We start from the raw sequence: 461373 nt of genomic DNA on the forward strand, positions 1-461373 counted from the left end.
GACCAATCGCCCGACTTGAGTCGAACCAGTAAAAAGCAAATGATCAAAAGGCAACGCACTAAATCGGCTTGCTATCTCTGCTCCGCCTTGCACTACAAACACTTCTTCATCGATAACCGACAGAATGTTCTCAATCACTTCGTTAGTCTTAGGCGTGAACTCGCTAAGCTTAAGCATCACCTTATTACCCGCTGCAATGGCGGTCGCTACCGGCGCTAAGCTCAGAATAATTGGGAAGTTCCACGGAGATATGATCCCCACTACGCCAACCGGTTGATACTCAACTCGTACCTTTGATGGCGTTAGTAGCAAGCCAGCATGACGCTTTGAAGGACGCGCCCATTTATGTAGGTTTTTAACCGTGTACTTGATATGACTGACCGTCGGAATAATATCCGTTAGTATCGAATCAAAATCAGAACGAAAACCAAAATCTTTCGATAGTGCTGCTATCAACTGTTTTTCATTCTCGATGATCGATTGGTTCAGTAGCAAAAGACGTTGCTTTCTCAGTTCAATACTTGGGGAAGGTTCTTGCGAGTAGCTTGATTTAAGCTGTTCCAATTTCAGAGTGAGATCGTCACTTTTTTTAAGGATATCATCCGAAACTAAATTGAGTTTCCCCATATAAGGTGTTCCTATCTCTTGCTATCTGTAAGTAACTATTACGGGGATTGTATGGTATTAATGTCAAAGTCACTAATCTTTGTGATCACAAAATTTTGTCTAGTTTTAAGAACCAAGACTGTGAGATCGGATTATGTGATTAGTATCGTCTTCCTAACATAAAAAAGGTCAGAGGGTTTTCCTCTGACCAAAACTAAAAGAAATAGTGTTGATGTCAAATAGTAGACCTACTTAGAGAACTTCCACACATCTGCATCAACCTTTCCAAAGTTTTCGCTATTATCATATTTTTGATCATCACCAATGTCCCCAAGGGGCAAAAATAACTCTCTATCACCGCCGAAAGTATATATGGCCTGATCGTGGAATAGATATGGATTGCCAGTCTCAGCAATAGCAAAATCATACTTGATTAACGTTGGATTAAATCCAACGTTCCAAGGAGGCATTATCAGTTGTTGCCATACCTTACCATCACTGCTTACCTGGACGTCAGTAGGGTTGATTGGAATACCAAATCCTCCAAAGCAGACAATTCGACCGTACAACACACCACACTGGTGGCCAGGCCTAGCTAACCAACCTGCATCTTCAGTAACTAGATGCCAATGTTTACCATTTTTTGACCGCCATACGTCATTAAAATAGGGCAATTCACACAGCTGAAAATCTGCTGGCGGTCCTTGCTCATCCCCTGTCGGTGGCGCACCACTATCACAGGTAAAACCAGCCTCTCCGCCGATCAAATAGATATACCCATCTTTAACCGTTGTTGCGGCTCCAGCTCGTTTACTCCAAGGTGCATCTGCTGTCTCTAATTTCCAATGAATACCATCCACCGAACTCCAGACATCATTAAAGTACTCACGAACTGGTGGACCGCCCACTATTGCAGAATCATCGTTCTGCGAGCCACCAAACACATAAATACGACTCCCTTTAACTACTGCACTTAAGCCCGCTCTTCCTTGCCAAGGCGCATTGCCAAGAAAGGTCCAATTAATGCCATCCTCACTTCGCCATACATCATTGAAAAAAGTCGAATTCGCCACACATGGCCCATCAGGAATGCAAAGAGGAGTGAAATTTTGTCCCCCAAGCACGTACATATACTTTCCTTTTTTTACCGCTTTAAAGTAGGCCCGTGCAGGCCAATGAGAGTTGTCATCAGTATCAAGTAGTTGGGTCCAGTTGGCTGCATCATCACTGACCCAAACGTCCCCATGCAGAGTACTTTCGCCGGCAAACTGAATACGCTCTAACGGGCTACGTCCGCCCATTAGATAGAACTTATCATCGAGGTGAACAACTTGTAGCCCTGCTCGCTTTTCCCAAGCGGCTTCACTTGTAATCTGATTCCAGCTAAGCGTGTTGAGATCCACGTTGCTTTCAATTTTCTCTACGATTTTGGGTGGAGGTGTTTTCTTCAGCCTCTTAGTGGAGCTAAATGCTTGCGCGTCGGACACAAGCCCTATAGAGAGGATTACCGCTCCCACCACTCCCAGATTACTTATTCTTTTCCAACACATCGTCTATTCCTTCATTAACAAAGCTATAAATGAAAAAACAACTGCCGCTTCTAATTTGAGAACAAATAAGATTTCTCAAGAAGTGTGTTTAGTGGGGTCAGTATAGTCAGTGGTTACTATATTAGCGATTAGTAATAGAAAACGACTATTTTTAGCTCACCTTCTACATGGATCAAAAAAAGGCCAGAGCGTAAACCTCTGACCTTGTTGCGACCTAGAATTTTAGGGGGCTTCTAGTACCGCTAAGCGAATTGATTCATCGTATTATTTTCACCCGATGCTTTAAGCGCTTGGTCTCCAGAGAAGTACTCTTTGTGGTCATCACCGATATTTGAACCAGACATATCTTGGTGTCTAACCGAAGCGAGTCCCTGACGGATCTCCTTACGCTGAACACCCTTAACATAAGCCAGCATACCCAGTTCACCGAAGTAATCTTTAGCAAGGTTATCAGTAGATAGCGCCGCTGTATGGTATGTCGGTAGCGTAATTAAGTGGTGGAAAATACCTGCGTCACGAGCGGCATCTTGCTGGAAGTCTTGGATCTTGATATCCGCTTCTCGTGCCAACTCAGACTCATCGTAAACACTGTTCATTAGCTTCTCACGCTCATAAGCCGATACGTCTTGACCTTGCTCCTTCCACATATCAAATACTTGCTGGCGGAAGTTCAGAGTCCAGTTGAACGATGGACTGTTGTTGTAAACAAGCTTCGCATTTGGCACCACTTCTCGAATACGGTTTACCATGCCTGCAATTTGCTGAACGTGGGGTTTTTCTGTTTCAATCCAAAGAAGGTCAGCACCATTTTGTAGCGAAGTAATACAATCTAACACCACGCGGTCTTCACCGGTATTAGGTTTAAAGCGAACCAGTCCATTAGGTAGTCGCGTTGGCTTGATGTACTTGTCGCCTTGCTTTATCGCCATCTCGCCACTGCCTAAATCTTCTAGCTTAGTGATTTCTTCACCGTCAATGAACGAGTTGTACATATCTGCCAAGTCGCCTTCTGACTGACTGACCGGTATCTTCTGAGTTAAACCAGCACCCAAGGAGTCAGTACGTGCAACGATTACCCCATCATCGACACCCAGCTCTAAGAACGCATAACGAACTGCATTGATTTTCGCCAAGAAGTCTTCGTGTGGAACCGTTACCTTACCGTCTTGGTGACCACACTGTTTTGCATCAGATACTTGATTTTCAATTTGAATACAGCATGCTCCTGCTTCAATCATTTTCTTCGCTAAAAGATAAGTAGCCTCTTCATTACCAAAGCCTGCATCAATATCCGCAATGATAGGAACAACATGGGTTTCAAAGTTATCGATCTGATTTTGTACCGATTGCGTTGTGACAGCGTCACCAGTGTTGCGTGCTTGGTCTAGGGCTTTGTAAAGGTGGTTAAGCTCACGGGCATCCGCTTGCTTCAAAAAGGTATAAAGCTCTTCGATTAGCATAGGTACCGAGGTTTTCTCATGCATCGACTGATCTGGCAGTGGGCCTAGCTCAGAACGCATTGCAGCAACCATCCAACCTGAAAGGTATAAGTATCGACCGCGAGTGGTTTCAAAATGCTTCTTAACCGAAATCATTTTTTGTTGGCCGATAAACCCATGCCAGCAACCCAAAGACTGAGTGTAATTAGCACTGCTTTCATCGTACGACTGCATATCTTCACGCATGATTTTTGCTGTGTAGCGAGCGATATCTAATCCGCAGTTAAATCGGTTCTGTAGCTTCATTCGTGCTACGTATTCCGGATTAATTGCAGCCCACGTTTGACCGTTTTGATCAATAGTGCCCTTTGCTGTTTCGATTACTGATTTGTAGTTATCCATAATGTCCCTCTCTCAGTGATTTTAATAAGCAGTACTTTGGTAGCTAGTAAATGGGGTTATCGTTTTGCCTGTAGTCGATACTCATGAAGTAGTGGTTCTGTATAGCCATTTGGCTGCTCAGTACCTTGGAAAATTAGCGCCTTCGCACATAGGAATGCATGGCTAGTTTCAGTATTTGGAGTCATTGGGTAATAACCTGATGTTCCATCATTTTGCTGGTCTACGGTTTCCGCCATCTGTTCAAGCACGCTATTAACTTGGTCTTCTGTACAGATGCCATGCTTAAGCCAGTTCGCAATATGTTGGCTAGAGATACGCAGGGTTGCGCGGTCTTCCATCAATGCGGTGTTATTGATGTCCGGCACCTTTGAACACCCTACTCCCATCTCAATCCAGCGAACTACATAGCCTAAGATCCCTTGGATGTTGTTCTCTAATTCGCGAATGATCTCATCTTGAGTCAATTCGTTTTCTTGAGCCATCAAAGGAATGGTCAACATACCCTTTTTGTAGTCTTCGTTATTTGCAGACAAACGCTGTTGCTGCTGCTTTACATCGATTTCAAGGTAATGAAGCGCGTGCAAGGTTGCTGCTGTTGGCGAAGGAACCCAGGCCGTGGTTGCGCCAGCTTCTAAATGAGCTGTTTTTTGATCCATCATCTGCGACATCTCATCAGGCATCGCCCACATGCCTTTACCAATCTGAGCTTTACCCGACATTCCCGTATTTAAACCCGTTGAAACGTTGTTCTTCTCGTACGCGTCAATCCATGTTTGGCTTTTTAGCTCCTGCTTAGGTAGGAAAGGACCCGCTTGCATGCTGGTATGAATCTCATCACCAGTGCGGTCTAAGAATCCAGTATTGATAAAGAACACTCTTGATTTAGCAGCACGAATACACTCTTTAAGGTTCAGTGACGTTCGACGCTCTTCATCCATGATGCCAATCTTGATGGTATTCGGCTCAAGGTCGAGCATACGTTCCACTCGGCTAAACAACTCGCAAGAGAACGCCACTTCTTCAGGACCGTGCATCTTTGGTTTCACGATATAGATGCTACCGGTACGGCTATTTTTCATTCGGCATAGGTCTGGGTTTTTAATCTCTACCGCCGCTATTAACGCTGTTACTACCGCATCGATGATGCCTTCTGGTGCTTGCTCTCCATTTGATAATGTCATCAAGTCGCTGGTCATTAGGTGGCCAACGTTACGAATAAGCAGTAGCGAACGCCCATGCAGGTTGTAATCCTCTCCGTTTCGACCTGTGTAGCTTTTGTCACCTTCAAGGCGGCGGATCTGCGTTGCACCATTTTTCTCAAAAGAAGCGTGCAGAGACCCTGTCATTAATCCTAACCAGTTGCGGTACGCATCAATCTTGTCTTCGCTGTCTACCGCAGCGATCGAGTCTTCCAGATCCATAATGGTCGAAACCGCTGACTCAACAATGATGTCGTCAATATGCGATAGGTCAGTCTTACCAATCTTGCCTTGACGATTGATGATGATCTCAACGTGTAGGCCATTGTTTTTCAATAGTATTGAAGTAGGTTCACGCTCAGGGTCGCTGGCACCTACGAACTGCTTTGGTTGTTTTAACCCTGTATGAGTGCCATCAGGGAAATGCGCCATCAAACCATTGAAATAGATGGTGTAGCTCTCTACGTCATGGTGTGAGCCTTGATCCAGAGGGAATACTCTGTCTAGAAAATCCTTAGCGTAAGCAATAACGTGCTTGCCGCGCGCTGGATTGTATTTCTTGCCCGCTTTCATCCCTGGTTCGGTTTGTGGAATGACGTCTGTACCATAAAGAGCGCCATACAAGCTTCCCCAACGCGCATTCGCCGCATTCAAAGCAAAGCGTGCATTCTTAATAGGAACCACTAGCTGTGGGCCAGCAATCATCGCAATCTCTTGGTCAACATTTTCAGTCTCTATTGAAAAGTCTTCCCCTTCGGTTTGCAGATAACCAATCTCTTTCAAAAAGGTTCTGTACTGCTCTGCATTGAATGAACGATGTGTTTCGTGGAACTGATCAATTTGCTTTTGCATCTGAGAGCGCGTCTCAAGCAATGCTTGGTTGATCGGCGTTAGCTCGGTAACCAATTGCGTAAAGTTGTTCCAAAACTCATCGACATCCAAACCGACAAGTGGCAGCACTTCAGTGTTGATAAACTGGCAAAAGCTCTGTTGTATCTGGCATTCCTTAGTCATTGGTAGATTCATGGCATCATTCCTCGTGATTGTCATTGAAGTGCTTTGTCACCTAGCTGCTGTTGCATAAAGAAGAAGTTAATCTGTTACTGCGGTCTAATTTCTTCTGTCTACATTTTTACTTTAACTAAATATTCACTAGAATTTCACAAATAAAATTACACAGTGTAAATTTTACAAATATGAAGACAAAAACTAGCTTATTCAGACAATCGCATTTTCTTGGTACTAAGATCCGAAACCTGCGTAAGAGAAATCACCTCACCCTTGATGATCTCTCGTCTCGCTGTATAAAACTCAACCCAGAATCGGCTCCATCCGTGTCGTATCTCTCCATGATTGAACGCGGTAAAAGAGTGCCAAGTGAAGACATGCTTGAGGTAATTGCGGATGTGTTTCAAAAGCCGGTAAATTGGTTTTTGGACGATGCCAAGGAGCAAAGTGAAATTGTTCCTGAAAAAGGCTCAAGAGGCGGCGTCGTTGGCATGGCCCTAGAGCCTAGCTTTTTGTTTTCAAAGGAAATACTTCAGATAGCTATACCGGAAATGCTGGCACAAACTGGAACCACAGGACGGCAATTTGCCCACTTATTGATTCGTGCCCATCAAGAGCACAATCAAAACCACTTCCCCGACCTTGAGCGTGCTGCTGAAGAAATAGGCCAAAAGAAAATGCCACTCGCCGTCGATGATCTCTTCGAGATCTGCGCAGATATTGGCCTTAAGATAAAGTGGTTCAAGGAGCTTCCAGAAACCGTTACTGAAGCAAGTGGAGATAAGAAGCAACGCGTTGTTCGCTCCTACTTTGAAGCACCTAATATTTTGCATATCAACAACATTCTTAAAGACGACCCTATCCGGCTGAAATATGACATTGCGGTCAATATTGGTCATATGGTCCTGCACCAAGGAGACGGTGAAAAAAGTAAACTCATGTCGGATAGCAAGCCAAGCTACGGCGTTAGGGATGAAAAACAGCAAGGCGGCTCTGTAGAGCTCGACTCCACAAAGATACTGCACGCATGGCGAGATTTTGAATGTTCATTCTTTGCTGGGGCTTTGCTTTGTCCAAAAGTCCCTTTCAGGCAACTTCTCGACCGAAACGGTTACGACATTAGTGTGTGTAAATTGGCAGGGGTATCAGAGTCAATCGCAATGCGCCGCATGACGGCAGTATCTCCCTATCCTCACTGGCACTATTTTGATGCCTACTACCCAGGTACATTAAAAGCAGTGTACAGAGGCAATGGTATTCCTCTGCCGTGGGGAAACATGAAGATGGTTGAAGACCCATGCCAGCACTGGGCGGTTTTTCGCATGACCACCAAGGACACGGACTTTAACGTTAGCATCGCGCAAATATCCATCTTGATGCAAAACGATGTGCCACATATCTATTGCTGTGAATCGGTCAAAGTAAAGGATTTTGCGGGTAATTCACATGTATTGTGTAGCGGTGTCGATCTCAACCATGCTATTCAAGCACAAGGGTTTGATGCGATAGACGTTGCAGAAAGACTGAAGCAGTCTTGTATTGAAAACGGCGGTACCGGCCCGATACCAAGGGATATTAAAGAGCTTCTATTGACCGTAGGAAGGATCTTAAATATAAACTGGATAGAGCGAGGAATGGACAACAGAGCAAGGCTCATCTGCTCTCGCGGTTCGGTCTGTCCGAGACAGCCTCAGTGTAAACGTCGCACCAAGGCTGAATCAATCGAGATCACGCAAGAGTGATGGTTGATGTTCCGTATCATTGCTTAGATAAACTCCGTTTATAGGTTGTTCTTATGTGCATCGCGATTCTTTTGCTTTAAGTGAAATTTCGGCAATGAATCAACGTCGGCTGAGAAGCCAATAGACCCCGCTGGATCGTGATCAGATGCATCGATGTTGTCTTTTTTAGCAGGCTCGCCTTCTACTCTTTCGTCAGCGTTTGCTTTGGTTTTGTGAAAGCTAAAGTTTGGCAGTGAATCTGGCGTAGCAGACAGTCCGATTGAACCTGGTAGTTCATCTTTCGATAAATCGATTACTTGCTGGTCTTGGGTGTTAGCCGCGAAAACAGTTGATGAAACAAAAAGTGAAGCCAATAGTAGAAGGCCAGTGCGTTTGTTGAGGGTCATGTCTTTTCTCCAAGTGGTGTATTACCAATCGGACTAAATAACTGATCATCCTAGCTGGTTAAAATGCTCGATAACGGCGTTAGAATTTTTGATTGTAGAGTAACTACTTATCCAAAATTTCTGCCTTGTTCTCGAACATTTTTCCTGCGCTATTTCTGAGCACTTACTTAGTGTGATTGGTATTAATTAATCAACACGCACATATTAATCGGCTATTGAGAAACAACTAACTCTCACTTGGCGGACCAAGTCCGTCAAAAATTGATAGTGGGTAGAAAAGAAAAATCCGCTGGTCTTCCTAAGAAGATCAGCGGATTTATTTTTAAATGCGGTGTATCTAGCTTGCTTCTAGCTACGCATCTTAATAAGAAGATCTTTACTCGCCTGCGTAGGATCGCTCGCCGCAGAGATTGCCGATACTAAAGCGATACCGTCTACCCCAGTATCAACCACACTCTTAATGTTTGAGTCGTTGATACCGCCAATAGCCACCAATGGAAGTTTTGAAAGCTCTACCGCTTTGGTTAAACCCTCAATTCCCCAATGCTTCACGGTATTGGTTTTGGTAGGAGTAGCAAAAATAGCGCTGACACCTAAATAATCCACAGCAAAAGATTGCGCTTCAAGTAACTGCTCTTCACTCTCCACAGACAAACCTAGCAGTTTGTTGTCACCGAGCAGTCGTCTTGCATCGGCTACTGGCATATCCGATTGACCTAAATGAACCCCGCACGCATCTACAGCTAGGGCAACATCAACACGGTCGTTGATGATCAATGGCACTCCACTTCCCCGCATGACGGATTTTACCGCTCGTGCTCTTTCAATAAACGCACGTACATCACCGTGCTTTTCTCGAATTTGCACCATAGTGACGCCACCAGCAATGGCTTGTTTAACCACCGAGCATAGAGTCTCTATATCTTGTTGGTCATCGGTAACAAAGTAGAGTTCATAAGGGTTCATCGATTTATCCTTATACCTGCTGCAGCTTTAAGCGAGCTAATACGGTTTCAACATCAAGCTGATACAATGTATCTAAAAGGTTCATTTGCAGTGAACCTGGGCCTGCTGATTTTTCAGCAGCAATTTCCCCTGCAACGCCCAAAATAGCCGTAGCGGCAAGACCAGTAACCTCACCAACCGCGGCGAACGCACCAGTAATAGCAGTGTGCGAACATCCCATGCCTGTTACGTAAGGCATCATTTCATGACCATTATCGAGCTTGTAAGTTGCCTCAGCGGTTACAACATAATCACTTGCGCCAGAGATAACCACATTCGCGCCGTATTGCTCTACGCAGAATTTCGCAGCATTCACTGCTGAATCACTGCTATCTAATGCATCCACGCCCTTAGATTGAGCTTGCTCACCCGCCAAAGCGATGATTTCAGAGGCATTACCACGAATGATCAGCTTGTCGGCTTGCTCAGCAATCTGGCGAGAAACCTCTGTACGTAGCGTACTTGCGCCACAGCCAACCGGATCGAGAATCACAGTTTTGCCATTGATGTTAGCCTGCTCAACGGCAAACAACATACGCGGGATCCATACGCTATCCAACGTGCCGATGTTGATGACTAAGCTACCAGCAAAGCTCATCATCTCTGCCATTTCTTGAGCTGAGTGCGCCATGATAGGAGAAGCGCCAATAGCCAACAGTGCGTTAGCCGTGTTGTTCATCACTACGTAGTTAGTTACGTTCACAACCAAAGGTTTGCTATCACGAAGTGTTTGCAGACTTTGGGCAATTTGTTGTTTATCCATTTATATAATCCTATTTAACGGCCTACTATCATCGAATCGAATTGTAGCCTTGTTCCCAAAATGCGATTTCCATGCGTGTCGCAGTTCTAAATACCTCGATTAATTCTTTGCCTCGAGCGCTTTCTAGCGGGATATCAGCAATTAATTGATCAAGATTCTCTATGCACTTCACTACGCCTTGCTGGAACTCTTCGCCCGAATACATTTCAAGCCAACTGCGGTACGGATTCCCTTCCAGTTTGGTTGTATCACGCTTAGCAAGATTATCGCCAATAACACCATAACCGATGGCACAAGGAGCGAGTGCCGCATAGAGATCAACCAGATCACCCGCATTACCCGTATCGAGCACATAGCGCGTGTAGGCCACTGTACCAAAGTCTTCAGTTTCAGCTTCCATCTCTTGTTCACTAATGCCCCACTTCTCACAAAACTCGATGTGATGACCAATCTCAGAATCAAGCAAGTTGTGTAAGCTGGGTAGCGCATTTCGCATCTGAGAAAGACTTTTTGCTTTATAAATCGCTAAGGCATAGGCGCGCGTGTATTGCTTCAAAAACAAGAAGTCTTGTTTTAGATAATGAAGAAATACCTCATGTTGCAAAGTACCATCCGCCAATTGATGGACAAAGTCGTGTTCAATGTAGCTATTCCACTCTTGCTGGCAGGCTTCGATTAGTTGTTGGGTATTCATGGGGTTACCTTAAAACGTTGGCAAATATTTAGCGCTGTTTGGAACGCTATTGATGATCTTATTCTCAAACATAAACTGTGCGTAATTATCATAACGCTGACGGTCAACTGCCGCTGGGCGCAACGCAAAGCGGGTTAATGTGTCTTCCCACGCGCGGCGGTTTAGCTCGTTGTCCAGCGTATCTGGGTTATAAGCCACAAACTCCTTCCACGCTTGCTCTGGGTGATTCACAATATACTGTGTGGCTAACTCAATCGCTGAGTTAAAGCGCTTCAATGCTTCAGCGTCATAGCTGTTCGCATTGGCAACAAAGACCAATTCATCGTAAGCAGGTACGCCGTGCTCTTCTGGGAAGAATGCTTTGGCTTTAAAGCCCTCTAGTGCAAGCTGGTTGGTTTCAAAGTTGCGCAGTCCGCCCCAAATCGCATCTACTTTTCCAGAAGCCACCGACGACGACAGTGCCCAACCAACATTAATGATCTCTACATCAGAGAATTGAAGGCCCGCAGAGCGCAGCATAGTGCCAATGGTCGCTTCTTCATTGCCTGCAATGGCAACGCCGACTTTCTTGCCTTTCAGATCTGCAACAGAGTTGATCTTGCCGTTATCGATAACCATCAGAGTATTGAGTGGTGTAGAAATCAATGTGCCACTGCGAATGAGCGGCAAACCTGCTGCCACATCAATAGTCAATGTCGGTTGGTACGACACAGCTAGGTCGATCTTATTTGCCGCCACCAATTTTGCAGGAACACTTGGGTCTGCAGGCTCTTGGATATTCACCTTTAAACCTTGAGCTTCAAACAAGCCTCGCTCTTGAGCAATAACAATTGGGCCATGGTTTGGGTTAACAAACCAATCCAGCATCAGGGTAAGCTCTGTTTGTTTAGCTTGCGATAATGGGCTGAGCAAAAGAGTAGAACTGGCAAGCAATGCAAACAGTTTTGAGGTAAATCGTTTCATGGGTCTTCCTTGTGACACTGGCTTAAAAATTAATGAGGTAGTTATTGCTATCAGGGATAGTCTTGATGATCTTTAGGTCGTACATAAACTGACTGTAATCATCGTAGCGCTGCTTATTCACCGCCGACGGGCGCAAAGCAAAGCGGGTCAAGGTATCAATCCAAGCTCTATGGTTGAGCTCGTTATCCAAAGTGTCTGGGTTATAGGCGATAAACTCTTTCCACGCCGTTTCTGGATGATTCACTATGTATTGAGTGGCTAACTCCAGAGCCTTATTAAAGCGCTGAATTGCCTCTTTATCGTAGTTTTTTGCATTGGCCACAAACATCAACTCATCATAAGGCGGGATGCCGTGCTCTTCAGGAAAGAAGCTCTTAGATTTGTAGCCTTCAAGATCTAACTGATGAGATTCAAAGTTGCGCATTCCGCCCCAAATCGCATCGACTCTTCCCGATGCTAGTGAGGAAGACAGCGCCCAGCCAACATTCACAATCTTGATATCTGAATAATCGACATTTTCATTACCCAGCATCTTGCCGATAATGGCTTCATCTGTACCCGATACAGATACGCCAACGGTTTTACCCTTTAGATCAGACAAAGAATTGATCTTGCCGTTATCTAATACGGTTAGCGTATTTAACGGCGTTGCCAGCAGAGTACCACTCCACACCAAGGGCAAACCTGCGGCTACATCAATGAGAAATGAAGGTTGATAAGAGATGGCGAGGTCTACCTGATTGGCAGCCACAAGCTTTGAAGGAACACTTGGGTCAGCAGGCTCTTGAATGGTTACCTTTAGGCCTTGCTCGGCAAACATGCCTTTCTCTTGAGCAATCACGATAGGGCCATGATTTGGGTTAACGAACCAATCCAGCATCAAGGTCAGCTCTTTGTCCTTCGCAGAAGCACTCGCGCTCACTAAAAGCGCAATACCGGCCAGTACTGCACTGAATGTATTTTTAAACAAGGTCATGTCTCTTCCTTAACGACATTAAAAGATTGGCAGTTAATCAAACTGCCAAGGGATAAATTTGTTGAGTAGTCTGTCTGTGATGAAATAAAGGGTGACCGAGATAAGTGCCAGAATAAACAGCGCCGCAAACATCTCATCAATCATCATTCGCGCGTTGGCCTGAAGCATCAAATAACCAAGACCAGCGCTAGAGCCAACCCACTCGCCCACTACTGCACCAATTGGCGCAACCACCACAGCCACACGAATACCAGAGGCCAATGCTGGCATGGCTGCAGGTAATCGAACTTGTGTGAGTTGTTGCCAACGCGAGGCTCCCATGGTTTTGCTCAAATCAAGGTAGCCCTTTGGCGTATTACGCAGTCCGTCATAACAACATGTGGTCACGGGGAAAAAGATAATTAGAGCAGCCATCACAACCTTTGAGGCTATGCCATAGCCAAACCAAAGCATGAGTATTGGCGCAATGGCAAAAACGGGAATCGCTTGCGAGGCAATCAATATAGGCAGTAACCAACGGCGCAGAGGTTCGAACAGCAACATCTGTAGGGCAAACATCAGGCCCATGCTAAGGCCTAACAACAGCCCTAGAACAATCTCTTGCGAGGTAACAATCGTATGTTGAAGAAGTACATCACTGCGACTGCCAAGACGATCAAATACCGCAATGGGCTCAGGCAAGATAAAGCTTGGTAAATCAAAGAATGATACCGTTGCCTGCCATAAGCCAAGCACCACCAAGCATGAGATGATCAAGCGCATCACGTGAGAAGTATTTGCTTTTACTCGGCTGGTAAGGCCTTGCTGAATAACGACTTGTTTAGTCATCACGACCTCCCAATTGCTCGATAATGCTTTGTTGAAGCTCGGCCATTTCAGCATTGATCAGGCGCGGTGTATCTCCACTTGGCACAGGCACAGTTTCAATCTCTACTGGCTGAGATTGCATCAGATAGATATGGTCGCTAAGGCGTAAGGCTTCTTGTGGATCGTGGGTAATCAAAACCACCGTTTTACCTTCAAGCATCTCACAAGCAAGATCTTGCAGACGATAGCGCGTGACGGCATCTAACGCAGAAAAGGGTTCATCCATTAACACTACAGGCTTGTCTTGCATCAAGGTTCTTGCAAGAGCGACGCGCTGTTTCATTCCGCCGGAAAGCTGTCTTGGATAAACATCTTCCTGCCCTTCTAAACCTAATTTAGACAGCAATCTACTCGCCTGTTGTTTTCGCTCAGCCTGCTGCTGTTTATTCAGCTTTTTTTGACTAAAGCGGTCACTAAAGCACACATTCTCAAGCACATTCAGCCACGGCATTAACAAATCTTGCTGCGCCATATAGGCGATTGAGTCTGATAGATTATGCTTAAAGCCACTTTGAATAGAGCCACTCCAATGCACATCTTCAGGTAATAACCCAGCCAACAAGCGAAGTAGGCTTGTTTTACCACAGCCACTTTTACCCAGCACACTGCTAAAGCTTCCCTCAGGAAAGCGTAGATTTAGGTCGCTAAACAGGGGGGAACTTGCATCAGAGAACTGCAAGCTTCCGTTTTCAATCACTATGCCCATAGGCGAATGAATCGACATAACCTGTACTATTTGTTTAAGGCGTAGAAATGGTGCACGGGGCCGTGACCACTGCCCACTTCCAATTCATCCGCATGGGCGATGGCATTGGAAATGTAGTTCTTTCCTAAAGCGACGGATTCACTCAGTGAGCCCGTTTGAGCTAAGAAAGAAGCGATCGCTGAAGATAAGGTGCAACCCGTACCATGGGTATTTTGCGTATTCACACGCTCAACGGTAAAGGTTTCAACCTCATTAGGCGTAATAAGAAGATCAGTACTGGTAGATTCACTTTCTAAGTGACCCCCCTTAAGCAGTATCGCTTTACAGTCCAAGCCTCGAAGATCTTCAATCATCGCATTCATTTGTGCCTCGGTCGTTGGCAGAGACTGACCTAACAACGTTGCTGCTTCCGGCAAGTTTGGCGTGATGACATCCGCAAGTGGAAGAAGCTCTATTTTCAGAGTTTCGATAGCCGATTGCTGAAGAAGAAGATCACCGCTTGTTGCCACCATGACAGGGTCTACAACTAGGTATCTTGGTTGGTATTGCTTAAGTTTTCTGACTACCGCTTGAATAAGACCCGCTTCAGCAAGCATGCCGACTTTTACCGCTACAACATCAAGGTCGGTAAATACGGCGTCAAGTTGCTGTTCGATAAACTCAGCCGAAATCGGCAAAATGCCAGTCACACCCTGAGTATTTTGCGCAGTCAATGCTGTGATTACAGAGCAGGCGTAGCTACCGGTTGCTGAGATGGCTTTAATGTCGGCTTGAATACCAGCACCGCCACCACTGTCAGAGCCAGCGATAGTGAGAACAATTGGAGTCTTTTTTGATTGGGACACAGGCATTTCCTTTTCGTCAGACGAACGGAAACCAGGCCTGCTGTGCTATGGACAGTAAGATCTATAGCTAGAATGGCGACTAGTTCCCTACGTCAGCACTAACTGAATCAGGTTCCACGGGTTCGCTACTGCGATCTCAGCCTATTGGCTCCCCGACTAATACGATGGGGCGATACTAACAGAGTCAGTATGGGTAGGAAACTAGAAATAGACAAAACTCAGAGTCTAGACAATAAATGCCCTGTCTTGACATAGATAATGGTGTCTTCTTCGACAAATGGGAAATGTTGACTCTGGTGAGGGCTACGAATCCAAGTGTATTGAGGATATTGACCAAACTCATCTTGGAACTCGCCAGAAAGAACCAAAATCTCCTCTCCACCAAAATGAGAATGAGGTTGAAAGCGTTCGCCTTTCGGCCATTTTACTAAAGCCACGTTCTCAGCCTCAAAAGAATGCAAAGGCATAACCTCCAAGTTACCAATTCCCGCCAGCCAAAGCTGGGTTTGGGTATTGATTCTCACCGTGGTTTTATCTGCCTTATCAAATTGATTGAGCTTCACAAACAAGGTACACCCCTGCTCGCTAAATGGAGAGTGTTTGCTACCAGGAGGATTGCGAATATAAGTGCCCGCAGGATAATCCCCCTCCTCATCTGAGAAGACACCTTCTAGTACGAAGATCTCTTCTCCAAACGGATGACTGTGCTCAGAAAACCGAGAGCCAGCCTCGTATTTAACTATTGAGGTCACAAGTCCTGTTTCGGCCGCTTCACGCTCTAATGGTTTTCGCCATACGCCTTTGGCTGGGCTGGCCAGCCAATCCATATTCAATGCTTGTATCACAACGCCTTGTTTTACATCCATATTCAATGACATTCATTTCCCCTACTTTGTTGAAACATATCAAATTAGCTGTTACAAACACGAATCCTTAATCATTTTAGTCTTTGTTATGTCAGAACATCTTCCCTTTTCAGAATTAATTCACTCTCGCCGATCCGTTCGCAAGTACGATCAAACTGCAGATTTCGACCACGACAAGGTACAACAAGCGCTGGAGTTGACCGTGTTGAGTCCAAACAGCAGTAACATGCAGTTGTGGGAATTCCATCGAGTCATCAGTGAAGAGAAGCGTGCCGAGCTTGCGAAATACTGTATGGGGCAGAATGCAGCTAAGACGGCCAATGAAATGGTGGTTTTTGTTACTACCCCAGACAAATGGCAGCAAAGAGCTAAAATGAATGCAGCGCAGGTACGCGAGAATTTTGCGGGCAGGCCAATGGATGACATCGCAAAGCGTGCGACTAGGTACTACGAAAAACTGATTCCGTTTGTTTATAGTAATGACAGCTTGGGCATCAAAGGTTTTCTTAGAAAGCTCATGATGACCTTTATGGGCATTAAGAAACCTATGTTGAGAGAAGTCACCAAGCAAGACCTACGAGTCTGCCTGCATAAAAGCACATCTTTAGCCGCAATGACTTTTATGACTGCGATACGCGACCAAGGTTATGACACCTGCCCAATGGAAGGCTTTGATTCAGTTCGCGCTAAAAAGCTACTTGGCTTGGGTAAAAATGATGAAATCACTATGATTGTTAGCGTAGGCAAGCGAACGGAAGAAGGCATCTACGGAGAGAGACATCGAGTGCCAAACGAAGAAGTTATTTTCAAGCATTAAGCATCAACAGAGAACAAAGGAAGTCATCATTGCCAACATTTGCTCATTGGAAACTAATACTGGTTTTATTTGTTGGCATCCTTTCAGGGTGTGCTACTCAACAGCAGACTCCTCTTCCAAAGTCAGTCACACATCAACTTGGCTATCAGGCTGACAGTAAGTTAGCTCAATACTTTGACCAATCAGAGTATGACACCTCAATCTATACTGGATTCTACCCCTTAGATAAGGGTCACGATGCGCTACTTGCACGCATTGTGTTGATTGAGTCTGCAGAGCACACCTTAGATCTTCAATATTACATCTACCGTGACGATGCCACTGGCAACTTAATGACTTGGCGGTTATTCGAGGCAGCAGAACGCGGTGTTAGGGTTCGAATATTGCTAGATGACATGCAAAAGCGCAATGACGATAATCTTGCCTACCTTCACTCCCACCCTAATATTGATGTTCGACTATTTAATCCGAACAACTATCGCTCGGCGAGAGGTCTGGGATTTCTAGCCGACTTCGAACGACTAAACAGCCGCATGCACAATAAGTCCCTTACCGCAGATAGTGTCGCTAGTGTTGTAGGTGGTAGAAACATAGGAAATGAATATTTTTCCTATCACTCACCAGTAGAGTTTGGGGATTTTGACTTATTAATTTATGGCAACACGGTAGAACAAACCGGAGAGCAATTCGACAAGTACTGGAACAGTGATTTTGCCGTTCCTATTGATTGGATTACCTCTAGTGCAACAGAATTAAAGAGAGAAGAAGTAGAACAGTTTGTAGTGGATGAGGAACTTGAAGAACAATTTACCTCTGGAGCATATGACATGACCCGCCTGCAATTCTACTCCAAGATGAGAGAGCATAAACTGCAGTTATATTGGGGCGAAGGTAAACTTCTCTATGATAGGCCCAATAAAATCGTTGGCGAAGGAAGCCAATTAATCGATGACCTACAGTTAATTTTGGAAGGTGTTGATTCGGAACTTATCATTATTTCGCCTTATTTCGTACCCACTGCGGATGGTACTGCACTGCTTGTCGATGGCGTCAAATCAGGTAAGAAAGTAGCCATTATTACCAATTCTCTTGCCTCTAACGATGTGTATGCCGTGCATGGTTGGTACTCTAAATATAGAAAAGACCTTCTTAAGGGTGGCGTAGAGCTCTGGGAGGTAAAGGCTTCTGCCAATATAAAAAGTAAGTGGTCAATGACGGGTAGCGGTCACTCTAGTCTGCATGCCAAGATCATGCTTATTGACGACCACATTTTGTTCGTTGGTTCGATGAACTGGGACCCTAGGTCTGCCCATATCAACACTGAAATGGCCGTAATTCTCGATCATAAAGCCTTTGTAACAGAGTCAAAATCAGAAATACAAGCGCAGCTAATAGAGTCAGCCTATAAATTGGAAATAGAAGATGGTGACTTGGTTTGGCGAGATCTCGAAAATGGAGAAACCTTGACTAGCGAGCCCGATGCAAGTGTGTGGAGGCGAATGGGATCATGGATGGCGGGCATTCTGCCTATTGAAGACCAGTTATAAAAATAGCCGACTTTAAGTCGGCTATTTCGTATGTTTTGCTTTTGTTTATCTAGATTAGATAGTTAAGTTCACACCTACGAAGTGGATGCGTCCGTCGAAGGTGCCGTTAACACCTACACTATTGTCCAAAGGTCCACCAAGCGATCGCTGAGCCGATTTAACATCACCAAGATCAGCATACTCATAGAAGAAATCAATACCGACATTATCCCAATTTGTCGAAGCACCTACCGAATAACGATATTGCTCGCCCACTGGTAGATCAGCCCATTGCTTTGAAGGATCGTCTTGCGGTGATGTTTCGTAAGAAAAGCCGGCTTTTAAGCGCCAATCCGAACTAAGTTTGTAATCAGCACCGACAGCGAACTTCCAAACATCATCCCAGTCACGCTTAATAGTCAGACCATCGCCTACAGGAAGTCCAAGATCCAGAACAGAGTCATCCCAACGGCTCCAACGATGATATTGAATGCTTGTTAGTAAATTGAGTTGCTCACTAAAGCCATAGCGAACGCTTAGATCGATAATTTCAGGTACATCAATCTCAGTGCTCAAAGAATTAATAGGTCCCAGAGTTGGCTTAAGGTCCATTTTAAATTCGTGCTCTGATTTGGAGCGATAACTCAACCCAAAGTCTAGATCTTGTGTTGGGCGGTACATAACGCCCACGTTATACCCATAAGCCCAGTCAGAATCTTGCTCTGCTGTCACTAATGCAGTCGATTGTTCAAGTGCTGCCCAACTAAATTGCACACCTCCGCCAAGAGACCACTGGTCATTGATCTTGTAGGACATAGATGGATTAATAACTATTATATTTAGAGTAATTGAATCTAATGCACCGGCACCTGCCCAGTCATCACCATAAGATAAGCTTGAGCCACCAGCTGCACCTAACGCCAATCCTAAGTGCACTTTTTCCGAAACCTGATGAGCATGGAAAATAGAAATAGACGGTAGGTAAGATTGTCCTTCACCATTTCCGGCAGGATCATCATCATCGATATATTTCATTTTCAGATCAAACGCCATTACATTAATAGTCGTTAATGATTCTCCCATGAAAGACATAGTTGCAGGGTTTGTCCACAGAGCAGCCGCGGATTCGGTATACACACCATCACCCGCTCCAGCAACACCTGCATTCGCAGTCACCGCTTCTTGAAGAAATAATCCACTTGCGCTTGCCATTGTTGGCAAAGAAGAAGCAAGAGCTACAGAAGTCATCATGGCTAAGCGAGAAAGTGATAAATTAGAAGATTGCTTAGTTGACACTGCCGATGTGATGGATGGAAGTCTATTGTTTGACATAATTTTCCAAATCTATAATTGAGTAGGCCTAGGGATTTAGCTCATCAATAGCCAAATCCGTATCTCTATGCATTATATTGATAGGCTTATAGCTTGTAGGAATATCGATTATCACTAGACAATTAAAGTGAACTTATTCTCTATAATCTTATTGATTTCATTAGTTTTTTGCTAATCTATACGTAATGTATAATAGTATTGGCGTTAAAATGAGAATTACAGACCTCAACTCATTGAATGTGTTTTTGAATTTGATGCAAACACACTCGACTCAACGAACAGCGAAAAAACTCGGGCGCTCACAGTCATATATTTCTAAGGTATTGGCCCAATTACGAGAAGAACTCGATGATCCTCTATTTACGAGAAGTGCAGAGGGGTTATCGCCAACTTCTTATGCGTTGGGAATACAACCCAAGATCCAAAACGCTATAGAGCAGATTTCTCAGTCTCTAGAACCAGAAGAGTTTTCACCAGAAAATGTGGATCGAGTTACTATTCATATTCTAGATCCTCTTGTAATACAATTCGGTCGCCATATTATTGACAAAATTAGACAAGAAACTGACGCCATCATTGAGATTAGAAATTGGACTAAACTGTCTGAAAATATGATTCTTGACGAAGATGTCGATTTAGGTATTCATATTCTTAGTGATCATCCACAAACAATTTATCAAAAGAAGCTATTTGAGGGCTCAGGTTTTTTTAAAGGTAATCCTAATGGAGAGTATGTAAAGTATATTGCTTCTGGTGTAAACGACTACATAAACCCCTTTCAACGTGCACTACCCGATATAGAAGCTACTATATTTGTTGATAACTATACGTTGGTTACACAATTATTGGATCATGCTCAAACTATGACTTATGACTCATATAGAAAAGATGCAGACATTCCAGACCTAGGAATAGACACAGCTCTACTTCTTAAAGCCTCAAAAAGAAAGTCACCCAAGAATGTTTGGCTAACTTCGCTAGTAGAAAAATGCATAAACGAAGTACTAAATTCTAAAGATACTTTTTAGATTCGACCTATTAGACAAAAGGCAGTATCACTGTAGTGATACTGCCTTTTGTTGTAAGGGCCTAATGTAAATTATAAGGCTGACAAATAGGCTTTATAAGACTTAAGACGAACGGTAGCACCACCAATGATGTCCATAAAGCCAAATATTGAGTGTGGCTTGTCCGCTGAAACCCAGCCGGCACCTGTTGAACCAATTGGGATGTTATAGCCTTCGGGCTCATTAAACTCAATCACGATAGTACGACCATGTGAGTTCATGTTGTTTCCAACGTGCTGTCTCACATGCTGGCTACCTTGACGTACCTGAACCTGCGCTTCACCAGTACCTGCCGTGACACTGTGTACGCGACCACGGAAAATCTCTCCAGGATAAGCGGCTACATAAAACTCAGCAAACTGCCCTTTTTTAATTCCACGATACGTTTGATCAGGAATACGCATCTCAACAAACTTCTTCTCCGTTGAGTACAAGTGCATGTTACCCACTCTTGTACCGCTTGTGATGTTTGTAATAGAAAGCTGTCCGTCAAACGGCGCGCGAACTTCACGGCGCTCATGCTGCCATTTAGCCGTAGCAATTTGTGCGTCAACGTTCATGATTTGTGCATGTGCCGCTGCAATTTTTGCTTCCGCTGTTTCAATCGCTGTGCGCGTTGCGTCACGTTCTGATTCATGGGCAAAGTCTTTTAGCTTCTTAAGACGAGCAAGAGTCCTTTTGTCATTGTTCTGTTGAGTGCGCAATGACAGAATTTCAGCTTCACTCGCTTTCTTTTGTGCGTCTAGGCTTTCTAGCTGTGATTCTGTATCTTCTGAGCGCAAGGTGTAAATAAGATCACCTTCTTTCACCATCTGGTTGTGAGTAACGAACACTTGATCAACCTCTTGACCAATCAACGGACTTAATACCGCGTGCGGCGCTTTAACCGTTGTACTGTCGGTCAAATCAGCAGGAGACCAAAAACGGTGCGCGATAAACAGCATAATCGTTAGGAACATGCCAATGCCGACCATTACGGTACCGCTTCGCAGATTCCATTTAACCACACCTGTCTTAACCAAGATCCAGCAAATCAGGATGTAAGGTAGCATAATCTCTTTCATTGATTATTCCTCAGATGCTTTAGTTTGAGTTTTGCCAGAAATACCGTTTCGAATAATTCTAGAGATCGACTCTCCAATAACATCCCAACGAGCAAATGCGATGATGATGGCTAGTACCCACCAGACCTTATTGATAAACAGACCACACAAAGATAGGGCAAAAACGATTTGGGTGTGGGCGCTCGACATTTCTGAGGCCTTGTGTACCGCGATTTCATGCAGTTGCCAAAACAAATACACCAAATAAACCAGTATTGCGATGGTGACAAAGAATACGAAGCCCATGAAGACTTCAGAGTCGAGTAGTTTGAGGATTGTAGGGTATCCGTCGACGAAATATTCAGCGGGTAGATCCTTTCCATGGATAGAGCCTAATTTGGATAAAGCAATAGATGCTCCGGCGATAACGCCAAAAACAATCACAGCCTTAAGCACATATAAGACAACTGAAATGATGCTCCTTGCTATTTTTCTTCCCAGGCCTTCGTTAGAAGAAGGTAAAGAGGTAGCAGACATTTTGTTTTCGCTTCTTGTTATGAGTTTCGCGCAGATTCTAAGCTATCTGCAGTACGCTGTAGGAATATGCGTTATTCCTTTTCTTACGCGCACACTTAAGCACTGCTTACGTATAAACAGTACCCTCTAAAAACAAAAACTACTTACTTAAAATTGATGCCTATAAAGCGCCAAAGAAGATACACACAAGCAACATACCGATGCCGATGGCAATGTGTCCTATGTCAATAGGCCCTAATCCAAACTCAAGCTTTTTCATGTCTGCTTCTCTTTATTTTTTTACTTGGTTCATTGTAACCAAGCACTTGAAAGAGATAACGGTACTGGGGTTTAGATGGTTCATAAAACTGATTTATGAATAAGAACTGTAACCACTGCTATATCGAACGCTGACTAACTAAGTTATCCTAAAATAAACTTACTAGCACTCACTCAGACAATAGATTTTTCATGAAGACTGAAGACTTGAAACTGTTCCTTCGCGTGGTTGAATTGGGTAGCTTTACCGCTGCCGCAAACGCACTTGACCTGCCTCGTGCTAATGTCAGCAGACGTATCAACGACCTTGAGAAAGAACTGAATACACAGCTATTCCACCGCACTACTCGCTCTTTGTCGCTCACTCACAACGGTGATAGCTACTTCAGCAAGGTACAAAAGGTTGTCGAGTTGTTAGACGATGCCAATCAAGCTGTGACCTACTCTAGCCGAGAAGTATCAGGAAAGGTCAAACTTGGCTTGCTTGCAGAAACCTATGATTTTGTTCAGCCCGCCCTCTTTGATTTTCATGATATGTATCCAAATGTCGAGCTTGATCTTCGAACGGTGAGCAACGGCTTTCAAGAAGTGTATCAATACGGCTTAGACATCTCTTTTCATGGGGGCGATTTAGAAGATTCGGATTTGATCGCTAAGCCTCTTATGCCGCTCAATAACAGCTTGCTCGCCTCACCTGACTACATTAAAAACAATGAACCGATAGAAGAGTTGGCCGATCTGCATAAACACAAAGTAATGTGTTATCGCTGGCCTAGTGGCAACGTAGACAAATTGTGGCATTTTGAGACAGGAAAAATCTCAGTATCCCCATGGCTAGTGTGCAATAGCGTGGGATTTATTCTTAGGGGACTGGTTATGGGAAGAGGGATCGGTTTCTTGCCTGAACTTGCAGCTAAAGAAGAGTTACAACAAGGCACACTGGTTAAGGTATTGCCAAAAACTGCCTCAGTGACATACCAGTCCTATTTACTACACCCAAAGGCACAGACGCTGAACTATGCCAGTCGTTTATTGATAGATTATTTATTACAAAGAATCCCACAGGACACTCAATTGTCACAAAAAATGAGACAGTGATTCTTAACTGAGACAGATTATCTAGTACAAAGAAACACTTACAATCGGGCTATTAGAATATAGGAGCCCGAATATGCAGTATTCAAAAACCATACTAGCAAGCACTGTAGTCCTGCTACTTAGCGCATGCCAACAGATAGAATCCACACCTAAGCTTGCTTCAAAGCCTCAACGCAGCATTCAGGTTGTAGAGCTTGAAGACCCGTCTTTTAAATCCACAAAACAATTTACTGGCGTAGTTCAATCTCAAGAAAAAGCCGGTGTCGCCTTTCGTGTTCCTGGAACCATTAATGAACTTCTCGTCAGCAAAGGCGATTTTGTAAAGAAAGGCCAAACCATTGCTCGCCTAGACCCACATGACTATCAAGTAGCTTTAGAAGAACTAGAAGCTCGAATGCTTGAAGCTCAATCAGCACACAAGCTGGCTAAGGCCGAACTGGCTCGTGTAGAGCAAGCGATCGAAGACGATGCAATAGCGAGTGTCAATCTTGACCGCGCGATTAGTGGTTATGAACGAAGCTTATCTGCGGTAAAAGTAGTACAAAAAAACATTCAACGCGCAGAAGACACCCTAAGATACACCGAATTAAAAGCACCATTTAGTGGGGCCATCGGTAGCGTCAATTACGAACAGCACGAACAAATTCTTCCTGGTATCGCCGTTGTATCATTGCAGAACAACAACAAACTTGAGGTGGATATCGATGTACCTGAAAACCTTATTCATGAATTCAAAGCTGAACAGCAAGTAGAAGTGACTTGGTATCAAGCCAAAGAATCACTTCCAGCAACCGTTAGTGAAATTGCTACAAAGCCTCACCTAATCAAGCAAACCTATACGGTGACTATGACGTTAGACAAACCATCTGATGTTGTCTTTCCAGGAAAATCAGTGACGGTTTTAGCAAATTTGTCACTGGCTGACTCCTCTTATTGTATTCCTTACTCTGCTCTATTGGGTAACAAGCACGATATGCGCGTGCATGTTGTCGAGGAGGGCATCATTGCTCCACGTTCCGTAGACTTAGATTCAATCGATGCCAAAACTGCCTGCATCAAAGGTGAGTTTTCGACAGGAGATCAAGTGGTCATCAGCGGTACACACTACCTTGAAGAAGGCGACAAAGCAGACAAAATCACTGTGCGAGAGTTATAGGAACAAACATGATTAATCTAGCTGAATTTGCTATTAGACAACGTACCTTCGTACTCTTTTTCACCGTGTTGAGTATCATCGCGGGGCTGTACTCATATTTTGATCTTGGAAAATTAGAAGACCCTACCTTTACCGTTAAGACGGCGGTTGTTGTTACTCTTTATCCTGGCGCAAGCGCAGAAGAAGTAGAGCAACAAGTCACAGATACCGTAGAAACCAAGCTACAAGAGATGGCAGAGCTCAATCGCTTACGCTCGTTATCTCGTCCTGGGGTATCTATGGTATTTGTCGACCTCAACGAGAGCTTGAACTCCGATGAGTTACCCCAACAATGGGAACTACTTCGTCGCAAGGTTTCAGATGTAAAATTGCAATTGCCAACCAGTGCTCAAATCTCGATCGTTCAAGATGAGTTCTCTGAGGTATACGGCATGCTGTTCGCCATTCACGGCACTGACGCCGCGCCTGAAGAGCTGCGACAATATGCCGAAGAGTTGCAACGCCGTATCAAAGCCGTAGAAGGCATTAAGAAAATAGAGCTGCACGGCGTTCAGCCACGTGTGGTTTACATTGATATGCCGGATGAGCGCTTGGCGCAATACGGGCTTTCTGTCGCTCAAGTTTGGAGCCAATTAAATACTCAGAACATGACCTTTGAAGCGGGTCAGTTTGCAGCCGGTCAAGAACGAATCAGAGTGGCACAAACCAGTGAGTTTGAATCCTTAGCCGATATTCAGAATTTGATCATTAAGGGCGGTATCAGTGAACTTGGAAGTGGCATGATTCGCTTAGGTGATATTGCAGATGTCACTATGGGCTATCAAACGCCTGCAATGACTGAAAATCGCTTCAACGGCGACCCCTCAGTCACCCTTGCCGTTAGCCCAGTGGATGGCATCAACGTTGTCTCTCTTGGCGATACGATTAATCAGGTTATCAATGACTTTGAAGCAGAACTGCCATTGGGAGTCGATGTTTCAATAGTTGCCTATCAGCCTGAGCAAGTGCAAATTGCTATCGATGACTTTGTTGTAAACCTCATGGAAAGTATCGCGATCGTATTTGTTGTATTGCTTATTTTTATGGGCTTCAAAAGCGCATCTATAGTGAGTGCAAGTTTGCTTATCACTATCCTGCTGACCCTAATATACATGAATGTTGCAGAAATAGACTTGCATCGTGTCTCTCTAGGTACCTTCATCCTTGCCTTAGGGATGTTGGTCGATAACGCTATTGTAATTACCGACATGATGCAATCTAAGATGAACAAGGGCATAGAGAGAACCAAAGCTGCCATTGATTCAGTGAAGGAAACTGCAGTGCCACTGTTAGGCGCAACAGTTATCGCAATCATGGGTTCTAGCCCAGTGCTATTCTCAAAAACCGATGCTGCAGAGTTTGCTGGTTCAGTGTTTAGTATCATGGCCTCTTCGCTTTTATTATCTTGGCTTGTCGCTATGACCCTGACTGCACTGCTGTGTTGGTTATTCTTAAAGCCAAGCAAAAAGGGTGCGAACCAAAAGAATCCTCTACTCTCCAGAATGATCAACGCAATAGTCGACCATCCTATAAAAACACTAAGTACACTTATACCGCTAGTTGTAGCGACAGCAGTATGTGTTCCGTATATAGCCATCAACTTTATTCCGCAATCAGACAGGCCTATTGTATTTCTAGACTATTGGCTTCCAAATGGCGCGAAGATAGAGCAAACCTCTGCCGATATGAAGCAGATTGAACAATGGCTTCTTGCTCAGCCAGAAGTAGAAAGTATTTCTACATCAGTCGGTGCCAGTGCCCCAAGATTTTCAGTAACCGTAGAACCAGAACCACTTGATCCCGCTTATGGTCAAATCTTGATTAATGCCACTGATTACTTCGCTATTGATGATCTTGTATCCCGCGGTGATAAGTGGCTTGCAGAAACGTTCCCAAATGCCGAGCCAAGATTTAGAGCCCTTAAACTGGCTACCGCAGATAAGTACGCCGTAGAGGCACGTTTTTCAGGCCCTGACGAAGAAGTGTTGCACCAACTTGCAGATGAGGCAAAAGCCATATTTGAAAGCCACCCCGACGCAAAATACGTTCGTGACGACTGGCGCCAACAAAGCAAAATGCTGACACCTATCATCAACCAAGACAAAGCCCTTCGCGCTGGTATAAACCGAGCAGACATTGCCTTTGCGATGAAACGAGGAACTAACGGCATGCCGTTAGGTCGCATGAACCTTAACGATGAGCTGATCCCTATTCAGCTGCGTGGTTCAAATCAAGATATGGCATCCCTTGAAACCTTGCCTGTGAAGTCTCTGCTAGGACTGCACTCAGTACCTCTAGGTCAAGTAGTGGATGGTTTTGAGCTGGCAACAGAGGAAAGCATGATTTGGCGTCGCGATCGCGTCAAGACCATTACCGCACAAGCCGCTGTTCAACGCTACACAACTCCGGCCAATGTTCGAAATGCAGTAAAAGACCGAATCGAAGGTATCTACCTTCCACCTGGTTACAGCATGGAATGGGGCGGCGAGTACTATGACGAGCACAAAGCCGTTGCCGATATCGTAAAGCAGTTGCCAAAAGCCCTACTGATCATGACCATCATCATGATTGCTATGTTCAATGGCTTTAAACAGACCGCCATTATCTACACTACCCTGCCACTGGCAGCAACGGGCGCGACGTTCTCACTACTGTTACTGGATAAGCCATTTGGATTTATGGCTCTAATAGGCGCAATTACTTTGACCGGTATGATCATTAAAAACGGCATTGTATTGATGGACCAAATCGAGCTTGAAAGGCGCAACGGCCTTGAACTCTCTGATGCGATAAAAGAAGCTACCATGAACCGTACCATGGCGATTTCTATGGGGGCATTGACCACAGCATTGGGCATGATTCCGCTTCTGGGCGATCTCTTGTTTGACCAGATGGCGGCTACCATCATCGGCGGATTAGCTGCAGCAACGGTTCTTTCATTAATGGTAATGCCCGCGATGTACAAGCTTGTATACAAAGAAAAAGCACCGAAACAAACCATCAGCACAGAAATAGCATAAGGGAATTATCATGAACTTAATAAAAAAACTGACTCCCATTTCACTGGCTTTGTTGATTGCAGGCTGTGCTGTAGGACCGGACTATGAGGAGCCTGAAACAACACTCGCTCAAACCTACCTATATGCGGGTAATGAGGAGAGCGTCAATTCGGAATACTGGTGGAAACAATTCAATGATCCAACCTTGAATCAAATGATCGTCGATGTACAGCAACAAAACATTCCATTGCAGCTGGCAGCTGAGCGCATCAAAATGGCAAATTCATACAAAAAAGCCGTCGAGTCATTCAAAGTGCCAACTGTCAGTATTGGGGGTGGCTATTATAATTACCAACTCAGCTCAAATAGCTCCTTATTGGGGCCTGCATTAAATCCAATTGATACATCAGACGGCGGTACAGTAACCCTACTGGACAACCAACATGATGGTGTTTTTATTGGGGGATCAATAAACTGGGAACTGGACCTTTTCGGAAGAATTGATAGGCAAGCGAACGCTGCCTCTATCAGAGCAGAACAAGCAGAAATTTTTCAAGTAGGACTAACAACGTTAATAACGGCAGATTTAGTACACAACTATGTGCAATACCTAGGTGCAAAAGAGCGTAAAAAACTTGCAATGGAAAATATTGAAGACCAACGCCAAACACTTATCTTAGTAGAGAAAATTGTTAAGTCCGGTTATGGTTCAGATATGGATTACGCCCAAGCAAAGGCTATGCTTGCAGCTACTGAATCCGTTATTCCACAGTTAGAGATCGCTGAACAAGTACATAAACACCGCCTCGCCATTTTACTGGGAGAGCCTCTCACACAAGTTGATGTTCGGCTGACAAACGACAGTGGACTACCAGAGCTATCAGCGCTAATTCCTGTAGGGTTACCCTCTGATTTGGTTAAACGCAGACCCGATATTCGAATGGCGGAGCGGGAAATGGCGGCTGTGAACGAAGAACTTGCAGCAAGCGTTGCTAACCGTTATCCAAAGTTCTTTCTGACAGGTACACCTGGAGTTTCGGCAAGCAGCTTCGATGAACTTTTTAGTAGCGATTCATTTGGCTGGATGGGCGCTGTAGGCGTTAACTGGAACGTCTTTGACGGTGGCCGAGGTAAGGCTATGGTTGAGTTAAACGAGGCTCGCTTTAAGTCAGCTGCGTTGAGCTATCAATATACTGTCGATTCAGCCTTTGCTGAGGTTGACTCTGCTCTCTTCGCTTATGGCCGAAGCCAGCAAAATCAAACCCAGCTTAGCGAAGCGGTAGAAGCGACCGATAAAGCGGTATCAAAGGCGAAATCTCTGTACAAAGCAGGCTTGATTGACCACTTATCGGTGTTAGATGCTCAGCGTCAGCAACGGGTTATTCAAGACCGCCAAGTTGCAGCCAAACTGCAATCGGCTAACAGCACAATAGCTGTGTATAAAGCATTAGGCGGCGACTGGAGCACTACCCCTCAAGCTTAGAAACGAGAGTGCCGTTATAAAGAAAAAAGCCACTTCATTATCTGAAGTGGCTTTCGTTTAAAATGGTTGGATTAGTGAGTAACTTTCAAGTCGTAGAAAGTCGCTTGCACGTAATCATCAGGCTTACCCGATTTGTTTTGGTTGTATACACCAGCTTTGAAGTACATGTACTGACCGCCTTCGTCGTAGCCACTCTTAGACATGTCTACTGTTTTAACGATGTCGTCTTTACCTTCACGCATGATAGTCGCCGTTAGCTCGTTACCTGTTACGTTAATGCGGTAGCTAAACACTTCACCAAGCTTGATACCGTCTTTAGGCTCTGCTGGAGTCGCGTCTTGATTCCAATAGTTTGGTAGTGAGTTACCAATCATGTCGTGCCAAGTTTCATCACCAAAGTCTTCGCGTGGTTCATGTGCAAAGTAGATGGAACCTGTTTCATGCTGAGGAAGCTTTCTGTAGTAAAGACGAATTGGTTCATCGTTGTTTGCATGGATCTGGCCTACGATCACACGACCTACCTGCCAGTTTTCACCGGTAGTGGTGACATGGTCAACTTTCAAAGTTGCTTCTAGAGTGCCGTCAACACCAGCGGCCGCTTTTAGGTCTGCTTCAGGTGCACTAGAAAAGACCCAGTTGTTACCATTAACGCCCTTGGTTTTATGATAAGTGTTACCACGACGCATCATTTCACGCAGTTCCGAGCGAGTATAGGTAGTGTTCTTTGACGTTTTAGCGCCTTTAATAGGAGCCTTAAATACCATACCGCCATCTTCATCTAGGTAAAAGAAGTCAGCGTCTGAATAGCCACCAGCCAGCTCATTCTCTTTGATTTGGTCTGACTTGCCGTCACCGTTTGAGTCAACTGGGACACTAATCGTCCAGCCAAGAAGGTCAAATTTGTCAGAAGGTGCTTTTGTCTCAGCTTGTGCGCCTGCGCTAATGGTTAGAGCAGCAGCGAAAGTAGCAACTGTGCTAAGTGCAAACTTCTTGCTGGTAGCAAGACTAAGGGTCTTAGTATTCATCATGTAGGATTCAACTCTATGTCGTATTGTATGATTTATGAGAATATTAGCACCGAAATATTGGATTATGCACCCCATCAAACATGAAGTTGATCACACATTTTCGGTTCATTTTTCAATTACCTCATCAACCTATTCACATGATGAATCAGTATAAAAGCGATCATTCATACCACAATTGTCACTCTAGAAAATACGCACTATTCATCCAAAACCTTAGAGAGCATTTAAGTCACTAAGAGGTAACTTCCACTCCTTAGCTTAAAGTCCTAAAAGTGTCTTAACGGGTACATGATCTGACCCTTGTACTTCACTAAGAGCTTCTCGAGCACAAATAGAGAAATCAGAATTCACACCACTCGTTAGCCAAAGGTGGTCGATTGAAGCCATAGCAATTGCGGGGATCTGAATATCGGATCGTATGCCCTTCCAGCTTGCTACGGGCAGGGATTGATAACCCACAAATGCATTTTTATAGGTTGGACTTGAAGACGACAGATTAAAATCGCCGATCACCATATTTCGCTCAACTGCAGAGCTATTGGCTAAGTATTCTGCTGTACGAATTAACGCATCTCGTCGATACCACAATGCTTTAGTGCGTGGTGATGGGGGATGCGCTGCGAGCAACCCTATATCGACACCAACTCTTGGTTGCCATATACCTCGAATGATGTTCTGCCCATCTGGTGTGCGAAATACCGACATGCCGTACAGTAGGTGGCGACTCAATATTAATTGGTTTGATGGATAGCCCACCTTAGGTTGTCCGCCATAGCGATGAGGGTAGAGATTCGATAAATGTGCAAAGGCTTGACCGTGTTCAGGTGACACTTCTTGCATCACCACCAAGTCAGGTTGCGTTCTTTCTAAAAAATCCGTGAATTGTTTTAGGTTGGTATTTTCAAAGGCTAAATTGTATTGAACAATTGTGACGGTGTCACCACAAGCATCCTGAGTTACCGCCTTACTGTTTGGTGTGATCGAGTAAAACAGCAGTGCAAAACCAATATTTATCGCTGACAGCACCTTCTCTTTTAAAAACACTGAAAGCAGCGACAGAGTTAGGTAAGCGACAAGCATAACAAAGGGAACAGCGGTGAGGTTTTCAGCCCACCATGCGCCGGACACAAAATAGCACCACCCCCAGACTGCGATAGGAATAGTGCTAAGTAGCGAAAGAATCAATTTCTTAATATCAGCAAGCCTATGAAAAATAGCAATTATTTTACAGTCTAGGCATTATATCTAATTTTAGCCTCACACTTTAAAAATTAATCCCAGTCAGGAGCAAAGGTTGGGCTCGCAAGACGATGATCTCTATCAAGAGTAGCGATCTTCTCCATATCAGACTCAGTCAACGTCACCTTTTCGGACTGCAAGTTGCTCTCAATGTTGGCTTTCTTGGTTGATGAAGGGATCGTCACGAACTCGTTTTGACGCATCCACGCAAGCACAACCTGAGCAGGACTCACATCATGGTCCTTGGCAATGGCTTGAATGGTTTTATCTTGTAGTACGTCACCGTAAGCAAAAGGCATGTATCCCGTTACAATCACGCCGTTCGCTTCACAGAAATCAACCACCTTATGATTTTGCAAATACGGGTGTACTTCGACTTGGTTAGTATAAATCTCGCCGTCACCTAGGATATCAATGGCTTTTTCAAGCTGCGCATTGGTGAAATTAGACACGCCAATATGACGAACCAAACCCGAATCTTTTAGCGCTTTTAGTTCCGGAAGGTACTCTTCCATTGGCACTTCATCATCTTTAAGAGGCCAATGAATCAACAACAGATCGATGTAATCTGTCTTCAGCTTTCCAAGGCTTTCTTGAACGCTAGGTGCAAACTTTTCCTTAGCAAAATTATCTATCCAAACCTTAGTGGTCAGAAAGACATCTTCACGCGGAATGGAAGAATCGGCAATTGCTTGGCCTACTTCTTCTTCATTCCCATAAATCTGAGCCGTATCGATATGACGAAAGCCTGCTTCTAGTGATGTTTTCACCGATTCATAGCCAGCACCGTCTTTGAGTCTGTAGGTGCCCGCGCCCAGAAGGGGTATAGAGTTCATGGTTTTCTCCAGTTAGTAGATACTGGAATGATTCTGGCAGAAAAATAGAAAGGAAAGTGAAAAGGTCGCACATTTTTAGCGCGACCTCTCAGAGTTTTAGTTGTACGCACCACTTCGTTAGGAATCTCAGTTCACCCTCTCAGTGATGCGTTGATATTCATTGATGGCTGAAAAAGTGACTTGCTTCTCGCTCTCGCTATTACACAGGGTTATACTGTGTGGGACACACTTATATATCAAAGGCATGCAATGACTTCTGCTACTACTCCAAATGTCCCAAAGGATCCATCAGAGCGCTTTAATTTATTCTTTAAGGCTGCAGTAAACGATAAGAAAATCTGGCTATTAATTGATGAGCACGGAAGTGTAATGCTAAACACTGAAGACGAAGAATGCGTTCCAGTGTGGCCTTCAGAAGAACATGCATTGCTTTGGGCTACTGGTGAATGGGAAGGCTTTACTGCTGAACCTATTTCAATAGCCAAATGGAAGTCTCGCTGGACTCATGGTCTTGAAGAAGACGAATTATCTCTGGTTGTCTTCCCAGACCACGAAGGTGAAGGCATCGTTCTTTACCCTGACGAGTTCGAGATGGAACTTGTTAAGCGCGAATCAAAATCGCAAAGATAAACCTACGAGTTTATAAGCATCAGGCCTATCGAAAGATGGGCCTTTTTTATGCCAAAACAAAATCTCGTTCACATATCCTTACCACCTCTGTGCATATGCTCACAGTTTCCATGATATCGAATTGACATAAAATAGTACAAATAACATTCTTAATTATTACTTTTTGTTACAGATATTCTCATGGAAATGAATAAATCAATTTTGGCATTGATGCTAGCAACCGCACTGACTGGTTGTGGAGGCAGTGATAGCTCAGGCAATAACAATAATCCCAATGACTCAGACCCCGGCACGAGTGAACCTGTTGAGCCGGGCGATCCAATTGCTCCTTATAGTATTACTAAATATCAAGATATCCTTTCAAATTCAGACTTACAGCAGTCTGACCCTTACGGTAGCGCATCCAATAAAGAGAGCGTTGTGACCAATGGGAACTTTTATGGGTACTATGATGAATACTTTTATGCCCAAGAGAACACGCAGTATCTTGTGTTTAAGATGTCGAACTACTCTATGCGCAATGAAGTTCGCGAAAGAGACAATTTCGATATTAATGTTGAAGATGAAAAACGTACCCTACTCGCTGAGGTGAAACTGCCAGGTATCGAAGATGCCATGAGCGACTCTTCTTCAAGTCGAGACCAGGTTACGTTTTTGCAGATTCACAATAAGGGAACGTCAAGTGATGGTACGGGATACATCCCTCACCCGCTTTTGCGTGTTGTCTACGAACTTGAGCGTGACGGTAAATACGGTCACTACTGGGCGGTTGTAAAAAATAACGCCGTAGATTGTAAGGGTGACGGTTCTGACCCAGATTCTGCAGAGTGTCAGAATGCCTACGACCGATACGATCTTGGCGAAGCCGATACAGATGCATTCACTAAGTTTGAATTAATCGTTCAAGAAAATAACCTATCCATTGAAGTGAATGACATTGTCAAAGCTGATCTGAATATCGCTTACTGGGAACACTTACTGAGCTACTTTAAAGCGGGCGTGTACAACCAATTTGAAAATGGTGAATCAGAAGCTCACTTCCGAGCACTCAAAGTTCTAACGGGCGATTCAAACACTGCTTACGATTGGGATATTGATAGCTGGAAGCTCACTATTCCTGCGAGCAAAGATGATTACTATTTCTCTGGCGGTGATAGTGCAGCTGAGCTTACTCCAGAACGCTGTGGTTATTCAGACAAGGATACACTGGCAAACGATGAAGACGTCATAGATAAAGACCCAGACAACAATACCACCTACTTCAGTGTAGAAGATGGGCGAATGCACTTTAGAGCTGACATGGGTTACGGTTCATCTACCGCCAACTCCAACTACATCCGCTCAGAGCTTAGAGAACTGTTTATTAGTAACAATAACCCTGATTGTAGCACCAGTGATGAAGACACTAGCTGGTATCTAGACGATTCAAGAACGGGTGATTCTACTCATACATTAAACGCAACTCTTAAAGTCGAACAGCACCCAAACATCAGTCAACCAAAAGTGGTTTTAGGTCAGATACATGGTTGGAAGATCAATCAAGCGCTAGTTAAGCTGCTTTGGGAAGGCGATAGCAGACCCGTTCGAGTCATCCTAAATGATGATTACGAAATCAATAACCAAGACTGTGGTCACTGTGAGCCATTTAGCGTTGAATTAGGCATCTATGCTGCTGGTGAGGAATGGAGTTATACCATTCGTGCCGATGAAGATGGTATCTACCTTGCTACCTATGACACTGATGGCAGTAACCGAGTCGCGCACTCAATACCTTGGGGTCAAAACTACACCGATAAAGATGGCGACACTGTGGTTTTATCCTCAGATTGGGCCTCTCCAGATATCGCTTTTTACTTCAAAGCAGGAATCTATCCTCAGTTTAAACCTGAATATCCTGGGCAAATTTTCGACGTTAGCTTCAGTTCTTTGAACATAGATCACTATTAGAGAATCTGAATTAGACCTTGATCGCATTTACAAATATTTATTTACATTTGTATTATTAAAATATGTATTCTTAATTTGTAAATGCATTGAGCAATCAAGTTCTAAAAGGCATCAGGCGATGTAGAAGCAAGGATAGCTAAGCCTTCTTCATCAAAAAAACGATTCAAATTTCTTTTTATATTACAAATTACATTGTTGGTTTTCACAACATTAGGTGAATGGATAAATGAAACATATATATCTAAAAAGCTTATTAGCTACTTCTGTATTACTAGCTGTTGGCTGTACTTCTACTTCAGTTCCACAGTTCGACAACAACAAAGAGACGGGCGAAGCTCTTCTTACACCCGTTGCTATTACAGCAAGCAGCCACGATGGTAATGGCCCTGATCGCCTTTTCGACCAAGATCTAACTACGCGTTGGTCTTCAGCTGGTGACGGCGAGTGGGCAGTGTTGGACTACGGTTCAGTACAAGAATTCGACGCTGTTCAAGCGGCATTTAGCAAAGGTAATGAGCGTCAATCTAAATTTGATATTCAAGTAAGTGAAGATGGTGAAACGTGGACGACTGTACTTGCAGACCAAATGAGCTCAGGTGAAGCCCTCGGCCTTGAGCGTTTCCAGTTTGAGCCTGCAGTTAAAGCTCGTTACGTAAAATACGTTGGTCACGGTAACACGAAAAGCGGTTGGAACAGTGTCACTGAACTAGCAGCTGTTAACTGTAACGTTAACGCTTGTCCTGCTAGCCACATCATCACTTCAGACGTTGTAGCTGCAGAAGCCGTAATGATCGCTGAAATGAAAGCGGCAGAAAAAGCACTTAAAGAGGCGCGCAAAGACCTACGTTCTGGTGACTTCGGTGTAGCCGCAGTTTACCCTTGTGATACTACAGTAAAATGTGACACTCGTAGCCCACTACCAGCAGTAACGGGTCTACCAGCAACTCCACTTGCAGGTAACGCACCAAGCGAAAACTTTGACATGACGCATTGGTACCTATCTCAACCATTCGATCATGACAAAAATGGCAAGCCAGATGACGTTTCTGAGTGGAACCTTGCAAACGGTTACCAACACCCAGAAATCTTCTACACTGCTGACGACGGCGGCCTAGTATTTAAGTCTTATGTGAAAGGTGTTCGTACCTCTAAAAACACTAAGTACGCACGTACAGAGCTTCGTGAAATGATGCGCCGTGGCGACCAGTCTATTAGCACTAAAGGTGTTAACAAGAACAACTGGGTATTCTCAAGCGCTCCTGAATCAGACCTAAAAGCAGCTGCTGGTATTGACGGCGTTCTAGAAGCAACGTTGAAAATCGACCACGCAACAACTACGGGTAACGCGAACGAAGTAGGTCGCTTTATCATCGGTCAGATTCACGACCAAAACGATGAGCCAATTCGTCTGTACTACCGTAAACTGCCTAACCAAGCGACAGGTGCTGTTTACTTTGCACACGAAAGCCAAGACGCAACTAAAGAAGATTTCTATCCTCTAGTGGGCGACTTGACTGCTGAAGTTGGCGAAGATGGTATCGCACTTGGCGAGAAATTTAGCTACCGCATTGAAGTTAAAGGCAACACTATGACTGTGTCTCTAATGCGTGAAGGTCACGACGACGTAGTTCAAGTTGTAGACATGAGCGACAGTGGCTACGACGTTGGCGGCAAGTACATGTACTTCAAAGCGGGTGTTTACAACCAAAACATCTCTGGCGACCTAGACGACTACTCACAAGCAACTTTCTACCAGCTAGACGTATCTCACGATACTTACACAGCTAAGTAACTTGTAAGCAATCTATTGAAAGCCTCACTCTTTGAGTGAGGCTTTTTTCGTTCTAGCAGACTTGAATAATTAAAATGAAAAAGGTCGCTTTCGCGACCTTATCTTTGCCAATAATCAAGCTATTGCTATCTAAAACTCAACCCTTGTTGTGCGGCCAGGCTCAACAATAATGTTATTAATGGACTTGTAAATTTCAAAACCAGATCCATTTGTCGCTTCTGTATCATGTTGCGCAGTACAAGTGTACCCAACTGCATATTCGTCTGCATACACACTCTCAAACGCAAACTGCCCTTTTAGACCAGATGGATCAGCAATCAAAGGAACAGCAATTGGAGCGCCCTCTTTTGGACGACGCTCACCTTCTATTCCTTCGCGAAGGGTATGAAAGCCAAGCATTTGCTGTTGCTCAGTGGCACCGCGATACAAATACACAGAATCTACCGCATCGTAGCTGTTTTCATGACATACGCTTTGAATCGAATCTATGTCAATTGTGCCATTGATATGACCTAAGCGAGGCGGGATGTCATCAATATGAACTATTTCAAAGTTCTTATTGCTTAAGAATCTCCAATCATGATTCTTGTTGTAGCGAAGGGTATCTTCAAGATTGAACCAAACCGCTAGGTTGTTATACCCCTTCTGCACAGTGAATGTCTTACTCACTAGTCGACCTGTTGGACGAGCGTTTTGTGGCGGTTTTGCACCAGCACAAGAACCTTGACTAGGAGTAGAAAGATATAAGTAACTGCCATCGATATCGCGAACGTGCGAATCATAGTCGATATCAACCTGACCACCACCTTGGTGTTGACCGTTGATATACAGGCACATTTGGTAGTCACCCGGAGATAATCTTAGGTCTTGGAACAAAGGTGCCGCATCACTGCCGTTTGCATTCATAACATCAATCATTCGAAGCTCATTTGCCTCATGCTCAAAGGTCACATGATAAGTTTCACACTCACCCGTTTGATCGCAAGTCACATCACCACTGCTGCCATCTACTCGTTTCAGGAACACATAGTTAAACGCGATCACCGCTTCATCAACATCGGTCAAGCATTTGCCGTGGTTACAGGTCGAGTCAGCATTCAAAAGAGATGCATCTTCACTTTCAACTACAGTGGAATCCAGTTGATTGATCACCGCTAAGTTAAGCGTTGTTTGCGTCGGCGTTGGAGAATTGCTTTCGTCACTATCGGAGTTACAACCGACAAGAGCGAATCCCATAAATAGAGGTAAAACTAGCTTTGTTATCTTCATTACGTATCCTGCGTTTTATTTTGAGCAGAAGATATCGCCAGGGCATGCAATCAATGTCATGCACCTGTCAGCCAGAGGCAAGAGTGCTGCTAGTGGGGGTAATGAGGAATTACATACATAAAGTCATTTACAAACAGAAACTTAACCGAGCAAAGAATACTCAATTTGTGTTATTGAAATGGTTTCTAGCTATCGTATTTAAAACTTCAACATAAACGATCGGCAACGTTAAGGCTGAGAATTCAACTCCAGCCAAAGCTCTTTTTTGAATGTTGGAACCGATTTAGGAAGCCTTGTATTCGGTACACTATAAATCGTAGAACTCTCCCATTTAGACAATGGAAAAGCAGATTGAGTAACAGGATGGGTTTTTAACAAAGCCTCCAATTCACCGTTTTCCACCATTTTTTCTAGGCCATATTGCATTTTCGCAGCGAGTTCATAGTTACTGTGGCTAGTATAAAACAGTAATGGAACCTGATAGTGAATCAGTATCGAATCAAATTTAGCCAATGGTTTATCTGGATTATTTTCGTTGTAATACTCTAACTCTCCATAGCCTTCAGTGATCCCTCTTGGGAAGTAATCACATCCGCCATCATGCAGCTTTTCAAACATCTGCTCGAACTTATCCACTCGCAGCACCTTGTAGCCACTATCTTCGAGAATATCAGCATCAGGCCAAGCCGTTCCCTGACAAGCGATTAAGTTTTTTAACTGCTCTTCGGTAGTAATCCCCTCAAACGTTGCCACTTTCTCAGGAGAAATGATCATCATCCGATATCCTAATAAACCCATAAATATCGGTACTTTTACTGAAAGAAATGATGCTTCTCTCTTTGCCGTTGGCGCAGAAGATACTATGTCTAGTACACCACCAATACCCAACAGCTGTAGAACACGATCTTGGCTTAGCATGATAGGCATAAACTCTATTTTGCTAGGTCCAAAGTGCTCTTCGGCCAATTGCGTTGATCTAGCAACAAGCTGAACTAAATAGTCATGAGAAACATCTTCTTCTGACTGCTTTGGTGTCATTTTTATAGTTTGAATGTCATCTGTTGCGGTGCTTACAGGCGCTAGTGACAGACTAGACAGGGCAAAAATGATAGGTAACAGACGAAGTCTTGGCATTTTTCTATTCGATATAGTTTAAAGGTGCTATAACATATTGGTAACCTTTTGTATTTAAGTCAATATCTTATCCGCAATCACTGACGATCGCCTAGTACAAAACATGAAGGATTCAAAACACTGATGAAAGGACTAATCGGTCGGTTTCTTAGTAAAGTATTCACCCATTCTGTACCGCTATTCGGGGGCTTACTCTTGAGTGCATCTGTACACGCGAACTCATTAACTGGGAGTACTATTTCTAACCCCACCATCAATCCTGTCGTTGAAATTGGCTTGGGCATACTGCTCATCACAATGGTGCTACTAGTGCTCTCTATCTTTATTCGCATTTTTCGTAAAAAGTATGAGAGTTTTTTTGGTCAGAGAAAAAGTAAGCGATTTTTTGCTGTATTCGTACTCAGTGTATGTACCACTATGGTTCTTGGCATAGTCGTTGTGTTACAGACCGAAAAAGCGAATACCTTAAATTCATACAACGGACGATTAGACCTTGCACAAAACGGTATCGAGATAATCCTTCAAGAATGGTTAGGAGAAAAGTCGACCAACATAAAGCTCCTTATCGATGAAGACTTTATTGTGTTAGCCCAACTATTGGATGACATTTCCAGCCTCGACTTTCCTGCTGATGAAAAAGCCGAGATCATTCTCAACTCTCCTATCCAAAAGCGCATAAGACGACACGTTAAGAGCCGCATTAGCCTAACCTCCACCGCTGGATTCACCATTATTGGGCAAAACAACCTTAACCTTGCGTCTACAAATGATGAATATGTCGGTCGAAAAAGCGAGTTAGAAACGACGTCGGTTGAGTACTTAAACAGAGCGTGGCAAGGCGAGATTGTTCTGCTGCCACCAATACGAAGTGACGAAGCCTCACAGGATGTGTCTGACAACGACAAAGCCTCGTCTATGTTCTTGCTCTATCCTATCAAAGACGAGAATCAGGGCATTTTCGCTATTTTTTCTCTCAAAATAGACCCTAGTAAAGGGTTTACCCGAAATTTTCGCGCTGCCAAGATAGGTCAAACAGGGCGCGTATTTGGAGTCGATAGTAAGGGCTACATTATATCTAATAGTCGCTCACAATCTTCGACAACAAAGTACGACGAGATATTATCGAAGAAAGTCTCTGCGACACTTCTAAGCACCATCAGCAAGCTAAAATCCAACCCAGAAGTGAATGACGCAAATTTTGAAAACCTGGTCACTCTTCAAAATCAAGAAATGTTAACTTCCGTTCGATGGCTACCACAGTATGGTTTCGCCATAGTGGCTGAAATAACACTAAACGAAGTCTTTAGCGTCTACCGAACCACTCGTTTTGTTTTAATCGCCTTCTTACTCATTTCAATTGGCTTGATCATTTCCGTTTCTGTTTTTCTACTTAAAGTTGGCACCCGTTCTTATGAAATAATGAACAAATCCAATGCTGAACTGGAAGAACAAATCAACCTACGAACGCAAGAGCTCAATAACAAGCAACAAGAGTTAATGCAGATATTGGAGTCTTCCCCCATTGCAGTCGCAATAATTCAAGAGAGCCGTCCTGCTTATACAAACCCAAGAGCACTAGAGCTATTTAAGATTTCAAAACAAGAAATTAATAGCTATGACGTTTCAAAGATATACAGTTCACCCGATGATCGCACCAAAGTATATGAAGAGCTTGTCGCGAAAGGTGCTGTTATTGATAAGGAAATGGAGCTATGTAAGCAAAATGGTGAGCGCTTTACTGGGAGAGTCAGTTACTACCGAACTCATTTTAATGATAAAGAAGCGATTTTATTCTGGGCGTATGATGTCAGTGATATGATCGAGCTGACTACTATGCTAGAACAATCGCGTGAGCAGGAAAAACAAGCTAACCAATCAAAGAGTCAATTCCTTGCCAATATGAGCCATGAGATTCGCACGCCTATGAATGCCATCATAGGCATGACTCATCTGGCGCTGACACGAAATCAAGAGCCAACAGTTGCCAGATACTTGAACAAAGTAGAACAGTCTTCTTCTACCCTTCTCAATCTCATCAACGACATTTTAGACTTATCAAAGATAGAAGCTGGCAAGCTTGAACTCGACCAGCAGTCATTCTCTCTTGAACAATGCATGAGAAGACTCGCTGACATTTGCACCATTAAAGCCACAGAGAAGTCCATTCGATTATACTTCGAGATAGATTTTAACGTAGAACGCCATTTAATCTCAGATGACACCCGTTTGTTTCAAATACTGCTGAACCTCACCGGTAATGCTATTAAGTTTACGCAAGCAGGTTCAGTAGTAGTCAAAGTTCAACTATTAGAGAGTTTCGATAATCAGCAACAGCTCAGGTTCAGCGTCGTCGACTCTGGTATTGGCATCAGTGAAGAACAAAAATCTAGGTTGTTCCAATCATTCCACCAAGCGGATGCATCCACTACCCGTAATTTTGGTGGAACCGGTCTTGGTCTGTCGATATCAAAGCAGCTTGTGGAAAAAATGGGGGGATCACTACAGCTAGAGAGCGAACTCGATGTCGGCAGCACCTTTTACTTTGACGTTGCCCTAGGCATCGACCTAACCCACAAAGGCCAATGGCAAGAGACCATCAAACAACACTCTGACTATCGCCTTTGGATTCAAAGTGAAAACGCCCTATCTAACGAGCTAATACAGTCGGCATTTTCCGCTTTGAGTACCAAGGTATCTTTCTTCGACACTATTCAAGAAATAGAACATGGCATCGATGAAAAAGAACGTAATACGCTACTTACCGTTGATAAAGCCTGTGCGGAAAACGTTCATGATCTTAAGCAGTTCGCTAATCGACTAAACCTCAACGTTGTTGTCTCAACCGATCAAGATACTCGAGTGGAAGAATTCCTCAATGCAGGATGGCGATGTGTCTCTAACCCTTCTTTGCCTCACGAGATCTATGATGCAGTGTTCGAAATATCCGCGTTTCATGAACCAAGACTAGAAAAAGAACGCTCTAAACTTATCTTCCCCAACGCCCGCATACTATTGGTTGAAGATAATGACATTAACCAAGAGCTTGCGGTAGGGATATTAGAGCCATTTGAAGTTTCCATCGATATTGCGGTCAATGGTCAACAGGCCATAGATAAAGCGAAGGATAACGAATACGACCTGGTGTTGATGGATATCCAAATGCCGGTCATGGACGGCTACCAAGCGACCTCTATTCTTAAAAAATCCGGTTATCCAACACCTATTGTCGCCATGACAGCAAACGTCATGGATGAAGATATTCAGCGTGCCAAAGATTCTGGATTTGATGACCATATCGGCAAGCCCATTGATTTAGATAAATTGCAGTCAATGCTAAGCAGATACCTAGATTCACAAACCGTTAAGCATGATGATTCTGCTTTGTCGCTCTCAGTAGCAAATGCCTCAGAGCAGTTCGATGCAAACTTGGGGTTGGGCACAGTCAATGGAAACCAAAAACTGTATACAAAGCTTTTAAGCAAATTTCTCGACTCAGCTCCAGAGCAGTTGTCAACAATGAGCCACAGCATAGACTCAGCTACTTACTCCGCCGTTGAAATCACCGCCCATACATTAAAAGGCCTAGCGGCAAGCCTAGGTATGCCAAGCGTTTCGACAATAGCAGGAGCAATAGAGGCTCATCTGCAGTCACAATCAATAGATACAGATTACCTTAGACAGCAGGCAACATTACTTGAAGCAGAACTAGCCGAAACCACAGAGCTAGCGAGGAGTTATCTCGATAGCACGAAAACAACGACAGAAAACGCCGTTGATATTCCGTCCGGCGATGTCGTTCTTAAAAAGGATATAGAAAATCAGCTGCTTGATTTGCTCAACGCAATTGAAGCCTATGAATTTGAAGCGCAAGGGATACTAGAATCATTACTTGCCATGTCACTAGACAGCACTACGCGTCAGCAACTAGAAGCGGTTAAGCAAGCGATGTCCAACTTCGATTACGAAGATGCGGCGAAGCTATTGAAAGATTTGATAAAGGAATAAAAGCACTATGGCAGACAATAGACAAACGATTTTGATTGTTGACGATACTCCTGCAAATATCGACGTTCTTGCGGGTACCTTTCAAGACAAGTATCGAATCAAAGTAGCGAACAGCGGCAAACTCGCGATCAAAATAGCGCAAATGACTCCCGCTCCAGACATCATTTTACTCGATATTATGATGCCAGAAATGGATGGCTATGAGGTATGCAGTATCTTAAAAAGTCAGCCCAACACTGAGCATATTCCGATCATTTTTGTGACGGCCAAAATCACGGCAGAGGATGAAATCAAAGGCTTTCAACTTGGCGCTGTTGATTACATTACCAAGCCCATTACTCCTTTGATTGCCATACAAAGAGTTAAAACTCACCTAGCGCTTGCCAATCAAAACCGCGAACTTTATCTAAAGGTTAAAGAGCAAACTGATGAGATAAATCAAACCAAACTCGAAGTCATTCAGCGTCTTGGACGCGCTGCAGAATACAAAGACAACGAAACCGGTTTACACGTACAGCGCATGGCACACTATTGCCACCTGTTGGCTATTGCTACAGGAATGAACGAAGCTGACGCCGATCTTCTGCGTGACGCGGCGCCTATGCACGACATAGGTAAGATAGGCATTCCTGATGGCATATTGCTGAAAGACGATAAGCTAACCTCAGAAGAATGGGAGGTCATGAAGACACACGTCAACATCGGCGGTGAAATTCTTTTTGGCTCGAATAATTCTTCGGTATTGCAACTTGCTCACACAGTCGCCATGACCCATCACGAAAAGTTCAACGGCAAAGGATACCCAGCCGGAATTGCTGGTGAAGATATTCCACTGGTAGGCCGAATTTCCGCCATAGCCGATGTGTTCGACGCACTCACCTCCCCTCGCCCTTATAAAAAAGCATGGGATACAGAAGATGCCTTTCAACTACTCATCGATGAAAAAGGCGAGCATTTTGACCCAAAATTGGTCGATATATTCCTAGAACACAAGCAGGAAATACTCGAGATTAAAGAACGTCTTTCGGACCTGTAACTTTATTTTCTCGCTAACATTTTGGTACTGAAAAACAAAACGGCAAACCTCTTTCGAGATCTGCCGTTTTCAGTTTCGTCTAAGCCGTAAAACCAAAATTAGTTTTACTCAGGCATTAGGTATTAGGTATTAGGTATTAGGTACTAGATACCTAGAGCTTGACCACCACCGATTTGTAGCGTTTCAGCAGTGATGAACGAAGCATCTTTGCTTACTAGGAAAGAAATTGCAGATGCAACTTCTTCTGGTTGGCCAAGACGACCAAGCATGATGCTGTTAGCCCAAGAAGCGAATACTTCTGGCTTAGATTCTTTGATTTGTGCGTGGAACGGAGTATCGATAGTACCAGGAGATACAGCGTTAACACGGATGTTGGCTGGAGCTAGTTCTTTAGCTAAAGCACGAGTTAGCGTGTGAACTGCTGCTTTAGAAGTACCGTAGATACCAGCACCTGGGCCGCCTGCGTTCCAAGCTGCATTCGAAGTGAAGTTGATGATTGACGCGTTGTCAGACTTCTTAAGGAATGGGATAGCAGCGCGAGATACGAAGAATGCGCTATCTAGGTTAAGAGCCATTACTTTACGGAAGAAATCAGTTTCCATGCCTTCGATTGGGCTACGACCACCTAGGCCACCAGCGTTGTTCACTACAACGTCGATTTTGCCGTATTTTTCGCCGATAGCAGTGATGTTAGCTGTTACAGCGTGCTCATCAGTTACGTCAAAACCGTAGTATTCTGCTTCGATACCTGCTTCTTTAAGCTCAGCTAGACGCTCAGCGCCTTTAGAATCTTCGATACCGTTAAGAACTACAGTGTAACCATCTTGACCAAGACGTTTAGCAACTTGGAAGCCGATGCCACCAGTTGCGCCAGAGATAAATGCTACTTTGTTAGACATAATGATGTTCTCTTTGAATTAATTGAGTCTTCACTAGAAATGTTGAAATCGGCTTTATTGGCATGTTTCAATACCAAAAAGACGGATATTTCTAGCAACTTTTTTAATTGTAATACAATAAGGCTTTTAATGGAACTGTAAGTTTTAGATACGTCCGTGCGCCAGATCACAATACCTCAGGCATAAGCTCAGTATTGGCATTTATTCGATACGTTTGAGGGAAATAGAAACTGAAACGGATAGGAGGTTAAACGAATAGAAGAGTGAGAAAAAGAGTGGCCAAACTCAGAGCAGAGTTCAGCCACTTTATTAAAGGTGTTAAGCAATCTTCCCCGCAGCTTTGATCTTCACATGCACCATGTTGCCTTGAAGATAACTAAGCGGAATTTCACTTCGCTCAATCACAGCCACACTTTCAGCGCATGCGCCAGCATCGACAGCCGCTTGCTTGGCTTGCTCTTCGAGCTTCTTCATGGTTTCCACGCGTTTTTCTGGAACGATAGGCACTATCTTGTCGAACTGACCTGAGATTTCTCCAAGAGCAACGCCAATTGCATTGGCCACTTCATAATGCTCTGGACGCACAACCTCACTCACACCCTCAAAATGATCAGGCATCAGTGCACTACCGCCACCCACCAAGATGACAGGAACAGAAGCCGATGAGGTTTTCATTTTATCAATGCCCTCTTCTACATCTCGCACCATTTGTGTATAGATAGTGGTTGCGTCAGTCTCACTAAGATCCACAGGCTGAATTTGCTCAGCATTGTGCCAATCCATATGATTCAGCGTTAAAGCAACATCGGTTAGGGTAAGAGTGTCACCCGAGAAGCTTTTCCCTTCAGAAAGCAGCTTATGCCCAACACTATCCGGTCCTAGCTTAAAGCCATTATTCTGTTCTCTTACTATGGTGCCGCCACCAATGGCAAGAGCCAAAATATCCGGCATGCGGAAGTTCGTGCGAACCTCACCCAGTTCCACAGCAATGCTCGACTCACGAGGATATCCGTGAACCAAAGCGCCAATGTCGGACGTGGTACCGCCCACATCAACCACTATGGCGTCTGATAGTTTAGATAAATGACTCGCACCACGAATAGAGTTCGTTGGACCACATGCCACAGTAAGAATCGGATACTTGAGTGCAAACTCTTGCGACATCAAGGTGCCGTCGTTTTGTCCAAAATAAGGCGTGGCTAAGATTCGGTGACTCTCTAGTGCATGGCAAAAGCCTTGCACAAATCGTTGCGCAGTTCCTTGCAGGGCTGCATTCAAAATGGTCGCATTTTCGCGCTCAAGTATGCCTAGGCTACCCACCTGGTGAGATAGAGAGATTTTCACGCCCTCTAACTCTTCAGCAACCCACTGCGCGACTTGTTTCTCTTGATCACCATTGACGGGAGAAAACACGCCACAGATAGCGATAGAGTCCACGTTGCCTTTCATTTTCTGGCAAAGGGAGCGGATCTCTTGCTCTTGAATATCGGCAATCAATTTGCCGTCGTATTCATAACCGCCGTGTGCTTCATAGAAGTGTTCACCTAGCAATTCCTGCCAAGATTGGCTCCAACCACACAAAGGTGGAACACTGCTTCCGCTTGGCAGAGCAAGGCGAATCATACCAACGCGATCAAGCGCCTTTTTCTCTACAATAGCGTTAGTACATTGGGTTGTACCCAACATAGCGTGTTGTACTTGGCTACCTTTGATACCACTTTGATTGAGCAGCGCCGTAATTGCGCCATCGATACCCGTAAAGATATCCTCAGAGGTGGCTACCTTTACCTTTGCAACACAGTTCAAGGCATTGTCGAGTAAGACACCATCGGTGTTGGTTCCGCCAACATCAATACCTAAACGAAAAACTTGATCCTGCATACTAGTTACCACCTGATTCCAGCAAGGTTTCTATTGTTTGATAATCTACCGCGTAGCCAAAGTAATTTGGCCCAGCTACTTCAATGCCTTTGTCTGTGCGCCATTTTGGATCGCAAGGATAAGCAATTAAGTCGACACGTTGCCCGTAGTGCAACTGCTCGGTAGTAATAGGGTGTCCTGTTTCATGATCTAAGATGGAGATCAAATCTGGCGTTGTCGCCAGCAAGTTCTCCTGGCTTAGTTCATCGGCAGAGCTTCCCTTGTGCGCAAGTAGCAATTCATTCTGGAAATGCACAAACACTGACTTCGGCTGATGGTCATTGTCACTGTATTGCAGTTTTTCAATGACCACTCCACCGGTAACAAAACCGCCCGCAGTAGTGCGATGAATATCGAGGATCTTACCGGTGACAATGCGCTGACCACCGACAATATCCAGCACTGCATCTACGGCACTTTCTCCTTCAGCATTAGCTTTGCGGATCGCTTTGCCAATTTGCATCGCCTTTGTCAGTGTTCCTGGCAAAGCGCTTTTCTTTAGGTTAAAGCCGCGCATTGGATAGTCACACATTGCCGCAGAGCCGCCCATTTCTTCAGTAATTGGGCGAGCAAAACGCTCTGACCAAACACCATCTAATGGGTGTATTGTTACTACGTTACCCTTCTCATCGGCTAACGTGTTAGGCGCAGATGGCAAGCCATCAAGATAAAAGGTCACCATCTGTGATTCTGGAAACGCGCGCCCCATGGCATCGCAATCTACCACTGGAATGCCTTTTTGCGCTGCGACCAAAATTGGGATCAGAGAGTTAAAGCCGCCCACTTCAATGGGAAAGGTTACGGCAATCTCTTCATCCAAAGCCTTTTCCATGGCTTCAAACGCCACCAGCATTTGGTCTTTAGAGTTGATCTTCTCTATAGCAACGGTTGGTGCCCCAATCATGGAAGAAGGGACCGTCATGCAGTTGTCGTCCACTTCTTCTAAAGAAATAATCTCGACGGGTTTATCGGACTGCGCAATCGCAGCCTTTGCCATTAATGCACCACTGTAAGGGTCACCGCCCCCACCAGTGCCAAGCACTGTCGCGCCTAGAGCAATATCGTCAATCATTTGCTCATTAATAATCACGAACCGTCTCCTTGTTCTTTCCCATAGACGTTACTTTTACCAACACCATGTAAGCCACAAATGAAGCCAAAATGCCATCAATCGCCGAGATAGTAGTAATAGAGAACAAGTTGAAGAACTCACCAGCGGTACACGCACTAATCGCACTACCAAATGCCCAAGCTAGCAAGCCGTTGATCTTCCATGAAGGCACGTTTTGAATCGCTTCAAAGGTAAAGTCTTGTTTGTTGATGAAGTAATACTGCGCTAGATACACACCAGCAGATGGAGCGATTGTCACGCCTAGTAAGGTCAAGAATGCCGTGAATTTATCTACCATGCCAAATTGAGCAATCGCGAGACCGATAATGGTCATCAAGACAACCCATACTGGGCGCGGTACACGAGGAAGTGCAACCGACATACCCAATGCACCGGAGACTAAGTTACTGCTGTTGGTTGTCCATTGCGCAAATACCAGAATGGTAATCGCGACCATGCCAAGTCCAATGGTAAAGAAGACTTCAACAAGGTTATCGGTACCTGTCATTTGAGTAAGCAGAAGCGCAACCACGATCGTCGCACTGTTACCTAGCAAGAAACCAAAGCCTGCGCCAAGAATGGCATCTTTACGAGTCTTTGCGTAGCGAGCAATATCTGGAGACGCAATAGCCGCCAAGATCCAGATAGACATAACAAAGGAAATTGCCTCGCCCATAGACATAGGTGCGATAAGTTCTCTCTCACCACCAGATTGTGAGCCTGAAGCCATAATAAGACCAAGGGTAATCAAACCAACCATTAGCGGTACAGAGTAAGTTGAAAGCTTACCAAGAGCGCGCACACCATAGATAGCGGTGGCCATCATCAAGGCTCCACCTCCCACTAAGGCGGCGAAATGCGATACGTCTATATTATATTTGGCAAGAGCCTCAACCAGAATTAACGCAAAGAAATCGGCCTGAAAAGCGAACCAGCCAACTAAAGAAACACCTGTTATAAGACCTAATAATTTACCGCCATTGCGGCCGAACACGGCGCTACTCACTAGCGGAGTAGATACACCTGATTGAAAGCCAATGTTTGCACAGAGCATGGCCAACACAGCAAGAATGGTCGAACCAATAAAGGTTGCTAGCAAGGCATCGTTGATGGCCATGCCTTCACTCAAGATCGCGCCTAGGAACAAGCCTGAAATATCAATACCAATAGCCAGCCAAATTAGGCTAATTACCCACCAAGAACGCTTGGCTTTCTCAGGCACTGGCTCTAATTCGAAATCGTCAATCTTTGACTTAGGTTTTGCAGACATCCGTCTCTCCTACATATTTATCCATATTGGTCACATAAAAAAAGTTAGCACCTTGTTACATGTAAATAAATACATATTATTGAATCTAAACATTCGAAAATTATTATGTATTGCTTTTATGTCGATTAATATAGAAAAATTAGACAAGCGAGACCTGCGTCGGTTAGAACTTTTTTCCGAGATCGTTGAGCAGGGTGGGATCAGCAATGCCACCTTAACCACAGGCCTCAGTCAGCCAGTGCTCAGCAAGGAACTCATCACCCTAGAAAAAAGCCTCGGAGTGGTGCTTTGCAACCGCGGAAGAAGTGGATTTGTGTTAACAGACGAGGGATGCAAAGTATATAATTATGCAAATGAGATCAATAGCTTGCTGTCAGACTACGCTGCTAAACTCAAGGGCGTTCAGTCTAAGTTAATCGGCCATGTACGTGTAGGCTGTTTAGACAATACCGTATCTCTTTCTTCCAACCCTTTATCAAAAGCCATCGAAGCCTATTACAAACTCAGTGACGATGTTGAGCTTACCCTCGAGATTGCCGATTTCACCGTTCTCAACGAGAAACTAGCAAAAAATCAGCTGGATATGATGATTGTAGTTCTCGACGATCATCAAACCTATTCTTACCCTCATGTAGAACCGATTTTCACTGAAGAAAGCTGTTTATATGCTCGCAAGGATCTTGCCGAAACCATACGCAACAACAACTATTCTCTAGAATCACAGAGAATCAATGTCGGAGGCTATGCCGCAGATACCATGTATTCCTTACTCGATGTTAGCCAATATCAAAACCTAAAGCTTATTGACGGCTGGCATGTGGAATCAGGCTTAATGCTCACCCTTGCCGGAACGCACATTAGTTTTCTTCCTACTCACCTTATAGAAAACCATGATTATCGAGACCAATTCACAGCATTGAAGCCAGAACAGTGGCACTTTAGTAGTCAGTTCTCCATCGTACTTAGAAATCATCTTAGAGGCCTCTCTCCTGCCGCATCCGCCTTCTATGATTGTTTAATTGAAGCGGCAAAGGAATCAACATGAGTCAATGGCTAGAATGGGCTAAACAATTACAAGCAATAAGCCAAGCAGGAAAGACCTATTCCATCGATAAGTTTGACCTAGAACGCTTCGATCAAGTGGCTGATATCTCACATAAAATGTTTGCTGAACTTAGTGACCAACCAGTAGAGAAAGTGGCGAATCTCTTTATTGCAGAAAGCGGATACCCGACACCGAAGATTGACGTTCGAGCTGGTGTTATTAAGGACGGGAAAATCCTTCTGGTTCGTGAGCGTGAAGACAATTGCTGGACTCTGCCCGGTGGTTGGGGCGATGTGTGTGAAACCCCAACACAAGGGGTTATCCGGGAAGTTTTCGAAGAGTCTGGGTATGTGGTTTCTAACCCTAAGCTCGTCGCAATAAAAGACAGAGCGGTGCATCCCTACACTCCTCCTTATCCGTTCCATATTTACAAAATGTTTTTCTTGTGTGAGTTAGAGTCAGGTGAACCCACCATTAACATCGAAATATCTGAGATTGGTTTCTTTGCTATTGATGAACTGCCAGAGCTTTCTAAGGGACGGACGATGAAGGAAGATATTGAGATTATCTTTGAGTTTGCACGCAATCCGAATATGAAGGTTTATGTTGATTAAGGCCGTTTTCTGCTGGGTTTTAGATGCCCGATAACACACTTCGGGCATGACGCAGTTCGGTAAGGGTATCACTGAGCTCAACACTGTCATCGTCGAGTGCTCCTATCGAAGATCTATTAAGTATTTTGGCAAGTATTCAGCACACTAGATGCCCGATAACACACTTCGGGCATGACGTTGTTCGTTGTGGGTATCGCTGAATTCAACACGGTCATCTTCGAGTGCTCCTATCGAAGATCTATTGAATGCTATGGTAAGTATCAGCACACTAGATGCCCAATAACACACTTCGGGCATGACTGAAGTACACAAGCTCAACATTGGCCTCTAAACCGTCATCTCCGAGTGCTCTTATCGGAGATCTAGGATTACCTATGCTGGCTAAGCAACCAAAACATCGTTATGGAAGTGGTCTAGCGTTAACATCGCTTCAGTATTGAAGGGGAATTTTCAGACTCCGAACTACCCAAGATCCTCGATAAAAGACTTCGAGGATGACGGCGTGGGTGCGACTTGGGAGTAAACGTTGTCAGGAATGTACAGGCTAGTAAACAACCTACAACATCATTATGGAAGTGGCCTAGCGTTAACATCGATTTAGCTTTCTTCGTGAGACTTTTAGCTCTGAACCATCCAAGATCCTCGATAAAAGACCTCGAAGATGACGGTGATGGAAACCTCGACATAACAAAGGTAGCCAACTTGCGGCTTGCGGCTTGCGGCTTGCGGCTTGCGGCTTGCGGCTTGCGGCTAAAAACTAACAGCTGATAACAAAAAAGGCCAGGTTCTCACCCAGCCTTTCTATTCAATTCAATGAGTTAACATTAAACAACAGTAATAACGTCTTCTGTTGCTAGGCGCGCTTTTGGCTTGCCGTAGTTGTAGTCTTCACCTTCTAGGTGGTAACCGATAGCGAGTGCGAAATCACACTGGAAACCGTTTAGCTCTTCTGCAAATGCTTCACCGATAAGGTCAGGGTCAACACCTTCCATCGGAGTCGATGCGATGCCCATGCGAGCTAGAACGTGCAGCGTGTTACCAACAGCAATGTAGGTTTGAGCCTTAGTCCAGTTGCCGTTGAAGCCGCTCTCGTCAGTGTTTAGCTCAGCAAAACCGTAAGCACCGTTTAGCATGTTGTCGTACATGTCGGCTGGTAGGTGGCCAGAGCTAACTTCTACATCGACAACTTTGCGGTAGTCATCTTTTGTGTAGTTCGGGTTGTGAGCGAACAAGATAACGTGCGACGCTTCTTTAGCGTGTGGCTGGTTAAATTGGTGCATGTTGGCAAAAGTGTCATGAAAACGCTGCTTAGCCGCATCACTCTCAATCACAATAAACTTCCAAGGCTGTGAGTTGATAGAAGAAGCTGATAAACGGATTGCTTCTTTGATCACTTCCATATCTTCAGCTGAAATGCGTTTGTTTGTATCGTATTTCTTTGCTGTGTAACGGCTGTTTAGATCTTTGATGATTGGGTGCGACATAATGAAATTCCTCATAAGCGTTGTCGATGGCGAGCATAATAGGAGGTTCATCACACTTTAAAAAGAGCCAATACTTCCAATCATTATGGATAAATATCTCCATAATGATTCCCGTTTGGGATGTAGTGTTTGAGAGGCATAAATAAGATAGGCAATTCAAAGCCTCATGTTAAACGAGGCTTTGAATTGATACGGTTAAAGCTAGGCTCTATCTCCTCGCCTATCTTCACCTACCCATTGCTTTTTAATTAATGAAACCACCGTTTCACCAGATTGTGGGGCAAACTCGCTTTCATCGCCAACCATATGCACTCGTTGCTGAGCTGTGACCACAAACAAAGGTTGGATAAGGCTCTCACTATATTGTTTTAGGTAGTCTTGATAAGTAAAGCTATCACTCAGCTTAGTATGCTTCACTTCCGCTCCTTGGTTGATCAAGCTCGCGAGCTTTTTGAAGCTATGCTGCCCAGCAAATAGCGTTTGTCCAAAGGACTTTTTACCCACAATGTGTTTATCACCATTAGTATTTTTTGTATCCCTTAGACAGAACACTCGATTCACACCAAAGTCTGACAGATACTGCATACACGCCATGATATTAAAATGTTTATCAGGGCTCATAGCCACCACATGCCCAACCCCGATCAGGTCAAGGTATTCATCAGCATGACTCGATGTGGGATTGCCATAGTAATACTCTAAACCTGCCATTTTCGCCTGACTAATGTAATCCCAGTTAGAGTCTGTCACTACAACCCTTAAGTCGTACTTAGACAGGGCCAGTGCGACAGCGCGTGCGACATCATTAGCACCTACGATCAAGAAACCACGTGGAGCCGTCTCTGCTACACCTAATAGTTTCGCCATGGGTTTAGCTGAAAAGCTTTGCAAAACTACGGTGCCAATGATCACCATAAATACCAAAGGAACCAATAATTTAGCTTCTTCCATACCAATATTGTATAGCTTGATCGCAAAAAGAGCGGAAATGGAAGCGGCAACAATACCCCTAGGTGCTACCCAAGCCAGAAAGACCTTCTCTTTGAAGCCTAGACTACTGCGTAATGTAGAAGAAAAGATAGATAAAGGACGAGAAACAAGTTGGATGACGACGAACAAAGCGACAGCGCTCCAACCAAGGGCTTGGAAGTCTTCAAGGTCAATGCGAGCCGCGAGTATGATAAACAAGCCCGTAATAAACATGATCGTTAGGTTTTCTTTAAAGTGCAGAATGCTTTGAATATTCACGTCTCTAGCATTGGCCAGCCACATACCCATGACCGTCACGGTCAAAAGCCCAGATTCAGACTCTAGATGGTTTGAACCGGCAAACACCGCAAGAACAATGGTTAACACGCCAAAAGGTTGTAGATACTCTGGTAACCAACCTCGCCTGAGCACTTCGGCCACACCGGCGCCCGCAGCAACCCCAATACCAAAGCCAATCACTAAGATAAACCCAAACACTTCAAAGCTTTGCGCTGAACTGCTTGAGATGATGAACTCATACACCATGACCACAAACAGCGCGCCAAGGGGATCAATTAAGATGCCCTCCCAGCGAAGAATATTGGATAAGCGCGCGGTAGGTCTGACCGTTCTAAGCAAGGGTACTATCACTGTAGGACCAGTTACCACCGTCAAGCTACCAAACAGCAGTGCCAGTGACCATTCAAAGCCCAATAAATAGTGTGTAGCGATACTCGTGACCGCCCAAGACACCAGAGCTCCAATAGAGACAATGCTCCAAACGGTATTGCTGACGCCCTTTATATCGGAGAACTTTAGGGTCAAACTCCCCTCAAAAAGAATCACCGCAACTGCCAGTGATACCAGGGCAAAGAAATGTTCGCCTAAAACCACTTGAGGCTGTAGCCACCCCATGATGGGACCGGCAATAATACCCGCTACAAGTAAAAACAAAATAGCAGGCAACTTTAGACGCCATGCTAACCATTGGCACCCAAGCCCAACAATACCTACAGTAGCAATACCCAGCGCAGCCCAATCTTCGTGCATAGTGACTCTTCAACTTTGTGATTACCTGTAAACACCTTAGTAGATTCAAGCACTTGTGCCACTTTATTCGCTAAAACAACAAGGCGAATTTTTACTTGTATAAGCCTGTATGCTAGTGCACCTAATTGGTGCTAACTGCACAAGATAAAAGCACAAACATTCAGCACACAAACAAGATATTCCATTAAAATCAATTACTTAGACATTGGCATCATAGTTGCTTGATTAAATACGATTAATGTCTTCATAAATAAGGATGTGATTATGGACATATCAAGCAACATGCTACTGATCAATCGAGCAGGACTCACTAACGCGCTCTCTTCGCCCTTTGAATCCCCTATCACCCAAGGGCAACAAGCCGTTAAGTTTGTGTTTGATGCAATAGATGCGGTGCGACTTCATCGTTCGTTTGTCTACGAGGAAATGACAGGTGAAGAGATAGATCAAGAGGCGTTTGCCGAAGTTAAATCGACGCTGTTTTCCCTGAGTAACAAAGTCAGTAACTACAGCTACCTAGGCAGTCGACCTGAGCGGCACATCTTAAGTATGCGTCTAGAAGCCTTAAGCCAAACCAGTGATGAACAATCACTATCAAAGCGACTCGTCGTTCACGGACAAACGATACGTTTATTGTTCTTTTGTTGTGATTGCGCTGTGCTCAGAAGTCTCAAGGGGCAAGAATTATCAATGACGCGCTACAACGAACAATGGCAAACACTGATGGATACTGTGGATGCGTTAACACAATATCGAATCTGTATCAGTTCGGTGGTTCAAAACGGATTACGAAATCCAAAGTTGTTGGTAGGACGCGCTAGCAATTTATTGAATAAAGCGAAGCGTTTTCAAGATCAGGGTTTTAGTAATCAATATACTCTGGATGAAGCCATCGCTCGTCTAGCAGACTCAATGCACGATCTTACCAAGGGTGAAGCTATCTCTGCACCGTTGCTCTATCTCGACACTAGCTTCATGTCGTTCGAGCTTATCAAGGTATACAAACAAATCGTTAGAGATCAGCTAAATCGATGCAAGAACCAACAAGATAGCGGCAAGATGCCGGCATAAGCAGTCACTAAGTTAACTCCAAAGAAAAAGGCGAGCAATGCTCGCCTTTGTTTTACCTAGCCATCTACGTTGTTATTTTTTATTGGATTACGTAGTCTGGTCCTGCAACCTCAGCGGTGATGATCTTCAGTTTAGAAGCATCAGCACCGACGTTTTCTGCAGATTCAAAGCCATTCACGTTTGTGATTACTGGCAATTCAGTAGAGTAGTTAGAAACTTGCTCCGCTTCTGTCACTTGACCAACGTACACTTCATCGGCATAAGTTGCAGCATCAAGTGGGAAGTCAGCAGTAGCGCGAACAGCAACAAACTCAGGATTAGCAGAGTTGTCTACAAGGTTCTTGCTAAAGTGTACATCTACACCACCAAAGATATTTTCCACTTCTTTGTTGTCGAACAGGCTTACACGGTGAGTCTGGTTGCCATAGACAATGCCCCACTCTGTATCAACTAAAGTGTTGTTTTCAATCGCGATGTTCTTTGGAGTCCACTGCTTATTTAGCTCTTTGCCTTTCACAGATTGGTCAAGCTCTTCGCCATTCGCTACATCAATAATGCCAGTATTGATAACAATACCACCACGAAGATCCGCATTGCCTTCAATCAGGCCATCACGGCCACGAGTGTTAGCAATGTAGTTATTACGGATTACATGGTCTTCATCATAGATACGCATGCCGCCAGTGAGACGCTTGCCATTGCCTAGAATTACGTTGTCTTCAACGACGTTGGCTTTACCGTGGCGAAGAGAAATCAATGCTGTGCTTTCAAAAATAGTGTTGCCGCCAATAATGTTGCCACCTGATTTAATGGAGATAAGCTCACGCTCACCGTCCATGTTAATCATTAGGTTCTCAACAAACTGGCTGTTTGATGGCCATTGTGATGCTTTAGAGTCACCAATTCGAATCGCTTCCCAGCTGTTGCCGTTGTAGCGGATCGCTTCTTTAATGTCGAACTCATTGAATTGGTTTGGTTTTTGGTCCAAGAAAATGTTGTGCTTGATAATGTGGTTATCAGGCGTTTCATTTTTTTGAACACCGATCAAAGTACCGCGTTTTTGCTTGCCTTCAAAACGGTTATTGATCACTTGACCATCTTTACCCCATAGAGAAACCCAAAGGTACTTTGGATACTCTGAGCGGCGCTCGTCTGGTTCATATGGGTAATCATCATTGAAGTAGTAGAATGTTGAATTCTTCAGCGTGATTCGGTCACCCATCATACGTACGCCACCAAAGCGCTCGTTTGGACCGCCTTCAGTAAATACCAATCCATCTAAAGTAATGCCATCACCGTTCAGTTCAAACTGAACAAGGCCAGTGATCCAAGCAGTACCTGCCTTTCTCGCTTTAATCGTTACGTTGTTCGCTTCAATAGTCAGTTGACCAAGGTTGCGATACTTGCCTGGTTCGATTTCAATCACGTCACCGTTTTTGGCGTTGAGGATCTTCTCACGAAGTGCATCAACTTCACCTTTATAGGCATCTTCCATAGACGCTTTTTCAATAACCGTTAAACGATCACTTTCTAAAAGCATGCTGCGGTTTACATCCGCAACGGTCATAGGCTCTTCTGGTTGAGAGTTGTTGAAAAGGCTACATCCAGACAAAGCTAACGTAGCAGCTAAGGCAATGGCAGTTTTTTTCATGTTTTGTCTCTTCTTTTTAGGGATTGCAAAGCAAAAAATGCGGGCTAAAAAGGCCCGCATTAAATAATTATGAAACTCTATTATTCAGCGGTTTGTTCACGCAGTTCTTCGACTGTGTCATCTACGGCTTTAACAAGTAGTAGACCTACACTTAGAACAATCACACCACACAATACGAAGATCATGCGTCCCCATAGTGGGTTAGGCAGCAAGAACATTAGCATTACACCAACACCTGCAACTGCGATAAGTGAACCAAGCATACGACGCTGTTTGTTATCCAGTACTTTCTGTTCGTTAGACTCAGCAACTAGTGGAGTGTCTAGGTTCTCGAAGAACTTATCTACGTCCGCTTGACGCTCAGCTGTAAGTGGCTTGTAGAACAGTGTAGTTAGGCAGAAGAAACCTGCTGTAAACACTAGGTGACCGATAAGACCGATAGCAACCTTAAGATCTGACCACTCACGACCAGTAAGAGGCTCAAGGTTAAACCAGTTAGCAACCATATCAGCTGTAATTACAAAGCCTACGTAGTAAGAAACAATAGCACCTACTACTAGCGTACCCCAACCTGCCCAGTCTGGAGTCTTCTTAATGAAGAAGCCACAGAATGCTGGAATGGTCATTGGGAAACCGATTAGAGCACCTACATACATCATCGTATCGAATAAGCTTAGACCTTTTAGCGAGTTAATGAATAGTGCTACAAGGATAATTGCGATACCGAAGAAGGTAGACGTCAATTTAGATACTACTACTAGCTCTTTTTCAGTTGCGTTTGGACGACAAATCGGCTCGTAGAAGTTCTTAACAAAGATACCTGAGTTACGGTTTAGGCCTGAGTCCATTGAAGACATTGTTGCTGCGAACATTGCTGCAATTAGAAGACCAACCATACCTGCTGGCATGAATTCTTCTACAAAGTATAGGTAAGCGAAGTCACCTGCTTTAGAACCAGCTTCTGGGTAGATAGCTGCTAGATCAACACCTTGACCTGCAATGAACCAAGAAGGCATGAACCAAATCATTGGACCCATAGTCATTAGAACACAAGCAAGAAGTGCTGCTTTCTTAGCATTCTTAGAATCTTTAGCCGCAAGGTAACGGTAAGAGTTAAGCATGTTGTTCGTGATAGAGAACTGCTTCACGAAGATGAAGAATGCCCAGATACCGAAGATGCTTAGGTAGTTAAGGTCGTTACCCGAAACGAAAGAAGCGCCTTCGTCAGTCGGGAAGTTAGCGATTATTTCACCAACACCGCCACCTTGAATGACAGCAACAACCGCACACGTTACTGTTACAGCCATGATGATAACCATCTGCATAAAGTCAGATGCGATTACCGCCCAAGAACCACCCGTTACAGACATTACTAGTACAACAAGACCCGTAAGAACGATAGTCGTTGTCATGTCGAAACCGAAGATGCCTGAAGCAATGATTGCTAGACCGTTTAGCCAGATACCTGCAGAGATAACGCTGTTTGGCATACCAGACCAAGTAAATACTTGCTCGTTGAAAGAACCAAAACGCATACGAATCGCCTGGATTACCGTAACAACACGTAGTTGACGGAACTTAGGAGCGAAGTATAGGTAGTTCATTAGGTAACCAAATGCGTTTGCAAGGAAGATTACCGCTACCGCGAAACCATCTGCGTACGCTTTACCAGCTGCACCGGTAAATGTCCAAGCACTGAACTGAGTCATGAAGGCAGTTGCACCTACCATCCACCACAGCATACTACCGCCCCCGCGGAAGTAATCACTTGTTGTACTTGTAAACGTTCTGAACATCCATCCTATTGCAATCAAGAATAGGAAATAGACACCAACAATAACTGTATTGAGTTCCATTTGTAGACCTTTGTGAGATTGATTTCTTTGTGTAAGTGCGAAAAGTCTAACCAGAACAACCGCTCACTTGTACTACAATAAGGCTTAAATGTGACGAATACCTCGTCAAATACTGATGAATAAATCATACAAGTGATCTGGATCTAACATTAAGTAACGTTTGAAAACTTGCAGAAATGCGCATAGAAACATACTGTTACATACCGTAATGAGCAGTTACAGTCAGCATTAATTCGGTTTGATCACATTAATCATGCAATCGGGTGATTGGTATTCATTATTGAGGTTATGGGGAAATTTAAGAGAAGATTCACCAGAAAGCTCAATGGTATTACTATTGGTAGTTGAGTAGTTCACCTCTAAGCGTTAAGACGTGACTACTTGATTGAGGATAAACACGAGAACGAACTAAAAAGATGCAGGTGTTATCTCCAACCACACCGTCGACTCTGATCCAACGTCGTCTAAAACCCACCGTCGTCTTCGAAGTGTTTTATCGAAGACCTTTTCAACTTCGGAACTATTTAGGTCCTCGATAGAAGCACTCGAGGAGGACGAGCTGATAGCGTAAAATCTCAACTTAACCCACCGTCGTCTCTAACCAACCGTCGTCTTCGAAGTGTTTTATCGAAGACCTCTTCAACTTCGGAACTATTTAGGTCCTCGATAGAAGCACTCGAGGACGACGAGCTGAAAGCATAAAATCTCAACTTAACCTTTCGTCGTACCTAGCACACCATCGTTTCTAACCCACCGTCGTCTTCGAAGTGTTTTATCGAAGACCTTTTCAACTTCGGAACTATTTAGGTCCTCGATAGAAGCACTCGAGGACGACGAGAAGAAAGCATAAAAGCTCAACTTCACCCCACCGTCGTCTCCGAAGTGTTTTATCGGAGACCTCTCCAACTGCTGAGCTATTTAGGTCCTCGATAGAAGCACTCGAGGACGACGGAAATCGACCACAAAACCTCAGAACCATAGCGCCATAGAACCGTAAATCCGCACAGCAAACTCACCACACCCCTCCGTCATCTCCGAATGCTTTTATAGGAGATCTCTTCACCAGCTGAACTCCCCAAAATCCCCAATAAACACACGAGTCAAAATTGAAACTCGCTCTTCTAACTTGCAGCTTGCAGCTAAAATCTGTCAGCTTCCCCTCCCCCAAAAACACAAAAAGCGGGCCCAAAGGCCCGCTTTAATATTCAAGTTGCTTTAATCTAAATGATTATTTAGTAGCAACACTCTCTTGAAGATCTTCAACAGAATCATCAACAGCTTTCACAAGGAGAATACCAACACCACCTACGATAGCACCACAAAGGATGAACACACCGCGGCCCCACATTGGGTTAGGTAGGAATGCCATTAGCATTACACCAAGACCAGCTACTGCGATTAGTTTACCTAGCATTTCACGCTGTTTGTTGTCTAGTTTCTGTTGTGCAACAGACTCTGCAACTAGAGGCGTTGATAGGTTACCGAAGAACTTGTCTACGTCTGCTTGACGCTCTGCAGTTAGAGGCTTGTAGAACAGAGTAGAAGCGATGAAGAAACCACCTGTTAGTGTGATGTGACCGATAAGACCGATAGCAACCTTAACATCAGACCATTCACGTTTAGTTAGCTCTTCTAGACCAAATGCGTGAGATACCATGTCAGCGTTGATAACGAAACCTACGATGTAAGAAACGATAGCACCAACGACTAGTGTACCCCAACCTGCCCAATCTGGAGTCTTCTTGATGAAGAAGCCAAGGAATGCTGGGATAGTCATTGGGAAGCCTATTAGGGCACCAACGTACATCATTGTATCGAACAAGCTCAGACCCTTAAGTGAGTTGATGAACTGTGCGATAAGAATGATCAGGATACCGAATACAGTAGAAGTGATCTTCGATACTGTTACTAGCTCTTTCTCTGAAGCTTTACCTTTACGAACAACTGTTTCGTAGAAGTTCTTAACAAAGATACCTGAGTTACGGTTTAGACCAGAGTCCATTGAAGACATTGTTGCTGCGAACATTGCCGCTACAAGTAGACCAACCATACCTGCTGGCATGTATTCTTGTACGAAGTATAGGTAAGCGAAGTCACCTGCTTTAGAACCTGCATCTGGGTAAGCAGCTGATAGGTCTACACCTTGACCAGCGATGTACCAAGAAGGCATGAACCAGATGAATACACCACCAAGCATAAGTACACATGCAAGAAGTGCAGCTTTCTTAGCGTTCTTAGAATCTTTTGCCGCTAGGTAACGGTAAGAGTTAAGCATGTTGTTTGTAATAGAGAACTGCTTAACAAAGATGAAGAATGCCCAGATGCTGAAGATGCTTAGGTAGTTAAGGTTGTTACCCGCTACGAAAGAACCTGTGTCGCCTACAGGGAAGTTATTGATGATTTCACCAACACCGCCACCTTGAACAACAGCAACTACCGCACAAGTAACCGTTACCGCCATGATGATAACCATCTGCATGAAGTCAGATGCGATTACCGCCCATGAGCCGCCTGTTACAGACATAGCAAGTACAACCAAACCTGTAATCCAGATGGTCATTGTCATGTCGAAACCGAAGATACCAGAAGCGATGATTGCTAGTGCGTTAAGCCAAACACCTGCAGATACAACACTGTTAGGCATTGAAGACCAAGTAAATACTTGCTCGTTCGCTGCACCGAAGCGCATACGAATAGCTTCAATTACAGTTACAACGCGTAGTTGGCGGAACTTAGGCGCAAAGTACGCAAAGTTCATGAAGTAGCCGAAAGCGTTTGCCAGGAAGATGATTGCTACTGCAAAACCATCGTTGTATGCCTTACCAGCAGCACCGGTAAATGTCCAAGCTGAGAACTGAGTCATAAACGCAGTCGCACCAACCATCCACCAAAGCATGTTACCGCCGCCACGGAAGTAGTCACTAGTGGTGCTTGTAAATGTTCTAAACATCCAACCTATCGCAATCAAGAATAGGAAGTAGATGCCAACAATTATAGTATTGAGATCCATTGCATTACCTTAAACTGTAAATAATTATTTCAAATCCAGTTCAGTCTAAACAGATATCCCTATCTTTTGTATTACAATACTTCATAAATGTGACCCATGACTCAAGACTAGCTCTAGATTAAATCATACAAGTGATCAAGAGCAAAAAGGCCCATAAATCGCTACAAAATACCCACAAATGTAACCAAATACTTCTGAGGCACCATTATATAAGGCGTGGCGTATAAGAACATAAGGCTTATGTTCCCAAGCAAAGTAAACGCAGCTAATAAAACTCAAGTCAAACATGTTGCAGATGACACATTTCAAAACAAATAATACTACTTAATTGAACCGCCATTTCATTGAAAATTCGAAGTTATGACATGGCACAGTGACCTTTCTCAGAAGAAAAAGTGAACAATTGAGGGCCAGCAGCTTGGAAGTAGCCTCTTATAGAGAGTCTTAAAAACGCGTTAAAGCAGTGTACTTACCTACTTTCTTTGTCTAAGCGTTATAAATTTAGGTAAGGTTTAGATAGGACTTCGGGATACGATTTGGCCCGCAAACGTAAAGAAGCACCCATAGTGAAAAGCAAAATCTTTGATAAAAGCCCTTTACGAACCGAAGCACTGTATTCAAGGCAAAAAAAAACCCATAGGCAAGTGCAAAGCCTATGGGTAAATCGGTGGTGTACCGAGCCTAAACACTAGAAGGGTATGTTTAGGCTGTTATTAGTAGTTATGGAGCTTCACTATCAAAAGTCGATTCCATCCTCGAACCCACTTTCTTTAGTAATTGTTTACTAAGGCAACACTCGTTGAGTCTTGTCTTCTAGTATTCTATTTCAATAGCGCTTAAAGCCTCTATTGAATTGGTGCAGCAAACAGACTTGATAACCTAGCAAACCCCTAGAGGGTATGCCGTTTTTGCTCTCTGCGACCCCAATAAGTATATTGTATTACAAATAACAAAAGCAAGTTTAAATACACTATTTGAGCAATAAAAATTGCCTAATTTGCTTCCTGTCAATCATCGACCCGACAGAAAAACCAAATATAACAATACGATACCATCAGTTACAATTAGCGGCGAATATCACCAGATGAAAGTTAGACTTTACGGAAATGAGATCAATTTCACAGATGAGGCACAATCTAACCGCAATTATTAGTAAGACATATCACAGAAAATGAAAAATGATTTGTAGGGATTCTAGTAGTGCCCTACTCGCCCACCCAATCCGCACAGCTTTGGGTTACAAAGGAAATAAAAGCCAACTACAAGCAACCCGTCGCAATTGCGCTCAGATAGGGAGGCTTTTTCAAACAACGGCTATTAAAGCAGTGCTCCACTCTAACCTTCCCCCTATAGTTCTTGCTTTAACTCACAGCTGACAACCTGACTTCCATACACAAGTATTGATAGTCGACCTAAATGTGATTTAACAGAGTGTATGCCTTATTCGATCACTACTTTTATATCCATCTGATTAATAAACGTCGTCCCCGGGGGTTTTTATCGGGGACCGTTTATAGAAACAGATGCCCGACCAGAGTGCTGGCCGAGAAAAGCACTCAGGCATAACGGATACCCTAAAGTCCGAGTTGTGATCAAGATACATGCTGACAGCTTGAAGCTGATCGCTACAAAATCCCTATAACCTCACAGAGCTACAGAATTTTTCATAAACTCCCTCAATTTAGATAGTATATTGAGACCTCTAGATGACAACGAATTACTTACCAATGAAGCTAATCTTCAATGCCGACGACTTTGGCTTAACCGAGCAAGTCAATATCGCCATCCAAAAAGCAATGGCATTTGGGATTGTGCGGTCCACGACTATAATGATGAATCAGCCTGGTACTGATCATGCGATACACCTATATAAAGAGGGAACGATCCCAGAGGTAGGATTGCATCTCACTTTGACAAGCGGCAAACCACTCTCAGATCCAAAGCTCATTCCCGATCTCGTAAACGATAGCGGCTATTTCCTAACAAGGAAGGAACTAACAGAAAAGCCGAACATCTCTTCTGAGCAAATAACTCGAGAGTTTGCAGCTCAATATCGGCTAGCTATAGAGTCTGGTCTGCAGATCAATCATATAGATAGTCATCACTTTGCTGCTGTCTACCCAGCCCTTAAAGATGCTTTTATCCATTTCGCTAATAACATTGGGCTACCAGTAAGACGTGCAGATGCGGTATTCGAAGGCCAACACGGTTTAAAAGTTCCTTGCCCCGATGTATTTGATATTGGCTTTTATGATGAAAGTGTAAGCTTGGAATGGCTTAAAAACCGATTATTAGCACACAAAGCGAACTCACAAGTAAGCTGCGTCGAATTCATGTGCCATCCGGGTTATAAACAAGATAGTACTTTGCAAACACTATCTAGCTATGTATCTCTCAGAGAGAAGGAATTAGAGATATTGACGTCTGTTGAGCTAAAAAAATGGTTGGGTGGCAATGATATAGAGTCTGTTGGTTTCAATTTCCTATCTAGATAGCAACGCCTATTGTCTTGAGAAACTCGGATTAATCTTCAATAAACTGCCCCTTTACTACTTCTTGTATTACTACTATGAATCAATTTACCTCATCAATATTCACCAATTGTATTCTTTTATAACTCTTGGCCTAACAAACACCCCCTCCAAAATTCTCAATCAACAATGCCAAATTTCATCTTTTTCAAATGACATTTCGCTCACAAATAGCAACAGACCGTTACAAATAAGAGTTGAAAACCCAGTTTAGATTCGAGTTTTCATCTCAAAAACCCCTCGAAAAGTTCAAAAAAGACAAAAGTTAAGCTGTAAAATTCTAAAACAGCAAATGATTTGCTTGTTTTTTAATCGATCTCGTTCGAATTTTGAGAGATCGCCCTCACTTTTTTTATGCGCTTGAACACTGAGCATCAAATTGTACTTACGTCACAGTTTGTAACCAAGTGTTACCATAAACTAATTGTCATACATTAAGTCAATTACTCAAACGGACAAAAAGGGTAAATCTCCCCATGAAAAACAATAAAATTGCACTGGCAGTGGTAGCCACACTTTTCGCAGGCGCAGCAAGCGCAGGTACTTTAGATTACCGCACAGAATACAAACACGATGATGAGAAATGGGCTCACCGTGCAAAGATTGGTTCAAGTGTAAAAATCTCTGATCCAGCAAAACTTTACTTCAGCATTGAGCAAAAATGGCAAAGTGAATCAAATGATGATGGTTCAGTAGATTTCTGGAACAACACATCACGTGGTGACTCTGAGTTTGATTGGGGTGTTCGTTACGCTCTTGATGGTGGCTGGTGGTTACAACCAGGTATGCCAATTACTTTCGCATCAACTAAAACTACCTACAAACCTCAATTCCGTGTGGGTTACAAGGCAGGCTTTGGTTTAACTACAGCACTTCGTTACCGTCACGAGTTCCAAGATTACACTAGCGATGGCGGCACATTTACTGATACGGACGGCAATAAAGTCGACCGTGCTGATAAAACCTTACAACAAGGTAAGTGGACTCTTACTGGTTCGTACAAATTTTCAAACCCAACTTTTAAGAACCTGAAGCTGAGCTACGAAGCTAACTACGTTAAGAGCTACGAAAACGAACGTAAAGCAAACAATGAAGATTGGGAATGGGATCTAGGCGTAATCGTTGGTTACCAGATCGATAACTTCCGCCCATACATGGAATTCTGGACAGTTGACCAAGGTTCTTCTGCAGAAGACAACCGCCAGCTAAGAACTCGTATCGGTCTAAAATACGCGTTCTAAGAAAAATTTTAACAATGACCACCGCCTGTGAGGCGGTGGCATATAAGTAAAACAAACGTGAGAGAATAATATGGAAGTTTCTAAAACAGCTCTAGCAGTAGCGTTATCTACTGGTTTACTTTTTGGTTGTGATTTTGATGTCGGCCCTGATTCGGGTAGCGATGGTGGTAGCGACGGCGGTTCTACTCCGACTTCAGCACTAGTTGGTCCACTATGGAATTTTGAAGACGCATCAGGCGCTTCAACTCAGGCTATTGGCCTTCCAAATATTTATGTTTTTGATGGTACAAATCTGAAATATTACAATGATGATGCCACTCCGAACACATACGAGATAACATTAACTCCTTATACAGATGACGCTGAAGCTGGTGAAATCATGTTTACCTTCTACGATGATGCTGGTGTTGGTAGCGAAGTATCAGGTACATATACCGTAGATAATGGTGTACTAACAGTGGATACTGCTTCTGAAGGTGTTCTTATAGGTGCCGATGATACAAGTAACGCTGATATCAAAGCAGCTGTAGATGCGGCAAATGCTGATGCGGGCTTTAATAACTATGTACAAATTATCGACACATTGGATACTGATACCGGTGAACTAAGACTCAAACTTTCAGACAATGACTTAGATCCAATTACCTCAGGTAAATTGACTGTAGACCTTACTCACCAAGTAGACGAAGACTCAGTTGGAGACGTAAACAGCAAGAATGCATATATTTCATTTTATGCTTCTGGTACTTCTACGATCAATATGCACGGTGAAATAGCCCTAGAAGCAGGTAAGATCAAGTATCGCGATAACAACAAAGATCTTGTCGAGATAGTAGGGTCTTATACTGAAGGTGAAGAGCTAAAAATCGAAGCTAATTGGGATGATGGTGTATTTAACTTCAAAGTGAATGATGTTGAACATTCATACACATCCAATGAGATTCCTGAAAATGGTCCAGTAGAAATTATTGCTATTAGACTTGGCGACAATGGCAGTACCAACAATTATGAAGTACTAGCAGATAACCTGAAAGTGTACTCAAATGATGGCGGTTCTGAAGCACTAGTGTTTGAAGATAACTTTGACAGCTATGCAGTAGATACTGTTCTTAACAGTAAGCCGTACAACAACAATAGTTCAGAAGCAACAGTGAGAGGTACTACTCCACCACCTGCAGAAGAAGAGCCAGAAGTACCAGTTGATCCTGTTGACCCAGATTTCCCTGTAGCTGATTTCGCATGGGATTTCTCAGCAGTAGATGGTGGTTCAGTTGTTGGTAGCAAAGCGCTTACAATCAGTAAAGATGGCGACAACCCTAAAGTATTGACTGATGGTGCAGTTGATGTAGATGGTGCAGTTCATACTACACAATCAGTTTCTTCTGGTACTTACGGTTACTACTATACCGTGATGGAAGGGACTACTGATCCACTTGCATTTACAGATGGTACTTTTTCAATGGAAATCGTATTCAGTGTTGATGATATAACGTTCAACCCTACTGCAGGCCAAGACTTACAATTGCTAGAAAATACTGATAGCAATACTGGTTATAAGCTAATTATCGATAAGAGCTCACTAAAACCTAAGCTACGTATTTACGATGGTTCCGGTAGTTCATCGGTTGAAGCTGAAACGACAATTGCTAATGGCGAATACATGCATGTTGTCGCAACGTTTGATAACGGTACAGGTAAAGTCTACGTCAATGGCGTCGAAGAAGGCACTGCTAGTGAGTTAACTTTCGTTCCTAACACTAAAGACGGTGACAAGGTATACGTTGGTGGTGGTTCAAACTCATCTCAGAAAAACCTTGAAGGCGCACTTGATAACGCGGCATTCTTCAATGATGTGTTAACTGCAGAAGAAGTTAAACTTCGCGCTGCTGAGTTTGGTTTCACTACTAACTGAGTTTTCAGCCTAAAACGCAAATCAAAGCCATAGCACCCGCTATGGCTTTTCTTTTTATAACGAATAACCCTACTCCACATCATGCTATATTGGATGAAAGTAAGCTCTCCTCTTCTAACGTCTCTACCATAGCTAACTACTAGTCTTGTGCATCTGGTCAGAAACTCCCTTCTGCATTTCCAATTGATTCAATAGCGTTTGACTTACATCAGAAGTGCGAAATAGCGCTAGAGACTTAAGCCTTACAAATCTAGAACATAGTGATTTCTAATTATTATTATGTACCTTCCTCTTATCAAACTCACCAGCTACCATGTTTTTTATAGTAGGCAGCTAACAAAGGTTCTACCTATTAGTTCCCTACATAACTCGTAACGAAGGCTTTAGAGCCAAGTAGCTATAAATAGCTAAATTTACCTATTTTGACAGCTTTAACTTAAAGCTCTCCTAGCTCTATAACCTTTAGAACTTAGCGCGACTCTCTTTCTATAAACTTCAGCTCACCAACCAGAACAGAAACACTTATTAACACTTATCACTTGCAGAATAGATAATTTACCGCACACAGAACGAGAAGCAGACTGAACGTCAAAGTGAGCAATAAAGTTCGTGTAGCACTTCTTCTATTAAGAATCACTTGGTTACTGCCATGATTCTTAAAAGTTAAACAAGTACAAAGCCCTGTAATTACAATCGTTCTTGTAGACAAACAATCGTTATACACTAGCCATCATTCAATGAGTTACCCTCACCAATAAGAAGTGTCTAATCTTCGGAACGGCAAAAATCAGGAACGAAAATCTAATCGAGCATCTTCCAAATTATCATTTGTATGATTTAATGAGATCATAATTGTAAGAAAACATTACAAATTATCATACTTATCTCTAAGTATAGACGACCGTTCTGTCTTCTAGCTTCACTGGTATATCAAAGAAAAGAGCATCTGAAATTTATGTATCAAAGCGCCCAAACAATCGCCCCCAAGAGCAATCAATTGCACATAAAGTGCGCTCATAATAACAGGAACCCTAAGTGCTGGTGTTTACCCCTAAATATGTGAAATATGTCGCATAAAAACCTAAATAAAAACCAAAAACAGAAAATAAACCCACTAAAAAAACATGAAGCTCGGCATCTTTTTCGGCCAAAACAAGGGTATTTTCAGAGATCTCCCTCTCATTTCTTTTTATAAAACGGCCATCTGAATAGTAATCTGTACTTTCGTCACAGTTTCTAGGAATCCATTCCAATAAACTATTTGTCATACATTAAGGCAAGACATCAGACTTACTCAAAGGAAAATGAAATTCCATGAAAAACACTAAAATCGCATTAGTAGTGGCCGCATCTCTTTTCGCAGGCTCAGTTAGCGCCGGTTCTCTTAACTACCGCGCAGAATACAAACACGATGAAAAGACTTACGCGCAGCGTATTAAGATTGGTGAGTCTGTAAACATTGCAGACAAGACAAAACTTTACTTTAGCGTTGAACAGAAGTTCCAAAGTAGTGACAACACAGACTTTTGGAACCAAATGACTCGTGGTGATTCTGAGTTTGATTGGGGTATTCGCTACGACATCAACAAGCAGTGGTACATACAGCCTGGTATGCCAATCACGTTTGGTAATGAAAGAACGACTTATAAACCACAACTACGTGTGGGGTACAAATCAAGCTTTGGCCTAACTACTGCTCTTCGTTACCGCCATGAGTTCAGAGAATATTCAGATAGCGATAGCAACGGCAACCGTACTCTTACAGATGGTACAAGTGTTGCCTCTGCTGGTAAAACTTTCCAAGAAGGGAAATGGACTCTTACTGGTTCATACAAATTCTCAAACCCAGATCTGAAAAACCTTCGCCTAAGCTACGAAGCAAACTACATCCACAACTACGATGATGTTCGCCTCTATAACAACACCAATGAAAACTGGGATATCGGTGGCATCATCGGTTACCAAATTGGCGACATCCGCCCATACATGGAATTCTGGAATGTTAAAGGTGCGGGCTCAACAAGCGATGACCGCCAACTAAGAACACGTATTGGTGTCGCTTACTCATTCTAAGTTACCAAATTCTAATAGATAAAAATGGTCAGACTTTAGGCCCTACAGTTCCAACGTCTGACCTTAGAAACAAATTATAAGAGAGAATAATATGAAAATTACTAAAACAGCTATCGCAGTAGCGATTTCATCAGCTTTTTTGTTCGGCTGTGACTTTGATGTAGGCAGTGAAAATAATGTGACTACCCCTCCTGGTGGCGGTGATGGTGGTGGCGGTTTACCACCGGTAGAAAATGCTCAGAACTATGTTCAGATTCAAGATTCTTCAATAGCTGATACCGGTATACTTCGCATAAAGACGTCTGAAAGTAAATCTGACACTGTAGTAGATAGCATTCCTGTTGGTTACTTGACTGTCGATCTGACTTATCAAGACAATACTGCTATTAACGGTGAAAATGCTGCCGCAAACGCTTACATCCAAATCCACACTACAGCGGGCTCTAGTAACGCGCATCTTCGAGGAGAGATAGCTCTTGGCGAAGGAAAAGTTAAATATCGTGATAACACATCTAGCTTAGTTGAGACTGGTGGCACATACACTGCTGGTGAAGAACTAAAAGTTAAAGTTAGCTGGACTGAAGACGAATTTAGCTTTTCTATCGGTGATGACAACTACGGACCTTACGCCGCTACGAGTACTGCGCCTGTTGAACTAATCTCGCTAAAAGTTGGCGATTCTAAAACAAAAGCAGATCTAGAACTAATTGCTGACAACCTAAAAATCTATAGCTCTGACGCTTCAGGTGACGAACTAATCTTTGAAGATGATTTTGACAACTATGGTGTTGGCGACTCATTATCTGACTCCCGTTATAACCGAGCAATTGACGTTATGGTTTTGGGTACTGGTGAAGACAACGGTGGTGGCGACAACGGCGGTGACGGTGCAGTAGACACACCTTCTGGTAAATATGTAGCTCTGCATGACCATGATGCCCAGGTGAATGATGCTGCTGAAATTCGTTACTCTTTAGGGACAAGTCAGCGTATTCACGAACAAGGTAAAGCATCGGTTTATATTAGAAATGATTCCGACCAAAGTGCGGTATTCACTGTCTTCGGTGTCGATAGCCAATTAAGCGATGTAGGGCAAATTATTTCTGTTCGTTTAAGAGAAGATGGCAGAGTTTATCATCGACCAGAAACAACAGACACATGGACGGAAACCGGGACAACAATCGATACTGACCAATGGAATAAGCTTACTGTAGATTGGAATACTAATTCGGGCGACAATTACAATCTCTACCTAAATGGTAATTTGGTAGGAGAATATGAGCGAAGAATCACGCAGACAAACGTTTCTACACGATATGTTGCGGTTCAAGTTGGTACGGGTAATTCAGATACAGTTAGCAATGGTGGTACTGTTGATGTTGATAATCTAGCTCTATATTCAGATACAGTTGGCACAGCAGAATTGCACAAAGACGATTTTGAAGGCTTTGCAATAGGTACCGACTTAGGTGCAGATCCAAGCACCACTGATTACGATAAAAGCGGTTACAACGCAATTGTTCAAGAATAAGACCCAAGTCATTTTCTAAGCAACGCTTAACACTGCTTTCGGTTAGTTTATTAAATAATTACCGATGAGTTAATCCGAATCAAAGCCATAACACTGTGTTATGGCTTTTTCTACTCTAGCTTTCGCCCCATTTATATTCGAACCGTTAAACTCAATTTAGAATACACATTCAATACAACTCTTATTCAAATCTGGTATCAGCCTCTAGATTCAGACTAGAGCAAAATTTGCACGACAAATATTCACCGTTATCTAGAGTGAATAAAATATGAGAATAATTAATCATGAAGAAAAGTATTATTACTACAGTTTTGCTATCAATCATGCTGACTGGATGCAATTCAGATGGAGATAGTGCAACGACCGCTCCTGATACTACACCTGAAATTACAGAACCGGGCGATGGCTGGAACATCGATCAATGGAAAATCACACTCCCAGTAAGTGAGTCCTATTACAAAGAACACTTTGGCGTCAGTTCCGGTTTAAATGATCGCGACAGCGCTGTCGAATTGCTTCCAAGTAAATGCAGTGGCAAGGATGTATTCTCATTAGAAACATCCCTCCCCTATTTTTATGTTGCTGATAACGAAGATGTTCACTTCATTGTTGATTTAGGTGACGCAGGAATATCCACCACGACCAACACTAAGTATGCACGTTCGGAGTTAAGAGAGCTGTATAACTATAATTCTTCTAGCATCTGCTCATCATCCACGCAAAACTGGACGGTAGACGACGCAAACCACCAACTACAAGCACAGTTGCAGATTGAGGATTACCCGAACATCTCAGGGAAAGACCCAAAGGTCATTGTGGGACAGGTGCACGGCTATAAAATCAAGCAAGCCCTGATTAAGTTACAATGGGAAGGTGGGAATAAACCTATTAGAGCAATCTTAAACAATACTTTCTTACCTGACGATCAATCTTGTAGCTATTGTAAATCGTTCAGTGTGGACTTAGGCACAGCTCAAGCGAACTCAGACTGGAGATACAATATCGAAGTGAATGAAAATGGTGTTGTATTAGAGGCTGCAGGAGTAAGTAAATCGTTCGCTTGGGGCGAAAAGATAGAAAATACCGGTTACGCACTAGACCCAAACTGGGCGCATAGCGATAACAGTTTCTACTTCAAAGCAGGTATCTACCCGCAAATAGAGCCTAGCTCATCGCTTTCTGGTCAAATCTTCGACGTAAGCTTCAGTGAAATAAAAATCACCCACCAATAATTGTTACTGTTACATTTACCTGTAAGCGGCCATGTGCCGCTTTTCTTTTAACTAGATCACACCTACCCGCTAATTGTATTATAAAAATATATAATACCAACTCTAGTCTTGTACATTAAAACAGCGTACGGGTTATTTTAGAAAAATAATTGGAACTTCTCCACCCCTTTCTATACCTGCCTTGCAACTAGTTTCAACACAATTTTCCACGCAAAAAAAACATAAATACGCTCCCCTTAGAGATCTATGTCACATCACTGAATATCGCAAATACTTAAGATGCTTGTCATACATTACGACTTATTAGCAAACGTAAGCAAAGGTTAACAACCAATGAAAACAATGAATAAAGTAACAATCGTACTACTTACTACAGTTGCAGCAGCATCTGTAAACGCTGGTTCTCTTGACTACCGTGGAGAGTACAAACACGAAAGTGAAGAGTTTGCACACCGTGTTAAAATTGGCTCTTCTGTTAAGCTCTCAGATCCAGCAAAACTTTACTTCAGCATTGAACAGAAGTTCAACAGCCACGATAAGTCTGACTTCTTCTACCAAGTAGAGCGCGGCGATTCTGAGTTTGACTGGGGTGTTGCTTATACTCTAAATAAAAACTGGTACGTGCAACCTGGTATGCCAATCACTTTTGGTAATGGTAAAACCACCTATAAACCGCAACTACGTATTGGCTACAAAGCTGATTTCGGTCTGACAACTGCCCTACGCTACCGCCATGAGTTCCAATCTTTTGTAGATGGCACGTCAGATGCAACATCATCTGATGGTAACAGCAAAATTTCCCGTGATGGCAAGACTCTTCAACAGGGCAAAATCACACTAACCGGTTCTTATAAGTTCTCAGATGAAGCATGGAAAAACCTTCAACTTAGCTATGAAGCCAACTACAACCACAACTACGACGACGTTCGCCTGTCTAACAATGAAAATTGGGAGTGGGATCTTGGTGTGAAAGTAGGCTATAAAATTGATAACTTCCGTCCATACGTAGAGCTCTGGAATATCAAAGGTAAAGACGGTTCAAAGACTGATGACCGCCAACTTCGTACACGTGTTGGTATTACCTACAGCTTCTAAATCATAAACATGCTGTATATTTAGGCGGTAGAGTGTCTATCGCCTAGTTTTTCACTAATCGAAAAGTGAAACTAGCTTGTTTACATAAGCTTAAATCTTCTATTCCTCCACCGCACACAACAATTAGGGTTTAACGACTTATTTAAAAGTTCCCTTTCAACACTGCCACCTGTGAAACAGATCACCTTTTGTACACACCTGAATTCAATTGTATTATTAATATATATAAATAAAGCAAGAGATGTAGCACATTTCTAACTCGATTAGCTTTTTTTATGCAACTAAATCAATACACAGCAAAGTCCCTATAAATCAAAGGCTTAAAGTAATTATCGTATTACCCTGAAAAATATAAAAGCTAAAACCGACACTTAAGGTGACGAGCGTCACATGCATCCATTCATCAACACCCTTAATATATTTGTCATACATTAACACCAACAATGACTCATAAGGGTTATCCATGAAAGCTTTAAACAAAGTTACTCTTGCTCTACTTACTACTGTAGCTGCTACTTCAGTAAGCGCTGCTTCTCTTAACGTTCGTCACGAATACAAGAGCCACACTGAACAGCACTCTACTCGCATTAAAATGGGTGATAGCATCGGTAACTTCTACTTTAGTGGTGAACTTAAATTTAAAGGCGCTGACGGCGACTTTATGAAAGACCTTAAGAACAACGGCTGGGAATTAGACCTAGGCTACCGTTATAAAGTTGACGGCACTAACTGGACTATCCAACCAGGTATGCCAATTGAAGGCCGTGAAAGCGGTATGACCTACAAGCCTCAGCTACGTGCTACTTACGCTCTAGAAAGCGTTGACGGCCTTAGCCTAAGTGCTCGTTACCGTTACGACATCAAAACGTACAGCAACGGCGACAGCACAGAAAACCGTCACCGTATTACTGGTAACGTAAACTACTCTGTAGCTGATTGGAAGTTTGGCTTCGAAGCTAACTACTACAACGCTGATGGTTACAACATCTACGACAACACAGAAGAAAACTACGAGCTAAACCTAACGGCTGGCCGTAAGTTTGGTGACTGGTACCCATACGTTGAGTTCGGTGATGTGAGCACAAGTTCTTCTAAAGCGACTCGTGAACTACGTAGCCGTGTAGGTCTAACTTACAGCTTCTAATTACTTGTTTAAGTAACTCCCTTAAAGGCCTCCTATCAACAGGAGGCCTTTTTCCGTTTAGACTCCCTTGTTTCCCCCTACCAGTTACACCTAGCAAGCCTACTGTTTTTGAAAATGCACAAATATGCATCGCCATTAGTGAATGTAACAAAATGCGAACGCAGATCGTTAATCGAAATGACATTTTAATTCTTTTTACAAATCACTAAATCAGATGAAAATCCATTTATTACAATAAGTTAAAGGTATCCAGTGTATTGATAATATTGGCAGTTCTAAAACTACAAACATTAGTGATGGAGATCACATTAAGCACACGTTAAACCCCCTAAGATGCTCGCCCTTATATCAAGACTGTAGATAGTCCCTTTGAGTTACATAATGAAAACCTTTAAGCCTACATCCCTAATACTAACAGCTTGCACAGTAGCAATTTCACTACCTTCATCCGCTGCATCATTTGACGTTCGTCACGAATACAAGAGCCACACTGAACAGCACTCTACCCGTGTTAAAATGGGTGACAGCATCGGTAACTTCTACTTTAGTGGTGAACTTAAATTTAAAGGCGCTGACGGCGACTTTATGAAAGATCTTAAGAATAACGGCTGGGAGCTAGACCTAGGCTACCGTTACAAGGTTGACGGCACTAACTGGACTATCCAGCCAGGTATGCCAATTGAAGGCCGCGAGAGCGGTATGACATACAAACCTCAGCTTCGCGCTACCTATGAGTTTGAATCCGTTGCCGGTTTAAACGTAAGTGCCCGTTACCGTTACGATATCAAAACCTACAGTACCGGAGAAAGCACGGACTTACGTCATAGGCTTACCGCCAACGTAAATTACGCTTATGCCGATTGGCGTTTTGGTTTTGAAGGAAACTATTACAATGCTGACGGGTATGAACTATACAACAATACGGAAGAAGATTACGAACTGAACTTAACGGCGCGTCGCGTAATTGGAAGTTGGGCGCCCTACGTTGAGTTTGGTGATGTAAGCACAAGCCCGGAAAAGTCGACTCGTGAGTTACGCAGCCGTGTTGGCGTAACATATAGCTTCTAGCCAGATTCTCACACACAATTATTAAAGATTTGGCTAAGTTGTCACCCTCGATACAGTAACGCTGTTGACTGGGATCTTGGGGTGCGCTGCAAGTAAACCACGTGCGCTCTAAGAGTCTGCTGACCCGGCATACCGGATGACATTTTTTGCAGTCGGCCGATGTTGAATTGTACGGAGTAGATTCCCGACCAGTGTGCTGGCCCAGAAAAGCATTCGGGAATGACAGGAATTGAGGCTCGAACTCTTACCTTCGTCGTCCTCGAGGGCTCTTATCGAGGACCTGTCTAGCTGAATGTGTAGCATTAGATTCCCGATAAAAACATACGGGAATGACAGGCATTTGACACTCGATCCCTTATCTTCATCGTCCTCGAGGGCTCTTATCGAGGACCTGTTTAACTGAATGTGTAGCCGTAGGTTCCCGACCAGTGTGCAGGCCCAGAAAAGCGCTCGGGAATGACAGGAATTTGAGGCTCGAGTTCTTACCTTCGTCGTCCTCGAGGGCTCTTATCGAGGACCTGCCTAGCTTGATGTGCAGCAGTAGATTCCCGACCAGTGTGCTGGCCCAGAAAAGCATTCGGGAATCACAAGCAATTCAATCTAGGTCCTAGGGCCTAAAACCCTAACACCCCACTCCCCCTCAATTTCCCATCTTATACAAATAGCCAAACTTCAAATCATGATTAGGTTCAAGACGTTTAACTTGTGCCATAAGTAACTCAGCCGTAGCTAGAGCATCGCTCAGTGCATTATGACCGTTGTATTCCGGTAGTTTATAGCGGGCTCGAGTGCCGGACAGCGTTAGATCCACATCTTCAACATCATTACGTGCTTTTGCCATCTTTTTCTCAATACACAAAGTATCCAACCAGATTAGCGGTAAATCCCACACGTGGTAGTTGCTCTTCAAGTATCGGTTGATGAAGTTGGTTTCGACCACACAGCCATGAGCCACAATAACTTTGCCTAAAGCCGCATCGTAAAATGATCGCATTGCGTCGTGTATCGACACACCTTCATCGAGCATCTGTGGAGTGATGTGGTTGATTATCGCCGTCTCTGGCTTAACCTGAGACTCTTGGTTGATATAGAAATGACAGGCACTGGTAAGGTCTACCTTTCTCTTGGATAACACCACCCAGCCTATCGACAAGATCAGATCGTTTTCGCTGTCTAATCCTGTGGTCTCAAGATCCAGAATAATATAATCCAAATCATTGTGTAGAGTCTCTACCTCAGGAGAAGGATTCTCTAGCAATCTCTTGAACAGTCTTGGCGTCGTCTTACTATCTACTAGTGACTTTCTTTTACGCTTAGTGCTTTCTAAAGGATGAAAATATTTAAACATAATCTATCGCGTCCCGAATCTCACTTTTGCGGCCTCTTGCAGATCGGCAATGATCCTAAACGCATCCTTTAGATGCCCGCGCTCAAAACTACCAAAGCTATTTGGATCGATGTGGTTGTTTGGCTCTTCGCCATTCTTCAGCGCAGTCAACTGATGGCTAAATCTAAACGATAGGATAAACTCATACGCCCCTAAAATGTTCTTATATGAATCTTCAGACAGTAAGCCCTTCTCATACGCAATTTGGAAGCGCTTATCTGTTGCTGAGGTATCACTCTCTACCGCTAAGCCGTAAATTCGCGCCAAATCGATAATGAGGTTAATGGCATACTTCTTAACGTTCAGTGTCTTCTTGTTCTCACCCGACTTTTCTAAAACAAGGCTGTTGAAGATACCTAGTGGTGGACTGGTATTCACTGCATCGTTTGTCAATGAAACTAAGAACTCTCGGCTGTTACGAATGTTCATATGCATTTCATCGCGGAGTATTTTTTCAAAGTCATTGTTGCCGTAAACGGAACGAATTTCTAAGAATACACTGATGTTAAGCAGGCGCTCGTATTCTGGATTTGCTACCCACTTTTTGTAGTAGTGCTTCCACATGCTAACCGGTTGCAACCATTTCGGGTTTGCCGCCATGTAGTTACCAGGACATAGCGGATAACTACAGCTTGCAAGGCCATTACACACAAGGCTAGCAAGATGTTTAAAATAAATCTTATCGTTATCGGTCGCATCATCTGTCAGTACGATGGCACTGTCTTGGTCTGACAGCATGTGTACTTCATTTCTCGCATGAGAGCCCGCAACAATCCACGCAAATTCACACGGTGGAGGCCCCAACTTGTCAATAGATATCTGAATAATTCGGCGAGTATACGCATCCATGATCATCGTCATTACCTGCCCAATGACCTCTGGTGCAACCTTCCCTTCCACCAAAGCTTCGAAGATAGCTTGTCTTTCTGGGGTAAAGCTCGACAGAGACTTGATACTGGTTGCGTACTTGATTTTCTCAATCAAGAAAATGGCTTGAACGCGGTGATTCTGTACAAGGTGAGAGGTGGTTAACAAGCCAATCACTTTATTGTTTTCAACAATTGGCAGGTTGCGAATATTGAATTGCATCATTACCGAAGCAGCATGCAACACTAAATCATCGGGTGCGATGGTCAATGGCGAGTATGTCATTACCGAAGAGATAGGCTGGTCGATAGACGCACCTAACGCGATCACTCGCTTGGTCATATCTCTATCAGTAATCAAACCCACGATTTCATCGTTATCATAGATAACAGCACAAGACGTGCGCTTAACTATACGCATCTCATGAGCCACTTCTTGGATTGTGTTGTTCGCCTGCATGACCGCAACTCGGCCACTAGCGACCTCGCTTACTCTTTTTATGAACAAGCCTTTTTCGCGATCTGACCATACGACATCTAAAGCCGATTTGAGGCGGACTTGCGCTTGGGATGCAAAGTGTTCCGCGCTCTCAGGAGATGACTTAAACAGTTGCTGCAGTGCAGAATGAGGAATCAAGTAGAGCAACGTATGCTCAATCGCTACTGCCTTGTAGCCTTTGTCGCTATCGATTTCAGAATCTAGAAACGTAAAACCGAATAGGTCTTCAGGCCCTAGGCGAGCGCGGAGTACACCATCGGATTTTCGCTGCTCCATAGAACCGGTACGCACGATATACAGGTACTTCTCGTCACCCTCAACACAGAGATCAACATCTTCTCCCTTACTGAGATAGGTGATTTTCACCTGAGACGCGAGCTCTCTAAGAGCTGGTTTTGGGATCTTGTCAAAAGGGTCAATCTGACTGATAAACTGAATGATATTGGGTAATAGAGATTGAGGCATAGAAGTTCTCGTAAACTATAGTGAGAGCGCCAAACGGCTAATTAGTCTTATTATATATCTAACATGCGAGTTAGTAACGAAATTGTAACTAATGTGACCGTGATTTATTTCTATAAATCGTTAATTTTTCACATAAAAAAAGCACGCATATGCGTGCTTTTACAATATTAGTAAAGAAACTACTAAATTTCTTCAGGAAGACGGTGATTTGTCGCTTGCAAGTGTTCTGCTGATGCTTGGCGTGCTTTGTCGCTGTTGCCGGCCATGATCGCGTTGTAAATTTCACGGTGTTCGTTGATGCAAGTGCTACCTTCTTCTGACGAATGAACAATAAAGTTCACAAACATAGTCGTCAAAATATTACCAAACGGCAGATAGAAATCGTTACCTGTTGAATTGAAGATCAAGCTATGGAAACGAGTATCTACGTCAGTCCAACGCTCAATATTAAGCTCTGACTCTGACGCAACGTCTACCATCTCTTGAAAGGTTTCAGACAGTTCGATGCGTTGTTCAGCAGTGGCAAATTGTGCAGCAAGTGCACACGCTTCAGGCTCAATGGCACGGCGTAAACCCAAGAATTGCATGCAGAATTGATCAACATCCGCTAGACCATCCATCCACTCTATTAGTTGTGGATCTAAGAAATTCCAGAATGCTCTGTTAACAACTTTAGTGCCAACCTTTGGACGTGACTCCAATAAGCCTTTTGAAGTTAGAAGCTTTACTGCTTCACGAAGTGCTGTACGGCTGATACCGAACTGCTCACACAAGGTCATTTCACCTGGTAGAATTGAGCCTTGAGCTAACTCTCCAGAAAGAATACCGCGCGCAATTTCGCGAGCAACCTGTACGTGCAAACTGCGCTTTGAGCCTGCGATTGAATTAAAGGAACCTGACATAATCTAAACTTACTTATTATTAATGTATTATCTAAGGCCAAATATATCACTCTGATTCAAATGCGCCACAAACCTATACTGTAAACGTGACATGCCCCGTCTAATGGGGGAACCCTAGTGGTAACACAACGCCAACCCAAACCCTCAAACCAACACTTTCCTCATACAACTCATTAACATAAAGCATAGCATTGAATGTGCAACGTCGCCCCTAACGTGACTAAAGTCTGAATTCTTGCCGGTAAATTGATTTATATCTCAGAATTAGTTGATGTTATAAAATGTTATTGTATTATTTTAATTCATGGTGAATGTAGGGGTACGTTGCAATTGCTAACTCGGTAATTGTTAAATTTGACACCCCCTGCTCGTAGTGACTGGGGTTTCACGAGAGAGACTACACTTTAATAAAAACGATGATTACTCTCTCAATGTTAAGTATGCAATGAGTCACTTTATAGACACTTATCGTTTTACTTTGTTACCCGTAACTGCGCATCACTAAACAATGAAAGGCTTCAAAACCTTTCGTCACCGATATCTGGTGACCATTTAAGACCAGTTTAAGCTGGCTTTTGTATATAACTCAGGTGGTAGAAAAATGTCGCTTTTTGCGTTGGTGGAGAATTCAGACCGCCGAATACATGTTCAGGTTGCTAGACAGATTGCACGAAAAATTCTGTCTGGTGAGCTTAAAGAAAATCAAAAAATACCGTGTGAAACGGAGCTTTGTGAAGCGTTTGGCGTTAGCCGTACCGCTTTGCGTGAGTCTACCAAGCTTTTATCCGCTAAAGGCCTTATCGAATCTAAGCCTAAGGTTGGAACTCGTATCTGCCCACGTAGTCAGTGGCACTTCCTAGATCCTCAATTCTTAGATTGGATTCAAGACCTAGAAGACAACAAGCCTTTCCTAGCTCAGTTTCTGGGTTTACGTAAGGCGATTGAACCTGAAGCGTGCGCGCTTGCAGCGACCAATGCTACAGCAGAGCAGCGTAAAGAATTATCAAAGTACTTCCAGCGCATGACCGTTGCAGCTAATGAATTCGACTATGAGAACTGGACGATTAACGATCATCTGTTCCATCAGACAGTGTTCTTAGCCACTGGTAACCAGTTCTACGTGCCTTTCAGCAATATTCTGTCGACTATCTTCAAGCAGTTTATCGACTACTCTGCTGTTGGCGGACGCTTCTGCTTAGAAGAACACAAAGCAATCTACGATGGCATCATGTCTGGTAACGCGAGCCAAGCACGCGATGCGTCTCAAAGCCTACTAGATGATGAGAACCAGACGTTAGCTAAAGCTTCATAAAACTTTTCAGTTAGAAGCTATAAATATCAAACTAACGTTTTGATTATTGATTGTCATCGCAGTCAATGGCACCATTGTAGAAAATAAGTACTATTTTATTACCAGCGAATCAAGTCTTGGCTTGATTCGCTTTTGTTCGTTAATACCAAGGTAATGCTGTGCCAGCTCAATCTTACGTTAGAAAAAACATCTCTATAGCTTGGCCATTGGCGTTGAATGCACTGTTGATGCAGTCAATGTTGATGATCGACACCTTCTTAGTATCGCCCTTAGGTGAGGTCTCCCTTGCCGCTATGGGTATTGCTAGCACCATCGTTGCCTTTATTATTGGCATTCAGATGGCCCTAGCAAATGGTACACAGCTAGTACTAAGCCGCGCCGTTGGCTCTGGTGTTCAGGCATCTTTAGCTAAGGGGTTCTGGTCAGGAATGATCATTAACTTCTCGGTAGCGGCGCTCTTTCTAATTCTACTGCAGTTTTTTGATCACCAGCTTATCGAAGCACTGACCGACGACACCTCTTTGTATGAAGAGATTAACGACTACCTATCGGTTTCCCAATACCTAGTACTGTTCAATGCCATCACTCAAGTGATCATTGCGCTTTTTAATAGCTTAGGTCGAACTAAGATCCCATTTAAAGGCTATCTCATAGAGATGCCCATTAATGCATTTACCTCTTATTTCCTCATCTACGGGTATGCCGGTTTTGAAGGAATGGGCGTAAAAGGAGCTGCGACAGGTACCCTAATCGCCATTATGATTAGAATGGCTTACTTGCTTGCTTGTATGCATCTGTCAAACGAGGTTGACCTGCCATTTAAAAAGCATATTGATGGCATCAGACACAGCATTAAGAACCATTTTATTGAGATATTCCCAGTTGCAGCAAATGTCACCATCTTGTCCATTGGTGCCACTGTTTACCAATTGCTTTACTCTCAGCTCAACATCAATGCGTATGTAGCCATCACACTAGTGATGCCTTGGCTTCGCTCAGGCACTCAATTTATCACCGCATGGGCTCACTCTTCGGCAATATCCATTAGCCAAGCCATCGGGTCTAATAAGATGGACGATCTGGCGAAAAATGTGGATACCAGCATTGATATTGCCGTATGCATCTCGATTATCTGCGCGGTGTTCTTTGGTATTTTGAGCCTGTTCATTGCCGATATATACCCTAATCTCGACCCTGCCACTTACGTAGCTCTAGCCACCATCGCACCGCTGTATATCTTCCTTCCTATCGTTCGAGGCTATAACACAGTACATGGTCATGTATTGCGTGCCCTAGGAAAGACCACCGCAGTCTTTAAGATCAACTTTACTGGCCAATGGGTTATTTCAATCCCATTATGTGCATTAATTATTATGGTGTTTGATGGCTCTATTTTCTGGGCATTTGCTATTCAACCCTTTGAAGAGATTGTTAAAGCATTACCTTTCAGACACTTAGCTAGAAAGTCCCTTAAGGAATTTAACGAAGCTAAAGCCAAAGAGTTGATGTACGACTAAATCTTCATAACAAAAACAGATAGTCTTTATCTTTCTATACGCGTTTATCCCCTATAATCTATACGAAATAGTGATGGGGATAGATAGATGAATACTGAAAAGATCAGAGCGTTTGTTAATGCAGTGGAATGTGGTTCTTTCACCGCTGCTGCCAGAAAACAAAATAAAGCTCAGTCTTGGGTAAGCAATGCAATTGCTGACCTAGAGATCGATCTAAACCTCACCTTGTTTGACAGAAGTGCCTACAAACCTATTCTGACCAGCGAAGGTCAGACACTGCTTCTACATGCCAAAAATCTTCTGTCCGCTGAAACCGCATTTTTAAATCGTGCACATCATCTCTCCGATGGTATCGAAGAGAGAATCGTTGTCGCTGTTGATGATTGGCTAATGAATCAAGACATAAGACTAGCGCTGGTTGAATTTCAAACGACCTTTCCTAGTGTTGAGCTTGTAATTCGACAATTAATGACTCAAGACATCATTCATCTTATTGAAGAAAACGAAGTGGATGTCGCATTAGCAACCGGACGTTGGTTCCTCGATAAAAGCGTGCAGTTTCAAACGTTAGATTACATAGAAACATGCTTGATCTGCTCTAAGAACAACCCTATGGGTCAAAAGAAAGTCGCGCATTCAGATCTTGTCGGTACCAAGCAGATTTCGAGAACAAGCGCTTTTAATCTAGAAAACAAATACCTAGACCTTCCCGATATTGAACACATAAACGTCGATGATATGGAATCAGTCATCACGCTCGTCGAAAATGATATTGGTTGGGCGTTTATCCCCAAAGAAATAGCACTTAATCATCTATCTAGAATCAAGATTGTCGAGACTCTAGTTAGCGAAAAAGGACACCTACTCAGGGTTGAACTCATTACCTCTGAGTTGAGAGCAAATGGCATTGCAACACAATGGCTTAAAAATAAGCTAGCCACACTTTACTAAAATCCATAGGAAAAATTATGTTCAAACAAGTGATTGCTCTAGGGCTATTGCCGCTTCTTGTCGCCTGTAATTCGTCTGATTCTAATACTAACGGCGGAAATGATAATGGTGGGGATGGAGGTTCGATTATCGTACCGGGTGAGCCTGGTATTGATATAGATGGTCCAGATAGCGGTGGTGATGGTGACGGCGGTACTAGTGGTCTCCCATCACAATTACCAGGATTTGAATCAGAAAGCTTCGACCCTGACTACAAAAAAGCATCGATAAACCTTGGATTAGAATATCAAGACATCGAAGCAATCTGCGATACTGATTACTCTGAATTTTTGGACATTAGTACTCAGTACTTCATTAATTGCGATTGGAAAGACCAAAGAGAAAACTTCGTTATTAGCTATACAGAAATTGAGAATAAAGAAAGTGAATTTGATACAAGTGGAGCATCAACGATACAACTGGTTCTAAACAACGACTTTATTAATCGTCAGGAAATAGGAATTAATGCATATCGCATCACAACAAGTAGCGCGGATATTCTAGACATAAATGAATTCAACTTTCTTATCCGTTCCACGGGCATTGCACCCATTGAACCCATTGATCATAAATTCAACTTTGACTACAAGCTTTTAAACAATGGGTTTATTTTGCTCAGCGAGAACGAACCAAACATGGAAACACTGTATATAACTAACCTAAACGATGCGGAAAACAAAAGATTTGAACTACATTTTAACCCCGTACTCGACAGTGGTCAGGTAGACTTAAGCCACACAATTACAAATACAAAGTTATTTGGCTTCGTTTATCAGGCGCTTAGGTACTACTAAACAATACTACTAGGTTCGGGAAATGCAGAGAGCCACAGGCTCTCTGCTATCAGATCAATTTGCTACCAACACCGGCGCCTTACGACTGCGATAAAGATGGCAACCCGCAAGGAATATCAAACAACCAATAATGATAAACACCCCTTTATCAGCCCAAGACTCAAACCAAACACCAATAGCCACTATGAAAATACCGAGTATCTGACTCATGCGCCCTAGGTACTTGCCTTGGCGTCTATCGACCTCAGCTTCCTCTTTGCTGCTGATCGGTGTAGTTAAGTTTGCCATCATGGCATTAAATTCTGTCGCTCGTTGCCCTTCTCGCTCTTTGTAGAACAGTCGAGTGGCAACAAAGAAGCCGCCCGTAATGACAATCTGAGCAACCAGTGCACACACTACCGTTAGGTCAACATACTCTCGATGGGTAAATGCTTCTGCGTTAAACAGTGGCAGTAGCCAGTTCACTTCAAAGATGAAGTGCATAAAGGCAGACACGCATAAGCCAACCACTATGGTTGCCCAACCCGACCAATCCGGCGTTCTCATAACAACAAGTGCAAGTAGCGATGGGATAGACAGTGGCATTTGTAATAGAGCGCCGAACAGCATCATCAAATCAAAGAAGCTGTATTCTCGAATTGAGGCAAACAATAGCGCGGCCCCGACTGACAATAAACCAGAAACCAGTGTGGCGATCTTGCCCATTTTCATCTGCTGACGCTCGGACGCGTTTTGGTTGATCACCGATTGATAGACATTGCGTACAAAGATACCGGCATTTCGATTCAGCGCTGTCGTCATAGGTGCGACTGTTGCCGCTATCATAGCCGCCAGTACCAGCCCTAGTATCCCTTTTGGCATAAAGTAATCGATGTAATAAACGTAAGCGGCATTGTTGGCACTGTCGCCCAAGTTAGGATAGATAGATTGTAGATTCACACCCAGGCCAGCAGTTACCCATGGAGGGATAAACCACATCACAGGCCCCACAACAAACAAAATGCCAGCAACCAAAGCGGCTTTCTTGGCTTCTTTTTCATTGGTGGTCACTAGAAAGCGATAACAAGTCAGCGCGTTGTTGGTGTTGATGGTCTGCTTGCCCATAATAATGAACACCCAAATAGCGCAGATCTGCCAGTATTGGATATCAGATCCCAGCAAGAAGTCACCAGGATAGTTCTCCACCATTTGCGTTGGACCGCCACTGCTATACAGTGCAAACCCGCCCACAGTCATGGTGATGGATACTAGTAGAATCAATTGAATGACGTTGGTTGCCGAAACGGTCCATGAGCCGCCACTTACCGCCACAAAGGTGACTAACGCACCCACAATCATTATGGTTACATAAAGGTCAATACCAAATACGGCAGCGACAAAGATAGCGAGGCCATTCAGCCAAATCGCCGCTGAGAGAATACCAAGAGGGAAACTCAGCCATGTATAGAACTGCTCCGAAACCTTACCAAAGCGCAGCTTGATGACCTCCATTGGAGTGTCCACACGCAACTTTCGATAACGCTCTGCAAAGTACAAGGCAGCCACAAAAAAACCTAGAGCATTACCCCAGAACAAAAATAGTACGGTTAGCCCATCTTCGTATGCTTTGGCTGCGGCTCCGGTAAACGTCCATGCGGAAAACTGCGTCATAAAGGCGGTTGCACCGGCCATCCACCACATCATCGCTCCCCCACCGCGTATAAAACCCGAAGAGGTTTTTGCAAAGCGCTTAAATACTAACGCAGCAAAGATAACGAAAACGAAGTACGCAAGTACTATGGTGAGATCTAGCAGTTCCATAGGGCTCCTGAATTAATAACGACCAATAGCGATTTAACTGGCAAATATTATTGAAATGGCGGTCCATATTTTACCATTCAGCCCACAGGTTTTTTGTCGCATATGACCGGTTTCACAGATTTGCTAAGCGCGGTGTTAAGTTAATATGCAACACGGTATTACATTTACTTCAAGCACTTAGCCATAAAAAAACGGATGTAAGGTTAAACCCTACATCCGTTTATCTTTTATGCTGTGCCAATCTAGACGATTAGCAACTCACTCTTAGATTTGAGCGAAAGAACCAGTCCAAGTGAACTCGCCTACCGTGTGCTCAGATTGTTGAGCGTCTTCTGCACGGTTAGAGATACCGAAGTGATAAGTGTTACCCGTAGTCGTTTGAATACGAATCACTGTACCGTCTACTGTATCAGCCACTACGTTTACAGACTCAACTAGACCACGAGCATTTACAGATTGCTCGAACTCTTCGTTGAAGTAACCGTGAGTTTCAAGAACAGAAGCAAACACATGATCTTTACCCGATTGGCGCATGATCATTGCAGGTTCGCTACGCAGGTTGAAGTCATGGTCGTTCGCACCTAGACGAGCAAAAATTACTTCGCTGTCAGCTGCTTGTGCGCTAGTCACTAGTGAGTAGTAGCTGTTGTTAACAAGCCAGCTAACAAGAGAGCTACCTTCAACCTTGCCAGAGCCTAGGTTCCAAAGGTGTTGGTAACCGTCAGACTCACCGACAGGCTTAAGCGTGCTTTGGGTTTGGTATTCAAAATCAGTACGAATGATCTGGCCAGTGTAGTGTACAGGTAGGTCGTACTGGTGCTCTTCTTCAGACTGGATGCGGTAAACATCAATCACTAGAGGCTTTTCGAACTCTTCAAGGTCAGCAAGGATGATGCTGCGCTGCATATCGATGCCTTCGTAGTAGCCAGAGATGCGACCACTCATGCCTTGTAGCTTGTCATTGTCAATGTTGAAGAAGTGCTTCTCACCAAACTTAGACTCAGCTAGTGCTGTGTTGAAGTTGTTCTGAGTTTTCTGATCAACAGTCACAGTGTTGTGAGCAACAGTTTGCTTACAGTAAGACTTGTTCTCAGGAATGTAGCGACCACCGAACTTAGGCTCAACGTTTACCCAACGGCCGTAACCGTAGTCGTGAAGCACTTCGATACCACGGTTGAATACACTTAGGTGCAGGCCATCGTAGTGACCGTGATCCAGTGCAGAGTGGTACTGGTGATCAGAGCCGTGCTGACCAAACCAGATAAGCGCCATAGTGTCGTCATCTTGCGCGTCACGGTGACGTAGGATGCCTAGACCGCCTTTCTCACCTTGAGGGCCATCTGTGATGTATAGGCTACCCCAGTTAAATGGCTTGATTTCATCAGCAGCTTCAACTGCATTAGATAGAGTCAGACCAGAAGTATGAACCCATACGTTTTGCTGGTGGTTAGCCATTGCTAGTAGTGTTTCAGCTTGCTCGTAACGCTGGAAACATACAGATGTTGCCATCACAACGCCTTCATCATTGATAGAGATAGTCTTAGATGAATCGTTACATGCTGGTAGAGAACCGTCTGGGAACGCTGTTTTGAATACTGCGTAAGAGGTTGTCTTGATCACTGAGTCATTAAACTCGTAGATACCAATTTCAGGCTGGCGACGCTCGATAGATTCTGCAAACAGGTAGATCGGACGTAGAGAGAAACGGTGGTAGTAAGGACCTTCCATGTAGTAGCCATCTGGCGAGAACAGTTGGTCAAGCTGAGCTAGGAAACCGCCGCTTACTTTGTCCATTTTCAGGCCGTAAAGCGCTTTGTCTACTGACTCTTGATCGTTAATCGCGTAACCACAGATACCTACTGCTGCTACAGCCCAAAGCCCGTGGTTATGAACGATGTCGAAATCGTGACCGTAAGTCACCACAAACAGGTCGATCATTTGCTTGAAAAGGTCGTTTTCAATCAGTGCTTTTTGCTCATCAGAAAGCGTGTGGAAGATGCAAGAGTACGCACAAGAAGCGTAAAGCATCCACATGTTTTCGTTAAGTGTTTGGTGGAAGATCTTACCTGGAGGGTTAGTATCTTTACTCACGTTGCTTTCAAGCGTTGGGTATACCTTCGCGTATGCAGTAAGCATATCGGCGATGTAATCACGGTATTTTGTTTCTTCAGTGATCAGGAACAAACGACCCGCTAGATCCATGTGGATGTAGTTTTGCTTGTGACGGTTGTGCTCGTAGCCACCACCTTCACCGTGTCCTGGTACTTCAATGCCTACTTCAGCCATGTACGCATCGGTTTGTTTAATGTCGCGCGCTAATGCTTTACCTAATAGGCTATCCTTGCCAAGTTCTTTACGGAGTTCAGCTGCTTCTTCAAAGTTAAGCAGCAATGGTTGGTAGCTCATTAAATCGTCTCCTGAGATTGGGTTTTAACTTCCACTGAATAGTGTCCTGTCCAGTTGAAGGTCTTATCATTAATTATAATTTGATTAACTGTGCTTTCGGTGACATCCGCTTGATTAGAAACAAGCATAGTCACGATAGAATCTTGTGTGGTGATCTCGATAGCAGATCCGGTCTCGTTGTGAGCAAGCACACGAATGTCTTGAACTCGGCCACGAGCATTCACTGATTGCTCAAACTCTTCGTTGAAATAACCGTGCGTTTCAACAACAGAAGCAAATAAAGTGGACTCGCCACGGCTACGCAGAATGAATGAAGGCTCGCTGCGTAGGTTGAAGCTAGGGTCATTAGCACCAGAGCGTGCGAAGATCACTTCACCATTGTTGTTTGAGCTAGTGCCAAGCCAAGTGTGGTAACTGTTATCTTGCAACCAGCTAACCAATGCGGTGTCGTTGGCTTCGCCTGCTGCCACTTTCCACAGATGCTGATAGCCGTGTTCTGTGCCTAGGGTTTCCAGCTCTTTGTATGCGTCATATTCGAAGTTAGTGCGAATAATCTGACCATTGTACTGATGAGAGTAATCATACTGATGCTCACCCTCACCCACGACGCGATACAAATCGATCAGAAGCGGCGCTTCTAGCTCGTCGAGGTTAAGTAGGAATACACTACGTTGCTGAGCAAAACCATCATGATGATCGTTAGCAAACGCACTCATACCCTTTAGGTTATCGTCGTTGACTTGGAAGAAATGCGGCAGTCCATGAACTGAATCTGCACGGTCTACATCGAAGTAGTTCTGACAGGTTTCATCAATGGTTACGCTATTGTGTGCAATGGTTTGACGAGCGTATGACGGGTTTTCAGGAAGGTAACGACCGCCAAACTTAGGCTCAACGTTAATCCAACGAGCAAAACCGTATTCGCGAAGTACTTCATGACCACGATTGAATAGCGTAATGCCTAGTGTGTCGAAGTGGCCGTGACCCATACCGTGCTGACCGTAGTTCATCACTAGCTGAGTAACATCACCATTTTTGTCCTGCATACGAACAAAGCCTTGTGCGCCTTTGTCGCCATCAGGGCCTTCGTTGAGTTCTACACTTGGCCAGAATGGCATGCCGATAGTGCGCTCTGCCGATGCTTCTTCATAAGCGCGAGACACTTTAAGACCGCAAGGATGCATCCAAACACCGTCTTGAATCTTCGCCATACCCAGAATGTTGTCGTCTAGTGAGTAGTGCGCGCCGTAAATGCTAACAGCAACCTGCACACCCATATCCGCAATGCTCATGCTTTGTGACGCATCGTTCATTGCAGGAAATACACCGTTTGGATACGCAGATGCCAATAGAGCTTGTACTGTGTTACCTACTACGCCGTTTTTGTAGTTGTAGATATCCACTTCTGGCATGTGGCGATGAATAATCTCAGCCAGCAACACCAATGGACGAATCGTAAAGCGCGAGTAGTAAGGCCCTTCTAGGTAGTAACCAGAAGGAGCAAATAGATTAGACACTTGGTCTAGGAAGCCACTTGAAGCGTCACGGTCTTTACCGTAAACCGCCATTTCCAAATATTCTGGCTTACCAATCGCTACAGCACAGGCGCCAACAGCGGCAACAGCCCAAACACCGTGGTTGTGAATGTGGTCAAAGCGATGTGAGTACTTATCAATGCTCATCTCAATCATAGGGATAAAGATGCGATCGATAATGCGCTGACGCTGCGCCTCAGTCATAGTTGATGCAACGCAAGAGTACGCGATGCTGGTGAATAGCAACCAACCATGTTCGTTGAGGATCTGATGGAAAATACGACCCGTTGGGTTAGTGTTCTTCTGAACTTGGAAACCTAACTCTAGGTACTTGTCTGCATACTCTTCAAGCAGTGCAGTCACGAAGTCAGCGTATTTCTGTTCTTCAGTGATGAGGAAAAGACGACCTGCAATGTTCATGTAGGTGTAGTTATCTTTGTGACGGTTGTGCTCATAGCTCCCGCCATCACCGTGACCCGGTACCTCTAGTGGTAGGCTCATGAAACGCTCAAGTTGTGCAACGTTCTTAGCGATGGTCTTGCCCATCAGGGTGTCACGGCCAACTTCCTTGCGAAGTTCAATGATCTCTTCGGCAGTCAGCAATATAGGTTGTGTCGTCATTTTGTAGTTTTTCCTCAACTAACGAGAATAATTGTAAACCCACATAAAGTAATACAATATTAACTTTAATCCTATGTGGCGGTCAAAAAAGAATGAATGCTGTCACATAAACAATTTCAAAAAATAACTGTTTGTTACCTATACTTCCATTTCTCTCTATCGCTTGCATATTGTAGGTAAACAAACTTGCTTACAGTTGACCTATGTCACACAACTATAAACTTATTGTATGACAATTAAAAATAATCCATTATTATATGCATAGTTAAAGTTAATTTTTTAGTTTGTAAAAACTCAAAACCATTAAGGAACCTCATCATGAATCCATTTTTCATTTCAAAAGAACAACCTTGGGAAGATCTAGGCGAAGGTCTTAGCCGTCAGATCGTTGGTTACACTGACGAACTAATGGGCGTTCGTGTACGTTTTGAAAAAGGCGCAATCGGCCACCCACACGCGCATGAAATTCATGACCAAATCGGTTACGTAATTTGCGGTAGCTTTGAAGCAGAAATCGAAGGCGAGAAGAAAATCCTTGTTGCTGGCGATGCTTACATTGCTCCTAAGCACTTTGTACACGGTGCTGTAGCTCTAGAAGAAGGCAGTGAGCTTCTAGACTTATTCTCTCCAGCACGTGAAGATTTCCTTAAGTAATCTTTGAAGCACATTTAAGCTTAGGTAAGCATATGAAATCATTAAACATTGCGATCATCGGCGAGTGCATGGTAGAACTTCAGCAGAAAGGTGAACTTCTAAAGCAAGCATTCGGTGGTGATACACTGAACACGGCTCTGTATCTGTCTCGTTTGACTCACAAGCACGGTATCAAAACTAGCTATGTAACAGCATTGGGCCAAGACCCATTCAGTGCTCACATGCTAGAAAGCTGGGAGTCTGAGAACATCGATACAAGCCTAATTGCACGTCTTTCAGACAAGCAACCAGGTCTTTACTACATCGAAACTGATGACACTGGCGAGCGTAGCTTCCACTACTGGCGCAACGACGCTGCAGCGAAGTTCATGTTTGATCAAGCTGAGTCAGCTTCTCTTGTTGACACGCTAAGTGGCTACGATGCTGTTTACCTAAGTGGTATCACTCTAGCTATCTTGACTGAAAACGGTCGCAACGAGCTATTCAAGTTCCTTGAGAACTTCGAAGGTAAAGTATTCTTCGACAACAACTACCGTCCAAAACTATGGGCTAGCCAAGAAGAAGCTCAAAAGTGGTACCTGAAGATGTTAAGCTTCACGGATACAGCGCTCCTGACTTTCGACGACGAGCAAGACCTGTACGGTGACGAGAACGTTGAGCAGTGCATCGAGCGTACAACTAACGCTGGTGTTAAAGAGCTTGTTATCAAGCGTGGCGGTAAAGAGTGTCTAGTAGTTGAAGGCGAAAGCGCAAACTACGTTTCAGCTAACCAGATCGACAACATCGTTGATACGACGGCAGCTGGCGACTCTTTCAGTGCAGGTTTCCTAGCAAAACGTCTATGTGGCGGCACAGCTGTTGAATCAGCGGCTAGCGGTCACGCTGTTGCAGGTACAGTAATTCAGTACGCGGGTGCTATCATCCCTGCTGAAGCAATGCCTGAGCTGTCTCTATAAATTGTCCTGCTCACGCAGACTCACACATTATTTCGATGAGAAAAAACATGACAACTTTGAACGAAAAACTAGCAAGCCTTAAAGTGATTCCAGTAATTGCTATCAACCGCGTTGAAGATGCAATTCCACTAGGTCGCGCTCTTGTTGAAAACGGCATGCCTTGTGCTGAAATAACTCTACGTACTGAGTGTGCAGTTGAAGCTATCCGCGTTATGCGTAAAGAATTCCCAGAAATGCTAATCGGTTCTGGTACTGTTCTTACTAACGAGCAAGTTGATGCTTCTATCGACGCTGGCGTTGACTTCATCGTAAGCCCTGGCTTCAACCCACGTACAGTTCAGTACTGCCTAGACAAAGGCGTTGCTATCGTACCTGGCGTTAACAGCCCAAGCCTAGTTGAGCAAGCAATGGAAATGGGTCTTCGTACTCTTAAATTCTTCCCAGCTGAACCATCAGGTGGCGTTCCAATGCTTAAAGCACTAACTGCTGTTTACCCAGTAAGCTTCATGCCTACTGGCGGCGTTAGCCTTAAGAACGTTGACGAGTACCTAAACATCCCTGCAGTTCTTGCATGTGGTGGTACTTGGATGGTTCCAACTAAGCTAATGGACGAAGGCAAGTGGGACGAGCTAGGTGAACTAGTTCGCGACGCAGTAGCTCACGTTAGCTAATATTGCTTTGCAATTGTTTTGAAAAAGCGAGCCTAGGCTCGCTTTTTTTGTGTCTGGAGTTTGGTGGCGCTGGATGAATTGTTTGGGATGGTGGGCATGGAGTTTGTGTTCAGTCCGTTCGTTACGTTATCACTTTAGGTTTGATTGGATAGAGTCGACTCTGTGCGTTCTAAGATCCTGAGTCGAGCTCAGGATGACGTAACGGTTGAGTATTTCTGTTGGGACTAATACTGCTGACATACGGCTGATAGCAACTAACCAGCATCATTCACCCTACACGTAAACTCAACCTTTTGCCCGCACCTACCCACATACAACCCCTGCCGCCTCACGCCCGTCATACTGGAAGCTATGCAATAGCTATCCAGTATCTTAGGTACTTCAGGGGTTAATTGTCGGTTGAATAAAGAAACTCTGTGCGCTCTAAGTTCCTGAGTCGAGCTCAGGATGACGTAATGGTTGAGTGTTGATGTTCAAACCGATACTAGTGGCATGGCTTAGGAAGTGCCCTTAACCACACTTCCCCACATACAAACTCAGCCCCTCACAACGTCATACTGGAAGCTATGCAATAGCTATCCAGATGTATGGACTCCCTCTCCTTGAGGAGCTACGGTCTTAATCCGACTAAAGATTAGCCAAAGGAGTCCATACATGACTAATCCTAATCTATTAGCTATTGATTTAGCAAAGAATGTATTCCAAGTTTGCAAACTCTGCCCTAACGGAAAAGTCATTTATAACCGCGAAGTCAGTCGAGCAAAACTCAAAGAAATTCTGATAAATGAAAAACAAGCCCTCGTGGCTATGGAAGCCTGTGGCAGTGCACACTACTGGGCTCGATTCGCAATTAGCGCAGGCCACATTGTAAAAGTCATCAATGCCAGAGCAGTAAAAGCTTTTCAAACCAAGCAAAAGACAGATAGGAATGATGCTTTAGCTATTGGTGTTGCAGCACAGCAAGAGCACATCCATGGTACTCATATTCACTCAACTGAGGAGCAGGCACTTCAATCGTTAGAGCGTATGCGACACTTGGCTAAGGTTCAATTAGTCGCACAAAGTAACCAGATGCGAGGAGTATTAGCTGAGTTCGGAATTATTCTACCGCAAGGCCTATCTAAGTTAAGAAAGGAAATCCCTTTCATCCTGGAAGATGCTGATAACTCTTTACCTGATAGTTTTAGAACCGCGCTACACAAGTCATGGTCACATTTATTGGGCCAAATTGAACACTTGCAAGAACTAGATAGGCAGCTCGAGTCTTTGGTTAAGTCGCATCATATTTGCAAAAAGCTGATGAAGCTAGAAGGGGTCGGGCCCTTAGGGGCGCTAGGGTTAGCGTTACGATTAGGGCGAGGTGAAAACTTTTCTAATGGCCGAGAAGCATCCGCTAATATAGGGCTAACACCTAAACAGAACAGTTCCGGCGGGAAAGAACGTATTGGACATATATCTAGGTACAGTGCGGATAAGCGACTTCGTTCAGTTTTATTTCAAGGAGCGCTTTCCGTTATCACTCATGTATTAAACCGTCCAGCGACAACAAACAAAGAACAGTGGTTACAAGCACTTGTCGAACGACGAGGAAAAAAGATCGCTGCAATTGCTTTAGCGAACAAAACCGTTCGAACCGCTTATGCTTTATTAAAGAATGATTCGGACTATCAGCCAATTAAATTGGCATGATAGACCGAGCATAGTCAACGAAGAGCGATGTAAGACAGGTAAGACCGACCAGTATGAGCTAGATAAGATTCGAGGCAGTAAACTTGCCGATATCGAGAAATAGCCTATTGGTGCGACTACATTTTAGGGCGAGGTAGCTCCTCAATAAAGCCCGTATATAAGTGCGCATCTATACTTGTTTTCCAAATTCTTTGTTGATTTACCGAGGGAGTCCATATAAGTATCTTAGGTACTTCAGGTTTAGTTGTCGGTTGAATAAAGACGCTCAGTGCGCTCTAAGATCCTGAGTCGAGCTCAGGATGACGGAATGGTTGAGTGTTGATGTTGGAAGCGATACTGATGACATACAGGGGATAGTCACTAACCTGCTTCACACACTCTACACGCAAACTCTATCATTTACTCGCACTTCCCCGGGTACAATCTCAGCCCCACACCCCGTCATACTGGAAGCTATGAAATAGCTATCCAGTATCTTAGGTACTTCAGGGGTTAATTGTCGGTTGAATAAAGACGCTCTGTGCGCTCTAAGATCCTGAATCGGGTTCAGGATGACGGAATGGTTGAGTGTTGATGTTGGAAGCGATACTGATGACATACAGGGATAGTCACTAACCTGCTTCACACTCTCTACACGCAAACACTATCATTTACTCGCACTTCCCCGGGTACAATCTCAGCCCCACACTCCGTCATACTGGAAGCTATGTAATAGCTATCCAGTATCTTAGGTACTTCAGGGGTTAATTGGTCAGCGGAATAAAGAGACTCACTGCGCTCTAAGATCCTGAATCGAGTTCAGGATGACGTTATGGTTGAGTCTTGCTGTTCAAATCGATACTGGTGACATGGCTTAGGAAGTGCCCTTCTCCACATACAAACTCAGCCCCTCATACCGTCATACTGGAAGCTATGCAATAGCTATCCAGTATCTTAGATACTTCAGAACTCGACCGTGTGTAGGGCATTATTAACTTTGTGCGGCCTTAGAGGCTGAATCGAGTTCAGGATGACGATTGGTTACCTACTAGCGTAGAGAGGTGACCCATAAAACGGATTTTCGTACGGAGAATAAAGCTAGAATCGATCACACAATGTACGAGTTGTTCCTTAACTGACAAGCACATCAAACTTCAAACTCTAATACCAGTATCGATTGTGACATCTACAAGTTAACAGCGCGTCATTTTGGCGTAAGCCATGTCCGTAGAGAACACAGACTGACCAATATACCCGCTCATGAAGCGCATTATTAAAGTGCGACAGCATCTGCAGATGATCTTTCCTGCAAACTCGTAAATTTGGTCTAACCTATTAACTACTAAACTATTTTTGGTACTTATAAAATCGAGTTTAGCAGCCCAAAATAGTGGTTACATTTTGTAATACTAAAGTACTTTCGTATTTGGCATATAAGTAACCAATAATGGGATTGCAAACACTCAAATACAATTTAAGTTATTGTTTTTAATAAGAAAAAGCACTAAAATACACCCCAAACCAAAAACGTGCTCTAGATCACGTTAGGTGCATATTGTAGTACAAATAAATCACGAAAAACGCTATATTATTCGCAGTTAATCTAAAGACCTTTAAGGCTGAAAAAAATGACTATTGATACTTTTGTTGTTCTCGCCTACTTCTTCTTCTTAATGGCTATTGGCTGGATGTTTAGAAAGTTTACAACATCTACCAGTGACTACTTCAGGGGTGGCGGTAAAATGTTGTGGTGGATGGTTGGTGCAACCGCCTTCATGACACAGTTTTCAGCATGGACGTTTACGGGAGCCGCAGGACGCGCGTTCAGCGACGGTTTCGTCGTTGTTATCCTATTCCTAGCCAATGCATTTGGTTACTTCTTGAACTACATCTATTTTGCTCCGAAGTTCCGTCAACTTCGTGTAGTAACCGCTATCGAAGCAATTCGTCAGCGTTTCGGCAAAACTTCAGAACAGTTCTTCACTTGGGCAGGTATGCCTGACAGCTTGATTTCTGCTGGTGTATGGTTGAACGGTCTTGCTATCTTCGTAGCAGCTGTATTTAACATCCCAATGGAAGCAACCATCGTAGTTACCGGTTTAGTTCTCATGTTGATGGCTGTTACTGGTGGTTCTTGGGCGGTTGTTGCATCTGACTTCATGCAGATGCTAGTAATCATGGCTGTTACAATTACTTGTGCAATCGCTGCATACTTTGCAGGTGGTGGTCTAGGAAACATCGTAGACAACTTCCAAGGCGACTTCATGCTGGGCAACAACCTTAACTACGTGAGCATCTTCATCCTTTGGGTTGTGTTCATCTTCGTTAAGCAGTTCGGTGTAATGAACAACAGTATCAACGCATACCGTTACCTATGTGCTAAAGACAGTGACAACGCACGTAAAGCTGCAGGCCTAGCTTGTATCCTTATGATTGTTGGTCCACTAATCTGGTTCCTACCACCTTGGTACATGGCAGCTTTCCAACCTGACTTTGCGGCACAATACGCTGTAATGGGTAACAAAGCAGGTGACGCAGCATACCTAGCATTCGTACAAAACGTAATGCCTGCTGGTATGGTTGGTCTACTAATGTCAGCAATGTTCGCGGCGACTATGTCTTCAATGGACTCTGGTCTTAACCGTAACGCTGGTATCTTCGTAATGAACTTCTACAGCCCTATCGTACGCCCTCATGCGTCTCAGAAAGAGCTAGTAGCAGTGAGTAAAGTGACTACCATTGTAATGGGCTTGATCATCATCGGTATCGGTCTGTTCATCAACTCACTGAAGCACCTAAGCTTGTTCGACATCGTACTTAACATCGGTGCGTTGATCGGCTTCCCAATGCTTATCCCTATCCTACTAGGTATGTGGATTCGCAAGACTCCAGACTGGGCTGGTTGGGCAACGCTAATCGTTGGTGGTATTGTTTCTTACATCTTCGGTATCGCACTAACTGCAGACGACATTCAAAACGTATTTGGTCTAGAGCATGCTCTAACTGGACGTGAGTGGGCTGACCTGAAAGTTGGTCTAAGCTTAGCAGCACACGTAGTGTTCACCGGTGGTTTCTTCATCGCGTCTACTCTACTGTACAAAGGCCTATCGCCAGAGCGTGAAGCTGAAGTTGAGCAACTATTCGTTAACTGGAACACGCCTGTTGTTTCAGAAGGTGAAGAGCAGCAAAACCTAGATACTAAACAACGTTCTATGCTTGGTAAGCTAATCAGCACAGCTGGTTTTGGTATCCTAATTATGGCTCTTATCCCGAACGAGCCGACTGGACGACTATTGTTCCTACTATGTGGTTCAATCGTACTAAGTGTTGGTATCCTACTTGTTAACGCATCTAAAACGGGTGCAGTGAAACAAGCCGCTTAATTCCCCCAATAATTAAGCGATAACTCGAAGCCCTGGCTATTTAGCTGGGGCTTTTTGTATTTGTTCGCTTTATACCACTCGTAACCATTCACCACATTTTTGTATTACGAACCTCACTGCACCAGATCACAAATCCGATTTGCACCAACATGACGCACCATATGCGTGCACACCGAGCTGCTTGTGCACTAAAATCATGCAATTCATCGTTAGCAGTGAATGCTTGAATAGTGCACCTCCTGCAATTCCCTCCTCAACACCTTCAATTAAAACCTCCGAAATCTCACTAAATACGGGCTTTGCACTCTTTTTGCATTCAGTTTGTTATTTTCCTTACTTATTGCACCAAAGTTGGAATGGTTCTTGCAGAAAACTATTGAGAAACTTAAACACCTTTGGAACTATTTATATGGACAACATTAGTCAGGCAATCGATGCCGTAGCACAAAGCGCAGACACTTTATTTATTCTTCTTGGCGCGATCATGGTCTTGGCCATGCATGCAGGTTTTGCTTTTTTAGAAGTTGGTACGGTTCGTCATAAGAACCAAGTAAATGCCTTAGTTAAGATCATGGCTGACTTCGCTCTAGCGGCAGTGGCGTACTTTGCTATTGGTTATCAGATTGCTTATGGGCAACACTTCTTCGTGAGCGTTGAAACGCTGACAGAAAACAATGGATATGAACTGGTTAAGTTCTTCTTCTTGCTGACCTTTGCTGCTGCAATCCCTGCGATTGTTTCTGGTGGTATTGCAGAGCGCGCTAAGTTCCGCCCTTTCCTACTTTCTTCGGCGTTAATTGTTGCTTTTGTTTACCCATTCTTTGAAGGCGTCATTTGGAATGGTAACTTTGGTTTCCAAGATTGGTTGAATAGCCAGTTTGGTGCAGAGTTCCACGACTTTGCAGGCTCCGTTGTGGTGCACGGTATGGGTGGATGGCTAGCATTAGTAGCAATCTACTTGCTAGGTTCACGCCAAGGTAGAAAGCCTGGTATTGCGTTTGCGCCTTCCAACATTCCGTTCCTAGCACTGGGTGCTTGGGTACTGACTGTTGGCTGGTTCGGCTTTAACGTTATGTCAGCGCAAACGCTAGATGGCATTAATGGTTTAGTTGCAGTAAACAGCTTAGCCGCCATGGTGGGTGGTACTTTAGTTGCGCTGATTGTTGGTAAGAATGACCCAGGCTTTATCCACAATGGTCCTTTGGCTGGCCTAGTTGCTGTCTGTGCCGGCTCTGATCTAATGCACCCTGTTGGCGCATTCATCGTTGGTGGTGTTGCTGGCGCTTTGTTTGTTTGGGTATTTACTCGTCTTCAACGCAGCAGCAAGATTGATGATGTTCTCGGTGTTTGGCCTCTACACGGCTTGTGTGGTGTTTGGGGTGCTATTGCTGCGGGTATCTTTGGTTTACCAGCATTAGGCGGTCTTGGCGGTGTTAGCTTCATGTCTCAAGTTGTAGGCACTTTGGCGGGCGTTATCGTTGCTGTTGTTGGCGGTATTATCGTCTATGGACTGGTCAACAAAATATCTGGTTTACGTCTTAGCCAAGAAGATGAATTTATTGGTGCAGACCTTGCTATCCATAAGATTGGTGCAACCAACGCTGATAAGTAATTTTTAGAACCTTCAAGTAACGAAAACACCCTCTTTGCCACTATATACGTATTGGCTAAGAGGGTGTTTTTATATACCTACTGGGGTACTTCCGTTTCCCAAAGTTCTCCAGTGACGGCTTTATCGTAACCGTACTGATAGATAGCCTTCATGTAATCAAGATCAAACAAGTCTTTAGATTGCTTAGCCTCTGAAAAGTCTTGGTCAATGTAAGTAAACTGCATTTCTAAACCATCTGTCTCACTCAGATACTTCATTCGATACATATCGCCGCGAGTCTGCATCATAGTTAAGCCTGATAGGCTCTTAGTCAGCAAGGCAACACCTTTATCGTTTACCGGTTTGTATGGAGACTTAAGCAGTCCATTACGAATTACATCAAGTTGTGGCGTTGCTTCCAATCCAAGGCTCTCAGATACCAACTGGTAGTCAAAGCTAGAAGGGTTATAGAACACTTGCGCCGCCAATCCACCATCTACGTGCATTTCTTCTAATACGGTTTGCTCATCACGAACATTGAAGAACTGCGGTGGAAATACGCCAGGAATCGAAGCACTGCTTGCTAATACTTTGTGTACCAGTTCCACTCTGTTTGGAAGTTCGCTATTTGCAATAGCGCCCAAATTCCAAACCATTAATTCCCCAGAATCAAGATGTGTAGAGCCTATAAATATACGTTTGCCCTTCCTATGTTGTAGCGCAATTTTATCTATCATTTCCTCAGGGTAAGATTTGGCAATAAATTCAATAAAACTATCACCATCGGTAAACGCATCCTTGAAAATCGTATTTAAAAAATTCTTTTTGCCCAACACTTCTTTATCATTAATGCCTAAGATTACGTCTTCCAAACGTTCTACTTCATCGCCACCAACAAAGACAAAGGGAGCGATCAATGCTCCAGCACTAATTCCAGTGATAACAGAATAGTCTTTAAGCTCACCTTTATCAGCAAGCCCCATCAATACACCTGCGCCAAATGCGCCGTTAGCACCACCACCGGATAGAGCAAGAATATTTAGAGTGTCACCCTTAACTGTAATCGGTGTTGTTTGAGTATTTTGGTCATAGAGAAAATCTGGCTTCTCTGATGCCCAGAAACGCAAAGGTTCTTCAAACTTTACATTGGTATCCAAGGTTACTTCCTTATAGTTGTCTTCAGTAACACGCTTATCCAAAGTGTGTGTAGTGCTACAGGCCGCTACAGAAACGGACAGTAGTACAACGGTGAGAATGTTTGATTTACGCGTCATGGCAAGCCTCTAAGGTTTGTCGATAAAAATGCCACCAGCAATTTATTGGCTGTGGCTTAACTGACGCGAATAATAATTGAACGTTACCAGTAGTAATAATCGCCAGTGTAGGACATAACCCTACAATTCAATCTGCAGAGCAATATTTAAAAACACTCCACATACTATTTTTCAAAAATATTCATGCTCTTCCCCTAGTTTTTATTCCCTCTTTATTAGCAAGCGCCCTTTTTTGTTATTGGAGGGTTGCGTCCTACATATGGGATTAATACAAACCGTGATTTGCCTCTAATATCCGCTCCACAGTTAATTTATACGGCAATAACCCACACGGTTTTCCTGGCTAACGGTCAGTGAGTGGACTTGTCATTCCGTCGAACGAAGGGTGTTCGATGAAAAGTTTAAATTTCTGAATGCTCATAGGTTTGAGGTTCTGACAAGTAAAAGTGAATATCAATGTTTAACGTATTAAAACAAGTAGCAAAACGTTCTGTTCTTACCATCATTGCTTCAGCGATGCTGGCCTGTTCTTTTAATGCAATGGCTGACAATGCGATTGCGTTCAACCCAGACCTAAAAGGCAAAGAGATCTTTGCTCATTATGGTATCGATAACGACCTGCCAAAACTGGGCATCAGTTCTTTGGCTTTGGATGAGCAACTTGTTGAACAAGTTGATCGTACGATCAAGATCGGTGACGAATCTCGAAAATCGTCTGTATACCTAGTAAAAAGTACTGACCAGAAAGGTAACATTGACCTTCGTATTAAACATGATGCAAGCAAACTAGATAAACATTTTGATGCTATAGAAGAGATTGAAAACAGTACTCGCACTCAATACCGCCTTCGCAACTGGGCGCAGAGCTACGATCCTTCTTCCATTGAAGCGACCGAGCTAGAAAATGGCCATGTGGTTATTTCTTTTAACTACTCAAAATACGGTTTACCACAAGATATTGCTTACTTCCGTTTTATGAAAGTAGAGGTATTAATCGTTGATGGTCAACCAAAGCAAATGGTCATCAGCAACCGCTCTCCTTTTAAATTGGATGGCTACAACATTGAAACTTATCGCCAGCAGATCAACTTCATGACTTTAAAGTCAGGCAAATTACTGATGGTAGAAAAGCGTGTTGAGAAAATTGGTAAGAAAGGCAAAAAACCGGTAAACATCCTAGAAACCGTGGTGCCAATTGCGCTATATGATGGCGACGGCGTAGATATTATCGATGAAGCTCGTCTGACAGAGGCCTCTGATCCTCGTCTTATTGAAGAGCGTGTTGAAGTAGATCGCGTCTTCCCATTAATGGGGGATATGGTCGTTCGTCAAGGTATCGATCTACCTCTGCCTTTCGGTATCTCTATGGCATACCGAAACCAAGACATGACCTTACCGACAAATGATTTCATCATTGGTGGTGTGCGACTCAATGAGTTTTTCGATCCAGAAGATACGTTTGCTACTGTGACAGCGGAGTCTCTCACGCTTCGCGGTGACGTTAACATCCTACCGTTTTGGAACGTATTTGGTTACGTAGGGAAAATCAACGTAAATGCAAACGTAGATGCAGGCTACACAGGCGCAGCTGGTGAGAAAATTCAAGAAATGCTGAATGACAAAATGCCAGGTTTAGGCGACGGGTTCTGTGAGAGCTTGGCTGTCGCGTGTAACCCTGGGCGCCTTAACGTACCACTAAAACTAAAATATGACCTAGTTGGTGTCGGTACCACTCTATCTGTAGGTTATAGAGAATTCTTTGCATCGGTAACAGGTACGTACTCAACTACTCGTATTGAAGGTGGCGACAGCTGGGGCGATGGCATCATTACTGTACAGCCAATGCTGGGCTATCAGCTAGTTGATTACCGCGCACAAATATTCGTAGGTGCTGAATACCAAGGCCTGAAATCTCGCATGCAGGGTACTGTTGTTACAGATAGCATCGAATTTGACTACGACGTTGGCGTTGACCTTAACCAATGGGCTGCTCTAGTAGGCGTCAATAAACAGTTTGGAAAGCACTACCAAATGTCTTTCCTATTCAACAAAGGTGAAACGCGCGACTCAATGACTTTAAACCTTGGGTACCGCTTCTAGCCTCCCGCTTAAATAAGAATAGTCCTCGCTCGCAGCTTGAAATAACAAGCTGCGATAAACGTAGGATTCAATCCGACATAAGCGATTCAACGAATCATGAATCGCAACGTACTATAACGCCTAAGAAACAGAAGTTCGAATAGCGCAAAGGACTGAGAGCGCCAAATTCGATTGTTTACATAGCGGCGTTACTTAAAAAGTACTCCAAACTGAATATTGAATGTGGAAAAAATTATGACCTTATTACACCGTTCTCTAGTTGCTATCGCAATCAGCGCATCTCTTGCAGGTTGTTACACCGACGTAGACGCTACCGTACCGATGCCTGAGAACCCAGAGCCAATGCAGCCATTGCCAGCTGAAAAAATTTCATTAGAAATCGGCGACTCAATTATCGATGCAATGAAAGAATCTGTGGTTATTACAACACTTGAAGGTGAAGAGAAGCGCGTTAACGTTGAGACTTTTAAAGGCATCGAGTACGCCACACAAACTCGCTTTGCGCACAGCATCACAAAAGAGCTAGAAGAAAACGTTAATGCCACGGCATTTGGCGATGCATGTATGCAAGTTCGTTCAACGATACAAGACCAAAGCGAAGACTGCTTGAACCTAAACATCTGGCGTCCTGCTGGCGCTGATGCAGGTGAAAATTTGCCGGTATACGTGTTTATTCACGGTGGTGATTTTGAATATGGTTCTGGTTCAGAAGTACTAGTTCACGGTGATACTGTGGTTGCTCAAGGTAGCGATGACAGCAAGCCATTCATCTACATTAGCTTGAACTACCGTTTAGGTCAGCTAGGCACGCAGTGGGTTAAAGGCACTAATGTTGACGGCAACTATGGTCTTGGCGATCAAAAGCGCGCTCTTGAGTGGGTGCACGACAACATCGCAAGCTTCGGTGGTGATATTGACAACGTAACCGTTATTGGTCAAGGCTCTGGCGCTATGTCTGTTGGACTTCTACAGCAAGATGACAACATCTCTGGTAACTACTTCCAGCGTGCAATCATGCAAAGTAATCCGTATGGCTTTGAATACCCAAGCTATGACGTTGCTAAAGACCGTAGCCAAGAGTTCACAGCTGAAACCTCAATTGATGAGATCATGGCATCACAAAAAACGGCTCTTAATGGCCTTGAGCAGCTAAAGAACTGGTTACTGAGTTCTCTTTCACTTTCAGTTTCAGTACCGGTTCCTCTAGTACCTGATATTGAGATAGGTCCAAAGTCAGACAACACTCCGATGTCTACATTGATGCCGTTTGCTCCTTACATACAGTGTGAAAAAACCAGTCTACTCGGCTCTTGCAGCGAGTCTGCTAAGTCTCCAATGCAGACTGAGCTCACTGTACCAAGTGTACTAGGCAACAACGCAAGCGAAGCAAACAGCTTTGGTATGTTGTTCAGCGTGACATTCTTGATTCCAACTATCATCGAACTGATTACAGATGAGGAACCTGCTCTTGTAGAAAACGTTGAGCCAAAGGCTTTAGCTATGAATCTAGTTGAGTGGTTAGACGACGCAGAAAACCAAGCTAAGGTAGAGCGAGAACTAAGTCAGATGGATACAAATGACCTTGCGACAAACGCTGGGTTGTCATTAACAGCGTACAGCGCCGTAACACAGTTGTTCTGGGGCCTTGATACATTTATCGACATAGATGATGCGGCTTTGGACTGTCTATCAGAAGAAGATACTCTAGGGATCCTTAGTTGTGTTGTAGCCGCAACTAGCATTGAGCTGACAGGGCATGACGAAGTCAAAACAGCTCTTAACCTAACAGACTTCTACCCTAACTCAGAAGCGGCTTTAGGCGGTGCAACGGCAAACATGGCACAGTTTAAAACCATGCTAAACGATACGCTGTTCAACGGCCCAGCACGTCATATGGCGGCAAACAGCACTGAAGCTGCGACTCTATATCGCTTTGACAAAAAACCTAGTTTCAACATGTGGAACTACAACACAGCGCAAGATGAAGAAACTGGACAGTACGGTGAGCTTTCAATCCTAGACCTATTCAAGACGATTGGTTGTATCAGCGGTGCATGTAACGGCTCAGAACTGCCATTTATGTTCAACAAAGCAGTACGCTTTGATGGTAGCGAGATCCACCCAAACACAGGCGAGAAAGCATTAATGAACGAAATGTCACGCCTATGGTTTAGCGAAGAATTGTTTACTAACTACCAGTACAGCGATTCTGCTGACAACGTGCTTGTTATCGAAGCGGAAGGCTTTAGCGACACTACCACTTACGATTGGGACTACGTGACGAACCCTGGTGTTGATCCAAAGCTTCGTCAAGGTCGCCTAACCGGTTTAGAAGAGCAAGGTCTTATGCCTTGGCAGTGGTACCTAAACTAAGCACATCCGAGATTCATCCTACTGTAACGGCCAGCTTGCTGGCCGTTTTTATATCCAGATTTCACGATTTAATGCAGGTTTATTATGACACTTAGCAAACTAAAGACAGCGTGCGCCTTTATGCTGGTTGCTTTGGTCACAGGATGTGCCCAGCCTTTCCCTGAAGTGGAACAAAGCTTCGAAGCAAGTTGGAAAACCGAAGAATATCAAGCCGAGGCTTACCTAATTCCAACCGCAGATGAAGCCTTTGCACGTCGCGTTGACCTTGTGCGCAATGCCACAACGTCTATCGATATGACCTATTTCTCTTGGGACAAAAACACCCTTGGTTTGATGCTTCTTGATGAACTCAAGCAAGCGGCTGATCGTGGCGTTCAGGTACGTCTTACGCTTGATGACCTATTGATCTTTAACGAGAAATGGCTTGCGGAGCTTAGCAAACATGACAACATTCAGATCAAGATATTCAATCCTTTCAACTCAAGAAAAATAGGTTGGATTGGTCGTGTGTTCGACTTCGCTGGTAATCAAAAACAGCTAGATAACCGTCTACATGAAAAGTACTTCAATGTTGATCACCACTCGATGATCCTTGGCGGCCGAAACATTGGTGATGAGTATTTTGGATTCAATAAAGACGCAAACTTCTTTGATATGGATACCCTGTTCACAGGTGACATCATCAAGCCGTTCGCCAACAACTATGAATCCCTTTGGCACAGTGAGTACGTGACACCGATCAATGAACTCATCTCTGTAAAACAGGGCTCGGATTTCGCGACGTTTGACAAAGCGTATGCCAAAGCTAGCAAAAAGAACCCTGAAATATTGGCGGTTATTGAGCGCAGTGTCGATCAACTAGAGCAGCCAAACGCCATCTCTGTTGAGGTTACACCGGTATTTGATTCGCTTCACAAGCTACATGACAACAAGCCATATTTCAGAACTCGCGCAGAGCGTACCATTGGTGAATATTTAGATAATGCTAAAACCGCTATTATCTCAACGCCTTACATAGTGCCGTCAGACGGCGAGTTTAGAACCATAGATAGGCTCACAAACAACAACACTGACGTTACGCTGATCACTAACTCATCAGCATCTAATGACTCAGGCTTTATACCTGCGTATTACGAAGAACATCGCACTACATTGCTAAAAAAAGGTGTGAATCTTTTGGAGTACAAAGACGACGCGATCAACGAGGATCACTACTACCATGCGGACACTTACTATCACAACAAGACCGTCATCTTAGATAGCAAACTGACCTACATAGGTTCATCTAACTTCGACCCTCGTTCTGACAATCTAAATATCGAATTTGGCGTGTTTGTTCACAGCCCTGAATTTGCCAAGCAAATCGAACACTACTTATTAAGCAAGAAGAAAGAGTTGTACTGGCAGGTAGCCCTGAACAAAGAGATGAAGCCTGTTTGGTATTCAGGCGATACTGTCACCATCAAAGATCCAAACTACAGCAGTATGCATAAAGCAACCAATTGGATATTCCGAAAGATGAATGGCGAGTCAGAGCTTTAATCCCCCTTAACTTTGCAGTGCTTGCGCTCTCGATGAGAGCGCACACGTTTAACTGTTTGTAACTTAACGAGCGCAGAGGTAAAGGCCGGTGAAGGGCGTTTTCTTTTCAAATCGATTAATTGCACTATTGTGCTCAGCCTTGTTCACTCCAGTGACTTCTGCCGGAAGCTTTGAGATTGAAATTGGTGCCTTCTTGTCCAAGACCAGTACTGACATCGAGGTATTTGACCCCCTACACCAAGAATATGTCGACCTTAATTTTGAATCGGAACTGAACCTTCCCCATGATGATGTTCTGCCCTATCTAAATCTTGAATATCGCTTTAACAGCAACCATCAGATTTATTTCGATTGGCGCAGCCTACATCGGAATGGGTATCAAGATTATGTCGCACGACCTTTTCAGCTTACGCTTGAGGGGCACACCTATACCATCGGTGGCGAGGCTAACCTGCTCACCTCACTCAATATAGATATTATGCGTCTGGGTTACGGTTATCGTTTTTACAACTCTGAACATTTGGATGTCCACTTTTTGGCTGGCTTTCATGTCACCAAGCTAGAGCTTGGCATGCGCGGAGAAATTGACGTAGAAGCCCATGAAAATGCATCCTCCGAGGCAGCGTTAGTCGCAGAGGGCTTTGATAGTGGCATAACAGCTCCATTACCCAATCTCGGATTTTTGGTGGAGCATAAGATACGCGATGACATTTTGCTAAAAAGCCACGTTCATGCCTTTTATTTACAATACGATGAGATCTCAGGCTGGATGTATGAACTGGAAATGGCAGCACGCTATTACGTTACCGACAACTTTAGCGTTACCGCATCGTTTAACTATTACGATCTGGGCGTAGGATACGAAGCTGAGCATACTAGCCTAAAGGTAGACTATCGATTCTTTGGCCCAATGTTGAAAATGGCTTATCGTTTTTAATCGCTGTATGTAACCCGTACTATGCTTTAAAATCCGCTATCACTATGTTTCGTCAATAAATTAAACACTATGATCGATAAAGAGCAATTACGTCAAAGCTTATTAAGCACCCTAAATCGTCAACGAGAAATTGCCTTGGCGGCTGCAGAAAGTGCTCACGATGCTGCCACACATGAACAAAGCGTCGCTGAAACCCAATACGACACCGTAGGGTTAGAAGCAGCATACTTAGCTCACGGTCAGTCCCAGCGGGTAGCAGATTGCGACGCCATGATAAACCAACTGAGTTCAATGGTGTTTCGTGATTTTGATGAAGATGACGGGATAGATATTGGCGCACTAGTGACTATCGACAATAAAATGGTTTGCTGGTTTTTACCTATTTGTGGTGGCTATAAGCTTGAACAAGATGTCGTGGTAATTACGCCACATTCCCCACTAGGGCAAATGCTGGATAGCGCTGAATTAGAAGAGAAACTACAAGATGGCCGAGTCATCACCGATATTCGCTAACGCTTTGCGGCTTGTGATCTCGACCTATACTCACTAAACAAGGTCTCACTCCCATGGATAAAGCGCGCCTCTATGATTCATCTATCTCAATCTGAAGCGCAAAAACTCGCGTTGCTTTCCCAAGGGTTATGCTCAGCCACTCCCAAAGGAGTGGTTGCCACAAACATTCTTGGTTCAATCCAACAAATCGGCTATGTGCAAATTGATACCATCTCAGTGGTTCAGCGCGCACATCACCACGTGCTTTGGAGTCGTAACGCAAAATACCAGCCAGCACATCTCGATCAGTTAGTCGCCAGTAAAGACCTATTCGAATATTGGTCTCATGCGGCTTCTTATCTTCCGATGAAAAACTTTCGCTATACCCTACCCCGCAAGCGCACCTTCAGGTCGGGACAGCAAAAACATTGGTATAAAAAAGATGAAGCACTGATGCGTAGCGTTTTAGATAAGATCAAAGCCGAAGGTCCTTTAATGGCGAAGGACTTTGAATCAAAGGTACTGAAACACACCGGATGGGAAAGCAAACCCACCAAGCAAGCGCTAGAGCTTTTGTACATGCAAGGCGATTTGATGATAGCCGAGCGACGTAACTTCCATAAGGTGTACGACTTAACAGAGAGTGTTCTGCCCGATGATATAGACACATCTATGCCATCCGAAACAGAATACGGTGAGTTTCTTGTACTTAATTATCTAAAAGCGCACGGCATAGGCACCCTTTCAGAAATGTCGTATCTGCTCAATGGTTCAAAAGCCTTAATCCAACAATCGTTAAATGAGTTATTAGAATCAAAGCAGATTGAGCAGGTGTCGGTGATAAATCAACAGTTTTACACGACAACCAGTTCACTAGAGCGACTCAACAAGCGGCTGTCGCGAAACAGGGTTCACCTACTCTCTCCATTCGACAATGTGCTTATTCAAAGAAAGCGAATTAGTCAGCTGTTTGATTTTGACTACCAGTTAGAGTGCTACGTTCCTGCTGCCAAGCGCAAATTTGGCTACTTTTGTTTACCGATCGCCTGGGATGGGAAGCTGATAGGAAGAGCAGACTGCCGTGTGGAAAAATCCACATCTACATTGCAAGTGACCAACCTGTATATTGAAAAAGCATTCACCCACCGAGACAATTTTGATGAAGCCTTAGCCAAAGAACTCCGCGCATTCGCCACATTCAATCAGTGCACAAGCTATCAAATACTTAGCTGCTCAACGCTCACTTAGCAACGCTCGATGATAGTCGTCGAAATAGATTTGAAAGGTATTTGGCGTGTCATCACGATATATTCCCATTTTAAAATAGGGCCCAATGCAATCGCGATAGCTTGTTGCGCCTTGGTGGTTAACTACTTCCTCTCCATCAATAGAGATTCTTAAATAACCGCTATCTTGATAAGTCCATTTCACTTGTACTTCGAAGGTATACCAGTGATTCCTCTGTACAGACTCACTGTGGAAGTGTTGTGTTCGGTTCATACCTTGTTTGTTGTGTTTATTAATGGCGAGATCGCTCGTCTGACTGCGAATAAGAAAGCGGTCGTTACGAAGCTCTATACCCAGGTTTGGGCTTCGGCTTATTTCACCTAGATGAAGGTCTGGAGTGCCATGCCATTGCGCAATCAACGCTCGTACATCGGCAAACTCCCATTCATCGGGTATCAAAACTTTGAAACGGTAGTACATAGGTTCTTCAAATGGCGCTTTATAGCGCTCATAGACCTCCGCCCGAAAATGCTCTCCAGAGCGAGTTTCATAGGCATCACCTTCCCGCAGCGTGACTCTTAACGCAGTGTTATTCTCATTTAAAGGATCATCCACTATTTGAGCTGAGTGCGCTTCAGAGAAATGCCGTCCCCAGCCTTCTAAACTTGAAAAGTCACTCGTTCTGCTTTGTTCAGTGCTGTCGTTTTTCTTATTTTCAAGGCACTGCAAATCTTCTATCGCATAGAGGGGCGTCGAAAGCATACCAATGACAAGCAAAGCAGTTTTTAGCAGCAAAATGAGCTCCTTTGGGAGTGGCAGTCATGTACAAATCTTGTTGTGTCAATTTATCATGAGCTAACCTGTGATTGAACTTGTTAGCTCACCAAGTCTATGTTTTAGGATAGATTCCCGACCAGTGTGCTGGCCCAGAAAAGCCCTTGGGAATGACCCGTGCGTTCGAGTTGGCTTAGTGCCCCCGTCGTCCCCGAAGTGTTTTATCGGGGACCTCTTCAGTTGAATTGCACAGAAACAGATTCCCGACCAGTGTGCTGTCCCAGAACTGGCCCAGAAAAGCCCTGGGGAATGACCTGGGCGAGAATGACGCGTACCAATACCTTGATTCTATAAACCGCCCTAAAACTGCGCACCAAGGGAAAGGTAAACCTTCCACTGATCGCCTCTATCTGCGTCCAACCCGTGGGCCACATCGAGTTTGATCGGCACAAAGCCAGATTCCCAAATCACACTAAGCCCCGTCCCCACCTTTGCATCAAACTTAGATTCAAAGGCATCACCGACATCCACAAAACCGCCAATCCAAAACGCATCCAATATACGATGTTGATATTCAAGGCCTGAGCTCAACATATAAGGAGCACCTTTAAGCTCTCCATTCTCATCCACCGGAGAGATGGACTCATAATCATACCCTCGCAGGCTACCGTCGCCACCAGCAAAGAAACGCAAAGAAGAGGGAATATCTGATAGGTCATCAGAGATATTTGCCCCCATACTTACTCTAAAATTGAGCCTTTGATTATCACTGATAGCCCATGACAATGCCGTTTCTCCAGTTAGGCGTAATATCTGCGTATCTGACACCACACGAGAATCAGAGTACTCAATGGCGTAAATGTGCTTGTGTTTAATTCGCTTATTGTCTTGCTGCTTATCCACATAAGAGAATGAAATCCCTGGCATCAATAGGCGAGATAAACCCTCATCCATCGCCTGTTGATAGTCCTCATACAAGAACTTTACATATACAGTGCTCTGCCAGTCATTGTCTAGCTTCCAGTGCTTTTCAAAGGTAAGGTCGCTTGCAAGACTTAACGTATCTAGATAGTCCAAATGCGTCGTTTCAAACTTGATACCGTAGTAGTCATTTAGGATATCTCGCGTCGGGATCTTGTAGCCCAGCAATAATGACTGCTCGGGTTGTGAAACACTCACGGCACTCTGGAAGCTATGTCCTCTAGCGTTATACCACGGCTGAGCCCAACCCAATGAAACCCTTACTCCCATATCAGAGGAGTAGCCACCACCGACTTCAACAATATTTTTCGAGCGTGGTGCAACGGTAACCTCTACTGGCACTTCCAGTTCGGCTGTTGAAGCATAATTCGGATGAACATCGATGGCGCTAAACCACCCAGTTTCAGAGAGTGACGTTTGATATTCACTGAGCTTCACCACATCAAACGGTTCACCTTGCTCAAAGTCTTTAAGATTAACCAGTCGTTCATCTTCGATCTGGCTATTCGAGATGCTGGTATCTCCAAAATAGTACTGTTCACCACTATTAAAATGAATACGGATATTGGCTTCGTTGGTGCTGGGTATGACCTCCAGACGTGTCATTGTGAATTGACCATCCAGATAACCGTGGCTCAAGGCAAAGGATTGAATCTTACTCTTCAGGCTATCGTACTCTTGATGGTGCAAGGCTTGGCCCTGCTTGAGGTTGCTTTGCTCTACTATCTTCAATAACTCAGGATTAGTGGATGCTTGACCCGATACAATAATATCGGACTCTTGGATAGTAGTGATAGGGCCAGTGGAAACCTGCAGTTTTATCTCTTTGTCATCGACACGCATCAGTTTAGCGGTTGGATGATAGTAACCAAATGGATTAAGGGCTTCGTTGACGATTTTAGTCAGTTTTACATTGCCCATTTTGGTCATCGAATCACTGTCCAGAGACTCCAGATGATAGGTCAGGTTTTTTTCTAAAGGCTCAGGCAAGCCAGAGATGGAGATTTTATTTGCAGGGGCGCTGTAAACCGAAAAAGGGATGCTCACAAATAAAAGAACAACCCACTGCGTTAATTTAACCACACTGCCCCCTCTTCAATTCGCGAAAAGAGACAATGTAATAGCAACGAGAAAATGCCGTTAATCGATGATGACGTACGCAACCCTACAAAAGAAAAGACCCTGACTTTCGTTAGGGCCTTTGATAGCTAATTGACTAGCGGGGTGGCTTACTTAACCAAGGTCACATCCGTTGGTTTCCATGACTTATCAAACCACGCTTCTGTTGGGCCATACATACGGAAGATAAGGTTGAATCCTTTGCCTTCAGTGGTCTGTACCCAGTTGCCTTCAGCGCCTTTTGGAGCCTCTGGTGCAAAATGGATAGTTATAGAGCCATCAGCGTTCTTTTTCACGCCTTCCGTCAACCCATCAATACCTGCTTTGACTTGATCGGTCTCCAACATAGAGCGCGTCTGGTTATCGTAAATCATGAATGACCAGAATTTAGTCGCTGGTGCGTTAGCTGGCAACGTTACAGTGTAATGTTTGTTACCGTCCAAAACTTGGCCTTCGCTATCAATTGTCGCTAGCAAGTAATCTGAGCCTTGACCCGGAGTAGACGCCACCATATCTGGTGTAATCCCCGTTGCCATAAAGTGGAACGTTGCGCGCATTTGGGTATCCACAACACCATTTTCGTCTTTAAATTCATGCCCAGACACTAACGGTGTGAACCATTTACGGTCGTCGTATACCATCTGCTCTTTAGTTGGCGCATAGTAATAAGAGCGTGCTTCTGCCGTGGCAATCTTCGCCGCTTCTTTGAACACTTCTTGCTGGTATTCGTTAGGCTTAAACTCTTGTCCCTTTTCGATACCCACTCGCTTAGCTAGTGACAGCCATTCACCATCAAAGATCTCTGTTGGCTCGTACTGAATAAGTGTGTTGATCTCGTCATAGAAAGACTCATCCATAGCGTGGACCGTATTGTATTGCACGCCAGAAATGTTCATAAATTCGGTCTTCGGCTCCATACCGTAAGGGTATAGTTTCATTGTATCTTTCAGCTTCTGAACGTCAGCTTCAACATTATCTGGGGTAGTAACAATGCGCACTAGCAACCAATGCTGGTAACCGTCGGTTTCCACTGGAATCATCCCTTCAGGGATCTCTCCAGTGTATGAGCTATGGTAGATAAAGTATTTCCCACCCTTCCCCTTATCTTGTGGGTGAGTGACACCAACGCGAGAGACAAATTTAAAGGCAGCGTTATCTAACAAGCCCAAAATTGGCGTGCCTACTTCGAGAACAACAGGCCCATTCTTAACATCAATCTCACTGGTGACATAAGGCGTAGTGGTATTTGCTGTCAGCCATAGGCTTTTCGCATTCAGCATCTGTTCAGAGATAGCAATAGTTTGGTTAGGCACCATTCCTACGCTTTCATGACCAGCCAACAAGCCCTGAATAGAAGCAACAGGTATGCCAGAAAGAAACACTCGAACCGCATCCGCAACATCAACAAAGCGGTTTGCTTTAAGTGTAGTGTCTGCACTTGGAGCGCCATCGGTGTAACTTAACTCGCCCAAATATTCCGATTCAACGTGATCTGGAGTAATGATACTCGCAGGTACTTTCGCTTCGTATTTTGCAGCGGATGCCACTGAAGCCATCGTTAATCCTGCGGTCGCAATCATCATCGCTTTCATTATCTTGTTCATATCTTAACCCTCAATTGGTTACTTCTTAACTGTATGAAGCAATCATATTCAAGCTTGCATTTTGCGTCCAATTACTAATAATCAAGTATAGTTATGATTTAAAGTGATATTACTATGGGTAAATTAAAATCCCTGTCTAGAATCGACCTTAATCTACTCGTCATTCTCGACTTACTGCTAAAAGAAAGAAACGTGTCACGGGTCGCCGAAGAGATCTACCTTACCCAGTCGGCGGTAAGTCGATCTTTAAAGCGCTTGCGAGAAGCCTTTGATGATCCGCTATTCACCAGAACTGCCAAAGGGCTAATACCCACACGCAAGGCTCTAGAATTAGAAAAGGAGCTGAACAAGATACTGCCGTCATTACAGCAATTATTTGATGCAGAAGAATTTGACCCTAAACAATGTGACGATACCTTCTCACTGTCACTGCCCACCTTTATGGGTTCGACCTTAATACCTAAGCTATACACACATTTATCAGAGCATGCGCCATTGGCCGCCATTGAGGAGACGCCAACAAAGGCCAACCCCTTTCAGTTGCTCGATGCCAATAAACTAGACTTTGCTATCCACTATGAACCGACTCATGATCCTAAGTATCGTTCTGAGAAACTAGGCACGCTTTACCCTGTTCTATACGTGAAAAAGAATCACCCGTTAACCAAGCTAAAGCACCCAAGCATAGCTGAGGTACTCAACTACTCGCTTATTGGTATGACTATCGAAGATGACAGGCAGCTCTCGTTTCGCTCGCCGATCACTCAGATCTATCAAGACCTGTTGCAAACGCAAGACAAACCCAAATTAAGAAGCTCGCAGACGCTGACCTTGCTGGAGATTACTCGAACCACCGACGCTGTGTTGTTTGGCTCAAATGGATTAAAGAAAATGGCTAACTTTAATGACGAGTTTGTAGAGATATATTCATTGGAAGAACACGCCAAGTACCACGTACCCATGTTCCTGATTTACCATAGTCGGCACGAAACAAGCCCCGCCCATCAATGGTTCTATGAGCTATTTAAAGAGTCGGTTTTAGAGATCGTTTAGTGCTTTACATCTCATGAACACTTTTTGAAGTTCTCAATCCCACCAAATTCATGTGCATTGGAGTGTCTAAATTGATAAGGTAATTTATACATGCACTATCAATGAATAATAGTTTGAACAATCAACAAGGAATGGTTAAGTTTCAATCACTTAACAAGTGGTATGGCGACTTTCACGCCCTAAAAGACATCGATTTATCTATCCACAAAGGTGAGATTGTTGTTGTCTGCGGTCCGTCTGGCTCCGGCAAATCAACCCTGATTCGCTGCATCAATCAACTTGAGCCTTTTGATAACGGAGAGCTTACAGTGCTCGACCATACTCTGCCCTGCCAGTTTAAAAATCCAGGCAAGGTTGGGATGGTTTTCCAACACTTCCACTTATTCCCACATCTAACCGTTCTAGAAAATCTCACACTAGCGCCAATACGCACGCTGAAAAAAAGTAAGCAAGAAGCGGAAGAAATCGCGATGCACTATTTAGAACGTGTGCATATTCAAGAGCAAGCGCTCAAATACCCCGTGCAGCTTTCTGGTGGACAACAGCAACGTGTCGCCATAGCACGCTCTTTATGCATGAAGCCTGAGCTATTGTTGTTTGATGAGCCCACCTCAGCCCTTGATCCTGAGATGATCAACGAGGTGCTCGATGTGATGGTTGACCTTGCTAAAGAGGGCATCACTATGGTGTGCGTTACCCATGAAATGGGCTTTGCTAAAAAGGTGGCCGACCGTGTTATTTTCATGGATGAGGGCCAGATAGTGGAATCAAATAGCCCACAGGCTTTATTTGAAAACCCGCAACATAAGCGCACTCAAGCCTTCCTCAAGCAGATCTTAAGCTACTAATGTTTGGCCGTATCGTTAAACCCACCCTCTCCGCCATAGTGCAAATCATTGTTCTAGCCTTAGCTGTTGCTTGGATATTGGATTCTGGCGCGCAAGCCATGGGATACCGTTGGCAGTGGGATAGAGTGCCTGATTATATCGCCTTTTATGAGGATGGAGAGTGGTGGCCAGCAGAGCTTTTAGAAGGACTGTTAGTCACAATACAGATTTCGATGATTTCTCTGGTTGCCACGCTGGCAATAGGTTTAGTCACCGCGCTTCTAAGAAACTCTAATTCTGTTGTGGGTAGGACAATAGCAACGGGCTATGTTGAACTGATCCGCAACACGCCGCTTCTTGTTCAAATCTATCTTTTGTATTTCGTGTTTGGCCCAGTCATTGGGTTAGATAGATTCAGCACCGCAGTATTAGCCCTAGCGCTGTTTCAGGGGGCCTATACTGCGGAAATTTTCCGAGCAGGGCTTAACAGTATTGAGCGGGGGCAGTTTGAAGCGGCGCGCTCTCTAGGTCTATCCCGAACATTTACCTTTTGGGACATTATCCTCCCCCAAGTTATTCAAAGGACATTGCCTCCCTTAACCAACGAGGTGATCTCCCTTATCAAAAACTCTTCTATTGTTAGTGTTATGGCAGTGTTTGACCTAACAACGGAAGCCAGAAACATTGTTTCTGAAACCGCGATGCCATTTGAGATTTGGTTCTCTGTGGCGATCATTTATCTCGCTCTTACCCTTTCACTCTCTGCCATTGCCGCTTGGCTTGAACATAAACTTGGAGCCAACTGGCGAACCCAATAAGGACTATTCAGCATGAAGCTATTTAAAACCGCTATCACCGCTCTACTAGCACTCGCAGTTAGTCTGCCTGCGTTAGCCTCACAAACGCCAAATCTAGATAAGATCAACGATAGAGGCACCTTGCGAGTCGGCATGTCGACCTTTGTCCCTTGGGCCATGCGCAATAAACAAGGGGACCTCATCGGTTTTGAAATCGATGTGGCTAAGCGCTTAGCCGCCGATTCGGGTTGGAAAGTAGAGTTTGTGCCTACCGCGTGGGATGGCATTATTCCATCGTTGCTATCGCAAAAATTTGACGTGATCATCGGCGGTCTGTCTATCACCGAAGCTCGCTCAAAAAGCGTTCTATTTACTCAGCCTTACTCACATTCGGGCGTGCAATTGGCTGCAAGTAAAGAGCTTGCAGAAGGCTTTAGCAAGATCTCTGACTTTGATTCTCGCCGAGTGAAAATTGCCGCTCGTCGCGGCGCATTTACTGTTCAAGTAGCGCGCGAAACTTTCCCTAAAGCGAAGGTACTTCAGTTTGATGACGATGCTCAGGCATTCCAAGAAGTGTTAAACGGCAATGCGCATGCGGTGATTGCATCTAGCCCAAAACCAGAGCATGAAGCGATCAAAAACGCAGATTCTTTGTTCATTCCCTTTACTGAGCGCCTATCAAAAGGCAATGAAGCCTTCGCTGTGCGCTTAGGGGAAACTGATAAAACGGAGTTTTTTAACGAGTGGATCAAAGCTCGCACTGAAGATGGTTGGCTAGAAGAGCGCTACGAATACTGGTTCTCTACCCTAGATTGGCAAGACCAGATCGCTCAAGGTCAGTAATTGCCACTATTAATGGGCTGAGCTAGATGACAAGCACAGCCCATAATCCACAGAAGTAGAATTGAAATAGGAATAACGTGAGTAGTACCAGCCCATCCATTACCGCAAAACCTGCCGTTTCTAAGCGCTATTGGTATCAACGTCTCAATCTATTGGACGGTGTATTGCTGGCTATCATTGGGGTGTTCATCGCTTGGCTATACTACCGCTCGGCTGTGGGCATCAACTATCAATGGCGATGGGCTGACGCCTTTAGCTTGATTTTTATTCCGCCCTCGGAAGGCAACATCCCCTATTTCTTTCAAGGTCTGGTGGCAACACTGCGTCTAAGCCTGTGGAGTATGGTACTAGCCCTCTCCTTTGGTACTCTGCTGGGTGTTGCTCGACATTCAAAGCTCGCAGTGTTCAGAACACCCGCCCTATTGTTTATTCAACTTGTGCGCAATATTCCGCCGTTGGTGTTTGTGTTCATTTTTTACTTCTTCATATCCAATCAGCTCATTCCGCTACTTGGCCTGCAAGGTCTACTTCGCGAACACAATGGCGACCTTAATGCTGTGCAGCAGTTTCTCTTTGGCCCTGCTAACTTGTGGGAAAACTTAGCCTCGGGAGTCATCTGCATAGGCTTGCTATCATCGGCTTATATTGCCGAGGTGATACGAGCTGGATTAGAAAGTATCCCCAAGGGGCAATGGGAAGCGGCGGACTCTTTAGGTTTGTCTGGACTCGACAAATATCGATTTGTTATCGGGCCGCAAGTGCTCACAGCGATCACCCCACCTTTGGCCGGGCAAGCGATCTCTCTTGTCAAAGACACCTCCATTGTGTCCTTGATATCCATACAAGAGATGACCTTTGTAGGCACTGAAATGGCTAACTCATCAGGATTGATTTTCGAGATTTGGTTAATTGTGGGTGCTGTATATTTCTGTCTGTGCTTTGCTCTGTCTCGTCTATTTAATCTCATTGAGAAGCGCTCTAGAGCTTATCTTTAGTTACAACGGAGTCATCGCTTATAAAACGCAAAACAGGCCACTGATTAGTGGCCTGTTTACTAAAGAGACATCCGTTATTTAGAGATGCTATTGCGGATCGCTTGTCCTGGATACACGCCCTTCAATACCTGCGAGTCTTTAACCACAACATAAGGGATACCCGTAGACGGCAAACCCGGATCTTTTAGGGTTGAGTTGTCTTGCACAGTTTCAGGGTCAAACAAAGTAATGTCCGCATCTGCACCTACTTGGATACGCCCTTTATTCGCCATTTGCTCAACACCATTTTCTTTTAGAAACTCTGCTGGCATATAAGACATCTTAGAGATAGCCGACATCAATGGCATCAGATTGTCTTCGCGGACCATTTTTAACACGCGTGCTTGTGTACCTGCAGCTCTTGGGTGCCCTTGCAGCCCTTCATATGAAGTGTTCCAGCTATACGCCATCATGTCGTCTGATTTCATCAGCGGGAATGAATCACTACCAATGATTGTCGATTCATGGGCTAGCGCTAATTTTAGGTCTTCATCCGTCGAACCGGTGAAGGTCACACTCGCCGATGGGTTTTCCTTTAGTGAGAGGTTACCTGCCAACGAAACCCTAAATGCACTGCGAACCAGTCGCCAGTTCATACTAAAATCCCTTGTAGCAGAAGGATTTAAAGAGAAGCTTCTACTCTCTGCCAGCCATGATGAAATAGAACAACTAGCACTTATCATTAAGATGATCCAAGACGACCTTGGCTGGGCGTGGCTTCCAAAAGTACTCACCGAATCACAGTACATCACTGATAACCTGCAAGCCTTGGACGTTGACCAACTTAAAAATGGTATCAAGTTCTCCTTCGCCCTGTGGAACCCCCACTCCAAGCAAGTCATCGATGTAAAAAGCAGCATCATGTCTGCCGTTGAGGATTATATTGCGCATTTTCAGATGATTCAGAGTTAAGCGTCCTTCATCGATCCTTCCTTAAAAATAGAGCCGTAATTAAACGGCTCTATTTCATTGGCATCCACTGGAAACCAATTGCCCACGATCAATCCCTAGAGCCACATCTCACAATTTGGCTTATACACAACATTTTTGTTGCTCAAATGTTACATTTCGTAATAAGCGTTAGTTTGCATCAGGGAGTGGTCGGTGAGTTGGAATAAATTAAGTATTAGAAAGCGATTACTGCTTGTGATGATGCTTTCAGGCCTAGCCGAACTTTTTATTCTTTCTGTCGCTGGCTTCTATTACATCAAGAGTTCTCAAGAACAAGAAATGGGAGAGAAAGCCTTAGGCATAGCAACCTTCCTCAGCAACAGTCCCTCTATTATTAAGATGATAGAAACCAAGCAAGTCGGTACTCTAGATACCAAATTAGCCTCTCTCACGAAAGCCGTTGGCGCGACATTCATCGTCATTGGTGATTCAAATGGGATTCGATTAATTCACCCTTCACGAGATCGTCTTGGACTTCCAATGAAAGGTGGGGACAATGACAGAGCTCTTATAAATGGGGAAGCCTATGTCTCCTTTGCAAAAGGCTCTTTAGGACATTCTGTTCGTGGTAAAACCGCGGTATTTGACAATCAAGGCAACATCATTGGCGTCATCTCTGTTGGGTACCTTCTCGATAACCTACAAGAAAGAATTGAGCCTTATCTTATCTACTTGCTTTGTATTGCTCTTGGAGTAGCTTTACTCAACGGTGTGCTCTCAAATTACGCCTACAAGCGATTTAGAAAAACCTTACTTGGATTTGAACCAGAACAGATATCACGCCTATATAGTGAATTGGATACCACATTAAGCACGATTAAAGAAGGTGTGGTCAGTGTTGATCATCAAGGGATGATTCGAATATTTAACACTCGAGCAGCGCAAATTTTAGGCGTTAAAGACAAAAATATCATCAACAAGCCTCTTTCTTCGGTGTTGCCTGAAAGTGAATTGAATCAACTGCTAAGCACTCATACTGCAGAAAATGACATAGACCTGCTGCTCAATGGTGTTCACATTGTGGCAAATAGACAACCGATTACAGTCGATGGTCAGGTCATTGGCGCAGTATCAAGTTTTCGCCCAATAACCGAAATCAATGAACTCACGCGCCAACTGTCTCAAACCCAACAGTATGCGGAGCTATTGCGCTCTCAGACTCATGAATATCGAAACAAGCTCAATACGATTAGTGGGTTATTGCATTTAAATAGAATCGATACGGTTCAAGAGTTGATAGGACAAGAATCCGAGCATTATCAACAATTGATCTCACAGCTACATCAAAATGTTCAAGAGCCACTAGTTGCAGGACTCATTCTTGGCAAAATCGAACGAGCAAGAGAATTGGGTTTAACACTTAAAATAGAAGAAGGCTGTCATTTATCACCGCTACCTTTGCATATTCAAGCCCAAGACATCGTTACCATACTCGGAAACCTAATTGATAACGCCTTCGACGCCAGTAAAGCGCTCGATCAACTGAACAAGCAAAGACCTATCGAGCTGTCGGTGTCTGACTTAGGCAATGAAATCATCTTAGAGGTCACCGATTTTGGTGCTGGATTACCTGAAAATCATGCCATTAATAGGCTCTTTGAGCTTGGCGTGTCATCGAAAGCCGATAAAGGACATGGCATAGGTTTGCATTTAGTTAAAGAGATCGTAACCAAATACAGCGGCACAATAGAAGCCGACAACGGCCCTGATAAAGGGGCTATTTTCGCCGTATTTATCCCCAAGGACGGTATATAAGCATGACAGATAAAGTTCGTACCCTGATCATTGAAGATGATGAGGCGATGGCACAATTGCATTTACAATACTTACAAGCCAACCCTAGATTGGATATTCAAGGTGTTGCTCTAAACAAGGAGCAGGCTCTAATACAACTTGAGATTTTTGACCCTGAGCTATTGATATTGGACGTTTATTTGCCCGATGGAACGGGACTTGAAATCATTCAAACCCTAAGACAACAGGGTAAAAAAACTGACATTATCTTAATCACAGCGGCTCGAGAGCCCGAAATATTACAAAGTGCTATGCGCTTAGGGGTTGTTGAATATCTACTAAAGCCGGTATTACTACCACGCCTTAACGCTGCAATTAATAATTACTTAGAGAAACGTGACAAGATCGTTTCCAATGAGAGCCTTGATCAAGGGTTCATTGATTCCATGCTAAACATGTCACAAACCCAGCCAAGCGGTGAAAGTGGTCGATTGCCTAAGGGAATAGACTCAGTCACCTTAGATAAGATTCGTTCGCTGTTTACTGAGCGAGAATCTTGGAAAGCGGAAGAAGCGGGACAAGAGATTGGCGCAAGCCGTAGCACTGCTCGTCGTTATTTAGAGTTTCTAGTAAGTACTCATGAAGTGAGAACGGACGTAGTTTATGGCACTGTTGGTCGCCCTGAGCGAACCTATGTACGGACTCAAAAATAAGCGCAGACCATCAATGGCCTGCGCTGTTATTTTTTAGTTTATTACTTCGTGTTTTGGGCGAAGCTTGCGAAACAACAGTCGCAATACGGGAGCAGTTAACACTAACACCGACAATATGGTAAAGGTCATGGTGATTGGTCGCTCCCAAAGGAATGACAATTCACCGTCACTGATCATCAGAGCTCGTCGAAGATTTTCCTCCATCATTCCTCCAAGGATAAAACCTAGTAACAAAGGAGCTAGAGGGAAATTGGCTAACCGTAATGCAATCGCCGCCATCGCAACTAACAGCATGACGAAGACATCCATCGTATTGAAAGACACGAGATAGACGCCCGTTATTGAGAAGAACAGGATCATTGGTAGTAGTACCGTTCTTGGAACTGCTAATAACTTCGATATATACGGGATCAGAGGTAGATTAAGAATAACCAACACAATATTGCCAAAGTACATCGAAATAATAACCGACCAAAAGACTTCAGGGTGTTCAACAAATAGACGGGGGCCCGGCTGAATGCCATAGGCAATCAAAGCGCCAAGCATAATAGCCGTTGTACCAGACCCTGGTATACCTAGCGTCAGCAAGGGCACGAATGAACCACTTGACGCAGCATTGTTTGCAGATTCAGGTGCAACAAGCCCGCGAAGACTTCCCTTTCCAAACTCTTTTTGCTTATCTTTTGGTGCTAAACTCCTCTCCATACCATAACTCAAGAATGCCGCTATGGTCGCGCCGGCTCCTGGCAATACCCCGATAAAAAAGCCAACAATGGATGAGCGGATTGAAGTGGGAGCAACATCTTTGAACTCTTCCTTAGTCACCTTCATGCTGCCGATATTACTCATCTGTTTGTTTTCTTCTGCGCTCGTATCTTTAAAGGGCTGCATTATCCCCATCAAGGTTTCACCTAACGCAAATGTTGCCATCGCTAAGAGTAAGAAACTAAAGCCATCCATAAGGTCGGTTAGACCAAACGTAAACCGCTCTACCCCTACCCCTTTATCGATTCCAACCGTAGATAACATAAGGCCAAGTACTGTCATCATCCACGCTTTGATGACCTGACCCGGTCCCGCAAAGGCAGCAACAGCCGATAGACCAAGCAGCATTAAGGCGAAGTAGTCTGAAGACTGAAAGCTTAGAGAAACAGTCGCTAACGCTGGCGCGGCAACCAACAACATCAACGCAGACAGTGTTCCGCCCGTAAACGAGGAATAAGCAGCTAACGCCAACGCCTTTCCGGCTTGACCCTTTTGTGCCATAGGATAGCCATCAAACGCGGTAACCACTGTCGATGAACAGCCTGGCGCATTGATCAATATAGAAGAGGTGGACCCGCCAAACACTGCGCCATAATAAACGCCGGCCATTAATATCAGGCCCGATGAAGGCTCAAGACCATAAGTAATCGGGATCATAAGAGCGATAGCTGATATTGGTCCCAAGCCTGGTAGCATGCCAATAAAGGTACCGACAAAACACCCAACCACCACCATAAGAATGTTCCATGGCATGATGGCTGTAGAGAGCCCTTGAAAAATTCCGTCTAACATTCTCAATTCTCCCTAATTGAACAGTAGAAACAACGTGCCTGGTTCTAGGTAGATATCCAAGACCTGGGTAAGTAGCAGATAAAAAGCAATAACAAATGGAAAAGAGGCGCCTAACAAGATCGACTTTCTTCTCTCTCCTAACAAATAAAATCCTGCCAACAGAAACAGGCTAGTTGCCAATACGAAGCCCAATACCGTTAGACCTACGCCATAAAGAGCCATCAATACCAAAAACCCAATAAGTAGTTTCCAGTTAAAGTCAGTGATAGCACCACTGTTGTCATCTGTCTTACCCGTCACTAGTAGCATCAGAGATAAAGCCACACCTAGCCAGGTCAAGATGGAAGGCAGTGTTCTCGCGGTAAATGGTTCGTATTCGTCGCCAGGAAAAAGAGGGATTAGGGTGGATTGATATCCATAGCCTAAACAAAATAACAAAAACAGCATTGCGCCAACACGATCTCGGCACAGAAGCTTTTTCTTAAAAGCGGAAGATAGATGACTCATCTCTCTCTCCAATAAAAAACTGCATATGGGAAGTTCAACAACAGGAAGAACAAGATCGACTCTTAGAAATACTCTAATCATCAATAAACAAAGGAGAATGAAGGGCTAACATTTCAACGCAACTAAACGAGGAAAAGTGAGCATCCCCATATGCAGAGAATGGGTAATACATAGGCCAGGTAAACTGGCCTACTGACTATTTTAGGAAGCCGAGTTCTCTCATAAGAGAGCCCATTTGCTTCTCTTGATCCTCAAGGAAAGAATAAAAGTCTTGGTCTGGCTTGTAGTTATCGATCCAACCATTACGATCTCGTACTACCTGCCATTGGTCAGTACTGTACATCTCAGTCAGAACCTTATTCCACTCATCGATCTTCGCTTGATCTGTACCAGGAGCGGCAAAGAATCCACGCCAGTTAGCAAATACAGTATCGTTACCATATTCAACTAAAGTTGGAATATCAGGAGCAGCCTCAAGGCGCTTTGGCGCAGTAACCGCAAGTACACGTACTTGACCCGATTTAGACATTTCTAGTACTTCACCAAGGCCAGTAGAGAGCAATTGCGTCTCACCTGACAGTAATGCAGCCATCGCTTTGCCGCCCGCATCATAAGCAATGTATCGGACTGCTTTAGCGTCAAACCCTTCACCCTTAAATGCTGCTGCAACCACCAAGTGGTCCATGCTGCCTCGCGCTGAGCCACCCGCTATTTTTACGCTGCGAGGGTTCTCTTTAAAATCAGCAACAACATCTTGCCAAGTTTGATATTTTGAATCCGTCGAAGTTACGATCGCACCATAATCAGCAATAGTCGCAGCCACCGGAGTAAGGTCACGGAAAGACTGCGGGAAAACTCCAGTGAGTGAGCGAACAACGATGGGAGTCGAGTTAACCATAAGAGTATCTTGCTGACGTTCAGCCGTTTCAATAAGGTGTGCTATAGCTTTACCACCACCTCCACCAGAGAGGTTTTGAAAAGAGACATTTTCAACAAGGTCTTCTTTCACCAGCACATCACCTGTGCCACGCGCGGTCATATCCCAGCCACCACCAGCACCGCCAGGGATCAGAAAGTGGATCTTCTCAACATCTGCAGCCGTTGCAGAAAAAGAAAAAACTGTAGCTAGCAATGCCGATGCTATCGAAGGTTTAAACTTATGTAACATGGTTCACGTTCCTTATGCCCACCAAAGTGGTCTTAGTTTTAATGTATGACGTTTAAGCTAAAAGTCATTCACGATGTAAGGTCAGTGAGAAAGTTAATACAATGTTAACTCTGAGTCTGCATAGCGCTGATAATGTGAATTAGAAACTTAATGGCCATTTTGTTCATAATGTTCACGGGAGAATTAATGGCTTTTTTAGACAAAAAAGAGCCGCTAAAAGCGTGGTTTTGAAGTGAGGGTAAGAGCTCGCCATCAGAGAACCTCGATGAATAATAATGAGTGTTTCGTGTTCGCAGTTATTAAAAGCCTCTGCACCTTTCAACTCAATACTCTACGCGATCCACTTCTGAGTTTGTCGTGAAATGGTTAGAGTTCTTGTGACTCATCTTATGTTTTCTCTAGATTGACATGACTAGCCAAGAATCTCTTTTACCCTTGCTTGAAGTACGGGTACAAATTCTTTTTCAAACCAAGGGTTCTTACTAAGCCAGATATTATTTCTTGGGCTGGGATGGGGTAAAGGTGCCATTGCAGGCCAGTAATTGTGCCACGACGACACAAGCTCGGTTAATGACAGCTTGGGGTTATCAAAGTGATAGTTCTGAGCATATTTCCCGAGGACTAAAGTCAGCTCAACATTAGGCAATTGTGCGAGCAGTTGCCCACGCCACTGTTTTGCACATTCAGGCCTTGGAGGTAAATCACCCGATTTGCCCGTACCTGGAAAACAAAAACCCATGGGCAGTAACGCGACCGTCTTTTCATCGTAGAAAACTGCCTTGGAAATCCCCATCCACTCTCGCAATCGGTCCCCACTAGGGTCGTTAAATGGAATACCGGTCTCATGCACTCTTTTTTCCGGCGCTTGGCCCGCCACCAATATTCGAGCATCAGGGTGCAATTGCACAACAGGTCTCGGCCCGAGTGGCAAATGTTCGCTACAGAGCGTACAACGCTCTACGTCTGCTAACAGCTTGGTAAATAAACTCATACTGGATTTGGAGTGACGACACTATAAGTGGGTAAAAAGCCATGAATACCATCCTAGTTCAGTTTCACTAATCCATACCAGCAGAATGCACGTAAGACTCTTTAGTTAGGTTGCTAAAGATAAAACCTAACACAGAGATCCTTCTCTCTGTACCAACTGAAACTCGTGATATTAAAAGAGGAAATTACAAATCTTTTTAAATCACACGAAATATTTTCAGCGCAGCTAGGGTCTCTTAAATTGAACGCAATATTTTCAAGTCGACGGGAATGCGATTCAGCTATCAAAAACATAACTGAATAGGTGAAACCATGAAAACTCTAAAAACTCTATTGCTGACCTCTTTGTTTGTAGCACCCGTGGCCTTTGCGTCGAGTCTACCTATTAACCCAACCTTTAACTCCCAAACCAACTACACGTGGGAAGACCCAAGCGAGCGAACCGGTGGTGGAGGCTACACTTGGGCTGACCCGAGTGAAAGAACCGGTGGCGGAGGTTACACATGGGAAGACCCAAGTGAAAGAACCGGCGGTGGAGGTTACACATGGGAAGACCCAAGCGAAAGAAGAGGTGGTGGACGTTAACTTCACACCAAAATGTAACTGTGCCATCCCACTGGCAGACAACGATAAAACTCCGCAAACAGAGAGCCTCTGCCATGAGGCTCTTTTTTATAACCTCTTTTATGCGCTTGCTTCAGATATTCCCGGCAACTTGAACCCTGACATAACGCCCATCTAACAACTACACTGAGATCGCAGGGTGGGAGTTTTCATGGGAAACGATGGAGAGAAATGAGCATGGCGCAGAAAAGAAATGTACTCGGCGAACCTCTACAACTTTGCAGTTGCTCACCCAATACCGGCTTTTTCAGAGACGGCTACTGTCATACCCATGGCAGTGATAGTGGGCGTCATGTTATATGTGCCAAGATGACAGTGGATTTCCTTGCATTCTCCAAAGCTCGCGGTAATGACCTAACCACTCCCAGTCCTGATTTCGATTTCCCCGGTCTTAGACCCGGCGATCATTGGTGCCTGTGTGCTTTACGCTGGAAAGAAGCATGGCAAGCAGGTTGGGCGCCATTAGTAGTACTGTCCAGCTGCGAAGAGAGCGCCTTAGAGATTGTGCCCCTTGATGTATTGAAGATGTATTCGACGGAATCCGAATAAATTCTTTAGCGCTTTAGCATTACCTTTCATAAACATAGGAAATCTGTATTGCCATTTTGTCGGTACTTCCAAATTTTGCACAAAAAAAGAGCCTCTAAATAGAGGCTCTTTTTTCATTAATTCAAGCTATCGTTTTAAGCGCTGCTCAGTTTACTCTTTACCGAACACGTTGTTCTCTTGCTCTTGTACACGGATGAACGTGGTACGCTTGGTTAGCTCTTTAAGCTGCGCTGCGCCTACGTAGGTACACGTTGAGCGTACGCCGCCAAGGATGTCAGAGATGGTGTTGTGAACGCTACCACGGTAAGGCAATAGTACGGTTTTTCCTTCAGCTGCACGGTATTTAGCAACGCCACCAGAGTGCTTCGCCATCGCGCTTTCTGAAGACATGCCGTAGAACCTTGAATTGCACATACAACCCTTAAATATCAATAACTTAACGACATATGAGTGGCTTGAATAAATGAATAATACGGGTATTTCGCGACAAATAACGAGCTCTGTCGCCATTTTGTCGCCACTTTTTTGATGCCGTAGTTGAGAAGTTTTGAGGTCATAAGAAGTAAAACTATAGGTGGCTAGGGCTTAACCATTTGCACAAGAAACTTTGCTCCCAAAATTGTAGACGTAATAATATCCTTTTGCATGTATGAACAACTCTAGTCGTCTCGTACTATTTACTAAAGATAAGCCGATCTACAAATCGGCTTAAGTATTAAAAAAGCAGTCATTAATTTAAGTCTAGTAAACGATTAGTACTCAACTCTAACCATGCAGAATAAGACTTTGTTCTTTAGTCAGTGGGCCTTTAGAGTAACACTTCGGAAAAGATGAACACCCCCAAAAATAACCCACTTTAGAATCTCTCAGCGTCATCTTGCTTCCACACTTTTTGCATTCTAGTGCTTGCCTCTCTATACGTTTTACTCGAAGTTGCTCCTGCTCTTCACCTACACTAAGCGAACTGACCATTAACTCTCTGGCCTCTCGAATACTTGTATCGAAATGATTGGACAAATACTCGCTATCAAAAAATCCCTTACATTCAAAGAAGTGCTCAATGGCATGCTCTAGTTGCAGTTGTGATTTTAAACTAACAAGATTTTCCTTTTCAAATAGATAATCCTCTAGAATTTCGAGGTGCTCTTCTTGTCCTGAATCTTTAATAAAATCCTTGATTTTATCGAGCCCAATTATATCTTTTGGTATTTTTAATACTGAAGAAACATCTACTTCTTCAGTCTGTGCGCCCGATAAGGTTTTTTCATCACAATCAGGGGGTTTGCCCAAGACTTCGTTACAAGCCTCTTTTTTGCTATCGAAGGATAGAACCTCATCAATAACACCTAAAATACCATCACCGTAAAGTGACAGCTTATTTTCCCCAATACCAAAAACAGCTAATAACTCTTCATTGTCTCTGGGCAATTTAAGTATCAGGTCTTCAAGTGTTCTATCTGAGAATACTACAAAAGCTGGCTTGCCTATTTCTCTAGCTACACCCAAGCGATATTCCTTCAAACGTTTCCGTATTACCTCGGTTCTAGAGTGAGGAATTTCTTCGTATAGGTACGGTGTTTTCATACCCAAATCAATCATTAGTTCGATTATAGCTTGTGCATACTTATATTCTTGACCTTTGGGCACTTCCCACACATCTCTGTTCATATCTTTATTGATAGAAACGGGTAGATTCTGCAAGGCCTTAAGAAAGGATACATCGCTTAACGAATCAGCGGCATTAAATTCAAACGCACAGTCATTACATCTAAGGTGTTTGTTATCGGGTTTGACTACGCATCCTCCAAAAAACACTTCACCACGCTCTACTTGAGCCATTAGTTCTTTGTTGTCAAAATTTGGATAACCATAAAGAATACTGCCAACCCTATTACCTGCACAGTTTGGACAGATATGTATGATTGTTTCTAATGGGTCTGGTGTTACTTCTTTTGCCTCAAGATCAACTATTTTTTGTTGTGCGGTGTTTAGCGAACGCCCTAGTTCATCTAGTTGTTGTTTCAAATCTGAAATCAAGAGATCTTTGGTTCTATCGTCTTTAGGTCCGTTATTTGACTCAGTGACAGTCTTTTTTTTACAACCAAAGATCTTCTTTATTAGCTTTCCCATAAAACCCCAATAATAACAACACACAGACTGACTGACTGACTGACTGACTGACTGACTGACTGACTGACTGAAATCTTAACATTACTTAAAAATACTGACTGCCATAATTTTCCCAAATTGGCATAAAATGATAAATATTCTCAGTATGACCTACAAGACCAATACGAACTATTAGAGAAGTATTAGTAAAGGACTAATTGAGTCATCAATAGTATTTTACTTTCGAACGATGCTTGTTGATATATAGCGCTCTTCAGAAAACACATAATATTCATTTATGATTGCAGTTTATTGCTAATGAGTTTTCTACTCGACATCTAAAGTAGATATGAGGTATTAGTGACTAAGGGAAACCAGTTTACTTTGGTCGTTGTTACGCTTAGTTATAACTTTTCCAGGTTTCTCTAGATTACGAAATCCCCGCAACAAGGATTTGGACATTAATGTGTCAATGAACATGCTAGTTTGGAAGATGACTAACTAATTCTCGCTTCGTACTTTAATCATTTGAAGTGACCAAACTCATAATAACAGTGCCAAGCAAATATATCCTATCAAACTATGAATACTTAGAGAATGAGAAACTTGTCCGAAACACCAGTAACTAATATCCCAAGGTATTAAAATATCTGTAAATAACGTTCCCATTTAACCTCTTACTTTAACTTATAACAAAATTATGCGTAACAACTTGCGCAGGCGATATATGTAGATTATATTAAATGCACGACAGGCGATACATGTAGTAAAAAACCCATATGACACCTACGGAGGATGTATGACAGATAAATTGGCCCTGAAAGACCTAGCGAAAATCAAATCTTACTCAATGCTACCAAACCTTGAAGCGACAAGATTTATTGATAAGGAGATCTATGAAGAAGCGTGCTTCAAGCTGTTCGGTGCGGTAGAACTAGCTTACAGGAATACATTTGGGCCACACCTGTTTGGCAAAGAAGCTAGCTTTATTGAGACTTGGGGTTACGAGGATAATTATAGGGAAATGTTAGAGGCCACCCCAATTTATAAAACCCTTATTGAGATGTATCAATATGGTCAGTTAGGAAACTTAGCCTTTCAGAATGCTATTAATGATGAAAAGATTATCGACATGATTCCCATGTTGCACATGACAGATTTAATGTACGAAGAATTGGTATCAAGAGAGTCTCCCTCCTATCTTGTGCTGACCGTGCTTCATAAATACTTGGCACGGTTAAAATTAGATTTGGCAATCGATTTGAGTGACGAATGGAGTGCTACAAGTGATTTCTTCCCTCTCTGTCACCACAAGCACTTCAATTTGTATGAAATGGCGTTACTAGCAAATGTGAAGAGTGTTAATTCTATCCGTAATTCTGTCTATGCCAAGGAAGATAAGTTAACCACTATTCAGGAAGACGGCAAACATTTAGTGGAGCGAGATGTAGCTTTAGCATGGCTGGCTAAACGAAAGCACTTTGTTAAATCCTTTTCTGTAGAGCATGAAACTGGCCCAATAGAGCGCATGGAAGGAGATCCTGCAGTTGAACGTATACAACCAAGCTTGACTTATGTGACTCGCTCTGGAAAAAACCAAGGTCAAATCCAGGTGCCACATATTCATGGGAACGGGAAATATGTAGTCAGTAAAACCCGCTTCGCAGAAGACTACATTTATGTAGATACGCTAAAGGAAGTATTAGCTTACCTACAGAGAGGTTATAAAGTGCGAATGAGCGGTAAAGATATAAAAACGCCAGCAAGCCTGGTCGCATTGAGCTCAATAAAAATCAAATAAACATAATCTGTATAGATCTTTATTACAGTAATAGGTTTCAGGTTCTTAACAAGGAGGCGTTATGTCAACACAACTTACAAATCATGCAAAAATCCGATGCCAGCAGCGTGGCTTTACCAAGGACTGTGCGGACATATTTATGATATTTGGTCACACAGTTCAATACAGTGAGGATGGAGCGATTTCCCTAGAATTAGGTGATAGAGAGAAAAAGAAACTTCGTAAACAGCTTAGAGCATGCATACAACTAACAGAACTAAGAGCCTACGCCATTGTATCAGATGAAGGGGACGTCATTACGATAGCTCACAAATACAATTGATATACAACGATTGCTTGAGTAAACCGCCAGTTTGAAATTGAACTGCTGTATTCAAATTAGGAAATAAACGATGTTACCTAACCATGGAAGGCTTAATTGCCGTAAATGTTTTGATAATACAACTAGTGATTTTTGTTCACCTAACTCGGAATGGAGTATGCGCAATGAACTTGGTGCATGGGGTGGTTCAACCCCTAGTATTTTGGTTTTAGTTTTTTCAAAAGGCATCACCCAAGCTAATATTGATCAATCAGGTCGATTTGAAGATGTGGCCTTTGGTGGCGCAACTCGTAACCGCCTTGACAAGATTTTAAAAAAATTGGGAATATTAAGAAATGAGGAACATGTTTCGGAACATACTGAAAATCCCAACGCTAAGCTTGCTCTTGGTTCTTTAGTCCGTTGTAGCCTTACCCGTAAAGATTCCGAAGGGCAATATTCGAGCTCTGGTCCATTAGTAATCAAATCCTTCAACAAAGACAAGCGTGTCGAACTATTCAAAACCGTCCAGTACATACTAAATGTACAACTAAATTCTTCATGCATCACATAGGAAGTCGTGACTCGTAGTATTCTTATTAAAAGTAAGGACATTAGTACATTATTCATTCTGAAGTGGTCATGCTGTGCGCAACTTTGTATGAGGCAAGGTCATTACTGAGGCATCTAACTCATTTCTGTTGAGTAGACGACATCTACGTTTTAGGGCAATCAACCTAAGTCGCTTTTATCACAAACCATACTAAATCAACCGAGCATTTCTATGACTTCGACTGGATCTAGTACGATATCTTCTCCATCCCACAGTCCTTCGCTCGACTCTAGCCTAGATTCAACATCTTGATTCCACGACGATTCAACAATATGTTCTATTACATCAGGTATAAAAACTCGTGTTGATTTAGGTAAATTCCTAGGGATCAAATATGCTGCAAAAGGGGAACTATTAAGGTTTGCCTTTTCGCTTGAAATAACACTATCAAAATAATCTAAAGATCTATAATCGAAACCACCATAGGAATAAATGCCATTATCTTTTCTGAGTATTACTTTAGAAGCTAATGCTTTTTCAGAATTAGTAGGCTTAATGAGCAATTTATAGCCCTGCTTCTCAGCCCTATTCATTGAAGCTATATCTCTAGCAGTTTTGATTACCACTAGATTGCTATGATTTCGCCCCAAACATTGAGCATCTTTGCCTTCCTTACCCTCAGTGTCTATAAACTCAAATTCAACTTCTGTTCTGTGGAAATCAATGTATGCACATGCTTCAGGATTAACCTTAAATATTGCAATGATTTGTTCTTCACCAAACTCTGTAAGATCTATCACATTCTTATCGCAAGAACTACAAAAGCGAGTAACGACGCTCGCTGTCAATGATAGTTCACCCCATTGCTTACGGAGCGGACATGAAAACTGCTTGATCAACTTACCGTCAGATGTAAACAAGCTATTTGATGATAAATCTAACTTCATAATTATTTCTATTAAATAGTTGATTTTAATATTTAATTTAGCACCTTAGTTTTAATATTCAAGAATCTCTCTTGATTAGAATACGAGAAACTTTCCTTTACGTAAGAAGTCTCAAAGTGTCACTGTAGTGGCATAGTTAATTTGGCCACCTGATTAGAGGTGGTAGAAAAGTTTCGAAAGACGTATTCCCACCTAACAGTTTGGACAGCAATCAGTTTAGAGGGTGACATTAGCGCTAATGTTATAAAGGGGTCCAAGACTTTGCAGCCAGTTTACGACTGTGTGATAAGAGGTTGTAGCTAACTTGCTAATGTACCAAAACAAATCATAAAAACCGGAATCGAAAGGAACTCAGGACAGAAATCAATCATCATTGGTAGATCTTTTGACCGAGATTAAGCTTCTCTAGATTACCTGTTACGGTTGGTAAACCTTGTTTTTTTATTTAGCTTCAATCCCCAACTCTTACGAAGAACCTCAAGTGCTTCCTTCTTTGTTACTGTTTTAGGCTTTGTAGTGCGATGTATCGGCTTACAACCAAAGTGCCCGCTACCTCCACAAGCGAAGCATTGACCATTTTGAATATGCCTATATACATTGATAATGCCCTTGCCACTGCAGCGGTTACAAATACTCATTGAGTCTGCTCCTAAATCAACGCTCCTTCCCTTATCTAGGTCAGAGCTAATGGACTAATCAAAGTCATTAGATAATAAGATTTTAATCAAAGGTGATTCAGGGCAGAAATGCGTTGTTGTTATCTCTGGTATTCGATTGGAGTATAGGTTTGAGAAAGCACTTTATTTATATTCACGCGCACAAGTTAGTATCCTTTGTCTGTGACGCATAATGATAAGAGTATGTTTGTATTATTCGGTATTATTTCTATAGAAGTGCCAAACTATTCATGTCTCACGTTACTTCATTTTATTACCAGATCTATTGGCACCAGAGACGATCAATTAACAACAAACTTAGGATAATTGTTTCATGTGCCAGACAACTACATTATCGATTTCTAGTCTGATTGACTTAAAATATATAGAGAAATTCGTCAACGAATCAGTGCCAAAAAATACTACTAAGACATTAAAAGATGCTATCAATGTAAAAACTCTTGGCTTAAAGACAAAGATCAAATTTGAGATCACCACAAACGCAGCACTATACTCGCCAATTCGTTTTGAATCATCAACTAAAGGTTTGATTGCATCTATACCTCTGGACCTAAAAGTAAGAGTAAAGAGTTCAAGCCTTGCTGACAGTCGGACCACCGTTCGAGCTAGCGTTATGGTCAAGGTATTTACTTCTATTGCAATCAATAGTGATTGGACTCATTCGTTCGACTACCGTTTGGACTATCAGTGGGAGAGCAAACCTGAAGTTAAACTCTTTAGAAAGGTAAAATTGAGACTGACACAACGCTTGGAACCTGAAATCGATAAACATATTAAGGGTCTTGAGCCTATCATTGCAAAACTCATCGATAGTCTTGATATAAAATCAAAAGTAGGTCGAGTATGGGAACTGGCACATCAACCCAAACTTATCAATGAAGCACCTAACGCATGGTTAACTTGTACTCCAAAATCTATAAGCTTTTCTGGCTTTGAGTATTTGCAAAATTCAATAAAAGTGAATGTAGCATTACAAGGTGATGTATTAGTTGTTTTACAAGAAATGGCACCAAAATCGACAATGCCTTTCGCCCTTCCCTCTCTTCAAACTCAAACAAGCTAGAGAAGAATAAATGGCTCGCAAATTAATATCACACAATACAATAATGACCGCACTGGATTGGTCTTACGACAAAGCAGTTAATGGAGGTCTTGGCTTAGACTCAGCTGTAGAGTTAGCGGAAAGCTACCTTGAAGATGATCAACCTTCCCTGTACGACCAAGTAAATTCACTAATTCGATGGCAAAATACCAAGTCCGCCACATCAGGATTCGTAACAGGTTTAGGTGGTATTATCACACTGCCAGTATCAATCCCTACCAATATAACTAGTGTCATATTTGTTCAGGTACGCATGATAGCGGCTATCGCACACATGTCCGGGTACGACTTAAACGATGATAAAGTAAAAACTATGGTGTACGCCTGTCTCACTGGAAACGCTATAAAAGAACTTCTAAAAGATGTAGGTATGGAACTTGGAACCAAATTAGCTATAAGTGCTATTAGCAGTATTTCAAGTAAAACCATCACTTCTATCAATCAGAAAGTTGGCTTTCGACTCTTAACTAAGTTTGGAGAGAAAGGAGTGATCAACTTAGGCAAAGCTGTCCCGTTTGTTGGCGGGGTAATTGGTGGTTCAGTAGACTTATATACTACGAACAAAATAGGAAATATTGCTCGAGATATTTTTTGTTCTGTTGGTGAACAAGTCGAGGATACAAAATGCAACAGCTTTCAAGCCAACAAACTAGTTTCTCACACCAAATAACCAGAATAAGCCTTTGTATATTTTGCTTTTTTGAAAGTAGGTATAACTAAAATCCATTCATCAAATCCACTAAATTCAAATTGAAAGCTTACACCTTCAAACTTAATCAATAGCTTGTCTCCAGATTTCGGGTTGTAATCAAAGTCAAAGCAATTCTTTTCATTCAATTTACTAAGAATTTCAGACTCAGATACTGTGGCTGGTTTAAATGCAAAAGAACCTACTGCCTTTGGTAAATTAGTGCTTTTTCGATCCTCTTGTATTTCATTTTTTGAAAAAAGCACCCAATGTGGCTTGGAAGTGTCCACATCCTCAGTGCATGTACATAGTCGTATCTCATCGCCGAACTTACACATACCTCTTCCTTACTAATCTGTTTTTGTCACAAGAAAACTGCTTAGACCTTAAATCACTAGACATTTCACTTTTCAGAAAACTTTAGGTCTATAAATGATAGCTAATGTGTAACCTGAATTGAACGCTAACACGCAAAAGGGAAGCCCATTTTAATGCAACCACCCTAGCTTGCTTTTGTCCCGATCCGAATCAGAAAACCCGGTGTCGTAAGAAGGTTCTGGACAAAGACGTGTCAGAGGTTTTACTAATTTAGTAGATTGCGGATTATCTTATGTATGGGAAAGGTAACGCCGCACTAAGCGGACCAAAATTGTTGGTTATAATGTGTAGCGAAGCGGAACCTAACCAACTGTTTTAGTTTCATTTAAGTGCCTTGTTATATTTTGGACTAACTTTTGACCAATTCCATTGATTTTTTTTATGTCAGCGCTATTTGAAATGTCTGCATGTAAGCAAGCTAAAATCTCTTGAGCAGTTATCCACATCGCCATTTTTGGATTTTCAAGTGTAAAGTCTGTTCTATTAAGGGATACATCATCCACAGTGAATTTTTCATGGATTCCGTGTCCGTACACATTAGCAAAAGATCTTTTTTCGTTTTTATCAAACTTAGAAGTAAGAACCGCAAAATCAAACGTTACTTCTCTGATGTTGTGTACAAGCTTATTTCTTAATTCAGAAAGCTTTTTTAGGAAAGTGGATTGCTCTGGCGTAATGATATTTAGTTTAGTAATTAAAGCGATTTTTTTAGACTGCTCAAGATAAGACAGTTCATTTTCGATTTCTGAGTGTTGAAGTTTAGCCGCAAGAGCTTGTCCACTTGCGGCTTCAAAAAGTGCACTCAACTTAATAACAAATGACCAATCATCCTCCGCCAACAACGCATCATAAAAACCACTTGGTAAGCCCAAATGGTTTTCAAGAGCCGATACTTCTTTCGATATTGCATCCATAAGTGAACCTTTCAGAAGAAAAACATAACGACAAATTAAGGTGTGAACAACGGCGACACCTTACCTAACGCATTGTGCCATAAACACTAAACTGGCTTAAAGCGAAAGCGCCGAGCGTTGTGAATCACTCTTAACAGTTTGTTAAGTTTCTTTTACGCGATACCTAGTTCTTCCATATATCGGATAATAGGCAGGCTTTATTGAGCTGAACTGCCCGTCACCAAAAAACACATGAGCCACATTTGGAAACAAATCAGGGTCTAAAGGATTTAGAGCATTTGGATTATGGTAAATTGTTATAGAGTCGCACCAATACTCTTCATACTCTCCATTAGTAACTTCAAACTCAAAATCTAAGGGGATCTGATTGTTAAAATGTATGCATTGACCAACAAATCTGATGTCTAGATCTCTTCTACCAAATTCAGCTAAATACCCCATTCGCAAAAACTTACCGATAGTAGCTTGATTTGAATGTATAATCGCACTGATATTCTTAGCATCGTCTAAAGCAAAATAGTTCGATGGAATCACCTTTTCGTTCCACCTATGCTCAGATATTTGAGTTACCTCTTGTATCACTTCACCATTTTCAAATCTATGCTGCCTCTCTGCACCATATAAATATCTTTCCAATGCACTCCTTGACCACATCATTGAATCTGTTTGATGAAAGTCATGAATAGCAATAAGTAATGGGTTACCCGCTACATGATCCTTTTCCCAGTACCTTTTGTTTAATTTAGAAAATAAAGAGCTACCATATTTTATCGGCATATAGTCATTTAAAAGCCTTTCAGTTTCTTCATGACTTTTAGGCTCAGGTTCATTGTCTGCATGTTGACTTGGATTAACTGTCACAGCTTCCACACAGATACGCTGTCCCATTTTTTCTACAACATAGTCCGGAGCATTAAACTCTCGGTTTATCATGAAGTCAGCTTCGTGAAAGAATGCGTACAGGTATAACTCCCACATTCTAGAATTAAATCCAGAACTCTGGAATTGCTCGATATAGTTACCATCAGGGTCTTCGAATGAATAAGATATTTCTGCGATAAGCTCTTTCGCTGGACTAAAAAGATCGCATTCAGTCAATAATTTATAGTCATTAGGCATCGGCTCTCGTTTCTCGATGTACTCAAAAATAAGATGCTTTTTCCGGGTAATCACACCTTGCGGAAATTCTTCAGCACCATCTTTAGAATGATGTTCCATCTTTCCTAATAAAATAGATCTAGCATCAACAATTTGGGGAATACTATGCTCTTGATCGATAAACCTAAAAACCCCTGCTTCATCTCTTCCAAGCACAATAGCAACGTAGTCGTTGTCAATTTTATCTAGTAAAATAGCACCTAAAACTGCGTTATTATCATTTGAATACCACTCGATATCTTCAGAAATTAATTTAACGAATGGGATTCGTGCATAACTCAAAGCCTCAAAACGAGCTTTTGATATTTGTCTCACATATCCTCCTTGAAACTTAACAGCTTAATAGTGCGACATCTCAAATGCACCTGACACTCATAATACAAAACCAAGTGCAATCTATTGTTTTTATGAGATAAAGTTTTGATTCAGATCGTTTTATGCCAGCAAAAATGAAGCATTGCACTAACTCATTCCCATTATCGCTGTTGCACTTAGATTGTAATACATTGATAGGTAGGCAAAAACTTCATCCTGTGGTGACGAAACGAGAAGTACCAGAACCGTAAACGAGCCTATTTCCGATGAATTTTGACCTCGCCATTAACCCTGTGCAGGCGTTGATTATTTAAGTTACCTTCTACGCTCTAAAGGAATTAGTTTTTATATCGCAAAACTTTTGGCTCACAAAATTCGCTCGGTATAACGAAACAAACTTTGGGGCAGAAGTGCGCTAGGAAGTCACTTAGTTGATAGTAATGAAATATTCGAGCGTTTAAGTTGTAGTAGAGCATCGATGTAATGCTTCTAAAGCTAACTTGAGTGATGAAATTACCTAAAACTGTGAACTGCGCCGAAGCGTATCTCTCGCCGCATTCAGAATTAGGGCAAGGCAAACCATACTTATCATCATGTTTGAGCACTAGAGGTGAGAAATGAACCTAGGTTCGTTTTTAGGTACTAAATGCAACAATCGAGATGAGTGGTTAATAGGGGAGCAAATTGTTATTTGTATTTGTGGACACACTATTTTTTTAGCCTAGAAAGTAGATAGACAATTCTGATTTTCGCTTTTTCTAATTTAGCAAGTCATGTGGTCTTGAGAACTCATAAATAGAGTGTCAGGTTGAGGCCAATACTCACTATAAAAGTGCCAATTTTTATTGACCACTACACCGACACATTTCTGGATTAATAATTCTACAAAGTCGTTTAATAGGCATTCCCGTTATTAAAAAAGGTTTTTATTGTTGTGGACACCCACCGCTTGTAATAAACGAATTATTATTTTGGTCGATATACCTCAACTCTACATACAATGAGTCAACATTGCTTGCAGCTAGTAATTCTTTACCACCTGTATCATAAAGAGTTTGGCAAGTAGATAAATACATCATATCGTGAGACGCATTAAGGATTTTTCGATTCTCGCTAGTAATAGGATTTATTGAGTCATAAACATATATGTATTTAACAGTAGTACCGAGTTTTTGCATTTCTAGTGAGTTAATTGTTAAGTTTTCATCGATTTGAGTACCGCTCATTTTGGCCATAATCTGATTTGCATTAACTACATCCATAGGAGTTATCTCATATGCTTGTACCGAAGATGCTATTAATAGCGCTATCAGTAATAGGAATATTTTTTTCATTGGACTCTCTCCATATTCAAATAAGTGTGATTTATATTTCGGTAGAGACTACAGAAAACATAATGAGCGAATTATATCGCTTACAAAACAAGCAGGAAAATAGCATCTGCCTATACCTGATATGTGTTGAAGTTATAACTTCATTGCTCTAGTAGTTTGGTTGGTTCTGAAATCATTTTCTAAAATGACAACGTAAGGTAAGTATATTAATAACTTCTTCTTGGCGTTAAATGATAATAAATTTCAATTTATTTCCGCTATACTCCTCACCACCTTGATATACACCTACTTGGGAAATAAACATGAGAACAACTACAATGTCACAAACTAACGACGCATTGCGTTACGCTCTGATCGCCATAGGTATTTTACTAATAGGCTCAATTGGTATCGGTATTGCAGCTTCTGATGCAATGCATGTTACCTCTGGATTTTGTGCAGTCCAAGAATGGCAATCAGGTCAAGAGTTTGCTGACCGATTCGTAAATTATTATGTTCATGAAGGCTATTCTGCGCCGGTTCTATCTGACATCGCAAATTTGTCTGCGAAAGCAACCAACGCAATTAAGTGCATGCCGTACTAACAGAACAAATATCCGCTGTTAAAGTGACTCTATTTGTCACACCTATTACAACCAAAATTCGTACTTCTAGAGCATGCTTTATCGGCATAATATTTGATGCACAAAACCCACGTTTTACAGTGGGTTATGTGCCAAGTATCAGAAGCATTGTTGATGCTAATTAACCCCACCCATTAGATATTGAATACACCTAGGCGGACTTCCCAGTAGCCACTAAATATTCTCACTTGTCACATGCTGTATTCTGTATTCTGTATTCTGTATTCTGTATTCTGTATTCTGTATTCTGTATTCTGTATTCTGTGGTGCTCTAGTAAAAAATTCGTACTGACTCAAGTCAAAGCGGATATCGCTGATGTGGAGAGTTAAGAGTGGTTCAATCATACCTCCCTATTAAATTGCAAATTTTTATTTAGCACGATTACGTCTGTCGAGTAGACGAAACTTGTTACCAGGTGCCGCCCTTCTAAGAACCGTACGTGCAACTTTCGCAGCATACGGCTCAAGCCCTCCACTAAGGCATCATTGATACCCCGCAACTTATAACGCTGCAGTCAGGATAGTCTCTTTTCAAGAGTTACGAGCTAGCCTTTTGGGTTTTATCTTCGCAAAGTATTCTTGGTATTGAGGGGCAGCACTCCTGATTTTCACGTGTCGTTCGATGGGCACTTTCGCTATTTAGAACAGATCGAAGTGACAGTCCATGTCCATGATTTTCTGCCAACCGTGAAATTGCCACTGGCCTTTACTATGAGGAAGCACTTATGAACAATCCAGTCTTTGGACTTGGTTGGATGACGTCTAACTGTCAGTGCCTTAGCGCTTGGAATAGTTTGTGGCCGACATACCCGAATATTTGTTTAACAACACAATGGTGATAGTAATTCACCCATCCCCAGAGTTTCTGATTTATCAACTTGATAAGATCGTTAAGAGGAATGGTTGCGTGTTTTTTTAATGAGTTCTCGTAGGTTTCTAATGTCGGTTTGTACGTAGTTGATTAGGAGATTTGGCCAGATAGCTAGATCTCTAGGCATGAAGTAAAGTAAGCAAAGTGATGGTTTAGTAAGTTGAGAAGCCGACCGGTAACCCCCCCGAAAAGTAACAGCATGAAAAAGTAGAATTTTCTCGTATAGTTAATACAGGAGATTCAATATGAAAAAATCACGATACACGGACAGTCAGATCCTCTCTATCTTAAAACAAGCAGAAGCAGGAACCCCGATCCCAGAGCTTTGCCGAGAGCATGGTATGAGCAGCGCGACCTTCTACAAGTGGCGCTCAAAATACGGAGGTATGGACGCTTCCCTTATGGCTCGAATGAAAGAGCTTGAAGATGAAAACCGTCGCCTTAAAAAGATGTACGCGGAAGAGCGCTTAAAAGCAGAAGTGATTTCTGAGGCTATGGCAAAAAAGTGGCGAAGCCCTGTGAGCGTCGCAAGATGGCTCAGCACTCAGTGGCGAACAACACAATTAGCATCCGAAAGGCTTGCCGTTGGTTTAGCGTCAGTGAGACGTGCTATCGGTATCAATCAAAAGGGCAACCTGAGAATGCACAGATAGCTCAGTTGCTTACTGAATTGGCCGAAGACGAGTCTGACTGGGGTTTCGGATTGTGCTTTAACTACCTTCGCAATGTTAAAGGGCATACTTGGAATCACAAGCGCGTCTATCGCATATACTGCGAACTGGCTCTAAATCTGCGTATCCGTCCGCGAAGACGACTAAATCGTAATGTACCAGAGCCACTAAAAGACCCGTTCAAACCGAATCAAGTTTGGTCTATTGATTTTATGCACGATCAACTTTCAGATGGACGTAATTATCGCCTGCTTAATGTCATTGATGACTTTAAACGTGAAGGATTAGCTATCGAAGCTGATTTATCTTTACCAGCAGTAAGAGTTGTTAGGACTCTAGATCAGATAATTGAGCAACGAGAACAGCCTATCGCCATTCGCTGTGATAATGGGCCAGAGTTTATCAGCGATCATTTTGTTGAATGGGCTAAAAATCGAGGTATTCGTATTGATTATATACAGCCAGGCAATCCTCAACAAAATGCTTATGTTGAGCGTTTCAACCGAATCGTCCAGGGTGAGATCGTGAACGTTTTTTGGTCAAAACTACGATCGATTTGACGATCACATTTAGCTGTGATCATATACTCCCTTTTTAGGGAGCAAATCATGCACATTGACCACTTCAAAGAACATTTTTAAACAATTACCGACCAACGCCAAGGTGCAAAGGTCACTTATTGCCTGTTTGAAGTCCTTTTTGGCTCGCTATGTGCGGTTATTGCTGGTGCGAAAGGCTGGTTTGATATTCGTGAGTACATTCTCGGACATCATGACTGGTTTAAGCGCAATGACCTATTTTTGAACGGTATTCCTGCTGATGACACTGTTGCTCGAATAATATCGACGATTGAACCTGAGCAGTTTCATGAATGCTTCATAAACTGGATGTCATCAATTCACACCCTTACTGATGGTCAAGTCGTTGCGATCGATGGCAAAACGCTTCGCGGCTCATATAATCGCGAAGACAGAGCGAGTACTATTCATATGATCAGTGCTTACGCGTCATCAAACAAGCTCGTATTAGGGCAGTTAAAAACCGAACAAAAAAGCAATGAGATTACAGCGTTCCCTGAACTGATAAAGATGCTCGATGTCAAGGGAGCGCTAGTAACCATTGATGCTATGGCCTGCCAAACCAAGATTGCTAAAGCCATTGTAGAGCAAGGTGGTGACTACTTGCTTGCCGTAAAGAGCAACCAAGGAAAACTCCGACAAGCAATAGAAAAGGCGTTCTCTTCTCAGCGAGCCAATGTGGTTGATGAGATCTCTCTTAAGCAAGGACACGGTCGTATAGAATCACGCCAATGCTATGTTTTTGATAGTACGAAACTTGAAGGTAACTTCTCTCGCTGGAAAGCCTTGAAGAGCATTGTTATGGTTGAAAACTTTCGCCTTGAGAAAGGCAAATCTGTCGATCTAGAGTACCGTTATTATATCAGTTCTAAAAAGCTTAGTGCAGAGCAAGCAGCGATGGCAGTCAGAGAGCATTGGGGCATAGAATCAATGCACTGGGTGCTTGATGTAACCATGAATGAAGATGCATGCCAGATATACAAAGATCACGGTGCAGAGAATCTATCATGCCTACGCCATATGAGTTTGAACATGCTCCGAGAAGAGCCAACCAAGCTAAGCATTGTTGGTAAGCAAAAGCGCTGCATGATGAATACATCAATGCTAGAGGCAGTATTGAGTGCTGGCTTTAGTCAGGTGGTGGAAAACTAGGCACTCATGCGGTCGCCCTGCCGAACCGTCCGATTCAGTTGGGTAAGCAAGTATCTATCTGATTCGATAGCGTAAGTACAAGATAAAGCAACCCGTTGGCTTTGGTTCTACAACCATGAACGCCCACACAAAGCGAATGGAGGGTATCCACCACTAAAAATAACCGCATCAATTCTACGAACATATGCAGTTATTAATGGGAGGATTAACAAGGTAAAGCCTTTGATTTCGCGATAGGAAGGATGTCACAAGTATGTGAGCACTAATTTCTCTTTACGTAACCTTCAGCATGTTTATCAGAAGCATACTCGATGGGAGTATGAAGAAGAAACAAGGCGAGTGTTGTTTGAAGTTGAAGACAATGTCACTAAATCAGGAGAACTCGTAAATATACCGAACAACTCCTTGATAGCGGTAATAGTGGGATCCAAAATGTCTCATTCTAATAAGACTGTAGTCGCCAATTTATGCAAGAGGAAGGACATACCAGTTTATGAGGCTCAGCCTATCCGGGATGACTACTCTGTCATTGTTGGTTCTCATGATCTTCGAGAGACGCACTAACGTTTTATTTTCAAAAAATGGTTAGGCTTAAATTTAAATTAGAACAATTTACGCAATTGTTGCCCAAAATAATAAGTAATGCTATCACGAAACCTGAACCCTTGTACCGTAGATATAGAACAACACCCAATTTCCCCTCGAAAGATCAACACTCCTTAGCCCAAGCCTACTCAGAGGTTCTTTTAAAGAGGTGTTCTCGCATTGAGCCACCTACAAAAATGCTACAAAATGAACCCAAAATGACACCCAAGACCATACCAGTACCTAAATTATCTGGAATAAATTCCATCATGTTATGTAAAACAGCGAACTTGATAATGTTGCCATAGATCATGAAATAGCTAAGACCAATTATAATAATCCATATACCGACACCCACAAATTTAGTAATTCGCCCGATAGGTGTTTTGCATTTTGAGTAGCATACCCACCACATCAACGAGAATGTGATTAATGCTGAACTGAAACTGAAACTGAAGGCATTTAATTTAAATGAATACCCATTAGCATAGAACACTGAGAAAATTAACTTTGAAATGCATGTTATTACAATTGCTCCAAGTAAAGCAAAGTTCGTTTTTTGGTACCATGGAGATTCAATGTAGAGTAGTTCTCTTTTAGCTTTATCTTCTTGGTTACCGAGATTTTTATCTGCTTTAATTTGTGCAAGTTTTTCTTGATTGTTCATGGCTATGCCTCTGTTTATTTCTAGTCATCCTCGTTCCAACCTCCCTTATGACGCTAAGGTTAATTAAATTGGTTCTTTATAGAAAATGATTTGCTTGCATTACAGATATAAATGAAATGCATGTGTTCTTGGCAAATATCCGTTTGCAATTAAATTCCATTGCTATTCTGAGATGGCCCACATTCTATATTGATGACACGTGTTATGCTGCTAATGAAATTGCTTTGTTGAAAGGAAACTAAGGTTTGAGAACACTATGGTCACTTATATTGGTATTTGTAACACCTATTTGCTATGCGAATTATGATCCTAAACCGATAATGAATTGCATCGAGGCCTCTGTTGGTTTAACTATGATTTCGGCTATGGGGCATAATCCTGATATGGAAAAGGTCCGCGATTATGATAGTAAAGCAGATGATTTGATTGACATGCTCGCTGCGGTAATAGCAGAACGCGGTAGAAGTGAAACGCCAAAAGAAATTAAAAGCATGGCACAAGGCCACGCAATATCTGTGAGAAGAAAAAAGGGGATTGAACGCGCGAAAAAAAATTGGGAGATTAATTTCCATTCTGTTAAGTTTAATAACCTTGGCGGGCAAACATGTGAGCAATTTTCGGAAAGCTAACTCATAACTCGGCAACCTTTGAATTGATACAAGGCAATAGGGTCAAGTCTTGCCTTTTGCCTAAAACTTCAAGGTGTAACTCATTTCGGGGCAAAAATGAACTAGCGGTGGACGCCTTGAGAAGCTTCTTAATTTAAACGTTTTAGAATTGCCACTATAAGGCGCTTTTGCCTCCAAATGAGAGGGATAATAGTAAAAACTCAACGACTTAGCTGAATGAAATCACTAAAACGGTTTAAATACTAGTCAGTAACACGAACTCATATATTTGGCACTTAATTCAATCCCTCTGCTCAAACTTAACATCCCCCATAGCGTCATAATTAACCCGAGTTCCCAACCGCAAATGGGCAATTTCCTTTTGGCTGTCGTTAACAACTAGAGCTGTGCGCATTCGATAGCCTGACTTCAGAGAGATTTGAGGCTTAAAATGAGCAACGATTTCTCTGCATTGTTTCGCAGGAATTACACGAATCGTCTTTTGCTCTAATTCGGAGAATGTAGATACAACATCAATTCTAGTGAGGGAGAGATTAAGGTTTAGTGCTGGGTAGCTAGATGAGTTGCACAATTTGAAGACTTGCCAGGTTTTATCTCCAGCAATTACCGGTTTGTTATTCGATTGAGGCTCCAGTCTAAGCTTTGCTTGTCGATAACTGAGCGTTCGGACTCCTAGCTCGGCTTTAACATCCCCTATTCCATCTTTCTCTTCAGCGATGAGAATGATATCGCCTTTACGATACTGGCTCTCAAGTGAGTTTGAGATTGCGAAGCTAAGGCGTTGGCTGTCACCTACTGGTAGCTGATCGATGACTTGTTTTCGGGTAGGAAAATGTAGGCTGCTTAGATCCGAGCTAAGCGATAGAGCTACCCTTTCAGCATCACCTTTACCTATATTTGTAATTAATACACTCAAGAAACCACTTTCATCAGCACTGAGTGCGCGATCACCGTCGGTGTCATCGAGACGCATCAGTATTTCTAGTTTGGGTGGATTATTGTACTTATCGGCAAGGTCTATTTTGCGCTGACGCTGGTAGATCTTTTCATCAATCTTTTTCAGGTAGTCGTTAGGGGCATATCGAACGTAGTTGCTACTGATATCACGAGAGAACGTGCATCGCTTTACGCAGGAGACATCGCCATACTCGCTCTTAGTACCAACAGGTAACTGCTGATCATAAGAGACATAAGATACGGCTTCTTCAAACAATTCTTGAGCACGATAGATCTGGTCGTCCTCAAAAGCTTCTACGCCTTCTCGATACAACACATAAGCTTGCTCATTTTTATCGTATTGAGTCACACATCCAAACAGGAGTGCGACCAATAGACTAACTAGTAAACCTTTCAACAGCGGTATTTCACCTTAATTCAGTAATGATTTAAGAGAAACGAGTTCTTCTTTTTCAGGTGCTGACAAAGGCTCTTGCTCAAGAGTTTGAATAGAACGAGCAAGAAGCTGTTGCTTAGTTTCTAGGTAATCTAGTTCAGAAATTCCCACGAGTACCCATAGGTGACCACTCGCGTCTTCTGCAGTCTCATAATGGCGAACACCACTAATTTTGGTATCAGACACCAATGTGCTGGAAATCTCTGTCAGCTTTTTAGACAGCGTGACTCCTGAGTTAGTAGTTAGGCGTTCTTTCTCAGACACAAGACTCGCAATATTAGAATCTAACTCTTGGCTTAGCTTAACAGTGGCATTGCTAATCGCTAAACGTTCTTGAGTTGAATATCCGGTTTTAGCATCAGAAGAGCTAATGTAAAAACGGTATGGTTGGTCTGTAGGAACTTGCTTATCGCAGTACCAATTAGGGGCGTCAGATTTGTCTGGAAAAGCGCAATCCGCTTTCACCGTTTCAGGCGTACTACTACAGCCTGCAACACCAATAGCTACTAGAGCCACCATAAAGAGTTTCTTCATATTTACTTCCTTTTAAATCGCCGGTTCATACCGAGCTGTACTTAGCTTCCAATTGCTAACTTGCCATTGCTTCATGAAGTTTACGGTAGCGGTTTGCTGTTGTGTCATCGACAGAGATAACCCCGATTCAGGCAAAAAGCGACCTATCGGTTCATCATGTTCAACCAGCACAAACAACAACGGCACATGCTTCTCATGAATCTTAAAAATCTTTTCTTCAGTGTAGTTCACACGCTGCTTTTTTTGGTCGGCATAGAGCACATTAAACCCACCACTTTGCGTAACTTTTACAAGAGTCTGATAGCGGCTTTTGCCATTGCTATCAATAGAATGCTTTTCCCCATGTTGTCCGTACCAAACCGATTTTCCGTTCAATGAGATTTTTGGACTAGGGGAACTCAATACTTCCAGCAGATCATCCCGATACAAAGGCAGAGAGAGTTCTTCATCATAGATATAAAAATTACGATCTTGAGCGTAGATTCGCCAATCAGAAGCCTTAAACCAAGCTGAAAACGATGGCTTTACTATTGCGAATTGCCCAAGTCTTTTTTCTAACGAACGGGTGTCTACTGTAGCTAAAACCATTTTCTCGCTAGATGAACATGAGTAACTTTCGATGTGGGGATTTCGAAATGCACTTTGCGACGTCATTTCCGTTCTTTGAACATAACTATGTCGAGTTGGGCTATTAGACTGTTGCTCTTCTCTGGTATTGAGTTCGTGATAAATGACCGTTTCTCGTCGAAGGCTTAGTTTTTCCAATGCACGACTTTTTGCATCTTCAAAGGTGTTTCCTACACCAATCTCCCGATAAACTCCCGGGGCTTCTTGCATTGCGTTTTGCGTGGCTGTTTCACACTCCGGATTAACAGAGCTGCACCCCACTACCGTAAAAAGAGGCATTAATAGCATCGCACTGTGTAAGCATTTTCCTGTTTTATGCCTAGATCTCAATTTACACACTCAAACTTCAAAATTGCTACTAAAACACCACATTTATGTTACAAATATGATCAGTGCGTGTCCATAAAAATGTGAGGTATTTGTGAAGCGCTTAGTTAAAGGATTAACTCTGGTCGCAATAAGTATTGTGTCCAACATGGCATATGCGGAAGGAATCCGCGCTCGTGGAATGGGAGAAGCATTTCACTCGTTGTCCAACGATGGTACAGGTTGGCTTTATAACCCAGCAGGTCTTGCCAACATTGGGATAGGAAAAATTGACATCACCATTGAGGGCGCCGAAACCTGGAAGCGAAACGATGAAACAAACTCTATAGAAAAAGACAGCTTAGACTTTAGCTATGCTTCTTTGACTTACTTTACCGAAGGTGACTCCGCTTTTGGTCTTTACTACCAATCCAGCAGCATTCGCACCAAAGAATCTCTATATGATGAGGATTCTTGGTACAACAAAATCGATGATATCGACCGCTCCATGTTTGGGCTTGGCTTTGCGTTTGGCTCCGGAAATCACCACTTCGGTGGGACTTTTGACATGGCCGAAATTGATTCGGGTGTCAGCTATTTAAGCAGTGGCTTTGAATACGGTGGTACAGCGGGCTACAAATGGTCGATAAGCGATATGACTGGAGTGAGCTCTCATTCAGCCATCGGCTATAACATCAGTTTAGGGGCATCTTATCAGTCTGAAATAAGCTATAAAGCTGACACATTCTACGATGGTCGCCGTGAGATCATCATTCGCCCAAGTGAAATGGCGTTGGCGGGCAGTCTCTCACTGACATTCTTCATCAGCGATCTAGGTACAACGTTAACTGGCGCTTATGATTACATCGATAGCTCCCATATGCTACTTACTCGCCTCGATGATGTAACTGAAAACCGATTTGGTGGTGAACTCTCATTCTTCAGCTCAAATGCCGAAGATGGACTTCAAGTGACATTGAGGACCGGACTAAGACAGTTTAACGAAGACGTACTAAATGATGCCATGTCCTTAGGGCTGGGGTTGAGCTATGGGATGCATACGGTCGAATTTGCGACATGGGAAGAGCCGACGCTAGATATCAATGAAGACCGTATGGGGCTTTCGTATAGCTTTATCTGGGGTGGCTAGATGACGTATCGCTTTGTGCGGTTATCTTTTGTAATTTTGCTTGGGTTGACCGCTTTACAAGTCAACTCAAGCGAAAGTGCCAGTGCCAATCAGTTAAAAGCATTAGCTCATTTTGAGAATGTCAGCGACCGTCATAGAAAGCAGATTGAAAAGCGAGAAAAAGAAGCGCAAACACTATGGCAAAAGCAAAATACAGATAGACTTCGCTATTCGGTTAGCTACGCTAATAACCTTTCAAGTCGCATCACAGAAGACTTTCACAGCGACACTATTCGGATTGAAACCCTTGTAAATCAACCCAACGCTGATGAACAACATAAACGTGCCGTTGAACAGCAATTAGAGAAGGTCACTACAGCGAATTCAAAAGTAAACGATATAGAAAAGGCTCCCAAAGTAATCTCTAAAACGACTGGCCAATCCATGGAAACCCTAATTGAGGTAGGTAGTCACTACACAGACCAAAGAGCCTTAAGCTATATTGATCAAATCAAAGCGTCCTCCAAGACTTGGAAAGTACCTCCCTCTCTAGTGATGGCGATTATCTATCAAGAAAGCCGCTTTAATCCAAAAGCTCAGTCAAAGGCTCCAGCTTACGGATTAATGCAGATTATGGAGAAAAGTGCGGCCGCAGACGTGTCTAACTCTTATCTCAAGAAACAGAAAATCACAGTCTCAACCTTGTTTAACCCGGGTTACAACATAGAGATTGGCGCAGCTTACCTAAGCATTCTGACTGATAAATATCTTAAGAATGTAGAGTCAGAACATTCACGCTTACTGCTATCAATTGCCGCCTACAACGCAGGGGTAGGCTCAGTCGCAAAGCACTTCACCGGCACAACCTCTCTAACGCAACTCTCAGAGGCTGCCAACAAGATGGAATTTGTGGACATCTATAAGTCGCTTACCACAGCATTTCCCTTCAAAGAAACTAGAGAATATGTGAAAGTGGTTGTTGATAAAGAGCATTATTATCAGCAGCTTTTGAAGCGATATTAACCCATCAAATTGAAATGAACACCGCTAGCCTGCATTTATCGAGTGGTAACTCTAACACTAACGTTACAACGCGTGACTCCTATAATAAGCTCAATATCAATGTGGCTACATATCCCATTGAACAGGATAGTAATTTGTATTATTCATCTGAAAATCCTGCATTTAGAAGCGCAGCCAAGTTATCCGTTGCTTGTTCCGCAGATGGACCTTGTTGCTCTTCACGACTAGCTTGACGGTTCTTGTGGTAAGCAAATCCCGTACCCGCAGGGATCAGACGACCCACGATTACATTTTCTTTCAGACCACGAAGCTCATCACGCTTACCAGAAACAGCAGCGTCTGTTAGTACGCGAGTTGTCTCCTGGAACGATGCCGCAGAGATGAACGACTCAGTTGCTAGAGATGCTTTAGTAATACCTAGTAGCTCACGCTCAAAGCCTGCTGGCTCTTTACCTTCTGCTTCTAGTGCACGGTTAGCAATCTTAACTTGTGAGTATTCCACTTGCTCGCCAGGTAGGAACTCAGAGTCACCAGCGTGTGTAATAGTACACTTACGTAGCATTTGACGAACGATAGTCTCAATGTGCTTATCGTTAATCTTAACGCCCTGTAGTCGGTAAACTTCTTGTACTTCGTTAGCGATGTACTGAGTCATAGCATGGATACCACGTAGACGTAGGATATCATGCGGAGTCTCAGGACCGTCGGCGATTACATCACCGCGCTCAACCTTCTCACCTTCGAACACGTTCAGCTGGCGATGCTTAGGAATCATCTCCTCGTAAGCGTCTCCGCCTTCACGAGTGATTACTAGACGACGTTTACCTTTCGTTTCTTTACCAAACGACACAGTACCTGTGTGCTCAGCAAGAATCGCAGGCTCTTTAGGCTTACGAGCTTCAAACAAGTCAGCAACTCGAGGAAGACCAGTGGTGATATCTTTGTGCCCCCTTAATTTCTGAGGGATACGAGCAAGAGTGTCACCAACGTTTACTTTAGCGCCATCTTCGATGTTTACAATCGCTTTACCAGGTAGGAAGTACTGAGTTGGCATATCAGTGCCAGGGATCATTACGTCATTACCTTTCGCATCAACAAGTTTGATAGCTGGACGCATATCTTTACCAGCAGCAGGACGTGCTGCAGGGTCAGTTACTTCACTTGAAGATAGACCTGTAAGGTCATCTGTTTGACGAGAAACTGTTACGCCATCAATCATGTCAACGTACTGGATGCGACCTGCCACTTCAGTGATGATTGGGTGCGTATTAGCTTCCCATTTCGCTATGCGATCACCAGGTTGCACTGGTTGGTTACTCTGCCCCTCATCCATTAACCTCATTCTTGCATTTTTCTGAGTCTCTATTTGATATTCTATTTCACGTAGGCGTTCTGCATGCTGTTTGAGCAAGAAGTTTTGTTTAACCTTCTGGTCGACATGATTGAGTTGCCAAAGCGTATGCTGAATCAAAAGCGACGGCATTTGCTCTTTTTTCTCATTTGCAGTCATATGTAAAAAATCTAACTGCGTGGACAATTGCTTTTCTGTTACTTTCCAGCTTTCTCTTAATGCTAACAACTTACGCATTACTGCTCTTTTGTGTTGCCTTCTCAAGGAGCGATGCACTTGTGATTGTTTGTACTCGTCCCTCAAGATTTTTATTCTGTCACCGGCACACTTTGTCTCAGATTCAATAGCTTCTTTTTTCTTCTGAATCATGCTGTGCAAATGATCTAACTTCACCGCAACAGATTTTCGTTGCTCAAATATATACTCTCGAAATTTAGAGTGTTCCTTCAGTCGGTCTAGATAATCGCGTTGAAGTTGTTGAACTTCGATATTCCAAGCTTGATGCGCAGTCTCATAACTTTTAATCGTGTCCTTCGAAAATGGTGACCAAGCTGACAACAAAGATACCTGCGGTTTAGTCGGTTCAACAGGTAGTTGAGGAGGCGTTGGTTCTTGAGGAACAGAAAGTGTCTCCTGTTGATGCTGCAAATAACTTTGTTCATTGTTGAGTTCAGAAAGTTCGAGTCGCAGACACTGCAAAATCTTTCTCGCATGCTCTTTTGCTTCTAGTTGGCGCTTTTCCTGCTCGGAATCATGAGCAGTCTGCATCGATTGCCCACGGTAGAACAATGCATGGTTGATGAGTTGCCGCTTTTGGTGCCTAAAGTTTAACCAGCCTTGTTTCAACTGACCGATTACTTGGGCAATTTGCCTTTCCTCATATTGTACAGGAAACTCTGGTTTCTTTACCCACTGTGATAGTAGCGGTGGTGTAAGACTAGACTTAAACAACTCTAATGCATTGATGTTTGCATCAATGTAACGGAGTTCTGCAAGGCTTTCGCTACTCAGATAGCTACTGTTATGAGCCAAATTAGAAAAGTATTTAGTCGGCAGTCGTGCTCCATAAGGTAGCCCGAATCTATCTAAAGTACGCCCGTTGTTATTCCGGAGAATAGCTTGAGATTTTCTGTTTGTAATAACTACATTATTTTTCGAGTCAACTACGTACTTGGCATTCAGCAACTCCAGCGAACCAGAGCCTGTTGCTTTTATCTCTGTAACTTCATTTGACAGCATAGCGATACCACCGGTGTGGTAAGTGCGCATGGTAAGCTGTGTACCAGGTTCACCGATAGACTGAGCAGCGATAACACCTACTGCTTCACCTTGGTTCACTAGGTGACCACGTGCTAGGTCACGGCCGTAACACAGTACACAACAACCGAAGTCTGCGTCACAAGTAACAACAGAACGTACTTTCACTTTATCGACAGAGTTGTCTTCCATGATCTGACACCACTTCTCATCAATCAGAGTATTACGTGGGATCAGTACTTCTTCAGTACCAGGCTTAAGTACATCTTCAGCTACAACACGACCTAGAGCTAGCTCAGAAAGTGGAACCTTAACGTCACCACCTTCGATATGAGGCATCATTTCAACGCCTTCATGAGTACCACAGTCATGTTCGTGAACTACTACGTCCTGTGCAACGTCTACTAGACGACGCGTTAGGTAACCGGAGTTCGCTGTTTTCAGTGCTGTATCCGCAAGACCCTTACGAGCACCGTGCGTTGAGATAAAGTACTGAAGTACGTTTAGACCTTCTTTAAAGTTCGCTGTGATTGGCGTCTCGATGATTGAACCATCTGGACGTGCCATCAGACCACGCATACCTGCAAGCTGACGAATCTGTGCAGCAGAACCACGAGCACCTGAGTCAGCCATCATGTAGATGCTGTTGAACGACTCTTGTTGCTCTTCTTCGCCGTCACGGTTAACTACCGTTTCAGAAGATAGGTTATCCATCATCGCTTTCGCAACGCGGTCGTTGGTAGACGCCCAAATATCGATAACTTTGTTGTAACGCTCACCCGCAGTTACCAGACCTGATTGGTACTGGTCTTGGATTTCGCGTACTTCTTCTTCAGCTGATTCGATCTCATCGTACTTAGCTTGAGGAACAACCATATCGTCGATACCAACCGATACGCCAGATAGTGCTGCGTAAGCAAAACCTGTGTACATGATTTGGTCAGCGAAGATTACAGTGTCTTTAAGACCAAGCTTACGGTAAGCCTCATCTAGAAGTTTAGAAATCTGCTTCTTGCCTAGCTTCTGGTTTACTAGTTCAAACGGTAGGCCCGCTGGAACGATCTGCCATAGCATTGCACGACCGATAGTAGTATCTACCATCTTAGTTTCTGTCGTGCTGTTACCGTCTTCATCTTTGATGGTTTCGGTAATACGAACTTTTACACGTGCGTGAAGTTCAGCGCTCTTAGTACGGTATGCCTTTTCAGCCTCTTCTGGGCCAGCAAGGTACATGCCTTCACCTTTCACGTTGATCTTGTCACGAGTCATGTAGTAAAGACCCAATACAACGTCCTGAGAAGGTACGATGATAGGATCACCTGACGCTGGCGACAGAATGTTGTTTGCCGACATCATCAGTGTACGTGCTTCAAGCTGAGCTTCCAGAGTTAGAGGTACGTGTACCGCCATCTGGTCACCATCGAAGTCGGCGTTGTACGCAGCACACACAAATGGGTGTAGCTGGATCGCTTTACCTTCGATTAGTACTGGTTCGAATGCCTGGATACCTAGACGGTGAAGCGTAGGTGCACGGTTCAATAGTACTGGGTGTTCGCGAATAACTTCGTCTAGGATATCCCAAACTACGGCTTCTTCACGCTCTACCATCTTCTTAGCTGCTTTGATCGTTGTCGCTAGACCACGAAGCTCAAGCTTGCTGTAGATGAATGGCTTAAATAGCTCAAGTGCCATCTTCTTAGGTAGACCACACTGATGCAGACGCAAGTAAGGACCTACGGTGATTACCGAACGACCAGAGTAGTCTACACGCTTACCTAAAAGATTTTGACGGAAACGACCTTGTTTACCCTTGATCATATCAGCAAGAGATTTTAGAGGACGCTTGTTAGAACCTGTGATCGCACGACCCCGACGACCGTTATCTAGAAGGGCATCCACAGACTCTTGCAGCATACGCTTTTCGTTGCGTACGATGATGTATGGTGCCGCTAGCTCTAGAAGACGCTTCGTACGGTTGTTACGGTTGATCACTCTGCGGTACAGATCGTTAAGATCAGATGTCGCAAAGCGACCGCCATCTAGTGGTACTAGAGGACGTAGATCTGGTGGAAGTACTGGAAGTACACTCAGAATCATCCACTCAGGGTTGTTACCTGATGCTACGAATGCTTCAACCAACTTCAAGCGCTTAGTAACTTTCTTACGCTTAGTTTCAGAGTTAGTCGTTTCTAACTCTTCACGCATTAGTTCAGCTTCAACTACAAGATCCATGGTAGAAAGCAGATCTTTGATCGCTTCTGCACCCATCTTCGCAGTGAACTCGTCACCCCACTCTTCTAGTTTGTCCAGATACTCTTCTTCAGTAAGCATCTGACCTTTTTCTAGATCAGTCATGCCCGCTTCTGTTACTACGTACATTTCGAAGTAAAGAACGCGTTCGATATCACGCAGTGGGATATCCATTAGTAGACCGATACGAGACGGTAGTGATTTTAGGAACCAAATGTGCGCTACAGGCGACGCTAGCTCGATGTGGCCCATGCGGTCACGACGAACTTTAGTTTGTGTAACTTCTACGCCACACTTCTCACAGATAACTCCGCGGTGCTTCAGACGCTTGTATTTGCCACATAGACATTCGTAATCTTTAACTGGGCCAAAGATACGTGCACAGAACAGACCATCGCGCTCAGGTTTGAACGTACGATAGTTGATTGTCTCAGGCTTTTTAACTTCACCAAAAGACCATGAACGAATCATGTCAGGTGAAGATAGACCGATTTTGATTGCATCAAATTCTTCAGTCTTATGCTGTGCTTTTAAAAAGTTTAATAAGTCTTGCAATTTTGTTCCCTAAAGATAAACCCACAACCTGCTATTGGTACTTTAGTTCTTTATGGTTGTTGAACTAATTGGTATCACCATTGCTTAGATAAGTCGGTTCCCTTTCAAACATTTTCGTCTACGGGGAAACCACGACGCGCATGACATGTGTATGTTATCAAACGTACCAAAATGAATATTTACCCATATACGCTAAGCATCAAAAATATTTCGACATTCGTGCCTGTATAAAAAAGGCAGAGAGGAGATATGCACTCTTTGAAAAACTTCGTTTTCACTCAGAAAGGTTGGTCTGGTTTAGGTTCAGTTTCACCGACAGAGGGGAAGTCTGATTGAGTATGATATGGTGTTACTAGTTCAATCTCACTGAACCACTCATTTGAATCCCAATTGTTAGTATTCTGACTAGTACGCAGCATTACTGGTTTATCAATCATGGTTTGAGCCTTTTCGTAGACTTCTAATGCACTCTCTTTATACTTATTAATACTCATCTTACGCGTATCACGAGAGTTGTTTTTGATCAAAACCATAGTTCCAGATTTTGTAACCGACTTTAATATTCCAAAGTTGTTCCACACAAAGTTATTCATTTACATACCTTATTAGTTAACTATAATACTGCATCTTGTTATGACCCCATTATTAATCACTAGTTCAATTAACTATTGAATAATATTAATTTGTAATCGAGTTTGAAAAGTTCCGGACTATCAAGTTTAGTAGTTGCCGTCCCCTCATGATATATTACAAGAAATTTTCACTTAAAAATCAATACTTTAAATAAATTTAAAAAACCTGTAACTACGATTTTAATCTCGTTGTTTATTCAATTTTATATCTGAGACCTGTTCACGTGAACTCAAAAACTGCTTCAGTTCTCGTGCAATTTCAATTGCCTCTGTATGTGTTGAACAAATATCCACTGAGATCACGTATTTTTTTATTCTATCACTTGCAATGCCATGGACAACTTCCTTTGATATTGCTTGTAATTCAGATTCAGATTCCTTCGCCCTTTCGAGTGCTTGCTGCTCAGAGAGTTTAACAATGCGATTCTCAACAGTCAGTTTTAATTCACCCAGGGGTAAAGACAAAAGATATGGGATATCTTGAAGTAGTACACTGTGCTGGTGATTTTGACTAGATATAATTTGATAGCTTTCCTTTGCTAATCGTTCCCGTGCGTCAATCTGTTCTTTCAACGTTCGAACTTTATTATCAAGAGCTTTCTCAACACCGGTTAGAGAATACTTTCCTTTTATTGCTGCTTCTAGGTTAACTACAGACGTAAATTGTTCCTGCTCCAAATATGAGAATGCTTCAGATTTTGATTTACAGTACTCTAGTATCTGTTTTTGAGCTTGTGTCACTAGAGAAGATTTTATTTCCTGTTTTTTCACTCTGACTTGTCGTTCCAAAACCAAACGAGTTTGCCGCGCTTTATCTGATATTTCATCAATCGCAAGAAAGAGCATTTGAATATCATTAGTTTTCTCCAGTGCCTTAACTTTACATTCTTTTAAAGTTTTTTCAGCCGATTTCAATGTTTTGACGTTCTCTGAAGCATTAACAAAGTCATTATCAGTCTCAAGATTTAAATTCGTAGATTCTATTTTTTCAAGTAAATTCAACTTCCAATAATCAAAGTTGTTTTTTTGAATCGATCCTGATATAGATATTTCTAACTTTTCCAAATTCTTTCCTCTAAGCAAAAAATGAATAATTACTGAGTAAAAATACACTTACTATTTTTAAAAAATTTTTTATACAAAGGTCATACAGGTCACCCTCATATTATAAAGAGTATTATTAATTACTATATGAATAAATGTCATTTTAAGTGGAATATTAGAAATTCCTCATTGAGATGCTTACATCTAGCATAACGTTGTAATTCGATTTATTATTAAGTAATTTATAATAATTACCCCAGCAAAGGTAGTTTACATTTGATACTGAAGGACAATGTCGAACCGATTCATTTCTATCTGGAATCCACTAATGCTTATAGGATGTTCCAAAGCACCTTCCATGGTTTTCTCGACTACTTTTTACATTGGGATTTCTTAGAGAGTCCCTCAATTAATTTCAATATTCTGCCCTTTCCCATACAATCAGTTGCTACAGGTTTCTACAAGATCAGTCAGCCTTTTCCCAATGCTTGGGGTTTAATTCCTGTAAAAGTTGGCTTGGATTATCCCTGTCAACAAACATCCAAAGCCCTCTAGATGCTCTTGAGAGTGCAACATAGAGTAGCCTTTTTGAGCGCTCTAACTCTTCAATTTTTTGTTGCTCATCTTGGCATTTATTCATCGCAACTAGCTGTGGGTAGCGGTCAGATGAAACAGATGTTACGAGCACAAATGGAAATTCAAGCCCCTTTGCAGCATACGCTGTCAAAATATTTACTGATGATTCCAATAAATTGAGTTTTGTATCACGACTAACATGATTGACAGTAACTCCAGCGGCATTAAGTGCATAACTTAAGGGGGGCATATGTCTTTTATCAGGAACAATGACGGCAATCTGACTCGGATTAATACTTTGTTCCTTGACCAATGAGATAATGGTTTTGGTGACGCGATGTTCCTGAGCATGTCTGTCTGTTTCTATCCATAAGGGCACCGGGCCTGAATAAACAGCATTTTCTATACCGTCATCCTCTTTCGCAGCATCACCAGCATTTAGTCTCAGTGGTAGTACAGCATCAGAGATCTGTTTCGTCATTCGATAAGAACTTCTCAATATATGACTATTACCGGAATGAAATTTTAGTTTTTCAGAGATACTGCTCCATGTAGGCGATTTTTGATAAATTGATTGTGCAGTATCTGCCGTAAATGTTAACCGTTCTGGGTATTTCACTAAGTGAGTCAACAACCTAATTGAAACAGGTGATAGATCTTGTAACTCATCAACAAACAAGTAGTCGTACGGTCTGACAGTCAACTGGTTGCGCGATAATGCTCTTTGAACTTTCAATCGTCGCATAGAAAAAGTTACTTTGTTTTCTTGTTTGTACACCTGTATCCAAAGAGTGAATATTGTATGTATACCTGTACGTTCTTTAGTTTGAAGTGGAACTTTACGACCCTTACGCTGAAAGGCCAGGTAGTCCTCTAAAGCCAATAGATCGTTACCCAATATTACCTGCTCAAATTCTTCGAGAATAAAACTACTCCCACGTTTACTTACAATTTGCTGAAGATAACTATATTCGTCCGATTTAGAGTCACGAGCTTTATTTAGTGCTTTAAAAATTAATGATGTGTCATCAGTTGATATCGAAGGTGATGTAGTCGACATTTGAGAACCTAGTTGGTACACAATGGAATCTAGGGTTTTAAACTCGACTTGAACGTTGCGGTTATTCTCACTGATTGCCAAGTAAAGACTTTGAGCGGATTGCGATAGTGACTTATTAAAGGTGACGAAACCAATCCGAAGGGGCATTGATGTTATTAGATCTTGTTGAGAATGCTCATCAACAATTCTTTTCATACGAGCCAAGTTAATCAATGTCTTTCCTGTTCCTGGTCCTCCTCTAATAAGTAGTGGACCAGAATCCAGATTGCGCTCAACTAATTTTTTCTGCTGAGGATCAAGTGCCAACAGGAAACTCTCTAGAGGTTGAGAATTAATCGATGACATTTCATCTCCCACGCTTAAGGAGTATACCTTGCCTACTTGATGTTCTACTGGTGAGGTCAGGTAGTCCTCGATTCGACTAATGAGCGATTTAGGAATTGCAGTGGTTTCTAACTCTTTAACGCTAGTCGAATCAAGTATGATCGAGTAATACTCATCGGGTATCGACAGAATATGTAAGTCTGCTAGATCAACAAAAATTTCTTCAATGAAAGCATCTTCAACATCGTTATCATCTGGTAACTCAAACAAGGCCTGTTGTACCGGCAATACCTTAGCTTCTTGCTCCACGACTTCTGGCTTATTATTCTCTGCCTCCAAAAGTTGCGCGAACTCTCCCACAGAAGTTGAACTAAGTTTCATCTTGCTATATACGTGCTTTCTTAAGCCAGCACTTTGCAGCAATATTGCCTTTGAAGAACCAATGACTCTAAAAATCACTCGTACATCGCCCTTTCTCCAGCGATAAGTTTTTGAGTGATTGCGTAAAGTTTTCAATGCACTATGAGATTGATTAGGCCCTTGCTTTAAGAAAGAAAGTTGTTTTAACCATTGAGTGTAACCTCCTTTATCAAGGGCCTTTACATCTCTACTGAACTGCTCAGTAAAGTTTATAGTCCAAGTGCTCATCAATAACTCCGCTAATTAAAAACAACTTTTATTTATGCACTAACCTTTATCATAGTCATATTGAGTTCTTTATAGACCACTGCGCCTATAACTCTCTGAGGCAGAGATTGTATCAATGGCGGCGAACCTTGTTGCACTTGGTTGATTGATCGCTAGGATTTTTTGCACAGTAAGTCACTATATCAATTTTGTCTGAGTTGTTATTAGGCTTTGCTTCACTGACTGAAATAGAAAGAGCAAAAAGTACGATTACTAGCGGGAACAACAAGAATATTAGCCGTAAGTTAAGCGCGTCAACATCCAAAGACTTCAAGCTAAATTGATGCATCATATGTATTTTCCCAAATTCGGTTCGATAAGCAGAAAATACCACATCTTCCACTTTAAGAATTATCAAAATACGCCATAGAAGCAATTACCTAACTAAACCTGGCACAGGTTCATAACGGCCACTCACGAAACTAGTCTCAGCACTATCCGTAACGTGATACAGCATAGGCTTGAACACACCCCACTCAATCAAGTTATTGAGCGCAGCCAATGAAAACGCCAACACCTCTCCAGTAACGCCACCAATCTGTTTAGGAAAGAACACTTCTGCATTTTTATCAGGGTAGATCCCCATCCGCACTACCCACTCTCCTTTGTCGTTGATATAGGTCGCATAGACATCATACATACCGGTATCTATCGTGGTGAACGCTGTAAGTGGTGTTCTGTGCAGGTATCTCTTGGCAGGGCCTTTGTGGTTCTGCACCTTCTCAACAAAACTTGGCTGGTTTAGTAGCTCTTCTCTGATGTCATTGTTGATGCTTTGAGTCAAATAATCCGTTGTAATGATCGAGTTAACTACCATCTTAAAGGGTAACCACGCCAAATATATTGAGGTACTAATCAGCAGAATTGCGGATATAAATACGGTCTTTTTAATCATGATGTAGTGCTGCCCATTATATTAATGCACCGTGATTTTTATCGCGTTGCAGCTGTTTCGGTTACAAGCCTTTATCTCATGCTGTCCTGATAAGGATTGAGCTTCGATGCTACTGGTACTAACTGCACCATCTAGATACCAGCGTACATCTTGGCTTGATGCTTTTAGGGTTAATAACTGCCCTTGATATGGATAGATATGGCTGCCATCTTGAGGTTGAATGATGTCTATGAAGCGATCGGATTGAGAGTGCTTTTGTTTCCATGACATAAGCTCCTGCGGCCATTTTTTAGATGATGACAAGCGCATATCTCTTCGTAGCGTTCTAGGCGTGACACCGTCTATGGTCCATGCAGTGCGTTTATCCAAGCAGTTTTCAGGAGCAACCATTTCTTTGGCCAATCCACTAGGCCAACAAATTTGAACTCGCTCTACCGATTCTGGTCTGCTGTTTTTCATCGTGTCTTTCGGCAATAGGTCAAACACATCAAACAGTATTGGCGCAGCCATTGTCGCGCCCGTTTGGCCTACGTAGGGCGAACCATCCGGTCTCCCCATCCACACGCCGACCGTATAGTCCTCACTTGTTCCTATCGCCCAAGCATCTCTGTAACCAAAACTTGTTCCTGTTTTCCAAGCTATCTTTCTTCCATATTTGGCTCTTGGACGGTCGGGCGCTCGCAAGTCTTGTAATATCGCCTTGGTGATCCATGCACTCTCAGCACTGATTATTCTCGCCTCTTCGATGGGTGAGTCGATGCTAAGGCGAGGTTTGATCGATACACCCTCGCGACATAAGGCTGTGTAGTACATAACTAACTCTCGGAGGGTTGAGCCTCCCCCACCGAGCACTACCGTTAAGTTCATATCCGCAAGTCTCAGTGAAGAAGACATCACCTGCATGCTATCTACAAATTCAGGCACTCCTATCTGACTAAGTAAGTAGACTGCAGACACGTTTTTAGAACGCTGCAATGCTTCACTAACCGATACTTCCCCTTGAAAACGTTTATCAAAGTTCTGAGGTTTGTAATCGCCAAATTCCATAGGGATATCTAGCAACAAGCTTTCGGAATGAATTAGGCCTTCATCTAGTGCTTTGGCGTACACGAAGGGCTTTAGCGTCGAACCAGGGGAGCGCACCGCTTTAGTCATGTCTACATGACCAAAGTTGCGCGCATTATCCATATCCAATGAGCCCTTATAAGCCAATACCTCACCGGACTTGTTCTCTACAACCATCACCGCCACCGACAATTCATCAGAAAGAGCGGTGAAGCGCTGAGCCACAATTGAATCTACATTCTGTTGCAGCTCTTTAACGATGAAGGTACCCACTGCAGATTGCCCTACGGTGTGAATTTTTAGCTCTCGAGCGAGCAAAGGTACTTTGCGTTTGATAGGCATTCGTCCAGCAACTACCGATTCATCTTTCAACAGTTCATACTCTTGCTTTGACACGCCCCCCTCATCAATAAGGCGTCTTAGTACTTTGTTTCTCGCTTGCATAGCCTGCTCAGGATACCGATCTGGTCGATACAAACTTGGCCTCTGAGGTATTACTGTCAGCAGTGCTGCTTCAGAGATATTAAGGGTGTGCGACGATTTTCCGAAATAACGCTGGCTTGCGGCTTCAACGCCTTCAATATTGCCGCCCATTGGTACGTGCGTCAGATAAAGGCTTAAGATCTCTTGCTTGCTGTACTGCTGCTCTAGTTGCAAGGCTCTAAATATTTGCACAAGCTTTCCACCATAAGAGCGCTCTATCGGATACAAAATCCGAGCAACTTGCATAGTAATTGTAGAACCACCCGAGACGATTTCTCCGTAACGAAGTCGCTGATAAGCCGCTCGCAATAACGCTTTAATATCCACACCATTGTGAGAATAAAAGCGACTATCCTCGTAGGCGAGTAATGAATCCAGATAGGTAGGGGACACATCGCCTACTTCCACCGGAATACGAAATGTTCCATTAGAATCCGCAAACTGCCTCAACGTCTCACCCTCAGCAGAGAGCACATTCATTGCTATGCCCTTGGTGTTTTTTGAGGGCAAAGGAAACTGCCAATTAAGTGCATACCAAGAAACAGTAGCCATAGCTACGATACATATCGTAGCTATGGTGATTACTTTTAACGCTCGCAGCCTCATTACTTGATACTCAAGCTACGTACAAACCCATGTTGATAAATGAATCGTTCTGGAGCATACATATCCTCTATAAACACGTTAGGAACATCAGATACTCCCGGTGTTTCAGCGCGCATGACATAGTAAAAGTCATAGGTGCGATGCGCTCTAAGGTCTAGAGCTGTCACATAGCGATCATTTCTAAACTCTTCCATTTCTGCCTCATCAGATTCAAATCCTAATGAATCTAATAATTCTTTCGAAGCGGTAAAGTTAGGATTTTCTAACACCATGCCAGCCGGTAGATAATCTACTAGCATTGCTCTATTGATATCTTCTTTAAGACGCACAGTGACTTTAGCTATCACTGTGTCGCCTACTTTGACCGAAGACATATTCAACGGTTTACCACTAATGTCGAAGAACTCTCTCGTTGCTTTATCAAACCGTACGGAACTCTTAAGCGTGCTTGGATTGGCATATCCTTCAATGGATTCCGTTACATAGATAATATCTTGCGATGAGTTATTAAATTTATCCCCTATTTCCATAGCAAGCGGTTTCGCCACACTCATTTCTTGTCCATTGTAAGAAACCAGTACTTCTTGCTTATTTAGAGCTTCCAACTCAAAGCCTGCTTTCGCTAGTGCGTACTTTTCTTGCGTACTAAAGTATCGTCTAGCATTGAGGTCACTAAATATTGCTTTAGCCGACTCAATACGAAGCTCAGCCAATTGTCCATTGATTGAACCTTGTGACTCCAAAGCACTTACAATCGAGACAATCTTTGCATGTGAAGAAAGACGACTGTCATAGTAGTAGTTGCGGCTATACAGGTCATTGCTAATGCCCACCGCATTAAAATATCGACTACTAGTACGCATATCGCCCAAGCTATAGAAAATTGCACCGGTGTAAGCATTAGTTAAGCTATTACTTGAGTTCAGTTTGGATAGATACGATTTGGCATCCGAGTAAGAAAGCAAACCCGCTTGAGACAATACATACCCTGCATAAGCCTTATCATCAGTAGTATAGTGACCATATATATAGTCACGCAGACGATTGAACGCTTTTTCCATCACTGACTTACTCACCATACCTGGATAAGCTTCATTCACTTCATATAAGAAACTTGCCACATAACTGGTAAGCCATGCCTCTTCACGTGAAGAACGTCCCCACAATCCAAAACCACCGTTTGAACCTTGGTAATCGGCTAAGCGTAGTACCGCTCTTTGCAGCATATCCTTGTCTGAACGCTCTCCTAGTACTTTGTCTTTAAGCGGTGTAAGAGATTTATCATCCAACAGCCACGGATAGGCAGTACTCGTCGTTTGTTCAACACATCCATATGGATAACGGAACAAGCCTTGCACGAATGCGGTAGGTTCAATCTCAGGTACGCGGCTAAATGATATTGAGCTGATGCCCTGCTCCATTGGTAAGACGCCATTCCACTGCGCTTGCGTCACATTGATAAAGTCCCCCGGAGCCAAGGTTCGAGTCGTCTTCTTCGTTACATAAGGAGAAGGAGAACGAACAGGCACGCGCCAGTTTCTTTCAACACTATAAACATCACTCTTCACATTCAAAGTGAGATCAGACATAGCAATAACGCTGCCCACATTCACCTTCACTGGAAAATGAGCTTTTTGTTGCGGAGCTAGCTCCACGACTTTGCTACTTAGACCTTGTAATGAAACTCCATTGTTGGCGGTTAACACTAACTCGACAGTTTGAACTTCATCTGTTTGATTCGATGCTTCAACCATCACCTGGCTTGAATTGTCTGTAGCAAAAAATCTCGGCACCGATAACTCAGCAACAATAGGGGCACTTACAGCAATATCTGCGACTTTCTGACCGAACTTATTCCCATCAAATACAGTCGCCACCAACTGCACTTCACCGTTGTAATCAGGGATGTCTAAGCGGATGTTCGCTTCACCTTTACTATTGACCTTGACGGGCGCAAGCACCGTATTGAATGTCTTACTTTCAACTAAATCGTCCATTGGTTTATTGCTGTTCGCGTCTTCATCGCCGCCATATCTATGGCGGATAAACGAAGATGGGCGCGATTCAAACTGTCTTGAATAGAGATCAATGATGTCTGCACCTAGGCGTTTGTGGCCATAGAACCAATCAAAGATGCTAGGCACTTCATAGCGAGACATATTGATAATGCCTTTATCTGCCACCGAAAGAACAACGTAAGCCTCATCAAGATCAGATTTACTAGAAACCTTTACTTTGATGTTCTTTGTCGTAAAAGGCTCTAGCTTCGATGGAGCGTCGATATCAACGGCTAGCTTTCTATGCTCGCGATACAATTTTACCGGTGCAACCGCAAGAGATCTGCGCACATAAGACTGATCGGTGTTTACCAAAGTCGCGATAATGTAAAGGTCGTGGCGTTCAAGGTTACTTGGTAGCTTAAGACGAGCAGTTTGCTTGCCGTTAACCTTTACTGTTTCATGTACATAGGTTTTATCACCCACCAATTCTAGGGACACTAATCCTTCAATAGGAGACGCTATATCTACATTGATGTAATCACCCGCAAGGTAGCTTTCTTTGTCTAGTTTCATTGACAGCTGATCGGGTTTTACTGGGACCTGTTCATCACCGTCACGCCAGCCTACATAGAATGGGTACACAGTTTCTTGACCGCTTGGAGCTGTAGCAATGATGCGATACTGACCCCATTCAACAGGGACCGTTAACTCATTATGTTTGGTATTAACGTCAATAGATTTAGACTCAACCACTCTCCACTTGTCATCACGTCGTAGGTCCCAGCCTGAGCTTTGGTTATATACCCAATAGTAGCCACCTCTGTTACGCTCAACTTTAATATTGATACTGCCTTGAAGCGCTTTTTCACCAAGATCATCAAACAGCATTAAACCAAAACGCGCATCTTCGAAATAACCAAATCGGTCAGCTGCTGGCTTTAAGCCAACAATAGACTTGCCATTGGAGACCAGAACTTTACTCACTCGTGTTGTTGTCGCACCACCAGTTTCAAACAACTGATTGTTTGTCGTTAGCAATGCAGGGCCGTCAAGCGCCGTTGAAGATACTGAATCTAATGTAAAGCGCCCTAACCCTTTCTCATCCAGTGCCATTTCTACTGAATCGGGAGCTTGTGCATATGAAATGTAATGCTTTTTGCCCACAAAGTAGTCCCTGTACTTGCCAGAGAAATGCTCAATGGAACGCAGTGTGGGATTGATCTTTAGCTTGTTGCCATCTGCTGCTTGCCCAAACAGGTAACGACCTTCTGCATTTCCTGCAATAGCGCTGCCAGCAAGAATAGACTTTGGCAAAGTGACCGTCAGATCCATTCGTTCTGGAACAAACTCTGACACATTAAAATTGAATGAGCCTAGGTTCTGTTTAGATGAGCGATTAGAGCGAACGTTTAAGCTCCACTTACCCAGTTTTGCTGAGCTTGGGATATCAAAATCGAGAGCAAAGAAGCCGGACAAAGATTCGTTCAAGGTGCGAGATATTGCGACCTTTCCATCTGGTGCGACTACCTCTACAAAAACACTCTTTGTTTTACTTAGCTCGCCCGATTCCTTTCGCACAACAATATTTACCGGCACATTTTCAGTTGGCTTAAATAGGTCTCGATTTGAAAATACAAATGCATTGAGGATCTTGTCTTGCTCACCCGCAACATCAAAGTCAGATAAATCCAATGGGACCTCTTTCATAGGAAGAACCGCTAATGCGTTGTTACTTTCAACAACGATGACATCTTCACTAGAGCGTTTGATGTATTCAAGTTGAGTAAAACCATTGTTAAGAGTCGCTGTTGAACGAATCCCTTCTTTGCTAATCACTGTGACTTTTGCATTGGAAACAAAGCGATTGCTCTTAAGGTCAATTGCTTGCAACGAGATCTGCTCACCAAATACCTTGGCTTGTAAGCCGATATCCGATAGCAGAACATGGAAGATACGAGGATCATCAAATGAATTCGTCGGCTTTATCGCGACGATGTACCAACCATTGACTAGATCATCGGGCAGTTTCAAATTGGATACTGTCGACTGATTGGCATCAGAAAGTGGCAACTTAAAACTCAAGTCCGTTTGGTGGGTAAAGTTTTTTCTTAAACGTTGAGCAGACCAGGTACTGAGTCTTTTAGAATAAAAGTAATCGGCGAACAGCTTAGGGGTATCTTCGACTTTATAGATTGACGCCAAGGCTCCTTCTGCATTCACACTCTCAATAGGGATCGCCCTATCTCCACTAGCGTTGATGAAAGGCCCCTGCCCCAAAACACGAACTGATGGCGAGGATTCATAGATAGGTATCAGCTGAATCTTGTCCAAGTCACCACGTTTCAACCCGGCTAAAGATACCGAATACTCCCCTATTTCATATTGCTCTATCGGCAAATACTGGAATGTCTTGTCAGCGGACAATACCCAAGATGTATTAAGACGCTTATCGTCTTTGACAACAGTAAGATCGAGAGGACGGTTAATTGCCCCCTCTAAACTCACTACGATACTGGTTTTGTTATTAATTTTCCCTTCAGAGACATGAGTCACTTGGGCTGCAAAACTATTGCTAGCAATAAACAATAGAAAAAATAAACTGATAAGTTGTGGGAATAACTTATAGTGCGCTTTCATTAAATATCCTTATATGAAATGTTGTATCCCATATTTATAGGTTAGCTAACACTTCCTTACTTAAAGTAAGGAGAGTGTCAGGAAAACGCAATAATTCCCAATGTTGTTATTGGCACTAATCTTAGGCTATGTAGGGAAATAAAATATTCATGGAATACTAACCATCCCCTTTAACAATTAATATCGAGGAGTGTCAAAGCAGAAAAACCAGAGGTAAGTTAATATTGTCAACCGTAACTAATTGTCAGTTATAATAATTTTCATTGAACTGGATATCCCATCCTCTAGATATAAGTACTCTGTTTCGTCATCAGATTCTTTTGAAACCTGCCTTAAATATAGATGCTCGACGGAAAGCAATTGAACAATTTTCTGTATGATTTTTTTATCTGTCAAATTATCAAAAATCAATATCGCTGTAGTAGAACTGTTACGTGTCCTCAGTTCTCCTACTGCTTTAAACTGACTGCCCATTTTATGTACTACTGGCATTAAGGTATCTGACTGTACATCATCTTGATTTGACTGTTCTTTCTTTAAACCACCCCATGACCATAAGTGTCGATTCGGATCTTCAAACTGAGTACTTTTATCTTCTATAGTCCCTAAGTATATCTGCAAAGCATTAAATAACTCTAAGGCTCTAAACCCACCTACTTCATGGTAATCTTCAAAAAATAAATCTTCGTTTTCACAGAGTTGTTCGAAATTTTTTATACCGTTAGAGAGCAACCAATATATTTCATCTGGTTCAATATTAATATCACCTATCATTACCGGTGATATTGAACTATCAGTAAACTCTTGTGCTTTGTTGCCAGCAAGTAATTTATTTCTTTTAAAGACTGATACATTGTCACGCTCTTGCTGCTCAACTTCTTCAATGACTTCGAGTATCTCTTTACGTGAAAGGTCAACATTCGTTCGAGATATCCTCAACACATCTTTAAAGTGCGCTTCGCCCTTAATATCGGTAAGTGCTCTCAATAGTTCTCTTTCAAGTCCTTCTGCATCACAATAGTAGTCAATCGCTGAGTTAACATTCAAAAATCGAATGCCTTCACTCTCAAAAAAGTAGGATTCATCTATCATATTTATAGGGATGCCATCATAAGTTAGTTTCCACCCCTTATAACTTATTCTTTGTTTGGCGAGCTCATACATACTCCACGCACTGTCACTAAAACCAATAAATGCCGAACCAGATAGATTTTCATTCTCTAGTTCCAACTTAGTCCAGTTAATCCCTATACCTAATACTTTTGCATATTTCTTTAACAACTCATGAGTGACTTTTAGTTTCAAATCAAAAATTGATGCTGACGAGACTTTAGCTACTAATTGTTTACATTCCTTGCATGATGGTATTTGTAGTGGGATGTGACCATTCGATTCAAAATCTATTCTTCTTGGGTACTTCAAAGGTTCATCACTTGGTTCTCCACAGAACCAACATTGATGTCGATTATTGAATGGTATATCTATTTTAAAATATTCCATAGGTCGCTACTCACCTACAATTTAATCTAAATATTGAGAGAAATGTGTCGAAGCAATCGACTCCAATTGAGACCACTGATGCCTCAGAGCGGCATTAGATTTAGTGCTCATTTTTAAATTGAATGGAGCATTTTCAAGCCACTCCATTAACTTCAATGCCTCAGAATCAAGGCAACTTTGCGAGTAATTGAGAACGCTTGATAATGTACTTTCGTTGTACTCTAAATTATCAACATCTAGTTTATCTTCAATCACGACACTTCTTGCACTGACGCTAATGTCTTGCCCTAATAGTGCGGAAATCCAACTTCCTTCGATATGCGCCTCTGAAATCTTACTCCAGTCTTTAACATTTTGAGAATGAGACAGTAATGCCCAGCATTTCCAGTCTTGCTCAGAGGTAAAGTCCGGTGATTTTAGGAGCAGTGGTAGAAGCTCAGTACTAAGATCTACTAAAGCAGGCCAATCAAATTCAAAAGTGTCTAACGCTTTCGCGTCATCACACGACTTAAGTATTACCGCTTTCATCACTGAAACAATCACTCCACTAGATACTACCTGAGCTGATATATTTCTAGAACGACTTAAATCTATGATTTCATTCCATTTTTCTTCTTTTTCTAAAATCATAAACTTTAGTGTGTCTTTGTTTCTCCTATCAAGATCTTCACTTTTTTGAATCAATTCAAAATTAGTTCTCATTGATTTATGATCATTTGATTCATATGCTTTGATAAAATCTTTGATAAGCACCCCTATTGGTGTCGAGGTGCGAAGATCAATATTGGGCGCCATATTAAATCGCGCAATCATTTCATCCAAAGCTTCTTGAATTTGATTCACTGCAGTAGGAATGAATCTGCGGTACTCATCACTATCAAAATCGGTCTGAGATTGATTCCAAATAACTACCTTAAGAAAGCCATGAGGCCAGTGATTAAGTAACCCACTTTCGAAGTCAAACTCTACGCTCTTACATGGTTTAGCATATTGGCAAAAAACTCTTGGTAGAGAACAGTTCAACCAGTCTTTAGTGTGCTCCGTTAACTCTTCAGAATCACACATGATATAAAAAGTGGGCGTGGACCCTTGGGGATAACCTAGGAAATACTTTATTCGGTTGCTTGTCTCTAACTGCTGTGATGCTAGTTCAACCTTCCCATTCCATTTGCTTTGCTTAGTTATCCTATTTTTTCCACTAAAAAATGAAGATATAATGCTGCTAGAATATCCAGTCATCATCATCCTCCTCAACTGATTCTGATTCAACTTCAGTAAAATAAAGGTCGTTGTAGGTATTTTTCTTCTCTGCTATCGCCGCTGCATTGGTGGTGTAAGTAATACCTTCATAATTAATTGAAGCCCCAAAATAAGTGAAGTTCATCGAACCTCGGATTAAAGCACATTCAGTCAATAGTCCTTTTTCATGAAGATCTTTGAGTTCCACAACGATAAATTGAGTCGGATAGTTTTTTAGTGCTTGCTCCAACTGATAAATTTTGTCCCGATTCTCCCTAATTGCTAGTTTTAATGTAGCCCCCGATTCAACGCAGTTTTGTAACAACTCAAAAAAACTCACGCTTCTGTGGCCCCAGGAGGGATTAACCGTATCAAAATTGCCGGTCGTATTATCTAAAACAGGGAAATCAGAGATCCAAGGACTCAATATGTAGATTTCTCCTGGATTAAGGCTCTCGGCAATTAGCAAAGAGCCAAGCAAGTCCTTGACGTGAGCTCGCCCTATTGCCTCTTTCGTTTCAATAGAACGCTCTATTTGGATTCTCATTGAAGAACATCCCTCACTTGAACAGTAACCTCTATCGCAGATAAACGTGATTTTACTTTAGTTATCCGCGGATAAAACAACATCTTGTTATATTCAAGCATACTCAAATTAAGTTCACTCATTACAGATTTGATGTCAGCTCTGTCTGAGCCATTAAAGACTAGAATACACTTACCGGATGACTTCAACTCTGCAGAAAGTTTTTCTCTCCAATCACCCTGCACCTGATAGTCAACCAAGACCTCCTTGGCTCTAATGATTTGGGATAACAAGAGTCGTTCCGTCTTGGTCTTGTCCGAACTGAACTGATTATAAAAACCTAATTCTTGCTCTCGAATACTGGCCCCGCGTTGCCATAACTGCGACTGAATTCGGTTTTTATCCCGATAGATATCAGTGAAACTACCACTATTGTTCCTTGCAGAAAGGTACGACATCATGTGCAAAGGTATTTCAATACCGATACGATCTTCACAGTTGTTCCACTCATTAAGAAGAACCACAAGTCGTTGATCAGTGATCGCACTTGCTCCTGTTTTTAAAATTCGGGAATAAAGCACACTATTCCAAGCATGAGTTGGCAAAATGCCCATCCGAGATATCTGTTGCTTCAGTAACTTCGTTGCCTGTGAACGAGATTGCAGACTAGTCGCTGAGCGAACATCTTCCAGTCCTGACTTCAACTCTTGGTTTTCACTCACTGAGATAAGAAAATGCTGTAGATCGAAGTTAACCTGTTCATATTCGCCTGTTTCGAAAGCATGACTGAGATAACCGAGAGTACGTAATGGATCCTCTTTGTACGCATCTCTAAATTTTGTGATATAGCCAATACCACCAATTTCATTTTCATTTAGCCATATATTTAGAGTATCTTCGTCCCATTGATGATCTAGGTTAAATGATTGTTCGGAAACATCAGAAATAAGGTTTAAGAACATAGCATTGAGACCACCACACAAAGTTTGACCAAGTAAATTTTTCGCCCACTCAAAATACGTTTCAGAAAGATGGTATTCAGGGTCTAGATCAAGCGCATTCCTAACCACCATCAGATTATTATCATCTTCAAAATAACTGGTTAGACTGCGATGGAGATCTTGCTCTTCATCGCCGGATTCTGTGCTTCTACGTTGGAACATTCCATTTACCACCTCGTTCAACAGTTGTTTGCCTTCCGAAGTGAAAAGGTGTTCAAACGATTCATGCAATGCTCGCTGCTGAAGTTGGCATACAGCAAATAAAGCAGACATTACACATTCAAATATCCACCCCGCGAGAAAATATTCGTGCTCGTATTCCTCTGCATTAACAAATATATGCTGAAGATACTGATAATAAAGAGCCTTTCGATTATTTTCATAGTTAAGCAAACTCAAGATCTTTTGTTTTGAAAAATCAAATCTGAACTTGACACTATCCACCCATAACTTAGTACCAATAGTCGCTTGAGAGTTGTTTTGCTGCCAAATGAAGTTCACGTTTGCCTGATCATTGCCGGAAGCAAATGGAATACTCGCTTTTGCTCCAGTACAAAACCTTACTAACTCTATCGGCTTTGAATGTTCATGAGTAAAGAAGTCGATAGACTTAAGTACCTCAAACCATTCGCTATTTTGCGGTATTCTAGTCAAGTTCGTTGATTGCGGCTCTCGAATCGAGAAGTCCCATTGTAAAACACTGCCACTTTTATTCGTCAGTTCCTTACTAAAAGAGCGTTGGGTTTTAACAAACCTTGGTTGGTAGACCGGAACTTGTTCGCCGTTAATTTCAACATGATCTTGCAGTACTTGTTTACTTATATCACCAAAAGCCTCTTCGATATCGAAGCCAATATCACCTCGCATACCTGCTGTTGGTTCAAACCCGATAGGAACCAACCAATCAGGTACGTTTCTGGCTTTTACTGTATATCGCTTTGACATGCGTCCTGGAGCAAACTCCTTTAGAGCTTGAAAGAATGCCATTTCTTCTCGTTTGAACTCTGCCTGTTTTTGCGTAGAACGATCCAGTATTATGGACAACCCTTGAGTATTTAGCTCTGAGAAAAGTTGCGCCGAAATGTACTTTGGCATTGGTCCAGAATTTGAGTCTCCCAAACCCAACCAATTATGGCCGCGAGCGCCCCAACTATACTTCAAGTTCTGCTCGAGTTCGGGTAAAAAAGACATCATAATTGAACGTGGGGGAGCCCACATAACCACACTTATCTGCTCATCATTGAGATCAAGAGTTGATTTTAGGTGACTTTTGAGTTGACTCAAGCGAGTCTGATTACGAAGTAGATCTGAAACTGCATGTTGTAATTTGAGGAGTTTAGACGAGTATTTTTGTGGATCTTTAAGCACTGTCCAGACGTTCAACCACCTCAGTTTATATGTTTTGACCAACCACTCAAGAGTTGCCAATGCGGCATGCATTTTGTGTATATGAGAATTTTCCGTCGGCAGTTTAGTTGTATTGACCTTTGGATCGATCAGTTGCTCATACTGCTGGAACGCTATTCGATCTCGCCCGAAATCAGACAAAATCGTATACATCCAAGGCCTCATTCCTCGACGACGACCTGCACGGCCTTTTCTTTGTAGATATGACGCGACATTACGTGGCGCTTTGTGCTGGATGACAGCCCCTACTGTCGGGTCATTGTAACCAACTTCCAGGGAAGCTGTCGCTACAACCACATTTGCTGATTGGTCAACACCACTATCCTGACTGGAGGTACGTTCCACAACGTTGGCTTGTTCAAGGTTGTGGCCAATGCTTTCCGCGGTTGACCAGTCTTGACCTAATTCTCGTTTTAGTGCTAAGTCTATATTCAGGTTGTTTGGAGAACGCAGATAAGCCAGCGGATGTTCATTTCGCGTACTTGGACGTAATATTCCAAAGTAGTCTTGCTTTCCTTCCGCGTCCAAATAATCGTTATAGAGACGATTGATTACATCAAGATCATCAGTGAATACAAAGGCTTTTTGACCGAAAACGTTCTGAGAGATATTCTTTTTTGGGCCTACATGAGTATCCAGCATACGACTTCCAAGCATGGTGGCCTGGATAGTTGCCGAGAGCAAACCTGTCTGAGATGCTGGATCACCACGGAGAGCAAGAAGATATTCTGCTCCCTCCTCTTCGAGTTCTCGTTCGAATGACTCGACCAATTCTGTGTATTGAGGCTTAGTTCCGGTCAGGTCTGCAAAGAAATTTTTGGCGTCAGCAAGTGTTGCGGATAAACCAACGAAATGTGGTTTGATGCCACTAAACTTCATCCATCGCTTTAATAGATATGAGGTTTGTGCACCAGTGCTACCCTCATAGGTATGGACCTCATCCAGAAGCACTAGTGGGATTGCGGTATTGCCCGTATTTACCCCGAAAAGATGATTAAATCCCTCATCACTGATACGTTGGTTCAACATCTCTGTCGTCGTAAACAAGATATCAGGCGGGGTGCGCTTAGCACTTTCTCGAGTTGTCAAAACTTCTTGTGGTGAAAGGGTAGTTTTGCAGTTCGCGCAGACTGTTTGTTTCGAAGTAGCATTAAATTTCAGAGCGCCACCGCAACCCTCTTCAGGGCACACCATAGGTTCGAAAATACTTCCGTCCTTGGCATATCCTTCAGAAAAGGTATCGCCGTAGAATGTACCTATGGTGATTTTTCTTTTACTTTGCGAACCCAAAAACTTATCGAGCTTGCGAGCCTCTTGATAAGTTTCAGAAAACTGATCCTTAAGAAGTTCTTTACGCGGGTATATCGCTAGAATTCGTACTCTCTCGCTGTCATCCTCGAGAAGGTCTGCAGCAAGCTTTGTCATCGCAGGTAAATAGAAAGAAAGAGTTTTACCACTACCCGTACCAGCACAGACTATCGTAGCACTCGCATTAAAGGCTGCTTTTTTCCTATGCTGCTCATATTGTTTCAGAATGCGCTCCGTAGAGCGCACCTGAAAACCCGATAGTTGGAACCAGTCATCTCCGTTTCGAAGTAGTTCACTCAAAATAGTTTTTTCACTTGGAGAACGGAATAGTTTATTTTCCCCCCACCTAGTTACTAAATCTTGAGCTGGATTGTCTCGCTTCGGGTATTGCCTAGGCCTCTTCAAAAAACGAAAGTCAGATATTAACGGTTTGGCATCTTCCACCCCTTGCTTGGAAAACCATTGACGAGACAACACTTGCAAACGAACAGTCTCGGCCATTCGAGTACGATAGCAACTATTTCCAATATCAAAGATATAACGACGTTCAACTAAGGCATTGAAATAATCAACAATATCATAGTCAAAAATTCCGGCTTCCCTTAGAGTGTCTTCGATCTCACTTCGACTAGAGAATACTTCAACATCACCCCAAACCAATAATTCTGATTCTTTGTTTTCGATCTTATCTAAAGCTGCAATTAACTTTTCTTTATCGATTGTCATCATTATTTTTGCTTAACCACTAAAGTCTCAAGTTTGTCGTTTTCTGAGAGCCAATTAAGAACTTCAGGCGTCAGCAAAGACAATGGAGCATCAACACCCGTTGTGTTCAACTTATCGAAAAACCTCTTAACAGACTCTGGCAATGCTTCTGTATTCATCTGAGATTTAAAGTCCGCACAATCCCTAGCGAAATTTTTAATTCTTAAAAGTTGCCCTTGGTCAAAGTTGAAGTTTTCCAACTGACGGTCAAACTCTCTCTTCGCTTTTACATATTTATCGTAAAGAGCAATATTTCGATGTACAGTCTTTTGCTGATCCAGAATGACATCATTTACATTAGCTAAGTCATTTTGCTCATCTATCCATTCTTGCCAAATATTCTGATGATTTTCAGCGAATAAGTTAGCCGTGCTACTAATTGCTTGAGTCATTTCATAAAGAGAGTTTTCTTCATCATTCAAGCTTTTGTCTTCAATGGTTTCCCACAAGTTCTTGAACGCAAGATACCGTTCTCTAGCAATCTCTAGCGCAACATCTCCGTCCTCACAATATAGATCTACTGTATCAATCAATTTCAGACATTGTAGTTTTTTAGCCTCTTCCTCGATTCTACCGATTGGATTAGCGATACGTGTTGAGATAGTCTTGAGTGCATTCATCTGGTCTTCCATGTTTGCACTGTTGTGGTAGTAATCGATTTGCTTGTTCAAATCTACTATTTGGCTTTTAAGACTCATGTGCTGCCCCCAATTTCTGTATAGATTCTTCTACGCTCAAGAGACGATTATTTATAACTTTTTTATAGGTCTCTATTTGGTTAACCCCATTCTTATCATTAAATTCTCTGATATTTTTATTTACCTTTGGAGATATTTCTTTCCAGTCATTGAGCACTTTGACCCAAAGCTCCAATTCATCTCCGCTGATTTTATTCAGTAACTTAATAGGATCGTCTTGGGTTTGGTTCAAAGCGATTACAGACTTGGGAGTATGCGAAGTGACTATTTCACTCAACTGTTTTATTCTTGAACGAACTGTATTTATGCTCACGTCATAATCCGGCCTCATCTCTGCTGGGATATTTTTATAAGTGTTGGTCAATAACTCCAACAGTTCCAGCAGTTCTTCTTTTGTCTCTGAACCTTCCAAATATTCTTTTAATGAAGCACTAGTATTCTTCACCTCGCGAATTACCGGCTCTAATTCCCTCGTAGATCTAACCACTTTATCTCTTTTTCGGAACGCGCTAGAGAAAGTAATTGGGTGCACGGCGTTGTTTGTACCGATTAGCATGGTTTTTAACCATCTAGTTCGCAACTCATCCCAGTCTAAAAGCCACTTGTCGAACACTGCTTTATGTTGTGGATTGATTGCTGAAGGCAGTTCACTTTTAATCTGAGTTGACGTTTTAACCAATTGATTTAGTGATTTGTCGATACCTGATACATCGAAACCCATGCTAACTGCCAATGCGACATGCTCACTCAATGGATTATGGGCCGTTTGCTTCGCCAGTTCCACGCATCTTGCCATAGCAATTGGTACCCATTTCTGAGCAAATTGCATATACAATGCGTAGTCCTCTAGTCCTTGTGCGTATGACCAACCAACCCTAACTATATTTTTATCGTTTTTATCTATCTTATTTAAGGTTGCAAACCGCAAGATCGCTGTCATCTGCTTTTTTAGAACCAAAGAATCCATAGTATTTGATAATTCTTTGTCAGCAAATGCTTTAACTTTGCACCGTTCAGGATTCGTGCGTGAGCCTGGTAGTTCAATCAATGTCAGTTTATTTTGTTTTAGAGTTGCTTGAATTAAGCTTTCTTTACCTTTGCCCCAAACATTATTTGAATTTAACGGATATTCAGTAAACCCCTTTTGTTGTTCAAGCATCTGATAAAGTGCCAATCTCAAAATATTACTTGGTATTTGCCCCAGTACCGACTCTCCGGAAAACCATTTATTCACCCATGTAACTACTTCTTCAGAAGGTGAGTTAGGATCATCAGGTTTTCCTTTTGGAACTGAAGGTGGTTGTGGGTTCGGCCCACCAGGTGGATTAGGGGTAGGCCTAACAGGACCATCCGCGACAATCACTCGCCCAGTCGCTTTCAAAGAGATCTCTTTGGGTAACAATGAAGTTTCTAAACCAAAGGCTAGAGCCTGTCTCTTAGATACTTGCTTGAAACAATCTGCACTAGTCTCAGCATCAGAATACAGAGACATGAAACCAATTAGGCGTCGTGCCTTCTTTTGATCGTCAATTTTGTGGGCAATTAGCAACGCGGTATCATCATTACGGAATTCACTCAGTTGTCCTTCAAACCAATCACTAGGGTAAGCGTTTTTAGAATAACTTACTCGGTGATCACGAAGAATCGCTAATAATACTTCCTGAATAACAACGCGAGGGTTAAATCGAGTGTGATTGCCGCTGAAAACGTGTTTTTGTGTCAGTTTTGCTATCGCCTGCTTGTTATATGGGAATAGTGGGATTCCAGTTTTTCCAGAACTGCCTGACGAACTTGATACATTTGAATAACCAAAATCATCTAACGTCTCCTGTTCCCATTCTTCAAGCTCAATATTCCATGTTGACAATCCAGTCTCGGTATCCTTAACATCAATTAATGTCTCAATATCCTGAATACCGTGACGAGCGGCATTGATATAACGGGCACAAAAATCAACAACGTCCTCCGTCGAAAACTTGAGCTCAGGGAAGTTATCAACATAGGCATCAGTTGGAAGATGCCACTCAAGACTAGTACGTGTCCAAATTGTGTTTCTGTGGCTTTGATAACTATTAAGGTCGTCTGTAGTGGCAATTACAGATTTCATAGGACAAAGTACCTGAACCCCGTCGTCTTTATCCTGCTCTAGAAGACTTTCTATCAGTACATCATCAATAGATGAAATCGCTGCTAAATCTTCAACTAGAACCACTAGAGTTCTATTTTGTTTTAATAGGTATTTTCGAATCTCTTTAAACAAATCTTGAAAGTTACCAGTGCTAAACTGAAAGAGACGATTGAACATTAACTTACAAGCCCGCTCAATGGCTTTGTTAGTCATATCTGCAGCCATTTGGCGTTTTGCCGCATCGGATTCTAATTGGAGATTTGCGTAAGCTCTTCGCGCTCTTGCCCCCAACTGAGTAGAAATTTCTTCTCCACTGGCAAACTTAAAGTCTTCAGCAACAACTTGAAAATTATCTTCTAAAAGCTCTGCATAACTTCTGATTTCAATCAATCGTGAAACTCGACTCCTCACAGCTGAATCTTTACCAGAAAAGCTTGCTTTTATATGGGGATCATCAAAAAAATGCTGAAGCTCACCAGCAAATGACATTTCTGCCATAAACTCATCCGCTTTATCTTTCGTCATCTTCCCTTCAGATTGAAGCGCTTGATGCTGTTTTTGCAACCTAGTAGGTACTTCTCGAAAAGCCTCTACGACATGCGCGAACATTAGATTTGTAGTGGTTTCATGATCTAATGAATTGGCAACTTTCCCAATTTGCTCACGCGCATTGTCAAAGATGTCACCTTCTAAACCACGAAGTATTATTTCTAGAACTTGGGACAAACTTGCGTTCTTTGGTATTCGAATGATATGCCATTGCTCTTTCTTTGCTTTTGGGTGGTGGTTAGCCACAGCATGTAACCAACGAATCAAGTGAGACTTACCGCTACCTGACTCCCCAATAAGGGGGATTATATTGTGGTTCGATAACAAATGACCTAACAAATCCTGCTGACTTTTTACAACTGGCTCATTTGTACTGTAGGGAATCGCTACTAATTTCATTGGGTGGTGTACTGAAAGAAGCAATTTGTCACTCAATCGCTCTGCTTCACTCAGGATGCAATTTTCAATATTTTCGAGACTAGGCCAGTATGCTTGTATGCTCATTTGTGCTGTACCTTGTTAAATCTAATGTGAGTCACTTCCGTGATTGTTGTCTTAGGTAATGTCAGCTCAAAACGCCTGCTACTATCCGAACGCGCTTCCAAACGAAGAACGTTCATAGACTCCAAACGAAAAAGAGCGAGGCTCATTGACGAAGATAGGCGAACGTTCCCACTGCGTGATACTAGTTCAGGTCTCTTGGTGTTGAGGTACTGTGGAAGTTCAACTTGATATGCTCCGGTATCGAAGATGGGCAAAATACTGTTTAATTCATCAAGAAGTTCTTGAAGAGACATTTCAGTTGTGGATTCAAAAATATTGCTCAAGTGCCACTGTATAAACCTTGTAGGATCAGGCACAACAGTTTCATTGCCAATAGCTTCCAATAAACCCAGCAGACAACCAAAGTTAATAACTCCAAGACCTTCGTTACTTTTGTTGTATGTAATTTTAGCGGCATCCGGAATGACACTACTAACCATCAACTCATACGCTTCAAGAACAGTAAATGGCGTATTCTTTCCAAAAGTTAGATCTTCTTGATATAGGAAAAAACACATAGACAACACAAACAACGAAAAATCTTTAGATAAGGCATCATCTTTAAAGTAATCATTCAATGGAATAATCAACTCACCATCTTTAATGTATTGTTCAGAGATAATATCTATAATTCTTTTAGGTAGATTTGATGAGTTGCATAGAGGGTTAACTGCGGAATATGTCTTTTCTTTCTCAGAAACAGAGACCTCCCATAAACCGTATTTCCCCCAGAAAGACAGAGATTCCCGCATTTTCTTCTGAGCATTTTGATTGAGATTAAACTCACCTTCAGAATCCTCTTTCAAATAAAGAGCCTCTGGCATTGCAGAGCCCAATAATTTTGATTCAGGTATTGTTGCTTCACTGTTTTTTGACTTTATGTTGTTCAGTAGTTCATCGATTAGTTGCAGTGTAGGTATATGACTGCCTGGGTGTGCGTTGTTAATAATTGCCATAATTATGAATTCGCCAAAGTAGTTACATTCTTAATGTTATTGCTCGACTCCCACCATTTTCTGTGGTTGTATAGCGGGTCTCTTAATTCGGAGTTCCCAAAAAAATAATTGGGAAATTTTTCCATAAATGTGAGGGGCATTTTTAATTTTGAGTCTATGGTCGTTTCATCCTGTACGATAAATTTACGGTACTCATACAACACCTTGTCGCTTTCATCATAAGCACTAAACGGCACATGAAACCATACCTTATTAGTGAAATTATCTAGATAAGGTTTTGCCTGCTGTAAAAAAATCTCACTACAGACAAGTGTGGTAACTTCACCGTTGTTTACTTTATGTTTAAATATAGTTATTAAGCTTTCAACAGAGTTCGGTGCTGGTTCAAAATAAAACTGATAAAGGTTGTTTTGATTATCGGTAGGTTGTGAAACTGTGAAAACATCACCAACTAGAGTCTTGCTTGTTGCCCTCCCGTTTATAACATCTGTCCTGCCACATACTTTCAATGGCATGAAGTTGTCCAACTTAAAGCTTTCTTGCAGGACTTCTCCTAGATTCTTTTTATCAGTTACCCACTCCAGCAATAACTCACCACGTTTATTGAGCACTCTGTTTTCTTGAACTCGATGAGCGTTGACCTGTTCTTCCCATGTAGACTTGATTACGTGTCTATCATGGAGCACTTCTACGACAACTTTATTGGTAAAATCAGACCAGAAGTTAACCCAACACTCTTCACTATCAGGGACTAGAGAAGCATCAGGGTAAGATAAACGAACCAAGCCTGCTCTTTGCATCAACAGTAGAGTTTTCCAGTTCCATGTTGCATTAGCGTCTGAGTTCCTCTCTATATGACTCGCTTGAGTGTTTACCTTTATCTCAAATAAATTATCACCGACCTCAAAGCGTTGTTTCCACATTGAATTCCAACGTTCAAATCCAAGTTCGATACCTATGGTGTTACTACGACTACGATTGATAAGTTGGCCACGGTGATAAATCACTTCACAGTAGGAAGCCTTCCCGTCACGACCACTTCGGCCTATTTCTTGATAGTACCCATCAATATTCTGACTAAGCCCAGCATGCAGTATCGTTCTTACATCGCCTTTATCCATACCAACGCCAAAAGCTGTCGTAGCGACTATGATATCTAGGGCATTAGCATCCCATTTTGCGATTATATCCGAGCGTTGAGTGTCTCCTGTATCACCAGTAAACAATCGAAGTCTATTCACGCCTTTTGACGAAAGTTGCTGATAGATATCAGAGCATTCTTGCTTGGTGGGCGCGTACACTATTAAAGGTTTTGGCGAACTAAGTGCCTTTTCTACTACCGCTGGAATATAGTCGTCAAATAAAACCATCTGCTTTACGCAGATCGGTTCCGGACGTAAGAAGGCACCATTGATCAGAGTAGGTTTAGTTTGGGCATCACCGAACAATGAACGAATGGTGATTAAAGACTGATCAGTGAATGTGGCCGAAAGAAAAACTTTCCTAAAACAACCGCCCTTGTTTTTTAAGGATTCGAGTAGTGCACCAAGTTTCTGGAATTCAGGTCTAAAGTCATCGCCCCAAGTGTCAATAAGATGGGCTTCATCAAATACTACATTCTTTAATATTTTAGATTCAGCTGCTTTGAATAAAGTAGGAAGAATACCACTTACCATAGATTCAGGTGAAACAAACAACACTCGTTGCTTTCCAGACAATATATCCGACTTAATCTGTGCTTTTACATCTTGGCTGAGTTCTCCTCGCCAAGCATATTCCGCACAGGGTTCATAACCCATTCTAGAAATAGACGCTTTCATGCGTTTAGCCTGATCCAGAGCCAAGGCTGTGGTAGGAATTACCACTACCGTTAATTCATCCGCACGACTGAAACCGGTGAGCGTTTCCGTGACTAGCGTTTTTCCGCAACCCGTTGGTAGGTTCACTATTACCGTAGCATCGGGCTTCGATGCTAGAGTCAAACGAACAGCCTCTCGCTGTGCTACAGTTGTGTACGTATTAAACGGCAAGTTAAGTTTAGCCAATATAGGGTCATGCAACGGTTGCTCAGAATAACGCTTAACAACCTGTTTGTAGACAGGTTCGACGTACTCACCGACAGCACCCGTCTGCAAAACTACTGAATCAGAGATTGGATCAAACGTTAAGCCTGCGCTAACCCCAGAAGTAAACTCATCTTGAGTCGGCCTTTTACCCAACCTCAAGCGCGCACTATCTAGATCTTTCTCTGTAGACAACAGGTCTTTGGTCAAATACCAGAACTCAGTAAGCGTTAACTCCGGAGAATCAAGTGCTTGCAGGAACCGACTCTTAAATTGAGAGTCATAGAAAAACTCAGCCTCTGATTTGAGTTTCTCTAGCATATGATTTGGATAAAATTCAGAAAATTTCATAACTAGGCACCAATTAACAATACATACTTCACTGTCAGTAACCTAGCTTTAGGTACTACGCTCGTAATTTCACTTTGTTGCTCGAATTGCTCAACAGCAAGTGCACGACTCTTCTCAAGGGTAAGTTCTAATGCACTATTAAATCGGTCTTTACTAACTAGAGGTTCAATCAACTGCCATACATCCGTATTGCAGTTATCAGCTTGGATAGTAATGTTGGTATCTTGGTAAGGGACCTTGTTTCCACTAATTTCCACTTGCGCACTCTTGGAGCTGTACGCAGCACTTACTAGTGTCGCCATATTTAGTGGAGTAGGCTCACCAATTTCTCCAAATACGTTTTGAAACACGACAGGTGGATGTAGTGCATCTACAGTGATTTGCTCAGATGCAGAATCAGCCTCACCTTCCACCAGCCACTGGGGTATAAAAAATAGTGTAGGTTCCTGCTTAATCGGGATCTTTCGAATGACTGCACTACAGTTCCCTAGCGTGGACTGTCGAGAAACGTCAGCAATAGCGTCGACAAAAGGCTGACCAAATCGGAGTGGATAACTTCCATTCTTCACACTATTGACCCTAGATAGAGACAGTTCCTGAGTTACAGGAGATATATAATCTGATGCCTCGATATCTAATCCCACAATACATTTATCGATCAACGTCGAAGAACGCATTTTTGTTGAGCCTGATGAATACTTAAAACGATACAGATCGTTGCTTTCGCCCTGACGACGTTTGAACAGCATTCCCTCTTTGATCCAATTAATGAGCGCAGATGACTCTTCAAATACTTCGTCGTCCTCACGCATTTGTGCCAGTAGCTTTTCTGCCTCTTCTGCATCAATATCGACTGTTGCAAGTTTCGCTATGATATCTAAATGGTTATAAGTCCTTTGAGTTTTATCTCTAAGTTTCTCTTCAGCTTCTTCTAGTGCCAAATAGCCTTCTTGCAAGACAGCAGGCCAGATCTCTTTCTCTAGTAACTCATCAATCTCGTCTTGAATATTTGCCCTGTAATTAGAAAAGCAACCAACTCCTCCCATCAAAGATTGAATCCACTTACTATAGAAGGAACTTCTCGCAGTCGAGAGAATCATAGTGTCGATAGGGTTTACACCAGTCGACAATGCACTGTAACGGTTTAAGCGACCATTGCGCTGCTCAATACGACTGATAGCCATTGGCATGCTGTAATGTATTGCCAGTCGATTCTTCCCTTGGAGGTTAAGTCCATCTTCTCCTCTTTCGTCACATATCAACACTCGAGTAAGTTCATCCGAGTTAAACTCAGGAGTTACGCCTTGCTGATGGCGTTCAATAGCAACATCTAACTTGTCAGATAGAAACTGATATACATTATCTGCCGTCAGACGGTCGCCACAAAAGACAACTGCTTTACCTTCAGGTTTTGAAACTAGCCATGTGGACAATGCTTCGCTCAACGCATGGTTTTTGGTAAATTGCTCGCTTTCAACTTGCTCCAGCATGTGTTGCCAATGGGAAGCCTCAGCACTGTCGATTGAAATTTCTTTTAGATGAGTCTCGATAGTTGATGCAAAACTAATTGGGCTGGTTAGCAGTGCCTCAACCATTCGCTTAAACTGATCTAAGTTCAGTTGATTGAAATCGTCACCAGTTATCATCTCTGAACGAAACTGCTCGAAGTGTTCATCAAGATAAGCTTCATCTTTTGGCGCGTCCCAAGTTACAACTTGAACTGGGTTTAGACCTGGGAATAGGTTTTCGATCTGACAAACCTCATTTTTAACCAACCCTGTAGCTCTAGAGGTGCGAATCATTCTGTAGTCAAAAAGATACTTGTTGTTAAGGTATTCCGATAACTGCTGAATCAAAGACTCACGAGTCTCTGGATCTTTGTCCATTGCGAACATATTGACCTGAGGCAGTAGTGCCTGAACTAATTCCTCCATAGTAGGATCGTCGATGTCTAAACTCAGCAAGTCATTCAATGACGTGTAAAGAAGGTAATCTTCATTTTCTGGCACGAAAATACGGCTTAACTCTCGGACTCTGTCCTGAATGGGAAGCAGTTTGTTAAACAACTCTATAGTCCTATCCGTCAGTGGAAAGTTCTCAGCGTTGAGTAAATGAAGCAGCGCAAGGTACGCTGAACGGTGACCCTCCATAGGGGTACCCGTCAATAACAGGGTTATTTCCGATTGATTTGTCAGTGCTGAAATAGCACTAAATAGTTCGCTATCCATCCAGTTCTCATTGAATGGATAGCTTGAGATGTGGTGTGCTTCATCGATCACAACCATAGTAGGTGCATGCTCATATGTCAGAGCTTGGCTAAACGAGAGGATATCGACATTTGGTTCATCGTTATCTTCATCCGTGTTTAATAGTGCGCCTAGATGGAAGCGGTCAGATAATTCTTGTTCCCATTGCTTAGTAAGAGAGTCTGGCACTAAAACCAATACTTTTGATTCTCGACCCTTTTCGAGCACATGTTGGCGAATGATAAATCCAGCTTCAATAGTCTTCCCAAGGCCAACTTCATCGCAAAGTAGATATTTTTTTTCAGTATCTTTAAGTACTTCGTAAACCGCTGCCAACTGATGCTTTTCCAACTCTACAGAACTTGAAAGCAATGCCGAAATTGAGCGACAAGAACGACGCTGAGCGTAATATTCTGAATAAAAGTCAGATAGTAAGTTACATAGAAACGGTGACGAGACTCCCTGGCCTTTCAAAAATTCTTCTGCATCAAATTGTTCATTTGGATAAGCATTAGGTACATATAATTCAGAAAAATCATAGGCATCTTTCATGTTCCTTGAAAAAACAACCAATGCTTGGTCTCCAGGTCTTTCTCCTTGGTAATAGCCCATTTTCCAAGAATTTGTTCCTGGGAACTGAACAAAGACTTCGGTGTTCAACCCTAAAGAGGTAACAGCTATGAGTTCTGCCGCAGGAACATTAACGCTGTTCGCCAAAGGTTTGATAGGAGAAGCAAAAAAACCTACTTCTGCCGATAAGGTTTCTTTGTTTATCGACATTATTTTACCAATCCCGGTAAAAGCACTACTACTTTTAACTAGTGAACCCACTCGAACAGATGACATAAGTTACTCAACCATATAAAACAAACAGAACCGCATTCGTAAAAACTAAAATACGACATTAACTAACTGAAAAACTTGAACAATATCCGGTAATCAATTTTTTCTGAATTGATACAAGATTTACGTTCAATAGTTTAACCTGCATCACTCTTTTTATCTTACCACTTAGCGCCACCGCTTAGCGTATTTGATACGCATATAATGACAAATAGAAGAGGAATATCAGAATTGATTTAGACATATAAAACAGCAAAGGTTCAACCTGTGCTCTCATTCAATGCAAGCACAGATAGTACTAACTAATAAGACAAAAACTGTCGCCAATTATATATTGACCACAAGTTCATAGCTCGGAATAACCTTAATTCTCAAAAATGGTCGAAGATAGTTTCTTTATAGTAGTGTAAACCAATTACTCAACGGGTTAGTTTGAAGTTTAGGTGGGAGTGGTTCAGGGTTAAGACTGATGTTAACCCTGAATAGAACTTATGCGCTTAAAAATGAACTCTCTTGAACTGACCGCCTGTTTTGACTGTAGTGGTACTGCTGGTCGAATCTTTTACACCACGGCTTTTCACGCAATAATGTGTTGCCTCTAACTTAACATAAACATCATCGACTCCTAGCAACGTTTGCATAGCAAGGAATATTTGAGCCGTAAGCCTTTCCTGTACCTGTGGGCGTTGAGCAAAAAAGCCTACAAGTCGGTTGATCTTTGACAAGCCAATCACTTTATCTTTTGGTATATACCCTACCGTAGCCACACCATCAAATACGACCAAATGATGCTCACAAGTGCTAGTGAAGGAGATGTCTTTGACAATTATCTCCTCATCAACATACATCTTGTTTTCAATCGTCGTAATCTTGGGAAAGTTAGCGTAGTCCAAACCTGAAAATATCTCTTCTACAAACATTTTCGCAATCCGGTTTGGAGTCTCTTGTAAGCTATCGTCAGTTAAATCTAATGATAAAGCTTCAAGGATTCGTGATGTGGCATCTTGTATAACTCGGTGTTTTTCTGCTTGAGGAAGTACATTATCTGACATCGGTGTTTCAAGTCCGTGCTCAAGCAAAGCCTGTTTCACTAAGTATGCCTCATGACTAATTTCGCTCATTTCTATATTGCACCTTTTTGCTTAATTTGAGACTGATACCCTGACTGATCACCTCTATAGTCACTTAGACCAGTACTCCTCAACAAACATGATGGGCAATCACCACACCCTTCTCCAATAACGCCGTTGTAACAAGTAAGGGTTTTTGTAGATACAAAATCTAGCGAATCGTATGCGTCTGCGAGGGCCCATGTTTCCGCTTTATTCAACCACATGAGTGGCGTTTGTATTTCTAGTTCATAATCCATTCCTTTACACAAGGAATCATTCATCGCCTTGATAAAGTCATTTCTGCAATCTGGATAACCAGAGAAGTCGGTTTCACAAACTCCTGTTATTAAAGTCTTAGCCCCGACTTGATATGCATAAATCCCCGCAAGCGTTAAAAACAGGATGTTGCGACCAGGTACAAATGAATTAGGAAGGCCATTTTCTTGAAGTTCGTGTGACACCTTGATGTCATCACGCGTCAATGAACTAATTGCAAGGTCATTCAACAGTCCAACATCTAAAACTTTATGGCTGACAACATCTAATTCCTTCGCTATGGACTTTGCAACTTCAATCTCAGCTTTGTGGCGTTGGCCATAATCAAAGGTAATAGCATGAACCTCATCAAAACGCTCTAATGCTTGTATAAGGCATGTTGTCGAATCTTGTCCGCCACTAAAAACTACGACTGCTTTTGTTTTCATAATTGTCCCTATGCAATATCCAAATACTTATGTGTTTGTATCGACAATCTCCAGTTGTTGTCAATACAAGTCTGAATACATAATTCAGTTGCTCTTTTTTTCTGACTGATCGGTTGCAAGGAAACGATCACATTTTCTCTAACATCAAAACTGCTAAGTAGCGCTTTTAAATTGTCGATATCCTTGTCTGTACCTACCGGATGTTTAAGTTCATTCGCTCTGGTCATAGCTTGCGAGGAGATCTTCAGCCCACCACGCATATCAACTTTTGGAGACAAGGTTACCCATGTCTCCTCCGTGGCAGAGATTTCGAAAGTACCGCTAGTCTCTATCTGACAACTATAACCCTGATTTTGCAAGCTTTCTGTTAAAGCTTGTAGGTCATAGATACAGGGTTCTCCACCTGTGATCACTACATGCTTTGCCGAATAGTTATTCAACAAATAATCAACCAACTCTTGTTCAGAATATTCGCTCCAGTAGTCGCTTTCTTCTTTTTTATTCACTACAGAACTAAATTCTATACTCTTGTTTGGATCTACTTCCCACGTATGCTTTGTATCGCACCAAGCACACCCTACCGGGCAACCTTGTAGGCGTAAAAAAATCGAGGGTACTCCCGTGTAGAAACCTTCACCTTGTATCGTCTCAAAAAGCTCATTAATTTTTAACAATTTCTACTCCTCTTTCTTGGCTATCATATACTTTCAAAAGATACTTGGTAACCATTGATATATCCTGCGATAGGTTTTGAAGTTGATTCCATTTCCTAGTTATGGGTTCCCCATCAATATCATTGCCAAAAAACCAACTACCACTACTCCAATGACAGTAAGGTTTGATCATAAATAATTTGGACACTGAATACTCAAAGAAATTCTCACTAACCTTATTTGCTTTATACGAGTAGTATATTTCATCAAATAATTGACCTAACGATATTATTCCAACCCCATGAAATAATCTAGAGTACTTTGGCTTTTTACCCCAGTCATCATCAAAGACTTCTTTTACAGATCTAAAATATGAATAAAGTAAAGCAACAGCATCAACTCTATTTACATCTTCAATCAAACCATTATTTTTGTTTCTATATTCATATAAAGCCCCCTCTCTTAAGCTATTATCTATCAACTTCATCAAAGAATTATCCGCAATGATACCTGAAGGATTTGTCGTCAACTTGATCAATCCATACAATGGTGATTGCTTATCAAAGTTGAGAATTTGAGTGATCATTGATGGTTGCTTTTTCTTCATAAGTTCTTCACTAAACTCACCACTAGCATGTGGAAGCAATTCATAGATCAAACTTCTAGACAATGGTTTCGCAGAGTTTATTAACAAGAACTGTTGCCTTTCAAAGTTCGTACAGTCGTTAATAAATACCGTCACAGAAAAATAATAATCTTCCTTTCCTGATAGTTTTAAAGCAGCTACCCTTTGCTGACCATCTACAAGTACACCTACTTGGTTATCATTAGGAAAACTCAGTTCTGATAGGTTACCTTCCATCTGTCTCACTCGAACAGATGACTTAAGACCGATGATAATCGAATTAGGTACAATAGAATCGTTACTAGATATGTAATTTGCTATATTATCCACATGATTTTTAATTTCTGAACGCTGATACCCATTAAGTAAGTTGTTATCATCTCTAAATATTCTAGAAATAGTACATATACTCTCTATTTCTAGAATATTCATGCTCAATACAAACACTCTTACGCTTTTACTTTGATTTACCTCTAGCGCTAACTTATTCATTAGTTTCTATCCTTTTAAACTCAGAGTAGAAATCAAGTAAATTATGAAAACCTCGTCTTTTATTTCTTTCTGAACCTCTATATATAATCACTTCAACGCCTATATCTTTACATATTTCACAAGAGCAAGTTTCCCAAGGTTTATCTAGTAACGTTTTTTTGTATTTGTCAAAAAGAGTTCCCCTCTTATTTGACACAAGGTCTTCATAATTAAATAAGTGCTCTAGGGTCTCATCAACATTGCTATTGCCTTCTGCATAGTTTCTAATTGCATTTAAGGCTAAACTTTCCTTTAGTTTTAGATCTTTTTGAGAAATTTCCCCACTCGACACTCCTTTCCTCAATTTTAAATTCCCATAAGATTGAGGAATACGTATTGCGCAATAATTTGAACCGTTTATCTGATAGTTTTTACTGCTATTCATAAAGGATTTTTTGAGCGGAGTCGTGCTATCCATGCTAATTAGTCGACTACCCACAAATCTCTGTGCAATGTCAGTTCGCCCAACCCCCAGTAAGTGGAACTGAACATTAGAGTTCGACACCCTAAGAGCATCTTCTAGTAGGCCACATATTTGTTCTGTTTTTAAACTAATCACTCCCCCAATCGTTATATATTGGTAGCCCATTTTTTGAAGTGAAAGAATCGATGACAAATAAGATTTTTTATCCCACCCATGAGCAACGCCATACGGTATGAAGTTATATTCGTCCTTGCGCTTGATGAGATATTCGGCGTTATCTAACGTTATCTCTAATCGAAACTCTCGATCACTTTGCAAAGGTGTACGACTTTTGTTCCTTTTATCTTGATAACCAAAAACAATGTGATCTAACGATACACCGATATTAACTCCAGCTTTTTCATAAAACTCAATGAGTTCATTGTTGGTATATGGAGGTCTTTCTTCATTTACATAAGTAAACGCGCCACTATCTCCCATAATGGTAAAACGCTTATCTAGTCTAAAAAAGCGATGGGCACCCTCCCTAAAGAACCGATATCTTTGCCCTTCAGAATATCTGGTCTTGTTTGAGTGACCAGGTACACCTTCAACAACCGCCTTCGAAATTAATAATCCATCATATGGCTTCTTTGCAAACAATTGATGAGCATAGACGTCATCTCTTTGACGAACTCTCAACGAAGATTTTTTCTCTGTTGCAAAATCAAAGTGAGGGTCTACGAAATCCTGGCTATCTGGGAAAAAAAACTTCATTACCACCTCCATGTAAGATAAGCATATACGAAGTTATGCGATTCAGCTAGACTACCCGTGCTTGATTTGAAGCCTTAATGAAAACTGTTTGCTTTGAGTTGGAGGATAAATGACAAAAATTCATTTACTCGTTCCTTGCACCGCGAGGAAGAGTCAATCGACACATCCGACTATGGATATGTGCCAATACAACAATAATGATCTTGATTACGCACTGAGACAATGGGAACACATCTTTGAAAAATCAGAGAGTGATGAAAGAGTCTTAGCCCAAGACCTCTATGTTGGGCAAGCCTACTCAAAATTAAAGCAACTCGCTCATCGAGATAACTTAGCCTTAGACATTCTATCCGCTGGATATGGTTTGATTAGTGGGACAGAAAGACTTCCTAGTTATAACGCTACTTTTGCTTCAAATATAAACCACGTTCCTAGACCAAATCATGAGTGGTGGTCATCCGTAACTCATTCGAAGTTACCAGGTCGATCACTTGAAGACGTGTTCGAAGAAAACCAACAAGATTTTTACATATTAGCGGTTAGTAATGCCTATTTAGGTGCCATAGAGTATGATTTATTGAATACTCTAGAACGCTTTATGGATGCTAGAAATAGAATCGCGATAATTTCTACATCCATACCAAAAAAACTACAACAGTTCGGTCAATGCTTTGTTCAGTGCTCACGTAATGTGCTAAAATACGCACCAAGCGCTAGTGTTGGTTTGAGTCTTACTGATAGAAACATTACCGCTATCGCAACCCACCTATTTGTAGAAAAATTAGAACTTACAAAACCTGACTTCAATGCTACTATTCGCGGTCTCAATAAAGAATTTTCTTTAGTCCGTTCAAATACTATAGAGAAACGAACTAAGCGTAGCGATGAGTTCATAATTTCGTACATAGAAGACAAACTTTTTAAACAAGGCAAAGCCCCTCCTTCTATCAACTCTGCTTTCAAGCAGTACAAAACTGATGGGCACGCTTGCCAAGACAAGCGCTTCGCAACTCTTTATAAAAGAATCAAATCACAGAAAGGTTTATCGTGACTAAGTTTCGCTTTTACTTCCCTGACAACAAAGATTTTGTCGACCCAAACTTCGATGGAAGAGATAACAGTCGTACTAAGTATCATCGTGCATATGATGATGACAGTTACCCCCATGAAATCTTACATGAAATGCCGTATGACGGAATGCTAGTTTCGTTAGCCGGTGTTGGCACAATGCAAAAGCGCGGTAAATACTATGAACAGGAACTTACCGAAGATTTTTACTTCTTAGGTGCCCGTGAATTTTTGCGCTTAAACAAACCTAAATATGCCAACGTCAAGTTAATGGGAGATTGTGGTGCTTTTGACTACCACAATGAAGATGAACCTCCATTTACTGTTGATGAACTCATTGAGTTCTATGACAGAGGTAGATTCGACTATGGAATATCTCTCGATCATATTGTATTTCCATACTTCAAAAATGAAGAAGCCAAGGACGCTGCGGCATCTAAATGTGATCTGCATGAATTAATCGCTGAAAGCGAACGTCGCATCGACATAACGTTAAAAAATGCAAAAGAGTTCTATGAAAAGGCTAAAAATTATCGATTTGAAGCTTATGGTGTAGCCCATGGCTACGATAAGGCGTCTTTTATTCGTTCAGTTAAAGAACTGCAAGAGATTGGTTATAGAAAAATAACTATTGGCGGTATGATTAAATCAAAAACTGATGAGTTATTAGACCTGCTCGAGAGCTTAAAAGACATAAGAGAACCGGATACGGAGTTCCATTTGCTAGGGATTTGCCGCTTCGAAAACATACCTGCATATGTAAAAGCGGGAGTAACTAGTGCGGATAGCACGTCTCCTATGATGCAAGGCCTAAAAGGCGGGAAGTACTACACATTAGATTCTGAAGAACCAAAGTACCAAGAATCACTAATGATTAGAGCTAGACAGTGTGATCATGATAACGTTCAAAAGCATATAGAGAAGCATCGCGACGAACTCCGTCAACACATATCAAACATGTCAGAAAACAATGAGTTTGATATCGATTTATCGAACACTGCTCTTTCAGTCAACGAATGTGTAAAGCGCCTCGAGAAAGATTGCCTTAAGAAACTCCAGCGTTTTGACGAAACGGGTATGGATCTAGAGGGCACTTTCAAAGCTCTTATTGCTTACGAGAAGGTGAGTAATGAAAGCTATTTACCCTCTAAGCTCACTCCATCAAAAGAAGGTCCATTAGCGCGAAATGAATCCAAGTATCGCGACTTTTTGAACCAAAGAGCTTGGCGACAATGTGGTTGTGGAATATGCGAAGGAGGACTAATGAACATTATCTTTCGTGCTAATCAGTCGAACCGACGCCGCGGTATCCACAATTTAGCCATTGTGACGAAACATAAAGATCGAGTTATTAGCTCGTTACAGTCAACACTGAAGTAAACAACCATGTCAGAAATATTAAAGATTAAAGTAATTCAAGAAGTGGTAAATGGTGTCACTGTTTATACTGGTTGGGTTGAAGGAAAAAAAGTACGTGACGTAGCAAAAATTGTTCACATAACTCGTGAAGGTGAATTTATTAATGGCTATCAACGAAACGAATTACCAAAACATATTGAGTCAATTACTGATTATGTTGAGTCCAAGAACTCAACAATCCTTGCTAACCTAGTTATCGGGTTTGATCAGTCTGTTAAATTTGAGCCGATATTTGAAGGCTCGGAGTTCGGTCACCTGCATGTACCCTATGATCCAGAGAAACCATCAAGCGAGTTGCCTGGTGCTATCGTGGATGGGCAGCAGCGTTCTGGTGGTGTAAAAAACAGTCACCATGAAAGTTACCCTCTTCCGGTTTCGATCTTTATCTCTGAAGATGACAATGATTACATCCAACAGTTTCTAATTCTCAACTTAGGTAAACCACTAACATCGGTTCAACTAAATGCGTTAGCACTGTACGATGATATCTATAAACCACCTGCATTAGCCGCGAAAGCTTTCCCTCTATCCGTTTGCGAAGAGTTGGGATATAGACATGAATCTTCTCCACTAAAAGACCTTATCAAGTCTAATGGTAACAAAGATGGGATTATTGCGGAGTCTTCAATAACTGAGTTTATAACCAACGTAGAACGCCAACTTTTGCAAGTTATTGGTGTGCGCGTTTATCAAGAACTCGATGAATCAACCAAGGCTAAGTTTGTGAAGATAATCATGAACTTTTGGGATGCAGTTAAAATTGTATTCAACGATGATTGGCAAAAAAAATCTCGGGATATGAAGGGTTCCTATATAACGCATGGTACGTCAATTATTGGTTTCTCGTACCTTTGCCGACATATGTTGAGAGTGTTTCAAACCCCAAGTAAAAATACCAACAACGAATCTATATTGACGCATGAAACTCCTTCCACAGGTTTCTTTGTGACAGAACTATCGTTGATTAAAGAAGACTGTAATTTCAGCAAAGGCTATTGGATACTAGGCCTAGCCAAGAATCCAGATGTGAAAGATCTGCCTTATAGTCGACGTTGGAACGACTTTCAAAATACCACGTCTGAAAAGCAACTATTTGCTACCAACATTTTGAGGTTATACGAGATCAAAAAAGGTTGGAGAGAAGATTATCCTATCTACGTAGGTTAAAACTAAAGTACAAAAAAAGAAGGCTTTAAGCCTTCTTTTTATTTTTCTAGTTCATCCATAAACTCGTAGACTAGTGCCAATGGTTCATAAGAACTCATTTCAACCATCGTTCGAATGTCACTTTCCGACAGTTGATTCGATTGAGCCTTACGCTTTAGTTCTAACCAACTCGGTGAACATGTTTCTGGCACCACTTTTCCGCTAGAAACACCAATTAGAAACTCACCAATTTCATAGTTGAACAATCTCTGACCGATGTTACTGAGCTTTTCAACTTCCATGTTACTCTCCTGTGTAAATACACCCTGCCGTACAGGTTTCCTTCACTTCAACTTTAGATAATTGTGGCAACACCACCTTGGTTTGTTCCCAGATCCACTTAGCCAGAACCTCACTAGTTGGATTTTCCAATCCAGGAATGTCATTAAGGTAGTAATGATCTAGTCGATCATAGATTGGTTTGAATGCGGCTTTTACGTCACCAAAATCAAGTATCCACCCCGTATTAGAGTCAACCTCACCAGTCAAATAAAGCCTAACTAAAAACGAATGTCCATGCAATCTGCCACACTTATGCCCCTCTGGTACATTTGGTAATTTATGAGCAGCTTCAAACATAAACTCTTTGTATATTTCGTGTTTCATTACGTTCCTTGGTAGTTGGCATTCTTACTACCAGATCATACCTGAATCTGGTGCTTCGAGGGAGAGTTTTCATCGCAAATATGAAAACAAGAAATAGGTTCTAGAAACAATACATGTTCGCGTGACCCCAAAACAAACTGGCCCTAGAAGCCTTTTTGGCTGCGCCAACCCCTACCCAAATCACGTGCCAATCTATGCACAGATTCAAGTATCTTGTTTGGTCACATCCAAAAAGATATTTCGCTACCTTTTTGTTCTGCCCTGCGCTGTGTGTAAAGCTTACGCCCCCATCTCAGTCACACAATCAGTAGGTATTATCATTTGCCGCGACTCTTCACCTAGCAGATACAGTGAAGCGACTTATTACACCATTTAACTACTGACCTTTACCTCCGCCTATGAGACTTCCCTTGATTGACGGTAGTGCATTTCATTCCATCCAAAACATCTAACCAAATGGATAATAGGGAAATTGTGCCCTTTAGATATGGCTCCGTTTCCCGAGTTGTATTATCAACTCACACCTACCCGATGTAGGGGAAAGAAATGAAAGAAAATATAGTGTTGTGCTTCATAATCGAAGAATCATTTTGGTCTCTACCGTGAAGAACTTCTTAATTCACTAAGATTTCTATATCTAGGTCACTATATAATTTTAACTCTCTGAAATTGCGCATATTTACGCTGGTACTGAACCGATTATTATAATCAAAAACTTAATTTCTCTTAGCTCTCACTAGTAGAGCATGACGTCGAATTTTTGGTTCAGGCACATTCCCACTCAACCCTGCAGCTTCAAAAAAGAGTTTCAAAATTACGAATTTCTCTCGCCGTACTTTCTCACTCTCATCCTCTGTTCGTCGCCAGTAACCTACGATTTGTTTCCTCCCTAGTCGATTCAGTTGTTCGCCGACATTGGGTTCATGCTGAAATATATCGTCTAGTATCGAGATGAGTCGCTGAATTTGCTTTTGCCGATACGGAATGCCCTTCTTCTTGTAGTGAGCCATAGCAGCGTGAACCTGCTTTAATGTATGCCTATTCATGGACCCTCCTTATCCTACATAGGCATTAGTAACGACGACTCTGTGGTGACCAAGAACCTTTGATAGAGCAAGACGAACCGCATTGTCCCGGCGCTTAGCCTCATTCAAATCGATAGATAATTGTTCAGTGATATATTGATGATGCTGTTCTCCATGAGGAACACCGGATACTACGGGTGGAGCAACTCCAAGGTTTTCCTCATAAAACCGACATGCATAGTGCTGACGTTCGCCGTGCGAACGAAAACTAGGATCAACCATTTTCGCCTCTCGCCAAGCAAAAGACTGGAATGCCTTCAATGACATATTGATTGGAATGGCGTTATCATGGCCAGTACTTTCCTGAAGTTTGTGACCTTTGTATAACGCCTCTAATTGTGATGATTTATCAATAGGTATAGTTCGTGCTTGTCCTCCTTTCGTTCCACGATTAACCTCTACTTCTCCTCCAAGTCTTGCTTGTTTAAGCAGAGTTGTACTATCAAGTAATGCTCCTTCCCTAAACCTCAAGCCAAGCTCTCTTTGTAGCTCAAAAGTCACTGCAACGGGCAGACAGCAATCATTTACAATACGTTTATGTACAAGAATTGGTGTCGAACTATCTACCAGTGCGATACCGCTTTTAGGAGGGTAATTTAAGTCTCTAGTTGCTAGAACCTTACATGAATCATCACCTCTAGCCTGACTCAAACAGACGTTGATATGGCTTAAGTAATCACGAGCACTGCTTGCGGATAGCTCACCACTTTCAAATTGTTCTCTCAAATATTCACCATAAAGAACTATGTGTTCTCGGTTAATATTCATGAGTGTATAAACATCTGTTTCATGTTTTATAAATTGGGAAAAGTCGCGACAAGCGCTACACCTTGCGGTGTGAGTATTGTTTTTGACACCTCCAGTCTCCTCAAGAGACGCGTTGATTAGAGCCTTTCCTATATCCCTAGACCCTAATGAAAAGTTGGGTTTAGTAAAATCGCGAACTGGGTTCGGTAAATGTCCTGAATAATTGTGTTTCATAGATATAACTCTCATTGTTGCTGTACTGAGAGTTAGTAGGCCAAGGGGGTTTAGTGAAAAACTTTGTTGTGCGTTTTTATTGGTCAAAAACAAGCACTGAGGGATCTTGACTCAACTATTGCCACACCGGCATATTCTCATCGTTATTAACATAGCGTTTAATGCGCAGAGGAACCTCACCTCTGTATCGGTAAATGATATCGCCGCTTTATAAACATGCTCTTCCATCGTGGAATCTGAGGTCTTATTGCATACTCATGTTTTCAATGACCGCTCCCTTGTACTTTAAGGGCTGAGGGCTTTTTGCATCCTCGGTCAACAAATAGCGCAGTTGGCATCTGCTTTAGGTTTATTGCATCCACTATCTGTTATTGCTATGTGTTCTTTTCGTATATGACAAAATGCATTGGGTGGCGTTAGAGTTATGACCCACTATTGTGCTCATAACCGTACCAATGCGACTCATTTTGTCTGCTACTTCCCCATACTTCCTTATCGTCATCTGCGAATTGCTTAGTATGAGTGGGTTTTAGGGTAGCCAAGCACTTCGTCTAATTTCTTTCGATAATTAGACGAAGTGCTGAAGTTCGCTAACCTTCCTTCATAACCTGCACTGTTGCGACTCTTTCGAGGTCGCCGTGCAGGCTAATTTTGGTCGCGTTGCTCCATTGTGCTTTGGTGAGCAGGTGTCCACTCGTTAAGAATTCCCTATGTGTCTTTTGACTTTGATACGCTCGTGGCGTTTTGATAATAAGCACTGAGTGCTTGTCATTCATAGATAAGCTAATTATTCGAACTGCCTCTCAGTGACGAGACATTTTTATAGGTCGACATAAAATATAGGCGTAAAAAAGCCGCTCTAAATCCCCCGATCGGCAAACGAAAAACCTCTAATGAAGCCTGCGACGTAGCAACACTCCCATACACAATATTAAGAACGGGATAGAGCTTGACCCCCCTGAATCTCCGCCAGTATTATCAGCATCAGGTGATGTTGTTTTGTCTTCAGTACACGCTTTGCTTTCAGGCCAAACCTCACAGTTGTCGACGCACTTCTCTTGGTATGGGTCAACCGAACACTCTACAGGAGGGCATCCAGGGGCATACGCATCGATGTCACACTCATCGTAACAACCTGGGTACCCCGGATCATCGTCACATGAAATACCTGGGTACTCGGGATACTCTGGCGGTTCAACGCTCTCTTCTGTGATGAATCGTACTGACATTGGTAAAGAACCAACGCCAGACAGACCCAAATCAATAGTCGAGAACACTTCGCTGTCTATAGCGTTCTGGTCACCATTAAACAACACCTTAATCATGCAGCCTTCTGTTGAATCCAACAGACCCTGACAATCACTCAGTAACTCAAATTCACTGCCTTGTACTGAAGCCGCTCCAACAACAATCGGATCGTTAGTAAAGTTCTGCAGTGGAATCTTAATTTCATGTGAGAGTGCATCACCCTCAGAAATCGTTACCCCAATGTCGCTCGGATAGACCACTTTCATAATGACGCCGCTTAACCAGTCCATCAAATAAGTAATGTCACTAAACAGGGACAAATACTTACCATTGATGGCCACCTTGTCACCACCGTACATACTGCCGAAGTAGTAGTCGCCATGCATTACTGGACCGCCGCTGTCACCGAAGTAACTTGCTGGATAACCCAAACCGGTATCGATCCCGACCAAGTCAATCAATGACTGCTCTCGGAAATAACACTCGGTAGCACCTGGTTCACACATCGCTAAGCGATCTTCACCACTTGCAGGAAAACCATTACCTACTAATGCTTGCGATTGAATGTAAGGTCGATACATACGGAAAGTGCCCTCTTTTAGCGTTTCAGGGCTCAATCCAGTATCACGATCATCTGAACCGTAACCACGGAACACGAACTCATCGTTTTCTGTAATGTTGGGTTCGCCCGTTCCCATATTAATCAACGGAGCCAAAATCGGACCTGAATGATGAGGAACAGATGAATCCAATACAAGAATCGCAAAGTCATTTTGATTGTGACTCTGAAGAAATCCGTTTTCTTTATCTTCATCACTCATTCCCGTGATATACGCAATTGAAGCGTCCACCCGGTCAAGCCACCATAAAGCCGAATAACGGTCGCCTACACCACCCTCAAAAGCCTCAGGAGTGGCCGGTTCTATCCATGTCTCAAACAAGTGCTTTACATGAAACTGCCACGCTAGATTCGCATGATAGCTCCGGTATGATTTATACGCATAGCCTGTCACCTCGAAAGAGGAGGTTGGCGCCCATCGATCAGTTCCTTGAAAGATCTCTAATTGTGCTTCATCACCATCAATGCAGTGACCTGCAGTTAGCAGAAGATCTCCACCTAACAACATGCCAGTACAAGTTTTCTTAGCGACACCCTCTGAACCTAGAGCCAAGAAGTGCACTACGTGGTTTTGGTAGTCCTCTTCTGCTACAGGCGTAGAGAAGGTGACAGCGCTTGCTGGAAGCGCAGCTAATATCAATGGCATTAAGAGTATTTTCTTCAACAAGTTCATGTACATACCTACACTAAAGCGATCACTATTCTGAATGTAGACAGTAAATTGCAGCTAAATAGCATTGAGGTATCACTTTCATCAATATTCATATAGGCGACTAATATCAAACACAATTGTGACAGTGAAACGGGAACATATTGAACCGAGAGCAATACGGTATAGATTTGCAGTGCGTTACTTCGCACACCATGAATTCAAAGGATTTGAAGACGTAGTTAGACAAAATCAGATTAACGGCAGATGGCTAAAAAGTACTATTTTAATAGTCGAAAAGAGAGGCTTTTTCTTACCACTGCAATATGTAAGAAATCATTTCAAATTATGGGTTTACTATAAAAAGAAGGCACTTCATTGAGAGAAGCACCCTTCAATAACAGCAGATGGGTAGTTAAAATTCCTTGGTGACACGTTTGAGACCATCTAACTCCACCAACTTTCTAGAGAGCTCGTCCTGGGTGCGCTTGAGCCGCACCTCAAGTACATCTCTTGCCATTGAATACTTGGCGCTAGTAACTCCAATGCAGACTAACCACAACAGCAATAACCAGTTGTACCAACGCAATTCATCGTGCAAAACATTGTGGCCAAAAAACTCTAGCTGCAATTCATACGCAGGCACAGTTTTGGAAGATGAAAACAGATTTATCCACTCACCTTCCTTCCACCCAAGGTAATAGCTTGCGTCGGTTTCTACCACCTCACTAGGGCAAAGCACATTAGCACATTCGTAGGTGCTAATTGAGTGGCTAGACCCACTGTATACACCTAACGTAAGTAGAGCATTGATAAGCCCTACAATGAATAATGATCCAAAAAATCTTAACATGGTGTACTCCTAAACAGTCATTTATGGGTTCACAAACACGTTAGCATCCAAATCAATTCCCGAAAGTCGAGCAAAAAAGAGAACTGCCGAAACAGCGAATCGACAGTTCTCATAAAATCTATTTACATACTGCGGTCTATGCCTAACGGGTAATTACACCTACTTATCAATCAGTGAACGCTCATTTCTGATTTCCACTGTCCAGATTCCTTAAATAGTGCGTAGCTGAGGTAAGCCAAGGAGAAGTGCTTAGTACTTGTCGGTACTTGGATTCCTTACCTAATAGGTAAGATGTGAGTGATCCCCGTAGTGCACTTCCCCCTGACTTGTACATAGAGTAAGGCAGCGTTTTTCAACGCGAGAAAGAGTTAGGCTTTTTCTGTGTACATTCAACTCATGTTTCCTTTATTTATAAGGGTTTGGTCTACAAAAATTAAATTAAAAATTTTGATTTAGACACAAACTATCGAGCATTCAGAACCCGCGACTATCTAGTTTAGGTTTTTGCTACTCATGAATTTGTGGCCACACGAAACGGTAGATCACCGTATCAAACCATCAAGCGCTTGAACTGAAGAGTCATATGGATTGATGGTTGAGGTTGTATCACTAAAAGAAATAATAAAAGCGATTCTGCGGTCAAGGTGCCCTATTTCCAACTCCGTTTGAGTCAATTATCAGGCTAAAAACTGGAGAAGCTAAACCAGTTTATTTCGAAAATATACTCAAAAATCATCCACCTCTGAAGAGGATTTTCTATTAGCCTTTAAAAGGCAAACTCTTCTTACCTTAACCCTCTTAATCCGCAACTGTACTCTTTGAAGCACACAAATTAGTGAGGTGCAGTTTCTTAGTTCGATGTCGGACAAATGAGTAATTTTTGACCTTCTAGCTCACAAAAATCGGCAATAATAACCACTAGACGTTCATGTTTTTTCGCAACATTTCCCTCCAAATCAACGCCAAAACCAAAGTTTTTGCGAGTTGAGACTCAAGATTTGAGCTTTGTTATTCTCAAAATCAATCTTCATGATTCAATTGCTTCGAACTTCACTAGCACTGCGAATCAGGACTCGAATGACCAAATATCCTCACACATTACCAGCTTTCAAACTTGAACAACTGGTGACTACTCTCCTCGTGAATCGTATCTATTTCGAAGATTCATTCCCTAGAATACTTGCGCTTTCGGGACATCAATCATGCGGTATTCTTTCTCTGAATTGTTCAAACTAAAAAAGGACATTACTCATGAACAAAAACATTCCCTTAACTTTTGGCCCATTCGTCACCTACGAGCTTTACTCTCAGCTTTCGGGAATCCCTGTCAACACCATCAAAGATTATGTAAACAAAGGCCGCATCATAATCAAGAAAAAGGCGCTACCTCGCGAAAAACCTTTGATCAATATGGTCGCAATGCTCGAACTAGCGGCAAAAGAAAGTAACGAGTATCTAAGATAACCAACGTACATTCAGGTATTTACTTTAGGATTTGGCGGCAAACTCTAGCTCCCATAAACAACGAGTTTGTCGCTAAAAAATCCTTATCGATCAAGTTTCTCTCACAATTAATTTCATAAACTTATTAAAAGGAAGCCCTATGGCAATTCGTAAGACTGAAAGCAAATCAAAACCTTGGCTCGTAGAATGCTACCCTCAAGGACGCAATGGTAAACGTATTCGTAAACGCTTTGGAACCAAAGGCGAAGCTGTCATATTTGAAAATCAAATGATGAACCAGTCTCAGTCTCCAGAGGAAGGTAAGCCAGACACCCGAAAAGTATCGGAGCTAATTGAGATCTGGCATTCCGCTCACGGCTCAACACTAGCAAGTGGTGATGCTTGTAAGAGCAAGTTTCTAAGAATGCTTAACTCTATGGGAGATCCTGATGTTCAAACATTTACCAAGCAAGTATTTGCTGAGTTTCGAGGAAAACGAGTTTCAGGAGAAATAAGTTTTGTAGATAAGAAATGGAGAAAAGCTCCTCCTAGCCTATCTACCATAAACGCAGAGCATGCCCGATTCAAAGCCGCTATCAACAAGCTCATTAGTATCGGAGAATGGAAGACTGATAACCCACTTAACGACTTAGCCCCCTTTCCTACAAATGAATCTGAAATGGGTTTTCTAACAGACGATGATCTAGAATTATTGCTCACTCTTGTCAGTAAGCATAAAAACAAAGATCTCTCCAAGATTGTAAAACTGTGTTTGTCTACAGGCGCGCGTTGGAGCGAAGCCACAAGCTTGAAGGGTTCTCAGCTGCAGGTCATTAGCAAGAAAAACGGTTCAAATAAACAATATCTAGTCACTTACATCATAACTAAAAGTAAAAAAAGCCGAACCGTACCGATATCAGAAGAGCTCTATAACGAGATTTACAAACCAACTTCGGGCCTACTTTTTGATCAGGACTGTTATAACGCGTTATCTTACATATTGAAAAACAAACTCAATAACGCACTTCCAAAGAACCAAGCTACACATGTACTGCGACACACCTTCGCAAGCCATTTCATGATGAATGGTGGAAACATTATAGTGCTGAAGGATATTCTTGGTCACTCCGAAATCAAAATGACCATGCGTTATGCCCATTTCGCTCCGGATCATTTATCTGATGCTATCGTCTTCAACCCACTTTCCAATATCTAGCTCTAACCCTTCAATTCTGTCGCCATTTTGTCGCCACTTGACAATTTTCAGACAAAAAAAGAGCCGCTTCTAGCGGCTCTTTTCATTTCGATATTTCCGAACTGTTATCGGCTTACTCTTTACCGAACACGTTGTTCTCTTGCTCTTGTACTCGGATGAACGTGGTACGCTTGGTTAGCTCTTTAAGCTGTGCTGCGCCTACGTATGTACAGGTTGAGCGCACGCCGCCAAGGATGTCAGAGATGGTGTTGTGAACGCTACCACGGTAAGGCAATAGTACGGTTTTTCCTTCAGCTGCACGGTATTTAGCAACGCCACCAGAGTGCTTCGCCATCGCGCTTTCTGAAGACATGCCGTAGAACTTCATGAATTGCTTGCCGTTTTCTTCAACAACTTCACCGCCAGACTCAGAGTGGCCTGCTAGCATGCCGCCAAGCATAACGAAGTCAGCGCCGCCGCCGAATGCTTTAGAAACGTCACCAGCACATGCACAGCCGCCGTCACCGATGATGCGACCACCAAGGCCGTGTGCTGCGTCAGCACATTCGATGATTGCAGAAAGTTGTGGGTAACCAACACCTGTCTTAACGCGAGTAGTACATACAGAACCAGGGCCGATGCCTACTTTAACGATGTCAGCGCCAGCTAGGATGAGTTCTTCAACCATGTCGCCTGTTACTACGTTGCCTGCAGAGATAACCTTGTCAGGGAATTCAGCACGTACGCGTTGTACATACTCAACAAGGTGCTCAGAATAACCGTTTGCGATATCGATGCAGATGAAGATGAACTCATCGCTAAGTGCCATGATTTGCTTAGTTTTCTCAAACTCAGCATCAGAAGTACCAGTAGAAACAAATACGTTGTTTAGCGTTTTCTTGTCCGCTGTGTTTGCGAACTCTGCCCACTGCTCAACAGTGTAGTGTTTGTGAACAGCAGTCATTACATCATGTTCAGCTAGCGCTGCAGCCATTTCGAAGCTTGCTACAGAGTCCATGTTTGCTGCAATTACAGGAACACCAGACCATTGACGACCACTATGCTTGAATGTAAAATCGCGGGTTAAATTTACTTGAGAACGACTTTTTAGAGTAGAACGCTTAGGGCGGAATAGTACATCTTTAAAGCCTAACTTAAGTTCTTGTTCGATACGCATTGTTGGATTTCCTTGATTCAATAGATGATGTGCCAATTACAATGCAGGTCGTGCTTTGGCAGAAGCGTTGACCATTCTTCGGACACAAAAAAACCGGGGCGTTGGCAGACGCTCCGGTTTTCAGCATTATAGAGCCAGATAAATTTGTCGCAAGACTGATTTTTTGTTTTTTTTTGTGCTACTATCTTGAAACTTGCAAATCTGCGCCTCGCAAATTCCAGTTTGATTATATAAATCAACAACTTAAAAACCCTCTATGCTCGTCATCCTAAGTTGAACACCTCTAGTACCGTCTATATTTGGTGATCCAGTTCACTATCTGTGTATAAATCCCTGTATTTTCCGCTCGTTGACTCACTCTTTTTACTGCATTTTTTTGCGAAAATTTCGTTTTTGGCGTGAATAAATCAAAAATATGGTCACTTTGTTTCGGTCAGGGCTCTATAGCCGTTCGTAGCCAATATCCGTATCGAACCAGCTACGCATTGAATTACTCTAATACATATCACCAAGAACCATGGATAGTATTCAAAATTATTCATCCTACTTATATCATTGAAAAATAAAGAAAAAAAATAACGATCTCACACTGTTTTCACATAACTAATCAGGCAGAATGCTATACCTCGGTCTACTATTAGCAGTGCTAAATATTCTTAGTTATAGAGGTCTTAATGCAGCGTCGAATTTTTCTCCTTCTTTCTACCCTCTCCACTACAGCCTTAGCTATCCCTTATCCTCTACCCACAGCGCCCGATGCCACTGGTGACCAATTTATGGTCAGCGCCACCAATCAGTATGTCACTAGCACAGGTTATTCAATCTTAAAGCAAGGTGGGAACGCCATTGATGCCATGGTTGCAATGCAAATGGTTATGTCCGTTGTTGAGCCTGATATGACTGGGATTGGTGGTGGTACATTTGCCTTGTATTACGACAAGGCAACGGACTCTTTTATCGCCTATGACGGACGCGATACCGCTCCATCAACTGCAACGCCTGATATGTTTCTGAATGAAGATGGCAAAGCGATACCTAGAGATGACATTTTAGGTCCTCGGTCCGTCGCGATCCCTGGAACCTTAAAACTGCTCCACTCCACGCACCAGAAGCACGGCAAATTGGAGTGGGCGGAGTTACTCGAACCCGCTATCGACTATGCCGAGAATGGCTATGCCATGAACAGCTATACCTACGACATTCTGGTTCGGGAACAGTCTCGTCTGGAAGGTGATCCTGAAATCAATGCTCTGTATTGGGATGGTGATGACATCAAGCCAACCGGCACTTTGATGACTAACCCGGAATTAGCCAACACCCTTAAGCTCATTGCTAAGCACGGTGATAGCTATATGTATAACGGCCCTCTGGGTGAGCACATTGTTGAGACGGTCAATGCACAGCTTGATGACGAGCAGCACAAGCTGAGCATGAAGGACTTTAATAACTACCAAATGGTAGAGCGGGATATTGTTCAATCCACTTATCGTGGTCACGATATCGTCTCTTTTGGCTATCCAGCTTCTGGGGGAGTGTTAGTCGCGCAAACGCTTGAGATGCTAGAGCCTTATAAGATCAACGAGATGCATCACACCGAAGCCGAGCCATGGAGACTAATGACCGAGGCGATGAGGTTAGCTAAGGAAGACCGCATTGCCTATGCAGGAGACCCTAGCTATGTGGATGCTCCCGTGGAGAAGCTTCTGGATCAAAACTATCTAACGCAGCGCGGTAAGCTGATTCCTAAACAAGGCTCTATGAGGCAAAGCGAAGTAAAGCCAGGAGATATCAGTCAAAAGAATCTCGCGAATGTTGATGGATTTGAAAGCCAAGATACGGGGCATATCTCCATTGTCGACGCAGAAGGCAATGCCATTGCAATGACCAGTACTGTGGGTACAGGCATGGGCTCAGGGATTATGGTAGATGGCGTCTTACTAAATGCTCAGATGGCGAACTTTTCTTCTGTGCCAGAGGTTGATGGAAAAGCCGTGCAAAATTCGATTATGGCAGGAAAACGCCCCCGCTCTGCGATAACGCCATTAATGGTGATGGAGCCAAATGGTAGCCTCAAACTGGTTGTGGGCAGTCCAGGAAGCTCGCAGATCCCAGGATATGTTCTTAAAACGGTGGTAGGAGTGATCGATTGGGATCTATCGGCGCAAGCAGCCATCGATCTGCCCAACATACAGTATGGAACCAAGATCGATCGTACCAAGCCTTATAACCCGACGGGGCTTTTAGTAGAAAAGCGTACCTACGCTGAAATACTGGTTCCTGAGTTTACTGAGATGGGTTATCAGGTGCATGTCATCCCTGTCGTCAGTGGCTTGAATGCGATTGAAGTTAAGAATGGTCAGCTTTATGGAGCAACCGATCGCAGACGCGCCTCTACGTCTCTAGGTGACTAACCCAAGGCTATGAGTCCACTGTTCTTATTAAGCGATAGCCTTATTAAAGCAGTGGACTTTCTATTTAGCATTGATTTATAAGAGAGCGAATCTCAGGTAATAGGTCGCTGGCCAGCATACCAATTTTTCCTGACTGCGTAGCGATATTGTCCGCCGCAGTAGAATGTAGCCAGGCTCCTAGGCACGCCGCATCTATTGGCTTTAAGCCCTGAGAAAGCAATCCAGCAATAACCCCGGTTAACACATCGCCCATTCCCCCACTTGCCATGCCAGAGTTTCCCGCTTTGATCACATAGGTCATTTGTCCATCGCATATCAAGGTACCTGCCCCCTTAAGCAGCACCACACACTGATATTTTGACTGGATCTTCTCAACTGCTGCATAGCGATCTTGCTCAATATCCTGAACAGAACACTCTAATAGCCTTGCCGCTTCCCCTGGATGAGGGGTTAGAACGGTTTCGCTTAAATCATAAGATGACGCACTCTGAGCAAGAAGGTTCAGCCCATCGGCATCAATGGCCTTAGGTTTTAACTGCGCTATCCCTTGTTCAAACAGCCTCTTAGACCAATCATCTGTGCCTAACCCTGGTCCTAATGCAATAACGGTTGCAGAGTTCATCACATCTACCAGCATTTCTGCATTGCTCGCTTTATCTATAGCAATGGCCATTACCTCAGGCTGGCGGGTAAGCAATGGAGTAATGGTATCTTGATGAGTCATCACGCTAATTAATCCAGCCCCGACGTGGCAGCTTGCCTGAGCGGCCATAATAATGGCGCCACTGGTTCCTTGATGGCCACCCACTAATAGCGTGCGACCGCACTGCCCCTTGTGAGAAGTGTGCTTCCTTTTTGGTAATCGCTTATGGGCTTGCTCTTTATCAAAGATGCAGGCTAGCTCTGTTTCTAAGCTTGAGAACTCAGAACCAACACCAAGGTCCGCTAGATATAGCTCGCCAACGGTATCTCTGGACTGCCCTGTCACTAGCCCTCTTTTATTCCCTATAAAAGTCACTGTAGTAGTCGCCTTGACTGCAATACCTAAGATCTTGCCCGTGTCAGCATGCAGGCCCGAAGGAATATCAAGACTGAGAATTGGACGTTTGGATTGGTTAAGGCTGTTAATCACCTTAGCAAGATTGTCTCGAACATTACCGGTTAACCCCGTACCTAGCAGGCCGTCAACTATAAGGTCATAGTGCTCTAACTCATCGATGTTGCTAGATATCACTTTGCCATGACTTAGCCATCGCTGTTTTGCTTGCGCTGAATCCGCGGTATTGGATTCACAGTAGGAGGGCTGAAACACGTCTACTTCATAGCCAAGCTCTAGCGCTAATCGAGCCACCACAAAGCCGTCACCACCGTTGTTCCCTGAACCACAACAAACCAAGACTCTTCCGGCGTTAGGTAGCATGGACTGCAAGCGTTCAAAAGCGGCGTGCCCAGCCCTTTCCATTAGTTGATAAAGAGTAATTCCGGCGAGAACTGCTGCTTGAGGTTCACTTTGTTTAATTTGCTGCGGAGAGTACAGGCGGTACATGATCGATACCTCACCATCTATTACTTAAGCGTATGTACTACCAATCGTACTAAATAACTGATCATCCTAGCTAGTAAAGTACTTAGTGTTATTGATATAAGAATAGTGAAGTTTTGAGGCTAAAAGTGAACAGGCACAAAAAAACCGCTGTGCTTTCGCGACAGCGGTTTTCGTAATGATTCCAAACACTAAGGTTTACGCTTGATTTAAGCCTAGCTTGCGATTTGTGCTTTTATCTTTGAAGTAGAAGTACACGTAAGTCGTCGCGATCGCAAAGAATAGGTACGAAAGAGAGAAGATCAACGGTGAAGTAATCAATCCGGCGTTAACACCCACAATGGTCGAAACAACAGTAATAGTCAGTTTGCAAAGCATGCCTGTTAGTAGAAGGAACACTGCAAGTTGTGGCCAACGAGATGAACGGAAAGCCAACCAGAAGCAAACACCCACAGCAAGCGATGCTGTACTCAGTCCGTAAAGGAAAGAAGTTAGGTGCTCAGCTGATGCTGCGCCCGCGGAAACAGAGATAAGTAGAAGTAAAAATATTTTCATGTGTAACCTCACTAAAGCTTAGTAAAGCATCCTTTCAAATTTGGAATCTTAGATTTCACTGTATTTTGACTGAAAAACACTCGTTTGCAAGCTGTTTTTTTGAGCTATTTTTCGCCTAAATCATTGAAATACACATCAATTTTACATCTACGCAACAATTTAACATTGTTTTAAATCAAATAAGCACCATATAACCGTTTTACGATGATATTAACGATCTAGATGTTTAAATTGTTAAAAAAATGCTAAAGCGAAATTTTCTTTCATAGACGCCGAATACATCACATTCCGTTGGGTAAACAGTCTATAGGCAGTGTTTTATCCTGCGAAAATCACCGCAAATTTTGCGAACCATCTCTCAATTTGTACCAATAGTAAAAAAGCGCAAAATTATTTTCCATTTTTCGCAAAAAGAGATTCAAATCACAAAAAACTTGTGTACAATTCGCGCATCTCGCTCTTAGAAATTTTGAGAAACCTAAAAAGTTTTTTAACGTTTCAGACAATTAACACAATCAACCTAGCCATCACGGCACCGAGAACAAACGATGAAAAAGATTGATAAAGCGATGCGCATCCTGATTGCAGGATTCTGTATCAACCTTTGCTTAGGCATTCTTTACGCATGGAGTGTATTCAACAAAGCTCTAGTTACTGATTTAGGCTGGAATGCAGCAGATGCATCTCAACCATACGCTATCGCAACGGTTACTTTCTCTATCGCTCTTCTTGTTGCTGGTATCCTTCAAGACCGTATGGGTCCGCGTAACATCCTTATGTTAGGTGCTACGCTAACGGGTCTAGGTATGATTGCCTCAAGCTTTGCAACGACTCCTGCGATGCTGAGCATGACATTTGGTGTGGTAGCTGGCGCTGGTATCGGCTTCGGTTACGCATGTCTTTCTCCTGCTGCGATGAAATGGTTCCACGCATCTAAGAAAGGTCTAGTAAACGGTTTGATTGCTGCTGGCTTCGGTCTCGCTGCGGTTTACCTCGCTCCGCTGACGTCTACGCTTATCACTAACTACGGTATTGACCAAAGCTTCCTTATCCTAGGTGTTGGTGTTCTTGTTATTGCTGTGCCTCTAGCGGCAACAATCAACAACCCACCAGCAGATTACGTACCAGAAGCGCCTAAGGTAAAAGCAGGTCAAGCACCAGTTGCTGTTAAGAAGAGCAACGACATCTCTTGGAAAGTAATGCTGAAAACACCTCAGTTCTACTCTCTATGGATCATGTACGCATTTGCTTCTGCAACGGGCCTTATGATCATTGGTAACATCACGACTATTGCAAGTGTTCAAGCGAACCTACCAAACGCGGTATACCTAGCATCTATCCTTGCAGTGTTTAACTCAGGCGGTCGTATTGGCGCTGGTATCCTATCTGACAAGATTGGTGGCCTACGCACATTGTTCATCGCATTTGCTCTGCAAGGCGTTAACATGGTTCTATTCGCTACCTTCAAATCAGAAGCAACGCTGATCCTTGGTACTGCGATTGCAGCGGTAGGTTACGGTACGCTACTAGCGGTATTCCCATCTATCACTGCTGAATTCTACGGTCTTAAGAACTACGGTACTAACTACGGTGTTCTTTACACTGCATGGGGTATCGGTGGTGCTATCGGCGCGGCAGTTGTTGGTTTCTCAATGACTCACGGTGAAGGCTATACTCTAGCGTACACAATCTCTGCTGTAATGATGGGTGTGTGTGTTGCACTATCTCTAGTGACTCGCCCTATCAGCGAAGAGAAATCTGCACAGCTTGCTGCTGCTTAATTATCTCAAATGGTTTAATACCAATTGAATTAGATAACAGGCTCGCTTCGGCGGGCCTGTTTTGTTTTTGTTACAACTCTTCGTTTAAAAAGCCGAGATTTGAGACAAGGCTAATAATTCTGATTAACGCCTCATTATTCAGATAGACGAACTCTAGCGTCTGTTATACAAAGCAGTGTCACTTCCTGAGATATTGTTTATGTCCACTACGAACCAACGCATTCCAAGTTTAGAGCTCGGTCGCATCATCGCTATACTGGCTGTTATCACCATACATAGCCAACTCTTCGTTGCTTATCCCTTATATAAAGAAACGCCCTGGCTTGGAGATTTTATTAATCAAGCTAGCCGCTTTGCTGTACCTTACTTTTTTCTGTTAACGGGTTATTTGCTTCAGCCTAAGCTCAGTCGAGATCCTATTGGTACGGCTCTTTCTTACATTAAACCGCTCACGATAATTTGGTTGGTTTGGAGCGTCATTTATCTACTGATGCCCTTTAACTTAATGACGGTAATGACAGAAGGTTACATGGCCGAACGCTCTATGTACGGCCACTATTTAGCGCAAAAACCACTCAACTCTCTTCTTGAGGGAGGCGTAGTTCACCTGTGGTATCTACCTGCTCTCGTCATTGGTGTTGGTCTAGTCTCGATTTTAATTAAAGCCAATCTTCAAAGACTTCTTCTTCCATTTGGCATTATATTATTTATATACGGCGTATTGGCGGGTAGTTATTTTAATGCAACAGATATCCCGTCTCTTTTTTATACAAGAAATGGGCCTTTCTTCAGCTTAATAATGATCGTTTTAGGATTTGAAATTCGCCGGATAAATATTTCTGTTAGCTCAGTAAAAGCACTGTTCATATTAATAATAGGCATGTTGATTCACTTTTTTGAGGCTTATTATCTTCTCGGTTGGGATGTTGATTTTCGTATCCATGATTATTTATTTGGTACCCCTATTTGGGCTTTAGGGTTTTTCTTTTTCTTGTTGGCCAATCCTAGTTTAGGAGAGAGTAAATGGGTGCAACCAGTCGCTAACCTTACTCTAGGCATTTATGTTTCCCACCTGCTATTTGTTATCTATCTATCTAATTTGGCTGGGTTTTTAGGCTTTGAATTCTGGAAGAAAGACCTACTGGTATGGTTTGGCACAATTGCTGTATCGACTCTATTTACTTACCTAGTGATGAAGACACCGTTAAGAAGAGTATTATTTAGATAGGGATCACATTCTAATAGCTGTGTATGGCTCATTTCGTTCTATTTTGGACCAAATGAGTCATACATTAAAGTTGATTTGCCTCGCAAATATTTGTCACTTCTTATGCTATTCATTGATCGTATTCACACATACACTCCAGAAATATTAGTGTGTGACCTATCTCTATTTAAACATGCCAAAATATAAGCGATAGTAATCAATATAGATAGTTGTGATTCTTCAAGGAGTGAAGATGGAAGTGGTAATTTATAACTGCAATAAGGGCAGTGAAGTAGAAAGGTTCAAGTTGTCCCCTTACAAAATGGATACCTTCCTTGAGGAAATGCATTGCGAGGGTCAATGCAATACCTGCAATAATGGTGTGCTGGTTGAACTCTACGAGGCAGGTCGATTGACTATGTCTAAAAGAACCAACTTAACACCCCAACTTGAAAGGCTATTAAAGTCGAATAAATCCTTGCTTGCCTAGGCTGTTAGAAGTTGCCACTAAAAATGGATGTTGAACTTATATTATGAAGGGGCTCTCGCCCCTTTTTAGATCTTATATATTCTTTGATTGCGGGTTAAACAGTAGATACAGCCACAATACTGTGCTTGCCACTCCCATCAAGAAGGTGTCTATCAGCATAGTGACCACCAAAGCAACGGCGTAATACCAGTCCTTATGACCACAGTTTTTCCATCGCGCTACCGATAAGCCAATGGAGAACCAAAATAGCGCGATTAGGATCGGGAACAGTAAAAATAGTGCACCGCCGCCATCTGAATTACTCGCCTGCTGGGTGAGCATAAGCATACTCAAAGCCGCAACTATAAAGCTTGAGAACGTATACCCCAGATAAGGAAGACGTCGTAATCGGTTGGTTTTGAAGAGAAACACATTCTTGATGCTAACGTCATGCTCACTATGCGTAGATTGATTCTCGGCACGATAGATAGCAACAGCTCAATCCTCAGAAACAGCCTGTATGATACGACTAAAAATCTTAAAGCCTTGTTCGTTCAGGCTTTTTATTTCTTCTGAAGCGTTGGCATTGCCGAGATTCACGGCTAACACCACATTCTTTTTATACAAAATCTGATAGCTATTCACTTATTTTCCTTTTCGGGCATCACGTTCGGCTCTCAATGATTCAAATTGTTGGTAAATAAACTCAATCAGCCTAACCAAACGTGCAGGTCTGAATCTGTCTTTATGGTAAATCATTGAAAAGTCTACACTAGGTATATGCCAATCGGAAAATACTTGTTGCAATCTTTTGTCCTCGACCTCCTTTTGGCAATACAGTAGAGGCACACGAATAACACCATTGCCTAGCAAAGCCCCGTTCACCAAAGCGCGACCATTTTTACACTGTAAATTACCGCTAATATTCACTTCAAAAGTTTCACTGTTTCCGTCACGAACGAAACTCCAACGATTCACAGACCCAGTTAAACAGCGATGCTTTTCTAGTTGTTTAGGATGAGAAATAACGTCATGTTGCTGAAGGTATTGGGGACTGGCTAAGGTGACCATATCAATATCCAGTAGCTTACGAGCGACAAAGCTGGCATCTTGCAACGTTCCCATACGAAAGGCGATATCAAAGTCGTCTTGTATCAAGTCAACCCTATGACTACTAAAGTCCAGACTCACATGCACATCTGGATAAAGAGACATGAACTCGTTGATCATAGGCACTAAGATGTCTTCACCCAACACCCCACCAACGCAGTTGATGGCAATGTGCCCCCTCACCTCTTCAACATCATCTATTGCCGACAGTAGCGCTTGGTCGATGTGACCTAGAGCGAGCTGGCACTGCTCAAACAGCTTTTGACCTGCTTGAGTAAGCTTGAGAGTGCGAGTGGTTCTTACCAGCAAGGTCACCCCTAGATCAGACTCTAGCTGAGTCATCTGGCGTGATATGTGAGAGCGAGACACCTTTAACGCCTCTGCTGCTCGAGTGAAATTGCCAAGCTGTGCGATTAATACAAAGGAGCGGATCTCTGACAGGTTTACCTTATTCAACATGGGCTACAGCCACCTTCTTACCTTGTGGCAATACTCTTCATACTGCTTGCCAAATTTCGCCTTCAAGACCTTCTCTTCCGGTTTGATCTGGAACCAAGTTATGTACAGCACAAACACGCCACAAAACGCCAACGTGGCTACAGATAGCAACAGGCAGGACCAAGCCACTAGGAACAATGCGAGAGATACATACATGGGGTTTCGGCTAAATCTAAATATGCCATGAGACACCAATTGACTGGTTTGAGAGGGATCCAATGGATTGATGGTGGTCTTGGCCTGCTTAAAGGAAACAATGGAAACCACAGCCAGCCATACACCAGTAGCAAAGATAACGACGGCTAGCAGCCATGCCAATGGCTCCGATGAAAATGTGAAGCCATCTAGGTAGCCTCCTAACCCACCGCACGCCAGCATCACTAACGGTGGTGGTATTTTGTTATTCAACATTTTTGCCTCAAAGATTTACACGTCTATTGTTGCAGTATAGCAACAGTGTTTTACCTAAAGGGATATATATCAACAAAAGATTCTTCACTAGAATGGCCTCCATCGACACAAAGGGTGTTGCAAACCATATTCGGAGAAGAATGATGAAAAAACTTATTGTTGTTACTGGCGCAAGTTCAGGTATCGGTGAAGCGATTGCACGTCGTTTAAGTGACGAAGGGCATCCTCTTCTTCTTCTTGCACGTCGCGTAGAAAGACTTGAAGCCCTGAAACTTCCAAACACACTATGTGAAAAAGTGGATGTAACCGACCAAGGTTCATTTGAAGCCGCTATTGCAAAAGCTGAAGCACAATTTGGCCCTGTAGATGGTTTAGTCAACAACGCTGGTACAATGCTTCTTGGTCAAATCGACACTCAAGATGCACAAGAGTGGAAGCGTATGTTCGATGTGAACGTATTGGGTCTACTGAACGGCATGCAATCTGTACTAGCACCAATGAAGTCTCGCAACAGCGGCACCATCATTAACATCAGCTCAATTGCAGGAAAGAAAACATTCCCGAACCACGCAGCGTACTGCGGCACTAAGTTTGCGGTACACGCTATCTCTGAGAATGTTCGTGAAGAAGTCGCGGCTGATAACGTTCGCGTTACCACTATCGCCCCTGGCGCCGTAGAAACCGAGCTTCTATCGCACACCTCTTCTCAAGAGATCAAAGATGGCTACGACTCATGGAAAGAAGACATGGGTGGCGTTCTAGCCGCTGATGACGTAGCTCGCGCTGTGCTTTTCGCATTCCAACAGCCTCAAAATGTGTGTATCCGCGAGATTGCACTAGCGCCGACTAAGCAGCAGCCGTAGAAATTATAGCTGCGAGTTACTAGCTGCAAGCCGTCAGCTGTCAGCTGTCAGCTTTAAGATCGTCATTGCCGAGGTCTCTTATCGGCAATCTCACCGCTTGTGCATCCCAAGATCCCAGCTAAAAACATGCTGGGATGACGACCTTCTGACAGCTGGCAGTTGGAAGCTAGCAGCTTTAAGATCGTCATTGTCCAGGTCTCTTATCGGCAATCTCACCGCTTGTGCATCCCAAGATCCCAGCTAAAAACATGCTGGGATGACGACCTTCTGACAGCTGGCAGCTGGAAGCTAGCAGCTTTAAGATCGTCATTGTCCAGGTCTCTTATCGGCAATCTCACCGCTTGTGCATCCTAAGATCCCAGCTAACAACATGCTGGGATGACGGCCTTCTTGTAGCTGGCAGCTTGAAGCTAGCAGTTTTAAGATCGTCATTGTCCAGGTCTCTTATCGGCAATCTCACCACTTGTGCATCCTAAGATCCCAGCTAACAACATGCTGGGATGACAGCCTTCTTGTAGCTGGCAGCTTGAAGCTAGCAGCTTTCAGATCGTCATTGCCGAAGTCTCTTATCGGCAATCTCACCACTTGTGCATCCTAAGATCCCAGCTAACAACATGCTGGGATGACAGCGTATGAACTTCTGACGGCTGAAGGCTTAAAGCTGACAGCTTTAAAACCCTCATTGCCGAGGTCTCTTATCGGCAATCTCAACGCTTGTGCATCCTAAGATCCCAGCTAACAACATGCTGGGATGACGGTATAACAACCTCTTGTAGCTGGTAGCTGGCAGCTAGCAGCTCTAGAACCATTCTGACAGCTGAAAGCTTGCGGCTGACAGCTTTCCCTTCTTCATTTTTCCAAAAACAACAAAAGTCATTTGTTAAAGACACTATTTTTCACAAACCGGTTTTACTGAATAATCCACTCCATCGATTGATACACACCGTATCAGCATAGAGAGAGAAAGATTATGCCTTTAGCATTACTTGCGTTGACGCTAAGTGCGTTCGCAATCGGAACAACAGAATTTGTAATTGTAGGTTTGATTCCTACTATGGCTGCTGACCTTAATGTGTCAGTTCCTTCCGCTGGACTTCTTGTTAGCCTTTACGCTCTTGGCGTGGCGATTGGTGCTCCAGTGCTTACTGCCCTTACTGGTAAGTGGAACCGTAAAAAAGTACTGCTTGCAGTAATGAGCCTTTTTGTCGCAGGCAACCTTTTGGCATGGCAGGCGCCGAGCTATAACACCTTAATACTTGCGCGCATCTTAACCGGTCTTGCTCATGGCGTGTTCTTCTCTATTGGGTCGACTATCGCAACGGGTTTAGTCTCTAAAGAGAAAGCCGCAAGTGCTATCGCGATTATGTTTACGGGTTTAACAGTGGCCCTAGTAACGGGCGTGCCTCTAGGAACCTATATTGGCCAAACATTTGGTTGGCAGGCAACGTTTTTGATTGTGGCAATCTTAGGTCTTATTGCGTTAATTGGTAGTGCACTACTTGTACCGAACAACCTAAAACAGCCACCAGCGGCAAAACTGTCTGCGCAGTTAAAAGTATTAACTCAGCCCCGTCTACTTCTTGTGTATGCAATTACAGCACTGGGTTACGGCGGTACGTTTACAGCGTTTACCTTCCTAGCACCTATCTTGCAGGACGTGTCAGGCTTTAACCCAAGTGCCATCGGCATCATCATGTTGGTGTACGGCGTATCAGTGGCGATTGGTAATATCTGGGGCGGTAAAATGGCCGACAAGATGGGTCCAATAAAAGCACTAACAGTGATCTTTTCTGGCTTGGCCGTTGTACTGTTCATATTTAACTTTACGGCTTACAACTCAATTGCAGCGGTAGTGACTATCTTGGTGTGGGGTGCATTTGCTTTTGGTAACGTACCTGGCCTGCAAGTTTACGTAGTGAGCCTTGCTGAGAAGCATACACCTGAAGCCGTTGATGTAGCATCAGGACTTAATATTGCCGCGTTTAACGTAGGTATCGCGTTAGGTTCTTGGGGTGGCGGTATGATTGTTGCTCACGAAAGCCTTGGTTTGATGCATACTCCATGGATTGGCGGTGTGGTCGTGATTGTGGCACTGCTTCTCACTCGCTTTAGCGGCGCATTAGATAAGCGCGCCCAGCAGCAGGATTGCCCAGCGCAAGTAGAAGCGGCTTAGTCAGAACTCGATTAACAACTCGCATTGAACTTAAAGGTCTGCACTTTGAAAGAGAAAGTGCAGACCTTTTTTTATTGAAATATCTCTACACCACAAGCCTATTTGTATTATGATAGCGCTTTTATTAGTATAAAGATTGACCATGCTCGCTCGCAAACCTGACCGCCTTACTGCAATGCACAACATAATTGAGCAAGTGAAGCTTGAGCTGCCTCTGTATGAAGATGAAACCTTTGTCTGCGGTACCGGGACTGATTGTGTGGGCTGCCCTAAAAAACTCATGGAGCTGGTTGATACAGAGCTTAGTTACTGGGAGCACTATATCGCCGATGGCACTGCGCCTAACTTTGATGACATTAGGCGCTTTGGTAAGCTGTGCAAGAACGTAAAAAGAGCCTTAGTGCGTAACAAAGTCCCGTTGCTCAATTCGACTCCTTAGATTGGCAACAACATGTGGTGGTGCGACTTTTTCCAACTGCATCACGCATACCTCCGCTTTACTATCCAAATGGCGGATCTTAAAGTCACATATCGCATACAACTGCTCTGGCTGCTCTGAGATCTCATAGGCTTTTTTCAATGAATCTAGCGCCAACGTCTGATCATAAGCCTCTTGAAGCACGCCATTAACATACCAATACTGACTATTGGTTTTGGCAAGCTTTGCTGCACTATCCATGCTTTTCGCAGCTAGCTTTGGCTCATCTAATCGCACCAGCGTCAGAGACTTTGCGTACAATAATCTTGGCTCGTTAGGGAAAGCAACTAGCCCATCATTGAGCACCGTTAACGCCTCATCATCTTGCTTATTAAGACGATAGCTTTCAGCAATACCTATCCACGCATCAACCCCACCCTTAGAGCGTTCTATCAATTTTCCATAGACATCCCTTGCCGCCTTATAGTCACAAATATGCAGGTAGCCTTGAGCTAAAGCCATCATCGAGGCTTCGGTATCCTCAAGAATCAAGGTAGACGCCCAATCATCAAACAAGGGATCAAATTGCTGCCTTTGAACCGCATTTAACTCTGCGTAATCGACCACAAGATTTTCAGCGACCGCCATTCTTACATCTAAGACTAAATCGTCCATCAGGGGTGACAGTAAACGCCAGCGGTGAGTCAATTGATACGGCGCTGACGCTTTAACGGAAGCCTCACGAATATCATGATGATTATCCTTAAGGCCGCGAGCGATTGCGATAAGGGCACTTTGACTTGGAAAACTGGTCAACTGCTCTAATGCGTTAATACGCTCAGAGCGTTCGTTGTTTTTGTCCTGTGCGATATATGACAACTGCTCGACCGTTCGATTGGCGGCGCTAGAAGATGGAGCAAACACAAGCAAGGCCATCATCGCAATTACGGCAATAAGGATGTTCGTTCTTACACTCATCAAAACTTGGCACCAAAGGTATTGCTTGGCTGAGGTTGAGACATGGCCTCTCTTACGATCTTATCGCTAAACTTGCCATGTGCGACGGGATAGCCCATTACGCGCAATAAATGTGCAATTGAACGATCTGCATGCTTATAAAATTTGTGCCAGCCAGCACAAAGGTAATTAAGCCCAGGCTCACCAGATCGGGTGCGAATAAAGCGGTTCTTTGGACACTCACCAAAGCAGGCAAACTTATAATCACATGTATTGCATTGCTCTGTTAAGCTCTTGGTTTTATTAAACCCAAAGCTCTGCTGTTTACTTGAAAACGCCAAATCATCCAATTTATCGACGTGAATATTACCAATTTTATACTCTGGATAAACATAATGGTCGCAAGCAAATACGTCACCCGTTGGCTCCATCGCCAAGCCCTTACCGCAAAACTCACCTAATGTGCACAATGGGTTTCTGCGCCCCATCCAAGTCTCAACAAAGGCTTCAAAATATTGCACAAACACTTTGCCAACATCACGACTCGCCCACTCATCAAATACCGCAATCAGAAAGTTACCCCACGCCTCATCCGATACGCACCAAGACTCCATTACTGAGTTTTTTGAGCCAGGGATCAGACGCTTGTCCCCCTGACGCGGTTGTTGCTGATCTTCCCATGTTTGAGGTGCGGTATCGCGGAATGTTTTTTGTTCAACAATGGGGATGAACTGCATTTGCGGCGACTTTACTTCATCACGCAAGAATCGATAAACCTCTAAAGGGTTACGGCTGGTAAGGTTATTGATACAGGTCAGCGTAGTAAAGCTCACTTGGTATTCATGGAGCAGTTTCACCGCTTCCATTACTTGTTTGTGGGTACCGCGACCGGCTTTGTTGGTTCGATAGGCGTCGTGATACATGGCAGGACCATCAATACTCAGGCCCACCAAAAAGTTGTTCTCTTTTAAAAACTGACACCATTTCGCGTTCAGCAAGGTGCCATTAGTTTGCAGGTCGTTTGAGATGCTTACGCCAACAGGCTGATACTTTTTCTGCAGCTCGACAATCTTCTCAAAGTAAGGGAGCCCTAATAACGTCGGCTCTCCGCCCTGCCACGAAAAGATGATCTCCGGCGTGTTTTGAGCCTCGATATACTGCTTAATGTATTGTTCAAGGTCGTGCTCACCCATCTCTGGAGAGCAACCCTTCTTGTAGTCCAACAGGTCTTGCTTGCTTAGGTAATAGCAGTAATTGCAATCAATATTGCACGCAGCACCAATGGGTTTCGCCATTACATGCATTCGCTTTGAGGGTTTGCCGTTAAATTGCGGGCCTTGAGTCAACAACATATCGATACCGTTATCTTGGATGCCAAAAACAGCCTTATTTTAACTTTTGGTTATATCAAAGGCTTGTTATTGCGCATATAACCATTTGGAAAATTGGGAATTGTTAAACTAATGTCTCATTTTTTGACAGAGACCAAATATGACCCTGCGTTTGACAACTTTTCGCCCTTTATTAGCATGGACGCTAGTGTTAACAATGACAGGATGCTCACTATTTGAACCTCACCCTCTCACCACTCAGATCGAAGCCGACATGGTATTCGTTGCCGGCGGCGCTTATGTCATGGGCTCTGACTCGGATGATGCCAAAGCCTCAGAACAACCCGCCCACCAAGTAAGTGTGGATAGCTTCTATATCTCTAAGTTCGAGGTCACACAGTCTTTATTTGAAGAGGTGATGGGCCATTCAAGAAGCTTCTTCAAAGACCCTCAAATTCCAGTGAATAATTTGAGTTGGCAGCAAGCGAACTACTTCATCGAAAAACTCAATGAAATCACAGGTCAAAAATACCGCTTGCCCACTGAGGCCGAGTGGGAATTTGCCGCGCGTGGTGGCAATCAATCGAAGGGTTATACCTATAGTGGATCAAACAACATCGATGATGTCGCATGGCATGCAGGCAACGCTAATAATCGAGCACACCGCGTTGGCCAGAAAAAACCTAATGAACTAGGGCTGTATGACATGACAGGCAATGTAGGCGAATTCACTATCGATGCCTACGAAGCGACTTTTTATCGCAGTTCACCAATGCACAATCCAAGTAATGCACAAGATACCAATATTGGCCTTGCCCATAAGTCGGTTCGCGGTGGCAGTTTTTCCTATGCCGACAATGAATCTGAAAACTACCGAAGAGACTTTGCTAGCCAGTCTATAATTATGTCGGATATGGGACTGCGTCTAGTACGTGACGCGCGCTAATTCATTTATAACAAGGACACATGCCCTAATGATAAAACGCTATTGTGCGATGAGCCTGATCGGTCTTGGCCTTATCAGTTCTCCCGCTTTCTCTACAGAGAGCAAACCTAAGCTTGTGCTACAGATTACCGTAGATGGCTTACGTGGAGACTTATTAGAACGCTATAAACACAACTTTGGCGAGGGTGGCTTTCGTTACCTGATGGATCAAGGGGTGTATTACACCAATGCCCACTATCAACACGGAAACACCGAGACCATTGTAGGCCACGTATCGCTTGCCACAGGTGCTCCCCCCTCAGTACATGGCATGGTAGGTAATGTTTGGTATGACCGCAGTCTAGAACGTCTGATCTATAACGTAGAAGATGGCGACTACAGCTTGCTGACCAGTGGCGCTGATGTGAATAAATCCACCGAGATTGATCCGACACAGCGTGCTGCCACCAAAGATGGCCGCTCTCCAACCCCAATACTGGTGTCCACCTTCAGTGATGAACTCACTATATCGAATAGTGGCCAATCCAAGGTATTTGGCGTCTCTATTAAGGACCGCGGCGCAATTTCTCTAGCGGGACATACCGGTAAAGCATTTTGGTTTTCTAAGGCGACCTCTGATTTTGTCACCAGTGACTACTACTACGATGCATATCCTGCGTGGGTAGAGCGTTGGAACGAAAAGGATATTCCTGCACGGTACTCAGGCAAGCGCTGGGAACTGGCACTGGACAGAGACAAATACACCCTAGAAGAAGTCTCACAAGAGCAAAAGTTTGATCTCGCCGGTTTTCAAAGAACCTTTCCACACCCCTATGGGCCGGCAAGCTTCCAGTATTATTCAACCATGCTAACCGTCAGTCCTGCTGGCGATGAGCTCACTGCGGATTTTACCAAAACCTTACTACAGCAAGAGAAACTAGGCTCTCGAGATGTGACCGACTACTTGGCGGTCAGTTTTTCCTCTAACGACTATGTTTTGCATCTGTACGGCCCATCAAGCTTAGAGGCAGAAGATAACCTGATCCGTTTAGATAGAACCCTGAAATCCTTGTTTGAAGACATCGACCATCATGTTGGCTTGGATAACACCTTGATTGTGCTTTCGGCAGACCATGGTGCGCCGGAATCCTCGACCGTTGCAGCCTCTTTAGGCCTTAAGCGTGCACAGTATTTCGACAAGACCACACTGCTTACCGATAACCTTAAGCAAAGACTTAAAAATGAGTTTGCTGTGGGTGAAGAGATCTTCCGACTCTATGCTCAGCCGTATGTGTATTTAAACCATGACGTGGTGAGAGAGAAGAAGATCAACCTTGCTGAACTGCAAGCGGTGATTGCAGAAGAAGCGATGAAGATTGATGGGGTTGCCTATGCGGTAACCAGTTCCGACGTGGCGGCAGGACGTTTAGCAAATACCCATATTAACCAGTTAGTGAGTAACAATTATCAACCTAACCGCTCTGGTGATGTGTATCTAGTGTTTGCACCTCGCACCTATATCAATGATATGGATGGTCTGACTGTGGCTTCGACTCACGGCTCTCCGTGGAGCTACGACACCTATGTTCCGGTTATTTTTGCGGGCTACAATACCAAAGCTCAGAAGGTAGAGCGCGCCGTAACACCCTACGATATCGCACCAACATTATCGAATGTTCTCGGCATTACTCCGCCAAGTGGCACTACAGGTGATGTGTTAAAAGAGGTGGTCAACGCGGATTAACCTGACTTTCCGTTGGCTACATAGGAGCAGATGCCCGATAAGAGCACTCGGGCATGACACAATTTGGTACTTCGGAATTCATCAAACGACCTTTTACACATAACAAAAGTCAATCGTCATTTCCGTAATTTCCGTCATCTCCGAGTGCTCCTATCGGAGATCTAGGATCTTCTCTACCAGATTTAAGAACTGCACAGATTTAAGTACTACCCAAATTTAAGGCAACTCCTCTAAAGGAGCTGCCTTTTTCCTATCTAAACAGCTTAGTTAACGCTCTCTTTCGGATGATAAAGCTCAGCTCCAGTCTCTAGAAACTCTTGCGATTTTTGACGCATGCCCTCTAAGGGATCATCTAGCATCTTAATCTCTAACCTCTGGTCTTCGGCTACTTGTTTTGTATCCTTGGCATACTCTCGCACCTCTTGGGAGATCTTCATGGAACAGAACTTGGGGCCACACATAGAGCAGAAGTGTGCGACCTTGCCCGACTCTTGAGGCAGAGTTTCATCATGAAAGGCGCGCGCAGTATCTGGGTCTAGCGAGAGGTTAAATTGATCCTCCCAGCGGAACTCAAAACGCGCTTTAGACAAGGCATTGTCACGTATCTGAGCACCAGGGTGCCCTTTCGCCAAATCCGCTGCATGCGCCGCCAGTTTATAGGTGATGAGACCGGTTTTAACGTCTTCCTTGTTAGGCAAACCCAAATGCTCTTTCGGTGTCACATAGCAAAGCATGGCGCAGCCGTACCAACCTATCAAAGCGGCGCCAATACCCGAGGTAATATGGTCGTAACCCGGTGCAATATCTGTGGTCAGCGGGCCTAGCGTGTAAAACGGCGCTTCATGACAATGCTCAAGTTGCTCCTGCATGTTCTCTTGAATCATATGCATAGGCACATGGCCTGGGCCTTCGATGATCACCTGTACGTCATACTCCCAAGCCACCTTTGTTAGCTCTCCTAGCGTGCGCAGTTCAGCGAACTGCGCCTCATCATTGGCATCGGCGATTGAGCCTGGACGCAGACCGTCTCCTAACGATAATGCCACGTCATATTTGGCGCAGATCTCACAGATCTCTCTAAAGTGTGTGTATAGAAAGCTTTCTTGATGGTGAGCTAAACACCACTTAGCAATGATGGAGCCACCGCGAGAGACAATGCCAGTGACGCGTTTGGCCGTCATTGGCACATAACGCAATAACAAGCCTGCGTGTATGGTGAAGTAATCCACGCCCTGCTCGGCTTGCTCAATCAAGGTATCTCGCATCACCTCCCAATTCAGATTCTCGGCTACTCCGTTGACCTTTTCTAATGCTTGATACATTGGCACCGTGCCAATAGGAACTGGGCTGTTTCGCAGTATCCACTCGCGAGTCTCATGGATATTTCGTCCAGTGGATAGATCCATCACCGTATCGGCGCCCCAACGTGTCGACCACACCAGTTTCTCAACCTCTTCTTCAATGGATGAACTGACCGACGAGTTTCCTATATTGGCGTTCACCTTAACCAGGAAGTTGCGGCCAATGATCATAGGCTCAGCTTCTGGGTGGTTGATGTTAGAAGGGATGATCGCGCGTCCTTCAGCCACTTCTTTGCGAACAAATTCAGGGGTGATCTCTTTAGGCAAGTTTGCGCCAAAGTTATGCCCCGGATGCTGCTGATTTAACTGTTCATCGGCAAATTTCTGCCTGCCCATATTCTCTCGAATAGCGATGTACTCCATTTCAGGGGTAATAATGCCTTTTCGAGCATAGTGGAGCTGGGTGACACACTGATTCTCGTCTGCTCGACGAATACGTGGAAGATTGCCGTAGCGCAGATCATCAAGGGTGTCGTCTTGCAAGCGAGACTTCGTATACACAGAGCTCACCTCATCCAATAACGCAGTATCACCGCGCTCTTCTATCCACTGCTCTCTTAGTTTTGGCAATCCGCTATAAAGATCAATGGCGTGGTTTGGGTCTGTATATACACCGGAGGTGTCATAGACATGGATGGGTTCATTGGGCTGGAAAATAGGCACATCTTTAGTGCCTCCCACTAGACTGTCTCCAAGGGCGATTTCACGAACTGGCACCTGAATATCAGCCCGCGATCCCTGGATATAACACTTAGTGGAATTGGGGTATGGCTCAACAGACAAAGAATCAATAAAGTGTTTCGCGTCTAGCCTTGCTTGTTTACGTGTCGACATAGCATTTTTCCTATTAATTAAGGGTTATCAAATGCTTGGCGGATGGATGCAACAAGAAAGACCATAACTCAGATAGAGCTATGATCTGGGGATAGAGATCTGTGGTGGTGTGATCTCTACTCTTGTTCCCTTCGCAGGTATTAGCCTGATCAGGTTCAACGGATCCCGAGTTAACGGTCTCAGCCTTATGGCACTCCGACAAGTATTTTCGAGTATACAATCCCTTTTCGACGAAGAAAAGATGCAGATTACTCTGCTAAATCAATCGCATACTACTTTATGGGTATAAGTGTAAATTAGTGTGATTTTTGTGGACGAACTGCGATTCTGGATCTAGGATGCGCCGATCTTTTTCAACACCCTTGTTCATAAACTATGCCCAATCGTACTGAAAAAGTGGTCTTTTGATTATTACTAAGTAGGAATGCATCAATGGATACATCCAAACTATCATTGCTTAAAAGCTCTATCACTACTGACATCGCAAATGGCGAGTTAGGCTGGATCAACAAACACGCTTTACTGCGTGGCGAATCAAGCGTAATTGAGAGCTACCTGACTCAAAAAGCGAGAAAGCTAGCAAGAGAAACAGCGATTACTGGTACAAACGAAGATATGTTCACTATCTACAAATCTTTCTTTAACCAGTTCACTGAAGCGCAAGAAAACACCCAGTGCACTCCATCGATATACCTAGAACGTATGTCGTCGCTCGTAGGATTCGAAGCGGGTAAACGCTGGCATAGCCTATAACATATAGACTAACGACCCTCTTGGTATTTTAAGGGCCTGCTGACCTTTTGCGGTTGTTTTTGTAGCGAATTGTTGGGTATTTATACAAGGCAGTCACTTTTAGGTGTGGTGGTTCCACATGAAATGGGACTAACGCGGTAGAAATGCCCAACAAACGCTACCCGAAGGGCTCGGCCAGAAGGGCTCGGCCAGAAGGGCTCGGCCAGAAGGGCTCGGCCAGAAGGGCTCGGCCAGAAGGGCTCGGCCAGAAGGGCTCGGCCAGAAGGGCTCGGCCAGAAGGGCTCGGCCAGAAGCCATTTACTCGTCGTTAAGCGGCTTTTGCTTAGATGACTAGGCGGCAAGCCACTCGCCTTGATTAAATGGCTTCTGGCCGAGCAAAATTCAACCGCAAAAGGTCAGCAGGCCCTATGGAGTGATAATACCAAGTGGGCCTTTTCTCTTCATCACGCTAATCTTTAAAGATCACCTTTGACACTGACTGCACTTGGCTTCGTAACCATTTATGGCCATTTTCTGTGGTTCTACTTGGGTGCCAGAGCATGCAAATATCTTCAGAAATATCTAGAAATGGGGTCTCTAAACTCTGGATCGGATAGTGCTTTGCCATAGTATCAATGGCTGAGGCAGGGAAAAGAGCGATGTAATCCGTTTTACATACCACCGGCAGCATCTCTAATACCCCAGGGGAACGATAAACAATCCTTCGCTTGTTGAGATCTTGAAAGTGGTGACTCGACAACAATGCACTTCGGCTCTTCCAGCGCGACACTGCGACATGCCCTTCCTGTAAGAACTCTTCTACCGTTATCTCCCCTGACAGCCTTGGATGCCCTTCTCGAGCAATCACTTTGATGGATTCTCTTCCCAATTTAACGACCTTAAGTGACGTTCTTTCTAGCGGCTTCATATCAATCACCAAATCATATCTTTGCAAACGCAAATCAGATTCATGATCTTCCGTAAATAGAGGGTGTACCTCAAGGTCTATGTTGGGTGCTTTTGACTTAATCTTAAGTAAAAGTTCAGGCATCAACTGATAAGCAATGGGCGTCATGCAGGCTATTGAAAAAATGCGCTCCGATATCTTGGGATCGAAATCCCGAGTCGCGGATAGAGTAGAAGTGAAGTTCTTAAACGATGCAGACAATGCAGGATAGATGTCCTCAGCAAAGGTCGTAGGCGTGACCCCTGTTGGGCTTCTGTGGAACAAAGGATCGTCATAAATCTCTCGTAGGCGCTTTAAAGACTTACTGACCGCAGGCTGGCTGACCCCAAGACGATTGGCGGCTTTAGACATACTGCTTTCTTCGTACACTGCGACAAAGAAAGGGATTAAATTTAGCTCAGTACTTTTCATAGGTTCCTATTGTGTTTACCCCAAAGCTAAGATTTAGGGCCTTTGTAGCGCTCATTTAGCCTCGCCAATTGGGGCAAAGCGAGATAATGCGATTTCCTTTGCTCATTTTTTTGATTAGCCAGTCTTCCTATTTCTCGCCATAGAGAGCATCCCTTAATAAAAGAAATCTTCTCGTGTTGAATTTGCTTCGCTAGTATTTGCCAATCAGCACTGCTCGACAATGCACTCAATTGTAAGTCACCCGATTGAGAGCGTAATCTCGCATACAAACAGGCACGGATTCGCTGTTCATTACCTAACTTCAATTCTTGAACAAACAGCCACCAAGCAGGCTTAGGTTGGCTCTTATAATAGCGTTTTAACGCCAAATAAAACCCAATAACTGAGATAAAAACAAACAATGTAATCAGTAAGTTATCTTTATAATAGCGCACCCATGAAGAGAAGGTATGAGACACCTTAAAAGACTGCCCCTCAAGTCTCAATTCACGCAACTCACCTTTGTCTGAATCCCACCAAGAAATGGAGTACTCAGGAAAGGAGAGTTCTCCGCCAGTTTGCAGTACATAGACCTCTTCTTCGACTCTCTGAGCTTGATACTGACCTCGATTTTGCGTGTCCGATAACCTGACTGGCTTTGCATACGCTTGATAGCGATTGCTTCTATTCACGCTATCGGTAGCCATTATTGGAGGTAACAACACCGATAAGGTATCTGTTGCCTCAACGCTAATGGTGCGGGTAATGGTATCACCGGCTTTGAGTTCTTGATTAGACTGCTGCCACTGCTGGCTTATTTCAGCCTTAGGGCTATTAATCCACAGCGTTTCTTCCGTCAATAGTCCGCTTGGCAGGCTAGCCGTAAATCGCAACGGTTCAGTGTAGAGGTTGCCTTTCACATTCTCGCCGCTATCAATAGAGACTTGTACCTGCACCGCAAGCGGTGGGATAACAAACTCTCCGCTCTTCTGCGGATATAGGTCAACCTCCCATAACTGTACTGACCAGGTCGCGCCCTTTCGCCTCTCTGCGTAATTAACCGCTAGTTGGGAGCGCTGCTTGGCTATGACATCCGGTATTTCAATGCCACCAATTCGAGTCCCGCCGGAAAACCAGCGCGGTGTCGATACCTCTATATATAGGGTGAGCTGCTCATTGATAGTGACCTGCTCTGGTTGTTTGATATCTTGACGATCATTCAACCAGCTCTTTATCTGCACCCCGCCACTGCGTTGCAACTGCGCTATGTCATTGGCAAGGCTACTTGTCGAAAACGCCATAAACATGAAAGCGATGAAGATAAGACGCCAACCGTTATTTCGCATGACTTGGCTCCTCACTTTGACGATTAATTAACTCAATTTGAAACTTCGCTCTTAAAAAGAACTTAGGGTCGGACTCCACCTTACGTAGCCACTTATCAGCAAGCTCATCACTGCCCAGTATTTCATTGGCATTGAGCGTCTCTTTTAGCATCATTGCCGCCACCGCTTGGTCTTCAGCGCCATCCCCTGTTTGTGGCTTTTCGCCAAGCTCCATGGAGTCTTCAGGACCATCAGTGGTGCCAGCCTGACTCTCACTGAGCCGGTTCACCTCATCAACAATGGCCTGCATCGCTTTCAAGTTATGCTCCACATCCGTGGTCAGTTGTTCTGATAAATCCCATTTTTCTTGCTTGAGTAGATAGGCGAACAAACCCCTAGCTTTAAGGTACTCACGCTGTCTCGCCAACGCATTGCCTGCATAGAACAGTGACAGGGCTGAGTCTGCATTTAGAAACTGCGCATGAGCCTGTTTAAACTCGCCAGCATAGTAATAGGCGATGCCCTTACGAAGCGGGTCTTGATAATGAATCGCCGCCTCAAGATAGTTTTGTCGATTAAAGTGCCACTGCCCTTGCTGGTCTGGTGTCAGCCATAGATCGGCCCACATTTGAGAAACTTTGTCCCACTGCGTGACTTCCATGCGAGTCTCTGTTGATTCGGCTTTGTGCATCTCGAGTGATGCATAAGCGTTATTCACAGACAGAGCAGGCGTGAAAATACAAAACAGCAGCGCCCATTGAACCAGCCAACCCTTTCTAAACCAAAACAGCAGCAATAAAGCGATAGGCACTAGCAAGTAATACCCCATGTCTTGCCATGGCATTGCTGACTCATTGTTGAGCTGCATATGACGTTCAATCTTTCGATTTAATGCGTTGATATCGGCATCATCAATGGAGATCACCTCTATGCTTCCACCGCTTTCACTCGCTAATTGCTTTAACGAGTTGAGGTCCATTGGGTTACTGCTTTGCACTTGCTGGTTGCCTGCGGCTAGAACAAGCAGTTGATGTCGACTTTGATTAAAGTATTGGGCAAGTGGTTCGAGGCTGTTTGGTGTAATACCATCACTAATAAGAAGTACGGTGCCCGCTTTATCACTCGCTAATTGTTCATCGATAAGCGCTATGATGCTGTCCGCTTTCTTTCCCTCGACAGGCATAATGCTAGGCTCAATGGCGGCTAAGAAAGGAGCGAAAACAGAACTGTCTTTGGTCATTGGCATGGCAAGGTGGGCTGTGCCCGAATACACCACTAGGCCTGTCTGCCCGCCACCGCGAAGCGCTAAGAGATCCTGCACCTTCTGCTTTGAACGCTCTAACCTACTAGGTGGTAAGTCCTCGTTGAGCATTGAGGGGCTGTTATCCAACGCAATCAGTAGTGATGCCTTGTCTTCACCAAAAGGTGATGGCGCTCTTTGCCAAGTAGGCCCTGCGCAGACAATAATGGCCATTAGCATAGAGACAAATAGCAACTTTAGAGGCAGTTGCTTTCGCCACCCCATATCGCCGATGGTCAAAGGCTTTCTTAGATGATCTGGCAGCAAGGCTTGCCAACTGCCAACGATCTCATGCTTCCAACGCAGATAGACCACGGCCATTAGCGGGACAAGAGCAAGGAGCCATAGCGGCCTAATGAAATGAAATTGAGTAAACACTTGTTGCCACAAAAGAGAATCAAACATCCGTTCTCTCCTCTTGTATCTCGTTGGTATTAATTCTCGCCATTCGTTTCACTGTGCTGACTATGAAGGCCAGCAAGTACAGGGCAACCACCAGCATAATTGGGTAGGCATGCACGCTGGTTTTAGGCCGATAGGTCGAGCTCTCATAGAGTTGAGGCTCAAGCTCGCCAATTTCTTCATACGCTCGGGCCAGCGCTTCTCTATCTAGAGCCTCAAATGCCTCACCACCGGTTTCTGAAGCAATACGAGAAATGGTGTCCATATCCAAGGCCTGTTCACCCACAGTGGCGGGATCGCCAATGGCAATCACATGGATCTTCACCCCCTTCGCACTGGCAACCTTAGCGGCATCGATTGGCTCAACGAAGCTTCCCGTATCATTGCCATCGGTTAGCACAATCGCGACCTTTTCACGTGCCCCTTCTGCACTCGCTTGAGCACTGTTTTCAAACACCTTGATAGCCAAGCCTATAGCATCACCCAGATAGGTGCTAGCGCCTGCCATCCCAACATCGGTTTGCTGCAAAAGGTTTAGCCATACCGTTTGGTCAGCAGTAAAGGGGGTTTGAATGAAGGCCGCATCGCCAAATAAGATAAGCCCTAATCGGTCGCCTTTTCTTGATTCGACGAAGGTTTCTAGCACCTCTTTTACCGCATCCAGCCTAGAGATTTTGTCACCCGTTTGCGAAGTGAAGTCTTGCTCAGCCATAGAGCCAGACAAGTCCACGACGACCATCACATCACGCCCTAAGCGCTCACGTGTTTGAGGTTCGCCGAGAATCGTCGGTTTACATAAGGCAAAGATCACTAAACACCATGACATCACCAAGATGCATCGTTGCCACAAGGAAGGACGTAATTGACTGGCACCCTCGCTCGGCAACTCTCCTAAAGCCTTGAGCAAGACGCCAAAAAAAGGCACCTTTATGGCAGACTGCTTAGTGCGATAGGCCGGAATGAGCCAGTGCACTAGTAGCGGTAAAGGCAGAGCCAATAACCAATAGGGATGCAACAGCTCCAGAGAAGAATCAAGCATTACTCATCTCCCCTGATACAGTTTGAGCTAGGGCTAGATGTTGCTTCACCCATGCCTGACTATCAATAATCAAGGCCAAGAGTTCCGTCTTGCTAAGGGCGTTTTGCTGCACAAGCAAAGATTGTGGCCAGTGCGACCATTGACTTGCAAATACATCAAGGCCAGGCTTAGTCTGAGCATCAAGAGATTGCAGAAAAGGCAGCCCATATAACGGTCGTGCTTGCGGATTAACCGCCGACAACACTGTCTTTAAAACGCTATACACATCTTGAGATATTTGCTGACGATAGGCTTTATCTGCCTCTTGTGCGGTTTTGCACGCCTGTACCAGTAAACCCAGGCTGGCTATGGCCTCGCGCCGATATCGGTTGCCCCACCAACGCTGCAAGCTTTTATAGGTCCAAACGATAGCAAAGGCCGATGCAATGACAGTGACCACTTTCCAACCTATGGTTTGCGGCATCCAACTCACTGACGGTGCCACAGCAACCTCGACAATATCACGCAACATATAACTTTGCGGTGGCGTATGTACCGTCATCGATGTACTCCCATACCACGCTTAAATTGCTCTAGATGATTGCCTGATGTATCTAGATGAATCAAAGGCAGCCCTTTTGCGGCCATCAAACGTACCAGCTGACTCTTTTTGAGCTCTTGATGTTGCTTTAATCCGAGGTTCGCTTGCTTGAGCTTTGCAGATTCACTGATATTAAGCTGATGGGTACCGTCTCCCATTACCCAGTTAGAGCGAGAAGGAAGTTCTTCTTCAAGTCGGTCAGAGATCAATACCGTTAGCACATCATTATGGGCCTGAAGCTGCTGCAACCTATCAACATCTGACTCCTTTGCCCCATGCCAATCACTAAGCACTATGACGGTAGAGCCTTTGGTTGCCACGCGGGTAATGACTGACATCAACTGCCCAAATGAAGCCGATTCACTATCTTGAGAGGAAACGTTAAGAGACTGATTAGCTTCGGCAAGGCAATGTAGTCGATGTAACAAATGGGAGCGGCTTCGCTGCGGCTTGTACCAATCAACGCTATCCGGCCTTGCGATAACAAAGCCCACTCGATCACTGTCCTTAAGCACTCGCCAAGCGCTCAAAGCCGCAATCTCGGCAGCAACGACCGATTTCATTACCTCGATAGAGGAAAAGAACAGACTAGAGCGCTGATCAACACACAAAATAACGTTGCGGTCTTTTTCTTCTGTGTAGGCGCGCACGTGCGGCTTACCTGTGCGCATTGTGACTTTCCAATCAAGGTTGCGAATATCATCGCCATTTTGATAGTGACGCAGCTCTTCAAAATTTAATCCACGGCCACGAAACAGGGATTGGTGGCGGCCAGACAAAATAGTGCCCGCCTTCAATTGGGGTAAAAAGGAGAAAGCACCCACCTGCCCTTGCAGTTGAACTAAGCGAGCATATTGACAATAGATTCGAGCATCACCGGTTTCACGTTGAGCTGATTTCATAGTGTTACCTCCGCAAAGCGACTAGCCGATGGCTACGGTATCAAGAAGCTCATCGACTATCTGCTTCGCAGAAATCCCTTCTGCCAGTGCGTCATAACTTTGAGTATGTCGGTGCCCAAGTACGCCATGAGCAACTGCTCGAACATCATCCGGCTGCACGTACTCTCTTCCTTTTAACCAAGCATACGCTCGTGAACACTTATCAAGAGCAATAGTCGCACGTGGGCTTGAGCCAACTTGAATCCAGCGCGAGAGATTTGATTCAGGGTAGCGATCTGGATTTCGCGTCGCCATGACTAGGGCAACGATATAACGCTCAGCGATCTCCGATACCTCGACTTTGGCAATTTCTTCTCTTGCCTTAAGCACGTGCACGGGATCGATCGAGGTTATGTTTTGTTGTTGTGATTGAGTATTGCTTGAGGTCTCTTCAGAGCGTACCAAGCGCATGATGTCCATCTCAGCATCATCGTCAGGATAATCCACCGTTACCTTTAAGATAAAACGGTCCATTTGCGCCTCGGGCAAAGGGTATGTCCCTTCTTGCTCGATGGGGTTTTGTGTCGCCAATACCATGAACAAATCAGGCAGTTGATGCGTCTCGTCACCCACAGTAATGGTGCCCTCTGCCATTGCTTCTAGAAGCGCGGCCTGCACCTTAGCGGGTGCGCGGTTTATTTCATCCGCCAGCACAATACTGTTAAAGATAGGACCTGGCTGAAAGTGCAGTTGTGGCTTACTCTTGCCCGAACCATCCGCAACGTCTTGATAGACCTCAGTGCCCGTGACATCCGAGGGCAACAGGTCGGGGGTAAATTGAATACGGCCAAAGGATGAGTGCAGTGCATCCGCTAGTGCCTTCACTGAGCGGGTTTTTGCGGTTCCCGGAAGTCCCTCTAGCAATACATGACCGTTAGTTAGTAAACCTAACACTAAAGACTCAACAACGTGTCGCTGTCCAACAACAGACTGCTCTACCTGAGAGACTAACGCTGCAACCGCTTCTTGTGACGCACTCATAATTCATCCTCAAACATCGAATATCTCTATTCTACGCAAGATAAACATAACTAATGGTTATACAGGTTCGTCGTTATAGCTTAGCTCGCAATCCTTTAATCACCTCTGGCGGGGCATATTTCTCAAGCTCAGTGATGCATTGACGCGCTTGGAACTCGATACTCGAGTCTTTGCTGTATTTCACTAACATCTCGCATCGAGCGTAGAGTTGCTGAGGGTTACCGCTGACTCTAAAGGCTTTATCCAGTGCTTTTGATGCCTGCGACACGCTTGTCGATTCCAACGACAAGCCATACAGATACCAATACTGTGCATTGTCGGGCTCAACCTCTGTCGCTTGCTGCAGATATTGAGTGGCTTGACTATTTTTGCCTTGGCGCAACAACGACAATGCTGCGCTGTATCTTAACGCACCGGATTTTGGCTGTGCCTTAATGCCCTGTTCAAGTGTCGAGAACACTTGTGGCTCTTTTTCTTGTACGCGATAAAGGTCGGCAAGATTCACATAGCTATTGGCAAAATAGGGCTCAACCGCTATTGCTCCCTTATATTCCTTGATCGCTTGTGCATAATCACCTTGCGCTCGATAGACGTTGCCTAAGTTGGTCCGTCCAAAGCCTCTGTCGGAGTTAAATTCTTGTATCTCCATGTACTCTTGCAATGGCTTAGCTAGAGCTTGTTTTTGCTGCTCGTTTAACTCACGCCAATAGACCACCAGCGCGCCTGCCGCTTCTGTGCGCACGCCTAGTACTTTGTCTTCCAATAATGGCGCGAGTATTTGCCAGCGGTCTCTTGGTTCAAAGCCAGCAGAGCCTTGCACTGCAGAAACTCTAATCAATTCACTGTCATGCTTCACTGCCCGCGCAAGCGCCACTGTGGTGTTCTTTCCTTGATAAGGCGCTAAACGACTGGTAGCAGAGGCTCTGATAATATCCCTCTGCGTATTATCTTGCGCCGTATAGGCCAGTGCATCTTCAGCCCCTTGATAGCCAATTTCTGCCGCATAAAATGCCACTGCGAAGTGTTGCTGATTTTGATGTTTTGAATTGGGGAACCATTTTGCTAATGACTCAGACGCCCATTCATTGGTTTGGTCTTCATGGCAAGAAGTGCACACATTAGGCGTCCCTAAATGGGTGCTGAGATCTGGCCTTGGGATCTGCCAGCTATGATCGCGTCGTGGATCCACCTGCATGTAGGTCGTCTCAGGCATGTGGCAAGTGGTACATTTTGAGGCTTCAGAGTCTTTGTCGTGGAAGGTATGGTTTTCCGGTGAGAAGTTCGTCGGCAAATGGCACTGGCTACACACCGCCTCTTCGGCGATTTCCAGCTTGGCTGTGTGCGGGTTGTGACAGTTAGTACAACTCACCCCTTTTTCCGCCATTTTTGATTGGAGAAAAGAGCCATAGACATAATCCTCATCAAAGATTTGCCCATCCGCATGATAAAGCTCTGGCGTAATAAGGCTCAGTCGATAGCGATCGAGTAAGTTACCCTGCACATGGTCTTTATCTTCGGTCAATTGCGTTCGGCGACCGTGGCATTGTGCACACATAGTCATTTGGTCGGTGGGGTGAATGCTCTTAGGTTGCAAAGCTGGCATATTTTCTTCAAACACCCACTCTTTTACTGCTTTTGAAAGATCACGATCAAAGCCTAGGTGCGCAGCTTGGCTCGATTTATCACCCTTTGCCCAAGTAACGTGCTCTTGTCCTTTTCCGTGGCAAGCCTCACACCCCACGTTGATCTCAGACCAAGTGGTGGCATAGGTATCTTTTTCACGGTCGTAGTTCTTTTCTAGATTGGTCGAATGACAATCGGCACACATGAAGTTCCAATTTTGTCCTGAGTTCGTCCAGTAGAACTCATCCGTTGGAGTTAGGTCTGGATAGAGGTGAAACCAGCGCTGACCGCCTTCTTCTTTTGAACGAGAGTCCCAAGCAAATGGAATCAACTGGACACGACCATCCTCAAACTCAACCATATATTGCTGAAGAGGATCGTAGCCGAAGGTATATTTGATCTGATAATCACGATATTGACCGTCGTCACCTTGAATATTGACCCAATATTGCTCGCCCTTTTTGAAGAAGCGATTTTCGACCCCTGCAAACTCGAACCTAGCGTCATTGAAGTCACCCAATACACTCGCTTCATCTGCGTGTTTCATTGCCATTTCATGATCAGAGCCTAGCCACTGTTGATACTCCTGCTGATGACAATCAAGGCAAACCTTGCTTCCCACAAACCCTGAGTCTTCAGCCTGCGCAACTGATAGAGCTAACCCAAACCCCATCGTTACGATGAACAAAATTAGCTTCCTGCCAAATCGTTTCAACATACTACCCTTATAGCGAACGTACTTTCAATTTTCCTATTAACAACAATAGCTTAAAAAGAAAGACCAGAGCCAAATAAATGGCTCTGGTCTTAGATTTCTACAACTTATTTTATTTATTCTGCGGGGTTTGCAGTTTTTCCATTACCTGATCCAAGCTAAAGCTTGCTGCTTTTTGTCTTGGAGGGAATTCCTCGAAGGTAGCCAAGTACTTGCCTACGTAGGCCTGTGCAGGCACTAGCATAAAGGCGCGGTCTAGCATCCAATCGTAGTAGGTATTGGAGGTTCTATCGGCAACCTCGTAAGGGTCCATTCTTAGGTTGAAGATCTTTGGAACGCGAAGCGGTGTGAACGGTTCAGCCCAGATGTTCAAGGTTCCTGTGGAGCGTTGCTCTAGGAACACCACCTTCCACTTGTTGTAACGAAGAGCGGCAAGATCACCGTCATCGGTAAAGTAGAAGATCTCTTCTCGGCGGCCCTGCTCTTCTTCACCCGTTAGGTGCGGTAAGAAGTTATAGCCATCAAGATGAACCTTGTACTTGGTATTACCAACAGAGGTGCCTTTCACCAATTTTTCTTTGATTTCGTCATCACCAGCAGCCGCGGCAAAGGTAGGTAACCAATCCATGTGATGCATGATCTCATTGGATACGCTTCCCGCTTCTATCTTACCCGGCCAGCGAACCATTGCAGGAACACGATAAGCCCCTTCCCAGTTGGTGTTTTTCTCTCCGCGGAACGGTGTTAAGCCCGCATCTGGCCACGTGTTCATGTGGGGTCCATTATCTGTTGAGTAAAACACTATGGTGTTGTCTGTGATTCCGAGATCATCGACCGCTTTTAGTAGCTCCCCAACATGGTTATCGTGTTCGACCATACCGTCAGCATAGTTACTGATGCCTGTGGAACCAGCGAGTTCTGCTTTCACATGGGTTCTAAAGTGCATTCGGGTAGCATTCCACCATACAAAGAAAGGTTTATCGGCTTTGACTGAGCGCCCCATGAAATCGATGGCCGCCGCTAAGGTCTCATCATCGACTGTTTCCATACGCTTACGCGTTAGTGGCCCTGTATCTTCAATCTTGCCATCAGCATAAGATTTTATAACGCCGCGCGGGCCAAACTTCTTACGAAACTCAGGGTCTTTCGGATAATCGATATTCTCAGGCTCTTCCTCTGCATTGAGGTGATAGAGGTTGCCAAAGAATTCGTCAAAGCCATGTGCGGTTGGCAAGTGCTCATCCTTGTCGCCAAGGTGGTTCTTACCAAACTGACCCGTGGCGTAACCCATAGGCTTGAGCACTTCGGCGATGGTGACATCTTCTGCCTGTAAGCCAAGATTAGCACCGGGCAAACCCACCTTACTCAGGCCAGTGCGAAGTACACTTTGACCCGTAATGAAGGTAGAACGACCTGCGGTACACGACTGCTCGCCGTAGTAATCGGTGAACATCATACCTTCTTTCGCAATTCGGTCGATATTTGGGGTTTTGTAGCCCATCAAACCAAAGGTGTACGCACTGATATTGGACTGGCCAATATCATCGCCCCAGATCACCAAAATATTGGGCTTGTCCGCAGCAACAGTGGCGGTCGATACCCCCATCAGTACCGATGCTATGATAGCCAACCTACATTTAGCACCCTTAAAAGACTTCATAGAAACTCCTTGTCGTGTATTCCTAGAGCTCAATCTCGAAGAGTTCGAAACTGAGCTCAGTAAGCAACATCAGTTATACGCTTAGCCATTGAGTTATAGACTAAAAATTAACCATATGCGACAAGGTGCAGCTTTTCTTTAAGTGTGCTCCGCTAATAAGTTATTGACCTGATTAACACGAGCTTCAGGGGAGTGGCTATGACCACCTATCCAGAGATATAGGCTCGGTATGACAAACAAAGTCACCACTGTGGTGAGCAGCATACCGCTGAAGATCACGATACCCACAGAAAAGCGTGTCTCTGAGCCTGCCCCTGTCGCAATCAACATAGGTATAGAGCCAAGAAGTGTGGTCATTGCCGTCATCACAATTGGGCGAAGGCGCTGCTCAGATGCATTAAGAATCGCTTGTTTAACGTCTTGACCGCGATCTCTTAGCTGATTGGCAAACTCTACGATCAAAATGCCATTTTTGGTCGCCATGCCAATGAGCATTAGCATCCCAAGCTGGGAATAGAGATTAAAACTATCTCCAGCTAACAAGATACCAATCAGTCCGCCCAATAATCCTATCGGTACCGTTAACATGACAATTGTTGGACTCACAAAGCTTTCGAACTGCGCGGCAAGCACCAAGTAAGAGACAAACAGTGACAAGGCAAAGATAAGCCACACTTCACGTTGATTGTCGTAATAATCTTTAGACTCTCCCGCGTAGTCGTAGGTATAACCCGGCGGCAGTAACGATGATGCTTTTTGCTCTAGGTAATTCAGAGCGCCACCTAACGTCACTCCATCCATTAAGTTTGCTTTAAGAGTAATGGACTTCTTGCGCTGATAATGAAATAGACCACGCGCAGAAGCTACGTCATTTACAGACACTAAGATATCTAAAGAGATCAACTCTCCCTCTTTCGAGCGAAGATACACCTTACTCAGATCCGCCGCAGAGTTAAATTGAGCTTCATTGGCCTTAAGGTAGACATCGTATTCTTCGCCAGACTCTTCAAAGCGGGTTTCTGTTGCGCCCCCAAGTAACACTTCTAGGGTTGAGGCGATCTCGTTAACACTGACACCCAGCTCTCGAGCGACTTCTCGATTTACCGTCAATAAAATCTCTGGCGTGGTCGGGTTGTAATCAAGCTTAATGCCATCCATCTTACCACTCGATTCCGCTGACTTTTCCAGCTCTTTGGCGATCTCATAGATGACGTCATACTCTTCACCCTGCAGCACAAACTGCACGGGTTCACCCATTCCTCCACCAAAGCCAGGTTGATAGGGGAACACCTGCACGTCAGTCACATCACGGGTCAGTTCTTTAATATGATTGACCACTTCTGTGGCATTCATCTCTCTATCGTTCCAGTGTTTAAGCCGGATAATAAAGAAGCCTTGATGGTCTGCCCATGTGCCAAAAGCGGGTGTAGAATAATTAAGCGAGGCCACAGGACCTTCTTTTGAGGCAAGTGGCATCAAGCGATCGTTAATTTGCTCCATACTCTTAAGCATTCGCTCATAACTGGTGGCTTCTATACCGCCAACATAAACGTTCACCGCACCTCTGTCTTCCACTGGCGCAAACGCTCGCTGCTGCTGTTGATAGACAAAGTAAAGCCCCGCAGAGCAGACGATAAGCACAAATAGAGAGAAGGTTTTCCACTTCAGAACCGATTCTAAGCTCTTGCGATAAACAGCCTGGATACGACTCACGCCCTTATCCACAGCCAAACAAACGCGGTTAGGCTCTTCAAGTTCTTTACGGAACAATAGCTCGCTTAGCACGGGACCAAGAGTAAGGGCGGCGATGGATGAAAAGCCCACAGCGGCAGATAAGATAACCGCAAATTCTGCGAACATGTTGCCTAGCTTTCCCTCTAGAAAGATCAAAGGCAGGAAGGTCATGATCAACACCAGTGTCGTGGCGATTACCGCAAAGTTAAGCTCTTTGGTTCCCTTAAACGCCGCCACCATCGCAGGCGCACCGTTTCGCCTATGGCGCACAATGTTTTCCACCACAACGATGGCATCATCCACCACTAAGCCTATGGCCAGAATCAAGGCCATCAGTGTGACGAGATTGATGGAGTAACCACATAAGTAAGCCACAGAAAATGCCGAAATAAGGGAAACAGGGACGGTTATCGCAGGGACAATCGTGGTCGAGAGTCGTCCCAAAAAGAGATACAGCACTAACGTCACCAGTACAGCAGTAATGGCCAACGTAATGTAGACCTCTTTTATGGCCTCACGGATAAAGACAGTACTGTCGTAATCAACCTGTAGCTCAACCCCTTCGGGTAAAAAGTGCTGCAATGATTTGAGTTCATCCAGAACAGAATCCGATACCGTCAAAGGGTTTGCTTGAGACATAGCCACAATGCCAAGACCCATACTATCGACGTTATTGGCTTTAAAGGTGGTGGTCTCTTTTTTGGCACCTATGTAGACATTGGCTATGTCCTTCAAAAGCACTGATTCACCGTCTTTCTCGGCAATTTGTAGCTGCTCAAAGTCTTCGGATTTTTGATAAAGACGCTCTAAACGAACCACCACATTCAGTGATTCATTCCTTACATACCCAGCAGGTAGCTGCAGGTTCTCTGCCCGCAGTGCTTGCGCCACGTCAGTGGTGGTTAACTGGCGTGCGGCAAGATCTTCTGGGTTGATCTCCACATACAACACGCGCTCAATCACACCTGAGGTATTGATGGAACTGACACCCGGCACCAAGCTTAGGCGTTCAATTAATATGCGCTGTGCATAGTCACTCAATTCGATGCGATCGTGCTTAGTGCTGGTGAGATTGAGCCACATGAAGGGGTCACCCTCACTGCTGTTCTTTCGCACAATAGGTTCATCAACATCATCAGGCAGACTGCCACGTGCTCGGCTTACGGCATCGCGCACATCACTGACTGCTTGGATCATGTCGTAGCCAGACTTGAAGGTGATGTTGATGCCTGACCAACCATCCCATGAAGAGGACCAAATATAATCAATACCATCGATACCGCTAAGTTGGTCCTCGATAGGTTTCGTTATTTGACTCTCAACAATGGATGAAGCACTACCGCCATAGGAGGTACCCACGGAAACCACACTCGTTTCAACATCGGGCATTTCTCGAACGGCCAGCATACTTGCGCCAACCAAGCCAAACACAATAAACAGAATGTTTAACACTATCGCCGAGATTGGGCGATACATTGCAAAATCGGACAGTTTCATGGTTAAACGTCACCACTTGGCAAATGAGTGTCTACCGTTTCAATGACTTCCACTTCTGCATTTTCACGCAGCTTCACCGTTCCGCGATAAACAATTTCCTCTCCGATCTCCAGCCCCTCAAGGACTTGTACTTTCTCACCCGTGCGCTCACCCAGTGTCACTATTCGCTTTTCTACATGACGTTTTTCTACTTTGCTGTCTTGCACCACATACACAAAGCGCTCATGCCCTCGATACACCACTGACTGCAAAGGAACGGTGACTTCGGCTTGCGCCGGCAGCGGTAATTCACCCAGCACAAGACTGCCTGGGGTTAAGTCTGCCTCATCATTGTCGATGCGAAACTGCACTTGGATGTTTTGCGTTTGACTGTTTACTCGGCTATCTAAACTTGTCAGGGTAGCCTTTACAGACTTCGCCCCTTCGATGCTGGAGAGTTTAGTGGTTTGTCCGACCTTAAGTTGACGCAGATACTTAGCGGGAAGAGCCACATTCAATCTAAGATGGCTCGAGTCATCAAGCGTAGTTAATACGCTCTCGCTTTCTACATTTTGCCCAATAGTAATATCGACTAGGCCCAATGTACCTGAGAATGGAGCAGTGACTCGCTTATCTTGAAGCGTTGCCTTAGCGAGATCTAGCTCAGCCTTTTGCATTTCAACGTTAGCCAGCGCTGCGTCCACATCTCCTTGCGGAACGGCGCCATTAGGCAAGAGTCGCAGCAAATTACTGTGTTGGCGTTGAAGCTCTTTCAAGCTCGCAGCTTCTCGCTGAACCACAGCGCGCTGATGTCTATCATCAAGCAAAAATAGTAATTGTCCTTTCTTAACTTCCTCTCCCGATTTCACTAAAACCTTTGAGACCTTTCCTTTCTCTTCTGGCTTTATATCGACGGATTGGTGAGCAAACGTATTGCCCAACATATGAACGCTACGCTCAAGGGTATCCTGCCCGGCAAAAGTCGTATCCACGGTCAAAGCGCTTGACAGTGTTGGCGCTTCTTTTTCGGTCGTATGAAGGGAAAATGCAGAGAACCCCGCAATGGAGAGAATAACTGCAATCAGTGCGTATTTTTTCATTGTGCTTGGAAAGGCTTAATGGAGTAGAAATGTGGCGCTATTCTACTTGTTGTGTATGAGACTAGATAATATTGATCTCATAATTTGACGCCTATCTCAAAAATCGCGACGTTAAATATTGCTACAAAATGATACTGATTCTGGCACCTCGGGTTATTAGGGCTCTTGAACCCCTCATATACAAAGCATTTATCGTTAGTCTCCCATTCCATTGATAAAGCAAACCCTTGGTTTATTACCAATGGTTATACAGTCTATAAAGCGACAACACCCATCTTGAAAATTACATTATGTGCCAACAGCAGTTCAGATAAGTCATCTTTTCAGCCTCTTAGTGTTAGTCCCGGGTAACGTTAACAGCCTAATTCTGCTTCGCTGAACTGTCGCAATCTTTTTCCCTACTAAACGTGATGGAGTCTCAATGACTAATCAATTCAGCAAACTGGCTATTTCAGCAGGAATGTTAGCAGCATCAGCGTCAGCTGTAGCTGCAGACAAGCCAAATATCCTTGCCATCTTCGGCGATGATGTGGGCCTATGGAATATCGGCGCATACAACCAAGGCATGATGGGCTATGAAACCCCTAACATCGACCGTATTGCCAACGAAGGTGCACTATTTACTGACCACTACGGTCAGCAATCCTGTACTGCAGGTCGTGCCGCATTCGTTACTGGCCAAGAACCGTTTCGTACTGGTCTTCTCACTATCGGCATGCCTGGTTCAACTCACGGCATTCCTGATTGGGCGCCAACCATTGCTGATCTATTGAAAGATCAAGGCTACATGACGGCTCAGTTTGGTAAAAACCACCTTGGTGACCAAGACCAGCATCTACCAACAAAACACGGTTTTGATGAGTTCTTCGGTAACCTTTACCACCTAAATGCCGAAGAAGAGCCAGAGACTTACTACTATCCAAAAGACCCTGAGTTTCGTAAGAACTACGGCCCTCGTGGTGTCATCAAGTCTTACGCTGACGGCCGCATTGAAGATACGGGTCCTATGACGCGTAAGCGCATGGAAACGGCTGATGAAGAGTTCCTAGATTCTTCTCTCGCCTTTATGGAAAAAGCGGTAAAAGCGGACAAGCCTTTCTTCATCTGGCACAACACAACCCGCATGCACGTTTGGACTCGCCTACAAGAGAAATACCAAGGCAAATCAGGCATCAGCATCTATGCCGACGGCATGTTAGAGCATGATGACCACGTGGGTATTTTGTTAGACAAACTGGATGACCTAGGTATTGCTGATAATACTATCGTTATCTACTCTACCGACAACGGTGCAGAGACAGTATCTTGGCCGGACGGCGGTGCTACACCGTTCCATGGTGAGAAAGGCACAACTTGGGAAGGCGGTATGCGTGTTCCTCAGCTTGTTCGCTGGCCTGGCGTGATTGATCCTGGTTCTCGCTACAACGACATGATGGCGCACCAAGATTGGTTGCCAACGATCATGGCGGCTGCTGGTGTTCCTGATGTGAAAGAGAAGCTTGCTGAGGGTTATACCTCTAACGGTAAAGAGTGGCGTGTACACATCGATGGCTATAACTTCATGCCTTACTTTGAAGGTAAGCAAGAACAGGGTCCTCGTGAATCACTGCTTTACTTCACTGCTAACGGCGAGCTAAACGCTATTCGCTGGAATGATTGGAAACTGCACTTTGCAACGCTAGAAGGCAACATCACTGACGCCGTGCGCTTTGAGTCTAACTGGCCGAAGATCATTCACCTACGTGCTGACCCATTTGAGAAAGCACCGCACGAATCAGGCATGTACCTACGCTGGATGGCGGACAACATGTGGCTATTCGTACCGGTACAAGATGAGCTTGGTAAGTTCTTTGCCACCCTAGGACAGTACCCTCGTCAAGAAGGTCAAGTTCTAAACCCTGCTGCAATCAGCCAGACTTCTTTGGGTGTGAAGGCAAAACTAAATCAAATCGACCAGCTGCAAAAGCAAATGGACGAGATGAGTAAATAATTAGTCCACGCTTCCTCTTTCTAGAACACCTTGTTTTAGAGACTTTGCTCAGCCCTTGCGGCTGAGCTTTTTTATTCGTGTTAGTATGAAGTAATAACAACGACTTAGGGTTTGCCATGCTAAAGGGTACGCATCATGTCGCCATCATCTGTAGCGACTACCAAACATCAAAGCACTTCTACACGCATATTCTTGGCTTAGACATCATCGCAGAGAATTATCGAGCACATAGAGACTCATACAAGCTTGATCTCGCCTTGCCTGATGGCACACAAATAGAGCTTTTCTCTTTCCCATCGCCACCACAACGCCCAAGCACTCCTGAAGCTCAGGGACTGAGACATTTAGCCTTTAGGGTCGATGAACTTGATAGCTGTATAAAACACTTACAAAGCAATGAGGTTGAGGTAGAAGCCGTACGCGTTGATGAATTCACCGGAAAGCGCTTTACCTTCTTTAAAGACCCTGATGATTTGCCACTGGAGCTTTACGAGGGTTAATAAGGGAGAGTTTCTGGGTCAAGGTCGATGAAATGCGGTGCAATAGGCGTTGTAAACTGCACAGCTTTGATATGTGTAGCGCCTTGCATCAAAGCCTTACAAACCCGATGCATGCCGTCCATCACCCGTCCTTCATCACATAAGATAATGGGATAGTTAAAGTCTGTCTGTTGAATCAATTTGGCATGCTCAGCAACGTTGCGACAGGTTGGTTTAGCACCGCCAAGATCATACCAAAAGGCCTCGTCTAGCTCTTGGATTGCATCAAGAGGTACAGTGATGACTGGCATTACTTGCGCCATCTCAACAAGTTTGATTACGTCCCAGATCAAAAGCTGACCTTCTATAGAGCGTCTGAAGTGGTATTGCTGTCTCAATGTATGCCTCGAATCGAACGCTTGATATGCCCAATACTAAAACCAATCATAAACAATCCTAGTACGATAGGGATCCCCCACAACAGGGCATTCTTCATGCTAAACGAAGGCTGATAGAGTACGTGCTCACCGTATCTCGCCACCATATACTCTTTCACTTCACTATCGGACTTCCCTGCCTTAACCAGCTCGAACACTCGAAGTCGAATGTCCTTGGCAACCGCCGAATTAGATTCAATCAAGTTTTGATTTTGACACATGGGGCAGCGCAAGGTTTTAGCCAGATGAATCGCTTGTTTTTGCTGAGCCACTGAATCAAATTCAAACAAATCGACAGGATGAGAGATGCTTTGATAGCCCGCAGCATGGACACTTAATCCAAAGGTGAGGCTTAACGCCAACAAAACCATCAAGCGCCTTACTAGTCTCATGCTTGATACTCCCGCGTAATGGCTCTTCGCTTGCGTGGATTAAATTGCTTAACCCACACACCACGGATAAGTAAACCAGCACCTGCCAATACCACCAGCAAACCGCCTATTCCAATCCAGCGAATAAAGGCTTTAAACTGAATTCGAACCGCGTAATGCTCGGGATCGATCTTTTCTCCTAGCGTGATATACACATCTCCATTCCAATACGGCGTCAATGAAGGCTCAGTCATATTCATTACTCGAACGGGATAGTGACGCTTCTCAGGTTTTGCCATCACACTATTGCCGGAGGGTTCGGTAATCTCGATGACGCCCTGTTCTGCGGTATAGCTTGGCGCAACGTAAAGCTTGGTGTGTTGGTAATGGATCTTATAATCACCAAACTGAATCTCGCTATTTGAACCAAGTTCGGTCGGACCCAGCTTAGCGGTCAACTCGTAAGAGTAATAGCTGTTCATGCTGGCTCCAAAGGCCAGTATTGCCACGCCAATATGAGCAATAGAGACTAAGTAAACCTTGTATCTGTATTCCTGTTTACGCACTCGCAAACAGCGAAGAACATGAGTCACCGTGAGCCATAGTGCAGCCCAAGTGGTCACGAACGCGTAGGTGGACCATGTAGCTGCGACCTCACTGTCTTGATGGGTGTAATAACGAATAAAGGCAAAGGCCAATAAAGCACTCGCTGTCACGGTTATGAATGCCAGTTTCCTTGGAAAAACACCCGACTGCGCCTGCCATTTGAGTAATGGACTTAATGCCATTGCTACTAGAGCAACAATGGTTAATGGCGCAAATAATAGGTTGAAATAAGGCGCACCAACGGAGATGTTACCTAAGCCGAGCAATTGGTACAGCATGGGATAAAACGTGCCGAGAAGGACTATCGCCATGGCTAATACAAACAGGTTGAGAGCCCATAAAATAAAGGTATTTTTGCTGAAAAATCGTGAGATAGCATTGGACTTGATTGAAGTGGCGCGATGGATAAGCAAAACATAGGCACTCACAAACACTAAGCTTAAAATCCCTAGCAATGTCAACCCCTTGCTTGGGTCAACCGCAAATGCATGTACCGAAGTTAATACCCCAGAACGAACAATAAAAGTACCCAGAATGCTAAGGCAGAAGGTCACTATCGCCAGCGAGAACGTCCATACCTTTAGCTGGCCTTGCTTTCGGCTTGCCATGACAGAATGCACTAACGCCGTCGCCGTTAGCCAAGGAAGAAGAGATGCATTTTCAACAGGGTCCCAGAACCACCAACCGCCCCAACCTAGCTCGTAGTAGGCCCACCCGGCACCAACAATGATCCCTGCGCTTAAGAAGACCCATGCCAATAGCGTATGACGAGTTAAGCGCTCAAAGATATCGGCTTCGTCCTTTGCCTCTATCAAGTAGCCACAGGTTAGCGCCAGCACAGAGGCAAACCCCACATAGCCTACGTACAACAACGGGGGATGAATGATAAGCCCTATGTCTTGCAGCATAGGGTTTAGGTCTCGCCCCTCAAAAGGCATCACTTCATTCATAGCAAAGGGATTCGATGCCAGTAGAGTAAACCAGCTAAAAATGGCCACCAGCGCCAACATCAGCCAACTGGCATGAAAATCACTGGCACTATTAGTTCGTCGGGAAACCAGTACAGACCAGCCTGAAATTATGGCAACCCAAAACAACATGGAGCCTTGATGACCGCCCCAAGTGGCCGCGATCTTAAACGGCAACGCTAAGGCACTGTTGGAGTTATCCGAGACATACGAAAGTGAGAAGTCATCACTGGCAAACGCATAGCTCAGTAGTAATAGCGATAACCCAGCAAAAAGGAAGGCAACAGCGGACAAAGAACGAGAGATAGTCGCAGGCACAAGAGTTTGCTTGCGCAGCAAAAGGCTATAAAGCCCTACTGCGGCGCCGCAACTACTGACTACTGCCGTCAGGATCAAACAAAACAATCCTAGATTCGCTAGCATCCCATTCCCTATAAAAATAAACCCAAGTAGCTCGAACGAATCCAAGTTACCTGGGTGCTGAAAAGACGGATTCTAAATGACCGTCATCTGCCCTGCATACAATACAAAGGTACGTAGCATCAATACGCCTATCAAGCTAAGACTAGTCACGGTGAGAATAAAACCATGATTATGCTTAGTGCTAGAAGGACTAAAGTAGTTCATCGCCAGCGGCAACAACATACCGATTCCCACTACCCCAAACCAGAACCAATTGGACCAGAACCCGCCACCGATGGCATTCCAAGCTGCCGCTTCATGTTGTCCACCGGTAAAGATAAGACCGGTGAAAAACGTAACCAGAACAAACAATTCAAACATCACTACAGGACGCTCGAAGCTATGAATCCACGCCACACTCGAGCTATGCGCATCCTCTTTAAACACCAGTATGCCAAACAACAAACACGCCGCCGCGCCTGATGACAAACTAGAGAACAAGAAAAGGATCGGCAGCACAGGATTGTTGAGCATTGGATAGGTTTGTAGCGCTGACAACAAGAATCCAGTGTAGGCCGCTAGAGCAATGGCTAGGAATCCTAGGAATAACTCAATGCCATTCTCGAAGCTTTTGAACTTGAGAAGCAGACCATCCACAAACTGAAACTTACCGCCTAAGAAATTCACGATGGTGGTTCTAAAGATGATGCCAATCCAGACAAACAATACCGCCATGTAGACCTGGAATAGGATCACACCCATCGACATGACCGACGTTGGGTTGTAGTAAATCATGATCTTCCAAAAATCTAGCGGCTTGGTCAGGTGGAATACCAATATCAACAGACCCACAATAATGCCAAAGGGGGCTAACCATGCGATGGCTTTCATGATGCCATTGTCCGATGCATCGCCGGTGATGACCTTGCGTTTAAGATATAAGCCAACGATCACCGCACCTGCGGACATCCCTGCGAGGAAAAGATAGATTGCAATGATCCAATCCCACACCAAAGAGTCGAAATGAAATGCACTATTCATGTTACACCTCCCCCTTATCAAACGGCACTTTATACAGTTGAGGCTTGGTGCCTAAAGTGACCTTGTCACGATAAACTGGCTTGGCCTGAATTGCTTGGTTGATATTGCTGTTAGGATCATTCAGATCGCCGAACACCAATGCGCTGGTTGGGCAACTTTCCACACACGCCGGTTGCTTACCTTCTGCAAGATTGGTATCGCGACAGAAATTACATTTATCCGCTGATTTGTTTTCTGGATGGAAGAAGCGCACTTGATACGGACATGCCGCTAGGCAGTAACCACAACCTACGCACTTCTCTTTATGGACATCAACAATCCCAGTCTTCTCATCCTTGTAGGCTGCCCCTGTTGGGCACACATACACACAAGGTGGATTCTCACAATGTTGGCAAGAGTCTCGAGTAAATCGATACTCTACGTCAGGGAATTCGCCTATGGGTTCAGAGCGCTCAATCTCTAAGCGACTGACTCCCTCGGGAACATTATTCACCTCGCGACATGCCTCAGTACACGCAGTACACCCAATACAGGCATTCTCATCATGTAGCATGCCGTATTTGATTTTCGCCTCTTCTTCGCTACTGGCAAACGAGTTTCGGCTCGATATTGCCGCCGTCGTACCAACACCTGTAGTAAAGATGACAGCGCCTGCGCCTGCTATGAAGTTTCTTCTAGAACAACTCATATCATCTCCTACTCTTCGCGCTTGTGGTTGAAGTCTGAATGACAATCTACACACATACCGACGATAGCCTTATGGTCATAGGACAGCACCTTGGCATCGGTTCCATGAACCGTGTGGCAGTTAGAACAAGTGAGGTTCTTGGCGTGTACATCATGTGTCCAGCTTGATTCACGTAGGCTTTCAGGCGTATGACAATCCATACAAGTACTGTTTGCCTTAAGTATCATCTCAGGGGATAGCTGTTGCTTATCTGTCCCTGCTTGAGACTGAGCATCAGAGTATTTGATGACGGTTGATCCACCGTCGCGGTGATCTGGCCCGATGTTGCTATGACAATCGGTACAATTGGCTTCTTTACCCATTGCATCGATGACATTTTGTCCATGAGATCCAGCTAAAGTGTGTTTAGAGTCTTTGTGACATTGAGTACATTTGTAATCTTTGTCTCTTATCAACTCTACTTTAAAGCGTTCTGATGTTGCTGAATCACTAGGGACACCATCATTGGCCAAAGCATTAATAGAATAACCAAATAGGCACAGCACCAATAAAGATTGGAGCATTGTGGCTATGGTCAATTTAATATTGCCCATCGTATCCTTTCCTTAAATCGAAATAGAATCTAATTTATTTCGACCACTAATTAACAACTCTCAGCTCAATATTATTTGAGCCAAGTGCAATCAATTCTTATTTAGGATAAGCCACAACGCTTTACCCGTTAATAATAGTTACTTATGTGCTACATAACGAGTCTATTGACGCATATTAGTGACACAGATCCATTAAATAAACCTGCCAGAAGCGCCGTAAGCCATTGATTTTTAATTGATAATTGTTCTCATTAATCAATTTTTACATATAAGTTAATTTTTGTGACCTGCTTCTATACCATAAATTGATCTAGATCAATTCAGCTGTTATTGGCTAATGTGGCATCTTATTTATCACTTACACTTACTCCGTTGTCTATATAGCGCCACCGTATAGACTTCTCCCCCGATTCTTTTTAGGAAGCTGCCCCACAACGCAATTCATAAAATGAGAATATGGAGATAGCATTGTGAACAAACAGTGGAAACTAGGGTTTTTCGCGCCTATAGCTTTGTTAGGTCTTTTGACCTGCAGTGCTTTTGCGTCTGCCGAGGATGGAGTGCGCATTGATCCGCGTAATCAAGCATTCGAAGAAGCACATCCCGATCAATATCATAGCTGGAAAGCCACCAGCGAAAGTGAAGAAATAGACGATGCGCTTGCCGGTGACCCCAATATGGTCATCCTTTGGGCGGGCTACGGCTTCGCCAAAGATTACAACAAAGCACGCGGCCACTTTTATGCGGTTGACGATGTAAGGCAGACCTTGCGTACCGGCGGACCTACTGATGCAGAGTCAGGACCTATGCCTATGGCGTGTTGGAGCTGCAAAAGCCCTGACGTTGCTCGTGTAATTGATGAGCGTGGTGAAGACGGCTATTTTGAAGGTAAATGGGCGCGCCTTGGTGGCGAAATCGTTAACCCTATTGGCTGTTCTGACTGTCACGATACTGGCAGTGAAAAATTCAAAAATGGCGAGCCTGAGCTAGCCATTACCCGTCCTTATGTCGACCGTGCTATGCAAGCCATTGGCAAACCTTTCGAAGAACAATCTCGACTAGACCAACAAGCGAGCGTTTGTGCGCAGTGCCACGTTGAGTACTACTTCGTGAAAGATGCTAAAAACGCCGTTAAATTCCCTTGGGATATGGGGACGAGCGTAGGCGAAATGGAACTTTACTACGACGCCTTAGGCTTTGCAGATTGGACCCATGGCGTCTCTAAAGCCCCAATGCTAAAAGCTCAGCATCCTGGCTACGAAACGTGGCGTGATGGTATTCACGGCAAGAACAACGTCGTGTGTGCTGACTGCCATATGCCTAAAGTTGAAAGAGAAGACGGCACTGTATACACAGATCATAAGATTGGTAACCCATTCGACCGCTTCGAAGATACCTGTGCGAACTGTCACACTCAAAGCAAAGATCAACTTCAAGGCATAGTTTCAACGCGTAAAGCACAAGTGCTGAACATGAAGCTGACTGCAGAGAAGCAAATTGTTGCCGCTCACTTTGAGGCAAAAGCGGCTTGGGATGCTGGCGCGACAGAGCAAGAGATGGAGCCTATCCTACAAGATATTCGTCATGCTCAATGGCGCTGGGATTACGCTATCGCATCACACGGTGTGCACATGCACGCTCCTGAGATTGCGCTAGAAGTCCTAGGTACTGCGGTAGATAGAGCAGCAGATGCAAGAACGAAGACGATTCGCCTTCTTGCGAAGAAAGGGATTACAGACCCAGTACCAATCCCTGACATCTCAACCAAAGAGAAAGCTCAAGCGGCTCTTGGCATGGATATGGATGCGATGAATGCTGAGAAAGAACACTTCTTGAAGACTGTTGTGCCAAAATGGGAAGAAGAAGCCAAAGCCCGTGAAGCAACATACTAAACGCTGCTTGAAGACGTAATGACCTAACCGAGGCTCCGATAAATTCGGAGCCTCCTTATCATTGCAATATCAAGGGTCATAGTAATATCAAGGGTCACAGGAGAGTCAATGCACAGCACGGCGGCGATAGTATTCAGTTTGGCCTTAATCACAGTGGGCATGCTCTATGTCGCGCTGCGCAGACAGCTGTCAAATAATGCCAGCCTTGCTTTTTCAAGTTTGGCGACTGTGGTTGTTTTTACTTTGGCATCGGGTGTTTGGTTTGTACTAAAAGACGAAATACCGCCCCCTCCCCTTGCTATGGAGCCGATGACCATTGAACAAGTCATGGAGGAAAAGCAGCAACATCTTACCGGCAACCCTAACGATGCTAAAGCCTGGTTTGAACTTGGCCAGTTGTATATGGGTCAATACGAGTTTGACTCCGCAACGACCTGCTTTGACTATGCAATAAGGCTTTCAAAAGCCCCTTATGCAGGGCAATTTGCCGCCCTTGCCACTGCCCAGTACTATCAACACTCACAAACCATCACAACAGATGTTCAGCGTTTATTAGACATTACCCTAGAGATGGATCCATTTAATGAAACAGCGCTGCAACTGATAGCCTCAGACCACTTTATGAGCGCACGATATGAGCAAGCTATCGCTCATTGGACAATGATATTGGACTCTGATCGCTTAGGCGTTGATAGAGCTAAGGTCATTGGTAGCATCAATCAGGCTCAGTCTTTTATTCGTTAATCACCCTTAGAACGCTTACTTTCTCTCCTATCCTTGATGAAATCGATGATTATCTAACGCGATCCATCGTAATCTTATATTACTATGGTCGCATTTATTTTCAGTTAGTCTAAACTGCACGCCTTTGAATATTTTGCTTGGGTTTTATCGCTCAAGATTTTTGCTAGAAGTTAATTGAGGTAGTAAAAGTGCACGAAAAGTTACAGCCTAAATACGGTTTAGGTACGGCAGTGTCACTGGTTGTTGGTATCGTTGTCGGTATTGGCATTTTCTTTAAGGCAGGCCCTGTCCTGCAAGCCACAGGTGGCAATGGCACCTATGCTGTGATCGCATGGGTTTTAGCGGCGCTACTCACCACCATCGCAGCCATAGTGATCTCAGAGATTGCGTCAATGGGTTCTAAAACCGGCGGATTGATGTCGTTCAGTGAAACCGCATGGGGTGAGCGCTTTGGGTTCTTCGTTGGTTGGGTACAAACCGTTCTTTATATACCGCTCATTCTTGCTGTTATCCTTTATTACTCAGCGGTATTTACCTGTGCGTTTTTGCAAATTGAACCGACACTGCCTGTATTAGCAGGTCTATCAGCACTGTATTTCGTCACCTTTGCTGCAGCTAACCTGTTGGCTGAATCTTTGGGCGGACTGCTTCAGCGCATCGCAACGCTAATAAAGCTGATCCCGCTTCTTGCTATCGCATTGTTTGGTTTCTTCTACCAAGGTGACGCCGTTACAGCGTCTGCTGATGCGATTGCTTCGGTAACTCAGGTGAGTTTTGCTGCTGCCATTGCGGGAGCCATGATCCCTGTATTGTTTGCCTTTGATGGTTGGATCTTTGTGACCACCATTGCACACGAAATCAAGAACCCGCAACGTAACCTGCCTTTAGCTATGGTCGGCGGTCTAGCAATCATCGGCTTGGTGTACGTCATCTTTACCCTGGGGTTACTGTCAGTGGCTGAGGGTGCCGCTTTTGCCAATGGTGAAATGGGTGTTTCTGAAGTTGCTAATCTACTGTTTGGTGAAAGCCTAGGTAGAACCCTATCTTTCTTCATTGTTATCTCAGCACTCGGTGGCTTTAACGGCTTGATGCTATTGGGTATGCGTATGCCTTACTCTCTTGCTATGCGCCGCAACTTCATTGGCTCTCAAGCATTGCTATCAGTTTCTACGAGAACCAATCTACCGGTTCGCTCTGGATTAACCATGCTTGTATTGCTGGCGTTTTACATGCTAGTGGGCTTTGCCCTTGCTGGAACAGGTGTTCACAACGGTATCTTTGATTTGTATGGTGACCTGCCTATCGCGCTTATGTGGATCATCTACGCACTATTATTTATCGGTGTTTGGCGTTTACGTTCAACTCAGCCAGATGCACAGCGCCTAATTCGCGTTCCGGCTCTGCCACTGTTTGTCGTTCTCGCTATCGCGGGTACAGGCTATGCGCTGTACGGATTCATTCCATCCAATATCACGTCTTTCGTTCTATCTAGTGCGATTGCAGGCCTTGGATTCATCGTATATGCGAAGTCATCTCCTAGAGCTAACTAAGCACTAGGTTGCACATATAAAGACTAAAGGGGATCAGCACTTGCTGATCCCCTTTTTATTTTACTAGCCTGATCCCAAACGCTTTTACTGCAGAATCCAAAAATAAAATCTTAGTTCTCATTTTCATTCTTTTGCAATTTAGCGGGTCTACATTAAACTCTCCGTCGAATTTTTACGCACATTTTTGAATAAGGTGACTCAATGTCAAACAAACTGGCTAATCCAGCTCCACTAGGACTTATGGGTTTTGGTATGACTACCATCCTACTGAACATCCACAACGCAGGATTCTTTCCAATGGATTCTATGATCCTTGCTATGGGTATCTTCTACGGTGGTTTGAGCCAAGTTATTGTGGGCATCATGTGCTTTAAGCGTGGCGATACTTTCGGTACGACCGCGTTTACATCTTACGGTCTATTCTGGCTAACGCTTGTAGGCATCATTGTAATGCCGTATATGGGTCTCCCAGCGAGCCCAGCAGGCTTTATGGCTTGGTTCCTTGTGTTATGGGGCATCTTCACAGGCTTCATGTTCATTGGTTCGCTTCGTTACCCACGAGCTAAGCAAGTAGTATTCGGTTCACTAACCGTTCTATTCTTCCTACTTGCCGCTCACGACTTCACGGGCAACAGCACTATCGGCTTCATTGCTGGTATCGAAGGTATCTTCTGTGGCGCATCTGCAATCTACTTTGCAATGGCGCAAGTGCTAAACGCAGAATATGGTCGCACCATCCTACCTGTAGGTAGCCCAGCACTAGCTGCAAGCGCACCTCAAGAAACTGCGACTGCGTAAACAAAAAACACAAAAAAAATGCCACCTAGAATTGTCTCTTAGGTGGCATTTTTGTATCTGCTTAATAGCTTATAGAGCAAGGGAACAAGGGAACAAGGGAACAAGAATAGAAGCTCTATAACAATGAGTGCATTTTGTTATGGCTGAGACATCGCGCGATACGTTACTATGAACCAATAGCGCTCGATTGGCTCTATGGTTATTCGCAATATGGATCTTTAAAAGGTAATGGACGACATCATGAAGAAATTTAACTCTTATATCGCTATCACACTGGCGGTTTTTGCACTTTCAGGGTGTGACAGTAATGAGCAATCCTTAAAGGTAACGGCTAGCGCTTATACCTCAAGTGTTGGTGAAACTGACTCAACGCCAAATCTAGCCGCTTGGGGAGATACTCTAAAGCCAGGCATGAAGTCTATTGCGGTTTCACGTGATCTCATCGACATGGGGCTGACCCACAATCAAGAAGTCACTATTGAAGGATTGGATGGTACTTATTTGGTTCTCGACAAAATGAATAAGCGTTGGACAAAAAAGATTGATATCTACATGGGTAACGATGTTGAGAAAGCGCGAGAGTGGGGTAAAAAAGAGGTCACTATTCACTGGACAGTGGATGAAGAAAAGTAAGCAAGGCTGTTTATAACCGCTTAAAAACCGCAACAGCGTAAGTAAAAACACCATAAAAAATACCACCTAGAGTTCTCTCATAGGTGGCATTTTTGTATCTGTTTAAAGTAATTTGCTGTTCATTTCAGCTTGTCGCATCGGCATAGAGTCTATGGTGGAAAATATGGAGGGTAAGCTTAGGCGTTCTTCTCGCATTTTTATTCCGCCGTCTTTACCAATCAGCACCACAGGTTTGTCTGAGATTCGCTGTCTGATGTCTTGTTGCAATGGCTCAGGAACAGAATCGGACAAGTTAGAAACAACTCGGTTAGGCAAAACTAGGAACCAGACTAGGTGCCTATCTGCAATCTCTTCTGAGGCGTTGGTGAGCGTTTGTTGGTAGTCTGGACGATCTTGTATCAACAAGATGCGATATTGCCACTTCATCTCAGAAAGTTGCTGGAAAGAAGCGTCACTCTTACTCGATGCCAATACACTCATTGTTGTCATAGATATAACCCAAATCAAAATCCTCATGATGCCTCTCCAACTAAGGTTCGCTAATACCTACGACGTTGGCTAGCCTCATGATCAAATTAAGGCTCAATCTCTCCAATAGAATATAGGACTAGATGCTCAGGGTTCATGCCTTCGCCCAAGCTTTGAATGTCTTCGCCCTCACTTTTTAGCTCAGCAATAATGACTAATGCGTCCTCTTGCTCAACATCAATAACGGTTTTCATCTCAGATGCGGAGATACCATAACGGGTTGCTATCAATAGGTCTTTAACCTTCTGTTTGTTTGCATTTGTCATCGCCTGCCCTTTACTCGCATGAGGAAAGCTGGTCTTTTGCCCCTCACTTGTACCTTGTTAGGTAACTTGGAATCGAAATCACGACCGTATCATCAATTTCGCTCGCTCAAATTTTGCAACGCTATATCCGATTCTTTATGGGCATAAAATTCAACAAAGAACTGAGTATCGCTAGTCACAAATTCAACCTTGTGCCAATACTCTGGTGGGGATACAAGACATTCACCGACGTGAATAAGCGTTTCGTTCTCTGCGTCGCCTCGACGCTCAGTAAATCCAGTAAACTTTAAACACCCTTTCAGCACATTGATCTTTCCATAAACCCCAGCTTTAGTATTGTGCTCATGCAAAAACATCTTTGGGACTGTATCTTTGGTAAAAACATCGGTCTTTTTATAATTCACAAAATCGCTAGGAATGGTCATCGGTCATAATCCATCTATTAAGTAAGAGTACTCTATTAACAATAGCAACAATCGCATTGCTACAAGCACTGGTTTCATGCTCTTCTATTTCATTCGTGGTGCGACTTAAACTCAGAGGCGTACAGATACTAATTTTCTGTTTCTTTTTTCGCCTTTTAACTTCATAGCTTGAGAGACAGTAATGATTCAGTGGATAAAAAAAAGCAGTCAACGCTATAGCGTTGACTGCTTTTTTTATCCTTCAGCGTCCCACTTACTTTGCATGAGCTTTCACTACTACAGCGAAGCCCAAGAGTAGGATGTAAGCGTTTTACTGCTGCTTATGCTTTGGCACGTAATTCAAAATAGAGATCGGCACTTCTTTGCTTGGAACAAAGCCCTCGATTTCACGTCTTTCAATTAAGTGGCCAAGACGACTTTCAATCATGCACAGGTTCTTGAAGTTATCTCTAGATACAAAGGAGATAGCTTCACCGTTCTTGTCCGCACGACCAGTACGTCCAATACGATGCACATACTCATCCGCAGGATAAGGCAGGTCGTAGTTAATCACTCGCGGAAGCCCGTCAATATCGATACCACGCGCACCAATGCCGGTTGCAATCATGTACTGGATCTTGCCAGCCTTGAAGTCCTCAAGCAGTTGAGCTCGAACCTTTTGGTTACGACCACTATGGAAAGGTTCTGCAGCAATGCCACGCTTCTCAAGTTGAGCCGCTAGCTTGGCTGCGCCGTGTTTGGTTTCAATAAAGATAAGCGCTTGATCCCATTGATTCTCATTGATCATGTGAGCCAATAGAGAAGATTTCTTATCTTTATCTACCGTCACCAGCCACTGCTCAATATTCGACTTCGAAGCACTGTGCTTAGCAATAGAGATCTCTACTGCGTCGTTAATTGCGCTCTTTGCAAGGTCACGAACCGGGTTCGACAAGGTTGCTGAGAACAACAGGTTTTGAATATCTTGTGGTAGGCGAGCAATGATCTTGTTGATGTCTTCAATAAAGCCCATGTCCAACATGCGGTCCGCTTCATCAAGTACCAGCACTTCGACTTCTTCAAAGTACACCGCTTTTTGACCATAAAGATCAATCAAGCGTCCCGGCGTTGAAACCAGTACATCCACACCATCAATGAGGCCTTGCTTCTGCGGCTGATACTCTACCCCGCCATACATGGCCATAGAGGTGAGCTTGGTCTCTTCAGCATACTGCTTTATCTTTTCATCCACCTGAATCGCCAACTCACGGGTTGGTACCACTATCAAGGCGCGAATACGTTTCTTGCGCTGAGTTTCGCCTTTGCTTAGCATCTCCAAAATAGGCAATACAAAGCTCGCCGTTTTACCCGTACCTGTCTGCGCTGCCGCAATCAAGTTCTTCCCTTCTAGGACGATCGGAATCGCTTTTTCTTGAATGGGTGTGGGCTTATCGTAACCAACTTTATTGATGGCATTGAGGATAGGTGTGCTTAAACCAAGCTTGGTAAATGGCATAGATTACTCATTAAAAACAGATGGACAGCAATAGCATAGGCTATGGCTCGAAAACTTGCGGAATGGTATCACGCACAAACAAAAAAGCCACTCGCAAGAGTGGCTTGAATTAAGGCCTGTTGTGTTTAGAGGCTTACGCCGACTGAACTTCTTTTGTTTCACAGATCATACGCCACTCTTTAGGTAGGGTATTCACCTTACCATTGACGTTAACGATAGAGCTGTGTTCAATCTCGCTTGATGAACGGCCAATCATAATTTCAAACTCGCCACCTTCAACAACGCGCTGATGCTTGGCGTTGGTAAAGTTGAGCATATCGACAGGTAGGCTAAAGGTAATACGCTTGCTCTCACCCGCTTCTAGCCAGACTTTGTGGAAGCCTTTTAATTCTTTCACCGGACGCACCACAGAGCACAGCTTATCGCGGGTATAGAGCTGCACCACTTCTGCGCCCGCTCGTGCGCCTGTGTTAGTGATGGTCACCGACGCCTCGATAGTGCCATCAAACTCGACACTATTGCTGGTTAGCTCGACATCCTTGTAATCGAACTGGGTATAGCTCAATCCAAACCCAAAGTTGTACGCAGAACCAAAGTGATAAGCAATTGGTGTGCCCGCACTCTTGAGTTTATGGTTGTAGAAATAGGGTACAGCACCGACATTTTTTGGGATCGATAGGGTTAGCTTGCCACTTGGGTTTTCCTCACCAGAGAGGATATCAGCAATGGCGTTTGCCCCCTCTTGGCCCGGTGCCCAACCATACAAAATGGCACTGGCTTCATCTTCGGCTCTGCCCAATTGGTAAGGGCGACCGCCGGTCACTAGCACTACCACAGGTTTGCCCGTATCCAACAGTGCATCGAGCATCTCACGTTGTACGCCTGGCAGTTCAAGGCTATCGGTATCTGAACCTTCTCCAATGGTGCCCGTTTGGAACAAGCCTGCTAAATCACCTACGCATGCCACAATGACCTCGCTTTGCTGAGCTGCATCTACAGCCTGCTGGATAAATGAGGTGTCTTTGCTCACAGGCGAGATCTGATCTTGGGCAATGGCCATGCTCACATCACCTGGGAATACGGGCGCGTTGGCACGGCGCTCAGTTAGGATGTCACAGCCTTTTGCGTACTCCACAGTTTCAAAGGATTCTTTTAGGCTCTGCAGCAGTGTATTTGAGTTCAGCTCACCGCTGTCGGTATCACTTAAGATTAGGTGCACAGGGAAGCTATAGCCTCCTAGCAGTGCCAACGGATCGTTCGCTGTTGCACCAACAACCGCAATAGGCGTTTGCTTAGACAGAGGTAAGGTACCGTCATTTTTTAACAGTACTGCCGATTCGCTGGCAATTTTGTAGCTAAGCTCTGTGCTCTTGTCGTTGTGCAGTGGCTCTGTTGGGATCTCAATGTAAGGGTTCTCAAATAAACCAAACTCAAACTTGGTCTTTAAGATGCGCTCTACGATGGTATCTATAGTATCCAAGCTGACAAGACCGGCTTCTAGCGCCTTCGTTAGGCGGTTCGAGCAAGCATCGTCTGGCAGTTCAACATCAAGACCTGCATTAAACGCAAGCGCTGCTGCTTCCGTGCTGTCTGCGGCAACAGCGTGGTGAGCCGCAAGTAGATCGATACCGCCATAATCAGCCACGATCAATCCATCAAAGCCCCATTGCTCACGCAGCACCTCAGTCAATAGGTAATGAGACGCATGGCATGGCTCACCATCGATATCATGATATGCCGGCATCACTGAGCCCGCATTGCCTAGTTTAACCGCCATTTCAAATGGCAGCATAAAGGTGTCATTAAGCTCTTTAAAGCCTAGATTAACTGGAGCGTGGTTACGTGCGCCCTCGCTTGCGGAGTGGCCAACGTAGTGTTTTAGAGTAGCGTATAGGTCTCGGTTTTCGCCCTGCAAGCCCTTAACGTATTGCGTTGCCATAACGCCAACTAGGTATGGGTCTTCACCTAGCGTTTCTTCGGTACGTCCCCAGCGAACATCTCTAGATACATCTAGCACAGGCGCAAGCCCTTGCTTCGCACCAACCGCTCGAACCTGACGACCGATATCACTGGCTGCGTTATAAATCAGTTCAGGGTTCCAAGTATGCCCATAGTTAAGGGAAGACGGATACAGGGTCGCCTCTGAGCTCATCAAACCCACAAGACATTCTTCATGAGAGATGGCAGGAATGCCAAGGCGAGTCTCTTCCACAAGAAATTTTTGCAGCTCGTTTAAGGCTTTAACACCATCAACCGGAGAAACTGTATGTGTCCCTAGTGGGCGAGTGATCTGACCGATACCCAGCTTTAATTTGTCACTTAACGTGCGTCCAGATTCGCTATCACTCATTTCGAGCTCTCGCTCCTTGTGCTCACCTTCTGGATCGAGAATTAGCCATTGAGCGCCAAGCTGAGCAATTTTTTCTTCTACAGTCATTCTTGCCATAAGATCGGCAACCCTTTCTTGGGTTGAGAATGATGCATCTTTGTATAGGGTCATAACGATACTCCGTTTAAACAATGCAACGGATTATCGCGATAATCGATAGGAAACTCTGCTTGATGGAGCGCAGTTATAAAATTGATAATTCAACTTACCAAATATATAAAAAAGAAAGGTTACTGCGCCAAATAACTAACAAAATCTAGAGCGATGATTTGTCTATTTGCTGACGATAACGGTTTGGTGTGGTGCTTAACTCCTTCATAAACACTTGAGAAAGATAGCTCTGATTAGGGTAACCACACTGTTTGGCGATGGCATCGATACTGTCCTCGGTAGAAACCAGTAACTGCTTCGCTTTGTCTAGCCTTTGTTTGGTAATGAACTGATGGGCTGTTTTGCCATAGCTCTGTAAAAAACGGTTGTCTAAGGTTTTTCTCGATACTCGGCAATGGTCAGTGACTTGCTTGATCTTAATGTTTCTATGAAAGTTATTGCGAATAAATCCTTCAGCCTTTACCAGTATGGTATCTAGCTCAAGCGCAGACTGCGTTGTGCCACCGTGGAGCAGCTCGTATGAGGAGAACATCTCTTGATAGGATTTTTTGTATCTAACTGATTTAAATAGCGTTTCGATACAAAGCTTACCTAACTCAACAGGGTTCAAGGCAACGGAGCTTAAAGGAATTGAAGATAACATCCGCTCGGTATCATCGTAGTCTGTGCCTATGATGGACACCTGCTCAGGTACGCTCACAGAGTTACGATAACAAAGATTAACCAGCTTTCGTGCTGAGCGATCTGACGAGCAATACACCCCTATCGGGAAATCCTTGTTGGTAATAGCCTGCTCAATATCTTCTACGATGGCAAAACCGCCGGTTTGGGCAGACTGAGTAAAACCCGCACGGCGCTCTAAACACCACTGCTCATCTTTATCTTGCTGACTGGTGTAGTAACCGACGGCCTGATAGCCACTGTTTTTAAAGCTTTGCAACGCCGTATCAGCGAGGCCAAAATTGTCGACAGTAACGGAAGAAAAACCGGCAGGTATGTCCCCCCCATCATGGTTTCTAAACACTAAAGTATGGGCACTCAGTCCTTGCAGAGCATCAGTGACATTAGGTTTATTGAGGTCAGCAATAACGTAATCCCATTTCTGGGAATGCAGATAATCCGTATCCGTGTAGGATTCTAGATGAAGTTCGACCTTGAGGCTGAGTTCTTCGACTTTAGCCTGGATACCCTTTAGTACCTGCCGGTCAAAGTAGATCATGCTATCTAATAGCAACAACAGTTTTTTCACGTCAGATTCTCAAGCATGTTCAACTCATCGGCACATCAGTGCATGAACTGTGAATAGGCCTAGAATTATATCGAAACCTGATAGTGGTGAAAGCACCCGCTATGCGCCTTTGTTAGTGGCGCATCACAAATAACAACACGTATCACGAAATTTGCTCTATTCGTACCCAAACAAAGGGTCTTGAATACGCATAGTCTCGCCCTCTCGCAGAGAAACGATCTGGTCACTGGCATACAAACGGTAGGCAAAGTTCGCCATTTCTTCCGCAGTGTGTGGGCCTTCCCACTCACTCTCACTCATGCTGGATTTTGTAATGGCGTTTTTTTCAAACTCTGTAGTGACAGGACCGGGAGCAAGCAGCTTAACCCTAAGGGGGAAAGCACCTTCTTTGAGATTTTGCGCAATCCCTTCGGTAAACGCCGAGACATAGAATTTAGTCGCAGAATACGCCACCGCATCAGAATAAATGGCGTATCCCATCGCAGAGGACACATTAATCAAAGTAACAGGTTTCTTCTTATGATCTTGAATGAAACGTAAAGAGAGTCTGGTGAGCGCTTTAACATTTACGTCAATCATCTTGCTGATCTGATCTATATCCGCGTCCCAGGCTCTGTTGTAGTCACCAAAGCCTGCATTATTCACAAAAACTTCAATCTCATGCTTCATGGCACGGTCGTACATTTCGTCGACTGCCTGTGGGACAGCGAGATCCGCAGGGCAAATGATCACTTCAACGCCATAGCGCTCTTCGATGTCTTCTTTAATCACATTCAGTTTATCGACTTGGCGTGAAACCAAAATAAGCGGATGATGTTGCCTCGCAAATTTATAGGCAATAGCCTTGCCAATGCCCTCACTGGCCCCCGTTACTAGAACGTATCCCATACTCCCTCCTTGAATTTGGAACTCTATTAAAGATTAGCTTGATTTGAGATTTTAGGTGTAAGGAAAAAACTGAAGCAGTAAGGATCTAGCTCTTTAGGCGGTAGTTTCATTAAGATTCAATATTTAAGATACTGGTCCTGTTCAGGGTATTTACATTGTGGAGTTTAACTGATCGCTCGCATAAGAGTTAATTTACGTGACCTTACCACTACGTAAGGCTAAGATTACCTTCATCAACAAAATGCGTATTAAAATAATGAACTTCTATATCTTGAATTGACTTTTGTATCTATTATTCTTAAGTCAAACCCAATGACACTCGTATTAAATCCATCAACCATTTATTTTTTGGACTATGCCTATAAGATTTATTAAAATAACAACTAACTGGTAGACTAGAAAACTCTTTAAAGTCGACAACATCGATTTTCCTAAGGTCATTTGATGAGCAGAATTTTTTATCTACAATGCACGTTGGGAAAATAAAGTCTGTTCTACTTAGAACATTAACTATCGATTTTTGAGATGAACTTTTAAAACCAATATTATGGCTTATATTTCTCCTTTCCAGTTCATTAATAAACTTACCATTGGCTCCCAGCGTATTAATACCTAACTCATATAAAGCAAAAGGATACTTTAGAATATCTTGTAATTTAGCTGTGTCTTTTTTATACGGATGCTCTTTATGAACTAACAATGTCGTATCTAAACTTCCTATCTGATAATTTATGATATCCTTCTTTGAGCCAAAGACATCAAATTGAACACCAATATCTATATCACCTTTAAATATCCCATCTAAACTTAGTGACGTAAAGTAATTTGATATCAAATAACTATTTGGGCACTGCATTTCGATCCTATTAAATAACTCCAAGCTTATGTAATCAATAAAGTGATGGCCAATATCAATAATTATTGGTTTTGTTATTAATTCAGGACGAAAAACATCATTATAACTCATCATATCATTGTCAATATCGCTAACAAAAGGTTCGACTTTGTTATATAAAGAGTGAGCCAATTCTGTAGGTTCAAAGCCATAGGCTGTTTTGAAAAAGATCTCTCCTCCAATATGTTCTTTTAACGTTTTCATCTTCAAACTTACAGCTGATTTAGATAAACCTAGTTTAAGTGCTGCGGAGCTTAGATTCCTTTCCTTGTAGACAGTAACAAATGTTCTGAATAGATTAAGATCGACATTTGTAGATAAGTTACTTTTATGCAAAACAAGCCTCTTAAAAAAAACACCTAATTCTCATTAGGTGTTTTTACATCAAAAAGGCTAATTAGTACATTGGTTTAACTTTGTACTCTTCAAAAACATGAATCAGTGAAGACTTGTTAGCTAAATCGTTAGCTGTTTTCTCACCAGCATAGTAAGCGCCGAAGTCTTCTCTAGACATCTTCAGTGTTTCTGTTACTGGTTTTTGGAACGACTTGATATCAGTGATGAACTCTGCAATACCGTTACGAATATCGAAGCCGAACTTTTCACCTTCAACATCTAGTACTAAGAAACCAACATAGCCATTCGCTTTCTCAGGCATAACACGAACTCTGAGGTAATTCATGGACGTTTCTAAGTTTTGTCCTGCCCATTCAGCTGATTCAACTCTTGTCATCGTTACGTCTGTATTACCTTCTAACGATTGTGCTGCAGATAGATACATGTTGCGTGCAATCAAACCTGGAGATAGACGACCTAGCTCACGGAACGTATCCGCTAAGTTTTGACGGTACTTCTTATTCTGCGGTTCTTTATTATACATAGTTAATGCAATGTCTTTTGCCCACAAGAACTCACTCGCTTCAAACGCACGGTCAAATTCTTTAGCTAGTTTCTTCTCGCCTACTAGTTTGAACAAATACTCAGCTTGAACATCGCTCGGTAATGAATGCATATCTTCTGCGTAACCAGAGAACCAACCTGCATTTGCTGTCGGTGTTGACTCATAAAAGTGCTCACGTTGGCCATATACGTTATTTACATATGGGTGAGATTCTAATGACTCAGGAAGCTCAATCACGTGTTTAAGTTCAGTAGGCTTCACACCATTGTTTGTGTGGCGAATAGCTTGATCGTGTGTAAATGCCATTGAATCTAACATCGCTTCAATTGAGTTATTTACGTTTTCTTCGCCTACGATAGGACGGCCACCACCACCAAGAGGTAGAATTATCTCTGGTTTCAGTGAACGAATTTTCTTAATTCCATCCATCCAAGCAATTGGAGAACGGTACAAGTCACCACGCATCGTGTATAGGTTTTGTACAGGCCATACAACGTTATCAATAACAAGATCAAGTGCAGGGATATGATAAATCATTGAATCTTCTGCATCTGTTACTGCGTGATATCCAAAGATCTCTAGTCCACCAACCTTTATTGATTTGCCTTCTTCTAGTTCATGTGTGATAGGCAAGTAAGCTGATTCTTTTAGCTCAACTTCAATACCAGAAGGCGATAGATCCGCTTTTTTATCTGCAGCAAGTTTCAAACCAAACTGGTTGTCTGATCTTGCATTAAGAGAGTTTAGAAGCTCAGGTATTACCGCCGTAGCAATACCACCTGCACCTTTAGCAGCTTCAATTGCATTACCGCGAGGGTGACCAATGATGATTGCTTGATCACCATCTAGCATGGTTGTTGTACCATACTGATAGTGAGCATGGTCGTAAGCAACGGCAATGATAGGTTTCTTAGAAACGTTTTCACGAATATAATTGCGGAAAGTTGCACCATCCTCAGCATGTTCGCCACTGTTAAAAACAATTAATCCCTCATCTGTTTCAATGACAACGGGTGCGTAAAATTTGCCACCTAAAATTGTAATGTTTGGCGCGACATCAATATGAAAAATCTCTGCTGATGTTCTATTGATAGTTAGGTTTTCTGACAGTTCAGACATGTTAGCAACAATGCCATTTGGCAACTCTACAGCCTGAGCTTGTTTAGGAGCTGATCCATTATAATGCTCCCACTGTACACCCGCAAAAGAACCAAAAGCAATTGAGCTCAAAGCTACAGCTATGATCGTTTTCTTCATGTTAATTACACCTTTATTTGTTTCGATAAAGGGATTATATGTTTTATTTTAGCGCATTCAATTCAACACGGTGTTGAATTTATCTAAACACCAAGTTTTGTAATGATTTGACTGAACTTGGGCGACTTATGCTCGCAATCTTTATGTGTAATCAGAATGAACTAAACTAGAAAACTACTCCGGAGGCGTAACAACTTCGGAAGTAATGAAGAGAAATAGCTATAGGTGACGGTCATCTAAATATCATATAACTAGGTTGTAGAAAGAAAAACTGAATAATTAAAAGTCTAAATTCTGTTAATTATCTCTTTAATCACGTCATTTAACCAATGTACAGTTCGATTATTTTTATTTCTTATATGATAATAACTATAAACTGGAACTTCAAAGCATTTGCCGCTCATTGTAATAAGGCTTCGTTTGAAATCAGAACCTAAGTATTTATGAGCAATTGCTGTGCAAGGAAATGCTATGTCACTATTAGCGACTGTCTCAATAACTGCTGAAGGAAACTCTGAACGAAAAACAACATTTACTTTCTGTCCTTGCGATGCTGAAAATTTCTCAAAATAAGAAACTGAATTGTTCCAGTCTGAGTCTAAAATCGTTGCAATATTTAAATCGACTTTCTTTGTTAGCTCTACTGTTGGACTTGAAAAGAAATTATCTCGTCGCATATAGAGATAGGGAGAGTCTATGAATAGCTCTGTACCTGTTAATTCACTACTGAGGTCTTGCATTTCGTGCTGTATGCCTAGAAGCACATCATTATTTTTTAATTCATCTACTGAGATCTTAGACCAATTCACTAATTGTAGTTGCACGTTGGGAGCTTTATTGTGAATAGCATTAAATAACTCACTAGACATGAAGGTTGCAAAAATTGGACTGACTGCAATTTTTAACACCCCAGTTAATGCAGCTGGATCAAATATTACCGAGTTATTAACTGTATCTGACAGTTGTTCGACAATCGGAGTCAAGGAAATGGCTAACTGTTCACCATATTCAGTTGCTTTAAGCCCTGTTGGTGTCTTAACAAATAGATCATCATTAAAGTGATCGCGTAATTTTTTTAGATTCTTGCTGATAGCAGGTTGTGCAATAAACAGCCGATTGGATGCTTTACGCATGTTTTTCTCTTGGTACAACACTAAGAAAATGCGGATTAAATTAAGGTCTAGTTTAGAGAATAGATCAATTGCCACGAATTTTAACCTCTCAAATAGTAATAAACATAGTTTATCAGATAAGAGCAGTTTTGCTTTCGCCCGATAGAAAAAGAGGTAGCCGAAGCTACCTCTTTGCTATCAATTAGCTCTTATTTCATCATTTTTAATACAAATTGTAAGCCATCATCATTTTCCCAGTCGTACAATACAGCGTATAAATTCATTAGTTTATTCGCTTCTTCTAGGCTGCCAGTTTCGATGCTCGCTTCACCAGATTCAACTAGTCCTTGAACGTCAGACATATTGTTAAACAGTTTAGCGAATGTTGCATCGTTCATTTTAATGATAACGTCAGCACCCTCTAAAGAATCGCGTGTATAGGAAACACCATTACGGATTTCAAGTAATGCAGACTTACCACTTTCAAATTGGAATCCAATCTTAGCTCGAGTTTCGCCTGCTGCTTTATAATCCAAACGTACACGAAAATTATCCACGAAGTTCACTACGTCAGCCGCAACAACTTGAGGGTTTGCAGGCAATACAGAAGGTAACGCAATCTCACCTTTTACCATGCGAGCTTGAGTTAGATACCAAGAACGCAAGTTATGAGACTCAGTTGATTCAGCCATCGCATATAACGCATCAATGTAGAAATCTACACTCGCTTGGTGCTCAGAGTTATAGTTTACTAGGTGCTTACCTAGTTGAACCGAATACTGGAAATTACCCGCTTTTAACTCACCCTTAGCAAACTCAAGCGTTTTATCTTGGCCTCCCATACCACGAACGATCATGTCAGCTTCAGCAGTAGGGTGGAATGGTATAGCGTCTGCCGCAATACCATCATACGAACCAAGGATCGCAGAATAAATCTGTGTAATCATTGTTTCGAGCTCGCCATAGTTTTGTCGAAGATGTGGTTCATCAACAATAACATCTGGCACTTTTACGTTATGCGCTGCAACTGTTCGTTGATTACCTTGAAGCATATTGAACATTGTTTGGTTCAATACAGCTGAAATCGCATCTTGATAGGCGTGAATCGCTTTTTGTGAATCCGCTACACTATTTGTTGATTTTGAGTGTGTATTAAGAAGAACTTTTGGTTGTAACGCTTCCATTTTCTCTAAAGCACCAACCCACAGTTCAGGGTTACGGTAAGAACCACCACGAATAGAATACAAATTAGGAAAGAAACCCCACATGATGTTACTCATCAATATATCAGACTCAGGGAAGTGCACCATTGTTTGATAAGCAGTGTCTGTACCGATGGCGTCAATGTAGAAAACCATCTCAGTGCCGTCAATTATGATACTTTGACCATCAGTCTCAATTGGCGTGTCTACGTCGATAGGTCCCTGTACAGCGGTAATATCTATGAAATGCGTGTGACCAGAGGCACGAGGACCTTCTTGGTCAGTTAATACATAAAATTGTTGCAAAGCTCTTGGTAGCAGTACATCAGAAACTTCTTTGTGCAGTGCCGCCCCTGCAGCTGAAGCGCGGTAAGAATCATTGTGATTCCAGTGACCAATGATCTTAATGTCTTTATTTCCACGTTTCGCTTCGGCATCAATAAAGTACTGCGCCCCACCTACGTAATGCTCGTGTGAGTAGATGATAGCTTTAATTGGTTTGTCTGTGTCTTTGCGGATCAAGTTGTAGAATAACTCTCCTTCATGAAGACTATCACCTGTGTCATAAATGATAAGACCATTTTTAGTCTCAACAGCGTGTATGTTGACAATGCTACCGATATTATAAGTATAAACACCTTCAGCAACTTTTACTGAAGTTTGCTGATTTGCTAAATATGAGCCTTGCTTTTCTACTGAATCAATAATTGACTGATACATACCATCTGAAATCAAAGCGCCATTTTCCGCCGTTTTCGTCGCGCGTTTGCCTTGATAGTATGCTGAATTATCATTTAGGTATGACAATGCATCTTTCGATACATCACTTGGAGAAGCGGTAGCAGTCAGCGATCCTGTTGTTGCGCCAAAAAACAAAAGACACATAGCAGTTGTGATATACGTTTTTTTCATTAAAGGGTTCCCATTGTTATACTTGGTAATGATGGATTAAATATGCGTTTATTATCACTTATGAAATAAAAGTGGTCTAATCGAAAGTAGGAATAGCCTTGATTCCAAATTCTTATGAAGAGAGATTTAAAAATAAATATTAAAAAATTACACTTTGAATACTAAACTCTCCTGTTGTATCAAAACACAAAGTAGTTAACGTATTAAAATAACATTAGATTGACGGTGGGAATGCTTGTATCAGTCCCAAATCAATAGCTTCTTCGAAGCTTAATGTGCCTGATAAAATCGCATTAATTACAATTGTTGTGATTAACATATATGAGTCACTATCATTTACTGGAGCGTCAAATGTCACCTTCCTAGTTGATGAGTCAAGCGTTGCCCATAGCCCAACATCGGTTATATAAATATTCGAGCTTGGCAGGTTTTCGTTATCTAAGTGACGACTTAGCAGCTGTATCCACCACATTGAACGTAGATGTGAGGCGTTTTCCCCAAGTTTTTGTATCGGTTCAATGACGCCATTCTGCATGGCTATTTGAGACTTAATCGTATTCCATGTCGCCCCCTCTGGTCCCTCAGCTTTAACCAGATGCAAGGCGCAAGCTGATGAGTAAGAAGACAGTATTAATAAACTAATTGCGATGATGATATTACGCATATTCATAGCCATTATCGTTCTCATTGAAAAGAGGGCTACCAAATAATTGGTAGCCCTTTTAGTTTGAAAATATTTAAGATATTAAAAATATTTAAGATATTAAAAATATTTAATTAAAGCATTTTAGCTAAGAACTGCAGGCCTTTATCGTTCTGCCAGTCGTACAAAACTTCATATTTAGACATCAGCTCTTCAGCTGTTTCAAGATTACCTGTGGTAATTTCAGCTTCACCGCTCTCAACCATAAGACTAACTGTAGTCAGATTGTTATACAGTTTAGTAAATGCTACATCAGCCATTTTAATCACAACGTCCGCATCATCAATGTTATCGCGAGAATATGAAACGCCATTACGAATGATCAATGCATGAGTTTTACCGCTTTCAAACTCAAATCCAATCTTGGCACGAGTGTCACCTGCAAGTTCATGACTTAAGCGAATACGGTAGTTATCAACAAATTCTTTAACATTTGCTTCTACCATTGCAGGCATAGCAGGGATAGCCGTTGGCAATGCCACTTCGCCGGCCAGAGTTTGCGCACGAGTCAAGTACCAAGAGCGTAGGTTATGAGACTCTGTACTTTCAGACATTGCATGTAATGCTTCAATAGCAAAAGCAACGTTTTCTTCGCTGTCTGCATTGAAATCAACCAGGTATTTGCCCATTTTCACTGCATACTGGAAGTTACCCGCATCCAACTCTTGCTGTGCAAACTGACGAGCTTTGTCTTCTCCACCCATACCACGGATGATCATGTCAGCCTCGGCTTTAGGGTGCATTGGAAGTGCATCTTCTGCACGGCCGTTGTAAGAACCTAATACACCAGCAAAGATTGCCGGTGGCATTGTTGCCACTTCACCGTAATCTTGACGCAGCACTTGCTTGTCTTGTAGTTGCTTAGGCACAGAAACAGAGTACGCTAGCTCAGCTGGCGTTTCACCACGTAAAATACCCATCAAGCTTTGGTTAAGTACAGTAGAGATTGAATCTTGGAATGATTCGATGAAGTCCACTGTTTGCTGGCGATTGGTCGTTGAACGGCTATGAGTACCCATGATGATTTCTGGCTCAAGGCTCTCAAGCTTGCTTAAAGCGTTAATCCAACCTTCTGGGTTACGGTATGCGCCACCACGAATAGAATAAATGTTAGGGTAAAAGCCCCAAACAATATTGTGCATAACGATATTATCATCTTCTATGTGCACCATAGTTTGGTTTTTAGTATCCGTCTCAACGCCTTCGATATAGAAAGTAAACTCTTTACCATCGATAGTCATTTTTTGACCATCTTTCGTGATCGGCGTATTGACATCAACAGGGCCACGTTGCATTGATAAATCAATCTTATGCATGTGACCTTCAGCGTAATCACCCTCTTTCGGAGTGAACGTATAGAATTGGTGTAAAGTACGAGCTAGTAAAACATCTGAAGCTTCTTTATGAATCGCTTTACCCATAACGGATGAGTTGATCGACTCATTATGTCTGTGGTGACCGATTAACTTCACTGTGGTATTACCGCGCTCAGCTTCTTTATCTAAGATCGACTTTGTACCGCCAGTGTAGTGCTCATGAGAGAAGATAATGGCAGAAATAGGCTTATCCGTTACTTCACGAATCGCTACCCAAAGTTCCTCACCTTCCTGCATATGCTCACCTGCATCGTACAGTACAATCGTATTTTTAGTTTCAATAACGTGAGTGCTGATCAAAGAAGACATGTTAAAGCTATGAACCCCCTCCTTAATCACTTCATGTTTGATTCCAGCACCTTTGTAAGTGCCTTGCTTGTGATCCGCTTCAGTAAGAGATGAAAACATCTTATCCGACACAAGAGCACCATTAGGCAGTCGATTGGTAGCACGCTCACCTGAATAATAAGGCGAGTTTTCGTGTATTTCATCTAGTTCAGTTGCAAATATAACTGAAGGCGTAAACAGGCAAGAAGTGATGATACCTAAGGCTACGAGGTTCTTTTTCATTGTAAATATCTCATCGAATCAATAACTGCAGAGATACTAACCCCTGACGCATGATAAATATATTTTCAATTTATTATCTTCGTGTTATCGTTTTTTTATCACCCTATTATAGCGACTAAGTTTATGAAGAAGCGTGGGAACAATCTGGATTTCAATTTACTCAAGGTTTTTATCATCGTTTATAGACAGAAAAACCTAAAGAAAGCAGCTCGGATTCTGAACTATACTGCACCCGCAATAAGCTTAAAGTTATCTAAGTTGAAGCAGCAACTGTCAGGAGAGCTATTTTTAAAAACACCTTATGGTGTTGAACCTACAGTTCTTGCCGATGAGCTGTACCAGAAAGTCGCCCCCTTAATCCATCAGTTAGAAAGTTCCATTGAGGCGTTAGATGAGTTTACCCCTGAAGAAATTGAGCAGCCGATTAGAATAGACCTTGGACAGCACTTTCAACCTTGGTTATGCCCAGAGGTGTTTAATGCTATACGCCGTGACAACAAGAATGTTGAAATCCATTTTGCCCACTTTACTAGAGAGAGTTTCGAGCGATTACGTAATCAAGAGATTGATATTTGCATCCAATTCAGTTCCAGCATTAAACTCGAGAAAGATATTCTTGAATTACCCATTGGTTTTGACCATATGGCGATGATGGCCAGCAAAGACCATCCTTTCAAAGGCAACGAGGGACGGCTATCTGATTTATTACAATATCAATTAGCTATGATTCAGTCAGGGTTACCTTTACCGGAGCTAGGACCTTTGGCTGAAACAATTAAAGAGTTAGATTTACCGCTCAATATAGGTTGCAAGGCAGCTTCAATGGATGGTTTAAAAACACTTATCGAACAGACAGAAATGCTCACCCCTTGTTCGGTAAAAACAGCTAAACTCTATTCTTCCTCAATGCGCTATATTGAGGTAAGTGACTTTCCTCACTTAAGCCATCACCGCGTATCAGCTTACATATTACAACGAAATCGTCATAGCCGATTTAGTGTGTGGCTGAACAATCTAGTAAAAGAACAGTTCATTAGCTAACCTGGCCACTTAAGTGACTGGAGCCTCAATAAACTCAAACTAATAAAGTGAACATCTGGCTTTTTAAGTCTCTCAATGGTTTGAAATTTTTGCCATTTATATACTTATTTGACACAGAAAGAGCTTTGTACCGATGGGCTCGAAAGCAGTCATATGATGTTAAAGTGAGTGGTTACCAGCAGAAAACTCGCCCTTTCGCTGTAAAGTGTTAAAATCCCTTTATCTGCTCATTCTGTTGCTAAACTATCGTACTCAGGAACAAAAGTTCTTTTTCAATAATTAATAATTTAGGTATCCCTACTGATACCTAAAATGCAAACAGAAGAAAATAAAGGTAAATTTTTCAAATGGTTAACAACACAATCCAATGGTTTCCGGGTCACATGCACAAGGCTCGTAAAGAGATCGAAGAGGTCGTGCCTCAGATTGATGTCATTATCGAAGTGCTAGATGCACGTATCCCCTACTCGTCAGAGAACCCTATGATCTCTGAATTGCGTGGTGATAAGCCTTGTATCAAGGTGCTCAACAAAAGAGATCTGTCTGATCCTGAGCTAACACAAGTGTGGATTGAGCATTTTGAGCTTCAAGAGGGCGTTAAGGCGATGGCTGTGACCACCGAGAACCCTCAAGAGATCCATAAGATCATGGAATTGTGTCGCAAGTTGGCTCCTCATCGTGAAGCGATGGGTAAGAACATTCGCACCATGATCATGGGTATTCCAAACGTAGGTAAGTCCACCATCATCAATACCTTGGCTGGACGTACCATAGCTCAGACGGGTAACCAGCCTGCCGTAACGCGTCGTCAGCAACGTATCAACTTACAAAACGGTGTTGTGCTTTCGGATACTCCAGGAATCCTATGGCCTAAGGTAGAAAACCCTCATAGTGGTTTCCGTCTTGCGGCTACTGGCGCGATTAAAGATACGGCAATGGAATACGACGAAGTGGCTTTTTACACTGTTGAGTATTTGGCACAGCAGTATCCAGAGCGTTTGATGGAGCGCTACCAGCTAGACGAACTGCCTGACACTGAAATTGAATTGATGGAAGCGATTGGTCGTAAGCGTGGCGCACTGCGCTCAGGTGGACGCGTCGATCTGCACAAGGCATCCGAAATATTGTTGCACGAACTTCGACAAGGTGTACTGGGTCAGGTCACTCTCGAACTTCCTGAAATGATCACTGAAGAGTTGATCGAAGTAGAGAAAGAAGCCGTCCGCAAAGAAGAAGCAAAGATTAAGAAGAAAGAAGAGCGTCGCAAGCGATACCTTCGAAATAAGCGTTAAACTTGTCGCTAAAATACTGCAACAAACAAAAACCTCAGCTCATTTTTTGAACTGGGGTTTTTCATTTCTAGAATAATTGTTCTATATTTAGTCGCAAGCACCCTTTCTTCATGGAGGAAGAAATATGCTACGCAGACTACTTTACCCTGCGATTGGCCTATTCATTATTGCCTGTCTTTTCTTTGGAGAAGACATGTGGAAATTCTTTACTGGTGATCCTATCCGCGACGTTCAAGACTGGGCGCAAGGTATCATGAGGGCATTCAATCAATTTATTAGTGGCTAGCCTGATAGCTATTGATGCTGTTTCGGCTTAAATGCCAGCACCACGACAGGCACCATATGCAATATCATCATACGGATAACATGACTTAGCATAATAAGCGCAGGCTCAAGCCCCAAATAGAGAGCTGCGACGGTCATCGCTTCAATACTCCCAGGCATCCAAGAAAGAGAAAGAACAATAAAGGGCTTGTCTAGCCAAAGAGAAAAAGCAAACGCGCATACAAAGGTCACACTTAGGCTCAAAACAGTGACGCATAAACTCGCAAACGTGAATCGACGAAACTCTTGAGCCGATATATTACAAAGCCTCAGCCCCATTACCACACCAAGAGCAGAAATCGCTACCATCATAATAAGTGGCGAGATAGAAAGATTGAGCTCCGGCACAAAGCCGTTTAGTCCAATACCCACTAACATCCCTGTAACCATATAGGGAGCGGGGATTCCTAGTTTATTCAATACTACTCCGCTTCCCCCAGCCAACATAAACGCCAAAGCAAAGGTCAGAACATTGAAGCCCAGAGGTTGTTCGAGCAAATGGGTGTTTGATTGCTGTGAAACGAGTAATCCTGATAGCAAAAGAAGAAAGATAAGCCGGAAAGTATGTACAAAGATAACCTTAGCTGAAGGCGCCTTTTGAGCTTCGTTTAATACCATGACGGCTGCCATAGCGCCCGGTATAGAAGCAAGTAAGCTATCCCCTTTACTCCACGAGAAACGCTGTAACAACCAGTAACCGCATGACACCTGAAGTGCCATACAAATTACCAGCCCTGCAAACATAACGAGAGGAAAGCCGGTCGCAAAGAACGAAGAGGGTATCAACCCTCCAACACTCAAACCTAGTGCCAGTTGGACAAGTACCAGAGTATGCTTGGGAACCTTTGTTTGAACCCCTAATTTACTCAATACAATTATGATAACAATACTGCCAAACATCTCTCCAAGGGGAATAGATAGAGCGACAAACAACGCTGAAAAAGCGAAGGCAACCAGTAAAGTTGTTATTGAGTTGAGAGAGCGCTTCAAACTTAACATTCCTTGTTATTGAGCAGGTCACATCGTAACAAAGAAAAAGAACAAGCTAACTGTTTTATCTGAAGAATGTGGTCACGAAATGTAAGAAGCGTTCGTTACGATATTAGCAGAGCATAAATTCAGCCTTGATAGGAAGTACTCAAAGAGCAATGGCTACAGCTATCCAATAGCTGCAGCTCAGTGTACTTTCTAATTTTCCTAGTCGACAGCGCCTATCTACAGTTGTTATTTATCGCCACCAGCAAGATTCAGTAAAATATCTTCAAGTTGATTCCACGGCATTAGCTCGGTATCGATAACCTCAATACGTGACTCAAATCCCTCTAGAGACAGGTCATTCACTGACAATACGCCATCCGCCTTATTGAACGCATAGCAGCCTTTATCGGTATTCATTACCGCCTTAACACGATCAGCGGTAAGAGCGCTTAACATCGAGAACAGAGAATCAAAATCAAAGGTCATCTCTGCGCCAAACTGCCAACCGCAGGAGAAATAACCCTGACCTTTATTCTCTTTGCGAATATGGGTTTGGTTAGGTGGCAATTGGAACTGAGGTTCTAGCGCTGCATGGTGATGATGGTGTTCTTCTATGTCCATATCATCACTTGGTTTCACAAACATATCCAATAGAGACGGTTCTATATCCCCTCTTGTCGTGTTGATAACAGTAGAATGGATATCTTGAGATTGCAGCCAGTCATGCATTGTCGCAACCTGCGCTTTCGCCGCTAGCTCACTCTTATTAGCAATGATGATATCCGCCACTTCCAACTGTTGCTTGAAATTGGCATTTGTCGTGTACTTGTCATTATCAAAGTATCGAGCATCGGTGAGGGTCAATGTTGAACGCAGTTCGATATAAGGGCTGAACTGAGAAGAGGAGAGCGTAGCCATGATCTGCTTTGGATGGCCTAGACCTGTAGGCTCAATAATGAGTCTGTCTGGATTGCTACGCAATAAAGCGGTAATAGCAACGCTCGTGGGTACGCCTGCAGTGCAACAAATACATCCTCCCGGTACCTCTTTAATCAGGGCGCCACTGTCAGACATCATAGCCCCATCAATACCGATCTCACCGAACTCATTGACTAATACTGCCCAATTTTCATTCGCGGGTTTGGCCTTTAATAGCTCTAAAATGGTAGTGGTTTTGCCTGTACCTAAGAATCCAGTGATGATGTTAGTGGGTGTTTTGCGAGACATAGACGCCGTTGTGAGCAGATGAATTATGCTTAGAGTCTACAAGATTCAATAATAGGGAGAAAGGTTAAAACTAAGGATGCAACAAAGAAGGATAAGATAAGCAAGAGAGGAGAAACAAAGGGGTGCATGATTGTCCTTAACTAGGACCCCTGAACTTTGATACGAGATACCTATTTAATGGTTAAAACCGTATCCCAGATACTACCTGCGTGCGCCATAAAAGTACTAAAAAGAGCAAAAAGAATGACCACAGCAAACGCAGACATCAATGCGTATTCGACAACCTTCATCAACCACCTCATTGGAAAACACACCAAACTCAGTAAGAAATACTCTTGAATGCTTGATATGCGACAACTTGAAAGATGGAGGATTATACATTTGTCGTACAAATAATAAACAGCGGTCTTATTCTTGAAATACGCAAACTAAGTTTCCATAATTAGAAGATAAATTTATCTATAATTTTCAGTTAGTTAGACACGTTAGGAAAAACAGGAAAATGAAACAAATTGTAACTCAGGTGGGAATTTACGGTCTATGATGCCTAAAAAGGGCTATTTACTACCATTTTCACAAACGCCAGAAAGCACAAAGGCGCACTTTGCATGCGCCTTATGGTCTCGTTACTCAATCGTGAGTTTGCGAATCTCGCGGGTTGTTGACCGGAGAACTATTAACGAGCGTTAAAGTATTTACGGCTCTTCAGCTGTGAAGCGATTACACTTAATGTATTACACTTAATGTTAATCAAAGTGAGGTAACCCTTTCCTCCCTGTCAGATTCGATTTTTACCTCACGATTTAACTATGGCGCATATTTTAAAAACTGCAAGTATTACCAGATAATGAATTGTTTATTACTTTTTTGATCATGGCAATAAGCGCTCGGTTGCGGTTTAATATGCAACATTCCAGATTAGCCACTTTACCCTCGGAGAATAAGAGACTTGTTACGCAAATTTCATCGGTTCCATCACATTCCGCCTTCGCAAGCCGCGCTTGCACTGGGACTGATAGGTTTAGGACAGGCATGGGCATTGTATATCCCAGATGTTGGCAATGTTATTCGTCCATATTTAGCGTTAATTGGTACTCTGATACTGATTCCAGTACTGCTAAAGTACACCCTTAATCCGCGTCTTTTTTTCGCTGACATTAAGCACCCCCTCAGTGGCAGTTTAATGGCGCCGATGAGCATGGCGCTGCTAGTGCTTTGTGATTATCTCGCCACTGAGATCCCTGATATCGCATCCGTGTTATGGTTTGCTTCGCTGGGCCTACATATCACCATGATGGTGCTATTTTTTGGCTTCCAATTCGCCAACTTTAAGATGGTCAATATTGTGCCAAGTTGGTTTCTTTATCCGGTGGGCGTGATCAGTAGTACCTTGGCGGGATCAGAGCTGGGGCATACCGTGTTTTCGCAGAATATGGCCATGCTGTGTATTAGCATCTATTTCCTCATGCTTCCGTTGGTTCTCTACCGATTGGTGTTCTTTGGAAAATTACCTCGCCGAGCACGTCCAACGCTTGCCATTATGGCCGCACCGATCAACCTTACCCTTGCGGCTTATTTGGTGAACTTTCCAGATCCGGACCCCATTCTAACAGGGGCTTTAGCCGGCATCGCCATTACCATGACCTTGCTTATCTACCTTTGCTATATCAACCTATTAAGACTGAAGTTCCAGCCTTCCATTGCCGCCGTTACCTTCCCGTCAGTGATCAGTGCAATTGCCATGTCGAGGCTGACCACATGGTTTGAATTGGCGCACGAAGATTGGTATTGGCTACATAAATTTGGGATGTTCGAGCTGACAATAGCAACGCTACTGGTGTTGTGGGTATCGGCAGGATATGTGGCCATGTATTGGCCAGAGCGGTTTAAACCTCAACACAAGAAGATTAAACCGCAATAGATGGCAAGTTAGGAGATTAACGTAGGCCGTGAAGAAACTCGTGACGAGTGGCCGCGTTAGATTTGAAGATACCGCCTAGTGCGGTGGTCGTGGTTTCACTGGTTGCGTCCATTACGCCGCGTGACTTAACGCAGTAATGAGTAGCATCAATGGTAACCGCAACATCTTCACTCTCAAGCAAGGTTTGCAGTGCAATAAGGATCTGCTGAGTCATGCGCTCTTGTACTTGAGGGCGCTGGGCAAAAAAGCGCACAATGCGGTTAATCTTCGACAAGCCAATGATCTTGGTACGAGGGATATACGCCACCGCTGCACGACCATCGATAGTCACCAAGTGATGCTCACAAGTACTGGTCAAAGTAATGTCTTTCACACGCACCATTTCGCTCACGTCCATCTTGTTTTCGATAACCGTGATCTTTGGGAAACGCGCGTAATCAAGACCAGAGAACACCTCGTCCACATACATCTTAGCGATACGTTTTGGCGTGTCTTGCAAAGAGTCATCCGTTAGATCCAATTGCAATAAGCCTAAGATCTCACGCATATGATGCTCAATCTGCTGCTTTTTATCTTCCGCAGTAAGGTCACTGGCTACCATTGGGGTTTCTAAACCACGATTAGCAAGTGCTTCTTTTACCAGCAGAGCTGATTCGCTTAAACCTGACATTTAACTCTCCATCTGTACATCTTTGCATCGCACGACCAACATTTGCGCGATGGCGAAAGAGAATACTTGGATTTCATCAAAATTACATCATCTAATTTAATCACTTAAGTGTCTCACTCTTGGCATCGTGTTACAGTTTGTTTTTTATCGCTGTACAAACAAGGAATTATGATGGGTTGCTGTGACGCTCCGGGCTTAATGCCGATTGAAGAGGCAATGGCCAAAATTCTCGAAAACACTCATACCGTCCAAGAGACTGAATCACTGGCCCTCGACAAGGCTATTGGCCGAGTACTCGCTAGTGAAATATTATCCCCTATTCATGTTCCCCCTTTTGATAATTCAGCCATGGATGGGTATGCGGTAAGAATTGCAGACCTAAATACTCAATCAACGCTTCCATTAGCAGGGCAATCTTTTGCGGGTGCTCCTTTACAAGGAGAATGGCCAGAAACGACGTGTATTCGCATTATGACTGGCGCACAAATACCTGAAGGGTGTGACGCTGTAGTAATGCAAGAGAATGTCACTGTAACAGACGAAGGGATCGTGTTTGACCCTTCGAATGTAAAAACCAATCAGAATATCCGCCCACTCGGTGACGATATCCAAGTAGGACAACTTGTGCTTAGCAAAGGGAAGCGACTCACTGCTCGTGATCTACCCATGCTAGCCTCACTTGGCGTCGCGCACCTTGAGGTGTACCGCAAGCCTATCGTGGCCACTTTTTCCACCGGTGATGAACTAAAACCGGTAGGAACGCCACTTGGCGCAGGCGAGATATACGACAGCAACCGCTATGGAACCATACCTCTGTTTGAGAAGTTTGGCTGTGATGTTGTTGACCTAGGCGTTATCCCTGACGATATGGAACTGCTCGCACAAGCGTTTGAAAAAGCAAAGACAGAAGCGGACGTTGTGGTGACTTCCGGTGGTGTGAGTGTCGGTGAAGCCGATTTCACCAAAGATATCCTGGAACAAAAAGGCGAAATTGGTTTTTGGAAACTGGCAATAAAACCAGGGAAGCCTTTTGCATTCGGTAAATTGGATGATGCCCTATTCTGCGGCCTGCCAGGAAACCCTGTATCCGCCTTTATGACCGCTTACATCTTAGTTCAGCCATTGCTAGCTAAACTTGGTGGCGAGAGTGAATGGAAAGAAGCGCCAACCTTACCGGCTAAAACGCTATCGTCATTCAAGAAAAGTCCAGGACGTACAGATTACCAACGTGGTATCTACGCCATAAACGAGCACGGCGAGTTTGAAGTGGAAACAACGGGGAACCAAAGCTCTGGAGCCTTCCGCTCAATGAGTCTAGCAAATTGCTTTGTCATTCTTGAACGCGAGCGTGGCCGAGTGGAAGCGGGAGAAACCGTTCAAATCCAATTGTTTAACTCCACCCTATATTAGAGGCTGATATGGAAATCTTGAGCGACAAAGAGATGCTTCGCTACAATCGACAGATCATCTTACGCTCCTTTGATTTTGAGGGCCAAGAGGCCCTCAAACAAGCCTCAGTGCTTGTTATTGGTGCTGGAGGCCTAGGTTGTGCGGCAACGCCTTATCTAGTCTCTGGTGGTGTAGGCAAGCTAACCATCGTCGATGATGATGTTGTAGAGCTCTCCAATTTGCAGCGACAGATCCTTCATACAGAATCTGATATCAAGGCCCTAAAGGTAGATTCCGCCAAAGCTAGCCTATCTCAGCTCAATTCAAATTGTGAGATAACCGCAATAGCGCGTCGCTTAGACGACAATGAGCTTGGTACCGCCGTTGCCAATCATTCGTTGGTCATTGATGCCAGTGATAACCTCACCACTAGAAACCAATTAAATCGACTGTGTCACAAACACAAAACGCCTTTGGTTTCTGGCGCCGCAATTCGACTTGAAGGACAGGTGATCAGCTTCACCTATCAAAATGATGAGCCGTGTTACGAATGTTTAAGCACTCTGTTTGGTGCTAATGAACTGAGTTGTGTTGAGGCAGGGATCTTAGCGCCTGTTGTTGGCGTTATCGGCAGTATGCAGGCTTTGGAAGCTATCCGTCTGCTGTCAAATTTGGGCACGCACAAGCCCGGAAAATTAATGATGTTCGATGCTCTGAGTATGAAATGGCAAGAGTTTACTCTGCCAAAACAGTCGTCATGTCCTGTTTGTAAAAATCAGTAAACGTTTGCGTAAGATTTTTATCACATTCTTCCAATGAAAATGATTCACAAACTCGCTTCAATACCTTAGATTAATCCTATCTTTAAGGGTGGCACTCCCCTCCACCCTGTTTTTCTTGTATAGGATGAACAAGACATGAGCAATAAACTAGAACAACTTCGCTCTATGACTGTAGTGGTCGCTGACACAGGTGATATTGAAGCAATTGCTAAATATAAACCTCAAGACGCTACAACAAACCCTTCACTAATTCTGAAAGCCTCTCAACTTGAGCACTACGCTTCGCTAATTGATAGCGTCATTGCCCAAACCAAGCAGAAGTTTGATGACCTAGACCAACAACTAAATTATGCCGGTGACTTGCTTGCAGTAAACATTGGTAAAGAAATCCTAGGTATTGTTCCAGGTCGTATCTCAACTGAGGTTGATGCTCGTCTATCTTACGATACCGAAGGCAGCATCGCGCGCGCTCGTGGCTTAATCAAGATGTACGAAGAAGCGGGTATTTCAAAAGACCGCGTTCTTATTAAATTAGCGTCTACATGGCAAGGCATTCGTGCTGCAGAGCAACTTGAGAAGGAAGGCATCAACTGTAACCTGACTTTGTTGTTCTCATTTGCTCAGGCGCAGGCGTGTGCTGAAGCAGGCGTATTCCTAATCTCGCCATTCGTTGGTCGCATCATGGATTGGTACAAAGCCAAAGAAGGCCGTGATTTTGCTGCTAGCGAAGACCCAGGCGTTCAATCAGTATCAGCAATCTACGACTACTTTAAAGACCACGGTTACAAGACAGTGGTAATGGGAGCAAGCTTCCGCAATACAGGTGAAATCCTTGAGCTAGCTGGCTGTGACCGTCTAACCATTAGCCCTGCTCTTCTTGAAGATCTGGAAAATGCTGAAGGCGTTGTTGAAGAAAAGCTTGTTGATAACGGTGCAACTAAAGAGCGCCCTACTCCTCTAACAGAAGCCGAGTTCTTCTGGGGTCACAACCAAGACCCAATGGCAGTAGAGAAACTCGCTGAAGGCATCCGCTTGTTCGCAGTCGACCAAGTTAAGCTAGAAGAAATGCTGACAGCGAAGCTAACGGCGTAACACACAGCTAACGCTTCATTCGCTATGGATAGGCTCCTACTCTGTAGGGGCCTTTTTTATATCAACTGAAAGCTTATAGCTGACAGCTTTCAGTCGTCAGATTGAGATTTGGCTGGCCCAGAAAACACTCCGGGAATAACCAGATTTGACCCTGTCATCTCCGAGCGCTCCTATCGGAGATCTGGCTGCAACCGTGCAATGGAAAAAAGCTCAAACGCCACCAGCTTTTGATTTTCAACTGAAAGCTTATGGCTGACAGCTTTCAGCTATAAGTCCTTGCCACATTCTCAGAGCACAACTAGGTTTACTAAGTTCCAATTATTATTTCAAGGAGAACCTAGATGCCACACCATACCTACAAAAAAATGGAAATCGTTGGATCATCAAGCGTCGGTATTGACGACGCAATCAATAACGCCGTAGAAAAAGCCAGTCAAAGCGTTCACAACATGCGCTGGTTCGAGATGCAGGAAGTTCGTGGTCATATCGAGGAAGGAAAAGTCGCCCATTGGCAGGTGACAGTAAAGATTGGGTTTACGTTGGATTAGACATTAAAAAAGAGGCACAGAGCCTCTTTTTTAATGCTTGTAGCAAGATTAACCGTAATGCTCTAAATACAAAATAGTAGCGGCGGTACGTGATTTCACTTGTAGCTTTTTCAGCAAGCTCTTCATGTGTACCTTAACGGTGGACTCAGAGATAAATAGCACGTCCGCTATCTGCTTGTTGCGGTGGCCTAGCGCCACCTTTGATAGGATCTCTAACTCGCGCTCAGTGAGGCTATCTAGCAAACTTGGGTTTTCAGCGCGGTCACGAATGTGTTGAGCCACAATATCGCTGTATACCTTGTCACCATCTAGGGCTGAATGAAGGTGTTCAATCAATTCATCTGGTTCGCTATCTTTCAATAGGTAACCGTCTGCGCCCGCTTTGACGATGGCATCAATGTCTGCAGGTGAATCCGACACTGTGAGGATCACGATCTTTGCTGTAATGCCCTCAGATCTCAGTGCTTGCAGGGTATTTAGGCCTGACAGCCCCTTCATATTTAAATCCAGTAAGATAAGATCAAGTTCATGTTGATGAGCCAACGCCAATGCTTCGGTACCGTTGGTTGCCTCACACACAATGTCGAACTCATCTTCAAACGACAGCAATTGCTTGATGCCACGACGAATCAATGGATGGTCATCCACAATCATAATGCGATAGGTACTACTCACTGTCAGATTCATCCTTACAGGTAAAGGTTATTTGTACTGTGCTCCCAACATTGGGTTCACTGGTAATGGTTAGCTTGCCATTGAGATACTGGCTTCGCTCATTAAGAATAGATAGACCGTAATGGTCTGCTTTCTCAATCTCGGTGTCAAATCCTTGTCCGTTATCTATGATAGCGACGGTAATCTGATCCCCTTCTTGCAGACATTGCACATGCAATATGCTCGCCTCTGCATGTTTAATGGCATTGTTGGTTGCTTCACGAATGATCTGCAATAAATGCACTTGCTGCGAAGCCTGAAGCTGGATGGAAGAGAGGTTATTCTCTACATGTATCTCTGCATCCGTTGTGGTTTGTAGCTTATCGGTCAACACATTGAGCGCATCACCAAAATTCGCTTCATCAATACTAAACCTAAAGGTACCGAGTAATTCCCTCAATTGGGTGTATGCCTCTCGCAAGCCATCATCGATTTCTTGAACGATAGCGGAGGACTTCGGCATCTCGGCAATTGAGCCTTCTTTTTTCATCGAGCGTTTCAATAGGCTCATTTGGATCTTCAAAAACGACAAGGATTGGGCCAGAGAGTCATGCAGTTCTCGCGCTATAGCACTTCGCTCTGCATAGATAAGCAGCTGCTCAAACTTCTTTTGTGCCTGATTGTAGTAGATACCCCTAGCCAGAATATAAGACATATTGTCGATGAGCTCTTGCTCAGCAAATTGTGGTGTCGTTTGTAAACATAGGCTCCCCAATCTCACCTCATCAAGAATCAAAGGTGTCTCTTGCCATTCGGCTCCAACAACTTCACCCGCGATTAACTCGGTAGATTGACCCGCGCTATCATCGATAATCAGTTTGACGGCATCGACGTTCTCTACCGTCGACATATTGCTGATGATCTGTTGAAAATGTGCCGGTGCCAGTCGTGATGCAGAAAGTTGCTGGGTGCTTTTATACAACACCTTCAGCGAGCGGTTTGCATGGCGCAGTTCCTCTGTCTTATTTTCTACTGTTGCTTCCAACCTTTGATAGTGATTCTTTAGGTTTTGAGTCATACCATTAAACGTAGAAGCCACCGCGCCCAGTTCATTGTTGACCGATTCATTCAACACCACATTAAAATTCTGCGACTCTACTTCTTTGCTGGCATTAACCAAAGATTGCAATGGCTGCAACACCTTGAGCCTAACAAAGCGCATGATGACTAAAGAGATAAGGATAATGCAGGTCAAACCAAACCCACTGAACACCACCATATTGAGAAGCTTTTGCTCAGTATTTAGCTGCAATTTAAATACAAACTTATCGATGCGAGATACAAATACTGGGACGTGTTGCTGGTATTCAGGATACCTTCCAGAAAGCAACAGATCCTTCATCACATGCCAGCGATCGACAATGGACTGGTAGTCCTCTTGAATATCAGTGGGCACATTCCAGCGAATCAGGTTTTGCATTGAGGGTGAGAACAATGATGTTTCAAACTGCTCGATATGCCCAATTGTTTCTGGAGAGTCTGTCTCTATGTCGTAAGCAAGCCTATAGCTTTGCATCCTCATTGAGCCTGAGACATTCACAGCCTCCGCATCGTCAAAACTGGAATAGACCGTTGCCACTGCTACGATGATAGTTAACGCAGACAGAATCACCATCAAGGACACTGCACCACCAATGGTAAAAGACACAGACTGTGTTGTTCGTTTTTTCACTTAAAATCCCATTCGTAGTTTCGTGATCTTGCCAACATTAACTATTTGATCTAAAACAATTTAAGCATAAGTTTAACCCTTTTGAGGTATATCGAATACAATTTATTCACCTAAAATTAGTGGGTATTTACTTTAACGCTCTATTCATAGTTTAAGCTCAATTGCTCAGGGACGAAATTGGTCGATCTATCAAAACGAAAATTATTCACTCGACGAGCTTCGAAATCTCAACTGGTTTACGAAACGGGTCAACGCCTACCATGGGCTAAAACTGACTCTGTATTTGTCGATGGCTGCACCCAGTGTGGCAAGTGTATAGAAGCGTGTGAAACAAATATTATAATTAAAGGTAGTGGTGGATTTCCGACCGTTGACTTTGAGAAAGGCGAATGCACCTTCTGCGAAGGCTGTGTGACAAGCTGTCCTGAACCTATTTTCAGGTCAACAAAAGAGGCAGCTTGGGAAATAGCGGCTAAAATTAAAGATACGTGCCTTGCCTACAAAAATGTCGAATGCCGCACCTGTGGCGACGAATGCGAACCAATAGCAATACAATTTTCTTTTGGCGTTGGGCATGTACCCCAACCCAAACTAGACTCTCAGTTGTGCACTGGATGTGGAGCCTGTATTAGTGCTTGTCCTGTGTCAGCTATATCTATGACTGACTGCAACGAGGATAGCAATGCCAGCCAGTGAAGTTCATATCTCAAGTTTTGTCGTTTACTGCTCTCCTGAAGCCATGGAGACAGTTCGAAGCAAGGTGAATAGCTTTTCCGCCACCGAAATATATGCCGAAGATTCAGGCAAGTTTGTTGTGGTCATGGAAACTCAAAACGAAGGCTATATCACCACCACTATCGATGAAATTAACGACCTACCAGAAGTAATTAGTACGGCTTTGGTTTACCACCAAATCGAAACCGATATTGACACCCTTGACACCGACATCCATGCAACGGCTACGACCGATGCCAGCATCGGTTCAACGACCCCGCAAGAGGACACATTATGAAAATGACACGACGCGAGTTTGTGAAAGCAAACGCTGCTGCATCAGCTGCAGCGGTAGCCGGAATTTCACTTCCCGCTTCTGCGGCCAATCTCATCGCAAGCTCAGACCAAACCAAAATCAAATGGGATAAAGCTCCTTGCCGTTTTTGTGGTACTGGCTGTTCAGTACTAGTCGGAACTCAAAACGGTAAGGTTGTTGCAACTCAGGGTGATCCTGAGGCACCGGTAAATAAGGGCTTAAACTGCATTAAGGGTTACTTCCTATCTAAGATCATGTACGGCCAAGATCGCTTGACTCAGCCTCTACTGCGTATGACGGATGGCAAGTACGATAAAAACGGTGAATTTACTCCCGTATCTTGGGACGTTGCTATGGATACCATGGCAGACAAGTGGAAAGAGGCACTGAAGAAAAGCGGACCGACTAGCGTTGGTATGTTTGGTTCTGGTCAGTGGACCGTTATGGAAGGCTACGCTGCTTCGAAAATGATGAAGGCAGGCTTCCGTTCAAACAACATTGACCCTAACGCTCGTCACTGTATGGCCTCTGCGGTAGTAGGTTTCATGCGCGCCTTTGGTATCGATGAGCCAATGGGTTGTTACGATGACTTCGAAAATGCGGATGCGTTCGTACTTTGGGGTTCAAACATGGCAGAGATGCACCCGGTTCTATGGACGCGTATTGCAGATCGCCGTTTAAGCCACCCACACGTAAAAGTGAACGTTCTGTCGACCTACTATCACCGTTCTTTTGAATTGGCAGATCACGGCTATATTTTTCACCCTCAATCTGACCTTGCGATTGCCAACTTTATCGCCAACTACATTATTCAAAACAACAAAGTAAACCAAGACTTTGTTAACAAGCACACTCACTTTAAACAAGCGGATACCGATATCGGTTACGGTTTGCGTGATGAAGACCCATTGCAACAAGCGGCTGCAAATCCAAACTCAGGCAACATGACTGGCATCAACTTTGATGAGTATGCTAAATCAGTAGCGCCATACACGGCAGCTAAAGCGAGTGAAATTTCAGGCGTGTCCGAAGAACATCTTGTTCAACTGGCTGAGCAATATGCCGATCCAAACACTAAAGTAATGTCACTTTGGACTATGGGTGTTAACCAGCACACTCGTGGCGTTTGGATGAACAACCTGATTTACAACATTCACTTGTTAACAGGTAAGATTTCAACTCCAGGTAACTCTCCATTCTCACTAACGGGCCAGCCGTCAGCGTGTGGTACCGCTCGTGAAGTAGGTACGTTCGCACACCGTCTGCCAGCAGATATGGTGGTTGCAAACCCTAAACACCGTGCCATTGCAGAAGATATCTGGAAGCTTCCTGAAGGAACTATTCCACCTAAACCAGGTTACCACGCGGTATTGCAAGACCGCATGCTTAATGATGGCAAACTAAACGCTTACTGGGTGATGTGTAATAACAACCTGCAAGCCGGTCCAAACATCAACACTGAACGTTTGCCGGGTTATCGTAACCCTGAAAACTTTATCGTATGTTCAGACCCATACCCAACAGCAACTGCGCAGGCTGCTGACTTGATCCTACCAACCGCAATGTGGATTGAGAAAGAAGGCGCTTATGGTAATGCTGAACGCCGTACTCAGGCTTGGTACCAACAAGTTGAAACCGTTGGCGAAGCGAAGTCTGACTTGTGGCAGCTGATGGAGTTCTCAAAACGCTTCAAGATGGAAGAAGTTTGGCCAGAAGACTTGCTGGCTAAAGCACCTGAATATCGCGGAAAAACCATGTACGACATGCTGTTTAAAAACGGTCATATCGACAAATATCCGCTATCTGAGGCGCAAGAGCTAAACGACGATGCAAAAGCACAAGGCTTCTATGTTCAAAAAGGCCTATTCGAAGAATACGCTACCTTTGGACGTGGTCACGGACACGATTTAGCACCTTATGATGTTTATCATCAAGTACGTGGCTTACGCTGGCCTGTAGTGGATGGAAAAGAAACACTATGGCGCTTTAAAGAAGGGTCGGATCCATACGCTAAAGCAGGCTCTGATTGGGACTTCTATGGCAAACCTGATGGTAAAGCATGGATTATCTCAGCACCTTATGAGGCTCCACCAGAGGTGCCTGATGCAGAGTTCGACATGTGGCTATGTACCGGTCGTGTTCTAGAGCACTGGCACACAGGTACTATGACTCGTCGTGTACCAGAGCTTTATAAGGCGGTTCCAGATGCGGTCTGCTACATCCACCCTGCAGATGCTAAAGAGAAAGGTCTACGTCGTGGTGATGAGGTATTGGTGTCTAACAAACGTGGTGAAATTCGTGTTCGCGTCGAAACTCGCGGCCGTAACCGCCCGCCTAAAGGCTTAGTTTTCGTGCCATTCTTTGATGCACGAATTCTGATCAACAAGCTGATCTTAGATGCAACCGATCCTCTATCTAAACAGACTGACTACAAGAAATGTCCAGTCAAGATCACCAAAGTGGCTTAGGCCTTTGTCAAATATTCGGGGCTAGTACTCTAGCCCCCAAAATTTAGCCATTAGGCGGAGAAATAATAATGAAAAAGCTGTTGATTGCTCTGTTATCAATAAGTGCTATTGCCGCAGGTATTGTTCAGGCGGACGTTGAAGGTGTTAGCAATGCAAAACCGGATATGGATGATGCAATGCTAGAGCAAACCGATATGGAGAAGGCAGAGAACGCGGGCGTTGAGCAAGCTGAACTGCACAATCCTGGCGGTATTGGTGGTGTTGAATCATTGCGTGGTGTTAGCGAATTAGAAGCAACTCGCGCTGCGGACTCCTTCAAAAAGTACCCTCGTGAGCAAGTCATTACAAGTGACTATGTTTACCAGCCACCATTGATCCCTCATAACATTCGAGGGTATGAAGTTTCATTAAATGCAAACAAGTGCCTTGCATGTCACAGCTGGAAAAATGCTAGTGAAATGGGCGCTACCAAGGTGAGTGTTACTCACTATGTAAACCGTGAAGATGCTGTATTGGCCGACGTATCTCCACGCCGTTACTTCTGCTTGCAATGTCACGTACCGCAAGCAAATGCAAAACCACTGGTAGAGAACGAATTTAAACCTGTTGATTCACTTCAATAACCTTTACTAGTCGTTAACATAAGAGGCTATTTATGAAATTTTTACTAGCGTTTTGGAAGAGACTAACAACTCCAAGTAAGGCTGCCGCAGGCATCGTTCTTTTCATGGGGTTTGCTGGTGGTCTTCTATTCTGGGGCGCATTCAATACCGGGATGGAATACACCAACACCGAAGAGTTTTGTGCTGGATGTCACGAGCCTATCGTGCAAGAGATACAAGAGACTATCCACTACTCAAACCGCTCCGGTGTACGAGCAATCTGTTCAGACTGTCACGTACCACATGAGTGGACTGATAAGATAATTCGTAAAGTTCAGGCATCCAAAGAGGTGTTTGCGCACATCATTGGTACTATCGATACAGAAGAGAAATTCAAAGCTCGTCGTGGCCACTTGGCAGAACGTGAGTGGGCTCGTCTAAAAGCTAACGACTCCCTAGAGTGTCGTAACTGTCACGAGTTTGATTATATGGACTTCTCTGAGCAGGGTGACCGCAGTGTTAAACAACACTCAACTGCACTCGCTTCAGGTGACAAAACCTGTGTAGATTGTCACAAAGGTATTGCACACAAATTGCCAGATATGCACGGCATTGAAGGTTGGTAAGGGAGAGTTATGAGTCAATTAGAATCCATCATCTGGCACGTATTGGGTTATAGCGCTATGCCAGTGATTATCATAGGTGGTTTTGCAGCAGTTGCCGCTATCTGTATCTGGCTACTTTCAATCACAGCCGATAAAGAAGAAACAAGCTAAACCGAGGTTGTATTCGGTTACTGATTAAGCTCGATGTTGAATGCATCGAGCTTTTTTTATGCGTGGGTTCTGGGTTCTGGGTTGATATGACCCCGTAAAAGTAGACACGGGGTCATATCAAACTTGTGGCTTGTGGCTTGTCACTGACAGCTGACAGCTAAAATCCCTGAAACCACGTTCATAACCCATGAAATTGAACTCATATTCCATTGTGTGGTCGACATCATAGAACCGAACCACCTCCTAGATGCAGTTCAAACTTTTCACAATGTGCACTTTTTTTGACCATGATTGAGAGTAAGTTAGCCCTATATTCATTCACTCATGAGGTACTCGCATGATATACAGTCAGCATGCAGATGAGATAAACAAAGCAACTACACACAAAATTGGACGTCTTATTGCCATTATTGTTGCGGTAAAAATTGGCTTAATTGCACTGCCAAGTCTTATTTCTTCACTGCACGGGTTAGGCCACTTCTTTTAATTTCTATTTTGCTTACACCTAAATAAAAAGCGACAGCCTCCCTCTCAGTAATAAAGAGAGGTACTGTCGCTTTTTTAATAGTAATAGATAGCTACCGGCTAGAAGACTTCGTTTACATTGAAATAGAATAAGGTTTCATCCTCACCAAACCCTAGATCAGCCCTCAAGTTAATCCGTCCCTTCAAGCGATAACGTAGCCCCAAACCATAGGTGGTTAGTACATCATCGCTTAATTGATCAACATCTTCGCCTATGGAGCCTAAACCGGCCCAGAAGACGCTCCCCCAGCGACGATAAATAGGCAGTCGATACTCCGCCTGTACCATGGCCATCTGTTCATCACGATATCGTCCTAAGATGTAGCCACGCATTGAATACGCTCCCCCCAAATCAGGAAGCTTATTCCAAGGTACATCGCCAGAAGTAAACTTGCCTTGCCCTTGCAGTGCCAACACGCCTGGTACCGGCTCTAGATCAATGAAGTGAGCAAGTTCGATATCATACTTACCAAACGAGTCTGAATTGAGGTCGCTGTAATAGGCGCCAAAGTCAGCTTGGAGTAGCGTTCCTCTTTCGGTGTTTTCGACATAGTTTCGGCTATCGTATAGCAAGGTAACAAAGCCGCCGGCAGACGTGTTCGATTCTAAATCATTGAATAAGATCGGGTTACCACCGTTATTCACCTCGTCACCCACTTCAGGGTCTCGAGTATCAACGTAGGTGATATTACCCCCTAAACCAACAAACCAGTTGTCTGCCATACGGTGATACCAACGTGGGGTTAGTGTCACTAAGGTTTCCGTATACAGCACCTTGTTATCATCAACGCTGGTAGAGTCATAGCCTCGTCCATAATACACAACGGGCTCGTCATGAATTTCTGCATCAATCTCGAAGCGGTTGTTTCCGTTATTGAGGAAGGTAATGTTATCAAACGTCACCCCTACGGATAGGTTGGTTGATACATAGGCGTTAACGACAAAAGAGGAAGGCTGTTCAAAATCCATTGCGGAGTCGGTTTTGTAAAGCCCTATAATCAAAGCTCCCCCACCAAACTCTTGTTCTGGATTATAAAACACTGACGGGATATAACTCATATCCACCCCTTTATCAGGGTCAAACCCACCATCGGCACCCACAAAATCAAATGCTTTATCAACAAAGGTGGGCTCTGCATCAGCAGGTGTTGGGAAGAGTGGTTCTACCGCTAATGATGGACAACTCAATAGAGCTAAAGTGCTTGCCAACCACGGGTAATAAATTCCTTTTACCACATGAAATCCTTTTCGTATGAATGTATGCAAGAATGTAACAACCCTATGTTACGGTTTTAACTGGACTTTTAATTGTTTACTCGTCTATTCTACCTCATGAACCATTCAATTAAACAAATATTTAACATTACTTATTCTATTGTTTTGAGGTGATCATGAAGTGGCTTTTTGCTGTAGCTTTTGCCCTAGTTTTATCCGCCTGTACCACAACGACTAAACCTGCCAATAATTATGCCATCGGTATCGTTTCTAGCGGTGACTATCAATTCATTCGACCAGGAGCGAAAACCTATGCTTGGCACCCTAAATCAGGCGTCGCGTATGTTGACTCAGGAGTCAGCAAGAAAACGCTCAAGCACGTATTTAACGAAGCCATAGGTAAAAGCCTAGCAGAAAAGGGCTATCAAAGAGTATCACTTCAACAACAACCCAACTTCATCGTTGGTTACGGAGTAGCGGTTGAGTCTGCATTAAATGACGATGAGTTGTTCGATAAAACACAGCTTGCTACGGGCATTCCTGCCTCTGATTTTAGCGATAGTGAGCAGAAAGGTACTATCTTCATCGCAATGTATAACTATCCGCTTATGGAGCTAAAGTGGAGGGCTCTAGCTCAAGGTGCTTCAGCTCCAGAGATGGATCCAGAGAACAGCCAAGATAGGATAAAAAGCTACGTTGATACCATGCTAAAAGAGATGCCTGTGGCACAATAGTACCAATCACACTAAGTAACTGATCAGTTATTTAGTACGGTTGGTATAGCCACCTCTCGCAGAATAAAAAGCCGGCTCATGAGCCGGCTTCGTTTTAATGATTAACCAACCTGTAAGCTGCCGTAAAGCATTTAAAACTGAGTCCAATCTCTCTGGGTCACTTTGGGGCAAAAGTGAGTTAACTCAATAGCCAAAAGACTCACACGATGAAGTACGCGAAACACCTAGGATACACCTAGTAACTAACCCTCCGCTTACCCACAGAACTGCTTTTCAACACCAGAATTGAATCGCTGAAATTCATGTCAAATACCGGCATTTCTAGATACTTTCTTTCTAACAAAACTACCACATAAGGCCATCGTACTTTGGTGCCGAAGGAATTATGTAGTTTAAACCGTCATTTCTTATTGATATAAACAGAGTGGATACATCGAATGCTGAGCTTTTTTGAAGTCATAGTGCTAACCTTTTTCGCACTACTGCCAATATCTAACCCCTTTAGTACCATCCCCTTATACTTGTCATTGACTCGTGGGCACACGAAAGAATGGTCTAACCAGCAAGCACTTAAAGCCTGTTTTTTCATGGCGGGTATATTGCTTGTTTTCCTATGGTCTGGTGCAATCATTATTGAGTTTTTTGGCATTTCAATACCAGCGATTAGGGTAGCGGGTGGCATAATCATTATGCAAGTTGGTTTTAGTATGTTGTCGCCAAAGGGAAATAGTCAGGAAATTTCTGATGAGGCAAAAGCAGAATCAAAACGTAAGGATGATATCGCTTTTACACCGTTAGCTATGCCATCGCTAAGTGGCCCAGGCTCGATTTCTGTTGTGATCAGTATGGCTGCTGGTTCAGACAATCTAACTGGTTACTTTGCCATTTCAACCGGCATTTTAGTGGTTGTATTCGTTGCCTGGCTAGCAATGCGAGGAGCCCCGTTTATTTCAAAAGTGCTCGGAGTCACGGGCTTAGATGCACTAACAAGAATCATGGGCTTTATACTAATTTGTATCGCTTTCCAATTTGTGTTTGATGGCTTAGGAGGCTACTTCGCAAGTGAACGCTTTATGGAACCACTATTAAATGCTATTTCGCTCAATGCGAACTAATTAAACGTAACATGTGACTTTGCTAATGGTTCTAACTCTATGTCAAAGAACCAATAAATAAAGGAGCTCATTTGAGCTCCTTTTATATTTTCGCACAAGAAGGCTTGATAGCTTGATGCCTAAGACACTTCCCTTACTACCAAACTTACCCTGCTTGTAACGACCCATACAAAGTCTGATAAAGTCCGTCCGTTTCAATTAAATCTATATGTGTACCCGACTGTATGACCTTTCCGTCTTCGAGAACATAGATAAGGTCTGCCTGTTTAACGGCAGACAGTCGATGGGCAACAATGAGTGTTGTACGATTCTTCAAGAAACGATTTAGCGCAAGATGTAGCTCTGCCTCGGTGGAGGTATCAAGCGCTGAGGTCGCCTCATCTAGAATAACCAATTCAGGGTTGCTCAGAACCATTCGAGCAATAGCTAGCCTTTGTCTTTGACCTCCAGATAAACGAACACCTTGACGACCGATATGAGAGTCGAGCCCGTTAGGTAGAGTGTCTTTTAGGCTAATAAGTTGAGCCACCTCAAGGGCACCCCAAAGCTCATTATCACTATAGTTTTGTCCAAGGGTAAGGTTCTGACGAAGTGTGTCATTGAAGATCATCGGTTGTTGCAGCACGACCGCTAGTTCTTTTCGCAATGCCTCATAGCTGACTGTTTCTATAGTATGCCCGTTAACCAGAATGTCACCGCTGTCTTTTTGATAAATACCGAGTAGGAGCTGAATCAATGTAGATTTTCCGCCACCGGATGCACCCACCAAAGCCACACGCTTGCCTTTCGGGATCTTTAGCGAGAAGTCATCCAGTACGTTTCGCTCCGCATCATAGGCAAAGCTGACGTTCTTGAACTCAACTTCAATAGGTTCGCCCTTCTCAAAAGGGTTAACAGTCGCAATAGGACGGTTCTCTTCCGGCATATCCAATATACCATTCAAACGCTTCATTGCAGCCGACGCACTGTACCAAGAATACTGAATACTCAGCAGCTCTTGAACTGGCGAGAGCATGAACCACAGATAACCAAACACCGCGAAGATCTGCCCTATGGTGAGGTCACTAAATAGCACCATCAACATAGCCGCAGCGCGAAAAATCTCGAAGCCTATAAGGAACATCAAAAACGACAAGCGGTTCGCAGCATCCGATTGCCACGCATACTTGTCAGCATCTATTCGTATAGACTCGGCATCTTGCTTTAGCTTGCCTAAGTACTCTTGCTCTCTGTTAGCGGCTCGAAGCTGATAGATGCCATCTAAGGTTTCTACTAGCCTCTGCTGGAAACGCTCAAAGGATTGGTTTTCTTTCTTTTTAAGATGCTTAACTCGTTGCCCAAGCATGCGAGAAAGATAGATAACCACAGGGTTCATTAAGATAATAAATAAGCCCAGTTGCCAATTAAGCCACAGAAGGATCCCGCCAGTACCAATGACTGTAAGTACGCTAATCACAAAGCGACTCAGCGTATTGCCAATGAACTTGTCAATGGTCTCTATATCGGTCACCAAATGAGAGGTAAGCCCCCCGCTGCCCTTTTCCTCATATTGCTGCATGGACACACGACCTAGCTTATCGAGGATCCATTGACGCAGTTGACAGGTAAGTTGCTTCGATACCAAAGTAAACTGGCGGGTTTGCAAGATATTAAGGGCCTGACTTCCGATCCGCATTACGATGATCAGAAGAAGAACCGTGACGATATAACCGGTGGCTGTTTGCAGCCCCTGAGGCAAAAATGAGTTGAGGAATGCCAAACCCTTGGCAGGCTTATCAAGTAAGACTTCGTCTACCATGAGAGGCAAAAGTAAGGGAATGGGTACACTCATCAGGGTCGCAACAAATGCGATAAAGTTGGCGTAGATAAGCATTTTTTTATGCTTCATCGCCTGCTGATATAACCACTGTTTATTGAGCTTTGGCATCTCGCCAGCTTGTTGTTCGGTCACACAAAATCCTTTCTACATTTACTTGTGTTAATTGTACGCATTGAATTCATATCTTGTTTAACTATTGATTAATTATCATGTTTTAAATGCTCTAAAACACAACAAGCCGAGCCCCTAGAAGGAGCTCGGCTTTCAATGGAAATGTGTTTAGAAGAAGTATTCTGCGTTCACACCCCAGTTTCGACCTGCTTGAGTATCAAAGTCTGTGCGTTCATTTTTGCCACTCAGATCTTCGTATAACCAGTACTTCTCATCCAAGGCATTGAACAAGCCAGCGCGCAAGGTTAAGTCTTGTATAGGGCGGTAGTAAGCCGTCACATCTAGCAAGCTATAAGAAGGCGCTTCAACGTTATCATCTTCAGTCCAACTATCTTTGCTCGCAACCACGGTGTAGTTAACCAACGCACCTAGCGTCTTGTTCTCATTGTCATATCCAAGCCCAACGACACCCGTCAATGGCGCGACAGAATCGAGCTCACGACCCGTATTCACATCTTCACCATAGGCGTAAGCAATGCTTAACTTAGTGTACATCCCTTGAGGACCAAGGATAGTTCCCGCTGCCTCAGCACCGTAGATTTTCGCCTCATCGATATTGACCATGGTAATGATATCTTTATCACCAGCCTGACCAATCACTTTGCTCGTGATGAAGTCATCGTATTGGTTGTAGAAAGTACTCACTTCATACTGATAAATCTTACCTTTGCCACGGAAGCCCACTTCATAAGACAAGCTGGTCTCTGCTTCTAGGTTTGGATTACCTTTGAAGATGGCACCTTCGCTGTACGAGTAGTAAAGGTCGTAGACCGTTGGCGCTTTAAAGCCCTGGCTTATTTGTGCGTATGGGCTAAACCAATTTGCTACGTGATAAACCGCACCAATACGACCGGTGACGGCATCATTGTCGTTACTCTCGTGCTCTACACCATAGCCATCTGTTGTTTCAGGGTCGGTTGAAAATGAGTCGTAACGAAGGCCTGCGGAAAGAACCAGTTTTTCCTCCATTAGGAAGGCTTGGTCCTGAACGAAGACACCCCATTGCTGCACTGTTGCATTAGGAAGACCCGTGCTACCCGGAGAAGAGCTTGGAGGCGCGCCTGTGCCACTTTGAATAAAGTGATCGGTGTTCTCCAAAGCAAAGTCGTTGTATAGGAAGCTGCCCCCATAAGTCAGCTCATGGTAATGCCCATCTGCCATGATCAGCTTGTTGAACTGCATATCAAACTGGTAAGAGTCATCTTGTGCGATACGCTGACGGTTACGTATACGATCTGTGTAAATCGGAATACCTCCGGAAACCCAGTTCGTCGTATCGTAGTTGTTCGATTCACTCTCTGTTGTTTGATAAGAGATCTTCCACGCTAAGTCATCGGCAATTAGGTTGTTCATTGCCCATTCATGCTCGAAGCCAATGCGCATTCGATTGTTGTGGTCTTCAACAGAAGAATCGGTATACACGAAGCCCGGCATGATCTCATAGCCTTCTTCAGAGGCTAAGAATGAATCATACTGGTAATCGAAATATTCAAAGGTCACACCTAGGCGATGATTGTCATTCGCTTGGTAGAATACCTTCGCTAAGCCATTGTAAAGTTGCGTATCGGCTGGGTCGGCAGCGCCGCGATCAGGACCTAAGATATCGGCTCCATCACCATGAGTCTGATATTCACTACCATCAGCGTAGGTAAACATAGCAATAGTTTCCCACTTGCCCTTGCGCATTGCCCAAGTCGCCGTGTTCTTAAACTCACTGTTCACAGAAGAATACCCAGACTTGATACCAAAGCGATGCTCATCACCGTCAGTAACCAAGACATCCTCAGGGTTTTTAGTGCGCATCAGCACCACGCCACCCAGTGCATCAGAACCATACAAGCTCGACGACGGACCTTTGTTCACCTCAATGCCTGCCAACGTATCTGTCTCAATGGTGTTTTGATATTTACGCTGCTGGCTTGCGCCTGGGTTATACGGTACAGGTTGCTGAACGCCATCAACCATGACCTTAACGCGGCTGTCTTCCATACCTCGAATGTTAAAGCCCGATACGCCAAAGCGACCACTGCCTTGAGCCTGAACACCCGGACTATATTTCAAGGTATCTTTAAGGTTACTGTTCATTTCCGCATCAAGATCTTCGCGACTCACCGTGGCAACAGAAGAAGAGACATCGCTCTTATTCTGTTCAGTTCGAGTGGCTGAAACAACCACCTCGTCAAAGGTGAAGGTTTCTTCTGCGAATACTGCTGATGATGCACACACTGCGCTGATGGCTAATGCCAGACTTGTTTTTTTGTACATGGTTTGACCCAAAATCCGTTTTATAAAACTGTAAGTGCCCTACCGACTGAAAATATCAGTCGGCTAGAGAATTCTTGTTTGATTATGAAAAGTGAGAGCTAGTCTTGCTCGGCAGTCAGTTCTGCGATTTTTTGCTTCTCTTTTTCGACGTGCCCTTCATTGAGGTGAAGGAAATCTACAAGATCATTACCTGAGACATTAAATGCTTGGCCAAAGCCTTTAACGTAGCGACCACTGCTAGGTGTTAGCTTGTAGAGATTGAAATCACCCAGCTGCGCTAGGTTTTGAGCCATTTCGCCAAAGCGTTCAATCAGTGCTGCAACACCAGCCTTGCCTTGCTCAGAGTCTTTATTGATATGCTCTGCTGTAGTATCAAAGGTCAGACGCTTTCTTGCATGAACGCTCTTTGCTGATGCTTCGTCTTGAACCATCATGATAGAGACATTTTTATTGCCTGTAAGGTTCTGTCCATGAGCGGCTAAGTCGCTCACAAGGATGTAATAACCCGCTTGATCAAACGCAAAGGGAGAATAGCTAACGTGTGGCAGACCATCTTTAGTAATCGTCGCAAGCTGCAGGGTTTGGCAAGCGTTACGAAACTCTTGAACCTCTGGGCCTAAACGACCTTGTAGACGTTGTTGTCTGATCTCAGCGCGATCTTCTGCGTTTTGAGTGCTCATTATGCAAATTCCTTTTTTAGCTGCTCTAGTTTTTCAATTTGTTCTGGGAAAAGTTGGCGTTTTTTGTCTCGGCCTAGGTAAACCTTGAATACGCACTCCCCAGCCTTGTCATAAAAGCCAATGTAGTGGCTCGCCATCTTGCGAAATGGCTTAGAGACCAAAGCAACATGCTCGACAAGATCCAATCTTAGGTGGCCATGAAGTTCACCCTCACGCCCCATTAAGTTGTAATAACCGTGAGCAACCTTGCCTTTAGGAAATGGCGCTTTGTACTCAAAAATTGAACCAAATGAATGCACAATAGTGGTTACCTTGCCCCATGTAGGGAGTGCATCTAGGATCTGTTGAGCCTTTTCCCCCGGCACTGAGGTCACCATACTAGACGGCAACACAAAGGTGATCTCACCCTCTGTCACGTTCAGTTCACTGGCCATTTGCGACACAGGAACTGCATCGTCGTTTTCCATCATGGTTGCAACGGCTTCCAATACTTGCTGCTTAGTTAATGATGTGTACATCTTCTCCCCCTAAAATTAAGCTGCTTTGATGCTTTTTTTGTCGATATTATTGTTATGTGATTTCAGCAGGTCATTCGGCTTTTGATTACTCGAAACGACCTGTATTAGATTTTGCGCTAGCGTTACAGACCAAAATTGCCCCGCTAGAGTCAGTGAAAGATAACCACAGCTAAGGTTCACTAACCCATTTTTCTGCCATGCTTCAAACAGCGGTGTAAGCGCCATAAACATGCCTTGAGGCAGAACTCTTTCACCAAGAACACCTCGGTCAAAAGCGGCTTTGATGGTATTCACTAGGCTGGCATTGGGCGCACTGTAGAACGCCATACCCGCTGCAAATTCATCGGCTTTGCCCGCTTCAATGTACTTTTCCATATCACGGTATTGCATAGAGCTAATACCATTCACATTGCCACCGGCCCCTGCCCCAAGAGGCATTACCTGTGCCGATGTCTTCGCGAGACTGTTGTATATTGAACGCTCACGATTGTCCGAACTCCAGTGGTTCACGCTAAGACGCCTTTGATGGTGCTTAACCATAAACTCAACACCCATTTGATACATGCTCGCCTTGACTTGAGTATTGGCAGGCTCAGGTAATTTCCCTTGCTCTACCAAGCGCCCCATTGGCAGGTTTTGCATTTCTATCAATTGGTACAAGTCAACGCCATGTGCGCCGCTTTCTAGGTACAACTCCAGATCTAAGGCCCAAGTATCTAGGGTCTGATGAGGTAGACCGTACAAAAGGTCGATAACAATAGGAGCGCTGTCATAGCTGACAAAATGCTGTAAGCGCTCTAATACTTCTTCTCCATCATTCAATCGTTTGGCACTGCGGCGAACCTTGGTATCAAAACTCTGTACGCCAAATGAGAATCGGTTGATGCCACCCTCAAGAGCGGATTCAAATTTCTGATCATCAAAGCGATTAATACGCCCCTCTAACGTGATTTCACAATCGGGAGTTAAAGGGAAGTGGCTTCGAATCATCTCGCCCAGTTGCTTGATCTGGTTAGCACTCAAGTCCGTTGGCGTGCCTCCACCGATATACACTGCTTGAAAAGGAAATGCCTGAGTCCAAGGCATTGCGGCCTTCCATAACAGCTCTTTCTTCAAGGCTTCGAAGTACTCGTCAATGAGCTTAGTGCTAGAGGCGTATTGAAAGAAGTTGCAGTAGGTGCAGCGCACACGGCAAAAGGGAATATGGATATAAAGACAACGAGGTCCCTTATCCCCTTGTTCAGAGAAAGCACTGGTGAGTGCTGATTGTGTGAGTTCAGTTGGAACCGGCTTTGCCATTCCACCTGCATGCGGGCCTTTCTTTTTTGCAAAGGCGAAGCGCAACGGGTCTGGCGTATGGTTACCCACTATTTCTGGGTCAAGCAGGGCTGGGTTGTTCAATTCAAGATTCATTATTTCTTCTTGCTTTTCAATGTTCTGCGTGGCGAATTGCTATTATTTGTGCCACAGAATTAAATGAGAACAAATCTCATTCGCTCGAATTTGTGACTACTATATTGATCTTGATAAATAATGCAAATGATAATTGATATTATTCGTATTGTCTGCATAATGCCTTTTATTAGGACGTAATTGGTAATGGTTCTCAACCACTGTGAAGAAATACAGATATCTACTCGCTGGCGGTGTTTCCCTTTTAATTCATGGGGTTGCTCTTTCTTTCTCTGCGCCAAAGCAGGAGATAAGCCTCGCAAGTAACAATGAAGGACATGCGGTCAGCATTAAGTTTGTCTCTCTCGCTCAACCTGAAAAAAAGGCCGAAAAGAAAGAAGTAAAACCTCAACCACCAGCACCTAAAGAAATTGAAACGAAAAAAGAAGCCGTAGAAAAGCCACAGCCAAAGAAAGCAATACCGAAACCCATTGCTAAGCCCAAAAAGAAGATTGAGAAGAAATCACCGGTAGCCAAACCAGTGAAACCTCAACCGGTCAAAACGGCAAAAACTGAACCAAAGCCAGAAGAACCAGAAAAGATTGAACCTACACCCAAAGAAAAGCCTGTAGAGAAGAAACACCAGAAAGAAACCGCAGAGCCACAAACTGCGTCAACGAATGCTGCAAGCGCTAGCAAGCCAAAAATGGTCAAGAAGCCCACATTTTCAGCTAAGCCAACACCGGTAAGCTATCCAAGGCTTGCGCAAAAACGCGGTTGGCAAGGAAGCACATTGGTGGAGATTTGGATCAATGAACAAGGGAAACAGATCAAGCAAACAGTGGTGAATTCTTCTGGACACAAACTGTTAGACGAAGCAGCGATTAATGCCGTTTCAGAGTGGCAATTTCAACGCCGAAACGAACAAGGGCAACGCATCGCTTACCGAGTGCAGGTTCCTATTAATTTTCAACTTAACTAAAAACCAACTTAACTAGAGCAAACTATGCAAATCTTGATAACGCTTCACGGCCAACTCGGAATGATGACCATACCGCTGACGATACTCTCAGCCCTTACTCTGATGCTCATTATTGAACGCACCCTTTTCATGTTGGTTAATGGACGAACTCATACCACGCAGATTCTCTCCAAGGTACACCACATAAACTTCTCCAATTCAGCGCAAGTTGAACAGTTTATAGAGCAAGATTTACAGGGAAAAACCATCATCTATCAAGCGATGCGCATGCTTCTTGGTCACCGCAGCTTTACCAAAGAATTGCGTGAAGAAGCGGTGAGCATTTGGTTGTTTAAAAAGCGTCAGCAATACAAATCAGGGATACGTATCTTATCCATTATCGGTGTAATCAGCCCTTTAATCGGCTTGTTAGGCACCGTACTTGGTTTGATTGATATGTTTAAAGGACTTGCGCACACCTCGGGGGCAATCTCTCCTGCGGTTCTTGCCGATGGTCTTGGTTTAGCCATGTCTACAACCGCGGTTGGCTTGTTAATCGCCCTACCCGCCATTACTGGTGCACAACTGCTTAGCATGTGGGTAGAGAAAACCCTAGCCAAGATCGAATACACCCTAAACCACACCAATCTGCACATCGAAGGCATCTACATTGACTGCCAAGACAATGCTAAAAACTGCGAAGAGGTCGTCGCATGATTAAATCGCAATCCAGTTTGTTTGATGAAGAATTTACACCTGATCTCACACCCTTGCTGGATATCATCTTCATTGTCATGGTGTTTCTTCTGTTAACTGCAAACATCACCATCAAAACCATGGATGTGGCGATTCCCCAAACAGACGACGCTCAGGTTCTAAACGATCAAGATAAAGAAGTGATTGCCATTAATATTCTTGCCTCTGAGCCTAAGTGGGCCATCGATGGCGTTAGCTTCTCTAACTGGGAAACGTTTACTAGTGAACTATTACTTCAGGTACAGACATCACCAAAGCGAGATTTGATTATCTCACCGGATAAATCCGCCGACGTCGAGTCCATGCTTAAGGTTCTCGCTTGGCTTCAAAACAACAATATCGACGCTACCAATATCGTCATGGAAGAGAGTAAATAATGAAACCGTTCCTCTTAATACTTAGCCTTATCTTCACGCTACCCGCTTTCGCTAACTCAACGGGCGAACAAAATAGAATCATTAGTGTTGGGTCTAGCATTACTGAGCTTATGTATGCCCTAGATGCGAAGGAGCAATTGGTTGCCATTGATGTAACCAGTCGCCACTTTGATCAGTCTGGTTCACTGCCTCAGGTGGGTTACCATCGTCAGCTCTCTGCTGAGGGATTAATGGCACAAAATCCAACCCATGTTATTGGTTCTCATGAGATGGGGCCGGACTCCACCTTAAAGCTACTAAAATCCGCAGGCATCGAAGTCATTACCGTTCCGTCAGGGGATAGCGAAGCCGATCTAGCTGGGCGCATTGATGCCATTGCTAAAATAACGGGTAAAGAAGAACAAGCTAGAGCACTGAAACAAGACCTTCATCAACAGATAGAGACCTTGTCGAATCTTGACTCCACACACCAACCCAAAGCTATCTTTGCCATGTTGAGTGAAGGAAGACCGGCAACGGTAGCTGGCTCTGAAACGACGATAGACAAGATCATTGAGTTAGCGGGCGCAACCAACCCAATCAATGGTAATTTCAGCTCTTATAAGTCGATGTCATTTGAAGCTATTGTGGGCGTTCAACCAGACTACATTTTGGTGGCTCAGCGCACGTGGGATGCATTAGGCGGACAGCAGGGGATTATCGAGAAGTTTCCTCTATTAGCCGCCACACCAGCGGCGGCTGACAACAAGATCATTCCAATTCCAAGCAGTGCCATTATTGGCGGTTTTGGTATTGAGAGTGTTGAGTTAAGCCAATCACTGCACCAAACGTTTGAGCGCGACTGATCATGAATTTCGCATCGTCATTGAAATTGCCAACACCCGCACTACTGGGTATCGCTCTGCTCGGGGTTTACCTTGCTAGCATACTCTCAATCAGTGTTGGGCCTATGGATATCAGCTTTACTCAGAGCATGAGTGCCCTATTGCCTGACTTCACCATGCCAGGCCTGCCCAGCACCGAATTGCCGGCACACGTTAACATGATAGTGCAGCAAGTGAGACTGCCTCGCACTCTGCTTGCTATCGCCATCGGCGGTATCTTAGCTATCTGTGGCACCGTTATGCAGGGGCTGTTTCGCAATCCCCTAGCCGACCCTGGAATTATCGGTGTCTCTGCAGGAGCGGCATTAGGCGCGGCGTTAGCTATCGTGGTGTTTGGGTCTCTAGCCGCGACCTATCCTGCCCTTTTGATGTTTGGCACCGTGCCTATCTTTTCCTTTTTAGGTGGCGCCATTACGACCCTTGTGGTGTATCAGTTGGGCACATCACCTAACGGTACCTCTGTGACTATGATGCTGCTCGCAGGTGTCGCCATTGGCGCACTGTCTGGGGCAATGTTAGGGCTTCTCAACTATTATGCCGACGATCAAGCCTTGCGCGATCTGTCGTTGTGGACGATGGGGTCATTAGCGGGTGCTAACTTTGCTGGGGTGGCCTTTGGCAGCATCGTCTTGCTAATCCTTGGTGTTTTGTTCTACCGCGAGTCTGCAAACCTCAACGCCTTGCTACTTGGTGAGGCTGAAGCGGGTCACCTAGGCATCGACGTACAACGACTTAAACGTCGCTTGATCTTACTTACCGCTGCTGGTGTAGGCGTGACCGTGTCTCTTGCCGGGATGATAGGCTTTATCGGTCTCATCGTGCCCCATCTAGGAAGAATGATCGCAGGTCCGAATCACAAGGTATTGATCCCTCTAGCAACCGTACTTGGGGCGTTACTCCTACTCATTTCTGACATGCTATCGCGAATTCTAGTCGCCCCTTTAGAGATCCCTGTGGGCATTATTACCGCAGTCCTCGGGGCGCCTTTCTTCCTATGGCTACTTATCTCACAAAAGGGGCGAATCTAATGCGCACACCATCCGTTCAGTGCTCCGATATTTCCGTCAGCATTGGCAACAGAACCATATTAGATAAGGTAAACATCGAGTTTTACCCCAATGAATTCACCGTGTTTCTCGGTCCTAATGGCACAGGCAAGAGTACGCTGCTAAAAACGCTCAGTAACGAGATGGCCTATACAGGGCAGCACTTTCTGTTCGGAAAGCCCACTCAAGATTGGGATAAGAAATCACTCGCCAAGCAATTTGGGGTATTGCCACAATCTAGCTCACTGACCTTTAATTTCACTGCACAAGAAGTGGTGGAGTTAGGCGGATTAACCCTATCAGGGGGACAAAAAGCGATAAGTCGTATTGCTAGAGAGAAAATGAATCTAACCGGGGTTCTCCCCCTAGCTGATCGCTTGTACCCAAGCTTATCTGGAGGAGAAAAGCAGCGAGTCCACTTTGCTCGTGTGCTCACTCAATTAGATTCGGTTAAGCACAACAAGGTATTGTTTCTTGACGAGCCAACCTCGGCACTTGATTTGAGCCACCAGCACAACACCTTGAAGCTTGCCAAGGAGCAAGCGGATTCAGGCGCCTGCGTTGTGGCAGTGTTGCATGACCTTAACCTAGCGGCACAATACGCTGATAGAATCGTGGTATTGAACCACGGCAATATCGTCGCTGACGGCACGCCATGGGAGGTATTGAACTCGCAAACCATTGAAGAAGTCTATCGCTGGAAAACGCAAATAGTCCCGCACCCTACGCAGAAGCATCCGGTGATATTGTCTGCAGCTTGAGCTTAGAGCTGATAGCCTGTCTCTTGATCACAAGTCGAGTCCTTTGAGCATTTCATAGGATTCGACTAGTTGCATTAGCTGTAACCAGCCATCCCATAATGCTACAACTCCCACACGACCATTCCGTTTACTATCATGCCAGCGACCTAACTTGGCGAGGGCGTAATATCCCCAATGCAGTGAAGGGGGCTCTGTTGGTATTGGCTTAGTTTTGTGCGCCGCTTTCCATAGTATTTTCCAACTGACGTTACTGAAATAAACCGTGCATGGAATATTCTTCGCCTCTTCCTTGTTTTGCGTCAGTTCCCGTAACTGAAATAAACGTACTGCGATAAAGGCTTGAATAACGGCTACACGACGTAAATTATCACGACTTTGCATACGCAATCTTTCTACTTGTGTACCTTCTGATTTCCAGATTTTATGAAACTCCTCTATGCGCCACCTTAGTTCGTAGTAGCGAGCTATTTGACGAGCTTCTTCGGGAGTTGTCACTGGTTCGGTCGTATAAAGTACCCAGCGTAATTTACCTTTTTCGCCGTTGGGTTCGACTTCTTGGCAGACCACGGCATTTACAGTAATAGTGGCTTCTGCTTTAGCGCGTTGAGGCTTTTGCAACGTCACCGATGTATGACTCAATGCTATCGTTGCGGTTCGCGCTCGACGTCCACCTTTCTGTTGAATATCTATGGTGTAGTGAGCGCTTGGTTCAAGGGCATCGAGTACTGTAAAAAGCTTTTCATCAAAGCCGACTAAGCGTCGATTGTCGCTTGCTCGTACGACAAAACGGTGACCTTGACTGATTTGATAGTCTAGGTATTCGTACATATCCGCTTCGCGATCACAAACATCAATGACATTGTCGAGTGTTTCAAGTCGTGATGAGAGTTGTTCAACATTATGTTGCCATTTATAACTCTCTTTTTCGCTACGCTCTCTGCATTGTAATTGATGGGTTTGTTGTACTTGCTTACTTTGTCGGTACCAATAATGTTGATAAGCCAACCCAAGCACTTGTTCACTCTGAGCATCCAACATCAATGTGGAATGAGCATAGAGTGTTCGTCCTTTATTACTGTGGCGGGTGTCGCTCCCTGAATTGACTTCGCCGAGTTCTTCACAAACAGAATGGCGGTAGCTCAGACCAGTAGTATCTTGGAGTGCTAAGACTAAAGGGCGCTGACGAACTAACTCGTCAGTTTGAGTGTACCCAGCCTCAGCAATGGCTTCGGGGCTGATACTATCGTTACGAATGAAGCGGTAAGCACCTTCGATACTGGCAGGGTCATCACAAGAACGACTCACCGATTTACCAGCGTTTTTAGCTAGATCACTGGCTACTTTAACCAGGCGGTTAGTGCGACGAGGATCGCCAAGCTGTGCACGACCAAAAATAAATTCAGCCCAGTGCTCAGAGTTGGAAGTAAACATAGAAAGTGTGACCTAATAAGCTAAAAGAAGTATTAGATCACACTGAGATTAGATAACAAGACTTGTGTATGAAAGTCAGGCTGATAGCTTCAAGCTGTCAGCTCTCAGAATGATATCACCCCGCTTTAGCCTCAGTCGGCTCCAACGGCACCTTGGCATAACGGTTTGCTAATATAGCGCAGTAGAATATTTGAATAGGGTGATACAGCATGATGGGTAGCAGTATCATCCCCAAATTAGGGTCGTGAGCAAAGATAACCTTGGCCATTGGAATTCCCGCCGCTAAGGTTTTTTTAGTGCCGCAGAAGACCGCTGCCACCTCATCTTGATGAGTAAACCCAACCTTACGTGCACCCCACTGGATCCCGTGTACCATCACCATTAGCACTGCCAAACAAATCAGTGCAGAGACGAGCAGTAGCATCGGCGAGAAGTCACTCCAGATGCCGTGATCAATGGAGTCACAAAATGCACTGTACACAATCAACAGAATCACGTACTTGTCTAGCTTGTTCACTACCGCTTTGTGTTTTTGAGTCCACTCAAAAAGTAATGGACGCATAACTTGTCCCAGTATCATCGGCAATAGCAACATCTTAGAAATCGATATCACTGAATCCATCAGATTAAGTTCTGCACCCTCCAACCCCATGAAGACTTGAATGAGCAGTGGGGTAATGAATACGCCAAGGATACTAGACAGTGAGGCGTTGAAGATTGCGCCAGGAAGGTTGCCCTTGCCTATTGCCGTCATCGCCACAGAAGAGGAAATAGTACTAGGCAAAACAAATAGATAGCAGAAACCAAACGCCAAAGCTGCTGGCATATAGGCCATAAACCCCTGACCAAATACCACCCACAACAGCGGATAAGCGACAAAGGTGGCGCCCTGCACATAGAGATGTAGCTTCCAGTTAGATAGCCCCTCAACAATAGCTTTTGGCGACAACCCCAAGCCATGCAGGAAAAAAACCAAGGCTATGCCTAAAACGGTAATGGTATCAAGATGCAGTACCCCGCCACTTTTTCCTAAATCTGGGGTAAACACCGCTAAAACGATGGCCACTACCATCCCTACAAGAAACCATTCTTTTTTAAATTTATTGATGATGCTCATACACACTTTTATCGTTTGAATGCAGCCTTTACAGGCGATACCGGACACACTGATCCTAACGATTTTGATCTGCTTACGCTATCAAAAAGACGGGTATAAAACTCAAATGGAAGGAATAGGGAAAAGAAAAAGGCAAGCCTAATAGCTTGCCTTCACTAGTGCGTTAATAAGCGCGTTAGCAAATACGGTGTTCGTATTCTACGACGACTTGATTACCATCAACGTACACGTTTCTGATGTCTCCATCGACAGACATTCTAGAACACAAGGTAACCACGCTGTTTTCAACAGTGACGTTGACTCGTAGTGATGGGATCGCATAAGCGGCGTCAACCTTTAGGTACTCACAAAAGCGAGTAACAAATGGGTAGGTTAAGGGCGCACGACCACGAAGTAATTGTCCAAATTCAGCCTGAGATACTCCTAGTTTTCGGGAGATCTCCATTTGCGTTAGACGCATTTTGGCTTTTTGGGACATCCATGTTTCGTAGAGGGCAGCTCTGTCTTGTTCAGTAAATTCCATCGGGCTTAACGGGGTAAATTTCTCATAGAGATAGTGTCTCTTTTGCCACCTACTGTTATGTCAATAATGCGTTAGCTTACTGTTTGCACAGTGACAGATTGCACACAGTTATCTGTCAAGGCTGCAATAATTCCCCTGCTGAATAAGTTTGGATCTAGGCCGTACGGATCAACAGAGTTGAGCTTCACTAGCACCAGCCAAAAGGTTCGTCATCCTGAACTTGATTCAGGATCTTAGTGGGCACATAGCTGACTTTCATACACAAGCATTGGTGTTCGAGCGATCGCTAACCGTCGTCCCCGAAGGTTTTTATCGGGGACCTTTTATTGAAACCGATGCTCGACCAGAGTGCTGGCCCAGAAAAACATTCGAGCATGACGAGTGCTCTCGAGCTCAACTTGTATTCAAAAGACAGCTAAACAGGCTTAAGCTCAACCACATTCTTCTCTGGATCGTGCACATATAAAGACCAACCTAACCCCGTCGCCCCGTAACGAATTGCATCAGGCAAGATATCGACGTCATGATTACGCAGGTATGCGAGTAACTGTTGTTGATTGATTGGCGCTATTTGCAGGCAAAAGTGATCCATATTGCGCCCGTTTTGTTGCGGTGGCTTACCACCAAGCTTCCCCAGTGGGCTATCAACATCAATAATGTCTATCAGCGCATTGCCTGCTCGAAGCTGGGTGAGTCCCTCCTCAACAAGACGCCTTTCTACCTCACATCCAAGAACGTTACAGTAGAACGATAGCATGCTTTCCACTTGGGTTGAGCGCAAAACCACGTGATCAATACCTTGGATCTCTATCATCATTGTCTCACTAAAATTTGTTAATTTTCTTTTTTAGTAGAGTCAAAAGCTTAGCGCTAGATCTTAATACCGTCCTCTCTACGCACAACATTACTGGTTATTTTATGAACTATAATTCCGTTGAAAGTCAGAGTATGACTCGTTTGTTGAAAGTGAAGATTAATGATCTTCATGGTGAGCCAATTGAGTAAGCCGCTCGTAAGCATAAACACTGCATACCTAGGGAGGCGATTATGATGACCGTACGCGACAGAATAGAAGATCTCGAGCAACAAATTTACATTGCCTGCTCAGAGGGAAATTTTGAAACGATGGACATGTTGGAGCAACAACTGGAGACTCTTAGAGGAAGAGCAAATCACGTATTCGAAGACGACCCTTACGCAATCGAAGGACGTTTAACTGAGGATGATTATTAGGACATTATGTATAAAACACAAATGAAGGCTCCTACGTTATGTCGGAGCCTTTTCAATTCTTACTGCGATTTCTGCTTATAAGACGTCATGACTTCATCGGCATTGTCTTGATACTCAGCAAGGCCTTTTGCTCTTAAATCACAAGCAGGGCAATCCCCACAACCGCTACCAACGATGCCGTTGTAACAGGTCAAGGTTTCATCCCTCACCATCTCTAATGCGTCATAGTGGTCCGCCATTGCCCATGTTTCCGCCTTGTTTAGCCACATTAGCGGAGTCTTAACGTCTAGTGCGTAATCCATTCCCAGAGAAAGCGCTGCGTTCATCGCCTTCACAAACTCATCCCTGCAATCTGGGTAGCCCGAGAAATCTGTTTCACAGACACCGGTGATCAGGGTCTTTGCTCCGACTTGATAGGCGTAGATGCCTGCTAGCGTTAGAAATAGGATATTGCGTCCAGGTACAAAAGAGTTTGGTAGCCCATTCTCGCCAAGGTCGTGGGAAACAGGGATATCGTCTCGAGTCAAAGAGCTCACCGCCAATTCATTAAGCAATGTTACATCCATTACCTTGTGTGCTTTTGCGCCTAGCTTCTTTGCTAGCTTCTGAGCAATCTCAATCTCTTGACGATGACGCTGACCATAGTCATAAGTAATCGCATGCACCTCATCAAATTGTGTGAGCGCTTGCACTAGGCACGTTGTAGAGTCTTGACCTCCACTAAAGATAACGACCGCTTTGTTCATACTTATTCCTTTCACTGACATTGAGTTAATCGCGCACAATCTACCAAATTTATCAGGGAAAACAAATTTTTAAATCTGTCCCCACAGTTAATAAGAGTAATGGTAATATCTGATAAAACGACAACAAAAATTAGGTATATAAACCATGGAAAAAACTACCCGTACTATGCAGGCTCGTAAGCACGTAGCCCTAGTAGCTCACGACCACTACAAAAAAGAACTCCTTCACTGGACCAAAGAAAACCTACAAAAGCTAGAGAAGCATACTTTGTATGCAACTGGCACAACCGGCCATCTACTTAGTCGTGAAACAGGTCTAGAAATTAAAAGCCTGATCAGTGGCCCTATGGGAGGCGATCAGCAGTTAGGTGCGATGATTGCAGAAGGTAAGATTGATGTGATGATCTTTTTCTGGGACCCGTTGAACGCAGCCCCACACGATCCTGACGTAAAAGCACTGCTTCGTATCGCGAGCGTATGGAATATTCCTGTAGCCACCAACCGTGCTACCGCGCGATTCCTATTTGACTCTTCTTTGATTGGTGAAGAAGTAGAGATCGCTATCCCAGACTATGAGTCTTACCTCGCTAAACGTACCTAGCGGACCGAAGCGGACCGCACCTAGAGGAATAGTTACCAAAGTTCAGCCCTCACTACCTTTGAGTAAGACTTTCTCCATTAAGCCACCTAGATAACTATTTCTAGTTGAAGGTGGCTTAATAATATCTACTCATTACAGAATACTTCTATTCAACGTAAATATTGGCATCCACTTCCGTATCTTCTTCATAAGGCTCAGGGGCGGGTCGCTTGCGTCGATTATCGTTGCTAGTGCCTGCGCGGTTCTCCGCAACTTCGGTGGTGAAACTACCCGTAATAAAGTTTTTGAAAGCATTCAGAGCTGGGATATTACTGTTGAACCCCAGATAAATAATCGCCAGCAATAAAGACAATATGATGATGACTTTTAGGTTCATTGGAACCTCCTTCTTAAACACTGTTTAAGCTGTGTGCGCCCCTATATTGTAGTTACAACTTTCAATTGTTCCTCTTCCATTTTTATCAAATGCAGAGATTTAGGCATTATTGACCTCGAAAACGACCAGCGCCACCGAATAATAGAAGCAAGGTGCTGCCGATGAAAAGTCCCTTACTCACCATCACCCCAAAATGATTGTCACTCTGCCATGCGTTTTCAATTTGTTGATAGCTTCTGACTGTTTGAGCGCCAATTTGTAAAGAAAGTACGTTATGAAACTGGCGTTCATCACCAACCGGAGACCCACTAAACCCATTGACATATCCGACCTGCAAAAGCTCTCCGTCGTTACGCTGCAATGCCTGGTAGACATTCTCAATATCACCTGCTTTAGAAGAGTATTGAAACCAACTACCGTCAATCAGTTGTAGGCGCATCGACTTGCTCCCTTTTACAGGAGTAAGATACTTCAGTGAACTGAGTTGTCCTGAGCGGAACCTTAACTCAGATGCGGAAGGCAGACTTTGATTGGACGCCAATGAGAACAACGTCGCTAGAGCGAGCATCACAAAGCCAAGAACAAGATAAACGCTAGATTTTCGAATATGCCCACCCGCTTTTAAATTCTTGTTTAGAAGGGAGAAGATATAGTATCAGCTCTTATGACTTTGCTCAAAATACCCTCAAAATCTGACTGTTACACTGAGTGTTCAATAAAGAATGTTTGAGGTCACTATGAGTAAAAAGATAACACTAATATCCCTAACCCTATGTGCCTTTTCTCTGGTTATGGTTTACTTCGACATTCTCGGACTCATTGCAATGGGAGTCGCGGTCATTTCTCTGTTTACAGCGATAGTACATGGTGGACTTTGGTTATCTGGTCGAGACTCCAACCCACTAGATGCTTATCAAGACGGCAAAAAGACTACCGCCCGTTCATTAACATCATTCTTTGGCAGTAAAAAGTGACTTACTTCTTTTTCACCGCATAAGAGCCTTCAAGTAGCTCTGTGATAAACGGTGATGGTTGAAGATCGTAACTCACTATAGCCTCTTGTTTTGCACGAGTTAGAGCCACATAAAACAAACGGCGTTCTTCTGCAAACGGGAAAGATTCGTTACTTGATTTAAGTGCGACATCCAGATGCGGTGCTCGCTCTTTTTGTGGGAAGTTATGCTCATTCACTCCCATCAGAAGTACAACATCAGCCTCTTTTCCTTTACTCGAGTGACAGGTCATAAAACTAAATTCGAGGTTGCTGTACTCCGATTGCCATTGCTTAAGCTTGCTCGGCTTATCTTTGTGAGTGCGCCCAAGCACTAAAACCGACAAGGGCTTGTGAGTGTTGTTCACACGTTGCAGTGTTTTCTCTAGCTTAGCTTCGGCAACCACTGACACCGCTTTTTGTTTTTGCTGCTTGTGTGCGGTGAGGGTTTTAGTGAGCTGCAGAGGGTTTTGCAGTATAAACTCGCCCGCCACGTCCGCAATCTGAGAATTGAAACGATAGGTGGTATCGAGATGGTGCGTCGCCGCATCTGGAAAGCGCTCAAGGAAGCCAGTAGTCAGGTTTACATCTGAGCCAGCAAACTGATAAATAGACTGCCAGTCATCGCCAACGGCAAATAACGAGCGTCTTCCTTGCTCGCAGGGTTGATTCACAATCGCTTCAACTAACGCTAAGCGCGCAGGAGAAATATCTTGATACTCATCCACCATTAAGTAGCGCCATGGAGCCTTAAATCGATTCTTAGACACATACTGCGTGGCTTTTTCTATCATTGAATGGAAATCCAATTCACCTTGTTCTTTTAAGTACTGTTTCCACGCTTGATAACAAGGCCACACCAACTGCAGTTCACTATTAAGACGCGAATACTCAGGATGCTCAATAATCTGCTGTTGAATGGATTTCTTGGTGACACTCATCGAGCACAGTTGATCCAACTGTTGATCAAGCCAAGCGATCAATTTCGGGTTTTCAAACTGGCTACCAAGGTCCACATCTCCCTTCAGATAGGCAATAGGCCATTGTGATAGATGTTTTTGCCAGCGTTTAAAATTCGTGGCGTTAGTCCAGTGTTCTTTTAGCCATTGTGCGCACCACTGCTGCTTTTGCTTGCTCTCAGATGCCAGTGAACTCACCTTCGCCGGGCTGCCTTCCACATGTTGGATAATATGCAGCGCCATCTTATGGAAGGTACTTACATTCACCTTTTGCGACGTCACACCTATTTTGTTCGATAGGCGCTGTGACATCTCCGTGGCAGCATCTTTGCCAAACGCGAGCAGGGCAACATCTTCAGCTTGGGCTTGATGACTTTGCAATAGATACGCCACTCTAGCCATAAGTACGCTGGTTTTACCGGTACCCGCTCCCGCTAAGATCAAGTTGTGATCGTTATTTAGCAAGACCGATTTTTGCTGAGACGCATTTAGAGGAGAGTTTTCAATTTGAGCAAACAACACTTGCCAGTTCTGAGTTTCATTGGTGAGCCAGAGTTCATTACGCTCCTTAACCATGTCCCCTTTAGGGCATAGCCATTGGTTCACCTCTTGCATATTTTCAGGCATGCGCTGGTTTGCATCATTCAAGCTGATGTTCATCTCTTCAAGATCAGCATGCACCATCTCTTGCCAAGAACGCCACTCGGAGTGTGCAAGGTACGCGGGCTTCTGACGCAGTAATTGCAGTTTTTGTTGCCACTTAGGCAAGTAGAGGTTCAGCTGACGACATTGCAGGCGGTGCCACTTCTCATAATACTGAACGGCAGTTCGGCCAAATGACTTGGCCTTTCCCCAAGATAACCCCTGGATCTGCCAGGCGTTTTGCACCGCTTCATCAGCTTGCTGTTGCTGGTAGCCATAAAAGGTAATGCTTCCCCATACTAAGCCACGCTCAATGGAGGTTTTACCGCTCCATTCCGAAAAAGGAATCGAGGTTTGATTCTCTCGAGAGGTAAGAACCAACTGATCCTTCTCTAGCTTGATATCAAAGTATTCGTCTTGTAAGAAAAAACGAGCTGACGGGGTGGCTTGCAACTGCATGTTAGCGTACTTGTCCTTAAGATTTCGGGTTGAACCGCTTCAGTTTACTATGATTAATCCAATGAGCGCATTAAGCGGTAGGTAATTTTTAGGTTTTTCTTTGAAAGTTCAGTAAGATCGCACGCACAGTCGCCTCTCAATTGAGTGCAAATCACATTAACCCTGTGTAAAGTAACAAGATATTATAAAAGGCTAGCCTAAAACTCTGTGAACACTTCTGCCACACTTCGCCAATATTGGGCGAATAAAACGATTAACTACAGCCTTCTCATCCTAGTCACCATGTTAGGCGTCGTACTGCCATGTTGGTATCTAGGTCAATATACTCTCATTACACCATTGGTTCTTGGCGTCATCGCAGCCGCTCTTGCGGAAACTGACGACAACTTCTGGGGACGTTTAAAAGCACTCACCCTAACCTTTATCTGTTTTGCGATTGCGAGTATTTCCATCGAGGTGCTCTACCCTTATCCCCTTGCTTTTGCCGTGGGGTTATTCATTTCAACCTTCACTTTTATCATGCTAGGCGCCATTGGTCCGCGCTATGCGAGCATCGCCTTTGGTTCATTGCTGATCGCCATCTATACCATGTTGGGGGCCAGCGAAAGTACCGATATTTGGAGTCAGCCAATCCTGTTGTTACTAGGTGCAGCTTGGTACTATTTGCTCTCTTTAATATGGCAAAGCCTGTGGCCAATGCAGCCCGTTCAGCTGAGTCTTTCGCAGACCTTCCACCAGCTATCGCGCTACCTGGATACAAAAAGTCGCCTTTTTCACCCGACAACAGGCCTTGCGCCTCAGCCGATGCGCATTGAGGAAGCAAAGCTTAATGCAAACACGGTAGAAGCATTAGAGCTATGCCGTGACACCCTGTTAAAGCGCTCAAAGAAAGGGCATGTCGATGGCCCTAGTGACCGATTTTTGCGTATCTACTTTCTTGCCCAAGATATGCATGAAAGACTCAGTTCCAGTCACTACCGCTATCAAGACCTTGCACTGCATTTTGAACGCTCAGATGTGCTATTTCGATTCAAGCACCTCATTCAGTCCTACGCCAAAGAGTGCGAATATATAGCGGAATCCCTAAGGCTGAACCAGCCTTATAAGCGCAGTCAGGAGTCGGTTATCGCCTTGGATGAACTGCAAGGTGCAATGACTCACCTCATTGAGCAACGTAACCCTGAGTGGCAACAATCTTTAGCTCAGCTTCAGTACCTATTCAATAACTTGTGTACGGTCGATAGATTGCTGAATAACGTTAACAACCCTGATGCACAATCGTTTGATCATGTGCTGGATGATAGAACCGCGCATACCGCCAAACAGATGTGGCAGCGAATTAACGACAGTCTTTCCCCTTCATCAGTGCTATTTCGCCACGCCATAAGGCTCGCAACGGCACTCACCGTTGGTTATGGCATCATTGAATTATTCTCCATTGAGCATGGGTTCTGGATACTGCTGACCACCTTATTTGTCTGTCAGCGTAACTTTAGCTCCACCAAACAAAAGCTATTTCATAGGATCAGTGGCACCTTTGCCGGATTGATCCTTGGCGTCGTGATGCTCTCTCTTATCCCTGAAGTGGAAGGGCAACTGTTTGTTATTGTCATTTCCAGCGTGCTCTTCTTTGCGTTTAGGCTGCAAAACTACGCTTATGCGACGGCAATTATTACCGTACTGGTGCTGTTTTTATTCTCTCAACTTGGAGCCGGATATGCGGTGATTGTCCCAAGATTGATTGATACCCTGATAGGAAGCCTACTGGCCGCAGGCGCGGTCTACTTCATTCTGCCTGATTGGCAAGCCAAGAAATTGCCCTCTCTTATGGGACAGGCAATTAAAGCCAACGGAAATTACCTCGCTCAGATTATCGCTCAGTATCGACTAGGAAAAACCGACGACCTCAACTACCGCATCGCTCGCCGTGCTGCTCATAGTCATGACGCGAACCTGAGCGCAGCGATTAGCAATATGCTCGCCGAACCTGGTAAATATCAGCATGCCGTCAACGAGAGTTTTCGCTTCTTGACCTTAAACCATGCCCTACTCAGTTACGTCTCTGCACTGGGCGCACACAGAACACAGCTCAGTGATGCGACAACGCACAAGCTAGTAATTGATGCATATCAGGAGATTCATGTTAAGCTCGATGCTATTGAGAAGGCTTTGCGTGATGAACCCTTCGATGAAAAAGTGTTCGATACCAATCATATCCAACACAAACTATCACAATGGCGTGAGAGTGATGGCACATCTGCACAGATGATCTTGCAACAACTGCACTTGATCCACAGAATGTTGCCAGAGATAAAAATACTCAGCCAAACTTTTTCAAAATCAAAATTGGTCTTAGACCCAAAACTTTAGAGAAGCTCTATGTACAAGAAAATTTTGCTAACCGGACTAGCACTATCACTGACTGCACCTGCATTTGCAGAGGTCACCATCGGTCTTCCTGAGGATGTTGACTTACTACTTGTCAACGGCACAGAACCTGAGATTGACGGTGGGTTCTTCTCATCAAGCTCTACAGCAATTCTACCTGACGGCGAAAACCAGATCGTATTTCGCTACGTTCCTAGCTTTAAACAAGGCCAAGAGTTCGAAAAAATGAACTCTGACGTTATTGTGGCGAAGTTTACCGCTGAGAACGAAAATCTAGAGTTTGAATTTCCTAAGTACCGCAACATCCGTGAAGCACAAAGATTCAATAACAACCCTGATTGGAAATTGGTGAACGAGTCTAACCAAACCATAGAGATGACCCAAGACAAGCTGGTCCATGAAGGCATGCAAATTGGTCGTGATTACGAAACCGAGATGATTAAGTTCAATGCCGCGGGTGGCGCAGCTGCCATTGCAACCACCAATAGCGCTGCATATGCCGCAGTAACAGCAGCACAAGCCTCTGGACAGACAGTTACCGTAGTACCTGTTGCTGAAACAGCAACAACGAATGCAACGCCAACGCAACTACCAGAGACAACAACAGCGACCACTGAAGAAGAGATGCTGATGTTCTGGTACGGCAAGGCCGACGATGCAACCAAAGCGCGCTTTAAAGCCTACGTGAACAGCCAGTAATACCGACTCCTGCAGTCAAGAGTTGGAGTCTAACACCTCAAAATAGAGACTCCTCTCTCAATTCTGGGCGATTTTCATACAAAACCATGAAAATCGCCCAAACTTCTCCATTTCCTTAATCGCAATGTCTTAAGCTATACGTATAAACTCAAACTAGTATTTGACACTTTTCGAGTTAAAAGTGTAAACGTTCTCATGGGGTAGTTAGCTAATGAACCAAGCACGATCAGAGCGATTACAACACGACCACAACGAATCGCAGATTCTCGATATTATTGTGGTTGGCGGTGGTATCAACGGTGTTGGTATTGCAGCCGATGCCGTCTCAAGAGGCCTGTCTACCGCCCTATTTGAAGCCAAAGACTTTGCCAGTGCGACCTCCTCTGCCAGTTCCAAACTGATTCATGGCGGTTTGCGCTACCTAGAACACTACGAGTTTCGCTTAGTTTCAGAAGCGCTGGCCGAGCGTGAAGTTATTCTTAAAAAAGCCCCTCATATAGCAAGACCGATGAGATTTCGCCTGCCTCACCGCCCTTTTCTTCGTCCTGCTTGGATGATTCGCACCGGAATGTACTTGTACGATTACCTCAGCACGCGCAACTCACTGCCCGCTTCTTGTAAGGTTTCCCTAAGCGATGACGGCATCATGTATGACGAATTTAAGGTTGGCTTTGAATACTCTGATTGCTGGGTGGATGATGCAAGATTGGTGGTCCTGAATGCTATGCAAGCCAAAGAAAATGGGGCTGAAGTGAGAAACTACTGCGAGGTCGTTTCTGTAACCCAACAAGATAAGATATGGACCGTTAAGCTTCTCGATCATCGAACCGGTGAGCGTCTAACTCGTCGCTCTTATTGTGTCGTCAATGCCACTGGGCCATGGGTTAAGCAGTTCATTACCGATACGGTGCAAACCAAATCTCCTATGGGCATCCGCCTTATCAAGGGTTCGCACATCATAGTTCCGAAAATCTATTCTCAAGAATTTGCTTATATCTTGCAAAACCAAGATGGACGCATTGTTTTCGTTATTCCTTATTTAGATAAATACTCTCTGATAGGCACTACCGATGTTGAATACAAAGGCGATCCCCGTAAAGTCACCATTTCTGATGATGAAATAGACTACCTATTAGACGTGGTCAACCAACACTTTAAGCACACCACATTCAAAGACGACATCATATCCAGCTTTAGTGGGGTACGACCTCTTTGCGATGATGAATCTGACTCCCCTCAGGCCATCACCAGAGATTACACCCTCACCCTGCAGCACTCCCTAGAAACTGCGCCTTTATTATCGGTATTTGGTGGAAAGCTTACTACCTATAGAAAGTTGGCGAATGCGGCGCTAGGTAAGCTAGAACGCGTCTTTCCTGAGATGCCCCCCTGCACAACCGAAGACACCCTTTTACCGGGTGCAGAACAGTTTGATAAACAAGATCTACTTGCGCAATTTACTGAACTTGCCCCCTTTGTAAGCCAAGAAATCATCCAACGTTGGGTAAGTATTTATGGCACTCGTGCACTGATCATCGCTCATTCATTGCGCGAAGAACAAGACCTAGGTAAACGCTTTTCAGCGCAACTGTATGCGGCCGAGGTGGACTATTTGTTTGAACATGAGTTCGCCCACTCTGCCCAAGATATCCTCTATCGACGCACCAAATTATACTTGGAGATGTCACAGGTAGAAGTGGATGCTCTTGAGCGTTATTTGCTCAATAAGGAACAAAATAGCCAGCAATCCATGGATATTAATAGCAATGGGGAAACAACCGTTTCAACACAATTAAATCTCTAGCACCGATTCGCCATAACAAGTACCGCATTGAGATATGCGGTACTTGAACACACAGAAACTGAAAGTAAGTGTGCACTTTTTCGCATATAAAACCCTCAAATTAGAGCATATAGTCTAACCCTTCAGATCATCATAAAACATGATGCGACAAATTCGGGTGGACCATGAAGAAATACATCAAAGGGTATATCGCAGCAATCGTGCTATTTGCAATCGGTGGTGGCGTCGCTTACTACTGGCATTACAGTGACCTGCACCCTTCGACTGACAATGCCTATGTGCATGGAAAGACCGTTTCTATTGCCCCATTGGTTCAAGGTCGCATCACCAAAATCTCCGTTGATGACTTTCAGTTTGTTCACATGGGTGACCATCTAATCTCTGTCGATTCTCAGCCTTATCAAATCGCCGTAAAAGAAGCGCAAGCGGCTTACCAAGCTGCGCTACAGCAAAACAAGTCTCAAGAGTCTGGTGTCAATGCCGCAATCGCTCAACTCAATGAGGCTAAGGCCAATCTACTCAACGCCCAAAAAACTTACAAACGTACCCAAGTTTTGGTGGATAAGAAGCTAGTTCCTATCCAACAAGCGGATACCGACCGAACTGACCTTGCCGACGCACAAGCTCGTTTGCACGCCGCACAAGCATCATTACAACAAGCCATTGATGCGCAAGGTGGTAAGGGCGATGAATCGGCGGCCGTTCAACAGACTGCTGCACGTCTAGCAAAAGCAGAACTTGACCTTAGCTATACCGAGATTAGCGCTCCCTTTGATGGCTATGTCGGTGACGTAAAAATCCACCTAGGCACCTTCGTTGCAACAGGCCAGCCATTGTTTCCAGTAGTGAAGCAGTATGGACAATGGGTACAAGCGAACTTCAAAGAATCGCAAATGCCTCGCCTTTCTGAAGGCCAGCCCGTCAGTATTAAGGTGGATATGTATCCTGATGTTGTATGGCATGGAAAGCTTGTCAAGATCTCTCCTGCTAGTGGCACTAGCTTTTCACTGCTTCCTCCAGAAAACGCCACCGGAAACTGGGTAAAAATAGGCCAACGTTTTCCTGTGAAAATTGTGATCACTGATGATCTTGCAACCAAGCCTATCTTACGAATTGGCTCAAGCACTCAAGTCACCGTGGATACAACAGCCGGAGAATAGTGGTGGAGACAATAACACCCTTCAAACGATGGATGATTGTGATTGCAGTAATGACCTCTGCAATCATGGTGCTACTCGATATGACCATCGCCAATGTTGCCCTGCCTCAAATGCAAGGTGCCCTTGGTGCAACGTCTGACACCATTACCTGGGTGTTGACAGCCTATACAATGGCAGAAGCCATATTTATTCCCCTTACTAGTTTCTTCTCTAGCAAACTGGGAGAGCGTCGTCTTCTTTTGGTCGCAGTCTCTGGTTTTATGGTGTCTTCCATTCTTTGTGGGCAAGCTCAATCTATTGAAGCAATGGTGCTCTTTCGTGTCATACAAGGGATGTTTGGCGCAGTTGTTATTCCTCTTTCCCAATCTCTATTGATATCCGTATTTCCACCTGAAGAGCGTGGCAAGGCCATGTCCATTTTTAGTATTGGTATTTTACTTGGCCCCATCTTAGGCCCCACTCTAGGCGGCTTAATTACTCAAAATATGGACTGGCGCTGGGTGTTCTACGTTAACGTGCCTGTCGGTCTTTTCTGCCTGACAATGATTTCAGTGTTTGTGAAAACCTCAAACAAAAGCAAAACCACTATTGATTGGCCAACCATGATTTCTATGGCCGTTGGCATTGGTATGCTGCAAATGGTACTGGATCAGGGTAACCAATTAGATTGGTTTGAATCTCGTCTGATTCAAGTCAGTCTCATCGCTGCCATTGTCGGTCTTGCTTTTTTTGTTCATCGCAGTTTCAAAACGCGCAGCCCTGTTGCTCCTATCTGGATGATCAGCAACCGAAATCTTGCCTTTGGTTCGATCATGATGGCAATTTTCGCCAGCGCCTTGTTTGGTCTTACGGCGCAATTGCCAATGATGCTTGAGGGCGCACTAAACTACCCTGTCGATACCACGGGACTGCTAATGGCGCCAAGGGGTATTGCCGCTGCTATTACGCTTATTGCTACCGCTAAGTTTCTCAATAATGATCGCCTAAGAGGGATGGTCGCTGTCGGTGCTTTGCTGTGTGGGGTGGCGGGTATTATCATGTCACAGTATTCGGAGAACATTGATTTCTACTGGCTGATTTTGCCGAGTGTCATTCAAGGCTGTGGTATGGGCTTAGTCTTTTCTAGCCTATCCTCTATCGCATATACAACGCTGAAACCAGAGCAAGGCGTTGCCGGTGCCAGTATCTTCAACCTATTCAGAACCATAGGCAGCTCCTTTGGTATCTCTATTGCGACCACTTACCAATTTAGAAGTGCTCAAGAGCAATGGAACTCTCTGAGTCAATCTATCAACCCCTACAATCCCAACCTTCAGCATTGGCTCAGTGACACTGGTTCATCATTAAGCGATCCAACAACTCAAACCATACTTCAAGAACAGCTTCATAAACAATCAGAGATTGTGGCGTTTGTGCATACCTTCTCTTTCATTACTCTGATGTTTGTGTTGATTATTCCGTTCTTGTTCTTGCTTAAGATCCCGAAACACAATCCCAATAAGAAGGCACAAGCGCCTGCAGGTCACTAAAGAGCTTGAACCTTAGATTGATTACTAGAAAAATTAGGATTTGGCAAAGACGAGTAACCGCATGAATTGCCTCTCTGTCAGTAACCCTACCTTGAACAATTGGTAAGCTCTTAATGCTGAAACCTCGAACATAAGATCATCTCCCAAGCGAATAATGATAATCTTACTGTCTCGTGACGAGTACGTAGACTCGTTGAATTACTAGTAGTTAAAGTAAAAGTTACTCGCTACTAGGGTCTGTTGACCTTTTGTTTAGGATACGCATGAAGGAATCAATCTTAATTACTGGCTGCAGCAGCGGCATTGGCTATCACTGTGCCAAGCAATTACACCATTTGGGATACACCGTTATTGCCAGTTGCCGAAGCAGTGACGATGTCAGCAGGCTCAAAAACGAAGGGCTTAATTGTGTTCAGCTTGATGTCACAGATGCCGAGTCGATACATTCTGGATTAGCAGAAGCATTGGAGATAACCGGTGGAAGACTCGATGCACTGTTTAATAACGCAGCATATGGACAATGCGGCGCGTTAGAAGACTTGCCTACCGAAGCACTTCGAGTACAGCTAGAAACTAACCTTATAGGTTGGCATGAACTCACCAAAGCAGTGATTCCCATTATGCTAAAACAAGGCAATGGCAAGATCATTCAAAACAGTTCGGTGTTGGGGTTAGTGGCAATGAAATATCGTGGCGCTTACAACACCAGTAAGTTTGCCCTTGAAGGTTATACCGATACCTTGCGATTAGAACTGATGGACACGCCAATCTCAGTGAGTTTGATTGAGCCTGGGCCGATAGTGAGTAAGTTTCGAGAGAATGCCCTCAAGGCATTTGAGCAAACAATAGATACTGACAACTCGAGACACAGCAAAAACTATCAAAATACCATTGAGCGTTTAGGCAAAGAAACCTCTACCAATCGATTTACCTTGCCTGCCGAAGCGGTTCTTGTGCCAGTCAAAAAGATACTCACCAGCCAGAAACCAAAGGCGCGTTACTATGTCACGCAACCTACTTACGTGTTCGGTTTTCTTCGTCGCATCTTACCCACAAGCCTACTTGATCGCTTGTTGGCAAAGAGCGACTAATTACCAATGTGACTGTGGCACCTCAGCTGTTCTGATTCCAAAGAGAATAGTTGGGGTCGTGTTGCTCACCCCAACTATCGTCTTGACGCGCTTCTAGATAGAGTTGTAGTCCGTGATAGAGCGCAAAGGCAGCAACGCCACCTAAGTGCTCATGTTCATCAAAGAACGCATCTTCACACTGCTGCAATTCAACAAGATCACCAATGTCTCGCCTCATAGCCCAAGCTATAGCCTCTGGCTGCACCTGCTCATTACCGAGAGTAACCACAGAAATACTCTCAACGTTGATATCCTTTAATCCAGATCGATGCTCGGGTTGCCTTAGCATTTCCGCGCGGTCAAACTCTTGCTCGCTAATCTCTGCAAGCACTTCACCGGCCATTCGCTTACTGATAGAAGGGTGAAGGCGCGCCACTCTCAAAGCATAAGCGAAGCGATCTTGCCCCAGCAATGAGACTAATCCATCGATGAGGTATTTATTCAAAGACTCCGCTTTTTGATAAAACTCTACTGCGGCGTCAAAGTTAATAAAACGCGTTCCATCAAAGTCATAGCCGTAGCTGTCATCAATAATATCCAGAGGCACTCCATTAATGGCAAGGGGCCAGCCAGAAAAGTCCACACGTCCTTTCGCGATCTCATACATCATCCAAGCGCTATCGGTAAAACCCTTGAAAGAGGTCCCCTCTAACGTGGTTTCTTCCAGTTCTTGCTTAGTCCAATTCACGCCAATACCAAGGTGCTTTGCATAGCGCTTCATCAATGCGTTATTCACCTGAAGCTGCAGACCCCAAATAGAATCTGTGATGCAAGACGACGCAATAACTTTACACTCACGACACGCAGGGAGTTGCAAAGGCACGTGTGCAAGATAGGGTGAAGCCACCTTAGGAAATTGCACGCTATCATTACTTGGTTCGGCGCAAAACCAACAGGTGTGGCGATGATTAAAGGGAACATCAATAGGTTCGTAATTCAACATTAAGCGTTTTCCATAACCTTGCGTAGGGTCTGTACAAGGTTCTCTTCTAAAATGGGTTTCACTATTACGGCATTAGCCCCAGCGACTAAGAATGCGTCTGCCGTTGACTGGTAGCCGTCTGCGGTACAAGCGATAATTGGAGTCGATAAGTGCAATTCGTTACGTAGCTTCTCAGTCGCCTCGATACCATCCATGTTCGGCATTTGGTTGTCCATTAGGATGAGATCATAGTGATTATCTTGGGCTTTTTCGATAGCTAGGATACCATCTGTTACCCAATCAAAAACTAAGCCGTGTTTCTTGCCTAAGGCTTGAATAACAAAGGCGTTGGTGTTGTTATCCTCAACCAAGAGCACCTTCACCTCACCCTCAAAGACAAAAGGGAGCTCTTCTTGTGCTTCTGGCAGGGCTTGCTTTCGCTCTACGGTAAGAATTGGCATAGTAATAGAGAAGCGACTGCCATTACCTAACTGGCTTTCAACATTGATTTTACCCTCAAGGTACTGAACCAGGCTTTTAACAATGCTCAAGCCTAAGCCGCTGCCACCATATTCTCGGCTAATATGAGTATCCGCTTGGGTAAATGATGAGAAAATACTATCAAGGTTATCTTTAGCAATACCAATACCGGTATCCGTCACCGAGAAATAAAGCTCTCCTCTATCCGCTAAGCGATTACGTAATTCAACATCGACAACCACCGCTCCTTTGGTAGTGAATTTGATGGCGTTGGTCAGTAGGTTGAGGAAGATCTGCGTTAGCCTCATTTGATCACTTCGCACCGTTACATCGTCATCAAAGTTCTTATTTACGGCAAACTTCAAACCCTTCTGTAAACAACTCGGCTCTGCAAAAGACTCTATGGTTTCTAAGGTTTGATTCAGGGAAAACTCAGAATACTCAATAACGACTCCGCCCTTATCTATCCGCGAGAAATCGAGAATATCGTTGAGTAAGTTCAGCAGATGCTCACTGCTTTTATGCAGCACATAAGTTTGTTGTTTCTGCTCGTCAGAAATCGCCCCTTGCTTAAGAAGCTGCGCCATCCCCAAGATACCGTTTAGTGGCGTTCTTATCTCATGACTCACTTTAGCCAAAAATTCAGCGCGAGCTACAGCGGTTTGTTCCGCTTCTTGCCTAGCGCGTTCACTTTGGCGCTCAGCTTCAATAAACTGAGTAATGTTTTTGCCTTGGACGACCAGTGTTGGCGAAGCACCATCGACCAAAATTGGCGCGATACTCCAGCGGTAAATCTGCTCTCCTACGTGCGTATCAACCTCTGCGTTTTGCTGGGTTTGCAACACACAGTCAAAATGGGTATCGAGCTCTTTCTTAAGAGCCGCCGCTCCCCTGTCATTAGCGAATGCCTCTATAGCAGCAGGGTTTAGCTCTAGAACCTGCTTGTCGCTATTAAGCAGTGCCGTAGGCAATAATGAAAACTCAAACAGGTTTTTAAACGAGGTTTCTTTTTGTTTTTCACGTCGAATACTGGCCTGAAGGGTATGCCCTAAACGGTCAAATTCAATAATGTTCGAGCCTTTAAAAGAGATAGTTTTCTTAGCGCTATCAAAGCTGTCGGCTAAATACATCACCCCTTTGATTTCTCTTTCTACTCTGCGTTGCACTATTTGAGTGATGATGACTGCCGAAGCGGTTATAGCAAACAACGCCAGCATTAATGAGGCAGCAAAGCTGATCTCAACCCTATCTAGCTTACTGGTGTTTTGCACAAAAACCGCCTTTACAGGCGTAAGCACACCCCCCACAATCACATCAACTTGACTGATCATTTCAGAGTCATATTCAGTCTGGTCTTCAAGCCTGAATGATGAATGTTGCTCTAGAAGCTTAATCATCTTTGGAGAGGAAGCGGCAATCACCTCTCCATTTTCTACCAGCATGAGGTCATTGATATTACTATCTATAACTACATTGCGAATGAGCCTAAGATTGTTATCAAGCACTAAAACCACAAAATAATAACCGATCAACTCGCCACTCTCAGGGTTGATGAGCGGAGAACGGCGAATCATAGTGTGCTTGTTGCCAAGGCTTGTAGACGGGACCAAAAAGTACCAACTATTACTGAAATCAATTTCATTGGCCAAGGCCTTTAAATGATGATGACCAAAGCCATAGAATGCCGCATTCCCGTCATCCCATGCCAGCCCCCCATAGCGATACATAAATCTAAGGTCGGCAGCCCCGTCAGGGTCAAACTCCTCGAGCTCTAGCATGTAATTATCAACTGCGCGATATTGCTCAGAATCAAACAGCTCGATTAGAGTGCGGGACTTCGAGGATATATCCTGAGTCACCTGGATCGTTTGCAAACGATTTTCCATCAGCTGCTTCACCACGCGAGCGGTCTGATTAAAATTTCGCTCAAGCTCAGTCTCAAAGGTCTTGGTGCTAAGCTGATAGTTGTAAAAGAAAAAACCTAAGATCACTACAAACCAAGATACCCATGCAACGCGGATAATCTGAGTGGTCAGTGATATCTTTCTATCGACTACTTTCATGCTTACCTATTGGAATATCGGAATGCTTTGAGTTTCAAGGCTTCTGCTAGACTGGGTTCGTCATTTTTGGTGAACACTTGATATTCTCCCGAATACACCAAAGGCACCGGATCATTTTGCAGATCAAGTTTGATGGCTTCTGCCATTGCCAGCCCCGTGTCATCATTCATTCTCACTACGGTAAAATCCAGCAATCCACTCTGCACAGCCGCAATCTCTGAGCCACCACCCCAACCGTTGACAGCGATGTCTTCTCTACCTAGTTCAGACAGCGCATCGGTCACACCAAACGCTATATCTGTTGAGCTGGCATAGATAAAGTCTAGGTCGCTCTCCTGCTCAATCATCGACATAGTTGCCTGATACGCAGTCTCCCGATTAGCTTTGGTAAAGTACGCTCGTTTTAACGCATACTCCCCATCGTCTTTTAAGTACTTAACAAAGGTGTCTCCTCGAGCTTCACTAATATAGCCGGGGGAAAAATAAACCAAGCCGTAATCCGCAGAATCAGGAAACATTTTCTTGTATTCGTTAGCTAATAATTGAGTGCCTCTAATATGGTCAAAGCCCACGTACATTAGAGGTTGTTTCTCCCCCCAGCGCTTAATAGGAGTTGTAATATTCAGAAGAATCAATTTGGTGTTGGGGTTGTTCATTACACTCTCCGCAAACTTCTTGTGTCTGCTTGTATCAAGAGTAAAGACCAAATAGTCAGAATTGTTTTTTAGTACCTGTTGCAGGCTTTCACTTTCTTGCCGGTAGTCCAAATTAGGACGCGAAGAGTATTTATTCAGCTCGTATTCGATACCGAGCTCCTGCAACCTAAGTTCTAGGGTCTTAATATTGCGCCACCAAAAGTCGGATAGCTGTGAACCAGGATAAACGATATCGATTTTAACTGGGCGCTGCTGTTTTATAGCTAAAGGAACAGGCGCTTGATATATACGCTTCTCCATTTCTTCGGTTAATTTTTTTTGTTCAGGATGCTCGTCCAAATACAAGTCATACTCCCAATACTCGCGAAGTATTACGTTGTCGGCAAAACATTGAAAAGCAGAAAATGACAGCAGCGCCCCTATCAGCAATAGCTTCATAACGTTAGCCCCTCAAGAGCGATAGGTTCTCCAGCCACTAAACGTTCTTTGTGCTGTTTACTCAATTGCTTGATTTTGTATTCCAATTTCAATGCCTGTGACTTGTTCTCAACATTTGTAGACCACTCTAGAGTCAAAGGCCCTTTGCCTTTAAGTGCCTTCGCGCCAGTTCCATTCGCATGTTGCGAGAAACGGCGTTCAAGGTCATTCGTCACCCCGCAATACAGTGCGTTGTGACGATTTCGAATTAAGTAAACAAACCACTCACTCATGGCTTTATTGCTCAGAGTACTGACTCAATCAGGGCTCTAAGCTCAGCCACTTCAGATTTTAATGACGCCACCTCTTGCTCTAATGCTTCTAGCTTCTCTGCTGTAGGTGTTTTCACTGAAGAAACTGGCGTAGCGGTTGCTAACGCTTCGATATCCACCTCACCACAAAACAGATGCTGATAACGAGATTCACGCTTACCTGGTTCTCTTGGCAACTTAACTACAATCGGAGTATCTAGGTTTGCTAGCTTATCTAGAGTCGCTTCTACTTCTTTTACATCCGCAAACTGAGCCAAACGGTTGGTACGAGTACGGATTTCACCTGGGGTCTGCGCACCGCGCAATAGCATCACACACACAATGCCCTTCTCTTGAGCAGAAAACTGTAGGTCTCCGAATTCTGTATTACAGAATCGATGACGATACTTAGCAGTGCGGCTGTTGAAGCTACTTTCATCATTCACAAGGCGACGGTCAGTTAAGGCATTGATGCCATCAAGCACCTCTGCATCACTAAGCTCCATCACTGGATCACGATTGCTCTTTTGATTACACGCCGTGGTTAAACTGTTTAGGCTCAAAGGATAGTAGTCTGGGGTCGTAACTTCTTTTTCGATAAGGCAGCCAATAATACGAGCTTCTAGAGGGGATAATTGCAATAACATTCTTAGGATCCATCTTCATGTTTCATTTAGTAAGATTGTATGCAAGTATTGACTAGGTTGCGATAGCAAGCATATGAATTAATGTTTGTTTTGCTCTCAATGCAGAAAAAGCAGGCAGCAGTCTTCAGAGCTTGATCTACACACTGTATGTTTGCCAAAGCTTATGGTTTAATTTCCTAAGTTTAATATTGGTTCTAAAGGATAGAAAATGAACAACGTATATGAAATTGTTAATTTAGCTCGTCGCAAAAATAAGCTTAAGCGCGAAATCCTCGACAACGAAAAGAAAATTCGTGATAACCGCAAGCGTGCTGACCTGCTAGACAACCTGATGGATTACATCAAGCCAGATATGACTCACGATGAGATCATTATGATCGTGAAAAACATGAAAGCTGACTACGAAGACCGTGTAGATGATCACATCATCACAAGTGCTGAAATCTCGAAAACTCGTCGTGAAATCAGCCGTAAGATTCGTGAACTGACAGAAGAAGACAAGCAAGTACACGGCAAAAAATAGTCGCTACTGTTAGATAGAATGACAAGCGCGAGCCTTTAATTAAGGCTCGCGTTTTTTATTTCTATACACACCTCTCAATAACTCTCCCCTCTTATCGCAGTTACATAAAATTAACATATACTTTCAGCAAGCTAACCTATTGGAATCTCGCTGATTTACTGCAATGTATCGTCAATTTTTGCTGATATTGATTTTGTTTGTCTGCACCCTAGTATTGGGCGGACGATGGGTGTGGAACGAAACCAAAGACGAATTAATTAGCCAACAAAAAACACACATTGAAAAGCTCTCGCAATACATCACCAGCGAGCTGGATAAATTCAGTCATATCCCCGAGTTAATCTCAAAAGACAAAGAATTAATCAACGCACTGCTGACACCCAAGAACAGCGCTCAAATAGAGATCACTAACCGTTATTTGGACCATGTTAACGAAGTCGTCTCAGCAGCCGATACCTACCTGTTAGATTCCTATGGCACCACCATTGCAGCCAGCAATTGGTTTTTAGAACGCTCCTTTATTGGCAAGAATTTCGCCTTTCGTCCCTACTTTAAGGACGCCATACAAGGCCGAGAGAGTGAGTATTTTGCTCTTGGTTTAACCTCTGGATTGAGGGGATATTACTACGGGTTTCCAGTTGTCTATGCGGCGGAAATTATTGGTGTAGTGGTAGTAAAAATGGAGCTATCCGCTATTGAGTCTACGTGGCAGCAAAGCCAAGGAGCGTTTATTGCCACCGATGATAACAACATCATATTTATGTCCAGTGAGCCTTCTTGGCTCTTCAAAAGCCTGACCAACCTACCTGAAGATACCCTTACACAAATCAAGCAGAGTCGGCAGTACTTAAATGCTGATATCGAGCCCTTAAATGCCACTGGCGATCTTACGGTTTCACCTAGCCTACTTAACCTAAAAGACAACAATACCAAGGGTGAGTTTCTTACTCTCGTTGAGCGTTTTCCAAGAGCCAAATTAAACCTCAGAAGCTTAGTCTCCACTAAGCATCTGTACTGGTCGCTGATCAATTTCGCTGTTATCGTCGCATTAATATTTGGTGTCTTGTCCCTACTGCTATTGCTGGCAAGACATAGGCATTTGAAGCATCAACAAATAGACCGAATACAAGCAGAAGCAAAGCAAAAGCTTGAGTTTCAAGTACTGGAGCGTACCGCTGAATTGCAGGTGGAGGTTCGCCAACGTACAGAGGCAGAGCAGCAACTAATAAAAACCCAAGGTGAACTCATCCAAGCTGCAAAACTGGCACTGTTGGGCGAGCTGTCCACCAGCATCAGTCATGAGCTCAACAACCCCCTCGCCGCTATTCGAAGCTATGCCGATAACGGCGCTCGTTACCTAATCAAAGGCAACAGTGAGCAAGCATCCGAGAACTTTTCAAAGATCACTCAACTCACTCAACGAATGGCAAATATCAGCCAGCAACTGCGCTCCTTTGCTAAAAAATCGGATAACACCGACCTCACCTACATAGCATTAGATCCTGTGCTGTTCTCCACCAAAGCACTGCTCAACCCACAGCTCAAATCTCTTAATATCAACCTTATTGAGGCCGAACCCTCTTCCTACTCGGTATTGGCGAATCCAATTCAACTGGAGCAAGTACTGGTCAATCTTCTCACCAATGCGATGCAAGAGATTAAGGATCTGGAAGAGCCCAAACTGACCATCTCTCTAGAAGACAGCTCTGATGGTTGGCTATTCATACACATAGATGACAATGGCGCCGGTGTAGAAGAGCAAAAAATTGCGCGCCTGTTCGAGCCTTTCTTTACCACTAAGGACAATGGGCTGGGTCTAGGGCTCTCCATCTCACGGCAGATCATCGATAGCTTTGATGGTCATTTGCAGTATGCCCCAAGCCCCCTTGGCGGCGCTCGATTCACTATTTCACTACTCACGGCTAAGGACTAGTTATGTGCCACGCTTTCATTATCGACGACGAGCCAGAGATCCGCTCAGCATTAAAGCAAAGCTTCGAGCTAGAGGGCATTGAAGCCCAGTTTTATGAAAATGCCGAGTTAGCCTTGCAAGCCTTGGAGACCACACTCCCTCACGTCATCATCTCGGATATTCGTCTTCCGGGTTTATCGGGTTTAGATCTGCTGGAGGGTCTCAATAAGCAACACCCTGAGCTGCCTATTATTCTGATTACCGGCCATGGGGATATTTCTATGGCGGTAGAGGCGATGCATAAGGGGGCTTACGATTTCATAGAAAAGCCCTTTGCCACCGACAGATTGCTAGATACCACCAAGCGAGCCATTGAAAAACGCCAGCTCACCATAGAGAACCAGCGCCTTCGAAACTCGTTGAAGGCCAGCCAAACACTCGGGCCACGCATCATTGGCGATACCTCGGCAATACTGCACCTCAAAGAGACGATTACTCATATTGCCGATACCTCAGCGGACATCCTTATCTTTGGCGAAACCGGAACGGGTAAAGAGCTAGTCGCACGCTCTTTGCACGAACAAAGCGGTCGCCGAGATAATAACTTTGTCGCGGTGAACTGCGGGGCTATCCCAGAAAACCTTATCGAGAGTGAGCTTTACGGCCATGAAAAAGGCGCCTTTACGGGGGCGGAATCTCGGCGTATTGGCAAGCTTGAACATGCGCAAAACGGCACGCTATTTCTTGATGAGATAGAGTCGATGCCAATGCAGGCACAAATAAGATTGCTACGGGTTCTTCAAGAGCGCGCCATTGAGCGCGTCGGCTCAAACTCCCTTATCCCAATTGATATTCGCGTTATCGCCGCAACAAAAGTGGACCTCAAACAGGCCGCTCAGCAAGGCAGTTTCCGCGAGGATTTATACTATCGTCTGAATGTTGTCACCCTAGAGCTTCCCCCTTTGAGGGAGCGAAAAGAAGACATTGCGACCCTGTTCCACCACTTCCTACTCGTTGCCGCCTCACGCTATGGTAAAACCTCGCAGGCATTGAGCTCTCAAGATCTAAGCTTGCTGCTCAATCATGATTGGCCGGGTAATGTGCGAGAGCTGAGAAATATGGCAGAGCGCTTTGTACTGTTAGGTCGACTGACACTTGAGAATTCAAGTACCAATGAAAAGTCAGACCTGAGCTTAGCGGAGCAAGTGGCGGAGTTTGAAAAGTATACCTTGGAGCAAGCACTGACTGACAATCACGGTAGTATCAAGCAGACAATGGAAACGCTGCAACTTGCGCGTAAAACCCTTTACGACAAGATGCAGCGTTATCAACTCGATAAAGACAACTTTAAAGCCGACTAGCGAGTCACTATCTCCGGCCCCATGAGCAGGGTCGGAAGCCAAGTGGATACCCAAGGTACGTAAGTCACAATGATGAGGAACAAGAACATCACGCCTACCCAAGGTAGAGCGGCTTTCACGACCCCTAGCATTGACATCTTGGCCACCCCGGCGGTGACAAATAAGTTGAGCCCCACCGGCGGTGTAATCATACCTATCTCCATGTTCACCACCATCATGATCCCCAAGTGAATAGGGTCAATGCCTAAAGCGATAGCTATCGGGAACACTAGAGGTGCAACGATAATCAATAGCCCTGATGGCTCCATGAACTGACCGCCAATCAACAGCAAGATGTTCACAACAATCAAGAAAGTAATAGGCCCAAGACCTGCTGATAGCATGGACTCTGTAATTAACTGAGGAATACGCTCTTCTGTCAGTACGTGCTTTAATATCAATGCGTTAGCAATGATAAATAGCAACATAATGGTCAGCTTGCCCGCCTCGAATAATGTGTCTTTAGTATCCTTGTGAACAAAAGTCTGTACCACCTTTAGCAGTAAAGGTTTCTTGTTGGACTTGTCCGCAAACGGGCCCATGTCTTTGTAGACAAAATTAGCAATCAAGAACGCATACACAGCGGCAACCGCAGCCGCCTCCGTTGGTGTAAACACCCCGCCATAGATACCGCCAAGAATAATCACAATCAGCAATAAGCCCCAGCTGGCATCCCTTGCAGCTGCGCCAATCTCTCCCCAACCGGCAAAAGGTTGCGCAGGCAGGTTTTTAATTCTTGCGGCAATGTAGATAGCAATCATCAACATCACACCGGCTAACAGACCCGGAATCACGCCACCTAAGAACATGCGCCCCACCGAGACATCAGTTGCTGCGGCATACACCACCATAACGATGGAAGGCGGAATAAGAATACCGAGCGTACCCGCGTTACAAATTACCCCTGCAGCAAACTCCTTGGTGTAGCCATTCTTCACCATGCCCACAATAACCAGACTACCGATAGCCACAACGGTCGCCGGAGATGAGCCCGACAGTGCCGCGAACATCATACACGCCACAACCGACGCCATGGCCAATCCGCCTCTAAACCAGCCGACTAAGGCAATCGCAAAGCGAATGATACGACGCGCTACCCCGCCTGTAGACATAAAGCTGGATGCCAGAATAAAGAAGGGAATCGCCAACAGCGTGTAGTGCCCTTCAAAGGCGTTAAACAAGGTTTGTGCAACCGACGCTAATGAGGCATCAGAGTGAATCATCAAAAATAGAATACTGGCTAATCCAAGCGACACGGCGATTGGCACGCCAATCAGCATGAACAGGATAACCATGACAAACAATCCCAAAACAGCCATCGTCTAATCTCCCTTTTCAGCGATGTTAGCGCTGTCACGTTTTAGTTGTTCTAGTTCTTCTTCGGCCTCATGACCTGCAATTAAGCGATCCGCTTTTCCGGTAAAGATGCGCACTGCGGCTTGAACAAATCTAAAGGTGAGCAATCCCATCCCAATAGGCAGAGCCATGTAAGGGATCAGTCGCGGAAGCTTTTCATAGCGCTCCCCCTCATTGAGCCAGTCCGACATAAACTGGAAAATTTCAGGCATAGGGATATCGTCGGTTTCATACCATGCTCTGTCCGTTGCAAATGGATACCAGTAGTTCCAAGAACCCACTAGCAGTAGCAGTGCAAAAGCCAAGCAACAGACAACGGACAGCATAGCGCAGGCCTGTCTCGCTCTATCCGGTAGGATGTTGATAAACGCATCCACCCCAATATGAAAATGTTTCTTTACGCCATAAGACGCGCCAACTAATACCAGCCAAGCAAACAAGAAAACGGTCAGCTCCAATGCCCACAAGATGTTGTCATTGAACACGTAGCGCATGACCACATTGGCAAAGGTCAGCAGTGTCATGGTGCCAAGAAAAAAGGCGACCAAGGTTTCTTCAATTTGATCAGTAACCCGACCAATTCGATCCCAAGTAGATTCGGTTTGATGATTATCGTTCATCGTGTAGTACTCACATCCGTTGTACGAGAGGTAATCACACCTAAAACAAGTACTGCTTATTAGGGTCTGTTGACCTTTTGAGGTTATTTTTGTAGCGATTTGTTGGGTATTAATACAAGGCAGTCGCTTTTAGGTGTGGTGGTTCCACATGAAAAGTGACTAACGCGGTAGAAATGCCCAACAAAGCGCTACCCGAAGGGCTCGTCCAGAACCCATTTACTCATCGTTGAGCGACTTTTGCTTAGATGACTAGGCGGCAAGTCCCTCGCCTTGATTAAATGACTTCTGGTCGAGCAAAATTTAATCGCAAAAGGTCAACAGACCCTAGTTCGATCTAGATTTCTTATAAAAGCAGAACGCATTTAGGGTGAAACTAAGGCTTCCGAAGAAGCCTTATCCAGTTATTGGTTTGAAGCGAGCGCGGCATCGATCAATTCAGCACCGATGTCTTTCTCAAACTTCTTCCATACTGGTTGAAGGGCATCTACCCACGCTTGACGTTGCTCTGGAGTCAAGGTTCTCACTGTGCCACCTGCGGCGATCACGTTATCTTTGTTGGCTTGGTTAACCTTGGACGACTCAGAATTACGAGTCTGAGTGACTTCCATCAAAATAGTGTCTAACTGAGTACGCACATCGTCTGGTAGCTCAGTCCAAAAGTCATTTGAAGTCACCACAAGGTAATCTAGGATGCCGTGATTGGTCTCTGTCACACCATCTTGAACCTCGAAGAATTTCTTACCATAGATGTTCGACCAGGTATTCTCTTGGCCGTCGATAACCTTAGTTTGTAGGCCGCCGTAAACCTCTTTAAACGACATTTTTTGAGGATTAGCACCAAGTTGCTCAAACTGCGCTACCAGTACATCTGAAGCTTGAACGCGGAACTTAAGTCCCTTTGCATCCTCTGGCATCAATAGTGGTTTATTGGCCGACATCTGTTTCATACCGTTATGCCAAAACTCCAAGCCCACTAGACCGCGACGCTTCATTGCATTTTTCAGCTTGTCGCCAGCCTCTGAGTTTTGGAATTTATCAACGGCAGCGACGTCTTCAAACAAGAAAGGAAGATCGAAAATACGATACTTTTTAGTGAATTTTTCAAACTTAGACAGCGATGGTGCAGCAAGCTGAACGTCACCGTTTAGAAGCGCCTCAAGCACCTTGTCATCATCATAAAGGGTTGAGTTAGGGAAGACTTGCATACATGCCTTACCATTCATTTCAGTGTTCACCCTTTCCTCAAGCAATGATGCGGCAATGCCCTTAGGGTGCTTATCTGTGTTGGTTACATGACTGAACTTAATAACGATCTCGCCATCATCACAGTTAGCGCTGGCATTGAAGCTCAGCAACGCTAGAGCAGAAACAGAAAGTAGAGTGAGGGGTTTAAACATGGTGTATCTCCTTGATGGTCAATCTGCCCCTTCTATGGGTGCAGTTTGCCGACTAGAGAGCAAACACCGTGCCAGAAATGTTATATTTCTGTTAATTGCAATAATTTCAACACGTTACTAAATCCCTCAATTTATCGGCACTTGTGAACATGAGTAAAATGGGTGGAAAATGACACACTGAAAACCAGAAAAGGTTTACATAACCACCCATTGGAGCACTAGGGAAATAGCGCAAGATTAAGTAAGGTTTAACCTAGCATTAGCCGTTAAAATTTGTATATAAGACCACGCCAAGATGGACGGTTGAAAACGTAGAGTAGGACAAGAATGTGTTCTTACGGTCGATATAATTTAGCGTGAGTCCACCTCTAACACCTAGATAGTTGTTGATCTTCAACACTACCGATCCAGAGGTAGAAACGCCCGAGCCTGAACGCGTTTCTTTTCTCCAGATAAGGTTACGCTCACCCTGATAATCAATACCGCCCAACTCAAACTGAAACGCAATCCTAGGCTCTTTGCTCAAGGGATGCTGAATGCCCACTCTATAGGTTTTCCACTCTTCGTCATCAGTCAGGTATTGATAATCAATTTTCTCAAAACTGGCGTAAAGCGTGTTGCTACCGAACACCTCTGTAATGCCAAGTTGACCGCCAACGCCACTGATACCCGCGCCGACCAAAGGTCCAGCGGTAATATGAGGAGAAAAGTGTACTTCTTTAGCGGATGTGGAAAAGGAAACGATAAGAAAGGGAATAGAAAGAAAACGGATAAAATGCTTCATAGCTCAGATACTCTATGTAAGCGAAACATCCTTGTGACGCATAATGGAATTGAGCTTTTCGCTCAAAATATGCGGGCTATGATAAAAGAGCACAGCACTTCACTCTAAGTAGCAATAGTAATAGCCTTAATAAGCATTAGTTATCGAAGTTGAGTGATATTTGTTCTTCCACTACTTGTTGAATCACTTGATATAGCCACTCAACAATGGGGCTTTTGCGGTGCCGTAGGTGATGGTAGCAATATAAAGGATAGTAACGATCTTGATCAGGAACTTGAACGTTTGGGTAAGCAATATCGTTATATCTATGTCTCGGGAAAAGGCTGGTTATTGGCATAAACATATCGGTTTGGCTAATTACATCAACCAATGCGGCGCTCTCTTCGGCACGAAATCCTACGGTTAGTTTCATCCCATAACGTTCCATGACTTCCGCAGCAACCACTTTTTTGTCATTCCAACCGGGGATGATTTGTGAGGCTATTGGATAGTCTGCTAGCTGTTGGAAAACTTTTTGTTCTCTAAGTAAAGGATGTCCCTTTCTAACAGCAACACCGGCTGTCAACATAGCGACTTGATGGCGGTGGATACTCTTAGGATAAGCAACATCCCCATAATGAATCCCTATTAAAGTATCGCCGTTAGAGAGCTCTTCTATCGTCTGACCAGACCAAGATACTATTGATAGTTCTGCATTCGGTGCTAACTCTTTAAATTTAAGAATTAAAGAACCCGATATCGCCATCATGGCAGGTGGCGAAAGAGCTATTTTTACTGACTGCGTGACTTCTTGTGGTGAAAAAGAATCAAGATACGACAACCCGCTAAACAATACTTCTAGGTTTGGAGCCACAACATCATATAGCCGCTCAGCGTAACCTGAAGCCGCAAGCCCACCCGTCACTTTCACGAACAACGGATCATCAAAATGATGGCGAAGTTTCTTTAGAGACTGACTCACCGCAGGCTGGGTAACATGTAGCCTTTCTGCCGCGCGGCGCGTGTTCTTCTCTTGAAACAACACCACAAATACACGCAATAAATTAAGATCTAGATTAGCCGCTAAGTCTTTTGCCATAGTCCCACCTAATAAGCATCACTTATCAATAATAACACAGTTATTGCTATTTTCTCGCGACTTAAAGAACAGACGAAATAGGCATTGACTTAAAGTTAACTTTAACTATTAAGCTTGTGGCAAATGGACTTTCAAGGAACAACAATGAACAGAAAATTCTTACCACACCTAAGCGGGTTATTCTGGGATGGGATATCGTCAGGCCTAGTCATGATGGCTCTGCCATGGTTTCTTCTGCAACAAGGTGACATGGGGCTTTTTGTTGCTCTGACTACCCTAGCCTGCACGCTGTCATCGTTTGTCTTAACCCCAATATTTGCCACCTTCATTGATCGCTATTCTCGCAAAGCCATCTTAATGCTGGTGCAAGGTATTCAGGTAACCACAGCCTTGATGCTACTTCTATTCACCCAAGAGCAGGTTATCTCCGTCTGGGTTTTGGCCTTTGCCCAGCTGGTATTCTGGTTAACCAACGATCTTGCCTGGTGCACCAACAACGCCTTTACCCAAGAGAATTACCAAAAGCATGAGTATGCCTCGTACTCCAGTTACCAAGAGATTGTATTCCAAGCGACTTCACTAGGAGCGGGTTCATTAGGTATTGTCTTCCTAGAGCTCTGGGGAATGGCTCAGTTTGCGACCTTCGCCGCTGTGGCCTCTACACTGTCACTGCTTAGCTTTTCCATTACCACGTATCATCGTCGCCCTAGAGAAGAGTCCTCATCTTCGTTTTCATCACAACTGATTGAAAGTAAGCAAGTATTTTCTCAGCAACCAAGATTCTATGCCTTCTTAGCACTCTCTTGTCTTGGATACCCTGCGCTCACCTATCTCTCTAAGTTGATTCCAATACACTTTAGCGAACAAGGCATTTCAGCCTCTTGGTTTGCCAGTTGGAGCCTGAGCTATGGCCTTGGGGCATTGATGTGTGGCTTCTTCGTCAAGGTATTGCTTAGCAAATTTGCCACAGAGAAGGCGATGATGGCGTGTCTATTCAGCGTTGGGTTGCTCATATTAGCGATGGCACTATCACCTTCACCACAGATGATAGTGGGATTGACCTTGTTAGTTGGCTTCTTCTCTAGCTACAATCGCATCGCGCGAACCTATAAGATGAATCTAGAAGTAGATAACAACTATCGTGGTCGAATTGATGGCGGCCTCAAGCTTTTCTCTACCTTTTCACAGAGTATTAGCTACGTCATGATCGCAATACTCAGCTACTACAATGCGATTAGCTTGGGCTTCATGATATTGTCTATCGTATTGATCATTGCCAGCCTCGCCATGCATAGAATTTATCTAAGGCAAGGGCATCTGCAGTTATCAAACGCCTGCTAAACACTGACCTATATTACGGACTACGGAATGAAAAATAACGAGCAATATTACGACAAATCCTTCTCCAAGCAGACCTTCGCTTATAAAGAGTTCAGTAATATTGAATTTGAGGAATGTGAGTTTGTAGAATGCGATTTTTCTGAAGCCAAGCTTTCTAATTGCCGTTTCATTAATTGCTCGTTTGTTCGCTGTAACCTTAGCCTTATCAAGATCCCTAACAGCCGTTGGTATCAGGTCTCTTTTAGCGATAGTAAATTAGTCGGCATAGACTGGACTACAGCCCATTGGCCTAGCTTCCATGCCGATTGCGAACTGTCCTTTAAACACTGCATCCTCAACGACTGCTCTTGGTTTGGCCTTACCCTCCAAGAACTGACCATCACAGAATGCAAACTGCATGACGCAGACTTCCGAGAGGGCGACTTTTCCCAATCAAGTATGACCTATTGTGACTTTAGACACAGCCTATTTATGCGCACCAACCTAGAACAAGTGGACTTCACAGAATCATCAAACCTTGGCATCGACTTAAACAATAACCGCTTATCTGGCGCTAAATTCTCTCGGTTTGAGGCGTTGAATTTACTTGAAAGTCTTAATATTGAGTTGGTGGATTGAGCGTGGGGGGCGATATTCAGTTTGGAGCGTTTTGAAACCGAAAATTTAAATGGCCTCTCAAAAGTGAAGTGACCCCTTAAAGTTGGACATTTCTGTTAAGCGGCTTTTAAGGCTTGATTTCGATATTCCGTCGGAGTCAGGCCTTTTAGTTTCACTTTGATGCGCTTTGTATTGTAATACTCGATGTATTCGTCAATATGTGCGATTAAGTCATCGGCATCTTCAAAGTGCTGATTATGGTACATTTCTGTTTTCAGTAAGGCAAAGAAGTTCTCTGCTACTGCGTTATCTAAGCAGTTTCCTTTTCGTGACATACTTTGAGTTAATCCCTGCTCAGCGAGAGTTTTCTGATACTTCCTATGCCTATATTGCCACCCTTGATCGCTATGCACTATTGGCTTAGCGTCTTTGGCTAAGGTTGCAACCGCCTCTGTCAGCATGTCAGTGACCAGAGGTAAGCACGCATTTTTCGCAACTTTGTAAGCCACAACTTCCTGCGTAAACAGATCAACGATTGGTGATAGGTACACCTTCTGCTGTTGAACTTTAAACTCAGTGACATCAGTTACCCACTTTTCATCAGGCTTCGTTGCACTGAAGTCCCGTTTAAGTACATTTGGAGCGGTTTTTCCAGTTTCTCCTTTGTAAGAGCGGTACCGCTTAGGTCTGACCGTTGATTTCAAGCCTAGTAATCCCATCAGGCGTTGAACTGTCTTATGGTTAAGCCTGACGTCGTATTTCCTTAACTCTAAATGAATACGACGATATCCATATCTCCCTTTATGGTCATGATATATTTTCTCAATCAACTGTTTTTCATCTTGATAGCTTTCGGCAGCGTTGTTCGACTGTGCATGATAATAGAAGCTACTTCTTGCTAATTTAAGGGCATGCAAGAGATGTTGTTGTGGATATTGATTTTTAAGAGCTAGAACTACTTTCGTTTTTTCTTTGTTCGACGATGCTTCTCCTGTTCCAGCTCCTCTAACTTTTTTAGGACAGCATTCTCAGCTCGCAAGTACGCTAACTCCTCTTTGATCTCTTCCAGTGTTTTCTCATCATCGCTCTTGTTTTGAATAAAAGGATGCTTACTCATTGCGGGTCGTCCTCTGCTACGTTCAAGCCCCTGGAAACCATCTCTTTCATACTGTTTGAGCCAAACAGCGAGTGTGCCAGAGGAAGAAAAATTTAAAACCGCACTAGTGTGACTGATAGACCAACCATTCGTCCACATATGAGTCAAAGCTTGGCGCTTAGTTTGCCCATTCTTTGCAAAACCATGAGGGATAAATGCCTGAGAGCCCTGAATATCGAATACTTGTGCCCAGTAACGTATTTGGCGTGATGGTATAGAATGAAGACGAGAAAGCTCCTGAGAACTTTCGCCTTGTAGATATTGTTTAGCTATTGAGCATTTCAATGCTCGGTTGTATTTGGACATAAAAAGACCCCCAATAATTGGTGTCCAACTATTGGGGGTCAGTTCAAAGTCCGTGGCCATTCCCTTGAAAGAGGGGACCATTTTTGCTTTGTTGTGTGAAAATGAACGTTGCAAGATTTATATTTATTCTCTAAAAACTACCATTCGATATGATGCTTCATTTCATCGAGAATACCGGATTCCTTGGCCTTTTCAGAAAACATCAAATTCCCATCTCTTGTTGAATGTATTGAATCATACATTATCGGCATATCATTGTACTTAAAAAAGCATATTCTGTTTTTATCATCGCATATTAATCTTCTAAAATTAAAGTAGTATACATTATCATATTCAATGAAAAGCCTCCCCATCTCATCCATGAAATCTAAACTATTTATCGCTTTTGTGTAGATATAATTTGAAATGAAAGATTCTGTTTTATCTCGGTTAATATAAATCATTTCTTTAAAGTTAATAGAAATGGACTTTCCACTTACTAGTAATATTTTTGCGCTTTTATTAATATCAATGATTTCGTCAACTGATTTAGTAATTAATTCTTTAGAGTATATCCTCCAATTCATAACTAAAACTATAACATCTGCTTGTTTTAGTAGGTGCTCCTTTTTATTTATCTCCTCCCACCTTCTAGAGCAAATATCCGTCCACTTCCCATCTCCTTTCAGATCTGTAGATATTTCCATCCAAATATCAATATTTTTTTTATTTGATAGATAAGGAACGCCACACTTAGCGTCGACTTTAAGTGCAGACAAATCAAAGTTATTTTCGACATCAAGATATGATAGAATATTAATAAAGTCGCCTGACATTGAGTCACCAATAACCAACATATTATTTTTTTCAGAATTAAAATTTTTCCCTCTCATTTCGTCCATTTTTCTATGCGTGTATTGACCGTAATCTTTGCCACGAACATCAATATTCTGTGCATTAAAAACATGTTTTTCAACTTGATACGCATATCCATTAGATTTAAAGATAATTGTAGACAAGGCTACTATTAAAAGCGAGACCTTATATATGTGCCGTATTTTAACATTCTCAACAAAATAAAAACTAGCCACACCAAGTAACAATGAAAAAATCAAGAAAATATAAATCATAACTTCAGGCAGTGACAAGTCAAACCATAAAACAACTACAGGCCAATGCCATAAATATATAGAATAAGACCACTTGCCTAAGCTCTGGAAAATGGCATTATTCGTTATAATACTAGATTGATTATTTGCAACAATAACTAGATAAGAGCCCAAAACTGGAATTAAAGCAAAGTGACCAGGCCAAGAAGTCTTGCTTGTAATAAAAAAATAAGAACCTAATATCAATAGCAAACCCACAACTTCTGCGGTTTTCTTTTTAGTTTCAGAAACATTCCATGGATAAAGAAATGCGACACCACCCATCATCATCTCCCATGCTCTCGTTGGAAGAAGATAGTAAGCAGGATTTGGCCATTTCATTGTGGCGATTATACTGGCAACAAAGCCTAAAATTGCCCCAACTACAATTACACGTTTTAAGATTTCTAAAGACATAAATCGCTTTAAGACGATCAAAACAACTGGATAAATAATATAAAACTGCCACTCAACTGAAAGTGACCATGTATGCAACAACCATTTTTCATGTGATGCAGCATCAAAATAACCAGACTCTCTCCAATAAATCACATTAGAAAAAAAGCCTAAACTACTGGCAACGTGCTTTCCGAGAGCTTTGTAATCTAAAGGCATCAAGTAAAGCCAACCAAAGACCATAAGGACTATACATAAAGCAGTTAGGGCTGGAATAATTCGATTGGCACGGGCAACATAAAACTTAAATAGGTTGAAGTTATCATTCTCTAATCCTCTAAATATTATCCCTGTCATCAAGAAGCCAGAGATAACAAAGAACACATCTACCCCAGCAAACCCGCCGGGCACCCAGGACGGATTAAAATGGAAAAGAACCACTGCTATCACCGCTATCGCTCTCAAGCCATTTATGTCATATCTAAAACTCATCACAAATACTCAAAATCAAATCAGTGTGTATTGTAAAGGCAAAGCAAAGCAAAGCAAGACAACAGAATATATCCATGGAATATTTGGCTGTGTGGCTCACTGTAGTGGCACAGTGAATTTGGCCACCTGATTAGAGGTGTTAAGATGCACCTCGTACACAATAGGTGGAACTATGACAACACGTACGTGAAGAACTTTCAGCCCAGAATTCAAACTTGAAGCGGCGCAACTGGTTGTTGACTAAGGGTACTCAGTTGATGAGGCTGCCAAGGCCATGAATGTGAGCCGGTCAGCTATGGATAAGTGGGTACGGTAGCTCAAACAAGAACGTAAAGGTATTACGCCAAAAGCCTCACCGCTAACACCAGAACAAATTGAAATCCGAGAGCTAAAAAAGCGGATCGCAGAGCTTGAAAAGCACAACTTAATCATAAAAAAGGCTACAGCTCTGTTGATGTCGGACTCACTGAAAAATTCTCGATAATCGAGCGACTTAAACAGAGCTACAGCATTACTAAACTATGCAACGTCTTTGGCATTCATCGAAGTAGTTACAAGTATTGGAAGTGACAACCAAGAAACATTTCTGCATTGGAAGTTCAAACACCAGCGCTTGTGAAAGAGGCGCATAACGCAAGCAATGGCTCTGCTGGATCACGAACGATTGCAGGTATCGTAACTAATGCTGGCGTTAGGTTGAGCCGCTATCAAGCAAACAAGATGATGAAAAAGCTTAGGTTAGTTAGTCGACAACTTCGAAGCACAAATATAAGAAACAGCCGCTCGAGCATGTGGAAACCCCGAATCACCTTAAGCGACAGTTCGCAGTGACCGCTCCAAATCAGGTGTGGGTTGGAGATTTGACTGATGTCTGGACCGGGAACCGATGGGCATATCTAGCCGTTGTGCTGGACTTGTTTGCACGAAAAACAATTGGCTGGGCTATGTCTTATTCGCCTGATAGCCAGTTAACAAGTAAAGCCCTAAAAATGGCTTATGAAGGCCGTGGTAAGCCTAAAAACAGAATGGGTGCCAGCCTGTGACTATCGAAAATTAACAGAAGCGTGGAACAGCATTGTTGGCTACATCATTAGATATTACAGCCAAATCAGGCCGCATCAGTACAATGGCGGTCTCACACCAAATGAGTCGGAACGGCTATACTGGCAAACTTATAAAACCGTGGCCAATTTTACTTGACCACTACACACAAATATCCTTTCAACTAAAGTGGATGTCTATGGGTAGAGAAATTCAGCAAAAACACAATGGATAAATTTGTATGATGAGTGTATTTCTGCAAGTCTCGTATGCCGTCACTCTGATATATCTAGACCATCATTACACTTATTAAGTTATGAGTTAGATATAATAGCTGGATTAGAAAGCTAGGCTAGACATCCTCATTCATCTTAAGGAGTCAAGATTCCCGTTCAGTTAAATGCGCTGATTCTAGAGAAATGGAACCTAGGGGAAAGGCAATTGCATACAGAACTTATGCGACTCTACCAGGTTCATTTAAGCACCGAAACCTTCCATAAAGTCCTATCTGTAACAACGGTCAATCCCCTTGATATTTATCGGCGGAGGAAACACTCTAAGGGACGAACGTCCGATTCATTGTGATGGAGAAAAAATGGATACTACTAAAATAGCAACTAGAATTACTCAGCATACAGTTATCGACGACTGCTCTCGTTATCGCGTTCTGAGGTGCTATTTTCAGTGCAGCAATAAATACATCTAACTTTCTCGAGTGAGTAGTAGATGAGATGCCATTCCCTATACAATGAATTCAGACGGATAGAGGACACTAATTCTTCACAAAGAAAGTCCAAAAATCAGTTATGATATATAGAATCAAGTTCCGTCCCAAGAAGTCTGGAAATGGCGAAGTTGAACGTTCCTAGAAAATAGATAAAAGTGAGCATTATCCTATCCTAAAGATAAACCGGGGACTGGGGGACCTAGATACTCTGCTATCTGAGTGACAGCGCTAACAGGCAGGGAAAGAGAGGCTCCAAGAGCAGAATTACACGCTCGATTTTCAACTAAGAAAATGAAACCACCTCTATGAATCACACAAACTAGTGGTCATAATTATCCGAACTATGTTAATAGCTAAGTTTGCTATCAAAAGCATAGTTCAGGCTCCTTTGAACGACTCATAATCAAGTTTCTAAGCATTCGCTATACTCCACGAGCTGTCAGTGTGTCACATAATCTATGCTTAGATGAATGCAAAGGTTCACCGCACGATACATTAATAAATGTAAAATTTTAAAAACTCATTAAGTGTATTAGTTCATGCTGCTCTAACAAGGTTTTGTCCGATACCACCTAAACCCTCCCAACTCTTGGTGAAGCATTTCTCTAAATGCTTCACCAAGCAAGCAATCAGCTATTAGAAAGAGTCCCGGTTTGAATTGCCAGAGCTTCAGGATAACCCCTATCTCGCGCCAGCTGTTTAGCTCGCACTTCAATTCTTTCAGGAGATAAAGCTGACAAGTTGGGGTGAGCTTGCTCGACACTGATATCCGATACCGTTAGCGTTTGCTCAGAGCTATGCAAATCTTGTAACTGCTCTTTGATCTTTCGTGCCGCTTGGAAAGCCGAAGAGGCTTTTACCAACTCAATACGCGCATAGTTGTTTTTGGTAAATGAGACGTCTGCTACACGTAGCCTCGGGTCTTCACCTGGGATTTGCTGAGCGCCAAAAAGCGGTTTCCCACCCACAGTCGCCTTGGTAAAGGTAGGAATATGCTGACTCATATGCCCTATCGCATTTTGGGTACGCTGTTGAATCGCAGACTCTGGCCAGCCATGAGTGATCTTCGCTTCAAGCTCTAGGGGTAACCTAGGCTGTGAGCTTGGCTCTTCGCTTGCTACCAAGCCCTTATCAAACAAGGTTATGGACTCTGTCATACCGTGGACTTGAAAGTAGCCATTGCTGTACGGCGTTAGCTGTGCCATCCCTTGAGGAGTACCTCGCTCACCGTGAAAAATCACCTCAGGCCAATGTATGCCACTGTTCTCCCAGTGCGTTATAAATGCGGATTTAAACTCCACTAAACGCTTTTGCGACTGGTTGGTTAAATCATCAATGGTGCCCGTTTTATAGCCGGTGGAATTGACCAAATAGTCTACGACTAATTGTTCCTTATCACCCTGTTTTGGTTGGTAAGTTAAATGCCATTGATGATTTACATAGCGGGCATCTTCTAGGCGGCATCCCGTCATCAGTTGCGCTTTAGGATGATGCTCTAAGGTCAGGGTGACACTGGCTGCCAGACGAAAAACACTAAGACCAAACTCTTGTACCACCAATACAGGATATTTGAGGTTATCTAGGTCCACGTGTTGAGCGAAGGGAATCATCCAGTCATCATGACTTGATGGATTTTGAGGTTGCTCACTCTCGCGAAGCGCCTCTAGTTGTGCGCGGCTGTATTGAGAGTAGTAGTGTTCAGGCTTGCCTAACACACAATTCAATGGGTCTTGCTCGACCAAGTATTGGTAGCTTTCTTGGATAACGGACAGACGAGGCAACAAGGATAGAGGATCGCTACTGTCAGTGAGTGGCGTCGCAATCACCGTTGGGCGAGCATTGACTGCATTGGGAAAAAGGCGAACCGTCTCAATGGACTGCTTAAGTAGATCTACACATTGCTGCTGAGAAATTTCACGATAAAGGTTGCCACCAGCGTGAAGATGGCAGATAGGTGGACCATTGACTAAGCCATCACTTTGTTCAATCAAAGTGACCTCTATACCTTGTTCAGCGAGATGTAACGCTGCCGTAGAACCCGCGATTCCGCCACCAATTACAGCAACACGAAGCGAAGTTTGCCCTTGTTCAGCCACGACCTATCTATCCTTTATTCTTAATGCACACTAATTCGACTAGCTTTACTAGGCATGAATTAGCTCTCTATCAAATTTTTGCATACTCTACAGGCGATAGCGGATTATTGGAACCATGTCAGTGCGTTACATTGTAAAACATCTTAATGTATTTTCTGATATCTGCTCGAACGCCTTATTGATACAGGTCTTTGTAGTTTGGGATGTGGCTTTCCCATAGTGCCGGAGAGCCAATGTGTTGCTGAACATATTGGATAAACTCACTCACCAACAGGGTCTGTGTGCGGTGAGGATAGATGGCGTAGATCCCTGTCTCCATTGTGGAGAGCTTATGATCTGTCAGCAGTGGCACCAGCTTTGCTTCAGAGATAGGCTGGTCAAGATTAAACAAGTCGATGAGCGCATAGCCTAGACCATCCTTTACCGCGCCCATCATAGTGCGCACGTCACTGATCTTATAATTTCCCTGCATCCTTAGCGTTACCATGTTGCTCGAGTGCGCAGTCTCACTAATACGAATCCTATCTAAAGTCACACTGCCATTGCTGTACACCACGGCTGGCAATTCCAACAGCTGCTGTGGTGTTTTTGGCTCTCCGTATTGCTCGATAAATTGCTCAGAGGCCACCAACGCAAAATTGGTGTTAGCAATCTTCTTCGCAATCAAATTGGACTCTCTGAGTTTGCTAATGCGAAACGCAAGATCAAAGTGATCAGCAATAATATCCACTCGCTTATCATCGAGAGAAAGGGTGACCTGAACGTCGGGATACTGCTTCATAAATCGCGTCACTACCGGTTGCAAATACTCCTGACCAAAGAAGATAGGTGAGGTAATGCGCAGCGAGCCCTTTGGAACCGATTGATAGCTATCCGCGATGCTATGAATGTGCGCCAAGGTATCAAGCAGGGTGTGGGTTTGCTCTAGGATCTCCTCCCCCGCCGAGGTAATGGAGAACGAGCGTGTTGAGCGGTTAAGTAGCTGTACGCCAAGGGTCACTTCTAGCTTCTTGATCTGCTTCGACAGCGATGAGTTATCCATATCGTGCAGAGCAGCGGCCTTAGAAAAAGAGCCTTGCTGCACCACGTCTCGAAACAGTGCCAGTTGTGTGGTCAGTGACATGCAGGTCCCTATCTAAAAAACTTCTTGTTTAAAAACAGAAGTATAACCCATCTTTGCTTGATACCGACACTGGACAACGTAGGCCAGCATTGCGTGGCTAAAAATAGTGCGAGATGGTCAAGTAGCGTTGCCTAATGTGTTCTATCAATAGCTTAATCTTATTGGGCGGCTGCCTCGTAAAGGGATACACCGCGTAGATGCCTAACTTCTTTCCCACCAAATCAGGAAAAATGTCTACCAGCTGTCCGTTACGAAAATCATGATAAACCAAACACCTCGGCACATAGGCGATACCATGTCCCCCTAATGCAGACTTGCGCAGCGCAGTGGCATTATTGGTAGAGAAGCTTCCTGAGACCTTCACAATGTAATTGCCCTTATCGCCCTTAAACTCCCACTCACTCGCACCTGTGGTTTGGTAGGCGTATTGCAAGCAGTTATGCTCAGTAAGGTCGATGGGCTTGATTGGCTTGCCATGCTTGGCTATGTAGGAGGGAGAGGCGCAGACCACCCATTGAGAATCAATGATATGACGAGCAATCAAGCTTGAGTCTTCAAGATAACCGGTGCGAATGACCAAGTCATACCCGCCAGAGATCAGGTCCACAAATCGGTTATCTAAAGACATGTCCACTGATAGGCCTGGATGCAGGTTGCAGAACTCAGCAATGGCATCTGCCAGAATCAAATCCCCCGATATCGTGGGAACTGACATTTTAAGATGCCCAGAGATACTTTCTCCAAAACCGGAAACCGCGTCCTTTGCTTCTTGGGTGGCCTCGGTCACATTTTTGGCTTTATGCCACAAGGTCTTCCCCGCTTCCGTCAGACTCAATTTACGCGTTGTTCGATATAATAACTGCGCGCCTACATCCTCCTCCAATCTGGCAATTCGTTTGCTAACTACCGAATTTGTAAGGTTATTTTCCTCTGCCACCTTACTAAAGCTCCCCAGTTCTATGACCTGAGAAAATAGGATTAGATCATCTGCTCGCATCTTATTATGCCAATTTTGGAATTAATCATTTTCATTATTTCGCTATATCAATAAAAAAGAAAGGTCTAAATTCACACTCACTTAACAAACCCATTACAAAAACACATTCCTGAGCTGGTGATGATGTACAGCCTAAATAAAACTAGAGTACGAGGATGTACCCATGAGTGAAACACTATTGGCCTTGTTGGCCTTCTCGCCAATCGTTGTGGCGGCGATATTACTGGTCGGCCTCAACTGGCCCGCCAAAAAAGCCATGCCCGTGGCATTTACTTTAACTGTGGTGATAGCGCTAGCGTTCTGGGACATGTCCGCAAACAGGGTGCTTGCTTCTATCTTCCAAGGCTTAGGCATTACCGTGTCGGTGCTTTGGATTGTCTTCGGTGCCATCTTCTTACTCAACACTCTAAAGCACACCGGAGCCATTACTGTTATTCGCAACGGCTTTACGGATATCTCTAGCGATCGCCGTATACAAGCCATCATCATTGCTTGGTGTTTCGGCTCATTCATTGAGGGCGCATCTGGTTTTGGTACGCCTGCGGCCATTGCCGCTCCTCTGCTTGTCGCAATTGGCTTTCCTGCTTTAGCTGCGGTCCTTATGGGGATGATGATCCAGTCTACGCCTGTGTCATTTGGCGCGGTTGGCACCCCTATCATCGTAGGTGTCAACAAAGGGCTAGATACGCACAACATAGGTGAGTCACTTATCGCTCACGGCTCGACTTGGGACGCCTACCTACAGCAAATCACCTCTAGCGTTGCTCTAATACACGCGGTAGTCGGCACGCTTATTCCAGTGTTGATGGCAATGATGCTTACCCGCTTCTTTGGCAAAAATAAGAGCTGGAAAGAGGGATTAGACATTCTGCCGTTTGCCCTATTTGCAGGCCTTGCATTTACCATTCCTTATGCATTAACCGGTGTATTTCTTGGCGCTGAATTCCCATCTTTGATTGGCGGTATGCTTGGACTCGCCATTGTGGTTACAGCAGCGAAAAAGGGCTTCTTAGTACCGAAAAAACAATGGGATTTTGAGAGTGAAGATAAATGGCCAGCAGAATGGTTAGGCTCTCTAAAGATTGAACTGAAGCAAAAGACCACTGGCGCGCCAATGAGCCTAACAAAGGCATGGGCACCTTATGTGATGCTAGCCGTGATCCTTGTGGCGAGTCGCGTTAGCCCTGAATTCAAGGGCATGTTAAAGAGCGTCAGCCTATCCTTCGGTAATATCCTTGGTGAGACAGGCGTGAGCACAGCGATTCAGCCGCTTTATCTTCCCGGTGGCATCTTAGTCTTGGTTGCCCTACTCGCGGTCATTCTACAATCTGGAAACCTAAAGCCATTAGCGAGCGCGTTTGGAGAATCAAGCAAAACACTGATAGGCGCGGGCTTTGTGTTGTTGTTTACCATCCCTATGGTGCGAATCTTTATTAACTCTGGCATTAACGGTGCCGACCTAGCCAGCATGCCGGTCACTACGGCAAATTTTGCCGCTGATATTGTCGGCTCTGCCTTCCCTATGCTTAGTGCTACCGTAGGTGCGCTGGGTGCCTTCATTGCAGGCTCTAATACCGTATCCAACATGATGTTTAGCCAATTTCAATTTGAGGTAGCCCAAACACTAACTATCTCTAGTGCGGTAGTCGTGGCATTGCAAGCGGTTGGCGCAGCGGCTGGCAACATGATAGCGATTCATAATGTGGTAGCGGCATCGGCTACGGTGGGCCTTTTGGGTCGCGAAGGTGCGACCTTGCGCAAGACCATTATTCCCACCATCTATTACCTTGTAATGACAGGGATTATTGGCCTCACTCTCATTTATGGATTTCACTTTACAGATGCACTCATGAAATGACTTTTATGAACTAAAGTAAGTACTTAGCTAATAGTTTAGTTAAGTACTTACTCCATACGTACCGGCTTTACCGCTCATTTAATTTAAGCCGTCGACACCCAAATTTTGATACATGAACAAAGACATAAAAGAGCTGACATATGATCATTTCCGCTTCTACCGATTACCGAGCTGCAGCAAAAAGAAAGCTACCTCCCTTTTTGTTTCATTACATTGACGGTGGCTCATATGACGAGCGAACCCTAAGAAATAACACCCAAGACTTAGGTGACGTCGCACTGAGACAGCGAGTGCTCAATAACATGTCTGAGCTCAACCTTGAGACCGAGCTATTTGGAGAGAAGCTAGCAATGCCCATTGCCCTAGCTCCGGTTGGGCTAACGGGAATGTATGCGCGCCGAGGAGAAGTACAAGCAGCGAAAGCGGCCGAGAAAAAAGGCATCCCCTTTACCATGTCGACAGTATCAGTGTGCCCAATCGAAGAGGTCGCGCCTGCCATCAATAGGCCTATGTGGTTCCAACTCTACGTATTAAAAGATCGTGGCTTTATGAAAAACGTTCTAGAGCGAGCCAAAGCCGCTGGGGTTAAAACGCTCGTCTTTACCGTTGATATGCCGGTGCCCGGAGCGCGTTACCGAGATATGCATTCGGGTATGAGTGGTCCTCACGCGAATCTACGCCGAATTGCACAATCTATGCTTCACCCTAGTTGGGTTCTTGATGTGGGGCTTTTGGGTAAACCTCATGATCTCGGCAATATTTCAACCTACAGGGGTGAGCCAACCAAACTAGAAGATTACATTGGCTGGTTAGGCGCTAACTTTGACCCGTCAATTTCCTGGAAGGATCTCGAATGGATCCGCGATAGCTGGGACGGCTCTATGATCATCAAAGGTATCCTTGATGAAGAAGACGCAAAGGATGCCGTACGTTTTGGCGCAGACGGAATTGTGGTTTCAAACCATGGCGGTCGTCAATTGGATGGCGTGCTATCAAGCGCCAAGGCTCTCCCCGCAATCGCTGATGCGGTAAAAGGCGACCTAAAGATCTTGGCGGATTCAGGTATTCGTACCGGTCTTGATGTGGTTCGCATGTTGGCGCTCGGCGCTGACTGCACTTTGCTGGGTCGCTCTTTCGTTTATGCGTTGGCCGCTCAAGGAGGGCAAGGCGTTGAGAACCTACTCGATCTCTATGACAAAGAGATGCGCGTCGCTATGACGCTCACTGGCGCAAAGACCATCAAAGACCTCTCACAAGACTCGTTAGTTAAATCCATTTAATGGTTGCACACTATTTTGACTAGGACGCATTCAATGACCCAATTACTTTCCTCTGACTCTTTTCAACAGCTCGAAGCCTTGCTGACATCAAAAATTGCGCCCGAACGCATCATTACTCAGGAAGCCAAGCGCCTTGCCTATGGCACTGATGCCAGTTTTTATCGTTTGATTCCAAAGATAGTGCTGCAGCTGAAAGACCTAGATGAAGTAATTTTTGCCATTAATAGCTGTCGCGAGTTTGGTATTCACTGCACCTTTCGTGCGGCAGGTACGAGCTTGTCGGGTCAAGCATTGTCGGATTCCGTCTTAATTACCTTAACTGATGATTGGCGAGGGCATGAGATCGTTAACAATGGAGAGCAGATTGTACTGCAACCAGGCGTTATAGGTGCCGATGCAAATAAATACCTCGCTCCTTACCAGAGAAAAATTGGGCCTGATCCTGCCTCCATCAACACCTGTAAAATAGGCGGTATCGCGGCTAACAATGCCAGTGGCATGTGTTGCGGTACTGCTCAGAACTCTTATAAAACCGTTGCCAGCATGAAGTTGGTGTTTAGTAATGGCACACAGCTTGATACAGGTAGCTCAGAAAGTATCGCCGCATTTAAATCAGCGAACCCAGAGCTGATTCAAGGCATCACTTCGTTGTGCGAGAGCGTATCAAACAACACCGAGCTATCAGAGAAGATCAAACACAAATACCGCCTCAAGAATACGACAGGTTATGCACTCAATGCTCTAGTGGATTATCACGACCCTATCGATGTTATTGAGCATTTGATGGTGGGATCAGAAGGAACGCTTGGCTTCATTTCAGAGATTACCTACAACACGGTGGCGGAGCACCCAAACAAGGCCTCAGCACTGCTTGTTTTGCCCACCATTGAAGAGGCAAGCCTAGCGGTTACCACTTTATCAAAGTTGCCTGTCGCAGCTGTTGAGCTAATGGATGGGAGGGCACTTCGCTCTGTGGCAGATGAGCCAGGAATGCCTGGATTCATTAAGCATCTAGACTTAGATGCCACGGCCATCTTGATTGAGTCGCACGCTCATGACCAACAGCAACTTGATAAGCAGTGCTCGCAAGTCATGCAAGGCTTAGAGACTTATAACATCATCGAATCAGTACCCTTCACCAGCGAATCTGCGACCGTTGCGACCCTTTGGGGGATACGCAAGGGCATGTTCCCTGCGGTAGGCGCTGTGCGCGAAGTGGGAACGACCGTCATCATCGAAGATGTGGCCTTCCCTGTTGAAAACTTGGCTAATGGCATTCGCGACCTTCAATCCTTGTTCGATAAATACCACTACAGCGAAGCCATAATTTTTGGTCATGCACTAGAAGGCAACCTGCATTTTGTGTTTACTCAAGGCTTTGATTCTCAGTCGGAAATTGATCGCTATGGTCAGTTTATGGATGACGTAGCGGACCTTGTTGCAGTTAAATACCAAGGCTCATTGAAGGCTGAGCACGGCACGGGAAGGAACATGGCTCCGTATGTCGAGCTTGAATGGGGTAAGGAAGGCTATGCCTTGATGCAGCAGATTAAAGCCTTGTTTGATCCTAAAGGGCTCTTCAATCCTGGAGTCATCATCAATGACAACCCCCATTCACACATAGAAAACCTAAAGCCGATGCCTGCCGCAGACTCCTTGGTTGATCGCTGTATCGAGTGTGGTTTTTGTGAACCCGTTTGTCCTTCTAGGACGCTGACCTTGTCCCCAAGACAACGCATCGTGTTGTACCGCGAGCTTCAGCGCAGAAGAAACGCCGGAGAGGATACCAGCGCCTCAGAGCTGGAAGAAACCTTTAATTATCAAGGCATAGATACCTGCGCAGCAACCGGACTTTGTGCAGACCGTTGCCCTGTTGGCATTAATACGGGCGACCTGATTAAGCAGCTACGTATCGAGAAGTATCAAAAATACACCTCTATCGCTAAATGGACAGCGGATCACTTTGCAACCACCAGCATGCTGGCAAAAACCGGGCTCTCTGCTAATCAAGCCGCCTCAAAGCTGATGGGTGAGAAGGCCGTTGGCAAAATGACCAACGGACTTCGTAAGCTCACTAAGCAGGCCACACCGGTTTGGTTAAAAGAGTACCCTCAAGCAAATAAGTTTGATTTGGCAAAGCAAACATCAACACAACAGACTTCAAACAAGAAAGTCGTCTATATGCCCTCTTGCGCCAGCCGCAACATGGGGCAGCAAAATGACGCCCAAGACCAAAGGTCGCTCACTGAGGTGACGCTATCGCTATTAAACAAAGCGGGCTTCGAGATCGTTATTCCACAACAGCTTAATGAGCAATGCTGTGGTATGCCTTATGAAAGCAAGGGGATGAATGACCTTGCCCAAGAAAAATCTAACCAGCTCGAAGCTGTTCTTTGGCAGGCAAGTGAACAAGGAAAATACCCAGTACTGATGGATACCAGCCCTTGTGCCAAGCGCAGTATTGAACACTTCTCAAAGCCATTAGAGATTCTTGAGCCCGCAGGGTTTGCGGAGGCTTACTTGCTTGAGCATCTAGATATCAACCCACTCAACGAACCTGTCATGCTACATGTCACCTGCAGCTCAAGACGAATGGGGCTAGAACAGACCATGATGACACTGGCCAATGCCTGCACATCAAAGGTTATTGTACCCGAGCACATACAGTGCTGTGGCTGGGCAGGCGACAAAGGCTTTACCACGCCAGAGCTTAATGCGGCTGCGGTTCACCCGCTTAAAGAACAAGTACCAAAGGATTGCACTAGAGGCTTCAGCAACAGCAGAACCTGTGAGATAGGATTATCCCATCACAGTGGTGTTCCGTATCAATCCATTTTGTATTTGCTTGATGAGGTTTCAGTGGCGAAATAGGTGTATAGGCTGCCTTGTTGCGTGGCAGTAGCAATGACAGTGGCCGTAGTCGTGAGGACGTCATACTGGAAAACACACAGTGTTTATCCAGCATCTTAGAGTCTACGATTCCCTGCCATAGGCACTCTCTAAGATTCTGAATCAAGTTCAGAATGACGCACTTTGATGTCATTACCTATGCAAAGGACACCGTCATACTGGAAGATACGTAGTATCTATCCAGTATCTTAGAGCCTGCGAGACCCTACCATAGGCACTCTCTAAGATTCTGAATCAAGTTCAGAATGACGCACTGTGGGGACTACACCCACTCAACCCAACAACATCACTAACGTCATACTGGAAGATACGCAGTATCTATCCAGTATCTTAGAGCCTGCGAAACCCTGCCATAGGCACTCTCTAAGATTCTGAATCAAGTTCAGAATGACAGCCTTTGCCGTCCTTTGACGCCGTTATCCTCGCAACAATCAGCGTCATGCTGGCGAACGCCAGTATCTTGGAGCACACATAATCAGCCCTGCACCACCTAAGATTCCAGCTCAAGGCTGGAATGACGGGTCGTGGGGACTGTACCCGCTGAGCACTACCAAAATCACTAACATCACCACCGTCATACTGGAAGATACGCAGTATCTATCCAGTATCTTGGAGTCTGCGAAACCCGACCATAGACACTCTCTAAGATTCTGACTCAAGTTCAGAATGACGGCCTTTAACGTCCTTACCCTCAAAAAAAAGAGCCACATTCTCATGTGGCTCTTCAATTCATTCTCGACACAACCTTATCGGTTATTCGTCATCAAGCTCTACAAGCTTGGTGCTACCACCATGAGCTTTTTCACGTAGCTTTTGAATCACTGCGTAGAAGCCAGGGATCAACAAAGTACCCGCTAGAAGTACGCACAACAGACCGCCGACTAGGGAAATACCTAGCGAGTTCTGGCTGATGTGACCTGCGCCTGCCGCAAACACCAGAGGGAAGATACCTAGGATGAATGACCAAGAAGTCATGTTCACCGCTCTAAAGCGAAGGATACCACCCATAACCGCTGCTTTATCGATTTCTAGCCCGTTCTGTTCACGTTCATTCTTCGCAAATTCCACAATCAAGATTGCGTTCTTCGCGGCGAGTGCTATGAGTAGAACCAAGCCTATCTGCGCGTACAAGTTCAGAGGTAGTCCCGCCAAGTTCAGCGCCAAGAACGAGCCTAAGGTTGCGATAGGCACCACTAGGATGATCGCAATCGGAATAGTCCAACTCTCATACTGAGCCACCATGAATAGGTAGATAAAGATCAGAGCCAACGCAAACGCGTAGATTGCCTGATTACCTGCCAATTTTTCTTGGTATGCCATGCCAGTCCACTCGTACTGGTAGCCTTGAGGTAGCATTTCTTCTGCAACGCGCTCCATTGCTGCAATAGCATCACCACTAGAGAAGCCCGGACCTGGTTGGCCTTGAATAACCGCAGAACGATACATGTTATAGCGCCAAGCAACATCTGGCTCAAACACCTGCTCGTGGGTGATCAGAGTACTTAACGGAACCATCGCGCCTTGGTTGCTGCGCACGAAGAAGCGACCTAGATCATCCATCGAACCACGGTATTCACTATCAGCCTGCATGGTCACCCTGAAGTTCTTACCTAGCATAGTGAAGTCATTCACGTACATTGAACCAAGGTTACCCTGAAGGGTTTGGAAGATATCCGTTAGAGATACACCAAGCTGTTTCGCTTTCTCACGATCAATGTCTACATAGTAGTGCGGCACATTGGCGCGGAAGGTACTGAAGGTATACGCAATCTCTGGCTGTTTATTGGCTTCTTGAATCACATCGTTCATCAATTGCGCCAAGTCCGTACGGCTACGACCTAGCGTATCCTCAAGTACAAACTCAAAACCAGACGCCGAACCCATGCCAGGAACCGCTGGAGGACCCATTGCGAATACTACTGCATCCGGGATCTTGTTTGCAGCAATACCATTGATACGGTTTGAAATAGCAAACGAAGAATGCTCACCATCTAACGCAGCACGCTCATCCCATGTCTTCAACTTGATAAACAGAGAAGCACCGTTAGAAGCAGCAGCGCCTGTCATAAACGCATAGCCCGTTGCTGCTGTAATGCCTTCAACGCCCGGCTCTTGTTCAATCAGCGCCACTAACTCATCAGTCACAGCCTCAGTACGAGACAGAGACGCGGAATCAGGAAGCTGCACGTTGACTAGCAAGATGCCCTTGTCTTCTTGAGGTACGAAGGCTGTTGAGGTGTTTTTACCAAAGTAGGTTACCGCTGCCACCGCTGCAATGAAGAACACAAACAACAAGATCGCTTTCTTCACCAAGAAGCCTGCAAGGCGACCATAGCCTGCTGTAACCTTGTCTAAGCCATTGTTAAATGCCTTGTACCAGTTAGAGGTGTTACCACCGCCTTGCTTCAGTACCAATGAACACAGTGCTGGAGATAGCGTCAATGCGTTGATCGACGAGATCACAACCGAGATACAGATAGTCAGTGCGAACTGGCGATACATGATTCCCGTGATACCCGGCAACATAGCTACCGGCAAGAATACCGCCAGCAATACCAAGGTCGAGGTGACAATCGGACCGGTTACCTCTTTCATCGCCATCAAGGTAGCCTTGCGCGGTGTGAGAGAAGGGTCCTTACGCATCGTGGTATCAACGTTTTCGATAACCAGTATCGCATCATCCACCACGATACCGATGGCGAGTATGAGACCAAATAGGGTTACTGTATTGATGGTGAAACCGGTGATTTGCATAACCGCAAACGTACCGATAAGAGATACCGGAATCGCAACAACAGGAATCAAGGTTGCACGCGCACTACCCAAGAACAGGTAGGTTACAGCGATTACCAACAAGATCGCTTCAATAAGGGTCTTTACTACCCCTTTGATGGATTCTTCAACGAAAATAGTGGTGTCGTAGCTGCTCTCGTACTCCATTCCCTCAGGGAAGTTAACACTGAGGTTGTCCAGCATCTCCATAACTAAGCCACCACTTTCAAGGGCGTTAGCATCAGATTGAAGATTCAAGATAACGATAGAAGCATCTTGGCCACGGAACTGACCAGAGCCGTCGTAGAACTTCTTACCGAGTTCAACACGAGCCACATCTTTCAGATAAACCGCTGAACCGTCTTGATTAGCGCGAAGCATGACATTTTCAAACTCTTCAACGCTCTCCAGTCGGCCTTTAGTTACCAAGTTAAAGGTAACATCTGTCGCCGCTTCATACGGCGGTGCGCCTACTTTACCTGCGGCTACCTGTATGTTTTGCTCAGACAATGCGGCATAAACATCCGGCGTCGTTAGACCCAAGCTTGCTAGCTTCTCTGGATCTAGCCAAACACGCATTGAGAATTCACCACCACCCACAACGCTCACCTCACTGATGCCTTTAACACGCGCCAGCTGGTCTTTAACATTGAGGTTGATGTAGTTGATCAAGAATTGATCGTCGTGGGTACCTTCAGGTGAATAGAAGTTCAATACCATCAACATATCAGGAGAGCGTTTCTTAACCGTCACGCCTACAGAGCGAACTTCTGGTGGAAGCTTAGACTCTATCTGGGTAACACGGTTTTGCACGTTCACCTGTGCCATATCAGGGTCTGTTCCGACCTCGAACGTCACGTTAAGGTTATACGAACCATCGTTAGCACTCTTTGAAGACATGTAAATCATGCCCTCTACGCCATTGACCGAGGTTTCTATTGGGTCAGCAATGGCCTGTTCAACAGTTTCGGCACTCGCACCTGTGTAGTAAGCCGTTACGCTTACCGAAGGTGGACTGATTCTCGGGTACTCAGACACAGGCAATACTGCTAGTGAAATCGCTCCCGCCAGCGTCAAGATAATGGAGATAACCAGCGCAAACTTAGGGCGCTGGATAAAAAATCGACTCAACATACCGTTACTCCGACGCTTCTGGTTTCGCGTCAGCTATTTGCACAGCCAAGCCATTACGTACGCGCTGAAGCCCGCCAACGATAACCTTATCGGCCTCTCCAAGACCTGTTTTAACAATCACACCCTCTGGTGTTTGTACGCCTAGTTCAACATTACGTCTTTCTGCTACGTTGCCGTCGGTTACGATCATCACAAAATCACCGGCAATATCAGTCTGAACCGCACGACGTGGGATCACAACGGCAGGTTGGCTTTCTGTCGAGGCAATAACAACATTGATATGTTGTCCCGGTAATAAAGTATGCTTGCTGTTTGGCACTGATGCGCGCACAGCCAATGTACCTGTGGTTAGGTCGATACGGTTACCCACGAAATCTAATGTGCCTTTTTCAGGGTGTTGCTGGCCATCTTCAAGGTTCAGCGTTACCTCTACTTCACCACTACTAGACTCGCCGTCGCCTTCGTATTTATCGACGCCAAGTTGCAGACGCTCTCGCTCGCTCAACTGGAAAGAAGCATGTACAGGGTCAAGGCTAACTAAGGTCGTTAAAGTGCCAGAAGAAGCAGACAGCAAATCACCAATGCTCACCTTGGTATCGGCGATACGTCCAGAGAAAGGAGCAGTAATCTTGGTATATGAGAGATTGACTTCTGCTAGTAACAATTGCGCCTTAGCTGCTTCAAGTTGCGCAGCCGCACCTAATTGCTCTGCTTGACGAGCGTCATACTCTGATTGTGAGATATTGCCCTTCGGTAATAGATTCTTCGCACGCTTATAATCGTTTTCTGCACGCTTTAAATTCGCGGTTGCCTGTGCAACAGATGCTTTAGCACTCGCTACTTGAGCTTCAAACGACGAAGGTTCGATTGTATAAAGAAGCTGTCCTTTCTCTACTATTTGGCCTTCTTGGAAGTGGCGCTCTTTTAAGTAGCCCGTAACCTGTGCAGTAATGTCTACATCCTCGACCGCTTCTACGCGACCTACATAAGCCTTACTTGGCTGATGGGCAATAACTGCTGCCGGTTCCACAATTACAGTTGGTGCAGTTGCAGATTGCATAGGCTTCTGAGCCTCGCCACAACCAACTAAAAGCAAAGTGCTTGCCAAGCTCGCTGCCAGTAAAGATTTTTTCATTGAACAACCTTTTTCTAAATCAATAATCTTTTCGATATAGGACTTCATTTCAACATATCAAACAGATGAATAGTCGTTCAGTGTATTCGCGAAAATCAACGACCTTAACCTGTGATATGTAACCAATTGTTTCAAGTATGGTGTAATTTAGAAATCAGCACGAAAATTTAGAGCCCAAAACCTAAAAAAAGAAAAATAGAGGTCTTTTGATTTTTAGATTCAGTCAGATTGCAGCTCTTGAACCAATTCTAACCAGTCTTTTATCTCTTCTTTAAAGTGCTGCTTTTGTTCCGCAGAGGCGGTAGATATGATGGCTAATATACTTTGATTGGCTAATGCTCTGTTGCGCTCCAATTTGCCTATGAGCTCATTTGAATAGCCTTGCTCTGGATTGTTGATAAGGGTTGTTAACTCTTTTTGATAAAAAAACGGGTCGTCTCTGCGAGCGAACATGGTCTTAATACGGTCTCGAGTTTCGATCCGATAGAGCCCCCAATCCTGGTGAGTTCGCTCTATGCTTGACGACCACTCATAAGCGATGTTTTTTTGCTCGATCGATAAAGTTCCCAACCATCTACGCAAATTTTTCTCAATTCGTTCCTTATAACGGGTTCTCGTCTCCCGCTCACTCGTTTGAGAATATTTTTCAGAATACTCCTCATGCTGTTCGGTTAAATTCTGCAAAAACTCATCGATTTGCTCTTTTGACATAGATCGAGACAACGAATACAACTCGGGGGTTATCTCATTAGCAAGGCGTTTGATGTGTGTTCTAAACATCTGGTGCTGCTCAATCAAGAACTCTTCATCAATGAGTGATAGGTCTGCATCATAGAGGGATTGCAGTTGTGCTTCATAGCGCGGAAGCTCTTCAGTTTTGTGCCACTCGGTAAATTGCTTTAATTGAAGTTCGAGTATTTCTTCTTGATCGCCATCCAAGCTGACATAGTCTCCAATGAACTCCAACACGGCCCAATCTAAATTGCGATACATAAGCTTGGCTGTACACGCTGTAAGGGTCAGCAACAATGCGCTCACTAATAGTGTTTTCAGCCACTTCTGTCTTTGCATTATCATACTGCTTAACTGCTGCATCGCGCGTCCTGCTCCTAATTCAACAACTATTGCTCTTTATACCGAGCATGTATCACTTAGATCTCTAATCTTCAGTATTATTTAGCCTTTAACATTGTGCTAGCTTGGGGCTCAAATAAGTCGTAAGCATAAAAAAACCACGCCGAGGCGTGGTCTTAAATTCAAGAATAGAGTTGGCCTATGGCACCCCGTGCCCTTTTGAAGCGATCCAGACTCGATACCATTGTTCATTGGTCATCGTTAGTTCAAGAGACTTAACGGCAGACTCAACGCGGTCAATTTTACCAGAGCCAATAATCGCTAGTGGCTTAGAAGGTAATTTGCGAACCCAAGCATAAATCACCTGATCGATGCTGCTTGCACCTAGCTCTTCCTTCAAGGCTTCAAGCTCTTCTCTAACACGCACCGCTTGTTCACTAGTACCGCTAAAGATGCTACCACCACCTAAACAAGACCACGCCATTGGGCGAGTGCGCAATGTTTGCATCAGATCTAAGGTGCCGTCTTCAGTAACATCAAAGTTCAGTGGGTTTATCTCAACCTGATTGGTCACCAGTGGTGCGTCCAAACGAGATTGAAGCAATTCAAAGCCGCGAGACGTAAAGTTCGACACGCCAAAATGTGAGACCTTCCCTGACGCTTTAAGATCAGCGAATGCATCAGCCACTTCGTCTGCGTCCATCAGCGCGTCAGCACGATGCAGCAACAACACATCGATGTTATCCACTTGCAAGTTGCGCAGTGAATTCTCAACAGAAGCAACAATATGCTGCTTGGACGAGTTATAGTGATTGACCTTGCGCTCAGGTGTCTTATCGCCACACAACATAATATTGCACTTAGTCACGATCTCAATCTGCTGACGAACGCTCTTGTCCAGAGCTAACGCCTCACCAAACAAACGCTCACACTCATAGTTGCCATAGATATCCGCGTGATCAACCGTCGTTACACCGAGATCCACATGCTGCTTCAAGAAATCAAGGCGCTGCTGAGGGTTCATACCCCAATCACCAACACGCCAATAACCTTGAACAAGTTCGGATAAATTTGGCCCTTGAGGGGCTATAGATACTTTCTGTACCATGAAAAACTCCAAGAGGTAAGTTAAGTCCGTAGACCTTTGTTGCCCATCCTATTCGCAGAGCTAGTTGGGCTCAATTACAGAGTTTTCAATTGGGGTGTTTAAATGACAAAGTGTGAACTAAGCATCACATTATCAGTACCTCAGAAAGCTCATAGTGCGTGTTTGGGCTGGCCGCTTAGTAGAATCTTAATACTTAGGAAATTTGAATTCAGTGCTCACTAAGATCCTGGATAACTACTAACGTAGTTTCCAGGATGACGTTCTATGAACTTGTCATACTCACACCGAACTCCGTCATACTGGAAAACACGCAGTGTTTATCCAGTATCTTAGAATCTACGAAATCTAAATTTAGTGCTCACTAAGATCCTGGATAACTACGAACCTAGTTTCCAGGATGACATTCTATGAACTTGTCATACTCACACCGAACTCCGTCATACTGGAAAACACGAAGTGTTTATCCAGTATCTTAGAATCTACGAAATCTAAATTTAGTGCCCGCTAAGATCCTGGATAACTACTAACGTAGTTTGAAGGATGACGTTCTTTAACTTTGTCATACTCACAACGAACTCCGCCATACTGGAAAATTCGAAGTGTTTATCCAGTATCTTAGAATCTACGAAAGCTAAATTCAGTGCTCGCTAAGATCCTGGATAACTACGAACCTAGTTTCCAGGATGACGTTCTTTGACCTTGTCATACTCACACCGAACTCCGTCATACTGGAAAACACGAAGTGTTTATCCAGTATCTTAGAATCTACGAAATCTAAATTTAGTGCTCACTAAGATCCTGGATAACTACTTACGTAGTTTCCAGGATGACGTTCTATTAACTTATCATGCTCACAACGAACGCCGTCATACTCACACCAGTCCAGAATAGTAGTTTTCGAGATATATAGCTTCTCTTGATTCTAGCCACCCACTACCTCCGATAAACAATCTGTATCGAACTCCCATCACTGCGCCACTCAGCAAACCTCTTCTGATCAGCACTTCGCCAATAAAGGGTCCTTACCTCTGTCGCGGGATAACGATTAATCAGCTGTAGCACTTCTCTATCTACTTCGGTTTCTGATTTGTTGATCAGCGCCAATTCAACATCGAGCGTCACGCCATCAATCACCACTTTCATTAATTGAAAGCCATCTTGTCGAAGCCCTAGTTGCAGGTTATTAAAATAGGTAAGGCTAAATTCACCATTCAGCTCTAAAACAGGTTCCTGGGCATGGTCAAAGGTCACCTCTGCGTACATCGGGGTATGGTGAATCTTCACCTCATCGGTACAAAACAGCGGTTTATCGTCTTCTGCGCAATCAAACCATTCACCGGACTGGCGAAAATCCGTCTCACTCCAAGATGAGTACTGAGCTGAAATAAAGGGGTAGTACCAAGTAGGACTGGTCGCTGCTAATAACGGCCAAGACAAGAAGAAAAAACCAGCAAAAAGAGATAACCGAAACAGACGCATAGATGTGAGCTTGATAGCATAAGTGGTGAGATACTATAGCAAAAAGTGAGGCACAAATAATCCCTCAAACCGCCTCAACCTTTGCGCAGTTGATGATCTCGCTTACAAAATCTAACCACTTTAATTGAGCTCCATCCTAGCCTTGGTCATTCTAAGCCCAATCGATAAATCAGGGATTGAGTATTAATGACCATGAACAAAAGCCTAGCTTGTTGCGCTGTACTATCAGCCATCACTCTCTCAAGTAGCCTTGCGTATGCAGATCCAAATGTCTCCATAGCCACCACAACCACCGCTAGAGATTATCCATTAAATGCGAGCGAGCCTCTCGTTGTCACGCTAAATAAAGACAGCTACGTATTTAAGGTCACCGGCATTGAGGGGGAGTGTGTTGCACCAGAAGAGCAACGTATTCGTTTTAATACTCCCCTTGGTTTGAACTGCAATGCAGAAACAGAACTGCCCATTAAGATCCGTTTTTCCGGCGATTACGCCATCGCCTATGACGACCAACAGCAAACGCTGTCCATAAAGCGTCAACCTAAGAAGTCCACTAAAAAAGAGTTCGTTCGCCCACTTCCTAAGGTAGGTTGTGAAACCTATACCGACATGCCTGCCGTAATTAACGTCGCAGGCACCTTTGCAGACGGCACGGAACTCAAAGAGACCTTTAGCGGGCAAACCGCAACAGTGAAAAATGGCACTGTCACTTTCAACCCTACTCGAGAGACTGGCGCTGTCATGCTCATCGAAAAGGTCGCCACCAAGTCTAAAGCCGATAAAGCATTGGACTGGCGCAATGCCAATATTTACTTCGTCATGGTGGATAGATTTAACAATGGCGAGAAGAGTAACGATAACAGCTATGGTCGCCTTAAGGATGGCCAACAAGAAGTCGGCACTTTCCATGGCGGTGACCTAAAAGGTGTTATAGAAAAGCTGGATTACATTCAATCTCTAGGAACAGATGCTATTTGGCTATCGCCTATTGTTGAGCAAGTACACGGCTTTGTCGGCGGTGGCGACAAAGGCTCATTCCCATTTTATGCCTACCACGGGTATTGGGCGCGAGACTTTACCAAGATTGATCAAAACTTCGGCAACGATGAAGACTTAAAGACATTGGTTACCGAGGCACATAAGCGAGGCATTAAGGTCATGCTTGATGCCGTCATTAACCACCCAGGCTACGCTACGCTTGCGGATATTCAACACGATAACTTGCAAGTACTCACCCCTGACGCAAAAGGTAAAGACCTAACACAATGGAAGCCAGAGTCTGGTAAAAACTGGCACTCTTCCCATGATCTTGTCGACTACAAAAGTGAGAACTGGTCGCAGTGGTGGGGAGCCGATTGGGTTCGCTCTGGCTTACCTGGTTATGACAGCCCGGGAAGCAGCGATAAAACGCTCACCCTAGCAGGGCTACCTGACTTTAAAACCGAGTCGGATAAGGCGGTAACGCCACCACAATGGTTATTGGATAACCCTGGCACCCGAGTAGTTGAGAAAGACGATTATCGTGTGGCTGACTACTTGGTAGAGTGGCAAACCGACTGGGTTAAGCGCTTTGGCATTGATGCATTTCGTGTAGACACAGTGAAACACGTTGAGGGTGATGTGTGGCTAGAACTTAAGGCGAAGGCCAGTGAGAATCTCGCTCAATGGCAAAAAGAGAACAATCGACCTCAAGAGTCCTTTTGGATGATGGGTGAAGTATGGGCACACTCAGCGTATCGCTCGCCATATGCCGATGAAGGCTTTGATGCGTTGATTAACTTCGATATGCAAAAGCAGCTAGATCGTGGAGCCGTTTGTTTCTCTGATATGCGCAAGACCTACACAAACTACAGCACAGAGATCCAAGAAAACCCGGGCTATACCCCAGTAAGCTACATGTCTTCACATGATACTGAATTATTTTTCGCTCGCTTTAAATCATTGGAGATGCAGCGTAATGCAGCCAATGCCCTATTACTCTCTCCTGGCGCAATTCAGATCTATTACGGTGATGAAGTGGCACGCGATATCGGTCCATACGCCGATGACTTCCACCAAGGTACGCGTTCCGACATGGTTTGGAAGCTAGATGCAGAGCGACAAGCACTTCTTGCACACTGGCAAACACTAGGTCAGTTCCGTCAGCGTCACCCGGCCATTGGTGGCGGAGTACATAAAGACATCAATCAAGAGCGTGGCTATGGATTCTCTAGAACCTTAGAGGATGATGCTGTGCTTGTTTATTACTCTGGCAAGTAAACCCTGACCACCAAAAAAAACTAAGCCCTGCACTCGCAGGGCTTAATTTCTATATTCTCATTACGGCAACTAAAAACCGCTCTCTTCAGCATCTTGCTTCTTGATCGCTTTATGGCCATCTTCTGACACGCCCTGCTTCCAGTAACTACTGATATAGATATCTTGCTTATCGATTTCTTTATCATTTCTGAAGTACTGTCTCAGTTCTCGCATAGAGTCGAAGTCTGTAGCGACCCAGACAAATGGATTTCCATCAAGCCATGTCTGTGCTTGGGCATGCTCGCTTAGTGAGTCTTCTGCGTGGATCCATATCGCTTGCATATTCGAAGGGAGTTCAATGGACTGAATATCCTCTTGCTCATGAACCTGAATGACAGCATAGCCCTTAGCATCAGAAGGAAGAGTGCGGGCCTTTGCAGATAGTGCCGGAAGGCCTGTCATATCCGCTACCATGAAGAACCAATCCGCCTCTAAATTAATATCAGCTATTGGGCCTGGCCCCATGATGCTAATTTCATCGCCGACCTTAGCGGTGTTAGCCCAGCGGGCCGCAAAACCACATTGTAAGTCGTGGGTAATATGGCGGACAAAGTCGACTTCAATAGTGCTTTCATCAGGGAAAAAGCGACGTATGGTATACGTTCGCATAACAGGTCTTTGCCCTTCCACCATAGCTGCAATCGTGTTGCCTTCAGAATCAAATAAGAACTTTATATAGCTCCCCTCACAATCTTCAGGAAACGCCGCTAACGCCTCACCCTTCAATCGAATTCTCTGCATATTGGGGGAGATTTGATCAGAACTGACTACAGTGACGCGCTTTGGTGATGGTTTTTTTCGGCTCATATTCACTACTCTGTTAACTACCTGATTCTTTTAGATTAGAGCTTGTTTTACAAAGAGGCGAGAAAGAATCGGTATCTAGATTAATCAATCGACACGCCCTCCCGCTTTTTGGGTCTATCAAACTCCCATTGGATTATCTAAATGATAACTATTTGTATTATTGATAACAAGAAAGATTATCTATATGACAACATCTTTTATCCAATTAACTTAACTCATTGAAATTATGTGATTAATTTTTCTGGCACGGCACTTGCTATATCTAAGACATCAATGAACTAATCATTTTGACAAGAGAGCAGCATGAACCAGATGTTTCTAGAAAACAGAACAGAAGAAGCTTTTATTGAAGAGCTGCATTGCAATGCTAGAGAGTGCTGCGAAGTAAGGTACACCTATGCCATAGGTTCTTTGGTTGAACGTCTGCTTAACCGCCTAAGCAATGCGTGGGCAAGCTGCTCTACTAAGTCATAACAACGAATACTTTTATAATGAATCGCATACCACACAGGTGAAAATTATGAGCCATTTACGAATCCCAAAAGATTGGACCATCCAACGCTCGACCCCTTTCTTTACCAAAGACAACGTACCTCAAGCATTGTTAACCCACCACAATACGGCGGCAGAGGTGTTTGGACAGCTTTGTGTAATGGAAGGTAGCGTAACCTATTTTGGCTTTGCTGATGAGCATGCAACTGAACCAGAACTAACGGTGGTTATTCATGCCGGTCAGTTTGCTACCAGCCCACCACAATACTGGCATCGCATTGAAATGACAGATGATGCCCAATTCAATATCAACTTCTGGTCCAATGCAGACAAACGCGATCAGCCTATGTTCCACGCAAAAAAATCTTAACCTTAATTAATGAGAAAGGAGCAATGGCATTGTGAAAGCGCCATTGCTCTATTTTAATTAGCCAACAAACTTGGCCAGTTAACATCCGCATTAGCAACGTTTCTAGGGATGTCTTTTTGCCATTTGGCTTGAATGGATTTGTTGTAGTTTAGGTAAAGCTTATCGTCGTGAATATACCAAGCATTCGGGTCTATCTTGGCGGTGTATCCCTGACTCACAGCCCAAGCACAATAGCCGCCATATTGCGGTGCGTATTTCTCAGGATTCTCGATAAAGGCACTTTGGTTTTTACTTGAGGAAAAGTACCAAGTCGCATCATTCCATTCATACTTATATTGTTTACTTCCCTCTACAGGTTTGCCCTCTGCAAAATAAGCAACGGGATCATAGCCCTGAATCGCCTTACCAAAGAAGTCACTATAAACAGGCTCAACCGCCAATGCGGGGCGGGTCAACATAAACACCACAACAAGTGCACTAAGTAGTCGAAGTAAGCTCTTCAGTCTCATGATCATTCCCTATACGTTGTTATTGTCCTCAATATAGAAATGATAGATGAGCAGAAAATTTCAACATCTTGTTCAAATGACAATGCAGCAGAAAAAAAAGCGCTCAAGAGAGCGCATTTTTATAAGTTAAACCGTGGCACCGATATACAAGAGCACACAAGTTACAAAGAAAGAAATAACGATGAAGGGCATCACCCACTTAAGGAATCGTCCATAAGGGATTCTGGCTAGCGCTAACCCCGCAACTAAGTGTCCCGCCGTTGGTGCAAACAGGTTGATCCATCCCGACGCTGATTGGTAGGCCGTTACCATAATGTCACGACTGACATTCGAGAAGTCAGCAAGTGGCCCCATCAGTGGCATGGAAACTGTCGCCAAGCCTGAGGTTGAAGGGATAAAGAAAGCCAATACAATATGAACAACGTAGGCGACTACGGTAAACACACCACCGTTAAGCCCTTGAACCATACCCTCCGACCAATTCAAGATCGAGTCAATGATCTGCCCGTCACCCATAACCACATAAATGCCGCGAGCAACTGCTACCACTAAGGCAACCCCAATTAGGTCTCGAGCCCCTTCGATAAAGGTCTCAATATATTTTGCCTCGGGAACGCGGTTAATGAGCGCTATTACTATAGAGGCCGTAAAGAACAAGGTAGAGAGTTCATCGAACCACCAGCCCAAAGTAGGAACAAAGGTGATCCCCATATCTGACCATGGGATCACGCCGTAGATCATGACCAAGAAGGTACCAAAAAACACAGTCATTGTGAGTTTACGAATGGGTGTGAACTCTAGGGTTTGAGGCTCTTTACTGAATTCATCATCAAATTCAACACCGTCCAACACAGATAAAGATTTATCCGCTTTCGTTTTCGCCGCATAACGCATCACAAAGATAATGGCGATAAGCAGCAAAGTAGCCCAGATAGCTAAACGAAGCACTACGCCCTCGCCTATGGGCAGACCCGCAAAGCGAGAGGCGATACCGGTTGCGAACGGGTTGACGGTCGATGCCAAAACACCAACACCTGAGCCAAGCAAAATTACGCCTGCGGTTACCATGCGGTCATACCCTGCCGCACTCATCACCGGCAGAATTAACGCCCAGAACGCGACGGTTTCCTCTGCCATGCCAAATGAGGTACCGCCAAGGGCAAACAAGGTCATAAGGATGGGAATTAAAAACTGTTCATGACCTTTAAAGCGATCGACTACTGCCGCAACACCTGCATCCATAGCCCCTGTTCGCATGGTTACCGCAAGGAAACCACCAATGATAATCACAAACAGTGCGACGTCCGCAGACTCGTGAAAGCCCTTAATCGGCGCAAGCAGTACATCACCCACACCTTGCGGAGACGATTCCAACTCAGTGTAAGAGCCTGGGATAGGTAATAGACGCTCTCCCCCAGCATAATCAGCTACGTCAGCAGCCTTGACCAACTGATGAGTCTCAGCGGTTTTATAATCGTATTTTCCTGCCGGAATAACCCAAGTCATTGCAGCTACAAGCGCAATAATTATGAAAAGTATGGTGTAAACGGTGGGTAGCTTAAATCTTGGTGTTTTGACGCTCATACTCGTTCCTCTAAGTACTATGTCGTTAAATCATGTTCGTGCAATCGGATGCACAGGCATGCTTAGAACTATAGGAAATTCTGAGAATGAAGAGCTGAATGAGATTTAAGTGTGCAGATACGAAAGGAACTTTTCAAAAGCGGCAGGTAAAAAAATACCTAGCCAAAGGCTAGGTATTAAAGAAAACTATTTGGCTATGAGCTTTAGATAGCCCAGCCACCTGCATAGAAGGCAACTAGAACGATAGTGATCAGCACGATACCTAGGTTTAGCTTCTTCCATTCTCCAGCGAACACGCGCCCTACAACCAAGCACAGGAAGCCAAGCATAATGCCCGTTACTATGTTACCTGTTAGTACGATGAACACGGCACAAACAAGACCGGCAAGTGCATCTACAGAATCGTCGAAGTCTAGCTTGCGAACGTTGCCTAGCATTAGTAGGCCCACGTACATTAGCGCAGGCGCCGTTGCATAGGCAGGCACTAGGTAGCTAATTGGAGCCAAGAAAAGTAGGAATAAGAAAAGCACACCTACCACTACAGCGGTTAAACCTGTTTTGCCACCCGCAGCTGTACCTGCTGCTGACTCAATGTAAACCGCCGCAGGAGCGCCACCTACAGCGCCAGAAACGATACTTGAAACAGAATCCGAGGTCAGCGCTTTGCCACCATCGATAATGTTGCCGTCTTTATCAAGAAGGTTTGCTTGACCGGCTACCGCACGAATCGTACCCGTCGCATCAAAGATAGCGGTCATCACCAAAGCAAGCACACTTGGCAGGACGATAGGGTTAAGTGCACCCATAATATCCATAGTGCCAATCAAAGAGTTTTCACCACCAATGCTTGGAAGGGCAAAGAAGCCTTGATATTGCACTGAAGGATCAAAGATCAAACCAAATACCGAGATAGCGATAATGACTAGCAAGATACCACCAGGAACCTGACGCTTCTCTAGGCCAAAGATAGCCGCTAGACCTAGCATTGACATGATCACAGGGAAAGACGTGAATTCACCCAATGTTACCGGCAAGCCCTCTACTGGGTTCTTGATAACAAGGCCAACACCACTTGCTGCAATAAGAAGCAAAAACAAGCCGATGCCGATACCTGTACCGTGGGCGATACCAGCAGGTAGGTTCGTTAAGATCCACTGACGTACACCGGTAACCGTGATCGCAGTAAAGATAACACCCATTAAGAACACTGCGCCTAGAGCAACAGGAATAGAGATGCCCTGTCCTAGAACCAAGCTAAAAGCAGTAAAGGCGGTTAATGAAATAGCACAGCCAATCGCCATTGGCAGATTAGCCCAAAGACCCATCAACAAAGAGCCAAACGCCGCTACTAAACACGTTGCGATAAACACTGAGCCTTGGTCAAAGCCCGCAGCACCTAACATGCTTGGTACCACAATTACTGAGTACACCATTGCCAAGAAGGTTGTTAAACCCGCTACCACTTCACGGCGTACATTACTGCCACGTTGTGAAATCAAGAAGAAGGTGTCTAACCAACTGCCTTTTGCAGATGCACCGTTTGCTTGGGGTGCGCTATTCTCGGACATGCTATTTCCTTTGTATTACTAGAAAAACGAATAAATAGGAGCGTTCTTCATCAAAAATGTGAGTAAAGATTTCAGAGGCGAGAAAATACAGGTAAACGTTTGCGTGTGCAATAGTTACAACTGAAGGTTTCATCTTTGGAACGAAAAAAGGGAGCCTTAGCTCCCTCACAGTACTATAGCCACTTCTACTGCATTGCGGGCTTAGCCAACGGCGCAGCCGCAATGAGCTTAACCTTTCGAGCAAACTGATTACCTAGAATACCACCCACAATCAAAGCACCGAAGAACACCCAACCAGACAATGAGAAATTGGCAATTGGCGTATACAGGGCGCCAACATTACTACCGTTGGCAAAGCGAGTACCTACTCCCATCAACAGCCCACCTACTGAAAACAGCGCATAGTGTTTGAACGTATACTGCGATTTCAATGGCGACGCCCATTTTCCAAGCCAAAGCACAGCAACGAGTGTGCCAAGTAAGATACGTAGGTTTTGCACAGATACCCCGTATTCAAAAAAGGGCATAGTAAACAGCTTCTCTGGTCGATGAGTAAAGGCAGCGATAGATTGAGAATCAATACCTAATGCAATGAGCAATTTACCAAACCAGAGTCCAAAAGGTGTTGATGCGCCCCAACCTGCAGAAGTGGTTGCCATCATAATGCCAAAGATGATGGCAATGACGATGGCCGCAAAATTCATAGTCCATAAACCGCTAAATATTGAAAGCGGAGAAGAGCTTGTTGCAACCTGTTCACGCGCTATCTCACCCTCAACGCCAAGATAAGTGCCCTTTTGTTTTCGGTTCGCTTCATAACGCTTGGCGATGTATATGGTTAGGCCCGATTTCAGATAATAACTGCGATATTCATGGGAAGTTGTAGAAGAGGAAGCCAACTGCTGAAAGTGGTACGCTCTTCTCGCCAAAGAAACAAGCGGTACTACCATGAATTATCAACAGTTGACCGAGGGAAGAAGATATCAGATTTCTGCCCTTTTGGAATGGGGAATTTCAGTGTCAGAAATTGCGAAGACCGTTAAATGCCATCGCTCAACCATTTATCGTGAGTTGAAGCGATGTGGGGAGAAACAGCAATATCTGCCTGAAAAAGCACATCAACTTTCAGTAGCGAAACGACAACAAGCAGATAAGTATCGAATACCCCAACAGCGCGTAGATTTCATCGAGTTTTTGCTCACTAATGACTGGAGTCCAGAGCAAATATCTAATGTGTTAACTCGCGCTGGAGCTAAAGTTAGCCATGAGTGGATTTACCGTTTTGTTGCTCGTAATAAGCAACAGGGTGGCAAACTCTTTCGGCACTTACGTCAAGGCCAAAAACGGTATCGACGGGGTAAGAAAGAGAAAGCGCCAGCTATTAAAAATGCAGTTTCGATAGATGATAGGCCCGACGTGGTTGATAACCGAGAACGCCTTGGTGACTGGGAGATTGATACGGTTCTGGGTAAGCATGGGACAGGAGCAATCGTCACTATTTTAGAGCGTAAAACACGCTTTTATCTGACGAGAAAAGTCTCATCGAAGTCAGCCAAAGACGTCACTCAAGCGACCATAGATATGTTACTGCCTTACAAAGAATTCGTTCATACCATTACCGCAGACAATGGTCGGGAATTTGCTGGCCATGAAGAAATAGCCAAGGCACTGAAAGCTGAGGTGTAGTGGCATAGTTAATTTGCTCACCCCTACAGCTCTTGGGAGCGGGGAGCTAATGAGAACGCTAATGGCTTATTGAGGCAGTACGTAAAGAAAGGGACAGACTTAAGAACGGTCAGTGACGAGGATATCGAAAGAGCTCAACATCGTATCAATTACCGTCCTAAAAAGTGTTTAGGGTTCAAGCAGCCTGCTGTTGTTTTTCAAGAAATGATGTCGGCTGCTTGAAAGTTAAGAATGTCGCAGTTCGGAGTTGAATTCGGGATTTTGCTTTCAAATGCAAAACCGCCTCAAGCTAAATATCTAGCTCGAGGCGATTTTTTATTCTATCGATTTTAATTATCGCCAAAATAGTGCGTAAATAAGCTATCACCACCGTACCAAGTTTGAGCGGACATAGAATCTGACAACATGCGCATGTCACCCTGATAACTATCTGATGTAGCGCCACGTTCGGTAATCAACTGAACTAAGTATGGAACATTATTCGGTTGCATCTGTACTGGGTTACCTTGAAATGCAGGTTGTGAATTATCACCTACATGTCGATATCCAAAAGTATGTGAAAACTCATGAATTAATAGTGGCCCATTTGCTTTTTGGGGGCTTCTTGCAATTTGAGTCGGATGGAAGTAAACATTTAGGTGACCTACATCACCTTGTGCATTGCCTGAATTAGAGATGCTTACATAAAAAGTGTATTGATTATGTTCGCGTTGTAATGTGTCTAATATTGCCTGTTTATATTCAGCATAATCATCAGGAACATCATGAATAGCTAGCGTGTACACTGAAGGGGTTTCATAGAAATATGTGCTATTTAAATATTTAGCATTAGCAGAAAACATTTTTTGGAATTTTGGAGAATTAATTATAAATGCTACACGCCCGAATAATTGACCAATTTTTTTCTGCCCCTCTTGGTTGGGGTCATACTGAAGCCAACTGGTATTTCCCTTGTCTGCAAAATCATACGTAGTTCCGTAGAAAACATCATGCTCAACATCAACAGCAACCATTGCTGCATCAAAGTGATCATTTTTAAGAACTGTCTCGATATCATTATCTTGCATTCCAATTTTTTTCAAGTTTTTTGTTATCTCAGAGTCAGATAGATCCTTTGCTGCATGTGTTTGCACCTCTTGTTGAACATGCTGTATACCTTCTTTCAGATTATCATCTGTGCGATGAAACTCAGCATCAACCCTATCACCAGTCTCTTGTATAACATCTTTGACGTGATGCACACCCGCTTCTATTTTTTCCTTAGCCGAATCGCTATCACAACCATTCAAAACAAGTGCCGAAACCACCGCTAACACTAAACCTTTAACCTTCAAATTCATCGTAAATCCTCTACATAATAAAAGTATCAAAGGCGCATTTTGATACGGCTTACTGCGCTCTGTTGAATAACTGATAATCAGTATGTACGAAGATTTGAGAACCTGAAAACTAATCTATGATTGCAAAAATGAACAGCCTATCGACTCATTTTTAGTATGTTGCGGAACACTAAAACTAACCCAGACAGCACTGTGATTTTAAAGCAAATCTCAGAGGTTTTATGGATTGAAGCGAACACAGGGCTTTGAGTAACCACTGCTCCTTGTGATTGAAGGTGCAAGATTTCGGGGATGAAATAAAAGCCAAATAGCAAACCCGTGCCGACCATCAAACTCATGCTAACCAGCGCTATCCAATCGGAGTCTTTCTTCCAATAGCTCCACAACTCATAAACCAAAGAAAATAAGCAAACAGCGATCAATGGATAAGACAGACGTACAAAGACTTCGGTCATCATCAAGCCTTCTTGAAAGCGATTAAGTACTGATTCGCCTAACCATGAAGAAGAATTAAAGATCACGGGGGCGACCACTGCGCCCGCAAACAATGAAAAGGCAATAACACTGGTCAATGCGATGACGTAAACAATTGAAATTGTTCTAGTAAGTAGATTCATAATGGAAAATGCACTTCAAAGAAAAAGCTCAGCATAACGACTGAGCTTCTATGGGGTTAGAGGTTAAAATTCAAACTCATCGGCTATATCAACGCCCTTAGTGGCGAGATAGGCAAACAGTGAATCAACCGTATTATTGATAATGCGATCCGCTGGATAATCGACGTCAGTGATCAGGGCTTTGGCTTTATCAAAACGTCCTAGATCCCAAGCGTTATGTGCATCTGAGCCAACACTTAACGGAGCGTCATATTTCTTGGCAAGTTCGGCTATTTTGTGACAGTTTGCATAGCTGGCTTTTCGAGCAAACAGGAATGAGCTGTTGTTGATCTCTAGTGCAACGTTTTCCCTTGCAGCTGTCTTGACGATCTCTTCGATGTGGATAGGAAAATTCACATTACCTGGGTGCGTCACCACATGAACCTTACCGCTCTTTATGGCATTGCTCATTGCTTCTGTATTTGAGTCGATATCTCTTGGTGCGAACACTGGGGTATGAAAACCAGTAAGTATGATATCTAGGCTAGAGCGAATAGACTCATCGATATCTATATTGCCCTGCAAGTCTTTGATATTACTTTCTATACCACGAAGGATCCCTACTCCATCGGCGACGCGAGGAAAGGTTAAACTGTTCACAAAATGCCATTTGTGGGGAGCGTCTTCCATATCAGGACCGTGGTCAGTATTGGCGAACAATCGAATACCGCGCTTGGGCGCTTCTCTAACATAATCATGTATGGTGCTGTATGCGTGATCACTCGCCAACGTATGCGTGTGTAGGTCCACCTCTAGCTTATAGGTCATTGTTTTTTCCTTTACCAAACTATCACTACCTAGATAATGAACTATTTGTGTTTCAAAGAAAAATCAATACGTTACTTTTGCGAAGATTTTCTAAACTAAGGCGTTGATATCAGCCGATCTACGCAATCTGTTGGCTGTGCTCTATGCGATGCTCATAAGTAAGCTAGTTGAAAGTATGTTGATAAAACACCAGCAAGAAAGGTTTAAAACGAAGAGAGAAATTGGATTGGAGTTTAAGAAAAAAAGACACTTCCATGTGCTGCAGCTCTAGTGGCATTTCTGCATCAATATCCAATATTGGGAAAATAATTACATACTAGGACTTGTAGTAAATATGCAATTTTGCAACTTATAGTGTTGCTTAATAATTGTTGTTTTTAGTGTTATTCGTATTTGTTTATCTCTTACAGATAAACAAACAAGGCGAGTTAGCTATAGATTTTTATTACACCAACAAACAAAAACCGCTAGTAACTACTACGCCTGTTTGACTCATAAGTAATCTAAGATACTGGTCAACGCAAAAGTTATTAAACAATACTGCGTGTCAGTTAATTATCAGAAAACTATCTCGTTCTAGTGCGGAGAAGTGTACTTACATGTTTGTCATAGATATATAACGTAGGCTTAAGAACATACATTAATGATATTTATATTTGCGCTGTGCTGGTGATTTAAAGACATAAAATCGATGTACTGTTATAGAATCATCTGTCTAGATTCTGGCAGATCGCACATTTGCTTTACGTGGCCTTCTTGCTCGGCATCGCGGATCAAGCGTTCACCTAAGGATATGCCCTCAATATACATCTCATGCTCTTCACTAAAGGTAAATTCTTCACCCGATATTTGAATTGATAGTCTCTCTATGTTTTCACGCATATCTAAGGTCAACTCTTGAAAAAGCTCTGCAGACATTTTGCCAAGTTCAACACAGTATTGATTGATTGTATCTACTGCTCCTACCGCCATAACAGCGTTGTTACGGCTAAACAATGACTCACTGTCATAGTCTTCAGCAGTTACAGGCACAGATACGGAAGTTGCGATGACAACAAATAGTGATGAGAGTGACTTTTTCATATGGTTGCTCCCAGAGGGTGTCATTAACACACCTATGAACGAGGATTAGATGTGAATACCTAAGGTTAAAAAACTATGCAGACGTAAATAACTTACTGATAAACAAAAATAACTGGAGTTACTCGTCGTTTTTACAAAGCCCAAGAGCTACAGATAGTTTTTTATCCATGACGGGATAAGTCGTTTTTTCGATATTGGCGGAAACAGTAGGAAGCGAAGAGAAAAGTAATAAGCCAATAATTGCGAGAGTGTTAATGAGGTAATTATTTCGAGTGCTTCTATTCATGGGTAAACCTTAGAATAATTAGAAGCAAATCCATTTGCTTTATTTACTAGTTGTAAATCAACACCTAGCCAAGTGTTGTTGCTAGTATTTTATTAGAATTGGTAAGCAATACCTAGTGTAACAATGTTGTCATTCTCGCCTACGTTAGAATATTGACTAACTAGGTCACTAGTATTTAGGTAAGTGTAGCTAACGTACGGTCTCCAGTTGTCCATTTCTGCAGATAGAACAACTTCATGTTGGTTTGTATGGTAGTCACCATCAGTAACGTAATACTGGTTACCAATATGTACTACACCAGCATTTGAACCATCGCTGTTTTCATGCGTGTAGGTGTAGTCTAGGCTAACCATACCGAAAGAAACCGATGAACCTGCAATGAACTGGTTGCTGTTAATACCATTGTCACTTAGTAAATCCAATTCAGAACGCTTGTATGCGTAACCACCGAATACGTTGAAGTTATCAGAAATGTTATAAGTAACCACAGCTTCTGCTAGTGCATCAGCACCTGTATCCCACTTGCTCAGCTCACCATAAAGGTTCAGCTCTACTTGATCAGACATATGGAAGTCGTAACCGTAACCTGCTGCCAAGTACCCTTGATCATCAAAAGCAATGTTTACATAGCCATCTTCAGACGTCTGAATAGTTGCGCCCGCTTCTGTTGCGTATTCGCCGTTGTCAGCTGCATTAGATGCAACGTTTTGTTCTAGGTAAACTTCAACTGGCGCTGCGATAGCTGTTGCAGAAACAAGTGCTGCAATAGAAGCAGATAGAAGGGTTAGTTTTTTCATTGGAATCTCCAGTGTTTGATACAAAGAGCTATGTGCTCAGAACATGGAGGGGATTATGAGATAAAGGTCACATTAGATATATAAAGCCATTTTGGGTTAAGACATAAACTGAGCTTATATTTATTGAATGGAGTGATGATTGGCTAGCGAATGGCAATAGGATAAGTAAAAAATAGTAAGTGCATGAAATTAAACATAAAGTGAACCAGCACAGCAGCCCAAAGGCGGCCGGTCAGGTAGAACGCCATTCCATAACAAGCACCAGCGATGGTAGCGAAGCCAATCAATAACCAGCCTCCGGCAAGGTGAGCAATCCCAAACAAAATACTTGCGGCAATTAAGCCAGTTTTCCAGCCCAATTGTTTACTTATTTCTTGCTGTATGAACCCACGAAATATGGCTTCTTCTGCCACGCAGGTTAACAGCAAATTGTTTAGCAAGAACAGCCACCACCAGTTCGGCAATGACACTTCAACCCCTAGCCCACCTAAAATCACGGCAATAGGTAATAAGCTAGTTAGAACGAGTAAGGATTTGACTAGTGACTGCCACTCAACGGACTTAGCTTTACCTAGTAATCCAGGAAAGGCCAACAATAAAGCAAAGAAGATAAGAGGCTTATCGAGGTTAAGGTACATGGTAAATGGGATACTGGCAGGGCCTGTTTGCACCTTATCCAACACCAGTAAATTGGCAAAACCAGGGAGCCAATGCAGCGCCATGCCCAGCGACCAAACAATCGTCACTGTTAGGGCAAGGTATTTTTTAAACCCTTTGTTCCTTGGGACTTGAGAAGCAATAGCAAAGCCAAGCACGGTAACGAGCAGCCCTGTTATAGAAAGGCGAGCCTCAAACCAAGCCCCTAATAAAGCAACTGCAAGAGTGGCAAAAGCTGCGCGCTTTTTGCCAATCAAAGCAAGTGCTATAGCGATTGCGAGGGGTATCCAAACCCAGATAGAGCTGTCAAAGGCCATGATGGGAGCTACAAATTACTATTTTTGATGCTGTTTGAAGATAGCCTTGATCTGTTCTCTTTTCTGCTTATGGTTTTCATCGTGAAGGTAGCGTCTGTGGTAGATCATTCGATAATGCAGGTGATTCAACGGTATAGGGTATTTATATATTTTAAGCCCCAGCATTGGAGCGATTCGCTCGGCTAAGCTGCGGTTAGCGGATGCAATATAGTCGCTATCCGAGGCCAGCATTAGCATTCCTGAAATCGAGCAGGTTTCCACCTTAACAGAGCGCGGTGCCACTGGCTTATCAGAAAGGAAATCGATGGTATTCATCTCACTACGACGAATCTTAAGGGCAATGTGTTGCTCTCTATAGAAATCCTCATAGGTCATAGTTTCTCCGATTCTCGGATGATCTGCACGAGTTAAGCAAACAGGCTCATCGGTAAAGACTTCTTCCACCACGAACGAATGACGTTTGTTGTGCAAGACATCAATAAGTAGGTCTACCTTTTGACTGGTTAGATCGTCGAATACTTCATTCTCATCAAGTGGAGCATCCGAAAACTCCATTCCAGGGAGGTCTTTTAGCAGGTGTAACACCGTTTCACTGCAATGCACTTTTAGCGCATCGTCTTGAGCCTCAACGGTTTCTAAAACCGACAGCGGTGATTCTATCTTATTAGCCAGAGCTACAGCCGCGCCCGTTGGCGCAATACCCCGCCCCTCTCGCACAAACAACGCCTTACCCACTACAGCCTCTAAACGCTTTAAAGCAGCGCTTACCGCTGGTTGAGTAAGATCGAGTTGTTCAGACGCTTGAGTTATAGACCGGCAACGATACACCGTGAGAAACGTAGTAAGAAGATTAAGATCCATCGATTCAACAAGACAAAGAATTATAATTAAATCATAGATATATATAGACGGTATCTCAAGAAGAAGCGTCTTGTTAACTCACATTTATTCACCGCATCATCTATACTCAAAATCAACGTACCCTTAATTTGCCTGTGTTTAGAAGCAACGATGAAAAACAAGGGCTTATCGTTAAAAAACAATGCAATTTTTCAATAGTTTCGATTAAGCTTAGGGCCATCAATGACCCTAGCAAATCATTACGTTTATTAGGGCCTAAAACCGCCTGAAAATTCAGACGGTTTTTTATTTTAACTTATTGATATTATTATTTTTTCGACTCATTCATATCGAAAATAAAAGTATCCAACCTAGGCAACTAGGTGCGTAGGAGAAATACAGACGTTGAACGCTCAACAACACAATGAACAACCTGTAATCCGTTTAACAGGCGTAAGCAAAAGCTTTGATGGCAAAGAAATCATCGGAAATCTAAACCTAGATGTGAACCACGGTGAGTTCCTTACCATTCTTGGTCCATCAGGTTGCGGAAAGACGACTGTTTTACGCATGATTGCGGGATTTGAAACCGTCGACAATGGCAACATCCTTCTTGCTGAGCAAGATGTTACCGACGTTCCTGCAGAGCAAAGACACGTAAATACGGTTTTTCAAAGCTATGCGCTATTCCCGCATATGACGGTATTTGAAAACGTAGCGTTTGGTTTACGCATGCAAAAAGTCGCCGAAGCCGACATCGAGCCTCGAGTGACGGAAGCGTTAAACATGGTTCGCTTGGGCGCAATGAGCCAGCGCAAACCTAGCCAGTTATCAGGTGGCCAGCAGCAACGTGTTGCCATAGCACGCGCGGTAGTCAACAAGCCAAAAGTTCTGTTGTTGGATGAGTCCTTATCTGCGTTGGATTACAAACTAAGAAAGCAGATGCAAATGGAACTGAAACAACTTCAGCGCCAGCTTGGCATTACCTTCATATTTGTTACACACGACCAAGAAGAAGCGCTGTCTATGTCAGACCGCATCATTGTTATGCGAGACGGCGTGGTTGAACAAGATGGCACGCCTCGTGAAATCTACGAAGAGCCAAAGAACCTATTTGTAGCTCGCTTTATTGGTGAAATTAACGTCTTTGATGCTGTCGCTAAAGAGCGTTTAGACGAGAAACGCATTCGCGCAACTATCGAGGGTGTGGAATCGGTTGTCTACTATGACCAAGCCATTACCGAAAATGAACAACTAAGGGTGCTGCTTCGCCCAGAGGATTTGCGATTGGAAGAGATTCGCGAATCTGAGCAAAAAGGTATTGTTGGGCACGTCATTGAGCGCACCTATAAAGGCATGACCTTAGACTCGGTGATCGAGCTAGAGTCTGGACTTAAGGTGATGATCAGCGAATTTTTCAATGAAGACGACCCAGATGTCGACCATTCCCTAGGCCAAAAAGTGGCTATCACTTGGGTGGAGAGTTGGGAGGTCGTCCTACATGATGAGCAAGAGGTTTAATCTTCAGAACGCGATCATCACGCTGATCGTTGGTTGGTTAACACTGTTTGTTCTTGTACCCAATGTAATGATCATTGGTACCAGTTTTCTAACTCGTGATGAAGCCAACCTAATTGAGCTGACATTTACCTTAGACAACTATGCTCGTCTAATGGATCCCTTGTACGCCAAGGTGTTGTGGCACTCGTTTTACATGGCGATTATCGCGACATTTATGTGCTTGATCATCGGCTATCCGTTTGCCTATATCGTCGCTAAGATGCCACCTAAATGGCGTCCCTTTATGCTGTTCTTGGTTATCGTGCCATTTTGGACTAACTCTCTAATTCGCACCTATGGATTAAAGATAGTGCTAGGCACTCAAGGCATCTTAAATAAGTCTCTGATGGCAATCGACATCATAGATAAGCCAATGCGCATCATGTACACAGAAACAGCGGTAATGATTGGCCTCGTCTACATACTGTTGCCCTTTATGATACTGCCTCTCTATTCAGCCATAGAGAAGCTTGATGATACCTATATTGAAGCAGCGAAAGACCTAGGAGCGAATAAGCTACAAACCTTTACTCGTGTTGTGTTGCCGCTAACCATGCCAGGCATTATCGGTGGCTGTTTGTTAGTTCTGCTACCTGCACTCGGTATGTTCTATGTCTCCGATCTACTGGGCGGTGCGAAAAACCTACTGATAGGTAATGTCATTAAGAGCCAGGTACTCAATGCAAGGGATTGGCCGTTTGGGGCGGCGACCAGTATCGCTCTTACCCTTGCGATGGCCATTATGCTTTATGCGTATTATCGCGCTGGCAAGTTATTAAATAGAAAAGTGGAGCTGGATTGATGGGGCGCACACTCAGATTTAGTTTTATGACCTTGGTGTATGCGTTCTTATACCTGCCCATTATTGTGCTGATCGCGAACTCCTTTAATGCCAGCAAATTTGGTATGAAATGGGGAGGCTTCACCACAAAATGGTATGAAAGCTTACTCAACAACGATAGCTTGATGCAGGCGGCATGGCACTCATTGAACATCGCCGTATTTTCGGCAACCGCAGCCACTATTATTGGTAGCTTGACCGCCGTTGCGTTGTTTCGCTATCAGTTCAAGGGCAAGCGAGCGGTGAACGGCATGCTGTTTGTGGTAATGATGTCTCCTGATATTGTTATGGCGATCTCTTTACTCGCGCTGTTTTTGGTCATTGGGGCACAACTCGGCTTCTTCACCTTGTTGATAGCCCATATTACCTTCTGCCTGCCCTTTGTAGTGGTAACGGTATACAGTCGCCTGAATGGCTTTGATGTAAAAATGCTGGAAGCGGCCAAGGACCTTGGCGCAGGCGAGTGGGTGATCCTAAAGCAAATCATTCTGCCCCTAGCTATGCCTGCGGTTGCTGCAGGCTGGTTACTTAGCTTCACACTGTCACTCGATGACGTGATTATTAGCTCTTTTGTTACCGGCCCTGCCTACGAGATTTTGCCCCTAAAGATCTACTCTATGGTTAAAGTCGGCATCTCTCCTGAGGTGAATGCGCTGGCAACGGTAATGCTCATTGTCTCTCTAATACTGGTAATAATTTCCCAGCTTCTCGCACGAGAAAAAGTGAAATAGTCTAAAATTATCGGGTATTTAAAACCCTGCTGGTCAGATCTGGCCAGCAGATAAGTTTACATTGCTCATACCGACTGAACCGTGAAGGCAAAGTCTTCGAGCGATAATTAAATGGAAACGTAATGAAAAGTAAACTCTATGCTAGCGCCCTTTGTGCGGCGACACTGTTCTCTTTCCCTGCTCTATCTGCAGACAAAGAGCTGTATTTCTACAACTGGTCTGAATACATTCCAAATCAAGTGCTAGAAGACTTCACAAAGGAAACTGGCATCAAGGTGATTTACTCCACCTACGAGTCAAACGAGAGCATGTATGCCAAGCTGAAAACTCAAGGCTCTGGCTACGACTTAGTGGTCCCATCCACTTACTTCGTATCAAAGATGCGTAAAGAAGGCATGCTTCAAGAGATCGATAAAGCCAAGCTATCTCACTTTGCCGATCTAGACCCTAGCTACCTAAACAAGCCATTTGACCCTAACAACAATTACTCTATCCCTTATATCTGGGGCGCAACTGGCATTGGTGTAAACTCCGACATGGTTGATAGCTCAACAGTCACCAAGTGGGATGACCTATGGAATCCTGAATGGGAAGGTCAATTGATGCTGATGGATGACTCTCGCGAGGTATTCCATATCGCACTGACTAAACTGGGTTACTCTCCAAATACCACCAACCCAGAAGAAATCAAAGCGGCTTACGAAGAACTGAAAAAACTGATGCCGAACGTATTGGTATTCAATTCCGACTTCCCTGCTAACCCTTACATGGCTGGCGAAGTCTCGCTAGGTATGCTGTGGAACGGTTCGGCTTATATGGCTCGCGAAGAAGGTGCGCCAATCGATATCATCTGGCCAGAAAAAGGCACTATATTCTGGATGGATAGCTTAGCCATTCCGTCAGGGGCGAAAAACACCGAAGCGGCTCACAAGATGATCGACTTCTTACTACGCCCAGAAAACGCGGCCAAGATTGCATTGGAGATTGGCTACCCAACCCCTGTTGCTACTGCGCATGATCTACTTCCAAAAGAGTTCGCTGAAAACCCTAATGTATACCCACCAAAAGAAGCATTAGAGTCTGGAACTTGGCAGGATGAAGTTGGCGAAGCCAGCGTGTTGTACGAAGAGTACTTCCAAAAACTTAAAGTAGAATAGAAAAACTAAGGCCCGGGCCCGTTAAATGCACCATTTAGCGGGCCTTTTTGTTTTCACCGCATTATCGTGAACGCTACATTGTGTAGTGTAAGCCCTAGAAGAAATACATTAAAAGCGGAAGGCCGAGACCTACTATTTTTTGGCATTGTCGCAAAGTGATCACACTAAGTTCAAGTTCATCCTATAGACTGCCTCTGTGTTTACTACCAAAGGTCTCCCTTAATGTCTAAAGTGTCTCTTAACACTCTTTCCGCAATCTACAATTATGTGAATTTAGCAAAGAAGCTACGAGCAACATCCGGTGAAGTAGCCGTTAGGGATAGCCAGAAATTGATAGAAAACGCCTTAGAACTGACTGACTTAGGGAAAGATAGTCGTAACAATCAAGAGAACTTTGAGTCAGATACACAGCTGTTACTGATGTTTCTAGAAGAAGAATTAGATAAGCGTAAGCTAAGATTCGATGTCTTAAAATAGCCCACTTTCGCAATGTAAAAGTAGCCTATGGGTCAGCAAGTTCACGTTAAAAACAACGCTATGCCGACCCAAATCATCAATTAAAATGTATACTGATGGTCAAACCGTATCAAAGCTTTTTTATTGGCTTTGTGCAGCTTTAACCAATGTTGCTAAGATAAAAACGCCGAATAGCACATGCAGATTAAACGCCCATGCGATCATCGCAATGATAAACGCTACTAAAGTGCCGCCTTGATTACCCCAAAACATCATTTTCTTGTTCATAACCCCACCACCTATTTGCAGAGAAGACTAACAAAGTGGGTCAATAGGCTATCCGTTGGGCTTATCCATTATGCTTTTCGGGTTCATTATTATTATGCAACAGGTTACCCACTAACACATTGATACTGTTCGCATTTTAAACGAAATTCTCTGCAAAAAATGAAAAGGCTAGAGTTACTCTACTTCCACCTGTGGTCTAAATACCATTTCATGAACAATGACATCTTCAGGGAGCTTAAGCAGACCGAGAATGGTGCGAGCAACACTTTCTGGCCTCATATACTCAGGTCTTTCAGCCTGTCTAAAACTGGTGTCTGTGCCCCCTGGAAGCAGGTTTGTTACCTTGATGCCATGAGGTTGAGCTTCTTTCATCAGCACGCCCGTAAAGCCAGCCAATCCTTGCTTCATAGCGGTATACACCGACATTGTCTCACTCGCTCTCGTTGCTACTGTGCTGGTGACATTCACTATGTACCCAGACTTCTGTGCTTTCATTAACGGCAAGGCCTTGTTGGACAATAGCATTGGGGCTCTTAGATTGACGGCGTATTGTAGATCTAGCTCTTCAATAGAAAACTCATCCACTGGGCATTTGCGCGAGTTCATTCCGGCATTATTGATGAGTACATCTAGGCCGTTCAGATCACGAACCGCTTGATCAAACATCTCAACCACTTGGTTGGATAAGCTAAGGTCATACGCGCCAATATGACAGCCTGTTACGGTTTTAAGCTCAGCAAGCTTGTCTTGATTTCGGCCTGTTGCAAATACTTGGTAGTTCTCAGCGCAAAGCTGTTTAACCAATTCAAAGCCAATACCGCTACTTGCACCTGTTACGATCACTTTCATTCTACTCACCTTATCTGCGCCAAAAATCACTCATTTGTGTCATACCCCAATTTACCCTTTTCCTGCATTTAATAAATAAAGACTTCGATTGATGTGACATAGATAGACACAAGCAATTGCATCATTTTGTTAGCTGGCTTTGCAGAAGGTAACACGCATAAAAAATGCCACCCGAAGGCAGCATTGGTTATTTATTGTGGTTGATTCAAATACCGAATCCAATTCAGCGCCACTCGGTCTGATTTGATCTGGTTGGCTTTTTGCGCATGCTTTAGCGCCTGCTCTCGATCGCCTAAGCGATAATACGCTTCAACATTCGTTAGCTCTCTTCTTGAGCTCTCTTTAACCTTGCTTAACTGGGATATCGCCGTCTTATATTGTTTGTTTTGCATAAGCAATTGAATGTAAGACCAACGATAATCGCTATCTTTACTGGACGCTCTAGCCCAAGCATTAAGAGACTCTTCCCACTCTCTTGCCTGTTGCCAGTACTGCGCTTCAATAGCGAGATCCTTCGCTTTCGTCTCATTGCCTTTATTCAAATCATGGAATATTAAAGCCGACTTTTCTGGCACACCTTGCTTGGAATAAAGCTGAGCCATCATTCGATACTGATCTTTGGTTAGCTCAAAACCCGCTCGCTCATACTGCTTAAGTGTTGAGAGCGCTTGTTGATGGTTCCCTACTCTCAAATACAGGTTGAGTGTTTGTGTCCACCAGCGTTCGGCTTCTGGCTCTAACCCTCTTAATGCCAATGTGGTTTTTAGAGCATTGTTCCATTGCTTCAAGGAAAGCTCCGCGCCCAAGCGCAGATTCAATACTGATGTGGTCGTTTTGCCACCTGCAGAGTAATAGCTCTTCGATGCAGTCAATACTGACGGCCAATTCTCCATCTGATAGTTAGCTTGCCCAACACGAAGCCATATCTGCTGAATCGTCTCTGGTCCCAAAGAGTTCTGAGTTTTATTCTGGGCAATCACTTGATGGTAGTTGTCTAGCGCTTGGCTCATTTTGCCATTTGATAACTGAATATCCGCCAGCATGCGCTGAGTTTCGATATGCTGCTCAGCAGGCAGCCCTTTCAGCTCGACAGAATGGGATAGTGCTTTTTCTGCGTTCTCGCTTTGCTCTTCTTGCCAATACAAGATACCCAGCATTCGCTGCACATAAGAGGTATCAAAGGCTCTACTAGAATCTACGCTCTCTAGAACCTCGATCGCCTTTGCATCATCGCCTTGGTTTTGCAGTTCATAGGCTTGATGCACTCGATTGGCAGTAGAGCGGCTAAGCTCTAGAGCATTCACGTTTGAGCCAAACAAAATAGCCATCAGCACAAGAGTTAAAAATGATCGGTTCATCATTGCAGTTTAAACTCCAGCTTCACGGTTTGACCTTCTCGAGGCGTCGCCTTGCCATTCACCACCAAGGGTTGGTACTTCCATCGCTGTAGCGCTCTTGTGGCTTCTCTATCAAACACTCGGCTAGGCTCACTCTGCACCACTTCAATGTCGATAGGGTTTCCTACTTCATTGATGGTAAAGCTCATTACAACATAGCCTTCTATCTTACGACTCAGTGCTCTTGCCGGATATCGAGGCTCCATACGATGCAATGGCATCACCTGTTGGTTTTGTGCAATCTTCATCGGACCTGGATTTGAAATGGCCAGCCCAGTAACTGCGGTATCCAAAGCAACCTGAGGCAAGTCTAAACTGTCTAACGAGATTGAATTTTCCGATACGTTACTTGAATTACTGACCTGAGTTTCCGGCGGCTGTGCTGGCTGCTCTGGTGGTTCAGGCAATTGGCGCTGACGGCGCTGCGTTTGGCTATCTTGCTCAACTTGCAACATATCAAATCTGACCGTTGGCTTTTGATCAGGCAAAGGCGTCTTGCCCATATTGACCAGCCAGGTCATAAAGCCGAAGACAAAAAAGGTCATCAAAATAGCAGCGGGCAGCGCAATGAATAATCGTTTCATCAAAGATCTTCACTTCGCTGCAGTAGCCAGTGCGATTTTTTCAATACCTGCACCTTTTGCGCCATCCATCACCTCAACAACCGTGCCATTAAAGGCAAACTTGTCGGCTTGGATAACCACTGAGGCATCGGGCTTGTCAATGATCATACTTTCTAGCGTGGCTTGCACTCGTTCAACATCGACCAAGCGCTTATCGATATACACTTGGTTGGTGTCTGTGATGGCAATGAAGATACCTGCATCTTTTTGGCTGGTTGCGTGGGCAGCCTGAGGACGATTGACCTCAACACCAGATTCGCGCACAAAAGAACTGGTCACAATGAAGAAGATCAACATGATGAATACGATATCTAGCATCGAAGTCATGTCCACCTGTGCTTCTTCGTTACGCTCGCGGCGGCGTCCTAATCTCATAATATTAACCTTCAGCTATGGATTCGCAGCAGTCGCTCTAAGTGCAACTGTTTACGTTCTGCCAATCCATATAATCTTGAATAAACAAACATACCAACAAGCGCGGCAACCATGCCTGCCATCGTTGGAATCGTGGCCATGGAAATACCGGCCGCCATTAGGCGTGGCTCACTGTTTCCTTGGGCCGCCATCACATCAAACACCGAGATCATGCCCGTTACGGTTCCCAGTAGCCCAAGCATCGGGAACAGAGCGACCAGCACCTTCATCAAAGAAAGTGAACGCTTGAGACTAGATTCTGATGCCGATAGCCATGCGTTTCTTTGCGATAGGGCGTACCAAGAATGACGGTCTGTACGTTGTTGCCACTTAAGCACCCAGTCATGCTGACTCTTTGGAAATGCCCAAAAGAAGTACAAGATTCTATCTAGAACAAGTATCCAAAAAACCAGCATCACAATGGCAAGCCACCACAGAACCGGACCACCTCGAAACATCAGCTCTTCAATAGAACCAACAAGGGGTACGTTTGATAGCATCGCCCACATAGACGCAATGTCGTTCATTATGCCGTTGCCTCTTGTGCAATCTGGCTGTCCGTTGCGTGTTTACGCTCAGCGCTTTCAGCGACCAAGCCCACACCTTGTTTCTCAACCACATTACGAATGCCTTCAGATAAGTTCGATAGTAAGTTATGTACTAGCAGTAGTGGCATTGCCGCGATCAAGCCAAGCACGGTTGTGATCAAGGCCATTGAAATGCCACCCGCCATAATACGAGGGTCAGCATTACCAAACTGAGTAATGGTCTGGAAGGTATCAATCATGCCTGTCACTGTACCGAGTAGACCAAGCATAGGTGCAAGCGCCGCCAACAGCTTGATGGTAGAAATACCTTGCTCTAGCGTTTCTTGCTCATCCATTACCGCTTCTAACAAACGAAGCTCTAGCGCTTCAACCGTTGGGCTTTGGTCTTGCTTATGAACCAACATCACTCGTCCAAGCGGGTTGTCATCTGATGGTGAGTCCACGTCTTTTAGCTGCTTGGCGATCTTAGACTTAATAGACATCAGAACTACAGCACGATATAGACCGATTAGGAGGCCGATGAGTAGCAAACCAAGAATGATCTTACCCACTAGGCCACCTTGCTCAATGCGTTGCATCAAGGTTGGGTTGTTGGCTAGTTGTTCCAGCAGCGCACCGCGTGTGGCATCAATGGCAATCACTGGCATTTCAGCGTCCATATTCGCATTGAGAGTCAGTGCCTGCTTTGGTTGTACTGTATAGGGCGTAGCGATCTGCTTGTCCGTGTTCCACACTAGATAGCCATTGTCATCTGCCAAGGCGAATGCACCCATGCGCAACACTTGCTTCTGCTCAATCTCACCTGAGCCACCTACAAACGGCACATCAATGATAGAGGCTTGTGAGCTTGTCTTGATCTGATGAACATAAGACTGCCAAAGACCATATAGCTGATCTTTAGAAGGGATAGACTTTGCTTCAATGATGTCATTGATAGTTGCTACGTCTTGCTCAAGACCAATAGAGGCAACCGAACGCTCTTGTTCTAATTGAACATCTTTTGCAGATTGACGAACAACCCCAAAGATTTCACCCAAGCTGCCTGTGGCTAAGGTCAGTTCCTTCTCTTTTTCAGAAAGCTTTTGCTCATTTTCTTGAAATTGTGCGCTCAGCGAATCTATTGATTTATTAAGGTTGGCGCGCTGCTTAACCAGAGCATCATATTGGCTTTGAAGCTTTTTCTCTTGAGATGCAAACTCAGCTTCTCGTTGCTTGTTGTGTTGCTGCTCGGTTGCTTTTGCTTTTGCCGTTTCATTCAAAAGATCTTGGTTAGCATGAGCAGGTAAAACGTACATTACCGATGCTAAGGCTAGGCTAATCGTGGCTAGGAAATGCTTCATGGATTATTTCTCCTCACCATTAACGCTATCAACCTGAATCAGCGACACTGGCAACTCAAGAAGGCTTGGCGAGGCATGCTTTGCCGCCACATCAAATGCTTTATCGATTTCACGACCTACTCCACTGCCTTGTGCAACCCATGACTTAGTGTTGTCATTCCATGCCCAGTAGTTCTGACGATCGTTTGAACGTGCCACTAGGGAAATACGACCCAGGTACAATTGCTCAGCAATAATATCTTTGCCATCTACTGCTATTGTTCCCGAATACGCGCCCATTTTAGTGCCGTAGTCCATTTCAATCTGGTACGCCTCTAGAATACGACGGTATTTTTCAGCGTCGCTAACGTCAGCTTGAGTCATCATTTCATTCAAGCTATCTAGGCGCTTAGCTCTTGCTTCAGTGCGGATGGGGCGGTCTTCAGCATTAAGCTTTTCAAGACCTTCTAGCATCTCGTACATCAAAGGAACAATGCTTTGGCGAGTATCATCGATTTGAGAAAGCTGCGCATCAAACCCTTCAAGCTCTTTACCTTGGCTTGCGATCAAGCCTTCAAGGTGTGAGTTATAAACAGAGAGATTATGAACTTCTTGCTTGAGCCCAGCGATGTCGGCTTCTAGTTGCATCGCCTTGTCGCTGCTCTTAACAACGCTATTTTGGGTCTTTGCTGCACCTTGCGTTATCTGCGTCTCGATATTCTGAGATTCTTGCAGTGTCGCTTGCTCATTGGCCATAGCCATTGAGCTCGTCATCGATAGCCCTGCAACAAGCAGATATCGCATTTTTGTGTGGTTCATAGGTTTCTCGTAAATCTGTGATTTAGCTATTAGTGAATAAGGTAATACAAACGGAGGCTGTTTCTCAAATTGGCGGTTGGTACATTTGACGGATAAGACAAACCCTTCATGCCCTATACACCCACAATGACACATTGTAAGCGTGCGCTAGTGTACAAAAATAACGACAACGCAAATGAGAAGTACTTTTATTTGCAATAATGTCGGCTATATTAAAGACAGAAAACAACGGATGCAATAGAGAAAGAAGTAGCAAGACTATTAAAACTAAATCTTTGATTAATGCGCCGATTTTTATAACTTCTAACTACAAAATAACATAGAAATCATTAACCAAATTAACAAATCAATCTCAGTTTTGTATCTATTAGAATACGTCATAACGTAGTCATTGAAGTGGCTTTTGGATTACCTTACTTATTTTCTTTTAACTGCCTTGACCTCCCCTATCTAAACAAGGTTTAATTGCGCCCCTTTTTCGTAGCACTCACTGGTCTTTGGAGGACACATGGCAATAGGTTTTGATTACGGTACGGCAAACTGCTCCGTGGCACATATTATCGACAACCAAGCAATCCAAATTCCATTAAGTAATGGCGATAAGTACATCTCTTCAACCTTGTGCGCGCCTACCTCTGAATCGGTATCTGAATACCTGTATCGTCGTAAGAAGATAATGCCAATCACTCAGCCCGGTGAGGCGGTGTTGCAGCGTGCGATTCGTGCCAACCGCGAGGAAGGCATAGACGTTATGGAAGAGGAAATCCTGTTTGGGCAGCCGGCTCTGGATCTGTACCTCGAAGATCCAAAAGATGTTTACTACATCAAATCACCCAAGTCTTTCTTAGGTGCAAGGGGGCTGCGTGACGTGCAGCTCGCCTTCTTCGAAGACTTGGTGTGCGCCATGATGGAGAACGTAAAATCTCAAGCTGAACTATCCCTTGGAAACGCCGTTGAAGATACGGTGATTGGTCGCCCCGTAAACTTTCTTGGCCGTGGCGGGGAAGAGTCAAACCAGCAAGCACAAGACATATTGCTCAGAGCGGCTACTAGAGCTGGCTTCAAAAACGTCGAGTTTCAATTTGAACCCGTTGCTGCGGGACTTGATTACGAGAGCACATTAACCTCGGACCAAAACGTGTTAGTGGTTGATATCGGCGGTGGTACAACCGACTGCTCCATGATCCAAATGGGCCCATCTTGGCTGGGTAAAAGTGATCGTAAAGAAACTCTACTGGGTCATACAGGACAGCTGGTAGGGGGTAACGATCTCGATATCCATATCGCTTATAAGCAATTTATGACTGAGTTCGGTAAGGGAAGTCGCAAACAATCAGGCCTTGAAATACCTATCAGTCAATTTTGGCACTCTATTTTGATTAATAATGTTCAGGCGCAGCGTGACTTTTACGGCAAAGAAAACCTAGCCCTGCTTAAACAATTGCATCGCGAAGCTTGTGAGCCAGCCAAATTGGCGCGAATGATCGAAGTACACAAAGGTGCACTTGGTTATGGCATCGTCTCTCAGGCCGAAAGTGCCAAGATTTCCTTATCTGAGGACGAGAGCTATCTCGCCAAGATCAAGCTTCTTAGCGAGATGGTCGAGATCCCAGTGTTGAGGCAAGAGATGGAACAAGCCATTGAAGTGCCGAAAGAGAAGATTACTAAGCTAGTCCTTGAAGCCGTTCAGCAATCGCAGACCACTCCGGACGCGATATTCATGACTGGGGGCTCTGCCCGCTCTACTGTACTAAGAAATGCAGTGCAAACCGTACTACCGAATGTGCCTGTAGTGAGCGGTAACTACTTTGGCTCTGTTACTGCTGGCTTAGCACGCTGGGCAGATGTGTGCTTTAAATAGACTCTACAAATTGCTTTTGAAAGCCCTCTAAATTCGGTCTACGCTTAACTTTCAAGGCTAAGTCGTTATCATTTATGAGGGTTGAAATGAATTTAAAGCCTATACAGTTTGTCATTCTTGGCGTTATCGTGGGGTTCTTCATGAATAACCTTTATCACGTATCACAAGAAGCGAGAGCGGCCGATAAGGTTGCTAACCACTCCCCCTTCTCAAACTGCTCTGTGGATCAGAAACAGTCTTAGTGCCCAACTAAGCTGGTTTATAGGGTGAGCTTAGGCTGAATAAAATCAATAAACGCTGAGATACGTTTTGATACCGTAGAAGAGCGATAGTAAACCGCATTCACCAACTCACGTCCTGTATTGCTCATCTTGTCACCTTCCAGCAAAGAGACTAAGCGCCCTACCTCTATGTCTTTGTTCACCATAAAGCCAGATAGGCATGCGACACCATTTCCTTCAAGCGCCAACTGCCTAACTGTTTCGCCATTACTTGAGATAAAGGTTTGTTCTAAAGGAGAAAAACCTCTTAAAGGCCAGTCATTAAGTACCTTTACCCCCGCAAAGCCGATAATGTCATGAGTAGAAAGGTCGCTGGTTTGCTGCGGTATGCCTCTTCTAGATAAGTACTCCGGCGAGGCAACAATGTACAGAGGGCTTTTGCCTAGAGGTCTGGCATGAAGGGTTGAATCGGTCAGCGACCCGATGCGAATCGCGATGTCAGTTTTCTTTTCTAGAAGGTCTACAAAGCCTTCGTTGGACGTCAGTTCTAGCTTAATGTCCGGATAGGCTTGGTTGAACTCTTTTACTAATGGTACCAACTGATGAAACACAAACGGGCTGGCCGCATCTACTCTCAAGCGCCCTTTTGGCAGTTCACCTCGAGAAACAATATCGTCCTCAGCTTTTTGCAGTTGTTGAAGCCCTAATCTCACCCCGTCAATAAACTGTCGCCCTTCATCCGTCAGTTCGACACGGCGCGTTGTGCGATTGAGTATGGATACTCCTAACTGCTTCTCAACCTTGCTAACAGAGCGTGACACTCTAGCAACTTGGATATCCAGCGCCTCTGCGGCTGCAGAGAAGCCGCCACTATCAACTACGGTAAGAAGAATTTCGAGATCATCAGAACGAGTAAGCATAAATTAGATTTAATAAGTGGGTATTGTTGCAATTATAACAACAATTAGTGCTTACAACCGCTTAATAACGAAACAAACAGACTCAATCGATTGAGCTCTTAAAACGACGAGATTGTAGGCCGCGTCCAACGATCAAAGCGAGCAACCAAGCCCAAGATAAAGAGCCGCCAGATTCATCGCCAAAGCTAGAATCTCCTTCATCAGGGGTATAGTTTTCTCGGTCGAACTCAGTAACGATAACCTGAGGTATCTCTCGTCCCGCTAATACGTCTGCAATCCAGCCTCGATATTCTGCAACCTCAGTGTACGCTGACGAGTAGTCAGAATCTGGATTTCCACATTTTGTGGGTCCGTAACTGGTTATCCCCACCTGAATATATTGACTGCCGTTGTACCAATATAGAGGGCCGCCTGAGTCGCCCCCACAGGTAGAATTGAGTAAATCCGTATCAGGGCTGTAATCACCAATCAGGCAGAGTTGTTTGCTACTCGTTCCAGCCGACGAACAACCAGAGCTCGAAAGCAATCTTTGAGTTGTGCCTTGTAAACCATCAGAGTCATCTGTACCCGAACGCGTATAACCATGGCCAATGGTCACCATCTCTGTTCCCACCACATCGTAATACGAGATGTCACTCATAGACGCTAAGGTAACGTAGTCAGAAGGGTCTACTGGCATTGGGTTTTCTAGCTTAATGATAGCGATATCATCTGGCCAGCTCAGCGCTTCATTGTCGACAAAAGTGTTTGGATAGTAGAATTCGCTAGCGCGGATCAATTGGACGCTGCCATTGAGAACCTGCTGTTCGTTTTCAAGCTGAGGAGCAATAGAAGTGTAGGTATAGTAGTAAGAGTCGCCCTCGACACAGTGGGCAGCAGTAAGTACATGATACTCATCGAGAATCGTCGCACCGCAATAGTTTTGGTACAAACCGGAAGTATCTAATTGGTCAAAGTAGAGGCTAGAAAACGAAGGGAACGTTTGAATCGAAACGGAGATCCCGTTTACGATGTATGTACTCGCTCCTCCATCGGTTGCCACTGCGTGAACCGGTCCGAGCGAAACGACTGCACACGCAGCCAATCTAAACGCCTTATGCATACCCTACTCCATCAATTAGTGCACTCTGCCTAGGTAGTTCCGTTACCCAGTGACTTAGCCTTATTAATAAGGGTTGTCATCAGCTAGCTATTAAATTTGTCTCATTGCAACTGCACTTGAGCTTGCCTTTAAATATAGCTTTTTTGAAATAGCTTTGCAGTACTAAGTTTTACTCATTTTATCGGACAAAGTTCAAAAACCATCAGTAAAAGTTAACTCAAGAACAACAGGACTAAGTTGCAAGAATTCGTATTTCCTAGACTAACGCCTAATTTTTTGTAGCACTAAATTGGTAAAGTATTAGCTTCGTTTTTCAACATGACTATACACATGAACTTCATCGACAAGCTCACCTCAAATCAGCCGTTCATCCATAAGTTTGCTCGTGATGACAAAAAGCTTCAATCCAAGGCAAAGCGACTCTGCTTCGAGCTCAACAATTCTCATCCTGATGACATGGAACAGAGACAAACCCTATACAAAGAGTTGTTTGGCACAGTGACCTCCTTCATGAACATCGAGCCTCACTTTCGCTGTGACTACGGCTTTAACATTCACTTCAAAGGTTTTGCGCTTCTCAACTACAACTGCGTTATTTTAGATACCTCTACTGTGCACATTGGTGCAAACGTAATGATAGGACCAGGTAGTGTACTCGCCTGTGTGGAGCACGCTATCGACCCTTATCAACGTTCCGCAGTCGGCCTTTATGCGTCGAAGCCAATTACTCTTCAAGATGATGTGTGGCTTGGAGCGAACACCACTGTCTGTGGCGGTGTCACCATAGGTGAAGGCAGCATTATCGGTGCGGGCAGTGTAGTGACTAAAGATATCCCAGCTGGCGTTATCGCTGTGGGCAACCCTTGTAAAGTCATGCGAGAATTTACAGACGAGGACAAGTGGGAGTATCACGATCTAACGCCACTCGATTTGTAATTGTTACGTATTCAAGACCTACAAAAGCACTTCTTTATGAAGTGCTTTTCATCTCAATAAAACTAACCCTCACTTATTCGAGAGCTAATCGGAGTCCTATGTCGGCATAGTGTCAAAGGCAGGCACACCATCAGGAACCTTAAACCAACTCTGCTTCTCCTTAATCCAAATATGCGCTGTCGGCTCAAACAGTGCCATAACATCAGCATCAATAGGCTTTAACTTCAGCTTCAGAAGATTTGGTTCCGCAGGGTTGTAATGATAGATACGATTGCCACACTGTGGGCAGAATTTAGCGGCATTCACATTGCCACTGTCCGATGAGCGTCGCCATTCATGCATCTCTCCACTGAAGTCGATATCCTCCGCAAGTACAGCGGCAGTAACACTATAGGGAGCAGTGGCGAGCTTTTGGCATTCAGTACAATGGCAGGCCATTACTTTCTTTGGCTTAGCCTTCAGTAGGTAAGAAACTTGTCCACATTGACAGCTAGCTTTAATGGGAAAATTCATAAGGAAAATATCCATTTAATTAACGTCACTCTAGCATAGCGCTATTAGAGGTAAGCAAAAGCTAATCGATGAGATCAAAATCGCAAATTGTGGTTAAAGCTAACTGCAGCCATAAAAAAACGCAGTGGCTCGAAAGCGACTGCGTTTTCAATTCGGGGGGGTGAGAGATTACTTCTCAGCACGACCCATGAATGCTTTGTCAGTGGTGTTCACACGAACTTTTTCTCCACCAGCAATGTACTCAGGTACTTGAATAATAAGACCTGTAGAAAGCGTTGCAGGCTTAGTACGAGCAGCGGCTGAAGCACCCTTGATTGATGGGTCTGTTTCAACAATTTCAAGCTCAACAACTGAAGGTAATTCAAGTGCTACTGGGCTACCATCAACGAGCAGTACGTAGATGCCTTGTGTTTCTTCATTGATGAATTGAAGCTCATCTTCAATGGTCTCTTTGTTGAAGTTGTATGGAGTGTAGTCTTCACTATCCATAAACACATACTCATCGCCATCGATGTAAGAGAAGGTAGATGGGTGACGGCTGAAATCTGCTAGGTTAATGATTTCATCGGCTTTAAAGCTTTCGTCTGCCTTTGCGCCTGTCGCTACATCATACATACGCATGCGGTATAGGCTTGCACCTGCACGGCCACTTGGCGTTAGTTTGTTGATTTCTTTAACGAAGTACACTTTACCGTTGTGCTCAATCGCAGCACTTTTTTTGATTTCACTTGCCTTAGGCATTGTTGTTCCCTTGTCTCAATTAGGATCTTTCTAGCAGAGTATACAAGGACATTTGGGGTTGATCATCCAATACTGCTCTCAAGGCTGTAAAACTGTGTTTAATGTATCTTTACCCCACAAAAAAGCGCCCCAATAGGAGCGCTCTTAAACAATGGTTACATCACTTTAGATCAAAGATTGTCCAATCGAATATGGCTGTTCTTCAAGTCATCACGAGTAATACCCTTTCCATCATTCATGTTATTGAAATGACGCAAAACTTCAGTGATGGCTTCGATAGAAGCAAGCAAGTCGCCAGTATGAGCGGACTCCGATGAAGTGTGCATGTTGCGAATTGGGTAACCAATTGAGATTGATGCGCTATCAACACCAGCAAGTGCTGCCGCCATGCCGTCTGTGCCCATGTCACGACCAGAGAAATCCAACTGGAACGGGATATTCTTCTCACGACACAAGGTATCAAACACCTGAACTAGGTATTCTGACGCTACGGATCCACGACCAATCGTAAAGCCCTGCCCCATTTTTAGCGGGTTCATATTGCGAGCACCAATGCCAGGCGCTGCCTCATAATCATGATTCACGTCTGTTGCAATTAATACATCAGGCTTAAGCTCGCCCACTACTTGAGTAGAACCAAAGCGGCCAATCTCTTCATGAGTCGCGATAGTGTAGAGTACGCGTACGTTATCTAGGCCTTCAGAAGCAAGAGTGCGAGCCACCTCAGTGACAGAAAAACAGCCTAGGCCGTTATCAAGATAAGCACCGAAGAAGGTATCTGCACCAACGCCTCGTTTGATAGGGCGATCAAGTAGGATTGGGTCACCCACACGCAGGCCAAGAGCCTCTACTTGTGCTTTGCGGTCTTCACCGTGCATTTGCAGTTCTAGGTAGATCGATTCAGGCTTAATGCCCTGCTCACCTGTGCGCTGTGATGGTGTAGAGAAGTGAATAGCACCGAGTGCCTCAACAGTTCCACCCTTAATCACTTTGTAAGCGCCTAGCTTTTCTGGGTCTTGGCAGAAGACTTGAACTTCATGACCAATCAAGGTCGTCGGTAAAAAAGAATCGGTATTGATCCAAACCTTACCGTCGTTATCAATTTTACGCACCTGCATGCGAATCTTATCCGCATGACCAACAATCATAACGCTAGTAAGATCGTCGCGGCCTGGGTGAGAGTCAAACACGATACTCGCGTTGCCCTTGAATTGATGAATACCCCAACCTTCAGGCATAAACGATTCAAACTCAGGTTTGATCACGCCATAGCTCATCGCCGCTTCAAACCCAATTGGGGAAGGTGCAGACAATACTTTAGACATAAATTCAAACTGGTGTTGTGGCATTGGCTGTGCCCAAGGCTGAGCGTTGTTGCTTTCTGAAGTCATTTGGTCATTCTCATATCCATTTACTATTGGCAGTTAAACTAATGCCTGAAGCCAATGAATTCAAGGGATTTACAAATGTTAGTAGGTGCGAGATGAAACTAGGCTCATAGTTGAGATGAGCAAGATTATGGGAGTAATGCGTGTTTGTTGTGAGGATTGAGTAGTGTAGAAATTGAGATTCTTATCAACTCAAAGCGTTCTGGATCACGAAAACGGCTTGAGTCTAAGACATTACAGCGAAGCTAAGTATTGATAATTAGCTAGCTTTTTTAAATTTGGTACTATTTTCTGTGCACTTTTTTTGGAACCAAAAGCGTTTACGACCGATAGAACGAGACATAAATATCCTTAATTTTTATACGACTGAACCTTTCCTGTGAAATTAAATTCAACATGGAAATAGCTAAGCTTATTTAATATTTATATTGATGTAGCGAAGGAAATAACTAACTTGACGACATTTACATTTTGCAGATGTGAGAGAGGTTTTTATTTACGGTGTTACGATATAAATTATTGAGTTATGAGTTAATGGTATTAAGTTGGCGCAGACAGCCAAAGCTATCTGCGCCGACAAAACTTAGATAGCTACTACGTCAGCAGCTTGAAGGCCTTTTTGACCTTGCTCTACTGTGAAAGACACTTTTTGGCCTTCAGCTAGAGTCTTGAAACCTTCAGATGCGATAGCACGGAAGTGAACGAATACGTCTGCACCGCCATTGTCTTGAGTCAAAAAGCCGAAACCTTTCTCTTCGTTAAACCATTTTACGATACCAGTAGTTTTGTTAGACATAATTTGTCCCTTATTTTTTAAATCATTTATTTTCGCAATATTGCGAGACGCTGAAATCTTGAATTATTGAATGCTACGATGAAGCTAAGGAAACACTGAGGATGACAACAATAACGATGGAATACTGAGGGTTTTGCTTTTACTTTATATTTCATTAATAACTCTGAATCACAGAGTGAACGTGGATAGTACACTAATAAAACAGGCTGTAAAGCATTCTTTTTTATTTTCTTCGATAGGCAGGAGCACTAACACCAGTCCAAGCTCTAAATGCCCGATTAAAATTGCTCAGGTCTGTATAACCCACTTGCCAAGCAATATCGTCGATAGACAGTGAAGTATCATTGAGTAATTCAATCGCTTTTTGTTTTCTTGCCTCTTCTTTGAGTGACTTGAATACATACCCTTCTTTCTTCAAATTTCTTTGCAGGGTGCGCTTGGTCATTCCTAGCATTGGAGCAAACCATTCAATATTAAACCAAGGCAACACTGCGTATGTTCTGATGAGCTTTAGTATTGCAACGTGCCAATCGTGGGTGCTCTCTTGAGGCGATAGAGCCTCAAAATCATCATTGATATCAATAGCTATCGCTCCATAGCCATGAGAATACTCAATCCTAGGTTGAAGAAATTGACTCGGAATTGAGGCTTGCTCTCGGTACTGCATCATTAGCTTTGTTTTTGATGGTTTCCAATTTTCGCCCAAAAAGTGTCGGCAGAAGTTAATCAAAGCTAAAGTTCGAAACCATTCGGTATGCTCGAATCCATTGACCGATGGGCGATACCCACCTCGGTGACATAACCACCAGCTCCCATCAAGATGTTCAGTCCAAATGACCACATGGTTGTTAAAGTGTGTCAGTTCATTCGTTAAAACATGCACACCATCTTTAAGCGCCTGACAACCTTTAATCTGTTCAGAAAGGCGCCCCGATATTTGGTCTAAAGATGCCCACCTTCCCACTTCAATCCCAATCTGAAGGTTGTGCGCCCTTTGCAGCTCGCTTAAGAAAAACATCACCTCTTTAGTCGGAAGCCAACTTTGTTCTTTCATCAATTCGACAGGTAAGCCTAACTTCACCGCTGAGGCTGCCCAATCAATATTTCGCTTCTCGCAGTACTCAATAAACGGGGCTACGTTATCCGTTGAACTCACTAACAATTGAGATCTGTCTGAGGTGGGTTTCATCGAACAACCTTAGGTAACTACAAAAGAGAATAAGCAAACTTTAGCACATAGTGTCACCAAATGACCTAAGTGTAACCCCATGCTAACGCTACACTCTCTCCCGTACTACAGAAGGTCAGTTAGTAAACGGATTTGAAGCCTTGAGGGCTAACTCTGGCAAGTTATTACTCCTAACGCATAGAGAGCAAACCATGACACTACGCAAACTGAGCTCATTACTGTTTATCTTTGCCAGTTTCAGCACCTCCTCGGCTGAGATGATTCAGTGGAAAGACCTTATTCCACCGGCAACAGAAACCATTGAACTGCCTGCGTTGAGCAAGCCTCAAGTCAGTCACCTGTACAACATTCTTAATTACCGTAATACCAGCAAAAGACGTGATATGAGTGATGCAGAGTCTCAACAGTATCAGAAGGATATAGATGCATTGCGCACATCAGGCTATGAAGCCGATGACCTGCTCAAGCTAAGAGATGAGGCACTCGCTATTGAGCGCAGACGCTTATCAACGGTCAATATGCAGTTAAACCTCAGCAATGTCTCGATCCCTGGTTTCCTGGTTCCTCTTGAAATGGAAGGGATGTTAACGACCAAATTCTTACTCGTTCCAACGGCCGGTGCATGTATCCACACGCCTCCACCTCCAGCGAATCAAACTGTGATTGTGGAGCTAAAAAAAGGCTTTGAACTGCAAGATTTATACAAAGTGATTGTGGTGACTGGGGACATAGTCACTAAACAGCAAGACCTACCCATTTCATTTATTGATGGTACAGAAGTCGTCAGTACCGGCTACTCAATGTCAGCCGTCAGCGTGGAATACGCAGCCTACTAGGGGCTGTAGCCCTAAACGCCCTATTTGGAACCAAACAATTTGAGAAGCATTCTTCGCAAAGAAGGTGCATCCACCAATTTATACAATTTCTAGGAATAAACATGAAATCACCTATTCGCTCAATCGCATTGCCAATTGCTTTGCTAATTGGCTCTGCCAATGTGTATGCAACCACTTTCGATCTCGTTATCAAGGGCGGTCACGTCATTGACCCTGAAACGGGCCTCAGCGATATCCGTAATATCGGTATCAATAAAGGCACTATTGTCGCTGTGACTACCGATGCCATTAGTGGGAATCAAGTTATCGATGCGAGTGAGCATATTGTTTCTCCTGGCTTCATCGACCTCCACCATCATGGCCAAAACATTGCAGGTTACCGAATGCAGGCGCAACAAGGTGTTACGACCGCCCTTGAGCTTGAGTCGGGTATTCTGCCTATTGCCGATTGGTATAAGACTCAATCTGAAAAAAATCTACCCATCAACTACGGCGCTTCAGCAGCCTGGACATTTGCACGTATTGCCACGTTTACTGAAACTGAGCCAGTAGCGAACCTTCAATACTTTCAAAGTAAACAAGGCGTTGATAACTGGAAGCAAGAAATTGCGACGCCTGAACAGCTCGAAAAAATCATGGCTTACGTTCAGCAAGGCTTAGGTGAGGGCGCGATTGGTATCGGAATTAACGCCGGCTACGCTCCTGGCTACGGACAAAAAGAATATTACGCACTAGCAAAACTAGCAGCAGAGCAAGATGTGGCAACTTACACGCACGTTCGCTATGCCAGCATGCTAGAACCAGGTAGTAGCTTTGAGGCGATACAAGAACTTATCGCGAACTCGGCTCTCACTGGCGCCAAGATGCACATTAATCACATCAACAGCACCTCATTGCGCGATATTGATGCCACCCTTGAGCTGTTTGATGATGCAACACAGCAGGGCCTGCACGTTACCGCAGGGGCATATCCTTGGGGCGCTGCAAGTACGGTAATTGGCGCTGCGATGTTCAGCGGTCCTGAGTGGAAAGAACGCTTGGGCTACCAAGAAGAAAGTATTCAATTAGGCACAAAACGCCTGAACAACGAAGAGATGCTAGAGACACAAAAAGAGGCGCCAGGCTCGGTGATCAATTGGCATTTCTTGGATGAAGCTATCCCAAGTGAGTTATCAGCGCTGGATCGTTCTATCATTCATCCAAACGTGTTGATTGAATCTGATTCTATGCCTTGGATGCTGATCGAAGATGGACAAATTAGCTATTACGAGGGGAACGAATGGCCGATCCCGAGTGAAGCATTTGCTCACCCAAGATCCAGTGGCACTTTCACCAAGATCTTAGGCTCATACGTGAGAGAGCGTGGGTTATTGACCATGGAAGAAGCCATCAGAAAGATGAGTTATATGCCAGCAACTGTGCTTGATGGCTTCGTACCGCAAATGGAGAAGAAAGGACGTATTCAGCAAGGTATGGACGCAGACATTGTGATCTTTGACCCTAAAACTGTCGACAATCAAGCGACATATCAAGTGCCCGCTGCTATCTCTACCGGTATCAATACCGTATTAGTGAATGGACAATTTGTAGTCAAAGAGGGTGAATTAGTGACCGATGCAGCCCCTGGACAAGCTATCCGCCGCGAAGTAAAGGCTCAATAGCGCTGAACTAGGAATTAGCGTTAAACGTATTCATGTTTAACGCTAATTTCACTGTTTTAGCTTTTGTATATCGCAAAAGAGTATGGCGCTAGAGACTCGTTTAGCTCTTCTCCGAGTATCAACTCCGCTGACTGAAGTTCAGGAAGATTAGGTGCCGATACCCTTGCAGGGCTTAGGTTCACAATCACTGAATAGGTGCAGTTATCACCCTCACGTTGGTATGCAATAAGCGCATCCTCTGTATCGTACAGCGATGTCTCTCCTGTTTTTAGCGTCTCAGAGCTGAGGCGCAATTCAATCAACTGTTGGTAGAAGTGCAATATAGACTCAGCATCCTGCTGCTGAGCTTTTACGTTTATCGTGTTCTTGTTCTCATTAACCTTCAGCCAAGGCATAGTTTCACTGAAACCCGCGAAGGTTGAGTCATCCCACTGCATTGGCGTCCGGCTGTTATCTCGGCTGGCTTTGCTTACCAGAGCCAAGGCTTCATCACTTGATAAGCCGTGCTCCAGCTGCTCTTGATATTTGGCAACAGTATCAATGTCATCATAATTAGAGATCTCATCAAAATAGCAGTTGGTCATACCTATTTCCTCACCTTGGTATAGGTAAGGGGTCCCATGCTGAGTAAGGTTAAGTACGGCTAACGCTTTTGCTGACTGTAACCAAAACTCGCCGTCATCACCGTAAAGCGATATTTGTCGTGGCTTATCATGGTTTGAGAGGAAATTCGCATTCCAAGCGCCTTGCCTTTGAACCTCAATACGAGTCTTAACCTGTTCTTTATAATATTGGTTCAGGTTCTCATGAAATACTTCGATTTCTGGTGGCGTGAATACAATAGCCATTTGAAATTCGTTACGTGAAGGAAGCACATAATCCAGTAATTCATTGGTATCTCTAGCATTGATCTCCCCAACACTAAGAACATCACGAGTATGTACCTTGCTCATTAGCTTACTCAGATGTGCATGTCCCTTCGGTCGATTCACGCATGCTTCTGTGGCAAAGGTGCCATTCGGCGCATCTTCGATGCCTGACTTATCCAAAAACGAAATCGCATCGACTCGAAAGCCATCCACCCCTTTGTCTAGCCACCAATCCACCATCTGCTCAATTTCAGAAACCAGATCACAACATTCCCAATTAAGGTCTGGCTGTTTTTTACTAAAGGTATGTAAATAGAATTGCTGGCGAGACTCACAATACTCCCAAGCACTACCGCCAAACACCGACCTCAAATCGTTAGGCTCATCAGCCCAATAGAAGTAATCTGCATACGGCCCTGTCTTTGATTGTTTCGATTGCTCAAACCACTCATGCTCATCCGAACAATGGTTGATCACCAAATCCATTACCAGCTTCATACCTCGCTGATGGCACTCTTCCAGTAATAAGTCGAAGTCTTGCATAGTGCCAAATTCGGCTAGAATGGCCTGATAATCACGAATGTCGTATCCATTGTCATCACAAGGTGAATCGTAAACTGGACTTAACCAAAGGGTATTAATACCGAGTTGCTGAAGATAGTCGAGTTTTGAACGAACACCATTGATGTCACCAATGCCGTCGTTGTTTGAGTCTTTAAAACTGCGTGGGTAGATCTGATAAACGATCGCGTCTTTTACCCAAGTATTCATAATCATGCTCCATAAACGAATGAGCGATAATCATGATTTGTCTCCGAGGGAGCGATAATCGTGATTTGTCTCTGAGGTTGGCTAAAAGCAGCCTGAGACCAAGGATAATAAAGCGGGACAGTTCTTATGTCACGATGTGAGTTCACAAATGTATAAACCGTGCTGTTTGTCCTATGAATTTCAGCAACATAGATTATATTTGATAGTGTCTTTCAATAAAAATAGAAGTGATGGCTATGGTTCTAACGCGATTAATTTACATCAGTACCCTTTCTCCAACCTGTGATTCTCACACTTTAGATGACATACTCGCCACCTCTAGAAAACATAACCAACAAAGCCATCTAACCGGCCTGCTCAGTCATAACAATAAGTATTTCTTACAGTGCCTTGAGGGTTCAAGAGAAGCCATCAACTCAACCTATAATCGTATCCTAGAAGATGAAAGACATGGCAATGTGCAGATCCTGTATTTCCAAGAGATCCACAGCAGAGTCTTTGGTGACTGGTCTATGGGAGACATACCAGAATCATATCTTACCGCTTTGATTAACCTGCAATTTTCCGGAACGCCGGATTTCAATCCCTATGAAATGTCTGGCGAAAGTGCGTTTCAAATGCTGTTGGAACTAAAGCAGAGGCTGCCTTCGGAGTAAGGAAGCCTTATGTAGCCCCAAACTCGAGAGTCACGACCTTAGAGCTTCTTGTATCTTCAGGCGTTACTCTTCGAGCATCGAAATAACGCTATATAAAAAGCCCTACTTACATTTAAACGTGAAGGTAGATTCATTGATATTATTTGTTAGGCCCCATTATGCACTTTCAAATGTACGCAGCAGACTCAAATCGGAATTAACGAATAAACCCTTCGCTTTTTATAGCAATATGTAAGACCTAGATGGCTATGCTGCCTCAGAAATAAACACCCCAATTAGTGAATTATTATTTCACCGTCAAAGAATAATTTTTCAATTAAATTTAAAACCACGCTCAGTAATTTAAAAGCATCAACTATAAACAGCAAATCAATAGCCAAGATTAATTATTTCCATTATATATCTTGTGAAGTAGTTCATAATTCCGACTATTCACTTCAAAAATATACCCACCTCCCAATAAAATGGTAAGTGTCTGTTTTTAAAAGATAATAACCAATATCAAACCACGAGCCATTAAATAGTATTGTACTTATGTAATACAAATGAGACGTTGATCGCTTTGAGCTAACCGTAACGGTACGTAACATATGGAAATGAAATGTAACCATCTAAAACAAGAGGAAATATGAACAAGAGTATTTTATCCATATTAATAGCGTTAGCGATCGTCGGTTGCAATGATTCCAGTCAAAGTAGTCAAGTAACCGGCCCTGATAACTCGATTCCTGGAACGCCACTAGAGCCATCTGTTCCAGTGGATCCTGATGAATCAATACCAGGAACGCCACTCGATCCCTCGACTCCAATAATATCAGAGGTACCTTTTGCGAAAGACATGCCACAAGGTGTAAAAACCCTTTTAAACTCCGATTCAAGTGAATGCACAGAGTATATTTCGGAGCCAAGTATTTACGACAAAGCAATGAGCCCCGGTGATGTTATCTGTATTGACGACGGCACTTATAGCGAAGCCGAGCTTGTATTTGGCGGCCAAGGTACAGAAGAAGCACCAATTAAGGTTCGTGCGACTAATCCAGGCCAGGTGACTATCACCGGCGAAACAAAAATCGTTATGGGCGGCGAGTATGTTCAGTTACACGGCCTTATCTTCAAAGGTGGCGAAAGTGCGAGTAGCAAATTACTAGAAACTCGATTTAGCTCTGCAGAACTTTGTAACAATTGTCGTATTTCAGAAAACGTCTTTATTAATATCGATGCACATAAAAACCTTTCCAGTGATAAGGAAAATGGCGTGTGGCTCGCCCTTTACGGCAAACATAACTGGATTGATCACAATATTTTCAGTGGTAAAACTACTGGCAACCCTATTGTTTCGTTAGTAAGAGAAAGCGGACTAATGGACGAGGGGAACGGAGGGATCGCTGAATTTACCACCGTTTATGCTAACTACTTTGCTAACCGCCCACCGACACAAGGCAAACTATACGCTGGCAGTAGCGACAATGACTATGAAGCCATTCGTACGGGTCTAAGTGAAACCCACCACTATAATGGGAATTCATTCGTTATAGGCAACCTATTTGAGCGCATTCAGGGAGAAGCTGAAGTTATTTCAAATAAAGCATCTAAAAACGTAATTGCACAAAACACTGTGCGTAATAGTTATGGTTCCATTACAAACCGCCATGGTCATCAGAACAACATCTCTAACAACTTCATTTTTGGTGACGGTTACCCCTATTCTGGTGGCTTAAGATTGGTCGATGACGGGCACATTGTAACAAACAACTATATCGAAGGTGCACGCTACAAGTCGACGACTCATCATGGTGGGATTGTGCTTCTTGGTACTGACGGCGCAAGTGATGGCGGAAATGGCTATCAGCCACTTGAAAATGTTCATGTCGCGTTTAACACCGTAGTAGACAGTATCAATAGTATTAACATCGATGGTGGTGGTAAGTCGAAACAACCAGAGCAAATCTACTTTGCAAACAATATTGTTGATAAAGCCATCGGTCCAGTATTTGTTGAAACTGACCGTGGTTGGGCAAGTAACTCTGTTGTTGTTGGCAATATTGTAGATGGTGAATCCTTTGCTGATACAGACAAAGTTACTGGTAGCCTTGTTAATGCTGATTTAGTAAAAGGTACCGATGGTTTATACCGACCATCAAACTCTTCGAGTATTGACGCGACTGAATACGATAGAGGCGAATTTATTGGAGTAACGTCTGACATGGATGGCCTTGCACGTAATGAAATCACTCTAGCTGGAGCTGATGATATTACTAATGGTTCTCCACTAGTTGAGCCACTAAATTATGATGATGTAGGTCCACAATCCTATTCTTTCGAGAAACCGAAGCCAGTAATCCTCGAAATTGACCTGAAAAACTATGCGTTTGCCGATGGTACTGAAGGCTGGTTGGGCAATGCTCCCGTTACAGATTTAGGTGCTTTTAGCTATAATTCAAGTTTAGTTGTGGTAGGAGAAGATCAAAGTGCATATCAAGAAGTAACACTAACACCCAACACAAAACATGCAGTCTCTGCTTTTGTGAAAGGCAAATATAATATCAGCGTCGGCGAGCACAGCTTTGATGGTGATGTATCCAATACAGATTACCAACTGGTCATCCATGAGTTCACAACTGGAGCTACAGAAACATCAGGACAATTGTCTTTGGCACTTGCGAGTGAAGTAACGTTAAATGCAGGAATTCAAGACGGCGACTTAGGTCAGTGGCGCTCCGATGGTGGTAGCAGTGACTTTTGGCTTCAACAAGAAGGTAGCAGTGAAGGCTTAGGAGATGTGGGGAGTTCAGGTGATTCCGCCTTTAATGACGAAGGTGGTACAAATGGCTCGGCGCGCATACGTTTTAAAGCAGGCGAAGATACCTATGACTTTACCTCGACGCCAGGTCTTAGCCAGAAAGTCTCAGGTATTCCTATGGATACACCAATGACATATAGCCTTTACTACTGTGACAATAAAGGAGATGACTCTGTATCTACGCTACATTATGGCGTTAAAGATAGCGAAGGGAATATCATTTCGGAAGCAAGAGCGCACATTAAAGATCTCGATGATGCCCCTGAAGGAAGTGTGAAAAGCTGCTTCAAGCAAGTAACTCTTGAATTTGATAGTGCCTCCAATAGCGATGTTGAAGTGTTTGCCTACATGGAAATTGACACTTCGGTCGGTGTAGATGAATTACTTTATCAAGTAGAAAACAACAAAGAGCTTGAAGTTCGAATTGATGAGTTCGATCTAACGTACCAAGGAACACCCGACACTGATGAAGAAGCCTATTTTGATGAAGTACGTTTGATTAAACGTACCGATATTTAGTAGATTAGACGCTGTTGCTATCTGATTGATAACGATAAAAGCCCTCTTTATGCAGTAGGATAAAGAGGGCTTTGTGTTTTAGGGAAACACCTTACTTATTGCGCCAACCAGTTTTGTTCTACCAGACAACGATCTCCTTGCAAAACACGCCCTACAAATCGATCGCCTTTATTAACCACACCCACGCCTTTTGGCGTCCCCGTCATCACGATGTCACCATCTTCCAGTGACGTGAACTTGCTAAGCTCTTGCTTGATCAGCTGTGGTGGATACAGCATGAGCTCGACTCCGCCTTGTTGAATCAGCTCATCGTTGATCCAGAGCTGAAGCGATAGCTGTTTAAAGTCGCAATCAAAGGAGACAAACTCCGAAACAACCGCTGAGCCATCAAATGCCTTGGCGCGCTCCCAAGGAAGACCTTTTGCTTTGAGTGCACTTTGCGTCTCGCGTTTGGTGAGGTCTAGGCCAATCGCCACGCCAGAAAACTCGCCATCTTTGACTAAAAAGCATAACTCAGCCTCATAGTGTAGGGGCTCATCATGGAAACTATTCAGCTGTTGGCTAAGAGAAGCGTTCGGCTTCATGAAAACCACCATATCTTCTGGGATTTCATTACCTAGCTCTTCAATATGCGCCGCGTAGTTTCTACCGACGCACAATATCTTGCTTGGAGTGAAAGGTTGATTTTCCAGAGTAACTTGCTTGAGAGGCATGATTATTCGCTTTCTTCTGAGACTTGGTAATGTCGAATCACATTAGAGGTGATAGCTCCCCAGTGAGACTCTTTTACTCGGCGTTGATGATATTCAAAGGCTTGTTTATCTATGAACTCTTCATAAACATCAAAGCGATGAGGCTTTTTTGAGGACTGTTGAACATGAAAGGTAATACAGCCAGGCTCTGCGTGAGTCAGTGCAATATGCTCAGGCAAAGCCTCAAGTACCGGTTTCAAGTCTTGAACGGGCACGATAATGTGCCCTTCCAATGTCACTTTCGACATAACTGTAACGGATTAACCGCGGTAGTAACGCTGTGGTACGAATGGCATTTTTTCTACTGTCATTGGCAGTTTTTTACCGCGAACTTCAGCAAAGATCTCAGTGCCTGCAGCCATTAGATCAGCGCGTACATAAGCCATAGAAACAGGCTTGCCTGCGTTAGGGCCTGCAGTGCCGCTGGTGACAACACCCACTTCCACATCGTTAGCATCAAACAGCTTACAACCTTCACGGACCGGCGCTTTCGTTTGACCAACCAGACCTACGCGCTTACGCGTAACATCTTTAGTCGCAATTTGATCAAGAATGATATCAGCTCCTGGGAAGCCACCAGCACGTTCGCCATCAGCGCGACGTATTTTGCTGATCGCCCAAAGTAGGCTTGCTTCGACAGGCGTCGTTGTGGTGTCTAAGTCGTGACCGTATAGACACAAACCACACTCAAGACGCAACGAGTCACGAGCACCAAGACCAATCCACTCTACCAGCTCAGAGTCAGTGAGCTTGCGAGCCAAAGCTTCAGCTTGCTCAGCTGGTACTGAGATCTCAAAACCATCTTCGCCAGTGTAGCCAGAACGGCTGACAATGCATTCAACGCCAAGTAGGTCAACATGAGCCACATCCATAAACACCATGTCTTTGACGGCTGGGTTAAGCTCAGCCAATACATCAACGGCTTTAGGGCCTTGAAGTGCAAGCAGTGCTCTGTCATCAATAATTTCTAGCTCTACATCCGCAGGCAAGTTTGCTTGAAGGTGCGCGATGTCCTGCTCTTTACAGGCAGCATTCACCACCACAAACAGATGATCGCCAAGGTTGGCCACCATCAAATCGTCCATGATGCCGCCTTGCTCATTGGTAAAGAACGCATAGCGCTGATTGCCACTCGCAAGATCAATAATATCAACTGGGACTAAGGCTTCTAGCGCCGCTGCCGCATTGTCGCCTTTAAGGCGAAGCTGTCCCATATGAGATACATCGAAAAGACCGGCTGCATCACGAGTATGCAGGTGCTCCTTCTTAACCCCCAGTGGATATTGAACTGGCATATCATAACCAGCAAACGGCACCATTTTTGCGCCTTCTTGAACATGAAGGGCATGTAAAGGGGTTTTCAGTAAAGCTTCAGTCATTGTCTCTCCTTAGCTGTGTTCTGCGCCATGTTTCTTCATCTGGCCCAAAGCAACATATTCATAATGATTGATATCAGTTTCGCAGTTAAGCAAACGTTTGCCGACACTATAGGAAACTTCGTCTCGTAACACAACCGCTACATTCAAGCGGTCTATTTTGCTGTAACCCAAAGTATTTGGGCATCTTGTTCACTGCGTGAAACCAATGCATGCCCCATGTTTGCGTCGTAATAAACACTGTCACCTTCAGCAAGGACTAAAGGCTCATAAAATTCGGTATATAGGGTGACCTCGCCAGACAGAATGAGTAGAAACTCTTCACCATCGTGTCTAACCCAGCCCTGAAATTCATCAAAGCTTCGCGCATGCACCACAGATTTGAATGGCATCATTTTTTTCTGTGACATCTCGGTCGCCAACAACTCATGCTCATACGTTGGTGTAGGATGAGGCTTACCCTGCCCCTTCATCGTGACGTCTCTTCGCCCGCTCGCCCCTTTGTTCTTCGGAGGAGCAAACAACTGTGGCATATCGATATCTAATCCAGAGGCCAGCTTTTGCATCGCCTGAAACGTCGGACTTATTTGTTCGTTCTCTATCTTGCTTAGCGTAGAGCGGGCTAACCCAGTGCGCTGACTAGCTTCCTCAAGAGTCAAACCCAGTTGGCTACGAATTGACTTAATTTTGTCACCTAACTTTAATGGTTCAACGCTGTTTTCTACTGAGGACTTCTCTATGGTTAATGATGGATAATCATCCAGTTTAGATTCTTTCATGAGGTCCTTCGTCTTAATTTTCTTCCCATTTCTTAGCTGAAAAGTGTGCCACAAAAAGGTACTTGGGATGAAGAGCATAGAGTAAGATTAAGTGAGAGATAAGTTGCATTCTTGAATTTTTTGTTTCCAATAGGAAATTTCGACTTGAGAATGTAAACAACTCGGTTTATTTTATCTGCAATAGTGCTTTTATTAATTCAAATCTGATTAAGTTGGAGATTCAAAAAATGGACAACACCCTTAAGTTTGCTGATAGCCATGAGTGGGTAAAAGACAACGGTGACGGTACGGTTACTATCGGTATCTCAGAGCACGCTCAACAGATGCTAGGTGATGTTGTATTTGTCGACCTACCAGAAGTAGAAGAAAACATTGAAGCTGGCGACAGCTTTTCATTGGTTGAGTCTGTAAAAGCAGCATCAGACATCTACGCGCCAATCACAGGTGAAATTGTTGAGATCAATGAAGAGCTAGAAGATAGCCCTGAGCTAATCAACGAAGAACCGTACGAAGGCGGTTGGATTGTTAAGGTGAAGCTAGAAGATCCCTCTGAGCTAGATAACCTAACTAACGCAGAAGATTACCTAGCTAGCATCGAAGACGAGTAATCCTCTTCGGTTTTATTAAGTTAAAACAATAGCTTCTAAGTATCCCCGCAACTGCGGGGATCTTGCCATTCAGAGACGCGTATAAGAGAGCAACCAAGCTCCATTCACTTAACCTGAATTGCACTCTCGCTTGCAAAAGCACCTAGGAAACTGAATCACCCCTAAAGTCTCGTAGAAGGCTTCAAGTAAGGTATAAAGGAATTATGACTGATCTACTACGCAGTTTGAGTACAGATAACGAATTTGTTGCGCGCCATAATGGTCCCAACTTAACTGATCAAAAAACAATGCTTGAGCGCATCAAGGCAGAGAGCCTAGATGAACTTATTCAACAAACGGTGCCACAACAAATCCGTTTAGAGAAGCCACTGACTCTAGATGCACCACTGAGTGAAGCGGGCATGCTAGAGGAAATGAAGAAGTTTGCTCAGCAAAACCAAGTTAAGCGCACCTTTATCGGCCAAGGTTACTACAACACCTTCACGCCAAACGTAATCCTGCGCAATGTTCTAGAAAATCCAGGTTGGTACACAGCGTACACCCCATACCAGCCAGAGATTTCTCAAGGCCGCCTTGAAGCCCTACTGAACTACCAGCAAATGGTCATCGACCTTACTGGCATGGAAATCGCAAACGCCTCTCTTCTAGATGAAGCGACGGCGGCGGCAGAGGCAATGACTCTGTGTAAGCGTGCAGGTAAAAGTAAGAGCAAGACCTTCTTTGTGGCAAGCGATGTACACCCTCAAACTATCGAAGTAGTTAAGACTCGCGCTGAATACATCGGCTTTGACGTTCTCATTGGCGAACTAGATTCCTTACCTGAGCAAGACGTCTTTGGCGCGCTAGTTCAGTATCCAAACACAACCGGTGATGTACGCGATCTCACAGACATCATCGCGAAAGCACAAGCGAACAAGACGCTTGTTACGGTTGCTACCGACCTTCTTGCATCAACCCTAATCAAGCCTGCGGGAGAGATGGGCGCAGATGTTGTGATTGGTTCAGCTCAGCGCTTTGGCGTACCTATGGGTTACGGCGGTCCTCACGCAGCATTCATGGCGACTCGTGACAAGCACAAGCGTACTATGCCTGGCCGTGTTATTGGCGTATCTATCGATACCAACGGTAACCAAGCACTGCGTATGGCAATGCAAACGCGTGAGCAACACATCCGTCGCGAAAAAGCGACCTCAAACATCTGTACCGCTCAGGCTCTGCTTGCCAACATGGCTGCTTTCTACGCGGTATTCCACGGCAGCGAAGGCCTGAAAACCATCGCGCGTCGCACGCACCACATGACGGCAATTCTAGCTTCTGGCCTAACTCAAGCAGGCTATGAACTGGCTAATAATTCGTTCTTCGATACTATTACCATTAACACTGGCGATAGAACTGAGGCGCTATACGGCGCAGCTCAACGTGACAACATCAACCTGCGTAAGCTAGACGGTAAGCTAGGTGTGAGTTTCGATGAAACGACCACCACAGCTGATATCGTCGCACTATTTAGCGTATTCCAGGTGACAGAGTCTATTGAAGCGCTTAGCGCAGAAGTGGCAAAGAACGAGTTTGCTGCCATTCCAGAAAACTGCCGCCGCGAGTCAGAGTTCCTAACGCACCCTGTGTTCAACACTCACCACAGTGAAACACAGATGATGCGTTACCTTAAACAACTTGAGAACAAAGACTTCTCGCTAACGCACGGCATGATCCCTCTGGGCTCTTGTACCATGAAGCTAAACGCAGCAGCAGAGATGATCCCGGTTACTTGGCCTGAATTTGGTGCTATCCACCCATTCGCGCCTATCGAACAAGCAGCAGGCTACACCGCACTTGCCAAAGATCTTAAAGCCAAGCTTTGCGAAATCACCGGCTACGACGACTTCTCACTGCAGCCAAACTCTGGCGCATCAGGTGAGTACGCAGGCCTAATCGCGATTCAACGCTACCACCAATCACGTGGTGAAGGTCACCGTAACGTCTGTTTGATCCCAAGCTCTGCGCACGGTACTAACCCTGCAACGGCGTCTATGGTGTCGATGAAGGTTGTAGTAGTGAAATGTGATGACGATGGCAACATCGACATGGCAGACCTAGAAGCGAAGATTGAAAAGCACGCTGAGAACCTATCTAGCATCATGATCACCTACCCTTCAACGCACGGTGTGTTTGAAGAGCACGTGAAAGAGGTGTGTGAAAAGATCCACGCTGCTGGCGGTCAAGTGTATCTTGATGGTGCGAACATGAACGCACAAGTTGGTCTGACTACTCCTGGCTTTATCGGCTCGGACGTATCGCACCTTAACCTACACAAAACCTTCTGTATCCCGCACGGTGGTGGTGGCCCAGGTATGGGTCCAATCGGTGTTAAATCTCACTTGGCACCATTCCTGCCAGGTCACATCGAAAATGGCGTACAAGGCTCAGATCACGCAGTCTCTGCTGCAGATATGGGTAGTGCTTCTATCTTGCCTATCTCTTGGGCGTACATCGCAATGATGGGCGAGCAGGGTCTAACCCATGCAACAGAAGTGGCCATCCTGAACGCTAACTACGTGATGGAGCGTCTACTACCTTACTACCCAGTTCTTTACCGTGGTAAGAATGGCCGAGTAGCGCACGAGTGCATCATAGACATTCGCCCTCTTAAAGAAGAGACAGGCATCAGCGAAGAAGATATCGCAAAACGTCTAATGGATTACGGCTTCCACGCGCCAACCATGTCATTCCCAGTTGCGGGTACGCTAATGGTTGAGCCAACAGAGTCTGAAGACCTAGAAGAACTAAACCGCTTCTGTGACGCTATGATTGCCATCCGTAAAGAGATGAACAAGGTACGCGATGGCGAATGGCCACTGGACAACAACCCATTGGTTAACGCACCGCATACCCAAGTAGACCTAGCAAGCAGCGAATGGGATCGCCCATACCCACGTGAGCTAGCCGCTTTCCCATCACGTTCACAGCGTGTATGGAAATACTGGCCAACAGTAAACCGCGTAGACAACGTCTACGGCGACCGCAACCTGATCTGCTCATGCCCGAGCATTGAAGAGTATGTGGAAGAGTAATTAGAGCTTTGAAAAAAGTGAAAGGCGAACCGCTTGGTTCGCCTTTTTTGTTTCTTCAATAGTATGAACACTAACCACTGAAAATCGACTCTGTGCTTTAACCTAAGTTTGTGCAATCTGCTTACGAATAATAAGCAAGGCTCGCCAGTAATTAGTGATACCTCCAAGCAGAAACAGAACACTACCTATGATGTATTGCCAGGCTAGATAACGAAACAGCTGGTAAGAGTCATGGGTTGTGTCGATTGTCCAAAGATAGGGGATGGACGCCACTAGAAATAGCACTGAGCCAGTGACGAAGGTAAGGGCTGTTAGGTTCATTAATTGTAGCGTTACTACTGAGCCCTCATACAAGATCCGGCATACATTAATCACGGCGCCGAAGACGAACAAGCCGCTACCTATGATGAACAACCAAGCCCCTGCGCTCACCAAATCCACTTCTTTGAGAAAGAAAACACTGCCAATAGTGAACAGAAGCGAACCTAAGAAGTAGGCAAAGGAAGCGGTAAACTCTAGCTTTAGTTCACGATTCAGATTGCCGTTGCTTCGTCGGTACGCGTTGACTTCAAGAACGTCGTGCAGGGCAACAATAAGATAGAGAATGGAGCCAATAACAAACAAAATAGCGCCGATATCGACATAGTCCTCAAAGCGAGGTAAGAAGCAGATGCTTCCGAGAATAAAGATTACGCCACCGACTTTGTAGACAATGGCATTCAATGATTCCCAGAAAATCTGCTGTTTAAGTTCCGGGGTTTGATGAACAACATCGTGCATTCTTTGGCGATTGACAAACAAGTGTGGCATACCACTAAACGGCCTTATTGGTTAATACTCTGTAAAGCATAATCAATGTTTGGCAACTGCAGAGGGTTATTTCCACTTTATTTATCAGTATCTTACCCTTACTCCGCTTTCACTCGCTCTGGCTTGCCTTTTTCATGGACACGAAAAACAATAACCGTCACGCCCTCGTCACCTGTTTTGGCTGTATGCACTTGCTTCAGAGGAACCTTGGCTACCTGACCTTTTGTCAGCAATACATCTTGTTTGCCTTTTTGCCAAAGCGTAACGCTCCCTTCAATAATGTAGGCAAACTCCTCTCCTGGATGCCAGTGTTTGGGTAGCGACGTGTTAGGAGGGATGGTGACTCGACTAACAATGACTTCAGTACCTGGTGCGCCCTCTAACAGAGAGGAAAGCAAAGTCTCTGATTTTAACTCCATAGCGAAACTGCTTGTTAAGGAGTGAAACAGGATTCCAAACAATGCTAAGACTTTAATCATAGGCTTCATTGATATGGCCTTGGTCTAAATTAAACACCTTAATGTTATAGACCAAAGAACCGACAAACCCATAGCTAGCATCAATGCATTACAAGTCATCAATACCTGCACTGAATGAAACATCATGCAACCTTTAGTTACTTATCCCGTAATCTGGTTGCAAAGTAGAGCTTGATCACATGAAACGAGTTGAATGGTTCCGAAACCCCGCCAACTGCAAATATAATAATACAAGATATATAAAATGAACTGTCTTCATAGGAACAATCACCATGACACTTCGTAAAACTAAAATACTCGGCCTAGCCACTACCCTACTCTTATCTTCTCAAGCGTTCGCCATCACCTTTGATGACGCGGGCGACAACCGTGGTATTCCTGCTGATTATGCGCAATACCGTCCGATTCTGTCTGAATCAGAATTACAGATCTCTGATCCTGCAGGCAAGAAAGGCAACAAGCTTTACATCGCAACCAACACCGACTTTTCTGGTGTTGTGAACGAAGTATTTTATGTGGACAAAGAATCAGAAGCTTTCGTCTTTAAAATGACGGGCGATCACAAAAGAAACGAGTTGCGTGTTCATAAGAACTTTAACACCTCGCTGCCACATACCTTCTACCATCTAAACGCAAGCATTGAGCCGGTAAACCCAGAAGCTTCCATGAAAGACTCTACGTCTAAGCAAAATGAAATTACCTATCTTCAAGTACACAATAAAGGCGTCACTGTTGATGGTAAAGACAATATTCCTCACCCGCTTCTACGCGTAGTATGGCGTGAAGGCGCTGGTGAAACTGCTGGACACTACTGGGCAGTAATTAAAGACAATGCGCTTATCTGTAAAGGTAAGAAAGGCAAAGAAAACATGGGTAAGCCTGCTTGTAAGTCAGAAAATGCTTACAAACAATACGACCTTGGCAAAGCAAAGGCTGGCGCAACAGATTTCAATATTATCGTTGGCAACAGCACTCTTGTTGTGAACGTGGATGGTGAGCAAAAAGTGAACCACAACATCGACTACTGGAGTCACCTACTCAGCTACTTCAAAGCGGGTGTATACAACCAGTTTACCAATGGCGAAAGCGAAGCTCACTTCTACCAGCTTGAGTATCAAGTAGAGCATAAGTAATAGCGAACACACCCAATATGTGAAAATAAAAAGCCAGAGATCGAGTCGATCTCTGGCTTTTTTATGCAAAGTTACCCATATAGAATAAATATTCAAAAAATACACAACCCATTATTTGTAAAAGATCAAAACCATCATAAATATAATTACAAACAATTAGCAATCTTCAGTTACATTTATAGTTTTATTTTGCTCTCTTGATAGTACAAAGAATAGTGTTTTTAATATAAATGTAGAGTGAGTCACAGTCCAATATAAATTAGCAAGGCATCTTGTACGTGTAGCATAACCATATATAAAGGATTTAGATTGTGCCATCAAATACGTGCCAGCAGATTAATCCAGACTTACATTTAGATAGCCTATCTGTGCTTAAGTTGTTGTCTTTAAAGCCGATGGGAGTAATCACACTCGATGAATTGGAGTTCTTCATCTATCACACAGTGTGCGAAAAGGTAGACACCTTGCTTAACCTATTAGAGTTTAATCAGTGTATCCTGATTGATGGTGAAAATATTCATCTGACCGATATTGGTTTAGAGCATCTAGAGGCAAATGGTTAATAATATATTTTACTAATGGTATAAACGGAGTATCGATTAGTCACTACAATATATAATATGGGAATAATGGTTATTCCATTTATTCATATTCATCTTGCTATCAAGATCACTTTCATTACATTCCATATGGGGCACATTAACGGCAAAGAAAAATAACTAAAATAAAGGACTACAGTTATGCAATCCAATCTTTGCTCCCAACTACATTCATCTCTTCACACAGATAGCCTTACCATGCTTAGATTCCTTACTCTGCAGCCTATGGGTTCGTGTTATTTTGAGGAAATGAATGCTTCAATCACGGATTACCTAAACGAGCCGTTAGATAGAGTATTGAATACGCTAGAAAGTAGCGAGTGCATTCGCTTTGAAGATAGTCGTATTGCATTGACCGACTACGGCCTAGATTACGTCGAAATGAACAATTAAAGTTTTAAGCTGACAGCATGTCTCTTGAGCACAACTCGGACTTTAGGGTATCGGGCATCTGTTTCTATAACAGGTTCCCGATAAAAGCCTTCGGGAACGACGTTAATTGATCGCATGAAAGTTAGGCTGGCAGTTATTCGCTGTCAGATTAAAACTCTTTAGTGACATTCTATCCAGTATCTAGCCAAAGGATTTGGATAAACCTTACCAAATACAACGTTTTCTAGCTGTCCGCCATTGGCTTCGATGACTTTGCGTGACGCCATATTGTCTTCATCCGCCACAACCAGAGCCTTAGATAGCCCTATCGCTTTGGCTTTTAATAAGGCTTTCTTTAGCATCAATGTGCCATAGCCCTCGCCACGATATTCAGGGGCTATGTCGTAGCCAATATGCCCTGCTTCTAACGCGAGTAGTTCAGTATCGATGTTATGGCGTACTCGAATAGCACCATAGATGTTCTTCTGCGCATCAACCAGCCAAAAATGACTGCATTGCACATAATCTTCTACAAGATTAATGCCCATAGCTTCATCTTTCAGGCACTGAATGTAGGCTTTGAAATTCAGCACACCCTCTAGGTAATAATCAGAGTTGATCTCATCGTTGGCTGCGAAATCTTCATAAAATCGAGCAAACGATGATTCAAATTCCAGCGAGGGCTCTATTAGCTGCATATGCCGATCTCCAAACTAATCCAAAGGGGAGTTTACTCTGATAAATTACGAGCAAATTTTTGTGCGACGGTGGTGAATACTGTTAGCTCTTCGTCGCTTAGGTCTTGCTTCATTCTTGTTTGGATAGATTGCTGAGCTGCATCAATTTGCTCACTCAGTAAAATGCCCTGCTCTGTCAATGATAGGAATTGGCTACGCTTGTCTTCAGGGTTAGGAGACTTCACGATCCACTCGTTCCCAATCATCTCTTTCACCAAGCGTGCGACTTGCGCTTTGTCTCTAGAAAAGTGCTGAACAATATCGTTGGCTGTGCATTGGTCCCGTTGTCTGATGAAGGCTAAACAGCGAACATGCATTCCATTCAAACCAAGATCATTCGCTTGCAGCTCAGCACGTATCGCGTGCCTATATGATTGTACGAGTTGAAAGATCGTATCAGAGATTAGGTTCTTATCCATTGATTTACCATAAAGATTAGATAACAGTGCTTAGATTAACTGTATCATAGTTGAACTTATCAACCAGGTAAATCTGAAACCAATGAAAGAAGTTAAGCAGGTATGGAGGAGGGTCGAGAACGAAAAGAGTCTTTATTCTACGACGATATACTGAACAACTGCATCGTCAAGAAGACCAGACTTATCAATAGAGTCAAAATCGAGTACCTGCCCCAAGATCAAGGCGACCTTGATCACTATCGTAGCGATCGTTAGCACCAAAACAGCTCGATTCAAGCTCAGTTTTGCAAGGCTTTTACGCACTATCTCTTCAGAAACGTGGTTCTTCTGGGCAGACCAAATTGTCTTTCTTAGCGAATCCATCGATTTTGTAGCAGCCACAGCTAGTACTACTAGCAAAAGCACACTCAAAAAATCGAAAAAAATAGGCCAAGACAAAATATTTCTCCAGACGGAATAATCTATACAACGGAATAGAATTATAATAATACAATTCAACGAATACCGTGGTCAGATTCACATTTCTGGTTATTACTTAATTACCAAAACACCAAATTGCGTGACACAAATCACAATTTAATGAAACTTATGTAATTAACTTTCAGTATTTAATTACATAAACAAAATCTACCACATCATAATGGCTAAGCCCATGCAAATTGTCATGCTTGAGTGAAAGTGCCGAATCGCCCCATGATTTTATCCCTTAAAGATGACAGTTTTATTGAATCCCAATAAAAAAGGGCCCAGAGAAAAGTCCTCTGAGCCCTTAATTACGAGTCTTTAGTCGCGTTACTCTTTGGACGATTTCTCCAATCGCTTCTCCCAATAGGTTGCACCTTTAATACCCAACTTGATTGGATCAAAGGTGTACACAGTAACACCGCGCTTTTGCTGCTCTTCGTAATCTCTTAGAGCCTTAAGTGCGGGTTTAGACATAAAGAAGATAATCAGAATGCCGATGATGTTCAACCACGCCATCAAACCCACACCAATATCACCCATCGCCCAAGCAAGGTTTGCGGTTTTCACCGTGCCATAGAAGGTTGCTGAGATAATAACCAACTTAAGGATAAACATCAGACCATCGACCTTGAAGGTACGGCGTATGTAAGCAATGTTTGTTTCAGCAATGTAGTAGTAAGCCAAGATAGTAGTAAAGGCAAAGAAGAACAGCGCTACCGCGATAAACGGCTTACCTATGCCAGGCAGGGCGCTATCAATCGCAAGCTGAGTAAATACTGGGCCATTTGCACCAATGCTTGCCGAAAGGTTCTGTATAACAAAGACTCCCTCTCCTGCACCGTGAACGTTGTACATACCCGTAATTAGGATCATAAATGCCGTAGCAGAACAAACCAGCAGTGTATCAATATAGATAGAGAACGATTGAACTAGACCTTGCTGTGCAGGGTGCGCCACGTTAGCTGCTGCTGCCGCATGTGGGCCAGTACCTTGACCTGCTTCATTTGAGTAAACACCACGCTTAACGCCCCAACCAATAGCAGCACCAAAGCCAGCCATCGGAGTAAAGGCATCACCTACAATCATCGCAAAAATACGAGGCACTTCAGTGATGTGAAGCAGGATGATGACAAACGCCGTCAAGATGTAGGCCAGAGCCATGAAAGGAACAACAATCTGAGTAAAGTGAGCAATACGTTTAACACCACCAAAGATGATAAAGCCAAGCACTATCGCAATAAAGGTACCGGTCAGAACCTTAGCGAAACTGAACGTACCCATAGCGGTTTCAATCGCTGGGCCAGAGCCAAACGCCGCTTCAACCGCATTACCGATACTGTTTGATTGCACGCCAGGAAGCAGTACACCACAGGCAAAGATAGTCGCGATAGCAAAGATCCACGCATACCATTTCTGACCCATGGCCTTTTCAATGTAGTAAGCAGGGCCGCCACGGAATTGTCCTTCATCTTCCTCTTTATAGATTTGAGCAAGAGTCGATTCCGCATACGCGGTTGCAGCGCCAAAGAAGGCAACAACCCACATCCAGAATACTGCGCCAGGGCCACCAAAACCGATAGCGGCGGCGACGCCAGCAATGTTACCTGTACCTACGCGACCAGAAAGCGAAACCGCTAGCGCCTGAAATGATGAAATGCCTTTTTCCGAACTTTTGCCTGATAGCAGCAAACGCCACATCTCAAAGAAATGACGAATTTGTACAAAGCGCGTCAAGATGGAATAAAACAGACCTGCACCTAAGCAGAGGTAGATAAGAAAGGGGCTCCAAATGATCCCATTCAGAAAATCCACAAATTCTTGCATAATCAACTTCCCTATTGAATTTAAATTCTTTCGGAACAGTATCTTACTTGTAAGCTTGTTGTTAAAGGGTTTGTGCAAAAATAGACAGTAACGAGATATAAATCACACTTAACACACAAATAATGCACTAAAGAATGTTTATATTTAACCTCAATACATTTCATATCCAGCATAAACGGTGCATAAAACTCCAATATCCCATCAATTATTGAATCAATGTTCTTACCTCTATTCGTCCCCATGCTCAAATTCATACAATGCTTAGGGTCTGTTGACCTAATGTCTGGCTAAGAAAATATAGTGGCGAGACACTCTTCTGTATGAGATTCAAAAGGAACTAGGTATGAGCCGCCTAATTATCGGTGCACTTATTGCTTCTTCGTTGGCGGGATGTGCCAGTATGACACCGGAGCAATGTCAATCTGCAAATTGGCATGATGTCGGTTATCAAGATGGGAAAGAGGGCAATGACCCTAGTATTGTTAACGATTATGCGAAAGATTGCTTAGAGGCGAATGTCGTTGTTAACCAATCCCAGTGGCAACAAGGGTTTAAACAAGGCACAGAAGTTTATTGCTCCGCTGACAACGGCTACAAAGTGGGCTCTGAAGGCCGCACCTACTACAACGTCTGCCACAACGAACAGTTCTTGAGAAATTACCAATTAGGTAAAAAAGAGTATCAACGTCAACAAAGACTGATGAGCTTGGATTCACAAATCGCGGAACTAGACAGCCAAATGGAAGCGACCTCAGACACTAAGAAATACAACAAGCTGCGAAATCGTCGCAAGGATTTAGCTCATGAACGCTCGCAGCTGCTCAATCCCGACATCAGCATCAATCTGAAGTTTTGATTTCAAACTCTAGCGAGCTTTTATAGATAGCGTTAAATCAAACTCAGCCATGGGCTTATCACCATGTAAATCAGGACAAATAGCTGTAATGCGCACGTCCTGATTTACACGCTCACCCGTCGTTAGCGTCTGTTCAAGCATTTCATCAATCAAGCGACCATCACGACAGATAAAGTGAACATCACTTTCAGGGCGCATCAAAAACTCGGCCTTCAGACCCTTGAAGGCCAATGAGATCTTTCGCCCTTGATTTTGCGCCTTCATTGCCGCCATAAAGCCACCAGCAACATCAGCCCCCATAACGAGCGCGCCAATATACATACTGTTTAAATGATTCTTTGTGCGACGTTTTAGAGGGATCTTGATCTCGACCATCTCTTCGTCCATCGCCAAAATTTTGGGGCGACTCAGCCACAACAAAGGGACTTTACTAAACCCAAAATAGCTAAGGTATAAGTTGGCTTTCTTAAGCGTAGAGAGCATTCACTGTACCGTTCAATCAACTAGTCGTACCAGTTAATCAATGTAGCGATGAATTGTCAAAGAGTTGTTACGAAAGATGTTACAGAGGAGCCGTAAAGCCATTAAAGCTCAACGACGCAAACAAGAAGTGCACCCTCGACAGGCCGAGCGAGTGGATGGTTCTAGTCGCCCTCGCTGAATTTTGCAGTAAGCGTTTCTTAGTACTCGTCGGGCAGCAAACCAATCCTCAGGCTTTGCCAAAAGTAGGTATCCATTAAAGCGTTTGAACAGAGGCACGCGATATTCCTCAACAAATCGACGGTCAAAATCCACCTCAAAATACTCGAACACTTGTTCAAGGGAGGTGAAGGACGCTAATTTTTGTTGGATATCACTAAAGCTCATACACGATCAATAACGGGATTTTACCGGATTTTACCGCAAAGTCAGCGCTTAGTCTCTGCCAAAGCTTACGCCGAGTATTCAGTGTATACTCAGGGCTTATTCCAAACCTTAAATGGCAACTCAATAACATGATCGTATTAACAACCAACCTTGGCGAAATAACCATAGAGCTCAACCTGGAAAAAGCGCCAGTGAGTAGCAAAAATTTCCTGAGATACTGCGAGGAAGGCTTCTTTGAAGGGACCATTTTTCACCGCGTGATTGACGGCTTTATGATTCAAGGTGGCGGGCATACTGAGAACCTGTTAGAAAAGCCTTCTCACGATCCTATTGTCAATGAGGCTAACCGCGGACTAAAGAACGTTATCGGCTCTGTTGCGATGGCACGCACCGACGCACCGCACTCTGCTACATCACAGTTTTTTATTAATCTAGATAACAACGACTTTCTGGACTTCACCGCCACCAACAATCAAGGCTGGGGCTACGCCGTATTCGGTCAAGTTACTGCAGGCATGGATGTAGTGAATGCTATTGCAAAAGTGAAAACACACTCAAAGTTTGGGCTTGATGATTTGCCGGTAGACCCTATCACTATAGAGAAAGTCACTATCTTATAAGGCGTTAAAACTTGTAGGTTAGAGGGCAGATTTCTGTGCTACCTATGGTAAGAACATAGACCTCGCCTAACACATCATAGGAGCAAAGCTTGCTGAACCCTGAGGTTTGCTCCTGTTTGAAAAATCCCGTCTTTTGCGCATTTTCTGTGGGGGGGTGAAGTTTTGGCGTCACATCAAACTCATGAGTCAACGGGCACATATCTGTAGCGCCAATATTTAGGCTATGCGTCTCACCAAGCACATCGTAAAAACACACCTTAACGAAGGCTTGCGAATCCTCATTTTGCAAAAACCCTGCCGTTGCTTGCGCGGAAGTTGGCGCTAGCAAGAACGAAGCTACAAATATGAATAGGCTAAATTGTCGCTTCATAGGTATCCCGCCTTAGATTTACAGTGACTCAATTTCGATATTTTCACGAATGTAAGTCGGCACCTCTAACATATCTTCAATAGATAACGTCTGATTAGAGTCGCAACCAACAATCTCACTCAACTCATCAAAGCTTATACCAAACAGACGTGAAGCCGTCATGAGTCCTCTTATAAACTGTTTGTTCTCCCGCTTCTTCTGCCATTGCGTAGATGGGATGGCCAAATACTGCTGATACTCCTCGCTAAGAAGATCCAGAAACGCTTGCTTATTATTCATCGCCTCTCCAATAAAGCACTCTTTCTCTTAAGAACCTCTATCTTATTGAAATATATCGAGAGATAACCTTGTCGCATCCACAAAGATCATCAAATAGTAAAAATATCACTTAATAAACCTGATGGCGCAAATTGGTAAGCATTATTTTAAACTATCGATATACTTCTCCTCGTCCCTGATATCAGTAATTACACAGCAACATATCACAGGTGCCAGAGACACGATTTAAATAGCTACCAATGAGCAACACACTTTAATTTTCTTTTTGTAGTGGACATTAAAATCTCAACTACAAGTTCGATAGCAAGCCTCGCTTCAATATCGGATAAATTAGTTTGAGAGTGATGTCACCAAATGGCTATTTATTAAGATCTAATCTGATTATTATTCACTGGTTTTCAAAGTTCATAGGGTTTACTAAATGAAAAAGTTTGGCTTAAAAGTATTAGGTATGGCAGCACTGGCAGCATCACTAACTGGCTGTATTGGTAGCAACGCAGTTACAGGTTATGTAATGAAGTTTAACCTTGAAGTGGTAGACAACCGTTATGCTCGTGGTGGTGTAAACATGCTTCTTGCTCCAGTATACGCCCTTACGGTTGCTGTGGATTCTCTTGTATTCAACTCAATCGAATTCTGGTCTGGCAAGAACCCTATCAATGGTAAGCCACACATCTTTGATTCAAAAACAAAGACCATGTACAACATGAACGATGACTTAGATCCATCACTTACTGAAGCGCCAATCGATCCAATCACAATGCGTGAAGTTGAGTCTTCTTCGTTCGAAGCTATCGATGAAAACACAATCGAAATGCACGTCACTTACAACAATGGCGACAAGTCTGTTGTAACGGGTGTTCGTGACGGCGAGAACGTTAACTACTACGTTGATGGCGAGCTAGTTTCTCAAACCACTATGACTCAGCTAGAAACTCTGGCTAGCGAAAAAGCGTAATCATTCGTTCGCAAATCTGAATCGTTAACTTATTAAACTGCCCGATATTATGTATCGGGCATTTTTTGTTTTTGGTAATAGGCTTTGGGAATGAGAAGCTAGGATTGGGCGCTAAATGGCAAATTTGGAATAGCACTAATAGATTCTTCTTCTGTCTTTGGGATTCATCAGTTACCTAATTATATCGTGCACAAAGCAAGTACCTAGATCTCCGATAGGATCACTCGGAGATGACGATTCTTCCTGCCACTCGGTAGTAATACACCACTCCGCCACTCGCTGAGTACACAAAAAAGACGTCATGTTCTAGTGTTCCTATCGGGCATCTATCACTCTTATCGCGAATACATTGACTCTAACCCGATGACGACTATCTTCATTACTAGATAACAATATAGACGGAGGTTACATGAGAAAGGGACTACTAGGTTTATTCATCACGCTCTTAATGAGCTTTACCGCCCATGCCAACAACGGGCTTATTTCCATTAAAAGCTCACACGATGTATCCACCACTGCTGATAAGCTTATTGCCACGTTAAAAGAAAAAAACATGACCACCTTTGCTCGCATCAAGCATTCTGATGCGGCAGAAAATATGGGTATAGAGCTTCGCCCTACAGAGTTAATTTTATTTGGTAACCCTAAAGTCGGCTCGCCCTTAATGGCTTGCCAACAGAGTGTGGGTATCGATCTTCCGCAAAAAGCTCTGATTTCCGAGGATGAGCATGGATTAGTTTGGTTTACCTATAACGACCCGAACTACCTTAAAGAGAGACATAACATTACAGGCTGTGATGAGGTACTCGCTAAGATAGCGAAGGCGTTGAATATGTTTGCTACTAAGGCTACCCAGCCTTAAAGGTGCGCCATGCTGGCGAACACTTGAATGCCAGCCCAGTAGTATCTTAGAGTGCACATAACCAAGCCCGAACTATCCAAGATTCCAGCTCAAGGCTGGAATGACGGACTGTTCGGCATTGCTACACCTTCCCCTATTAACTGTCATGCTGGCGAACGCTGGAATGCCAGCCCAGCAGCATCTTAGAGTGCACATAGCCAAATCCGAACCACCCAAGCTCAAGGCCGGAATGATGGACTATTCGGCATTGCTACCTCAGTAACCACAGCGACTGAATTACAGCCACACCAGTCGCAATAATCGCCAAGCTTTTCCAAAACATTAATGGCTCACGCTTTAATAGCGGGGCCTTTTTTGCTTGTCTAACTAGCTTTTGATTTGGGGTTGAGAGATCCACAAGAAAATCACCGAGCACTTGATACCGGCTATTCGGACTTGCCTGAGTCGCCTTGCGAAACACCAAGTCCAGCCATGAGGGAATATCTTCACGAAACTGAGTGATGGGACGATAGTGCCATTTATGATGCCTCGCCGTTTGCGCGACTTGTGCTGAGATAGGCTTGTACGGCAGTTCCCCGCACAGCATTTCATAGCCAATCACCGCCACAGAAAACAGGTCAGATACCGTTGTTGCCTCTCCGGTATCTATACTCTCAGGCGCAATATAGTTTACAGCGCCCAATGGCTCACTCTCTTGATGATTATGATTGATTTCATCCAGACCTAGCGCTTTCACTGCCCCAAAATCAATCAATTTTATCTTGCCCGAATCTGTCACCATGATATTTTCAGGCTTTAGATCACGATGCACCATGTCCGCTCTTTGCAGCACCCGCACCGCTTTTACGATCTCTTCTAAAACAGTGCGCACTTCGCTGAGTGATGGGGTTGGATTGTCGTACATCCACTGCCTTAAGGTAATGCCATCCACCCACTCGCAAAGCTGATAAACAAATTTTGAATCGTTGGGGGTTGGGTAGACTCGCATAACCCGTTCACTTTTTAGCTGACTACCCACCCAAAATTCATTCGCCAGATGATTAAGGTGTTCCGTATCTTCGCTATAGGTCAGCGAAGGCGCTTTTAACACTCTTAATTCGCCGCTATTCTCATCAAGCACCTGATATACATGGCTTCTTGGCCCAGCGTATAAGACTTTTTGCACCAAGAAATGATCTATTCGATTCCCTTCTTTGAGAGCAGGAGGCACCGCGCGAGACAAGAGCTTCGCTTGGTGTTCAAGTAGTGATTGCTGTGGGAGGGAATCTACGTCCAGCAATAAGCAAGTGGCATTATCGGCGCTACCCTGCTCAATGGCCTCGCTACTGATTTTATTACTGAGCGTTTCTTTGTCTTCTATTTCACGCAGATATTTCGACAATTGCTCTTCAATGAAAGCATCGTGAACCCCGTCAGAGGTCAGAATAAAACGATCCCCCGTCTGCAATTCGACCATCTGATAATCCACATCCAATCGATTATCCATGCCTAATGCGCGAGTGAGGTGGGGATTTTGGCCGAAGTTGACCCTTTGGTGATCTCGAGTGAGTAATTTTAAGGTGTTATCTCGAAGCCGATAGATGCGTGTATCGCCAACATGAAAGAGATGCGCGGTATTTGATTTGAATATGACTGCGCTGAATGTGGTCACAAACCCGTTGTGTTTGAGGCTTTGTTTGAGTCCTTCTTCAAACAACCAGTTGTTCATAGAGGTGAGGATTTTGCTGGCGCAGTGTTGGATACTCCAACTATCAGGGGTAGCGTAGTAGTCAGCAACAAACTGCATTACCGCGGTATGACTCGCCTTCTGACTATTGTCACTGCAACTGGCACCATCTGCGATGCATGCAACCGCTCCCTTGTGCTCCAGCTCGTAGCGTTGCTGTGGAACCTTAACTAAAAATGCATCTTGGTTTTCATCGCGCACCCCTTTCAGTGAACATCCACCGAAGCTTAAGCTCAATCTTGACTGCGTGATGCCTTCCTGTGCCTGCATTCTTATCTCCATCCTTGAAACTAGACAAGCCCTGCAAAGCAGGGCTTAAGTTCTATACTATCAATACTAGTTCGATACCTTGATTAAGGTAACGCTACCATCTTCGTTCACCTCAGCAATCTTACCGCTTGGCTCTTCCATAAAGATTAGCGTAACAAACCCAAGTACCGCGGTTGCTGCAATCACATAGAAGAAGGTTTGGTAATCAACAAACGATAGGATAGTTAAATAAGTTACCGCGCCCACGTTACCGTATGCACCCGTCATACCGGCAATCTGACCTGTCATGCGACGTTTAATCAAAGGTACTGTTGCAAATACAGCCCCTTCACCCGCTTGCACGAAGAATGAACACAACATAGCTGCCGCTACTGCCAGCCATACTGGCCATTGACTGCCCACTTGACCCATTAGGAAGTAACCCACAGCAAGACCAGCAGTTAGGATAAGTAGCGTAGGTTTGCGACCAAACTTATCAGAAATCCAACCACCACCAGGGCGTGACATCAAGTTCATAAAGGCATAAGCCGAAGCCACCATACCCGCTAGCACAGGGGTTAACTCAAAGGTCTCAGCAAAGAATAGCGGCAGCATAGACACTACAGCCAACTCAGAACCAAAGGTCGCAAAGTACAACACATTAAGCACTGCTACTTGTTTGAACTTGTACTGGTGCATCTCAGGTACAGGCTCTTTAAACACCTTCTTGTTTACCTTCCATACCTGGCTTAATTCAACTAGATACAATGCAAACAGGCCTGCATAGATGGAAGTAACCACAGTATCTGACAGCATGCTGATACCACTTGAAGACATCTTCCAAGTAAGCAAAGCAAGTACCGCGTACATAGGAATCTTCATGATTAGCAGTAAGAAGAAGTCGCCTTTCGAGGTTACTTCCATCGCTGTTAGATGCTTTGGTTTAAAGTAGGTAGAGCCTTTAGGTGTATCAGAAACGGAGCGATAAAAGATGACAGAGAACACCAAGCTCATTAAACCAGTAACTGCAACAGCGTAACGCCAGCCCTCATCGCCGCCGAACAATAGTGCTAGAGTCGGTAGAGAGAACGCGGCAGCTGCTGAACCGAAGTTACCCCAACCACCGTAGATGCCTTCAGCGGTACCCAGTTCATCGTGTGGGAACCACTCCGATACAAGGCGAATACCGATTACAAAGCCTGCACCGATGAAGCCGAGCAAGAAGCGAGCGATAGCCGCCTGCACAAAGTTATCGGCAAAAGCAAACATGAAACAAGGGATAGAACAAACTGCAAGCAGTGCTGAATAAACCTTACGCGGGCCGAATTTATCGGTAAACATACCTATGACGACACGCGCCGGAATGGTCAAAGCCACGTTGAGGATCAAGAGCATTTTTACTTCTTGAGTACTCAATCCGAGGGTTTCTTTTACCATTTGTAGAAGTGGTGCAAAGTTAAACCACACCACAAAGGTGATGAAAAAAGCCATCCAACTAAGATGTAGAATCTTCATCTTGCCGGTAAATGAAAACAGAGAGAACTTACTGTTATCCATAATATAATTCCTTTTTTTGTATTCCTTCACTCGAGCGACAATTCGCTGCCCGGGCAGTTAAAAATGTTAGGCTGCAACCGCTTCCGATACTTGAATCTGCACCGAACCGTTGAGTAGTCGAACCGGGTAAGCTTTTACACTTATCTCTGGGTCTTCAATACACTGTCCTGTTTTAAGACTGAAGTGCTGTTTGTAAAGCGGTGATGCCACACAAGGCTCTCCGTCCATACAACCCACAATTCCTCGTGACAGTACTTGAGCTTTACCAATCGGGTCATAATTTGAGATAGCGTATAGCGCGCCAGCTCGCTGATAGTTGAATATTGCGACTTGTCGTCCGTTGATCAGGGCGCAAACTCCAACATTTGGCGCGATGTCCGTTACATCGCAAATGGTCTGCCAGTGATTCATAGTCTTTCTCCTAGGTCGAAAATGATTTCTGGTTATGCGTGGTTTTGGGATTAATCGAGCGTTCAGGTGCTCAATCGATCTCCACCACGTCTATTGATTGTTCTGTAATGTTCTTTGGAAACCTTTGCTCACGCTCTGAAACGAAGCTGAGCGTATTGTCACGTTGGTCCGTATTAATGAAGTGACTGAAACGCTTGAGCTTTTCAGGGGATTCAAGGGTAGTTTTCCATTCACATTGATATTGTCCAATAGTGGTCGCCATATCCTTTTCAAGCTCTGCCCCTAGGCTTAACTTGTCTTCAACCACAACTTGTTTTAGATACTCAATGCCACCTTCAAAGTTTTCTAACCACACAGAGGTGCGCTGCAAGCGCTCTGCGGTGCGGATATAGAACATCAGCATTCGGTCGATATATTGAATCAAGGTTGCTTCATCTAGGTCAGTAGCAAGCAAGTCAGCATGTCGAGGGCGCATACCGCCGTTGCCACACACATACAGGTTCCAGCCGTTTTCAGTAGCGATGATGCCGACATCTTTAGACTGCGCCTCAGCACACTCTCGAGTACAGCCCGATACCGCGAACTTCAACTTGTGCGGGGAACGCAAACCCTTGTAACGATTTTCGATATCGATAGCTAAGCGAACGCTGTCACCTACCCCATATCGGCACCAAGTGCTACCGACACAAGACTTCACTGTGCGCACTGATTTGCCGTAGGCGTGTCCAGTTTCAAAGCCTGCATCTACTAGCTTTTTCCAGATGATAGGAAGGTCGTTTAGCTCTGCACCAAACAAGTCCACGCGCTGTCCGCCAGTGATCTTGGTATAGAGATCAAATTCCTTCGCCACCAGCCCAAGCACAATCAGCTTGTCTGGGGTAATTTCACCGCCTGCAATACGCGGCACAACAGAGTAGGTGCCGTCTTTTTGCATATTGCCTAGATAGATGTCGTTGGTATCTTGCAGCTCCATATGCTCATTTTTCAGAATGTAGTCATTCCAAAATGACGCCAAGATTGAGCCAACCGTAGGCTTACACACCTCACAGCCGTGACCACTGCCGTATTGCTCTAGCAGTTCATCGAAGGTTTTGATTTGATTGACGCGAACGATGTCGCTGAGCTCTTGGCGAGAGTAGGCAAAGTGCTCACACAGGTCATTGTTGACCTCTACACCTAGGCTTAATAGTTCACTGTCCAACACCTGTTTTGCCAGTGCGCTACACCCTCCACAACCGGTCGAGGCATTGGTCGTTTCTTTAAGGGCCGACATAGTGCTGCAGCCCGCCTGAACCGCTTGCTTGATATCACCTTTGGTCACATCAAAGCATGAACAGATAACCGCACTGTCCGGCAAGGCATCTATACCCATACCTGCTGACTCTTCACCTGCTACATTAGGCAAAATAAGCACAGATGGATTCGACGGCAAAGGCATGTCATTTTGCTTCATTTGTAGCAAAGTGCCGTAGGCTTCAGCATCGCCCACCAGCACAGCGCCAATGATCTTACTGCCATCCTCTGAGACAATAAGACGCTTATAGACTTGGTCAATCTCATCGCTGAAGGTGTAAGACTGAGCGCCTGGTGTTTGACCGTGCACCTCACCGATACTCGCCACATCAACGCCGAGTAGCTTTAACTTGGTGCTCATATCAGCGCCAGTAAATGATGCAGCCTCTGACTCACCTTCTAGCAAATGAGTGGCAGCAACCTTAGCCATCTGATAGCCCGGTGCAACCAAGCCAAAGATGCGATTTTGCCAAAGGGCACATTCACCTACTGCGTAGACATCGGGAAGGTTCGTTTGGCAGTAATCGTTAACCACTATCCCGCCACGCTCACCTATCTCTATATTCGCTTCACGAGCCAGTTCATCCTGAGGACGAATACCTGCAGAGAACACAATCATATCGGTCTCTAAATGAGAGCCATCAGCAAAATTCATTCGATAGCGCGCATTCTCACCGGCGACGATTTCACTGGTCGCTTTTTGCGTATGAACCGAAACACCGAGCGATTCTATTTTTCGGCGAAGCAAGGCACCACCACCGTCATCAAGCTGCACTGCCATCAAGCGTGGCGCAAACTCAACTACGTGGGTTTCTAAGCCAAGTTCTTGGATAGCATTGGCTGCCTCAAGACCTAAAAGGCCACCGCCAACAACCACACCGCTTTGGCTTAGCTTGCTTGATTCCTCAATTCCATCTAGGTCTTCAAGGGTTCGATATACATGACAATGGTCACCGTCATTACCAGGGATTGGAGGGACAAAAGGGAAAGAGCCCGTAGCCAGCACTAAGGAATCGTATTGTTCGATACGGCCGCTTTCGGTGATCACTTGCTTAGCGTCAGTATCAAGCTTGACCACTTTATCGCTGACCACAAACTTGACGCCATTGTCGGTGTAATAACCCTCATCCGCTAAAGCTAACTCCTTAGCGCCTCCAGTAAAATAAGAGGTAAGATGAACACGGTCATAGGCAAGATGTGGCTCCTCAGAAAACGTAATGATCTCTATATCATCTCTTTTCTGCTGCAATAGTGTTTCTATGTATTTGTGGCCTACCATGCCGTTACCGACCACTATCACTCTTTGCTTTTCCATAATATCCATTCCTTGAAACCCGAATTTTGTTACTAAACTCTTGTGCGTAATCTTCCAAATGCCTTTACGACTATGCCGTCATCTGCAGTGTTTGCTCATGCTCTACTTTGCGTAGCTGCCTGCCAGACAGTTGACCAAGCCAATCCATTTGCTCAGCAACGGACACAACCTCGCCCACCACAATCAATGCTGGTGACTGAATTTGATGCTGTTGTTTAAGGGAAGTGAGCTGATGAAGTTTGCCGATAAGTACGCGCTGTTTAGGGGTACAACCATTCTCAATGAAGGCAACCGGGGTGTTTTCTGATAATCCACCCTTGGTCAATTTCTCCATCAACATATCCGTTTTGCTCAGCCCCATATAGAAGACTAAGGTTTGCTTCAGCTGAGCCAATGCATCCCAGTTGATATCGAGTTCTTTGTCAGCGTGAGCCGTGACAAAGGTGCAGCCTTGCGCCAAACCTCGGTGAGTAAGAGGAATATCTGCATAGCTAGTGCAACCTGAAGCCGCCGTAATGCCCGGTATGACATCCACTTCTACACCCTGTTTTGCCAGCATCAGCATCTCTTCGCCGCCACGCCCAAACACAAAAGAGTCTCCGCCTTTCACACGACAAACATCTTTACCTTCTAGCGCTGCATTGAGTAGTAAGGTGTTGATCTGATCTTGCGTTGCGCAGTGCATGCCTTTGGATTTACCGACAAATACCTTCTCTGCTCCCTCTGGGAACAGGGCTCTGATTTCATGACTCACTAAGTTGTCGTACATGATGAATCGAGCTTGTTGTATGGTTCTGCTCGCTTTTACCGTTAGCAAGTCAGGGTCACCTGGACCTGCTCCCACTAAGGTTACTCGACCTAGATATTTACTTTGTATTCCCATTACTTCACTCCTAGATCTGGTACGTCATGACTTCTCACCATCACTACCAAATTTTTATTCGCCTCTGTGCCAACTCCTGCAAATTGGAGGCCAATAATTTGATCTAGGACAAAATTAAAATTTATTAACCTTTAATAACAATCACTTAAAGATTGATTGCCTTGCAAAAACTTTGTGCAAATTTCACACAGAAAAACATAAACTCACAATTTATGTCCATTCACGGTGCAAAATTGATCAAAATGGTGCAGGAACAATCACAACGAGCATATTAAAGCAATAATTTCATACCACTTTAGTGGTAGATGTAAATATAACGCATTGTTTTGTTTGTTAAATTTTTGAATAGTGTTTTTTTTGAGGCTTTGGTTTGATTTTTGCAGGGTAATAGAGATTAGAGCTTAAGACATGAAAGGGAACGCCCATGACTGAACATAATGAAGGATGGATCAAAACCACTTGTGCATACTGCGGTGTTGGTTGCGGAATCGAAGCCAGACCGAAGCATTCCGGGGAACTGGAGATACGCGGAGATAAGGAACATCCCTCAAACTATGGCAAGTTGTGCACCAAAGGGATAGCGCTAGGAGAAACGGTTATTCATGATGGTCGCCTGTTATCTCCAACCCAAAAAACTGACCATGGTGATAAAGCATTGTCGTGGGAAGATGCCACGACAATGGTCGCAGAGCGGTTTGCACAAACTATCCAAGAACACGGCCCAGACTCCGTGGCATTCTATGTTTCAGGACAACTGTTAACCGAGGATTACTATGTTGCCAACAAGCTCATCAAGGGCTTTATGGGGACGGCTAATATCGATAGTAATTCTCGCCTTTGCATGGCTTCTTCTGTTGTCGGGCACAAGCGAGCCTTTGGTAGCGACACGGTTCCCGTTTGCTATGAAGATCTCGAGCAAGCAGAATTGGTGGTGATTGTGGGGTCAAACCTAGCTTGGTGCCATCCTGTTTTATTTCAACGACTCCGCACAGCCAAGCAAGAAAACCCTTCGTTAAAGATAGTCGTGGTTGACCCAAGAAAGACCGATACCTGTGAGCTTGCCGATACCCATCTGCCTATAGAGTCGGGTTCAGATGTGGCTTTGTTTAATGGTTTACTTGCGCATCTTATCCAGCAGGACTCTCTGGATCACGAGTTTATCTCATCACATACCGATCATTTTGAAGAGACAATTCACGCTGCACTTTCAGAGCAAAATATAGAACAGGTCACAGGACTTACCGAGCAACAATTAATTCAGTTTTACAGCGAATTTGCCAACACAGACAAGGTAATCACTATCTACTCTCAAGGAGTGAATCAGTCCAGTAGCGGCTCTGATAAAGTGAACGCCATCCTTAACTGTCACCTTGCCACAGGTAAAATAGGTAAAGCCGGCTGCGGACCATTCTCTGTCACTGGACAGCCCAACGCTATGGGCGGACGAGAAATTGGCGCATTAGCCAATACGCTTACCGCACATATGGAGTTTGATAACCCAGAGCACCTGCAACTCGTCAGTGATTACTGGCAGACGGACACCCTAGCCACACAGCCTGGCCTGAAAGCCATCGACATGTTTGATGCCATAGACTCGGGGAAAATAAAGGCGGTGTGGATCATGGCCACTAACCCTATGGTCAGCCTGCCTAATTCCGACAAGATACGATCTGCGCTGGAAAAATGCCCCTTAGTGGTCGTGTCAGATTGTATTGCCGATACCGAAACCAGTCGCTTGGCTGATGTAGTTTTGCCTGCTCAAGGGTGGAGTGAGAAATCTGGTACTGTGACGAATTCCGAACGCCGAATTTCAAGGCAGCGACGTATTCTACCTAGCCCCGGAGAGGCAAAGCCCGATTGGTGGATCATCAGTCAGGTTGCTCATAGAATGGGGTTTAAAGAGGCCTTTGACTACATACATGAGGGCGAGATATTTTCTGAGTACGCCAAGCTGACGACTCTTGGAAATGATAACTTTGAGCGAGACCTTAATTTGATTGGTTTAACCCAGCTAGACGACAAGGGCTATAGCCAGCTTAAACCTCAGCAATGGCCAGTGACAGAGCTTCAACACCAAGTGGTCAATCAGAGGCTGTTCAGCGATGGTCAATTTTATACCCCTAATAAGCGAGCTCGATTTGTTGCGGTTAACTACCAGGCTCCATTAGCCAAAACAGATGCCAAACACCCATTGATCCTAAACAGCGGTCGGGTTAGAGACCATTGGCACACCATGTCTAGAACGGGCTTGTCCCCTAAATTGGCAGAACACACCACTGAACCCTTTGTACAGGTGCATCCTGATACGGCGTCAAGATACCAGATATTGGACGGTCAGTTGGCTAAGGTGTCTAACCTCCAAGGAGAGGCGTTAGTGCGAGCTAAGGTGACTTCTGAGGTTTCCCCATCACAGCTGTTTATGCCGATACACTGGAACGAGACCACCTCTAAAAACAGTAAACCTTGCGCACTGATTGCCAACACCACCGATGAATTGTCTGGGCAACCTGAATTCAAGCATTCCGCCGTCGCGATCTCTTCATTTGCTAGTGTCAGCTGCGCTGTGTTCATTTCCAAAGATACTCTGGATTTGAATGACATGGATTACTGGGCACGACAAAAGGTTCAAGGTGGCTATTTATATCGAATTGAATCAGTCCTACCCATGAGTGAGCTTGCAGCTAAGTTGAAAGGCTATTTGCAAGTAGATGACCAACGCCTGATCAGCTCCGAATCCCATCAAGGCCAAGCCCAGTGGTTAATTTTGGACAATGACAAACCGACCCAACTACTGTCAGTGCAAGAGCGCTTTGCTGATTGGGAGGTGACAAGGCTCATTGAGTTGTACCTGCAAACAGATGAGCAAGGAAACGCTTCAGATATCATGCAAACTCTGGCAAACGACCCCCAAAGCTTAACTCCGGCATAAACATTGTAGTCATCGCCAAGCACCCTAAAATTCTTACTTATAGGGTGCTTGGCCTTGATTAACTAAACCTTTTCCTATTCAGGTGCGTACAAAAAATTAACCAAAGCAACGCCTTATTCAAATGGTTAACTATACTTTGGGCTACATCTGTCAACACCTCTCTTTCGTTCGAAAAGAGGATCGGAAAAGGATTTACACCGATGAAAGTGCTGTTACTAGCAATACTAGGTTTAAGCGCAACCGCTTATGCACAAGAAGATGCACAGTTTGAAGTGGGCAAAGCCAAAGCCAAAGTCTGCATGACCTGTCATGGCGAAGATGGCATTTCCACCCTTGATCCCTACCCGAACCTTCGCGGCCAGAAAATGGGATACCTCATTTCCTCATTGAAAGATTACAAAGCGCGAGAAAGAACCAGTGGACTCGCCATTTTAATGCAGCAACAAGCAGATTCCCTCACCGATCAAGATATTGAAGATATCTCTTACTACTTCTCCCAACTTGGTCAAGACACTCAGCAGTAAAGGACTCTCTGATGGAAAACGAAACCACGGTGTACAGCACCAAGGTCGTCAAATACTTCGTTGTGGCGTCCGTAATATGGTCGGTATTAGGCATGGTTATCGGTGTGATTCTCGCCGCCCAGCTCTACTGGCCCATACTCAATTTCGACTCTGAATACTTCCAATTTGGCCGACTGCGTCCACTGCACACCTCCGGCGTTATTTACGGCTTTGTCGTCAACGTATTAATGGGTGCATCTTTATATATCGCCCAGCGCACCGGACAATGTGGCTTATTCAATAAAAGTCTCGCATGGATGGTGTTTTGGGGATGGCAATTGGTGTTGTTGCTCGCGCTTCTATCGCTGCCTCTGGGTTACACCACATCAAAAGAGTATGCCGAATTAGAGTGGCCAATTGACCTACTTATCGTATTGGTTTGGGTCCTCTACGCCATCCTCTTCTTTGGCACGTTAGCGAAACGAAAGGTCAATCACATCTTCGTGGCCAACTGGTTCTTTGCCGCGTTTATTATTGTTATCGCCCTGATTTTTGTGGTCAATAATTTAGCGCTCCCTGCTTCAATGATGAAGTCTTATTCTGTCTTTGCGGGCGCTCAAGATGCCATAGTTCAGTGGTGGTGGGGTCATAATGCGGTGGGCTTCCTGCTGACTGCTGGTGTCATAGGCATGAACTACTACTTCATCCCAAAAGTAGCCGAGCGACCTATCTATTCTTACCGTCTTTCTGTCATTCACTTTTGGGGACTGGTTGGCTTCTATACCTGGGCAGGGACTCACCACCTTATCTACTCTTCTGTCCCAATATGGGTGCAAAACATCGGCATCGTGATGTCGCTGATCCTTTGGCTACCCTCTTGGGGTGGTGCATTCAACAGTGCTATGACACTGCTGCAAAACAAAGAGAAGCTGAAAAATGACTACATTATGCTGTTCTTCTTTTCGGCCATTCTTTACTACTGCTTAGCCACATTTGAAGGCCCATTGCTGGCGATTCGTTGGTTCAACATGCTTGCACACAACACTGAGTGGATTATCGGTCACGTACACTCTGGTGCACTTGGTTGGGTGGGAATGTCCGGTATTGCGGTTTTCTACTACTTCATTCCGAAGTTGTGGGGCAAAGATAAACTGTACTCTACACGACTGATTAAGTGGCACTTTTGGCTGGCACATGCCGGTGTCGCTATTTATGCCATCGCACTATGGGTGGCAGGTATCGGTGAAGGCTATATGTGGCTCGCACAAAGTGAAAATGGCGAACTGGTTTACAGCTTCGTTGAAGCCATGGACTTCAAAGCGCCTTGGTTATTCTTACGATTCTTTGGTGGGGCACTGTTTGTACTTGGCCTGCTACTGATGGTGTACAACCTGTATAAGACAGTCAAAATGCCCAAGCTAGTGCTTAAAAGGGAGGCGGCATAATGAGTAAAGACTTCACTCAATCGGTCGTTATTCTCATCATAGCGACCATAGTTGTTGCGTCCTTCTCAATATTGGTGCTGATTGTGCCCAATATTGTCCGAGGACCAGAACTTGCAGCCAATAGCATGGCAAAACCACTCACTGCCGTAGAAGTTGCAGGCAGAGATATCTATATCAGCGAGGGCTGTCATGTGTGCCACACGCAAATGGTACGCCCTTTAGAGCCTGAGGTTAAACGCAACGGCAGGGCCAACCAAGAGCCGGATGATATCTACGAATTTCCAAACCTTTGGGGGTCAAAACGTACTGGCCCAGATCTCACTAACCTGGGAAGAAAATATTCGGATCAGTGGCACGTACTGCATCTAGTTAATCCAAGAGATGTCATACCGACCTCTATCATGCCCTCTTATCCGTGGCTGTTTGAACAAAAACTCTCGGGCGATGACATCACTGACAAAATGCTCACCCTACGTACATTAGGTGTACCTTACAGTGAAGATGAAATCGCTAATGCTCGCCTGCAGGTGCGTGGAAAAACCAAGGGCGAGGTATTAATACGTTACCTGCAAAGCCTAGGGGTTGATACGGCAGAAGGAGTAACTCAATGAGTAATTTCTGGAACTTATGGGCCGTTATCTGCACCGTCGTTTTCCTTGTGTTAATGGTGGGGATTGTCGTTAGATATTGGCGCAAAAACCATGAAGCGGACGCTAACAAATCACTGGCGACCTTTGATGGCATCGATGAAAATGATGCGCCGCCACCTAAGCTACTGTTCATCAGTTACTTTATTGCCTTCTCTATCTCCGTTGGCTATTTGATTCTGTACCCAGGGCTTGGCAATTGGCAAGGCTTGGTGGACTGGGAGCAAAGTGACGACAAGTTAAGCGCCCCGAGCACAACATTGGACGAACAATTCGCCACTGTCACCGACACCTCATTAATGAGCCTTGCGCAAAATGAAGCCATTACCACCTCAGGACGAATGCTGTTTCAAACTCATTGTGCAGCTTGTCACAGGGACAATGCCCAAGGTCAAAAGCACTTCCCCAATCTCATCGACAACGATTGGATGTATGGCGGCAGTGATGAGGCCATCATTCACTCCATTGAGAAAGGTCGCAATGGCGCGATGGCGGGCTATAACGAGGTTCTCAACGAAGATGAGATCGCTAAGCTCTCTTACTACTTGGCTTCTTTAAATCAACGTCACTCCAATGTGCCAGCGGTTAAGGTCGAGCTAGGTAAGCAGCTCTTCACTCAATACTGCTCTGCCTGTCATGGCGATGGGTCAATCAGCAATCAAGAGTTGGGCGTACCCATCCTATCTGATGACACTTGGCTTCACGGCGGAAGTATCGAAGAGATCCAACATACTATTCGTTTTGGTCTCAATAACGTCATGCCAGCCTTTGAAGGGCAGTTGTCACGCAACCAGATCTTAGCGATCGGCGCTATGATCACCAAGTCGCGTTTAGATTGGGATGAGAAGATCGCAAGTTTAGACGCTGACGCTATTGAACGCGGTGAATATCTCGCTCACGCGGGTGACTGTGTAGCTTGTCATAGTGCTGAGGGCGGTGAACCCTTTGCAGGTGGCCTGCCCTTCGTGACCCCTTTTGGTACCGTCTACTCTACCAATATCACGCCTCATGCGAGCGAGGGTATAGGAGAGTATGACTTTGAAGACTTCAAGGCGGCTCTGGTTGATGGTAAAGGTCGTCATGGCTATCTCTACCCCGCTATGCCCTACACTTCGTATCAATACGTCACAGACCAGGACATGCTCGACATGTGGGAATACCTACAATCGATCACTGCAGTGCCAAGGCGTAACGATGACAACAGCATGATCTTCCCGTCAAACATTCGATTGGGACTGCTTAGCTGGAATATTGTGTTCATGGATACCAATCCACTTTCCTATGAAGTCCCAGCCGAGATCAAAGAGAGCGTGGACGATGTAGAAAAATGGCAGAAGGGCAAGTATTGGGTCGCTGGCCTTGGACATTGTTCTGAATGTCACTCTCCGCGAAACATTGCTCAGGCCATCATTGCTGACCGTATATTCCAAGGTAACCTCATCGACGGATGGAATGCCCCGGATATTACCTCTAATGAGCTTTACACTGACGGTTGGGATGTCGAGGTATTGACTGATTTTCTACATACCGGACATTCAGCGAAAGGTACTGCCTTTGCCGGAATGGCGGATGTCGTGAAAAACAGCCTCAGTCTGATGACCAGAGAAGACGTGGAATCTATGTCTTACTACCTCATAAAAGGGGATACGGATAACTTCATTAGTCCTGATGCAGTTGTGTTAAAACCTAAAGGATTTGATGACAGTGCCTACAACTCTGACATCTATCCTGTTTACCAACAAACCTGTGGTGCTTGCCACGGCGAAGACGGTAAAGGGCGAGATCCAATAGCGCCGGCACTGCTCGATAACGGCATCATCATGCACCGTGACCCATTCAATACCATAGCGGTTACCGTGCGTGGCTTAGAGCCCACCTATTTGGTCGAAGACAAGAACTTCATGCCGATGGCAAGCTTTGAGGACGTGCTATCAGATCAGCAACTAGCGGAACTGATTACCTTCGTACGCTATCACTTAGGAGCAAGAGACGTAGTCGTCACCGCTGAGGATGTGAAAAACGTGCGAGAGACCCTTGAAAAAGCCGGTTACGCAGGAGGGGTTCACACCACACCTGATATGTACGACCAGCGCGATAGAAACATCAATATCAAATAGTTTTCAACGCAGCGAACCAGAGGTCTCGGCAATGTGTCGGGACCTCTTTTTTATAGTCAGCCCAACTGCCCTTATTTCTCAACAATCTCTCCTATACTGAAAAGTCGCCCTCAATAGTTGCCCAGTTAATGAATGCTCTGCAAAAAACGTGTTTTTATTCCGTCTTTGCACTCACCCTCACTCTCGGGTTTGCAGTGGACATCATGGTGCCTTCGCTGCCTGCGATTACTCAGCACTTTGGCGAGAGTGCTCATTCCGGTAGCCTAATCGTCTCTTCATATTTGATGGCCTATGCGGTCACTCAAATCCTGTCAGGTTATATCTCTGACGTGCTTGGCCGAAAGTGGCTTTGCTCTGTTAGTGCCATTTTATTTAGTGTCTCGCTGTTTTTATGCGCGCATGCTTCGAGCCTGAATGAGATTGTTATTCTTCGGGTCATACAAGGGTTCTGTGCGGGATTTTTTGGCGTCATAGGGCGAGCAGTCTTTGCTGATGTGTTTGAAGGAGAAGAGCTAATCAAACACTTTGCGACACTAGGCTTAGTCTGGGCCATGGGGCCTATTGTTGCGCCTTTTATAGGAGGACATCTCCAGTCATGGTTTGGCTGGCAGTCGGTCTTTTATTTCTTGGCAGCTATGAGCGGTATTATCTCAATTTTTGTCACTATCGTGCTCACAGAGACTATCAAGGAGCGCATTAGCTTTAATCTCAGCACCCTTATCGACAGCTACTCATATGTGTTGACCAAAGATCAATTTATCAGGCTGACCATAGCTGCAGGTATGGTGTATGCCATCATCTCATCCTTCAATGTCTTTGCTACTTATATCTTTCAAGAAGGCTTTAACAAATCTGCGGATTTCTACGGTCAAGTGAGCTTACTTATGGGTCTGTTTTGGCTTGGCGGTCAATTGTTCTACCGATGGTTGCTGGCAAAAGAGCGATGGAATAAACGCTGGTTGATGCGGATTTATGCTCTAGGAATTGGCAGTGGAGTAGTGCTTGGAATTTGCTATCTCGCCTTAGGTGCAAAGAGTTGGATGTTTATAGCCTTTCCCGCAATCTGCTTCTTTACCGCCTCGATTATCTATATCCACACCTTTGTGTATGCCTTCTCATTGGTATCGAAAAAAGCCGGGACGGCCAGTTCAATGGTGGGGTGCATCTCAGCCTTTGTGGCGGGTGCAACTCCGGCCATTACCGCCAAGCTTCCTTTCGAACCTACCCAGGTTTTGATTGCATCTATTGTTATTCTATTTGTCGGCAACCTAGTTTTGAACTTAGCGTCTATTAAGCAGCGCTATCCAAACTAAGCAAAAACAAGGGCAGCAGTGCTACTGCCCTTGAACAAGCTAAGAAAAATCGATGACTACTTCACTCTCTCTAGTACCGATGAATCTGTATGCGCAAATGACTTGTTGTAGATATCAAGAGACGTAGTTTGCGAGTACGTTAATGTATCGCCATCGACCTTGATGCTCATTGAGAAGTCCGTCGTAGAGGCATTGTTCAACATATAGTTTGATTCAGCGATGCCACGATCCGAGACTTTAAGTGTCATTTCATTGCCTGCTACACCCTCTGCCGTTACGCAGGTCGTTCTTGGCACACAGAAAGAGTTGTATACGATTTGGTTGTCCTTATCGTAAATAAAGTAGCCACGTTGATCATGGAATTTTGAATCGTCAGCCTTGCGAAAGACTTCTTGCTTGTAGTACAAAGCGACCAAGGTTTGCTCACTGGCATTCACCGCGTCCGCCGCAACTTCAAAGGTCATCACTTCATAAAAAGGCGTAATAGCAGGAGCCCCTTCACCTTGTGGAGTGCCAGTTTGCGCAGGAGAGATATCTACCCCACCACTTTCAACCGATTTCCAAGTGCCCACTAGTTGAGCTAAAGGACCGAAGTCTAGCCCATCGATAATGGTGTGCTCATGATCTGCCATAACCCCAAAAGACGCCAAACATGAGAGTGCGACAATCGACTTAAATTTCATACTGCTTTCGTTCCTTGATTAATTAACACTCAAATCAGGTTACGGTAGCAAGCCTCTAATAAAGTTAATCCTTATCAACTCCCTGAACGATAATCACTATAATTTGCAACAAATAATTAATGAAAAAAAATGGTTAGCTCACTAAGCTAATGGGTGGTTACACTATTAGGGAGCAAAGTATCTATTGCGATATATTCTTGCCAATTAAACAGCAGAAATCCAAAATAGCTAATACCGCTACACAGTAATATCGAAAGAAAAAGCAGTAGGAAAGTCGTTGCGAAGCGCTGTTTTAACTTGCGGGAAACCAAAGTAAATAGTGGAATACCAATGAGAATGGGGGCTAACAAAGCCATACTGACTTGCCCGTAGTTATTCCATGCCCTGAGGAACTTACGAAGTTTTGGGCGAAAACGAACCTGTTTGCGAAAGGGCAAAGGAAGATGCAATACCGTACCGAAGTACCAACCAAACCCACCAGCAACCATTGCAGGAAGCACATTAAACATGAACATCTCTGGATAGCTTAACGAGAGAAAGCCGGCCAATGCAGGGCCAGTATAGGTTTTCCACACACTCAGCCCAGCCATAGCAAGAGCAATCAACCAATAAGATTCTGCACCCACAATGTTATCTTCCCTATTTTGAGCAAAGCCTGATTAAGGCACTCTGAAAATGCAGAACCTTGTCTTCTACATTGGACTGAAACATGTTGTTGACCCATCCAGGAATGCCACTACTCACTCGATTGCTTGCACTAACATCCACCAGCATACTGCTTGCTGTGGTTGGCGAAAGCACAAAACTAAACCTCGCCTCTTCAACGAACATATTGTAGTTGTATAGACGCTGTTTAACAGAGAAATAAGCCGGTGTTTGTGTCAAAGAATCGGACTCTTCAATATCAGTATCAAAGGTGATGGTTAACAGTCCTGCAGGGCGCTCTCCTCTGAGTTGCCCATCTTCTTCGATAAATTTCGTTTTACGGTTTATTTGATCAAGAACCTGTGGCGAAGAGAAATCAATTTTGGACAAGCAAGTGGTGGTCATCTGGGTAACAAAGCGGGCGCGGTATAAGGTTTCTTTTCGCTCAGCGTCCTTATTTGTGTATAGCCAAATTGTGTCGCCACTAGGTATAGCATCTGTCTCCAACACCGATTTTTCTACATGCTTTACTACACTGTCATCACTAAAAACGGCCATAGGGTACGTTAGTATGCAGAGTAAAACGAATCGACTAATTAGACTGCTTTTCAAGCTCATTGGACTGACAAACAACAACGCGAACGGTGCTTTCCTTAGCATGGCGTACCCTTTCATTCGAGAACAGATATTGGTCTCTCTTTAGACTAGAGTGAAGACTAAGTAATGTCACTGCTTATATGGTTAAAACTTCATGAATTACAGAAAGTTAGGAAACTGGCATTTAATGTAAAGCAGGCCACTTTGCGCAACACTAGTGTCACTATAAGCGGAGGGTGAACGGGTGCTATGTTTGAGCGAAAGCGAGTCGGCACGCGTTTGCGAATCAGACTTTAGTTTTGTTAGCTTACTATCTCAACGCGTAATGTTTAATTCCATAGACACACAGTCTATGCCTTTCCCAAATCCATTTTTAACGACTTTGGTTTGCGTAAAGCCACGCTTTAAATAAAAACCCTGTGTATGCTGCGAAGTTTCTATCAGTACGACATTGATCTGTCCGTTTTCTCGAATTTTGGATAGTCGAAAATCAGTGAGTTTAGTACCAAACCCACTACCATGGTGATTCCTGTGAACCATTCCCCAAGTTAAGCCCGCTTTGTCTGAGCTTTCGTTAATTCCACCACAAGAAACAACCAAGCCATCATGAATACCAATAAAATAAGAAGAATCCTTATTTAACGAATCTAAATAGTCACTAAATTCCTGACGTTCTGATGCATAAAAGAAAACTCCCAAATTACTATCGAAAAGATCCAAACACATAGACTTAAATTCAGGATTATATTGTCGATGTTCCATATTTTCCCTTGTAAGCCAACGTCGCAATAACACGTGCTGACAACCAACTTTCCAAACCAATTATTTGGAATATTCCATTAATTCAACTGGAGCACCGTTTACCTCAATAAAGGCGACAATTAAGCCTTCGCTTGGTGAATTAGGTTCAATTATGACTTTTTTACCTTTAATCTCATCCATCAAATTATCAACTTCAAAAGCGGCATGAGGAACTGTTTTTACCAACTCTGGATATGGAGCATCAGTCCAAAAACGCTGCCACTGGATCCCATAGGGATTATTTTGATGGTCAGACACTGTCATTTTTAAATGAGGTAAATCTATTTCACCATCGAACCGTTCTGTTGTTGGTATACCTAAATGATTGAACTTCATTGAATGCCCTTATTATTTCCACTTCAAGCACATAACATTTGAATATCGTGCCAGCACGAATTCATATATTCAGCATATCCCAAACATTTCACCTAACCAACTGAAACATAGCCATATCATATAGTATGGATCTAGTTTTTTAGTTGAAAGTCATGCAATTACACATTGCCTTCGATTCAAGGCACACTATGAATCAAAGCATTTCTTTTATTTCTTCATTATTCAATAGCTTAGAAATTTCGCACAACAGATTCGTGCGTAACCGTGATTGAAAGTCAGTCTTTTAAACCTTTGTTTCTCTCAATAATCTGTTTTTACTCTGGCTTTAAGGGAGCAGATGACCAGCAAATTAGTTGTTATGCGTTTGCCATTACTTCAAGTACTTCAAAAACAGCATTCTTAAATATTAGAAAGGGTCGTGCTGGCTCATTTAGGGGGATAAAAGAAGTAAACTACAGTGTAATGTAAAAATCCCTCGATAAATCGAGGGATCTGGCTTTTAACTCAAGAGGTTTAGGGATTAACGCTTAAACGTTACCGCTTCTTCTTCGTCTAGGTGAATTGACGTTTGTGCGGGCTGTGTCTCAGCTATCACTTGACCATGACGCACAGAGTAGCGTACGGGTACCTGACGACGAACCGCGTCGAAGCCATTTTCCGCTGGTAGGATAAGAAGACTGCCTGGTTTGCCTTCTTCGATACCATAGTGTTCTTGAATGTTTAACGCTTTCGCTGAGTTAGTGCTGATCAAGTCTAGAGAGTGATTGATCTGGTCGTAACCCATTACCTGCGTAACATGCAGTCCCATATGCAGCACCTGAAGCATATTCGCAGTGCCTAATGGGTACCATGGGTCAAATACGTCATCGTGACCAAAACAAACGTTGATGTTTGCTTCAAGCATCTCTTTCACACGAGTCACACCGCGACGCTTAGGATAGTCGTCGAATCGGCCTTGCAAGTGAGTGTTCACTAGCGGGTTAGCCACAAAGCTAATGCCTGACATCTTCAATAAACGGAACAAGCGAGACGCGTACGCGCCGTTGTACGAACCCATTGCTGTAGTGTGGCTAGCAGTAACCTTATCGCCCATCTCATATTTATGAGCAAGCGCTGCCAGAGTTTCGACAAAGCGTGACTGCTCATCATCAATCTCATCACAATGCACATCAATCAGGCAGTCGTATTTGCGTGCCAACTCAAAGATGTAATGCAGTGACTCAACACCATATTCACGGGTAAATTCAAAGTGTGGAATCGCACCTATGACGTCTGCGCCAAGTTGCACCGCTTCTTCAAGCAGTTCCTTACCATTTGGATAAGAAAGAATCCCTTCCTGAGGAAAGGCAACTATCTGAATGTCCACCCACTCTTTCATCTCTTCACGCACTTCTACCAGCGCACGCAGAGCGAGTAGCGTCGGGTCTGAAACATCAATGTGTGTACGAACGTGTTGGATACCGTTGGCAATCTGCCATTTTAAGGTCTGCTTAGCACGAGACTTCACATCTTCCATGGTCAGGGTTTGCTTACGCTCTGCCCAGCGCTCGATACCTTCAAACAAAGTGCCCGAGATATTCCAACTTGGTTCACCCGCCGTTTGAGTCGCATCTAAATGGATATGGGGCTCACAAAAAGGAGCAACCGCAATACCACCCTCGGCGTCCAGAGTCTTGCCATCAAAATCAACGATTGAGGTAGCATTCACAATACGTGCGAACTTGCCATCTTCAATCAGGATTTGTTGCAGGCCTACTTTTCCTGGAAGTCGTGCATTATTGATTAATAATGAGCTCATAAATTACCTTTAAGCCGTTTGTTCCGTCAGGGATTTTTTATTAAGCAACGGGTTAAGAATCAAGTAACAAATCGCACCGCCCAATACCGCATTCAATGGCACGATACCTGGGATGAATTTGCCTGATGCAACACCAACTGCCATAGCAATAATTGCTGCCCAGTTTACCGCAACAAACTCTACTTTAGCGAAGTCTTTATAACGTTTTTTATTCATCATGAAATCAGCAATGATAATGCCACCGATTGGTGGGATTGCTAGCGACAAGAAAGTCAGCCAGCCAACAAAGTTGTTGTACAGCCACAGCGCGAAGATGGTGCCAACCAAGCCATTGATAATTGACAGCATGGTGCTTGAGCGACCGGTAATATTTGAGAAACCAAGACCTGATGCATACAGCGCATTTTCGTTGGTGGTCCAGATGTTCAAGCCCAACACGATAATCGCAGGAAGCAATAAGCCTTGCGCCATCATCACATCAGAGATATCCGCTTGGCCCGTTGCTGCAGCGCCCGCTGCACCAAAGATAAACATTAGCGAGTTACCGATGAAGAATGCAACCATGGTAATAACAACCGCACCCGATGCTTTCTTGCCAAAACGGACAAAATCAGCAGTTAAGGTACCAGCACTAATAAACGAACCGACTACCATAGCCAAAGCAACTGAGAGATCGATAGGGGTTTCTGGCTGGATAAGTTGTAGCTGGTCAAGACCGCCAACACTGTCCACAGCGGTTAATACTGAATAACCGCCTAGCACCGCAATCGCAGGAACCGCAATGGCAGAGAGCACCATTAGCGCTTTGATACCGAAGTAAACTGTACCTGTCATCAGTAGACCAGATATGACGATAAGAACGTTGGTATCAATGCCTGTCGCTTTTTGCACTGGGATAGCAAACATTGCAACACCAACACCAAACCAACCTACTTGAGTACCGCCCAGCAGTGCTGACGGAAGCCAAGAGCCTTTAGTACCAAAAGAGAAACGCGCTAATAAGTGAGTAGATAGTCCGGTGGAAGCACCGATGTAGCCAAGAAAAGAAGTGTAGATACCGAGGATAAGGTTGCCGATGAGAACAGCGAGGAAGAAGTCGTTGAAGTTAAGCCCAGTGCCCAGTGAACCACCAGTCCACATACTCGCCGAGAAGAAAGTCAGTCCTAACATCACCATGGTTAATGATGCCATACCTTTTCTTGCCTCGGCTGGAACCGGCCCAAGACTATAGTTATTGTCGCCCGCCATTTTACTCTCCGTACTACACATTCAAAAAAATTATGTGTGCGCAATTTTCACGCAAACGGGCGGTATTATGTTGATATAAACCACAGAGTCAATGAGTTTTTAACTAGCTAAACGTTTGCTCAGAAGTTATATATCACAAAAACATTAAGAAACAGCAAGTTACATATCTCGAAAATTTATTTTTAGTTTTAGGCGTAGAAGCGTTCGTGGCACTAAAAACTACGCTGATACCTCTGCATCAAACAATAGTCGCATAACGGACTTACCCATAACCAAATCAATCATCTCATGAGCGTCTTCATCCGGAAGGTGCTCTGAAATAATCTCGATGAGCTTCAAAACGCCTCTTTGGGTTGAAGGGTTAGACTCTGTTTTGGCTGCATTCGCCACAAACATTCTGATCACCATGGAGAACTGAGTTTCGGTTAGCCCCTTCTCCCAAGATTGAATGAATGCTTCTCGCGATGAGAAATCAAGACAGGACATGATGATAGGTAGAATCTTGCCTTGCAATGCCATCGAAAACTCACGGTTTGAAGGATAGTAACCCTGCAAGGTACTCTTTCTTAGGCCCGTCTCTTTTGCTAGTCGGTCATAGGTAACGCTTTCCCAACCTTCTGCAAGGAAGACCTTTACAATCAGCGCGTTATATTTAGCTAGGTTTTCTTCTTTTTGTTTCTGGGTAATTCTCGCCATAATAATCCCGTCTAATACCTATCAAGTATGATGCTCAAGACTCTATCATATATTCGTACCCTACACGAATTACTGTTATCCCGATTTTGCCGAACATTTACACTGTAAATAAATTTAGTATCGGATAACGCGCACCCTACCATCACGATCCTCACTGACTTGTGTTGACGTTAAGTTTTACAAACTCAACAAATGCCTTCAATTTAGCCGATGGGTAAATCAGCTGCGGATACACCATATATAAAGAGTTGAACGCATCAGAGGTTTCTTCTGCCAGTACCTGTTCGAGTACCCCATTTTTCACATCGTTTTCAACAAAATAGCTGGCGATACGCACAATGCCCTCATCTTTTAATGCAAACTCACGAAGCATACGATTGTCATTACTTGCCATCCAGCCGCTTACTTCTACCTCTGTCGTTTTCAATGGCCAAGTTCTCTGATGTAAGGTCGTTAAGCATTGATGATTTTCAAGATCTTCAATTCGTTTAACCGCGCCAAAGCTTTGCAAATACTTAGGCGAAGCCACCAGCCAGTGCTGATAATCAAACAACCGATAGGCCACCATATCCTCAGGGGGGGATTGAGTGGCGCGAAACGCTAGATCGATATCCGTTTGGTTGAGATTAAATGACTGATAGCTAGAGTTGATTTCAAATGTTATCTCGGGATGCCGCTGTTTGAACGCTCGACAAAGCCCCATCAAGATGGATTCCGCAAACATTTTTGGCGCAGTAAGACGCAGCAGTCCTGAAATCTCATTGTGTTCGCTATTGAGGTTTCTCTCGAGATCAAGCACAGCGCTACGAATGCTCAACCCTTGTTGATACGCTCGCTCTCCCTCCGGAGTTAAACGTACGCTGCGTGTTGTCCTTATTACTAATGGCGCCTGAAGCTCACTCTCTAGCTTCTTTATTTGCTCCGAAAGATAACTTCTTGAAATACCAAGGACTTCCGCTGCTCGAGAGAAGTTAAGTTGTCTGCCTAGCTCAACAAAGAGCATCAACCGCTCTATTCGTTTATGTTCGTTCATTCGCCCTCCATCTATCACTTTATTCATTATAACGAACAATGAGTTCGTAGACAGGCTCTTATCATTTTCGTTGCGAACAATAGAATGTATTCATCTAACGACTAAAAGAGCCAACAATGAACAATAAAGCCCTGCCACTTGCTACCTATCTCCCTAACGTCAGTCAGCTATCTTATGGCTGTATGGGTTTGGGTGGTGGATGGAACAATGCACCAGTAAGCTCAAGCGATGTGACTCAAACTCGCACCATCATTGATACTGCCCTTGGAAGTGGCATTAACCTTTTCGACCACGCTGATATCTATACCTTTGGTAAAGCAGAGCAAGCCTTTGGCGAGGTACTCAAACAAGACCCGAGTCTTCGTGACTCTCTCTATCTCCAGTCAAAGTGTGGCATTCGCTTTGCAGACCATGATGCAGCCAAGCGCTATGATTTTTCATCACAATGGATCATGGAATCGGTAGAGAATATTCTTCGTCGCCTTAACACCGAATACCTGGATACCTTACTCCTTCACCGCCCTGACCCATTAATGGAAACCGACGAAGTGGCTCAAGCCTTTGCCCAGCTGCATCAATCAGGCAAAGTGAAACACTTTGGCGTTTCCAACATGAACCAGCATCAGATGCGCTATCTTCAATCCGCGCTAGATCAGCCCTTGGTGATCAACCAACTGGAAATGAGCCTCGCAAAACTGGATTTTGTACAAGGTGGCATCATGGCTCAGAACCACCAAGGTCAACATGCTGATTTTGACACTAGCACCATTGAATACTGCCAAGCCAATGGTGTTCAGTTGCAATCGTGGGGCTCTCTAGCTCAAGGAAAATTCAGCCAACGAGGCCTTAATGATGAGTGTGCGGTTGTGCGCAGTACCGCTCAATATGTTGCCCAGCTTGCCGAAGAGTACGGTGTCAGCAGTGAAGCCATTGTTCTTGCGTTTCTAACGCGCCATCCAGCTAACATTCAGCCTGTTATCGGCACAACGAACTTGGATAGAATCAAGGCGTGTGCACAGGTCAATCAAGTGAAGCTAACTCATGGCCAATGGTTCACCTTGCTTGAAAAGAGCTTAGGTAACGAGATCCCATAGAAGGAGCAACACATGTTAAGCCACAAGATAGCCCATCAACTGCTCAACAAGGCTGAGCAAATCGCCACACAGAAAGAGGTCACCATTGCTGTCAGTGTCTGCGACACCCATGGGGAGCTCGTGGCATTTTCACGCATGGATGGCGTTAGCGTACAAGCGGGCTTGCTTGCGCAAAACAAGGCTTATACCTCAGCTAGAGATAGACAGCCAACTGGCAACCTAGGAGCGTGGGCTCGAGAAACGGGTAAACAACTCAGCTACTGGACTGATCCTAAGATCACCGGCTTCATGGGCGGCCTGCCAATAGAACAAGACGGCGCGGTTGTTGGTGGCATTGGTATCAGTGGGCTTTCAGAAAGTGACGATGAAGCCCTTGCAAAGCAAGTACTGATCCAATTCTCGCTGACATCAGATTAAACCCGTTCAACACTGACATTCTCCCAACTTGTGCATAAGCTTAAACGCAAACACAGTTATAGGAGATGGAGTCATGGCTAAAAATCCCGTTGCTTGGTTCGAAATCTATGTTGATGATATGCCGCGAGCTATCGCTTTTTACCAAAGCGTGTTTAACGTTCAGTTAGAAAAAATGGATAACCCTGCGGCCAATGAGATCGAAATGTGGGGCTTTCCATCTAACATGGAGCAGTACGGCGCTACAGGTGCGCTGGCTAAGATGAATGGCGTATCAGCCGGTGCTGGCGGAACCTTGGTTTATTTCTCTTGTGACGACTGCGCCATAGAGGAAACGAGAGTTGTTAGCTCTGGTGGTAGCATCCAACAGTCAAAAATGGCCATTGGTGAATACGGCTTTATGACGCTAGCCACAGATACCGAAGGCAATATGTTTGGCTTGCACTCTATGCACTAGCTACCAGCTACCAGCCTGACTTTCATACACAAGTCTTGTTATCTAATCTCAGTGTGATCTAATACTTCTTTTAGCTTATTAGGTCACACTTTCTATGTTTACTTCCAACTCTGAGCACTGGGCTGAATTTATTTTTGGTCGTGCACAGCTTGGCGATCCTCGTCGCACTAACCGCCTGGTTAAAGTAGCCAGTGATCTAGCTAAAAACGCTGGTAAATCGGTGAGTCGTTCTTGTGATGACCCTGCCAGTATCGAAGGTGCTTACCGCTTCATTCGTAACGATAGTATCAGCCCCGAAGCCATTGCTGAGGCTGGGTACACTCAAACTGACGAGTTAGTTCGTCAGCGCCCTTTAGTCTTAGCACTCCAAGATACTACTGGTCTGAGCTACCGCCATTCTGTTTGTGAAGAACTCGGCGAAGTCAATTCAGGGAGCGACACCCGCCACAGTAATAAAGGACGAACACTCTATGCTCATTCCACATTGATGTTGGATGCTCAGAGTGAACAAGTGCTTGGGTTGGCTTATCAACATTATTGGTACCGACAAAGTAAGCAAGTACAACAAACCCATCAATTACAATGCAGAGAGCGTAGCGAAAAAGAGAGTTATAAATGGCAACATAATGTTGAACAACTCTCATCACGACTTGAAACACTCGACAATGTCATTGATGTTTGTGATCGCGAAGCGGATATGTACGAATACCTAGACTATCAAATCAGTCAAGGTCACCGTTTTGTCGTACGAGCAAGCGACAATCGACGCTTAGTCGGCTTTGATGAAAAGCTTTTTACAGTACTCGATGCCCTTGAACCAAGCGCTCACTACACCATAGATATTCAACAGAAAGGTGGACGTCGAGCGCGAACCGCAACGATAGCATTGAGTCATACATCGGTGACGTTGCAAAAGCCTCAACGCGCTAAAGCAGAAGCCACTATTACTGTAAATGCCGTGGTCTGCCAAGAAGTCGAACCCAACGGCGAAAAAGGTAAATTACGCTGGGTACTTTATACGACCGAACCAGTGACAACTCCCGAAGAAGCTCGTCAAATAGCTCGCTACTACGAACTAAGGTGGCGCATAGAGGAGTTTCATAAAATCTGGAAATCAGAAGGTACACAAGTAGAAAGATTGCGTATGCAAAGTCGTGATAATTTACGTCGTGTAGCCGTTATTCAAGCCTTTATCGCAGTACGTTTATTTCAGTTACGGGAACTGACGCAAAACAAGGAAGAGGCGAAGAATATTCCATGCACGGTTTATTTCAGTAACGTCAGTTGGAAAATACTATGGAAAGCGGCGCACAAAACTAAGCCAATACCAACAGAGCCCCCTTCACTGCATTGGGGATATTACGCCCTCGCCAAGTTAGGTCGCTGGCATGATAGTAAACGGAATGGTCGTGTGGGAGTTGTAGCATTATGGGATGGCTGGTTACAGCTAATGCAACTAGTCGAATCCTATGAAATGCTCAAAGGACTCGACTTGTGATCAAGAGACAGGCTACCAGCTACCAGCTACCAGCTACCAGCTACCAGAATACACAATAAGCGTCGTCATCCTGATGAAAATCAGGATCTTGGAGAATATCTTAGTCAATAATGTGCGCCCCAAGATTCTGGATGAATACTTCGTATTCTCCAGAATGACGCCATTATTATGTTTCTAGTATGACTTACCAACAGCAAAAAAAGGTACCGTCATCCTGATGAAAATCAGGATCTTAGAGGATGCCTTAGTCAATTATGTGTACCCTAAGGTTCTGCCGGGCCGGTATACTGGACCACAACTCCGTATTCTCAAATATGACGTCAATTATCGGCTTCGGCGGAACCTTGCGTCATCCTGATGAAAATCAGGACTTTGGAGACTGCTTAAACTTTATTGCAACAGCTGTAGCTTTACCCTTTGTATACCCCGTACTGTTATCACCCACAAAGCCCCATGTGCTCTCATCAACCGATCGCACTATGATGGCATCTGCACCCATTTTATAAGCCTTTTCTTGTAGCTTAATCAACATGCCTTCATTGCTTCTGTCATGAAAAATGGTTTGTCCTGTTTGGGTTGAAACTAGCCCTAACTCTTCATAGGGCTGCTGACTTGGTACCGTATACAGCACTTGTACCTTTGACGCTTGATCGCTGGTTACCACAGTGGTTTTGGCGCATCCAGTGAACACGAGCATAAGCAAAAGCGACGCTAACATTGCCTTTAATTTCATAGAAAATACCTAAGATGTTTATATGTCTGCAGAGCATTCAACTTATAAATCGCTCTAATTTCACACAGATTACCCCATATCTTCTACCGCTAATGAATACCTTTTGTAGGACGAAACCATTCAAATTCGAGTTATATCAGATATCAATCTAAGTCATTATCTTGCGGCAATAATTGCTTTTAGACTGCAGTGCTTTTTATAAGCTCGGCAAAGCTAATCTCCGTATTTTTTGTGAGCGAAATCCACAGATAGAACGACATAAATAAAAACGCAACGCTAGCATCACGTATCTGCAATCAATGCCTCATAACATGCCTCACACACAATAAGAACGATAAGTTTCACCTTCTAATAACTTGACTCAATACCCTATGATTAAGAAAAAACACCCATTAGATACGCAAATTATTCAACTACTTCAGCAGCAAGGCTTGATCAAAAGCGAAGCCAATGCGCGCCTTAAACAAGAGGTGTATCAGCTGAAATCGGAAGAGATAAGTAAGATCCACAACTATGCGAACCACTTTGGTATGAAGGCTAAAAGCGCCATGATTGAAGAGATCTTAGAGGTACGCAGAGAGGCGATGATTTCGTCAATATCGAACTGATCTGAAGTATAGATAATAAAAAGCCCAGTGATGAACTGGGCTCTAATCAATAGTTTTATGCTACCGCTTTAAGCAAGAAACAATCTAAGACTGAGTCACTTCTAAGATAATATTCTCTAGCTTTTGTAGGCCTTCAACCAACACTTCTGACTCTATGGTCAACGGTGGCAACAAGCGCACAACGTTTGCCTTCACGCCGCAAGATAGCAAGATAACGCCATTTTCCTGAGCCTTGCCAATGACCGCTTTGGTCACTTCTGGAAGAGGGGCGCCGGTTTGAGGGTCTGTAAACTCAACGGCCATCATCGCGCCAATAGTACGAACCTCACCGATAGAAGGAACTTGCTGCTGAAGCTTGGTCATATGAGCATTGACTATCTCACCAATACCCTTCGCCTTGTTGCACAAGTCTTCTTCTTCAATGATCTTCAGAACTTCTAAGCCAGCGACACACGCCAACGGTGAACCTGCATACGTGCCGCCTAAACCGCCTGGTTGCGCCGCGTCCATGATTTCAGACTTACCTACAACAGCAGAGATAGGGAAACCGCCTGCAATGCCCTTAGCTAAGGTCATCATATCCGGTTCAATGCCCAAGTGCTCTGTTGCGAACATCTTACCTGTACGCGCAAAGCCCGTTTGAATTTCATCGGCAATCAGTGCAATGCCGTGTTTGTCACATAGCTGACGCAGTGCCTGTGCAAACTCGGCCGGCGCTTTGTAAAAACCACCCTCGCCTTGCACTGGCTCAAAAATAATCGCAGCAACACGTGAAGGCTCGATATCGCAGCTAAACAAATCTTCCAGTGCCTGCATGCTTTGCTCAACGGTAATACCATGGAATGCATTAGGGTAAGGCGCATGGAAGATCTCACCAGGGAATGGACCAAAGCCTGCTTTGTAAGGTGCAATCTTACCTGTGAGTCCCATCGTCAGATTGGTTCTGCCGTGAAAGCCACCCTTGAATGCAATAACACCACTACGTCCAGTTTTTGCGCGAGCAATCTTCACCGCGTTCTCAACAGCCTCAGCACCTGTGGTTAAGAAGATCGCTTTCTTCTCAGAGTCGCCTGGAACCAATTGAGTCAGTTTTTCAGCAAGTTCAATAAAGGGAGCGTAAGGGGTCACCATGGCACAAGTATGAGAGAAATTGTCCAACTGATTTTTTACAGCTTCAGTAATTCTAGGGTGAGAGTGCCCTGTATTGGTTACTGCAATGCCAGCGGCAAAATCAATGTACTTATTTCCTTCTACATCCCACACATGTGCATTCTCAGCACGCTCTACATAGAGTGGGTATACAGCGCCCATGCCTTGGGCGATAACTTGGCTTCTTCTTTGGTGTAGCTGTTGATTAGTCATTGTTCTATCCCTTTATTAATTGCCGCCGAAGCACAGGTATTTGATGTCCATGTATTCATCAATGCCTTGCTTAGCACCTTCACGTCCAATACCTGATTGTTTGACCCCGCCAAAAGGCGCGACCTCTGTAGAAATTATTCCATCGTTAATGCCGACCATGCCGTATTGCAGCGCTTCGGTTACTTTCCAAACACGGTGCACGTTTTGGCTATAGAAATAGGAAGCTAGGCCGTAGATCGTATCGTTAGCCATCTCGATAAGTTCTTCATCCGTATCAAAGCTGATCACTGGAGCAATAGGTCCGAAGATCTCTTGAGAGACGATATCCATGTTATGCTTAACATTTTTCAGCACCACTGGTTGAAGATACAAACCCGAAAGGTCTTGTACCGGTGACGTTGGCTGTGCACCTTGTTCGATGGCCTTGTTTAGCAACGATTGAATGTTGTTTTTTGCTGCCTGATTAATGACAGGCCCAATATTGATGCCGTCTTCCAAGCCATTGCCAACTTTGAGGCCGCGAACGGCTTCATCGAGCTTTTCGACAAACGCATCATAAACCTTGCTATGCACATAGAATCGGTTGGCACACACACAGGTTTGTCCCGCGTTTCGAAACTTAGACACCATAGCTCCAGCTACTGCGCTATCGATATCAGCATCATCAAACACAATAAAAGGAGCATTACCGCCCAACTCCATAGAAGTACGTTTTATATCCTGAGCACTTTGCTGCATCAAGAGTCGACCAACACGGGTAGAGCCGGTAAAGGAAAGCTTGCGTATCAACGGGTGAGTTGTGAAGATATCCCCGACCTCTGCTGCCTCTTTGCCTAACACTATGATCAATAAATCTCTTGGTATACCCGCCTCATAAGCCAGCTCTGCAATAGCAAACGCACACAGTGGCGTATCCTCCGCAGGCTTGATCAACATGCTACATCCCGCAGCTAAAGCTGGCGCGGCTTTGCGTGTAATCATCGCAATAGGGAAATTCCACGGCGTAATCGCTGTTGTTACACCGACTGGCTGTCGAATGGTAAGAAGGCGTTTATCCCCGCTTGGCGCTGGAATAGTCTCGCCATAGGTACGCTTTGCTTCTTCTGCAAACCACTGAATATAGCTTGCTCCATACATCACCTCCCCTTTTGCCTCAGGGAACGGCTTACCTTGCTCAAGCGTCATTAAACGAGCAAGGTCATCTTGATTCTCCACAAGCAACTGATACCACTGCTGTAGCACAGCAGAACGTGCTTTCGCTGATTGCTGAGCCCAAGACTGCTGGGCCAACTTAGAGCGTTCAATAGCATCAAGAATCTCATCTTTTGACGTTATTGGCGCATAACCAATACACTCCCCGGTCGCTGGGTTGCTAACGGCAATGCTATTGTCTGACTTCGTGACCATAAAAGAGAGCAGCTTTTTGTTTTTGATAAGGTGCATAGAACTAACCTCTAATCCTTTGTGTTTGTGCGTAGCATCAGTCGTTACGCGGGTATTTGCTGCGTAATGCAGTGGATATTGCCTCCGCCGAGCAACACCTCTCTTGAGGGAATACCGACGATTCGATAATTTGGCAATGCGTTCTGTAGGGTGTTGATTGCTATCTCGTCCGTCGACTCATCAAGCAATGGCAAAAAGATATGCCCATTTACCATCAAGAAGTTGGCGTACGAAGCACTCAGCCTCTCACCCGCTTCTCGAGTCATTCCTTCACTGGCCTCGATACCAGACGCCTCTTCCTCTTTGTAGAACAGAGGGCCCGGTGTAGGAAGGCGAATGATTTCAACCTCTCTTCCCTTCGCATCGCGCTGAGCCAAAAGACTCTTCTCTGCCTCGCGTGATAAAGCGTACTGCGGATCTTGTGGATCATCAGTCCAACTCAGCACGACCTTACCCGGAGCAATCACGTGCAGTAGATTGTCTACATGACCGTCTGTTTCATCGTTGAACAAGCCATTAGGCACCCAGACCACTTTCTCAATGCCAAGATATTGCTGCAGCTTACTCTCGATTTGCTGACGACTCAGTTCAGGGTTGCGCCCTGGGCTAAGCAGACACTCTTCAGTAGTATAAAGCGTCCCTTCGCCATCGGTATGGATTGCGCCACCCTCTAAAACAAACGGCGCATTGTAATGATCGAGGCCAATAGCTTCACACACACTAGAAGCGACCAGATCGTCATGACTCCAATCATCATATAAGCCGTTGTACTCACCACCCCATGCATTAAACTTCCAGCTAATACCTCGGCGCTTTCCCTCGGCGTTAACAACGATTGTTGGGCCAATATCTCGCATCCAAGCGTCATTGAATGGAATATCAAACAGCTTGATCTCTGGCTTAAGCCATTCACGAGCTTGTAGAACCTGAGCCTGATTGACCGCCATTTTTACAGGTACGACTTCGGATATTGCATTCGCAATACGTGCAAAGGTCTTCTGCGCTGGCAGTGCATTATCACGCCAATTATCTCGACGATCTGGCCAAGCCAGCCATACTTCGCCAATGGCTTCAAATTCCGCTGGGAAGTAGTACCCATCACTGTTTGGTGTGGTGGTGAGTTTCATTGTTACTCTCCTACACAGATAGTTTAGCGATGTCTGTGTATAGGTCTGGGCGACGGTCTCGGAATAATCCCCATGCATGACGAGCTTGAGTGGCTTCTTGCAAATCAATCTCGGCATAAATAATGGCTTCGCTTTCACGTGGCGCTTCAGCTAACTTTCCACCTGTGTGGTCAGTGATGAATGAAGACCCATAAAAGGTGGTCTCGATGCCGTCGTCCAGTTCAACACCTACGCGGTTAGACGCAATTACAGGTACCAAGTTAGCCGCAGAATGCCCCTGCATTGTACGTTGCCAATGATCTCGCGAATCCAGAGTTGGGTCTTGAGGCTCACTGCCAATTGCTGTTGGATAGAAGATCGCTTCAGCACCTTTTAATGCTAGGCTTCGCGCTAGTTCTGGGAACCATTGATCCCAACAGATCCCTGCGCCAAAACGACCAAACTGTGTATCCCAAACCTTCATACCTGTATCACCAGGGCTAAAGTAATATTTCTCGCTGTAGCCTGGGCCATCAGGAATGTGTGATTTGCGGTAGTTCTCTAACACAGTACCGTCGGCATCAATCATCACTAGCGAATTAAAGAAGCAGTTACCGGCTTTTTCAAAGTAGCTGACCGGGATAACAACACCAAGTTCTTTAGCAAGCTTGCTCATCTCTGCAATCAACGGTGATTTGTCCGTTTCTTCAGCCAACTCAAAGTACTTCGCGGCTTGCACTTTACAGAAGTAAGGTGCGGCAAATAGCTCCTGAGGCACAATAACATTTGCGCCATTTTCAGCGGCTTCACGAATAGCGGCTTTTGCTTTCTCAAGGTTTGCCTCAAGATCCCAGCTTTTAGTCAATTGCAGTGCTGCAAACTTAACGATTCTGCTCATGTAATGTCCTTATTTCTTAGATAGCTAATTTGTCACGAAGGTTGTAATACGCTGCACCAACTGCAGTAAATGGGATCTGGAAGTGGCGCCCGCCAGGGAATGATGGGTGTCTTAAGGCAGCAAAAGCATCAAAACGCTCAGCGTGTCCGGTTAAAGCCTCTGCCAGTAACTTGCCCGCTAGGTGAGTACAGGTCACTCCATGGCCGCTATAGCCTTGAAGGTAAAAAACATTGTCGGCAAACGAGCCAAATTGTGGCATGCGTGAGTAGGTCAGTAGAAAGTTGCCCGTCCATTGATAGTCAATGCCAATACCCTTAAGTTGCGGGAAGATTGACTCCATTTTAGGACGTAGCAATGACTCAATGTCTT

Annotated in this window: 384 protein-coding genes, 8 pseudogenes and 2 riboswitches (2 of these 394 cut by a window edge); of the genes and pseudogenes, 163 read left to right on the forward strand and 229 right to left on the reverse strand. The window is 44.1% G+C overall.

Translation table 11 applies throughout. From position 1 onward, the window contains the following. The 4 genes from OCU35_RS16475 to OCU35_RS16490 all read right to left on the reverse strand — a co-directional run. A protein-coding gene (locus tag OCU35_RS16475) for a coniferyl aldehyde dehydrogenase (RefSeq protein WP_261825959.1) crosses the window boundary here: on the reverse strand, positions 1-627 show its 5' end (the start). The gene continues 804 nt to the left of window position 1, outside the view; 627 of the gene's 1431 nt are visible here — the first part of the coding sequence; the start codon lies at positions 625-627; its stop codon lies beyond the left edge, outside the window. 227 nt (positions 628-854) lie between these two features. After that, on the reverse strand, positions 855-2156 hold the full coding sequence (locus OCU35_RS16480; RefSeq protein ID WP_261825960.1) for a Kelch repeat-containing protein: 1302 nt from the start codon (positions 2154-2156) through the stop codon (positions 855-857). A 242-nt stretch (positions 2157-2398) separates the two neighbouring features. Continuing rightward, positions 2399-3997 carry an isocitrate lyase gene (locus OCU35_RS16485; protein ID WP_261825961.1) on the reverse strand — a complete coding sequence of 533 codons (1599 nt, stop codon included), beginning with the start codon at positions 3995-3997 and terminating at the stop codon, positions 2399-2401. 56 nt (positions 3998-4053) lie between these two features. After that, positions 4054-6222, reverse strand: a complete 2169-nt coding sequence (locus tag OCU35_RS16490) for a malate synthase G (protein ID WP_261825962.1) — start codon at positions 6220-6222, stop codon at positions 4054-4056. 170 nt (positions 6223-6392) lie between these two features. Here OCU35_RS16490 and OCU35_RS16495 point away from each other — a divergent pair, with 170 nt between their 5' ends. Further along, positions 6393-7946, forward strand: coding sequence for a DUF3612 domain-containing protein (locus tag OCU35_RS16495; RefSeq protein ID WP_261825963.1), 1554 nt, complete (start codon positions 6393-6395; stop codon positions 7944-7946). Positions 7947-7984: 38 nt separating this feature from the next. Here the strand turns inward: OCU35_RS16495 and OCU35_RS16500 are convergent, their stop codons facing one another. The 10 genes from OCU35_RS16500 to OCU35_RS16545 all read right to left on the reverse strand — a co-directional run bounded on the left by OCU35_RS16500 (position 7985) and on the right by OCU35_RS16545 (position 16029). Then, positions 7985-8332 carry a hypothetical protein gene (locus OCU35_RS16500; RefSeq protein ID WP_017032143.1) on the reverse strand — a complete coding sequence of 116 codons (348 nt, stop codon included), beginning with the start codon at positions 8330-8332 and terminating at the stop codon, positions 7985-7987. A 348-nt stretch (positions 8333-8680) separates the two neighbouring features. After that, positions 8681-9298, reverse strand: coding sequence for a thiamine phosphate synthase (gene thiE, locus OCU35_RS16505; RefSeq protein ID WP_102334591.1), 618 nt, complete (start codon positions 9296-9298; stop codon positions 8681-8683). Between the two features lie 10 nt (positions 9299-9308). Further along, positions 9309-10100: a hydroxyethylthiazole kinase gene (thiM, locus tag OCU35_RS16510; protein ID WP_102546966.1), complete on the reverse strand. Its 792-nt coding sequence runs from the start codon at positions 10098-10100 to the stop codon at positions 9309-9311. Between the two features lie 28 nt (positions 10101-10128). Further along, positions 10129-10794: a thiaminase II gene (gene tenA / locus OCU35_RS16515; RefSeq protein WP_261825964.1), complete on the reverse strand. Its 666-nt coding sequence runs from the start codon at positions 10792-10794 to the stop codon at positions 10129-10131. Positions 10795-10803: 9 nt separating this feature from the next. Further along, on the reverse strand, positions 10804-11757 hold the full coding sequence (locus OCU35_RS16520; RefSeq protein ID WP_102366878.1) for an ABC transporter substrate-binding protein: 954 nt from the start codon (positions 11755-11757) through the stop codon (positions 10804-10806). A 22-nt stretch (positions 11758-11779) separates the two neighbouring features. Next, complete coding sequence (locus OCU35_RS16525) at positions 11780-12733, reverse strand: ABC transporter substrate-binding protein (RefSeq protein ID WP_102322236.1); 954 nt, start codon at positions 12731-12733, stop codon at positions 11780-11782. 33 nt (positions 12734-12766) lie between these two features. Next, complete coding sequence (locus tag OCU35_RS16530; RefSeq protein ID WP_102477610.1) at positions 12767-13561, reverse strand: ABC transporter permease; 795 nt, start codon at positions 13559-13561, stop codon at positions 12767-12769. Then, positions 13554-14324 carry an ABC transporter ATP-binding protein gene (locus tag OCU35_RS16535; RefSeq protein ID WP_261825965.1) on the reverse strand — a complete coding sequence of 257 codons (771 nt, stop codon included), beginning with the start codon at positions 14322-14324 and terminating at the stop codon, positions 13554-13556. The genes OCU35_RS16530 and OCU35_RS16535 overlap by 8 nt, the downstream gene beginning before the upstream one ends. Before the next feature lie 8 nt (positions 14325-14332). Then, positions 14333-15157, reverse strand: a complete 825-nt coding sequence (gene thiD, locus OCU35_RS16540) for a bifunctional hydroxymethylpyrimidine kinase/phosphomethylpyrimidine kinase (protein WP_261825966.1) — start codon at positions 15155-15157, stop codon at positions 14333-14335. 61 nt (positions 15158-15218) lie between these two features. Continuing rightward, positions 15219-15316, reverse strand: a riboswitch (TPP riboswitch). A gap of 53 nt (positions 15317-15369) precedes the next feature. After that, on the reverse strand, positions 15370-16029 hold the full coding sequence (locus OCU35_RS16545; RefSeq protein ID WP_261825967.1) for a cupin domain-containing protein: 660 nt from the start codon (positions 16027-16029) through the stop codon (positions 15370-15372). A 76-nt stretch (positions 16030-16105) separates the two neighbouring features. Here OCU35_RS16545 and OCU35_RS16550 point away from each other — a divergent pair, with 76 nt between their 5' ends. After that, positions 16106-16834 (forward strand): nitroreductase family protein, encoded by a 729-nt coding sequence (locus tag OCU35_RS16550; RefSeq protein WP_261825968.1) that lies wholly within the window; start codon positions 16106-16108, stop codon positions 16832-16834. Positions 16835-16863: 29 nt separating this feature from the next. Next, complete coding sequence (locus tag OCU35_RS16555) at positions 16864-18381, forward strand: phospholipase D family protein (RefSeq protein ID WP_261825969.1); 1518 nt, start codon at positions 16864-16866, stop codon at positions 18379-18381. A gap of 54 nt (positions 18382-18435) precedes the next feature. Here OCU35_RS16555 and OCU35_RS16560 read toward each other — a convergent pair whose 3' ends face one another. After that, positions 18436-19692, reverse strand: a complete 1257-nt coding sequence (locus tag OCU35_RS16560) for an OmpP1/FadL family transporter (protein ID WP_261825970.1) — start codon at positions 19690-19692, stop codon at positions 18436-18438. Between the two features lie 209 nt (positions 19693-19901). On the opposite strand from OCU35_RS16560, the gene OCU35_RS16565 reads away from it, so the two are divergent. Beyond that, positions 19902-20720, forward strand: a complete 819-nt coding sequence (locus tag OCU35_RS16565; RefSeq protein ID WP_137010573.1) for a LysR family transcriptional regulator — start codon at positions 19902-19904, stop codon at positions 20718-20720. 71 nt (positions 20721-20791) lie between these two features. Here the strand turns inward: OCU35_RS16565 and OCU35_RS16570 are convergent, their stop codons facing one another. Then, the gene (locus OCU35_RS16570) at positions 20792-21823 is read right to left on the reverse strand and encodes an HlyD family secretion protein (protein WP_137010574.1); all 1032 of its coding nucleotides are present in this window, start codon (positions 21821-21823) and stop codon (positions 20792-20794) included. A gap of 3 nt (positions 21824-21826) precedes the next feature. Beyond that, entirely contained in the window at positions 21827-22339 is a 513-nt protein-coding gene (locus OCU35_RS16575; RefSeq protein WP_170963474.1) for a magnesium transporter, read from the reverse strand. A 450-nt stretch (positions 22340-22789) separates the two neighbouring features. Here OCU35_RS16575 and OCU35_RS16580 point away from each other — a divergent pair, with 450 nt between their 5' ends. The 4 genes from OCU35_RS16580 to OCU35_RS16595 all read left to right on the forward strand — a co-directional run bounded on the left by OCU35_RS16580 (position 22790) and on the right by OCU35_RS16595 (position 29372). Beyond that, complete coding sequence (locus OCU35_RS16580; protein ID WP_261825971.1) at positions 22790-23695, forward strand: LysR family transcriptional regulator; 906 nt, start codon at positions 22790-22792, stop codon at positions 23693-23695. A 73-nt stretch (positions 23696-23768) separates the two neighbouring features. Next, positions 23769-24851, forward strand: a complete 1083-nt coding sequence (locus tag OCU35_RS16585) for an efflux RND transporter periplasmic adaptor subunit (protein ID WP_261825972.1) — start codon at positions 23769-23771, stop codon at positions 24849-24851. A gap of 8 nt (positions 24852-24859) precedes the next feature. Next, positions 24860-27910 carry an efflux RND transporter permease subunit gene (locus OCU35_RS16590; protein WP_102381165.1) on the forward strand — a complete coding sequence of 1017 codons (3051 nt, stop codon included), beginning with the start codon at positions 24860-24862 and terminating at the stop codon, positions 27908-27910. A gap of 10 nt (positions 27911-27920) precedes the next feature. After that, complete coding sequence (locus OCU35_RS16595) at positions 27921-29372, forward strand: efflux transporter outer membrane subunit (protein WP_261825973.1); 1452 nt, start codon at positions 27921-27923, stop codon at positions 29370-29372. Positions 29373-29443: 71 nt separating this feature from the next. On the opposite strand, the pseudogene OCU35_RS16600 reads toward OCU35_RS16595, so the two are convergent. The 3 genes and pseudogenes from OCU35_RS16600 to dkgB form a co-directional block, all read right to left on the reverse strand. Next, positions 29444-30286 (reverse strand): annotated as a pseudogene (locus tag OCU35_RS16600) (polysaccharide lyase family 7 protein); the annotation flags it as partial. A gap of 372 nt (positions 30287-30658) precedes the next feature. Next, a complete protein-coding gene (locus tag OCU35_RS16605) occupies positions 30659-31528 on the reverse strand; it encodes an endonuclease/exonuclease/phosphatase family protein (protein ID WP_261825974.1) in 870 nt (289 codons plus the stop codon). Between the two features lie 143 nt (positions 31529-31671). Beyond that, a complete protein-coding gene (dkgB, locus tag OCU35_RS16610; RefSeq protein WP_261825975.1) occupies positions 31672-32475 on the reverse strand; it encodes a 2,5-didehydrogluconate reductase DkgB in 804 nt (267 codons plus the stop codon). 249 nt (positions 32476-32724) lie between these two features. Between dkgB and OCU35_RS16615 the strand changes: the two genes are divergently transcribed. The 3 genes from OCU35_RS16615 to OCU35_RS16625 all read left to right on the forward strand — a co-directional run bounded on the left by OCU35_RS16615 (position 32725) and on the right by OCU35_RS16625 (position 36844). Then, positions 32725-33105 carry a DUF2750 domain-containing protein gene (locus OCU35_RS16615; protein WP_017030099.1) on the forward strand — a complete coding sequence of 127 codons (381 nt, stop codon included), beginning with the start codon at positions 32725-32727 and terminating at the stop codon, positions 33103-33105. Between the two features lie 186 nt (positions 33106-33291). Beyond that, entirely contained in the window at positions 33292-35052 is a 1761-nt protein-coding gene (locus tag OCU35_RS16620; RefSeq protein WP_261826561.1) for a polysaccharide lyase family 7 protein, read from the forward strand. Between the two features lie 226 nt (positions 35053-35278). Continuing rightward, the gene (locus OCU35_RS16625; protein ID WP_261825976.1) at positions 35279-36844 is read left to right on the forward strand and encodes a polysaccharide lyase family 7 protein; all 1566 of its coding nucleotides are present in this window, start codon (positions 35279-35281) and stop codon (positions 36842-36844) included. A 129-nt stretch (positions 36845-36973) separates the two neighbouring features. On the opposite strand, the gene OCU35_RS16630 is transcribed toward OCU35_RS16625, so the two are convergent. After that, complete coding sequence (locus OCU35_RS16630; protein ID WP_261825977.1) at positions 36974-38113, reverse strand: hypothetical protein; 1140 nt, start codon at positions 38111-38113, stop codon at positions 36974-36976. 228 nt (positions 38114-38341) lie between these two features. Beyond that, entirely contained in the window at positions 38342-39247 is a 906-nt protein-coding gene (locus OCU35_RS16635) for a type 2 periplasmic-binding domain-containing protein (RefSeq protein WP_261825978.1), read from the reverse strand. Positions 39248-39370: 123 nt separating this feature from the next. Here OCU35_RS16635 and OCU35_RS16640 point away from each other — a divergent pair, with 123 nt between their 5' ends. After that, positions 39371-43252, forward strand: a complete 3882-nt coding sequence (locus OCU35_RS16640; RefSeq protein WP_261825979.1) for an ATP-binding protein — start codon at positions 39371-39373, stop codon at positions 43250-43252. 7 nt (positions 43253-43259) lie between these two features. Beyond that, the gene (locus tag OCU35_RS16645) at positions 43260-44288 is read left to right on the forward strand and encodes a response regulator (RefSeq protein ID WP_102430976.1); all 1029 of its coding nucleotides are present in this window, start codon (positions 43260-43262) and stop codon (positions 44286-44288) included. Positions 44289-44431: 143 nt separating this feature from the next. Here OCU35_RS16645 and OCU35_RS16650 read toward each other — a convergent pair whose 3' ends face one another. The 4 genes from OCU35_RS16650 to OCU35_RS16665 form a co-directional block, all read right to left on the reverse strand. Beyond that, positions 44432-45187 carry an SDR family NAD(P)-dependent oxidoreductase gene (locus OCU35_RS16650; RefSeq protein ID WP_065599222.1) on the reverse strand — a complete coding sequence of 252 codons (756 nt, stop codon included), beginning with the start codon at positions 45185-45187 and terminating at the stop codon, positions 44432-44434. Between the two features lie 318 nt (positions 45188-45505). Next, complete coding sequence (locus OCU35_RS16655; RefSeq protein WP_261825980.1) at positions 45506-47068, reverse strand: hydantoinase/oxoprolinase family protein; 1563 nt, start codon at positions 47066-47068, stop codon at positions 45506-45508. A 1-nt stretch (position 47069) separates the two neighbouring features. Then, positions 47070-48197: a DUF917 domain-containing protein gene (locus OCU35_RS16660; RefSeq protein ID WP_261825981.1), complete on the reverse strand. Its 1128-nt coding sequence runs from the start codon at positions 48195-48197 to the stop codon at positions 47070-47072. Beyond that, the gene (locus tag OCU35_RS16665) at positions 48187-49488 is read right to left on the reverse strand and encodes a cytosine permease (RefSeq protein WP_065599824.1); all 1302 of its coding nucleotides are present in this window, start codon (positions 49486-49488) and stop codon (positions 48187-48189) included. Before OCU35_RS16665 ends, OCU35_RS16660 begins: the two co-directional genes overlap by 11 nt. 118 nt (positions 49489-49606) lie before the next feature. Here OCU35_RS16665 and OCU35_RS16670 point away from each other — a divergent pair, with 118 nt between their 5' ends. Next, positions 49607-50533 (forward strand): LysR family transcriptional regulator, encoded by a 927-nt coding sequence (locus OCU35_RS16670; RefSeq protein WP_261825982.1) that lies wholly within the window; start codon positions 49607-49609, stop codon positions 50531-50533. Beyond that, positions 50530-51147 (forward strand): NUDIX hydrolase, encoded by a 618-nt coding sequence (locus OCU35_RS16675; protein ID WP_261825983.1) that lies wholly within the window; start codon positions 50530-50532, stop codon positions 51145-51147. Before OCU35_RS16670 ends, OCU35_RS16675 begins: the two co-directional genes overlap by 4 nt. Positions 51148-51971: 824 nt before the next feature. Here OCU35_RS16675 and OCU35_RS16680 read toward each other — a convergent pair. Beyond that, positions 51972-52631, reverse strand: a complete 660-nt coding sequence (locus tag OCU35_RS16680) for an NAD(P)H-dependent oxidoreductase (protein WP_261825984.1) — start codon at positions 52629-52631, stop codon at positions 51972-51974. A 201-nt stretch (positions 52632-52832) separates the two neighbouring features. Further along, positions 52833-54650: a cation:proton antiporter gene (locus tag OCU35_RS16685; RefSeq protein WP_261825985.1), complete on the reverse strand. Its 1818-nt coding sequence runs from the start codon at positions 54648-54650 to the stop codon at positions 52833-52835. Positions 54651-54914: 264 nt separating this feature from the next. Between OCU35_RS16685 and OCU35_RS16690 the strand changes: the two genes are divergently transcribed. Beyond that, positions 54915-55721: a hypothetical protein gene (locus OCU35_RS16690; RefSeq protein WP_261825986.1), complete on the forward strand. Its 807-nt coding sequence runs from the start codon at positions 54915-54917 to the stop codon at positions 55719-55721. 79 nt (positions 55722-55800) lie between these two features. Here OCU35_RS16690 and OCU35_RS16695 read toward each other — a convergent pair whose 3' ends face one another. From OCU35_RS16695 to OCU35_RS16705, 3 genes are all read right to left on the reverse strand, one after another. Continuing rightward, a complete protein-coding gene (locus tag OCU35_RS16695; protein ID WP_017032106.1) occupies positions 55801-57372 on the reverse strand; it encodes a polysaccharide lyase 6 family protein in 1572 nt (523 codons plus the stop codon). An 80-nt stretch (positions 57373-57452) separates the two neighbouring features. Next, positions 57453-59228: a sodium:solute symporter family transporter gene (locus OCU35_RS16700; RefSeq protein WP_017032105.1), complete on the reverse strand. Its 1776-nt coding sequence runs from the start codon at positions 59226-59228 to the stop codon at positions 57453-57455. A gap of 1228 nt (positions 59229-60456) precedes the next feature. Continuing rightward, the gene (locus OCU35_RS16705; protein ID WP_102329938.1) at positions 60457-62238 is read right to left on the reverse strand and encodes a sodium:solute symporter family transporter; all 1782 of its coding nucleotides are present in this window, start codon (positions 62236-62238) and stop codon (positions 60457-60459) included. 1727 nt (positions 62239-63965) lie between these two features. On the opposite strand from OCU35_RS16705, the gene OCU35_RS16710 reads away from it, so the two are divergent. From OCU35_RS16710 to OCU35_RS16720, 3 genes are all read left to right on the forward strand, one after another. After that, positions 63966-64733: a carbohydrate deacetylase gene (locus OCU35_RS16710; RefSeq protein ID WP_065211021.1), complete on the forward strand. Its 768-nt coding sequence runs from the start codon at positions 63966-63968 to the stop codon at positions 64731-64733. Between the two features lie 512 nt (positions 64734-65245). Beyond that, on the forward strand, positions 65246-66010 hold the full coding sequence (locus tag OCU35_RS16715; protein WP_017032102.1) for an oligogalacturonate-specific porin KdgM family protein: 765 nt from the start codon (positions 65246-65248) through the stop codon (positions 66008-66010). A gap of 70 nt (positions 66011-66080) precedes the next feature. Beyond that, on the forward strand, positions 66081-67922 hold the full coding sequence (locus OCU35_RS16720) for a LamG domain-containing protein (RefSeq protein ID WP_261825987.1): 1842 nt from the start codon (positions 66081-66083) through the stop codon (positions 67920-67922). Between the two features lie 1031 nt (positions 67923-68953). Here the strand turns inward: OCU35_RS16720 and OCU35_RS16725 are convergent. Beyond that, the gene (locus tag OCU35_RS16725; RefSeq protein WP_133150333.1) at positions 68954-69190 is read right to left on the reverse strand and encodes a hypothetical protein; all 237 of its coding nucleotides are present in this window, start codon (positions 69188-69190) and stop codon (positions 68954-68956) included. Between the two features lie 46 nt (positions 69191-69236). Here OCU35_RS16725 and OCU35_RS16730 point away from each other — a divergent pair, with 46 nt between their 5' ends. The 6 genes from OCU35_RS16730 to OCU35_RS16755 all read left to right on the forward strand — a co-directional run bounded on the left by OCU35_RS16730 (position 69237) and on the right by OCU35_RS16755 (position 76065). After that, positions 69237-69995: an oligogalacturonate-specific porin KdgM family protein gene (locus OCU35_RS16730; protein ID WP_261825988.1), complete on the forward strand. Its 759-nt coding sequence runs from the start codon at positions 69237-69239 to the stop codon at positions 69993-69995. Positions 69996-70086: 91 nt separating this feature from the next. Beyond that, entirely contained in the window at positions 70087-71526 is a 1440-nt protein-coding gene (locus OCU35_RS16735) for a hypothetical protein (RefSeq protein WP_017027870.1), read from the forward strand. A 284-nt stretch (positions 71527-71810) separates the two neighbouring features. Beyond that, the gene (locus OCU35_RS16740; protein ID WP_261825989.1) at positions 71811-72758 is read left to right on the forward strand and encodes a polysaccharide lyase family 7 protein; all 948 of its coding nucleotides are present in this window, start codon (positions 71811-71813) and stop codon (positions 72756-72758) included. Positions 72759-73091: 333 nt separating this feature from the next. Further along, a complete protein-coding gene (locus OCU35_RS16745; RefSeq protein ID WP_261825990.1) occupies positions 73092-73853 on the forward strand; it encodes an oligogalacturonate-specific porin KdgM family protein in 762 nt (253 codons plus the stop codon). Between the two features lie 463 nt (positions 73854-74316). Then, positions 74317-74997, forward strand: a complete 681-nt coding sequence (locus OCU35_RS16750) for an oligogalacturonate-specific porin KdgM family protein (protein ID WP_065210597.1) — start codon at positions 74317-74319, stop codon at positions 74995-74997. 381 nt (positions 74998-75378) lie between these two features. Continuing rightward, entirely contained in the window at positions 75379-76065 is a 687-nt protein-coding gene (locus OCU35_RS16755) for an oligogalacturonate-specific porin KdgM family protein (protein WP_102426952.1), read from the forward strand. A 640-nt stretch (positions 76066-76705) separates the two neighbouring features. Here the strand turns inward: OCU35_RS16755 and OCU35_RS16760 are convergent. The 3 genes from OCU35_RS16760 to OCU35_RS16770 form a co-directional block, all read right to left on the reverse strand. Beyond that, positions 76706-77413: a 3'-5' exonuclease gene (locus tag OCU35_RS16760; protein WP_017027875.1), complete on the reverse strand. Its 708-nt coding sequence runs from the start codon at positions 77411-77413 to the stop codon at positions 76706-76708. Between the two features lie 3 nt (positions 77414-77416). After that, entirely contained in the window at positions 77417-79282 is a 1866-nt protein-coding gene (locus tag OCU35_RS16765) for a DUF294 nucleotidyltransferase-like domain-containing protein (protein WP_017027876.1), read from the reverse strand. A 182-nt stretch (positions 79283-79464) separates the two neighbouring features. Continuing rightward, a complete protein-coding gene (locus OCU35_RS16770; RefSeq protein WP_017027877.1) occupies positions 79465-80184 on the reverse strand; it encodes a FadR/GntR family transcriptional regulator in 720 nt (239 codons plus the stop codon). Between the two features lie 601 nt (positions 80185-80785). Between OCU35_RS16770 and OCU35_RS16775 the strand changes: the two genes are divergently transcribed. From OCU35_RS16775 to OCU35_RS16790, 4 genes are all read left to right on the forward strand, one after another. Then, entirely contained in the window at positions 80786-81496 is a 711-nt protein-coding gene (locus tag OCU35_RS16775; protein WP_065210593.1) for a FadR/GntR family transcriptional regulator, read from the forward strand. Between the two features lie 227 nt (positions 81497-81723). Next, positions 81724-83013: an MATE family efflux transporter gene (locus tag OCU35_RS16780; protein WP_261826562.1), complete on the forward strand. Its 1290-nt coding sequence runs from the start codon at positions 81724-81726 to the stop codon at positions 83011-83013. Between the two features lie 87 nt (positions 83014-83100). Beyond that, complete coding sequence (locus OCU35_RS16785; protein ID WP_261825991.1) at positions 83101-83964, forward strand: LysR family transcriptional regulator; 864 nt, start codon at positions 83101-83103, stop codon at positions 83962-83964. Between the two features lie 17 nt (positions 83965-83981). Continuing rightward, positions 83982-84797: a hypothetical protein gene (locus OCU35_RS16790; protein WP_261825992.1), complete on the forward strand. Its 816-nt coding sequence runs from the start codon at positions 83982-83984 to the stop codon at positions 84795-84797. Positions 84798-84851: 54 nt separating this feature from the next. Here OCU35_RS16790 and OCU35_RS16795 read toward each other — a convergent pair whose 3' ends face one another. The 3 genes from OCU35_RS16795 to OCU35_RS16805 all read right to left on the reverse strand — a co-directional run bounded on the left by OCU35_RS16795 (position 84852) and on the right by OCU35_RS16805 (position 91159). Beyond that, a complete protein-coding gene (locus OCU35_RS16795) occupies positions 84852-86597 on the reverse strand; it encodes a sodium:solute symporter family transporter (RefSeq protein ID WP_261825993.1) in 1746 nt (581 codons plus the stop codon). Positions 86598-86861: 264 nt separating this feature from the next. Next, positions 86862-89003, reverse strand: coding sequence for a heparinase II/III domain-containing protein (locus tag OCU35_RS16800; RefSeq protein WP_102334840.1), 2142 nt, complete (start codon positions 89001-89003; stop codon positions 86862-86864). After that, positions 89003-91159, reverse strand: coding sequence for a heparinase II/III-family protein (locus OCU35_RS16805; RefSeq protein ID WP_261825994.1), 2157 nt, complete (start codon positions 91157-91159; stop codon positions 89003-89005). Before OCU35_RS16805 ends, OCU35_RS16800 begins: the two co-directional genes overlap by 1 nt. A 318-nt stretch (positions 91160-91477) precedes the next feature. On the opposite strand from OCU35_RS16805, the gene OCU35_RS16810 reads away from it, so the two are divergent. The 6 genes from OCU35_RS16810 (at position 91478) to OCU35_RS16835 (ending at position 100103) form a co-directional block, all read left to right on the forward strand. After that, positions 91478-91813 carry a cupin domain-containing protein gene (locus tag OCU35_RS16810; protein ID WP_017027883.1) on the forward strand — a complete coding sequence of 112 codons (336 nt, stop codon included), beginning with the start codon at positions 91478-91480 and terminating at the stop codon, positions 91811-91813. Between the two features lie 32 nt (positions 91814-91845). Then, complete coding sequence (locus OCU35_RS16815; protein ID WP_017027884.1) at positions 91846-92769, forward strand: 2-dehydro-3-deoxygluconokinase; 924 nt, start codon at positions 91846-91848, stop codon at positions 92767-92769. A 47-nt stretch (positions 92770-92816) separates the two neighbouring features. Beyond that, positions 92817-93440 carry a bifunctional 4-hydroxy-2-oxoglutarate aldolase/2-dehydro-3-deoxy-phosphogluconate aldolase gene (locus OCU35_RS16820; RefSeq protein ID WP_017032088.1) on the forward strand — a complete coding sequence of 208 codons (624 nt, stop codon included), beginning with the start codon at positions 92817-92819 and terminating at the stop codon, positions 93438-93440. A gap of 654 nt (positions 93441-94094) precedes the next feature. Next, complete coding sequence (locus OCU35_RS16825) at positions 94095-95129, forward strand: IS110 family RNA-guided transposase (protein WP_261825648.1); 1035 nt, start codon at positions 94095-94097, stop codon at positions 95127-95129. A 1607-nt stretch (positions 95130-96736) separates the two neighbouring features. Then, on the forward strand, positions 96737-98491 hold the full coding sequence (locus OCU35_RS16830) for a sodium:solute symporter family transporter (RefSeq protein ID WP_261825995.1): 1755 nt from the start codon (positions 96737-96739) through the stop codon (positions 98489-98491). A 409-nt stretch (positions 98492-98900) separates the two neighbouring features. Next, the gene (locus OCU35_RS16835) at positions 98901-100103 is read left to right on the forward strand and encodes an ammonium transporter (protein ID WP_261825996.1); all 1203 of its coding nucleotides are present in this window, start codon (positions 98901-98903) and stop codon (positions 100101-100103) included. A gap of 77 nt (positions 100104-100180) precedes the next feature. Here the strand turns inward: OCU35_RS16835 and OCU35_RS16840 are convergent, their stop codons facing one another. Further along, positions 100181-101356 (reverse strand): patatin-like phospholipase family protein, encoded by a 1176-nt coding sequence (locus tag OCU35_RS16840; protein WP_261825997.1) that lies wholly within the window; start codon positions 101354-101356, stop codon positions 100181-100183. A gap of 450 nt (positions 101357-101806) precedes the next feature. Here OCU35_RS16840 and OCU35_RS16845 point away from each other — a divergent pair, with 450 nt between their 5' ends. From OCU35_RS16845 to OCU35_RS16870, 6 genes are all read left to right on the forward strand, one after another. Beyond that, positions 101807-103456: a hypothetical protein gene (locus OCU35_RS16845; RefSeq protein WP_390208485.1), complete on the forward strand. Its 1650-nt coding sequence runs from the start codon at positions 101807-101809 to the stop codon at positions 103454-103456. 234 nt (positions 103457-103690) lie between these two features. Continuing rightward, positions 103691-105829, forward strand: coding sequence for a carboxylesterase family protein (locus OCU35_RS16850; RefSeq protein ID WP_017027890.1), 2139 nt, complete (start codon positions 103691-103693; stop codon positions 105827-105829). 84 nt (positions 105830-105913) lie between these two features. Further along, the gene (locus OCU35_RS16855; RefSeq protein WP_261825998.1) at positions 105914-107371 is read left to right on the forward strand and encodes a phospholipase D family protein; all 1458 of its coding nucleotides are present in this window, start codon (positions 105914-105916) and stop codon (positions 107369-107371) included. Positions 107372-107459: 88 nt separating this feature from the next. Next, positions 107460-108308, forward strand: coding sequence for an outer membrane beta-barrel protein (locus tag OCU35_RS16860; protein WP_261825999.1), 849 nt, complete (start codon positions 107460-107462; stop codon positions 108306-108308). Between the two features lie 69 nt (positions 108309-108377). Next, positions 108378-108821: a hypothetical protein gene (locus OCU35_RS16865; RefSeq protein WP_065210583.1), complete on the forward strand. Its 444-nt coding sequence runs from the start codon at positions 108378-108380 to the stop codon at positions 108819-108821. 72 nt (positions 108822-108893) lie between these two features. Beyond that, positions 108894-110048, forward strand: a complete 1155-nt coding sequence (locus OCU35_RS16870; RefSeq protein ID WP_261826000.1) for a winged helix-turn-helix domain-containing protein — start codon at positions 108894-108896, stop codon at positions 110046-110048. On the opposite strand, the gene OCU35_RS16875 is transcribed toward OCU35_RS16870, so the two are convergent. From OCU35_RS16875 to OCU35_RS16885, 3 genes are all read right to left on the reverse strand, one after another. Beyond that, a complete protein-coding gene (locus OCU35_RS16875) occupies positions 110034-110822 on the reverse strand; it encodes a polysaccharide lyase (RefSeq protein WP_261826001.1) in 789 nt (262 codons plus the stop codon). The two genes, OCU35_RS16870 and OCU35_RS16875, sit on opposite strands and share 15 nt — an antisense overlap. Before the next feature lie 339 nt (positions 110823-111161). Next, positions 111162-112865 carry an autotransporter assembly complex protein TamA gene (locus OCU35_RS16880; protein ID WP_261826002.1) on the reverse strand — a complete coding sequence of 568 codons (1704 nt, stop codon included), beginning with the start codon at positions 112863-112865 and terminating at the stop codon, positions 111162-111164. A gap of 146 nt (positions 112866-113011) precedes the next feature. After that, on the reverse strand, positions 113012-114505 hold the full coding sequence (locus tag OCU35_RS16885) for a DUF1254 domain-containing protein (protein ID WP_261826003.1): 1494 nt from the start codon (positions 114503-114505) through the stop codon (positions 113012-113014). A 114-nt stretch (positions 114506-114619) separates the two neighbouring features. Between OCU35_RS16885 and OCU35_RS16890 the strand changes: the two genes are divergently transcribed. The 5 genes from OCU35_RS16890 (at position 114620) to OCU35_RS16910 (ending at position 119020) form a co-directional block, all read left to right on the forward strand. Then, complete coding sequence (locus OCU35_RS16890; protein ID WP_261826004.1) at positions 114620-115558, forward strand: LysR family transcriptional regulator; 939 nt, start codon at positions 114620-114622, stop codon at positions 115556-115558. A gap of 101 nt (positions 115559-115659) precedes the next feature. Continuing rightward, positions 115660-116406 carry an amino acid ABC transporter ATP-binding protein gene (locus OCU35_RS16895; RefSeq protein WP_026012837.1) on the forward strand — a complete coding sequence of 249 codons (747 nt, stop codon included), beginning with the start codon at positions 115660-115662 and terminating at the stop codon, positions 116404-116406. After that, complete coding sequence (locus OCU35_RS16900) at positions 116406-117203, forward strand: amino acid ABC transporter permease (protein ID WP_261826005.1); 798 nt, start codon at positions 116406-116408, stop codon at positions 117201-117203. Before OCU35_RS16895 ends, OCU35_RS16900 begins: the two co-directional genes overlap by 1 nt. Before the next feature lie 12 nt (positions 117204-117215). Next, positions 117216-118025 (forward strand): transporter substrate-binding domain-containing protein, encoded by an 810-nt coding sequence (locus OCU35_RS16905; protein WP_261826006.1) that lies wholly within the window; start codon positions 117216-117218, stop codon positions 118023-118025. 77 nt (positions 118026-118102) lie between these two features. Then, complete coding sequence (locus OCU35_RS16910; protein WP_261826007.1) at positions 118103-119020, forward strand: amino acid ABC transporter permease; 918 nt, start codon at positions 118103-118105, stop codon at positions 119018-119020. 74 nt (positions 119021-119094) lie between these two features. On the opposite strand, the gene OCU35_RS16915 is transcribed toward OCU35_RS16910, so the two are convergent. Further along, positions 119095-119655: an amidohydrolase family protein gene (locus OCU35_RS16915; RefSeq protein WP_261826008.1), complete on the reverse strand. Its 561-nt coding sequence runs from the start codon at positions 119653-119655 to the stop codon at positions 119095-119097. Between the two features lie 91 nt (positions 119656-119746). Between OCU35_RS16915 and OCU35_RS16920 the strand changes: the two genes are divergently transcribed. From OCU35_RS16920 to OCU35_RS16930, 3 genes are all read left to right on the forward strand, one after another. After that, positions 119747-119971, forward strand: a complete 225-nt coding sequence (locus OCU35_RS16920; RefSeq protein WP_240494711.1) for a hypothetical protein — start codon at positions 119747-119749, stop codon at positions 119969-119971. A 192-nt stretch (positions 119972-120163) separates the two neighbouring features. Further along, the gene (locus OCU35_RS16925) at positions 120164-121765 is read left to right on the forward strand and encodes an ATP-binding protein (protein ID WP_261826009.1); all 1602 of its coding nucleotides are present in this window, start codon (positions 120164-120166) and stop codon (positions 121763-121765) included. A 2-nt stretch (positions 121766-121767) separates the two neighbouring features. Continuing rightward, on the forward strand, positions 121768-122457 hold the full coding sequence (locus tag OCU35_RS16930; RefSeq protein ID WP_017032067.1) for a response regulator: 690 nt from the start codon (positions 121768-121770) through the stop codon (positions 122455-122457). A gap of 33 nt (positions 122458-122490) precedes the next feature. Here OCU35_RS16930 and OCU35_RS16935 read toward each other — a convergent pair whose 3' ends face one another. The 4 genes from OCU35_RS16935 to OCU35_RS16950 form a co-directional block, all read right to left on the reverse strand. Next, positions 122491-124014, reverse strand: coding sequence for a tripartite tricarboxylate transporter permease (locus tag OCU35_RS16935; protein ID WP_102334254.1), 1524 nt, complete (start codon positions 124012-124014; stop codon positions 122491-122493). 12 nt (positions 124015-124026) lie between these two features. Next, positions 124027-124521, reverse strand: a complete 495-nt coding sequence (locus tag OCU35_RS16940; protein ID WP_017027905.1) for a tripartite tricarboxylate transporter TctB family protein — start codon at positions 124519-124521, stop codon at positions 124027-124029. Between the two features lie 196 nt (positions 124522-124717). Next, entirely contained in the window at positions 124718-125689 is a 972-nt protein-coding gene (locus OCU35_RS16945) for a tripartite tricarboxylate transporter substrate binding protein (RefSeq protein WP_017243470.1), read from the reverse strand. Between the two features lie 412 nt (positions 125690-126101). Next, entirely contained in the window at positions 126102-126680 is a 579-nt protein-coding gene (locus OCU35_RS16950) for a uracil-DNA glycosylase family protein (RefSeq protein WP_261826010.1), read from the reverse strand. Between the two features lie 311 nt (positions 126681-126991). On the opposite strand from OCU35_RS16950, the gene OCU35_RS16955 reads away from it, so the two are divergent. Next, entirely contained in the window at positions 126992-127264 is a 273-nt protein-coding gene (locus tag OCU35_RS16955) for a hypothetical protein (RefSeq protein ID WP_261826011.1), read from the forward strand. A 216-nt stretch (positions 127265-127480) separates the two neighbouring features. Further along, a complete protein-coding gene (locus OCU35_RS16960; RefSeq protein ID WP_241903847.1) occupies positions 127481-127852 on the forward strand; it encodes a DUF2237 family protein in 372 nt (123 codons plus the stop codon). Positions 127853-128002: 150 nt separating this feature from the next. Here the strand turns inward: OCU35_RS16960 and OCU35_RS16965 are convergent. Continuing rightward, positions 128003-128254, reverse strand: a pseudogene (locus OCU35_RS16965) (IMP dehydrogenase); the annotation flags it as partial. Positions 128255-128617: 363 nt separating this feature from the next. Then, the gene (locus OCU35_RS16970) at positions 128618-129982 is read right to left on the reverse strand and encodes an HRDC domain-containing protein (RefSeq protein WP_261826012.1); all 1365 of its coding nucleotides are present in this window, start codon (positions 129980-129982) and stop codon (positions 128618-128620) included. 778 nt (positions 129983-130760) lie between these two features. On the opposite strand from OCU35_RS16970, the gene OCU35_RS16975 reads away from it, so the two are divergent. From OCU35_RS16975 to OCU35_RS16985, 3 genes are all read left to right on the forward strand, one after another. Continuing rightward, positions 130761-131762 carry a hypothetical protein gene (locus OCU35_RS16975; protein ID WP_261826013.1) on the forward strand — a complete coding sequence of 334 codons (1002 nt, stop codon included), beginning with the start codon at positions 130761-130763 and terminating at the stop codon, positions 131760-131762. 61 nt (positions 131763-131823) lie between these two features. Then, a complete protein-coding gene (locus OCU35_RS16980; protein WP_261826014.1) occupies positions 131824-132084 on the forward strand; it encodes a hypothetical protein in 261 nt (86 codons plus the stop codon). Between the two features lie 157 nt (positions 132085-132241). After that, entirely contained in the window at positions 132242-132637 is a 396-nt protein-coding gene (locus tag OCU35_RS16985) for a hypothetical protein (RefSeq protein ID WP_261826015.1), read from the forward strand. Positions 132638-132831: 194 nt separating this feature from the next. Here OCU35_RS16985 and OCU35_RS16990 read toward each other — a convergent pair whose 3' ends face one another. Beyond that, complete coding sequence (locus OCU35_RS16990; protein WP_261826016.1) at positions 132832-133563, reverse strand: hypothetical protein; 732 nt, start codon at positions 133561-133563, stop codon at positions 132832-132834. A 990-nt stretch (positions 133564-134553) separates the two neighbouring features. Between OCU35_RS16990 and OCU35_RS16995 the strand changes: the two genes are divergently transcribed. Together OCU35_RS16995 and OCU35_RS17000 are read left to right on the forward strand one after the other, a co-directional pair. After that, on the forward strand, positions 134554-135303 hold the full coding sequence (locus OCU35_RS16995; RefSeq protein ID WP_261826017.1) for a DUF4403 family protein: 750 nt from the start codon (positions 134554-134556) through the stop codon (positions 135301-135303). Between the two features lie 10 nt (positions 135304-135313). Then, a complete protein-coding gene (locus tag OCU35_RS17000) occupies positions 135314-136012 on the forward strand; it encodes an EcsC family protein (protein ID WP_261826018.1) in 699 nt (232 codons plus the stop codon). Here the strand turns inward: OCU35_RS17000 and OCU35_RS17005 are convergent. From OCU35_RS17005 to OCU35_RS17020, 4 genes are all read right to left on the reverse strand, one after another. Further along, complete coding sequence (locus OCU35_RS17005; RefSeq protein WP_261826019.1) at positions 136000-136368, reverse strand: hypothetical protein; 369 nt, start codon at positions 136366-136368, stop codon at positions 136000-136002. The two genes, OCU35_RS17000 and OCU35_RS17005, sit on opposite strands and share 13 nt — an antisense overlap. A 342-nt stretch (positions 136369-136710) precedes the next feature. Then, complete coding sequence (locus OCU35_RS17010) at positions 136711-137322, reverse strand: hypothetical protein (RefSeq protein WP_261826020.1); 612 nt, start codon at positions 137320-137322, stop codon at positions 136711-136713. 141 nt (positions 137323-137463) lie between these two features. Next, a complete protein-coding gene (locus OCU35_RS17015) occupies positions 137464-138795 on the reverse strand; it encodes a hypothetical protein (RefSeq protein WP_261826021.1) in 1332 nt (443 codons plus the stop codon). A 926-nt stretch (positions 138796-139721) separates the two neighbouring features. Continuing rightward, positions 139722-140129: a hypothetical protein gene (locus tag OCU35_RS17020; protein ID WP_261826022.1), complete on the reverse strand. Its 408-nt coding sequence runs from the start codon at positions 140127-140129 to the stop codon at positions 139722-139724. Between the two features lie 302 nt (positions 140130-140431). Here OCU35_RS17020 and OCU35_RS17025 point away from each other — a divergent pair, with 302 nt between their 5' ends. Next, positions 140432-140713, forward strand: coding sequence for a hypothetical protein (locus tag OCU35_RS17025; RefSeq protein WP_261826023.1), 282 nt, complete (start codon positions 140432-140434; stop codon positions 140711-140713). Between the two features lie 570 nt (positions 140714-141283). Here the strand turns inward: OCU35_RS17025 and OCU35_RS19195 are convergent. Then, a pseudogene (locus OCU35_RS19195) lies at positions 141284-141693 on the reverse strand (group II intron maturase-specific domain-containing protein); the annotation flags it as partial. A 175-nt stretch (positions 141694-141868) separates the two neighbouring features. Between OCU35_RS19195 and OCU35_RS17035 the strand changes: the two are divergent. The 3 genes and pseudogenes from OCU35_RS17035 to OCU35_RS17045 form a co-directional block, all read left to right on the forward strand. Continuing rightward, positions 141869-142809, forward strand: a pseudogene (locus OCU35_RS17035) (IS3 family transposase); the annotation flags it as partial. A gap of 129 nt (positions 142810-142938) precedes the next feature. Continuing rightward, entirely contained in the window at positions 142939-144024 is a 1086-nt protein-coding gene (locus OCU35_RS17040; RefSeq protein ID WP_261826564.1) for an ISAs1 family transposase, read from the forward strand. Between the two features lie 21 nt (positions 144025-144045). Continuing rightward, positions 144046-144177 (forward strand): annotated as a pseudogene (locus OCU35_RS17045) (integrase core domain-containing protein); the annotation flags it as partial. Between the two features lie 577 nt (positions 144178-144754). On the opposite strand, the gene OCU35_RS17050 reads toward OCU35_RS17045, so the two are convergent. Further along, complete coding sequence (locus tag OCU35_RS17050) at positions 144755-145276, reverse strand: hypothetical protein (RefSeq protein ID WP_261826025.1); 522 nt, start codon at positions 145274-145276, stop codon at positions 144755-144757. Positions 145277-145521: 245 nt separating this feature from the next. Between OCU35_RS17050 and OCU35_RS17055 the strand changes: the two genes are divergently transcribed. Then, positions 145522-145905 (forward strand): hypothetical protein, encoded by a 384-nt coding sequence (locus tag OCU35_RS17055; protein WP_261826026.1) that lies wholly within the window; start codon positions 145522-145524, stop codon positions 145903-145905. A 280-nt stretch (positions 145906-146185) separates the two neighbouring features. Here OCU35_RS17055 and OCU35_RS17060 read toward each other — a convergent pair whose 3' ends face one another. From OCU35_RS17060 to OCU35_RS17070, 3 genes are read right to left on the reverse strand one after another with little or no spacing between them, the layout of a single operon-like run. Next, entirely contained in the window at positions 146186-147259 is a 1074-nt protein-coding gene (locus tag OCU35_RS17060) for a hypothetical protein (protein ID WP_261826027.1), read from the reverse strand. 15 nt (positions 147260-147274) lie between these two features. Continuing rightward, on the reverse strand, positions 147275-147832 hold the full coding sequence (locus tag OCU35_RS17065; protein ID WP_261826028.1) for an LPP20 family lipoprotein: 558 nt from the start codon (positions 147830-147832) through the stop codon (positions 147275-147277). Between the two features lie 12 nt (positions 147833-147844). Further along, a complete protein-coding gene (locus tag OCU35_RS17070) occupies positions 147845-148738 on the reverse strand; it encodes a hypothetical protein (RefSeq protein WP_261826029.1) in 894 nt (297 codons plus the stop codon). Between the two features lie 142 nt (positions 148739-148880). On the opposite strand from OCU35_RS17070, the gene OCU35_RS17075 reads away from it, so the two are divergent. After that, entirely contained in the window at positions 148881-149915 is a 1035-nt protein-coding gene (locus tag OCU35_RS17075) for a PorV/PorQ family protein (protein ID WP_261826030.1), read from the forward strand. Further along, on the forward strand, positions 149916-150917 hold the full coding sequence (locus tag OCU35_RS17080; protein ID WP_261826031.1) for a transglycosylase SLT domain-containing protein: 1002 nt from the start codon (positions 149916-149918) through the stop codon (positions 150915-150917). 139 nt (positions 150918-151056) lie between these two features. Here the strand turns inward: OCU35_RS17080 and rpoC are convergent, their stop codons facing one another. The 22 genes from rpoC to dpdA (OCU35_RS17190) all read right to left on the reverse strand — a co-directional run bounded on the left by rpoC (position 151057) and on the right by dpdA (OCU35_RS17190) (position 191267). Continuing rightward, positions 151057-156330 (reverse strand): DNA-directed RNA polymerase subunit beta', encoded by a 5274-nt coding sequence (rpoC, locus tag OCU35_RS17085; protein ID WP_261826032.1) that lies wholly within the window; start codon positions 156328-156330, stop codon positions 151057-151059. Positions 156331-156608: 278 nt separating this feature from the next. Beyond that, a complete protein-coding gene (locus OCU35_RS17090) occupies positions 156609-156923 on the reverse strand; it encodes a hypothetical protein (protein ID WP_261826033.1) in 315 nt (104 codons plus the stop codon). A gap of 219 nt (positions 156924-157142) precedes the next feature. Continuing rightward, positions 157143-158027, reverse strand: a complete 885-nt coding sequence (locus tag OCU35_RS17095) for a hypothetical protein (protein ID WP_261826034.1) — start codon at positions 158025-158027, stop codon at positions 157143-157145. 445 nt (positions 158028-158472) lie between these two features. Beyond that, positions 158473-160614, reverse strand: a complete 2142-nt coding sequence (locus OCU35_RS17100; protein WP_261826035.1) for a 3'-5' exonuclease — start codon at positions 160612-160614, stop codon at positions 158473-158475. A 112-nt stretch (positions 160615-160726) separates the two neighbouring features. Continuing rightward, positions 160727-160945, reverse strand: a complete 219-nt coding sequence (locus tag OCU35_RS17105; RefSeq protein WP_261826036.1) for a hypothetical protein — start codon at positions 160943-160945, stop codon at positions 160727-160729. 84 nt (positions 160946-161029) lie between these two features. Continuing rightward, complete coding sequence (locus OCU35_RS17110; RefSeq protein WP_261826037.1) at positions 161030-161548, reverse strand: hypothetical protein; 519 nt, start codon at positions 161546-161548, stop codon at positions 161030-161032. A gap of 21 nt (positions 161549-161569) precedes the next feature. Beyond that, entirely contained in the window at positions 161570-163648 is a 2079-nt protein-coding gene (gene pbpC / locus OCU35_RS17115) for a penicillin-binding protein 1C (RefSeq protein ID WP_261826038.1), read from the reverse strand. 53 nt (positions 163649-163701) lie between these two features. Continuing rightward, positions 163702-168339 carry an alpha-2-macroglobulin family protein gene (locus tag OCU35_RS17120; RefSeq protein WP_261826039.1) on the reverse strand — a complete coding sequence of 1546 codons (4638 nt, stop codon included), beginning with the start codon at positions 168337-168339 and terminating at the stop codon, positions 163702-163704. A gap of 237 nt (positions 168340-168576) precedes the next feature. After that, positions 168577-169839 (reverse strand): hypothetical protein, encoded by a 1263-nt coding sequence (locus OCU35_RS17125; protein WP_261826040.1) that lies wholly within the window; start codon positions 169837-169839, stop codon positions 168577-168579. 21 nt (positions 169840-169860) lie between these two features. Beyond that, positions 169861-171084 (reverse strand): hypothetical protein, encoded by a 1224-nt coding sequence (locus tag OCU35_RS17130; RefSeq protein WP_261826041.1) that lies wholly within the window; start codon positions 171082-171084, stop codon positions 169861-169863. Then, positions 171062-171625 (reverse strand): phospholipase D-like domain-containing protein DpdK, encoded by a 564-nt coding sequence (gene dpdK / locus OCU35_RS17135; protein ID WP_261826042.1) that lies wholly within the window; start codon positions 171623-171625, stop codon positions 171062-171064. Before dpdK ends, OCU35_RS17130 begins: the two co-directional genes overlap by 23 nt. Continuing rightward, positions 171622-176049 (reverse strand): protein DpdJ, encoded by a 4428-nt coding sequence (dpdJ, locus tag OCU35_RS17140; RefSeq protein WP_261826043.1) that lies wholly within the window; start codon positions 176047-176049, stop codon positions 171622-171624. The genes dpdK and dpdJ overlap by 4 nt, the downstream gene beginning before the upstream one ends. Continuing rightward, complete coding sequence (dpdI, locus tag OCU35_RS17145) at positions 176049-176783, reverse strand: protein DpdI (RefSeq protein WP_261826044.1); 735 nt, start codon at positions 176781-176783, stop codon at positions 176049-176051. Before dpdI ends, dpdJ begins: the two co-directional genes overlap by 1 nt. Next, positions 176773-179964 carry a protein DpdH gene (dpdH, locus tag OCU35_RS17150; protein WP_261826045.1) on the reverse strand — a complete coding sequence of 1064 codons (3192 nt, stop codon included), beginning with the start codon at positions 179962-179964 and terminating at the stop codon, positions 176773-176775. Before dpdH ends, dpdI begins: the two co-directional genes overlap by 11 nt. Further along, the gene (gene dpdG, locus OCU35_RS17155) at positions 179961-180959 is read right to left on the reverse strand and encodes a protein DpdG (RefSeq protein WP_261826046.1); all 999 of its coding nucleotides are present in this window, start codon (positions 180957-180959) and stop codon (positions 179961-179963) included. Before dpdG ends, dpdH begins: the two co-directional genes overlap by 4 nt. 2 nt (positions 180960-180961) lie before the next feature. Then, positions 180962-183373, reverse strand: coding sequence for a protein DpdF (gene dpdF, locus OCU35_RS17160; protein WP_261826047.1), 2412 nt, complete (start codon positions 183371-183373; stop codon positions 180962-180964). Between the two features lie 2 nt (positions 183374-183375). After that, the gene (dpdE, locus tag OCU35_RS17165; protein WP_261826048.1) at positions 183376-186399 is read right to left on the reverse strand and encodes a protein DpdE; all 3024 of its coding nucleotides are present in this window, start codon (positions 186397-186399) and stop codon (positions 183376-183378) included. Between the two features lie 560 nt (positions 186400-186959). Then, a complete protein-coding gene (gene folE / locus OCU35_RS17170) occupies positions 186960-187583 on the reverse strand; it encodes a GTP cyclohydrolase I FolE (RefSeq protein ID WP_261826049.1) in 624 nt (207 codons plus the stop codon). Positions 187584-187585: 2 nt separating this feature from the next. Continuing rightward, the gene (gene queC / locus OCU35_RS17175; RefSeq protein WP_261826050.1) at positions 187586-188278 is read right to left on the reverse strand and encodes a 7-cyano-7-deazaguanine synthase QueC; all 693 of its coding nucleotides are present in this window, start codon (positions 188276-188278) and stop codon (positions 187586-187588) included. Between the two features lie 8 nt (positions 188279-188286). Beyond that, the gene (gene queE / locus OCU35_RS17180; RefSeq protein WP_261826051.1) at positions 188287-188952 is read right to left on the reverse strand and encodes a 7-carboxy-7-deazaguanine synthase QueE; all 666 of its coding nucleotides are present in this window, start codon (positions 188950-188952) and stop codon (positions 188287-188289) included. After that, positions 188939-190048 (reverse strand): DGQHR domain-containing protein DpdB, encoded by a 1110-nt coding sequence (gene dbpB / locus OCU35_RS17185; RefSeq protein ID WP_261826052.1) that lies wholly within the window; start codon positions 190046-190048, stop codon positions 188939-188941. The genes queE and dbpB overlap by 14 nt, the downstream gene beginning before the upstream one ends. Further along, positions 190041-191267 carry a tRNA-guanine transglycosylase DpdA gene (dpdA, locus tag OCU35_RS17190; protein ID WP_261826053.1) on the reverse strand — a complete coding sequence of 409 codons (1227 nt, stop codon included), beginning with the start codon at positions 191265-191267 and terminating at the stop codon, positions 190041-190043. The genes dbpB and dpdA (OCU35_RS17190) overlap by 8 nt, the downstream gene beginning before the upstream one ends. A 109-nt stretch (positions 191268-191376) precedes the next feature. On the opposite strand from dpdA (OCU35_RS17190), the gene OCU35_RS17195 reads away from it, so the two are divergent. Genes OCU35_RS17195 through OCU35_RS17205 form a run of 3 tightly spaced genes read left to right on the forward strand, consistent with a single transcriptional unit; the run spans position 191377 to position 194921 of the window. After that, on the forward strand, positions 191377-192318 hold the full coding sequence (locus OCU35_RS17195) for a DUF6884 domain-containing protein (protein ID WP_261826054.1): 942 nt from the start codon (positions 191377-191379) through the stop codon (positions 192316-192318). Further along, positions 192315-193715: a tRNA-guanine transglycosylase DpdA gene (dpdA, locus tag OCU35_RS17200; RefSeq protein ID WP_261826055.1), complete on the forward strand. Its 1401-nt coding sequence runs from the start codon at positions 192315-192317 to the stop codon at positions 193713-193715. The genes OCU35_RS17195 and dpdA (OCU35_RS17200) overlap by 4 nt, the downstream gene beginning before the upstream one ends. Before the next feature lie 6 nt (positions 193716-193721). Beyond that, positions 193722-194921 (forward strand): DGQHR domain-containing protein, encoded by a 1200-nt coding sequence (locus OCU35_RS17205; RefSeq protein ID WP_261826056.1) that lies wholly within the window; start codon positions 193722-193724, stop codon positions 194919-194921. A 38-nt stretch (positions 194922-194959) separates the two neighbouring features. Here the strand turns inward: OCU35_RS17205 and OCU35_RS17210 are convergent, their stop codons facing one another. From OCU35_RS17210 to OCU35_RS17235, 6 genes are all read right to left on the reverse strand, one after another. Beyond that, positions 194960-195202, reverse strand: a complete 243-nt coding sequence (locus OCU35_RS17210) for a hypothetical protein (protein WP_261826057.1) — start codon at positions 195200-195202, stop codon at positions 194960-194962. Position 195203: 1 nt separating this feature from the next. Further along, positions 195204-195566: a 6-carboxytetrahydropterin synthase QueD gene (gene queD / locus OCU35_RS17215; protein ID WP_261826058.1), complete on the reverse strand. Its 363-nt coding sequence runs from the start codon at positions 195564-195566 to the stop codon at positions 195204-195206. A 716-nt stretch (positions 195567-196282) separates the two neighbouring features. Then, positions 196283-196612 (reverse strand): hypothetical protein, encoded by a 330-nt coding sequence (locus OCU35_RS17220; protein WP_261826059.1) that lies wholly within the window; start codon positions 196610-196612, stop codon positions 196283-196285. 9 nt (positions 196613-196621) lie between these two features. Further along, the gene (locus tag OCU35_RS17225) at positions 196622-197632 is read right to left on the reverse strand and encodes an integrase domain-containing protein (RefSeq protein ID WP_261826060.1); all 1011 of its coding nucleotides are present in this window, start codon (positions 197630-197632) and stop codon (positions 196622-196624) included. A gap of 890 nt (positions 197633-198522) precedes the next feature. After that, positions 198523-200172, reverse strand: coding sequence for a trypsin-like serine protease (locus tag OCU35_RS17230; RefSeq protein WP_261826061.1), 1650 nt, complete (start codon positions 200170-200172; stop codon positions 198523-198525). A 391-nt stretch (positions 200173-200563) separates the two neighbouring features. Continuing rightward, entirely contained in the window at positions 200564-201001 is a 438-nt protein-coding gene (locus OCU35_RS17235; RefSeq protein ID WP_261826062.1) for a hypothetical protein, read from the reverse strand. Between the two features lie 1251 nt (positions 201002-202252). On the opposite strand from OCU35_RS17235, the gene OCU35_RS17240 reads away from it, so the two are divergent. After that, positions 202253-202465 carry a hypothetical protein gene (locus OCU35_RS17240; protein ID WP_261826063.1) on the forward strand — a complete coding sequence of 71 codons (213 nt, stop codon included), beginning with the start codon at positions 202253-202255 and terminating at the stop codon, positions 202463-202465. A 139-nt stretch (positions 202466-202604) separates the two neighbouring features. Continuing rightward, positions 202605-203660 carry a phage integrase gene (locus tag OCU35_RS17245; protein ID WP_261826064.1) on the forward strand — a complete coding sequence of 352 codons (1056 nt, stop codon included), beginning with the start codon at positions 202605-202607 and terminating at the stop codon, positions 203658-203660. A gap of 112 nt (positions 203661-203772) precedes the next feature. Here OCU35_RS17245 and OCU35_RS17250 read toward each other — a convergent pair whose 3' ends face one another. Then, positions 203773-204816, reverse strand: coding sequence for a GMP reductase (locus OCU35_RS17250; RefSeq protein WP_017027910.1), 1044 nt, complete (start codon positions 204814-204816; stop codon positions 203773-203775). 674 nt (positions 204817-205490) lie between these two features. Here OCU35_RS17250 and ggt point away from each other — a divergent pair. Then, the gene (ggt, locus tag OCU35_RS17255) at positions 205491-207227 is read left to right on the forward strand and encodes a gamma-glutamyltransferase (RefSeq protein WP_261826065.1); all 1737 of its coding nucleotides are present in this window, start codon (positions 205491-205493) and stop codon (positions 207225-207227) included. Between the two features lie 64 nt (positions 207228-207291). On the opposite strand, the gene OCU35_RS17260 is transcribed toward ggt, so the two are convergent. Together OCU35_RS17260 and OCU35_RS17265 are read right to left on the reverse strand one after the other, a co-directional pair. Then, complete coding sequence (locus OCU35_RS17260; RefSeq protein ID WP_261826066.1) at positions 207292-208773, reverse strand: NAD(P)H-hydrate dehydratase; 1482 nt, start codon at positions 208771-208773, stop codon at positions 207292-207294. Positions 208774-208968: 195 nt separating this feature from the next. After that, positions 208969-209325: a hypothetical protein gene (locus tag OCU35_RS17265; RefSeq protein WP_017027913.1), complete on the reverse strand. Its 357-nt coding sequence runs from the start codon at positions 209323-209325 to the stop codon at positions 208969-208971. Positions 209326-209873: 548 nt separating this feature from the next. Here OCU35_RS17265 and OCU35_RS17270 point away from each other — a divergent pair. The 3 genes from OCU35_RS17270 (at position 209874) to OCU35_RS17280 (ending at position 212803) form a co-directional block, all read left to right on the forward strand. Beyond that, positions 209874-211106, forward strand: coding sequence for an L-lactate MFS transporter (locus tag OCU35_RS17270; protein ID WP_017243463.1), 1233 nt, complete (start codon positions 209874-209876; stop codon positions 211104-211106). A gap of 199 nt (positions 211107-211305) precedes the next feature. After that, positions 211306-212334 carry an acyltransferase gene (locus tag OCU35_RS17275; protein ID WP_261826067.1) on the forward strand — a complete coding sequence of 343 codons (1029 nt, stop codon included), beginning with the start codon at positions 211306-211308 and terminating at the stop codon, positions 212332-212334. 232 nt (positions 212335-212566) lie between these two features. Next, the gene (locus tag OCU35_RS17280) at positions 212567-212803 is read left to right on the forward strand and encodes a hypothetical protein (RefSeq protein ID WP_017027916.1); all 237 of its coding nucleotides are present in this window, start codon (positions 212567-212569) and stop codon (positions 212801-212803) included. Positions 212804-212875: 72 nt separating this feature from the next. Here the strand turns inward: OCU35_RS17280 and OCU35_RS17285 are convergent, their stop codons facing one another. The 4 genes from OCU35_RS17285 to OCU35_RS17300 form a co-directional block, all read right to left on the reverse strand. After that, positions 212876-213214, reverse strand: a complete 339-nt coding sequence (locus OCU35_RS17285; protein ID WP_435433568.1) for a DUF805 domain-containing protein — start codon at positions 213212-213214, stop codon at positions 212876-212878. A 66-nt stretch (positions 213215-213280) separates the two neighbouring features. Continuing rightward, positions 213281-213427, reverse strand: coding sequence for a hypothetical protein (locus OCU35_RS17290; protein ID WP_261826069.1), 147 nt, complete (start codon positions 213425-213427; stop codon positions 213281-213283). Then, entirely contained in the window at positions 213428-214351 is a 924-nt protein-coding gene (locus OCU35_RS17295) for a LysR family transcriptional regulator (protein ID WP_261826070.1), read from the reverse strand. Between the two features lie 3 nt (positions 214352-214354). Continuing rightward, positions 214355-214801, reverse strand: a complete 447-nt coding sequence (locus tag OCU35_RS17300; protein ID WP_261826071.1) for a methyltransferase family protein — start codon at positions 214799-214801, stop codon at positions 214355-214357. Between the two features lie 143 nt (positions 214802-214944). On the opposite strand from OCU35_RS17300, the gene OCU35_RS17305 reads away from it, so the two are divergent. The 3 genes from OCU35_RS17305 to OCU35_RS17315 all read left to right on the forward strand — a co-directional run bounded on the left by OCU35_RS17305 (position 214945) and on the right by OCU35_RS17315 (position 218276). Then, positions 214945-215664 carry an SDR family oxidoreductase gene (locus OCU35_RS17305; RefSeq protein ID WP_065599624.1) on the forward strand — a complete coding sequence of 240 codons (720 nt, stop codon included), beginning with the start codon at positions 214945-214947 and terminating at the stop codon, positions 215662-215664. 970 nt (positions 215665-216634) lie between these two features. Next, positions 216635-217837 carry an MFS transporter gene (locus OCU35_RS17310; protein ID WP_137010485.1) on the forward strand — a complete coding sequence of 401 codons (1203 nt, stop codon included), beginning with the start codon at positions 216635-216637 and terminating at the stop codon, positions 217835-217837. A 142-nt stretch (positions 217838-217979) separates the two neighbouring features. Then, positions 217980-218276 carry a hypothetical protein gene (locus tag OCU35_RS17315; RefSeq protein WP_261826072.1) on the forward strand — a complete coding sequence of 99 codons (297 nt, stop codon included), beginning with the start codon at positions 217980-217982 and terminating at the stop codon, positions 218274-218276. On the opposite strand, the gene OCU35_RS17320 is transcribed toward OCU35_RS17315, so the two are convergent. After that, entirely contained in the window at positions 218235-219233 is a 999-nt protein-coding gene (locus tag OCU35_RS17320) for a tetratricopeptide repeat protein (protein WP_261826073.1), read from the reverse strand. The two genes, OCU35_RS17315 and OCU35_RS17320, sit on opposite strands and share 42 nt — an antisense overlap. Further along, positions 219233-220564 (reverse strand): anaerobic sulfatase maturase, encoded by a 1332-nt coding sequence (locus OCU35_RS17325; RefSeq protein WP_261826074.1) that lies wholly within the window; start codon positions 220562-220564, stop codon positions 219233-219235. The genes OCU35_RS17320 and OCU35_RS17325 overlap by 1 nt, the downstream gene beginning before the upstream one ends. A 139-nt stretch (positions 220565-220703) precedes the next feature. Here OCU35_RS17325 and OCU35_RS17330 point away from each other — a divergent pair, with 139 nt between their 5' ends. Next, positions 220704-221489 (forward strand): formylglycine-generating enzyme family protein, encoded by a 786-nt coding sequence (locus OCU35_RS17330; RefSeq protein ID WP_017027925.1) that lies wholly within the window; start codon positions 220704-220706, stop codon positions 221487-221489. A 49-nt stretch (positions 221490-221538) separates the two neighbouring features. Then, on the forward strand, positions 221539-223212 hold the full coding sequence (locus OCU35_RS17335) for an alkaline phosphatase family protein (protein ID WP_261826565.1): 1674 nt from the start codon (positions 221539-221541) through the stop codon (positions 223210-223212). Positions 223213-223475: 263 nt separating this feature from the next. Here OCU35_RS17335 and thiC read toward each other — a convergent pair whose 3' ends face one another. After that, a complete protein-coding gene (thiC, locus tag OCU35_RS17340) occupies positions 223476-225407 on the reverse strand; it encodes a phosphomethylpyrimidine synthase ThiC (protein WP_261826075.1) in 1932 nt (643 codons plus the stop codon). A gap of 109 nt (positions 225408-225516) precedes the next feature. Then, a riboswitch (TPP riboswitch) is annotated at positions 225517-225615 on the reverse strand. 224 nt (positions 225616-225839) lie between these two features. Here thiC and OCU35_RS17345 point away from each other — a divergent pair. Next, the gene (locus OCU35_RS17345) at positions 225840-226160 is read left to right on the forward strand and encodes a hypothetical protein (protein WP_017032050.1); all 321 of its coding nucleotides are present in this window, start codon (positions 225840-225842) and stop codon (positions 226158-226160) included. A 448-nt stretch (positions 226161-226608) separates the two neighbouring features. On the opposite strand, the gene OCU35_RS17350 is transcribed toward OCU35_RS17345, so the two are convergent. The 11 genes from OCU35_RS17350 to OCU35_RS17400 all read right to left on the reverse strand — a co-directional run bounded on the left by OCU35_RS17350 (position 226609) and on the right by OCU35_RS17400 (position 242372). Further along, the gene (locus OCU35_RS17350) at positions 226609-227517 is read right to left on the reverse strand and encodes a LysR family transcriptional regulator (RefSeq protein WP_017027929.1); all 909 of its coding nucleotides are present in this window, start codon (positions 227515-227517) and stop codon (positions 226609-226611) included. A gap of 26 nt (positions 227518-227543) precedes the next feature. After that, positions 227544-228842 (reverse strand): BatD family protein, encoded by a 1299-nt coding sequence (locus OCU35_RS17355; protein WP_261826076.1) that lies wholly within the window; start codon positions 228840-228842, stop codon positions 227544-227546. After that, on the reverse strand, positions 228832-230526 hold the full coding sequence (locus tag OCU35_RS17360) for a VWA domain-containing protein (protein WP_261826077.1): 1695 nt from the start codon (positions 230524-230526) through the stop codon (positions 228832-228834). The genes OCU35_RS17355 and OCU35_RS17360 overlap by 11 nt, the downstream gene beginning before the upstream one ends. Further along, positions 230519-231562 (reverse strand): vWA domain-containing protein, encoded by a 1044-nt coding sequence (locus tag OCU35_RS17365; protein WP_261826078.1) that lies wholly within the window; start codon positions 231560-231562, stop codon positions 230519-230521. Before OCU35_RS17365 ends, OCU35_RS17360 begins: the two co-directional genes overlap by 8 nt. Continuing rightward, positions 231555-232103: a DUF4381 domain-containing protein gene (locus tag OCU35_RS17370; protein WP_261826079.1), complete on the reverse strand. Its 549-nt coding sequence runs from the start codon at positions 232101-232103 to the stop codon at positions 231555-231557. Before OCU35_RS17370 ends, OCU35_RS17365 begins: the two co-directional genes overlap by 8 nt. After that, positions 232100-233044 (reverse strand): DUF58 domain-containing protein, encoded by a 945-nt coding sequence (locus OCU35_RS17375; RefSeq protein WP_065210560.1) that lies wholly within the window; start codon positions 233042-233044, stop codon positions 232100-232102. Before OCU35_RS17375 ends, OCU35_RS17370 begins: the two co-directional genes overlap by 4 nt. 21 nt (positions 233045-233065) lie before the next feature. Beyond that, positions 233066-234064, reverse strand: a complete 999-nt coding sequence (locus OCU35_RS17380) for an AAA family ATPase (protein ID WP_261826080.1) — start codon at positions 234062-234064, stop codon at positions 233066-233068. A gap of 73 nt (positions 234065-234137) precedes the next feature. Continuing rightward, entirely contained in the window at positions 234138-236405 is a 2268-nt protein-coding gene (locus tag OCU35_RS17385) for a multiheme c-type cytochrome (protein ID WP_390208657.1), read from the reverse strand. A gap of 109 nt (positions 236406-236514) precedes the next feature. Then, a complete protein-coding gene (locus OCU35_RS17390; protein WP_261826081.1) occupies positions 236515-238062 on the reverse strand; it encodes an arylsulfatase in 1548 nt (515 codons plus the stop codon). Between the two features lie 138 nt (positions 238063-238200). Continuing rightward, a complete protein-coding gene (locus tag OCU35_RS17395) occupies positions 238201-241293 on the reverse strand; it encodes an efflux RND transporter permease subunit (protein WP_261826082.1) in 3093 nt (1030 codons plus the stop codon). A gap of 2 nt (positions 241294-241295) precedes the next feature. Beyond that, a complete protein-coding gene (locus tag OCU35_RS17400; protein ID WP_065210556.1) occupies positions 241296-242372 on the reverse strand; it encodes an efflux RND transporter periplasmic adaptor subunit in 1077 nt (358 codons plus the stop codon). Positions 242373-242793: 421 nt separating this feature from the next. Between OCU35_RS17400 and OCU35_RS17405 the strand changes: the two genes are divergently transcribed. Continuing rightward, positions 242794-244362: an arylsulfatase gene (locus OCU35_RS17405; RefSeq protein ID WP_102333958.1), complete on the forward strand. Its 1569-nt coding sequence runs from the start codon at positions 242794-242796 to the stop codon at positions 244360-244362. A gap of 116 nt (positions 244363-244478) precedes the next feature. Next, the gene (gene gloA2, locus OCU35_RS17410; protein ID WP_102321611.1) at positions 244479-244862 is read left to right on the forward strand and encodes an SMU1112c/YaeR family gloxylase I-like metalloprotein; all 384 of its coding nucleotides are present in this window, start codon (positions 244479-244481) and stop codon (positions 244860-244862) included. Here gloA2 and OCU35_RS17415 read toward each other — a convergent pair. From OCU35_RS17415 to nrfB, 6 genes are all read right to left on the reverse strand, one after another. Beyond that, the gene (locus OCU35_RS17415; protein ID WP_261826083.1) at positions 244859-245239 is read right to left on the reverse strand and encodes a hypothetical protein; all 381 of its coding nucleotides are present in this window, start codon (positions 245237-245239) and stop codon (positions 244859-244861) included. The two genes, gloA2 and OCU35_RS17415, sit on opposite strands and share 4 nt — an antisense overlap. After that, positions 245236-245670, reverse strand: a complete 435-nt coding sequence (locus tag OCU35_RS17420; RefSeq protein WP_065598392.1) for a cytochrome c-type biogenesis protein — start codon at positions 245668-245670, stop codon at positions 245236-245238. The genes OCU35_RS17415 and OCU35_RS17420 overlap by 4 nt, the downstream gene beginning before the upstream one ends. Then, a complete protein-coding gene (locus tag OCU35_RS17425; RefSeq protein ID WP_261826084.1) occupies positions 245667-247646 on the reverse strand; it encodes a heme lyase CcmF/NrfE family subunit in 1980 nt (659 codons plus the stop codon). Before OCU35_RS17425 ends, OCU35_RS17420 begins: the two co-directional genes overlap by 4 nt. 72 nt (positions 247647-247718) lie before the next feature. Further along, complete coding sequence (gene nrfD / locus OCU35_RS17430; RefSeq protein WP_017027945.1) at positions 247719-248666, reverse strand: cytochrome c nitrite reductase subunit NrfD; 948 nt, start codon at positions 248664-248666, stop codon at positions 247719-247721. Between the two features lies 1 nt (position 248667). Continuing rightward, positions 248668-249354 (reverse strand): cytochrome c nitrite reductase Fe-S protein, encoded by a 687-nt coding sequence (nrfC, locus tag OCU35_RS17435; protein ID WP_102380547.1) that lies wholly within the window; start codon positions 249352-249354, stop codon positions 248668-248670. An 8-nt stretch (positions 249355-249362) separates the two neighbouring features. Then, entirely contained in the window at positions 249363-249947 is a 585-nt protein-coding gene (gene nrfB / locus OCU35_RS17440; protein WP_017027947.1) for a cytochrome c nitrite reductase pentaheme subunit, read from the reverse strand. A gap of 506 nt (positions 249948-250453) precedes the next feature. Between nrfB and nrfA the strand changes: the two genes are divergently transcribed. From nrfA to OCU35_RS17465, 5 genes are all read left to right on the forward strand, one after another. Continuing rightward, entirely contained in the window at positions 250454-251839 is a 1386-nt protein-coding gene (nrfA, locus tag OCU35_RS17445) for an ammonia-forming nitrite reductase cytochrome c552 subunit (RefSeq protein WP_371958461.1), read from the forward strand. A 108-nt stretch (positions 251840-251947) separates the two neighbouring features. Beyond that, on the forward strand, positions 251948-252583 hold the full coding sequence (locus OCU35_RS17450) for a TPR domain-containing protein (RefSeq protein WP_261826085.1): 636 nt from the start codon (positions 251948-251950) through the stop codon (positions 252581-252583). 188 nt (positions 252584-252771) lie between these two features. Continuing rightward, on the forward strand, positions 252772-254133 hold the full coding sequence (locus OCU35_RS17455; RefSeq protein ID WP_017032026.1) for an APC family permease: 1362 nt from the start codon (positions 252772-252774) through the stop codon (positions 254131-254133). 201 nt (positions 254134-254334) lie between these two features. After that, positions 254335-254931: an acetate uptake transporter gene (locus OCU35_RS17460; protein WP_017027951.1), complete on the forward strand. Its 597-nt coding sequence runs from the start codon at positions 254335-254337 to the stop codon at positions 254929-254931. 240 nt (positions 254932-255171) lie between these two features. Further along, entirely contained in the window at positions 255172-255564 is a 393-nt protein-coding gene (locus OCU35_RS17465; RefSeq protein ID WP_156744626.1) for a 3D domain-containing protein, read from the forward strand. A gap of 102 nt (positions 255565-255666) precedes the next feature. Here OCU35_RS17465 and OCU35_RS17470 read toward each other — a convergent pair whose 3' ends face one another. The 13 genes from OCU35_RS17470 to OCU35_RS17530 all read right to left on the reverse strand — a co-directional run bounded on the left by OCU35_RS17470 (position 255667) and on the right by OCU35_RS17530 (position 271843). Next, the gene (locus OCU35_RS17470) at positions 255667-256053 is read right to left on the reverse strand and encodes a DUF4174 domain-containing protein (protein WP_240494729.1); all 387 of its coding nucleotides are present in this window, start codon (positions 256051-256053) and stop codon (positions 255667-255669) included. Between the two features lie 86 nt (positions 256054-256139). Further along, the gene (locus OCU35_RS17475) at positions 256140-256358 is read right to left on the reverse strand and encodes a hypothetical protein (protein WP_017027954.1); all 219 of its coding nucleotides are present in this window, start codon (positions 256356-256358) and stop codon (positions 256140-256142) included. A gap of 92 nt (positions 256359-256450) precedes the next feature. Continuing rightward, positions 256451-256783 carry a DUF1971 domain-containing protein gene (locus OCU35_RS17480; protein WP_261826086.1) on the reverse strand — a complete coding sequence of 111 codons (333 nt, stop codon included), beginning with the start codon at positions 256781-256783 and terminating at the stop codon, positions 256451-256453. 310 nt (positions 256784-257093) lie between these two features. After that, positions 257094-258278 (reverse strand): DEAD/DEAH box helicase, encoded by a 1185-nt coding sequence (locus OCU35_RS17485; protein WP_102377065.1) that lies wholly within the window; start codon positions 258276-258278, stop codon positions 257094-257096. A 133-nt stretch (positions 258279-258411) separates the two neighbouring features. After that, positions 258412-260778 (reverse strand): glycoside hydrolase family 3 N-terminal domain-containing protein, encoded by a 2367-nt coding sequence (locus OCU35_RS17490; protein ID WP_261826087.1) that lies wholly within the window; start codon positions 260776-260778, stop codon positions 258412-258414. A gap of 145 nt (positions 260779-260923) precedes the next feature. Further along, the gene (locus tag OCU35_RS17495) at positions 260924-262027 is read right to left on the reverse strand and encodes a helix-turn-helix domain-containing protein (RefSeq protein WP_017027957.1); all 1104 of its coding nucleotides are present in this window, start codon (positions 262025-262027) and stop codon (positions 260924-260926) included. Between the two features lie 156 nt (positions 262028-262183). Then, entirely contained in the window at positions 262184-262915 is a 732-nt protein-coding gene (locus tag OCU35_RS17500) for an SDR family NAD(P)-dependent oxidoreductase (protein ID WP_017243193.1), read from the reverse strand. 298 nt (positions 262916-263213) lie between these two features. Further along, entirely contained in the window at positions 263214-264146 is a 933-nt protein-coding gene (locus tag OCU35_RS17505) for a LysR family transcriptional regulator (protein WP_261826088.1), read from the reverse strand. A 61-nt stretch (positions 264147-264207) separates the two neighbouring features. Further along, positions 264208-265968, reverse strand: coding sequence for an alkyl sulfatase dimerization domain-containing protein (locus tag OCU35_RS17510; RefSeq protein ID WP_261826089.1), 1761 nt, complete (start codon positions 265966-265968; stop codon positions 264208-264210). A 287-nt stretch (positions 265969-266255) separates the two neighbouring features. Next, on the reverse strand, positions 266256-267176 hold the full coding sequence (locus OCU35_RS17515) for a LysR family transcriptional regulator (RefSeq protein ID WP_261826090.1): 921 nt from the start codon (positions 267174-267176) through the stop codon (positions 266256-266258). A 113-nt stretch (positions 267177-267289) separates the two neighbouring features. Beyond that, positions 267290-269194: an alkyl sulfatase dimerization domain-containing protein gene (locus OCU35_RS17520; RefSeq protein WP_261826091.1), complete on the reverse strand. Its 1905-nt coding sequence runs from the start codon at positions 269192-269194 to the stop codon at positions 267290-267292. Positions 269195-269408: 214 nt separating this feature from the next. Beyond that, complete coding sequence (locus OCU35_RS17525; protein WP_261826092.1) at positions 269409-269870, reverse strand: hypothetical protein; 462 nt, start codon at positions 269868-269870, stop codon at positions 269409-269411. A gap of 101 nt (positions 269871-269971) precedes the next feature. After that, positions 269972-271843, reverse strand: a complete 1872-nt coding sequence (locus OCU35_RS17530; protein ID WP_261826093.1) for an alkyl sulfatase dimerization domain-containing protein — start codon at positions 271841-271843, stop codon at positions 269972-269974. Between the two features lie 123 nt (positions 271844-271966). Between OCU35_RS17530 and OCU35_RS17535 the strand changes: the two genes are divergently transcribed. The 3 genes from OCU35_RS17535 to OCU35_RS17545 all read left to right on the forward strand — a co-directional run bounded on the left by OCU35_RS17535 (position 271967) and on the right by OCU35_RS17545 (position 274462). Further along, the gene (locus tag OCU35_RS17535; protein WP_261826094.1) at positions 271967-272884 is read left to right on the forward strand and encodes a LysR family transcriptional regulator; all 918 of its coding nucleotides are present in this window, start codon (positions 271967-271969) and stop codon (positions 272882-272884) included. Between the two features lie 347 nt (positions 272885-273231). Next, on the forward strand, positions 273232-274176 hold the full coding sequence (ylqF, locus tag OCU35_RS17540; protein ID WP_261826095.1) for a ribosome biogenesis GTPase YlqF: 945 nt from the start codon (positions 273232-273234) through the stop codon (positions 274174-274176). Between the two features lie 124 nt (positions 274177-274300). Next, positions 274301-274462 carry a hypothetical protein gene (locus OCU35_RS17545; RefSeq protein WP_017027966.1) on the forward strand — a complete coding sequence of 54 codons (162 nt, stop codon included), beginning with the start codon at positions 274301-274303 and terminating at the stop codon, positions 274460-274462. Positions 274463-274470: 8 nt separating this feature from the next. Here the strand turns inward: OCU35_RS17545 and OCU35_RS17550 are convergent, their stop codons facing one another. Both OCU35_RS17550 and OCU35_RS17555 read right to left on the reverse strand, forming a co-directional pair. Further along, positions 274471-275490 (reverse strand): AbrB family transcriptional regulator, encoded by a 1020-nt coding sequence (locus tag OCU35_RS17550; protein WP_261826096.1) that lies wholly within the window; start codon positions 275488-275490, stop codon positions 274471-274473. Between the two features lie 234 nt (positions 275491-275724). Further along, a complete protein-coding gene (locus OCU35_RS17555) occupies positions 275725-276705 on the reverse strand; it encodes a CobW family GTP-binding protein (protein WP_261826097.1) in 981 nt (326 codons plus the stop codon). Between the two features lie 949 nt (positions 276706-277654). Between OCU35_RS17555 and OCU35_RS17560 the strand changes: the two genes are divergently transcribed. Beyond that, on the forward strand, positions 277655-278626 hold the full coding sequence (locus OCU35_RS17560; RefSeq protein WP_261826098.1) for a TDT family transporter: 972 nt from the start codon (positions 277655-277657) through the stop codon (positions 278624-278626). A 16-nt stretch (positions 278627-278642) separates the two neighbouring features. Here OCU35_RS17560 and folE (OCU35_RS17565) read toward each other — a convergent pair whose 3' ends face one another. After that, positions 278643-279296: a GTP cyclohydrolase I FolE gene (gene folE, locus OCU35_RS17565; RefSeq protein WP_017032013.1), complete on the reverse strand. Its 654-nt coding sequence runs from the start codon at positions 279294-279296 to the stop codon at positions 278643-278645. A gap of 171 nt (positions 279297-279467) precedes the next feature. On the opposite strand from folE (OCU35_RS17565), the gene moeA reads away from it, so the two are divergent. The 4 genes from moeA (at position 279468) to OCU35_RS17585 (ending at position 283107) form a co-directional block, all read left to right on the forward strand. Continuing rightward, positions 279468-280706 (forward strand): molybdopterin molybdotransferase MoeA, encoded by a 1239-nt coding sequence (gene moeA, locus OCU35_RS17570; protein WP_261826567.1) that lies wholly within the window; start codon positions 279468-279470, stop codon positions 280704-280706. 8 nt (positions 280707-280714) lie between these two features. Beyond that, on the forward strand, positions 280715-281467 hold the full coding sequence (gene moeB, locus OCU35_RS17575; protein ID WP_065210544.1) for a molybdopterin-synthase adenylyltransferase MoeB: 753 nt from the start codon (positions 280715-280717) through the stop codon (positions 281465-281467). Between the two features lie 135 nt (positions 281468-281602). Further along, complete coding sequence (gene tal, locus OCU35_RS17580) at positions 281603-282559, forward strand: transaldolase (RefSeq protein ID WP_065210543.1); 957 nt, start codon at positions 281603-281605, stop codon at positions 282557-282559. 341 nt (positions 282560-282900) lie between these two features. Next, a complete protein-coding gene (locus OCU35_RS17585) occupies positions 282901-283107 on the forward strand; it encodes a dodecin (RefSeq protein WP_017028728.1) in 207 nt (68 codons plus the stop codon). Positions 283108-283155: 48 nt separating this feature from the next. Here the strand turns inward: OCU35_RS17585 and OCU35_RS17590 are convergent, their stop codons facing one another. Both OCU35_RS17590 and narQ read right to left on the reverse strand, forming a co-directional pair. Continuing rightward, positions 283156-283761: a response regulator gene (locus tag OCU35_RS17590; protein WP_017032008.1), complete on the reverse strand. Its 606-nt coding sequence runs from the start codon at positions 283759-283761 to the stop codon at positions 283156-283158. 13 nt (positions 283762-283774) lie between these two features. Then, entirely contained in the window at positions 283775-285493 is a 1719-nt protein-coding gene (gene narQ, locus OCU35_RS17595; RefSeq protein WP_017243186.1) for a nitrate/nitrite two-component system sensor histidine kinase NarQ, read from the reverse strand. A 177-nt stretch (positions 285494-285670) separates the two neighbouring features. Between narQ and napF the strand changes: the two genes are divergently transcribed. From napF to OCU35_RS17630, 7 genes are all read left to right on the forward strand, one after another. Then, on the forward strand, positions 285671-286189 hold the full coding sequence (gene napF / locus OCU35_RS17600) for a ferredoxin-type protein NapF (protein WP_261826099.1): 519 nt from the start codon (positions 285671-285673) through the stop codon (positions 286187-286189). Beyond that, the gene (locus OCU35_RS17605) at positions 286176-286505 is read left to right on the forward strand and encodes a chaperone NapD (RefSeq protein ID WP_065210541.1); all 330 of its coding nucleotides are present in this window, start codon (positions 286176-286178) and stop codon (positions 286503-286505) included. Before napF ends, OCU35_RS17605 begins: the two co-directional genes overlap by 14 nt. After that, positions 286502-288991 carry a periplasmic nitrate reductase subunit alpha gene (gene napA / locus OCU35_RS17610; RefSeq protein WP_017028724.1) on the forward strand — a complete coding sequence of 830 codons (2490 nt, stop codon included), beginning with the start codon at positions 286502-286504 and terminating at the stop codon, positions 288989-288991. The genes OCU35_RS17605 and napA overlap by 4 nt, the downstream gene beginning before the upstream one ends. Before the next feature lie 68 nt (positions 288992-289059). After that, positions 289060-289614 carry a nitrate reductase cytochrome c-type subunit gene (locus OCU35_RS17615; RefSeq protein WP_017028723.1) on the forward strand — a complete coding sequence of 185 codons (555 nt, stop codon included), beginning with the start codon at positions 289060-289062 and terminating at the stop codon, positions 289612-289614. 32 nt (positions 289615-289646) lie between these two features. Beyond that, a complete protein-coding gene (locus OCU35_RS17620) occupies positions 289647-290219 on the forward strand; it encodes a NapC/NirT family cytochrome c (protein ID WP_017028722.1) in 573 nt (190 codons plus the stop codon). A gap of 9 nt (positions 290220-290228) precedes the next feature. Continuing rightward, complete coding sequence (locus OCU35_RS17625; protein ID WP_017028721.1) at positions 290229-290369, forward strand: TIGR02808 family protein; 141 nt, start codon at positions 290229-290231, stop codon at positions 290367-290369. A 337-nt stretch (positions 290370-290706) separates the two neighbouring features. After that, the gene (locus OCU35_RS17630) at positions 290707-290856 is read left to right on the forward strand and encodes a hypothetical protein (protein ID WP_017029913.1); all 150 of its coding nucleotides are present in this window, start codon (positions 290707-290709) and stop codon (positions 290854-290856) included. A 98-nt stretch (positions 290857-290954) separates the two neighbouring features. Here OCU35_RS17630 and OCU35_RS17635 read toward each other — a convergent pair whose 3' ends face one another. Further along, positions 290955-292130, reverse strand: a complete 1176-nt coding sequence (locus tag OCU35_RS17635; RefSeq protein ID WP_261826100.1) for a BamA/TamA family outer membrane protein — start codon at positions 292128-292130, stop codon at positions 290955-290957. Between the two features lie 155 nt (positions 292131-292285). Here OCU35_RS17635 and OCU35_RS17640 point away from each other — a divergent pair, with 155 nt between their 5' ends. Next, positions 292286-292843: a DUF4136 domain-containing protein gene (locus OCU35_RS17640; protein WP_065210539.1), complete on the forward strand. Its 558-nt coding sequence runs from the start codon at positions 292286-292288 to the stop codon at positions 292841-292843. 437 nt (positions 292844-293280) lie between these two features. Beyond that, complete coding sequence (locus tag OCU35_RS17645) at positions 293281-293958, forward strand: MarC family NAAT transporter (RefSeq protein WP_017029910.1); 678 nt, start codon at positions 293281-293283, stop codon at positions 293956-293958. A gap of 145 nt (positions 293959-294103) precedes the next feature. On the opposite strand, the gene OCU35_RS17650 is transcribed toward OCU35_RS17645, so the two are convergent. From OCU35_RS17650 to hutW, 5 genes are all read right to left on the reverse strand, one after another. After that, complete coding sequence (locus tag OCU35_RS17650) at positions 294104-295885, reverse strand: ABC transporter ATP-binding protein (RefSeq protein WP_390208679.1); 1782 nt, start codon at positions 295883-295885, stop codon at positions 294104-294106. 171 nt (positions 295886-296056) lie between these two features. Next, positions 296057-298213: a TonB-dependent hemoglobin/transferrin/lactoferrin family receptor gene (locus OCU35_RS17655; RefSeq protein WP_261826102.1), complete on the reverse strand. Its 2157-nt coding sequence runs from the start codon at positions 298211-298213 to the stop codon at positions 296057-296059. Between the two features lie 98 nt (positions 298214-298311). After that, positions 298312-298893 carry a heme utilization protein HutZ gene (gene hutZ, locus OCU35_RS17660; RefSeq protein ID WP_261826103.1) on the reverse strand — a complete coding sequence of 194 codons (582 nt, stop codon included), beginning with the start codon at positions 298891-298893 and terminating at the stop codon, positions 298312-298314. Next, positions 298893-299411, reverse strand: a complete 519-nt coding sequence (gene hutX / locus OCU35_RS17665; RefSeq protein WP_261826104.1) for a heme utilization cystosolic carrier protein HutX — start codon at positions 299409-299411, stop codon at positions 298893-298895. Before hutX ends, hutZ begins: the two co-directional genes overlap by 1 nt. 15 nt (positions 299412-299426) lie before the next feature. After that, on the reverse strand, positions 299427-300824 hold the full coding sequence (hutW, locus tag OCU35_RS17670; RefSeq protein WP_261826105.1) for a heme anaerobic degradation radical SAM methyltransferase ChuW/HutW: 1398 nt from the start codon (positions 300822-300824) through the stop codon (positions 299427-299429). 202 nt (positions 300825-301026) lie between these two features. Here hutW and OCU35_RS17675 point away from each other — a divergent pair, with 202 nt between their 5' ends. The 6 genes from OCU35_RS17675 to OCU35_RS17700 are packed head-to-tail and all read left to right on the forward strand — an operon-like array spanning position 301027 to position 305588. Further along, complete coding sequence (locus OCU35_RS17675; RefSeq protein ID WP_261826106.1) at positions 301027-301785, forward strand: energy transducer TonB; 759 nt, start codon at positions 301027-301029, stop codon at positions 301783-301785. Positions 301786-301809: 24 nt separating this feature from the next. After that, on the forward strand, positions 301810-302481 hold the full coding sequence (locus tag OCU35_RS17680) for a MotA/TolQ/ExbB proton channel family protein (RefSeq protein ID WP_102472086.1): 672 nt from the start codon (positions 301810-301812) through the stop codon (positions 302479-302481). After that, positions 302478-302897: an ExbD/TolR family protein gene (locus OCU35_RS17685; protein WP_017031993.1), complete on the forward strand. Its 420-nt coding sequence runs from the start codon at positions 302478-302480 to the stop codon at positions 302895-302897. Before OCU35_RS17680 ends, OCU35_RS17685 begins: the two co-directional genes overlap by 4 nt. Beyond that, positions 302897-303742 (forward strand): heme/hemin ABC transporter substrate-binding protein, encoded by an 846-nt coding sequence (locus tag OCU35_RS17690; RefSeq protein WP_261826107.1) that lies wholly within the window; start codon positions 302897-302899, stop codon positions 303740-303742. The genes OCU35_RS17685 and OCU35_RS17690 overlap by 1 nt, the downstream gene beginning before the upstream one ends. A gap of 2 nt (positions 303743-303744) precedes the next feature. Next, positions 303745-304809: a FecCD family ABC transporter permease gene (locus tag OCU35_RS17695; RefSeq protein WP_261826108.1), complete on the forward strand. Its 1065-nt coding sequence runs from the start codon at positions 303745-303747 to the stop codon at positions 304807-304809. Then, positions 304809-305588, forward strand: a complete 780-nt coding sequence (locus OCU35_RS17700; protein ID WP_102430703.1) for a heme ABC transporter ATP-binding protein — start codon at positions 304809-304811, stop codon at positions 305586-305588. The genes OCU35_RS17695 and OCU35_RS17700 overlap by 1 nt, the downstream gene beginning before the upstream one ends. Positions 305589-305615: 27 nt before the next feature. Here OCU35_RS17700 and OCU35_RS17705 read toward each other — a convergent pair whose 3' ends face one another. The 4 genes from OCU35_RS17705 to OCU35_RS17720 all read right to left on the reverse strand — a co-directional run bounded on the left by OCU35_RS17705 (position 305616) and on the right by OCU35_RS17720 (position 309476). Continuing rightward, positions 305616-307019 carry an IS4 family transposase gene (locus OCU35_RS17705; RefSeq protein WP_261825301.1) on the reverse strand — a complete coding sequence of 468 codons (1404 nt, stop codon included), beginning with the start codon at positions 307017-307019 and terminating at the stop codon, positions 305616-305618. A 115-nt stretch (positions 307020-307134) separates the two neighbouring features. Beyond that, positions 307135-308091, reverse strand: a complete 957-nt coding sequence (locus OCU35_RS17710; protein WP_390625328.1) for a bile acid:sodium symporter family protein — start codon at positions 308089-308091, stop codon at positions 307135-307137. A 220-nt stretch (positions 308092-308311) separates the two neighbouring features. Continuing rightward, a complete protein-coding gene (locus tag OCU35_RS17715; RefSeq protein ID WP_017031988.1) occupies positions 308312-308659 on the reverse strand; it encodes a helix-turn-helix domain-containing protein in 348 nt (115 codons plus the stop codon). A gap of 415 nt (positions 308660-309074) precedes the next feature. Then, positions 309075-309476 (reverse strand): VOC family protein, encoded by a 402-nt coding sequence (locus tag OCU35_RS17720; RefSeq protein WP_261826109.1) that lies wholly within the window; start codon positions 309474-309476, stop codon positions 309075-309077. A 233-nt stretch (positions 309477-309709) separates the two neighbouring features. Between OCU35_RS17720 and OCU35_RS17725 the strand changes: the two genes are divergently transcribed. Next, entirely contained in the window at positions 309710-309892 is a 183-nt protein-coding gene (locus OCU35_RS17725; RefSeq protein WP_026012716.1) for a hypothetical protein, read from the forward strand. 59 nt (positions 309893-309951) lie between these two features. Here the strand turns inward: OCU35_RS17725 and queC (OCU35_RS17730) are convergent, their stop codons facing one another. Beyond that, positions 309952-310638 (reverse strand): 7-cyano-7-deazaguanine synthase QueC, encoded by a 687-nt coding sequence (queC, locus tag OCU35_RS17730; RefSeq protein ID WP_102359542.1) that lies wholly within the window; start codon positions 310636-310638, stop codon positions 309952-309954. A 145-nt stretch (positions 310639-310783) separates the two neighbouring features. Here queC (OCU35_RS17730) and OCU35_RS17735 point away from each other — a divergent pair, with 145 nt between their 5' ends. Continuing rightward, positions 310784-311239, forward strand: a complete 456-nt coding sequence (locus OCU35_RS17735; protein WP_017031980.1) for a methylglyoxal synthase — start codon at positions 310784-310786, stop codon at positions 311237-311239. A 145-nt stretch (positions 311240-311384) separates the two neighbouring features. Here OCU35_RS17735 and OCU35_RS17740 read toward each other — a convergent pair whose 3' ends face one another. Both OCU35_RS17740 and OCU35_RS17745 read right to left on the reverse strand, forming a co-directional pair. Then, on the reverse strand, positions 311385-311615 hold the full coding sequence (locus OCU35_RS17740) for a hypothetical protein (protein ID WP_017031979.1): 231 nt from the start codon (positions 311613-311615) through the stop codon (positions 311385-311387). Positions 311616-311721: 106 nt separating this feature from the next. After that, a complete protein-coding gene (locus tag OCU35_RS17745) occupies positions 311722-312054 on the reverse strand; it encodes a hypothetical protein (RefSeq protein WP_240698211.1) in 333 nt (110 codons plus the stop codon). A gap of 298 nt (positions 312055-312352) precedes the next feature. Here OCU35_RS17745 and OCU35_RS17750 point away from each other — a divergent pair, with 298 nt between their 5' ends. Then, positions 312353-312589, forward strand: a complete 237-nt coding sequence (locus tag OCU35_RS17750; protein ID WP_261826110.1) for a hypothetical protein — start codon at positions 312353-312355, stop codon at positions 312587-312589. 1 nt (position 312590) lies between these two features. Here OCU35_RS17750 and helD read toward each other — a convergent pair whose 3' ends face one another. After that, positions 312591-314666, reverse strand: coding sequence for a DNA helicase IV (helD, locus tag OCU35_RS17755; RefSeq protein ID WP_102443862.1), 2076 nt, complete (start codon positions 314664-314666; stop codon positions 312591-312593). Positions 314667-314873: 207 nt separating this feature from the next. Here helD and yccS point away from each other — a divergent pair, with 207 nt between their 5' ends. From yccS to OCU35_RS17785, 6 genes are all read left to right on the forward strand, one after another. Further along, positions 314874-317036: a YccS family putative transporter gene (gene yccS, locus OCU35_RS17760; RefSeq protein WP_261826111.1), complete on the forward strand. Its 2163-nt coding sequence runs from the start codon at positions 314874-314876 to the stop codon at positions 317034-317036. 9 nt (positions 317037-317045) lie between these two features. Then, positions 317046-317753 carry a DUF2057 family protein gene (locus OCU35_RS17765; RefSeq protein WP_261826112.1) on the forward strand — a complete coding sequence of 236 codons (708 nt, stop codon included), beginning with the start codon at positions 317046-317048 and terminating at the stop codon, positions 317751-317753. Positions 317754-317964: 211 nt separating this feature from the next. Then, positions 317965-319557 (forward strand): glycerol-3-phosphate dehydrogenase, encoded by a 1593-nt coding sequence (gene glpD, locus OCU35_RS17770; RefSeq protein ID WP_261826113.1) that lies wholly within the window; start codon positions 317965-317967, stop codon positions 319555-319557. A 164-nt stretch (positions 319558-319721) separates the two neighbouring features. Next, positions 319722-320717, forward strand: a complete 996-nt coding sequence (locus OCU35_RS17775; protein ID WP_017029883.1) for an HlyD family secretion protein — start codon at positions 319722-319724, stop codon at positions 320715-320717. 32 nt (positions 320718-320749) lie between these two features. Then, entirely contained in the window at positions 320750-322246 is a 1497-nt protein-coding gene (locus OCU35_RS17780) for a DHA2 family efflux MFS transporter permease subunit (protein ID WP_261826568.1), read from the forward strand. Between the two features lie 263 nt (positions 322247-322509). Beyond that, the gene (locus OCU35_RS17785; protein ID WP_017242966.1) at positions 322510-323337 is read left to right on the forward strand and encodes an SDR family oxidoreductase; all 828 of its coding nucleotides are present in this window, start codon (positions 322510-322512) and stop codon (positions 323335-323337) included. A 22-nt stretch (positions 323338-323359) separates the two neighbouring features. Here the strand turns inward: OCU35_RS17785 and OCU35_RS17790 are convergent, their stop codons facing one another. The 5 genes from OCU35_RS17790 to OCU35_RS17810 are packed head-to-tail and all read right to left on the reverse strand — an operon-like array spanning position 323360 to position 328872. Beyond that, on the reverse strand, positions 323360-324319 hold the full coding sequence (locus OCU35_RS17790) for a hypothetical protein (RefSeq protein WP_261826114.1): 960 nt from the start codon (positions 324317-324319) through the stop codon (positions 323360-323362). Then, the gene (locus tag OCU35_RS17795; RefSeq protein ID WP_261826115.1) at positions 324319-326841 is read right to left on the reverse strand and encodes a LuxQ periplasmic sensor domain-containing protein; all 2523 of its coding nucleotides are present in this window, start codon (positions 326839-326841) and stop codon (positions 324319-324321) included. The genes OCU35_RS17790 and OCU35_RS17795 overlap by 1 nt, the downstream gene beginning before the upstream one ends. A gap of 2 nt (positions 326842-326843) precedes the next feature. Then, complete coding sequence (locus tag OCU35_RS17800) at positions 326844-327935, reverse strand: substrate-binding domain-containing protein (RefSeq protein ID WP_261826116.1); 1092 nt, start codon at positions 327933-327935, stop codon at positions 326844-326846. After that, positions 327932-328207, reverse strand: coding sequence for a GIY-YIG nuclease family protein (locus OCU35_RS17805; RefSeq protein ID WP_102542332.1), 276 nt, complete (start codon positions 328205-328207; stop codon positions 327932-327934). The genes OCU35_RS17800 and OCU35_RS17805 overlap by 4 nt, the downstream gene beginning before the upstream one ends. Before the next feature lie 11 nt (positions 328208-328218). Beyond that, complete coding sequence (locus tag OCU35_RS17810; RefSeq protein ID WP_017029876.1) at positions 328219-328872, reverse strand: YceH family protein; 654 nt, start codon at positions 328870-328872, stop codon at positions 328219-328221. A 208-nt stretch (positions 328873-329080) separates the two neighbouring features. Between OCU35_RS17810 and OCU35_RS17815 the strand changes: the two genes are divergently transcribed. The 3 genes from OCU35_RS17815 to OCU35_RS17825 all read left to right on the forward strand — a co-directional run bounded on the left by OCU35_RS17815 (position 329081) and on the right by OCU35_RS17825 (position 332668). Beyond that, a complete protein-coding gene (locus OCU35_RS17815; RefSeq protein WP_017029875.1) occupies positions 329081-329395 on the forward strand; it encodes a DUF496 family protein in 315 nt (104 codons plus the stop codon). 163 nt (positions 329396-329558) lie between these two features. Then, complete coding sequence (locus tag OCU35_RS17820) at positions 329559-331328, forward strand: sensor histidine kinase (protein WP_102426884.1); 1770 nt, start codon at positions 329559-329561, stop codon at positions 331326-331328. Between the two features lie 2 nt (positions 331329-331330). Beyond that, positions 331331-332668, forward strand: a complete 1338-nt coding sequence (locus OCU35_RS17825) for a sigma-54-dependent transcriptional regulator (protein WP_017242972.1) — start codon at positions 331331-331333, stop codon at positions 332666-332668. Here the strand turns inward: OCU35_RS17825 and OCU35_RS17830 are convergent. The 5 genes from OCU35_RS17830 to OCU35_RS17850 form a co-directional block, all read right to left on the reverse strand. After that, positions 332665-334026 carry a TRAP transporter large permease gene (locus tag OCU35_RS17830; protein ID WP_017242973.1) on the reverse strand — a complete coding sequence of 454 codons (1362 nt, stop codon included), beginning with the start codon at positions 334024-334026 and terminating at the stop codon, positions 332665-332667. The two genes, OCU35_RS17825 and OCU35_RS17830, sit on opposite strands and share 4 nt — an antisense overlap. Positions 334027-334029: 3 nt before the next feature. Beyond that, a complete protein-coding gene (locus OCU35_RS17835) occupies positions 334030-334683 on the reverse strand; it encodes a TRAP transporter small permease (protein ID WP_261826117.1) in 654 nt (217 codons plus the stop codon). 401 nt (positions 334684-335084) lie between these two features. Then, on the reverse strand, positions 335085-336080 hold the full coding sequence (locus tag OCU35_RS17840; protein ID WP_102334229.1) for a TRAP transporter substrate-binding protein: 996 nt from the start codon (positions 336078-336080) through the stop codon (positions 335085-335087). 259 nt (positions 336081-336339) lie between these two features. Next, positions 336340-336864, reverse strand: a complete 525-nt coding sequence (locus OCU35_RS17845) for a hypothetical protein (RefSeq protein ID WP_261826118.1) — start codon at positions 336862-336864, stop codon at positions 336340-336342. Positions 336865-337000: 136 nt separating this feature from the next. Beyond that, a complete protein-coding gene (locus OCU35_RS17850) occupies positions 337001-337942 on the reverse strand; it encodes a LysR family transcriptional regulator (protein ID WP_261826119.1) in 942 nt (313 codons plus the stop codon). Between the two features lie 144 nt (positions 337943-338086). Here OCU35_RS17850 and OCU35_RS17855 point away from each other — a divergent pair, with 144 nt between their 5' ends. Together OCU35_RS17855 and OCU35_RS17860 are read left to right on the forward strand one after the other, a co-directional pair. After that, positions 338087-339283, forward strand: coding sequence for an MFS transporter (locus OCU35_RS17855; RefSeq protein WP_261826120.1), 1197 nt, complete (start codon positions 338087-338089; stop codon positions 339281-339283). A 27-nt stretch (positions 339284-339310) separates the two neighbouring features. Further along, positions 339311-339901, forward strand: coding sequence for a pentapeptide repeat-containing protein (locus tag OCU35_RS17860; protein ID WP_261826121.1), 591 nt, complete (start codon positions 339311-339313; stop codon positions 339899-339901). A 95-nt stretch (positions 339902-339996) separates the two neighbouring features. On the opposite strand, the pseudogene OCU35_RS17865 reads toward OCU35_RS17860, so the two are convergent. From OCU35_RS17865 to OCU35_RS17875, 3 genes and pseudogenes are all read right to left on the reverse strand, one after another. After that, positions 339997-340833, reverse strand: a pseudogene (locus OCU35_RS17865) (IS3 family transposase); the annotation flags it as partial. A gap of 2 nt (positions 340834-340835) precedes the next feature. After that, positions 340836-341342: a helix-turn-helix domain-containing protein gene (locus tag OCU35_RS17870; RefSeq protein ID WP_261826122.1), complete on the reverse strand. Its 507-nt coding sequence runs from the start codon at positions 341340-341342 to the stop codon at positions 340836-340838. Between the two features lie 137 nt (positions 341343-341479). Then, positions 341480-343357 (reverse strand): acyltransferase family protein, encoded by a 1878-nt coding sequence (locus OCU35_RS17875; protein WP_261826123.1) that lies wholly within the window; start codon positions 343355-343357, stop codon positions 341480-341482. A gap of 229 nt (positions 343358-343586) precedes the next feature. On the opposite strand from OCU35_RS17875, the pseudogene OCU35_RS17880 reads away from it, so the two are divergent. After that, positions 343587-344557, forward strand: a pseudogene (locus OCU35_RS17880) (IS3 family transposase). Between the two features lie 1197 nt (positions 344558-345754). Here OCU35_RS17880 and OCU35_RS17890 read toward each other — a convergent pair. From OCU35_RS17890 to OCU35_RS17900, 3 genes are all read right to left on the reverse strand, one after another. Continuing rightward, positions 345755-347221 carry an FAD-dependent oxidoreductase gene (locus OCU35_RS17890; RefSeq protein ID WP_261826124.1) on the reverse strand — a complete coding sequence of 489 codons (1467 nt, stop codon included), beginning with the start codon at positions 347219-347221 and terminating at the stop codon, positions 345755-345757. Positions 347222-347396: 175 nt separating this feature from the next. After that, entirely contained in the window at positions 347397-348344 is a 948-nt protein-coding gene (locus OCU35_RS17895; protein ID WP_261826125.1) for a LysR family transcriptional regulator, read from the reverse strand. 97 nt (positions 348345-348441) lie between these two features. Beyond that, entirely contained in the window at positions 348442-349341 is a 900-nt protein-coding gene (locus OCU35_RS17900; protein WP_017031955.1) for a LysR family transcriptional regulator, read from the reverse strand. A 163-nt stretch (positions 349342-349504) separates the two neighbouring features. Here OCU35_RS17900 and OCU35_RS17905 point away from each other — a divergent pair, with 163 nt between their 5' ends. The 3 genes from OCU35_RS17905 (at position 349505) to OCU35_RS17915 (ending at position 355350) form a co-directional block, all read left to right on the forward strand. After that, positions 349505-351199 (forward strand): L-lactate permease, encoded by a 1695-nt coding sequence (locus tag OCU35_RS17905; RefSeq protein WP_065210512.1) that lies wholly within the window; start codon positions 349505-349507, stop codon positions 351197-351199. Between the two features lie 140 nt (positions 351200-351339). Continuing rightward, positions 351340-352479, forward strand: coding sequence for an FMN-dependent L-lactate dehydrogenase LldD (lldD, locus tag OCU35_RS17910; protein ID WP_261826126.1), 1140 nt, complete (start codon positions 351340-351342; stop codon positions 352477-352479). Between the two features lie 33 nt (positions 352480-352512). Continuing rightward, positions 352513-355350: an FAD-binding and (Fe-S)-binding domain-containing protein gene (locus OCU35_RS17915; RefSeq protein WP_261826127.1), complete on the forward strand. Its 2838-nt coding sequence runs from the start codon at positions 352513-352515 to the stop codon at positions 355348-355350. A 792-nt stretch (positions 355351-356142) separates the two neighbouring features. Here the strand turns inward: OCU35_RS17915 and OCU35_RS17920 are convergent. The 5 genes from OCU35_RS17920 to OCU35_RS17940 form a co-directional block, all read right to left on the reverse strand. Further along, positions 356143-359295 carry an efflux RND transporter permease subunit gene (locus OCU35_RS17920; protein WP_261826128.1) on the reverse strand — a complete coding sequence of 1051 codons (3153 nt, stop codon included), beginning with the start codon at positions 359293-359295 and terminating at the stop codon, positions 356143-356145. A 4-nt stretch (positions 359296-359299) separates the two neighbouring features. Next, the gene (locus tag OCU35_RS17925; protein WP_065211015.1) at positions 359300-360430 is read right to left on the reverse strand and encodes an efflux RND transporter periplasmic adaptor subunit; all 1131 of its coding nucleotides are present in this window, start codon (positions 360428-360430) and stop codon (positions 359300-359302) included. A gap of 219 nt (positions 360431-360649) precedes the next feature. Further along, positions 360650-361501 (reverse strand): DUF6279 family lipoprotein, encoded by an 852-nt coding sequence (locus OCU35_RS17930; protein ID WP_261826129.1) that lies wholly within the window; start codon positions 361499-361501, stop codon positions 360650-360652. Positions 361502-361703: 202 nt separating this feature from the next. Then, positions 361704-362612 (reverse strand): aldo/keto reductase, encoded by a 909-nt coding sequence (locus tag OCU35_RS17935; RefSeq protein WP_261826130.1) that lies wholly within the window; start codon positions 362610-362612, stop codon positions 361704-361706. Between the two features lie 933 nt (positions 362613-363545). Continuing rightward, on the reverse strand, positions 363546-364091 hold the full coding sequence (locus tag OCU35_RS17940) for a hypothetical protein (protein WP_261826131.1): 546 nt from the start codon (positions 364089-364091) through the stop codon (positions 363546-363548). Between the two features lie 186 nt (positions 364092-364277). On the opposite strand from OCU35_RS17940, the gene OCU35_RS17945 reads away from it, so the two are divergent. Continuing rightward, on the forward strand, positions 364278-366350 hold the full coding sequence (locus tag OCU35_RS17945) for an alpha-amylase (RefSeq protein WP_261826132.1): 2073 nt from the start codon (positions 364278-364280) through the stop codon (positions 366348-366350). Between the two features lie 69 nt (positions 366351-366419). Here OCU35_RS17945 and OCU35_RS17950 read toward each other — a convergent pair whose 3' ends face one another. Beyond that, complete coding sequence (locus OCU35_RS17950; protein ID WP_261826133.1) at positions 366420-367196, reverse strand: siderophore-interacting protein; 777 nt, start codon at positions 367194-367196, stop codon at positions 366420-366422. A gap of 303 nt (positions 367197-367499) precedes the next feature. Here OCU35_RS17950 and OCU35_RS17955 point away from each other — a divergent pair, with 303 nt between their 5' ends. After that, a complete protein-coding gene (locus tag OCU35_RS17955; RefSeq protein WP_170961737.1) occupies positions 367500-367670 on the forward strand; it encodes a hypothetical protein in 171 nt (56 codons plus the stop codon). Positions 367671-367716: 46 nt separating this feature from the next. Next, on the forward strand, positions 367717-368058 hold the full coding sequence (locus OCU35_RS17960) for a DUF1971 domain-containing protein (protein WP_017031944.1): 342 nt from the start codon (positions 367717-367719) through the stop codon (positions 368056-368058). 53 nt (positions 368059-368111) lie between these two features. Here OCU35_RS17960 and OCU35_RS17965 read toward each other — a convergent pair whose 3' ends face one another. The 4 genes from OCU35_RS17965 to OCU35_RS17980 form a co-directional block, all read right to left on the reverse strand. Then, a complete protein-coding gene (locus OCU35_RS17965) occupies positions 368112-368567 on the reverse strand; it encodes a YHS domain-containing (seleno)protein (protein WP_290242898.1) in 456 nt (151 codons plus the stop codon). 126 nt (positions 368568-368693) lie between these two features. Continuing rightward, the gene (locus OCU35_RS17970; protein WP_261826134.1) at positions 368694-370151 is read right to left on the reverse strand and encodes a YfcC family protein; all 1458 of its coding nucleotides are present in this window, start codon (positions 370149-370151) and stop codon (positions 368694-368696) included. A 203-nt stretch (positions 370152-370354) separates the two neighbouring features. Beyond that, the gene (locus tag OCU35_RS17975; protein ID WP_065210502.1) at positions 370355-371719 is read right to left on the reverse strand and encodes an NCS2 family permease; all 1365 of its coding nucleotides are present in this window, start codon (positions 371717-371719) and stop codon (positions 370355-370357) included. Between the two features lie 185 nt (positions 371720-371904). Next, positions 371905-372669 carry a YeeE/YedE family protein gene (locus OCU35_RS17980; protein ID WP_261826135.1) on the reverse strand — a complete coding sequence of 255 codons (765 nt, stop codon included), beginning with the start codon at positions 372667-372669 and terminating at the stop codon, positions 371905-371907. On the opposite strand from OCU35_RS17980, the pseudogene OCU35_RS17985 reads away from it, so the two are divergent. After that, a pseudogene (locus tag OCU35_RS17985) lies at positions 372668-373627 on the forward strand (IS30 family transposase). The gene OCU35_RS17980 and the pseudogene OCU35_RS17985 overlap by 2 nt on opposite strands. 107 nt (positions 373628-373734) lie before the next feature. Here the strand turns inward: OCU35_RS17985 and OCU35_RS17990 are convergent. The 7 genes from OCU35_RS17990 to OCU35_RS18020 form a co-directional block, all read right to left on the reverse strand. After that, entirely contained in the window at positions 373735-374745 is a 1011-nt protein-coding gene (locus OCU35_RS17990) for a hypothetical protein (protein ID WP_102427334.1), read from the reverse strand. Between the two features lie 137 nt (positions 374746-374882). Next, entirely contained in the window at positions 374883-375362 is a 480-nt protein-coding gene (locus OCU35_RS17995; RefSeq protein ID WP_261826136.1) for a DUF4149 domain-containing protein, read from the reverse strand. Between the two features lie 63 nt (positions 375363-375425). Beyond that, positions 375426-376169 (reverse strand): phosphatase, encoded by a 744-nt coding sequence (locus tag OCU35_RS18000; RefSeq protein ID WP_261826137.1) that lies wholly within the window; start codon positions 376167-376169, stop codon positions 375426-375428. Positions 376170-376868: 699 nt separating this feature from the next. Further along, positions 376869-377252, reverse strand: a complete 384-nt coding sequence (locus tag OCU35_RS18005; RefSeq protein WP_102430957.1) for a hypothetical protein — start codon at positions 377250-377252, stop codon at positions 376869-376871. Positions 377253-377630: 378 nt separating this feature from the next. Beyond that, on the reverse strand, positions 377631-378335 hold the full coding sequence (locus tag OCU35_RS18010) for a hypothetical protein (RefSeq protein ID WP_102430956.1): 705 nt from the start codon (positions 378333-378335) through the stop codon (positions 377631-377633). A gap of 143 nt (positions 378336-378478) precedes the next feature. Then, entirely contained in the window at positions 378479-379309 is an 831-nt protein-coding gene (locus tag OCU35_RS18015) for a CPBP family intramembrane glutamic endopeptidase (RefSeq protein WP_102334752.1), read from the reverse strand. Between the two features lie 18 nt (positions 379310-379327). After that, positions 379328-380170: a LysR family transcriptional regulator gene (locus OCU35_RS18020; RefSeq protein WP_026026377.1), complete on the reverse strand. Its 843-nt coding sequence runs from the start codon at positions 380168-380170 to the stop codon at positions 379328-379330. A 384-nt stretch (positions 380171-380554) separates the two neighbouring features. Here OCU35_RS18020 and potA point away from each other — a divergent pair, with 384 nt between their 5' ends. From potA to OCU35_RS18045, 5 genes are all read left to right on the forward strand, one after another. Continuing rightward, a complete protein-coding gene (gene potA / locus OCU35_RS18025; protein ID WP_017029838.1) occupies positions 380555-381670 on the forward strand; it encodes a spermidine/putrescine ABC transporter ATP-binding protein PotA in 1116 nt (371 codons plus the stop codon). Further along, positions 381654-382511 carry a spermidine/putrescine ABC transporter permease PotB gene (potB, locus tag OCU35_RS18030; RefSeq protein ID WP_026012755.1) on the forward strand — a complete coding sequence of 286 codons (858 nt, stop codon included), beginning with the start codon at positions 381654-381656 and terminating at the stop codon, positions 382509-382511. Before potA ends, potB begins: the two co-directional genes overlap by 17 nt. Beyond that, entirely contained in the window at positions 382511-383281 is a 771-nt protein-coding gene (gene potC / locus OCU35_RS18035) for a spermidine/putrescine ABC transporter permease PotC (RefSeq protein ID WP_017029840.1), read from the forward strand. Before potB ends, potC begins: the two co-directional genes overlap by 1 nt. A 122-nt stretch (positions 383282-383403) precedes the next feature. Further along, positions 383404-384438, forward strand: coding sequence for an extracellular solute-binding protein (locus OCU35_RS18040; protein WP_261826138.1), 1035 nt, complete (start codon positions 383404-383406; stop codon positions 384436-384438). 222 nt (positions 384439-384660) lie between these two features. Continuing rightward, the gene (locus OCU35_RS18045) at positions 384661-384915 is read left to right on the forward strand and encodes a hypothetical protein (protein ID WP_102382313.1); all 255 of its coding nucleotides are present in this window, start codon (positions 384661-384663) and stop codon (positions 384913-384915) included. A 120-nt stretch (positions 384916-385035) separates the two neighbouring features. Here OCU35_RS18045 and OCU35_RS18050 read toward each other — a convergent pair whose 3' ends face one another. From OCU35_RS18050 to OCU35_RS18085, 8 genes are all read right to left on the reverse strand, one after another. Beyond that, entirely contained in the window at positions 385036-385182 is a 147-nt protein-coding gene (locus tag OCU35_RS18050; RefSeq protein ID WP_017031927.1) for a hypothetical protein, read from the reverse strand. 174 nt (positions 385183-385356) lie between these two features. Continuing rightward, positions 385357-386031 (reverse strand): SDR family oxidoreductase, encoded by a 675-nt coding sequence (locus OCU35_RS18055; RefSeq protein WP_261826139.1) that lies wholly within the window; start codon positions 386029-386031, stop codon positions 385357-385359. A 191-nt stretch (positions 386032-386222) separates the two neighbouring features. Next, positions 386223-387392 (reverse strand): tetratricopeptide repeat protein, encoded by a 1170-nt coding sequence (locus OCU35_RS18060; RefSeq protein WP_102452080.1) that lies wholly within the window; start codon positions 387390-387392, stop codon positions 386223-386225. Then, the gene (locus OCU35_RS18065; RefSeq protein WP_102430953.1) at positions 387389-388012 is read right to left on the reverse strand and encodes an energy transducer TonB; all 624 of its coding nucleotides are present in this window, start codon (positions 388010-388012) and stop codon (positions 387389-387391) included. The genes OCU35_RS18060 and OCU35_RS18065 overlap by 4 nt, the downstream gene beginning before the upstream one ends. 9 nt (positions 388013-388021) lie before the next feature. After that, positions 388022-388426 carry an ExbD/TolR family protein gene (locus tag OCU35_RS18070; RefSeq protein WP_017029848.1) on the reverse strand — a complete coding sequence of 135 codons (405 nt, stop codon included), beginning with the start codon at positions 388424-388426 and terminating at the stop codon, positions 388022-388024. 11 nt (positions 388427-388437) lie between these two features. Continuing rightward, positions 388438-388992 (reverse strand): MotA/TolQ/ExbB proton channel family protein, encoded by a 555-nt coding sequence (locus OCU35_RS18075; RefSeq protein ID WP_261826140.1) that lies wholly within the window; start codon positions 388990-388992, stop codon positions 388438-388440. Then, entirely contained in the window at positions 388992-390353 is a 1362-nt protein-coding gene (locus OCU35_RS18080) for a MotA/TolQ/ExbB proton channel family protein (RefSeq protein ID WP_261826141.1), read from the reverse strand. The genes OCU35_RS18075 and OCU35_RS18080 overlap by 1 nt, the downstream gene beginning before the upstream one ends. A 3-nt stretch (positions 390354-390356) precedes the next feature. Beyond that, positions 390357-391151, reverse strand: a complete 795-nt coding sequence (locus OCU35_RS18085) for a DUF3450 domain-containing protein (protein WP_065210496.1) — start codon at positions 391149-391151, stop codon at positions 390357-390359. 508 nt (positions 391152-391659) lie between these two features. Between OCU35_RS18085 and yegD the strand changes: the two genes are divergently transcribed. Then, positions 391660-393012, forward strand: a complete 1353-nt coding sequence (gene yegD / locus OCU35_RS18090) for a molecular chaperone (protein WP_261826142.1) — start codon at positions 391660-391662, stop codon at positions 393010-393012. A gap of 86 nt (positions 393013-393098) precedes the next feature. Then, positions 393099-393254: a hypothetical protein gene (locus OCU35_RS18095; RefSeq protein ID WP_017031919.1), complete on the forward strand. Its 156-nt coding sequence runs from the start codon at positions 393099-393101 to the stop codon at positions 393252-393254. Between the two features lie 17 nt (positions 393255-393271). Here the strand turns inward: OCU35_RS18095 and OCU35_RS18100 are convergent, their stop codons facing one another. Together OCU35_RS18100 and OCU35_RS18105 are read right to left on the reverse strand one after the other, a co-directional pair. Then, positions 393272-394153: a LysR substrate-binding domain-containing protein gene (locus OCU35_RS18100; protein ID WP_261826143.1), complete on the reverse strand. Its 882-nt coding sequence runs from the start codon at positions 394151-394153 to the stop codon at positions 393272-393274. An 82-nt stretch (positions 394154-394235) separates the two neighbouring features. Beyond that, positions 394236-395255: a S1 family peptidase gene (locus tag OCU35_RS18105; protein ID WP_261826144.1), complete on the reverse strand. Its 1020-nt coding sequence runs from the start codon at positions 395253-395255 to the stop codon at positions 394236-394238. A gap of 330 nt (positions 395256-395585) precedes the next feature. Between OCU35_RS18105 and OCU35_RS18110 the strand changes: the two genes are divergently transcribed. Next, positions 395586-396191, forward strand: a complete 606-nt coding sequence (locus tag OCU35_RS18110; RefSeq protein WP_261826145.1) for a sugar O-acetyltransferase — start codon at positions 395586-395588, stop codon at positions 396189-396191. A gap of 96 nt (positions 396192-396287) precedes the next feature. Here OCU35_RS18110 and OCU35_RS18115 read toward each other — a convergent pair whose 3' ends face one another. The 5 genes from OCU35_RS18115 to OCU35_RS18135 all read right to left on the reverse strand — a co-directional run bounded on the left by OCU35_RS18115 (position 396288) and on the right by OCU35_RS18135 (position 400818). Then, on the reverse strand, positions 396288-396704 hold the full coding sequence (locus OCU35_RS18115) for a GFA family protein (RefSeq protein WP_017029857.1): 417 nt from the start codon (positions 396702-396704) through the stop codon (positions 396288-396290). A 168-nt stretch (positions 396705-396872) separates the two neighbouring features. Next, positions 396873-397445, reverse strand: coding sequence for an elongation factor P-like protein EfpL (gene efpL / locus OCU35_RS18120; RefSeq protein ID WP_017029858.1), 573 nt, complete (start codon positions 397443-397445; stop codon positions 396873-396875). Positions 397446-397615: 170 nt separating this feature from the next. Then, complete coding sequence (locus OCU35_RS18125; RefSeq protein ID WP_017029859.1) at positions 397616-398836, reverse strand: M28 family peptidase; 1221 nt, start codon at positions 398834-398836, stop codon at positions 397616-397618. Positions 398837-399416: 580 nt separating this feature from the next. Further along, positions 399417-399629, reverse strand: coding sequence for a transcription antiterminator/RNA stability regulator CspE (gene cspE, locus OCU35_RS18130; protein ID WP_017029860.1), 213 nt, complete (start codon positions 399627-399629; stop codon positions 399417-399419). A gap of 223 nt (positions 399630-399852) precedes the next feature. After that, positions 399853-400818: a helix-turn-helix domain-containing protein gene (locus OCU35_RS18135; RefSeq protein WP_261826146.1), complete on the reverse strand. Its 966-nt coding sequence runs from the start codon at positions 400816-400818 to the stop codon at positions 399853-399855. A gap of 191 nt (positions 400819-401009) precedes the next feature. Between OCU35_RS18135 and OCU35_RS18140 the strand changes: the two genes are divergently transcribed. Both OCU35_RS18140 and OCU35_RS18145 read left to right on the forward strand, forming a co-directional pair. After that, the gene (locus OCU35_RS18140) at positions 401010-401654 is read left to right on the forward strand and encodes a DUF3299 domain-containing protein (RefSeq protein ID WP_261826147.1); all 645 of its coding nucleotides are present in this window, start codon (positions 401010-401012) and stop codon (positions 401652-401654) included. Positions 401655-401755: 101 nt separating this feature from the next. Continuing rightward, complete coding sequence (locus tag OCU35_RS18145) at positions 401756-403315, forward strand: amidohydrolase family protein (RefSeq protein ID WP_261826148.1); 1560 nt, start codon at positions 401756-401758, stop codon at positions 403313-403315. 56 nt (positions 403316-403371) lie between these two features. Here the strand turns inward: OCU35_RS18145 and OCU35_RS18150 are convergent, their stop codons facing one another. After that, positions 403372-404955 carry an alpha-glucosidase gene (locus OCU35_RS18150; protein WP_261826149.1) on the reverse strand — a complete coding sequence of 528 codons (1584 nt, stop codon included), beginning with the start codon at positions 404953-404955 and terminating at the stop codon, positions 403372-403374. A gap of 236 nt (positions 404956-405191) precedes the next feature. Between OCU35_RS18150 and OCU35_RS18155 the strand changes: the two genes are divergently transcribed. Next, complete coding sequence (locus tag OCU35_RS18155) at positions 405192-405611, forward strand: BLUF domain-containing protein (RefSeq protein WP_261826150.1); 420 nt, start codon at positions 405192-405194, stop codon at positions 405609-405611. 628 nt (positions 405612-406239) lie between these two features. Continuing rightward, complete coding sequence (locus OCU35_RS18160) at positions 406240-408930, forward strand: polysaccharide lyase 6 family protein (RefSeq protein WP_261826151.1); 2691 nt, start codon at positions 406240-406242, stop codon at positions 408928-408930. 95 nt (positions 408931-409025) lie between these two features. Here the strand turns inward: OCU35_RS18160 and OCU35_RS18165 are convergent, their stop codons facing one another. From OCU35_RS18165 to OCU35_RS18180, 4 genes are all read right to left on the reverse strand, one after another. After that, positions 409026-409643: a fumarylacetoacetate hydrolase family protein gene (locus tag OCU35_RS18165; RefSeq protein WP_261826152.1), complete on the reverse strand. Its 618-nt coding sequence runs from the start codon at positions 409641-409643 to the stop codon at positions 409026-409028. Between the two features lie 2 nt (positions 409644-409645). Beyond that, complete coding sequence (locus OCU35_RS18170; RefSeq protein ID WP_102322743.1) at positions 409646-409930, reverse strand: putative quinol monooxygenase; 285 nt, start codon at positions 409928-409930, stop codon at positions 409646-409648. Between the two features lie 12 nt (positions 409931-409942). Continuing rightward, positions 409943-411061: a glycine cleavage system aminomethyltransferase GcvT gene (gene gcvT, locus OCU35_RS18175; RefSeq protein WP_261826153.1), complete on the reverse strand. Its 1119-nt coding sequence runs from the start codon at positions 411059-411061 to the stop codon at positions 409943-409945. A gap of 152 nt (positions 411062-411213) precedes the next feature. Beyond that, a complete protein-coding gene (locus tag OCU35_RS18180) occupies positions 411214-411837 on the reverse strand; it encodes a helix-turn-helix domain-containing protein (RefSeq protein WP_017027694.1) in 624 nt (207 codons plus the stop codon). Positions 411838-412064: 227 nt separating this feature from the next. Here OCU35_RS18180 and gcvH point away from each other — a divergent pair, with 227 nt between their 5' ends. Further along, a complete protein-coding gene (gene gcvH, locus OCU35_RS18185) occupies positions 412065-412445 on the forward strand; it encodes a glycine cleavage system protein GcvH (RefSeq protein ID WP_017027693.1) in 381 nt (126 codons plus the stop codon). A 203-nt stretch (positions 412446-412648) separates the two neighbouring features. After that, positions 412649-415516, forward strand: coding sequence for an aminomethyl-transferring glycine dehydrogenase (gene gcvP, locus OCU35_RS18190; protein WP_102542350.1), 2868 nt, complete (start codon positions 412649-412651; stop codon positions 415514-415516). Between the two features lie 102 nt (positions 415517-415618). On the opposite strand, the gene OCU35_RS18195 is transcribed toward gcvP, so the two are convergent. Together OCU35_RS18195 and OCU35_RS18200 are read right to left on the reverse strand one after the other, a co-directional pair. After that, positions 415619-416326, reverse strand: a complete 708-nt coding sequence (locus tag OCU35_RS18195) for a YrhK family protein (RefSeq protein ID WP_261826154.1) — start codon at positions 416324-416326, stop codon at positions 415619-415621. A 98-nt stretch (positions 416327-416424) separates the two neighbouring features. Continuing rightward, positions 416425-416745, reverse strand: a complete 321-nt coding sequence (locus OCU35_RS18200; RefSeq protein WP_237334540.1) for a cupin domain-containing protein — start codon at positions 416743-416745, stop codon at positions 416425-416427. Between the two features lie 332 nt (positions 416746-417077). Between OCU35_RS18200 and OCU35_RS18205 the strand changes: the two genes are divergently transcribed. The 3 genes from OCU35_RS18205 to OCU35_RS18215 all read left to right on the forward strand — a co-directional run bounded on the left by OCU35_RS18205 (position 417078) and on the right by OCU35_RS18215 (position 418930). Continuing rightward, on the forward strand, positions 417078-417938 hold the full coding sequence (locus tag OCU35_RS18205) for a polysaccharide lyase family 7 protein (RefSeq protein WP_261826155.1): 861 nt from the start codon (positions 417078-417080) through the stop codon (positions 417936-417938). A gap of 311 nt (positions 417939-418249) precedes the next feature. Then, on the forward strand, positions 418250-418501 hold the full coding sequence (locus tag OCU35_RS18210) for a hypothetical protein (RefSeq protein WP_102430940.1): 252 nt from the start codon (positions 418250-418252) through the stop codon (positions 418499-418501). A gap of 177 nt (positions 418502-418678) precedes the next feature. Further along, positions 418679-418930: a hypothetical protein gene (locus tag OCU35_RS18215; protein ID WP_017031897.1), complete on the forward strand. Its 252-nt coding sequence runs from the start codon at positions 418679-418681 to the stop codon at positions 418928-418930. Between the two features lie 158 nt (positions 418931-419088). On the opposite strand, the gene OCU35_RS18220 is transcribed toward OCU35_RS18215, so the two are convergent. The 4 genes from OCU35_RS18220 to OCU35_RS18235 form a co-directional block, all read right to left on the reverse strand. Continuing rightward, the gene (locus tag OCU35_RS18220; protein WP_017031896.1) at positions 419089-419607 is read right to left on the reverse strand and encodes a GNAT family N-acetyltransferase; all 519 of its coding nucleotides are present in this window, start codon (positions 419605-419607) and stop codon (positions 419089-419091) included. Between the two features lie 32 nt (positions 419608-419639). Continuing rightward, the gene (locus OCU35_RS18225; RefSeq protein WP_017028606.1) at positions 419640-420065 is read right to left on the reverse strand and encodes a MarR family winged helix-turn-helix transcriptional regulator; all 426 of its coding nucleotides are present in this window, start codon (positions 420063-420065) and stop codon (positions 419640-419642) included. Between the two features lie 132 nt (positions 420066-420197). Next, positions 420198-420470, reverse strand: a complete 273-nt coding sequence (locus tag OCU35_RS18230; protein WP_237334551.1) for a hypothetical protein — start codon at positions 420468-420470, stop codon at positions 420198-420200. 387 nt (positions 420471-420857) lie between these two features. Beyond that, entirely contained in the window at positions 420858-422354 is a 1497-nt protein-coding gene (locus OCU35_RS18235) for an alanine/glycine:cation symporter family protein (RefSeq protein ID WP_261826156.1), read from the reverse strand. Between the two features lie 343 nt (positions 422355-422697). Between OCU35_RS18235 and OCU35_RS18240 the strand changes: the two genes are divergently transcribed. Continuing rightward, positions 422698-423210 (forward strand): DUF2799 domain-containing protein, encoded by a 513-nt coding sequence (locus tag OCU35_RS18240; protein WP_261826157.1) that lies wholly within the window; start codon positions 422698-422700, stop codon positions 423208-423210. Positions 423211-423219: 9 nt separating this feature from the next. Here OCU35_RS18240 and OCU35_RS18245 read toward each other — a convergent pair whose 3' ends face one another. Together OCU35_RS18245 and OCU35_RS18250 are read right to left on the reverse strand one after the other, a co-directional pair. After that, positions 423220-423693 (reverse strand): DUF4442 domain-containing protein, encoded by a 474-nt coding sequence (locus tag OCU35_RS18245; RefSeq protein ID WP_261826158.1) that lies wholly within the window; start codon positions 423691-423693, stop codon positions 423220-423222. Positions 423694-423801: 108 nt separating this feature from the next. Further along, on the reverse strand, positions 423802-424077 hold the full coding sequence (locus tag OCU35_RS18250) for a nitrogenase-stabilizing/protective protein NifW (RefSeq protein ID WP_082961379.1): 276 nt from the start codon (positions 424075-424077) through the stop codon (positions 423802-423804). Positions 424078-424205: 128 nt separating this feature from the next. Between OCU35_RS18250 and OCU35_RS18255 the strand changes: the two genes are divergently transcribed. After that, on the forward strand, positions 424206-424697 hold the full coding sequence (locus OCU35_RS18255; protein WP_017031891.1) for a peptidylprolyl isomerase: 492 nt from the start codon (positions 424206-424208) through the stop codon (positions 424695-424697). A gap of 4 nt (positions 424698-424701) precedes the next feature. Here the strand turns inward: OCU35_RS18255 and OCU35_RS18260 are convergent, their stop codons facing one another. Continuing rightward, a complete protein-coding gene (locus tag OCU35_RS18260) occupies positions 424702-425067 on the reverse strand; it encodes a hypothetical protein (RefSeq protein WP_261826159.1) in 366 nt (121 codons plus the stop codon). 18 nt (positions 425068-425085) lie between these two features. Next, a complete protein-coding gene (locus OCU35_RS18265; RefSeq protein WP_261826160.1) occupies positions 425086-425346 on the reverse strand; it encodes a hypothetical protein in 261 nt (86 codons plus the stop codon). A gap of 421 nt (positions 425347-425767) precedes the next feature. Between OCU35_RS18265 and OCU35_RS18270 the strand changes: the two genes are divergently transcribed. From OCU35_RS18270 to OCU35_RS18280, 3 genes are all read left to right on the forward strand, one after another. After that, entirely contained in the window at positions 425768-426304 is a 537-nt protein-coding gene (locus OCU35_RS18270; RefSeq protein ID WP_102380602.1) for a DUF3332 family protein, read from the forward strand. 409 nt (positions 426305-426713) lie between these two features. Beyond that, on the forward strand, positions 426714-427166 hold the full coding sequence (locus OCU35_RS18275) for a DUF302 domain-containing protein (RefSeq protein ID WP_261826161.1): 453 nt from the start codon (positions 426714-426716) through the stop codon (positions 427164-427166). 51 nt (positions 427167-427217) lie between these two features. Beyond that, complete coding sequence (locus OCU35_RS18280; RefSeq protein ID WP_261826162.1) at positions 427218-427352, forward strand: hypothetical protein; 135 nt, start codon at positions 427218-427220, stop codon at positions 427350-427352. Positions 427353-427416: 64 nt separating this feature from the next. Here OCU35_RS18280 and OCU35_RS18285 read toward each other — a convergent pair whose 3' ends face one another. The 5 genes from OCU35_RS18285 to cobA form a co-directional block, all read right to left on the reverse strand. Beyond that, complete coding sequence (locus OCU35_RS18285; RefSeq protein ID WP_435433573.1) at positions 427417-429174, reverse strand: protein kinase domain-containing protein; 1758 nt, start codon at positions 429172-429174, stop codon at positions 427417-427419. A gap of 54 nt (positions 429175-429228) precedes the next feature. After that, a complete protein-coding gene (locus OCU35_RS18290; protein WP_017028595.1) occupies positions 429229-430698 on the reverse strand; it encodes a NarK family nitrate/nitrite MFS transporter in 1470 nt (489 codons plus the stop codon). Positions 430699-430764: 66 nt separating this feature from the next. Continuing rightward, on the reverse strand, positions 430765-431109 hold the full coding sequence (nirD, locus tag OCU35_RS18295) for a nitrite reductase small subunit NirD (RefSeq protein WP_017028594.1): 345 nt from the start codon (positions 431107-431109) through the stop codon (positions 430765-430767). Between the two features lie 70 nt (positions 431110-431179). Beyond that, complete coding sequence (gene nirB / locus OCU35_RS18300; protein ID WP_261826164.1) at positions 431180-433717, reverse strand: nitrite reductase large subunit NirB; 2538 nt, start codon at positions 433715-433717, stop codon at positions 431180-431182. 70 nt (positions 433718-433787) lie between these two features. Beyond that, positions 433788-434600 (reverse strand): uroporphyrinogen-III C-methyltransferase, encoded by an 813-nt coding sequence (cobA, locus tag OCU35_RS18305; RefSeq protein WP_017028592.1) that lies wholly within the window; start codon positions 434598-434600, stop codon positions 433788-433790. Positions 434601-435024: 424 nt separating this feature from the next. On the opposite strand from cobA, the gene OCU35_RS18310 reads away from it, so the two are divergent. The 6 genes from OCU35_RS18310 to OCU35_RS18335 all read left to right on the forward strand — a co-directional run bounded on the left by OCU35_RS18310 (position 435025) and on the right by OCU35_RS18335 (position 443554). Then, positions 435025-437529 (forward strand): molybdopterin oxidoreductase family protein, encoded by a 2505-nt coding sequence (locus OCU35_RS18310; protein ID WP_261826165.1) that lies wholly within the window; start codon positions 435025-435027, stop codon positions 437527-437529. Positions 437530-437729: 200 nt separating this feature from the next. Then, the gene (locus tag OCU35_RS18315) at positions 437730-438053 is read left to right on the forward strand and encodes a c-type cytochrome (protein WP_017028590.1); all 324 of its coding nucleotides are present in this window, start codon (positions 437730-437732) and stop codon (positions 438051-438053) included. Between the two features lie 11 nt (positions 438054-438064). After that, positions 438065-439477: a cytochrome-c oxidase, cbb3-type subunit I gene (gene ccoN, locus OCU35_RS18320; protein WP_017031881.1), complete on the forward strand. Its 1413-nt coding sequence runs from the start codon at positions 438065-438067 to the stop codon at positions 439475-439477. Then, positions 439474-440088 (forward strand): cbb3-type cytochrome c oxidase subunit II, encoded by a 615-nt coding sequence (locus OCU35_RS18325; protein WP_026012812.1) that lies wholly within the window; start codon positions 439474-439476, stop codon positions 440086-440088. Before ccoN ends, OCU35_RS18325 begins: the two co-directional genes overlap by 4 nt. After that, on the forward strand, positions 440085-442241 hold the full coding sequence (locus OCU35_RS18330; protein ID WP_261826166.1) for a c-type cytochrome: 2157 nt from the start codon (positions 440085-440087) through the stop codon (positions 442239-442241). The genes OCU35_RS18325 and OCU35_RS18330 overlap by 4 nt, the downstream gene beginning before the upstream one ends. Before the next feature lie 128 nt (positions 442242-442369). Beyond that, positions 442370-443554, forward strand: a complete 1185-nt coding sequence (locus OCU35_RS18335; protein WP_261826167.1) for an MFS transporter — start codon at positions 442370-442372, stop codon at positions 443552-443554. A gap of 56 nt (positions 443555-443610) precedes the next feature. Here the strand turns inward: OCU35_RS18335 and OCU35_RS18340 are convergent, their stop codons facing one another. From OCU35_RS18340 to OCU35_RS18380, 9 genes are all read right to left on the reverse strand, one after another. Then, entirely contained in the window at positions 443611-444237 is a 627-nt protein-coding gene (locus tag OCU35_RS18340) for a heme-binding beta-barrel domain-containing protein (protein WP_102321630.1), read from the reverse strand. 146 nt (positions 444238-444383) lie between these two features. Further along, entirely contained in the window at positions 444384-444863 is a 480-nt protein-coding gene (locus OCU35_RS18345; protein ID WP_065210467.1) for a hypothetical protein, read from the reverse strand. A 13-nt stretch (positions 444864-444876) separates the two neighbouring features. Then, complete coding sequence (locus tag OCU35_RS18350) at positions 444877-445440, reverse strand: hypothetical protein (RefSeq protein WP_261826168.1); 564 nt, start codon at positions 445438-445440, stop codon at positions 444877-444879. A 354-nt stretch (positions 445441-445794) separates the two neighbouring features. Then, positions 445795-446241: a GNAT family N-acetyltransferase gene (locus OCU35_RS18355; RefSeq protein ID WP_261826169.1), complete on the reverse strand. Its 447-nt coding sequence runs from the start codon at positions 446239-446241 to the stop codon at positions 445795-445797. Between the two features lie 60 nt (positions 446242-446301). Then, positions 446302-446616, reverse strand: a complete 315-nt coding sequence (locus tag OCU35_RS18360; protein WP_017031873.1) for a hypothetical protein — start codon at positions 446614-446616, stop codon at positions 446302-446304. A 520-nt stretch (positions 446617-447136) separates the two neighbouring features. Beyond that, a complete protein-coding gene (locus OCU35_RS18365) occupies positions 447137-448414 on the reverse strand; it encodes a cytosine deaminase (protein ID WP_261826170.1) in 1278 nt (425 codons plus the stop codon). Between the two features lie 9 nt (positions 448415-448423). After that, on the reverse strand, positions 448424-449662 hold the full coding sequence (gene codB, locus OCU35_RS18370) for a cytosine permease (protein WP_261826171.1): 1239 nt from the start codon (positions 449660-449662) through the stop codon (positions 448424-448426). 219 nt (positions 449663-449881) lie between these two features. Then, positions 449882-450358 carry a hypothetical protein gene (locus OCU35_RS18375; RefSeq protein ID WP_017028578.1) on the reverse strand — a complete coding sequence of 159 codons (477 nt, stop codon included), beginning with the start codon at positions 450356-450358 and terminating at the stop codon, positions 449882-449884. Positions 450359-450509: 151 nt separating this feature from the next. Continuing rightward, complete coding sequence (locus tag OCU35_RS18380; protein ID WP_102484501.1) at positions 450510-451391, reverse strand: LysR family transcriptional regulator; 882 nt, start codon at positions 451389-451391, stop codon at positions 450510-450512. Between the two features lie 116 nt (positions 451392-451507). On the opposite strand from OCU35_RS18380, the gene OCU35_RS18385 reads away from it, so the two are divergent. The 4 genes from OCU35_RS18385 to OCU35_RS18400 all read left to right on the forward strand — a co-directional run bounded on the left by OCU35_RS18385 (position 451508) and on the right by OCU35_RS18400 (position 454854). After that, a complete protein-coding gene (locus OCU35_RS18385; protein WP_261826172.1) occupies positions 451508-452485 on the forward strand; it encodes an aldo/keto reductase in 978 nt (325 codons plus the stop codon). 12 nt (positions 452486-452497) lie between these two features. After that, entirely contained in the window at positions 452498-452902 is a 405-nt protein-coding gene (locus OCU35_RS18390) for a GlcG/HbpS family heme-binding protein (protein ID WP_261826173.1), read from the forward strand. A gap of 73 nt (positions 452903-452975) precedes the next feature. Then, entirely contained in the window at positions 452976-453356 is a 381-nt protein-coding gene (locus OCU35_RS18395) for a VOC family protein (RefSeq protein WP_261826174.1), read from the forward strand. Between the two features lie 94 nt (positions 453357-453450). Further along, the gene (locus tag OCU35_RS18400) at positions 453451-454854 is read left to right on the forward strand and encodes an IS4 family transposase (RefSeq protein WP_261825301.1); all 1404 of its coding nucleotides are present in this window, start codon (positions 453451-453453) and stop codon (positions 454852-454854) included. 364 nt (positions 454855-455218) lie between these two features. Here the strand turns inward: OCU35_RS18400 and OCU35_RS18405 are convergent, their stop codons facing one another. After that, positions 455219-455587, reverse strand: a complete 369-nt coding sequence (locus OCU35_RS18405) for a hypothetical protein (RefSeq protein WP_261826175.1) — start codon at positions 455585-455587, stop codon at positions 455219-455221. Positions 455588-455958: 371 nt separating this feature from the next. Here OCU35_RS18405 and OCU35_RS18410 point away from each other — a divergent pair, with 371 nt between their 5' ends. After that, the gene (locus OCU35_RS18410) at positions 455959-456195 is read left to right on the forward strand and encodes a hypothetical protein (RefSeq protein WP_261826176.1); all 237 of its coding nucleotides are present in this window, start codon (positions 455959-455961) and stop codon (positions 456193-456195) included. A gap of 84 nt (positions 456196-456279) precedes the next feature. Here the strand turns inward: OCU35_RS18410 and gabT are convergent, their stop codons facing one another. The 5 genes in view from gabT to OCU35_RS18435 are tightly spaced (at most 44 nt apart) and all read right to left on the reverse strand, a layout consistent with a single transcriptional unit that may run on beyond the window. Then, entirely contained in the window at positions 456280-457557 is a 1278-nt protein-coding gene (gene gabT, locus OCU35_RS18415; RefSeq protein WP_065210459.1) for a 4-aminobutyrate--2-oxoglutarate transaminase, read from the reverse strand. Positions 457558-457572: 15 nt separating this feature from the next. After that, entirely contained in the window at positions 457573-459000 is a 1428-nt protein-coding gene (locus OCU35_RS18420; RefSeq protein ID WP_261826177.1) for an NAD-dependent succinate-semialdehyde dehydrogenase, read from the reverse strand. Between the two features lie 44 nt (positions 459001-459044). Further along, a complete protein-coding gene (gene aguA / locus OCU35_RS18425; protein ID WP_261826178.1) occupies positions 459045-460127 on the reverse strand; it encodes an agmatine deiminase in 1083 nt (360 codons plus the stop codon). 10 nt (positions 460128-460137) lie between these two features. After that, positions 460138-461004, reverse strand: a complete 867-nt coding sequence (gene aguB / locus OCU35_RS18430; protein WP_065210457.1) for an N-carbamoylputrescine amidase — start codon at positions 461002-461004, stop codon at positions 460138-460140. Positions 461005-461020: 16 nt separating this feature from the next. Further along, a protein-coding gene (locus OCU35_RS18435) for an NAD(P)/FAD-dependent oxidoreductase (RefSeq protein ID WP_017031859.1) crosses the window boundary here: on the reverse strand, positions 461021-461373 show its end. Its footprint extends 925 nt past the window's final position; the window shows 353 of its 1278 coding nt (coding positions 926-1278); the start codon falls outside the window, past its right edge; it ends in the stop codon at positions 461021-461023.

The organism is Vibrio breoganii (assembly GCF_024346795.1).
GTDB classification, from domain to species: domain Bacteria; phylum Pseudomonadota; class Gammaproteobacteria; order Enterobacterales; family Vibrionaceae; genus Vibrio; species Vibrio breoganii.

Excerpts from the sequence above, each read along its gene's own strand:
- OCU35_RS17720 (WP_261826109.1), bottom strand. The coding sequence starts at position 309,476 with ATGATGATAGAGATCCAAGGTATTGATCACGTGGTTTTGCGCTCAACC.
- OCU35_RS17070 (WP_261826029.1), bottom strand. The coding sequence starts at position 148,738 with ATGCCTCTTTTTACGGTAGTGGGGTGCAGCTCTGTTAATCCGGAGTGT.
- OCU35_RS16800 (WP_102334840.1), bottom strand. The coding sequence starts at position 89,003 with ATGAGCTACCAACCATTGCTGCTTAACTTTGAAGAAGCAGCTGAACTC.
- OCU35_RS16770 (WP_017027877.1), bottom strand. The coding sequence starts at position 80,184 with ATGTCAGGTTCCTTTAATTCAATCGCAGGCTCAAAGCGCAGTTTGCAC.
- OCU35_RS16690 (WP_261825986.1), top strand. The coding sequence starts at position 54,915 with ATGGACATATCAAGCAACATGCTACTGATCAATCGAGCAGGACTCACT.
- OCU35_RS16765 (WP_017027876.1), bottom strand. The coding sequence starts at position 79,282 with ATGCCTCAATCTCTATTACCCAATATCATTCAGTTTATCAGTCAGATT.
- OCU35_RS17555 (WP_261826097.1), bottom strand. The coding sequence starts at position 276,705 with ATGTCTCGCAAAACACCCACTAACATCATCACTGGATTCTTAGGTACA.
- OCU35_RS16635 (WP_261825978.1), bottom strand. The coding sequence starts at position 39,247 with ATGCCAAGACTTCGTCTGTTACCTATCATTTTTGCCCTGTCTAGTCTG.
- folE (WP_261826049.1), bottom strand. The coding sequence starts at position 187,583 with ATGAGCGAAATTAGTCATGAGGCATACTTAGTGAAACAGGCTTTGCTT.
- OCU35_RS16615 (WP_017030099.1), top strand. The coding sequence starts at position 32,725 with ATGACTTCTGCTACTACTCCAAATGTCCCAAAGGATCCATCAGAGCGC.
- folE (WP_017032013.1), bottom strand. The coding sequence starts at position 279,296 with ATGTCAGGTTTAAGCGAATCAGCTCTGCTGGTAAAAGAAGCACTTGCT.
- thiD (WP_261825966.1), bottom strand. The coding sequence starts at position 15,157 with ATGCCTGTGTCCCAATCAAAAAAGACTCCAATTGTTCTCACTATCGCT.
- OCU35_RS17080 (WP_261826031.1), top strand. The coding sequence starts at position 149,916 with ATGACGTATCGCTTTGTGCGGTTATCTTTTGTAATTTTGCTTGGGTTG.
- OCU35_RS17965 (WP_290242898.1), bottom strand. The coding sequence starts at position 368,567 with ATGAGACTGAAGAGCTTACTTCGACTACTTAGTGCACTTGTTGTGGTG.
- OCU35_RS18115 (WP_017029857.1), bottom strand. The coding sequence starts at position 396,704 with ATGAATTTTCCCATTAAAGCTAGCTGTCAATGTGGACAAGTTTCTTAC.
- OCU35_RS18225 (WP_017028606.1), bottom strand. The coding sequence starts at position 420,065 with ATGGATAAGAACCTAATCTCTGATACGATCTTTCAACTCGTACAATCA.
- OCU35_RS16670 (WP_261825982.1), top strand. The coding sequence starts at position 49,607 with ATGTCGATTAATATAGAAAAATTAGACAAGCGAGACCTGCGTCGGTTA.
- OCU35_RS18095 (WP_017031919.1), top strand. The coding sequence starts at position 393,099 with ATGAATTTAAAGCCTATACAGTTTGTCATTCTTGGCGTTATCGTGGGG.
- OCU35_RS17640 (WP_065210539.1), top strand. The coding sequence starts at position 292,286 with ATGAAGTGGCTTTTTGCTGTAGCTTTTGCCCTAGTTTTATCCGCCTGT.
- glpD (WP_261826113.1), top strand. The coding sequence starts at position 317,965 with ATGAACCAAGCACGATCAGAGCGATTACAACACGACCACAACGAATCG.
- OCU35_RS17945 (WP_261826132.1), top strand. The coding sequence starts at position 364,278 with ATGACCATGAACAAAAGCCTAGCTTGTTGCGCTGTACTATCAGCCATC.
- OCU35_RS17840 (WP_102334229.1), bottom strand. The coding sequence starts at position 336,080 with ATGTTTAAACCCCTCACTCTACTTTCTGTTTCTGCTCTAGCGTTGCTG.
- OCU35_RS17530 (WP_261826093.1), bottom strand. The coding sequence starts at position 271,843 with ATGAAAAAGAACCTCGTAGCCTTAGGTATCATCACTTCTTGCCTGTTT.
- OCU35_RS17480 (WP_261826086.1), bottom strand. The coding sequence starts at position 256,783 with ATGACCATTCCTAGCGATTTTGTGAATTATAAAAAGACCGATGTTTTT.
- yegD (WP_261826142.1), top strand. The coding sequence starts at position 391,660 with ATGGCAATAGGTTTTGATTACGGTACGGCAAACTGCTCCGTGGCACAT.
- OCU35_RS18075 (WP_261826140.1), bottom strand. The coding sequence starts at position 388,992 with ATGAACGACATTGCGTCTATGTGGGCGATGCTATCAAACGTACCCCTT.
- OCU35_RS18420 (WP_261826177.1), bottom strand. The coding sequence starts at position 459,000 with ATGCACCTTATCAAAAACAAAAAGCTGCTCTCTTTTATGGTCACGAAG.
- OCU35_RS16585 (WP_261825972.1), top strand. The coding sequence starts at position 23,769 with ATGCAGTATTCAAAAACCATACTAGCAAGCACTGTAGTCCTGCTACTT.
- OCU35_RS18070 (WP_017029848.1), bottom strand. The coding sequence starts at position 388,426 with ATGAGATTAGGACGCCGCCGCGAGCGTAACGAAGAAGCACAGGTGGAC.
- OCU35_RS17335 (WP_261826565.1), top strand. The coding sequence starts at position 221,539 with ATGAGCCTGATCGGTCTTGGCCTTATCAGTTCTCCCGCTTTCTCTACA.
- OCU35_RS18065 (WP_102430953.1), bottom strand. The coding sequence starts at position 388,012 with ATGAAACGATTATTCATTGCGCTGCCCGCTGCTATTTTGATGACCTTT.
- ccoN (WP_017031881.1), top strand. The coding sequence starts at position 438,065 with ATGGAAAACGAAACCACGGTGTACAGCACCAAGGTCGTCAAATACTTC.
- OCU35_RS18160 (WP_261826151.1), top strand. The coding sequence starts at position 406,240 with ATGAACAAGAGTATTTTATCCATATTAATAGCGTTAGCGATCGTCGGT.
- OCU35_RS16810 (WP_017027883.1), top strand. The coding sequence starts at position 91,478 with ATGAATCCATTTTTCATTTCAAAAGAACAACCTTGGGAAGATCTAGGC.
- aguA (WP_261826178.1), bottom strand. The coding sequence starts at position 460,127 with ATGAAACTCACCACCACACCAAACAGTGATGGGTACTACTTCCCAGCG.
- OCU35_RS16945 (WP_017243470.1), bottom strand. The coding sequence starts at position 125,689 with ATGTTACATAAGTTTAAACCTTCGATAGCATCGGCATTGCTAGCTACA.
- OCU35_RS17270 (WP_017243463.1), top strand. The coding sequence starts at position 209,874 with ATGAAAAAGATTGATAAAGCGATGCGCATCCTGATTGCAGGATTCTGT.
- OCU35_RS17650 (WP_390208679.1), bottom strand. The coding sequence starts at position 295,885 with ATGCCAAAGCTCAATAAACAGTGGTTATATCAGCAGGCGATGAAGCAT.
- OCU35_RS16985 (WP_261826015.1), top strand. The coding sequence starts at position 132,242 with ATGCGCAATGAACTTGGTGCATGGGGTGGTTCAACCCCTAGTATTTTG.
- OCU35_RS18215 (WP_017031897.1), top strand. The coding sequence starts at position 418,679 with ATGCAATCCAATCTTTGCTCCCAACTACATTCATCTCTTCACACAGAT.
- OCU35_RS18100 (WP_261826143.1), bottom strand. The coding sequence starts at position 394,153 with ATGCTTACTCGTTCTGATGATCTCGAAATTCTTCTTACCGTAGTTGAT.
- OCU35_RS17710 (WP_390625328.1), bottom strand. The coding sequence starts at position 308,091 with ATGGTAGTGGCCATCGTTTTAGCGGTGTTTACCCCAGATTTAGGAAAA.
- OCU35_RS17000 (WP_261826018.1), top strand. The coding sequence starts at position 135,314 with ATGGCTCGCAAATTAATATCACACAATACAATAATGACCGCACTGGAT.
- OCU35_RS18405 (WP_261826175.1), bottom strand. The coding sequence starts at position 455,587 with ATGAAATTAAAGGCAATGTTAGCGTCGCTTTTGCTTATGCTCGTGTTC.
- OCU35_RS17420 (WP_065598392.1), bottom strand. The coding sequence starts at position 245,670 with ATGAGACTAGTAAGGCGCTTGATGGTTTTGTTGGCGTTAAGCCTCACC.
- OCU35_RS16575 (WP_170963474.1), bottom strand. The coding sequence starts at position 22,339 with ATGTCTGCTACCTCTTTACCTTCTTCTAACGAAGGCCTGGGAAGAAAA.
- OCU35_RS17895 (WP_261826125.1), bottom strand. The coding sequence starts at position 348,344 with ATGTCACTGACCACACAACTGGCACTGTTTCGAGACGTGGTGCAGCAA.
- OCU35_RS17100 (WP_261826035.1), bottom strand. The coding sequence starts at position 160,614 with ATGAGCACTTGGACTATAAACTTTACTGAGCAGTTCAGTAGAGATGTA.
- OCU35_RS17385 (WP_390208657.1), bottom strand. The coding sequence starts at position 236,405 with ATGTTGAAACGATTTGGCAGGAAGCTAATTTTGTTCATCGTAACGATG.
- OCU35_RS18020 (WP_026026377.1), bottom strand. The coding sequence starts at position 380,170 with ATGGATCTTAATCTTCTTACTACGTTTCTCACGGTGTATCGTTGCCGG.
- OCU35_RS16620 (WP_261826561.1), top strand. The coding sequence starts at position 33,292 with ATGAATAAATCAATTTTGGCATTGATGCTAGCAACCGCACTGACTGGT.
- OCU35_RS17970 (WP_261826134.1), bottom strand. The coding sequence starts at position 370,151 with ATGAGCGTCAAAACACCAAGATTTAAGCTACCCACCGTTTACACCATA.
- OCU35_RS17645 (WP_017029910.1), top strand. The coding sequence starts at position 293,281 with ATGCTGAGCTTTTTTGAAGTCATAGTGCTAACCTTTTTCGCACTACTG.
- OCU35_RS17365 (WP_261826078.1), bottom strand. The coding sequence starts at position 231,562 with ATGCTTGATTCTTCTCTGGAGCTGTTGCATCCCTATTGGTTATTGGCT.
- OCU35_RS18395 (WP_261826174.1), top strand. The coding sequence starts at position 452,976 with ATGGCTAAAAATCCCGTTGCTTGGTTCGAAATCTATGTTGATGATATG.
- OCU35_RS17690 (WP_261826107.1), top strand. The coding sequence starts at position 302,897 with ATGAAACCGTTCCTCTTAATACTTAGCCTTATCTTCACGCTACCCGCT.
- OCU35_RS16995 (WP_261826017.1), top strand. The coding sequence starts at position 134,554 with ATGTGCCAGACAACTACATTATCGATTTCTAGTCTGATTGACTTAAAA.
- OCU35_RS16525 (WP_102322236.1), bottom strand. The coding sequence starts at position 12,733 with ATGACCTTGTTTAAAAATACATTCAGTGCAGTACTGGCCGGTATTGCG.
- OCU35_RS17465 (WP_156744626.1), top strand. The coding sequence starts at position 255,172 with ATGAAGAAATTTAACTCTTATATCGCTATCACACTGGCGGTTTTTGCA.
- OCU35_RS17350 (WP_017027929.1), bottom strand. The coding sequence starts at position 227,517 with ATGAAAAGTACTGAGCTAAATTTAATCCCTTTCTTTGTCGCAGTGTAC.
- OCU35_RS16655 (WP_261825980.1), bottom strand. The coding sequence starts at position 47,068 with ATGCAGGATCAAGTTTTTCGTTTAGGTATTGATGTTGGCGGAACCAAC.
- OCU35_RS18050 (WP_017031927.1), bottom strand. The coding sequence starts at position 385,182 with ATGAACAAGAAAATGATGTTTTGGGGTAATCAAGGCGGCACTTTAGTA.
- ggt (WP_261826065.1), top strand. The coding sequence starts at position 205,491 with ATGCAGCGTCGAATTTTTCTCCTTCTTTCTACCCTCTCCACTACAGCC.
- OCU35_RS18220 (WP_017031896.1), bottom strand. The coding sequence starts at position 419,607 with ATGCAGCTAATAGAGCCCTCGCTGGAATTTGAATCATCGTTTGCTCGA.
- thiE (WP_102334591.1), bottom strand. The coding sequence starts at position 9,298 with ATGAACCCTTATGAACTCTACTTTGTTACCGATGACCAACAAGATATA.
- OCU35_RS18085 (WP_065210496.1), bottom strand. The coding sequence starts at position 391,151 with ATGAACCACACAAAAATGCGATATCTGCTTGTTGCAGGGCTATCGATG.
- codB (WP_261826171.1), bottom strand. The coding sequence starts at position 449,662 with ATGGCGGGCGACAATAACTATAGTCTTGGGCCGGTTCCAGCCGAGGCA.
- OCU35_RS18380 (WP_102484501.1), bottom strand. The coding sequence starts at position 451,391 with ATGAACGAACATAAACGAATAGAGCGGTTGATGCTCTTTGTTGAGCTA.
- OCU35_RS16570 (WP_137010574.1), bottom strand. The coding sequence starts at position 21,823 with ATGAAAGAGATTATGCTACCTTACATCCTGATTTGCTGGATCTTGGTT.
- OCU35_RS18010 (WP_102430956.1), bottom strand. The coding sequence starts at position 378,335 with ATGAAAAAACTAACCCTTCTATCTGCTTCTATTGCAGCACTTGTTTCT.
- OCU35_RS16895 (WP_026012837.1), top strand. The coding sequence starts at position 115,660 with ATGAATAATAGTTTGAACAATCAACAAGGAATGGTTAAGTTTCAATCA.
- OCU35_RS16885 (WP_261826003.1), bottom strand. The coding sequence starts at position 114,505 with ATGAACAAGATAATGAAAGCGATGATGATTGCGACCGCAGGATTAACG.
- OCU35_RS17790 (WP_261826114.1), bottom strand. The coding sequence starts at position 324,319 with ATGTTGAATTACGAACCTATTGATGTTCCCTTTAATCATCGCCACACC.
- OCU35_RS17785 (WP_017242966.1), top strand. The coding sequence starts at position 322,510 with ATGAAGGAATCAATCTTAATTACTGGCTGCAGCAGCGGCATTGGCTAT.
- OCU35_RS17050 (WP_261826025.1), bottom strand. The coding sequence starts at position 145,276 with ATGAACAATCAAGAAAAACTTGCACAAATTAAAGCAGATAAAAATCTC.
- OCU35_RS17795 (WP_261826115.1), bottom strand. The coding sequence starts at position 326,841 with ATGAAAGTAGTCGATAGAAAGATATCACTGACCACTCAGATTATCCGC.
- OCU35_RS17775 (WP_017029883.1), top strand. The coding sequence starts at position 319,722 with ATGAAGAAATACATCAAAGGGTATATCGCAGCAATCGTGCTATTTGCA.
- OCU35_RS16870 (WP_261826000.1), top strand. The coding sequence starts at position 108,894 with ATGATTCATCTATCTCAATCTGAAGCGCAAAAACTCGCGTTGCTTTCC.
- ylqF (WP_261826095.1), top strand. The coding sequence starts at position 273,232 with ATGGTTAACAACACAATCCAATGGTTTCCGGGTCACATGCACAAGGCT.
- OCU35_RS17535 (WP_261826094.1), top strand. The coding sequence starts at position 271,967 with ATGAAGAAGCGTGGGAACAATCTGGATTTCAATTTACTCAAGGTTTTT.
- OCU35_RS17625 (WP_017028721.1), top strand. The coding sequence starts at position 290,229 with ATGAGTCAATTAGAATCCATCATCTGGCACGTATTGGGTTATAGCGCT.
- OCU35_RS17120 (WP_261826039.1), bottom strand. The coding sequence starts at position 168,339 with ATGAAAGCGCACTATAAGTTATTCCCACAACTTATCAGTTTATTTTTT.
- OCU35_RS16675 (WP_261825983.1), top strand. The coding sequence starts at position 50,530 with ATGAGTCAATGGCTAGAATGGGCTAAACAATTACAAGCAATAAGCCAA.
- OCU35_RS17990 (WP_102427334.1), bottom strand. The coding sequence starts at position 374,745 with ATGAATTTGAAGGTTAAAGGTTTAGTGTTAGCGGTGGTTTCGGCACTT.
- OCU35_RS18255 (WP_017031891.1), top strand. The coding sequence starts at position 424,206 with ATGATCGTATTAACAACCAACCTTGGCGAAATAACCATAGAGCTCAAC.
- OCU35_RS17950 (WP_261826133.1), bottom strand. The coding sequence starts at position 367,196 with ATGAGCCGAAAAAAACCATCACCAAAGCGCGTCACTGTAGTCAGTTCT.
- OCU35_RS18315 (WP_017028590.1), top strand. The coding sequence starts at position 437,730 with ATGAAAGTGCTGTTACTAGCAATACTAGGTTTAAGCGCAACCGCTTAT.
- OCU35_RS17250 (WP_017027910.1), bottom strand. The coding sequence starts at position 204,816 with ATGCGTATCGAACAAGAACTTAAGTTAGGCTTTAAAGATGTACTATTC.
- OCU35_RS16480 (WP_261825960.1), bottom strand. The coding sequence starts at position 2,156 with ATGTGTTGGAAAAGAATAAGTAATCTGGGAGTGGTGGGAGCGGTAATC.
- OCU35_RS16890 (WP_261826004.1), top strand. The coding sequence starts at position 114,620 with ATGGGTAAATTAAAATCCCTGTCTAGAATCGACCTTAATCTACTCGTC.
- OCU35_RS18005 (WP_102430957.1), bottom strand. The coding sequence starts at position 377,252 with ATGAAAAAGTCACTCTCATCACTATTTGTTGTCATCGCAACTTCCGTA.
- OCU35_RS16595 (WP_261825973.1), top strand. The coding sequence starts at position 27,921 with ATGAACTTAATAAAAAAACTGACTCCCATTTCACTGGCTTTGTTGATT.
- OCU35_RS17125 (WP_261826040.1), bottom strand. The coding sequence starts at position 169,839 with ATGGAATATTTTAAAATAGATATACCATTCAATAATCGACATCAATGT.
- OCU35_RS17525 (WP_261826092.1), bottom strand. The coding sequence starts at position 269,870 with ATGGCTATGAATATGCGTAATATCATCATCGCAATTAGTTTATTAATA.
- OCU35_RS16760 (WP_017027875.1), bottom strand. The coding sequence starts at position 77,413 with ATGTTTAAATATTTTCATCCTTTAGAAAGCACTAAGCGTAAAAGAAAG.
- moeB (WP_065210544.1), top strand. The coding sequence starts at position 280,715 with ATGGAAATCTTGAGCGACAAAGAGATGCTTCGCTACAATCGACAGATC.
- OCU35_RS18310 (WP_261826165.1), top strand. The coding sequence starts at position 435,025 with ATGACTGAACATAATGAAGGATGGATCAAAACCACTTGTGCATACTGC.
- OCU35_RS18260 (WP_261826159.1), bottom strand. The coding sequence starts at position 425,067 with ATGAAGCGACAATTTAGCCTATTCATATTTGTAGCTTCGTTCTTGCTA.
- OCU35_RS17725 (WP_026012716.1), top strand. The coding sequence starts at position 309,710 with ATGACCGTACGCGACAGAATAGAAGATCTCGAGCAACAAATTTACATT.
- nrfC (WP_102380547.1), bottom strand. The coding sequence starts at position 249,354 with ATGAGTTGTTCTAGAAGAAACTTCATAGCAGGCGCAGGCGCTGTCATC.
- OCU35_RS16840 (WP_261825997.1), bottom strand. The coding sequence starts at position 101,356 with ATGACGCGTAAATCAAACATTCTCACCGTTGTACTACTGTCCGTTTCT.
- OCU35_RS17805 (WP_102542332.1), bottom strand. The coding sequence starts at position 328,207 with ATGAGTGAGTGGTTTGTTTACTTAATTCGAAATCGTCACAACGCACTG.
- OCU35_RS16625 (WP_261825976.1), top strand. The coding sequence starts at position 35,279 with ATGAAACATATATATCTAAAAAGCTTATTAGCTACTTCTGTATTACTA.
- OCU35_RS17920 (WP_261826128.1), bottom strand. The coding sequence starts at position 359,295 with ATGTTGAGTCGATTTTTTATCCAGCGCCCTAAGTTTGCGCTGGTTATC.
- OCU35_RS17900 (WP_017031955.1), bottom strand. The coding sequence starts at position 349,341 with ATGCGAGCAGATGATCTAATCCTATTTTCTCAGGTCATAGAACTGGGG.
- OCU35_RS18265 (WP_261826160.1), bottom strand. The coding sequence starts at position 425,346 with ATGAATAATAAGCAAGCGTTTCTGGATCTTCTTAGCGAGGAGTATCAG.
- OCU35_RS17870 (WP_261826122.1), bottom strand. The coding sequence starts at position 341,342 with ATGTCCAAATACAACCGAGCATTGAAATGCTCAATAGCTAAACAATAT.
- hutZ (WP_261826103.1), bottom strand. The coding sequence starts at position 298,893 with ATGAGCACTCAAAACGCAGAAGATCGCGCTGAGATCAGACAACAACGT.
- hutW (WP_261826105.1), bottom strand. The coding sequence starts at position 300,824 with ATGAATCTTGAATTGAACAACCCAGCCCTGCTTGACCCAGAAATAGTG.
- OCU35_RS16535 (WP_261825965.1), bottom strand. The coding sequence starts at position 14,324 with ATGTCGATTCATTCGCCTATGGGCATAGTGATTGAAAACGGAAGCTTG.
- OCU35_RS16915 (WP_261826008.1), bottom strand. The coding sequence starts at position 119,655 with ATGAACTGGCGACTGGTTCGCAGTGCATTTAGGGTTTCGTTGGCAGGT.
- OCU35_RS17845 (WP_261826118.1), bottom strand. The coding sequence starts at position 336,864 with ATGAAGCATTTTATCCGTTTTCTTTCTATTCCCTTTCTTATCGTTTCC.
- nrfB (WP_017027947.1), bottom strand. The coding sequence starts at position 249,947 with ATGGGCAATATTAAATTGACCATAGCCACAATGCTCCAATCTTTATTG.
- dpdK (WP_261826042.1), bottom strand. The coding sequence starts at position 171,625 with ATGAGAATCCAAATAGAGCGTTCTATTGAAACGAAAGAGGCAATAGGG.
- OCU35_RS17110 (WP_261826037.1), bottom strand. The coding sequence starts at position 161,548 with ATGATTAAAAAGACCGTATTTATATCCGCAATTCTGCTGATTAGTACC.
- OCU35_RS18080 (WP_261826141.1), bottom strand. The coding sequence starts at position 390,353 with ATGAAGCATTTCCTAGCCACGATTAGCCTAGCCTTAGCATCGGTAATG.
- OCU35_RS18340 (WP_102321630.1), bottom strand. The coding sequence starts at position 444,237 with ATGAAATTTAAGTCGATTGTCGCACTCTCATGTTTGGCGTCTTTTGGG.
- OCU35_RS17705 (WP_261825301.1), bottom strand. The coding sequence starts at position 307,019 with ATGTTTACTTCCAACTCTGAGCACTGGGCTGAATTTATTTTTGGTCGT.
- OCU35_RS18110 (WP_261826145.1), top strand. The coding sequence starts at position 395,586 with ATGAACTTCATCGACAAGCTCACCTCAAATCAGCCGTTCATCCATAAG.
- OCU35_RS17395 (WP_261826082.1), bottom strand. The coding sequence starts at position 241,293 with ATGAAACTGTCCGATTTTGCAATGTATCGCCCAATCTCGGCGATAGTG.
- OCU35_RS18015 (WP_102334752.1), bottom strand. The coding sequence starts at position 379,309 with ATGGCCTTTGACAGCTCTATCTGGGTTTGGATACCCCTCGCAATCGCT.
- OCU35_RS17875 (WP_261826123.1), bottom strand. The coding sequence starts at position 343,357 with ATGAGTTTTAGATATGACATAAATGGCTTGAGAGCGATAGCGGTGATA.
- OCU35_RS17090 (WP_261826033.1), bottom strand. The coding sequence starts at position 156,923 with ATGAATAACTTTGTGTGGAACAACTTTGGAATATTAAAGTCGGTTACA.
- OCU35_RS18135 (WP_261826146.1), bottom strand. The coding sequence starts at position 400,818 with ATGAAACCCACCTCAGACAGATCTCAATTGTTAGTGAGTTCAACGGAT.
- OCU35_RS18390 (WP_261826173.1), top strand. The coding sequence starts at position 452,498 with ATGTTAAGCCACAAGATAGCCCATCAACTGCTCAACAAGGCTGAGCAA.
- OCU35_RS18245 (WP_261826158.1), bottom strand. The coding sequence starts at position 423,693 with ATGCTCTCTACGCTTAAGAAAGCCAACTTATACCTTAGCTATTTTGGG.
- OCU35_RS17230 (WP_261826061.1), bottom strand. The coding sequence starts at position 200,172 with ATGAACTTGTTGAAGAAAATACTCTTAATGCCATTGATATTAGCTGCG.
- OCU35_RS17630 (WP_017029913.1), top strand. The coding sequence starts at position 290,707 with ATGATATACAGTCAGCATGCAGATGAGATAAACAAAGCAACTACACAC.
- OCU35_RS16705 (WP_102329938.1), bottom strand. The coding sequence starts at position 62,238 with ATGGATCTCAATACTATAATTGTTGGCATCTACTTCCTATTCTTGATT.
- OCU35_RS16495 (WP_261825963.1), top strand. The coding sequence starts at position 6,393 with ATGAAGACAAAAACTAGCTTATTCAGACAATCGCATTTTCTTGGTACT.
- OCU35_RS17325 (WP_261826074.1), bottom strand. The coding sequence starts at position 220,564 with ATGTTGTTGACTCAAGGCCCGCAATTTAACGGCAAACCCTCAAAGCGA.
- OCU35_RS17375 (WP_065210560.1), bottom strand. The coding sequence starts at position 233,044 with ATGAAATCAGCTCAACGTGAAACCGGTGATGCTCGAATCTATTGTCAA.
- queC (WP_102359542.1), bottom strand. The coding sequence starts at position 310,638 with ATGAACAAAGCGGTCGTTATCTTTAGTGGAGGTCAAGACTCTACAACG.
- OCU35_RS17695 (WP_261826108.1), top strand. The coding sequence starts at position 303,745 with ATGAATTTCGCATCGTCATTGAAATTGCCAACACCCGCACTACTGGGT.
- OCU35_RS16640 (WP_261825979.1), top strand. The coding sequence starts at position 39,371 with ATGAAAGGACTAATCGGTCGGTTTCTTAGTAAAGTATTCACCCATTCT.
- OCU35_RS16550 (WP_261825968.1), top strand. The coding sequence starts at position 16,106 with ATGTCAGAACATCTTCCCTTTTCAGAATTAATTCACTCTCGCCGATCC.
- gcvH (WP_017027693.1), top strand. The coding sequence starts at position 412,065 with ATGGACAACACCCTTAAGTTTGCTGATAGCCATGAGTGGGTAAAAGAC.
- OCU35_RS17995 (WP_261826136.1), bottom strand. The coding sequence starts at position 375,362 with ATGAATCTACTTACTAGAACAATTTCAATTGTTTACGTCATCGCATTG.
- OCU35_RS17810 (WP_017029876.1), bottom strand. The coding sequence starts at position 328,872 with ATGTTATTGCAATTATCCCCTCTAGAAGCTCGTATTATTGGCTGCCTT.
- OCU35_RS16785 (WP_261825991.1), top strand. The coding sequence starts at position 83,101 with ATGAATACTGAAAAGATCAGAGCGTTTGTTAATGCAGTGGAATGTGGT.
- OCU35_RS17195 (WP_261826054.1), top strand. The coding sequence starts at position 191,377 with ATGACAAAAATTCATTTACTCGTTCCTTGCACCGCGAGGAAGAGTCAA.
- cobA (WP_017028592.1), bottom strand. The coding sequence starts at position 434,600 with ATGGGAATACAAAGTAAATATCTAGGTCGAGTAACCTTAGTGGGAGCA.
- OCU35_RS17020 (WP_261826022.1), bottom strand. The coding sequence starts at position 140,129 with ATGAAAAAAATATTCCTATTACTGATAGCGCTATTAATAGCATCTTCG.
- OCU35_RS17620 (WP_017028722.1), top strand. The coding sequence starts at position 289,647 with ATGAAATTTTTACTAGCGTTTTGGAAGAGACTAACAACTCCAAGTAAG.
- OCU35_RS18250 (WP_082961379.1), bottom strand. The coding sequence starts at position 424,077 with ATGAGCTTTAGTGATATCCAACAAAAATTAGCGTCCTTCACCTCCCTT.
- OCU35_RS17915 (WP_261826127.1), top strand. The coding sequence starts at position 352,513 with ATGACCCAATTACTTTCCTCTGACTCTTTTCAACAGCTCGAAGCCTTG.
- OCU35_RS17390 (WP_261826081.1), bottom strand. The coding sequence starts at position 238,062 with ATGAAGTCTTTTAAGGGTGCTAAATGTAGGTTGGCTATCATAGCATCG.
- tenA (WP_261825964.1), bottom strand. The coding sequence starts at position 10,794 with ATGAATACCCAACAACTAATCGAAGCCTGCCAGCAAGAGTGGAATAGC.
- OCU35_RS16685 (WP_261825985.1), bottom strand. The coding sequence starts at position 54,650 with ATGCACGAAGATTGGGCTGCGCTGGGTATTGCTACTGTAGGTATTGTT.
- OCU35_RS18165 (WP_261826152.1), bottom strand. The coding sequence starts at position 409,643 with ATGCCTCTCAAGCAAGTTACTCTGGAAAATCAACCTTTCACTCCAAGC.
- OCU35_RS16990 (WP_261826016.1), bottom strand. The coding sequence starts at position 133,563 with ATGAAGTTAGATTTATCATCAAATAGCTTGTTTACATCTGACGGTAAG.
- OCU35_RS18195 (WP_261826154.1), bottom strand. The coding sequence starts at position 416,326 with ATGCCACACTTGTTTGTCAATCGCCAAAGAATGCACGATGTTGTTCAT.
- OCU35_RS17105 (WP_261826036.1), bottom strand. The coding sequence starts at position 160,945 with ATGATGCATCAATTTAGCTTGAAGTCTTTGGATGTTGACGCGCTTAAC.
- OCU35_RS17310 (WP_137010485.1), top strand. The coding sequence starts at position 216,635 with ATGCCTTTAGCATTACTTGCGTTGACGCTAAGTGCGTTCGCAATCGGA.
- OCU35_RS16780 (WP_261826562.1), top strand. The coding sequence starts at position 81,724 with ATGCAGTCAATGTTGATGATCGACACCTTCTTAGTATCGCCCTTAGGT.
- OCU35_RS16695 (WP_017032106.1), bottom strand. The coding sequence starts at position 57,372 with ATGAAAAAAACTGCCATTGCCTTAGCTGCTACGTTAGCTTTGTCTGGA.
- OCU35_RS16740 (WP_261825989.1), top strand. The coding sequence starts at position 71,811 with ATGAAGAAAAGTATTATTACTACAGTTTTGCTATCAATCATGCTGACT.
- OCU35_RS18125 (WP_017029859.1), bottom strand. The coding sequence starts at position 398,836 with ATGACTTCAGAAAGCAACAACGCTCAGCCTTGGGCACAGCCAATGCCA.
- OCU35_RS16980 (WP_261826014.1), top strand. The coding sequence starts at position 131,824 with ATGTCAACACAACTTACAAATCATGCAAAAATCCGATGCCAGCAGCGT.
- OCU35_RS18205 (WP_261826155.1), top strand. The coding sequence starts at position 417,078 with ATGACACTTCGTAAAACTAAAATACTCGGCCTAGCCACTACCCTACTC.
- OCU35_RS16815 (WP_017027884.1), top strand. The coding sequence starts at position 91,846 with ATGAAATCATTAAACATTGCGATCATCGGCGAGTGCATGGTAGAACTT.
- OCU35_RS17280 (WP_017027916.1), top strand. The coding sequence starts at position 212,567 with ATGGAAGTGGTAATTTATAACTGCAATAAGGGCAGTGAAGTAGAAAGG.
- OCU35_RS16920 (WP_240494711.1), top strand. The coding sequence starts at position 119,747 with ATGATCCAAGACGACCTTGGCTGGGCGTGGCTTCCAAAAGTACTCACC.
- cspE (WP_017029860.1), bottom strand. The coding sequence starts at position 399,629 with ATGTCTAACAAAACTACTGGTATCGTAAAATGGTTTAACGAAGAGAAA.
- OCU35_RS17860 (WP_261826121.1), top strand. The coding sequence starts at position 339,311 with ATGAAAAATAACGAGCAATATTACGACAAATCCTTCTCCAAGCAGACC.
- queD (WP_261826058.1), bottom strand. The coding sequence starts at position 195,566 with ATGAAACACGAAATATACAAAGAGTTTATGTTTGAAGCTGCTCATAAA.
- OCU35_RS17765 (WP_261826112.1), top strand. The coding sequence starts at position 317,046 with ATGTACAAGAAAATTTTGCTAACCGGACTAGCACTATCACTGACTGCA.
- OCU35_RS17400 (WP_065210556.1), bottom strand. The coding sequence starts at position 242,372 with ATGAAAAAATACGCACTGATTGCAGTTATTCTCTCCATTGCGGGGTTC.
- OCU35_RS18360 (WP_017031873.1), bottom strand. The coding sequence starts at position 446,616 with ATGAAGTTCAATCATTTAGGTATACCAACAACAGAACGGTTCGATGGT.
- OCU35_RS16560 (WP_261825970.1), bottom strand. The coding sequence starts at position 19,692 with ATGTCAAACAATAGACTTCCATCCATCACATCGGCAGTGTCAACTAAG.
- OCU35_RS17260 (WP_261826066.1), bottom strand. The coding sequence starts at position 208,773 with ATGTACCGCCTGTACTCTCCGCAGCAAATTAAACAAAGTGAACCTCAA.
- OCU35_RS16680 (WP_261825984.1), bottom strand. The coding sequence starts at position 52,631 with ATGTCGCACCCAATCATCAAAGATCTAAACAGCCGTTACACAGCAAAG.
- OCU35_RS17700 (WP_102430703.1), top strand. The coding sequence starts at position 304,809 with ATGCGCACACCATCCGTTCAGTGCTCCGATATTTCCGTCAGCATTGGC.
- OCU35_RS17450 (WP_261826085.1), top strand. The coding sequence starts at position 251,948 with ATGCACAGCACGGCGGCGATAGTATTCAGTTTGGCCTTAATCACAGTG.
- OCU35_RS18000 (WP_261826137.1), bottom strand. The coding sequence starts at position 376,169 with ATGACCTATAAGCTAGAGGTGGACCTACACACGCATACGTTGGCGAGT.
- OCU35_RS16820 (WP_017032088.1), top strand. The coding sequence starts at position 92,817 with ATGACAACTTTGAACGAAAAACTAGCAAGCCTTAAAGTGATTCCAGTA.
- OCU35_RS17820 (WP_102426884.1), top strand. The coding sequence starts at position 329,559 with ATGTATCGTCAATTTTTGCTGATATTGATTTTGTTTGTCTGCACCCTA.
- OCU35_RS17980 (WP_261826135.1), bottom strand. The coding sequence starts at position 372,669 with ATGGTAGTACCGCTTGTTTCTTTGGCGAGAAGAGCGTACCACTTTCAG.
- OCU35_RS17780 (WP_261826568.1), top strand. The coding sequence starts at position 320,750 with ATGATTGTGATTGCAGTAATGACCTCTGCAATCATGGTGCTACTCGAT.
- efpL (WP_017029858.1), bottom strand. The coding sequence starts at position 397,445 with ATGCCTAAGGCAAGTGAAATCAAAAAAAGTGCTGCGATTGAGCACAAC.
- OCU35_RS16715 (WP_017032102.1), top strand. The coding sequence starts at position 65,246 with ATGAAAAACAATAAAATTGCACTGGCAGTGGTAGCCACACTTTTCGCA.
- OCU35_RS17605 (WP_065210541.1), top strand. The coding sequence starts at position 286,176 with ATGCCAGCCAGTGAAGTTCATATCTCAAGTTTTGTCGTTTACTGCTCT.
- OCU35_RS16645 (WP_102430976.1), top strand. The coding sequence starts at position 43,260 with ATGGCAGACAATAGACAAACGATTTTGATTGTTGACGATACTCCTGCA.
- OCU35_RS16750 (WP_065210597.1), top strand. The coding sequence starts at position 74,317 with ATGAAAGCTTTAAACAAAGTTACTCTTGCTCTACTTACTACTGTAGCT.
- OCU35_RS17225 (WP_261826060.1), bottom strand. The coding sequence starts at position 197,632 with ATGAAACACAATTATTCAGGACATTTACCGAACCCAGTTCGCGATTTT.
- gabT (WP_065210459.1), bottom strand. The coding sequence starts at position 457,557 with ATGACTAATCAACAGCTACACCAAAGAAGAAGCCAAGTTATCGCCCAA.
- OCU35_RS17460 (WP_017027951.1), top strand. The coding sequence starts at position 254,335 with ATGTCAAACAAACTGGCTAATCCAGCTCCACTAGGACTTATGGGTTTT.
- OCU35_RS17520 (WP_261826091.1), bottom strand. The coding sequence starts at position 269,194 with ATGAAAAAAACGTATATCACAACTGCTATGTGTCTTTTGTTTTTTGGC.
- OCU35_RS18290 (WP_017028595.1), bottom strand. The coding sequence starts at position 430,698 with ATGGATAACAGTAAGTTCTCTCTGTTTTCATTTACCGGCAAGATGAAG.
- OCU35_RS17655 (WP_261826102.1), bottom strand. The coding sequence starts at position 298,213 with ATGTACAAAAAAACAAGTCTGGCATTAGCCATCAGCGCAGTGTGTGCA.
- OCU35_RS17685 (WP_017031993.1), top strand. The coding sequence starts at position 302,478 with ATGATTAAATCGCAATCCAGTTTGTTTGATGAAGAATTTACACCTGAT.
- OCU35_RS17380 (WP_261826080.1), bottom strand. The coding sequence starts at position 234,064 with ATGAGTGCGTCACAAGAAGCGGTTGCAGCGTTAGTCTCTCAGGTAGAG.
- OCU35_RS18350 (WP_261826168.1), bottom strand. The coding sequence starts at position 445,440 with ATGGCCGTTTTTAGTGATGACAGTGTAGTAAAGCATGTAGAAAAATCG.
- OCU35_RS17220 (WP_261826059.1), bottom strand. The coding sequence starts at position 196,612 with ATGAATAGGCATACATTAAAGCAGGTTCACGCTGCTATGGCTCACTAC.
- OCU35_RS17930 (WP_261826129.1), bottom strand. The coding sequence starts at position 361,501 with ATGCAAAGACAGAAGTGGCTGAAAACACTATTAGTGAGCGCATTGTTG.
- OCU35_RS17240 (WP_261826063.1), top strand. The coding sequence starts at position 202,253 with ATGAACAAAAACATTCCCTTAACTTTTGGCCCATTCGTCACCTACGAG.
- queC (WP_261826050.1), bottom strand. The coding sequence starts at position 188,278 with ATGAAAACAAAAGCAGTCGTAGTTTTTAGTGGCGGACAAGATTCGACA.
- nirD (WP_017028594.1), bottom strand. The coding sequence starts at position 431,109 with ATGAATCACTGGCAGACCATTTGCGATGTAACGGACATCGCGCCAAAT.
- OCU35_RS17235 (WP_261826062.1), bottom strand. The coding sequence starts at position 201,001 with ATGTTAAGATTTTTTGGATCATTATTCATTGTAGGGCTTATCAATGCT.
- dkgB (WP_261825975.1), bottom strand. The coding sequence starts at position 32,475 with ATGAACTCTATACCCCTTCTGGGCGCGGGCACCTACAGACTCAAAGAC.
- OCU35_RS16940 (WP_017027905.1), bottom strand. The coding sequence starts at position 124,521 with ATGAGTCATCTATCTTCCGCTTTTAAGAAAAAGCTTCTGTGCCGAGAT.
- OCU35_RS17470 (WP_240494729.1), bottom strand. The coding sequence starts at position 256,053 with ATGACAACAATGAGTGTATTGGCATCGAGTAAGAGTGACGCTTCTTTC.
- OCU35_RS17545 (WP_017027966.1), top strand. The coding sequence starts at position 274,301 with ATGCTACGCAGACTACTTTACCCTGCGATTGGCCTATTCATTATTGCC.
- OCU35_RS16960 (WP_241903847.1), top strand. The coding sequence starts at position 127,481 with ATGGCGCAGAAAAGAAATGTACTCGGCGAACCTCTACAACTTTGCAGT.
- OCU35_RS17065 (WP_261826028.1), bottom strand. The coding sequence starts at position 147,832 with ATGAAGAAACTCTTTATGGTGGCTCTAGTAGCTATTGGTGTTGCAGGC.
- OCU35_RS17130 (WP_261826041.1), bottom strand. The coding sequence starts at position 171,084 with ATGATGATGACTGGATATTCTAGCAGCATTATATCTTCATTTTTTAGT.
- OCU35_RS17245 (WP_261826064.1), top strand. The coding sequence starts at position 202,605 with ATGGCAATTCGTAAGACTGAAAGCAAATCAAAACCTTGGCTCGTAGAA.
- OCU35_RS18240 (WP_261826157.1), top strand. The coding sequence starts at position 422,698 with ATGAGCCGCCTAATTATCGGTGCACTTATTGCTTCTTCGTTGGCGGGA.
- OCU35_RS18365 (WP_261826170.1), bottom strand. The coding sequence starts at position 448,414 with ATGAGCTCATTATTAATCAATAATGCACGACTTCCAGGAAAAGTAGGC.
- OCU35_RS17025 (WP_261826023.1), top strand. The coding sequence starts at position 140,432 with ATGAGAACAACTACAATGTCACAAACTAACGACGCATTGCGTTACGCT.
- OCU35_RS16500 (WP_017032143.1), bottom strand. The coding sequence starts at position 8,332 with ATGACCCTCAACAAACGCACTGGCCTTCTACTATTGGCTTCACTTTTT.
- OCU35_RS17825 (WP_017242972.1), top strand. The coding sequence starts at position 331,331 with ATGTGCCACGCTTTCATTATCGACGACGAGCCAGAGATCCGCTCAGCA.
- OCU35_RS16710 (WP_065211021.1), top strand. The coding sequence starts at position 63,966 with ATGAAGCTAATCTTCAATGCCGACGACTTTGGCTTAACCGAGCAAGTC.
- moeA (WP_261826567.1), top strand. The coding sequence starts at position 279,468 with ATGGGTTGCTGTGACGCTCCGGGCTTAATGCCGATTGAAGAGGCAATG.
- OCU35_RS18400 (WP_261825301.1), top strand. The coding sequence starts at position 453,451 with ATGTTTACTTCCAACTCTGAGCACTGGGCTGAATTTATTTTTGGTCGT.
- OCU35_RS17590 (WP_017032008.1), bottom strand. The coding sequence starts at position 283,761 with ATGATTGTGGATGACCATCCATTGATTCGTCGTGGCATCAAGCAATTG.
- OCU35_RS17005 (WP_261826019.1), bottom strand. The coding sequence starts at position 136,368 with ATGTGTAAGTTCGGCGATGAGATACGACTATGTACATGCACTGAGGAT.
- lldD (WP_261826126.1), top strand. The coding sequence starts at position 351,340 with ATGATCATTTCCGCTTCTACCGATTACCGAGCTGCAGCAAAAAGAAAG.
- nirB (WP_261826164.1), bottom strand. The coding sequence starts at position 433,717 with ATGGAAAAGCAAAGAGTGATAGTGGTCGGTAACGGCATGGTAGGCCAC.
- OCU35_RS17345 (WP_017032050.1), top strand. The coding sequence starts at position 225,840 with ATGGATACATCCAAACTATCATTGCTTAAAAGCTCTATCACTACTGAC.
- OCU35_RS18170 (WP_102322743.1), bottom strand. The coding sequence starts at position 409,930 with ATGTCGAAAGTGACATTGGAAGGGCACATTATCGTGCCCGTTCAAGAC.
- OCU35_RS17300 (WP_261826071.1), bottom strand. The coding sequence starts at position 214,801 with ATGTTGAATAACAAAATACCACCACCGTTAGTGATGCTGGCGTGCGGT.
- OCU35_RS16795 (WP_261825993.1), bottom strand. The coding sequence starts at position 86,597 with ATGGAACTGCTAGATCTCACCATAGTACTTGCGTACTTCGTTTTCGTT.
- OCU35_RS17815 (WP_017029875.1), top strand. The coding sequence starts at position 329,081 with ATGAACAACGTATATGAAATTGTTAATTTAGCTCGTCGCAAAAATAAG.
- helD (WP_102443862.1), bottom strand. The coding sequence starts at position 314,666 with ATGCAGTTGCAAGCCACCCCGTCAGCTCGTTTTTTCTTACAAGACGAA.
- OCU35_RS16825 (WP_261825648.1), top strand. The coding sequence starts at position 94,095 with ATGACTAATCCTAATCTATTAGCTATTGATTTAGCAAAGAATGTATTC.
- OCU35_RS16855 (WP_261825998.1), top strand. The coding sequence starts at position 105,914 with ATGACACTTAGCAAACTAAAGACAGCGTGCGCCTTTATGCTGGTTGCT.
- OCU35_RS17585 (WP_017028728.1), top strand. The coding sequence starts at position 282,901 with ATGCCACACCATACCTACAAAAAAATGGAAATCGTTGGATCATCAAGC.
- OCU35_RS17265 (WP_017027913.1), bottom strand. The coding sequence starts at position 209,325 with ATGAAAATATTTTTACTTCTACTTATCTCTGTTTCCGCGGGCGCAGCA.
- dpdE (WP_261826048.1), bottom strand. The coding sequence starts at position 186,399 with ATGTCGATAAACAAAGAAACCTTATCGGCAGAAGTAGGTTTTTTTGCT.
- potC (WP_017029840.1), top strand. The coding sequence starts at position 382,511 with ATGGGGCGCACACTCAGATTTAGTTTTATGACCTTGGTGTATGCGTTC.
- OCU35_RS17830 (WP_017242973.1), bottom strand. The coding sequence starts at position 334,026 with ATGGCTGTTTTGGGATTGTTTGTCATGGTTATCCTGTTCATGCTGATT.
- OCU35_RS16725 (WP_133150333.1), bottom strand. The coding sequence starts at position 69,190 with ATGACAAATAGTTTATTGGAATGGATTCCTAGAAACTGTGACGAAAGT.
- OCU35_RS18270 (WP_102380602.1), top strand. The coding sequence starts at position 425,768 with ATGAAAAAGTTTGGCTTAAAAGTATTAGGTATGGCAGCACTGGCAGCA.
- OCU35_RS17210 (WP_261826057.1), bottom strand. The coding sequence starts at position 195,202 with ATGGAAGTTGAAAAGCTCAGTAACATCGGTCAGAGATTGTTCAACTAT.
- OCU35_RS17615 (WP_017028723.1), top strand. The coding sequence starts at position 289,060 with ATGAAAAAGCTGTTGATTGCTCTGTTATCAATAAGTGCTATTGCCGCA.
- OCU35_RS17355 (WP_261826076.1), bottom strand. The coding sequence starts at position 228,842 with ATGCGAAATAACGGTTGGCGTCTTATCTTCATCGCTTTCATGTTTATG.
- OCU35_RS16565 (WP_137010573.1), top strand. The coding sequence starts at position 19,902 with ATGAGAATTACAGACCTCAACTCATTGAATGTGTTTTTGAATTTGATG.
- gloA2 (WP_102321611.1), top strand. The coding sequence starts at position 244,479 with ATGCTAAAGGGTACGCATCATGTCGCCATCATCTGTAGCGACTACCAA.
- OCU35_RS16950 (WP_261826010.1), bottom strand. The coding sequence starts at position 126,680 with ATGAGTTTATTTACCAAGCTGTTAGCAGACGTAGAGCGTTGTACGCTC.
- OCU35_RS16530 (WP_102477610.1), bottom strand. The coding sequence starts at position 13,561 with ATGACTAAACAAGTCGTTATTCAGCAAGGCCTTACCAGCCGAGTAAAA.
- OCU35_RS18060 (WP_102452080.1), bottom strand. The coding sequence starts at position 387,392 with ATGATGAACCGATCATTTTTAACTCTTGTGCTGATGGCTATTTTGTTT.
- OCU35_RS16865 (WP_065210583.1), top strand. The coding sequence starts at position 108,378 with ATGATCGATAAAGAGCAATTACGTCAAAGCTTATTAAGCACCCTAAAT.
- OCU35_RS17510 (WP_261826089.1), bottom strand. The coding sequence starts at position 265,968 with ATGAAGAAAACGATCATAGCTGTAGCTTTGAGCTCAATTGCTTTTGGT.
- OCU35_RS18410 (WP_261826176.1), top strand. The coding sequence starts at position 455,959 with ATGATTAAGAAAAAACACCCATTAGATACGCAAATTATTCAACTACTT.
- OCU35_RS18275 (WP_261826161.1), top strand. The coding sequence starts at position 426,714 with ATGAGAAAGGGACTACTAGGTTTATTCATCACGCTCTTAATGAGCTTT.
- OCU35_RS16630 (WP_261825977.1), bottom strand. The coding sequence starts at position 38,113 with ATGAAGATAACAAAGCTAGTTTTACCTCTATTTATGGGATTCGCTCTT.
- tal (WP_065210543.1), top strand. The coding sequence starts at position 281,603 with ATGAGCAATAAACTAGAACAACTTCGCTCTATGACTGTAGTGGTCGCT.
- OCU35_RS17320 (WP_261826073.1), bottom strand. The coding sequence starts at position 219,233 with ATGAGTGTAAGAACGAACATCCTTATTGCCGTAATTGCGATGATGGCC.
- OCU35_RS17680 (WP_102472086.1), top strand. The coding sequence starts at position 301,810 with ATGCAAATCTTGATAACGCTTCACGGCCAACTCGGAATGATGACCATA.
- OCU35_RS16905 (WP_261826006.1), top strand. The coding sequence starts at position 117,216 with ATGAAGCTATTTAAAACCGCTATCACCGCTCTACTAGCACTCGCAGTT.
- gcvT (WP_261826153.1), bottom strand. The coding sequence starts at position 411,061 with ATGACTGAAGCTTTACTGAAAACCCCTTTACATGCCCTTCATGTTCAA.
- OCU35_RS17500 (WP_017243193.1), bottom strand. The coding sequence starts at position 262,915 with ATGGGATACGTTCTAGTAACGGGGGCCAGTGAGGGCATTGGCAAGGCT.
- OCU35_RS16490 (WP_261825962.1), bottom strand. The coding sequence starts at position 6,222 with ATGAATCTACCAATGACTAAGGAATGCCAGATACAACAGAGCTTTTGC.
- OCU35_RS17275 (WP_261826067.1), top strand. The coding sequence starts at position 211,306 with ATGTCCACTACGAACCAACGCATTCCAAGTTTAGAGCTCGGTCGCATC.
- potB (WP_026012755.1), top strand. The coding sequence starts at position 381,654 with ATGAGCAAGAGGTTTAATCTTCAGAACGCGATCATCACGCTGATCGTT.
- OCU35_RS18045 (WP_102382313.1), top strand. The coding sequence starts at position 384,661 with ATGTCTAAAGTGTCTCTTAACACTCTTTCCGCAATCTACAATTATGTG.
- OCU35_RS16900 (WP_261826005.1), top strand. The coding sequence starts at position 116,406 with ATGTTTGGCCGTATCGTTAAACCCACCCTCTCCGCCATAGTGCAAATC.
- OCU35_RS17935 (WP_261826130.1), bottom strand. The coding sequence starts at position 362,612 with ATGGTACAGAAAGTATCTATAGCCCCTCAAGGGCCAAATTTATCCGAA.
- OCU35_RS16970 (WP_261826012.1), bottom strand. The coding sequence starts at position 129,982 with ATGGGAAAGCTAATAAAGAAGATCTTTGGTTGTAAAAAAAAGACTGTC.
- OCU35_RS17955 (WP_170961737.1), top strand. The coding sequence starts at position 367,500 with ATGAACCAGATGTTTCTAGAAAACAGAACAGAAGAAGCTTTTATTGAA.
- dpdF (WP_261826047.1), bottom strand. The coding sequence starts at position 183,373 with ATGAAATTTTCTGAATTTTATCCAAATCATATGCTAGAGAAACTCAAA.
- pbpC (WP_261826038.1), bottom strand. The coding sequence starts at position 163,648 with ATGGCTACTGTTTCTTGGTATGCACTTAATTGGCAGTTTCCTTTGCCC.
- OCU35_RS17370 (WP_261826079.1), bottom strand. The coding sequence starts at position 232,103 with ATGACGGTACATACGCCACCGCAAAGTTATATGTTGCGTGATATTGTC.
- OCU35_RS18330 (WP_261826166.1), top strand. The coding sequence starts at position 440,085 with ATGAGTAATTTCTGGAACTTATGGGCCGTTATCTGCACCGTCGTTTTC.
- dpdI (WP_261826044.1), bottom strand. The coding sequence starts at position 176,783 with ATGAGTCTTAAAAGCCAAATAGTAGATTTGAACAAGCAAATCGATTAC.
- thiC (WP_261826075.1), bottom strand. The coding sequence starts at position 225,407 with ATGTCGACACGTAAACAAGCAAGGCTAGACGCGAAACACTTTATTGAT.
- OCU35_RS18285 (WP_435433573.1), bottom strand. The coding sequence starts at position 429,174 with ATGGAGATAAGAATGCAGGCACAGGAAGGCATCACGCAGTCAAGATTG.
- OCU35_RS16650 (WP_065599222.1), bottom strand. The coding sequence starts at position 45,187 with ATGTCTAACAAAGTAGCATTTATCTCTGGCGCAACTGGTGGCATCGGC.
- dpdH (WP_261826045.1), bottom strand. The coding sequence starts at position 179,964 with ATGAGCATACAAGCATACTGGCCTAGTCTCGAAAATATTGAAAATTGC.
- dpdG (WP_261826046.1), bottom strand. The coding sequence starts at position 180,959 with ATGGCAATTATTAACAACGCACACCCAGGCAGTCATATACCTACACTG.
- OCU35_RS18355 (WP_261826169.1), bottom strand. The coding sequence starts at position 446,241 with ATGGAACATCGACAATATAATCCTGAATTTAAGTCTATGTGTTTGGAT.
- dpdA (WP_261826053.1), bottom strand. The coding sequence starts at position 191,267 with ATGAAGTTTTTTTTCCCAGATAGCCAGGATTTCGTAGACCCTCACTTT.
- OCU35_RS16835 (WP_261825996.1), top strand. The coding sequence starts at position 98,901 with ATGGACAACATTAGTCAGGCAATCGATGCCGTAGCACAAAGCGCAGAC.
- OCU35_RS16520 (WP_102366878.1), bottom strand. The coding sequence starts at position 11,757 with ATGAAACGATTTACCTCAAAACTGTTTGCATTGCTTGCCAGTTCTACT.
- OCU35_RS17305 (WP_065599624.1), top strand. The coding sequence starts at position 214,945 with ATGAAAAAACTTATTGTTGTTACTGGCGCAAGTTCAGGTATCGGTGAA.
- OCU35_RS17855 (WP_261826120.1), top strand. The coding sequence starts at position 338,087 with ATGAACAGAAAATTCTTACCACACCTAAGCGGGTTATTCTGGGATGGG.
- OCU35_RS18200 (WP_237334540.1), bottom strand. The coding sequence starts at position 416,745 with ATGGAGTTAAAATCAGAGACTTTGCTTTCCTCTCTGTTAGAGGGCGCA.
- dpdJ (WP_261826043.1), bottom strand. The coding sequence starts at position 176,049 with ATGATGACAATCGATAAAGAAAAGTTAATTGCAGCTTTAGATAAGATC.
- OCU35_RS18385 (WP_261826172.1), top strand. The coding sequence starts at position 451,508 with ATGAACAATAAAGCCCTGCCACTTGCTACCTATCTCCCTAACGTCAGT.
- OCU35_RS16700 (WP_017032105.1), bottom strand. The coding sequence starts at position 59,228 with ATGGAACTCAATACAGTTATTGTTGGTGTCTATTTCCTATTCTTGATT.
- OCU35_RS17975 (WP_065210502.1), bottom strand. The coding sequence starts at position 371,719 with ATGTCCGAGAATAGCGCACCCCAAGCAAACGGTGCATCTGCAAAAGGC.
- hutX (WP_261826104.1), bottom strand. The coding sequence starts at position 299,411 with ATGTACACATCATTAACTAAGCAGCAAGTATTGGAAGCCGTTGCAACC.
- OCU35_RS16755 (WP_102426952.1), top strand. The coding sequence starts at position 75,379 with ATGAAAACCTTTAAGCCTACATCCCTAATACTAACAGCTTGCACAGTA.
- OCU35_RS18155 (WP_261826150.1), top strand. The coding sequence starts at position 405,192 with ATGGTTCTAACGCGATTAATTTACATCAGTACCCTTTCTCCAACCTGT.
- OCU35_RS17735 (WP_017031980.1), top strand. The coding sequence starts at position 310,784 with ATGGAAAAAACTACCCGTACTATGCAGGCTCGTAAGCACGTAGCCCTA.
- OCU35_RS16745 (WP_261825990.1), top strand. The coding sequence starts at position 73,092 with ATGAAAACAATGAATAAAGTAACAATCGTACTACTTACTACAGTTGCA.
- gcvP (WP_102542350.1), top strand. The coding sequence starts at position 412,649 with ATGACTGATCTACTACGCAGTTTGAGTACAGATAACGAATTTGTTGCG.
- OCU35_RS17475 (WP_017027954.1), bottom strand. The coding sequence starts at position 256,358 with ATGACAAATGCAAACAAACAGAAGGTTAAAGACCTATTGATAGCAACC.
- OCU35_RS17425 (WP_261826084.1), bottom strand. The coding sequence starts at position 247,646 with ATGCTAGCGAATCTAGGATTGTTTTGTTTGATCCTGACGGCAGTAGTC.
- OCU35_RS16955 (WP_261826011.1), top strand. The coding sequence starts at position 126,992 with ATGAAAACTCTAAAAACTCTATTGCTGACCTCTTTGTTTGTAGCACCC.
- OCU35_RS16805 (WP_261825994.1), bottom strand. The coding sequence starts at position 91,159 with ATGACGACACAACCTATATTGCTGACTGCCGAAGAGATCATTGAACTT.
- OCU35_RS17330 (WP_017027925.1), top strand. The coding sequence starts at position 220,704 with ATGACCCTGCGTTTGACAACTTTTCGCCCTTTATTAGCATGGACGCTA.
- OCU35_RS18150 (WP_261826149.1), bottom strand. The coding sequence starts at position 404,955 with ATGAATACTTGGGTAAAAGACGCGATCGTTTATCAGATCTACCCACGC.
- OCU35_RS17745 (WP_240698211.1), bottom strand. The coding sequence starts at position 312,054 with ATGCGCCTACAACTGATTGACGGTAGTTGGTTTCAATACTCTTCTAAA.
- OCU35_RS17800 (WP_261826116.1), bottom strand. The coding sequence starts at position 327,935 with ATGAAGCTATTGCTGATAGGGGCGCTGCTGTCATTTTCTGCTTTTCAA.
- OCU35_RS16830 (WP_261825995.1), top strand. The coding sequence starts at position 96,737 with ATGACTATTGATACTTTTGTTGTTCTCGCCTACTTCTTCTTCTTAATG.
- OCU35_RS17835 (WP_261826117.1), bottom strand. The coding sequence starts at position 334,683 with ATGAACGATAATCATCAAACCGAATCTACTTGGGATCGAATTGGTCGG.
- OCU35_RS16935 (WP_102334254.1), bottom strand. The coding sequence starts at position 124,014 with ATGTTAGACGGAATTTTTCAAGGGCTCTCTACAGCCATCATGCCATGG.
- OCU35_RS17940 (WP_261826131.1), bottom strand. The coding sequence starts at position 364,091 with ATGCGTCTGTTTCGGTTATCTCTTTTTGCTGGTTTTTTCTTCTTGTCT.
- OCU35_RS16735 (WP_017027870.1), top strand. The coding sequence starts at position 70,087 with ATGAAAATTACTAAAACAGCTATCGCAGTAGCGATTTCATCAGCTTTT.
- OCU35_RS17490 (WP_261826087.1), bottom strand. The coding sequence starts at position 260,778 with ATGACCCTATACAAAGATGCATCATTCTCAACCCAAGAAAGGGTTGCC.
- OCU35_RS18180 (WP_017027694.1), bottom strand. The coding sequence starts at position 411,837 with ATGAAAGAATCTAAACTGGATGATTATCCATCATTAACCATAGAGAAG.
- OCU35_RS16775 (WP_065210593.1), top strand. The coding sequence starts at position 80,786 with ATGTCGCTTTTTGCGTTGGTGGAGAATTCAGACCGCCGAATACATGTT.
- OCU35_RS17905 (WP_065210512.1), top strand. The coding sequence starts at position 349,505 with ATGAGTGAAACACTATTGGCCTTGTTGGCCTTCTCGCCAATCGTTGTG.
- OCU35_RS16975 (WP_261826013.1), top strand. The coding sequence starts at position 130,761 with ATGACAGATAAATTGGCCCTGAAAGACCTAGCGAAAATCAAATCTTAC.
- OCU35_RS17295 (WP_261826070.1), bottom strand. The coding sequence starts at position 214,351 with ATGTTGAATAAGGTAAACCTGTCAGAGATCCGCTCCTTTGTATTAATC.
- OCU35_RS17925 (WP_065211015.1), bottom strand. The coding sequence starts at position 360,430 with ATGAAAAAATCTTTACTGGCAGCGAGCTTGGCAAGCACTTTGCTTTTA.
- OCU35_RS17485 (WP_102377065.1), bottom strand. The coding sequence starts at position 258,278 with ATGCCATTTACCAAGCTTGGTTTAAGCACACCTATCCTCAATGCCATC.
- OCU35_RS17960 (WP_017031944.1), top strand. The coding sequence starts at position 367,717 with ATGAGCCATTTACGAATCCCAAAAGATTGGACCATCCAACGCTCGACC.
- OCU35_RS16580 (WP_261825971.1), top strand. The coding sequence starts at position 22,790 with ATGAAGACTGAAGACTTGAAACTGTTCCTTCGCGTGGTTGAATTGGGT.
- thiM (WP_102546966.1), bottom strand. The coding sequence starts at position 10,100 with ATGGATAAACAACAAATTGCCCAAAGTCTGCAAACACTTCGTGATAGC.
- OCU35_RS16545 (WP_261825967.1), bottom strand. The coding sequence starts at position 16,029 with ATGTCATTGAATATGGATGTAAAACAAGGCGTTGTGATACAAGCATTG.
- OCU35_RS16590 (WP_102381165.1), top strand. The coding sequence starts at position 24,860 with ATGATTAATCTAGCTGAATTTGCTATTAGACAACGTACCTTCGTACTC.
- OCU35_RS16665 (WP_065599824.1), bottom strand. The coding sequence starts at position 49,488 with ATGTCTGCAAAACCTAAGTCAAAGATTGACGATTTCGAATTAGAGCCA.
- OCU35_RS18335 (WP_261826167.1), top strand. The coding sequence starts at position 442,370 with ATGAATGCTCTGCAAAAAACGTGTTTTTATTCCGTCTTTGCACTCACC.
- OCU35_RS17740 (WP_017031979.1), bottom strand. The coding sequence starts at position 311,615 with ATGAACCTAAAAGTCATCATCATATTGTCTTTATTGCTGGCGATTATT.
- OCU35_RS18040 (WP_261826138.1), top strand. The coding sequence starts at position 383,404 with ATGAAAAGTAAACTCTATGCTAGCGCCCTTTGTGCGGCGACACTGTTC.
- OCU35_RS16850 (WP_017027890.1), top strand. The coding sequence starts at position 103,691 with ATGACCTTATTACACCGTTCTCTAGTTGCTATCGCAATCAGCGCATCT.
- dbpB (WP_261826052.1), bottom strand. The coding sequence starts at position 190,048 with ATGAATAAGTTAGCGCTAGAGGTAAATCAAAGTAAAAGCGTAAGAGTG.
- OCU35_RS18105 (WP_261826144.1), bottom strand. The coding sequence starts at position 395,255 with ATGCATAAGGCGTTTAGATTGGCTGCGTGTGCAGTCGTTTCGCTCGGA.
- OCU35_RS16730 (WP_261825988.1), top strand. The coding sequence starts at position 69,237 with ATGAAAAACACTAAAATCGCATTAGTAGTGGCCGCATCTCTTTTCGCA.
- OCU35_RS18055 (WP_261826139.1), bottom strand. The coding sequence starts at position 386,031 with ATGAAAGTGATCGTAACAGGTGCAAGTAGCGGTATTGGCTTTGAATTG.
- OCU35_RS17405 (WP_102333958.1), top strand. The coding sequence starts at position 242,794 with ATGACTAATCAATTCAGCAAACTGGCTATTTCAGCAGGAATGTTAGCA.
- OCU35_RS16485 (WP_261825961.1), bottom strand. The coding sequence starts at position 3,997 with ATGGATAACTACAAATCAGTAATCGAAACAGCAAAGGGCACTATTGAT.
- OCU35_RS18375 (WP_017028578.1), bottom strand. The coding sequence starts at position 450,358 with ATGGCGAGAATTACCCAGAAACAAAAAGAAGAAAACCTAGCTAAATAT.
- OCU35_RS17715 (WP_017031988.1), bottom strand. The coding sequence starts at position 308,659 with ATGGAATTTACTGAACAAGACAGAGCTGCCCTCTACGAAACATGGATG.
- OCU35_RS18140 (WP_261826147.1), top strand. The coding sequence starts at position 401,010 with ATGACACTACGCAAACTGAGCTCATTACTGTTTATCTTTGCCAGTTTC.
- OCU35_RS17205 (WP_261826056.1), top strand. The coding sequence starts at position 193,722 with ATGTCAGAAATATTAAAGATTAAAGTAATTCAAGAAGTGGTAAATGGT.
- aguB (WP_065210457.1), bottom strand. The coding sequence starts at position 461,004 with ATGAGCAGAATCGTTAAGTTTGCAGCACTGCAATTGACTAAAAGCTGG.
- OCU35_RS18235 (WP_261826156.1), bottom strand. The coding sequence starts at position 422,354 with ATGCAAGAATTTGTGGATTTTCTGAATGGGATCATTTGGAGCCCCTTT.
- OCU35_RS17360 (WP_261826077.1), bottom strand. The coding sequence starts at position 230,526 with ATGTTTGATTCTCTTTTGTGGCAACAAGTGTTTACTCAATTTCATTTC.
- OCU35_RS16930 (WP_017032067.1), top strand. The coding sequence starts at position 121,768 with ATGACAGATAAAGTTCGTACCCTGATCATTGAAGATGATGAGGCGATG.
- OCU35_RS17750 (WP_261826110.1), top strand. The coding sequence starts at position 312,353 with ATGAGTAAAAAGATAACACTAATATCCCTAACCCTATGTGCCTTTTCT.
- OCU35_RS18145 (WP_261826148.1), top strand. The coding sequence starts at position 401,756 with ATGAAATCACCTATTCGCTCAATCGCATTGCCAATTGCTTTGCTAATT.
- OCU35_RS17010 (WP_261826020.1), bottom strand. The coding sequence starts at position 137,322 with ATGGATGCAATATCGAAAGAAGTATCGGCTCTTGAAAACCATTTGGGC.
- napA (WP_017028724.1), top strand. The coding sequence starts at position 286,502 with ATGAAAATGACACGACGCGAGTTTGTGAAAGCAAACGCTGCTGCATCA.
- OCU35_RS16790 (WP_261825992.1), top strand. The coding sequence starts at position 83,982 with ATGTTCAAACAAGTGATTGCTCTAGGGCTATTGCCGCTTCTTGTCGCC.
- OCU35_RS16720 (WP_261825987.1), top strand. The coding sequence starts at position 66,081 with ATGGAAGTTTCTAAAACAGCTCTAGCAGTAGCGTTATCTACTGGTTTA.
- OCU35_RS17315 (WP_261826072.1), top strand. The coding sequence starts at position 217,980 with ATGCTCGCTCGCAAACCTGACCGCCTTACTGCAATGCACAACATAATT.
- OCU35_RS17850 (WP_261826119.1), bottom strand. The coding sequence starts at position 337,942 with ATGGCAAAAGACTTAGCGGCTAATCTAGATCTTAATTTATTGCGTGTA.
- nrfD (WP_017027945.1), bottom strand. The coding sequence starts at position 248,666 with ATGAATAGTGCATTTCATTTCGACTCTTTGGTGTGGGATTGGATCATT.